Here is a 461373-nt window from a genome sequence, read left to right as displayed (position 1 = left end):
CGGGTCAGGCACGGCCGAGAGCAGGGCCTTGGTGTAGGGATGGTTCGGGGTCGAGTAGAGTTTGCGCGTGGGCGCGATCTCCATGATGCGCCCAAGATACATCACGATCACGCGGTCGCTGATGTGTTCGACCACGGCCAGATCGTGGGCGATGAACAGCATGGTGAGGTTGTATTCCGCCTTGAGGTCCTCAAGCAGGTTCACCACCTGTGCCTGGATCGACACGTCGAGGGCCGAGACCGGCTCGTCGGCGACGACGAATTCGGGCTCTACCGCAAGCGCGCGGGCAATGCCGATACGCTGGCGCTGACCGCCCGAGAATTCATGCGGGAAGCGGTCGAGATAATCGCCGGAAAGTCCGACCTGCTCGAGCAGCTTGACGATGCGGTCTTCGCGCTCCGAGGGGGCACCGATATTGTGGACCGACAGGGCATGACCGAGGACCGTGCGGATCTTTTCGCGCGGATTGAGGCTGGCATAGGGGTCCTGGAAGACGATCTGCATGCGCTTGCGGAAGGGCCGCATCTGCGCGGGCGGCAGATGAGTGATGTCGTTTCCGTCGAACTCGATCTTGCCGCCGCTGGGCTCGACCAGCTTGAGCAGGGTGCGGCCAACCGTGGTCTTGCCCGAGCCGGACTCGCCGACAAGGCCGATGACCTCGCCGCGCTTGATGGTGAAGGATACATCCGAGACCGCGCGGACATTGTTGACCACGCGATTGAAGATGCCGCCCTTGATCGGGAAGAATTTTTGCAGGTTCGTGATCTGAAGCAGATCGCCGGCCTGGGCAGGATTTGGCTTTGGATTGACGCTCATGCGCTTGCCCTCGTCGGCAGGTTGAGTTCCTTCCAGCGGATGCAACGGACGCTGCGGCCGCCTTCGATTTCCTCGAGCGGCGGCTCTGCTGCGGCGCAGCGTTCCTCTGCATAGGCGCAGCGCGTGCGGAAGCGGCAGCCGCTGGGGAGTTTGGTGAGAAGTGGGACATAGCCGGGGATGGCCTGGAGCCGGGTCTTCTCCTCGGCGCCCATGCGCGGGATCGACTGCATCAGGCCCGCTGTATAGGGCATCAGCGGCTGGCTGAAGATTTCCTCGACTGTGCCGGTCTCGACGACCTGGCCGGCATACATCACCACGACGCGCTGGGCCATTTCGGCCACCACGCCCAGATCGTGGGTGATGAACACGATGGCCATGCCCAGACGCTCCTGCAGATTGCGCATGAGGTCGAGAATCTGGGCCTGAATGGTCACGTCGAGCGCGGTGGTCGGCTCGTCGGCGATGAGCACGCTGGGCTCGCAGGCGAGCGCCATGGCGATCATGGCACGCTGGCGCATGCCGCCGGACATTTCGTGCGGGAACTGGGTGGCGCGACGGGCGGGTTCGGGAATGCCCACGATCTGGAGCATTTCGATGGCGCGCTTGTTCGCCTCGGCCTTCGAGACCTTCTCGTGCTCGATGACCACTTCGGCGATCTGCTGGCCGATCGTGTGCACCGGATTGAGCGAGGTCATCGGCTCCTGGAAGATCATGCCGATGTCGTTGCCGCGAATGGCGCGCATTTCGCGGTCGGTGAGCTTGGCCAGATCCTTGCCGCGGAGGCGGATTTCGCCGCGGGAGATCTGCCCGATCTTCTTGGGCAGGAGCCGCATGATCGAAAGGCTGGTCACCGACTTGCCGGAGCCCGACTCGCCCACGATGGCGAGCGTTTCGCCGGCCTTGACGGTGAAGCTGACGCCATCGACGGCGCGAACGGTCTGGCCTTCCCCGACGAGGAAAGTGGTCTGCAGATCATCCACCTCGAGCAGGGGAGCCCCTGGCGTCCCGGCGTTGGCAGTTTGTGTTGGAGGCGAAACACTCATGTCATGCGCTCATTCTGTTCAGGGCGGAGGTTCCGGTTGGCGAGGTATAGCGCCCCCAGCCGGGGGCACCGACGATGGACCCGTCGTATACGGTCTGGCCGTTGACGATGGTACGGGCAATTCGGCCGTTGTAGATCGCGCCGTAATAAAGCTGTGCGACCTCCTTGGCGAAAGTATGCAGCGTCTCCGGGCTGATCTCGGTCCTGGCGGCGAGATCGACGAGGATAAGATCGGCGTCGGCGCCGATCTCGATGCGACCCTTGGTGGTCAGACCGAAACGTTTTGCGGCATTTGCCGACAAGAGTTCAACCGCTTTCTCAAGCTTGATCTTGCCGCGGCTGACGGCGTCGAGCATGGCCGGGACCAGCACTTCGGAGCCGGGCGAGCCGGGCGGGGCGTCGACGAAATTGTCCTTCTTGGCCAGTTTTTCGGCATGGGAGAAGGCGGCGTGATCGGTGGTGACGTGGGTGATGACGCCGTCGGTAATCGCCTGCCAGAGCGCATCCTGGTCGGCCTGGGTGCGGACCGGTGGATTGATCTTGGCAAAGACACCGGCGCGGGCGACGTCCTCGTCGGTGCGGGTGAGATAATGCGGGCAGGTTTCGGCGGTGAAATCCGACGTGCCGGCGAAAGCGCGGAGGATCTTGATCGTCTCGGCGCTGGTCACATGGGCGATGTGCAGCTTGGCCTGGGCCTGGATGTTCATCGCCAGCAGCTTTGCGACAGCGACGGATTCGCAGATGGCTGGGCGGGCAGCGAGGTGGCTGGAGGCGAGGGAGAGATCGGCGCCTGCAAGGTCGCGTTCTGCCTGGGCGAGCAGTTGGGCGCTTTCGGCGTGGATGACGACCGGCAGTCCGGTCTTGGCGACGGCCTTGAGGGCGCGGAGCTGGTCGGCTTCGTCCGGGAAGGAGAGACCGAAGAATTCATCATCCCGGCCTTCGGGGGCAGGGGTGGTGAAGATCTTGTAGCCGATGATGCCGGCGGCGCGCATGGCCTCGACGCTGGAATCGGTCAGATCGCCCGGCGCGGCATAGAGACCGAAATTGATAAAGGCGTGCTCGGCAAAATGATCCCTACGCATCTCGACCTGCTCGGCCGAATTGCAGCAGGGCTTGCTGATCGGCATTTCGAACAGCGTGGTGATGCCGCCGGCGGAAGCGGCGCGCGTCTCGGTCTCGACGGTGCCGCGATCCGGGTAGGCGGGCGCACGGATGTGAAAATGGATGTCGATGGCACCCGGCAGCAAATGCTTGCCGGAGCCATCGATAATTGACGGGGCTGCGCCCTCCCCACGGGGGAGGAGCGCAGCGACCTGGCCAGATGAAATTGCAACATCGAGTTCCACAAGCCCCGATGGGGTGAGGACCGCGGCATTGCGGATTATCGAGTCGTAATTGGCCACTATTTCAGTCCCAACTCGGTCAGGGCATCGGCAACACCATCGAGATGGGTGAGGTGCATCGAGGCATAGTTGGGCGCCAGGACCACGCCGTGACCGCCAGCGCGGTAGGTGGCCATGACGGAGCGATAGGCGATGTCCTTGGTCATCTTGGCCGTTTCCGGCTTGGTGCGCGGCGCGTCGACGCCGAGACCCATATAGACCTTGGCCTTGCCCTCGACGCCGCGAACGGCATCTTCGCACTGGCCATAGACATAGGTGTCGGGGTCCATGCCCGCGGCGATGACCTGGCTGTGCGGCGCTTCCTTGAGACCGAGGACACGATAGAGCACGGCAGTCGCCTCATCGGCCGAGAAGTCACGCAGGATGGTCTTCTGGAAGAAGCCCAGTTCCTTGGTGAACACCTCGCCAGCCTGATGCTGGTAGGTGATCGGCTTGACGAAATCGGCGTAGCGGGTCTGCTCTTCCCACGGCCACTGGGCGCGGCGGAAGATGTTGAAGTGGTTGCGGTTCCAGACGTTGAGGCCGAACGGCATGCCGGGCTTGCACCACTTGACGAGGCCATAGAGCTCGCGGTCGAGATCCTTGTTCCGCTCCAGCCAGAAGCGCTCCCAGATCAGGGCTTCCGGATTTTCGAGCAGCTTGCGGATGAAGGTGATGAACGCTCCGTCCGCGAACGACTTGCCGGCTGCTGCTTCCTGCATAAAATCATAAAGGTTCAGCATGGCGCGGCGGCAGGACTCGACGTCGATGCCGCGTTCCATCGCCTCGCGACGGGCATGGGTCGAGAAATCGCCCGGCGCGCCGCCCTGGATCAGGGTATCGAGCGGCGAATTGCGCTCATTGCACCACATCACGCCATCGAGGTCGTAATTGCGCACCTGATCCTCGATCATAGAGAGGATCCAGTTGCGATAGTCCGGATGGCTGGTCGAGGGATCGCCCGTGAGGCGGCCGAAGATATCCACTTCCATGGCCTGGGCCAGATTGGGGATGTCGACCGTGTTGGTGGAGCCGTGGCCGGTATATTTGAAGAAGGGCTCCATCAGCTCGATGTAGACCTTCTGGCCGCGCTCATGGGCCTCCGGGATCACCATCTTGAGGATGTCCTTGCCCTCGAACTCGGGGTCGCGGGCGCGGTAATCCTTGATGAAGGTGCCGTTGTAATAGGCGGGGTTCGGCTGGAAATAGGCGCCGCCCTTCATGGCGAAGGGTTCTGGTACGCCATGGTCCGGCCAGCCGTCCAGCTTGTGCGAGATGGAGCGACCGGTCTTGAGGCCAAGCCAGGACACGGTGCCCAGCATCAGCACGTTGACGCCAACGCGATCCTTGAGGGTATCGAGGACGGTGTCGACGCCTTCGTCGAGGAAGCTGATCGGGCTGACCTGGATGCCGACGAACTTTTCGGCAGGATTAGGCTTGTTCATTACGAGGCGGCCTTTCCGTGACGGGCCATGAAGCCCTTCATGCGTTCGACGGCATCCTTGATGACTTCGAGCGGCTGCAGGAAGGACAGGCGGATATAGCTGGGGTCATGGTCGCCGAACATGGTGCCGGGGAACATCATGACGCCGGTTTCGCGCAGCAGCTTCTCGCAGAAGTCCGGGGTCGACATGCCGGTGCCGGCAACGTTGATGTAGACGTAGAAGGCGCCGCCGGGATTGCCATAGGTCAAGCCCATTTCGTCGAGTGCCGGCAGGAGGAAGGCGCGGCGTTCGGTATAGGCGTCGATCATGGCCTGGATCGGCTCCATCGGGCCGGTCAGGGCCGCGAGGGCGGCGTGTTGCGAGATCGTGCAGGTGTTGATCGAGAGCGTGTGGCGCATCTCGGTGACCTTGGTCACGAAGTCAGCAGGAGCGGCGAGATAGCCAACGCGCCAGCCGGTCATCGCGAAGGTCTTCGAGAAGCCGTTGAGCGTGATGGTGCGTTCCTTCATCCCCGGCAGGGTGCCGATGGAGAGGTGCTCGTTACCGTCATAGATGATCTGGGCGTAGATCTCGTCCGAGACGATGATGATGTCGTGCTTGATGGCCAGCTCGGCAATCTGGCGGATCACGGCCGGCGGGGTGACGGCGCCGGTCGGGTTGTTCGGCGAGACCAGCACGAACATGCGCGTCTTGGGGGTGATGCGCTTTTCGATCTCGTTGATGTCGAGCGCGAAATCGTCCTTCTGGAAGGTCGGGACGGGGACGGGCACGCCACCGGCAAAGTTGACGGCGGTGTCATAGGTCATGAAGCGCGGCGAAGTGATGAGCACTTCATCGCCCGGATTGATCAGCGCCAGCATGAGCAGGGTGATCGACTCCTGCACGCCGGCGGTGACGACGATCTCGTCGGCCGTGTGATCGAGGTTGTAGACGTCGGTGAGGTGCTCGGCGATGGCCTTGCGCAGCGCCGGAATACCGGTGGGGCCGGTATAGTGGTGCTGGTTCTCGTCAATGGCCTTCTTGGCCGCCTCGGCAATGTGCTTTGGCGTGTGGAAGTCCGGATCGCCGCGGCCCATGGCGATGACATTGTTCATGCCGGCCGCGATTTCGAGCATGCGCGAGCGGAAGGAGAGATCTTCCTCGACGATGCGGTTGGTCAGCTTGTTCGCGATGGCGCTCATCAGTGCATTCTCTTTCCGGCGATATAGGTTTCGTTGACGTGCTCGAGGGCGTAGAGGTCCTCGTCAGGCTTGCCGTCGACGATGATGAAGTCTGCTTCCTTGCCCGCTTCGAGCGAACCGATCTTGGCGTCGAGCTTGGAGAGCTGGGCGGCACGGATGGTCGCGGCGCGGATGGCGTCGAGACGATTGGGGCAGACGCCGACTTCGACCATGAACTCGAGTTCAGGGGCGAGCTTGTCGTGCTCCACGGCCGGGCTACCGGCGTCGGTGCCGAAGACGATCGGCACGCCGGCCTTGGCGGCACGGACAAGGCCATCGAAACGGGTCTTGTCGCCGACGGCGCGCTGGCGCTCGGCAATTTTCCACTCGGGAATGCCATAGGCGCGGGCGATTTCCGGCTTGGCCTGGAGGACCAGGGCCGAGAAGGTGGTGACGATCGGGATCTTCTTGTCGAGGAGGATCTGGATGGTCTCGTCGCTCATCGAGCCACCATGTTCGACGCAATCGACGCCGAATTCGGCCACGCGACGGATGCAGGCATCATAAGTGGCGTGGGCGGTGACGGGCAGCTTGTTACGGTGCGCTTCGTCGATCAGGGCCTCGAGCTCGGCATCGGTGAATTCGAGCGTATCGTGGCAGGCCATGATCTTGATCAGATCGGCGCCGCCCTTGACCTGGTCGCGGACTGCGCGGCGCATTTCGTCGGCGCCCGAGGCTTCGCGGCAGACCCAATAGGTGTGGCCGCCCGTCTGGATGATGGACTCGCCGCTCACCAGAAGGCGCGGGCCGGGGACGATGCCCTGGGCGACGGCCTGCTTGGCGAAGAGATTGGCATTGTGCACGCCAAGGTCGCGGACGAGGGTGATACCCGCGCGGAGCGACTTGAGCATGTTGCCCGCGGCCTTGTAGGCGCGGATTTCCGGGCTGTCATACATCGACTGGAAGGACAGCTCGTGGATGCCGTCCCAGCTCAGATGGCCATGCGACTGGATCAGGCCGGGGAGCAATGTCTTGCCGCCGGTGTCGCGGATGTCGAGGCCAGCTTCGGGCGTGCCCAGATCTGCCCGCGCCCCCACGCGCGTGATCTTGCCGCCACGAACTTCCATGAAGCCGTCTTCGATGACTTCGTCGCCAACTGCCGTGATGATACGGCCGAGCACGATCTGATCGACCGGCTTGTTGTCGAACATTGGCTTGATGATCTTGGTGTAGTGCCAGAACGGCGGTTCAGCCATGTCACGTCCCCCCTTAGAGACTAATAATGCGTGTTTCGATGGGATGATCGGCCTGGAGCCGGCTGGGGATTTCGACCCCGTCGGCATGGACGATCATGGTGTTGATGGTGCGGTAGCCGTCGATCCCTGGCCGGTAGACGCCCGGCTCGTTGGAAAAGACCATGCCGGGCGCAACGATTGTGGTGTCGCCCGGTGCGAGCCACGGAGCCTCATGGCCTTCGACGCCCATGCCATGGCCGATGCGATGGCGGATGGTGTCGCCGAGACCCGCATCCTTGAGGGCAGCGAGGGCAGCGACATTGACATCCTGGCAGAGGGTGCCGGGTTTCAGCGCGGCAACGCCGGCAGCGTCGCAGGCTTCAAGCGCCTCCATGATGCGGCGCTGTTCGGCGGACATTTCCCCGACGACATAGGTGATGCCGCTTTCGGCGTGATAGCCGCCCAGAGAGCAGCCGACGCCGGAGATAAGCGTGTGGCCGCGCTGCGGCTTGCTGTGGCCGGTCGCGCCATGGGGCAGGGCCCCGCGTGGGCCGGTGTGGACGGAGGAGGAAATGCCCAGCTTGGTGCCGGCAAAGGCCTCGCCATAGTTTTTCTTCAGTTCTGCGAGGGCGAAGCTGGTGCTGTCGGCATAGAGGTCGAGCTCGGTGCCGCCCTGGGAGATGATGTCCCCGCCATTGAGCAGCAGACGCTCGAGGCAGAGATCGGCATAGGTGGCCGCGATGCGGGTGAGCTCCAGCTCCTCGGCCGTCTTTATGTAGCGGCAGGGGGCCGCGAAATCTTCGAGCACGAGGCTTTCCACCATGGCCTCGATGGGGCCGACAAGGCGGGCATCGAGCAGGTCGATGGCGATCTTGCGAGCACCGGATTCCTCGACCATCCAGACGACGGGATGAACGATTCCGGGGAATTCCTCGTAGATCTTGAGCTCGACACCTTCGACCGGCTCGGCGTTTTCGAGCTCGAGCAGCGGCACGAACAGGGTCGGCTTGCCGTTCAGCGGGATGTAGAGCGCGATGGGGCGCTCATTGACCGAGAAGTGGAAGCCGCAGGCGTAAAACACATTGGCGGGTGTCAGCAGCAGCACGCCGTCGAGGCCACGCTCCGCCGCCAGCGCGCGGATGCGATCCTGCACGCTGCGGCGAAAATCGAGGCCCATCGGGCGGACGGGCTTGCGCTCCCGGGTGAGACTGGTCACAGCCGGCTCTCCTCATAGGGGCCGACGATCTCAAGCTCGGATTCGACGCCGAGCTCTTTGCCGAGGGCAATGAGGTCTTCGAGCACTTCGTCGTCCAGCGGCACGCCGGCCTGCGACTTGCGCTCGGCCCGACGGGCTTCCTGTTCGCCGGGGATGAGGATTTCGGAGAAGCCCGGGCGCGTCTTGCGCGACTTCATCATCTGCGAGAATTCGCCCATGCGCTCCTTGAAGGTCTCGAGCGGCATGAACCATTCGATGTCGATGGCGGTCAGCGTGTGCGAAACGTCGAGCTTCTTGGGGTCGGCATAGGGGGTGAGGCCAAAGCCGCCGCCGCCGAGCACGCCGGTCATGACATCGGTCATGAAGGCAAGGCCGTACCCCTTGTATTCGCCGATGGCGAGGAGGGGGCCGTTCATGGCGGCGTTGGGGTCATCGGTGATTTCGCCGTCGGGCGTGAGGGCCCAGTCGAGCGGCATCTTTTTGCCTTCGCGGGCGTGCCACATCATCATGCCCTTGCCGGCCGTGGTGAGGGCGAAGTCCATCACGGCGGGGAAGCCAAGATTGGTCGGGGCGGCAATGCCCCAGGGATTGGTGCCGGTGGCGCCTTCGCGGGCGCCCCAGGGGGCCATTTCCGGGCCGGCATTGGTGATGGCCATGCCGATGCAACCCGCTTCCATGGCCTGGCAGGCATGGACGGCCGAGGAACCGTAATGGGTCGAGTTGCGGACGAGCACCTGGCCGATGCCGCTGACCTTGGCCTTCTGGATGGCCAGCCGCATGGCCTTGGCCGCCGCCACTGTGCCGATGCCGTTATGGGCATCGACCAGGGCGAGGGCCGGGCTTTCCTTGACGATCTCCCAGGGCGCCGCCGGATCGACCAGTTTCTGGCCGATGCGTTCCTGATAGCGCCGCAGCCGGCGAACGCCCTGGCCGTGGCCAGGGTGGAAGCGCAGCTCGGAGAAGATCAGGGCATCGGCGAAGATGGCCGCATCCTCGGCCGACAGGCCAAGTTTCTCAAACCCCTGGGCCATGAAGGTTTCGAGGCTAGGACGGGTGACGCTGGTCAGGGAGATCGACATGCTTAGTCTTCCAGGCTCAGGAGGGACTTGAGGTTGGTGCCGGGTGCGATGAAGCAGCCGAGCTCGCCCTTCGGAGCGGTCATGATGATGGTGACGCCCGGGCCGTAGCCGGCGCGCGGGCCATCGGTCTGGCCGACGACACCGATCGAGATCGCACCGCGGAGATAGCCGTGGTTGTAGCGGCTGTCGGTGTTCTCGAAGGCCACGAGATCGCCGAGACGAAGCTGGTCAAGACCGGCTTCCTTGAGGGCGGCGCGGTCGGTCGACTGCATGTGCAGGCTACCGCCTTCGGAGGTAAGGCCGAGACCGGCACCGATGAGGTGCGCCGGAACCTTGGCGACGACGCCGATTTCGAGACGCCCATCGACGACCTTCTTGGGCAGGGCTTCAAAGAGGTTCGGGCCAAGGCCCTTGAGGGCGACTTCGGGGTGGCCATCGACAGCCATGCCGGTGCCGAGCGAGCGGATGAGGATCTGGTCGCCCACGGCCATGTCGGCGCGGACCGACTTGGGGAAGTGGATGATCAGCTGCTCGGAGAAGCGGCCCGACTTACCGGTGACGACACCCTTGGCGCCCTGGGCGCGGCCGGTCATGACCACGGCGGTGTTGCCGAGGCATGCGTAGACGTTCAGGCCGCGATTCTTGAGGTCGTCGCCGCCCTTGATCGAGACGCCGGGATGGATGCAGTCCGCAGCCCAGCCGAAGGCGCTGTCGCCGACCGAGACATTATAGACGATGCCGCCCCATGTCGGCAGCAGGAACGGCTTGCCGTCAGCGGCGAGGCGATAGGGCTCTGCCGGCAGGCCAGCGAAACCCGGATGGGCAATGGCTCCGCCGAGCGAGACGGATACGAGGTCGTTTGCATTGACGGAAATGGTCATTTGGCCTGTCCGATTCCGAAGAAGTTGGCGATATTGGCTTTGGGGTCGATTTCGAAATCGAGGCTGCCGTCCGTGGCGGTCATGATCGTCATGATGCCCGGGCCGTGGCCGGTCATGATGGAATCGCCGTGGATGCAGAGCGCGATGGAAACAGAGCCCTCGCGGTAGGACCGGCCGAAATGGTGGTCTGCGTGACGGATGGCGATGACGTCGCCAAGGCGCATCTGGTCAATGCCGAGATCGGCCATGAGCTGGCGGTCGCCGCTCATCAGGTCCTGGTCGACATATTCGGAATTGAGCTCGGCGCCCGAACCCATGATCTCGATCGGCAGTTCCATGGCGGCTTTCACCTTGAGCTGGCCGTTGGGCTGGCGGGTGATGCCGAGGGCTTCGAGCAGGCGCGGGCTGGTCTTCTTGAACTCGACGCCGGGATAACCATCGAGCTCGATACCGCGGCCGATGGCCTCGATCTGGATCTGGTCGCCGATATTGAGCAGCTCGTTCACTTCATCGGGGAAATCCACAAGAAGTCGCGCATGCTCGCCGGTGACGACGCCCTTGGCGCCCTTGGCGAGGCCCGAGGTGACGGTGGCCACATTGCCGACGCAGGTCAGGTAGTGCAGGGCGAAATCTGCAGATTCATTCGGGTGAGCAATGGAAACACCGGGCTCCACATGGTCGCCGGCCCAACCGAAGGCACGGTCCCCGGCGCGCGCATTATAGGTCACGCCGAACATGCCCGGCAGCATGATTCCCTTGCCATCCGGGTGGTGGAGATAGGCGCCGGGGCGCACGGATGGCGTGCTGACATAGCCGCAAACGGCCATGGCGACCAAGCGGTCTGCATTGGAGGTGAGGCTGGTATTTTCGGTGCTCATCGAGCACTCGCCGTTTTTGCAGAGCTAGTTTTTCTCATTGCTTGACAACCGTTCAATTCCCTGTCCAACATTAGCTCGTCTGATTGTCGACAATCTAATATGTGACATTCAGTACATACGGAACGGGCGGCGTCAAGCACCTGGTGAGAAAAGCAGCAGAAGACCTGCTGGGGGAAGAAAGGTATTTTCGGTCAATGAGTTACGCTAAGCTCATGGAGCGCATTGGGCAGGTCAATGACATGCTGAACGCTCAGTCCATCCTCAGTTGGGATGCGCGGACGATGATGCCCCATGGCGGGCACGAGACGCGCAGCAAGCAGTTGGCGACGCTGTCTGTTTTGACGCGCGACCTGCTTGTTTCGGATGAAACCCGCTCGCTGCTGGACAAGGCCGAGAGCGAAGTCGCCGCCTTTGATGCATCCTCTGTGGAAAAAGGGATGGTTCAGCAGGTTCGCGACGCCATCGACTACCACCAGGCGATTCCGGCAGATTTGACCCGTCGCCGCGCAGAACTTGGCTCGATCGGCCATGCCATCTGGGCCAAGGCGCGTGCAGAGAACGACTATGCCCATTTTGCTCCGTTGATGGAGCAGACGGTCGAACTGAACCGCGAAATGGCCGAATGCATCGGCTATTCCGAGCATCCCTATGATGCGCTGATGTATCGCTTCGAGCCCGGCGAGACTGTCGCCTCGCTGAAGCCGCTGTTTTCGCGCCTTCGCGAAGGCCTGCTGCCGCTGGTCAAGGCTATTGCCGAAAAGCCGGCTCCGCGTTTTGATTTCCTCGAGCGCATCTATCCGGTCGACAAGCAGCATGCGCTGGCGCTGGAGATTTCCTCCAAGGTTGGCTACGACCTCAACCGCGGTCGCCTCGACACCACGCTGCACCCGTTCGAAGTGTCCTTCACCCGCAACGACGTGCGCATCACCACGCGCTTTTATGAAGACTACATGCCGGCAAGCCTTTTCGGCGCGCTGCATGAGGCGGGCCATGCGCTCTACGAGCAGGGTTCCGACCCCGCCTATGTCCGCACGCCATTCGCCACTGACCTTGTCGGCCTCTATGCCGTCAGCGGCGTGAGCTTCGGCGCTCATGAATCGCAGTCGCGGCTGTGGGAAAACCATGTCGGCCGCGCCAAGGCCTTCTGGGAAAACAATTTCGAAATCGCCAAGGGCTATTTCCCCGAGCAGCTCGCCGATGTTTCGGTGGACGAATTCTGGCGCGCCATCAACCGCGTCCGCCCGGGCTTCATCCGCGTCGAGGCCGACGAGCTGACCTATGACTTCCACGTCATGCTGCGCACCGACATCGAAGCGGCGCTGATCGACGGTTCGCTCTCCGTCAAGGATCTGCCCGAAGCCTGGAACGCCAAGATCAAGGAATATCTCGGTCTCGACGTTCCCAATGACGCGCAGGGCGTGCTGCAGGACGTGCACTGGTCGTCCGGCCAGATCGGCACCTTCTGCAACTACACCATCGGCAACGTCATGGCCGGCCAGCTGTTCGAAACCGCCAGCAAGGACGCTGGCATCGCCCAGGGTCTGGCCACCGGCGACTACGACCCGCTGCGCCACTTCATGGTGGAGAACATCCACCAGCATGGCCGCCGCTATACACGCGACGAGCTCCTGGTCCGCACCACCGGCCGCAAGCTCGATCCGGAGCCGTACATCTCGTACCTCAACAAAAAATACTCCGAGATCTACGGGCTCTAAGAGAGGACAAAATGGAACTTTCAAGCCTGCACGCCAACCGCCTGGCGGACCGTATCAAGCTCAAGGAAGAGCACGTCATCACCAAGATGGCGAACATTGCCGAGGGCCTGACCGACGTGATCCGTCTCGGCCGCGGCGATCCCGATCTCGACACGCCTGCCCATATCGTCAAGGCCGGCCAGGATGCGCTGGGTCGTGGTGAGACCCATTATGGCCACCCGCTCGGGCTTCCCGCCCTGCGCACGGCCATTGCCGCCAACATCAAGGCCCATGGTGGCGCCGACTACGCGATCGACGAAATCGTGGTGACCCCTGGCGGCCAGCACGCCATGTTCATCATCGCGCTGTCGCTGCTGAACCCGGGCGACGAAATCATCGTGCCGTGCCCGGGCTACAACCCCTATGGCCAGGCGGCAGAACTTGCCGACGCCACGGTTGTGCCGGTGCGCATGGACATGTCGACCAATTTCACCCTCACCGCCGAGATGGTGAAGAAGCACATCACGCCCAAGTCCAGGGTGCTGGTGCTGATCAACCCGAACAACCCGACCGGCACCGTGACGGCACCGGACGAGGTCGAGAAGATCGCCCAGCTCGCCATCGAGCACGATCTGATCGTCATTTCGGACGAGATCTATGCGCGCCTGACTTATGGCAACCAGCGTATCCAGCCGGTCGCATCGCTTCCGGGCATGCGCGAGCGCACCATCACACTGTCGGGCTTCTCCAAGGCCTATGCCATGACCGGCTGGCGCGTCGGCTACTTTGCCGGCCCGCGTGAGCTGATCGTGGCCATGGCCGAGATCAACCATGCCTTCGCGATTTCGGTCGCATCGGTCAGCCAGCACGCGGCCCTCGCCGCACTGACCGGCCCGCAGGAATGCGTCGAAGAGATGCGCCTGACCTATGACGAGCGCCGCAAGGCTCTCTGCGAGGGTCTCGATGCGCTGGGCATTCCCTATGCCGAGCCGCAGGGCGCCTTCTATGTCTATGCCGACGTGTCGGTCGTGGGCCTGCCGGCCAGCGAGTTCTGCCAGCGGCTGCTCGCCGAAGGCAAGGTGATGATCTATCCCGGCGTCATCTATGGCGACTATCGCGACGATTTCGTCCGCATGTCGCTGACCCAGTCGGTCGATCGCATCCGCGAAGCCATGGACCGCATCAAATCCGTCGTCGAAACCATCCGCGCTGAGCGCAAATCTGCCTGAGGAAGACCATGTCCGTGAAATCCGACAATCCCAATATCAAGTCCATCAAGCACATGGCCTTCGCCGTCCGCGACGCGAAGGAGGCACTGAGCGCCTATTCCAAGTTCCTGCACGTACCGACCGACACGCAGATCATCGACTACCCGAAGTCCAAGAACCGCGTTGCGCTCTTCAACCTCGGCGGCATCGAGTACCAGCTCTGCCAGTCGCTGGAAGAGGGCGGCCGTTTTGACGCCTGGATCAAGCAGCGCAACGCCCAGGGCCTGCACCACATCTGCTACGAAGTCGAAAACATCGACGCGGCACTCGACCACGCCAAGTCGCAGGGCGCCGAGCTGCGCATCTGCCAGGCCTGTGGCGTCTATGGCAGCCACCCGCATCCCGAAGGCTTTGTCGCATTCCTCGACAATGACGCCGGCGACGTCGAGATCGAATTCATGCAGGTCTACACGCCTGAAGAACTCGAAAAGTATAACGCATTCAAGGGCATCTAAGAAATGGCCGAACAGAAGACCATCACCGTCGGTACAGCAGTCGCAGCCCCGGGCGAAATCGTCCGCGGCGCGATCCCGGTTACCACTCTTGCCGGCGGCTCCAAGGTTGAGATCCCCGTCGTCATCGTCAATGGCGTCAATCCGGGCCCGGTGTTCTGGGTCGACGGCGCCATCCACGGCGACGAGCCGGAAGGCCCGATGGCCTGCGCGATCGCCCTGCGCGAAGTCGATCCCAAGCAGCTCTCGGGCACGCTGGTCATGGTGCCGGTGCTCAACGTCATGGCATTCGAGAACGCCAACCGCGGCAATCCGCTGGACACGTTCTCGTTCGACATGAACCGCATCTATCCGGGCCGTCCGGACGGTTACCTCAGCGAGCGTATCGCCTGGGCGCACTCGGAATGGATGAGCAAGGTCGCTGACCTCGAAATCTCGATCCACTCGGGCGGCGCGCACTCCTTCCTCGCCAAGGCGATCTTCGTCGACGAGACCCCAGAGTCCGTCGAGCTGGCCAAGGCCATGGGCGAAGGCTGGGGCTGCATCATGTCCAACTTCCTGCCCAAGGGTTCGCCCATGGCGCGGATGAAGGAAATTGGCAAGACCGGCATCACCGTCGAGCTGGGCGGCCGTTCGGCAACCTCGCCGGAAGCCTTCGCCAAGGTGTCGCGCGACCTCGCCGACTCCATCATCAACATCCTGCGCCACTACAAGATGTACCCCGGCCAGGCGACCTATCCGACCGACGCGACGCGCGGTCAGCAGGAAGCTCTGCTCGCTCCGGTCTCCGGCATCTTCGTGCCGACCCCCGGCGTCGACTTCCTCAAGCCGATGAAGAAGGGCGATTCCATCGCCAAGATCATCAACATCTTCGGCGACGAATTGGCCGAACTGGTTGCACCCGCCGACGGCATGTTCTTCGGCCTGCGCGCATTGCCTAACGTCAACACCGGCGACTGGTGCTGCTTCTTCAATAAGGTTGAGGGGAAGCGAGACTAAAGGTGGGTACCGGGGCAGGGCAGGAAGCAAACATGCGCGATTTCGTGGGATATGCCAACCGGCCCCCAACCGTCCGCTGGCCCGGCAATGCCGGGGTGGCCGTCAACTTCGTCCTCAACTACGAAGAGGGATCCGAATATTCGGTCGGTGAGGGAGACGGACGCTCCGAATCTGCCCTCATCGAGGTCTCCGCCCCGCGCGTGCCCCAGGGTGACCGCGATCTCGCATCCGAGAGCATGTACGAGTACGGCTCCCGGGTCGGGTTCTGGCGTCTGTTCCGATTGTTCCGGGATCGCGATCTCCCGGTGACGATCTTTGCCGCTGCCCTGGCGCTCGAACGCAATGCGGAGGTGGCTGAAGCCATCGCCGCAACCGACTGGGACGTGGCTGCCCACGGCTATCGCTGGATCGAGCACTACAGGCTCGACGAGGCGACCGAGCGCGAGCACATCGCCAAGGCCTATGACACGATCCTTCGCGTCATCGGTCGTGCACCTGCAGGATGGTATTGCCGCTACAGCCGCAGCGAACGGACCCGACGCCTTGTCGTCGAGCACGGTGGCTATGGCTACGACAGCGATGCCTATAATGACGAGGTCCCTTACTGGACGGAAGTCACGGGCAAGCAGCACCTGGTCGTGCCGTACTCGCTGGTGACCAATGACGCCAAGTTCCTGGCGGGTGGCGGTATCGAGAACCCGGCAGACTACGCCGCGTTCCTGATCGAAACCTTCGAGGTGCTTCATGCAGAGGGCAAGACGACCCCGCGCATGATGTCGGTTGGCCTGCATCCGCGCGTCATCGGCCACCCCGGCCGGTTTGCTGGCCTGGTCAAGTTCATCGACCATATCAGCAAGCGCGATGGCGTGTGGATCGCCAAGCGTGCCGACATCGCGGCCCATTGGCGCCAGGTCATGCCCGCAGGCGGTGCAGCATGACGCGGACCGTCCGGCTCGAGCCAATCCCCAGCGTCGAAGAGTTTGCGCCATTCGGCACGTTCATCCGTCGCCCGGATGCCCATGGCGAACGCCGCTTCTTTTCCGACTGGCTGGGCGGCGAGGGGCTGGCACCGGTCTTCCACGTCAACTCGATGGCGCCGACGCAATTGCCGGCGCCCATCACCAAGCTGGAACGGCATCCACACGCGGCGCAGTGTTTCGTGCCGCTCGATGTCGAACGCTACATCGTGACCGTGGCCCCCTCGCTTGCCGATGGAAGCCCGGACCTCGACGGCCTGCGCAGCTTCATCGTGCCCAGTTCGCTGGGCACGATCTACAAATCCACCGTCTGGCATGCGGGTGCATCCGTGCTCGATCGCGCCGGCGCCTTCGCCGTTCTCATGTGGCGCGGCCGGGACGATGACGACGAGTTCGTCGCCATCCCTGCTGTCACCCTTGTTTCTCAGGATTAACCGATGACCCGAACGCCAAAACTCTATGTCCCTGCGATCACGCCCTTCAAGGCGGATTTGAGCATCGACACGGATCGGTTCATTGCCAATTCCCAGGCTCTGCTCGCAGACGGTGCCGACGGCCTGGCGCCTTTCGGGACGACCAGCGAAGCCAACTCCATGTCCGTCGGCGAGCGGATCGAATTGCTCGATGCACTGATCGATAGCGGTGTTGCTGCAGATCGGCTCATTCCGGGCACCGGGTGCGCTGCGCTGCCGGACAGCATCGCGTTGACGCGCCACGCCGTGTCGCGCGGGTGCCTGGGCACCCTGTCGCTGCCGCCGTTCTATTACAAGGGCGTACCGGAACAGGGCATCGTCGACAGTTTTGCCGCCATCATCGATGCCGTGGGCGATGCCAAGCTGAAGATTTACCTTTACCACATCCCGCAGATGACCGGCGTGCCGGTGACCCTGACGCTGATCGAAGCGCTGATGGCCAAGTTCCCTGGCATTTTCGTCGGCCTCAAGGACAGCTCGGGCAATTGGGAAAACACCCATTCGGTCATCAAGGCCTTCCCCGAGCTCGACGTCTATTCCGCGTCCGAGGCGCTTATCCCGCAGAATGTCGCCGCCGGCGGGGCAGGGTGCATCAGCGCCTCGGCCAACGTCAATGCACGCAATATCAAGGCGTTGATGGCAGCGCTTGGCACGGAGAAGGAAGCGGCAATCGCGGCTGGCGTCACAGAAGTTCGCAAGATCTTTGAAGGCCTGCCCCTGATCCCGGCGATCAAGGCCGCAGCGGCCGCCCGCCATAACGACCCCAATTACGCCATCGTCCGTCCGCCCTTCGTAAAGCTCGCGGACTCCCACCATTCGGCAATCGAACGCGCCGTCCAGCTCGCAGCGACTGAGGTCTAAATGAGCATCGCAGGTCCCGCTTCCGAAATCTCCCGCATCGAGAATGTGCCCCTGCGCGTCTCGGTGGCGGAGATTATCCGGAAGGCAATCGTGAACGGGACCATGCGTCCTGGTACCCCGATCGTGGAGATGGCTCTTGCCGAGCAGCTCAACGTGTCGCGGGCGCCGGTGCGCGAAGCGATCCAGATTCTGGAAGCGGACGGACTGATCGAAAGCGTGCCCTATAAGGGCAAGCGCGTTAAGCCGCTGACGGTCAAAGAAGTCGAAGAACTCTACAGCCTTCGCGAGCAGTTCGAGGCCTTTGCGATCCGTCGGATCGTCGAACGCAAAGCCGACGTCTCGGTTCTGCGCATCCACAGCGACAACATGTTCGACGCGGCCGAGCGCGGTGACTTCTTGAGCTTGATGCAGGCGGATGAGGAATTTCATCGCGACCTGATCAGATTGGCCGACCACGCACTGATGCTGAGCATGTGGGACAACCTCTATCTGCGCATCCGGCAGATCATGGCCCTGCGCAACAGCGCCAATCGTGACCTGCGCCAGGTGGCCGCCAATCATCCGCCGATCCTCGATGCGATCGAGCATGGGGACATGATCAGGGCGATCTCCCTCATCTCCGACCACACGCGATCCGCGGCCCAGATCCGCCCAGAAGAATTGGGGATCGAGCCATGACGCGTCGCGCCCTTGTTACCGGAGCTGGTGGGTTCGTCGGTGGGTTCCTCACGAGGGGCCTGCTCGAGGCCGGCTATGCGGTGACTGGCCTCGACCAGTTTTTCGACGAATTTGCCCGGGCCAGTCTGGCCGGTGCCGAGCTTGTCGAAAGCGATATTACGGCCGAAGTGCTGGACGGCCTGGGGGCCTTCGACCTCGTCATTCATGGCGCGGCGATTACCTCGCCATCGCCCGAGACAGGCCTGACCGCGTTTGATTGCCTGCGCATCAATTGCGAGACTACCCTTGCGGCTCTCGCCAAGGCGCGCGCCTGCGGAGCGACCGATTTCGTGCTCTTGTCTTCCTCCGGTGTGTTCCGGTCCGAGGATGCCGATGGGGTGCTGCTCGAAAGCACGCCGGCACGCGCGACCATTCCCTATGCCGTCGCCAAGCGGGCAGGGGAGCTTCTGCTCGAAGCCGAATTGCCCGGAGAGATGCGGGCCATCGCTATCCGCCTCGGCCCCATCTATGGCCCGGGCGAGCGCGTGCGCCAGACCCGTCAGCACATGTCGCCACTCCGTCGCTGGATCGAAGCGGGGCGCAATGGCGATGCCATTGTCGTTGACCTGCCACGCTCGCGCCGGGACTGGACCTATGGTCCGGACCTGCCCAAGGCCCTGCTGGCGCTTCTCGACCGCCAGCCCGCCATTTCCGGCGTCATCCATTTCACCTCGGGCGAGGATATCGACGATGTCGAGCTTGCCGAGATGATTGCCGCAAAATACGGCGTCGAGGTCCGGCTCGGCGACGGTGTCGACTATCGTGTGCCCATGACCAGCGAAATCGTTCCGCCAGCCGACCTCTTTGGCTGGACCTCGCTCGCCACCGGTCTCAATTCGGTCATGGAGGACCGCCCATGACACTCCGTCTCATTCTTGTCGGGCTTGGCGCCCGGGCCCAGTTCTGGATGCGCGTGATCAGGGACAATCCCGATTGCACCATTGTCGGGCTGATCGATCCGAGTGAAGCCGCGCGCGAGCGCGCCCTGGCCCAGTGGCCCGAGGCCATCGCGTCCGCCGATCTCGACATCGTCGGCAAGATCGAAGCTGACGCCATCGTCCTGATCACGCCGCCCGGTGGCCGCGAGGCCCAGATGGAGGCGGCGTGCCGCGCCAAGCTGCCCATTCTCGCCGAAAAGCCACTGGCGGACAGCGTTCCGCTGGCCAAGCGCTATGTCGAAATGGCCGAGGAAGCCGGCATTCCGCTGATGGTCGGGCTCAATTTCCGTTATCTGCCGGTAACGCAACGGACCATGTCGCTGTTCGGGACGACGGTCGGCAAGCCGGAGTTTTCCCGCTTCACCTATGAGCGTTGGCGGGATGGGACGCTGGCGCGTCTGAACAAATATCCGCTGACCATGGCCCAGCCCATGCTGTGGGAACAGTCGATCCACCACTTCGACCTGATGCGCTATGTCTACCAGTCGGAGCTGGTCTCGGTTTACGCCAAGACCTTCAATCCAAGCTGGTCGATGTATGCCGACGACGCCAATGTCAGCGCGCTGTTCACCTTCGCTAATGGCGTGATCGTGAACTACCAGGGCCTCTGGCAGTCGAACTGGCAGGAGCCCAGCTTCACCTGGCGCCATGAATGCGCCCAGGGCGTGATCGTCCAGAACGACCAGTTCGGCGACCTTCACTACGCCCTGCAGCAGGACGCCGCTCTGACCAGCGTGGCGTTGCCGGAATACGAGCAGTGGTACCACGACGCCGTCGCCCTGCTGGAGGCCTTTGTTGCCGCCCTCAAGGGGGAAGCCGAGCTTCAGTGTTCCGGCCGCGACCATCTGCGGTCGCTGCAGATGGTGGAAGCCTGCATTATTTCGTCGACCGAAAATCGTTCGGTCGATATCGCCGAATTCGGAGCCGCAAGCGGTCCGAATGGAAAAGTCAGCCGCTCAAATCCAGCGCCCCAACCGGAGCAAGCCTGAGAGCGTATGACTAAAATCCACGGCTCGAAGAGCGTCGTGGGCACTGAAAGCGGGCGCCTTGCGCGAGTGCGGGGCCGACCCCACAGGACCTGGGTGGCATGGCCATCAGGGCGAAGGGTAGACGAACGGGATCTGCGGGGATGTCTCCGCAAATCCATAGGAAAGCGGCCTGCGCGGGAACACAGGACGCAAGATCCATTCAACAGGGAGTTACTCGTAATGACCAAAATAAGAGCTTTGCTCATGGCAGGCGTCGCGGTTTTTGCCGCGCCGACGCTCGTCATGGCACAGTCCGCCGATACCATCACCGTCGGTATCAGCGCAGACGCCAACACCTTCGATCCAGCGGCGATCTCCAGCCGCGACAACTCGAACATCGCCAAGCATATCTTCGGCACCCTGTACGAAATCACCCCTGCTGGTGAGATCGTGCCGGATCTGGCCGAGAGCTATGTCGAGGCAGAAGACGGCAAGTCCTACACCTACACGCTGCGCGAAGGCCTCGTTTGCGAGGACGGCGAAGCGCTGACTGCAGAAGACGCCGCCTATTCGTTCAACCGTGCTGCTGACCCGGCCAATGCCTTCACCGGCAATACGCCAGGCTTCGTCTATTCCTCGATCCAGTTCGCCGGCGCGGAAGCGATCAGCGACCGCGAGGTCAAGATCAATCTTGGCCAGAAGAACCCGGTGTCCTTCGGCCTGATCGCCGAAGTGTTCATCCACTGCAAGGACAGCTACGAGGCAATGTCCCTCGAAGACGCTGCCAGCAAGCCCGTCGGCTCGGGTCCCTACAAGCTTGCTTCGTGGGATCGCGGTAGCCAGGTCGTGCTGGAACGGGTCAAGGAAGACGAAGCCAACGCCCAGAACATCATCTGGCGCATCATCCCGGAAGCCTCGACCCGTTCGGCCGAGCTCATCGCCGGCAATGTCGACATCATCACCAATGTCGCACCGGACCAGCTCGATGCCGTCAACAACTCCGGCAATGCCGAAGTCAAGGCGGTGCAGGGCACCCGTCGCATCTATGTCGGTTTCAACCAGCGGGAAGACTTTGCCGAAGGTAGCGAAGGCGGCAAGGCCATCCAGGATACCGCCGTGCGCGTGGCGCTGCAGTATGCAGTGGACGTTCCGGCAATCTGCTCGCAGCTGCTGAACTTCGAATGCACCCGCGCCAATGGCCTGGTGAACCCGCCGAACGACAACAAGTCTCTTTCGCCCTATCCCTACGATCCGGAAATGGCGGAAAAGCTCCTCGACGAAGCCGGCTATCCGCGCGGTGAAGACGGGGTTCGCTTCGAGATCACCATGCAGGCCCCGCGTGGTCGCTACCTCAACGACGCCAACGTCGCCCTGGCCGTCGGCCAGTACCTGTCCGACATCGGCGTCCAGACCAATGTCGAACTGCTCGAATGGGCATCCGTCTACGTGCCGCTGATCAGCGCCCACGATGCCGGTCCCATGTTCCTGCTCGGCAGCGGTGGCGGTACGTGGAGCCCGCTCTACGACATGACCGATCTGTCTACTCCTGACGCAGGCACTAACTACACCGACTGGAGCAATCCTGAATGGTTCGATGGTTGGGCCGAAATTGCGGCTGCCACGACCGATGAAGAACGCCGCGTCGTCATCGATCGCATGCTCGAAGTCTTCTACAACGATCCGCCGTGGCTGATGCTGTACTTCCAGCCTGACTTCTATGGTGTGTCCAAGCGCGTCGACTTCCAGCCGCGTCGCGACGAGAAGGTCTATCTCTTCGACACCAAGATCGCGTCGAACTGACCCGATAACTGGCGCGGGCTGCCCCGCCCGCGCCGACAAAATGCGTCATAGGATAATCAGATGTTCAAAAAGCTCCTACTCTCGGGCGTTGCGCTTGCCGCATTAAGCGCGCCTGTCATGGCAGCCCCCCCGGAAAACACGATTGTGGTTGGCCTGAGCGCCGATGCGTCGACGTTCGACCCCGCTCAGATCTCGAGCCGGGACAATGCCAACATTGCCAAGCACCTGTTCGCCACGCTGTTCCAGGTGACCTATGAGGGTGTGGTCCAGCCCTACCTGGTCGAGGACACCAAGGTCAGCGAAGACGGCCTGACGTATAATTTCAAGCTCAAGGAAGGCCTGACCTGCCACGATGGTGAAGCCCTCACCGCCGAGGACGTGGCCTATTCCTTCAACCGTGCAGCCGATCCGGCGAATGCCTTCACCGGCAACACCCCGGGCTTCGTCTACACCACGCTCGGCTTCGACTCCGCAGTGGCCATCGATGACCTGAACGTTGAGATCAACGTCAAGTCGCCGACCACCCTTGCACTGGGCATGCTCGCCCAGGTCTATATCCACTGCAAGGACAGCTACGAGGGCAAGACCGCCGAGGACGCCGCCTCCAACCCGATCGGCTCCGGCTCCTACCGCATCGCCAGGTGGGATCGCGGCAGCGAGATCGTGCTCGAAAAGGTCCAGGATCCGGGCAATTTCGACAACATCATCTTCCGCATCATTCCCGAGGCTTCTACCCGTACGGCAGAACTCATCGCTGGCAATGTCGACATCATCACCAACGTGTCTCCCGACCAGGTCGGCGCTATCGACGCCTCCGGCAGCTCGAAGGTTCGCGCCGTCAGCGGTACCCGCCGCATGCAGATCGGCTTCAACCTGGGTGAAAAGGTTGCCGACATGCCCGGCGCCAAGGAAATCCAGGATCCCAAGGTCCGTTTCGCTCTCCAATATGCCGTCGACGTCCCCGGCATCTGCGAGCAATTGCTCGGAACCAGCTGCGAGCGCATGACGAGCCTCGTCAACCCGCCCAACGGCAACCCCGATCTCAAGCCAATCCCGTATGATCCGGAAATGGCCGAGAAGCTGCTGGATGAGGCAGGCTACCCCCGCGGCGAAAACGGCGTTCGGTTCTCGATCCGCCTGCAGGGCCCGCGCGGCCGCTACCTGGCTGACGCCTCGGTGGTCCAGGCCATCGGCCAGATGCTGACCGACGTCGGCGTTGAAACCGAAGTCGAACTTCTCGAATGGGCCTCGGTCTATTCGCCGCTGCTTCGCACTAAGGAAATGGGCCCGCTCTTCTTCCTCGGGCAGGGTGGTGTGACCTGGAACCCGCTCTACGACATGAGCCTGTTCTCCACGCCCGACGCAGCGACCAACTATCAGAGCTGGACGGATCCGCGCTGGTTCGCCGACTGGGAAATCGCCCGCTCGGCCGAGAGCCCGGAAGCCGCTCGTCCGGTGATCAACCGCATGCTCAAGCTCTTCTACGAAGAAGGCCCGTGGCTGCAGCTCTACTTCCAGCCTGACTTCTACGGCGTCTCGAACCGGATCAATTGGGAACCGCGTCGTGACGAAGAAATCGACCTCTTCTACGCTACCCTGGCGCAGAGCTAAAACCTGAACCGCGCGCGGCGATGACGCCGCGCGCACATCCCACAATGAAGGCCGCATCGTATGACCTTTATCGTCCGTCGCCTGCTCCAGAGCCTGATCGTCATCATCGGCGTGACGCTGATCACGTTTTCCGCCCTGCAGATGAGCGGCGACCCAACCTATCTTTATGTCAGCGAGCGCGCCACCGCGGAAGAGATCGCCCGCACCCGCCAGGCACTAGGCTTTGATAGACCTTTGCATGAGCAATATCTGTCGTTCCTGGGCAATCTGGTTCAGGGAGATTTCGGCAACTCGCTGTCCTACAAGCGCCCGGCCATCGAGGCCGTCATGGAGGCATTGCCGGCCACCCTGGAATTGACGCTGTTCGCCATGATATTGGCGATCGTCGTCGCCATCCCGCTCGGTGTTGCTGCTGCGCTCAACCGCGGCAGCCCTGTCGATGGCTCCATCATGACAGTTGCCATGGCGGGTCAGTCGATACCGAGTTTCTGGCTCGGCATCATGATGATCATGTTCTTCGGCCTGCAATTGCGCATTTTCCCGATTTCCGGGCATGTGCCGTTCATAATGCCGCTGGTGCAGGGCGATTTCGGCCGTGCGTTCAGCCAGTTGCCGCAGACGCTCTACTATCTGATCATGCCCGGCTTTGCCGTTGCCTTCTATTCGATCTCGCGCAATGCCCGTCTGGTCCGCTCGTCCATGCTCGAAGTGCTTGGCCAGGATTTCGTGCGCACCGCCCGGGCAAAGGGTATCAGCGAATATGCCGTGGTCGTGCGGCACGCCCTGCGAAATGCCTGGTTGCCGGTGGTGACCATGATCGGTCTCGAATTCGGCTTCCTCATCGGCGGCGTGGTCGTGGTGGAAATGGTGTTCTCCTGGCCAGGCATCGGCCGGTTGATCTTCAACGCGATCAACCAGCGTGACATCCCGGTCGTTCAGGCTGCCGTGGTTGTGCTGGCCCTGGTCTTCATCTCCCTCAATCTCATCGTCGATCTGATCTACGCCAAGATCGATCCCCGCGTGAAACTCTAGGAGCGCGCCTATGACTGTTCAAACCGCTCCCGCAGCCGCACCCGCCAAGCCCATCTCGCAGCGCCGAAAGGCGATGCGACGGGCCTGGCGCTCGCTTGTGGCCGCCAGATGGCCGCTGGTGGCGCTGGTCATCCTCGGCATCGTGGCCATTGCGGCCATCTTCGGACCCTGGATTTCCCCGCTCGATCCCAACCGTCAGGACATCATGCGGCGCCTTGCCGATCCGATGACCGAGGGCAGCCGGGGCATGTTCTGGCTGGGCACCGATGGTCTCGGACGCGATATCCTGTCGCGCCTTATCTACGGGGCCCGCATTTCGCTTCTGGTCGGCATCTGCGCCATCATGGTGGGTGGCACGATCGGCGTCATGGCTGGCCTCTGCGCCGGCTATTTCGGCGGCATCGTCGACGATATCATCATGCGCCTGGGCGATATCCAGCTCGCGTTTCCCTTCATCCTGCTTGCCATCATGTTCCTGGTCATTCTGGGACCGGGCGTGGTCAACATCATTATCGTGCTCGGCATCGGGCAATGGGTGACCTATGCGCGTATCGTGCGGGCACAGACCCTGTCATTGCGCGAGAAGGAATATGTTGAGGCGGCGCGTGCTCTTGGCGACCCGACCTTCTTCGTGATCTTCCGCACCATCCTGCCCAATATCGTGGCGCCACTGACGGTTATCGCCTCGTTCAACGTGGCGTCGGTGATCCTGTCGGAAGCCTCGCTCTCCTTCCTCGGCCTGGGTGTTCCGCCCAATGTGCCGACCTGGGGCGCCATGCTTGCCGATAGCCGCGACCAGCTCCTCGCCAACAAGTGGTGGCTGGCATTCTTCCCGGGCATTGCCATCGTCATGACGGTGCTGAGCTTCAATATCCTTGGCGACTGGCTGCGCGACTTCCTCGATCCGCGCCTCAAGACCAACGGTTAACAATAGGAATCTGCAATGAAATTCGCAGTAATTGGGGCGAGCTTTGCCCGCGCCGCCTACCTTCCGGCCCTGCGTCACGTTCCCGGCGCGGAAGTGGTGGCCGTGGCCTCGGGCCGCCTCGAAAGCGCCCGGTCGGCGGCTGACGCCTTCGGTGTCGCCGATGCCTATTCCGACTGGCGTGAAATGTTGGCCAAGCATAAGCCGGACGCCGTGCTGATCGCGACGCCGACCGACACCCATGCAGAAATGACGCTGGCGGCCCTCGAAGCCGGGGCTCACGTGGTCTGCGAAAAGCCGACGGCGGTCAATGCCGGCGAAGCCCAGGCCATGCTGGACAAGGCTACCGCCCTTGGGCGCGTGCACATGATCGACCATGAGCTGCGGTTCAATCCAAACCGCATGCGCATCGCCGAGATGATCGCCAATGGCGATCTCGGTGAAATTCGCCACGTCAACATCGCCAATATCGGCGCCAGCTGGGCCGACCCCGCTGCGCGTCCGAAGGGCGATTGGTGGAGCCTGATCGAACATGGCGGCGGGCGTCTCGGCGCCAATGGCAGCCATCAGGTCGACATGGTCCGCTGGTGGCTGGGCGCCGTCCACTCGGTGATGGGCGAAGCTCTGACCGTCATCCCCAACCGGATCGACAAGGCCACCGGCGAAGCCTGGACCGCAACGGCCGACGACGTCGCCTACATGACGCTGCGCATGCAGTCCGAAGCGCGCGTGCAGATCTTCATGAGCGGTGTTGCCGCCAACAATATCGGCAATCTGACTCAGGTTTTCGGATCGAAGGGCACCATCACCCTCGCCAACGAGGATGAGAAGCTTTACTTCGCCAAGGCCGGCCAGGGTTTTGAGGACATCACCCAGGACGACCCCAATTCGCGACTCGAGGGCCTGAACAAGGGCATCTGGAACGTGTCGGTCGTTGGGGCTCTGCGCGAATTCGCGGCGGCCATCAGCGAGGGCCGCCAGCTCAAGCAGGGTGCGTCCTTCGTCGACGGCGTCGAAAACCAGCGCGTGCTCGACGCCGTGCGGACCTCGACGGAGACGCGCGCCTGGGTCGACCTTTGATCCCATCGCAAACGACGCGTGCATAATCAGGCTGGCCGGGTTTTTTGACCCGGTCAGCTGCCCCACACCACAGCGTTTTCGTGGCGTTTGATGGTGTGTTTGAGGTCATCGAAGACCTGGATGATATGGCGCACGAACCGGTCCGACGCCGGAGAGTTCGGCGCATCGAGGCGCCGCAATATGCCCAGCGACCGATCGGGCTGGGGGATGTCGAACGGGAGCACGGTGATGCGCCGTTCCTTCCTGAGCGCAAACACCACCGAAAACGGCAAGACGGCCAGCGCCTGCGAGTCGGCGAGGAAATTGACCACGCTCATCAGCGAGCCGCCGGAATAGCGGATATTGAGTTCGCTGACGCCGATGCTGAGAAGGATCATCTGCAGATCGGTCATCAGCGGCGAGCCCGGCAGCGGCGCGATCCACGGATAGGCGGCCAAATCGGTTGCCTGCGGGCGAGGGCGCTTCAGAAGAGGGTGGTCGGTACGGCAGGCAACCACGTTCTTGCCCGGCAGGATTTCGATGAACTCATAGGCCGAGCCCGGATGGGCCGAACCGATCGGGACAATGCCGAGATCAATAAGCTGGGCATCGAGCGCCGAAACCAGATCGGGCAGATTGCCATAGCTCTGCTGGACACTGACCTCGGGTTCTTCGAGGTGGAACTGGGCGATCATCTGGCTGACCAGTGCATCCATGAAGAAGGGCACGCCGCCAACGCGGACGAGGCCGCTCGTTCCCTTGAGATGCCCCTGCACTGCATCGGTAGCCCGGCGGGACGCCGTGAGGATCGCGCGGCCATGGATGGCCAGCTGGGATCCCAGCGCCGTGGGCTGAAGCGGTCGTCGGCCCTTGACGAAAAGCGGCTCGCCGACCCGGGCCTCGAGCATGGCGAGCGATCGGCTCACGGCTGACTGGGTCATGCCGAGCAAGGCCGCGCCTTCAGAGACGCCACCGGTGTCGACGACGGCTGCAAGCTGCATCAAATGGCGCTCATTCAGCTTCATAGCAAATTGCTATATTCGCTATCCCACTATTCATCAATGTCGTCGTCCTTTCGTGCCAAGTTGAGCGCGTGGAGAGGAGGACTTCGCATCGATGACCCGGGGGCAAGACGCAGAAGCGCAGTTGGACGGACTGGCCAGTCTCGAGGCTCTCGAGGCCCGGCTGGCGGCGCTCAAAGCGACGCGGCTCGTTGACAGCATGGCCGTTCTGGCCGAGCACGTTCATCGGCTGCTGCTCGTCCTCCGGCCAACACCCGCCGAACTGCGCGCCGTCATCGACTTCCTCACCGAGACCGGGCACCACACGGATGCCCGGCGGCAGGAGTGGGTATTGCTTGCAGACGCGCTCGGCATTTCCGCGGCGGTCCAGGATCTTGCCAATCCATTGGTCGACGGGGCGACGCCCAACACCGTCTGCGGGCCATTCTATCGCGCGGATATGCCGGACATTGCCATCGGGCAATCCATCAGCCTCGACGGCAAGGGTGACCCGTTGAAGGTGACCGGGACCATACGGTCGACCAGCGGGGAGGGGATCGGCGGGGCGGTCGTCGAAATCTGGCAGGCCAATGCCCAGGGTTTTTACGAAAACCAGGAGCCCGACCTTCAGCCCGAGCACAATCTGCGCGGCCGCCTGGTTGCCGACCGGCAGGGGCGGTTTGCGTTTCAGTCGATCAAGCCGGGCGGCTACAGCCTGCCTGCCGATGGGCCGGTCGGGCGCCTTTTGACCCGGCTGGGCCTCGCCCTGCATCGTCCCGCCCATATCAATTTCCGCGTCACGGCCCCGGGCTATCGGGACCTGACCAGCCAGATCTTCGACCGCGCCGACCCGGCGGTCGCGGCGGACGCCATTTTCGGCGTCAAACCGGAACTGCTCGCCGATTTTCAGATCGAGACGGTCGGGACACGACCAAATTACGGCCTCGATATCGACCTCGTCATGGCTCCAGCGGAGCCCGAACATACCATGCCAGGAAGGAGCTCAGAATGAGTGGCATCAGCGGCTATCACCACCTGACACTGTCAACCGACGGTGCGCAGGAGGATTTCGACTTCTACACCAAGACGCTCGGCCTGCATTCGGTCAAGCGTACCGTGCTGTTTGACGGCGTGCTGCCGGTCTATCACCTCTACTACGGTTCGCCCGATGGCGATGCCTCGACCATCATCACCACCTTCCCGTTCCGTAAGCCGGGCGTCTATGGGCGTCGCGGCACCAACCAGTCCCGCGCCATTCTTCAGGCCATTCCAAAAGGCGCTGCCGATTTCTGGGTGGACCGGCTCAACGCCCGCGGGATCGAGGCGCACAAGGTCACGCGCTTCGGCACCGAACGGGTCATCGTCGCCCATCCCTGCGGCATTCCGCATGAACTGGTCGAGAGCGACAGCGACAGGCGCGAGCCGATTACCAATGCCGCGCAAGGCATCGGCCGCGACCACGGCATCAAGGGTATCTATGGCAGCGTGATCGCGACGACCGACAAAACCGCGATGAACGACTTCCTGACCATCGCGCTGCCGCTCGAGCTGGAGTCGCAGACCGATGACGGCGACGTCTATCGTGTGCCCGACGCTTCCGGCGTCATCCAGCGCGTCGAGGTGATCACCGACCGCGAGAGCCCGCAGGGGACATGGACGCTCTCGGGCGGCACCATCCACCATCTGGCGCTTAATACCGGCGACGAGGAAACCCAGCTCAAGCTGCGGGCGCATATCGAAGGACTCGGATTTACAGACATTTCCGAGCAGAAGGACAGAAACTACTTCAAATCCTGCTATGTCCGCTCTCCCGGCGGTGCCCTGTTCGAGCTGGCCTGGACGACCCCGCAGGGTTGGACCTCTGACGAGCCTCCCGGCCAGATCGGCAAGACGCTGGTGTTCCCGCCATGGTTCAAGGATCGTGAGGCCGAACTGCGCGCCGGCCTCGAACAGGCGGATTTCGTCTGATGAACGGGGCGGCTGGACTTCGGCTTGGTGCTGCGGGCTCGGCGGTCAGGGCGCTCTGCGTCCTGATCCATGGGCGCGGCCAGTCGCCCCATGACATGGAAAGCCATATCGTCGACCGCCTGTCGGCAGACGAAGTGGCTTTCTGGTTGCCGCGCGCGCCGAGAGGCGCCTGGTATGATGCACGCGCCGTCGATCCCATAAACGGGGAAACGGCGGCGCAACTGAAGGGGTCGCTCGACCAGCTGGCGGCCGAAATTGTGGCGCTGCGGGATGAGTTCCCCGGCAAGCCAATGGTGTTGGCAGGATTTTCGCAAGGGGCATGTCTTGCCATCGAATATGTTTGCCGGGGCGATCCGGCACCCGACGCGCTGGTGGCGCTCACCGGGTGCCGGGTCGGCACACTGGCCTGCGACCGGCCGCGACAGGCGCCGTCTGGGTTGCCAGTCTATCTGACCGGCAGCGACACCGACCCGTGGATTCCGCTGCAGGCCATGATGGAAGCGGCTGGTGATCTTGGTGGACAAGGACTGCGCCTGCGGGCGGATGTTTTTCCCGGCCGGGCACATGAGGCGCTCGATGCTGAGGTGGAAATGCTCGGGACTGTGCTTGCGGATCTGGCAGCGGGCCGCGCCCCGGCCATGAGGTCGGGACGATGATGGAGAACAGCCTAGTCGCGCCAGACCGTATTTTGCTCATGTTGCTGGATGAAGCGCGAGAGATTGCGGAATTCGGTGTCGATGAAGCGGCGAAAGCGCCGCGCCGTCGGGCTGCTCGCCTCGGCATCGCGGGTCAATATGCCGAGCATGCGCTCGGGATGGTTGAGGCGAATGGACAGCGCCGCCATGGTGCGCTGCTTGCGCGCCATGAAGACCACCGAATAGGGCAGGATGGTCAGCGCATCGGAATTGGCGAGAATGGCGGTCATCGAGGCCAGCGTGCCGCCGGAAAACGAAATGCGGATATCGTTGACGCCGATGTCGCGCAGAATGTGCCGCATGTCCTGGTAGAGCGGGCTCGATGCCGGCGGCGCGATCCACGGATAATTGGCGATATCGGTGAGGCGCAGCGATCCCTTGCGCAAGAGGGGATGGTCGCTGCCACAGGCGATGACATTTCGGCCGGGCAAGACCGGTACGAAATGAAAACCCTCGGGAACGGCCGTCGGATTGATCGGACAGATCGCGACGTCAAGCGTGCCGGCGACCAATTGGTCGGTGAGTTCAGGGACATAGCCGTAGGATTGTTCGATCCGGACCTGAGGATGGTTCTGCTGGAACTCGGCGATCAGCGTCGAAATCACCCCATCCATGAAGACCGGCGTCCCCCCGATCCGGACAATGCCGCGATGGCCAGTGCGGAAGGTGGCGACGATGGCAGAGGCAGTATTGCCGGCCGCCAGGATACGCCGGCCTTCACCGGCAAGGCCAAGACAAAGTTCGGTGGGCACAAGCGGGCGCTTGTTCTTCTCGAACAGCGGGGCGCCGATCCGAGCTTCAAGCATTGCGATGGTTCGCGACACGCTCGGTTGGGCGCGCCCGATCGCCTGCGCGCCTTCCGTAAGGCCGCCGCCGTCGACGATCGCCGCAAGAATTTCAAGATGTCTCGGATCAAGCTTCATAACATCAAGTTATGTTATGGCGCGCCAATCCGATCAAGGTGGTATGTTGGATGTGACACACTGCATCTGTCGCGGACGCCCATGGTGTCGGGCGGGAGGGATTGATGTCGCACTTCACACCATCATTTGCTGCACACTTTGCGCCTGTCCGGGTTCGTTTCGGCGCCGGTGTGCGCCGGCAGGTCAGTGAGGAGATAGCGCGCCTTGGGTGCAAGCGGGCGCTGGTTCTGTCCACCCCGCCGCAGGCGGATCAGGCCATGGAGATGGCCCAGGATATCGGCGATCTGGCGGTTGGCGTCTTTACCCGCGCCACCATGCACACGCCCGTTTCGGTGACCGAGGAAGCGGTCGCACACGCCCTGTCAGTCCGCGCCGATTGCCTCGTGTCTGTCGGGGGCGGCTCGACGACGGGCCTGGGCAAGGCCATCGCCTTGCGCACGGACCTGCCGCAGATCGTCGTGCCGACGACTTATGCCGGCTCGGAAGCTACCAATATTCTCGGCCAGACCGAAAACGGCATCAAGACGACGCTGACCGATCCGCGCGTCCAGCCCGAAGTGATCCTCTATGACGCCGAACTGGTGCGCAGTCTGCCGGCATCGTTGACCGTCACCAGCGCGCTCAACGCCATGGCGCACGCGGCGGAAGGGCTCTACGCCCGGGACCGCAACCCGGTGTCCACCTTGCTGGCCATCGAGGGCCTGGAGGCTTTCGCCGAGTCACTCGAAAAGGTCGTAGCCAGCCCGGGCGATCTCGAAGCGCGCGGGCGCACGCTCTACGGCGCCTGGCTCTGCGGGACCGTGCTGGGGCAGGTGGGCATGGCCCTGCACCACAAGCTTTGCCACACGCTGGGCGGTTCGTTCGATCTGCCTCACGCCGAAACGCACGCGGTCATGCTTCCCCACACCATCGCCTTCAACGCTCGGGCGGCGGCGCGCGAACTCGAGCCGGTCAGCCGCATTTTCGGCAATGCCCATCCAGGCCAGGGACTCTTCGATTTTGCCCGCAAGCTGGGTGGTCCGCTCGCGCTCAGGGATCTCGGCCTCAAGGAAGCCGATCTCGACAAAGCCGCTGAGATCGCCACGGCCAAGCCGTACTGGAACCCGCAAGAGGTCACGAAGAAGGACATCGCCAAGCTGCTCGGCGCCGCCTGGAGGGGCGATCCGCCGGCATTCTGACACCTGCCGCAAGGCACATGATTTTTGGGAGGAGAACCAATCATGATTACCCGTCGCAATATGCTCAAGGGCACGGCAGCAACCGGCCTCATCGCCGCCACCGGTGCCTTTCCCATGCCCGCCATCGCGCAGGGCGCCAAGATCAAGGTGGGCTATGTCAGCCCGCAATCCGGGCCGCTCGCCGCCTTCGCGGAAGCGGACAACTTCATCCTGTCCAATTTCGCCAAGAGCGAGATTGCCTCGCAATTCGAGATCATCGTCAAGGATAGCCAGTCCAATCCCAACCGCGCGGCTGAAGTGGCCCAGGAACTGATCATCGACGACGAAGTCGATTTGATGATGGTGGCCTCGACGCCGGAAACCACCAATCCGGTGACGACGACGGCCGAAGCCGAGGGGGTGCCGCTGATTTCCACCATGGCCCCCTGGCAGCCCTGGTTCATCGGGCAGCAGGGCAATCCGGGAGATCCGGAGAGCTGGCGTCCATTCAACTACGCCTATCATTTCTTCTGGGGGCTCGAAGACGTCATCTCGGTCTTCACCAATATGTGGGGCCAGCTCGAAACCAATAAGATCGTCGGCGGGCTCTTCCCCAATGATGCCGACGGCAATGCCTGGGGCGATCCGAATACCGGCTTCCCGCCGGCTCTGGCGGAAAAGGGCTTCCAGATGTTCGATCCGGGCCGCTATCAGAATCTCACCGACGATTTCTCGGCCCAGATCAACGCCTTCCGCCAGGCCAATGCCGATATCATCACCGGGGTGCCGATCCCGCCTGATTTCACGACGTTCTGGTCGCAGGCGCGCCAGCAGGGTTTTGCGCCCAAGGCCGCGTCCATCGGCAAGGCGATCCTCTTTCCGCAGGCCGTCGAGGCTCTGGGCAATAGCGGGCACAATCTGTCGTCCGAAGTCTGGTGGTCGCCCAGCCATCCGTTCAAATCCTCGCTCAATGGCATGAGCTCGGCGGAACTGGCCAAGGCCTATTCGGACGAGACGGGCAAGCAATGGACCCAGCCGATCGGCTTCGTGCATGCGCTGTTCGAAATGGCGGCCGACGTCATGGGCCGCGTCAGCGATGCCGGTGATGTCGATGCCGTGGTGGAAGCCATTGCAGCGACCGATCTCCAGACCATTGTCGGGCCGGTGAAGTTCGACGGGGCAGGGGTGCCGCCTTTCGCAGCGACCAATGTCTGCAAGACCCCCTTGGTGGGCGGCCAGTGGCGCCTGCGCGACGGCGGCGGCTACGACCTCGTCATCGTGGACAATACCGGCCACGAGAACATCCCGACCGGCGGCACCATGGAAGCCATTTCCTGAGCCCATCACCCTTCGCCGGACGCAATCTTGCGTCCGGCCCTTCGGGACAGAATATCATGGCCATCATTGCGCTCGACAATGTCTGCAAGAGCTTTGGCGCTCTCAAGGTCGCCGACGGCATTAGTTTCGAGGTGCCGGAGGGGCAGGCGCTCGGCATTATCGGACCGAACGGCGCCGGTAAGTCGACCCTGTTCAATCTCATCACCGGCAATATTGCGCCCGATAGCGGCACGGTCCGGTTTCTAGGCAAGGATGTGACGCGCAGCTCCGCCATGGACCGCTGCATCGGCGGCATCGGGCGCTCGTTCCAGATCCCGCAGCCCTTCGGCAAGATGACGGTGTTCGAGAATTTGCTGGTTGCCGGCGCGTTCGGGCAGGGCAAGAGCGAGCGCAGCGTCGAAATGGCCTGCGCTGAAATTCTCGATCAGACGGGCCTGCTCGCCCGCGCCAATGTGCCGGCCGATAGCCTCTCCCTCCTGGAACGTAAGCGGCTGGAACTGGCGCGTGCGCTGGCGACCGATCCGCGGCTGCTATTGCTCGACGAGATTGCGGGCGGCCTCACCGAGGGTGAGTGCCGTCAGCTGGTAGCCACCATCAAGGCCATCCATGCGCGCGGCACAACCATCATCTGGATCGAGCATGTGCTGCACGCGCTGAACTCCGTAGTCGAACGGCTGCTCGTGCTCGACTTCGGCAAGGTTGTCGGGATCGGAGAGCCATCCGCGATCATGTCGAGTCCGCAGGTCCGCGAAATCTATCTGGGGATCGAAGTCTGATGACGCTCCTCTCTACCCATGGCCTCACGGCCCATTATGGTCAGTTCCAGGCGCTGTTCGGCGTCGACATTAGCCTCGAGCCAGGCGAGTGCGTTGCCATCATCGGGGCCAATGGCGCCGGCAAGACGACATTGCTGCGCTCGCTCTCCGGCGTGCTGCGCAATGAGCCGGCGTCCATCCGCTACCGGGACGAGAACATTGGTGATTGCCCGGCCGACGAAGTGCTGCGGCGTGGCATTGCCATGGTGCCCGAGGGGCGGCGGCTGTTCCCCTCGCTCAGCGTCGAGGAGAATTTGCTGATCGGCGCCCATGCGCGAAAAGGCTCCGGCCCCTGGACGCTGGAGGCCATCTACGAGCTCTTCCCCATCCTCAGGGAGCGGCGCAACAATCCTGGGACTGCGCTCTCGGGCGGGCAGCAGCAGATGGTGGCCATCGGCCGTGCGCTGATGAGCAATCCCGATGTGCTGCTCTGCGATGAGATTTCGCTGGGATTGGCGCCGGTCGTCATCAAGGACATTTACAACGCCATGCCCCGCATTCGCGCCGGCGGCGCGGCAATGATCATCGTCGAGCAGGATATCGGACAGGCCCTGAAGGTGGCGGACCGGGTCTATTGCATGATGGAGGGCAGGGTGACGCTCTCCGGCCCCGCCAATGCGCTCAGCCGCGAGGCCATCCACAACGCCTATTTCGGAGCCGCCGCATGAACTGGCTCGATACTATCGTGCAGGGCATCTTGCTGGGCGGCCTCTACGCGCTCTTCGCCGCCGGCCTCAGCCTCGTTTTCGGCATCATGCGCCTGGTCAATCTAGCCCATGGCGATCTGATCGTGCTTGGTGCCTATCTCATCCTGCTCATTGTCTCGCTCCTCGGCCTCTCGCCCTTCCTCGCGGCGCTGATCGCCCTGCCGATCATGTTCGGACTTGGTTACGTGTTGCAGCGGGTCGTACTCAACCGGGTCCTCGGCGAGGACATCCTGCCGCCGCTGCTGGTGACCTTCGGTATCTCCGTCGTGGTCCAGAATGCACTGCTGCAAGGCGCTTCCGCCGATACCCGCCGCCTGCCCACAGGCGATCTGGCCGTGGCTTCGGTCAATCTCGGTCCAGTGACGGTCGGTGTCCTGCCGGTGCTGACCTTTGCCTCCGCAATCATCGTCATCGTGCTGCTCAACCACATGTTCTACCGCACCGCGCTGGGGCGGTCGTTCCGCGCGACGTCGGATGACGCGACGACGGCGAGCCTCATGGGCATCAAGCCGCGCATCGTTTTCGCCCAGGCGACCGGCATCGCCATGATGATCGTGACCATCGCTGCGCTTTATCTGGGCATGCGTGCCAATTTCGATCCCGCCATCGGGCCGGCGCGCCTCGTCTATGCCTTCGAGGCCGTGATCATCGGCGGGCTCGGTTCGCTCTGGGGGACGCTGGCGGGGGGCGTGATCATCGGCGTCGCCCAGACCTTAGGCGCGGCGATCAACCCGGAGTGGCAGATCCTTTCCGGGCACATCGCCTTCCTCCTCGTCCTCCTGTTCAAGCCGCGTGGTCTCTTCCCACGCGCCGTCGATTGAGTGCGACCATGACCCCAGCAAGCACCGCAAATTTCCGCGTCGAGACGCGCACAAACATCTCAACCATTGCGGCGATTGCGGCGGTGGTGATCATCCTGGCGCTGTTCGCCCTGCCGGCCTTCGCGTCCCGCAGCCTGATCCAGGATCTCTTCTTCATCCTGACCATGCTGACCCTCGCGCAGTTCTGGAACCTGCTCGCCGGTTATGGTGGGCTGGTTTCGGTCGGCCAGCAGGCCTTTGTCGGCATGGGCGCCTATGCCATGTTCGCAGCCGTCATTTTATGGGGGCTCGATCCCGTGCCGGCGATCTTGCTGGGCGGCCTCGCGGCGCTTGTCCTTGCCGTGCCCTTCGGTTTCTTCGCTTTCCGCCTTCAGGGCGCCTATTTCGCCATCGGCACCTGGGTTCTGGCCGAAGTCGCCCGGTTGGTCACCGCGCAATGGCGGGCCGTCGGCGGTGGCACGGGCACGTCATTGCCGCGCAGTGCGACCGAGAACATCGTCTTTACCGAAACAATCGCAACGCTCCTCGACGTTCGGGCCGCGGCGGCGCGGGACATTCTCGCCTATTGGCTGGCGCTGGTTCTGGCGATCGCAGCTATCGGCGGCATTTATTGGCTGCTGCGCTCAAAGCGCGGCCTGGCGCTCGCCGCCGTGCGCGACAATCCGCAGGCGGCGCGCTCCGTCGGCGTCGACGCACAGCGGGTCAAATGGTTCGTCTTCCTTGTCTCCGCGCTCGGCACGGGCCTGACCGGCGCGCTCATCTACATGCAGAAGGCGCGCATATCGCCCGATGCTGCCTTCTCGCTCAACGACTGGACCGCCTATGTGATCTTCATCGTGGTCATCGGCGGGATCGGCACCATCGAAGGGCCGATCATCGGCGTGCTGGTTTTCTTTCTGCTCCAGACATTTCTGGCGCAATACGGCGCCTGGTACCTGATGATCCTCGGCCTCATCGGCATCGGCGTGATGCTGCTTGCCCCGCGCGGGCTGTGGGGCAGCTTTTCACATCGGACCGGCATCCAGCTTTTTCCGATCCGGCGCCGCCTTGTCGGCGGGCCGATCCAAACTGATACGACGCATAGGGAGGAATAATCATGGCCGACATCACGACGGAAATTCTTATTATCGGCACCGGTCCCGCCGGGTCTGCGACGGCCGCGCTCCTGTCCACCTATGGCATCGATAATATCGCAATCAACCGATACCGGTGGTTGTCCAACACGCCGCGTGCGCACATCACCAATCAGCGCACCATGGAAGTGCTTCGCGATCTCGGCCGCGACGTTGAGAAGGAAGCCTATTTGTTCGCCACCGAACAGGATCTGATGGGGGAGAACATCTTCTGCGAAAGCCTCGCCGGGGAAGAAATCGGCCGCATGAAAAGTTGGGGCAACCATCCGCTGTCCCGCGCTGAACACGAGCTGTCATCGCCCACAAAGATGAACGACCTGCCGCAGACCTTCATGGAGCCGCTGCTGTTCAAGACGGCTTGTTCGCGCGGCACCCAGGCGCGAATGTCCACCGAATATCTCAGCCATGAGCAGGATGCCGATGGCGTCACCACCACTTGCCTCGACCGGCTGACGGGCAAGGAAATCACCATCCGCTCGAAATTCCTGGTTGGGGCCGATGGCGGCAATTCCAAGGTCGCCGAACATGCGGGGCTCCCCTTCGAGGGCCAGATGGGCGTTTCCGGCTCGATGAACATCCTGTTCCGCGCCGATCTCTCGCGCTTCGTCGCCCATCGTCCTTCCGTACTCTACTGGGTGATGCAGCCGGGCGCCGATGTGGGTGGCATCGGCATGGGCCTCGTGCGCATGGTGCGCCCGTGGAATGAGTGGCTGATCGTCTGGGGCTATGACATCAACCAGCCTGCCCCGGTGGTCGATGCCGAATTCGCCACCGGCGTGGCCCGCCAGCTGGTGGGCGACCCGGATCTCGAAATCGAATTGTTGTCGGCCAATACCTGGACCGTCAACAACATGTACGCCACCCATATGCAAAGGGATCGCGTCTTCATCATGGGCGATGCCGCGCACCGGCATCCGCCGTCAAACGGGCTTGGCTCCAACACCTCCATACAAGATGCCTTCAATCTCGCCTGGAAACTGGCGGCGGTGGTCAGGGGCGAAGCGGGCAGGGGCCTGCTGGACACCTATTCGGTCGAGCGCGCTCCGATCGCGAGGCAGATCGTCACTCGTGCCAACCAGTCCATCGGCGAGTTCGGCCCCATCTTTGAGGCCCTGGGCATGACCGGCGGCACCGACGTCGAAAAGATCAAGGCCTCGATGGATGCGCGCTGCGACGCCACGCCAGCCGCCGAGCGCCAGCGAGAAGTGCTGCGCCAGGCCATCGCCTTCAAGAAATACGAATTCGACGCCCATGGCGTGGAGATGAACCAGCGCTACAAGTCGAAAGGCGTGGTGACGGACGGCCAGATGGAACCCAGCTTCGACCTCGATGCCGAGCTGCACTATCAGCCCACAACCTGGCCCGGCGCCCGCCTGCCGCATGCCTGGCTCTATGACCCCAATGGCCGCAAGCATTCGACGCTCGATGTCACCGGCAAGGGCCGCTTCACAATCCTGACCGGCATTGCTGGAGAGGCCTGGGCCATGGCCGCCGAGAAAGTGGCAAAATCCCTCGGCGTCCCGCTCGTCGCCAATGTCATCGGACCGCGCCGACCGCTCGCCGACCTCGAAGGGTCCTGGGCCCGTGCCCGGGAAATCACCGACAGCGGCTGCGTGCTGGTCCGCCCCGACCATCATGTCGCCTGGCGCGCCGAGGAGATGGTGGCCGATCCGGTTGCCGAGCTCACCCGCGTCCTCTCCGCCATCCTCGATCGCAGCGCCGCCGCATAGGAGCCCGACATGGCCGACACAATCGATTACTTCACTGAGGGCCGCAGCGAGGAGGTGGTCAATTCCCGCCTCGGACCCGACATCAATCCGCGCCTCGCCCAGGTCATGACTTCGCTGGTCAAGCATCTGCATGCCTTTGCCAAGGATGTGGAACTCACCCAGGCGGAATGGGCCGTGGCCGTCGCCTTCCTGACGCGCACGGGCCAGATCAGCGACGGCAACCGGCAGGAATTCATCCTGCTCAGCGACGTGCTTGGGCTTTCCATGCTGGTGGATGCCATCAACCATCGCCGGCCGTCCGGCGCCACGGAAAATACTGTGCTCGGGCCGTTCCACGTCCCCGGTGCGCCCCGCTACCCGATGGGTACGAACATATCGCTCGACGGCAAGGGCGAGAGCTGCCTCTTTTCCGGCATCGTCCGCGATATCGAGGGTAACCCGGTTGCCAATGCCGAGATCGACGTCTGGTGCGACAATGCCGACGGCTATTATGACGTCCAGCAGCCGGGCATCCAGCCGCAGTGGAACAATCGCGGTATCTTCGTCACCGGCCCGGACGGCCGCTACAGTTTTCGCGGCATACGCCCGGTCGCCTATCCGATCCCCGATGACGGTCCGGTGGGACAGATGCTGGCGGCGCTGGGACGCCACCCCAACCGGCCGGCGCACATGCACTTCCTCGTTTCGGCTCCGGGTTTTGAAACCATAATCACCCACACCTTCGTGCAAGGGGATCAATGGCTTACGTCCGACGCTGTCTTTGGCGTAAAGGCCTCGCTGATCGCAAGCATGCAAGCTGGAGACGACACCGCCTGGAAGTCCGAATTCGACTTCATTCTAACGAGGGAGCACGGCTGACACGCTTCGACCATTGGGCGGGTGCAGAACGATCGCCGGCAGTGTGAGTCAATGGTCGGGCCATTGACATTCGTTGTCTCTCGCAAAATACAGTAGCACCGAACTGCACGAACTGCCGGGTTATCCAGATGTCAGACGCCGACGTGAAACGCCTCGACCGGGTCCGGGTGCCCAATAGATATGGCGCTTTGGCGGAAATACTGCGTGAGAAGATTCTGGCGGGCGAATTTGCCGCCGGCGAAATGTTGCCCGGGGAACGCGACCTCGTCGAGCAGACAGGCCTGAGCCGGGGCTCTGTGCGGGAAGCCCTTCGCGTTCTTGAGGCGGAGGGGTTGGTCAGTACCAAGCTCGGGCGGTATGGCGGTACGGTAGTGCAGCCGCAGAATGAGACTGCACTGGGCCATCTGGTCGACATGTTCATTCGTGGCCGTCGCATTCGCTTCGAAGCGCTGCTCGAAACGCGTCAGGCGATCGAACCCACGCTCGCCTATCTCGCGGCGCGCAATCGGTCCGAAGCGGAACTCCAAACCATCCGTGAAAAGATGGAGGCTCTCGAAGCTTCAATTCAGACCGGGCGGCACGACATCGCGCGCGGCAACATCGATTGGCATTTGTCGGTCGCAGCCGCCAGTCACAATGAACTGCTGACGGCCTTCATGAACTCGACCGCCGAGGCATCGGTGCGGGCGTCGGTTATCGAGGATCATGGTTCGGATGAATTGCGGGGCGGGATGATCAGGGCCCACCGCCGCGTCTACGAAGCCATCGAGGCCGGGGACGGCGATGCCGCCTATCGTCGTATGGCACGACACCTCAACGCTTATTCCGGCGAACTCGGCCAGCTCGCCCCGCGCGAAATCGAACTGGACTAGTCGCTCAGGCGCCCTGCCACTCCTTGTAGTGCAGCGCCTCGAGCTTGAAGCGGTCTGCCGTGCGGACGTAGTCGCGGCCGGCCATGCGGCCGATGAGATTGGTGCGGTCCTGATCGACATGATAGCGCTCGTTCACGATGCCGTCTGCGATGTGCACATGGACGATGTCGCCGATGATGACGTGACGTTGGCCCTCTGCGCCGAACTCGAGGTCTCGGGCCAGTCGACATTCGAGGCTTGTCGGCGATTGGACGATTCGCGGTGGCCGCACCACGGTTGAGGCCGCTCCGTCGAGGCCCACTTCCTCCAGTTCGTTATGCCCAGGCGGGAAATCGGTGGCGCATGCGTTCATCGGCACGGCAATGGCCTCACTGACCAGATTGACGACGAATTCGCCTGTTCTCTGGATATTGCCGAGCGTGTCCTTGGGCGTGCCGTCCTGCCGGCGGTCAATGCCGAGCACCACCATCGGCGGATCATGGCTGATGACATTGAAGAAGGAGAACGGGGCGGCATTGGGTGTTCCGTCTTCATTTGAAGTGGTCACCAGCGCGATGGGGCGCGGCACGACGAGCCCGCAGAGCAGCTTGTAACGCTCGCCAAGCGGCAGGGAGTTTAAATCCAAGTCCATAAAATCCGTCTTCCGAAAAGGTTAGACCATAAAAATACGTTGGTTTTCAGTCATTTGAGCGACGTTAAAGCCGCCTGTAACCCTTGTTTTGCATGCCCTCACACGCTTTCCCAACCGCTTGACAACTCTGTCACACAGTGATTGATGTATCAATGGTTGAACCATTGAGTGAGCGCGCAAACAAGCGCGCCGGGGAGGGGTGATGGCGCTTCTGGCGCATCAGCAGCAAATGTTTGAGCAGGAAAAGCTCTGCTTTCAGGCTTGCAACAATTGCCGCCACGCCTGGCTGCCGCCACAGAGCCATTGTCCCTCCTGTCTCGGCGGGGACTGGCAGTGGAAAGAGGCGCGCGGGGTCGCGAAGCTGGTGAGCTTTGTGGTCTATCACCATGCTTTCCATGAGAGCGTGAAGCCTGAAATTCCCTATGCCGTCGGCATTGTGGAGCTTGAGGAGGGGGCGCGCATGATCAGCCGGATTGATGGCGCCCGGCCGGGCGTTCCACTGGATCAGGGCTTCAGCGTTGGTCAGGATCTGATTTTGAAATGGACGCAGCGAGCAGGAGCAACCGTGCCGCTTTTCATGTCCAAGAATTTTTCCTAGGAGGAGATTATAATGAAGAAGTTCATGCTGGCAGCGAGCGTATTGGCGCTCGGGACCATGTCGTTCAGCCTGGCCGCGCAGGCGCAGGATGCCGTGAAGGTGGGCGTGTTGACCGACATGTCCTCCATCTACGCCGACATCAGCGGAGAGGGCTCCGTCAAGGCCGTGCAGCTGGCCATCGAAGACGTTGGCGGCAGCCTTCTGGGCAAGCCGATCGAAGTGGTCAGCGCCGACCATCAGAACAAGGCCGACATCGGCACCAACATTGCCCGTCAGTGGTATGATCTGGACGGCGTGTCCGCCATTCTCGACGTCAACAACTCGGCAGTGGCCTTCGGCGTCGGCCAGATTGCCGAAGAGAAGAAGGAATTGGCGCTGTTCGTGGGCGCTGCTTCGACCGAGCTGACCGGCCAATACTGCAATGCCTACTCCGCCCAGTGGCTCTACGACACTTATTCGGTGGTCGCCGGCACGGTCAGTGCCCTGCAGGATGCCGGCGTAAAATCCTGGTACTTCATCACAGCCGACTACGCCTTCGGTCACTCGCTCGAAGATGAAGCCCGCAAGCTGATCGAAGCCTCCAATGGCGACATCCGTGGCGCTGTTCGCGTGCCGATCGGGACCACCGACTACGCATCCTTCCTGCTCCAGGCCCAGGCCTCTGGCGCCGAAGTGATCGCGCTGGCGCTGTCCGGCGCCGATTTGGTCAACGTCATCAAGCAGGGCAGCGAGTTTGGCATCACCGAGAGCGGCCAGAAGTTCGCTGGTCTCCAGGTCACCGAAGCCAATATCCACACCCTCGGCCCCGCAGCCGCCGGCGGCATCCAGTTCTCCTCGCCATTCTACTGGGATCTCAACGACGAGACCCGTGCTTTCAGCGCCCGCTTCGAGGAAGTCCATGGCCGTCCACCGACCATGATGCAGGCCGGCGTCTATAGCGCCGCCCATCACTACTTCAAGGCTGTCGAGGCTGCCGGCACCACCGAAGCAGATGCTGTCATGGCCAAGATGCACGAGCTGCCGATCAACGACTTCATGAGCAAGGACGTCCAGCTCCGGGTCGATAATCGCGCCATCCGCGACGTGCATCTCTTCCAGGCGAAGAACGCCAGCGAATCCACCGCAGAGTGGGACATCTACCAGCTGCTCTCCACCACTTCCGGTGATGTAGCGACACGCGCACTCAACGACGCGTGCAAGCTGGTTCAGTAGCCTTTGCCCCGAGGCTTCTCCCACCCCCGCCTAATCGGGCGGGGGTACCCTTCCTGCCGGAGAATTCCGACATGACGAAAACCGACGCGATTCTCGTGACGCGCGGACTCGGCCGATCCTTCGGCGGGTTTCACGCCGTGCGAGGGGTCGATCTGGAAGTTCAGCGCGGCACTGTCCATGCTGTCATCGGCCCCAACGGTGCCGGCAAGACGACCTGCTTCAATCTGCTGACCAAATTCCTCCAGCCCTCTGCTGGCACGATCCACTACAATGGCCGCGACATCACCCGGATGCGCGCCGTGGACGTCGCCCGCCTCGGCATGGTTCGCTCGTTCCAGATCTCTGCCGTTTTCGGCGGCCAGACGGTGCATGAAAACGTCCGCGTTGCCATCCAGCGGCGTGAGCGCGGCGCATCCTTCGACTTCTGGCGCTCAAAGGCCGTCCTCGCCGAACTGGACGACGAGGCGGACGAACTACTCGTTGCGGTGGGCCTGACCGAATACCGAAATACCCGTGCAGCCGAGCTCTCCTATGGCCGCAAGCGCAGCCTCGAACTGGCCACTACGCTGGCACTGCGCCCCGAATTGATGCTGCTTGATGAACCCATGGCCGGCATGGGCCACGAAGACATCGAGCGTGTGACTGCCCTGATCCAAGATATCGCCCGGGACCGCACCATCCTCATGGTGGAACACAATCTGTCCGTGGTTGCGCAGCTTTCCGACAAGATCACCGTGCTGGCGCGCGGCGAGGTCCTGGCAGAAGGCACTTATGACGCCGTCTCCAACGATCCGCGCGTGGTCGAAGCCTATATCGGGGTGCCCCATGAGTGATCCCGCCAAGACTGCGCCTGTGCTTTCCATCCGCGATCTCAACGCCTGGTATGGCGAGAGCCATGTCCTGCATGGCCTGTCCTTCGATGTGAATGAGGGAGAGGTGGTGACGCTGCTCGGTCGCAATGGCGCCGGCAAGAGCACCACGCTCAAGTCGATCATCGGCATCATGAAGCGCCGCAAAGGCTCGGTGACGTTCAAGGGTAACGAGCTGATCGCGGCCCCGTCGCGCCGCATTGCCCGCGCCGGCATTGCCTTCGTTCCCGAGCATCGCGGCATCTTTGCCAGCCTCTCGGTGCAGGAAAACCTCATGTTGCCACCGGTCATCGCACCGGGTGCCATGTCGCTGGATGAGATCTTTACCCTCTTCCCCAACCTCAGGGAGCGGTTGAAGAGTCCCGGCACGAAGCTCAGCGGCGGCGAGCAGCAAATGCTCTCCATGGCGCGCGTCCTGCGGACCGGGGCCCGGACCATCCTGCTGGACGAACCCACCGAAGGTCTGGCCCCGGTTATCATCCAGCAGATCGGCCGCGTTATCGGCGACCTTAAGAGGCGTGGCTACACCATTGTTCTCGTTGAACAAAACTTCCGTTTTGCCTCTTCGGTTGCCGACCGCCACTACGTGGTCGAGCTGGGCAGGGTGGTCGATCAGTTCGACAACGAAACCGTCAAGGCCGATCCCGCTCGGCTCCAGTCCTATCTCGGCGTTTGAGGACCGGGCACATGATTCAGATTTTCGGAATTCCTTCCCAGGCCCTGTTCGGTCAATTGCTGGTCGGCGCCATCAACGGCGCCTTCTACGCCATGCTCTCGCTGGGCATCGCCATCATTTTCGGTCTGCTGAACATCGTCAACTTCGCGCATGGCGCGATGTATATGATGGGCGCATTCGTCGCTTGGATGCTGCTGACCTATCTGGGAATACCTTTCTGGGGTGCCCTCATCATCGCCCCGATCGTAGTCGGCGTGTTCGGCATGGTCATCGAGCGGCTGTTCCTGCGCCACCTCTACAATGAGGATCACCTCTATTCCCTGCTGCTGACCTTCGGCCTGGGTGTCGTGATCACCGGGCTGTTCCGCATCCAGTTCGGCGGTTCGGGCATGCCCTATGCCATTCCGGCGGAGCTTTCCGGCGGCATGAACCTTGGTTTCATGTTCCTGCCGAACTACCGCGCCTTCGTGGTCATCGCCGCGCTGGTCCTGTGTGCCGCGACCTGGTTCATCATCGAGCGCACGCGGCTCGGCTCCTATCTCCGCGCCGCGACGGAAGACCCGGTGATGGTCGAGGCCTTCGGCATCAACGTGCCGGTCATGATCACGCTGACCTATGGTGCCGGCGTGGCGCTGGCAGGCGTCGCCGGCGTGCTCGCTGCGCCGATCTATTCGGTACACCCCAATATGGGGCACGACTTGATGATCGTGGTCTTCGCCCTGGTCGTCATCGGGGGAATGGGCTCTATCCTCGGTGCGATCGTCACCGGGTTTGCCCTCGGCATTATCGAGGGGCTCACCAAGGTGTTCTACCCCGAGGCCTCCACCTCCGTCGTCTTCATCGTCATGGCAATCGTGCTTCTGCTCAAGCCGTCCGGCCTGTTTGGAAAGGGGGCATGACCATGTCCGACACCACCAATTCCCTTTCCCCGGGCAAGTCTGCAAGCAACGGCAACACGAGGCTCCTGTTCGGTCTGGTCATTGCCCTGATTGCCCTCCTGGCGGTCGCGCCCTTCTTCGTCTATCCGCTCTTTTTGATGAAGGTGATGTGCTTTGCGCTCTTTGCCTGCTCATTGAACCTGCTGCTGGGCTTCGGGGGACTATTGTCCTTCGGCCATGCGGCCTTCTTTGGCATGGCAAGCTATGTCACCGGATATACTGCCAAGGCCTGGGGATTCACCCCCGAGCTGGCCATCCTGGCAGGTGTCGTCGTCGCCGCGCTCATGGGCCTGCTCTTCGGCCTTCTCGCGATCCGCCGCCACGGCATCTATTTCTCGATGATCACTCTCGCCTTTGCGCAGATGGTGTTCTTCTTCGCCCTGCAGGCGCCGTTCACGGGTGGCGAAGACGGATTGCAGGCCATTCCGCGTGGCCAGATGTTCGGCTTCATCGACCTGGCCAGCGACATGACGCTCTATTGGGTCGTCTTGGTCATCTTCCTCGCCGGGTTCCTGGCGGTCTATCGCATCGTCAACTCGCCCTTTGGCGAAGTGCTGGCGGCGATCCGCGGCAATGAGGCACGCGCCACCTCGCTTGGCTACGACGTGGTCCATCACAAGGTCATGCTGTTCGTGCTCTCGGCAACGCTTGCCGGCCTTGCCGGAGGCACCAAGGCCATCGTCTTCCAGCTGGCCACGCTGACGGACGTCAACTGGACCATGTCGAGCGAGGTCATTCTGATGACCCTCGTGGGTGGCATGGGCACCTTCTTCGGTCCAATCGTCGGCGCGGCGCTTGTCGTCTCGATGCAGAACTATCTGTCCCATCTGGGATCGTGGGTTCTGGTTGTGCAGGGCGCAATCTTCGTCCTCTGCGTCCTCGTCTTCCGCGCTGGCATTGTCGGTGTGCTCTCACGCTGGCTCAAGCGGCCGCTCTGAAAAGTCGTCACCTGCGGGCACTGGAAAGCGCCCGCGCTGACAGAACAATCTGCCCAATAATCAATGGTTCGACCATTGTTAGGACTAGGGAAATATTATGAAGCCGCTCACGGGTATCAAGATTCTGGACATGACCAAGGTCCTGGCTGGCCCTATCTGTACCCAATATCTGGGGGACATGGGTGCCGAGATCATCAAGCTCGAGAGCCCCAAGGGTGATGACACGCGCCATTGGCCTCCGTTTCATGCTGACGATGACGGCCAGCGCGACGGCACCGTCTTCCTGAGCGTCAACCGCAACAAGCGCAGCATCGCGGTTGACCTCAAGACCGAAGCGGGCCGCGACATCGTCCGCAAGCTCGCCGCTGAAGTCGATGTCGTCGTCGAGAGCAATTCGAGTGGCGTCGCCGAGCGCCTGGGCATCGACTATGCAAGCCTCAACGCAATCAATCCGCGGCTCGTCTACTGCTCCATCTCGGGCTTTGGGCGAACAGGCCCGCTCGCCAACACCAAGGGCTATGATCTCGTCCTCCAGGCCTTCACCGGCGTGATGGCCATGACCGGCGAGCCCGGCGGCAAGCATATTCGCGTTCCGCTTTCACCCATAGATCAGGCGACGGGCCTCAACGCCCAGGCAGGCATTCTCGCGGCTCTGTTCAACCGCGAGCGGAGCGGGCAGGGCGCCTATGTCGAGGTTTCCCTGTTCGAGAGCGCGATTGGTCTGTTGGGCTTTAACCTGCAGCGCAGCTGGAAACATGGTCGGGCTCCCGAGAAATCCGGCACTGGCCACGAGTCTCTCTGCCCCTATCAGGTGTTCAAGGCCTCCGATGGGGACGTCCTCATCGGGGTCGCCAACGACAGGCTGTGGCAGGGCTTCTGCAAGGCCGTGGGTCGCGCCGAACTGGCCGAGGATCAGCGCTTTGCCACGAACGCGGCTCGCGTCCAGAACTCAGCCGAGACCAATGCTTTTGTTGCCGAAATCGTCGCCAAACGCAGCATCGCCGATTGGGTCGAACTGCTGACCGAGATGGGCGTGCCCTGCGTGCCCATCAACGATGTCCTAGAGATCGCCGACCATCCGCAAACGCTCGCCCGTGGCATGGTCCAGTCCTACGACCACCCCGTTTATGGCCAGATGCGCGCCGTCGCCAATCCAGTGTCGTTCGGCGGTATTGAGCGCGACCTCGGCACGCCCCCGCCGCTGCTCGGCCAACACAGCCTCGACATTCTCGCAGAACTCGGTCTCAGCGCCGATCAGATAGACCGCCTGGTCGCCGATGGCGTCGTGACGGCGTCCAACAAGTCGAAAGAATAGCGCCATGGCCATTGATTTCGCCATCAAGGATCACATCGCCACCATCACGCTCAACCGTCCCGAGCGCCTCAACGCGCTCGACGAGCAGCACTACCAGGCCCTCTCCGACGCATGGATCGAAGTCCGCGACAATCCGGATATCCGTGTCGCCATCGTTACCGGTGCCGGCGATCGCGCCTTTTGCGTTGGCGCCGATATCAAGAGCTATAGCCCGGCCTCGCGAGGCTGGGCCGATCTCTGGTTGACCCAGCGCCAGCCGCTCCTCAACCGCGGGCTCGAGGTGTGGAAGCCCATCATTTCGGCCGTGCACGGCTACTGCCTCGGCGGCGGGCTCACCCTCATGCTCGCAACCGATATCCGTATCGCCACCCCGGACGCCAAGTTCGGACTTTCGGAGGTGAAGCGCGGCATTGTTGCTGCCAATGGCGGCACCCAGCGCATCGCCCAGCAATTGCCCTATCCGATCGCCATGGAGATGCTCCTCGGTGGCGGCACCATGGACGCAGACCGCGCCGCTCATTTCGGCCTCGTGAACAAGGTGGTGCCGCGCGAGGATCTCATGGCGGAAGCCCAGCGCTATGCCGAGAATATTGCCGCCAATGCGCCCCTGGCTGTGCAGGCGAGCAAGGAACTTGCGGTGCGCAGCCGCGACGTCGACACCGCCACGGGCCTCCGTCTCGAGCAAATGGTGGCGCGCACCTTGCGCCAGACCGAGGACGCGCAGGAGGGCCGGCTCGCCTTCATCGAAAAGCGCCAGCCCAAGTTCACGGGGCAGTAGCATGCGCGGAAAGGTCGTTATCGCCGGCATAGGTCACACCGCTTTCGGTCGGCTCGAGGGGCGCAGCCCGATCTCGCTGATCACCGAAGCAGTCGGCAACGCCATCGCCGATGCGGGCATCGAAAAAGACGTCATCGACGGGGTGCTGGTCAAATTCCCCACCTCTGCACCGCAGTTCATGTTCGGTTCGCAGGTGGCCGAAGCTTTGGGCATCCAGCCACGTCTCGGCGGGGTGTGGGACCAGGGTGGCGCCGCCAATATCGGGCTGATCACCTATGCAAGCCTGGCCATCGAGGCGGGTCTATGCGACGTCGCCGTGATCTGTTTTGCCGACAATCCCAAGACCGGCAGTCGCCAGAACTACAGCCGTCCACATGGCGCCGATGCGACCATGCACGGCTGGTACGGCACCGCAGCCGGCTACGGCATGATCGCTCGGCGACACATGGCCGAGTTCGGCACGACGCGCGAACAGCTTGGTGCGGTGGCGATCGCTGCCCGGCGGCACGGCGCGGCCAATCCCAATGCGCAATTGCGCAAGCCTCTCGACATGGACACCTATCTGGCCTCCCCGCCCGTGGTCCTGCCGCTACTGCGCGACGATTGCGCGCTGATCAGCGATGGCGGCGCCGCAATCATCCTGATGAGCGCCGAGCGTGCCAGGCAATTGCAGGTGGCCCATCCGGTGCCCATCCTGGGGCTGGGGCAGGGCAATACGTCCTGGGCGGTGGCCCAGCGCCCTGATCTCACCACCACCCAGGCGGTCGTGTCAGGGGCCAAGGCGTTCGAGATGGCCGGCCTCGCGCCATCCGATATCGACGTCGCCCAGATCTATGACTGCTTCACCATCACCGTGCCGATGACGCTGGAAGACTATGGCTTCTGCGCCAAGGGGCAGGGCGGCAGCTTCGTCTCCGGTGGGCGCATCGAGATCGACGGCGACCTGCCGGTGAACACGTCCGGCGGCCTGCTTTCGGAAACCGGCATGCCCGGTCTGCAATTGGTGATCGAGGGCGTCCGGCAGATGCGCGGCCAGGCCAATCTGCAGGTGCCCAGTGCAAAGACCTGCATCGTCAGCAATCAGGGCGGGGTCATGACAACCCACGCCACGCTCATTCTCGGACAATAGGGATCGGACCGGTTTTTCCGGATCGAAGAGGAACATTTATGGCAACTTTCATTGGCATCGACGTGGGCGGGACGTTCACCGACCTGTTTTGCCGCAATCTGGAGACCGGCGAGGAAAAGGTCCTCAAAGTCCCCTCGACCCCCGATCAGCCTGCACGCGGCCTCCTCGATGCTCTCAAGGCGTCCCAGGTTCCCCCTGACGAGATCGCAGCCCTCATCCACGGCACCACCATCGCCACCAATGCGGTGATCGAGCGGCGCGGTGCCCGTTGCGCACTCATCACGACGATGGGTTTTCGCGATGTGCTCGAATTGGGTCGGCGCGATCGCCCGGATGTCTTCGGTCTGACGGGCACGCAGAACCCGCTGATCCCGCGCGACCGGCGCTGGGAGGTGAGCGAGCGCCTCGACCACAACGGCCAGGTGCTTACCCCAATTGCGGAAGACGAAGTGCGTCGCCTGGGCGCAATCTTCAAGGCGGACGGCATCGAGTCGATCGTGGTGTCCTTCCTCCACGCCTATGCCAACCCGCAGCACGAACATCGCGCCCGCGAAATCCTGCTCGAAATAGATCCCGGCTTCCAGATCGTTCTCGGCACCGACGTGCTGCGTGAACAGTACGAGTTCGAGCGCACGAGCACGGCCGTGGTGCAGGGCTTCCTGCAGCCGCTCGTTGGCGGTTATGCCGCCCAGCTCACCGCATCCCTGCACGAGTACGGTTATGACAAGGACACGCTTGTCATGCAGTCCAATGGCGGGGTGATCTCGCTCAGCCAGCTCGGCAACCGCGCCGCGCACATCATCCGTTCTGGCCCCGCCGCTGGCGTCGTTGCCGCTGCGCGCATCGCCGAGCAGGCGGGCTTCCGCAATGTCATTACCGGCGACATGGGCGGAACCAGCTATGACGTGGCGGTCATCATCGATGGTCAGCCCGACGTCGCCGAGACGACGCTGCTCGATTTCCGCATGCCGCTCAAAATTCCGATGATCGACGTCCACACCATCGGCGCCGGTGGCGGATCGATCGGCTGGATCGACCGTGGCGGCCTGCTGCATGTCGGCCCGCGCAGTGCGGGCGCATTCCCGGGCCCCGTCTGCTACCGCAAGGGTGGCAAGGAGCCGACCATCACCGACGCCAATCTCGTCCTCGGCCGCATCAATGCCGACAAGCCCATCGGCGGCGGCAATGGTGAGCGTCTGGACGTCGAAGCCGCGCGCGCAGCCATCGGAACGCTTGGCGAACAGCTCGGTCTTGGTGTCGAAGAAACCGCCAGCGCCATGCTTGCCATCGCCAACCAGACCATGGCTGGCCGTACGCGCCTGATGACCGTCGAGCGTGGCCTCGATCCCCGCAGTTTCGCGCTCGTCATCTTCGGTGGCGCCGGCCCGCTGCATGGCGCGGCGATCTTTGCCGAAGTCGGCATCGGCACCATGATCATCCCGCCCTATCCGGGCGTGCTCTGCGCCAATGGCTGCGTGGTGGCCGACCTGCGCTATGATTTCGCCCAGACCTTTGACCAGCCACTGTCCGAACTGCGCATCGAAGATGTCCACGCCGTCTTCGCCGGCCACGACGCGGAAGGTCGCGCCAAGCTGGACGCCAACGGCGTCGAGCTGGCTGCGGTCGAAGTGACCCATGTCGCCGATATGAGCTTCCAGGGCCAGATCCACACCATCCGCGTGGTCCTGCCTGCAGATGCGGACAAGGCGACGATCGATGCTGCCTTCCGGACCCGCTACCAGGAGCATTACGGCACTGCGCCCGGCCAGTCCGAGCCGGTCGTGGTGACCCTGCGCACGACGACCACGGGCGTTCGCCCCGAGACCTCGCGCGCCGCTGCCGAAATTACTGCAGCGACCACGCCGCGCCCCGCATCGCAGCGGGACGTCTATTTCGATCGCTGGCACAAGGCCGCCGTCTATTGGCGTCCCGATCTGGTGCCGGGCGATGTTTTTGAAGGGCCTGCAATCATTGAGCAGGCCGATACGACCAGCGTCATCGAACCCGGCATGAAGGTGCGTGTCGATGGGCTGGGCAATATTCTGGTGGAGATGGCATAATGGATACCGTAACGCTCTCCGTGGTCCGCGGTGCCCTGGACCAGGTCGCCAATGAAATGGACCTGCATTTCATTCAGTCCGCCTTCTCCCCGATCATCTCGGAGATGAACGACTGCGCCAACGGCATCTATCACCCTGTCACCGGGGAGACGATCGCCCAGGGTCAGTATGGCCTGCCGGTCTTCCTTGCCAACATGCAGCTCGCCGTTGGGCGGCTGATCCCGATTGTCGAGGAAAATGGCGGTTTCCGCCCCGGCGACGTCTGGGCCGTCAACGACCCCTATCTGGCTGGCACACATCTTTCCGACGTAACCATGATTTCGCCCTTCTATCACGAGGGTGAAGTGGTGGCGCTCCTCGCCAGCACAGGGCACTGGATGGATATTGGCGGCGGCGCAGCCGGTGGTTGGGCGCCCAATTCGACCGATATCCACCAGGAAGGGACGATGATCCCGCCCTTCAAGCTGGTCAGCGAAGGCGTGGTGGACGAGGGCGCATTGCGCTTCGTTCTCGCCAATCTGCGCCTGCCGGTCGAAGTGCGCGGGGATATCGCCGCGATGCGCTCGGTCTTCGATATCGGCCAGAAGCGTCTCGCCCGTCTCTACGAGCGCTACGGCGCTGCCGAAATGGCCTCGGGCGTCACCGAAATGATGGATCGCTCGGAAAAGCTGGTTCGCTCCTACATTTCCGAACTTCCCGACGGGGAGTACGAATTTGTCGATCACATCGACAATGACGGCCATTCCGACGAGGCGCTCCCCATCCGTCTCAGGGCCATCGTCAGGGGTGACGAACTCCTGTTCGACTTCACCGGCACGGCGAAATCTCCGCGAGGCACGCTCAACCTGCCTGAGATCACCACCATGTCGGCCTGCTATGTCGGCTTCAAGCATCTCTTCCCGGAAGTGCCGATAAATGGCGGCACATTCCGGCCGATCCGCTTCGTCATTCCGCAAGACAGCATGCTGGCGGCGAAATACCCCAAGCCCGTCGGCGGCTATCTCGAGGTTTCGAGTGCCGTGATGAACGTGGTTTTCGGTGCGCTCGCCAAGGTGACGCCCGAGCGGGCCCCCGCCGCATGGTTCGGCACCACCGGAGCCCTCACCTTCGGCGGCATTCATCCCGATACCGGCCGCTACTTTGTCTCCACCTGGATCTATCCGGGCGGCTATGGCGGCAGCGCCACGAGCGATGGCCTTGTCCATGGCACTTCCCCATTGTCGCTGGCCAAGATCATGTCGTTCGAATTGGCCGAGCGCCGGGCGCCCATCCGCTTCCGCAACGTATCGCTTCGGGATGATACCGGCGGCGCCGGTGCACGCATGGGCGGCTGCGGCTCGAGCTATGAGATCGAGACGCTTGCCGACTGTTCCATCTCGATCCTTGGCGACCGCGTCGACCACCAGCCCTTTGGTATTCTCGGAGGCGGGGAGGGCGCGGGCAACGACGTCACCTTCTCACTCCAGGGCCAGCCCTGGGTGCCGCCGATGCGATCCAAATGCCAGAACGTGATGATGCGTGCCGGCGACTGGGTTCGGGCCTCCTCTCCGGGTGGCGGGGGCTATGGCAATCCGCTCGATCGTTCCCTCGAACTCGTCGAGCGCGATCTCAACCTCGGCTATATCAGCCGCGAGACCGCCGAGGCGGTGTTCGGTGCGGTGATCGCCGAGGAAACGCGGGCCGGCGATCGAAGCCGCTATGCGCTCGACATGCCGGCCTCGCAAAGCAAACGAAACGAAATGAGCGCCGAAGGCGCAAGGGAGACTGCATAATGTCCGCAACCGACAAGCAAAACGTCTGGCTCATCACGGGCTGCACCAGTGGCCTCGGACGCGCCATCGCCGAAACGGTCCTCGGCGCCGGCTATCGGGCCGTGGTGACTGCGCTCAAGCTCGAGGACGTTGCCGATATCGCGGCTCGGTTTCCGGAAACGGCGCTGACGGCCGCGCTCGACGTCACCAATCGCGACCAGGCCTTTGAGGTCGTCGCGCAGGGCGAAGCCAGGTTTGGCTCGGTTGACGTGCTGATCAACAATGCCGGCTTCGGGTTCATGGGCGCCGTCGAAGAGAGCGCTCCGGCCGAATATCGCCCGATGTTCGACGTGAACCTCTTCGGCACGATCAACATGATCCAGGCCGTGCTTCCGGGCATGCGCGCGCGCCGCCACGGTCACATCATGAACATCTCGTCGGTCGGAGGCTTCACCGCCTCGATCGGGTTCGGGCTCTATGCTGCCGCCAAGTTCGGCGTCGAGGCCGTGTCCGAGTCCCTGACCCTCGAGGTCAAGCCGCTGGGGATCAATGTCAGCGTGATCGAGCCGGGCCAGTTCCGCACCAATTTCCGTGGGTCTTCCATGTCCACGGCCAAGCAGATGATCGAGGACTATTCCGAGACCGTCGGCAAGACCCGCGCCTTTATCGGCTCGTCGCATGGCACCCAGCACGGCGACCCGGTGCGCGCTGCAGAAGTCATGATCAAGCTCTCCGAAATGGAAAACCCGCCCTTCCGCATGCCGCTCGGCGGCGACGCCTACCAGCGCGTCCGTGCCAAGCTCGCTGCGGTCGAAAAGGATATCGCCGCCCATGAAGAATTGGGCACGGACGTCAACTTCCCCGGCCTGGTGGCCAAGTCCCGGCTCTAGCCAGAAAGGAGGGGGCATGACCACCTCTTACGCACCTATCGGCCTCTACATCAACGGCGAGTGGCGACAGGCCGCCGAGACGCTTCCCGTCATCGATCCGGCGACAACCAGCGAAATCGGACGGGTCCCGGTCGCCAGCAAGGCCGATCTCGATGACGCGCTTACGGCGGCCGAGGCCGGCTTCCGACTTTGGAGCGGCATGGGCGTGGACAAGCGCACACCCATCCTCAAGGCGGCGGTTCAGCTCCTGCGCGATCGCGCCCAGGCCATCGGCGCGATCATGAGCCGCGAGCAGGGCAAGCCCATCGCCGAGGCGAAGGCGGAGATCATGCGCTCCGCGGCCTTGCTGGAATGGGACATCGAGGAAGGTCGCCGTCTCTATGGTCGGGTGATCGATGGCGCCGCTGGCATGTCCAATCTGGCGCTTCGGCGTCCGATCGGCCCGATCGCGGCCTTCACACCGTGGAATTTCCCGGCGTCCATCCCGGCCCGCAAGCTCGGTGCACTGGCGGCCGGATGTTCGATTATCCTCAAGCCGGCCGAAGAAACACCTGCCACGGCCTGCGCCATGGTGCAGTGCTTTGCCGATGCGGGCCTCCCCGCCGGGGTGCTGAACCTCGTCTTCGGTAATCCCGCTGAAATCTCGGACTATCTGATCGGCTCGCCGATCATTCGCATGGCGACGCTGACCGGATCGGTGCCGGTAGGCAAGATCGTGGCGAGCAAGGCCGCAGCCATGATGAAGCCCGCCGTGATGGAACTGGGCGGCCATGCGCCCGTGATCATCTGCGAGGATGCCGATTTCGCCCGTATCGGCGAAATGGCAGTGCTGGCAAAATTCCGCAATGCCGGCCAGATCTGCACCTGTCCGACGCGCTTTCTCGTTCATCGCTCCGGCTATGAAGCTTTCCTGTCGGCATTCGCTGCCGCCACCGAAAAGCTGAAGATCGGACGCGGCGACGATCCGCAATCGCAGATGGGGCCGCTCGTCAATGCCCGCCGCCTGGAAGCCGTCGACGAATTGGTGCAAGACGCGGTCGCACGCGGCGCACGCCTTGTCACTGGCGGCCGCCGTATCGGTGACGAGGGCTGGTTCTATCAACCCACCATCCTCGCCGACGTGCCGCTCGATGCCCGGGCCATGCAGGAAGAGCCCTTCGGCCCGATTGCGCTGGTCGTCGCATTCGACGAGCTGGACCAAGCCATCGCCATCGCAAACTCGGTCCCCTTCGGATTGGCCAGCTACGCCTTCACCGAATCCGCGCGCAACGTTGCCCGGCTCACCAATGAGGTGGAAGCCGGCCTGCTCTCGATCAACCACTTCGGGGCCTCCCAGCCGGAGGGGCCTTTCGGTGGCGTCAAGGAAAGTGGCCTTGGCCAGGAAGGCGGGGTGGAAGGCCTTCTGAGCTTTACGTCCGTCCGCTATATCCAGCACAAATACTAGCGTTGCCGCCGCGGTCATCCATGGCCGCGGCGCAGCTCTCCAAGAGAGCCGAATCAGGCGATGGAGCAGTGTCGAGCGCCCACGGGCCTCGCAATGAAACGGTCTACACGGTAGTTTCCCTTATGTGTTGAGCGCATGCCTCCCATGCGACAACTTTTGGGCCTGCGCGGCGTTTCGGGTCTGCCTTAGATAGGGGCGGATTTGTAGCGGGTACCACTGTGACGCGTCACCACAATAGCCACCCCAGCCGCCGTATGGTGCTGGCCGGACTTGGCTTTTCTCTTTTTCTCGTTTCAACGACAGCGCTCACCAGGCCCCTTTTGGCCCAGGATGTCGCTGACGCCCCGTTTGAGTTCGATGCGTTCGCCGAACGCATGAAAACCCTCGCTGCCCAGCCCTTCGAACCCGTCTCCGTAGATATCCCATCGGCGTTCCAGGGCCTCGACTACGACGCCTATCGGAAGATCGAATACCGCGCTGACGCCAGCAGATGGGCAGATGAGGCGGCAGGATACCGCTTGCAGGCGTTTCACCTCGGCTGGCTCTATAACGAGCCGGTCAAGATCTTCGAGATCGAGGACGGCGTCGCGCGTCCACTCGATTTTGGTGCCGCCGATTTCAACTATCATGACGCCGCGATCAGCGAGGCCGCCGGGGCAGGGGTGTTTCCGGGCGTTGCCGGCTTGCGGGTCAATTATCCTCTCAACCGTCCCGAAGCGCTCGACGAACTGGTGAGCTTTCTCGGCGCGAGCTATTTCCGCGCCTTGGGCCGCAACAATATCTACGGCGCGAGCGCCCGCGGGCTGGTTCTCAATTCATGGGTCGACGTGCCCGAGGAATTTCCGCGTTTTTCCGAGCTGTACGTGGAAAAGCCTGGGGCAGACGGGCGGCTGGTCGTCTATGCGGCGCTCGAAAGCCCGAGCCTCACCGGTGCCTACCGCTTCATTATCACTCCGGCCAGCGATGCGGCCCAGGAAAGCGTCATGGAGGTTACGGCTCGACTGTTCTTCCGCACGGACGTGCAGGAGCTCGGCATCGCGCCACTCACCTCGATGTTCCTTTATGCCGAGGCCAATCGCGGTGGATTCGACGATTACCGCCCCCAGGTGCATGACAGCAATGGGCTTCTGGTCCAGCGCGAATCTGGGGAAGTCATGTGGCGCGCGCTCAATAACAGCGAATGGCTGGGCAATTCCTATCTCGCCGAAAACAATCCTGCCGCATTCGGCCTCTATCAGCGGGGCCGTGACTTCGAAAGCTATCAGGACGCCGGTGCCCATTACGAACGCCGGCCATCAGTGCGTGTCGAGCCGATCGGCCAGTGGGGGCAGGGCATGGTGCGGCTGATTGAAATTCCGGCCAGGCTCGAGGCTGACGACAATATCGTTGCCTTCTGGATTCCGGCGGAGCCGGCCCGGGCAGGGGACGCGCGCGAATATAGCTACCGTCTCATCTGGGGCGATCTCAATCCGGATCAGGACCCGACAATGGCCTATGTGGCAGAGACACGTGGCGGCATCGGTGGTGTGTCGGGCGTCGAAAACGCCCCGAACCTTCGCAAGTTCGTGGTCGATTTCAAGGGCGGCGAGCTTGCCACCCTGCCGGCCGGCAGTCCCATCGACGTTCTCGCCACCCTTGGCGGCGGCGTTATCCGGAACTCTGTGCTGTCGCGGATCGAGGCCAATGACGTCTGGCGTCTCGTTCTCGACGTCGAAGCCGACCCGGGCGCAACGCTCGAACTCAAGGCCTATCTGGTCGGCATGGGCAAGAAACTGACCGAAACCTGGCTCTATCAATGGAGGCCCGCCGCATGAAGCACATCGCCGATCTTCCTTCGGATGCCGGATTGCCGGATGCACCACTCTTCATGCCCAAACAGCACCTCGAGTCCCGGCGTTCGCTGATGCAGAGCATCCGGGCGGCGTTCTGGCCCTTTGGGTATCGTTGAGCGCCCAATTATGGCCCGGACAGTCCTTCTCCGCTTCTTCGCACTTTTCTCGGCCGCCGGGCTTAGCCTCGCGGGCGCCTGGCTGTTCCTGCGTGTCACTGGAGAAGGCGGGCTGAACTGGCTCGACCTGTTACGCTGCGCCCTCGTCGCCATCAGCAGCTTCTGGCTGGTCTGGGGCGGGGTGCCCGCAGTCCTGGGTGTATTTGCGCCGCGCCGAAAAACTCCCCCGGAGACCGGTGCGCTGCAGTCCCGCACCGCGATCCTCGTCCCGGTCTACAACGAAGACCCTCTTGCGACTTTTTCGCGTGTCGCCGCCATGAATCGCAGCCTGGTCCGGCTCGGCGTTGCCGAGCATTTTCATTTTGCAGTGCTTTCCGACACGCAGGATTTGAGAATTGCGGCTGCGGAAGCAGCGGAGTTCCAGCGTCTTCTGGCCGAACCCCAGAGTGAAGGGCGGATTTTTTATCGGCGCCGCGAGGTCAATGTCGGACGCAAGGCCGGCAATATCGAGGACTTCATCTGCCGGTCCGGCGGCGCCTATGAGTTTGCCCTGATCCTCGATGCGGATAGCCTGATGGAAGGCGAGACGATCGTCGCCATGACGCGTCGGCTCGAGGAAGATCCCGAACTGGGCCTGCTGCAGACCGTGCCCACGATCATCCACGCACAGACCCTGTTCGGGCGCTCCATCCAGTTCGCCGCGGCCTATCTGTCACCCACCTTCGCCAGGGGCGCGGCCGTGATGCAGGGGCGCGAAGGCCCCTATTGGGGGCATAATGCCATGGTGCGCATGCGCGCCTTTGCGGCCAGTTGCGGTCTTCCCGAGCTTTCCGGCAAGCCTCCCTTCGGTGGGCATATTCTGAGCCATGACTATGTCGAGGCAGCGCTTCTGTCGCGCGCCGGCTGGAAGGTCGAAGTCGATCCCTGGCTCAAGGGGTCGTATGAGGAAGCGCCGGACAATCTCATCGAATATGCCAAGCGCGATCGCCGCTGGTGCCAGGGAAATCTGCAGCACGGACGGCTTCTCCTTGCGCCCGGCCTCAAGGCGTGGAGCCGCTTTACGTTCATTCAGGGCATCATGGCCTATCTCGCCTCCCCGCTGTGGCTGCTGCTGCTCGCAGCGAGCCTGGCAGGCGCCATGCTGCCGAACCTGCCTGCGATCACGGCGGATTTTTCGACCTCACCGATCCCGGTCTGGATCCTCGGCGTGGCCGTGGCTTGCATTCTCGTCCTGCCAAAACTGATGATCCTGGCCCGAGGGGCACCCGATGGCAGCAACCGCCGTTTTGGCGGCACACTGGCGGCCTTTGGCTCGGTCATGAGCGAGATCGTGCTTTCCACGATCCTGGCGCCGACCATGCTGCTTATGCAAAGTCGCTCGGTCGCCCAGGTCCTGTTCCGGATCGATGGAGGCTGGCCTGCCACCCAGCGCGGCCAGACGCTTGTTCCCCTTGTCGACGCCTTTCGCGCCACGTGGTGGATCGTCGTCATCGCTACACTGGCGCTCGGCGCCACGCTGATTGGTGCTCCTTCGGCGGCCTTGTGGCTGGCTCCGGCCACGGTGCCCGCCATGGCGGCGCCCATCCTCGTCTGGGCGACGTCGCGCCCCCGCCGCACGGCAGGATCAAGGCTGTTCGTCACCGATATGGAGGCGGATCCGTCTGCGGTGATCCGTGAGCAAAGGGCCATATTGGCGTCCTGGGGCGGAGTGCACCAGCCAATCGAGGGCCATGCCGCGCCCGTCCTGATGAATTCGAGCGGCCATGTCACTGCCTGAGCAAGCTCTCCGCACCACCGCATTTCCGGCTTGGCACGGCATTCGATCCGCCCTCGTGCCGTCTCTGTCGCGCGCAGCCGACGGCTTGAGTGGACGGGATCCGCGCCTCGACATGTTTCGCGGCCTGGCCTTGGTCATGATTTTTATCAATCACGTGCCCGGGACGCTCTACGAGAACTATACCAATCGCAATTTCGGGTTTTCCGACTCCGCCGAGGCCTTCGTTTTCATGTCGGGCCTGGCGGCGGGCCTCGCCTATTCCAGTGCCTTTCGCGGCGGAAACCTGTGGTTGGCCATCGCGCGGGTCTGGGCGCGGGCGCGGCACCTCTACTTCGTGCACATCGCGGTGACGATGATCAGCCTCGCCATTTTTGCCGGGGCGGCGCTGTGGTTTGCCATGCCGGCCGTGTTGCTCAAGAACAATGTCGAGCCGGTGCTCAACCAGCCGCTCCAATCCCTGATCGGCATTCCGCTGCTCACCCATCAGCTCGGATATCTCAATATCCTGCCGCTCTATGCCGTGCTGCTGCTTGCCGCCCCGATCGCCCTCATGGTCGGATTGCGCCGGCCATGGCTGATGTTGGGTCTGTCGGTCGCGCTGTGGGTGATTGCCGGTCAGTTTCGGCTCAACCTGCCGAATTTTCCCAATCCGGGCGGCTGGTTTTTCAACCCCTTCTCCTGGCAGATCCTGTTCGTCACAGGCCTGCTGTCGGGTATGGCGATGAAGCGTGGCCAGACGTTCATTCCCCTGAACACCGCCCTCTATGCCGCCGCGGCGGCTTTTTTGGTTCTCGTGCTGCTCTGGGTGAAAATCCCGGAGCTCGGCATCGCCGGACGCAACGTCCTGGCCGCTCTTTCAAAGGCAGGCGCCCCCTTCTACATCACCTCGTTCGACAAGACCTACGTGGCCTTGCCCCGCCTCCTGCATGCGCTGGCGCTGTTTTACGTGCTTGGGCACATGCCTGCCATGCTGAGCCTGGCGCGATCCCGCTATGCCGCGCCCCTTCGCGCCATGGGCCGGCAGGGGCTGGCCGTGTTCGCCACGGGGACCGTGATCAGCCTCTTCCTGCAAGTGGTGAAAACGCCGCGCCAACCCGATCCGCTATTCGATGGCCTGATCCTCGCCGCGGGGCTTCTCACTCTCTGGGGGCTGGCCATAACGCTCAACTACACAGCCGCACTCCGCGCCAGGGCAGCTTCATCGCGGCCGGCGGCGTCGACCCAATAGATCTCCCAGGCCAAACAGCTGGAATTGACCGGCCCCGACGCGGTCGTCCCGTAAGGGCCGGAGGCTTCTAGTAAGTACAGCGTCCCCCGGAGAGGTCGAAGACCGAGGCCGTGGTAAAGCTGTTATCCTTGGAAACCAGCCAGGCGACCATGGCGGCAGCCTCGTCAACCTCGAGGAACCGGCCGCGTGGAATGCGGACCAGCATGTAGTTGATGAATTCCTCGGTGAGCGTATCGAGGATGCGCGTCTTCGCCGTCGCCGGAGTGATGCAATTGACCGCGATGTCGTGCTTGGCCAGCTCCTTGCCCAATGATTTCGTCAGCCCGATCACCCCGGCCTTGGCAGCGGAGTAGGCCGAAAGATTGGGATTGCCTTCCTTGCCTGCCACCGACGAGATATTGACGATACGGCCGTAGTTCCTGGCCTTCATCGAGGGGATGACGACCTTGTTGACGTAGAATGTGCCGTTGAGATTGATCTCGACAACCCGTCGCCATTCATCCGGATCATAGTCTTCCAACGGGGCATTGGTGCCGGCAATGCCGGCCGAATTGACGAGGATCGACACCGGACCCACTTCGGCTTCCACTTCGCCATGGACCCGCTCGAGTCCGGGAAGGTCGGTGATGTCGACCACTTTGCTGGCGGCGCCGTCGCCAAGCGCTGCAACGGCCTTGTCCAGCACTGCGCTGTCCCGGTCCCAAAGGCTGACTTTGGCGCCGGATGCGAGAATGCGCTGGGCCATGGCAAAACCGAGCCCCTGTGCGCCGCCGGTCACGACGGCCACCTGGTCTTTAAGGTCGATAGTATTCACGGGTCTGGTCCTGGAGGGAAAAAGGGCCCGGCTTTGACCGGGCCTGGATCGATCAGAGGCGAACGACTTCGCCGGAATGGATGGATTCGTCGGCGGCGAGCACGATGCGCAGGCTGTTGACGCCATCGGTCATGTGCTGGCCGAGATCGAGATTTTCCCGGATGGCCTTGAGCAGATAGCGTTGTTCGCGCTCGCAAAGCTCGTCGTGGTCGGGTTCATCGGACATGTCGATGCGTTCGTCCGGCTTGTTCATGTCCGCATAGTGGCGAAGGATCTGGTTGGTCTTGGTGTGGGCGTTGATATCGTCCGATTTCACGCCCTCGGCATTTTCGGCCATGACGATGGACACCGAGCCCTTGGGCCCGAAGACGTCCTTCACGAAGAAGGCCGTTTCGCTGACCATCGGTCCCCAGCCGGCCTCATACCAGCCGACCGAGCCGTCATCGAACTGCACCTGCAGCATGCCATAGTTTTGCTTGGCCACTTCATCGGTCAGCTTGGCGCCGATGGCGTGGACCTTGACCGGCTTGGCGTCGGTCATCTGGCACATCACATCGACATAGTGCACGCCGCAGTCGACGAGCGGGGTGAAGCTGTCCATCAGGCGCTTGTGCCAGGACCAGGTCTCGCCATTCGATTGCTGGTTGAGGTTCATGCGGAACACCAGCGGCGTTCCGAGCTCGCGCGCGATCTCGATGAACTTGTTCCAGCTCGGATGCTGGCGGAGAATGTAGCCGATAACGAGCTTGCGGCCGGTGCGCCTGGCAGTCTCGACCACCTTATCGGCGTCCGCGACCGTCAGGGCCATGGGCTTTTCAACGAACACATGCGTTCCCGCTTCCATCGCCTTGATGGCGTAGGGCGCGTGGGTGTCCGGCATGGTGTTGATCGAGACGACGTCTGGCTTGAGTTCGGCCAGTGCTTTTTCGAAATCGCTGTACCTGGCGGCGCCCTGCAGCGCCTCGGGCAGTTCGACCTGGTCGATGTGGCGGGTACAGACGCCCACCACATCGAACCCGTCGATCTTGGTATAGGCCTTGGCATGGCTCATGCCCATATTGCCCAGGCCGACGACGAGAACGCGTAAAGTGCTCATGAGATTATCTCCTTCTAGGCAATGCGGATGATTGTGCCCGTGCGCGCCGATTCTTCGGCGGCAAGGCACGCCTCGAGCGCGTTGGCGGCGTCCTCGGGGCGACCGATATCGGGCTGTTCGCCGGCAATCGCCTTGCGGGCAAAATAGTCGAATTCGTCGCGCAGCGCCCCGCCGCGAACGCCGTCGAACATCGGCCAATAGGTCGTGTCGGGGCTGTGCAGCTTGTTTCCATCAACGATCGCCAGGTTCGGGAACGTGTCCTGAATATGGATGATGCCCTCGGTGCCTATGACGGACATGCGCTCGTCAATGTCGAATGGCGTCTTGTCGGGCATGCACCACACCGTCTCGAGCGTCGCTGTAGCGCCATTCTCGAAGCGGAACATGGTCTGGCCGATATCGGGATGGGCGAGATTGCGGACGGAAATGGTCTGGGCATAGGCCGAAACGATTTTCTCGCCGGTCAGCCACAGCATGATGTCGGTGTCGTGGATGGCGTCGCCGACAATCGGCCCGATCTTGTTGAGGATGGTCGGCGTCCACGCAGCCGGGATGTTCCGGCGCGACGACAGGGCCACGATCTTGCCGATCCTGCCTTCATCGATCGCCTGCTTGGCCATGCGGAAGCGTGGATTGAAGCGCACGACGTGGCCGATAAAGAGGATGCCCTTCGAGGTCTTGGCCGCCTCGACGATCTTGCGGGCGTCTTCCGGCGTGGAGGCGATAGGCTTTTCGAGGAAGACGTGCTTGCCGGCCTTGAGTGCGGCGATCGCCGGCTCGGTGTGCTGGTCCCACATGGTGCAGATCGACACCGCGTCGATGTCCGGGTCGGCCAGCATGTCGTGATAGTCGGTATAGAGCTTTGAAACGCCGAACTTTTTGCCCTGTTCGGCCAGCCGTTCGGGCGTGCGCGTGCACAGCGCCTCCAGCTTCAGATTGGGAATGCCGATGATGGTCTCGGCATGGATCTCCCCGAACCAGCCAAGCCCGATAATGCCGATGCGCAATTGCGACATGATTTTCTTCTCCCCTAGAGATCCTCGAGCGTCAGCTCGCGGGTCATCACGATATTTCCTGAACTGAGGCCGCAATCGACCGGTATGATCGCGCCGGACACGGCGCTGGCAGCATCGGAGGCGAGAAACCCCACCACCGAGGCCACTTCCTCGGGCTCGACGATGCGCCCGAGCGGATACCAGCGCTCCAACGTCTTGAGCACATCGGGGTCTTTTTGCGCGCGCTCGCGCCAAAGCGGCGTCCGCACGGTCCCCGGCATCACGCAATTGCTGCGAATGCCATATTTGCCGAGTTCCTGGGCGAGGGTCCTTGTCATGGAAATCATGCCCGCCTTGGCGGCCGAATAGGCGGGATCTCCCAGCGCACCCTGGCCGTTCACCGAGGCGATGTTGACGATCACGCCGGACCGGTTTTCCTTCATGCTCCCGGCGGCTGCATGGGCGCAGTAGAATGCGCCATTGAGATTGCCGTTGATCTCTTCCGCCCAGCTCGACGGGTCGGTAAGGCGCAGCACGTGGTGATGCGAATATCCGGCATTGTTGACCAGCACATCGACCCGCTCGATCTCGCTGAACGCGGCCTCGACCGCTTCGGCATCGCCGATATCGAGCCGCATGAAGCGCGTGTTGATCCCCGCATCTTCAAGCGTGCTGGCCGCGCCGCCGGAGGTGACGGATTTGTCCAGCCCCACGATCTGCGCGCCCCGCGAGCCGAACCAGTGGGCGAGACAAAGCCCGATGCCGCCTGCCGCTCCCGTTATGACGACGGTTTTGCCTCCGAATCCGCTCATTGTGGCACCCGCGCCAGCGCATCGCCGATCCACTCGAGGTTTTTGCGGCGCTGATGTCCAAAATTGTAGAAGGCCAGGTCTGTCACCCCGCCCTTGACGAGAATGTCGACGGCGGCAAGGAATTCGGCCTTGTTTTCGATATCGGGATAGCTCGGCCGCAGAATGCCGCGAATCCTGGTGTCGTCAGGTACGCGGTGCTTGAGATCGAACAGATCCGCCGCAATGCGCGCGGCACTCGGTTCATAAAAGCAGGCTTCGATGATGCCGGTGATCTCGGCGACAGCCCTCAGGTCAGTGCCTTCGTACCAGGCCCCGCCAGTCGGACGCGCCACCGACGGAATGACCGCGACGTCGCAATCTGCGCGCACCCGGTCCCGGATTTCGGCGACGAGACTGGTAACCTGTTCGGCACGGAAATCGAGATAGGCCCGCAAATCGGAATTGGTCGCGATCTCTGCCATCCAGAAGGCGCGGCCCATATCTTCCGGAATATCGACATCGCTGTCGAGAAAACTCGCGATCCGCGCCGCGACTTCTGCCTTGAGGCCCTCCGCCTCGATCCCGCGGGCGGTGGCGGCGGTGACACAATGCGTGCAGAAGCAGAGCCCCATGAGCCCCTCGAACATGGGGTCCTGGCGCACGAAGCTCGTCTCGTGGTGATAGCCATGCGCATAGGGCGTAAAGCCCGGCGCTTCCAGCGATATCCCGCTGATTGGATAGCGTTCGGTTACGTCTCTGGCGAGGCCGATGGCGTAATCGCGTGCGGCCGGCGCGCTGGGGCAGAGATTGTAGAAATACGGGTCGCCAAAGGCGTTGCGCACCACCGCATCTGGGTGCTGCATGCCTAGCCGCGTATTGTGCATCAGCACCAGCCAGACATTGATGTTCATCCGCCCATCGTCGCACAGCTGCGTCAGAACATCGGTCTCCGTGAGGATCGAGTTTGGCGCCGGCTTGATGGCGCCGTAGCGCGTGTCGTCGTGGCGGAAATAGGCGGTGCCGTCCTCGGGAAAGTAGACCTTCCCCGATTTGCCCTGCGGCCGCAGGAATTTTCCGGCGTGGTAAGTGCCGGCCATCGAGACGGTGTCGAGCCCCATCTCCGTGAACGCGGAGACGGAATTGCCGACGCCGTGCTCGGCCAGGTCCCATGCATAGCTCAGAATGGCCCTGTAGCTCATTGTCCGAACCAGCCATCCTTGAGGTAACGCATATATTCAAACACCATGCCGTGCTTGAGCACGAAGGCCACTTCCAGAAAGTCCCCGACGATGAAGGGCGGGATCAGCACCTCGTCGACTTCGGCAAGCCGCGCTTGCATGTCGTCGATGCGATAGGCGACATGCGGGTTGTTCTTGACCAGATCCGGCGTCGGGCTGTCCGGCTCATAGCGCAGGAACTCGATATGCTCGGGATGATTGCGCGGATTGGTGACCCACAGCCGGGACTGTTCGACCCAGTCTTCCTGCGGCTGCTTGACCGTGGTGGTGATACCTACATGATCGAATTCAAACACGACGATCCCCCTCGAACGTCAGGATGAGGCGGGGAATGACCCCCGCCTGTTGCTTGGCTCAGAGCGTGGCTTCGATGGCCGCGATGTCGACGGCCTTGTATTCGTCGCGCAGCTCGAAAGCCTCCGCGTCGGCCTTGACCTTGGCGTGGTCGAAATCGTTGGCGCCATCGATCAGCTCGTTGGTGGTCACGTCCTCGGCCTTGAGCGGCTGGGAGATTTGGCCGATCTTGTGGATGGCGTCGAAATAGGCCTGCCAGCTATCCTGCAGATGCAGGCCCCACTTGCCGCGCTCGTCCCAGTGGGCGTGCATCAGCCCGCTTTGCTGCATCAGCGATTCAACCGCCGTTGCCGGGTCCATCTGGGTGGCGAGGCCGGGGAATTCGTCCATCGCGATCTGCGTCGCCGCAGCCGGATTAAGCCAGCCGAATTCGAGGCCCATGGCCCATCCGCGCAGATAGCGCGTGTAGAGATCCTTGAGGGCAGGATCCTCGAGGTCACCGGCGCGAATGACAAAACTGTTGGCCGGGAACACCGAGGCGTTCTTGCCCAGCAGATAGTCGAAGTCGAACCCCTGGCCACGCCACTGGGCGCGCAGGCCTTCCCATGTCAGCGCCGCGTCGGCCTGGCCCTGAGCCAGCGACTGTCCCCAGCCCGCCACTTCGACATATTTGATGGTGCTGAGATCGACGCCTGCTGCGGCCAGCATCGGATCGGCAATGGACTGCCAGCCGGCCGAACCGAGCACGATGGTCATGCCTTCCATGCCCTTGAGGTCTGCCGGAGCCTTGCCCTTCTGGAAGGCGAAGTCGAAGACGTCACCGGCCATGATGTGGAAAACGGATTTGAGTTTCATGCCTTGCTCGAGGCCCAGCGAGAGGACGCCCGGGGAAGGGTAGCCGAAATCGGACTGGTTCTGGTCGACCAGCTTGATGGCCGCGGTGGCATCCTGCGGACCGGCTTCGACACTGGTCTCGATGCCGTCGAAATAGCCCATGCGCTTGGCGACCCAATAGGCGAAGTCATCGACGACTTCGAGCGAGCCGCGCGGGGATACCCAGCGCACCGAATTGTTCTGCGCAAAGCTGCGGGACGTCAAACCCAGAGCCGACATTGCGATACCGGCCGAGGTGATCTGGAGCAGGCGACGACGATTGATGCTCGTTGTATTCAGCAGATTTGACATGGATTTCCTCCCAAATGTCCGGTAGACGCCCGGCCCCTCAGCCGGGCGGCATGCTGGGTGCTCAGGACTCCCAGCTGGTCCATTTCTTCCCGATGAGGAAGAAGATGACGTAGATGGAGATGCCAATGGTCGCGAGCAGGACGATCACCGCGAAGAACTGCGGCATGCGGATCATTGACGAATAATAGTTGAGGCGATTGCCGAGGCCCTCGGCGCCGCCGACCATTTCGGCGCCGACCGTGGTCAGCAGCCCGAAGATCGATCCGATCATCAGCCCGACCATGATCATCGGCATGGCCATGGGGATGCGGATCTTGGTGAAGATCTGGAAGGTCGAGGCGCCGAACGAGCGCGCCAGGGCAATCTTGGCGAGGTCCACCCGACGGAACCCGGTGGCCGAATTGATCATCACCATCGGGCCCGAGGCGAGCGCCACCGCGATGATGCGCGGCTCCCATCCAAAGCCGAACCGCAGCACCAGAAGCGGCACCAGCGCCAGCATCGGCGTCGTCACCAGCAGCAGGATGTACGGGGTGATGATCTTCTCGGCGAAGGGAAACTGGGTGATGACGGCCGCCAGGATGAAGCCGATAGAGGCGCCGATGGTGAACCCGATCAGAAGCTCGCAGATCGTCGTCACCAGATGTGGCCACAGAAACGGCCATTCCGAGATCAGCGCCGCGCCGATCGCGCTGGGCGGCGGCAAGATATAAAGCGGTACTTCGAAAAGCCGGATCGCCAATTCGGCGCCGCCGATCATCGCGACGGCGACGAGAATGATGATGGCGATCTCGAATGCACTTCTTGTCGAGCCCGACATCAGCGCCGCGCCACTGCCGCCGAGGCCGATTTCGGCCTTCTGCCCCTTGGCGCCGAAGCTGGGGATCTTGTCCTGCAAGGCATCACTCATGGTCTTGGTCTCCTTGCTCGACGATCAGGCGGGTCGGTGGTCGATCATGGCCTTGATGGCCTCGACGCGGTCCAGGAAGTCCGGCGTCGTCTGAAGCTTCACCGGCCGCGGACGGGGCAGGTCGACATCGATGACATTGGAGATGCGCCCCGGTCGCGCCGACATCACGACGATACGATCCGCCAGGAACACCGCTTCGGTGATGGAATGGGTGATGAAGATGATGGTCTTGCCGGTCTCCATCCATATTTCCTGGATCAGCAGATTCATCTCGTCGCGGGTGAAGGCGTCGAGTGCACCGAAGGGCTCGTCCATGAGCAATACGGAGGGATCGACGGCCAGGCTGCGCACGATCGAGGCGCGCTGCTGCATGCCACCGGATAGCTCCCGCGGATATTTGTTCTCAAACCCCTCGAGGCCGACGCGCTTCATCAGTTTTTCGATGCGCGCACGGTCCGGCGACCGGCGCTTGATTTCGAAGGGCAGCTCGATATTGCGCGCCAGATTGCGCCAGGGCAGCAGATTGGCTTCCTGGAAGATCATCGCGATTTCAGGATGGGGCTTGTCGATCGTGTCGGCACCGAGCCGGATCCGTCCGCCACTGAGCTTGTGAAGACCCGCCATCGACCACAGCAGGGTGGACTTGCCACAGCCCGACGGACCGAGCAGGCACAGGAATTCGCCCTCCCGTACATCGATGGACACATCGTCGAGCGCATGTACGCCACCAGACTTCGTCTGGTAGATTTTCGAAGCGTGCTCGACCGTCATCTTTGCCGGATTTTGGGCGTCAATATACGCCCCGGCTGCATCATGCATGCAGCGTCCCTCCCTCACCGTCCCGTAACCATTCGAGTGCCGACCTCCTCAGATCTGCACTCGCCCTCTAGCGTCAACTGAAACAGAATTTCACAGAGCTGCGTATAAGACTTTAGTATTATGCAATCGCTGGCATTGGGGTCGGAGCGGCATAAAATCTAACGAAATCTCCGAGATTCTGGGGCGGTTAGTGCGAGCGCATGATACCAACGTCGTGCTGTCAGACAGATTTCTCTTGCGCAAGTGACGCTGTCCTGTAATTCAATTTCACATTTGAAAGGGCAGGGCCGCACACTGATGACGACTATTCAGTCAAAAACCCGACCCGCTGGTGCGCAATCCGATGTCATCGACATCGTTTCCCGCATGCAGCGCGTGGAGGCGCAGCTTTCACCTGCCGAACAGCAGGTGCTCAAGGCGGTCCGGGCGGATTTCGAAGCGACCACTCGCATGACCATCGCCGAGCTGGCGCGAGCCGCCGACGTCAGTCAGCCCACAGTGACGCGGTTCTGCCGGTCGATCGGCTGCGCCTCGTTTGCCGATTTCAAGATCAATTTGGCCACCACGCTCACCGTCGCTGCTGCCTATCTCCAGCCCGACCGTCACTTCGACGACGATGCCGGTCAATTGGCCCAATCGATCATGACGCGTGCGGTCAACGTCATGCGCGACGCCCTCAACGGGCTCGACACCGACGCCGTGGCGCGCGCAATCTCCGCAATTTCCCGGGCACGGCGTGTCGATATCTACGGGCAGGGCGGTGGCTCGGCGAGCCTCGTCGAAGACGCCAAGCTGCGTCTTTTCCGCATGGGCGTGCCGGTCAGCGCCTATATCGACGGTCACCAGCAGCGCATGTCCGCCGCCACCCTTGGCAAGGACGATGTGGTTCTCGCCATTTCCAATAGCGGGCGCTCCAAGGCAGTGGCCGAGGCGCTCCAGATCGCCACCTCCTTCGGGGCGACGACCATCGCGCTGTCCCGGCCGGATACGCCCGTCGCCGAGGGCGCCGATATCCTGATTCCCATCGTGGTGGCCGAGGACGAGAACGTCTATTCCCCCACGCCGTCGCGCTATGCGCACATGCTGGCGATCGACACCATTGCCGCCGGCGTCGCCGCCGAGCGGGGCCCCGAGGCGCGCGAGACGCTCCGTCGCGTGCGCTACACCGTGGCCAGTATCGGCATCGCCATACCGGCCCCGGCAACGGACCCGACGATCCTGATGAAAACCATCAAACCGCACGAGTAACGCCATGTCTTCCCTGCAGGATGCCAAGCCGGACTGGATCTTTCGGAACGCCCGGATCATTGACGGTACGGGGGCGCCATCCTTCATGGGCGAGGTGGCCGTCACGGCCGATGTCATCACCGCAGTCGGTCCCACAGGCACCATATCCCAGCGGGGAGCCAACGAGGTCGATCTCGCCGGCATGGCCCTCGCCCCCGGCTTTATCGATGCCCACACCCATGATGACCGCATCGTCCTCGACGCCCCCGACATGCTGCCCAAGATCAGCCAGGGCGTCACCACGGTAGTGGTCGGCAATTGCGGCATTTCTCTCGCGCCGGTCCAGTTCGACGCCGAACCGCCGCCGCCGATGAATTTGCTCGGTGGGGCCGCGGCCTATCAATTCCCGAACTTCGCCGCCTATGCCAGGGCGGTCGCCCACGCCAGGCCGTCGGTGAACGTGGCTGCGCTTGTCGGTCACTCGGCTTTGCGGCTCGCCGTCATGGCCAACATTGCGGTCAAGGCCAGCGACGCCGAGATATCGCGTATGGGCGACATGCTGACCGAGGCCATGGAAAATGGCGCAGTCGGCTGGTCGACGGGGCTCTTCTACCCAACCAATGCAGCCGCCGATGCCGAAGAAGTCGCCGCACTCGGGCGTTACGTGGCCCGGCACAATGGCGTTTACGCGACACATATGCGCAACGAGTTCGAGAACGTGCTTGAGAGCATCGACGAGGCCGTTCATACGGCCAAAGCGGCCGGCACGCCGCTCGTCATCTCCCACCACAAATGCGCGGGCGTCGAAAACTGGGGCCGCACCGAGCAGACCCTGCCAAAGATCGCGGCGCTGGCTGCCGATCATCCGATCAATTTCGACGTCTACCCCTATTCCGCAGGGTCGACCAATCTGCGGGCCGATCTCATCACCGACACCTATCCGATCATGATTTCATGGTCGGAGCCGCATCCCGAGATGACCGGCCGCTACATCACCGACATCGCCGCAGAGTGGGGCATCGACATCCACGAAGCCGCCGCGCGCCTGCAGCCGGCGGGCGCCATCTACTTCCAGATGGATGAGGCGGATGTGCGCCGGGTGATGCGTTCGCCGCTATCGATGATCGGCTCGGATGGCCTGCCGCATGATGTGCACCCGCATCCGCGTCTGTGGGGGACTTTTCCGCGCGTCCTCGGGCACTACGCTCGCGATGTCGGGCTCTTCGACCTTGAAACCGCCGTGCACAAAATGACCGGGCTCACCGCAAAAGTCTTCAGCCTCACTCGCAGGGGTGAAATCCGGCCCGGCAACTTCGCCGATCTCGTCGCCTTCCGTCCGGAAATCGTATCCGACCTCGCCACCTATGAAAGCCCATTGCTGCAATCTGTTGGCATCGACTGGGTGATGGTCAATGGGGTGCCATCCTTCTCCACGACGCAATCAACCCCTGGCCGCGCCGGCCGCCTCGTTCAGCGCGACACCTGACGTATCCATCGCGTACTGGCAACGACAAGGCGAAGCTGATCGCCGGCTACGCTGTTGCCTTGGACAAGGGGCTTGAGATTGGCGGTCAGTTGGCCGTGCCAAAGCTGCCAACAGGCGCTGAGCACTCCCGCGATGCCAAGCGACCTTCCGGCGTAGCCTCTATTGGAATTTTTCGGCCTTGGGGTCCGACTTGCCAGAGTCTGCAAACCTGTGGATTTCGGATGCATATCCGGGCCCGTCACTGTCCTTTGCCTGTCCCCTCACATATTCGCCCCGCGAGGTGCCCCCGGGATAGCAGGCGGTCTGATTGCAGGCTTTCACTTCCTGGCCCCAGTTACCTTGCTGCGCCTGAGCAAGGCTCGTTCCGGCAGCCAGCCCAAATACCAAGATCACGAGCCATTTCATTTCAAACACCTTTATTCAAAGCGCACTTGGAGAGGGTGCGCATGGTCAAGCCTATGAACGTGGCGTCTTCTGATCAATTCGCTCGTATGGGCTACTGCAGTTGATCCCGCCGGCTCCAGACCCTCGGCCCCAGGGTCGACGCTAGCTATGCGGATGCTCAACCCACAATTGAAGAGTGGCAGCGCATCCGGGCCATCGGGATCGGGCTTGTCGGCCTGATCCCAATCGGCGGCATGTCGGTTGGTGCAGCAGTGGAAGAGTAGGAGTTCTGATGACGCGCCTAGACGAACAGCCAGCCGTCCAGGCTGACGCCGTCGGAAGCAGTCTTGAGGCCTTTAATGCCGGTGAGGTCTACGGTCAGATCGTTGTTGAGGTGCCACCACACGGTTCCAGGTCCGTTGCCGCCCATTCCCCAGTCAGGCGTTGGCGAGCCATCATCGACGAAGAGAAACGCGTTCCGTACCCCATGATAGAGGAAGGTAACGATGGCCGATTCCCCTGCCATCAATGGTGCCCAATCGTACTCTTGGGTGGTTTTGCCGCTTGCCATGGCCACAAATATGGAGGTCTGCAAAGCTTCTTTTTTGCTGGGCGCTAAACTCAAATCGCCGGTATCTACGACATAGGTTGGACCAGGGACGCTGATTGTTGCGCCGGTTTGGTCAATTATCTTGATCGCGTCTCGGCCCAACACGAAATCCTTGACGACGTGCTCGCCAATTTCGCCCGTATTCTTGCCGTAACCCTGCTCCCGTTCGGTCCAGATAGAGTAGGTGAATATCCGGGCCGGGCCGCTGATATCGGGAGGAAGGTAGATGTCATCAATCCCCAGCTTCGCGGTCTGCAGGGAACCCGGGGTGTGGTCGATCGCCGTAAGCCAATCGCGCGCCTGTTGCAGCTTGGCCCCATCGTAGTCAGCGGCGCCACCCTTGCTCGACGTGAACAGTTCAGCCGCTGATGCTTTATTGTCGATTGCGGTCTTGTCTGTTCCTGCTGCGCCGTTGAGTGTGCGATACGCGATGTCTGCGATAGAGGCGCGGCCATTCTCGAGCTCACCCTTCCAGAACGCCAGACCTTCCGGTTCGGGCGATCGACCAAAGAGGTTGGTGTAGACAGCCGTGATCACGCCTGCGGTGCTGGTGGACGCATAGAGATCCGCATACTCCTGGGTAGCCGCAAATGCCCGAGTAAGGTCCGACAAAGATGCGCCTCCGGCGCTAACCTGATCTGTCCAGTACTTTAATCCAGCCGCGTCTGCAGGTCGGTTGAAATAGGCGATATAGATTTTCTGGATGTCGGATTGCAGGCTCAAGGCATTTCCCCAAACGAAAGAGTCTGTGGGCCAGCTAATCGTTCGGATGTTAAAAAAACCGGTCGCGCATATGCTTAATTGCGAGCATATGGAGAAAGTGGTCTTTGCCAGACACAAGGGTTCAAGGATGGTGATCCCGACTGGATTCGAACCAGTGGCCTCAGGATTAGGAATCCTGCGCTCTATCCTGCTGAGCTACGGGACCAGCCAGCGGTCGAATTAGCAGCAGGTTTGCCAAGTTGCAAGGCGTGGCGCAGTGTTCCCCGAGATGCTAGGGCAGGGCCATGCCACAAATTTCCCCCTTCATTGTCTATCCCGACCCGCGGCTGCGCGCATCCGCTGTCGCGCGCCCGGTCGATGCCGGCCTTCTCGCAACAGGCAAGGCGCTTCTGGAAGCGGCCGAGGGCCATCGCGCCTATGGCCTCGCCGCCGTCCATATCGGCCAGGTCGAGCCCCTCGTGGTCGTCAGCGTCGGATCGCCGGACAAGCGCGACTACCGGCTTTTCTACAATCCGCACATCATCGATTGCGGCGGTGAGAGCACCATCGGCGTCGAAGGGTCCGTGTCCCTGCCGGGCATCGAGGTCGACATCGCCCGTCCTCTATGGGCCAGGATCGGGTATGACGACGCCGATGGGGTCTCCCGGGAGACGACACTGGAAGGATTTCCGGCGCGAATTGCGCTGCACGAAATTGAGCAGATGAATGGCGTCTTCTTTCTCAGCCACCTCAGCCGCCTCAAGCGCGATGCTGCCCTTCGCCGCTTTCAAAAGCTGGCCCGCGCACCGAATTGAATCTGGATTGAAGGGCTTGCCGGCAATGCCTCGTTCACCGCGCGAACCCGCATCTCGCGCTCTTGGCAAGGTTGATCCTGGCCCGCTGCTCGTTTACACGGTGCCTGGACTGAAAAAGGAAATGCAATGCGCACGGAAATTGAAAAGGCCGTTGCCGAAATCGAGCAGGTTCTGACCCTGCTGAGGAGGCATCTTTGACTGGGATACAGCACAACTCCGCCTCGACGCGCTGACCGCGCAGACTGAATCGCCCGAATTCTGGAATGATCCGGAAAAGGCCCGCGTCACCATGCGCGAGCGCGACGAACTCGATCTCGCCGTCAAGGCTGTGCACGAGCTCGAAGCCGGCATCCGCGACAACACTGAACTGATCGAGCTCGGCGAAGCCGAGGGCGATGCCGAAGTCGTCAAGGAAGCCGAACAGGCCCTGCTCGAACTCAAGCAGTCAGCCCGCCGTCTTCAGATCGAGACCCTGCTCTCGGGCGAAGTCGACGCCAATGACTGCTATGTCGAAATCCACTCCGGTGCCGGCGGTACCGAGAGCCAGGATTGGGCAAACATGCTCTTGCGCATGTATACCCGCTGGGCCGAACGCCGGAAGTTCAAGGTCGAAGTGCTCGAAATGCACGATGGCGAAGAAGCCGGCATCAAGTCCGCGACCATCCAGATCAAGGGCCACAACGCCTATGGCTGGCTCAAGACCGAGAGCGGCGTGCATCGCCTCGTCCGCATCAGCCCATACGACTCGGCCGCGCGGCGCCACACCAGCTTCTCGAGCTGCTGGGTCTATCCCGTCATCGACGACACCATCGATATCGAGATACGCGAAGCCGACCTCAAGGTCGACACCTATCGCGCCTCGGGCGCTGGCGGCCAGCACGTGAACACCACGGACTCCGCCATCCGCATCACCCACATCCCCTCGGGGATCATCGTGGCGTGCCAGCAGGAGCGCAGCCAGCACAAGAACCGGGCCACGGCCATGGCCATGCTGAAATCCCGTCTCTACGAGATGGAACTGCAAAAGCGCGAGGAAGCGGCGAACGCCCAGGCGGCCAACAAGACCGATATCGGTTGGGGCCACCAGATCCGCTCTTACGTTCTGCAGCCCTATCAGATGGTCAAGGACCTGCGCACGGGTGTTGAAAGCGGCCAGCCTTCCGTCGTTCTCGATGGCGACATCGATGACTTCATGGAAGCAGCGCTCGCCCAGCGCGTTGGCGTCGCAACCGACGTCGCTGCCGACTGATTCAAGGCAGGCATGCGATAGATATCAGGCCGTTCCCGTCCGCGGGGGCGGCCTTTTCTTATCCCAGGAGCGCCTGAACGCGCTTGCCGGCCTCGAGGAAGCCGCGGGGGTCGATGGTCGCGTCGCCCTTGCGGATCTCGAAGTGCAGGTGCGGTCCGGTCGAGCGTCCGGTCGATCCCACCTTGGCGATCGGCGTGCCGGGATTGACCGCCTGTCCCTCCCGCGCCAGATAGCCGCTGAGATGGGCATAGCGGGTGATATGGCCGGTGGCATGGGTCACTTCCACCACCTTGCCATAGCCCGATCTGGTGCCGACAAAACTCACCACGCCCTTTGCCGCGCTGAAGACCGTGGTGCCGGAGGGCGCCGCGAAGTCTAGTCCGGCATGAAAAGCCCGGCCGCCGGTAAACGGGTCCGTGCGATTTCCATAGCCTGAGCTCCGGCGGAAATTGCCTGTGATCGGCATGTGGATCGGCGCAGCCTCCACGCTGTCTCTCGCCGCCTTGTAGCGCAGGAGGGCCGCCATCACCGCATTTGCGTCTTCGACCATGGGCGAGCTTTCCAGCCCTTCGGCGGCGGGCAGCAGGGGGCCGCCCATGCCGAGTTCCCCTTCATTGGGCAGCGACATCGCGATCCCCAATTGGCGCATCTCGGAGACGATGCCATTGGTCCGCTCGATCGCGGCCTCGGCGATCCCGGTCATGGCGCGGTGCGTCTCGCTCATCATGCGATTGAGGCTCTCGGCCGTCTCGACAATGTCCGGATTTCCCGAGGCCACTGTGCCCGCAAGCTGCGCACCCTCTGGCTCAGCCGAAATGCCGATGGCGGCGATGCCCAACTGATCAGCCTTGTCGACCAGCGCGCGCACCAATTGATGCTGCTCCAACAGGACATCCTGCTGCGCCGCCAGTTCCTGCAATTGCAGATTGATGTCGCCGGCCTGCGCATAATTGCGCGAGTGCAGTCGGTCGATCTCGACGCGCATCTGGGCAATGCGGTCCTCATAGGCGCCGATCACCTGTTCATTCTGGACAGTCAGCAGGCGCGCAATATCGGGCGCCATCAGCAGGCCGGTTGCGGTGAGCCCATTCGCCCCGAGAAGCAGGGTGAACATGCCATAGAACAGGGCAGGGTGTATCCCCTTGCGGGCAGGCCGTGCCGTCTTGTCCTTCTCGCCGAAACTGGCCGATTGGCGCATCGAGGCCCCCGCTCATGACATAAAACATGGTGAGCGGACTATGAGCGCGCATGGTTAAGAAAGCCGAAAAATCTCGGTCTGGATCACCCCTTAGCCAGCATTTCATCGAGCCCTTCCAGCATCTTCGCCGCATGGCCCTTGATGCGGGTGGCGCGGATGATACGAGCGATACGGCTCTCCGCATCGATGATGAAACTCGTGCGGACCAGCCCCATGAATTCGCGCCCATAGAGCTTTTTGAGCTGCCACAGGCCGAAGGCTTCGATAGCCCTCCGCTCGGGGTCGGCAATCAGCGGCACGGCAAGCCCGTATTTCCGGCGGAACGCCTGGTGGCTGTCCATCCCGTCGGGCGAAACCCCGACCAGCACCGCGCCTCTTGCGCCAAATTCCTCAGCAAGCGCGGAAAACTCCTGGTTTTCGTCGACGCAGCCGCCGGAATCGTCCTGGGGATAAAAGAACATCACCACAGGCCGTCCCAGCTGTTGGGAAAGCGTGAAATCGGTGCCATCATCAAGCGGGAGGGTGAAATCGGGAGCGGGGTCCCCTGGCTGCAAATGTGTCATCGTCTGGCTCCGCGGGTTACCGGCCTCAATAGTGGGTGTCAGCGCCACAATCCAGCCGGTATCATTGTTCAAATGACCGCTTTAAGGCGGATGATTCTGTGAGGAGCCGGCAGATACCTACGCATCCTCGACTTGGGCGCCAGTGAGCGAGTGACAATTCCCGCCGAGCCGACCGCAGTTGCAGCAGTGCCGCGTCCCCGCAAGAGATTGTCTCGCGCGGCGCGCCTCGCCGCCTGGATTGTGGGCATCCCGCTCGCCATCCTCGTCGTGCTCTACCTGGTCCTGCTGATCACCCCGATCCGCCTACCTTTTGCGGGCGATACGGTCCGCAGCCTCGTCCAGTCTGCCCTGCCGCCCGGCGCCGAACTCGAACTGGGCGACATGGCCCTCGCCCTCGAGCAGGGGGTGCTGCCGGTTATCCAGTTCTCGCCCGTCACCTACAAGGACAGCGTCTCGGGCGCCCGCATTGCCATGGACGCCCTGGAAGTGGGGTTTTCGCCGCTGCTGATGCTGGTCGGAAAGCCCGGAGCGACCGTCACCATCGTCGCTCCCCATATCCAGCTGGTGCAGGACCTCTATGGCCCTCGGCTGACCACTTTCGAGATGGAAGAAGATCCTGGGGGGGGGCCGCCCACTCTGAAAGTTCTCGAAGGCGAACAGGCCTTTCCGCCAATCGGCATCGCCCATGAGGGTGTGGTTGTCGGCGCGGAGAAAGCGCCCTTGCGCTCAGACAATGACTGGCTGGTCTACAATCTCGAATCTGCGGAAATCTCGATAGATGACCTGGTCGAACAGATCGCCCAGGGCCGCTTCTCCCGGCTGACCATCCGCGATGGCACGGTCGACATGTCCGACTCCGTCTATCAGCTGTTCCGGCGCATCGAGGATGTCTCCCTGACCATCGGAACCGGCTCGTCCGAGCAGGAGATTCTCGGCACCTTCGCCGCGAATATCGGCAATCGCCAGGTGTCCGGAACGCTGGAGCGCGTGGTCGCCGAAGATGGCACCTCGCGCCTCAAGGCCGATGTCATCAATCTCGATTTCGCCGCGCTCCTCCCCTTTATCGACGACGCCAGCGCCATGGCGGCGATGCGTGGGGCAGGTGCCCTGTCCATCGATGTCGGCTTCGATCCGGCCGGCGGCAAACTTGTCGACGGCACATTTCGCGTCGACCTGACCGGCGTCGACCTGCGCATCGGCAAGGATTACTTCCCAGTCGCCAGTTCGATCATGGAGATCACCTGGAACCCCGCAGAGGGGCAGTTCGTGCTGGCGGATTCGGCCATCCAGATCGGCCAGAGCAGCGCCCGCGTGGCCGGCACCTTTGCCCTGGGCCTCGATCCCGATTTCGGCCCCACGATCGGCATGTCGCTTCAGGCGCGGGACGTCGCGCTTCATCCCAATGACCTTGAGGCGCCGGCAGAGCCGTTCACCACCATGGACTTCTCCGGCTGGTCCGCGCCGCTCTATGGCGCCGTGGGCATTGACCGCTTCGTGGCGCGGCGCGGCGATACTCTTGTCGAAACCATCGGCCGCATCGACATGCTGCGCGAGGGCATGGGCCTCCAGATGACGGTGGCCGGCAAGGGCGTTTCCGCCGACGACCTCAAGCGCCTCTGGCCCTATATCATGGGCGGCGAGAGCCGGGATTGGTTCGTCGCCAATGTTCCGGAGGGCCGCGTGGTCGAAGCGCGGCTCGAGTTCGATTACCCCGTCGGTGCGCTGACCCTTGATGGCGAAGACAGGCCCACGCCCGAAGGCGCGATGAACATCGATATGCTGGGCGAGGGGGTGAAGATCCGCGCCGTCGACACCATGCCGCCCATCGCCATCGACGGCCTCACCCGCCTCCAGGTCAAGGACACCAATGTCACCATCTCCGCATCTGGCGGCGAGGTGCCGACCTCAGCGGGGCCCATCCGCATCGCCAATCCTGCGCTCGTCATGGACAATTCCATGCCGGACGAAAGCATTATGGAGATCTCGGGCAATCTCAAATCCTCGATAGCCTCCCTTGTCGCCCTTGCCGAAGAGCAGGCGCCGGACATGCTTGCCAATACCGAGTTTCCGCTGACGATCTCCGCGCTCACCGGCGACGTCGATCTGGGCCTCGTCGCCACCATCGGTCTGCCCGATGAAAAGACCGGCCGCGAGATGGACGTGGACTATGTCGTGACCGGAACCCTGGCCGACTTTGCCAGCAGTGAGCCCATTCAGGATCGCCGCATCGGTGACGGGCAGCTGAGCTTTTCCGCCACCCAGGACAATTATTTCGTCGGCGGCACCGCCAATATCGATGGCATGGAAGCGGACATCTCGGTTGCCGGCACGCCGGAAACCGCTCCCGCCCTGCGCATCGCCTCTTCCGTCGCCGTCTCCGATCTCAAGGCCATGGGCTTTGACGCCTCGCCCTTCCTCACCGGCCGCGTGAAATTTAGCGCCGAGCCACAGGCCGATGGCGCCCTCAAAATGGTTGTGGATCTCGCGGACGCCGGCCTCACCATCAAGGATATCGGCATCACCAAATCTGTCGGTACGCCTGGCACGCTGACGGCGACAGTGCGTCCGGATGGCGAAACCACGCATCTTGAGGACATCGACCTCGCCTTCGGCTCCGTGCGCCTCAAGGGCGGCATCGAGTTCCATGCCACCAAGGGTCTGGTCGCGGCCAGTTTCGAGACCTTTGCCCTCAGCCAGGGAGACAATGCACAGGTGGCCGTCTCGCCCATGGAGGGTGGCTATGCGGTCCGCATTCGCGGCAAGCAGCTCGATCTCAAGCCGGTCGTCCAGCAGTTCTTCGATCTCAACCAGGGCAGCGGCGGTGTCCAGGCCACCCAGATCAACCAGACCCTGGCGCTCGACGTCCGGCTCGACCGGGCCGTCGGCTACTACGCCACCACCGCCTTCAATGTGAGTGTCGATCTGCTCCTCCGCGGCAGCGATATGCGCCGGGCGACGGTGTCCACCCAGTTCGGCGAGGGCAATGCCCTCTCCATCACCACCAATCCGGCCCCGCGCGGCCGCACGCTCAGCGTCGCCTTCAACGACGCCGGCACCATCCTGCGCTTCCTCGGGATTTATTCCCAGCTCGCCGGCGGCAGCGGCAGCCTCGTTCTCACCACCGATCGCGATGCCGACGCCGAAGCCGGCCGGTTGCTGCTGCGCAGCTTCGCCATCGTGGACGAGGCCAATGTCGCCCAGATCCTGGGCAATCACTCCGATTCCCGCGCCGCCATCGCTGCGCGGAACCGTCTCGACTTCGATGCCGCGCAGGTCGATTTCGTTCGCCGCAAGGACCGCGTCGAAGTCACCAATGGCATGCTGACCGGCGACACTGTCGGCGGCACCGCCCGTGGCTTCATCTATACCGACCGCCGCCAATACGATCTCAACGGCACCTATGTGCCGCTGTTCGGGCTGAACAACGCCTTCCAGAAGATCCCGCTGCTCGGCCCGCTGCTCGGCGGTCGCGACGGCGAGGGCCTGGTCGGCGTGACCTTCGCCATACGCGGTCCGCTCGACAACCCGCAATTTGCCATCAACCCGCTTTCCATGCTGGTCCCCGGCGCCTTCCGCGAACTCTTCGAGTTCCGCGCCCGCGAGCTTCCACCAGCCCAATAAAAAAGGCGCCACAATCACTTGGCGCCTTTTTCAGATTCAAATTGTCAGGCCGTCAGATCGGCTTGATCAGCGCATGCCGCTTCTTGCCGACCGAAAGCTTGATGACACCCTCGTCGAGCAGGGCGTTATCGCCCAGGGTCAGCTTCTCGTCGTCGATGCTCGCATCGTTGACCTTCACCGCGCCCGAAGACACATGCCGCCGCGCTTCGCCATTGGAGGCCGCGAGCCCGGCCTTCACCAGCGCGCTGAGAATGCCGATGCCAGAGCTGAGCTCCGCATGCGTCACTTCCGCGGTCGGCAGCGACAGATCCAGCTTGCCGGTTTCGAATGTCGCCCGCGCTGTCTCGGCGGCCTCGTCCGCAGCAGCCTGCCCCCGCAGCATGGCGGTGACTTCGCTCGCGAGGCGCTTCTTGGCCTCGTTGATGTCGCCCGCCACGATGCGCGCGATCTCGTCGAGCGGCAACGTCGTGTAAAGCTTCAAGAACCGCTCGACGTCGGCGTCCTCGGTATTGCGCCAGTACTGCCAGAAATCATAGGCCGACAGCATGTCCGCGTTGAGCCAGATGGCGCCGTTCATCGACTTGCCCATCTTCTGACCCGATGCGGTCGTCAAGAGCGGCGACGTCAGCGCATAAAGCTGCGGCGTGCCCATGCGGTGCCCGAGGTCGATACCATTGATGATATTGCCCCACTGGTCCGAACCACCCATCTGCAGCCGCACATTGTAGCGCTGATTGAGCTCCACGAAGTCATAGGCCTGCAGGATCATGTAGTTGAATTCGAGGAAGCTCAGCGACTGCTCGCGATCGAGCCGCTGCTTGACCGAGTCGAAGCTCAGCATGCGGTTGACCGAGAAATGCTGGCCAACATCGCGCAGGAATTCGAGGTAGTTCAGCGGCAGCAGCCACTCGGCATTGTTCAGCATCAGCGATTTCTCGCCGGCGAAATCGAGATAGTTCGAAAACACCTGCTTGATGCCGTTGATGTTGGACTGGATCGTGTCCGTACCCATCAGCTTGCGCGCTTCGTCCTTGAAGGACGGATCGCCCACCATGCCGGTGCCGCCGCCCATCAGGGCCACGGCGCGATGGCCGGTCTTTTCCAGCCAATGCAGCATCATGATCTGGATAAGGCTCCCCACATGCAGGGACGATGCCGTGGGATCGAAGCCGATATAGGCGGTCACCTGCTCGGTGGCGAAAAGATTGTCGAGCCCTTCGGCGTCGGACATCTGATGGATAAAGCCGCGCTCATCAAGCGTGCGCAGGAAATCGGATTTGAACGTGGTCATTTTGGTGCGATTCCAAAGGCTGTCCCTTTCACAGGGTCATTCCCGCGAAGGCGGGAACCTCTGTTTGCCGGACAACCGCTAGAGAAACGGAGGTCCCCGCTTTCGCGGGGATGACGCCGTGGTGGTTTTTATCGCAGTGTTTGCGCCCAGATTTAGCGCCCGCCGCCGTCCGCGATCTCCTGACGGCGACGGTCGAGATATTCGGCGCAGGCCGTCGTCAGTTCGTCCACCTTGCCTTCGTAGAAGTGGTTCGCACCCTCCACGATCTGCTGCTCGATGGTGATGCCCTTTTGGGTCTTGAGCTTGTCCACCAGCTTCTGGACGGATGCGGGCGGAGCCACGCGGTCCTTGTCGCCATGGATGATCAGGCCCGAAGACGGGCAGGGGGCCAGGAACGAAAAGTCGTAGAGATTCTCCGGCGGGGACACCGAGATGAACCCTTCCACTTCCGGACGGCGCATCAGCAGCTGCATGCCGATCCAGGCGCCGAACGAGAAGCCGGCGATCCAGCATCCGCGCGACTCGCGATTGATCGTCTGCAGCCAGTCCAGCGCGGAGGCCGCATCGGAAAGTTCGCCGATGCCGTGGTCGAACGCACCCTGGCTCCGGCCCACGCCGCGCGAGTTGAAGCGCAGCACGGAAAAGCCGCGTTCCGCGAACATATAGAAGAGGTTGTAGACGATCTGGTTGTTCATCGTCCCGCCGAACTGCGGGTGTGGATGCAGCACGATGGCGATAGGAGCGTTCGGTTCCTTGCCCGGCTGATAGCGGCCCTCGAGGCGGCCTTCGGGACCATTGAAGATGACTTCAGGCATGGGTTTCTTTTCCGGCCCTTTTTGGCTTTTTATAAAACGGAGTTTTCCAGTCAGTTTAAGGGCGGCGCGCGGCTTGACTAAGCGCGGGCCTCTCCCTAAAACAACGGTCGGAAATCCAGTTTAGAATTGTTCGAAACTCGGTTTTTGGCCGTGCAACGGCCCGTGTGAGCGCCCCTTGTAATGAAGTTGGGCGGCATAATTCAAGAAGTGTTTGGTCCCGGGTGCGCGGAAGCGTCCCAATTGGGGCATGGCAGGTATGTAGGACATGGGGTCCCGGTAGGCAAATGGCGAGACAGAAATTCTATCTCGATCACAATGCTGCATCGCCGCTTCGTCCCGAAGCGCGTGCGGCGTTGCTTGCCGCGCTTGATCTCACCGGCAACCCGTCCTCGGTTCATGCCCATGGCCGCGCCCTGCGCGACGCCATCGAAACCGGCCGTCGCCAGGTGGCGAAGCTGGCCGGCGCCGAGTCGAGGCAAGTCGTCTTCACCGGCTCTGCCACCGAGGCCATCACCCAGGCCATAGTCGGCGGCGCCAGGATATTTGCGGCAAGCACCATCGTTGTCAGCGCTGGCGACCATGTCGCCGCCTCCCAAGCGGCCGTTGCGACGGGCTTGCCTGTCATCACTATCGGCCTGCTGCCGGATGGGCGCATTGATCTTGATCAACTCGCGCAGGTCCTGGCCGAGGCCGAGGGAAATCTTCTGGTCGCGGTTCATTGGGTCAATAACGAGACGGGTGTCGTCCAGCCCATCTCGCGCATCAGCGCCATGGTTGGCCCCACCCGGCACACCTTGTTCGTCGATGCCGTCCAGGCCTTCGGCAAGCTGCCACTGGATTTTGCGGCCTCGGCACCCGATATGATGGCCATAAGCGGCCACAAGATCGGCGCGCCATCCGGCATCGGCGCTTTGCTGGTCAAGGGCCATGCCGACACCGTGCGGATCATCCCCGGTGGCGGCCAGGAACAGGGCCGCCGCGGCGGCACCGAAGCCTTCGCGCTCATCGCTGCGTTCGGCGCGGCGGCCGAGGCAGCGGCGCACGATGACCGGGATCGGCTCCAGGTCCTCGTCGACAATGTTGAAGCCGGCCTTCGCAATCTCGCCCCCGATGTCGTGATCTTCGGGAAAGATGCGGATCGGGTCGGCAGCGTCGTCAATTTCGCCATACCTGGCCTCAAGAGCGCCACGGCCATGATGGCACTTGATCTGCAGGGCCTGTCGGTATCATCCGGCTCTGCCTGTTCGTCCGGCAAGGTGAGCACCAGCCACGTTCTCCTCGCCATGGGCGTCTCACCGGAGCTCGCCGAATGTGCTCTGCGTATCAGCTTCGGCTGGAATTCCACGGAAGAGGATGCGACAGCGTTCCTTTCCGCAACTGAAACCATTCTGGCCCGCCAAAAGCGGTCCGGCCAGGCGGCCTGACGGTCGCCGGATAGATGTATCGTCCACGGCGGCCTTGACCCGCCGAGGGGCAAGAAGGAGAAGCCTGATGGCGGATTACGATATTCCGACGCTCAAGGAAGAGATTGACCGGGAGACGGTCGAGCAGGTTCTGGCGCTCGACGTCGACAAGTACAAATATGGGTTCGAAACCGATATCGAAGCCGATACGTTTCCGGTCGGACTGAGCGAGGACACCGTCCGGCTGATCTCTGCCAAGAAGGAAGAGCCCGAATGGATGCTCGAGTGGCGCCTCGAGGCGTTCCGCCGCTGGCAGACCATGGAAGAGCCCAACTGGGCCAAGGTCCACTATCCAAAGATCGATTTCCAGTCGATCAGCTATTATTCGGCGCCCAAGAACTTCACCGGCCCCAAGAGCCTCGATGAAGTCGACCCCGAACTGCTGCGCACCTATGCAAAGCTCGGCATCCCGCTCAAGGAGCAGGCGATCCTCGCGGGCGTTCAGGGCGCGGCCGAATCCGTCGGTACCCCGTTTGGCGCCGGTGTCGCCGTCGACGCGGTCTTCGATTCGGTGTCCGTCGTCACCACCTTCCGCGAAGAGCTGGCCAAGCACGGCATCATCTTCTGCTCGATCTCCGAGGCCGTGCGCGAGCACCCGGAACTGGTCAAGAAGTACATCGGCTCCGTCGTTCCGGTGACCGACAATTACTATGCGACGCTGAATTCGGCCGTCTTCACAGATGGCTCCTTCGTCTACATCCCCAAGGGCGTTCGCTGCCCGATGGAGTTGTCGACCTATTTCCGCATCAACGAGAAGAACACCGGCCAGTTCGAGCGCACGCTGATCATCGCCGATGACGACAGCTACGTGTCCTATCTCGAAGGCTGCACCGCGCCGATGCGCGACGAGAACCAGCTGCACGCAGCCGTGGTCGAGCTCGTCGCCCTCGACAATGCCGAGATCAAGTATTCCACCGTCCAGAACTGGTATCCGGGCGACAAGGACGGCAAGGGCGGCATCTACAATTTCGTCACCAAGCGTGGCGATTGCCGCGGCGTCAATTCGCACATCTCCTGGACCCAGGTTGAGACCGGTTCGGCCATCACCTGGAAATATCCGAGCTGCATCCTGCGCGGCGACGGTTCGCGCGGCGAGTTCTACTCCATCGCCATTTCGAACGGCTACCAGCAGGTCGATAGCGGCACCAAGATGATCCACCTGGGCAAGAACACGTCCAGCCGCATCATCTCCAAGGGTATCGCGGCCGGCTTCTCGGACAACACCTATCGTGGCCAGGTCTCGGCCCACGCCAAGGCCAAGAACGCCCGCAACTTCACCCAGTGCGACTCGCTGCTCATCGGCGACAAGTGCGGCGCCCACACGGTTCCCTATATCGAGAGCCGCAACGGCACGGCTGTGTTCGAGCACGAAGCCACCACGTCCAAGATCTCCGACGACCAGATGTTCTATTGCATGCAGCGGGGCCTCGACGAAGAAGAGGCAGTTGCTCTCATCGTCAACGGCTTCGTTCGCGACGTGCTCCAGCACCTGCCGATGGAATTCATGGTCGAAACCCAGAAGCTGATCTCGATCAGCCTCGAAGGCAGCGTCGGCTAAGATGACGAACGAAACGCGCAATCCGGTTGTGACCCTTGCCTCCCTGGCGCTCGACGCATGGGAGCAGGGGGAGCTTTACAAGTCTGCCGACACCTCGTTCGGCAAGCTCCTCGGTCTGCGCGCTCTTGGCATCAGCTACAACGAAGTGCCGCCTGGCAAGTCAAGCTGTCCCTTCCACAACCATCACCTCGAAGAGGAACTCTTCATCGTGCTGGAAGGCGAGGGGACCTATCGCTTCGGCGCCGAGCGCTATTCGTTCAAGGCCGGCGACGTGCTTGGCGCGCCGACCGGCGGCCCGGACACAGCTCACCAGATCCTCAATACCGGATCGGTGACGCTGAAATATCTGGGCATCGCCAACAATGCCGAGACCGAAGTCTGTGAATATCCTGACTCGGGCAAATTCCAGGTGACGAGCCGCACTTCGGCAGATCGTCGCCTCCGCCACTGTGGCCGCGAAGGCCAGAACAACCTTGACTATTGGGATGGCGAGCCGGGCGCCTGAGGCGCCGCCAGCAATCCCCTTCCGCAATTGGAGACCAAAAATGACCACTCCCGTTCTTGAAATCCGCAATCTGCATGCCCGCATCGAGGAGCGCGAAATCCTCAAGGGTGTGAACCTCATCATCCCGCCCGGCCAGGTCCACGCCATCATGGGCCGCAATGGCTCAGGCAAGTCGACGCTGTCCTATGTCCTGGCCGGCAAGGAAGACTATGAGGTTACCGAGGGCGAGATCCTGCTTAACGGCGAAAACATCCTTGAGATGGAGCCTGCCGAGCGTGCTGCGGCCGGCCTGTTCCTGGCTTTCCAGTACCCGATCGAGATCCCGGGCGTCGCCACCATGACCTTCCTCAAGGCGGCCATGAACGCCCAGCGCAAGGCGCGGGACGAAGCCGAGCTGACCACTCCGGAATTCATGCGTCTCGTCAAGGAAGCCGGTGCGGCGCTGAACATCGACAGCGCCATGCTCAAGCGTCCGCTCAATGTCGGCTTCTCCGGCGGCGAAAAGAAGCGCGCCGAGATCATGCAGATGGCGCTGCTCAAGCCCTCGCTGGCCGTGCTCGACGAAACCGATAGCGGTCTCGACATCGACGCGTTGCAGGTCGTCTCCCAGGGCGTCAATTCGCTCCGCGATGGTCAGCGCTCCATGCTCGTCATCACCCACTACCAGCGCCTCCTGAACCACATCGTCCCCGACGTGGTCCATGTGTTCGCCGATGGTCGTATCGTCGAAAGCGGTGACAAGGATCTGGCCCTTCAGCTCGAAGCCAAGGGTTACGCAGACTTCGACGGTCAGGCGGCCTGACCATGAGCGTCCGTTTCCCCGTCCGTCTCGGTCCGGTCGAGCACACCCTGATCGAACAGCTCAAATCCCTTGGCGCCGAACAGGTCGCCGAGCGCATCAATGTGGCCGGCCTGCCGACCCGTCGCGTCGAGAATTATCACTATACCGATCTCAAGACGCTTCTTGGGGCGATCCCGCCGCTGGCTGCACCGGCCAATGAGGCCAGCGCCCCGGCGCTCCGCGTGGCCGGCGCCTACCAGTTGATGATCGCCAATGGCGTCGTCCAGACTGCGGCAACCGCTCCCGCCGGCATCATCGTCGGCAAGACCCAGGGTGGCGTTCTCACCAATCGCGATGATGTGCTCGTCAACGTTAGCAATGCGCTAGCAAAAGAGGCACTGACGCTAACACTTGAGGGCAGTGTCGATCCGGTCATCCAGATTGATCGCCGCATTGAGGGCGAAGCCGCCCATGTCTCTGATGCGCTTAAGGTTTTCGTCGCCGATGAGGGTTCCGCCGTCATCCTCGAGACCTTCTCGGGCTCCGACGCCGCCCATGTCGGTAATCACGGCACCTATGTGGCCCTCGGCAAGAATGCCAAGGTGACCCACATCACAGTCAACCTAAGTGCTTCTGAAACCACGCACTTTGCGACCAATGAGTATCGTCTCGCCGATGGCGCACAGCTGCGCACTTTGATCATCCATGTTGGCTCCAAGCTCAGCCGGACCAACATCTATCCGCTGATGAACGGGGCAGGGGCTCATGCCGACGTCACCGGTCTCAACCTCGTCACTGGCGAGCAACACGCTGATATCACGATGGAAACGCTGCACGCCGTGCCGCACACCACGTCCCAGCCGCTGTTCAAGTCCATCACCCGCGGCCGCTCCACCGCCGTGGTTCAGGGCAAGCTGGTCGTCGCCCGCGACGCTCAGAAGACCGATGCCAAGTTCATGCATCAGGGCCTGATGCTCTCCGACGAGGCGCAGATCCTCTCCAAGCCGGAGCTGGAAATCTACGCCGACGACGTGGTCTGCGGCCATGGCTCGACCTGCGGCAAGATCGACGAGGACAGCCTCTTCTACCTCGTCAGCCGCGGTATCCCCAAGGCCGAGGCCGAGACCATGCTGGTCCGTGGCTTCATCGCCGAAGTCCTTGATCCCGTTGAGGATGAAGCGCTCAACGAAGCCCTCAACGGCGTCGTGGACGGCTGGCTGCTGAGCGGCGAGTAAGACCCGGGTGGTCCACTCGATGGGACCACCAGCATAGCGCGGCACCTCCCCCTTGACGGGGGAGGCGGGGAGGGGGTGCGAGAGCCCTGATATCGTGGCTCTCACCCCCCCTTGATCCCTCCCCGCGGCGGGGAGGGAGACGACTGAGAATATTGAGAGCCAGCAGATGACCTTCGACCTCGAAAAAGTCCGCGCCGATTTCCCGATCCTGTCGGAGATTATCCATGGCAACCGGCTCGTCTATCTCGACAGCGGTGCCTCGGCCCAGAAGCCAGTGCAGGTCCTCGACCGGATGGATTATGCCTTCCGGCACGAATATGCCAATGTTCACCGGGGCTTGCACACGCTGGCCAATCGCGCCACCGAGGCCTATGAGAGCGGTCGCGAAAGCGTTCGTCGCTTTCTCAATGCCGGCCGCGTCGAAGAAATCATCTTCACCCGCTCGGCCACCGAGGCGATCAACCTCGTCGCCCAGTCCTTCGCCGGCCCGCGCATCCGCGAAGGCGACGAGATCGTCACCACGATTATGGAGCACCACTCCAATATCGTGCCATGGCATTTCCACCGCGAGCGCAAGGGCGCAATCATCAAATGGGTCGACGTCGGCGATGACGGCGCTCTGGACCTCGCCGCCTTTGAGCAGGCGCTGACCGCCAGGACCCGCATCGTCGCCATCACCCACATGTCCAACGTGCTCGGAACTATCAATCCGATCAAGGACTTGATCGCGATTGCTCACGCAAAGGGCATTCCGGTCCTGATCGACGGATCGCAGGGCGCTGTTCACACCAAGGTGGATGTTCGCGACCTCGACGCCGATTTCTACATCATGACCGGCCACAAGCTCTACGGCCCCACCGGCATCGGTGTGCTCTACGGCAAATACGATCTCCTGGCTGAAATGCAGCCCTATCAGGGCGGCGGCGAGATGATCGAGACGGTCACCCTCGAGGCCGTCACATATAACGAGCCGCCGCATCGATTCGAAGCCGGCACGCCGCCCATCGTGCAGGCCATCGGCCTCGGCGCCGCGCTCGACTACATGGAATCGCTCGACCGCGACGCCATCGAGGCCCATGAGGCCGAGACTGCCGAATATGCCCGCGAAAAGCTGAGCCGGATCAATTCCCTGCGCATGATCGGCACCGCGCCCGGCAAGGGCGGCATCTTCTCCTTCGAGATCGCCGGGGCCCATGCCCACGACGTTGCCACCATCCTCGACCGCTACGGCATCGCCGTTCGTGCCGGCACCCATTGCGCCCAGCCGCTGCTCAAACGTTTCGGTGTCACCTCTACCTGTCGGGCCTCACTCGCCCTATATAACGGCAAGGACGATGTGGATGCGCTGGTCGACGGCATTGAGCGCGCCCAGAAATTTTTCGCATGAGCGAGACTGACATGACAGAAGACAACACAACAGCCGCAGCGGCAGAAGATGTCCGCATCACGCCGACCATGCCAACCACCCTTCCTGAAGGCGAGGTGGAACGCATCACCACCGAGCTGATCGGCGCGCTGAAGACCGTATACGACCCCGAAATCCCGGTGGATATCTATGAGCTCGGCCTGATCTACAAGGTCGATCTCGACGACAATCGCAACCTCACCATCGACATGACCCTGACCGCTCCCGGCTGCCCGGTGGCCGGCGAAATGCCCGGCTGGGTCGAAAACGCCGCTCGCGGTGTTGAGGGCATTCAGGACGTGACCGTCAACATGGTCTTCGATCCGCCCTGGGACGCCAGCCGCATGAGCGAAGAAGCCCAGGTCGCGTTGAACTGGTGGTAATTCCAAGCGTTTCGTCTTATATATCGTGAAACGCCGATAAAAGGTGGACCTGTCCATGCCCTTCAAGATCATGTCGCTGACCGATGCCGCTGCCGAGCGCATCACCGAGATCATCGAGGATTCGGACAATCCCGTCGTGGGCCTGCGCGTCGGCATCAAGAATGCCGGATGCGCCGGCGTCTCCTACACCATGGATTATGTCGAAGCCCCTATCGCGGGCGATGACCATGTCGAGGACAAGGGCGTCAATGTCTGGGTCGACCCCAAGGCCACCATGTATCTCCTCGGCACGGTGATGGATTTCGAGCAGTCGAAAATGGGCTCGAGCTTCACCTTCAAGAACCCCAACCAGACCGGCGCCTGCGGCTGCGGCGAAAGCGTCACGCTCGCCGCGGCAGACCTCAAGGCGCTCGCCGAAGCCCGGGCAGGGGCCTGATTTTTACCCCCTCCTAGCCTCCCCCTGAAGAAGGGGGAGGGACCGATCGAGTATGCCGCGATATCCGTGAGCCACGGAAAGACCCCTCGCCCTTTCAGGGGGAGGTTGGGTGGGGGGTACTCCAAGAAACTCCCCAATTGCCTCCCGGCACGGTTTGTCATAACACCACACCATGCCAAACGATCTCCCTCCCGCCTACGCCATTGTCCCGCCCAATCGTCCGCTTTCGGGGCGCGTTTCGCCGCCCGGCAGCAAGTCGATCACCAATCGCGCCTTGCTCCTCGCGGCCCTCGCGAAGGGCACCAGCCGCCTGACCGGTGCCTTGAAGAGCAAGGACACGGTACTGATGGCCAAGGCGCTGCGGGAAATGGGCGTCGAGATCACCGAGCCGGATGCGACGAGCTTCCTCGTCACGAGCCTTGGCCGCCTGAGCGCACCGTCTGCGCCGTTGTCCCTCGGCAATGCCGGGACGGCCACGCGCTTCCTGACGGCCGCCGTCGCGACCATCGATGGCACCGTCATCGTTGACGGCGACGAGGACATGCGCCTCCGTCCCATCCGCCCACTGGTGGACGCTCTCAAGCAACTCGGCATCGACGCCGAGAGCCCAACGGGCTGCCCGCCGGTCACCATCCGGGGCACGGGTCGCTTCGGCAAGGGCCGGGTCGAGATCGACGCATCGCTTTCCAGCCAGTACGTCTCGGCCCTGCTGATGGCTGCCCCCTTCGGCGATGGCCCCATCGAGATTGCCCTGGCCGGCAAGGATATCGGCGCGCGCGGCTATGTCGATCTCACCATAGCCGCCATGCGCGCCTTTGGCGCCGATGTCACCGAGAATGGCGAAGGCGCCTGGCTGGTCCAGCCGACCGGCTATAAGGCTACCGATTTCCACATCGAGCCCGATGCGTCCGCGGCCACCTATCTTTGGGGCATCGAAGCGCTGACGGGCGGCAAGATCGACCTCGGCGTGTCGGCCGACGCCTTCACCCAGCCCGATGCTGCCGCGCAGGCGATCATCGCGTCCTTCCCCAATATGCCCGAGATCATCGACGGCTCGCAGATGCAGGACGCGGTTCCGACCATGGCGGTCGTCGCGGCTTTCAACAACCGCCCGGTGCGCTTCGTCGGCATTGCCAATCTGCGCGTAAAGGAAACCGACCGCATCCGCGCCGTTGCCAATGAGCTCAATCGCGTCCTTCCCGGTCTCGCGACCGAAGAGGGCGACGATCTCGTCGTCGCCTCCGATCCTGCCCTTGCCTCCCAGCTGTCGGGACGGAATTCACGGATCAAGATCGAAACTTATCATGATCACCGCATAGCCATGAGCTTTGCTCTGGCGGGCTTGCTGGTGCCCAATATCGTCATCCTGGATCCGGCCTGCACCGGAAAAACCTATCCAGAATACTGGGAAATGCTCGCGGGTCTTGGTGTGCAGCTCCGCCCGGAGAAATGATCGCGGCCGAAGTCAGGCGGCGGAAACCCCGGACCGGATGCGCTCGAGGACCTCTTCATAGGTCTCTTCAGTGACGATGCGGTTTCGGCCGGCATTCTTGGCGGCATAGAGGCAGCGATCTGCTCTCTCGATGAGAGAGCCGGCGCTGTCTTCGGCGTGGAACAGGGCAATGCCGAAAGATGCGGTAATCCGTCCAAGCTTCTCATTGGTAGAGCGCTTGAGCAGTTCCTTGGCGTGGATGGCCTGACGAACGTTCTCGGCGACGATGCACGCGCCATTGAGGTCGGTGGACGGCAAGATGGCAACGAACTCCTCTCCTCCATATCGCGCCGCGATGTCGCGGCCCTTTATGTTGGATTTGAGAGTCATGGCTACGAGGCGCAGCACTTGGTCACCGGTCTGGTGACCGAAACGGTCATTGAACGATTTGAAGTGATCGATATCGACGAGGACAAGGCAGAGCGGATTGCCGGTTTGCCTTGCATCGGCAATCGCGTCGCGCAGCCCGTCGTCAAAGCTCTTGCGATTGGCGATCTTGGTGAGCGGGTCCAGCATGGACTCGCGCCGCACATCGTCCAGATCCCGCTGCAGCGCGGCTATATCCTCGCGTGAGGCTTCGAGCTTTTGCTCAAGCGTGCGATTGGTGTCCTGCATGCGCCGCGTTTCGGACAAAAGCCGGCTGGCCAGTTTGCGCAGGTCTTCCGGTCCGATGACCCTTTCCAGATCGCCCTGGGCCGACTGCAATGAGCCGGAATAGGCATTGGCCGTGGCCATCGCGGTATCGATAGCGTCGTGCACGTCCTGGATGCGGACATGCATCCGCTCCGAAACGATGGACATCCGATCGTTGACATCGGAGCGGAGGAATTCTTCGTAGAGCGTTTCGGCAAGCGTCGCTGTCGGTGCGCGGCCGCTTGCGAAAATGGCATTGATCCGGCTGTTCAGGGCAGGGTTTACCCCTGTCGCATAGGTATAGAGCAGCTCGTAAAATTGGGGGTAGGGCGGAATCCCGCTACGCTTCAGCAAATCCAGTGCCGAATTCGCATAGCCCAAAGCGCGTTCGAACTCGTGATCGGACACAGACTTCCCCACGCTCTCGGCCCCGCAACACTTTAGTGTGAAGGTAGAGCAAATATATTAACCGACGTCCACACCCGAACATTGCCATGCGAACTAGAATAGCGTTGACGTCGGGCCTTTCAATATTGGCGCCTGGATCTATTCGGTGATGCGAGTCGGTCGCAGCAGGAACGCTGGAACGGGGCCCGCGTCGCCAAAGGCAGACACATTGGCAGAGACGCTCTCCTCCGGCCGCTTCGTCGGCCTGCGGCGGCTGTTGGAGCTGGGCGCGGGTGGTTCAGCGCGAACGACTTCGGCCTGTGGTGCAATTTCGGCCTGTGGCACGATTTCAGCCTCGGGTGCGGCTGCCCCCTTGATCCGTCTGCGGGACGGACGCTTCTTGCGCCCCTCGGAGGCGGTCCCGTCGCTTTCGGCGGCTGGCTCCGGCCGGCTTTGCGCTGCGGGCGCGTCGAGCCATTCGATCGGCTTCTGAATCAGCTTCAGAATGGCGTCGAGATGCTTGCTGTCGGCCGGCGAAACTAGGGTGTAGGCGACGCCCAGTCGTCCAGCACGACCTGTGCGCCCAATCCGGTGAACATAGTCTTCGGCGTGGACGGGCACGTCGAAATTGAACACATGGCTCACAGCGGGAATGTCGAGGCCACGGGCAGCCACGTCGCTGGCGACCAGGAGAGTCAGGCGATTGCCCTTGAACGCGTCAAGCGTTTCCATGCGGCTCTTCTGGTCCATGTCGCCATGGAGCGCACCGGCCGAAAACCCGTGCCGCTCGAGAGAGCGGGCGAGGGTGGCAACGTCGCGCTTGCGGTTGCAGAAGATGATGGCGTTGGTCAGCCCTTCGGCGGCGCGGATCCGGTCGCGCAGGGCCGCGCGCTTGTCCTCGGGCTTGGACGACACCTTGACCAGCTTCTGGTCGATTGTGTCGGCGGTCGAAGCTGCCCGGGAGACCTGCACATGCACGGGGTTCTGGAGGAACTTCTTGGTCAGCTTTTCGATCTGCGCGTCCATGGTCGCCGAGAACAGCATGGTCTGGCGGCGCGGCGGCAGGCGATTGACGATCTTTTCGATGTCATCGATGAAGCCCATGTCGAGCATGCGGTCGGCTTCGTCGATCACGAGGATCTCGACGCCATTGAGCATGATCTTGCCGCGCTCGATCTGGTCGAGCAGTCGGCCCGGAGTGGCGATAAGGACGTCCACGCCACGGTCGAGCTTCTTGTTCTGGTCCTCGAACGACACGCCGCCAATGATCAGCGCCATCGTCAGTCGGTGGTTCTTGCCATATTTCTCGAAGTTCTCGGACACCTGCGCTGCCAGTTCGCGGGTCGGCTCGAGAATAAGGGTGCGCGGCATGCGGGCACGGGCACGGCCATTTTCCAGCAGCGTCAGCATCGGCAGCACGAAGCTTGCCGTCTTGCCGGTGCCGGTCTGGGCAATGCCGATCAGGTCCTTCTTCTCCAGAAGGTGGGGAATGGCCTGGGCTTGAATTTCAGTTGGGCGCGTATAGCCCGCCGCGGAAACGGCATCGGTTACCTTGCTGGAAAGTCCAAGGCTGGAGAAATCGTCGGTCAACGTCGGTCGATCCACTCAACGGTTTGCCGGTTGCAAACCGCCCCGAAACACTCGGGCCGGTATTCCGGTCTGGAAAGCGAGTCTCGCTTGAAAAGTGTAGCGAAATTCGCCTGTGCGGATGGAAAATCAATAAAACAGTTAAACATCCGCAGCGGGTAATGCGCAGACACGGAATAACCTTAAGTCATCGCCCCATAAACAGTGGGCGACCGTGCGCACGCAAGCGTGACGCCGCGAGGCATATCGTGCTCTTGCGGCGCGGACCATAGCGCAAAGGCCTTCTCTGTCAACGGTTTTGGCGTGGTCAAGAGCAATTGAGGTTAAGCGCGGCGCGTTTTTTCCGCTCAGTCTCCGCTGGAGCGCTCGCTGCTGGCGCGGACAACGACGCGCGGCGTGACGACAAACTGGTCCGCCGCGGCGCGACCATTGATCCGCTCGATAAGCAGCCTCGTGGCCTGAAGACCCAGGATTTCGCCTGACTGGTCGATGCTGGTCAGGCTGTTCTGGGCAAAATCGCAGAATACCGTATTGTCATAACCCACGATCGCCAGGTCGTCCGGCACGATGAGTCCGAGCTCGGTCGCCACGCTGATCGCTTCGAAAGCCATCAGATCCGTCCAGCAGAACAGCGCCTCCGGGCGATCGGGCCCTTTCAGCAACCGGCGCAGCACCACCTGGACATCCCGCAGCATCTGTGGCGCCCGAACGATGTTGATGTGCTCGCCCAGCCCGTGTTCGACCATTTCCATCCGGTAGCCGATTTCGCGCTGCTGGATCACCGATGAGGCCGGCTGCTCGAGGCTGAGCATGGCAATCCTGCTGTAGCCATTGGTGATCAGGTGCCGGATTGCGAGGCGCGCGCCCAACTGGTCGTCATTGTTGACCACGTCGAAATGCCGCTCCCCCTCCGGGTGATGGCCAATGAGCACGAGCGGCAGGCGGGCCGAAATCTCCTCCAGCCGCTCCGCCTGCTCGTTGGGTCCGATCAGGATCAGCCCATCCATCTGCCGGTCGACCATGGCATCGACCAGCGCATGAACCGAGGTGCTGATCCCCTGCATCGCCTGATACTGGGTCCTCTCGAGCGCGGTATTCACGCCCGCGAAAATGTCGGCAAAGAATGGATTTCTGAGATCGGGGAAGATCAGTCCGAGCGTGTAGGTACGTCCGCGCAATCCCCGGGCCGAGGTCAGCGGCCGGTAGTTGAGCTTGTCCATCGAGGCCTGGACCTTGCTCCGGAGCGCGTCGCTGACGCCATAGGCGTCTCGCAGCACTTTGGATACTGCCGCGACGGACACCCCGGCATCGCTGGCAACGTCGCGGATGGTTATTCTCGGAGTGCGGCCGGCCGTGATTTTTTTCTGCATGAGACCTCTTCTCAACCAGTTTCGCACCTAACCGATAAAAATCCTATTGCGAAGCCTGCAGAAATGTAGAACGCTACACGTAGAACAGTTTACACCGCGCAAAGCGGCAGAGGAGATGCCCTGTGCTGAATGAGACTAATGTGGAGCTCAATGCGGGCTCTCCCACTTCCGGCCGCACATGGGCAGCCAAAATGGTCCGTCCGCTTGCCGACAAGGGCGTCGGGACGCCGGCGAGTTTCGTCTCCAGGACTTTCACGCTCGACACCGTGCGCGGCAGCGAGACGCTCGATATTTCCGCGCTTGGCCTCTACATCGCCTTCATCAACGGCAAGCGCGTCGGCCGCGATATCCTGACGCCCGGCTGGACCAGCTACGATGTCCGTCTCAGCTACCAGACCTATTCGGTCGCCGAGCTGCTCGTTGCCGGCGAAAACCGCATCGAGATCTGGCTCGCCGATGGTTGGCTGCGCAGCCAGCTGATGTGGGGCAAGTTCCCGATCCACAATACCTATGGCACCGAAATCGCCGCCTTCGCCGAGCTCCGCGCGGGCCCGGGCGGTTCCGCCGATCTGCTCCTCGCCACCGACTCTTCCTGGGAAAGCGGCGAGCTCCCGGTCCGCAAATCCGGCATCTATTTCGGCGAAATCTACGATGCGCGGATCACTCCCGTCGTCTCCGCCGGAACCGCAGAGATCGCCTTCGACACAGCTCGCCTCGTCGCCCACGAAACCACCCCCGTCCGCGAACTCGAAGCCCTGCCGGTCGCCAGGAAGTGGACGGACGCCGAAGGCCGGGAAGTCTTCGATTTCGCCCAGAACATCGGCGGTTATGTCGCCTTCGAAATCACCGGCAAGGCCGGCGCGCGGGTCATCGTCGAACATGCCGAGGTTCTCGACAAGGACGGCAATTTCTATAACGTCAATTACCGCACCGCCGAAGCCCGCCTCGAATATACGTTGAGCGGGCAGGGCAGTGAGCACTACCGCCCGCTCTTCACCTTCCAGGGCTTCCGCTACGCCCGCGTCACCATTGAGGGCGACGCCCGCCTTGGCGGCATCGTCTCCGTGCCGATCAGCTCGGTCACCGAAGCCAAGGCGAGCTTCACCTCCGGCAATGCCTTGGTGAACCGCCTTTTCCTCAACACGCTCTGGTCCCAGCGCGGCAATTTCATCGAAGTCCCCACCGATTGCCCGCAGCGCGACGAACGCCTCGGCTGGACCGGCGATGCTCAGGTTTTTGCCGGCACGGCCTGCTATCTCGGCGACGTGCAGGGCTTCTTCCACAAATACATGCGCGATCTGATGGTCGATCAGCGTGAAGATGGCGCGGTGCCGCACGTCGTGCCCGATCCGACCCGCCTCCAGCCCGAATTCTACCCCGGCTTTTACGGCTCCACCGGCTGGGGCGACGCCGTCCACATCATTCCCTGGCAGCTCTACCTGCATTATGGCGACACGGCCTTCCTCAAGGAAGCGCTCCCGGCCATGGTCAAATGGGTGGATTTCGTCTGGTCCATCAGCGACGGCCCCATCGTTTCGCCGCCGCGCGAATGGGGGGCCCGCGGCTTCTCCTTCGGCGACTGGCTCCAGCCCAAGGGCCCGAGCGCCAAGCCATTGCCCACTATCGGAGACGATGCCGCTGCCACCATCTATCTTTATATCGCTGCGTCCAATGTTGCCGAAATCGCCCGCCTCTCCGGCGACGAAGCCACCAGTGCGCGCATGCTGAAAATCGCCGCCGACGTCAAGTCGGCCTTCGCTCGCGAGTTCATCACCGCCTCCGGTCGCCTCGCCTATGACGACCAGACCTCCTACGCCCTGGCCTTCGTCCACGACCTGATCCCTTCCGACAAATACGAAGCCGCCAAGACCTATTTCAAGAACACCATCGATCGCGCCGAATGCCGTATCGGCACCGGTTTCATCGGCACTCCGGCCCTGCTTCCGGCGCTGGTGAAAATCGGCGAATGGGGCCTCGTCAGCGAGTTGTTCCTTCAGGAACAGGTTCCCGGCTGGCTCTACCAGGTGAAGATGGGCGCCACCACCATCTGGGAACGCTGGGACGCCATCCAGGCCGATGGCTCCATCTATAACCCGCAGATGAACTCCTACAATCACTACGCCTATGGCGCTGTCTGTCAGTGGCTGCTTGAGGGCGTCGCCGGCTTCCGCCCGGACGCGAGCGATCCCGGCTTCAAGACTATTGTGTTCGAGCCGGTCATCCTGCCCGAGCTGTCCCCCGTCAGCGCGCAACACGATAGCCCCGTCGGCCAGATCAATGCCGCCTGGACCATCGCCGGCGAAGCGGTTCGGTACGAAATCGAAGTGCCCGCCGAAAGCCGGGGCATTCTCCGGCTCGCCGCTGCCTATCGCGATGCTACGCTCAACGGCCAACCGCTGTCGGCCACGGGCGATGTTCCGCTGGCCGCCGGCAAGCACGTCGTGACGTTCAACTACACTGCGCCCCAGCGTCGTGAACGCTCCAAGCCACATGTGAATGCAAACACGCCGTAACTGGCGTAGCCTGAATTTCAACCGGACCCGAAACTGGGTCCACAAGGGAGGTGCCTTTCATGAGAAATACCAAATTCCTTGCGCTCCTGAGCGCCAGCACGCTCGGACTGATGCTCACCGCCAGCGCCGTCAATGCGCAGCAGTCGGGCAATCTCAGCTTCCTCGTCGACAACGGCCCGCAATCGGTTGCCGTCGCGGAAGCCTGGGTTGCGGCCTTCACCGAGCAGAACCCCGACGTTTCCATTGATATGGAAATCCGTCCTGGCGGCGGCGATGGCGACAATATCGTCAAGACTCGCCTCGCCACCGGCTCGATGGCCGACGTCTTCTTCTACAATTCTGGTTCTCTGTTCCAGGCGCTCAACCCGACCCAGAACCTCCTGCCGCTGACCAATGAGCCCTTCCAGGCCAACATCCAGGACAGCTTCAAGTCGGTCGTGTCGGCAGGCGGCGAAGTCTATGGCGCCCCCTTCGCTCCGGCCATGGGCGGCGGCATCTTCTACAACAAGCCCCTCTACGAAGAGCTTGGCCTCGAAATTCCCAAGTCCTGGGACGAGTTCATGGCCAACAATGAGAAGATCAAGGCTGCCGGCAAGACCGCGGTCATCCAGACCTATGGCGAAACCTGGACAAGCCAGCTTTTCGTCTTGGCCGACTTCTACAACGTCCTCGCGGCAGAGCCTGACTTTGCCGAGAAGTACACCAATAACGAAGCCAAGTTCGCCACCAGCCCGGCGGCTCTGCGCGGCTTCGAAAAGCTGCAGGAAGTCTTTGAAGCCGGCTATCTCAATGCCGACTTCGGCGCAGCCACCTATCCGGATGGCCTGCGTATGGTAGCGACCGGCGAAGGCGCGCATTATCCGATGCTGACCTTCGGCATCGGCGCCATCCAGGAGACCGTTCCGGACCACATCAATGATGTCGGCTTCTTCGCCCAGCCGGGCGACAGCGCTGACAGCAATGGCCTCACCACCTGGATGCCGGACTCCATCTACGTCGCCAAGTCCACCGCCAATCCCGATCTTGCCAAGGCGTTCGTGGCCTTCATCGCCAGCCCTGAAGGCTGCGATATCCGCAACGAGGCCGTTGGCGCCACCGGTCCCTATATGATCGCCGGTTGCGAACTGCCGGCAGACGTGCCGCCGGCCGTTTCCGACATGCTGCCCTACTTCCAGGAAGGCGGTAACAACGCACCAGCTCTCGAATTCCTGTCCCCGATCAAGGGACCGGCCCTCGAGCAGATCACGGTTGAAGTCGGCTCGGGCATCCGTTCTGCCGCCGACGGCGCCGCTCTCTATGACGAGGACGTCCGCAAGCAGGCCCAGCAGCTCGGCCTCGCCGGCTGGTAAGCTCGGCTCGCTGGCTGGTAAGCGGGCAGGGGTGGCCGGCACTCATTGGTGTGCTGGCCACCACACCCATCCAACCTCCCCCTGACCGGGGAGGCCAGGGGACCTGGATGTCGCCCCAAGCTCGATCTGTCCCTCCCCCTGACAGGGGGAGGCTAGGAGGGGGTCTTGGATGTCGCCACAAGGGACCGCAGGCAAAAATCCAGCACACGCGCAGACTGAAGGCTCTTGAGCCTGGTCGGTAACAAGGGAGCGGAGATGACCGCCACCACATTGGGCGCCACGGGCGTCGTTCCCGCGCTGAAGACCCGGCGCCGCTCGGCCTATCCGGGCTGGTTCTTCCTGCCGGCGGCAATTATCTATTCGGTGCTGTTCCTCGCGCCCACTTTCGCTTCCCTCTATTTCAGCCTGACGCGCTGGACGCTGTTTGACGCCACCTTTATCGGCCTCGACAATTTCGCCCAGTTCTTCCGCGAACCGTTCCTGATCCAGGGCCTGGTCAATACAATCGTCTATGCGGTCGTGACCTCGGGGCTCAAGGTCATCCTGGGCATGGCCCTTGCGGTGATGCTCACCAGCCAGATCGTGGCGCGGGGCTATCTGCGCTCGGTCATCTTCTTTCCGGTACTGGTCTCGACCGTCGGCGTCGGCATCACCTTTACCGTGCTCATGCACCCCACTGCCGGTGCTATCAACGAGACGCTGGCAATGATCGGCATCAAGGGGCCGGGCTGGCTCGTCGATCCCAGGCTCGCTCTCTATTCGGTCGCCATGGTGGACGTCTGGAAGGGCGTGGGCCTCGCCACCGTCATCTACATCGCCGGTCTCGTCGCCATCCCGCGGGATTACTATGAAGCCGCCCGCATCGATGGCGCCACCAAGTGGCAGAATTTTATCTATGTCACGCTGCCGCTCAGCCGGCCGGCCACGGCCACCGTTATCACCCTCTCGTTCATCGGCGGCCTGCGCACCTTCGACCTCATCTGGGCCATGACCAAGGGCGGCCCCGGCTTCGCCTCGGATACCGTCGCATCGGTCATCTACAAGCAGTACCAGGCCGGTTTTTACGGTCTCTCGACCGCCGGTAACGTCGTGCTCTTCGTGCTGATCGGCATCCTCGTCGTGCCGCTGACGATGTTCCTCAATCGCAAGCAGGGCCACGAATGAAACCGCGCCATTCTCTTGTCGGCGGCCTTGCTGCCATAGCGGCGACATTCGTCGTTTTCGTCATCCCGTTCATTTTCATCATTCTGATGGCCTTCAAGGACAAGCAGCAGTCGTCACTGCGCGACTTCTCCTGGCCCAATGGCTTTCACCTCTGGGACAACATTGTCCAGGTGGTGCAGACCCGAAACTGGATGCTGATCACCGCCTTCATCAACTCGAGCCTCATTACGGTCGCCAGCGTCACGCTGCTGATCGTCTTTGCGGCCATGGTTGGCTTTGTGTTGGCCCGCCGCAAGACGCGCTGGAATGGCCTCATCGAATTCCTGATCCTCGCCGGTCTGATGATCCCGCCGGCGGTAGTGCCGACCATCTGGCTTCTGCAGGGTCTCCAACTCTTCGGCACGCTCCATGGCATGATCCTGATCGAAGTGGCCTACAATTTGCCATTCTCGATCATCCTCTACCGGGCCTTCATCGCCACCATTCCGCGCGAACTCGACGAAGCCGCCATCATCGATGGCGCACGACCCATGGACGTGTTTTTCCGCGTCATCCTGCCCATGCTCTGGCCAGTGACCGTCACCAATATCGTCGTGCAGTCCGTTGGCATCTTCAACGACTTCACCAACCCGCTCTACTATCTGCCGGGCAATGCCAATGCGACGGTGCAGCTGACGCTCTTCAACTTCCAGAGCCAGTTCAGCACCGCCTATAATCTGCTGTTCACCAACATCCTTCTCATCACCATCCCTCCGCTCATCGTCTTCATGTTCTTCAACCGCCAGATCGTGGCGGGCATGACGGCCGGCGCGGTCAAGGGCTAAGCGATGACAACACCAATTTCACAGCGGGAGATCTGAGCCGTGGCCGGACTTGAGCTCAAGAACATCTACAAGGCCTACGGTAATGTCGAGGTCATCAAGGGCGTAGACCTGTCGATCAACCATGGCGAGTTTGTCGTCTTTGTCGGTCCCTCCGGATGCGGAAAATCGACGCTCCTGCGCATGATCGCCGGTCTCGAGGAGATTTCCGCGGGCGAGCTCTTTATCGGCGACAAGCTTTGCAATGATGTCGAGCCGCGCGACCGCTCCATTGCCATGGTGTTCCAGTCCTACGCGCTCTACCCGCATATGACGGTCTACGACAATGTCGGCTTCGGCCTGAAGCTCGCCAAGACGCCCAAGGACATTCGCGACCAGAAGATCCGGGAAGCCGCCCGCATCCTCAAGATGGAGCATCTGCTCGATCGCAAGCCCGGCCAACTCTCGGGCGGCCAGCGCCAGCGCGTGGCCATCGGCCGCGCCATCGTGCGCCAGCCCGAGGTGTTCCTCTTCGACGAGCCGCTCTCCAATCTCGACGCGGCCCTTCGCGTCGACACCCGCATGGAGATCGCAAAGCTCCACGCCGACCTGGGCGCGACGATGATCTATGTCACCCACGACCAGGTCGAGGCGATGACCCTCGCCGACAAGATCGTTGTGCTCGATGCAGGTGTCGTTCAGCAGGTCGGCGCACCCATCGAACTCTACCAGCGGCCCGCCAATCTCTTCGTCGCCGGTTTCATCGGTTCCCCCAAGATGAACTTCGTGCAAGTCACCGTCGAAGCGGTCGAAGACGGCGCGATCGTGGTCAACAGCAAGGACGTCGCCAATCTTCGCATTCCCGCACGAACTGAGGGTGTCAACGTTAACGATTTGCTAACATTAGGTGTCCGTCCGCACGACCTTTCGCCCTCTTCGAGTGGTGCCGTAGTGGGCCGCGTCGGTCTCGTCGAACGGCTCGGCAACGAGACGATCGTCAATGTTGAACTGGCCTCAGGCACCCCGTGGCTGGCCGTTCTCGATGGCGATCAGGCCCTGCGGGTCGGCGAAAGCCTGGCCCTCTCTGCCGACCCTGCCAAGGCAGTTCTGTTCGACAGCGATGGCATTTCGCTCTTGCCGCCGCCAATTGCCTAGACTTTTCAAGGCCCCGGTCTCCGGGGCTTTTTTTTGTCCGACGGTCCGAATGTGGGTCGAAAAGGGGCGTGCCGACTCGTCGTGTCTCAGAACCAGGAGGTCCAGATGGCGCTTGATGCTATTGAAGTGATTACGCTTTTCGTCGAAGACATCGTTGAAGTCCGCGAGTTTTACCAGCGCATATTCGACGTCGATGTCGTCTACCAGGACGATGTCTCGGCAGTGTTCGGCTTCGCTGGCACCATGATCAATCTCCTGGCCGAAACGCAGGCGCCAACCCTTGTCGAGCCCACTGCAATTGGCAGGGCAGGTGATGGTCCGCGCATGCTCCTGACCATCCGCGTCGACGATGTCGACTTGGAACATCAGCGTTTACAGGCACTTGGCGTCGAATTTCTCAACGGTCCCTTGGACCGCCCTTGGGGACGGCGCACCGCAGCTTTCGCCGACCCTGCAGGCAATGCCTGGGAACTCGCTCAGCTCACGCAACAAATGTGAATTGCGCTTGTTGGCCAACAATGTCGAAGTCTGAGGACGCTGGTCGTCGTTGGTCAGTGGCGTATTCTTTCGCCACTGACAGCCTCTGTCACCGCGCTTGCCTAAGCTAGATCGCCGCCAGAGGCCCGCTATCCGCCGCTTCGCAAGGATGCCCCTATGAGCCCGTTCCATCAGATTCTCGGTAACAACCTCGTTGCGAATATCACCAACTTCACGGTCTGGTTCGCGCTAACCTTCTGGATTTTCATCGAAACTCAGTCCGTGTTTGCGACAGGGATGGTCGCGGGCATCTATCTGGTCTTCACGGCGGGGATGGGCTTCTGGTTCGGCAGCATCGTCGACCACAATTCCAAGAAGGCATCCATGCAGGGCTCAAGCCTTGCTTCCTTCTTCTTTTATCTCGTCGCGACGGCGCTGGTTTTTCTGGAACCGGAAAATGCCTTTGCCGATCCCTACGGGCCCTATTTGTGGGGTTTTGTGCTCATCGTCATGATGGGGGTGATCGCGGGCAATATCAGGAGCATCGCACTTCCAACGCTGGTGACCATCATGATCCCCGAGGATCGTCGCGACAAGGCCAACGGTCTGGTGGGTATGGTCAGTGGCATAGGCTTCCTCACGACCTCGGTAATAAGCGGTTTCCTGGTCGCGTTCGGCGGGATGAAGCTGACGCTTATCCTCGCACTGGCGTTCACCCTTCTTGCCTTCGTGCACTTGTTGGCGGTCCGCCTTGACGAGGGCCGCGTGGCACCGAATGCTGACATCCCCGAGGAGCCCAAGAGGGTGGACATCGCCGGCACGATCCGCGTCATCGCCGCCGTTCCGGGCCTGTTTGCACTCATCTTTTTCGCCACATTCAACAATTTCCTGGGCGGCGTTTTCATGGCCCTGCTGGACGCCTATGGGCTTTCGCTGGTCTCCGTGCAGGTGTGGGGCCTGACCTTCGGCGCGCTTTCCACGGCCTTCATCCTGAGCGGCATCGTCATCGCAAAAACTGGCTTGGGCAAAAACCCACTCAGGACCTTGTTGACGGTGAATATGATTACCTGGTCGGTCTGTTGCGTATTCACCCTGCAGTCCTCGATCTGGCTGCTGGCCGGAGGGTGCTTTATCTGGATGCTACTTGGGCCCTACGCCGAAGCCGCAGAACATACGACCCTACAAAAGGTCGTGCCGCTTGAAAGGCAGGGGCGGGTCTTCGGATTTGCTCAATCGGTCGAGCAGTCCGCCTCTCCTTTGACCGCTTTCCTGATCGGCCCGCTGACCCAGTTCGTGGTCATCCCCTTCATGACCGACGGGGCCGGTGCCGATGCAATTGGCGACTGGTTCGGCAGGGGGCCGGAGCGGGGCATGGCCCTGGTCTTCACCATTGCCGGAATAATCGGGCTGATGGTGACCATCATCGCCTTCAATTCCCGGGCGTATCGAGACTTGTCCAATGCCTACGCTCTGAAAGGGGATGATGACGACGGGGCTGCTGTCGCAAGCCCCGTCTGAGGGCGGTCAGGCTGGTACGGCGTGTGTGGGAGCAATATCATGGTTCTTGGGCGGAAAGGCCAGGGCCAGTGCCGCGGCGGCGAGGCCGATGACGGCAGAGCTGACATAGAGCCAGTGGTAGTCGCCGAAAGTATCGAAGATCCAACCCCCGCCGAGTGGGCCAAAGGCCATGCCGATGCTGGATGTCATGGTGATCCCGCCCAGGACGGTGCCCATGACCTTCGGCCCGAAATAGTCACGGGCAAGGACGGCGTAGAGGGGCATCACACCGCCATAGGCCAGGCCAAGCACTGCTGCCAGCGCATAGAAGTGGCTGAGTTCACTGACATAAATGTAGGTGTAGATGCCAGCGGCCTGGAGCACGAGGCCGCCGATGATGACCCGCTTGACGCCAAGCCTGTCGCCGAGGATGCCGAAAATGACCCGGCCAAAAAGGCCGGCAAAACCTTCGACGCTGTAGATGCTCGCCGCCGCGATGGCCGACGCACCGCAAAGCATGGCGTAGCTGACGGTGTGAAAGATCGGGCCGGAATGGGCGGCGCAGCAGAAGAAAAACACCCCGGCGAGAACGAAGAATTGTGGCGTCCTAAACACGGCACCCATCCGTGTGGGCTGTTGCTCGGCCGGTTCGACGTCACTGGAAGGGGTAGGCGATGCGGCGAGCATCTCGGGAGCGCGACGAATGAGCAGGCTTAGCGGCAAGATGAGGACAGTGGCTGTGATCGCAGTCATCATCATGGCGTCGCGCCAGCCATAGATCTGGATCAGAACAGTGGCGAGTGGTGTGATGACCATCGGCGCGACGCCGCCACCGAGCGAGACAAGCGACACGGCAAGACTGCGGTTCTTGTCGAACCATCCGATTGTCGTCGCCATGAGTGGTGCGAAAAAAGCGCCACCAGATGCGCCAACGAGCCCGCCATAGGCAAATTGGAACACCAGCAAATCTGTGGCTCGGCTGGCTATGAACAGCCCCAGGCCAAGCATGACAGCAGCGATAAGGACGACCGGGCGGGCACCGATCCTGTCCGTCAGCGTGCCCCAGAAGAAGCCGGCCACGCCCATCACCAGGAAGCCCACAGTCATGGCGCCGGATATCCCGGCCCGGGTCCATCCGGTCTGGTCGGCCATGGGTTGGAGATAGACGGGCAGGGCGAACATCGCGCCCATCGCCACGCAGGTAATGACGGCTCCCGCCGCAACGATTACCCACCCGTAGTGTCTTTCCATTGGAAGGTCCTCCTCAAGGATGCATCCTTCGCGACGGATGAGGCGCCTGCGGGTCGACATTGGCAAGTGTGATTTTTCAATACGAAAAACCTCCACGCACGGGGCGTGGAGGTTGCGTTATACAAGCGGTGCGGACCGGCTAGTGGCGGAATTCCTCACTGCCTGCCCACTGGTCGTCGTCTATCGGGCCGTCCTCTTCTTCGTCGTAAAATTCGTCTTCGCCGGTTAGTGCCTGCTGGGCGTCGACGTCGTCTGGGGACAGGACATGAAGGTGATCCGACGGATCATCGGACAAGCCGGGCTCGAGCGGCAAATTGTCGTCGCTCGCCGACTGGTCGCCGCTCAGTTCCTCGATTGCGCGGTCGATTTCGTCCATCATCACAGCAGGATCGCCGTCACCCCAGTCGCCGCTCTCGCGCGTCGCGGCCTCGTCGCGCATCTCGCGCAGGCGGGCAAGTCGTTCCTGGACGCTGAGCGTGCCGTTGAAGACCAGGTCTTCGATCTCGCTTTGGGTATAGGGCTGGGAAATTCCCGGCTGATCGGCGTTGTCGAAATTGGTCTCCTGCGGCAGCACTCCGCCATGTTCATGTGTCTGTGCCATTTCGGTCTCCCGTAGCTGTTCGCGTGCAAAGACAACGTGGTCGGCGGCGAGACGTTCGATCACAGCTGCGATTGTGAACGCTGGGCTTGCCGTGTGTGAGCGCCTTGGAGCCGCACGCTCGCCCGGGAGTTTCTCCTCAGCGGTTGTTATTACGGCAATGCATGGGCTAATGCTTGACGTTGAATTGTGGAGGAGTGGCAAGGTGAGCGTCGCTTTCACCAAAGAAGACAGTGCGGAAACTGCATCGGAGACCATGCTGCCCGAACGGCCCATCCCCGAGGGACCAAACCTGGTCACCGAGGAGGGCCTGGCGTCGCTTCAAAGCAAGTTGGAACTGGCACGGGCCGCCTACGACGAAGCCATGCAGGTGGAGGACATCAACGAGAGAAGGCGGCTGGCGGCAGCGCCCTACCGCGACCTGCGGTATCTAACCGAGCGCGTCCGAACGGCCGAGCTTATTCCACATTCGCCTGATAATGGTGTGGTGCGATTTGGAAGTATCGTCACCTTCGAGCGTGAGGATGGTCGCGTCCAGACCTACAGGATCGTCGGTCATGATGAGGCCGACCCCAGCCGTGGCACGATCTCTTTCAACTCGCCGATTTCGCGGGCTCTGATGGGTAAGACTGTGGGGCAACTCGTTTCCGTTGCCGGCGGGGACGTAGAGATCGTCCGCATCGGCCAGGAGGAATAGCGCCCCCTCTCGCGACGTTAAGGCTGATCGTTCGGTTCGGCGCTGTCCCCGTCGTGACGCCAGACTATTTTTTCGTCGGTATCGCGATCCTGCACGATCACAACCGCTCCGGGATCGCCGCTATCGCGTGCCGCCCCGATGGCGGCCTCGATTGCCTCGTCTCGATTGTCGAAAGGTGCGGTGATGCTGCCCTTGTGAGTGAACTGCCAGGATGCGTCACGCTCGTATACGATAAAATGTGACTGGCTCATTTGTCCCTCCGCCCGCCATAACGCAATTGCCCTGCGTCGCGTTGCCGACACGCGTTGATCCTATCAAGGGTTCCGCCGACGGCCCTATTCCAACGACACGCAAGTCGCCGTGAACCCGGTGGCGCCCCTCGATCCATAACACTCGCTTCACCGTCGTTCGAGCGATGTCGGCGGTCCGGCAGGGTCAGGTCACGAAGGGCATGATGTCGATCCCCTCACCGGGGAAGGTCTTGATGTGCGGGTGGTCTTCGAAAATGCGGGCGGCGTCTTCGATGGTGTCAGCCTCGACCACGACATAGCCGCAGATCGTATTGGTTGCCGGCGCAGTGCCGGACTTGCCGACGCGCAGGGTCTTGCCCACCATGCCGCCAGGTTCGAGGAACGCTGCGGCGTGGCGCCTCTCCCATTCCTTCCATTGCTCCAGGCCGACCGCGTCGACCGCATCCTGGTCAGCCTTGGGCATGGCACGGAACCGGGTGACTGCTTCCGGTTGCATTGTGTAGACGGCAAGAAAACGGGCCATTGTGATTTCCTCCGATCTCGGGAGATTAGCAGCGTGCCAGAATGGCGTCGACCACCTCATGCAGCGGCCGCGTGGCGTCGATGGCGATTGCACCAATCGGCAGATCGATGCGCGAAATGTGGAGCTGCTGGATCAGGGACCGCTCTCGCGGATCATCGCCCCATTCGCCGGGCCGACCATCGAGCCGTCGGGAGATCGTCGCCCAATCGGTCTCCAGTAGGAAGATGGCATCGAACCACTGCGCGAAGTGATGCCTGTTGCGCGAAGCGCCGCAAAAGAAGGTCCTGGGGTGGGTTTGGTCGTCGATTAGTCTTTTGAGCTGGTCGACGTCCCAAATGTGATGTGCGTTCACGAAAGCAGGGTCCTGGGGACGCGGCATGACGGGAACGCCGGTTTGCGGATCGCCTTGATAGGCAAGGAGCCGGTCGCCGTGGATCACGTCAAATCCGCGGTTTTCCAGCATGGTGGCGACAGATGTCTTGCCGGAACCGGATATGCCTTCGATCAGAAAGTTTCGTTCGCCCATGGCCGATTGTAGGAGGCGGAACGCAAGTCAGGCAATCATTTTGACTTGAGATGCGCAGGCGCGAAAGGGATTGTTAAGACTGTCCGGCGTCGGGTGGCATCAGGTTTCTTCTCTGCGGACATCGTTTCATGCGCCTTATCCTGACCGCCGCCTTTTGCCTTGCGCTGACAGTTCCGGCCTCCGCCGACCAGTGGCGATATGAGGGCGGATCAACGCCGATTGCCTGGTTTGACAATGGTGATGCGCAATTCCAGTTTGCCTGCCGCGGCGGCGTGCTCGCCATGGGCTTTTGGGTGCGTAAGCCGGACAAGGGCCTTTCGGGTGCTTCGGCCACCAGCCTTGCGATCACGCCCGATCCCAGAGGGTCGACCACCCTGTCCGGCAATACAAGTTTCGCCCAGGACATGCCGCTGGTTCATCTCGACGGCAGCTCGGTGATCGTGCGCGGACCAGTGGCGCGGCAATGGGCGCGGATTGCGCAAAATGCGCAGGAGACGATCCGGGTGGCCTTCGTACGGGCCAAGGCCGGTGGCGGGTTTGATCCGGTCGATCCGAATGTCTTCGGGGCGAAGGGGTCCAAATCGGCAATTGCCCATGTGCTGGAAAAGTGCGGCTGAGGCAGGAAATTCGGCAGCATATGCCAAAATTCAAGGCGAGAACGGGAATGGCCCGCGCTCCCATGGCATTACGCAATGCTCGGAGGTCAACTCACGCCGCCTGGCTATTGCTATCCAAGGCGATAACATTTGCGAAATTTCACCGGATTTTCCTGGGTCTCGGTGGCAGTCGCGGTGGCGAAGATCTTGAGAACTGTATCTTCGCCTTCCGTGACCGTGCCGAAGGCGGCAAAACCCTGGCCGTCTGGATTTCTCATGCCGCCGAAATCGAGCTGCGGCTGGTCGCCGATGCAGATGAAGAATTCAGAGCTGGCCGTGCCGGGATCAAAGCGGGCCATAGAAATGGTCATATGCTTGTGGAGCAATCCTGTCTGGACCGTGCTCTCATGAGCGATGGGCGGGAAGGCGGAGGGATTTTCATCCGATGCCTGCGGACCCCATTGCACAACCTCGATCTTGTGGACGGTCTCCGCGGGTTGGTTGGCCATAGTCACGATCCGGTAGGCGGTCGACCGATCGAGATGGCCGCCATCGACATAGGCGAGGAAATTGTGGGCAGTAATCGGGGCATTGTCGGTATCGACCGACAGCGTGAACGCGCCAAGTTCGGTCTCGATAGCTACGGAAACGGGCACTGCAGGCATCCCTGTTGGAGGCTCCCACCCTCGAGAGGGCGGGAGCTCTAAGTTCTTATTCGGAGATTTCAGCGTCGCGGAAATACGGGACGTTGAGCGTCGAGCGCCAGAAGCCGGTGACCTTCGGGCTCATCATCATGTAATTGTAGCGGTGATATTGCGGCAGGATCGAGTGATCGTTCATCAGGATCGCTTCAGCTGCACGCATGTGATCACGCGAGGTCGCCTCGTCGCTTGCCGCCTTGGCAGCCGCGATTTCTGCGTCGTACTCGGCATTCGACCAATTGTTCAGGTTGTTCGCGCTTCCAGTGACGAAATTGTCGAGGAAGGTCATCGGGTGCGGATAGTCTGCGCCCCAGCCCATCTGTGAGATCTGGTACTCGACCTTCTGCACTTCCGGATAATAGACCTGCCACTCGGTGGCCTGGATCTTCACGTCGATGTTCAGGTTTTCCTTCCACATCTGCTGAATTGCCTCAAGAAGTTTCTCGATCGGCGGAGAGGTGTAGGTAATGAAGACGGTCTCGGGGAAGCCTTCGCCATTCGGATAGCCGGCTTCGGCAAGAGCAGCCTGAGCACCTTCGATATCGGCGGTTTCCGAAAGGCCGAAATTGTCGCGGCCGTCGGTATAATCTTCACCACCAAGGCTCATGCCCGGGGGAACGAGACCCAGTGCCGGAGTGTCGGCAGACTGCAGCACAAACTCGATGATTTCCGAACGGTCGATGGCCACGGAGAGAGCCTTGCGCACGTTCAGATTGTCCAGCGGCGCCTGGTTTGGATTGAACATGGCGTAGGTTGTGCCCAGCGCCGGAACGACCAGGAAGGCGTCCGATTCAACCGAAAGGCGGGGGATTTCTGGCGCAGGTACCGACTCGATGCCGTCGACATCGCCGGCTTCCATGGCGGCGAGAGCCGTTGCGGGATCGGGGATAAGGCGGAAGGTGAGCTTGTCGAGGCTGACTTCATCGGCGGCATAATAGTTCGGGTTCTTTTCGAACACGACCGACTCGCCGGCGTTGAATGCGGTGACGCGGAACGGACCAGTGCCAACAAAGGTCGCCGGGCTGCGGGTCCAGCCTTCAGGGTCTGCCGATACGATGTCTTCGCGGACCGGATAGAAGGCGGGATAGTTGAGCAGCTGCAGCATGTAGGGCACGCGCTGCTTGAGGGTGAAAGTGAGGGTCTTGTCATCGGGAGCCGAGATCGCGATGGCATCGCGATCGGCGCCGCCATAGGCCTCTTCCGCACCCACGATGTGGTAGAGCATCTGCGAGTTCATCGCGCCGCTGGCCGGATCGAGAACCCGCTTCCAGGCATAGACGAAATCGGACGCCTTGACCGGCTCGCCATCGGACCACTTTGCATCGCGGAGGGTGAAAGTGTAGGTCAGGCCGTCCTCGGAGACTTCCCAGGATTCCGCGAGAGCGGGAACTACCTGGCCTTCAGCGTCCATGCGCACGAGGCCTTCAAAGGCGTTGCCGATGATCGGCGCGGCAAAGGTTTCGGCGGTGGTGCCGGGATCGTATTTCGCGCTCTCATTATTGACCACATAGGTGAGCTCTCCGGCAGCCCACACCCCTCCGGTGCTCGCCAGAAGTGCCGCCGTCAGCAGCGGCAATAGCATCGTCTTCATTGCGTTCTCTCCTGTTGCAATGTCGAACCGGTCCCCTGGGCCAGTTCTTTGGCGTAGTGGCAGGCGGACACATGCCCGTTGCCAAGGTCGATCAGCTGCGGCTCGACTTGCGCGCACAGCTCGGTCGCGAGCGGGCAGCGGGTGCGGAAACGGCAGCCGGATGGAATATCCAGCGCGCTGGGAATTTCACCCTGCATCGGTTCGACGGCTCGCGTGACCGATGGGTCCGGGACCGGAATGGCCGAGAGCAGCGCCTGCGTATAGGGGTGGGACGGACTATGGTAGAGGTCGCGGCTGGTCGCCAATTCGACGACCTTGCCCAGATACATCACGCCGATGCGATCCGAGATGTGCCGAACCATCGAAAGGTCGTGGGTGATGAAGAGATAGGTCAAGCCCAGTTCGGCCTGCAGATCCTCGATCATGTTGACGACCTGCGCCTGGACGGAAACGTCGAGGGCAGAGATCGGCTCGTCGCAGATGACGAGGTCGGGCTCGAGGGCGATGGCGCGGGCGATGCCGATGCGCTGGCGCTGGCCGCCGGAAAATTCATGCGCGAAGCGGGCGGCGCTGTCTGAAGGAAGACCAACGCGATCAATGAGATCGGTCACTTTCCTGCGGCGCTCGGCGGGCGTGCCTATGCGGGCGATCTCCAACGGCTCGGCAATCAACTCCCCGACGCTCATGCGCGGATTTAGGCTCGCATAGGGATCCTGGAAGATCATCTGCACCTGCCGACGGAAGGCACTGAGCTGGCTTTCGGGCGCTGTTGCGACATCCACACCCTTGAATAGGATCTGACCCGAAGTGGGTTCGTGCAGGCGGATGACGGTGCGGGCGAGTGTCGATTTCCCGCAACCGCTCTCGCCGACAAGGCCCAGAGTTTCCCCCTTCATCAGATCGAGGTCGACACCGTCCACCGCGCGGAGCAGCGGCTTGCGCGCAAATGGGCTGGCGGGCAGGGTAAAATGCTTGGTGACATTGCGCAGGGAGAGCAGCGGCTGTTCGCTCAAGCGACCACCTCGTGGATCTCGGCGGACTTCGGCGCTTCGGGGTGTTGCAGCCAGCATCGTGACTGATGCCTCTCGCCGAAGAGGGGCGGCAGGGCGGCAATACACTGGTTCATGGCGTGCGGGCAGCGCGGCGCGAAGGGACAGCCCGGTGGGGGCGCCAGCATGTTGGGCGGGCTGCCCGGAATGGGTGTCAGGCGGCGATGGGTGTCGTCGCGCAGATCGGGGACCGCACTGAGCAGGCCGGTCGTATAGGGATGACCGGGACGCGCAAAAAGATCGCGCACCGGGGCCGTTTCCATAACCAGCCCACCATAAAGCACCAGCACCCGGTCCGTCACTTCGGCGATAACGCCGAGATCGTGGGTGATGAGAATGACCGCCATGCCAAGGCGCTGCTGCAAATCTTTCAACAGAGCCAGAATCTGGCGCTGGATGGTGACGTCGAGCGCCGTTGTCGGCTCGTCGGCGATCAGCAGCTTTGGGTCACAGGCGAGCGCCATGGCGATCATGACCCGCTGGCGCATGCCTCCGGAAAATTCATGCGGATAGGAATTGAGGCGCGTGGCGGCGGAGGGAATGCGCACCAGCTCGAAGAGCTCGATTGCCCGGGCGCGGGCCTCGGCGCGGCTGGCCTTGCGATGGCGGAGGATGGATTCCATCACCTGCTCGCCTACGGTCAGCGTGGGATTGAGCGAGGTCATCGGGTCCTGGAAGATGACGCCGGTGCGGTTGCCGCGAAGGTCGGACAACGCATTCTCGTCGAGGCCGAGAAGGTCGGTGCCTTCAAAGGTGGCGCTGCCCGATTTGATGTGACCGCCGGCCTTGAGCAGTTTGAGCACGGACATGCAGGTGATCGACTTGCCCGAGCCGCTTTCCCCAACAAGCCCAAGGATTTCACCGGGATAGACATCGAAGCTGACGCCACGCACTGCCTGAACCTCGCCGCGGCGGGTGAAGAAGGATGTGCTGAGGTCTCTCACGGAAAGGATTGGCCGGCTCATCCGCGCAACCTCGGGTCGAGGGCGTCCCGCAGGCCGTCACCAAGGAAATTGAAGGCAAACATGGTCAGGGAAATCGCCGCAGCTGGGAAAAACAATTGGTGCGGATAGGCGCGAAGGGTCTCGACTGCCTCGGAGGTCAACGAGCCCCACGACGCCAACGGCGGAGTAACGCCAAGCCCGATGAAGCTCATGAAGCTCTCGATGAAAATGGCAGATGGAATCATCATTGTGAGAGTCACGATGATCGGTCCGATGGAATTGGGCAGCAGGTGGCGCACCAGAATGCGGGCAGGGGAGGCGCCCATTGTGCGCGCCGCAGCGACATAATCCTGGGCCTTGAGGCCGAGGATCTGGCCCCGCACGATACGCGCCATATCCACCCAGAACACCGAGCCGATAGCGATAATGATGGACAGAAGCCCGGAGTCGAAAACCACCATCAACAGGACGACATATAGCGTCAGCGGCACGGTGGAGATGATTTCGACGATGCGCATCATCACTGCATCGGCCCGGCCACCGAGATAGCCGGCAATGCCGCCGTAGAAGACACCGATGAAGAAGTTCACCAGCGTTGCGACGAAGGCCACCGTGAGCGAAATCTGTGCCCCAAAGAGCTGGCGCACAAGGATGTCGCGCCCCAGCTGATCTGTGCCGAAAAGATAGGTTCTGTTCCAGCTCCAGCCCGTAGGGCGCAACTCGGCGCCGTCCTCGGTCATGAGGCGCACCGGCAACCGGGAGTAATCCAGCGTGACGGTGCGGTCGCCGAATTCGAAAGCCTGGGATTTCTTGATGATGTCCTTGCGGCCGCCACGCAGCAGGCCAAGCACATGGCCCTCCCCATCCACCTCGTAGAGATTGAAATTGGAGGCATTGAGGAAGAAGCGCGTGGTCTCCCCCGTGCTGTCGACGAAGGCGTAGGTTTCAAATGCAGGAGGTATGTTGGAGAGCTTGAGGTCCTGCTTGAAATAGGTGTGCGGCGAGAAATAGGGGCCGAAGAATGCCGCCAGCACCAGGAGGATGATGAAGAAGATGCTCACGACCGCAGGTTTGTTGGCCCAGAGGCGCCGGCGCACTTCCTGACCGTAAGTCGGGGCTGGCGGCGGCACTGGGCTCGCCGTGGCCGAGCGCGGCGCCATTTCCCACATTTTTGGCGCGATCTCTCTCATGCGCTGGCCTTGGTCAATTTGATGCGCGGATCGAGCCACACGTAGAGAAGGTCGACGATCAGAATCATCACCATCAGGATGGCGGCATAGAAGATCGTTATGCCCATAATGGCCGTATAGTCGCGATTGGTAATCGAGAGAACGAAGTGCCGGCCAATGCCGGGCAGGGCAAAAATCTGTTCGATGACGAATGAGCCAGTGATCAAATTGGCTACAACGGGCCCGAGCACAGTGACCACCGGAAGCAGGGAATTGCGCAGGCCATGTTTGATAAGGATCTGCCCCTTGCGCAGGCCCTTGGCGCGCGCCGTCGTCATGTAATCCTGCTCCAGCGTTTCGAGGAGCGAGGAGCGCGTCAGCCGCGAGATAAAAGAGATCCAGAACCCAGACAGCGCAAAAACGGGCAGGAGATAGCCTCGCCAATTGTCCAGCCCGAATGTGGGAACCCATCCCAGCCGAAGGGCAAAGACATAGAGCGTGACGGTGGCAATGACGTAACTCGGAATGGCAACACCGAGCGTTGCAATCATCATCACCGTCGTGTCGGGCCAGCGGTTGCGATTGAGCGCGGCGATGATGCCGAGAGGAACGCCCAGGGCCACCACGCAGATGATGGCCAGCAGGCCGGTGCGCAGGGTTACAGGCAAACCAGTAGCGATCATCGAATTGACTGACACGCCCGGATATTTAAACGAGGGACCGAGGTCGAGGCGGAGGATGCCCGAGAGGTAGTTCAGATATTGCTGCCAGACCGGCTGATCGAGGCCGTATTTGGCGTTCAGCGCCGCTTCGATTTCGGGAGCGAGCATGCGCTCCGATACAAAGGGGCCTCCCGGAACCGCGTGCATCAGGAAGAAAGTTAGCGTGACGATGGCCCAAAGCGTCAGCACCATCATTCCGAGCCGATGCACTAGGTAGGAATACATTTTCAGCGGAGCCCAGAGAACGATTTTTGAGACGCAATATCAGCATGAATACAGGTACCGATTTGCATCAGCAAACGCAGAGATATGCAATCCACTTAAACCGCCACGGGAGTTAGCGTTCGATTTTCAACGCTCTATCATGAGTTTGGGATCATTCCGATCGCGGGTCTAAAGGTCCGGTACTCAGACCAGATCGGTGGTCGAAACAGGGCGCTCGGCCTCTGCTGTCCTGGCATCACGCTCTCGGGGTGACACGCTTCTAGCGAAGCTGCTGAAGAAATCCGACGAGGCGAGCGATCCATACCGGCCACTGGCTCCGTGCCCAACGCCAGAGGAGACGCGTAAGAAAGCCCATCAAGAGAACGAACAGTACAACACCAAGACCGCCCAGAATGCTGCTGGACACGCTCAGGAACAAAGGCAGACCTTCAACCGCCTCGCCGGGGACCGCTGGACGGCTCACCGACCAGTCATGGAGGGCGGTACTGACCGTAAATGTGGCAAGGGCCGCCACCATGCCATTCAGTATATAGCCGTTTCGCCCACTGATGCGGCTCTCGGTGCTATGCGTTTGCTGTTCAAGCAAAGCCAGAAGATTGCCGATGCGGGCGTGCTTGCGCGTAACGCCCCGGATATCCTGAACGGCCTCAAAAAATTCGCGCTCTGTGTTGTAGCGGAAATTGTTGTCGAGATAGGATCTTTCATAGTTTAGATGATCGTATATTCGGAATTCGTAGAACTTGTCTGATGCTTTGGCGAGTTGCCCCTTGTCGTGCCACTGCGCTGCCTCGTCGATTAGTGACGTCGCCTCCATTTCAAATTTGTCGGCAATGATTTCATTGTGCATGCTGCGCACATGAATGAGAAAAATGTAGGGACAATTGCCAATGTATCGGGCCCCGATGTCGAGGCTCCTCCAGGTCTTCGCATAGGAGATCAGCGCTCTGGGATTGGCGTAACGAACGAAGAACCGTTCCGCCACTTCTTCATCGAACGTCGGATAGATCGGATCCAGACTGTCCAGGACCTCAGACGCGTCCTGGTTCAGAAAGTCGATGACATTCTGGTTGAAGCCAGCCATGAACAGATAGCGCAAGCGATCGCGGCGGAAACCGGGCCACGACTGCATGCGAACATTGTCGTTGGCGATCAGTTGTTCAATTTTGGCGTCGCGCTGGACGGCAATGGCGAGTTGGCCTTCGACCGGCTCGGCGAACTGACCGTTTTCCAACCATCTTTGAAAGCCGCGATCCAGGATCGTCCGTCCATTGACTGTGAGTTTTCGGATGACCTCGGAGATCAGTCGGTAGTCCCTGTCAAAAATCACGTCGTGGCGGGGGACGGGCTTTTCCTCTTTTTTCGGGAGCAGAAGTTCGAAGAGGGTGCGGTCTTTAAACGAGAATATTGACCTCGACTGCGGCAGGTGAGTACCCGATGGGCCCAGATAGGGGTGAGTGGGCAGGTTCGCCTCGGCGCCAAAATCTGCAAGCAGTTCGGCCGCGTCCCTCGTGAAGCAATTCTTCACAAAGCCCCAGAAGCTGTCTGTCCGGGTGATGCCGCTTGCATTGGACTTTACCGAGAAGGCACGAAACGGAAAGACATTCTGATTTTCCCAGGATGGCGCGCCGCTTTGTCCGCCGCCGACGGGACTGATGCTGAGCTCGAACTCGGATGGAGCGGCGAGTTTTTGGAGCATCGAGATGAAAAAGAAATCGGCGAGGGAATGGGCGTACCGCGTCAGGGCAAACGAAAGATGGTAGGAAACCGACCCGTCGTTTTGGATGTACCAGAACCTTCTTAAGCTGATTGCCTTCACGTTCGGCGGGCCAAGATGGACCGAGCAGATCGTGCCCTCCGCCAACCATGTCAGCGCACAATCAGTGCCGCTTTGGCCATCGCCCAGCGAAAGCAATATGTGACGGGCCCGTTGCTGCGGCGTGGCAGCCAGAAATTCTCCGCTCTCAGACGTATTGGTCTGATCGGCAACGTCATGAAACATGGGATTCATGGCAGCCCGAAGGGATTGCGTGGTCTTCTGGGTACTTAGTTTGTTGACCAGGACAATCTGTTGAGATCGGCTCAATCTACCTTCGGCGCCAATTTCGACCGGGAGCGATAACGTCCAATACAGCGAGCCTGTCTCCGCTCTGGCCGGCTCGATTTTCGTTTTAAGCTCCACCAAGAACCTCCCCCAGAACGTAAAACGGCAAGCCGATCAACCCGCAACTTTTGAATGTGTGTCAATTCCGAGTATATAAATCCACGCTCGTCGATATTTACTGACAAAGACCCGAAACTGGCTTCATCCAAAAGTTTGGAGCCCAATAGTCGAAGTGGTCAATCGAGTGCTGCAAGCTATCTGCATAGTCCTTCCCTAACCGAATGGGTTAGAGAATATTGGTATCCGGTGACCGTAAGACCTCATACTGGAGGTGGGCATGCTGAGCTTGCCCGGAAGGCGGGGGCGGCGTCATGAACCGAAGCAACACAGCAGTGAGCGTGCAGCCGGCAGAAGACGTAAACTGGCTGGCGCGCCCCCTGGTGCCCGGTGACTGGTTTCAACTGACGGCCGACGAGACGGCCGAGGTGCTCGGCCAGTTGAAAAATTACCTGCAGGTCACTCCCGAAATGCCTCCGTTCCTCGACCGCGCAGAAGTTCACGGCATGCGAGCCCGGACCCTGGATTTTTATCCTGGCTGGCTGCTTGTGGAATGCCAGGCCGCGCTGAACAGCGAGACTGTTGCATTATTCAACTTCTTTTTCGGTCCGAGCGGCGCGATCCTGCTCGATGGTCGCTCGGATGTTCTGCATGCATTCAACGCTATGGTGCCGGTTGCAATCGAAAATCCGGCGCGTGCAGCGCAATATCTGATGCTGTTTTGCAGCGCCGTGCGATCGGAACTGGGGCGCTTCGAGATTATCACCGATCCGGGCCAGATCGCATTTCTTCCAGGTCAGCAGCCAGACCAAATGGCACTTGCTCGTAGTCTGGTATTGCCCCTGTCCGCACAGGTTGAAAACGACGCCGGCATCGAGTTTCAGGCAATCGTTCGGTATGGCGACGGGCTGTTTTCGACCCGTTTTCGCGTGCCGCCCAACGGTCGGGTCGAGATGCTCGACGACCAGCCTCTCGAAATCGAAGCTGGGATAGAGACGGAAACCTTCGTAGGTCCATTCCGGCTACCGCAGGTGGGATCGCAATGAAAGGTATCGCAGACGAGGTCTTAGCCAGACTTCCCACAGCCGTCCGCAATCCGGGCCTGCTTGTGGGGTGGTCTTTGGAGCGCGAGCATGCCCGCCGCCCGATGGGGTTTTCGTTCGGCAATCCGATGCAGACGCCTGAGCAGGGATTTCTTGATCCCATCCTCTTCGATGGAGAAGGACACCTGATAACCATTGCGCCGACGGGGGCGGGCAAGGGTGTGGGGTGCATTGTCCCCGCCTTGCTGCGCCACCAGGGTCCTGTGATCGTTATCGACCCCAAAGGTGAAAATTACGCGATTACGGCGCGCTATCGGCGTGAGCTGGGGCAGAAGATCGTTGTCCTTGATCCCATGCATTCTACCGATGCTCCTGCAGAGGAGCGGGCCAACTTCAACCCGTTGGATGCTATCGACGCTGAGAAGCCGTCTTCCGTGGACGAAATCAGCGCGATCATCACTGCATTGTCCGCTCGTTTCACTGCTGACCGAGACCAGTTCTGGGCCAGTCGAGCGACACAATTGCTCCTTGGTATTCTCGCGCATGTCCTGGCGGATCTACCCCGGGATGAACGCAATCTATGTACGCTGAAAAGTCTCGTGCTCGCCTGCAATCTTGAGCCGCAGAGCGTTATCAATCGTCTCCGGCAATCGCGTCACCCGATTGCCACGGAAACGCCGGCACTGCTGGGCATCAGTGCGAATGAGACACTGGGTGGCATCCTGTCCTTCGCACAGGACATGGTGGGCTTCATTCGAGGACCAAACGTCGAGCAGGCCATATCATCTACCGATTTTGATCTTCAGGGCGTGACGTCCGGGGCGCCTTTGACGATATACATCGTTGTACCTCCACACATGCTGCACTCGCACGGTCAGCTTCTGCGCTTGTGGATCAATGCCCTGTTGTCCGCGATAATTCGCCGGCGAACGCGCCCACAGGTTCCGACGCTGTTTGTGCTCGATGAGGCGGCCCAATTGGGACATCTGCCCCAGCTCCAGCAAGCCATTACCCTTTTGCGCGGATACGGAATGCAAACCTGGAGCTTTTGGCAGGATGTCAGCCAGATCAAGCACCTCTATCCAGTCGATTGGCCGACAATGATCAACAATTGTCGGGTGGTACAGTGCTTCGGAGCCAACAATATGAGTGCGGCCGGCACCATGTCGGAACTCGTCGGTTTTGGCACGGCCGCAGGTGTCCTCGACCTCAAGGACAGCGAGATGTTGCTTCAGATAGCCGGGGATGAAGGGGTCTATGCGCGGCTGCCGAACTACAGGACAGACCCTGCTTTTGCCGGCATGTTCGACGAGAATCCATTTTACGCTGACCGCGAGGGAATTTCGGCACCAACGACGTCGACGGTCAGATGGTATTTGCGGCCACGAAAACCGTGGGTCGACCCTTGGCTCGCTCCTCCCGCATTGCCTCAGAACAAGATCGACCAGCGGGCGGTCGATCTTCTGGAGAGAATTCTGAAACGGCAGCGGGAAGCGGCCAAATAATTGAATGTCCCGCCATGCCGTAGGCGATTGCGTTTGCCGGGTAGATACCCACATGCTTACTTCAGACATGAAGTCTGCTGGCCATCGCTCGGAAATCGAAGTGAATAATACCATTGCGTTGAAACCTCTCTCCGAGGACTGGGAGATGGACCTTGTCGGGGGTCTTCATCTCCGCGCAACCACTCACTTCGACAACGAGACTTTCCGGCAGTTTTACGACGGCTATGATCAGGCGTTCGTATTGCCTGACGAAAAAGAAAGTGCGTCAGGGTTCGAGGCCGCGTTAGAGCTCAATCACGGCGTCGCCTATGCGGCCCTCGCCAATGAATACGGCCCGTTTCGGGAAATTTGCTTTACGTTCCACGACCAAGAGCGCTTCGTCGGCGGCGCAAATCTATTCGCAACCGCTTTTCGCCCGAATTCCAGCGACGCAATCGCCTCCAGTAACCTCAACTATATTTACGTTGATCGATATATGCGGGGGCAGGGCTATTTTGCATCGATGGTGTCGGGGCTGCGTGCACTGGTGCCCGACCTTTTCCAGTTTTCAGGCTCCTCATCTAAAGCACTGATGTTTGTGGAGCAGAACGACCCGTTCCGGTTGTCAGAAGCACAGTATGATCTGGACACGCAGACCAGCGGGGTGGATCAGTTCGATCGGATCGCCATCTGGGCGAAGGCCGGGGCCCGGCTTGTGGACCATCCCTATGTGCAACCCAGGCTATCCGCAGATCAAAGCCCAGACCAAACTCTTGCGCTGTCGCTCGTCGGTGAGGTGGGTAGTCGTCTATCGGCGTGCGTGCTGCTCGAGCACTTGCGGCGGTTCTTCGCCATATCCGTTCTCAAGGGCTCCGACCCAATGGAAGATTTGGATATAGGCGCCCAACTCAGTCAACTGGAACGACTCTGCACCCAGGGATCAGCACTGAACCTTTACGATCCGCTCCCCATGCTGATGCGCGCTCGGTCGCCTGGCGAACGATCTAAATTGTGGGGCGACACGCGGCCAGCGTCATTGATTGAGGCACTCACCCGGGAATGAAACATCCTCGGGGATCAAGTCGTGCAAATCCGGCCGTCGAGGGAGTGCCTCGGCGACCGGATTTTCGAGCTGTTAAGGCAGTGCTAGATTGTCCGGAAAAAGCTCTCGCGGGCTTCTTCGTCATTCTGCGGAAAGCGCCCATCGGGCGTGAGCTTGTCCACTGCATCAGGAATAGTGGTCGACAAGCGCTGGAGCAGTTCGTCGTAGGACAGGCCCGTGGTCGATGCCAAATGAGAAAGCGTATCGCGACCTAGGGCTGCCTCGACTTCGTTCGGTGACAGTCCCTTGGTCGGTACCCCGGGAGTGGTCCAGGAATCTGCCGTCTCGGCCTGGCCGTTGTCCTTGAAATTGTCGAGAAGGTCTTTCAGGCCACCGGTGAGAATATTTTCGGAGCCGGGCTTTCCATTGAAGAGATCGCCCAGCCCACCGAGAATGCCGCCTAGCCCACCAAGGCCGGCGGCAGCGGCACCGCCGGGCTGACCCGCGCCACCCGCATTGCTCTGGAGCCCCTTCAGGGCGTCGCCTATTTTGTCGCGATTTTGATAGCCGGCCACTGCAAGCAGTCCGAGCAGGGCAACGAGTGAGGGAGTACGATTAGCCATGAGCTTGTTCCTTTGATCAGGCGCGACGGGCGGCGAAACCCCAAACCGCCAGGATGATGACAGCCCCCACAATCGCGCCGATCAGGCCAGCGCCTTCGCCGGGCTGATACCAGCCGACTGCCTGACCCAGAAAAGTTGCGAGGAAGGCGCCGACTACGCCAAGCAGTGCGGTCAGCACGAAGCCGGATGGTTCGTTCCGTCCGGGAACGATGAACTTGGCCACGATGCCGGCGATGAGACCGATGATGATTGTCCAGATAATGCCCATGAAGCAGCCCCTTGGTTGAGGTCAGGCAGAAACGCGCGGTTGTCACCTTAAGTTGCAGCCAAAGATGGGGCTTGCTGCGGCGCTTCAGGACGCCACCGCTGCGGCGCCTAGACATATAGTGAGACGGGCCCTGGCCATGTACCCGATGGCCTCGCCACACACGCGGCAATCGCGGCAAGGCTTCGAAGGGCCGGGGCCGGGGCTTCCACGGCCATCTTTACACCGCTGCAGCGGGTGCGGTTTGGCCCTTGCCTAAGTGCGGCCAGACGCACCGAGGCGCTGTGCCGCAGCACCCCAGGCTGACGAATGGACTGTCTTCATCACCGCTATTGGCGACCGCTCCGGCGTCAATTGCTGTCGGACGTCGGCTGACCTATGCCCCAGGTCACGCCGAAAGGATCCTTCACCTGCCCGTAAATATCGCCCCAGAACTGCTTTTCCAGCGGCTGAGCCACCGTGCAGCCCGCGGCCACGGCACGGTCCCACCATTTTTGCGCATCCTCGACATGGATGTGGAGATTGAACCCCTGGGGCGCGACCGGGGGAAATCCGTAGTCAGGGAAGAAGTCGCTGAGAAATATCGGCGCGCCGTTAACGTCGATCTGGGCATGCATTAGTAGCTTGCCATCTTCGCTCGGCATGGTCTCGCGCTCAACGGCCCCGAAGGCTGTCTTGTAGAAATCGATGGCTTTTCGGGCGCCGTCGACACTGAGATAGGGCGTCACGCCCCCGTTTGGACGATGATCGGTCATGATGGCTCCTCCTCAAGCGGGGAGATTACGCCTGCAGGAGATGGCGGGCAATGGTCGGTCCAGGGGAACTCGAGACACCGGCCGCATGATGTCGAGGGGTTCCGGGAACCCCGAGCGCGAGACGTGCACCCAGCCTGCCGGCGGGATCGACATATGATCGCGAACACATCGCCAGAAAATAAGCCCTCGATCGCCAAAGACAGGGTACCACGCGCGATTGAATATCAAAGCCCGCCGGCATCAGTCCGTAGGAATGCCGACGCGCCACGAGCTCGGGCAAAGGATACACAATATTGCTTAGAGCAAGTAAGCAATATTGTGTGGTTGGTGCAGCTCTATCGCGTTCGGCGGCTGTTGGCGTTAAAGAAATTTTGGGTGCAGTACAATTTTCGTGAGCCACTACAGGAAGATTTCTCAATCCGCTGTGGAATCAATTGTCTGAACCTGGCTGTGGGTGCGGCCGACGTCGGTACTTAGCAATTTAGTTTCATGTGTTAGGGAAAATGAACTTGCTTGTGCGGTTCCATATCGTGACGGAACCATCACTTTGATCCTCCGTTTTGATCCCGCCACTCCCAACGGCAATTAATCAAAAACGCCCAATTAGCTGAAATTAACGGTCCGGCCTCTGCTGGACGTAGCGGAGCCGTGCCTATGCTTGAAGCAGGACTGCGCCACGCCATTGTTGTGATCAGCGACCGTGTTGATTTCGATGCCAATCTGAAAAATCTTCCACCACATGACGCGAGCCCTCGTATCGGCGAGACGCCGGCAGAGAATGCGCCGGTCATTGGCGGATATCTCGAACGGCTACCCCTTGCCGCGGTCCACGAAGGGTGTGCGGACTTCGTTGAGATTTGGCACCACACAACCGAGCCTTTGGGAACGTATGAAGAGGTTAACCCGCACCTTGCGCGGCGTGTCTTCCCATTGGCCAACGTGCAGCCGCCCTTTCATTCCGAACCCATGGTCGAGTTTATTCGACGTCATGGACCACCGCGTGTCCTCTGCGTTTGGGGGCTCGGGGTGTCGGAAACGGTTTTGGAAGCCTGCGCCGACAGCGTGATCGTCTATAATTCGATTGACGCGCCGAGCTTGCGGGTGCCGCCCGAGGTTAGCCGACACTTTGACCTGGTGCTGACCGGGGCCCAGTGGCAGTCCGATGTCGTGAATGCGCGTCATCCACAAATGGCAACCGCCATACTTCCCGTCGGCCCCGAATTTGCATCCCCCGAAACCTTCTTCCCGCTTGATATTCCCAAGATTTACGACGTGATTTATGTCGCTGCTGCTCAGGCCTACAAGCGGCATGACCTCCTCTTCGCCGCCCTCGCGCAATCTCCACGCCGGCTCAAGGCGCTGTGCGTCATGGGGTATGGCGAGACTGCTGATGTGCTTCGCCGCCAAGCCATCGAGTTGGGGTTGGACGTCGATTTCATCGGTCCACCCGGGGTCGATTATCCTGAGGTCAACCGGCTGATGAATCTCGCCAAGGTGGGTGTCGTCTGCGGCCGGGACGATGGCGCGCCCGCCATTCTCACCGAATATATGCTCGCTGGCCTTCCGGTGGTGGCCAATGCGGACCTGGTCTGCGGCCTGCAATTCATATTGCCGGAGACGGGTCTCGTGGCGGCCGAAGATCGCTTCGCCGAAGCCATTATTGAGGCGATTGACCATCCGGAGCAATTCTCGCCGCGCCAGGCAGTCCTCGACCGCTGGGCCTGGCCTCGCTCTATTGCGCGCCTGAAACCGCTTCTGCGCAAGGCTGTGCCCAGCTCATCTTCACGTTCAAGCCTTCCCGAAGGAGGCATCGTTGACTCAACAGTTCTCGCGTGACCAGTTCGCCGACTTCAAACCCGACCGCGTGCCGCTGATCTGCTTCTCGCATTTGCGTTGGGATTTTGTGCTGCAAAGGCCGCAGCATCTCATGAGCCGCTTCGTCCGCGATCGTCAGGTGTTCATCTTCGAGGAGCAGATCCCGACAGACCATCACTTGGCCTATCTCGAATATCATCCCTTCGATGGGACAGATATCGTCGCCATCCGACCGCGTATTCCTCATTGGTGGGATGAGCCCCAGCGTGAAGCGGGCTTGGCACACCTGCTCAAGACCATGTTGCGGCTCAACGGGATCGTGCGGCCGGTGCTGTGGTTCTATTCACCGATGATGTTCGGCTTTGCCCGCGATGTGGAGGCAACGGCGGTAGTTTATGACTGCATGGATGAGCTGGCCAATTTCCGTTTCGCGCCGCCGCGGCTGAAAGATCTCGAAGCGCAATTGCTTGAACGTGCGGACGTGGTGTTCACCGGAGGGCAAAGCCTCTACGCGGCCAAGCGTCACCTTCACGACAATATCCACCCGCTTCCTTCAAGCGTCGATGTGGCTCATTTCGCCAGAGTGCGTAGCGGCATGCCGCCCAGCGCTGATCTCGCCGCTCTGAGCGGCCCCAAGATCGGGTTTTATGGTGTCATCGACGAACGGATCGATCTCAAGCTCCTGGACGAGGTCGCGGCCGCGCGTCCCGAATGGTCTGTGGTGTTGGTGGGACCCGTCGCCAAGCTTCGGCCTGAAGAATTGCCACGGAGACCGAACCTCCACTTTCTCGGACAACGTTCCTACGGCGAGCTGCCCGCTTATCTTTCCGGCTGGGACGTTGCGATCATGCCCTTCGCGATCAATGATGCCACGCGCTTCATCAGCCCGACGAAAACCCCGGAATACCTCGCCGCCGGAAAACCGGTCGTGTCCACGCCCGTTGTCGATGTGGTCGCTAGTTATGGCGATCTTCCCGGCGTTTTCATTGCGGCCACCGCAGCCGAGTTCATTCTCGCCTGCGAAAACGCCTTGGCCCTTAAGGCATCGGACTGGCAGCCTGCGGTTGATGAAAAGCTTGCAGGCATGTCCTGGGATCACACTTTCGATCGTATGTCTGACCTGCTGGACCAGGTGATAACCAGCAACAGCCAGCCTGTTCTACGCACGCCTGCAGTCCATCCCGGTCGGCGTGCCGACGCTTATGACGTGGTGATTGTTGGGGCGGGATTCGCTGGCTCGGTGCTGGCCGAGCGGCTTGCGTCGGATGGCGGCAAACGTGTGCTCCTTTGCGATAGACGCTCTCATATCGGCGGTAACGCCTATGACCACCACGACGCCGCCGGCATCCTGGTGCACAAATACGGTCCGCACATCTTTCACACCAACAGCACAGATATCGTAGACTATTTGTCGCGCTTTACCGAATGGCGTCCCTACGAGCATCGTGTCCTCGCTGCGGTGGATGACAAGCGTGTGCCGATGCCGATCAATCGCACCACGCTCAATCTCCTCTATGGTCTGGACCTCAAAGACAGTTCCGCTGCCGAGGAATTTCTCCGCAGCCGCGCCGAGCCGGTCGCGGAGTTGCGGACGTCCCGCGATGTAGTGATCAACCAGATCGGCTCAGAACTTTATCGCACCTTTTTTGAGGGCTATACACGCAAGCAGTGGGGCCTTGATCCGAGCCAGCTCGACAAAGCAGTCACTGCGCGCGTCCCAACCCGGTTTTGCACCGACGATCGCTATTTTCTCGACAGTTTTCAGGCCATGCCGCTGAATGGCTATACGGCCATGTTTGAGAATATGCTCGACCATGATCGGATCGACCTGCAGCTCGGTGTCGATTTTGCTGACATCCGCAGGGAGAACCTTGCGCCGCGGATTATCTATACCGGCCCCATAGATGAGTACTTCGATCACCGTTTCGGCGCGTTGCCTTATCGTAGCCTTGCATTCAAGCACGAAACGCTCGACCAGCGCCGCTTTCAGCCCGTGGCCGTGGTGAATTTCCCCGATGAGGCCGTGCCCTATACTCGGATTACCGAATACAAACATCTGACCGGTCAGGTGCACCGCCAGACCAGTATCAGCTATGAATTTCCACAAGAGCACGGCGATCCCTACTATCCCATTCCTCGCCACGAAAATGCCGCGCTTTACAAACGGTATGCCGCGCTCGCCAATGAGCATCCAGAGGTCAGTTTCGTCGGCAGGCTGGGGACCTATCGCTACTACAATATGGATCAGGTGGTAGGTCAGGCCCTGGCGCATTACCGCCGCATGAGCCAGCCGGCTTCGGCCCTGGCCGAGGTCCTGTCATGAGGCCGGTGCTGGTACTGGCCACAGACAGCCTCGAACCCTCGGGCCTCGGCACCCATATGGTCACGCTCGGCCGCAGCCTTGTCGATCACTATGACATCGTCATTGCCTGCCAGGATGACGAGAGCGGCCTAGCCTTTCTCGGATCGGCGGCACGGTGGGGGCTCAGGATAAAGAGCTTCTCTCCTGGTGACTTGCAGGGTTTTCGCCGTTGGCTCAAAACAAGCGAGGCGGCTCTACTCCATGTCCATGCGGGCATTGGCTGGGAGGGACATGATCTCGTTCGGCTCGGCAAGGCCGCTGGTTTGCCGGTTCTGAGAACCGAGCATCTGCCCTATCTCCTGACCAGCAAGGTGCAGCAGGCAGAATACGCCGCCATGCTACTTTCGGTCGATCGCGTCATCGCCGTCTCGCAGGACGTCGCCCACACATATGCCGATAGTGTGGGATGGCCCCGCATCGCCGTAATTCCCAACGGCATAGTGCCGCCCGCATCCTCCCATGCCAGTCGCGCCACCGTGCGCGCCGAGCTTGGTCTGGATGAGATCGCGCCACTTGTCCTGACCGTTGCGCGGTTCACGACGCAAAAGGACTACGCAAGTCTTTTACGGGCCGTGCCCCAGGTATTGCTTCAGCATCCAGAGGCGCGCTTTGTCTTCGTCGGCGACGGGCCAGAGCGCGAGTGTATCGCCGAAAGCGTTTTTGAGGCGGGACTGGAAAGATCCGTCACCCTTCTCGGGCGTCGGGAAGACGTGCCGGAGCTGCTGGCTGCTGCGGACCTATTCGTCCTACCGTCGCTGTTCGAGGGCCTGCCGCTGGTGCTACTCGAAGCCATGGCGGTCGGCGTTCCCATCGTAGGCACCGCCGTCGCGGGGATCATCGAGGCCGTCGGCAGAGACCATGCCTTTCTCGTTGAAGCGGGGGATTCAATGCTGCTCGCCGCCACTATCGGCATTGCCCTCGGCGATACTCTCTCTGCGCGCGTTGCGGCCGACGCGGCGAGATCTCGCTTCCTTCGCCACTTCCAGGCTGATCGCATGGCCAAGCAGACCTCGGTGCAATATGCCGACCTGTTGGCCGCATCACTACTCACCTCACAGGCTCTGATTTCATGACCAAGACGCGTGTCGGCTTTATCGGCGTGGGGGGAATTGCCCAACGCCACCTTGGCGTGCTGGAAAGCCTGCCGGATGTCGAATTGGTCGGGTTTGCCGATCCCGATTTCAACCGCGCTGTGGATGCTGCCGCGCGATACGGCGCCCGCGCCTATGGCGATCACGACGGCCTGCTGGCGGACATGACCCTGGATGCGGTCTATATCTGCATCCCGCCCTTTGCTCACGGCGCCGTCGAGCGGGCAGTCATCGCCCGAAAACTGCCATTCTTGGTCGAAAAGCCTATCTCGCTTGAGATTGGCCTTGCCGAACAACTCGCTGCTGAGATAGCCGCGGCTGAACTGGTCACCGCGGTGGGCTATCACTGGCGCTATCTCGACACCGTCGACGAGACTCGGCGCATCCTTTCGGAGCGGCCCGCGCAATTGCTGTCCGGCTATTGGCTCGACCAGACCCCACCGCCGCAATGGTGGTGGCATGCTGATAAGTCCGGCGGTCAGATGGTGGAGCAGGCCACCCACATCCTCGACCTAGCGCGCTACCTCGTCGGCGATGTCACGTCGGTCTACGGTCTGGCCGGCCACACGGCACGACCAGATTTTCCGGACCTAGATGTCCCCACGGTCAGCACGGCAAGCCTCAAATTCGCGTCCGGAGCCATCGCGAATTTCAGCTCTACCTGCCTCCTGCGCTGGGGGCATCGCGTCGGCCTTCATCTCTTCGGCGATGGCATAGCGCTCGAACTGACCGACCATGACATCATGATCGATGTCGGCGCTGGCCGCCCTGTTCGCCATGCGGAGGGCGATCCGGTGTGGCGGGAGGACCGCGACTTCATCGATGCAGTGCGGGGAGGGGCCAATCGCATCCGCTGTTCCTATAGCGAAGCGCTCAAGACCCATCGCATCGCCCTCGCTATTACCGAGTCGGTCCGCACAGGCCAGCCCGTCTCGCTGCAGGCTGCGGAGTAGGCATGAGCATCCGACACATTCGCTCGCTTGGGATAGAACGGCCCGGCAAAGCCTACCATTTTGCCTATGACGAAGGCCCGCCCGGGCCGGGTCAGGTCCGGCTGCAGACGCTCTACTCCGGATTTTCCGCCGGCACAGAGCTCACCTTCATGAAGCGCACCAATCCCTATTTCCACTCGCGCTGGGATGCCGAGCGGGGCGTGTTCTTTGCGGGTGAATCGGGCCTCGATTACCCCGTGCCCTTCCTCGGCTATATGGAGGTCGCGAGGGTAATAGACAGCCAAAGCCCTGCCTTTCGCAACGGCGACATCGTCGCGTCAACCTATGGCCACAAGAGCGGCCACACCGCTGACCCGTCACGGGATGTCCTGATCCAGCTGCCTGACACCTTTGATCCTATCCTCGGCGTACTCGTCGGGCAGATGGGCCCGATCGCCGCCAATGGCATCCTCCACGCCGATGCGGAAATCTTTGGCCAGCAAGTGAGCAAGCTAGGGCAGGGGGTTGCAGGCCGGTCGGTCATCGTCATCGGCGCCGGTCCGGTCGGGCTGATGACGGCTCTCTTCGCCCAGCAAGCGGGCGCGGCAGAACTGATAGTGGCCGACCCTTCGCCTTATCGTCGCCGTAGGCTCGATGCCATGGGAATTGCCTCCATGGATGAGGACGCAGCCTGGAACCACGCCAAGACCCACTGGCACAGCGGCTCCGATCGCGGTGCCGATTTTGTCTTCCAGACCCGCGCACATGCCCAAAGCCTCCATGCGGCGCTTCGTTCGTTGAGACCCCAGGGCACTGTCATCGATCTCGCCTTCTATCAGGGTGGCGCCGAGGCCCTGCGACTTGGCGAGGAGTTTCACCATAATGGCCTCGCCATAAAGTGCGCGCAGATCAACCGCGTGCCACGCGGCCTTGCCCACCAGTGGGACCGGCGCCGCCTGGCGCTGGAAACGGTGAGTTTGCTGGAAGCAGTCGGCGAGACCGTCAAGCGCGAAATGATCACGCACATTGTGCCCTTTGACGACGCACCAGCATTTCTCGCTGAACTGGTCGAAACGCGCCCCGAATTCCTGCAGATCGTCTTCAAGGTGGCAGATTGAAGTCCGAACCGACGCGCATCCTGTTTGTATTTGCATGGCTCGTGGTCGGGGGCGAAGAGACCGAAGTGCGTCTTCTCGCGCGCCACCTCCACCCGGAGCGCTATCGCATCGATGTGGTTGCCTGCTTCCATAAGCCAGGAATGCCGGAGCAGACCCACGCGCAATTGCGCGCGCTCGGCGTCGATGTCGATACAGTGCCCTACAGCCTGAGCTTTGAGGACACCATCGACTATCTTTCTCGCAAAGTGGCGACCTATGACCTCGTTATCTCATGTCAGAATGTCGCCGATATCTATCCCGCACTCGAACGTGCACACCTGCGCCCGCCGCTCATCGAACACGGAGGTCTGGTGTCCGAAGCACTTGCCGGGCCGAAACACCTGACGAACCGCTATGTTGGCGTCTGCCGCTCCATTCGAGACGCAGCAGCCTCCAAAATGGGCGACCGCGGCCATCACGCCCTTGAAATCCCCTCAATGGTAGACCTTGGCGAGTTCCACCCGGACCGCCGCCATGCAACGCGAGCGGCTCTTGGTCTGACTTCTGCCACGCCAGTCATCGGTTGGGTGGGCCGCCTCGACGCCAAGAAGCGTGTCGAAGATTTCATTGAGGCCGCGGCAATCACGCATCGCCTCCACAAGGACGTAGTCTTCCTCGTAATTGGCGGGCCAGATGCCTTCATGCCGGAATATGCCGACCACCTGCGCGATCTCGCGCAACAGGCCGGGCTAGGAACAGCGCTGCGCTTTCTCGGTGATCGCACCGATGTGCCGGATTTGCTCCAAGCACTCGATATCTTCGTCTGGCTTTCAGAAGGTGAGGGTATGCCGCATGTGATCGCCGAGGCCGGTGCCGCGGGCCTCCCGGTCATCGCCACGCCCGACAATGGGGCACGCCAACAGATTGAGTCCGGGGTTTCCGGCCTCTTTGTTCCACACCGGCAGCCGGATGAAGTCGCAAAGGCCATGCTCACTCTTCTCGATGCGCCTGAGAAACGGCGAGCTCTCGGAAGCGCCCTCCGCGCCAAGGTACTCGCAACCTACAGCGCCGAAGTCGTGGTGCCGCAATGGCAGCGCCTCATCGATGAAGTTGTTGCAGAACGCCGGCCTGCGTCCCCGGCGAAACTCTTCCAGTCCTACTTTCAGGCCGGGTTCGAGTGCTCCACCCACCGGCTGAGGAATGGGAAACGCCTCGATATCATTGCCTCAAGCGAGCATGACCGGCACGCCGAGGCCGACTACAGGCAACTAGGTAGTCTCGGCATACGCACTGTCCGGGACGGCTTTCGCTGGCACGCCATTGAGACAACGCCCGGCCACTACGACTGGTCCAGCATCACGCCCATGCTTCAGGCCGCCCACGACAGCGGAACCCAGGTGATCTGGGACCTCATGCACTATGGCTGGCCCGATGATCTCGACATCTGGCAACCAAATTTCGTGGACCGATTCACCAAGTTCGCGAAGGCCGCGGCGCGCCTCGTGCGCGAGCACAGCGACCAAATTCCCTTCTATTGCCCGGTCAACGAAATCTCTTTCACCGCTTGGGGCGGCGGCGATGCGAGCTATCTCAATCCGTTCGGCCGCGGCCGGGGCTTTGAACTTAAAGTCCAACTGGCGCGGGCATCCATTTCAGCCATGCGCGCCATTCTCGACGTCGATCCTCGTGCGCGCTTCGTCCACGCTGACCCGGCGATCAATGTGGTGACGGCGCCCGAGCGGCCCCATGATTTCTGGGCGGCCGAGGGCCACCGTCAGGCACAATACCAGGGCTGGGACATGCTGGCCGGCATAGCCTGGCCGCAGCTTGGCGGTGAACCGCGGCTCCTCGATATTGTTGGGGTGAATTACTACTCCAACAATCAATGGATCCACGGCGGCCCGACGCTTGACAAGGAGCATGTTCTCTATCGTCCCCTACATCGCCTCTTGATGGAAATTCACGGTCGTTATGGCAGGCCAATCGTCATCGCTGAGACTGGCATCGAGTTCGAAGCCCGCCCATTCTGGCTCGCCTATGTCGCGGGCGAAGTCGATCAAGCCCGAACAAAGGGCGTCCCGGTTGAGGGCATCTGCCTCTACCCCATCCTCAACCATCTCGGCTGGGATGACGACCGCCCGTGCCAGAACGGTTTGCTCGAACATGAGAGATCCAGCGATGGACGTGCGCTCTATCGGCCCCTGGCGGACGAGTTGAGGCTGCAACAGAAGAAGTACAGGGCTCATTGCGCGGCGATTGGCCCTTGATCCCATCTCTACTGCCGGAACGAACGGCTTACGAGCGTTTCTCCACCGACAGATCAGGGGCCGCGGGTGCTTCTGAAGGGCTGGCCATGCGCTGGGCGATGATGGCGCAGACGATGAGCTGGAGCTGGTGGTAGAGCATCAGCGGCAGGATGATGAGGCTGAGCGGGCCGCCGGCGAAAAGGATATTGGCGATGGGGACGCCGGAGGCGAGGCTCTTGGTGGAGCCGCAAAAGAGCATCGATTTGCCGTCTGGGTCCTCGAACCCGACAGCGCGGCCGAACCAGGCGGAAAGCGCCAGAACGATGGCGAGCATCAGGCAAACCAGTACCATGATAGCCGCCAGCTGGGAGAGGCCGACCTGCGTCCAGACGCCGGCAACCATGCCGGCGCTGAACGCCGCATAAACGATGAGGAGGATCGAGCCGCGATCGACGACCAGCGAGATCATCTTGTGCCGATTGATCCACTCTCCGATCAGGGGTCGGCACAGCTGGCCCAGCCCGAAGGGCAGCACGATCTGGATGGCAATGTTGATCACCGCAGCGGTATTGAGACCACCGTCGCCCGCTTGAAGAATGAGCGTGGCGAGGAGCGGGGTAAGAACAACCCCCAGCAGATTGGAGACCGCTGCGGCGCAGACGCTGGCCGCCACATTGCCCTTGGCGAGCGCGGTGAAGGCAATCGAGGACTGCACCGTGGAGGGCAGGATGCCGATATAGATGAGGCCGATGGCGAGCTCGTCGGTGATGAACTCGCGCCCGGCAAAGGCAAGGGCGAGCGCGATCAGCGGAAACACCAGATAGGTCAAGCCGAGGATGCTGAGCTGAAGTGGCCAGTTGGCAAAGCCGGCGATCACCGCTTCGGACTTGAGCTTGGCCCCATAGACGAAAAACAGCAGGGCGACAGCGTAATAGGCTGCCTGTCCAACAAACTCTGCAAAAGGCCCGCGCGCCGGCAGGATGCATGCAAGCACGACGACACCGAGCAGCATGATGAGATAGGCATCAATGCCGAACTTCTTGAGGGCCGATTGCAGAGCCATTTGGGATACCTAGAGTGCTGCGGTGATGACGACTTCGATCAGGCGACGCGGGTCGCCCAGATCGGCAACGCCGACGGTGCAACGGCAGGGGAGGTCTTCCCCGAGCCATGCGAGCCAGGCGCGGTCCATGTCGGGCTTCTTAGTCATGTCGGTGACAAAGATCTGGGCGCGAATAATCTTGGTCTTATCCGAGCCGGCTTCCTTGAGGAAACCCTCAATTTTTTCGCAGATCTGGCGGGTCTGGTCTTCCATGCCGACGTCGATGTCGTTGGCCCCCAGGCCCGACGTGTAGACGACGCCATTATGAATGGTCACGGCGTGCAGGGACTTACCCTTCTTGATGCGGTCCAACGCTATTCTCCTTGTGTGATTGGTCAGTAGCCGACGGCCATGCCGTCCTTGCGGTGGTCTGAGCCACCGATATATCCCTCGCCAAGTCGATGGATGAGCTGGGCGCCGCCAAAGGCAAAGCTCTCATCCGGGCTCTCGCGCATCACTTCGTGCCCGAAGGCCTCGAGCTCCGCGACGGTTTCCGCTGCCATGGTCCACTCGACGGCGAGCTTCTTGCCCTTGACGAAGCGCCAGCGGGGGGCATCGCTCGCCGCTTGCGGGTTCTGGCCGCTGAGTTGGGTCCGGACGACCATCTGCACATGGCCCTGGGCCTGCATAGGTCCACCCATGACGCCAAAGCTCATGAGGGGCGCGCCGTCGCGCATCAGGAAGCCGGGGATGATGGTGTGGAACGGGCGCTTGTTGGGCCCGATCTGGTTGGGGTGGCCTTCTTCAAGCGTGAAGCCGGAACCGCGGTTCTGCAGGTGAATGCCGGTTCCCGGCACCGCAACGCCGGACCCGAAGCCGGAATAATTGGACTGGATGTAGGAGACCATCATCCCGTTGGCGTCGGCCGTGGTGATGTAAACCGTGCCTCCCGCTACCGGCGCTCCGGCTCCGAAATCCTGCGCGCGCGCGGGATCGATCAGCTTTGCCCGTGACTGGAGATAGGACTTTTCGAGCAGCGCTTCGACCGGGACGCGCATGGTCTGCGGATCGGAGACAAAGCGTTCGGCGTCGGCCGTTGCGAGCTTGATTGCCTCGATCTGGTAGTGGAACGACTGGGCGCTGTCCGGGCCAAAGGCGTCGAGCGGCAGGTGTTCAAGCATGCCCAGTGCCATCAGCGCGACGATGCCCTGCCCACTAGGCGGGATTTCATGCAGGGTCACATCGCGGTAGTTCATCGCGATGGTGCCACACCAGTCATTGCGGTGGTTGGCGAGGTCGGCCGCCGTGAGAGCCGCGCCATGCTGGGCGGCAAATGCCGCGATCTGTTCGGCGAGCGCCCCACGGTAGAAAGCTTCGCCACGCGTCTCGGCAATGGCGCGCAGAGACGCCGCGAGCGGTGCGTTGCGGAAGATTTCGCCTGGACCCGGGGCCTTGCCCGCGGGCAGAAAAGTCTCGGCAAAGCCAGGATGGTCCTTGAGCAGCGCGCCGCCCTTGGCCCAGAGTTCGGCAATGGTCGGCGAAACGGCGAAGCCATTTTCAGCATAATCGATTGCCGGAGCGAGCAGCGCCGCAAAATCGAGCTTGCCGAAGCGGCTTGAGAGGTCGACCCAGGCCGAGACAGCACCCGGCACGGTCACACTTTCCCAGCCGCGAACCGGCATGCGGTCCTGTCCGGCAAAACGCTCCGGTGTCCAGGCAGCAGGCGACCGGCCGGAGGCGTTGAGGCCATGCAGCTCTTGTCCGTCCCAGACAATAGCGAAGGCGTCGCTGCCGAGGCCATTGCCCGTGGGTTCGACGACCGTCAGGGTCGCGGCAGCGGCGATCGCGGCATCGATGGCGTTGCCGCCCCTGGCGAGAGCTGCCAGTCCCGCCTGAGCAGCGAGAGGCTGGGACGTGGCCACCATGTTGCGCGCCATGACGGGACGACGCGGCGCCCCATAAGGGGTGGCGTAAGAAAACTCGGTCATATTACCACCCTGCTACTGCCGTCGGGCGGCGTGAGTCCGAACCGCCTTCGAGCGTCCCGGCGTTGAAATTCTTGAGGATCGAGCAGACCCCGCCTGCGGCGTATTCCCAGTCTTTCCAGTATTTTACGTCGTGACCCTTGGCGGCGAGCTGGTCGCCGATCGCGGGGTCGATGCGGGCCTCGAGCTTGAGCAGCCCGGGGTCATACGAATGGGGAATGGAAGAGCGGGGGTAGGAGAAGGTCGCAAAGCGCGGCGCGTCCACGGCCTCCTGCATGGTCATGCCGAAAACGTGCAGATTGAGATAGGTCTGCAGCATCGCCTGCGGCTGGACGTCATTGCCCGGCGAACCAATCGGCATGATCCATTCCCCTTTCTTGCGCGCAAACGCAGGGGCAGGGGTCAGGCGCGGACGGCGGCCGGGTCCGGCGACGGCGGGGGCGCGGGGGTCAAGGAACGATTGAACGCCGCGCGCCGAGGGCACAAAGCCGAGGCCGGGGATGACTGGCGCGCCCACAGAGCCGTCGCTGGGCGTTGCCGAGAAGGCGTTGCCGTGCCGGTCAACGACGCAGACATAGGACGTGTCGAGTTCACCGGGATCGCGCCGGCCATTGCGCGGATCCGGATCAGGATTACGGCCCCAGTTCGACGGCAGACCTGCCTCGGGCATGCCAGGGTGGGCAGCCTCGGTATCGATCAGCTTGCGGCGCTCGGCGGCATACTCGGGGCTGAGCAGCTTGGCGAGAGGGACGTCGACGAAATTGGGGTCGCCATAGAGTTCGTGCCGGTCGCCATAGGCCAGCTTCATCGTCTCGACGAGGAGATGAATGTATTCGGCGCTGTTGTGACCGAGCGCGCGCAGGTCGATGCCGTCCAGCATGGCAAAGGTCTGGCCGAGCACTGGTCCCTGGCACCACGGGCCGCAGGTAAAAATGTCGGCGTCGCCGAACTGCACCGCCGCAGGCTTCTCGACCTCGACGCGGAAATTGGCAAGATCATCTTCCCGCATCCAGCCGCCGTGCTCGCGGTGATAGGAGACGATGGCCTTGGCAATGTCACCCTTGTAGAACGCGTCGCGAGCTGCGCTGAGCCCGGTGGCGCGGCCACCCTTGGCAGCAGCAGCACGCTCTTCGTCGATCATATAGGAGATGGTGTTGGCGAGGTAGGACTGCACCAGGATATCGCCGGCCTTCGGCGGTTTCCCGCCCGGCAGGTAGATCTCCGCATTGGCCGGCCAGCGTCGGTATTCTTCCTCGTGGTCGGCGATGATCTCCGCCATCAGCGAGGGAACGGGAAAACCGTCGCGGGCGAAGCGCAGGGCCTGGGCCGCACACTCGCCAAACGACATCGTTCCATAGCGCTCAAGCGCGGTAATCCAGCTATCCGGTGCTGCCGGCACAATCGTGCGCAGCAGGCCCGGCGGCATCTTGTTGCCGTGCTCCGTCCGAAAGAGGCTGGCATCGGTGAGGGCAGGCCAGGTGCCCAGCCCGCTGATCGAAATGACCTCGTCAGTCTCGGCCCAATAGATCATGGTCGGAGCGACGCCGCCAAAGCAGACGTATTCGCTCTGCACGACGCCAAGGGTGATGCCCCCGGCGACGCCGGCATCGATGGCGTTGCCGCCGGCCTCAAGAACCTGCAGGGAAACCTGCGCGGCGAGATAATGACCGGCGGCAGCCATGTGCCTGGTGCCGATATGGCGCGTGCGGTGCGGTGCGACTGACGATTGTGTCATGGTGGCGTCAGGCTCCAACGGCGTAGGGAGCGAGATCGATGTCGGTCGCTTGGCCCATGGCCAGCTGGGTCAGGAGCTTGCCGGCCAGCGGGCCCATGGTGAGGCCGCCGGCACCGAGGCCGTTGCCGATCAGCACATTGTCGAAGCCGGGTAGGGCGCCGATCAAGGGCTTGTAATTTTCGGCCATCGGGCGGAGGCCGATGCGCGTCTCGATATGGGTGGCGTCGGAGAGGCCCGGAGCGAGGTCGAGGGCGAAGTTAAGCACTTCGGCCTGTCCACCTGCGGTGAGGCGATAATCGAACCCGACGCCGTTTTCGCGGGTCGCACCGGCAACGACGCGATTGTCGTCGAACGCCAGCATGTAGTGCGAGACCTGCGGCAGCAGCACCGGCCAGTCGATGGTTTCTTCCTTGACGCCCAGATGCACGATCTGACCACGCTGCGGTTCAACGGGAATGGTCGCGCCGATTGCGGTCAGGGCCTGGTTGGCCCAGGCGCCGGCGGTGACGATGACCATGTCGGCTGCAATGGCCTTGCCATCGAGGCTCACGCTTGCCTTGCCGTCCCTGCTCTCGATGTCGGCGTGGCCCTGGCGGAAAATCGCGCCATTGGCTTCAGCGGCGCGACGCATCGCACCCGCAATGGCGCGCGCTTCGACGCGTGCACCACCGGGAATGTGGAGGGCCATCAAGCCATCGCGTAGCGGGGGGAACATCTGCTTGGTCTCGGCAGCGCTGACCCGGCGGACGGCGCCCGCTTCAGGAACATCGGCAACACGCGGAAGAACGCGCGCTTCGATTTCGGCCAGCTGCTCTTCGGTTTCGGCCAGCACCAGCGCGCCAACCTGGCGGTAGCCAAACTCGGTCTCACCACGCGCGGCAAGACCTTCCACCAGCGGGCGGTAATAGGCGCCGCCAGCAGCATAGAAGCGGTAAAAATCAGGGTCAGTGACCTTCGTGGCCCAGGGGCAGACAATGCCTGCGCCGGCTAGGGTCGCCTTGCCCTGATGCGCCTCATCAATGACCGTCACCTCGACATTGTCGCGCTGGCTCAGATGGTAAGCCGCGCTGGAGCCCAGGATACCTGCACCGACAACTACGATACGCATGGGAATACCTTTCAGAAAATCAGCGACTACGGGGATCGAAAGCGTCCCGAAGTCCGTCGCCGAGCAGATTGAAACTGAGAACTGTGAGGAAGATCATCATGCCCGGCCAGGCGGCGATCCACGGTGCCGTGGACAGCGAGCGTTGCGCCGTGTTGAGGATCGAACCCCAGGATGCTGCCGGCGGCTGCTGACCAAGGCCGAGGAACGACAAGCTGGCTTCCGAAATAATGGCCGCAGCGATGGTGAGGGTTGCCTGGACGATCAGCGCCGGCAGCACATTGGGCAGTACGTGCCGGAAGGCGATGCGCGCGTGAGAATTGCCCATCGACCGGGCCGCCTCCACATAATCCTCGGACTTGACGCTGATCACCTGGCCACGGGTCAGGCGGACAAAGAGAGGGGCTGCCGTCACGCCGATCGCGATCATCGAGTTGATGAGGCTCGGCCCGAGAAAGGCCGCCAGCGAAATCGCGAGGATGAGGAACGGCATGGCCAGCATGGCATCGGCAACGCGGCTGATACCGACGTCGGCCCAGCCGCCGAAATAGCCGGCAATGATACCCAGGGGCACGCCGATGGCGATGGCGATCACCACCGAGATCAGCCCGGCCAGAAGCGAAGCGCGCGCGCCATAGATGATGCGGGCAAACATGTCGCGTCCGAGTTCGTCGGTGCCGAACCAGTGCAACAGGCTCGGCCCTTGGCGGATGGCGGTGTAGTCCTGAGCATTGGGGTCAAAGCTGGTGACGACAGGCGCAAAGATCGCGGCGAGGACGACGAGGACGATAAAGCTCAGGCCGACAATTGCGCCCTTATGCCGGAACAGGCGCTTGGCGAACTGGCCGAACCGGTTTTCGTGATCAGCAGGCATGGTGGGGCTGGTTGCGTTGGTCATGGTCCTAGCCCCGCAATTTGGGGTTGGCGAGCATGTAGCCGATGTCGGCCAAGAGGCTCAAAATTACGTAGACAAGCGCCGTGACCAGCACCACGCCCTGAACGACGGCATAATCCCGGTTGTAGACGGCATCGACGATCAGCTTGCCGAAACCGGGGATGTTGAAGATCTGCTCGGTCAGCACGGCGCCACCCAGAAGGCTGCCGAATTCAAGCGCACCAAGGGTGATGATCGGGGTCAGCGCATTGCGCATGGCGTGGCGAATGACGACGGTCTTCTCATCAAGGCCCTTGGCGCGGGCCGTGCGGACATAATCGCTCTGCAACGCCTGCAGCATGGCCGAGCGCGTATGGCGCATGATGACGCCGGCGATGGCACTGCCCAGGACGATGGAGGGCATGAGCAGGCTGAGGAACGAGCGAACGGGATCCTCGAATGGGCTGACATAGCCGGAGGCCGGTAGCCAGTTGAGGGTGACCGAGAAGACCAGGATCATCATGATCCCGAGCCAGAAATTGGGCACCGAGATACCGGCCAGCGCGAAGACATTGGCGCCGTAATCCCAGGCACTGCGCTTCTTGACTGCGGCAATCACGCCGGCGACGAGCCCGACGCCGAGCGCCAGCACCATCGCCATAACGGCGAGCTGCAGGGTCACGGGCAGGCGCGAGGCGATGAGATCAAGCACCGGACGACGCATGCGCATGGACTGCCCGAGGTCGCCCTGCAAGACGCCTCCGATCCAGTCGAAATATTGCAGCGGCAGGGGGCGGTCGAGCCCATATTGCTGCCGGATCTGCTCGATCAGCTCCGCTCCGGCTTCTTCGCCCGCAAGGGCAATCGCGGGATCGCCGGGCAACAGGCGTTGCAGCAGGAAGATGATGACCGACAGGATCAGCAGCGTCGGGATGATTTCAAGAAGCCGTTTTCCGATCAAGCGGATCATGGTTCTGTCCCTTTCGTGCTGTCGGCGCGGAAGGCTGCGAAGAGGCGCTCGAGACGCGGATCCACCTGGGCTGCGCTTGCGAGATCGTCGGGCGGCGGAAGCTCATCCTGAAAATGGCAGGCGGCGGGCTGGCGACCATTGCTGCTGACGAGGCGAGGGCGCTCCTGCTTGCACAGTTCCTGCGCAAAGGCGCACCGCGTGTGGAAATGGCACCCTGAGGGCGGATTGAGCGGGCTGGGCATGTCGCCTTCGAGCGGGCGCATATTGTCTCGACCGGCCGGATCTGGTTGCGGGATCGAGGCAATCAGCGCGCGCGTATAGGGATGGCGCGGCCGCACGAACACATCCTCGGTGTCGCCGATCTCGACGATCCGGCCGAGATACATCACCGCGACGCGGTCGGCGATGTGCCTGACCACCGAGAGATCATGCGAGATGAAGAGATAGGTGAAGCCGAACTGCTTCTGCAGGTCTGCCAGTAGGTTAAGCACCTGCGAGCGGATCGAGACGTCGAGTGCCGAGACCGGCTCATCACAGACCACCAGTTCAGGCTGGGACGCGAGAGCGCGGGCGATGACGATGCGCTGGCGTTGTCCGCCGGAAAATTCGTGCGGATACCGGTGCATGTGCTGGGGCGACAGGCCAACCGCACTCAACAGCTCCCTGACTCGGGCGGGCCGCTCTGCAGCAGGTACGATATCATGCAGCATCAGCGGCTCGGCAATGGCCTGACCGACCGTCATCCGCGGATTGAGCGAGGAGAACGGGTCCTGGAACACCAGCTGCACCCGCTTGCGCAGCGACAGCAGCGCCTTGCCGCTAAGGGTGGAAATATCCTCCCCCGAGAGTTCGGCCGTTCCGCCTGTGGGTTCGATCAGCCGCATGATCAGCCGGCCGAGCGTGGACTTGCCACAGCCAGACTCGCCCACCAGCGCCAGGGTTTCACCACGCGCGATCTCGAACGAAACGTCGTCGACGGCCCGGACGGTCTTGAGCGGACGGCCAAAAATCGTCCGTTCGGCAACGAATTCCTTGGAGAGCTTATCCACCTTGAGCAAGTTCATGACGCCAGTGTCTCCAGGGGCGTGCGCCAGCAACGGGAGGTGCGGGTCTCGGACAGCTTCACCAGCGGAGGCGGTGTATCGCATTTTTCGATCCGGAACGGGCACCGATCGGCAAAGCGGCATCCGCCCGAGCGGGCGCCCGGCGCGGGCATAGAGCCCTCGACCACCGGCAGGCGCGTCTTGCGTTCACCGAATTTGGGCAGCGAACCGAGCAGGCCAACCGTGTAGGGGTGCTGCGGAAAGGCAAAGAGATCTTCCACCGGTGCCTGTTCCACCACCTGGCCGGCATACATGACGACGACGTCGTCGCAGACCTGGGCAACCACACCCAGATCATGGGTAATCAGGGCGATGGCCGCGCCGGTTTCTTCGCGCAGCTTGCCGATGAGATAGAGAATTTGTGCCTGGACGGTCACATCGAGCGCGGTCGTCGGCTCGTCGGCGATCAGCAATTGCGGCTCGCAGGCCAAGGCCATGGCGATCATAACGCGCTGCCGCATGCCGCCGGAAAGCTTGTGCGGATAGTCGTCATAGCGCCGTTCGGGCGAAGGAATACGGACCAACTTGAGCAGGTCGATGGCGCGGGCGCGCGCCTGATCCTTGTCGAGATCTTTGTGCCGGATCAGCGACTCCGAGATCTGCATTCCAACCGTGTAGGCTGGATTGAGCGATGTCATCGGTTCCTGGAAGATCATGGCGATACGATTGCCACGGACATCCCGCCAGGCTGCTGGACTTTGCTGGAGCAGGTCCGTGCCGTCGAATTCGGCTGATCCGCCGACTGCGACGCCGTCACCGAGAAGGCCCATGATGGCGAGCGAGGTGACACTCTTTCCACTGCCGGATTCGCCGACAATGCCCAGCGTACGGCCCGGACTGATGGAAAAGCTCACGTCATCGACGACGGTTGACTGCTCTTCTGTTCCCTTGGCGAAGGTAACAGAGAGGTTGCGTATATCGAGCAGACTTCGAGTAGGATCAGTCACGCTTGCCCCGTGGCACTAGTGCGTTCTGCAGATGAATGCCGGCGCACCCGATGGGTACGCCGGCAGAGGCATTAGTCGCGGGAGACGCCGTCGAGGCGGATGATGCCATCGGGATAGGCGGTGAAGCCGGCGATATCGGCAGTCATCGCGTAGGCGGCGCGCTGGTTGTAGAGATAGATGCCCGGCATGTCGGCCATGATGGTCGCGATCACCTTGCGATAGATCTCCTTGCGTGCAGCATCGTCCGAGTTTGCGCGGCCTTCGGCAAAGAGGGCATCGAGGTCTTCGTTGCAATACTTGCCGGCATTGTTGGCAGCGCCACAGGCGAGAACCAGCGAAACGTTGAGGTCCGGATCCACGCGGCCGGACGAGCCGATCACGTAGGCCTCGAACTGGCCGGCGGTCGCACGGTCACGCATGGACACGAACTCGGTCGGCTCGATATTGAGGGTGATCCCAGCTTCCGACAGCATGGCCTGCATCATCTCGGCGACGGCCAGACGTTCCGGCGAGGTCGAGATCATGAGGTCGATCTCGACGCTTTCGACTCCGGCCTCTGCGAGCTTGGCACGGGCCGCTTCCACATCACGAGCCGGGACGGGGAAATCGCTGTTGTACCAGGGGCTGGTCGGCGGGAACGGCTGGTTGCCGGCGGCATAACGGCCACCGAAGACGACCTGGTTGATCGCTTCGCGGTCGATGGCAAGGTTGAAGGCCTCACGGACCGCAACATTTTCGGCGACCGTGGGGTTGGCGCCTTCGCCGTTGAGATTGAACAGGATCATCTCGTATGCGGGCTGGTCGCCGACGGCGATCTGAAGCGAGGAATCCGACTCGATCGAGGGCAGGTCGTTGGGCGCTATGTTCTCGGCCAAGTCGAGATCGCCGGAGCGCAAATTGAGCAAGCGCACATTGGTGTCCGTGATCGGCAGATAGGTCACGGTGTCAAAAGCATAGTCGTCAGCGCGCCAGTGGTCGGCGAACTTCTTGATGACCAGTCGTTCCTGAGGAAGATATTCGGCGACCGAATAGGGGCCGGCGCAGACCGGTGCATTGGCAAAGTCCTCGGCCGAAACGGCCTGGGCAGCAGTCGGCGAAACGATCATGCCAGCGCGGTCCGTCAACTGGGTGAGCAGCGACACCGAGGGGGCCTTGAGCTTGAGGACGACGGTGAACTCGTCTGCCACTTCAATGGTGTCGATGGCCGAGATTTCGCTGGCGCGGCGCGAGCCCTCGAGCGTCTTGAAGCGTTCAAGCGTGTACTTGACGGCCTCGGCATTGAATGGCGTGCCGTCGTGGAAGACCACGTCCTGGCGCAACGTCAGCGTGACTTCGGTGCCATCCGCGGACCAAGCCCATTCTGTCGCCAGCATGGGGACGAGGTTCCCCTGTGCGTCGATGTCGACCAGCTTGTCGCAGATCGACTGCAGCGAGACACGGCCGACAAAGGTCGCATTGGTCGCCGGGTCGAGCGAGCCCGGGTCGTCGCGCATGCCGATGCGGAGGTCGGAGCCAAAGGCCGTGGTGCTAACCATGAGCGCCAACACGCCTGCAGAAAGCGCAGTCTTGTAATTTGTCATCTGAAATTCCCTTGCCACCAACGGTCTCCGGTTCGCGCAATCCCCTGTTGCGATTTCGAACCATTAAGGCCATTGGTTCTACAACCAATTTGCCTGTTGATAAAACATTGGCGCAAAGGTGCCGTCAACCTAGCAATATGGCTCGATCTGAAAAACCATTTGCCTGATTGGTTGGAGTATTTCATGGTGTGCACAGCGATGAGTGCACGAGCGCAGAAGAGAATTGCGACAGATAGGGGGTACGATGGTGGGCAAGGCTCGGGGGCGCGGGGATAACGCAGAGATCTCTCAGCGCCTGAGACAAGCCATTGAGTCGGGCGAGCTCAGCGAGGGCGGTCGGTTACTTCCCGAGCGGGAGCTATGCTCGCGCCTCGAAGTGGGTCGATATGGCCTGCGCCAGGTTCTCGATCGCCTCGAGGCGGAGGGGATCATCTGGCGTCGGCAGGGGCAGGGGACCTTCATTTCCTCCATGCGGCCCCCTCGGCCGGAAGCCTTTCTGGAAGAGGCGGCCGAAACCAGTCCGGCCGAAATGATGGAAGTGCGCATAGAGTTCGAGCCCATCATGGCCCGACTCTGCGCCTTGCGGGCGTCCCGCGAACAGATCCAGGATATACGCCAGAAAGCCGACTTCGTCGCCAATGCCGATACTGCGCATGGCTTTGAAAACGCCGACTTCGCTTTTCATCGCTCCATTGCAAAGGGCGCCAATAACATCTTGCTGCTCTCCATGTATGACTTGGCAACGGCGACCCTCCGACGTGCCAATTGGCGGGTCGCCCGGCAAAACACCTTCTCACAGTCTCGGCGTAGTGAGGTTTTTCTGGAGCACGAGAACATCATCGTTGCGCTGGAAGATCGCAACCCAATTGCGGCAGAGGCAGCGATGCGCGGCCATCTTCAGTCAGTTTATGATCATCTCCAGCGGCGGCAGCAGTGATCTTGTTCTGCCCGGCGGCATCGCTGCAAAGCCCTCACCCGGTATGCGGAAATTGCGAGCTTTGGCATAGGCAGTGCTTTGCCACAGATCCAAAGGGGTCGCTGCCGACAGCGTTGATTTAGGCGACGATGGATTGCTTGGCCATGTCGGCCTTGGGTGCTGCGGCTTTGCGACCAGCAAGGATATTCAGACCAAACCAGCCACGACGAGAGGTCTGGCGTTTCGTGGACCTGCATGTACGGCTCGAGTTCCTGCTGGCGAGCAAAAAGGATTTGGTTTGCCAGTTCTGGCCGTTCATATGCGAAATCAAGCGCTTGGCTGTGGGGCACAAACGATAGGGATCAACGCACTCTTTGCAATCCTGCCCGTGTGACCAGCCAGGTCGTCAATCGGCACCCAAAGATTGGTCATGGATGCGTTGTGCTTTCTCCACTTCCGGCAGTCGAACTTCGGCCCACTCGATCATGAAGCGCAATGCGGCAAGCAATTCGCGCCCGAGGGGGGTGATCGAATAGGTGACTGTTATTGGCGTGGTGGGCTCGACCGTGCGCATGATCAGGCCGTCCCGCTTGAGAGACTGAAGCGTCTGGCTCAGCATCTTTTGTGAAATCCCGCCAATCTGTCGCTTCAGGTCGTTGAAGCGAGTGTCTTCATCACCCAGCACCAGAAGGATCAACGCGCTCCACTTGTCGCCTATGCGATCCAACAGTTTTCGGGTCGGACAGTCACTTTCAAACACGCGACCGCGTGCCGTGCGGGTTCCGTCGGAGTAACCAGGTGGGGTGAAAGTGCCGTCTTGCATGCTCAGTTCCTATCGATCACTAGGTCTCCCATAGAAACCACAGGAGATCAAATATGAAAGTTGCAATCTTGGGAGCGAGCGGCCGCGCCGGTTCGGAAATCACCAAGGAACTCGCACGTCGGGGGCACGAGGTGCTTGCTATCGACCAGAACCCTGACGCTGTTCCTCAAGCGCCAGAGGTCACGCCAGTGGCTGGTGACGCATTCGATCCGGCTGCACTCTCAAAGCTTCTCAAGGGGTGCGATGCCGTTATCAGCGCTCTGCGCTTCGATGTGCCGGCAGCAACCCTGCTTTCGGCCGTCCGGCAGGCGGGGGTCACAAGGCTATTGGTGACCGGTGGCGCTGGAAGTCTTGAGGTTGCGCCGGGTGTGCGCCTAATTGATGCGCCCAATTTCCCGGAGGAAGCAAAACCCTTTGTGATGGGTGGGATCACTTTCCTTGACGATCTTCGCTCGGAGACGGAAATCGACTGGATTTTCTTCTCTCCTCCTGCGGATTTCTTCGTTGGCCCGCGCGTTGGGCGCTACAGGCTGGGACGGGACCAGCTCGTCACCGACGCAGCTGGCGACAGCAAGATCAGCTTTGCGGACTACGCCATCGCGATGGTGGATGAACTTGAACAGCCCCAGCATAGCCGCGTACGGTTCACAGCCGCCTACTGACCGTCAGTTTGACATGGGCGATGTGAGCCCAGTTGACCGATAGGCTGAAAAACCCAACGATATCAACGCGCCGCCGGCATTTGTTTGGCGGTGGCGCGCTCCGTGGAATCCCCTCCAGAGCAGGGTCGGCTCGCGATCGGCATGGCCGATATCCGAATTCAATCCGTAAGCTCGGTCGATATATAGCCTTCGATAAGTCGGCCAAGCGCGGTAAGCGAAGCCATGTGCGTGCGCTCCCATCCGTGGGAGCTGTCGAGCGAAAAACAGACGAGGCCCACACGGATATCCCAGCCCGCCTCGACAGCGGCGGCGCTGTCGGAGCGGTAATGGCGGAACGTGTCGCGTTCACATTTGATGCCTATTTGTTCACAGACTGCTAGCATTTGAGCCGTCATGCGTGAATCAAATGGGCCCTGACGATCCCGCATCGCGATGGTGACGGCATCGTCTCGGGATGTCTGGTTTGGAGCGGTCACGGCATTGTCGATGGCGAGGAGTTCTTCCACCTCGGGACCAAAGCCATGGGTGCCGCCAATTCCGATTTCTTCGGCGATGGTGAACATGGCCTGGAAGGGGACTGCCACCTTGGTGTGGCCATCCGCAATCGACTTGAGCACCGCGAGGAGGGTGGCGCACCCGGCCTTGTCGTCGAGGTGGCGCGAGATGATGAAACCATCCACGACTTCCGGCTGGGCGTCGATGGCGACCATGTCGCCGACATTGAAGCCGGCGGCGACGAGGGCGTCCCTGTCCGGCAGGATGGCATCGACACGGATTTCGAGATTGTCCCAATCGGCAGGCTGGGTATCCACCTCGGTGTTGAAGCGGTGCCCCGAGGCTTTGAGGGGCAGGATCGTGCCGCGGTGCTCGGCGTGATCGGAGAAGATGGTGACGCGGGCGCCTTCGGCGAAGCGGGCGGCCCAGGTGCCGGTATTGCGCAGGGCAAGGCGGCCATTGGGCTTGAGTTCGGTGACCATGGCGCCGAGCGTATCGAGATGGGCGGCGAGAGCCCGACGGGGAGGGCCATCACCGATCTCGACATAAAGGACGCCGCGGCGGGTGTATTTCGGGACAAAGCCCAGCTCGCGCACCCATGTGTCTACCAGCGCCACGGCGCGGTCGGTCATGCCGACCGGGCTGGGCGTCTTCACCAGCTGCAACAGGCGATCAAGAAGATAGTCGGTGTCGATCATGCGCTGCGGCGCTTTCGGGTTCGGGGCGCTGCCTCGTCCGTGAGGAAGCGGTCCATCAGTTTGGCCTGAAGGCCCAGCATATGCTCCTCGGCCTCGCGCATGTGCTCGGCGAGAATGTCGGCGGCGGCAGCGGCGTCGCGACGGCGCATGGCGGCGATGAGATCGCGCTGGTGCTGGATGCCGCTGGCGCGCGAGACCGGCTCGGGCTGGACATAGATGTCCTGGGCGACGGCGAGATCCTTGAGGAGGCGCTGCAGAAAGCGGCAGGTGAAGGCGAGGATGGGATTGTCGGAATATTCAGCGACGACACCGTGGAAGTCCAGCTCTGCCATGCGCTGGGTCCAGCGCTCGGCATGGTCGGCGGGTTCGTGGTCGTAGATGGTGATGATCGCCTCGAGGCGCTTGAGCCCGGCCTCGTCAATATGGGGCGTCGCGCTGGCGGCGAGCTGCGGCTCAAGGACTTTCCGCATCTCGTAAATATTGGCGATGGAGAGGTTCTTGGCGAAGAGGAAGTTCGAGAGGAGACTCATCGCCCGGCCTTCGGACATGCGCTCGATAAAGGCGCCGCCGCCCGGACCGGTGCGGACCGAAATGAGCCCCTGCACCTCGAGCGCCTTCAGGGCTTCGCGCACGGTGCCCTTGCTGGCACTGAACTGGGCCATGAGATCGGGTTCCTGCGGGAGACGGTCACCGGGGCCAAGGCCATGCTCGACGATCATGCGCTTGATGGCGTCTACGATCTCATCGGTCCGCTTGCGGCGGGGCTTGATGGCGGTGTCGCCTGGAAATTGCGTTTTGGTTTCTCCCACAATGTCATCCCCGCGATAGCGGGGACCTCCGTTTCGCAAACAGGGGTTCCCGCTTTCGCGGGAATGACCCGGTGGGGGAGCAGAGCTTCGATAGCCCCCACCTAGCCTCCCCCTGGGAGGGGGAGGGACCCGCCGGTGGCTCACCGGTAACGAAGCACATTCGATGTGTTCCTCCTCCGATCAGGGGGAGGTAAGGTGGGGGTAGTGCCCGGTGAACTTGATGCAAAATCATGCACTTTCCGATGCGGTCAGGCGCGGGGCGCTGGCGATGAGCGATTGCGTGTAATCATGCTGCGGGGCGGCGAAAAGCTGGGCCGCGGGGCCGATCTCCACCACGTCCCCGAGATACATGACCGCCACGCGATCGGAAATGGATTCGACGACCGCCAAATCGTGGCTGATAAAAATGTAGGAGAGCCCAAGGTCATCGCGGAGCTGCTGGAGCAAGAGAAGAACCTGGGCCTGGACGGAGACGTCGAGGGCGCTGACCGGCTCGTCGAGGACGAGAATGCTGGCTTCGGCTGCCAGGGCGCGGGCAATGGCGATGCGCTGGGCCTGGCCGCCGGAGAACTCATGCGGGTAGCGGTCGAGCGTGTCGACGGGCATCTGGACGGCGTCCACCAGCTGGCGCTTGCGCAGGGCGCGCTTCGTGCCGTCGTAGTCGCAGAGAAGGCGGAGGGGGACATCGAGGATCTGTCCGATGGTCTTTCGCGGATTGAGCGAGGCGACCGGGTCCTGGAAGACATATTGGATCGTGCGGCCGAAGGCGCGGGCCCCCTTGGCGGCCAGGTCGGACCATGGCTTGCCATCGATCAGCATGGACCCCGAGGTCGGCTTCTCAAGACCGACGAGCATGCGCGCCAGGGTCGATTTGCCTGAGCCGCTTTCCCCGACAATGCCGAGGGTTTCGCCACGCTGGAGATCGAGGGAGATGCCTTTGACGGCTTGGACCTCACTGGCCTTGCGACCGAACAGCGATGTGCCGCCGCCAAAGGTCTTGACGAGATCGCGGATCTGAATGGCCGGGCCGGTCATGAACTTGCCTCCGGAAAAAGCGGGCGAACCCGGTCGAGGAAGCCATGGCCCTCGCCAAGCTCGGGCACGCAGGCAATGAGGCGCTTGGTATAGTCGTGCTGGGGATTTTTCAGCACAGACTGTGTGTGGCCCTGTTCGACGATCTCGCCATTTTTCATCACCGCGACCCGGTCGCAGATCTGGGCGACAACGCCAAAATCATGGGTGATGAGGAGGAGGGCGAGGCCTCGGTCGCGGCGCAGATCCTGCAGGAGTTCGAGGATTCGCGCCTGCACGGTGACGTCGAGCGCAGTGGTCGGCTCGTCGGCAATGATGATGTCCGGGTCATTGGCGAGGGCCATGGCGATGCCGATCCGCTGGCGCTGGCCGCCGGAGAGTTCATGGGGGTAAGCGTTGACCCTCGTCGCCGCGTCGCGGATGCCGACCGTTTCCATGAGCTCGATGGCGCGGGCCCGGGCGCCGGCTTTGCCGATGGGCTTGTGGGCGAGGATGGCCTCGGCGATCTGGTCGCCGACCACGAAAAGGGGATGGAGCGTGGTCAGCGGATCCTGGAAGACATAGGCGACACGGGCGCCCCGCATGCCGATGAGCTCCTGCGCCTTGAGGGACAGAACATCCTGACCGTCGATATAGACCGCGCCATTGGTGATGACACCCGGTGGGGAGGCGACAAGGCCCATGAGCGAGAGCGCGGTGACCGATTTGCCCGACCCGCTTTCCCCGATGAGGCCGAGGCATTCGCCCTTGTCGAGCCGGAAGCTGATCTCGCGCACGGCGGGGGTGATAGTCTCGCCCGTGTCGAAACCGGTCGAGAGGTTTTCGACGACGAGGGTAGGGGCATTGTCGAGCGTTGCGGGGGGCTGGGCGGCGCGCGCGATTTTCGTGACCGCCATGGGCCGGTCCAGCGCGCCGGAACGGAGGCGGGGATCAAGCACATCCCGGATGCCGTCGCCGAGGAGATTGATGCTCATGACGAGGACAAAGATCATGATGCCCGGAATGATCGAGGCATGAGGGGCGGTGAACAGCTGGGCGCGCGCCTGGCCGAGCATGGACCCCAGATCCGACGTTGGAGGCTGGGCGCCGAGGCCGAGGAAGGAGAGGCCCGCCGTCTCGAGGATCATCCAGCCGACAGTGGTGGACATGGTGATGACAATCACCGGCAGGACATTGGGCAGGACTTCGGTGAAGAGAATGGCGGCGTGGCTCTTGCCCGAGAGGCGCGCGGCGTCGACGAATTCGCGATTGCGGATGGAGACGGTGACGCCGCGTATGTTGCGGGCAAAGAAGGGGATATTGACGAGGGCGATGGCGTAGAGCGCGTTGAGAAGGCCCGGGCCCAGTGCCGCGACGATGGCAATCGCGAGCAGGATATAGGGGAAGGCCATGAGCATATCGACAAAGCGCATCAATATGCTGTCGGTGGCGCCGCGCGCATAGCCGGCGACGAGGCCAATGAGGGAGCCGAAGAGTGCGGCAAGCGCGGTGGCGCTGATGCCGACCAGCAGCGACACCTGCGTGCCCCAGAGAAGGCGCGAAAGGATATCCCGGCCCAGATGATCGGTGCCCAGGAGGTGGCCTTCGCTGAGCGGGGGCAGCAGACGATTGGGCTGGTCGGTGACGTCCGGATTGGGGATCGGCAGGACGGGCGCGAGGAGGGCGAGGATGACGACAAAGCCGAAAATAAAGAGGCCGGCCGCCGCGAGGCGATTGGCCATGAGCAATTGCCAATTGCTGCGGCGCTTGCGGGGGGCGGGGGCGGTGGGTGCGGTGATCACGGTCATGCCTTGAGCCTCGGATCGATCATGGCCTGCGCAACGTCGGCCAGGAGATTGACGAGCACATAGACGGTGGCGGCAACGAGAACCCCGCCCTGGACCAGCAGCAGGTCACGGGTAGAGACGGCCTTGACCAGCATCTGCCCCAGACCCGGCCACTGGAACACGGTTTCGATATAGACGGCGCCGCCGAGAACGAAGCCGGCCTGAATGCCCAGCACCGGAATGATGGAGACAAGGGCTGCCCGGAAGGCGTGGCGGTAGATGACCTTATTTTCGGAGACGCCCTTGGCGCGGGCGGTGCGGATGAAATCCTGACGCAGGACTTCGAGCATGGCGGCGCGGGTGAGGCGGGCGACAACGCCGGTTGCGACAATGGCAAGGGTGGAGGCGGGCAGGATCAGATGGCGAAGCAGGTCGGGCAGATCGCCGCCGCCATAAACCGCATACATGCCCGAGGCCGGCAGCAGCTTCCATTGCACGGCAAAGAAGAGAATGAAGACCAGGCCGAGGAAGAAGGCCGGCATGGAAATGCCGATGAGGACGAAGAAAGTGATTATCCGGTCGGTCCAGCTGAACTGGCGGACGGCCGAGACGATGCCCGCCAGAATGCCCAGCACCGAGCAGATAATGAGCGAGGCGCCAGCAAGGATGAGCGTGGCACCGAAGCGCTCGAGCACTTCGTCGAGGACAGGACGATTGAGGATATAGGAGCGGCCGAAATCGCCCTGCAGCAGATTGCCGATCCAGATGACATATTGTTCGGGCCACGACCGATCGAGGCCAAGGGCGCGATTGATGCGCGCGACATTGTCCGGCGTGGCATAGGACCCGAGCAACGCCTGGGCCGGATCGCCGGGGATCAGCTTCATCACCAGGAAGACGATGATGGAGAGGCCCAGAATGACGGGAATGGCGGCCAGCAGACGCTTGCCGATATAGGCGGTCATGGTCGGGTCCTCCTTGTGCGGCGGTGGGGGGAAGAGTACCCCTCATCCCAAACGAAATTCGCTAAGCGAATTCGTAGTCCCTTCGGGCACCTTCTCCCTCAAGGGGAGAAGGAAGCCACTGTGCCTCCCCGTCTCCGTTGCGCCCCTCTCCCCTTGAGGGAGAGGGTGGATCGGCCAAAGGCCGAGACGGGTGAGGGGTATTTCTCCCCGTAAGCTTACTGCTTGGTCACATCCCGCAGGATGAGGCTGAAGTCGGGCTGGAGTTCGAAATCGCCCACCGCGCTTGTGACGACGGCGTTCTGTTTCCAATTGGCGACGAAGAGCCAGGGGGCATCCTCGTGGGTGATGGCCTGGACCTGCTTATAGAGCTCGCCGCGCTCGGCCGGGTCGGTGGCGATGCGCGCCTTGTCGAGCAGGGCATCCACTTCCGGGTTGGAGTAGTAGGAGGAATTAAAGCCGCCTTCGGCCGGGAAGGCTGCGGTGCGCAAAGTGAGGAAGGGCAGGGTGTCGGGGTCGGAGGTCATCCAGGCCATTTCGGCCATGTCGCCCTTGCCTTCGAGGCCGGGGTTCACTTCCGAAAGGAAGGTGTTCCACTCATAGGTCTTGATTTCGACATTGAGCCCGACGGCGGCGAGATCGGCCTGAATGGCGGTGCCCATGGGGACCGGATCGAGCATGCCCGAGCCGCCCTCGGTGACGAGGAAGGAGAGCGAGGCGCCTTCGGCCCCGGCTTCGGCGAGCAGCGCCTTGGCCTTTTCCGGATCATAGGGATAGGGCGCCACGTCCTCATTATAGGCCCAGTTGAAGGCAGGCGGAATGGGGCCGGCGGAGACTTCGGCGGTGCCCTGGAGCACGTCGGTGACGAGGCTTTCCTTGTTGACGGCGTAGTTCACCGCCTGGCGAACCCGCACATCGGAAAAAGGGCCTTCCTTGGCGTTGAGCATGACATACCAGACATGGGGGCCGACGGCCTCGACGACCTGGTAATTGGCGTCGTCCCGGAACTGGGAGACGTTGTCGGGCGGCGTTTCGAGCAGGACATCAATGCCGCCCGAGAGCATTTCGGCAACGCGGGTATTGGCGTCGGTGATGGGACGGAAAATGACGGCTTCAAGCGAGGGCGCTCCGTCCCAATAGGCGTCATTGCGGGAGGCGACGACGCGGGTATTGGACTGCCATTCCTCGAACTTGAAGGGGCCGGTGCCCACCGGATTGCGGCCATAATCGGCGCCTGAGGCCCCGACAGCGGCGGGGGAGACGATGAGCCCGGTGGGCGAGGCCAGGTTCGACATGAACGGCGCGAATGGCTCGTTGAGGGTGAATTTCACCGTCAGATCATCGACGACCTCCACGTTCTCGACCGCCGAAAAGAAGAAGGCGAGGGGGAAGGGGCCGGTCGAGGCGAAAGGGTGGTTTTCGTCCAGCATGCGGTCGAAGTTGAACTTGACCGCCTCGGCATTGAAGGGCGTGCCATCGTGGAAACTGACGCCTTCGCGCAGATTGAATGTGTATTCGAGACCGTCGTCGGAAATGGTCCAGTCGGTAGCAAGGGCCGGTTCGATCTCGAGCGTGCCCGGCGCATTGCGCACGAGGCCGTCATAAATGTTCACCGCGATGCGGAAGTCGTTCGATGCCGTCGACACATGCGGATCGAGCGAGGCGGGCTCGGCGATCTGGCCGACGACGAGAATGTTGGGTGGCGTCTGCGCCAGAACCGGGGTGGCCAGGGTGAGTGCAGTGGCGGCGAGCAGCGCGGACGCCATGCCTTTCCAGCGACGGATCATAGTTTCCTCCTTGTGTTCCCTCGCCCTGGCGGGGTGAACCGCAACTCGGGGCTTGGCTAAATTTATCAGCATAAATTTGCGTCCTGTCAATTTATGATGATAAATACGCAGACAGAGGATGCTCCATGACTTTTTCCATCGTTGCCCGTGACCCTCAAACAGGTGCCTTTGGTGTCGCCACGGCGACGGCCGGACCCATGGTGGGGGCGTTGGTGCCGCATAGACGGCGCGGCGTTGGCGCGGCGGCAACGCAAGCCATGACCAACCCATATCTTGCCACCGATGCGCTGGCGTTGCTGGACCGGGAGACTACTGCCGCAGCGTTGCAATCGGCACTGGCACGCGACCCCGAAGCGGAGCGCCGGCAGATCATCGTGGTTGGTCGCGACGGCGACGCGGAGGGCTGGACCGGTAACCAATGCGTGTCTCATGCGGGCCATCTTGTCGATGCCGGAGTGGCCGTCGCCGGAAACATGCTGGCCCGGCCCGCTGTGCTGGAAAATATGCTGGTCGCCTACCGAAGGACATTGGTAACCGACGGGTTTCCGGCCGCGCTTCTGGCAGCCCTCATCGCCGGGGCCGAGGCAGGGGGCGACAGCCGCGGCATCGGTTCGGCGGCGCTGCTGGTGCAGGGAGATCAGGTCTTCGCAGACGTGGATTTGAGAGTGGACTGGTCCAGCAATCCCATGTCCGAACTTGCGGCACTATTCAGGCTGGCCACGACCGGACCCTATGCCGAGTTTATTGCCGAGGTGCCGCGCCATCCGCTTTGAGGCGCTGGTGGAGCCATTCAGTGTTCAGGAGGGTTCGTAGCCGATAACCGCGTTGGCTCACCTTTACATCGTCTTTATGCCGGCTGCCTCGTTCCGCATGGATAATTTACGCGCGATTGGTTGACTGTGCAGGCCTCTCATTACGGAGGCACGTCGATGTTCGACATCTTCTTTCTGGCCCTGGGCGTGGGGTTTTTCACCCTGACTTTGCTTCTCGCCAAGCTCCTGGCCCGGGTCTAGCGCCATGCTGCTCTGGCTCTGGGGGCTCGGTGCCCTTGCCGTCGCCGTCTACATGGTCATCGCCCTGTTCCGGCCCGACAAACTTTAGCGGAAACTCTTCAAAATGAACTGGCAAGGATGGGCGGAGATCGCCCTGACCCTTGGTCTCGCCCTCGGTTTGGGCTGGCCCTTGGGCATCTTCATGTCGCGCGTATGGAACAAGGAAAGCACCTGGCTCGACCCGGTGCTGAAACCTGTCGAGCGCGGTTTTTACGCGCTCGCCGGCATCGATCCCAACAAGTCGCAGGGGTGGCTCGGCTATGGCGCTTCGCTGATCGCCTTCAATCTCTTCGGATTTGTCCTGCTTTACGCCTTGCTGCGTCTGCGAGGCATCCTGCCCTTCAACCCGCAGGGCTTTGCCGGTGTATCGCCGGATCTGGCGTTCAACACGGCGGTCAGCTTCGTCACCAATACCAACTGGCAGAGCTATGGCGGCGAAACCACAATGAGCCATTTCACCCAGATGGTCGGGCTGACGACGCAGAACTTTGTTTCCGCGGCGACCGGCGCGACGATCGCTGCCGCCCTGGCGCGCGCATTCGTCGGCAATCGCGAAAGCGGTATCGGAAATTTCTGGGCCGATCTCGTGCGCACGACACTTTATGTGCTGCTGCCGCTCGCGATCGTTCTTGCTGTGGCGCTGATCGGCCTGGGTGTGGTGCAGAATTTTGCAGCCTCGGTATCAGTGACAACGCTCGATGGCGCAAGCCAGAGCGTTTCTGTTGCGCCTACGGCGAGCCAGTTGGCGATCAAGCAGCTGGGCATCAATGGCGGCGGCGTTTTCAACGTCAACTCGGCACATCCGTTCGAGAACCCCAGTCCGCTGACCAATCTGATCACGGCCATCGCGATCAATACTCTGGGCTGGGCGGCGTTTTTCGCCTTTGGCCGATCGGCTTTTGCGCGAAAGGAAATCAGGGCTCTGGCAATTGCGGGCATCCTGATCCTCGGCGCCGGTGCGGGGGTGATCTATGTCGCTGAAGCGCAACCAGCTCCGGCCCTCGTTGCCGCGGGGATCGAGAACCCCATCAATATGGAAGGCAAGGAAACCCGATTTGGACTGGCCGGCACCGCCGCCTGGGCGGCCCAGACAACGGGCGCATCCAATGGCTCGGTCAATTCCATGCACGACAGCCTGATGCCGCTTGGCGGCGGCATGGCGATGCTTCTGATGATGCTGGGCGAAATCCTGCCCGGTGGTATCGGCTCCGGCATCGCCATCATGATTGTCATGGCCTTGCTCTCGGTCTTCGTGGCTGGGCTGATGGTGGGACGGACGCCCGAATATCTCGGCAAGAAGATCGAGGCGCGCGAAATCCAGTTTGCCATGGTGGCCTTGCTGGTGGTGCCGCTCTCGACGCTGGGCCTTTCGGCGCTGACCGTGGTGTGGCCGGGTGGACTTGCGAGCCTTTTCAACCCAGGTGCGCATGGCCTCAGCGAACTGCTCTATGCCTTCACCTCGGCCACGGCCAATAACGGTTCGGCCTTTGGCGGCATCTCGGCCAATGTGCCGTGGTGGAACACCACGCTTGGCCTAGCCATGCTTCTGGGTCGCTTCATTCCGATCATTGCGGTGCTCGCCATCGCCGGCAGCATGGTCACCAAGCCCAAGCTGGCCCCGAGCACGGGTACCCTGCCGACCACGGGTGCGCTCTTCGTTGGCCTGCTTGTCGGCGTCATCATCATTCTGGGCGCGCTGCAATATTTCCCAGCGCTGGCCCTTGGCCCGATCGTCGAGCACTTCCAGGTGCTCGAAGCGGTCGCGGCAAACTGAGGTCTCCTCGTATGTCTGCAATGGAATTTGAAACTGAAGGCAAGGGAGGCGCGCGGCTTTCCGGTGGCCTCAATGCCGCGACGCTGGCCCGCGCCCTGGGCGATGCATTCGCAAAACTTGACCCGCGGAAGCTGTTCGGCAATCCGGTTATCCTGGCCACCGAACTCGTCGCGGTTCTGGCGACCGCGTCGGCCGCGATTGCCATCGGAAATGGCACGAATGGCGGCTTTGCCGTCGCCATTGCCCTTTGGCTCTGGGCCACAGTGCTCTTTGCCAATTTTGCCGAAAGCATTGCCGAGGGCCGGGGCAAGGCGGCCGCGGACTCCCTGCGGGCAACGCGCACCACGACCAAGGCCAAGTTGATCGTCGATGAAAAACAGGGACTGATCGTGCCGACGCCAGCCCATGAACTGGGACTGGGACAGCTCATCCTCGTCGAGGCCGGTGATGTCATTCCTGTCGACGGCGAGATCATCGAGGGCGTCGCATCGGTCAACGAAGCGGCGATCACCGGCGAAAGCGCCCCGGTTATTCGCGAATCCGGCGGCGACCGCTCGGCCGTGACCGGCGGCACGACGGTCGTTTCGGACTGGATCAAGGTGCGCGTCAACTCGCAGCCCGGCTCGACTTTCCTCGATCGCATGATTGCCATGGTGGAGGGAGCCGATCGGCGCAAGACGCCCAACGAGATTGCGCTCGCGGTCTTGTTGGCGGGACTGACGCTGATCTTCCTGATTGCCGTGGTGACGCTGCTCGCATTTGCCGCCTATTCCGGGATCGAGCTCGACCCCGTCGTGCTTGGCGCGCTCTTTGTCTGTCTGATTCCGACCACGATCGGCGGTCTCCTCTCGGCTGTCGGTATCGCGGGCATGGATCGGCTGCTCAAGGTCAACGTGCTGGCGACCTCGGGTCGGGCCGTGGAAGCTGCGGGCGACGTCGATACGCTGCTGCTCGACAAGACCGGCACCATCACCTTCGGCAATCGCATGGCGACCGAAGTCATTCCGGCCCCGGGGATCAGGGAAGACGTAGCTTTCCGGGCCGCGATCATGACTTCGCTCGGCGACGAAACACCCGAAGGGCGCTCGATCATCGAATTGGCGCGCAGCAAGGGCATTGGCCTCGAGGCGCCTGCCGACAGCACCATCATCCCCTTTTCGGCATCGACCCGGCTATCCGGCATCGACACCGAGGGCAAATGCTGGCGCAAAGGCGCGGTCGACGCCATCCTGAAGCTGACTGGCAGGACGGATGCCGATGCCCCTCAACTGTTCCGGCAGGCGGTGGAGCGCATTGCGCGCAGCGGCGGCACGCCGCTGGCCATTGCGGAGGGCAAGACGCTGATCGGCGTCATCCATCTCAAGGACGTGGTGAAACCCGGTGTCGCCGCGCGCTTTGCCGACCTGCGGAAGATGGGTCTGCGCACGGTGATGATCACCGGCGACAATCCGGTGACGGCGGCGGCTATCGCGGCCGAGGCGGGGGTAGACGACTTCCTTGCCGAAGCGACGCCCGAGGACAAGTTGCGCCTCATCCGCGAAGAGCAGGGCAAGGGGCGTCTCGTCGCCATGTGCGGGGACGGCGCCAACGACGCGCCGGCCCTGGCCCAGGCCGATGTCGGCGTGGCCATGCAGACGGGCGCCCAGGCGGCGCGTGAGGCGGGCAATATGGTCGATCTCGACAGCGACCCGACCAAGGTCATCGAAATCGTCGAAGTCGGCAAGCAGATGCTGATTACGCGCGGCGCGCTGACGACCTTCTCCATTGCCAATGACGTGGCAAAATACTTCGCGATCATTCCGGCGCTGTTCATGGGCGTGCTGCCGCAGTTGCAGGCGCTCAACGTCATGGGCCTGACGAGCCCGGAAAGCGCCATCCTCTCGGCGGTGATCTTCAACGCCCTGATCATCGTCGCGCTTATCCCACTGGCCTTGCGCGGCGTGAAATACCGGGCCGTGGGGGCAGGGGCACTGCTGTCGCGCAACCTGCTGATCTACGGCCTCGGTGGCCTTGTGGCGCCCTTCATCGGCATCAAGTTCATCGACGCGACCATCACCGCACTCGGTCTCGCGTAAGGAGCAAAGAAAATGCTGAACCAGGCAAGACCTGCCATCGTCTCCATGCTGCTGTTCTCCGCCCTTCTTGGCGGCGCCTATCCGGCCATCGTGACTGCCGCCGGCGGGGCGCTGTTTCCGGCGCAGGCGGAAGGGTCATTCGTGAGGAATGCGGAGGGGGTAGTCGTGGGCTCGAGGCTGATCGGACAGGCAACGACTTCTCCGGGCTATCTCTGGCCGCGTCCTTCGGCGGCAGGGGACGGCTACAACGCTGCCGGCTCATCGGGCTCCAATTTCGGGCCGCTCAATTCGGCGCTCATCGAACGCGTGGCGGCGGATGCTGCTGCCATTCGGGCTTATGCGCCGGAAGGGGCCATTCCGCCCGATGCCGTGACCACATCGGCCTCCGGACTGGATCCCCACATCTCACCGCAATTCGCCGCTCTGCAGGTGGATCGCATTGCGCAAGCGAGGGGTATAAAAGCTTCGGATGTGGCGGCGACGATCGCTGCCAATACCGAGGCACCGCTGCTGGGCTTTATCGGGCAGGCGCGCGTCAACGTGCTGATGACCAATCTGGCGCTCGACAGTGCCTATCCGCTCAAACCTGCTGAGTAGTCCGACGTGCAAGACATCCGGCGTCCAGATCCCGAGGCACTCCTGGCCGAAACGCAGAAGGCGCATCGGGGCAAGCTCAAGGTTTTCCTGGGCATGGCGCCGGGTGTCGGCAAGACCTACGAAATGCTGCGTCAGGCCCGGCGTCGCAAGATGGATGGGCTCGATGTGGCCATCGGTCTCGTCGAAACACATGGGCGCAAGGAAACCGAAAGCCTGCTGCGCGGCCTCGACGTCTTGCCGCGCCGGCCGATCGAGCATCGGGGGCGAACGCTGCTCGAATTCGACATCGACGCGGCGCTGGCGCGAAGACCCGAGCTGCTGATCGTCGACGAATATGCCCATACCAATGCCCCGGGCTCGCGCCACCCCAAGCGCTGGCAGGACGTCGAGGAACTGCTGGCGGCCGGGATCGACGTGTGGACGACGCTCAATGTCCAGCACCTCGAAAGCCTCGTCGATGTCGTGCTCAAGATCACCGGCGTGCGCCAGCGCGAGACGGTGCCGGACGGGGCGCTGTCGCGGGCCGACGATATCGAAGTCGTCGACATCACCCCGGCCGAACTGCGCGAGCGCATGGCGGCGGGGAAGGTCTATGTACCCGAGACGGCGCGGCTCGCGGCGGACAATTTCTTCAAGCCCGAAAACCTGACGGCGCTGCGGGAACTGGCGCTGCGGCGTGCGGCGCAGACGGTTGATGACCAGCTCAACGCCGCGATGCGCGTGAAGGGGCTCGAAGGCCCGTGGGCGGCCGGGGATCGCATCCTCGTGCTGGTGGCAGACGATGGCATGGCCAGTGCGCTCGTGCGGCAGGGCAGGCGGCTTTCCGACACGATGAAGGACGCCCCGTGGATCGTCGCTCACATTCCCCGTGGGCGCTCCGAGGAGGGGCAGGCGGGCATGACATCCCGACTGACGGACGCGATGAAGCTTGCCGAGCAATTGGGGGCCAGCACCGTGGTGCTCAACGGCGAGGATCTCGTCGCGAGCGCTCTCGGATATGCCGGCCAGAACAATGTGACGCAGATCGTCATCGGCAAGGGGCGCGACAGTCGGCTCAGGGAAATGTTCGGCATGTCGCTCGCAGCGGAGCTGCTGCGTGCGGCGCGCGGTGTGGCAATCCACGTCGTGACGGAGCCGGGCGAGAAGGAGCTTCGGCCGCGCCGCGCCTGGCTTCAATTGGCAAGACGCGGCTGGGCGCCCCATGCCATCGGGCTGGGCTATGTCGGCGTCGCGACCGCGCTGGCTTACCTGCTGGACCTGCAGTTCGAGCGTGCCGATCTCGGGATGATCTTCCTCGCGGCCATTCTGGCTGCGGCGGTTCTGCATGGACTGGCGCCCGGCATGGTGGCGGCGCTCTGCGCATTCGCCATCTACAATTTTCTCTTCCTGAGCCCGCGCTATAGCTTCGCCATCGGTTCGCCGACCGACCTGCTGACGCTGATGGTGTTTCTGGCGGTGGCCCTCGCGACCGGGATTCTGGCCGGCCGGTCCCGCGACCGGGCGCGGGAGGCACAGCGCCGGGCCAGCGACCTGACTTACCTATTGGTTGCGACCAGGGCCTTTTCACGCGCCCCGACCAAGAATTACGCGGCAAAGGCATTGGCAGAGCAGATGACAGCGGCCACGGGGGCGAGGTCGATCGTGCTGCTGCCTGAAAACGGGGAGCTCGTGGCGGTCGCCGGAACGCCGGAGGAACTGGGGCCCGGCGCCATGGCGGCGGCGCGATGGACATGGGAGCGTGGCGAACCGGCCGGACACAGCACAGGCACCTTGCCGCAAAGCAACTGGTCCTTCCGGCCGCTTAGCGGTGTGCAGAACAGAGTCGGCGTGGTCGGCGTCGAGCGCCTGACAATCCTGCCCGGGTCCGATCAGGAAAAGCTCCTGACAGCACTGGCTGACGGGGGTGGCGTTGCCATCGAGCGCGCCGACTTTGCGCTTCATGCCGTCGAGGCAGAAACCCTGCGCCGCTCGGACCGGTTCAGGACCGCACTGCTCAACTCGGTGAGCCACGACCTCCGGACGCCCCTCTCCACGGTGCTTGGCGCGTCCTCAACCCTGCTCGAGCTTGGCGACAAGCTGGCGCCGGCGGTCAAGCAAGATCTGCTCGAATCTATCCGCGAAGAGGCCGAGCGACTGAACCACTACATTCGCAATCTGCTCGATATGACGCGTCTCGAAGGCGGTGGCGTGACGCTGCGCCTTGAAGACAGCGACATCGAACTGGTGCTGCGGGCGGCGACAGCGAGGCTGAGCCGACGTCTGGGCGAACATTCGATCAGCTATGACTTCCCGGCCGAACTGCCCAAGGTCACAATCGATCCTGCGCTGCTCGAACAGGCGGTCGTCAATATCCTCGAAAACGCCATTGCCTATTCGCCCGAGAACACCGAAATCAGCATTGCAGCCTATGAGGATCGCAAGAAGGTCATCATCAGCATCGAGGATGAAGGGAAAGGCATTCCCACCGACGAGCTGGAGCGGGTTTTCGACAAGTTCCGACGATTGGAGGAGCCAACGGATCGTGGCAAGGGCGTGGGGCTTGGCCTCTCGATTACCAAGGGCTTTATCGAAGCTATGGGCGGAACCATCGTCGCTGCCAGCCCAATCCATGGGGACAAGGGCACGCGCATGCTGATTGCGCTCGACAAATCCGAAGCCGATGTCTGGAAAGCCAAGTGAACCAACCGCTCGCACGCATTCTGGTCATCGACGATGAGCCGCAGATCCATCGCTTCCTCGGACCGGCACTCGAGGCCGTCGGCTATCACCATCGACGCGCGGACACAGGTGCACAGGGATTGCGGGAGATCGCGCAATGGAGCCCCGACGTCGTGATCCTCGACCTCGGTCTACCGGATATGGATGGCAAGGATGTGCTGGCGAAGGCGCGGGCGTTCTACGAGGGGCCAATCCTGATTTTATCGGCGCGGGACAAGGAGGGCGAAAAGATCGAAGCGCTGGAGGCCGGCGCCAATGACTATGTCGAAAAGCCCTTCGGCATCGGCGAGCTTCTGGCTCGCATAAGGGTGGCGCTACGGCCCAAGGCCGTCCTGCAATCGGTCGAGACTAAGGTCGCCTTCGGCGAGATCGAGGTCGACCTCGATATGCGCTACGTTACTCGCGCCGGCGCGCCCGTCCATTTGCCACCCAAGGAATACGCGCTGCTGACACGCCTGCTCGCGGGGAACGGCAAAGTCCTTCCACACAAGGAATTGCTGGTCGCGATATGGGGCATCGCGCACGCCGAAGACACCCAATATCTTCGCGTGGCCATCGGCCAATTGCGCCAGAAGCTGGAGCATAATCCCAGCGCGCCGATTCACATCGTCACGGAACCCGGCATCGGTTATCGGCTCAAGCGCTAGAACACAGGCGCGATGTCCGCTTTTACTGCCAATATGCCGAACGCCGACACGCCAGACGGCGCACCCTGGAGCGTTAGACGGAAAGTCGTTACAGGCGGTCCTCGAAGGCCATGCGAACACCCATCGCCTCAGCGATCAGCCGCATGTCGTCTTCCGCAAGTTGGCGTTTTGTGCCGCGCATCGCGATACCCCAATTGGGGATGTGGTCGCGGGTCAGACGGAGTTGGTCCAGAAGCGGCCTGATCGGAGCGGGTTTGGCGGCTTCAAGATAATCGACATCGACGCGAAACGGATTGAAATCCATGGCCTGCGCGGCGCGATAGGGCGCATCCGACGTAACCTGGCCGATGGTGAGAAACGCCTGAACCACGGCACCATCGCTTATGCCCTCGCGGGGGCAGTAATAGACGATCCAGTCGCCCTTTTTGAGCGATTTTACAGCAATGTGCTTGCCATGACCGAGTTGGGCAAAGCCGCCATCGCGCCCGGCGCGGGCATGTTCGGCCGATGCAACGCCCAGCCAGAAGGTCATTTTTCTTTCCCCTCAAGCGCCTCGGCGCAGCGGTGAAGAAGTTCACCCAGCAGTTTTGCCTCGTCTTTCGTCAGCCCGGCCAGCATCTGCCGCTCCACCGTCTCAGACGCCACCGCGCCGGCCTCAGCGGCGGCTTTCCCCTTTTCCGTCAGCTCCGACATGATGATCCGGCCATGCTCGGGATGGGGAGTGCGCAGGATGAAACCATCCCGCTCAAGGGTAACGAGCATGCCCAGCATGGATTGGGGTGTCACGAAGGCCGCGCGCGCCAGCGAGGCATTCGATATCTGCGGATTGTGGCCTATGGCCAGCAGAACTGCATTTTGCGCCGCCGTCACGCCTGTGCCAGCCAGCTGGGCTTCGAGGCGCTGGCGCAGTCGATGCTGGGTGATTTTCAAACTGTAGCCGATCCAGGCCTCCCCACTCGATGGGGTCATCTTGCGCATTGACATATCAGGTGCCTGATATAGATGTAAGGAACCTGATAATAGGCCGGAGAACAGAATATGACAATGCCGATCGGACCTTCCTTCATTGCCTTGCAGGTGCGCGATCTCGCGGCATCCGCCGCGTTCTACAAGAACGTTTTCGGTTTTTCGGCACAGGAGCGAAATCCGCCCGGCGCGGTCGTCTTCACGACCAAGCCGATCGCGCTGGCGCTGCGCGAACCGCTGCGGCCCCTGGCCGAAAGCGGTCCGCTCGGAACAGGTATGGTACTGTGGATCGCCTGCGAGGATGCCGACGCCTTTCACGACCAAGTCGTCGAGCGCGGCGGCACGATCTTGAGCCCGGTCAATGACGGCCCGTTCGGCCGGTTTTTTGTGGCCAACGATCCCGATGGCTACGCGCTCACCTTCCACACTGCCTCGGCTCGAATCGCCTGATTTTCCGGGCACTCGAATTTCGCAAGAACCAAATCCGCACTGCGATCAGACCTTCATATTGACACGAAGGTGGCATCCTCTACTATATGTAGTGTTCAAGGTTCCTCCGAGGCTGCTCGGAGGCTAAGATGGGAATTCGGTGCGTTGAGGCCCTGTGTCTCAACAATGCCGAAGCTGCCCCCGCAACTGTAAGCGGTGAGTTCTTCTCCTTTTTTGTGCCACTGGGTCCGCGACCTGGGAAGGCCGGGATAGAATCGCGACCCGCAAGCCAGGAGACCTGCCTCGAACAGATACGTCCACCGGCGGGGTGCCCGGTCAGGCGAACGAGCAGCTGCGTTTTGCTGCGCGTTTTTCCTGCTTTGCCTCGCCATCAGATTTGTTTGCCGAGGAAAATTCGATGCCCATTACCGTTTACAGCAAGCCCGCCTGTGTCCAGTGCACTGCCACGACCCGCGCTCTCGACCGTAAGGGGATCGCTTACACGCTTGTGGACATTTCCCAGGATGCCGACGCCTATGCCCTGGTCGAAGGCCTGGGTTATCGCCAGGTGCCGGTCGTTGTCGCCGGTGAGCGGCACTGGGCCGGATTTCGCCCTGACATGATCGGCGCCTTGAGCTGATCGAGGCGGCCGGTGGGCATCCTCGTCTACTATTCAAGCACATCCGGCACTACCCATCGCTTCTTTCAAAAGCTGGGCCTTGCCGGCCTGCGCCTGCCGGTGGATGCGGCAAGTGAGCCGCCTCTGGTGAGCGAACCCTTCGTGTTGCTGTTGCCAAGCTATGGCGGCAATGGCGGCAAGGGAGCCGTGCCCAAGCCGGTCATCCGCTTCCTCAATGTGGAAGCCAATCGCAGCCTGATCCGCGGCGTCATCGCGGCGGGCAATACCAATTTCGGCGCAGATTTCTGCCGGGCCGGCACTGTCGTCGCGCAGAAATGCTCCGTGCCTCTCCTCTATCGTTTCGAACTGCTCGGAACCGATGAGGATGTCGCCACTGTCAAAGAAGGACTCGAACGGTTTTGGACGCCCTGACACTAGACCGCACCGAAGAACGCCCCGCCACCAAAGGGCACGACCAGACGCTGGATTTCCATGCGCTCAATGCCATGCTCAACCTCTATGACGATGAGGGGCACATCCAGTTCGACAAGGACAAGCAGGCGGCGCACCAGTATTTCCTGCAGCATGTGAACCAGAACACCGTGTTCTTCCACAATTTGCGAGAGAAGCTCGAATATCTCGTCGCCGAGGGCTATTACGAGCAGTCCGTGCTCGATCAGTACAGCTTCAACTTCAAGCGCGACCTGTTCGACCACGCCTATGACAAGAAGTTCCGCTTCCCGACATTCCTCGGCGCGTTCAAATACTACACCAGCTATACGCTCAAGACCTTCGACGGGAAGCGCTATCTCGAGCGTTATGAGGACCGCGTCTGCATGGTGGCGATGGCGCTGGCCCGCGGCGAGGAAAAACTCGCCCGCGATCTCGTGGACGAAATCATGGCCGGCCGTTTCCAGCCGGCGACACCGACCTTTCTCAATGCCGGCAAGCAGCAGCGCGGCGAGCTGGTGTCGTGCTTCCTGTTGCGCGTCGAAGACAATATGGAGTCGATCGGCCGCTCGATCAATTCGGCGCTGCAATTGTCCAAGCGGGGCGGCGGGGTGGCGCTGAGCCTCACCAACATCCGCGAGATGGGCGCCCCCATCAAGCAGATCGAAAACCAGTCGTCAGGCGTGCTGCCGGTCATGAAGCTGCTCGAAGACAGCTTCTCCTATGCCAATCAGCTTGGCGCGCGTCAGGGGGCCGGCGCGGTGTACCTCCACGCCCATCACCCCGATATCCTTCGCTTCCTCGACACCAAGCGCGAAAACGCCGACGAGAAGATCCGCATCAAGACGCTGTCTCTGGGCGTCGTCATCCCCGACATCACCTTCGAATTGGCCAGGGACAACGAGGATATGTACCTGTTCTCGCCCTATGACATCGAGAAGGTCTATGGCGTACCCATGACCGAGATTTCGGTGACGGAAAAATACCGGGAAATGGTCGAGGACGGCCGGATCAGGAAGAAGAAGATCAAGGCGCGCGAGTTCTTCCAGATCCTCGCCGAGATCCAGTTCGAGAGCGGCTATCCCTACATCATGTTCGAGGACAGTGTGAACAAGGCGAACCCGATCGCCGGCCGCATCAGCATGTCCAACCTCTGCTCGGAGATCCTGCAGGTCAGCGAAGCCAGCGAATTCGGCGACGACCTGAGCTACACGAAGATGGGCAAGGACATCTCGTGCAATCTCGGCTCGCTCAATATTGCCGCAGCGATGGATTCGCCGGACTTCGGCCACACGATCGAGACGGCCATTCGCGGGCTGACCGCGGTTTCGGACATGAGCGATATTGCCTCAGTGCCCTCGGTCGCGGCGGGCAATGCCGATAGCCACGCCATTGGTCTGGGCGCGATGAATTTGCACGGCTATCTCGCCCGTGAGCGTATCTTCTACGGTTCGGACGAAGGCATCGATTTCACCAACATGTATTTCTACACGGTGACCTATCACGCCATCCGCGCCTCGAACCTGATCGCCACGGAGCGGGAGCAGATTTTCAAGGGTTTTGAGAAGTCGAAATATGCCGATGGCACCTATTTCGATAAGTACACCACCCAGGAATGGAAGCCTGCCACCGAAAGGATCGCCAAGATTTTCGAGGATGCCGGCATCCACATTCCGACCCAGGAAGACTGGAAAGACCTCAAGGCCAAGGTGATGATGACCGGCCTTTACAACCAGAACCTGCAGGCGGTGCCGCCGACCGGGTCGATCTCCTATATTAACCACTCGACGTCCTCGATCCACCCGATCGTCTCCAAGATCGAGATCCGCAAGGAAGGCAAGATCGGCCGCGTCTATTACCCCGCTGCCTTCATGACCAATGACAATCTGGAATACTACCAGGACGCCTATGAGATCGGCCCGGAAAAGATCATCGACACCTATGCGGCGGCCACCCAGCATGTCGATCAGGGACTGTCGCTGACCCTCTTCTTCCGCGATACCGCGACGACCCGCGATATCAACAAGGCGCAGATCTACGCCTGGAAGAAGGGCATCAAGACCATTTATTACATCCGCCTGCGCCAGCTCGCCCTTGAGGGCACTGAAGTGCAGGGCTGTGTTTCCTGCGCGCTCTGAACAGAGGTTTCGCAATGAATATCCACGTAAAGCCTCTCAGCCGCGTTCGCGCCATCAACTGGAACCGCGTGCAGGACGACAAGGACCTTGAGGTCTGGAACCGGCTGACCAGCAATTTCTGGTTGCCCGAGAAAGTGCCTCTCTCCAACGACATTCCAAGTTGGGGAACGCTCACACCTGAAGAACAGAAGCTGACGATCCGCGTCTTCACCGGCCTCACTTTGCTCGACACCATCCAGAATGGGGTAGGCGCGATCCGACTGATGGCCGACGTCCAGACGCCGCATGAAGAAGCGGTGCTGTCTAACATCTCCTTTATGGAAGCTGTCCACGCACGCTCCTACTCGTCGATCTTCTCGACGCTGTGCCTGACGCCCGATGTCGACGATGCCTATCGCTGGTCGGAGGAAAATGAGTTCCTGCAGCGCAAAGCGCAGCTGATTATGGAGCAGTATGACGGCGCCGATCCGCTGAAGAAGAAGGTGGCCTCGGTGTTTCTCGAGAGCTTCCTGTTCTATTCCGGCTTCTACCTGCCGATGTACTGGTCGAGCCGCGCCAAGCTGACCAACACTGCCGACCTCATTCGCCTCATCATCAAGGACGAGGCCGTGCATGGCTATTATATCGGCTACAAATTCCAGCGTCAGCTGGAGCTTGTCTCGGAAGAGCGTCGCCAGGAGATCAAGGATTTTGCTTTCGATTTCCTGCTCGAACTCTACGACAACGAGGCCCGCTATACCGAGGACCTCTATGATGGCGTCGGGCTCTCCGAGGACGTGAAGCAGTTCCTTCATTACAACGCCAACAAGGCGCTGATGAATCTCGGCTACGAAGCCCTGTTCCCGCCGGAAGCCTGCAAGGTGAACGCGGCCATTCTCTCGGCGCTGTCGCCCAATGCCGACGAAAACCACGACTTCTTCTCCGGCTCTGGTTCCAGCTATGTCATCGGCAAGGCGATCGCCACCGAGGATGAAGACTGGGATTTCTGATGCCGCTCCGCATGATGGCGCTGCTCTCGCTGCTTGCGCCATCATGCTCAACATGCCATCTAACTCATGCTTCGGTTCCGCCAGATTGAGCGCGGATTAAAAGGGAACACGGTGAGGATTACCCATCAGGGGCCGATCCCGTGGCTGCCCTCGCAACTGTAAGCGGCGAGCGATCGCACATGCCACTGCCTCAGGGTGGGAAGGCTGCTATCGCGTTTGAGCCGTCAGCCAGGAGACCTGCCAAAGCGAGATACCATGAAGTCGGACGAGGTGTTCCGGTAGGGGCCAGACATGACCATGCGAACGTTTCGCAGACATCGATATGTCTTTGCGTCCCCACTTGGGGAATGCCAGCTTCGTGTCACCTGATGCCATTCTATACGTCATTTCCGCTCAGAGCCTGAGCAAACGAAAACTCGCTCAACTTCGTGCCGATACCGCATCAGCAACGACCTGCGCGTCGGCACTCATCCGTATCGACGGCGAAGGTCAGAGCCTGCCAGAGGCCATGCTGGAGCTTTGTGAGGCCGGACACCTCAAGATCCTCGTGCAACCGCTTGGCTTGCCATGGTCCGAGGCGCTTTCGGTCTGGCTCTCCGGCGCACTGTCGCATTGGCAAAAGCATGACGCTCCCGAAGGGGCGACCGTGTCGATCGGAGACGACGTCGCTGCATCTGCAGCTGGCGTGAGCGCTCTGGTCGGCATCGTCGAAGCGAGTGCCAAAAATGCTCGACCGGCGTCACAGGCCAAGCCGGCATTGGGTAAGCCTGGCTGGCAAAATCCTCCCGATTTCACACATCACTTGCTGGTGTGCACGGGGGCTCGATGTCATTTCCGCGACGCCGCTTCGCTGCTCTTGCAGTTGAAAGGCGAAATCGCGCGGCAGGGCATCTCTGACAGATGCCTCACTGCTCGCACGGGCTGTCTCTATCCGTGTAATCAGGGCCCGATGGTCGCCGTCTATCCCCGCGGAGAGTGGTACCGCCTCCATGATGCCGAGAGTGTCGCGCGTTTTGTCGGCGATGTGCTGGTGGACGGGGAAACCGTCCCCGACCTGCTGATCCATACTGCCAACTCGGTCCGCGAGACGCAGGAGCTCTCTGACGAGAATTGACATTGCGGGCTTAACAAGAGGGTCAAAGCAACTCGACCGCCGGCACGGGCTCGATCTCTGATCGCGGATGGATCGACTGGGATATGACGGTATCTGGTTCATGCCGCCAACGGCTTAAAGAGGGGAAGCCGCGCGGGAACGCGTTGCGGTGGCGGGCCGTGCTTCAGCGTTGGGACAGGTTAATCACTACTGTAACCTGGCTCCCCGCCGTCACGACGCTGCCGGGAGGTGGGGAAATGGAAATCACCTGCTCGTTGAAAAATCCCGGCCGTTCCTGGTCGAATATCATCGTTACCCGCAATCCCAGGCTCTCGGCACTGAAGATGACGGCACCCATATCGTCGCCCTGTTCGACCTCTTCCTTGGTGCTCCAGGCCGGCACGGTCACGAATTCCGCATCTGGCGCAAGCGGCGGCACCTCGAGCGTTGCGCTGGCGATCATCCCCCTTGGATCGATAGTTCTGGCCGTCATGTGGAAGGATGCACCGGCATCGCGCTCGACCCAGGCGAAATACTGATTGGAGCCGCCCCAGGAGAGCTGGAAGATCGTTGGCGCTCCCGCTAGCCCCGGTTCCGGCAGCGCGGCAGTGTCCAATACGGGGATGTCGGGCAAGCCCTGAACCAGTCGCAAGCGTCTCACGGTCGCGTCACTATCGCGTATCTCGAGCACCGTCTTGAAGGGTCCCAGCGGCGTGTTCCGCCTGGGCGCCTCCGTCCGCCAACTGACAAGTGACGCAGTGGCCACCGAAAACGCCTGGTTGCCGACAAGATCGCTTGGTGCGGCCAGCGGCGGCGGGGGCACCAGCACAGACACCATGGGCGAGGAGGACGAGCGAGCCTCCACAATGCCACGCTGGTCATCCCGCTGAGACCAGACCTGCGCCCGGTAGTAATAGGGGCTCCAGTCGGGCGCGATCGCGCCGTCAACGAACTCGGCTATCCCATCCACCGCATTCGTCGCCTGCAGAACTGGACCCATGCTGTCGATATCGGCTGCCGCCGAAACACTGCGGACGCGAAAGAGCTCGACGCGCCCGGCGCCACCCGTGGCCAACTCAACCCTAATCCTGGCCTGTTGCACGGCCCCTTCCATCAGCGACACCGACAGGGACGGCGGCTCAGGAATATCCAGACGCGGCACCGCGACGGCGGCGAATTGATCGCTCTGTGCCGGCCAGTGCGACGCCATATGATTTTCAGTTTCCGCGGTGATAGCGAAAAAGTGCATGACCCTCGACCCCCGCGGCAGGTGAACGGTCATGCGCGGCTCGGCCAGCGGCGTGGTCGTAATGCGCCGGAAGCTGGTCCGATGGTTCTGGATCTCCCGGCCGCGCAACAGGCGCAAACGCTCGGTCAGGGGCTGGGCAATATCCGGTCCGGACAGGTTCAGCGCGCTCAGCAGCGCCGTCTCCGTGGCCTCATAGACATGATATCCGGCGACGTCCTCGACCGCATGCCAATTGAGATCGAAATGGCTGATCCCCATGCTGTCCGGCAGGCTGGCCCAAAGCGGCGCCTCGACAGGGTCGATGGCCGGGGTCCCGGGTGTGCGGCTGTTGTAGAGTTCGAGCTGGCGCGGTGGGCCCGGCGGGCTGATCATCCAGTCGGCGAAACGCATGTGATGAATCTGCTTCTGGCCAAATGCCCAGGCCTGCAGGACGCGCTTGCTCTGCCCCGGTCCGAACGTCTCGACCACTGGCACGGTCCAGCTGTAGAACCGCGTTCCGGGATCGCCCGGCCGCTTGTCCTGGCCGTCGCCCCAGCTCACAGGCTTCAGCGCGTGCGACAGGGCGGCGATATCATCGCCGGCCGGCTCGGGCGTTGACGCGCCGTTGAAGTCAAGCCGGCGGCTGGCCAGTATGGTGTCCGGGTCGTCGGCCCAGCTCACGTTGACCTGCATGAAGGCCGGACTGCGATCCGACCAATCCCAGCTGAAAACCACCTGGATGGCGCCGTCATCACTTTGAGTGAACGACACCAGTTCAGGTGCGCGCGCGGTCTCCGTATCGGTCGTGTAGTCGACCTGGTTCCACAGGCTCCAGCGCCCATAAAGGTCCTGTGCGGCGACATAGTAAGTGAAGGCCGCGCCGACTGGATCGGCAAACGGCTCCTCCGGTACGATGAAGCTTTCGCGCAAGATATGGTCCTGGAACGCGGACTTGATGTCCCCCGAGGCGGCCGATGGCACATAGGAGAGCCAGCCGCGCACATCCGCCTCCCGCCGCGTCAGCAACAGCTTGCGCCAGCCGATCGTCGGTCCCACCCGACCGATAGCGTAGGCGACGGGCTGCGGCGCCTCCTCGTTAAACCAGGGGGTGGTTTCGGGGGAAATGGCCCGGTCCCAGGCAATACGCACCGAATCCATCGACGGGCCGTCGGTGACCTGCGGTCGGGTGAACCCGGAGCGGGTGACGCTCAGTCCAGCGGGCGGCGGCAGGTGCGTCGATAGCCGTGTTGGGCGAACCACGTCGGCCAGTTCCATCTCCGCGCCCGTCTGCTCGTCACGGCGCAACACCGTCACCATGTAGATGCATTCGTTGTCGTCGTTGAATCCGGTCCCGAAACCGAAGGCCAGCGCCGCCAGTGGATCGGCCGAGGCACTCATGCACATCACGCGGTAGGGATGCCACGTGCCGCTGGCGGGCCGGTCGCCCTCCAGCTCGGCGACAACGCCATTGAGCAGGAGTTTCGGCATCAACTGGCTTTGTAGATTGTCCTCGTAAGTCTCTGAATAGTTGAAATGTTTCGGCGGCGGATCGGCCTCCAGCATGGAGCGAATGCCGTTCAGAATCCGTCCCTCAACCAGGCTCTTCAGGTAAGCGTCCGGTCGTGGTTCCTCCCAGGCCGGTAGCTCGGCATCCGCCATCCAGCCCGATGGCGGTGCATTGGCGCTGAGGCGCATCAGGGCCGCGTCCCAGGGGGAGACGGGAGCGTTGACTGGCCCCTGCAGGTCCAGTGGGTAGCGGGTATTGGCCCATCTGTCGTCGACGGGCAGGCCAACAAATTCGATCGGTTCCCAGTCGAGGTCGTTGGCGGCGTCCACCTTGGTCATCGTTGGCTCGGGCTGCGGCGCCCGCCACACGGTGAATACTTGCCGGTCGAGGCCCTGGCAGGGATTGGTCATCCACCGCAATTGCGTCGCGTTGCGCTCGGCATTGCCGGCCTCCGGATCGCGCTGGCCCTCTTCCTCGCGCCAGAACAGGCGGGCCGCGCGCAGGTTGAGCCAGCCATTGGGCCCGTCATTGATGACCCTGCTCAAGATGTCGCCTCCCATGCTGGCGCACTCAGTAGCACCGGCGCGATCACATGCGTCGTTGTCGGCTCGTCGGCATCGAACACGGGGTGGCGGATGCGCCGCAGGCATAGGCTCAGCTCCTGGCCGCGGGCCTGCTCTCGCAGGAGGACCATTGTGCGAGAGCCATCGGCGCAGCGAGACAGGCCCGTCACGATCGAGCCGCCGGCCTGTTGTTCCAGTTCCAGCCAGGGCAGGCTTGAAAGGGTGCCCAATCCATTGGGTGTCACCTGGGGCACCAGCCGGCTGCGCCAATGCGGCTCTGTGGTTTCCACCAGCGCGGCTACCGGTTGGGAAGGGGTGCCGGCAGGACCTGTCCAGATCACCGTCAGCAGCGGCTTTTTCGGCCGAGCCAGGTCGCCCCAGCCGATCTCGCGTAGCATGCGTTCGAAGGCAAGGTCGCTGAGCACGGGCGGCAAGGCGGCCAATGCGGCCGTCGCCCCGCAATAGCGATGGCGGGCTGCCTTGGCGCCAATATCGTGGGCGAAAGCCTCGGCGTCGGGATAGTGCGAGGTGCTGAAATTGCGACGCAACATCGGCTCATTGGCGTCCTCGCGGGGCGGCTCGGTGTCGAGCTCGAAGACGTAATTGGTGTCCTTCTCGAAGGCCAGCTTGACCGTAACGGCCTCATGCCGCGCGCTGCGGTGGGAGAAATTGACGCATGGCTGGTCGGCCAGCACCTCTTCCAGCGCCGCCTCGAAGGGCGTCAGGGCAAGATAGGGCAGGGCGCGTGGCGGGGTCAGCAGCCCCGAAATCGCCATGTCCGCGGGGTCGAACCCGTCCGTTGCAACCGGGTGCCGGCCCGACGCTGCACGGGTACGCACCACCAATGGCCGTCCGTAACTTTGGAAGAGCTTGCGCGTTTCGGCGGTGGAAAATACCACCGTGACCGGATCCCGGTAGAACACCGCCTGTTCATCGGCCATGGGCATGGTCGCCATAACCAGAGTTTCCAGGTGTTGGGGCGGAAGCGCATCGGTGCGGAACAGGAACGTCTGATGCCTCTCCTGGGGGGCGCCCCAGACGAAGGCGCCGGACTCGTCGAGATCGGCAACCGCCACCGTGTAGGTGGTCGAAAGCCTATAATCGGCTCGGGGATGCAACAGGGCGCGGGCGCCATCGACACCCGTCAGCATGCCGTCTATCACCGCGATGGTCTCGTCGCGCCGCTGGGTGTCAAAGTTGTGGCGCTTGAATTCGGCCTCAGTCAGTACCTCGACCGCTAGCAGGCCCCAGCGCGATGCCTGCCAGTCCGGCACCTCCACGCGCCCGATCTCGATCGTTACCGCCCCGTCCAGCCCCTCTATATCGAACAGGAAGAGCGGCGCTTCCATCAACGGTCCGGCGAAACTGCCGAACCACGCGTCGAGGGCCGCCTGGGTGAGGTCCTGCCAGCCTGATTGCGCATTCTGCCAGTCGGCGGGCAGGTCGTTGATCTTGCCGATCGGCCGCCAATGCGCCGCCAGATCGATATCGTCGGCGTCCATGCGGTTGCCGTCCGTATCGCGCCGGCGCAGCACCAGACGCCCGCTTTCCCAGGGCACGACCACGAGGCCACGCACGTGACGCAGCCCGCCGGCATCCAGCCTGATGCCATCGGCCAGTCCCTCCAGCTCGATGAATTCGACCTGCGCCACCAAGCGCTCGAAGCCCGAGTCGGCCCGCTGCGGACGCGGCTGCAGCGTGGCGCCCGTCTTTGGTGCCAGCAGCAGCCGGCCGGCCAGTCCCGTGGCCGCCACAATGCGTGCCGGCAATACGTCGACCAGGCTGTCCGCCGCTCCGTGGCTGCGCCAGCACTCGGTGACCCTGAGTTCGGTCGGCGGGGGTTCGGAGCGCAGGGTGCCCGGGGGGGCCAGCATGGGCTGGCCCTGCAGCGTCCAACCGGTCGACGACGTGCGCGCCGCCTGCCCGGCAAAGGTCCACAGCACACCCGTGGGCGGGGCGACCTCGGCACAGACCTCCCCCCACCGGCGGCGAATTTGTTCGGTATGGGTCTCGCTGCGCAGGGCGGCGCTGGGCGTGGGCGTGGGCACCGCCGAGAGCAGGGCCAATTGCACCGCTTCGTCATTGCCCGGGTCGCTTAGGTTGCGGCTATCCCACCATGTCACCGTGACGTCGCCTTCCTGCAACGGGTTGGCATGTCCGGTCGCCTCGAGGCTGACACCTGTGAGCACATAGGAATACAGGCGTTCGCCGCGCTGCACGTGGCCGCCTTGAGGCAAAAGGCTGTTGATTGCGACGCCCGAAAAGGTGGTGCCTTTGGCGACGACGGCGGGCATTTCCAGTTGCAGCACGGGAATGGCGTCGATCGCCACCACGGGCAGGGCGCCTTCGACACCCTCGGCCAGCGCCGTGCCCAGGCTTCCGTCGATACTGCTGGTGGCCCCCGATCCGGGCAGAAGCGCATGGCTGCGGGCATGCAGCGATAACGCCCGGAACAGCGAACCCGCCTCGGGCGGGGCCGGCTTCGTGCCAAGCTCCAGGGTGACCGTAGCGCTCAGCTCGAAGAAGAAGAAATCGACCGAACCGGAAATGGCTGCGCGAACATAGAAAGTGTCGTCGCTGATCCGCACCTGTGCCAACGCGCTGGCACCGATGCTGACGATGAACAGGTGCAGTTCGCCCTCCAGGGAAAACTGCCCCACCAGCATCATGGGGTTGAAACTGATGCCGATATTGGCTTCGACCGTGACGCGGATATACAGGCCGATCTCCTCGGGTCCCCAGGTCAGGGCTGCCCGCACCCCCGCCGCCACGGCCATGCCCGGCAGGTCTAGCAAAGGCTTTTTGACTATCCCTTTGCCATGGAACATCAGATAGCCGTCGGCCCTGATGGTGCTCATGAAGCGGATGGACACATAGCGATCTTCGATGACCGACCCCAGGTCGAAATGCCAGTCGCTTAGGTCTTTGAAATTGAAGAGAGCCTCGGCGGGCACCTGAACGTCGAGCAGGAATGGCATTGAGTAGTCGGCGATGATGCCCAGAGTGATGGATTGCCCGGTGATCTCGATGACCGCTGTGAGCGTGCCCATGTCGTCGCCCTCGTCCTGGGTCCCTGGCCTCAGACTGAGCATGTCCGCCTTCATCAGCAGCAGAATGCGCGGTCCCGGCAGCTCGATCATCAGCATGCCCCTTGCATGCAACAGGAAGCCGCCCTCCAGCGTCCCGATTACGGCCCCCACGCCAAAGCTCCATGCGTCGAGTTCGCTCGTCCACTTACCACGTCTGGGCTTGCCTTCTGCACGTACCAGCCAGTCCAGTGCTGTCTTGCTCTCACGCATGTCCCGGCGGCGGTTGACCCCAAGCAGCCCCAATATGCCGAACAGGCCGAAGCCCGAATTGAGCAGCGGGATGGGCACCGGCCATTCAACCTCCAGGTTGAGCAGCAGCGAGACCGCCGCGCCCGTCTCGATATCCAGGTCGGCCTGCACACGAACGCCCAGCGGATCGCCCACGGAGAGGTCGAACCCGCCCGATATCGCCTGCGGGCGCACGCGCAGATATCCCCCGCCGCTGATCAGGCCCAGGTCGAGATTGGCGCCCAGCCCCGTCAGGGTGGGCACCATGTCGCCCATCAGCGGTACGCGCAGGCTAGCCTTGTCGATTTTCACAACGCCGAGGTCCAATTTGGTGACGAGGTCCACCTCGAAGACCAGTGGATTGTCGCGCGCCACGCGGGCGGCATCCGGCTGCAGGAATTCACCCAGCGGACCCGGAATTTCGAATGTGCCGGGATCGCTGAGATCAAGGCTGAACCCCTGTCCGGGATCGAACACGGGCGACAGCTTGGGAGGCCCGCCACCCCCTCCGAAATCCAGCTTCAGCCCCACCGCCTTCTGCCGCACGCGGATTGGGCGTCGTGTCCACAAAAGCGGGGATCCGCCCACCTGCACGTCGAGGTTCACCTCGGTCTCAGTTTCGAAAAACAGGCTGGCGAGGCTCTGGTCGGGCCCGCTCGCAAAGGCAAGCTCCGCTCCGTACACCGTGACCGATTGCGTGGTGATCCAGTTGCTGCGCGCGATGCCGCCAGCCAGCCCGGCATCCAGCGCCAGCTCGACAAGTCCGCTGCTGCCCGTGTCGGGAAGGGTGGGGTCGAGCAGCGGCGCAAACACCGTGTAGGCGCCCAGCGTGTCCCGCTTCAAATCGTGCTCATGGGCGGTGCCGGTCCGCGATCGCCAGAGGAAATCCTGCCCGCCGCTCGCCCCCAGGTGGAGCGTGGTGTTCCAGCTCGTAGCCTCCACTGTCAGGGTCAGCCGATAGTCGACCTTCGTCGGGCCTGCCGCGGAGATATCACCGCCCAGCCACTGGCCAATTTCAGCGGACAGCTCTACCTGCCCGCTCACTTCAAGCAGGTTGACCACGCTGCGGTCCATCCGCAGCCGTGCCGCCACATTGTGCAGGAAGCGTGGCCGCTTGGGCGCCATTGCACCAGAGGCCGCGGCGATATGAAAATTCCCCGATAACCCGGCTCCGTCCGTCGCGATTATCAGATCGGTGGCTCCCCCATGCATAGCCAGTGCCGGCATGGATGGTGGCGCTACAAACACTTCCAATTGTGGGAAGCGGATCTGGATCTGTGGTTCGAGCAGTAGTTGTGCAACCGGCAAATGGAAGCCGAGCACCGCACCGGCGCCGAACAGCACATAAGGGGGCTCGACCGTGAGTTCCAGGGCTCCGCCCACACCGTGCGACGGCGTTATTTCAGCCGTGGCGTCGGGATTGCCGCTCCCGACGCTGACCACCAGCAAGAGGCTCGGAAACACCAGTTGGACGGGCCCGGCCAGCCCTTCTTCGAGTGTCTGGTCCGCAGTGAGCAACGCCGGCCGAAGGAAAGGCACTCGAAAACGGGGGGCCACGAGTTCGATCTGCACCAACAGCGCTCCACCCGGAGTGGGTGGCGGTTTGATTTCGAAAGCCCAAGGGGTTTCGGGAGGCATGAGGACCAGGGCGTCGCTGGCTCCCGCCGCATGCACGCTCAGCCCCTTGGGGCCAAGCGCTAAAGTGAGTTCCCTAACCGTAGCACTGCCGCGCAGCCCATCGCCCAAGTCCGCTGCCGACAGCAAGCTGTCCAGAACCTGGCCGCCATCGGAATCGCCATCGATGTCGATCCCGAAACGGGCGATCACCATTTCCAGTAGAGTGTTTGCCGCCATCGACGCCTCACGAAGTGGGCACGTTATTGCAATGGGCTTCTGCCGCCGGTCGAAGCTATTCAAGGTTGGCGTGAGCAGCGGCCTCCATGTTCGTGGCAAGGCGTCACTGGCGCCTCGCCTCGTCAGTGATACCTGGTAACGATCGTTGCCCTGTTGGCTGGGCTCACAAAGGGACGCTTCGCACTAACCAGGAGTTCGGAACTTGTAGGCTGCCGAACTTGTGTACACCTGGACCAGCTCTTGCTGACCTACGTCTATCAGCAGACCTGTTTCGGCTAGAATATCGTCGGCATCCATTTCGGCTTCGACTATGACGAGCTTAGGTGAACCGGGCCTAATGACGCGCTCGATACCGAGCTCACGGCGATCGCCAGTGTTGTACGCGGCCTAACGCTAACCCGTAATAAGTGGGGCGACCAGAGAAGCCATCTCGTCCGAACCATTCTTTGGTCGGCGTACAGATTGTCGTACAAATAGTGAGGAATGATGGATGCAACATCCAGATTCCCAAGGTTACGCAACAATCTAGCTAGACGAGCACGAAATTTTTCGCTCGGATATAAATCAAAATGCGTAGCAACTTCCAAAACGTGCCTCGATAGTGTTAGTCGGCCTGGGTCGTGAGAGGGCAGCTTTCCATCGTGGCACTAGTATTTGTTCGCAGCTCTGCCGCAGTTCTGGCGGCTGATCTATGGCTACTCAAGACTGCAAGCAAGTTTGCCTTGGATGAGGCGGCGTCAGGAAGAGGGCCAGCCGCGTTGCTCGGGGGGACCGGCGCGGCTGTATATGGATTGCGGAGGTCTGCGGCCGTCGATAGCTTCTTTGGGGCAGCAGGAGCAGCTATGGGCGCGGGGACGGATCGCCGACATCGCGGCATCAGGGTAAGGCTACGGCGTGCGCTGACTTTGGTCACGTCGCTGACACTGGTCGCCGCGGTCATCGCCTGGATCGGCCTCTCGGTGGCTGAGTCCCGGCTGGAGCGTCACCAGGCGCAGAGCCTGTCGGATCTCGGCCAGATCACATCGCTGGTGGGCCGTAGCGTGGCGCTGGCGGCTGAGTCGGCGCGCATAAGCTATCTGCCGACCATGGTCGAACTGCACGAGGCAAGGGCGACATTAGGCAAGAAGATGGACGACTTCGGCGCGTTGGCCTCGGCACTGCCCAGTCCGCCATCGACGGGCCTATTCGGCATGTCGGACGTTCCTTCCATTGTCCGGCTGGTGCATCGGATCGACGCCACCACGCAAAGCCTCTTCAACATTACCGCCGAGGCCATCGCCCTGCGCGACAATCCCGGAAGCAATTCCGACCTCGTCGCGCTCGAGGCTGCGAGTATCGAGCGGCGCGCCAGCGCCACCGTGGCCATGGTTGAGGTCTCTTTCGTCCAACTCACCAGCATGATCGAGGGGCTATCTGCGCTGGTCGAACAGGCAGCGCTGCAGCGCGGCAATGAATTGCTCGGGCTGATGGGCGCTTTCAAGGTCACGTTGATTGCCGGCGCCCTTGGCAGTCTGGCCGCGGGACTGATGGTTTCAGCATTCCTCAACCGCGAGATCGTGCTTAGTCTTGTCGGCGCTACCGAGGCGATCTCCCGGCTGGCCGGCGGCGACAGCGCCGCAGAGTTGCCCGGCCATGAACGGCAGGACGAGATCGGCGACCTGGCCCGCGCTTTCAAGGTGTTCAAGGCAAATGCGCTCGAACGCGCGGCGCTCGTTCGGCAGGTGGAGCGCGATGCGCAGATGCGCCTGGGCATTCTCAATGGCCTGGACGAGGGCGTGGCCTTGTTTGATGCCGACGGCGCTCTCGTCGCTGCCAATCCCCGCTTCGTGGCCCTGAGCGGGCTCAGTCCCGAACTCATGACACCAGACTTCAAGATAGAAACTATCCTCGGCATCCTTGGCGGACATAGGCGCAGGGCATCAGTCTCCAGTCACGAACATGAATTTCCCGATGGCCGGATCGTCGAACTGCGCCGGGGCGTCATGCCGCGCGGCGATACATTGGTGACGCTTGTCGACCTCACCGAGCGCCGGGACATGGAGCGGCGGCTGCGCCAGAGCCAGCAGATGGAAGCGCTTGGGCAGCTCACCGGCGGAATAGCGCATGATTTCAACAATCTGCTGGCCGCAGTCAGCAGCAATCTGCAATTGATCCAAGACCAGTCTGAGCTTCTGTCGCCAACCCACCAGCGCGCGCGAAGGGCTCTTGGCGCGGTCGAAAGCGGTACGGGCATGATCCAGCGGCTGCTGTTGTTCGCGCGACGCCAGCCCCTCCTTCCCGAAGCGGTGGACCTCAACCGGCTGATCGAAGGGCTGATCGATCTCATCGAACTCAGCATTGACCCTGCCATCACGCTGCAGACCGACCTTGCCCGCGATCTGCCGCCGGTCACGGTCGATCCCGGGCAGATGGAAAGCGCCATTCTCAACCTGGTTTTCAATGCCCGTGACGCCATAAAAGGCCTGGGCACGATTACTCTAACCACCGGCCGCGGCCCTGCGGGACAGATCGAACTGTCAGTGCGGGACACCGGCTCCGGCATGGCGCCCGAGATTGCGGCGCGGGCCTTTGATCCGTTCTTCACCACCAAGGCCTTTGGTGCCGGCAGCGGTCTTGGGCTGTCCACCGTATTTGGCTTCATCCGTCAGTCCGATGGCCATGTTGGCATAGACAGCGTGGAGGGTCAGGGGACGGTAGTGCGCATTGAACTGCCGCCGTCATCCGGCAAGAAACCGGCCAAACGGCCGAAAAAGCCCGCCAAGCTTCCTGCCAAAGTACCGGCTGCAGGCCGGATACTGATCGTCGAGGACGACGAACTTCTTCGGACGACCACGATCGATATGGTGCAGAGCATGGGATATCAGGCATTTGCCGCCAGTTCTGTCGACGCGGCACTTGAAGCCCTGGGCCGCGGGCATTTCGATATCCTGTTCTCCGACATCGTCCTAAACCGCGGCGGTGACGGGCGGTCTCTGGCGCACGAAGCCCGCACCAGACATCCCGATCTGGCGGTGCTGCTCTGCACCGGCTACGGCAATCAGGCGTCGGATCCGACCGATATCCCGGTTCTGCAGAAGCCCTATTCGCGGGCCGATCTGGCCAGCATGCTCAGTGCTGCGCTCGGCCGAGCCGGTCAGCCGGAAACAGGCTCGACCGCGCCGGCAAATGTGTAGCCCAGGCCGCGCTCAGTGCGGATGAACCGGGGCTGGCTGGGGACCGGTTCTATCTTGCGCCGCAGCCGCAGGATCAGCACGTCAATGGTGCGATCGAACACATCGGCCTCGGCATGGTGGGTCATTTCCAACAACTGATCGCGCGTCAGCACTCTTCCGCGTGCCCGCAACAGGGCGTGGAGCAGTTCGAACTCGGCGACCGTCAGTTGCACCGACGAGCCATCCGGAGCGTCGAGCCGGCGGGCAGCCAGATCGAGGAAGAAGCCTTCGAACCGGAAACCCTCGCGCTGCCGGGACGCGGGCATGATGCCCTTCGTGCGGCGGAGGATGGCCTTTACCCGGGCCAGCAATTCCAGATTGCTGAATGGCTTGACCACATAGTCGTCAGCCCCGATCTCGAGCCCGACGATGCGGTCGATCTCTCCCGATCGACCTGTGAGCATGACGATGGGCACATTGCTGTCGGCCCTGATGGAACTGGCCAGCGCAATGCCATCTTGATCGGGCAATTGAAGGTCGAGCAGGATCAGATCGGGTGGTGGCCCGGACCGCATCAATGACAGCAGCGCTTCCGCCGTGCGGCAGGGCAGGGCTGTAAAACCCGCGGTCTGCAATATGTCGACAACTGTCGAACTGACGATGTGATCGTCTTCGACAACAGCAATGCGAAACTGCATGGCCGGCCCCCCCTCCGAAGTCGGTCCGTCCGGTCCCTGCCGACCAAGCAAGACGCCTCAGGACTATAGCAAGGCGGCGGCTCAACTTTGTGAACAATATTACAGTCGAGCGCTTTTAGCTGAAATCAGCGGTTCATCTGGCCCCGACACATTCCCCGCATCGAAAGATCAATCCGGAAAGACCCAGCAAGGGCGCCGGTGGGGGGACCAAAGATGAGGAAGTCTAACCTCCCAGATCCAGAGTTCCGACCGCGCCATGAGGGTGTGGTCAGGAAGACAGCCGACTCTTATCATCACCCAGGGAGGAATGGATGAAATTACTCAATGCATTGACGGCGCTGAGCATGCTGGGCGTGGCCGCAACCCCAACCATGGCGCTCGAGGGCAGCCTCAACGTCTACTGCTCGGTTCAGGTCGAGTGGTGCGAAGCGGCGGCCAACGAATTTGAGAAGGCCACGGGGGTCAAGGTGAACATGAGTCAGAAGGGCTCGGGCGAAGTGCTGGCCCAGATCAGCGCCGAGGCGGAGAACCCCAAAGGCGACGTGTGGTTCGGCGGTACTGGCGACCCGCATCTGATCGCCGCAGCCGGCGGACTGACGGCTGTCTATGAATCACCCAACCTGGCCAATCTGCACGAATGGGCCCACCAGCAATTCGGTGCCGCCGGCGGACGTTCGGTCGGCGTCTATTCGGGTGCCGTCGGCTTCGGCTTCAACACCGAACTGCTGGCCGACAAGGGTGTCGAGCCCCCGATGTGCTGGGCCGACCTGCTCAAGCCCGAATTTGCCGGCGAAATCCAGATGGCCAATCCCAATTCTTCCGGCACGGCCTATGTGGTCATCGCTACGCTGGTGCAATTGATGGGCGAGGAAGAGGCGTTCAAATACCTGGCCGCCCTGCATTCGAGCATCAACACCTACCAGCGTTCCGGCACCGGCCCGATCAAGGCGGTTGGGCGCGGCGAGACTTCGGTTTCGATTTCCTTCGTGCATGACGCCGTTAGGAGCTAGCTGACGGTCGCGAAAAATACGGCTGCGGCGACAAGGAGAACGATGAGGGGAATAATGAACCGCCAGAACCCGACCATGCCACCCTGCTTGCCGAAGACAATGCGTTCGGCTGGGTCGCTATAGAGCTCCTCGGCAGTTGGCTTGTCCTCGGGTGCCTCAAATTCGACATTTGGCTTTTCAGGCGTGCTCATAGGACTTTCTCCATCTGCAATTTGGCATGCCCCGGCCAACGAGGTGAAGACGCTTCACGGATCTATATAGTTCAGCGTGTCGCCACCTGCTCAAGAGTGGGAGTATCTGCCAGGTGAGGGTGTGCAAATACGCAGGGTACACTCCACCGATGAATGGTCATTGTCGTCCGAACGTTCCGAAATCAACCGGATAAACTCATCTCGGCGGTCCTATTGTATCGCCTGTGAGGGCGCTCGGCATGTTTGGGAACTTCCCTCCAGCTAGGCCATTGGCGTCGGAGTTCAGCATTCCCGCCCAGCCCGATCTGCAGGTTCCTTCCAATTGATCCAGCCTCTTCCTTCTGCGACCTATCGCATCCAAATGCGTGGGGGTGTCACCTTTGGCCACGTGGAGCATCACTTCGACTATCTCGTGGGCCTCGGCGTCTCACACATCTATCTGTCGCCAATTTTCGCCGCCTCTGAAGGCTCCACACATGGCTACGACATATTGGATCCGACAAGAATTGAACCCTCCCTTGGAGGCAGAGAAGACTTTGAGAAGCTGGCTCGCGCTGCACACGCCGTGGGCCTCGGTATCATTCTCGATATTGTCCCCAATCACACGGCATTCACCCCCGAAAACGAATGGTTGAAGGATGTCTTGCGGCATGGCCCGCAAAGCCCCTTCGCCTCCTTTTTCGACATTGATTGGTCTTCCGGACCGCTTGTGCTTCCCTGGTTGCCGGAGCCGTTCAAGGTCATGCAGTCGCGAGGCGACTTCTCGGTAAGGAATGGGAATTTGTGCTTCGCTGAGACGGAAATCCCATTGGCTATGGAGGGGGGAGAGGCCGATAGGGTTGAGGACCCGTCTATCCTACATGATCGACAGCACTGGCGCCTGCGCCATTGGGAACTCGAGCGGGACGGTATCACCCATCGACGTTTCTTCAACGTCACATCCTTAATCGGCATGCGAGTTGAAGAAACAGCCGTGTTCGAAGCCACCCACCGGCTAATCATCGATCTTGTCCACGCCGGTCTGGTGGACGGTTTGCGGGTGGATCACATCGACGGGCTCGCGGACCCCAAAAGTTACCTGGACCGCCTCGCCGAATATCTGCCGGAAACGCCGGTCTGGGTAGAAAAAATCCTCGTGGGTGACGAAAAGCTCGATCGCCGTTGGAAGACGGTCGGAACAACGGGGTACGAAGCCTCAAGTCTGATTGCGCGTTTACTGACCGACGCGAACGGTATCGAGACGCTTACGCCTCTATGGCGACGTTATACCGGCGTCGAAGAGGAATTCTCTACCGCGCTTGAAGCCGCAAAGCTGGAAATCCTGCACAATGAACTATCAGCAGAATTGCACCAGCTTTCCACAATCGCCGGAGCGTGCCTGGCCGACGATCCCGGCGTCGAGCCCGGTCCCGAGGGCCTGCGTGAGGGCATCACCCAGCTCTTGCTGGGCATGCCGCGCTACAGGACTTATTTGAACGACGCTGCGGCATCGGGTGAGGATCGAGCGCTCATGGAACAAATAGTCGAGCGCGCCAAGGGCCGCGTTCGCTCGTCCCGTATTGTTGAGCGGCTCGCCCATCATCTTATCGAACCCGCAAACCATGCTGACCGCCGGTTCGCGACACGCCTCCAGCAGGTGTCGGGGGCGCTTCTGGCAAAGGCACAAGAGGACACAGCCGGCTTTCGATGGACGCGCTATCTAGCCGCCAACGAAGTCGGTGCGGAACCCGAGCAACCGACAGTGTCAGACGATGAAGCCAATGCATTCCTCGCGGAGCGCCGTTCCAGTGAGATGACGCTGACGTCCTCTCACGACACCAAGCGTTCAGAGGATAGCCGGATGCGTGTGGTGGCTATTAGTCACTATCCCGACGCGTTTCACTCTTTGGTTGCGGACGCCGACCGCCTTGCGCCTGATGCGCTCCCGAGGCGCTGGCGATGGTATATCGTTCAGTCCGTGCTGGCCTTGTGGGGAGTGGAGCCGCAGGCGCTCAAGCTTCGTCTCCGCCAGCACAACCAAAAGGCTCTGCGAGAGGCTAAGCTGGAAAGTTACTGGACCAAGCCCAATGCCACCGTGGAAGGGGCAGCGGACAGTTTCTCCGACATCTTGTGCGATCATTGGCAGAAGGGTGAACCTACCGCGCTCAGGAAGTTGGTCGAAGCCGGGCAAGCGCTGTCGCTCGCTCAACTGGCGCTAAAATGCTTGCTTCCAGGCTTTCCGGACATCTACCGGGGAGCTGAGGCCCCATTCTTCGCTCTAACAGATCCGGACAACCGGTTACCAGTGGATTGGTCCACCATGCTGAACCTCGCAGACAGCCAAGGTTTTGGCGGCGATAAAGTCAGGCTCACTCGCCTGCTGCTCGCACTGCGCAGGGATCAAGCGTCCTTCTTCTCCACTGCGGTCGCCGCAGTCGATCAGGACAGCGGAACCATTCTTCGCCGAACGGGAGAAGGCCGCACGCTTGCTGTCACTCTGGGACGGGAGGTCGCGGGAACGCCCATATGGCAGAGCGGCTCGGGCGACCTTAGGCTTGTCATCGCTTGGCGATAACCACGATGCTGGGGGTTTCTACCTCATGCCAGGGCCCGCAACCCATGGCGTCAACCGGCCGTTGCGGCATTCTAAACAGGAGACCATCAATGACCACTACAGCTCAGGATTTATTCGTGACCGGCCTCAAGAATGCTCATGCGATGGAGAACCAGGCCCTCTCAATCATGAAGCCGCAAGCAAGCCGTATTGAAAATTATCCCGAAGTCGAAGCCCAGATCCAGAAGCACATTACCGAAACAGAAGGTCAGATCGCACGCCTCGAGCGCATTCTCGAAACGCTCGGTGAAGACAAATCATCGCTGAAGGATCTGGCGCTCTCCCTGGCAGGCTCCTTGGCAGCCGTTGGTCACACCGTGGCGCCCGATGAAATCCTCAAGAATTCTATGGCCAACTTCGCCTTCGAAAACTTCGAAATCGCGGCCTACAAATCGCTTATCGCCCTTGCGGACGCCAGCGGCAACACTACGGCCATTTCCGACCTCGAACTGAACCTGGAAGAAGAGCTCGCCATGGCCAAATGGCTCGATGAAAACATAGAAATGGTAACGCTCAAGTTCGCCGCGCTCAAGGAAGCCGGCGAGACGGCGAAAAAATAGCTCGACAGTCAGGGGCGCCTGTGTGGCGCTCCTATTGCGTTCCGTGCCCTTAGAACCAGACCGGCGAAGTAATCCTCAGGACCGCCTAGATGACCGAAGCCGCTGCGTGGGCGTTGAGGGCAAAGCCCTCGATAGCAGCATTATACTCAGACGGTCGCTCCAAAAATCCCATGTGATTGACTCCGTCGATCCTGCGGAAGTCGGCGCCTTTATGGTCCAGGGCAATGATCTCGCCGGCCTCGGGCCTGGTGACGATGTCCAATTCGCCTGACAGCACCAGCAAGGGCGGGCTAACCCTGGCCATGGCACCGGTTGCATCCCAACGGAACATCGCCAAGTTGCCCCGGTGAATATTGCCGGGAGGGTTGCGGGTGGCCAGCAGGGTCGTGTGCTCGAGCTGGCTGCGGGTCACGTATTTGCCGAAGCCAAGCCGGTTGGCCATATGGGCCGAACCGCTGAAATAGCTCTGCCAGGCACCCAGCCAGACCAGCGGCTGCAACAGGATGCCCAGACGCATCAGCGGTTCGAGCAGCGGCCACCGAATGGCCTGCGCCAAACCGCTCAGGATCATGGTCTTCAGGGGATTGGTGTAGGTGGTGTTGACCAGAACAGTACCGGCAACGTGGGCGTTAAAGAACGCCGCATCGTCACGCGCCAGTGTCTGGATGGTCATGCCACCGATGCTGTGGCCGACGAGTACGACCTTGCGATCGCCAGCCAGGCCGATCACGGTCTTGAGATCCTGGGCAAATTCGGTGAGGCCGATGGCGGAGCCCGAAACCGGCCGCGAGCGCCCCATCCCCGGCAGGTCCCAAGATATGATGCGAAAGTTCCGAGACAGGTCGCGCTTGGCATAAAACCAGATCGTGCTGTCCATTGCCCAGCCATGGACCAGGACAATGGGTGGTGCGTCTGGCGACCCCTGTTGCTCGACATAAAGGCTCGACCCGCTGGCTCCGGCCACCAAAGTGCCCGAAACCCTTTTTGCCGATGTCGGATCAGTATCCGGCTTGGCGAGCAACAAGGTGACGAGAGGGCGGCCAATAAAAGACAGGGCCAACAGGGCAATGCCGGCCCAGAGCAGCCAGTCGGACCGCACGCGAACGAGGCTGCCATCGGCTCGCCGGATGAGATCCCCGTCATACCAGTTCCAGAGCAAGTAGGCCGCCAGCCCCAGGATACAAAGGGAGAGCAGGATGAAGACAAAGCGGAAGACGATCATCAGGGGCATAGGGATGACTTCGTGTTGAGAAGCAGCGGAAGCAAAAACGGGCGGCCCGAGGCGGCCCCGAGAGGATTTCTAGCGCGATGCCTTGGAGAGCTTGGACGCGATCTCGTAGAATTCTTCAGGCGCATAGTCTGGCGTGAAGGCAGATGGAACGCCCTGCAGCTGCTGCATCTTGCCGCCCTCTGGCATGCCTTCGACAATCTCCAGCATGGGTGGCACTCCTCTGTTGGATGCTTGGTAACGGTGTCGATAGGCAGCAGTTCCACGACAACAACAAACTACTGGCGGCGCCGTGAGCTCCGTGGGCGGCGGAGTCGGCGCACGAAACACTCGTTTCGGCAACCGATGGCCCGCCTGCTGGTTGTTCCCGCACAGATTGGAGCACGCCATGACGGACGACGACCTTACGCCTGACGAACTGCAAACTCTGCGGCGGTTCCAGGCTTCGACCCAGCCTCTTGAAATTGACCCGCACCATTTCGCCAAGCTGCTGTCGCTGGCGCTGATAGAGCAGAAAGAGGATGGTCCTAGACTGACCGCGTCCGGCCTCGATCGCCTGGGCGCAAAAGTCAGGGGCGGGTCTCATCCATAAAGGACGCGTGCTGGTTCGGATGAAAATCTGCTTTCTGTTACGGGATGAACTTTTTGATTCTTCGCCGCGTTGGAATGGGACCGAGCTGGAGATCACCAATGCCCAATACCAAGCAGGACCGTTCCCGTGTCGCCGGAAGCCAAGATTACGAAGTCGAGTATGAGGCGGATAAGACCGGCACTTCGAAAACCGCGGTCAAGGATGCGGTGAAGTCGGAAGGTAACAGCCGCAAGGCCGTCGAGAAAAAGCTGGCTTCGAAATGACGCACGATGGCCTGCCCACAGGCGAAGGCACCAGTGGCGTCAATGACGCCGCCGATCCGCATCCTTCGACCGAAGAAGATTACGATAAGATCCCCCATCCGGGTGGCACCCGGCGACGCAAGGGACCCGATATCGGCCCTAACAGCTATGCGCATGATGGCAAGGCACCGCCCCGACCCAAGAATGAAGGATCTGGGCCGCAATGACCGCGGCCAAGCTTGAAGAGGAAATGCGCGATGGTTGCGAGCAATTCTCTGCCAACCATAGCCAGCCGCCCGCGGCTGGATGAGTTATGACGACGCGATCAACGTCATCGTGAGGGACTGGTTAATGGGTCAGCGTCCTGCCGCCCGGCGACCAGGAGGTCAAATCACCCGCCACTGGAAGCCGCAGAGGCCCACAAGACACAGCCTCGGCGTTTACCCGGGGGACGATGGTCGAACTGGCCTGAGCGTCCCAGTCGCTGCGCGGCAGCGTTAACGGTCGAGGGAAGCGATGGCGATCGACGAGCAGCCACTGGGAGAAGGACTGCGGCTTGGACCACTCGGCAACAATTGGGTGCATCTCTGCATCGACATGCAACGCATGTTTGCCGAAGCGACCGAATGGCATACCCCCTGGATGGAACGGGTTCTGCCCAAGGTAGTCAATCTGGTCGAGCTCGATCCGGCTCGCACGATCTTCACGCGGTTCCTCCCACCCTACTGCGCGGAGCAGGTGTCCGGAACGTGGCGGCGCTACTATGAGCGCTGGCCAGCATGACCCGCGACCGGCTTCATCCGGACCTTATTGAAATCGTTCTAGAGCTCAGGACTTTCATCCCGCCTGCGCAAGTCGCCGACAAATATGTCATGTCGGCATGGGCGGACGGACTGCTGCAGACAAGGCTGAAGGCTGCCGAGGTCGACACGCTCTTCATCTCGGGGGCGGAAACCGAGGTCTGCGTGCTTGCCACGGTTATGGGCGCCATCGACCGCAGCTATCGGGTCATCATCGTCTCAGACGCAGTGTGTTCGGGAGCCGATTCCACGCACGACGCCATGCTGGGCATCTATCGGAGCCGGTTTGGGATGCAGGTTGAGACGGTCACCGCGGAGGAGATGTGTGCCGCCGTAATTTCTAGCCGGGCCTGACGGAGCGAAACGTTCCTGCGACAGCTATTTGGTGGGCAGGTGCCGCTCATGCCGTCAGCGCCAAGCTGCGACACCCGCTATGCTCCCGATAACCAGACGGTTTTGAAGGGGTTCGCCAGCGGTGGCCGCGCTTTCACTGCAAAGATGTGGCGCCTGAAATACGGTGCGTAGAGCGCCGAAATTTGGTCGAGCGCTCGTATCGCAACGACTACAGCCACGACAACTGAGTGAATGAGCCCGGCGCATCCGTGCCTCGAAGGCCGACCGAAGGACATGATCGGACTTATTTAATATTCTTCGAACCGTATCAGGCGGCAAGTCTTTTAGGATCAAGCGTCAAGGTTACGATGACGCCCTCATCGGACCAGTCAAAGGCGATCGTGCCACCCAGTTGGCCGCTCACGCTGCGGTGTAGGAGCTTGCTCCCATATCCGCCTTCTCCAGCCGGAGGGGCCACAGAAGGACCGCCGCGTTCCGTCCAAGTGATACGGATTTCGTCGTCCGAACCTGTCCCGGCAATGTCCAGCATGCCTGATGACGCCGACAGCGCTCCGTACTTCAACGAGTTCGTCGCCAGCTCATGGACCACCAGCGCCAAGGTAGTGGCCGCCACTTCACCGATGCCCATGCGTGGCACTGCGACGCGTACGCGCCCGGAGAACGCACCTTCGTCATCGTAGGGAGACAGCAGCACCGAGATCAGATCGCCTAACAGGGCCGCACTGCCTTGATGCCCGGGGAGCGGCCTCACCAGGTCGTGGGCCCGCCCCAGTGCAGTGAGACGGTTGGTGAGTTCCTTTGCCATCTCCATAGCTGTGGTCGTCGATCGCGAGGTGAGGTTGGTGAGACCGACGGCAATGGCTAGCAGGTTCTTAACGCGATGGCTCATTTCGCCAGCGAGCAGCTCATTGCCTTCCTCGGCTTGCTTTCTGCCGGTGACGTCCAAGAACACGCCGGACATCTGGCCGGCATGCAAACCCTCATCGTTTCCAAGGCCTCGTGCAGAGATCCACCGGATCTCCTCGCCGAGCAGGATTCGGAAGTCGATCTCATATGCGCCGATGATAGCCCGCGTGGCCGTAAACGCCGCACGCACGCGGTCCCAATCGGCAGGATGGATACGGGATGACAGGTCTTCGAAGGTGACATTGCCGCTAGCGGGCAGGCCCCAGAGTTCAAATGCCTTCTCGTCCATGGCGAAAGAGTCGGTTTCGATTGTCCACGACCACAGCGCGACTCCTGCAGCATGCAGAGCCCGCTTCAAGTTTTTTACTTCCCAGAGGGGGTGGGTTTCGTCGCTGAAAGGCATGGTGCTCTCCTGACTCTTCGTTTGAGCAGATTGAGCCTCCCATTGATAGCAATCGTTGAGCCAGAGGCGAAAAATAGAGTGGCTGGCGGCCCGAGTGTCCGCCTTTCTGCAGCAGGCTGACCTACAAGCTGTCCATCATCTAAAACGCCGGCCGTTTGCACCTACCGAAGCTAACGAAAGCTCTTAGAAAAACGACGAGCTTCACGGAACAACTGGAATGGGGCGCTTCGCCGACGGTGCATCAACGGCCGCCAGCGAAGTCGTTTGCTTAAATCTCGGTAGCCCCTGACAACGACAGAGCCTCATCGACGTCCACCCGAGCCAAGGCGAGGAGGATGGCTCTGGTATCACCAGTGATCTCACTGAACGGGTCTGCCTGTCTTCTGCTGGATCACCATCGACCGCGAGCGGATGGCCGGTAAAGCCACGAGTGTGCCGACCTTGATCTTCACCAAATCGCAGCCTCGAAGCTTGCTGTCTATCGCGAGATCAGAGAGCGCTCGGTCTCTCATTTGACCTTCGCGATCAAGAAAGAAACGGATCGACCAAATCTGCTTGACCCTATAGGCGCGCCTGGCACCAACTTGCCTGGCGGTATTCCAAACGGGCTCTACTAAGGAACCAGGATCATATGGCGAGATACCCACCGCATTTCTCTATCGGCTGAATCGGCCGAAGGAGGAACGACTATGGCAGAGGTCTCAGCGAGGCAACGGTCTCCTAAGCGCAAGGGCAGGGTAGGGGCGCAATACAAGACCGGGGGCAGCCGACCGGAATCTTGTTCACTCACGAATTTTGGGGAACTCCCCATAGGCGGCCGTAGCCGAAGGAAGGGCAACTGCGGCTAGCTAAAGCGTTCTGATGGCTCACAGCTAATGATGTGCTATCGTGATGGAAATTGGGAAACCAGCGAAATGGAAAATCCCTACGGTCGCTGGATAAATCTCCAGATCATCGTTGATGACCTAGATCCACTCATCCGCGCGATTTCTCTGGAGGGCCTGCCTTTCTATCAAGAGGCTCAGACAGTTTGGCGGGTGTCATGGATCCTGAACGCTGCCGCTGCGACATCAGCCCGGCACGCAGTCCGAATGCTCACGTCGACTAGACGTGGACCTCGTCACCACCTCGGTCCTTGCCCTTGAGACAGGCTGCTGCCAGGCAAAGGTAAAAGCTGGCGATGATGCCGATAACCATCCAGCCCGGCACCGGTCCGATGGTCGCGTGTCCAATGATCGTGGACACGGGGCGTGAGGGGTCGAGATAGGCACCGGCCTGCAGGTCGGGCGAGGCGATCTTCACGATCCAGGCACCCAACAGGATAAGGAACATCCAGATGTAATTGCGACGCAGGCGGCGCCTCATCGCCAGGGTCAGAGTGATTCTGAACTTCGGATGGCGCAGATCCTGCGCTAGCATCTTGAGCCAGGGCTCAGGTCCGCCCTTTGGGTCGGCCTCAAAGAACTGGCCGAAATAGTGCCGCTCGAACTGCCGGATGCGCATTCGATAGATATCATAGAAGCGATAGCGGCGCGCCTCGACAAACAGCATCAGCAGGATGATGACCATGGCGAAGATGGTAAGGCCATGATGCGCACTGGCGTTTGAGAGCGATACGGACAAGAGCGCCGCGACGACGGTGATGGCCCAGTTACTCGTGAGGTCTAGCCGGGCCCGCCAGGCGTTCATCCGGGTCATTTCCGCCCGATAGTAGTGGATCATGAGGTTCGTTGCCTCGACCGAATTGGTGGGCAACGTAGGGGTTACGATAGGTGATATGTCGGGCATGGCCGGTCCAGTCAGTGGCGCATAAACTTCGCGCTCTTGAGATAGACGAAGCTGGGGACATTGATATGGTTGCATGCGCCGGCTGAATTGCTGCCAAATAATCCACGAGCATCGCCTGCGCTTTTTTCTGTCTACAGCGTTAGAGGCTTCACACTGGAGCCTTGTGCATGACCACCCCTCAACTTCTCGCCTTCGCCATCATTCTTCTCATGATGGTTGCCTTCGTCTGGGGGAAATGGCGCTACGACCTTGTGGCTGCTGGAGCATTGCTCGCTGCGGTGGCCGCCGGTATTGTGGCGCCGGAAGATGCGTTTTCCGGTCTTTCCGATGACATTGTGGTCATCGTGGGTAGTGCTTTGGTCGTGAGCGCAGCCGTTGCGCGCTCCGGCATCATGGAGGTGGCGGTTCGGCGCTTTGCGCCAGGGATCAGCAAACCTCGGGCGCAGCTGATCCTGCTCGTTGTTGTCGTGACCATTCTCTCGGCTTTTATCAAGAACATCGGCGCCCTGGCCATCATGATCCCGATCGCCTTCCAGATGGCGCGTAAATCGGGGGTATCGCCGTCGCTGTTTCTGATGCCGATGTCCTTCGGCTCGCTGCTGGGCGGGCTGATGACCCAGATCGGAACATCCCCGAACATCATCGTGTCGCGTGTTCGCGAGGAGCTCATCGGTGTCCCTTTCACCATGTTCGACTTCACGCCTGTCGGTGCCGCATTGGCTTTGGGAGGGGTGGTATTCCTTGGGCTCTGCTACAAGCTGCTGCCTGCTCGGTCGCGCGAGAATGCGTCCATGGAAACAGCGCTCGAAATCAAGAATTACACGACCGAAGTCCATGTCCCTGCCGGCTCTATCAGCGTGGGTCGGACGATTGCCGAAGTACAGCGTTTGGGTGGCGGGCAGGCCATGGTTCTGGGTGTCGTCGGCGTCAATGGCAAGCGCCGGCTTCCCCTGCCTGACGCGCTGGTGAGGGAAGGCGATCTCCTGCTGCTTGAAGGCGAGCCGGAGGCGCTCGACAAGATTGTGGCGCAGGGCAAACTTGCGTTCTCGGAACGCCGCGACGCCGCCATTGCGTCGGAAGATACCGGCGTGGTGGAGGCCATCGTCGGAGAGCACTCGAGCCTGATCGGACGTAGCGCCAAGGAGCTTACCTTCTTCGACATGACCGGGCTCAACCTGCTGGCCGTCAGCCGTCGTGACAAGCGTTTCACCGAGCGGCTTGCGGAGATCAAGTTCCGCAATGGCGACGTCATCGTGCTGCAAGGCAATCTCAAGGAGTTGCCCGACCAGTTGCGGCAATGGGATTGCCTGCCGTTGGTGGAGCGCAATCTCAAGCTCGGCAGCGTCCGTATTGGGCTGGTCCCGCTATTCATCCTGGCGCTTGCCATGGTCAGTACAGCCCTGGGTCTGGTACCTGTTCCCTTGGCGTTCTTTGCGGCCGCCGTGCTGATGGTTCTGTCCCGCACCGTGCCTCTGCGTGAGGTCTATAGCCATCTCGACGCGCCGATCCTGATCATGCTTGCGGCGCTTATTCCTGTAAGCGACTCCCTGCGTACGACGGGGGCTACCGACCTTATCGCCCACTGGCTCTCCGAGACGGCGAGCGTTCTGCCGCCCTATGGTGCGCTGGCGTTGATCATGGTGGCAGCGATGGCGGTCACACCATTCCTCAACAATGCGGCAACCGTGCTCGTTATGGCGCCGATAGCGGCCACATTCGCCACCGGTCTGGGCTATCAGCCAGAGGCATTTCTCATGGCCGTCGCTATTGGAGCTGGCTCGGATTTTCTCACGCCGATCGGACACCAGTGCAACACCCTCGTAATGGGTCCAGGAGGGTATCGGTTTGGCGATTACTGGCGTCTCGGTCTGCCGCTGTCGATCTTAGTCGTAGTCATCGCAGTACCAATGTTAATGCTGGTGTGGCCCACGTAAGACCGGACTAGGCATTATCCCTTTGTCGGCTAGAGACCCGGTTGAGATCATTTGCCGGCCACAGCGATGCGACGCTAAGCGGACGCTGGCTCGTTGCGGTCACGCTCCGGCGCGTCATCAACGGAACTGACTGGGCTACCCGGATCGCTAGCTAGCCCGACATTTTCGAAGTGGCGCTCGCTGGCGGCAATTCCACTTCTACAGTGTCCGAGTCTTCACCCTTGCCGACAAGCGGCCCCCGGGCCTGCCAAGTCGGGCGGCATCAACTTAGCAGGCGTCATCGCCGTATTCGTTAGCCTTGTCGCCGTCTTAGGCGGTTTATTTCTTGCCCGGTTCTAAGAGGATTACATCATGCTCACAGCTATTGCACAGAACGTCTTTTGGGGCTGACCTTGGAGGCGGGCTCAGGAACTCGCCGCATTGGCCTTCACCATCATCCCGATCTACCTCGTCATGCAGCAGGACGTGCAGGCCATCTTCACGGGGCAGGGCGGAGGCCTGACTGTCTCCGCGGCCTTCGGCATCCTCTGGTATCTCTGGACGCAGTGGCAGTCATACCGGGCCACCGTGGCCCCGCAGGTGGTTACTCAGGACGGCAGAAAAGCGGAGCTCCTCAAGGGGTCTTCCGCCGCCCGCCAGGCTGATGCGGTTGCTGCCGCTGCTCCTAAGCCTCGCACGCTCTGGGAGCGGCTTACGCAAAGATAGACAGCAAGAGGCCCGGTCGCGCCGGGGGGAGAGACCGGGCCAGCTTCGGTGCTAAGTTAATTCTTTGCCCCTTCGCCAGCCAGAATACTAGAGCACCCAAAGTGGATTGGAAGTAAAAAATGTTCATCTGGGAGATGTTGCTTTACTCAAAAGTAGTATCGCATCATACAATCGCGACGCTATGTTCATAAAGATTGTCACCGGTGTCTGGTCTCACTTTGAAGCGCGCTTCGTTGAGTGGGTGATGGCGACCACTTTAACATTCTAGGGCTTCAACCTTGCCGGGGATGGTACAGCATGGGCAAACGCGGCCGCATGGGAAGGCATGTTGCGCATCGCCTCGGAGGAGACTTGGGGCGCTATATGCCTCGCCATTGGCGGCCTCTCGCTTCTAGCCCGGACCATCAATGGCACTTTCGGTAACACGTATACTCGCGCTACTCTCCGGTGGTGGGGGGCTGCTGGCCGGCGCTGCTGCCATGATCTGGTTCTTGGTTTACACCTCGGTGGTGACTGCCCAAACATCGGGGAGCGGCATCGATCCGCTGCCTCTGGCTCTGAGCATATGGTGTGTTTGTTCCACGCCTGGAGAGACGTAGGACGGGCAGGGACCAATGGACAGCATACCCGTTGAATTCCAATGGCTGGGCGGGGCCGCTTTCGCCACTGCCATAGTTGCTCTGGCCGCCTGGTCGAAGGTCTTGGGCAAGAAGGAGGGGCCACCGGCGCCGAAGGTGCAGGAGTTCTATGCCTCTGGCCAGCTTGCCGACATGGGCCCGGTAAAGGAGCTGGTCGAGAGCGTCGGGCTCGTCATGCAGCAGATGGCTCGTCATGCAGCAGATGGCTCGTCATGCAGCAGATGGTACGGACCAATATCGCCCTCGAGGAAACGTCCAAGGGCATCCACCACTTGGTCCAGACCTATAACAAGCACCTGGCCGAAGAGCAGCGGGACCGCGAGATCGCCGAAGAGGTGGCAAGGCAGCTGAAGCGGTAGGCGAGCCCGTCCCTTTGGCAGTCGATCCATAGCGGCGGGAAGTGACGTGGCTGGCAAAACGGGGTGGAGAGTGGGTCGTCGCCTTCGGCGGCGTGCAACTACAAAGCTGTCATCTGTGAACGCGAGATTGAAACCAGCCTCCGGCTGACGTAGCTGCCTCGTTTCGACGGATCGTGCGAGATCAGAGATTTGCCAGAAGCTAAAGGATTTGCCAGCAGTTAAAGGTGATGCATCGCTTTGAGCCCGCGGGTGTTGAGATTGCTTCCATCAGGAGGAAATCGCGATGATCCGCACTTTAATAATGACGACCGCGTTGGTGCTGGCAATTCCAGCCTTTGCCCAGGAGGCGCCGGCCCCAGCTGCGTCGTCAGCACCGATGAGAGTAACAGACCCTGCAGATTTCGCCACGAAGGCGTCGATCGGTAACCTTTTCGAACTGGAGACCAGTACTCTGGCTGTCGAGAAGGCCGTCAGCGAGGATGTGAAAGCATTCGCGCAACAGATGATCACCGACCACACGAAGGCTGCCCAAGATATGGCTCCGGCGGCGGCAGAAGAGGGCGTTGCGCTGGAGAGCGCGCTTGATAGTCGCCATCAAGAAATGTTGGACGCTATGAGCGGCTTGGAAGGGGAAGAATTCGACAAGGCCTATATCGACGCCCAAGCCCAAGCCCATGACGAAGCCGTGGCGCTGTTCGAAGGGTATTCTACGGAAGGCAAGGAAGGTCCTCTGAAGGCTTTTGCTACCGCGACACTGCCCGTGCTCAAATCTCATCAGGAACACGTCCACGGCCTGACGGCAGACTGACGGCGCATTTGAGAAACGGGCTTGATCTGCCCGTTTCGCCCTAATCAGATACACGAAATCGTATGGCCTGGTTATCGCCGATCCAGTAGGCGCCGTCTCTGGCTTACAGGTTTCAACCTGCCCAATGAAGGCATGTCTAGTTCATGACCGCTAGGAGATTTGCAATGTCGCCACCCGACGAACCGCGCGTGCATGAGGGCAACACCGAGAAAAACCCGCTCTTGGGGCCTATCGTATTTGTGCCGGCGGCGATCATCCTGGTGCTGGCCTTGGTAGTGTTTGTTGCGATGTTCTCGTGATGAAGCGGGGACGGCCCATTCCGCTCTCGATTGCGGGTTGGCGCGTCTGGGAGTAGCGCTCCGCTACTATTTGGCATCTTGTTCCTTCGAACCATCGGGCAGACGATGTCTCTAGATGTGGATCAAGCAGAAAGCCGAAAAGATGTCTGATCCGGGGGATACTGAGGACAAGAAGCGGGCCTGGCCTGCGATCTGGCGCGGTCTGAAGTGCAGGTGTCCCAATTGCGGCAAGGGCTGGCTGTTTCACCACTATCTTGAACAAGTGGACCACTGCTCTGAATGTGGAGAGCCACTGGCCTACTACAAAGCCGGCCTCTTCCTGCCATTCGTCGTGATCACGGTCGTGATCCATATCATTGCTGCCGTCATGCTCGACATCGAGTTGCGCGGTGGAGCAAGCCCGATGGCCTATCTGTATACCCTCGTGCCCCTCTCGATAATCTTGCCTTTGGCCATCCTGCCCTCATCCAAGGGCGCGATCGTGGGCTTGATGTGGGCTAAGGGGTGGAGCGACGAACAGGATCGCTAGTCGCAACAGCGAAGACGGAGCCGGAGGGCATGGTCCTCCAGCCAGATTGCTGTCGGCGGATCAGCTCTTCTTTGACCCGCCCTGGTTGTTGCCACCCGAGCCGCTCGCCTGCGAGCCGCCGCCGCTTCCACCAGAACCTTTGTTGTTCTTGTCATCGTTTTTGTGGCTCTGTTCACCAGCCTAAACATAATGCTCGTGCGAACCCTCCTGGGTTTTGTTGTCAGAATTTGCCATGGACCATGTCCTCATGCGTTGATGCAGCCTCAAATCTGGCCGCCAGATCAAACGGTGATGGGGAAGGGGCGTTCCGCAACGTTGCTTTTCGGTAATCAGAGGACGGGCAGAGGGCAGCCCGGTCTCCCCCTCAATTTCTCACGATCCTGGCCAATGAGATGTGAAGGTTCGTTGACTCCAAGCTGCTCAATGTTCTTATTTCGTTCTGGATTTGAGTAGCGGAGAATCGAGATGAATATTGCAATCAAACCGTCGCCCGCGGCCAACATCCGGCGCCTCGCTGAAACGGGCCTCGAGGCCCAAGACATAAAAGTGCTCACCGGCTACAGCACTGCCGAGATCAAGCGGGCTCTATCGGCTAACCGCCCCCTGGCCAAATGAGTATGACGCCCAGCCGACGGAAGCTCGATGCCGTGCGACTCAAGCATTTGGCAGAGGACGGCTGGGTACTTGTCTACAGATGTCGCGCCTGTCGCACCGTCACTGCGTTTCTGGCGTCGGACGTGGTCGACATCTGGGGACCCGAAATGCGAGTCTATGGGCCACCTGCGCCGTGCGGGCGTTGCGGTGGGCCGGTGCAGGTGCAGCATTATTTCCCGACCGATCTAGATCGGGGAAAGTTGCGCCTTAGACGCCCGGCCGGGGTTCGGCAGCTATGGAAGTGGGAGTTTTACTGACTATATCCGGCGACTGTCAGCGGCCCGCCGAAGTGTCCTTGTCGGGCTTCTGCCTTGGATCGTTGAACACCGAGTCCCGCAGCTCTGCAATGGTGCCGAGCCTTTGCGCAAAGTGAGAACAAGCCACTTCGGTTCTTGGTGGCAAGCCGACTTCGACGACGGTGTTGGCGGCACCACAGTGACTACAAGTGCAGGTGAATTCGACCGTGGGTTGATGACGCATGGCCCTTCCTCATGTGCGGGGAGAGCGCTGGTCTCTTTTGGACCGCTCACTCTCCGCAATAGATATGGTTCAAGGGTCTGGTGCAGTGACGTATTATCCGTCGCTTCAACCCGTATTCAAGCGCTAAAGCGAGTTCAGCAGTGGCTTCTTGGTGTCAGTGCCTTCATAGCGGCTGTTGTTTACCGCCCGATCGACCCGATGAAATTCGATCTGGCTATCGATCTGCGCCCCGAGCAACAGGGCCTTGGCCTAGCTGCCCTGGTCCTCGCCTGACAACCAGCGACCATAGGCGTGTTCTACGAGGATCACCGGCATGCGGGTGTGAATGTGCTCGATCTCTGGCACCGCGGGCGCCGTGATAATGGTGCAACTGGTGACGCCGAGATTGTCGTTGTGCGCGCATATGCCGGCGAAGCTGAATGGCGCGCCGCCGGGCATCTGCAGCAACCACGGATCCTTGCCGCCGTCTTCGCCTTGGTCCACTCGAAATAGCCGTCGGCAGGGATGAGGCAGCGACGGGACTTGAAGCCCTCGCGGAACGCGCCGCTGGTATCAATCGTCTCGATCCGCGCATTGAACATGGCGGCCTTGGGGAGTTCCTTGGCGAAGAATGGCACCAGCCACCAACGGCCACGGTTGAGTTCCATATTCCCAGCCTTGTCGAGGTGGACAAAGTCCACGTCCTGCGTCGGCGCGATATTATAGCGCGGCTGCATGTTAGACTTGGTTGGGAACATCTCGTCGGAGAGCTTGTAGAGGGCGTGCAGTTCCGACCAGGTTAACTCGTTGGTAAAGCGGCCGCACATCAGCGTATGCCCTCCCAGTCAGCGAGTTGGCTCCATTCATCGCGCCACATACCGCTTTCCCGATAGAGATGACGACTCGGCCGGTACCCATGAGATAAGGGCCCCAAACCGCGACGCGAGCATGGCATCGACCGTCACCCGGAGCGCTGCCGACCAACTCTCCATCGGCCCGAGCGGCGTTAATGCCCAATAATGAACGCGGACCAGACTTGCCATGCGCCCGTCGGCGGCGGGGAAGGGTGCAGAAGGCATCATCAGTTCCCGGAGTTCACCCAGGCCTATTTGGCGCGCAACCGCCCTGCTTAGAAAATACGGTTCTTAATACTGGGAACCTTTCGATGGTCAGCTTTTCAGTAGGCACGTCAAAAGCGGTCGAGCTTTGAGCCACCCCAACTCTGTCGGCCATCGACCCCATGGCGGTCATTGCGGTCGTTCCATTCGGTGACCATAAGCGGACGCAATTAGGCAGAAAAGAAAATAGTCTCGACATCCGAACGCTACGGCGACATTAAGCGACGACACCTTTTGCTCGACATCTAAATGCGACAACTGGAGTTCGATACCATTGCCTCAAATTCTGAAAGAGGACGCATGCGACTGATTAGCGTGGCGATCATCGTCTTGGCACCCATGTTGGTGCTGACCTCTTTTGCCCAGGAGTTTCCATATCGCGGTTTCGTCACGAGCCTAGGGCAGAACTCTGGGCTGACCTTCGAGTGCTCTGGCCAGGGAAGCTCGATCAAATGTGACTTCATTCAAACAATGGTGTCTCAAGAGTCTAGCGCCACCACAGAGCAAACGGCGAACATGGTTGCACAGATGCTGGAAGAAGGCGCATCAACTACCCTGAGCACCGAGCTGGTTCAGCAATTGAAGTCATTCGAAACGGCGGCGACTTCGGCGTTGAGTTGAGCCCCGAGAGCGAAACGACGCCAATGCGTATAGCGACCTCCTGCGAGCCTTCTGCTCAAATCCCAGCGAATTGACGACTTTGGCAATAGTTGAAGCGCAGGACGAGCGAAAGACGAGGACCTGCAAGATTGGGACTTTGCCGTTCGAGCTGAATTTCAATTGGAACAACCAGTCATCGCGCTGGGAATACGTGTCTGCACCGGAGGGTGGATGCGGCATCGTGACGATGTCGTTCATGGAGAGGGATCCTGAGGCGAGCTACTTCTGGAATTACCGGAACAGACGGTCGTCACTAACAAGAATGGAGCTGTTGCCATACGCGGCAATTGTTCTGCATGGCCAGAGGAAACGCAGTTTTATAGGTGGCAGCCGGACACGCTAAAGCGGAGCTGTGAGTATGTTAGCTTTGGGTTCTAACAGGACGTAGAATTGTGACACGGCGCCGAAGAGCCACTCGTAAGTAAACGGCGGCTCTCGACCACGTTTCGACAAAACGGGACAGCCTGCTTCCCACCCTATAAACAAATCCCCGGGAACAAGAGGCGCATGCGTTCAGCCCGTCCGACCAATTCCTCTTAGTCGGGAAACACGACCCAGTGCGGAAAGCTCACAATTGTCACGAGTGCTCCAAGCACCAATACAACTGGGATGACAAAAGACTTCCGTTTCCAGGAAGCAGGCAGACGTTTGCCCCAGATTTTGACGATGGAGAAGCCGAGCAATCCATGGATCGTCATGTCGACAAGGATGGCGATCCACACAATATCCACCGGATGACCTCCCTCGCTGAATGCCTAACGACAGGGCGTAGGCTACGTGGCTCATCTCGGGAAGCCAAAACACGAAGAGCGTTGAATAAAACGGTTCTGACTCCCGAGAAAGCCATCACCTGTCGCAACCATTGGTTCACTACGCCTACAGGTGTGACCCTGCAGAACAACATAAGTTACTGCTTGCAAATGCCTTTCGGGCACTGTCTCCCATCAAAGGGGGACATCATGTTTCGCATTATCACCACAGCTCTGCTTTTCTCTTTGTCCACAGCCGCCATGGCCGCGGGCTGGACCGTCGAACGCGTTCGTGGAGAGGCCTCGATCAATGCAGGCAATGGGTGGCAGCAAATTCAAGTGGGCCTCGAGATCGGCGACGGCGCTCGGGTGCAGACCGGCGGCAGCGGCCGCGTCGACGTTGTGCGCGGCAACGATCATTTTACGCTGGGCGCCAATACCGTAGTGCAGATCCGCGATGCTGGCGCGGAATTGATGACCTCGATCGTGCAGTCTGCGGGCGTTGTTGACGTCGATGTCGAGCGGCGCAATGTGCAGCACTTCTCCGTGCAGACGCCATTTCTCGCGGCTGTGGTCAAGGGTACGAAATTTACTGTCGTCGCCGAACGGACCGGTTCGCATGTCGAGGTGGATCGCGGCGTCGTGCAGGTTCAGGACAGTTCCAATTCCCTCGTGGTCGACGTGCGCCCGGGCCAGGAGGCAAGCGTAACCGAAGATGCGCCACTCAAGGTTGACGGCAATGGTCCGATCCAGGTTTTCACGACGGCGGGCGTGCCGGTGACGCCGGCGGGAGAGCCGGTTGTTGAACGAGGCGGCAACGGTTCGCACCCGCAGGACGGGACAGTGCAGCCGCAAGGTACGCTCTTTGGCGGCAGCAACAGGACCGAGCAAAGCGGACGAGAAGCAAGCGGCAACAGCGGCGGCAACGGCGGTGGCAACGGTGGCGGCAACAACGGCGGCAACGGTGGCGGCAACGGCGGTGGCAACGGTGGCGGCAACGGTGGCGGCAACGGCGGTGGCAACGGTGGCGGCAACGGTGGCGGCAACAACGGCGGCAATGGCGATGGCAACGGCGGTGGCAACGGTGGCGGCAACAACGGCGGCAACGGTGGCGGCAACGGCGGTGGCAACGGTGGCGGCAACGGTGGCGGCAACGGCGGTGGCAACGGTGGCGGCAACAACGGCGGCAATGGCGATGGCAACAGCGGTGGCAACGGGGGTGGCAACGGTGGCGGCAACAACGGCGGCAACGGTGGCGGCAACGGCGGTGGCAACGGTGGCGGCAACAACGGCGGCAATGGCGATGGAAACAGCGGTGGCAACAGCGGTGGCAACGGTGGCGGCAACAACGGCGGCAACGGCGGCGGCAACGGTGGCGGCAACGGCGGTGGCAATGGCGATGGAAACAGCGGTGGCAACAGCGGCGGCAATGGCGGTGGAAACAGCGGCGGCAACGGCGGCGGCAACAACGGCGGCAATGGCGGTGGAAACAGCGGCGGCAACAACGGCGGCAACAGCGGCGGCAACAGCGGCGGCGGTGGCAACGGTGGCGGTGGCAACGGTGGGGGAAACAAGTAGGCGCGCACGGCCGAACTGGATGAGGGGAGAGATCAGTGTTGCAAAATCCCGTTTCGCGAGCGCTCGCTTCGACTGGTCTGCTGGTTCTGTTTCTGGCCTTAGCTTTTTTGGGGGCGTGGATCCCAGCAGATGCCAAGCTCTGGGAGCTACGCTTCGGGGCTGCTAACCGGCTGCCCAGCGGCGAGGTCATCTTCGTTGATATCGATTCTGCGAGCCTCGCCGAAGTTGGCATATGGCCTTGGCCGCGCTCGCTGCATGCCAGGCTTCTCGATCAACTCATGGCCATGGGCGCCTATGAGGTCGCCTTCGACATCGACTTCAGTACGACAAGCAGCCCAACCGAAGATGCTGCTTTTGCGGCCAGTCTCGAGCGGGCGGGCGGCTACGCCTATCTGGCCGCCTTTCGCCAGGTGAGCGCGGCTGGCGTCGAAGTCTGGAGCCGCCCTCTCGCGCTTTTTGCCCAATTTACTCAAGCCGCGCTGGTCAATGTCGATGGCTTGGAAGCCGGCATGGTCTGGTCCCTGCCTGGGCAAAACGCATCACAGGACCTCAAATCAATTGCGGCACATTTTAGCTTTGGCAAGACCGTTCCGGAGAGCCTCCATATCGACTATTCGATCGACCTCACGCGCGTCGTTCGCGTTCCGGCCAGTGCGGTGCTGGATGGTTCGGTGGACCCACGGCTGATCGTCAACCGCCAGGTCGTGATTGGTGCCAGCGCCATCGAATTGCATGATCTTTTGTTGGTGCCGCGGTTCGGCGTCGTTCCTGGGCCGATCGTTCATATTGCAGCTGCCGAGACCGTGCGACAGGATCGAGCCTTGGTTGATCTTGGTTTCTGGCCCGCAGCCGGACTTGCTGTCCTCTTTGTGTCCGGTAGTCTTTTGCTGCCCCGACTGAACCTTGGTTGGGCGGTGGGCGTATCAGTGGCCGCTTCGATCGCGCTCGAGGCGGTGACCGGTACGCTCTTTGCTCGGCATGCTCTTCAGATAGACACGAGCCTATTCCATGCCCTGGTGGCAGGAATCCTGGTTATCCGCCTCCTCGAGGACCGCGCGGTGCGCCGGCAGCAGCTTCGGCAATATCATCAGCGCCTCGAATATCTCGCCCATCACGACGAGCAGACCGGCGCCCTTTCTCCGTCCGCCTGGTGCGCCGAGGTTACAAAAACGGGCATGCAGATGAAGGCCTTGCTGCTGCGTCTCGAGCAGGTCGAGGCGACAGGCGCCAGCCTCGGATTTGCAGTGACCGACCAAGTGGTCAGCCTGTTCTATCGCCGTCTCCTGGCGGCAACGGATTTGCCCATTGGGCGGATCGAAAGCTACGTATTTGCCATCGCTGTCCCGGAGACGGTCGTAGAGGATCAACTGCGGGGCCATCTTAGCCAGCTCGAAGCGCCTTTCGACGTCGGCGGGCACCTGGTCGTGCTGCCCGTACGCTATGGTTTGAGCGGAGCAAGGGCCGGACGGACGGCGGAAGCAACGCTGCAGGACGCACGGACCGCGCTGGCCATGGCCGTGGGCCGCGATCTCGACGGCTGCGCTTACCAGCCCGCGTTCGACGCTGAAATGCAGCACCGTCGCGCCCTCGACATCGCCCTGCGCAGCGCTATTGAGAAGGAAGAGCTCGACATCGCCTTCCAGCTTCAGGTGGACACCCGGACGCGCCAGACGACAGGGGCCGAGGCGCTGTTGCGCTGGAACAGCGCCGAGCTAGGGCGTGTCTCGCCAGCCGACTTCATTCCGCTCGCCGAAGACAATGGCACGATCATTCGGCTAGGCAATTGGGTGCTACACGAATCGTGCCGGCGGGCTATGGCCATTGGTTGGGATGGGCGGCTGTCCGTCAATGTAGCGCCTGCGCAATTCGAGGGTTCGGATATCGTCGCCATGGTGCAGTCTGCACTAGTGGAAACCGGATTTCCTGCGCACATGCTCGATATCGAGGTGACCGAGAGCTCCATTGCAGGGGGTGAGGGCTCCATCATCGACGCCCTGGCCGCACTTCGGGAACTCGGCGTATCAATCGCCATCGACGATTTCGGCACCGGCCACTCGTCGCTGAGCCATTTGGCGTCGCTCCCGGTGGATAAACTGAAGATCGACATGTCGTTTGTCCGGCAGATCACCACCGCACGTGGTGCGCAGATGGCGACGACCATCACCGAGCTCGGCACTAAGCTGGGTCTTTCCATCGTTGTCGAGGGCGTCGAGAGCGAAGCCGAGTTTGCCTTTTTCGCCGACCTAGGATGCGACACCGTGCAGGGATACCTCTTCAGCCGACCCGGTCCTTTACCGGCTTCTTCGATCGTGCAATCAGCTGCGTGATCGAAGACCCGACCAGAAAATGTTGCATCACCCTGGCGCGACTGTTTGTGCCGATCGATCGCGTAGATGACTGACTAGCGTCAGCTTACCAAAGGTTATTTACCAAAGCTGCCATTCCGCATTCCACCCCATTTGAGACGCTGCTAACCCGTTATCAGACCGGCAGCGTTCGGGGAGCTGCGATGGCAGCCTGAGCGGCCGGAAAGGGGCGCGAGTCCGCCTTCTTACGATTGAACGTCTGTAGAAAACAGATCCGCAGCAACCCTCCGCGCTTGATGATCGGGAGACACATTTGACCTGAGCAGGGCGGAGGCAAGTTCTAGCCTAAATCGGCAATCAAGTGCATCAGACTGCGAATGCGACGAGCTGGAATTGGCTTTATGCGAGGCGGAGGCCTCCGGTGCTTTTTCGAAACACTGCATTTTCGTAAAAGTGTTGCGAGCAGCTTTTCCAGCTTGGAACACCAGCATGATTTTATCCCCTCTAAATCACGGGGGAATAATAATGAATTTCGAGATTTCCAGACCTTATGCAGCCAACGAGCTCTTCACGTTGAATTCAGCGCGCCGCATCGACGGTCTTCCTGAATTCGCCAATTTGAAGGCTGACCGTCTGCCGCAGTGGAAGGGATCGCCTGCGCAATTTCAGGGACCGGGTATCTATGGCGTCTTCTGCAAGGGAGAGCTGTACTATGTAGGCATCTATACCGGTGAAAAAGGCAAAACCTTCGCTGGGTCAGTGCTTCAGCGCTGGTACATGCATTTGACATATCACTCGGTTCGCTCCCCTCGAGTAAAGTTCGCCCGACGCGAGCTGCAAAAAATTCTCGCCAACATTCATGGTGAACCTGCAGATACGATTGCGCGTCTCCTCGGCGGGCGAACTATAGATGTTGATCAATTGACGCCAGAGACCGCACCTCTCGTAGAAAAGAGCGGTGGCAGCTGCACTTCAAACAAAGTTCGCTTTGCCCAAAAAAACTGGGACGTTTTCGCGCCCGGCAACGAGCATCTCATGGGAAGTGAGGTCAGTTTCGTCTATGGCCGGTTCCTGCCTGACAATTCATCGCTCTTGGGGCTCGATGTCACCAGCGCCGAGGCTTACAGTTGGGCAAAGTATCAATGGCTGCAGGCTCGAGAAGCCCGGCTTGTGAACTTGCTTAAGCCAATCTGCAACGCGGTAACAAGCGACTACCAAGAAGGAATTTTCGTTGCCAGTTTCGTCGCGGCGTTGACCGAAGAAATGGCTCTGCCTCTCCAGGCTCTGCCGGTACACACCGTGGCCGCTTGAGGCCTCGCAGGTAAAATAGGGGCTCGCGCGTCTGTGACGATCAGGCCCACAGGGATCACGAGCGGCTAGAACTGGAATTTCATGACGAACGGCCTGCCAAGGTCCGGGATCGCAGCCTTCGAACCGTGCCCGAAGCGATCTTGACTGCAAGTGCATCGTCCGGATGCGTCGCACGGCCATCAGAGCATCGACCGAACTTTGGTCGGGCTTGGCATCGCGCTCATTGCCCGGTCGCTGCATCCAGATGGGTTGGTCGTCAATTCCTTACCGGACATCGAAGCTGCGTTGGAAACGACACCGCAATTGGTGAATGCGGAGTACTCGGGACCTAATTTCTACGCGGCCTTTTCTCATGATGACATTGTCGTGCCGATTGACATTCTTGAGCGCTACGGCGCCGGTGGTTGTCCGCTTTTAGGAATACTGGGAAGCAGTTTCAACGACCGGAGTGGGGCGCAAGCTGATCGGCCCATCGCTCGGCTGCGAGATTAAGTAGCCATTGCGTGCCGCCGCCGCTGCCACGCAGTTGGCGAGCCATATTTCAAGCTTCATTTATTGATCTGGTCCGGCCGCCGGGCACTAACGGCGAGCTTCTCCAAACAAAGATGATGTCTGCCGTGACACCAGAAATTGATTGCAAGCTGATCGTGGCGCTGCTGCAGGAGCAGCATCCTGACCTAGCTGAACTGCCAGTGGCATTTGGTGCACTGGGCTGGGACAATCAGATGTGGAGGCTTGGGGAAGATCTCGCTGTAAGGCTACCGTGGTGTACCGACAGCGCGGAAGAGCTGCTTCTCAAGGAATATGCGCTGCTGCCCTCCCTCGCGCCCCGCCTTCCTTTGCCCATCCCGGTCCCGCAGCGGCTCGGTAGGCCATCTGAGCTTTTCTCGCGCTCGTGGATGGTTACCACCTGGATCCACGGAGAACCCGCCGACAGAGAGCCTGCGTGGCTCGGTGACGAAGCCGCGACCACCTTGGCGCGGTTCTTGGCGGCCCTCCACCATCCGGCCCCACAGGATGCGCCTATCAGCCGTGATGGGCGAGGTGGGCCCCTTGCCTCAATCCAGGCAGGCTTCCAGAACTCTCTCAACGAGGCAGCGGGTCGCGACCTGATCCCAAATGTGGATAAGCTGCGTGGGATCTGGGAGGACGCCGTCGCTGCTCCGGCGTGGAACGGTCCACCAGTTTGGCTGCATGCGGATTTGCACCCAGCAAATGTCCTGACCAAAGACGGCAACTTCTCCGGCATCATAGATTTCGGGGACATGTGTGCTGGCGATCCGGCGTGCGACTTGGGCTCGGCTTGGCTACTGTTGCCGGACGGAGCGATGAACCATTTCCTCAAGTGCTATTCGTCCGATCTAGACGAAGCCACATTGCGCCGCGCTCGCGGTTGGGCTGTCGGCAAAGCGCTCACCTGCCTAATCATTGGTGACAATGGAGCACTCGGACGAAAGGGCGGAAAGACAACATGGGCCCCGCCAGCTCGAGCCGCCTTGGGGCGGCTTGCTGGGCCTACTCCCTGACGTGGTGAGACTCCGTCTCCCTTGGTATTCCGCGTCCGCTTTCGGGCAATTGCTAAGTCCGCGGCAATGACTGAAGTGGGGCGCGTTCCTGATCGGCGGCTCACGACCCCTTTGTCGCCATTGCGAACAGCCAAGGCTTGTCCCGAAAGCCGTCGTAGCTGTCCTCAGGTGTGTATGCCGCTCGCTCTAATAGCGCGGAAACACCAGCCAATTTGGAAAGCTGGTCAGGGTATGAGGGCACCCAAAACAATCACCACCGGGACCGTGAAGGAGGCTCGATTCCATAGTGCTGGTAGGAAACGTCTGCCAAAGACGACGATGGCGATCCCGAGGACTGTATAAAGTGTCATGTCGACTGCAATGGCAATCACACGACATCCACTGCAACCCCTCCTCAATACCAAGCGCTACAACACCGAGTCACCTCGCAATGTCTACGCAGGCGGACAGTCGAAAAGATAGAGCCTCATAAAGCGACGGTTGGCGGCAATCCCTGTGTCATAGGCTGAGTAGTGTTTGCCCTGAGGAGCATGTCCACCTGACAAATTGCTGACAGCCTCAACAAGCCAAATGTAATAACAAAAACAATGGATTAGCTGCAACCATGTGCTCGCGTCGCGGTTCTCCTTGGGTCAAAACAAGAGGAGGCGGCCCCCTGGGGGCGCACAACAATGACTCACAAGCTTTCCACTGCACTTGCCCTCGTTCTCGCCCTTGGCGCACCTGTCGCCATGGCTCAGGACAGTACATCCACAAACAATGCCAATGCCGGCGCTTCGAGCCAGACGACGACCGACGCCTCCGCCAGCGGCTCGAGCGCCGACTCCAATGCCGCGACCAGCAACGATGGCTCAGCCACAACCGGCACCAGCACCACCACGACGGAGGGTGCTGCTAATACCGTCGATGCCCCGGCCGCCAATGCGACCACCGACACCAATGCGAGCGCTAGCATCGACTTGACAGTGGAACAGCAGACCGAAATCCGCACGGTCGTCACTGAAGTTCAAGCGGAGCCTGTTGTTGCCGCCGATCTCGATTTCGACGTGACGATCGGCGTGGCGGTCCCGCAGACTGTGGTCCTAAAGCCGCTTCCGGTGCGCGTGATCGAGATTGTTCCCGACTATGAAGGCTTTGTGTTCTTCATCCTCGATGATGGTCGCCTTGTTATCGTCGACCCGGATACTCTGCAGATTGTGCTGATCATCAACGCCTAACGGAACCGGCCCGGCCGACGCTGGGCCCGCCTTCCAATCTGACCAAGGAGAGTACAAATGGGCTTGGGCACCATTCTTATCATCATCCTGATCCTGCTCCTTATCGGCGCATTGCCGACCTGGGGCTATTCGCGCGGCTTTGGTTACTTCCCCTCCGGCATTCTCGGCCTGGTGCTGGTCGTGGTGATCATTCTCGTGCTTATGGGGCGCTTTTAGGGGAGATTTGTCATGCTGGTCATTAGCTTGTTTGCGGCCATAGTCATTATGGCTTGCGCCGCCGCTGCCGGGCTCATTGCTGTCACAGGTGGATCGTCAGAAGACGTCGAGCGTCTGCCAAACGTTTTTCACCGAACGAATGCGGCCGCGGACACAACGGGCGAACTCTGATTGTCACGGCGCGACCACCGAAGGCCGCCCCAACTCGGATTGGGGGGCGGTCGATCCTGGAAGGCGGCCTTCGATTGCCGGATGTCGGCAGTCAGCATGGGACTCGTGCCAACGACAGCACCTTGGCACAATTTGGATGACGCTTGCCTGAGGGAGTCTGTAAGCGTTTTGTCAGCTTACAGGAGGTAAATCTCCCTCATGCGGCTCGTGCTTTTCTTTATCGCTCTTTTTCTCGCCAGTTCGCCTGTTCTCGCCCAGAACAATGGGAACGGGAACGGCAATGGTCAAAGTCAGTCTGATGGGACCGGCAATGGGCCGGGCAACGGCCACGCGAATGGGCAAGATAACGGCAGCGTCAATGGTCAAGGCAATGGGAACGGTCAGAATGAGAACCACAACAATGGTAGTGGTAAGTCGGCCGGCCAGAACAATAACACCGGTCACAGCGAAGGGCAGGGTAAGGGCAACGGGCAGGCCAATGGCGACGGCCAGAGCAATGGTAACGGTCAAGGCAATGGAAAAGGCTCGGGCTCTAGTAGCGGCAAGGCGCCCGCACGCACGCGAGTCGATCCCGACGGAACGGTCCACTATACGCCGGACCATGCGCGGGACGCGGTCAATGCCGGCCAAGCAGTTAGCCTCACCAGCCTGATGCCCGACCTTCAAGCGCGAACGACTGGCAAGTTGATCGACGCCGAACTTCTCAACGTCCGCGGTTTTCTCGTCTACGCAATCAAGGTACTGCGCGACACCGGCCAAGTCACTACCGAGTACTATTATGCCCAATCCGGTCGCTTCATTGGGACCGAGCCATGAAAGTGCTCGTGGCGGAGGACGATGACCGGATTGCAGATGTGCTGACTTTGACGCTTGGCCGATCGGGCTTTGAGGTGCATCGCGAGAGCGAAGGCGAAGCCGCATGGTTTCGTGCAAACAGCGAAGATTTTGACGCGATTATTCTCGACTTGGGCCTGCCACAAATGGACGGGCTGACAGTACTCAAGCGCTGGCGGCGCGAGGGGCGCGATATGCCCGTTCTGATCTTGACTGCTCGCGGGCAGTGGGAAGAACGTGTTGAAGGCATCGAGGCGGGTGCCGATGACTATGTGGTCAAGCCATTCCATGCCCTCGAAATAGTAGCGAGAATTCGTGCCTTGATCCGCAGGTCCAAGGGAATAGCCACTCCTCGCATCGCCTTTGGCAAGTACGAACTCGACATGCGCCAAATGCAGGTTACCGAGGATGGTATTCCCATGGATCTGACACCTCAGGAGTTCCGGCTCATGGCCTATTTGCTGCATAATCGTGGCCGTGTCGTTTCCCAGCTCGAGATTACGGAGCACATCTATCGACAGGACTTCGAGCGCGACTCCAACGCTGTCGAAGTCCTCGTCGCACGCCTGCGAAAGCGTCTGCGTCATGATGTCGTCAAGACCCGCCGCGGCTTCGGCTATAGTCTTGGTGACGGCTATTGAAGCGCAATTCTCTCGCCCTACGCCTGATGGGGCTAGCTATCCTGATGGTGGCTGGGTCTCTGGTGTTAGCAGGCCTCGTCCTTCAGGGACTGTTCGTTACAAACCTGGAACGTACGGTGCAGGCGGATCTCGACGCAGCGCTTTCGCGCCTCGTGGCGCTTATCGACCCGGGAATGTCCGAGCCGACCATTCGGGCGCCACTTCCAGACCCGCGTTACGAGACGCCCCTTGGTGGACGGTACTGGCAGATCGAGGCGCTGGATACCACGGAACTGGCACGCAGCCGCTCACTCTTCGAGCAGGAACTGAAAACGCCGCACGTACCAGACGGAGAAACCTTCCATCACGCCAGTGCCGGTGGACTACATCTCATTATGGTCAGCCGCGTGATCACTATCGGTGGGCGGCAGTTTCGGGTGATTGTGGGTCAAGATCACGATCCAATTCATCAAGCCGGCGAGCAATATGGATGGGATATTGCCAAACTATTCGCTCTGCTCGCGGTCGTCATTATAGGTGCGGCCTGGGCCCAATTGCAGCTTGGTCTCCTTCCACTGCACCGCTTGCGGAGCGCCGTCGATGCGGTACGCAACGGCGATGTCAGTCGCCTGGAGGGCCGTTTCCCGATTGAGGTCCACCCCCTTGTCGAGGAGGTCAATGGGCTGCTAGCGGACCGAGAAGCTCTAACGGAGCGTGGCAGGCGCCGTGCTTCGGACCTCGCCCATGGCCTCAAAACGCCCTTGGCCGCGATGCACGGCATCGCCATGCGGTTACGCGATCGAGGCGAGGAACAGGAAGCCGAGGCGCTTGACGACTTGGCTTTGGAGATGTCCGCCCGGGTCGACTATCAGATGCGCCTTGCGTCTCTTCGCACTCGCTCGGCCGAACACCACGAAAGGAGCTCCCTCAACACCGTCGTCCTGCGTACTCTGGCCGTGTTGCGCAAGACCGAACGTGGAGAGCAGCTTTTCTGGCAGGTCGAACTCGACGATGATCTTGAAGTCGACATACATCGCCAAGACCTGATGGAACTGGTCGGCGTCACACTGGAGAATGCGTCCAAATGGGCCGCAACCACCATCGTCGTTCAGGGGCGCAAGGACCTTGGCTTCGTACTCCTGCGCGTCAGCGATGACGGGCCTGGCATTGCCTCGGAGCTCATCAAGAAACTTGGCACTCGTGGTGCACGCCTCGACGAAGCGGTTCCTGGCACCGGTCTAGGACTGGCTATTGCCACAGAAATCACCGAGCTCAATGGCGGATCGCTTTCCTATGCGCGTTCTGATCGCGGCGGTCTCCTGGTCGAGCTGCGTCTCCCGCTGGTGAAGGTCTGAGGAGTTAGCTTCCTGACATTTAGATTACAGTCGCGATCATCAAATTATAATAAGAAAATCAAAGACTTAAAGAAACCATACCGGCGCTTGGCCGTTCTTCCTCCGTAGCAAGACGGAGGCAAAAATGCCCATCGAACGCGAAACCATCGTAGAGCGCCCCGCTCGCAGCGAAACTGTCGTTGTGGGTGAGGGCAATAGCCCGGCCGGCCTAATCGGCGGCATCATCGCCGCTCTCCTCATCGTCGGTTTTCTCATCTGGCTCTTCAATGGCGGCATCTCCACCAACGGTGACGCCGTGAATGTCGACCTGCCTCAGGTCACCGTAAGCCCGTAACCCCTCCCAATCATCGGCGCGCTCCGGATATTCCAGAGCCGCCCAAGGAGACTTTCCATGAAAAAACAGATTGTTCTTATCGCCTTTGCCGCGTTGTCTTCGGCCGGTTTCTCCGGTGCTGCACTGGCCCAGACCACCACGGCCACTGCGACCGCCGAACTCAACATCCGCTCGGGGCCGGGGCCACATTTCCCTTCGGTCGGCTTCATCGCGGCCGGCGGTTCAACTATGGTTGAGGGGTGCCTGCAGGGGAGCAAGTGGTGCCGCGTCAATTATGACGGGGTTGTCGGCTGGTCCTATTCGGATTATTTGACCGCCGATCTTTCCGGTCAGGCCATCGTCCTCACTGATCGCTATCCCGATGTCGGCGTCGCCACGGTCACCTATGAAGCCAGCGACGCTGCAGCAGGCGGGGCAGTTGCCGGCACCGTCGGCGGCGCCGTGGCCGGCGCTCTGATCGGTGGTCCGGTCGGCGCCGCGATTGGCGGGGTGATTGGTGCCACAGGCGGCGCGACCGCCGGTGCTGTCATTGATCCGCCGGAAGTGGCCCGCACCTACGTCACATCCAATCCGCTCGATCCGGTCTATCTCGACGGCGAAGTCGTGGTGGGCGCCGGTGTTCCGGACACGGTTACGCTTCAGGCAATTCCCGACTACGACTACCGGTATGTTTACATAAATGGCCAGGCGGCGCTGGTCGACCCAAGCTCCCGCCGCATCGTCTACGTGGTGCGCTGACCGCGTCAAGGTCGGCCTTCGGGCCGGCCAATACTTCTAGCCAAGCTGAGCCGAGCTGCGATCGAGAGGGTCGCAGCTCGTTGGCTGTTGGCACCGAGCCCCACGGGAGCGGCTGGATGCTGCGTGAGCGTGGAGGTTGAGGGGCTGACGTTGCTGCGGAGATAATGGGCTTAGACGGCATGGCCGCCAGTGCCATAGGTAGGTAGAGCGAACCGTTATGGATACTCATTTTTGAGCTTTTTAAACAGTCTCGCGCTGCGTGTCCATTGTTGACGGTATAGCCGCCAAAAGCGGACTGGCAGGTTTCGGGAAATCAAAAATGCGGTCCGAACGGCGGAAATGGGGCGCGTTACAGCCCGTCCGTTCTTGACCCCGTGCACGAACCCGATGCGCGGGAGGGGAGCGCGAGAGGTTCATGTTGATCGTTTAAGCCTTTGAGCTGCGAGGTCGCAGTCGGACCATGGAGTTTCTCTCAACGACAGGAACTCCCGATGGACGTCGCCGACCCCCGCTCCCGCCACGCCGCTCCGCCAACCCATGCAACAGGACATGCTGATGCGCGGCCTGGGCATCCACACCCGGCACGATTATGTCCGTCACCTCCAGCGTTTCACGATCAACAGTGCGGTCTCGGCATTGCGCTTCCTGTTTGACGTAACGCTGAAGCGGCGGGATCTGTCGCGGGCCTGGTGATCACCCGCTATCAGCGCCAGCTGCCTGACGGCTCAGATAAGCATCAAGCGCGCGACCCAAGCGCGAGCCGGCGCCCGTGCGATTGTCAAACGGCATCTTGCCTCCGAGGGACGCCTGCGACTTGCGGACTTGCTGCACAAGGGCGCTCTCGGCGTCAGGGCGCGATCAACCGTGCAGGTCGCTTCAGCTTCACGATCTGGCGCATCCCATCCATTCCGACGATTTGCATGCTTTCGACACCCCCAGCACCCTCGACCACCGAAATCTCCGTCGGGTGGTGGATTATGTGATCGAGACCTTCAAGGGCGACCTCCACGAGATCGTTCTTGTGATCGTAGACCACGCCAAGGAAGGGGATCCACTGGTCTACGAGTTTGAGACTGCCAATGGACAATCCAACCACATCGATCTGGGCCTGTTGCATCTTCAGCCCTTTCGAGAGCCGGTCCAGATATGCAGTCCACTCCGTTCGGGCCAATATCCGAGTAGTCACAGCACTCTCCAGTCCTTGTGGCGTCTTTAGCCAATATTCGTATGTGCCGCGGCACCGCCACCCCTGCCGGCGTGACTTTGGCGCGCCAGTCAGTGTTAGGCGGAATTGGTCAGAAGCAGGTCGCCTCGGCAGCCGACCTGAAGAATAGCGCCTCTTCGAGCCTGCCTTTTGACAGACGTCAAATCCGCTGACGATCCGGACAGGTGACAAGAGACCGCGGGGAGGTGAGCCCCGCCAACGAGATGGTCTTGTCTCACTGGGCGGGCTGGCGCGTCATCAATATTGCGTTTGAAGCGATGGCAACAGCACTGCAGCCCCCTGGATGCTTCCCGTGCGGAGGTCTGCAAGCGCCTGATTGGCTGCATCCAGTGGGTACCGTCGGATATTGGTTTGGATCGCTGCCGCCTCCATTCGATCGAAAAACTCTAGCGCATCGCCGCGGGTCAGGTTGGCAATGGAGACGATCTGCTTTTCATTCCAGAGGTCGCGGTAGGGAAACGCGGGAATATCCGACATATGGATTCCCGCGCAGACAACCCGCCCGCCCTTGCGGAGCAATTGGAGCGCGCGGGGCACCAATTCTCCAGCGGGGGCAAAGATGATGATAGCATCAAGAAGACGGTTGGGCGTCTGCGCCGTATCGCCACTCCATGTGACGCCCAGCTCGCGAGCGAATTTCTGGGAGGCCAGATCGCCCGGTCTGGTCATCGCATAGACTTGCCTGCCATCTGCTACGGCCAGCTGCGCGATTATGTGGGCAGCCGCCCCGAAGCCCATAATGCCGAGGGTTTGTCCGGCGCCAGCAGCGCGATAGGAGCGGTACCCAATCAGCCCTGCGCAGAGAAGGGGCGCCATTTTAGCAGGATCCTGGCCCCCGGGCAGCGGAACACAATAATCGGCGCGTGCGACCATATATTCCGCGTATCCACCATCGACGTCGTAGCCGGTGAACTTTGGCGCGTCACAGAGGTTCTCACGTTCCTCAATGCAGAATGGGCAATCACCACAGGTTGAGGCAAGCCACGGAACCCCGACGCGATCTCCTGGCCTGAAAGCCAAGACATCGGAGGCCGTCTCGACGATGCGACCGACCACCTCGTGTCCCGGAATGAGGGGCAGCCTGTGGCTCGAGAGCTCTCCATCAGCAATGTGCAGATCAGTGCGGCACACACCGCAGGCTTCGACTGCAATAAGCACCTCGCCGAGTTGAGGAGCGGGTCGGGGCACAATATCCAGCGTCAGGGGACGCCCGATGTAATGGAGACGCATTGCGCGCATTTTCGCCACCATATGCCGCTCCGTCTGAAGCCTCGTCGCCAGTACAGATACGCGCCTATGTTGCCACGCTGGTAACAGATGGCGCTGTGCGAGATCTGGGTTCGCGGGTTCTGTCGGCGAGGCTTCTGACCACGACACCGAACCCAAATATGAGCAGGAGCAGGGAGATCAACCAGCCAAGCACAGGCAGCATTCCAATGAGGCCCGCGAGAATGATGGATCCCACCAAAACGGCAAACCGCTTCCAGACTGTATCGAGCGATATGAAGGCTGCGCTTGTCCTCGCTCCAACCAGGTAAACGCCAGCCAAATAGGCCAATATGCACATGACCGCTGCGCAGACGATCAGCGCCGGCAACAAAATTATGCCAATGAGCGTAAAGGCAGCGGCGGGTACCATGCCCAACACGGCCGCAAAGCCGACCAGGCCCAGTCCTATCGTCGCCCAGGAACGCGTTCTGGCCTTGTTTTCCAAGGCGGACGCTGCTCGGGGCAGGAGCGCTATGATCAGAGTTCCAACCACGGCAAGCGACGCCCACCAGACGCCGACTGCCCAGACGGCGGGCCAGACACCTCGTACAACGTGCTCGGCGGTCTTGCCAGCTTCCCCGGCATAGTCCGTGGTTTCGAGCGCTTCAAACCTTATTCGATCTGCGCTTGCTACCGAGGCGGGTATATCGATGGGGGCGGGCGCGTGGACACTGACGGTTCCGGCGAGAAGTGCCTTTGGCCCGAACTCAATCTTCTTTCCGAAGAACTCGAAATCCCCCTGGACCGGGGTATTGAGCATTAGCGTGTCTGCCGCAATCAGGGCGGCGCCGGTAATTTGCCCGGCGACCGTCACCTGTGCTCCACTGAGACGAGCATTGCCACCAATTGTCGCCCCAGACTCAACCGTGACGTCGTTTCCCATCGCGGTGAGGTCTCCGCCTACAGGTTGCGCCACCTTGACGTTGAACCCTGCGGCGTAGAGATCTCCCCCGACCGGGCTGTTTGCATCGACGTTGAAGCCGGCCATATGAGCGTCTCCGCCGACGCTCCCACCCAACTTCACATCAAAACCCGCGACGAAAGCGTCTCTTTGCACTTCTGTTCCGGCCGAACTCGACTGTCCCGCGGCAAAAGTGTCTCCTGCGAAGGTGAGCTTCGCCTCGTCGGCCAAAGCAGCGCAAGCGGTCAACAGAGACATGGCCAGAGTTAGCATTGTCCTATTCACTGCAACCTCCTTCTCGCGCCGAGTGCCGTATGACCCTGCCGGTAATGAAGCGTGCCGCCAGCGAAAGCCTAGGTGGAAGGACTCTGCACCTGTGGCGGGGTACCAGATTGACCGCCGTCAAATCTTCCGCATTGCAGTGGGACCCAACGCCCGGGTGTTACCCGTCGCGGGAAGGATCCTCGCCTCTTGGCTCAAGGCGCTTGTGGTTCAGTGGGTGGCCGGGATTGGCCTGTCGTTGATCCTTGTGAAACTCAGGGATCCGCTCAGTCGTTACGTTTTTAGTAGTCGCATCGTGCGGATGGGAGACGAACCGTGAACACTTGGAGCAGCGACCTTACCACGCGGACAGGATACACATTTGCTGTCCGAAAAGTGCAGCCTGCCGATGGAGAGGCGCTTGCGGAGTTCTTCCGGCACGTCACACCCGAAGACCTCCGATTTCGGTTCCTGAGTACCGTCAAGCACGTCAGCCAGGAGCGTCTCGATGAGATGATCAATGTGGACCATCACACAAAGGAGAGTTTCATAGCGCTTGAACGCGACACCAGCACGATTATCGCTGTTGCCATGCTGGGGTGGGACCCGGTCACGTCCATAGGCGAGGTCGCAGTATCGATCCGAAAAGACCACAAGGGGCGTGGCATCAGTTGGGAATTGCTCGGCCTTGTCATTCGTTTTGCCGAAGCCAACGGGATTAGGACGCTGCAGTGTGTCGAAGATCGGGCAAATGCCTCCGCGATCCGGCTGGAGCGGGAAATGGGCTTCAAATCCCGCCCCTATTCAGGCGACTCCACACTGACGGTTCTCGAAAAGGCGATCGCCTGAGAGGGTCAGCTTCCTAAATTCGTTCCGGACAAAGGCTGACAGGGCAATTTCACCTGTCAAAAATGGTCCCCTTGTCGGAAAGGGCCGACTCTCGTGCTGGCAGTCACCAGATAGGCAGTCGACCACCCAATCATCATAAAACCTGCCACACCCTCGAGGGCCGCCAAAAGCCTCCATCCCCGGGCCGGAACCACGTCCCCATATCCCACCGTCGAGTAGGTGACGGTGGAGAGATAGAGGGAGGTTTCCAGGTCCGGGCTGACGCCAAGCAAAAGATAAAAGAAGGTCCAGAGCCAGATCTCCGTGGCAGCGATGGCAAAGAGACCCAGGACCACCATCACCATTGCAACCACACGTCCTCCCGAGCCATGGAGCGACCAGCGTACGCGCAAGCGCGATACGACGTGGGTGACGACCACCAGGCCTGCTATGTGAATGAGCACAGTCGTACAGATGAGTAAGGTGCCGATTGCCATGGTGCCGAAAATGGTGGGCATCGTCAGTCCTCGAGTGTCGGCAGCGAAGAATGGTCTGAGTGCCGCACGCAGGAGCGGTGCATTGCATCGACGGGCTGCGCCAACATCGGCATGGGGCCTTGTCCTCTAATTCTACATACGCTGCAAAGCTACACTTGTCGGTTCCGGGGCTGTCCCGATTGACCGCGGTCAACAATCTCAGAGTGAGCGCGCGGTATCCTTGTTCCGGCCGGAACAAGGAGGACGCCGTGCAGACCCTGATTGCATTAGCAGTTGTCGCCTTGTTCGTTGCAGGCGCTGTCATCTACCTCAATAATCAGGGCCGTCAAATGGCTTTCACAACCAGCCGCCTGGTGAGGGAACTCTCGGAAGCGCCCGCATCCACCTCAGCCAAGCCGCTTCTGCCCCAGCTGGTGCGAGACTACGCGCTAAGGGCAGGGGGGCGCATCGATGGGCCGGCCATGTTTCGTGCACGACAAAGCGCCGTTCTCGTCATGAAACCCGGCGGCGCCGAAGTCCAATTGCTGGCTGAGCAGTGGACGTCAACCTTGGCCTCTGGGTTTGTCTGGGTTGCTGAGGGCCGCATGTTCGGGCTCCCCGTCAGGGCGGTGGACGCGTACACACACGGTCGCGGCCACTTCGGGGTGCAGGCTCTTGGGGCGTTTCCAATTGCCCGCGGTCGGGGCGTCGATTTCGACAAGGGAGAGCTCATGCGATACCTTTCTGAGCTGCCAATTTATCCCGATGCGATCCTGAACAATTCCGAATTGTCCTGGCGTGAAATTCGCGGCGGCCGGGTCGAGGTGACGGGGCGATTGGGAACGGGGTCAGCGACAGTGCGATTTGGTTTTGACAGAGAAGGCAACATCGTGAGCATGCAGGCCGATGATCGACCGAGGTCGGTAGGTAACGGGCGCACGGTCCCCACGCGCTGGTTCGGGAGCTACGGCATGTATGAAACGATCGGCGCATATAGAATTCCGACCTATGGGGAAGTGGCCTGGATGCTTTCAGAAGGGTCATTCACCTATTGGCGCGGAACGCTCATTTCGTGTGAGCCCGTTTCACAAGACTAGAGCGTCGGCCCTTCCCAAGGCGCAGCGAATTCAACCAATGTTTGAGGAACTCTGAGGCGAGCCCATAGAACAGCGCCACGATCACAACTGTGAACAGGAGAACAGGCCCAAGAGGTTCCAGTGCTAGCGCGCCGGCCCAGGGAACATACGGAATAGCGAGGGCTATACCAGCGACTGCAAAGATTGCCGCCAAAAGCAATCAAGGGCGCGATCCAGGCGAACGTCTCCCTCGGTCAAGGTGCCGGTCTTGTCCGTACAAAGGACTTCCATGGCGCCCAAGTTCTCTATTGCCACCAACTGTTTGACGAGTACGCCGGCTTGGGCGAGGCGCCGGGCCCCGCTCGCCTGGGTCACGGTGACAACTGCCGGCAGCAACTCCGGCGTCAGTCCAACGGCCAGCGCCGCAGCGAACAGCAGCGAGTCCAGAACCGGTCGTCCGAGAATGACGTTCATCGCCAATACCAGGCTAACGATCACCAGCATGACGCGCGTCAGCATCATGCCGAAGCGGCGGACACCAACAGCGAAGGCCGTTACGGGCTGTACTTGAAGGGAAGAGCGTTCAATTTGACCATATTGGGTAGAGGCGCCGACATGCAGGGCGAGAGCGCGACCGGATCCGCTGCGGATCGAGGTTCCCACGTGGACGAAATTGGATTCAGTCAGCGCTTGATGCGGGACCGCCGGCGCTTTCGCTACCGGGAAGGATTCTCCCGTGAGGGCTGCCTCCTCCGCCATCAAATCTCTTCCATGCAGAACCACAGCGTCGGCCGGGACGAGGCTTCCCGCCTGGAGCTGGAAGACGTCGCCCTCAACCACTTTCAAGAGATCGATGTCCCTCAAGATGCCATCGCGCAGCACGCTCGCCTTGACGGCGAGTCGCGCCGTCAGTGCGGCCACAATTCGAGAGGCGCGATATTCCTGGGCAAATCCGAGCCCGCAGCTGGCCAGGATGATGAGCATGATTATGCTCGCCTCACTGGCCTGACCGAGCCCGAAGGAAAGCAAGGCTGCGGCCACGAGGATAATAACCAGGGGCGAGCTAAACTGGCCCGCAAAGATCCGCAGGGCAGCGGCACTCTGGTTGCTTATGAGTGGCAATGAACGACCAAGACGGCTTTGGGCTTCGGGAGTGCTGAGACCCGACGCGCTCACCCCCAAGGCACTTAGCCATCGCATCCTGGCGTTCAGTCCGGTTGAACGTATAGTCGACCATGAAATTCATCGCGCCGATCGACCATAGCGAGCCGACGAGGATGGCGCATGCTGCTGCCATACCCGCAATTCCACCAAACGTTCTCCATGGCCAGTGCAGAAGGTGCCGTGCAACGATGGTCCACAGCTGGGGTAAGCTTGAGCGCCAGTGGCCCCGGTTGCCAAGCAGCTGCCGATAAGTCGGCGGTGCAGGGGGGAGCATTGCCACAGCCGGAGGAAGCCAGGCGGCGCGTCGAACCGCTTGCATTGCTCCTGTCACCGCCGATCCCACCGTGACGCACGTGGCGATCACATAGAGCATGGGATCGCGACTGAAAATCAGAACGGGAAAGCTGTAGTATCGGGCATAGAGCTCGGTCATGCCATTACCGGCCCAGGTTCCAAACGCGAAGCCTATGGATGTGCCGACCAGCGCGATTAGCATGACGAATTGAACGTAGTGGATGGCTATCGCCCATGACGAATAGCCAAGAGCTTTCAGCAGACCGATTTGCTCCCGTTCGAGCGCAATCAATCGCGCAAGCGTCATGTTGACGAGGAAGGCGGCCACTAGGAGGAACACAGGGGGCAGCACTATGCTCATGCCCCGTAGTTGAGTGAGCTCGGCATCAAGGTAAGCGTGGGAGACTTGTTGTGAGCGATCGTAGGATCCTATCCCGCCAAATGGAGCGAGTATGCGATCGACCTCGGATCTGACGCTGGCACTGGAAGCGCCCGGCATCAGCTTGATCGAGAGGGTATTGAAGGCCGCCTGCAGATCGTACATCGATGCCAGAGACGCCTCAGGGAGCCAGAGCACTCCGAACCTGCCTTCACTTGGCATCACCTCTCCCGGCATCATCGCGTAGATGTAGTCGGGCGAAAGGGCGATACCGACAATCGAAATCTGGCGCAGGTCGCCGTTCATGATGACCGAGAACTGCGACCAGAGTTCGAGACCTCGAGCGTCGGCAAAGCTTTCGCTCACCACGGCTTCATGTCCCAGCTCGGGAAGACGGCCACTGCGCATATAGAGGCGGTTGAGGGGCTGGGGCCCGGCTGGGAGGGAGATGAGGAGGACAGAGACCGGCTCGTCAATTCCTTCAACGCTTGCCGGGGCGAGTTCCGTGATGCGACCGTCTACGGTCAGCACGCCATCGATTGCGCGGATCTCGGCGAGCAGGGATTGGGGAGCTCTTGTGGCATTGGCAAATATGTCCGCAAAGTCGTTTCTCTCGTAGTAAACGGCACGCGTACGGTCGAGAGACTGATAGGTGCCGACACCGATAATCAGAGTGGCTACCCCAGCGGCGATCACCATGGCGATCGCCAAAGCCTGTGCCCACAGCCGAACCAACTCCCGCAACAGTTTGAGGTGCAGAACACTCATAGGTCACCAGCTCACCGCAGAAGTTAGCGTGCGCGTTTCGTTGCGTTCCACTGAGATGATGCGCCCGTTGGCGAAATTGATCACCCTGTGCGCGATGCCTCTGATGGCCACGTTGTGCGTGATGACGAGGGTGGTCGTGCCAAACTCGGCATTCACCTTGACCAACGCCTCCAGGACCACGACCCCGGTCTTTGAATCCAGGGCACCGGTCGGTTCGTCGCAAAGCAGCAGGTCTGGTCGTTTAGCGATTGCACGGGCAATCGCGACGCGCTGCTGCTCTCCGCCAGATAATTGGGCGGGGAAGTGGTTCATCCTGTCTTTCAGGCCGACCAATTCCAAGGCCTCTTCAGGCGACATAGGGTCAGGGGCAATCTCCGTAACGAGCTTCACGTTCTCCTTGGCCGTGAGGCTCGGCACGAGGTTGTAGAATTGAAACACGAAGCCAACATGCTCGCGCCGATATTTGGTCAGGGCCGCCTCATTGGCGTTGGTGAGCTGATGATCCTGGAACCACACTTCCCCAGAACTGGCGGTGTCCAGTCCGCCCACCAGATTGAGGAATGTCGATTTTCCTGACCCGGAGGGGCCGAGAATGACATCGAACTCGCCTGCTTCAGCGACAAAGTCGACGGATTGGAGGGCCAGAACCTCTACCTGGCCCATCTTGTAAACCTTGGAGAGCCCGCTTGTGCGCAGCACCGGTCCCCGCCCGGTTGTTGACCGCGGTTGAGGGCGTTCAGCAGACTTTTCTTTCGCGGTGTCGGCGGCTTGATTTTCGCTCATGCTGCGCATCTTGCGGCAGCGCGCCCAACGGGATTTGACCGTCGTCAAGATTTTGGACGCGGTGTGGGGCGCTACAGCGCCGCTGGAGGGGACATTGACGCCAGACAAATTATATCTGTATTACTCGATATATGGAATCAAAAGAAGCAATCGACGTCTTTGCAGCCCTGTCTCAGCCAACGCGTCTGGACACCTTTCGTCTCCTGATGGAGCACGAACCCGAGGGGGTTGCCGCCGGGGAGATCGCGCGCCGCCTGGAGGTGCCGCAAAACACGATGTCCTCGCACCTGGCGATTCTTGTGCGCGCCGGGTTGATCGAATCCGAGCGTCACAGTCGCTCCATCGTCTACCGGGCGGTGGTCGACCGGGTTCGGGAGATTGCCAGTTTCCTCGTCCAGGACTGCTGCGGGGCTCGTCCGGAACTCTGTGAGCCGCTCGTCGCGGAGTTCACGCCATGCTGCACCACCCCTTCGGAGGGAAAGAATGTCTGCTGACCGCGTATACAATGTCCTCTTCCTCTGCACCGGCAACTCCGCCCGATCGATTCTGGGGGAAGCGGTCATCAATCATGTTGGCGGTGACCGCTTCCGGGGCTTCTCTGCTGGCTCCACCCCAAAGGGGGAAGTTCACCCCCTGACCCTCGACACTCTGCGCCGGGCAGGCATTTCCATCGAAGGTCTACGCTCAAAGGCATGGGACGAGTTCGCCGCGCCGGAAGCGCCGAAAATGGATTTCGTATTCACCGTTTGTGACAACGCCGCTGGCGAGACCTGCCCGGTCTGGCCCGGCCAACCCGTAACGGCACACTGGGGGATTGAGGACCCTGCTGCAGTTGAGGGACCCGACTTCGAGAAGGAGGCCGCGTTCGACGACGCGCTGCGCTATTTGCGCAATCGCATCGCGGCGTTCATGAGCCTGCCACTGGAGACCATCGACCGGATGGCGCTCGCTTCAAAGCTGCAAGGGATCGGTGCCCTGGATGGCTCCACCGGATCGCGCAAGGGAGTGGCATGATGCTCGAATACAAGGTTCAGGCAAGGCGGATCGACGCGAATGGCAGCGTCGCCACCTGCAAACAGGCAGAACTGGTGATCGACACGGCGCTCGCCGGACGCGCGGACGCTTTCAACCCCGCCGAATTATTCCTCGCATCGATCGCTGCCTGCATGCTCAAGGGCATCGAACGGGTTACGCCGATGCTGAAATTCGATCTTCGCGGGGTGGAAGTGAGCCTGCATGCGACGCGGCAGGACGCGCCGCCGCGCATCATCTCGGTCGATTACATTCTGACCGTCGACAGTGACGAGTCCGACCAGAGGCTGGAACTTCTGCATACCAATGTGCGCAAATACGGCACAATCTTCAATACCGTCGCCGAGGCTGCTGGTCTGAGCGGCAAATTGATCCGCAAGGCCTGACCCATGTCCATCTTCGAGCGCTACCTGACCCTTTGGGTCGCGATCTGCATTGTCTTGGGCATTGCCGCGGGCCAGTTCTTTCCGTACCTTTTCCAAAGCCTTGCTGCCCTTGAATATGCTCAGGTCAATATACCGATGGCGGTGCTGATCTGGCTGATGATCATCCCCATGCTGGTGCGCATCGACTTCCTGAGCTTGCGCCAGGTCGGCGCCTATTGGCGTGGTATCGGCGTCACCGTCTTTATCAACTGGGCGATCAAGCCCTTCTCCATGGCGCTGCTGGGCTGGCTCTTTATCGGCTTTCTGTTCCGACCATTGCTGCCCGAAATTCAGATCGACAGCTATATTGCCGGCCTCATCATCCTCGCAGCGGCGCCATGCACGGCTATGGTGTTCGTCTGGTCGAACCTGGTGAAGGGCGAGCCGCATTTCACCCTGAGCCAGGTCGCGCTTAACGACACTATCATGGTAGTCGCCTTCGCACCCATAGTGGGCCTGCTTCTCGGCCTGTCGGCCATCACCGTCCCATGGGACACGCTGCTGTTATCGGTCGGCCTTTACATCGTCGTGCCAGTCATTGCGGCCCAGATCTATCGCCAATGGTTGCTGGCCAGCAGCGGTATCGCCGGCATGAACCGGGCGCTGGCCGTCCTGCAGCCGATTTCGATTGCGGCCCTGCTCATGACGCTGGTGATGCTGTTCGGCTTCCAGGGGGAGCAGATCGTTGCCCAACCGACCATCATCTTGCTCCTGGCCGTGCCGATCCTCATCCAGGTCTATTTTAACTCAGGCCTCGCTTATATCCTCAACCGTGCCACTGGCGAACAGCATTGTGTCGCCGGACCGTCTGCCTTGATCGGCGCCTCGAACTTCTTCGAATTGGCAGTCGCTGCCGCCATCGCCCTGTTTGGTTTCAATTCCGGCGCCGCCCTGGCGACGGTTGTCGGCGTGTTGGTGGAAGTGCCGGTCATGCTCTCGGTGGTCTGGATCGTGAACCGATCAAAGGGTTGGTATGAACGCGGCGCTGCCGTCAAGAGCAACACAGAGACAAGCGCGGCGTCATGACCGAGCTCGGTCCTCAGAATATCTTTCGCGAACGCGTCCAGAAATCTTCCGATGCCCGTGCAAACATGGATCTGCGGCACGGAGCGTCTCCATACATCTCGCCAGATCGCTAATACACCTTACTGGAAGCTAGATCGTTCCATCGAAAGGTGCTTTGACAGCGCTCGAACTTGGCGCCTAGCCTTGGTTTCCGGACCGGCGGCAAGTGGAGGGTTGATAGCCCAAAAGTACTGGTTACCGCAGCGGCCCAACTGATCTCTTACTAATGATCCTTGGGAGGAAACCGATGACTTTGTCTAGACTGATGAAACTTGCCGGTGGCTCTGCGGCCGCGCTCGTCGTCTCAACGGCAATCAGCACTGTCGCTCTAGCCGAGCCGGCGATAGTGGACGGGCCCGCCAGCGACCAGGAATGTCATGTGCCCTGGGCGGAGGACACCCAGTTCTTCCAATATCCGGCCAAGGAGGGGCCATTCCGCATAGCGCTCGCCAATGGCTACATTGCCAATACATGGCGCATTCAGATGATCCAGACGGCCAAGGCCTACGCGGCTCAACCCGAAGTTGCCGCGCAGCTGAGTGAGTTCAAGGTGGTGTCCACTGGCGAGGATGTGGCGGCACAGATCTCGGCGATCAATAACTTCATCGATAGTGGCTATGACGCCGTTGTCGTCAACGCGCAGAATCCGCAGGCTTTTGCCCCCGTCATCAAGCGCGCCAAGGAGGCCGGCGTCATACTTGTGGCCTTCGATAACATCCTCGACACTACCGACGCCATCAACGTCAATGTCGACCAGAAGGGTCTGGGCGTATTGTGGGCGAATTGGCTGATCAAGCACCTGCCCGAAGGCGGAAAGGTGCTTGAAGTGCGTGGTGTCGCCGGTACGTCGGTTGATACGGATCGCCACAACGGCATTCACGAGACCTTCGATGCCTCCGGCAAACCCTGGGAGGTCGTGGAGGTGGTCGGCAAGTGGGACGATGGCACCGCCCAGAAGGCCACCGCCGACGCCATTGCTGTCCAAGGGGGTTTCGATGGGATCACGGCCCAGGGCGGAGACACCGGCGTGGTGCAGGCCATGATCGACGCTAACCATCCATTCGTTCCCTTTGGCGGGGAAACGGAGAATGGCTTCCGAAAGTTCTGCGCTGCCCATTCAGCCGAGGGGCTCAAATGCTCGTCTGCCGGTACCGGTCCGGCCCAAGTAGCCGTGGCTATCAAGACCGCAATCGACGCTTTGCAGGGAAAAGTCATCCCGCAGTCAGTCAAACTGCCGCTGGCCATCGTGCAAGATCCCGATTTCAAGGACGGCGAGAACTTCTATTCCGACCAATCCGACAATTTCTTCGTCGGCAACTCCTTCCCCACCTGCGGCATCAATTTCACCGCGCAGGAAATCATGGGCCAGTCGGAAGTGAACCAGTAGTGGCGAACTTGATGCCGCTGAGATCAATCTCCGCGGCATCCCTGACCTGGCTGGGGGACCTGACATGGATGACGCAGTGCCGCTCCTCCGTTTGGAGAGCATTTCCAAGCGTTATGGCGGTGTACGCGCGCTCGAAGGCGTGGATCTGGCGGTGCATCCCGGGCGGGTCCACGCCATCCTGGGCGAGAATGGAGCTGGCAAGTCCACGTTGATCAAGATCATGGCGGGGGTGACGGCCCCGGATGAGGGGCGCCTGACAATGGAAGGGCGAGAAGTGAGATTCACCGACCCTGCCGCTGCCAGTGCCGCAGGCATCGTCTGCATCTTCCAGGAACTGTCTTTGATCCCCGACCTGTCGGTTGCCGACAATATCCTGATTTTCGACCCGCCCGCACATCTCGGCCTGATCGATCGCCGGGCCCAGCATGCCCTCGCCACGGAAGCACTGAGGCGCGTAGGCGGTACGGATATCCACCCCATGGAGTTGGTCAGAAATCTTCCCCTTTCGCGCCGCCAGATCGTCGAGATTGCAAGGGCAGTTGCGCGCAAGCCGCGCTTGCTGATCCTCGATGAGGCCACCTCGGCCCTGACGGCATCGGATGTTGAGACTGTATTCGGAGTGCTGCGGCGCCTTCGCGGCGAGGGCGTCGCCCTGCTTTACATCTCCCACCGGATGCACGAGATCGCGCAATTGGCCGATGAATGCACTGTCTTTCGAAATGGCCGGAAGATCGCCACGTTTCCGGCCGGCAGTAAGACCGACGACCAGGTGGTCGAACTGATGATTGGCCGGGAATACAGTTCCGTCTTCCCCCCCAAGCTCGCGCGTGCTCCCGATCCTGAAGCCATCCCGCCGCTCGAGGTTCGCAACCTTGGCTGGATGCAACGGCTCAACGGCATTTCGATGAAGGTCCGGGCCGGCGAGGTGCTGGGGTTGGGTGGGCTGGACGGCCAAGGACAGCGGGAACTGCTGCTTGCCCTGTTCGGCGTGCTCCGTGGGGTAACCGGCGAGGTCCTGATCGACGGGCGAGTGCGTCGCATCCGTGGGCCCCGGGCGGCCAAGGCCGGGGATGTGGGTATGGCGCTCATACCCGAGGATCGTAAGACTGAAGGCCTCATGCTGCCCATGTCGGTGCGGGATAATTTGTCCTTCGCGGCGATGGGCCGGTTCTCGCGCGCCGGTGTTATCAATCGCCGGGAGGAGGCGGCCGCAGTAGACCGGGTGCTCGAACTCCTGGCCATAAAGACAGCGAGCCTTGCCATCCCCGTAAAAGCACTTTCGGGCGGTAACCAGCAAAAGGTGGTGATCGCAAAATGGCTGTTGGCATCGCCGCGAATTATTCTGCTCAATGATCCCACTCGCGGCATCGACGTCGGAACCAAACAGGAAATCTATTCGCTTCTGAGGCAGTTGGCGGCCGGCGGGGCGGCTATCATTCTCTATTCCACCGACTATGCCGAACTGATCGGCTGCTGTGATCGCGTACTGGTGTTCTATGATGGTGCGGTGAAGCGCGAACTGGTTGGTGACGCGATTACCGAACACGCCCTGATTGCATCCGCCCTAAATATTGATCATCGGGAGGCGGTCGTATGAGCGGATTGGCCTATCGCCTCGCCGCGCAGCGCGGCACATTGTTGGCGCTGGCTATCTTTGTGGTGATGTTCTGGCTCTATGTTGCCAACCATCCTGCGGGCTTCACGCCCAATGTGGTGCAAACAGCGGCCAATAAGGGTGTTTTACTGGCGCTGGTCGCCATGGGCCAGACCTTCGTAGTGCTGACAGCCGGTATAGACCTTTCCGTGGGTATGGTCTTTGTTCTCGCGAATTGCCTCGCGTCCTACATTCTCGTCGGCACGCCGCTGAATGTTGCCCTCGGCGTCAGTGGCGTCTTGCTGGCGGGCATTGCCTGCGGCGCCATCAACGGATTGCTGGTTATCTATGGTCGATTGCAGCCCATTGTTGTCACCATCGCCACCGGTGCCGTCTTCTTCGGCATAGCACTCTGGTTGAGGCCTTATCCCGGCACCGCCGCAGGGTTTTCGTCTGAGCTTGCCGATGCTCTCACCGGTAAGGTGTTTGGCATCTTTCCTTCCAGCCTGCTCTTCCTGATTGCGCTTGTCCTGGTGGTCTGGCTGCCGTTCCGCCGTTCCGTTATCGGCCGTGCCGTCTATGCCGTGGGTTCTTCCGAGCCGGCCGCCTATATGTCGGGAGTCCCAATTCGCCGGGCCAAGCTCATTGCTTACGTCCTGTCGGGCTTCTTCGCCGCCATAGGCGGGCTGTTCATGACGTTCTTCACCTACTCAGGTGAGGCATCGTTGGCCAACGGCAATACTTACACCTTAAGTGCGATTGCTGCCGTGGTGCTGGGCGGGGTCTCGCTATTCGGGGGCAGGGGCAGCGCCATCGGCGCGATCTTCGGCGCGCTGGCCTTCCGCGCCATTGGCGACCTGCTATTCGTCTTCGACTTCGATCCGCTGTGGCAACCCCTATTCCAAGGTGTGGTCCTGCTGCTCGCGGTATCTCTGGGCGCCGCCCGCCTGTTTCAGGTTCGCAACCGGCTTGATCTGTTCTCTTGAGGCCCGGGATGACAAGCGATAAGCCCGATAATTCTCAGGTGCAACGCCCCGGCTGGATCAGTCCGGTCGATTTGCCAGTCGCGACGGCCTTCGGCTGCATCGCGCTGCTGCTGCTCATTGGTAGCCTCTATTCCCCAAATTTCCTTGCGCCGGAATATCTGTTGCAGCAGCTCAAGGTTGGCGCCTTTCTGGGGGTAATTGCGACCGGCATGATGCTGGTCATTCTGCTGGGTCAGATCGACCTGTCCGTACCCTGGACCGTGACCTTGGGAGCAATGATGGCCTCGGCAGCGGCCGCATATGGGCCGATGGGTGAGGTCCTCGCCATTCCCTTTGGCGTCTTGTGCGGCGTTCTGGTGGGGCTGGTGAACGGCTTGGGAGTGGCGTATCTGCGCATCCCATCGATGATTGTGACCTTGGCAGTTAATGCAGTGGCCCAAGGATTGATGGTCGCCTATACCGGAGGCTTCGCCCCGGTGGATAGTGCCTCGCCAGCAATGCGCTACCTCGCTGCCGGAACCGTGCTGGGCATTCCCAACGCGGTTATCGTCTGGGCCATAGCCGGCGTCGTGGCCGTGTTCCTTCTGAGCCGTACCACCTTTGGCCGGGCCGTCTATGGCATCGGCAACAAGGAGGCTGCGGCCTATCTCTCCGGAGTGCCGACGCAACTGGTAGTGATGATCGCCTTTGCACTCTGTGGCGGCCTTGCGGCGTTTGGTGGCGTTCTTCTCGCAGGCTATGCCGGCAAGGCGGCCCAGTCGATGGGCGACGCATATCTGCTTCCAGCCATCGCCGCAGTGGTGCTGGGGGGAACCTCGATCATGGGCGGCCGCGGCAGCTATCTCGGCACCGTTGCAGGCGTAATCCTCATTACACTGCTGCAATCCATTCTGTCGGTCATGCAGATCGCCGAATTCGGCCGTCAGATCATCTATGGCGGCGTCATCATCCTTATGCTGCTGCTCTATGGTCGCGAAAATCCGGGTCGTTAGCGCCAAATATGTGCGCGCGCTGTGGTGACGATTTCCGCGTCGCCAGGGCCGAGCCAGAGGGAGCCCTTCGAGAGCCCGACTGGCGACGCCACTGCGGCATAAGCCCTTGTGGCCCACGACCCATGGGAGCGGCGTACGCAGAATGGCGAGACCGCGTGGGGGGAGGGGGTGCGCCATGGCGCACCCCCTCCTTTGGCTGCATCACTCGGCGGCGCCTTCACCCTCGAGCCAGGCTGTCATCTCGGCTATTTCCGTCATCTGCGCGTCAATCACCTTCTGGGCGAGGGCCTTGGCCCAGGCGTTGTCGCCATGTTCGAGCTCTGCTCTGGCCATGTTGATGGCCCCCTGATGGTGCGGGATCATCCCGCAGACGAATGCTACGTCGATATCCGTGGCCATCATGGCGTCCATCATCTGCTGGCTGGTGACGTCCATACCGGCCATAAGGTCAGCATGGGCCGGGTCCATTCCTGGGGACATTTGCATCATCATGTCACCGGCCATCCCGTCCTGCGTCTTGCAGATTTCGGGAAGCTCGGCGCCGAGGGCGCGATCTCCGCCCATGCCGGACATACCGTGTCCGGCCATGGCATCCTGCGCCGAGCCGGAAGATGCGGTGGCCGCCAGGATGGCGCAGGTGATGAGGGTCTTCTTGAAGAGTGTCATATTCGAACTCCTTGGTACGAGTTGGCTTCAAACTGCATCTCGAACCGGGTTCTTCGGTGGGCGATCGATACGACTGGAACTATGCCTCGGGGACAGTGCGCAATAATAGAAATCGGTGGAGCCCAAAGACGGTGGCGCGTGCACTGGCTGCGGCCCGACGGGCAAACCGGATTGGCAAAGCCCCATGCCGCAGCAGACAGGCATTGAATGGGATCGATCGTGACAATTCACGAGGCAGACCGGCTCGCCGGCAGGCTGGAGCAGGTGCGCAATCGAATGGTCGTGTTCTGCAGGAGAGTTTGCCATGACACCATGATGCAGTGTCAAGCTGATGGTCACAGCCGCCATCACGATTACGATGGCAAGAAGTCGGGCTCTGCCAGTGGTCGCAGAAGCGGTTCTGACCATACTCTCCACACTCCTTGATGCCGGAGTACGCAATTTGCAACTTCCTCCCCAAGAAGTTGTCAGAGGTCTCTAAACCCGAGGGGCCTCTTCTGGTGGCCCCGCGCCATCATCATGTCGTTTCAGGATCTTCCGCCCAAAATTAGGCGGCAAGATGGGCGCGCGTCGATCCGAGAAAACTATCACGGGTTGGAAGTCACCGTTCATCGCCAGCAATTTCCAAAGCTCGCCACGTCCAGTTGCGGATTTCTGGCATATCCTCGCCATTTTTACGGATGTAGTCGTTGTGCGTCGCCAGTTTTTGGTCGATCCATCCAGAGAATTCCGCGCGTCGTGACGCGAGCACCGGCACATTATCGACTACAGCCCGAGCCAGATGGAAACGGTCGATCTGGTTCAGGACTGCCATGTCGAAGGGTGTCGTAGTGGTACCCTCTTCCTGGAAACCGTGCACATGGAAGTTCTGGTGGTTGTGACGCCGATATGTCAGGCGGTGTATCAGCGCTGGATAGCCGTGATAGGCAAAGATGACCGACGCACTCTTTGAGAACATGGCGTCGAATGCCACGTCGTCAACGCCATGGGGATGCTGGCTGGGAGCCTGGAGGGTCATGAGGTCGACCACGTTGACGAAGCGCAGCTTCAGCTCAGGGAAGTGGTCGCGCAGCAGCATGACTGCCGCCAGCGCTTCCATTGTGGGAACGTCCCCGGCTGCGGCGATGACGGCATCGGGCTCGTCATCGCCGCAGCTCGAAGCCCAGTGCCATATGCCCACGCCGACCGCGCAATGGCGTGCCGCCGCGTCTGCGTCCAGCCATTGCGGCGCCGGCTGCTTGCCCGCCACGATCACATTGACGTAGTTGCGGCTGCGCAGGCAATGATCGACCACCGAGAGCAGCGTGTTGGCGTCCGGCGGCAGATAGACGCGGACAATATCCGCCTTCTTGTTCATCACATGATCGATGAAGCCTGGGTCCTGATGGCTGAAGCCATTGTGGTCCTGCCGCCAGACATGAGAGGTCAAAAGGTAGGTGAGAGAGGCGATGGGCTTGCGCCAGGCGATCTCGCGCGAAACCTTGAGCCATTTTGCATGCTGGTTGAACATGGAATCCACGATGTGGATGAAGGCTTCGTAGCACGAGAAAAATCCATGCCGTCCTGTCAGCAGATAGCCCTCGAGCCAGCCCTGGCAGAGATGCTCGCTGAGCACCTCCATCACCCGCCCATTGGGCGATATCTGGCTGTCACTGGCCACAATATCACCCGTAAAGACGCGATCAGTGGCCTCGAAGACCGCCCCGAGCCGGTTTGACTCGGTTTCGTCCGGGCCAAAGACTCGAAAGTTCTTCTCGTCTTCATTGAGACGCAAGACGTCGCGTAGAAACTGCCCGACATGGCGCGTTGACTCGGAGACGACCGCCCCCGGTGCCGGAACGGCAATTGCATAGTCTCCAAAGTCCGGCAACTTCAGGTCCTTGAGCAGCAGGCCCCCATTGGCATGGGGGTTGGCGCCCATGCGACGTGTTCCGCGCGGGGGCAGGTCCGCAAGCGCGGCGACCAGCCGGCCGTCAGCATCGAACAGCTCCTCCGGCCGGTAGCTGCGCAGCCAATTTTCCAGCATCGCCAGATGGCTGGGATCCTCTGTAAGCCTGGCCAGCGGCACCTGGTGTGAGCGCCATGACCCCTCGGTAGGCTTGCCATCGACTTCGGCAGGTCCTGTCCAGCCTTTGGGTGAGCGAAACACGATCATTGGCCAGGCCGGTCGATCGGAAAAACCGTTGGTTCGCGCGCGGGCCTGGATCTTTCGAATATCGGCGATGGCGGCATCGAGCGTGGCCGCCATCATCTGGTGCATTTCGTCGGGGTCGTTGCCTTCGACGAAATAGGGCGCATAGCCGTATCCTTGGAACAAGGCGTCGAGTTCGTCGTGGCGTATCCGCGAGAGGATGGTCGGGCCGGCAATCTTGTAGCCATTGAGGTGAAGGATCGGCAGCACCGCGCCATCCCGAGCCGGGTTCAGGAATTTATTGGAATGCCAGCTCGTCGCCAGGGCCCCGGTCTCGGCTTCGCCGTCACCCGCGACGCAGGCGACGATCAGGTCCGGATTGTCGAAGGCGGCGCCATAGGCGTGCATCAGGCTATAGCCCAGCTCCCCGCCCTCGTGGATGGAGCCGGGAACTTCGGGGGCAACATGGCTGGGTATGCCGCCCGGCCAGGAGAATTGGGTGAACAGCCGCTTGAGGCCAGCCAGGTCTTGACTGACTTCGGGGTAGACTTCGCTGTAGGTTCCCTCAAGGTAGGTATTGGCCACCAGCCCCGGTCCGCCATGCCCCGGTCCGGTGACATAAATCGCGTCGAGGTCCAACTCCCGGATGATGCGGTTGAGGTGCACATAGATGAAATTGAGACCGGGCGTTGTGCCCCAGTGCCCAAGCAGACGCGGTTTGACATGGGCCAGCGTCAGTTTCTCGCGCAGCAGGGGGTTGTCGCGCAGGTAGATCTGTCCGACGGACAGGTAGTTGGCGGCGCGCCAATAGGCGTCGATGCGGCTCAGAAGCTCGGGGTCGAGGGGCGTCATGAGGCAAGGTTCTCCTGCTGCAAAAGGGCAATGACGGCTTGAGCCATGATCGCTTCCTCGTCCGTGGCGATGACATGGACCGCGACCGCGCTTGTGGACGTGGAGATGATTGCACGACCTTGGACGTTGAGAACTTGATCGAGCGCAATTCCCAGATATTCGAGACCCGCACAAACGCGCTCGCGGATCAGGGGCGCATTTTCCCCGATCCCGCCCGTGAAGACGAGCCTGTCGATCCCGCCCAGTACCGCCGTAAAGCCGCCTATGGCCTGCTTGATGCGATAGCAAAAAAGGGCGATCGCATCGGCCGCGCGAGGGTCGCTCGGCTCCGCAGCAAGCAGTTCGCGCAGGTCCGAACTTGTTCCGGACACTCCCAGCAGCCCCGCCTCTTGGTTCACCATGTGATCGAACGCCTCGGCGTCCATGCCTTCGGTCTGCGCCAGGAAACGGACGAGGCCGGGGTCGATGTCGCCGGTGCGTGTCCCCATCGGGATGCCCGCAGCCGGTGTGAACGACATGGATGTATCCACGCTGCGGCCATTATGCACCGCCGCCAGGCTGGCTCCATTGCCCAGATGCGCCATTATCAGCCTTTCCCGGGCCGCCTCCGGGCCGAATGAGCGTTCCAGATCCTGCAGCAGAAAACTGTAGGATAGACCGTGGAAGCCATACCTCTCTGCACCGGCGAAACGCCGTGGCAGGGGCAGGAGGCGAGCAACGACAGGCATGTCACGATGAAACGCGGTGTCGAAGCAGGCGATCTGGAGCACGTCTGGCTGCCGCTTGCGGCAGAATTCCAGCATTGCGATCTCGGCGGGCAAGTGCTCGGGCGCATAGTCCACGATGCGCCCAAGCTCGCCGATCAGATCGTTATCGACGACACTGTGGCTGCGGTATCGCGGCCCACCATGGACGATGCGATGGCCTGTCGCGACCAGCCTGCCGCGCGTCGCCGCCTTGTCCAGCCAGTCGAAGAGTATGGAGAGCGCCGAGACGTGATCCTTGGCTTCGACCGGCAGATCTAAATTTCGCCCATCGGCCCAGCGCACCCGGAATGTTGTGCCGGCTCGCCCCAGCCGGTCAAACTGCCCGCGTAAATGCGGTGTCCCTTGATCCGCAGCATAGAGGGCAAATTTCAGGCTCGATGACCCGCCGTTCAGCGTGAGGACGAGCTGGTTGTCGCTCCCGGCCATGGGCTGCTCCTATCCTCGCGCTGCAAATCAAATGCAGCTGGGTACTGTAAGGTGCTCCCAACAGCACTTTGTATCCAGCGCCGTGGTCACAAGGACTATGCGGAACGTCGGCTCCTTAGTCGATCCTGAGTTTGCGCAGCCTGAGCGAATTGCCAAGGACGCTGACCGAGGACAGTGCCATGGCTGCTGCCGCGATAGCAGGTGACAGGGTCAGCCCGAAAAAGGGATAGAGTAGCCCTGCCGCCACCGGCACGCCCGCCACATTATAGGCGAAGGCAAAGAACAGGTTCTGGCGGATATTGCTCATTGTGGCTCGCGACAGGGCGCGGGCCTTGACGATGCCCATAAGGTCGCCATTGAGCAGAGTGACCCCGGCGCTCTGAATGGCGACATCGGTGCCGGTCCCCATGGCAATGCCGACATCTGCCGCGGCGAGGGCTGGGGCGTCGTTGACGCCGTCGCCGGCCATGGCAACGATGCCGCCTTGTTCGCGGAGGTGGTTGACGACGGCGCTCTTCTGCTCCGGCAGGACGTCGGCCTCAACGGCGGCGATCCCCACCTTGCGGGCCACGGCGTCGGCCGTCACCTTATTATCGCCCGTCATCATCACGACCTTGATGCCCTGTTGTGCCAGCTCGGCGAGGGCAGCCGGCGTTGTCTTGCGGATCGGGTCGGAAATGCCGATTACTCCGGCGAGGCGTTCGTCGACACTCACCAGGATCGCCGTTTCGCCACCGGCGCGAAGCGCATTGGCGCGAACCATCAAGGCGTCCGTGTCGACCCCCTGAGACCTGAGATATTCGGCACTGCCGATATGCAGCAATTGGCCGTCCACTGTGCCAGTCAGGCCCTTGCCGACAGGCGAGTCCACATCCGTCGGACTGGAGAGGGTCAAGCCGCGTTCCTTGGCCGCGTTGACGATGGCGAGACCAAGAGGGTGCTCGCTCGCCCGTTCGAGGCTGGCCGCAAGCCGCAGCAGGTTATCCTCGCCACCATATTGTGCAGGAACGATAGCCGTGACGGCCGGCTTGCCTTCGGTGAGCGTGCCTGTTTTGTCGACGACCAAAGTATCGACCTTCTCAAGCCGTTCCAATGCCTCCGCATTCTTGATCAGCAGACCCAGCGTAGCCCCCTTGCCGACGCCGACCATGATCGACATCGGCGTCGCCAGGCCCAGAGCACACGGGCAGGCAATGATCAGCACGGAGACTGCGGCAACCAGCCCGTAAGCCAAGCGCGGCTCGGGCCCCCAGATGCCCCATGCGATGAAGGCGGCGATGGCAATGCCTATTACCAGCGGTACGAACCAGCCGGACACCTGGTCGGCGAGCTTCTGGATCGGCGCTCGTGAGCGCTGGGCTGCGGCAACCATCTGGACGATCCTCGAGAGCAAGGTATCCTGTCCAATCTGCTCCGCCTCCATGACCAGCCCGCCGGACTGGTTGATCGTGCCACCGATCAATCGATCGCCGACCTGCTTGGTGACGGGCATGGATTCGCCGGTGACCATGGATTCGTCGAGCGCACTGCGGCCCTCGATCACCTTCCCGTCGACGGGCACTTTTTCGCCGGGCCTGACACGCAGGCGATCGCCAACCCCGATCATTTCAATGCCGACTTCCTCATCGGACCCGTCGGCTCCAATTCGCCGCGCGGTCTTGGGGGCGAGATCCAGCAATGCCTTGATGGCCCCCGATGTCTGTTCGCGGGCCCGCTGTTCCAGCACCTGACCGAGCAGGGCCAAGGCGGTGATTACGGCGGCCGCTTCGAAATAGACGGGCACTGCGCCGCCCATTCCCCGCATGTCGGACGGGAAAATATCCGGCAGGACGGTAGCGATGACGGAATAAAGCCATGCCACCCCAATGCCCATGGCGATGAGGGTGAACATGTTGAGGCTACGGTTGACCACCGAGCTGAAGCCCCGCTCGAAGAACGGCCAACCGGCCCGGAGCACGACGGGGGTTGCCAGAGCCAACTGCACCCAGTTCAAGTTCTGGGGCGATATAAAGCCATGAAGGTCAAAGAGATGGCTGCCCATCTCGAGCAGGAACACCGGCACCGCCAGGGTAGTGCCGATCCAGAAACGACGCGTCATGTCGAGATATTCGGCGCTTGGGCCGGTCTCGGCGGTCGGCATCTCTGGCTCCAGCGTCATGCCGCATATCGGGCAATTGCCGGGATGGTCCTGTCGGCTTTGAGGATGCATCGGACAGGTGTATATAGTGCCGGGAAGCGGGGCAGGCGGCGGCGGCTCCGCTGTGGCAGGGTACGAGCCGGGGGCCGCCACGAATTTATCGTGGCACCCGGCGGAACAGAAGTAGTACGTGACACCCGCGTGCTCGGCGCTGAACTTGGCGGTTGCCGGGTCGACCAACATTCCACAGACCGGATCGTTCACCCGCTGGCGAGTTGAGCCATGCTGATGATTGGTATGGTGATCATGATGGTGATCAGACGCATTCGTGGTCCCGCTCACATCACTATCCTCCGACATTGTCCGTCAAGTGTGCGCCTTGCCACCATGGCAAGGTCAACCCCTTAACTTGCGCAACCGACCAACAGGCGATCGCACTGTGGACGTCAGCCCCGGGCCACTCGATCTTGACAGCAGCTCGTATGGACTTGGCTTGGTGCACCATCAATCGGCACCCGAACAGAACTTTGAGATTTCTCGATCTGCGGCGATTTTGACCGCCGTCAAAGCTGGATGACCCGCACCTGCTAGCATTGAGTTGTGAGCCAAGACCTGAACAGGCCCACGACCGATCAGTCAGACCATGGAGCTTTGTTATGAAGTTTACATCAGTGTTTGCAATTGTCTTGGCGTGCGCAGCTATCTCGCCACCCGCGTTTGCTATTCCGGAATATGTGAAAGGCGGCAAGCCGGACGTGCAAGTCGATGACCTGACCTGCCGCATCAACTCATTCGATCAAAAGCAAGTCGATGATTTCCTCGCCGCAACGAAGGTGACCGTATATTCCACTGCGGATGTCTTGGATCCGGATGAATTTGAGAAAATGTGCAGCGCCATCGATGAAAGTGGTGCCGTCACCAGGTTGCGCGCCGCTATCAAAGAAAACAGTGCTGCCGCCAAGTGGTTCGAAGACAACGGCCTGGATCCGGATCGGATAGTCCTGATGGTGCAAAACGCTGACCAGACGGTGGACCTCTATATCCACTAGCGTGCCTCGATCGAGCCGATGTCGGAGGCAGTGCTCAAACGGTTCGAGTTCGCCGCACCGGCACGGCGAACTCGGTGCGGTTGAACGGTCGCCGGTCGCTCTGGGTGCAACAGCTCGGACAAGACGGCGCTCACACCGGCTCGACGCAATCTTCGATGTTTCCCGCCGCGCCCGCCAGTTTCTGGACCGGGGCAAAGCGTTGAGGGCAGGGCGCTTCACTGGCGCGTCTGCTGCCCATCCGAAAATACATGAGATTTAGCTATGTCTAGTCCGAGGCGTGAGTTGGATGATTTTTTCCGCCTGATTTTTCCTGGATTCGATCCCAGCAGCCCGAGGCGTCGCTGGATCAACTTCAAATATATCGACGATCTCGTCCAGCTCCTCGGCTTGCCTCATCGTCTGCCCGATATTGGCGTTAATCTGTTGGACTAACGATGCGTTTTGTCGGGTGATTTCCTCCATCTGGGTCATGACGGTGCTGACGTCTCCAATGGAGCGGGCTTGGCTGTGAGTTGCTTCCGCCACATCAGCGATCAAGACGGCGTTTTGGCGAACTGTTGCCACCATGTTCTCAAGCTTGGCAGCCGCAGAGGCAACGAGTTCAAGACCTGTATTTACCTCGTTCGTGGATTTTTCGATCAGAGTTTTCACCTGTGATGACGCGGCAGCCGCCGACTGGGCCAGGCGGCGAACCTCCACCGCAACAACCGCAAATCCCGCACCCGCCTGGCCAGCCCGAGCTGCTTCCACCGAAGCATTGAGTGCCAGCAGATTGGTCTGAAAGGCGATGTCATCGATCAGTTCAATGATGTCGGATATCTTCGATGATGAAGCGGAAATGTGGTCCATAGCCTCGTTGGCCTTGAGCATGACCGCGACAGTTTGATCGCCGGCGACTGACAAGCTTCGGGATTGCTGGCTGGCTACACTTGTGCGGGCGGCGTTTTCCCTTACCGTCCCTGCCAACTGCTCAAGCGTGGTGCTGATCTGCTCGATGGCCGTGGCCTGCTTCGTTGTCCGGTCAGACAGGTCATCAGAACCTGACAGGATCTCGCCCGTTGCGGTCTTCAGAGACGTCGATGTTACGAGGAGCTTCCCGACAATCCCTGTCAACTTATTGACAGTGTCATTGAAGGCAAGTCGAAGCTCTTCAAATTCGCCCGCAAATTCGGTGTCCAAGCGCGCTGTGAGATCACCCTTGGCCAGCAGTTTAAGAGATCCGCCTAGGATACTCACCACCGCCTTTCGGGATGTGATGTCAGTGGCATATTTGACGATCTTGTAGACTTTGCCATTCGTGTCGAAAATAGGCGTATAGGTGGCCTGAATCCATATTTCTCTTCCGTCCTTCCCAAGGCGCTTGTACTCAGCGGCTTGAAATTCGCCGCGATTAAGCAAGGCCCAGAAGTCTCGATATTGCTGGGTGCTGGAAACGTCCTCGGGTACAAAGATGCGGTGATGGCGGCCTTTGATTTCGGAAAGCGCATACCCGAACGCCTCACAAAATCTGCTGTTCGCTGTAATAACAGTGCCGTCCAGATCGAACTCGATCATTGCTTGGGATTTCGAGATGGATGCTATTTGCCCTCTGTATTCCGCGTCCTGGACCTTCCTCGCGGTCACATCGCTGGCAAGCTTGACAATTTTTATGGGCTTACCTGACTCATCAAATACGGGATTGTAGGAGGCCTCGATCCAGACCTGCCTGCCGTCTTTCCCGATCCGTTTGTACTCCCCTCTGTCAAACACACCTTGCCGCAGGTTATTCCAGAAAGCCTGATATTCCGGCGTCGCTACGTGTGACGGCTCAACGAACATGCCGTGATGTTTGCCAGCGATTTCGGGGAGTTCGTACCCCATCGTTTCAAGGAAATTGCTGTTCGCGGTGAGCACATTGCCTTCAAGGTCAAACTCAATCAGCGCCAAAGAGCGGGACAGGGCCTCCAACGTTGCACGTTCCGTCTGTCCACGGTTCAGCCTAAAAAATCCCACTGCAGGGAACTCCTACGGAAACACGCGACCTGTACCCGAACGAACAAATTGCATAAGCAACGCGCATTTGTTTCGGGTTCTACGCCCAGGGCGCTTACGGAGATTTTACGGGCCGGTGTCCGTGTTGGATCACATCAGTTGCACAATCACATGGATCATGACTAATTTGGCTCGACCACAGATCAGCCCAAGGCCGCTATGCTGGGACGCTGTAGTTGGCGGGTGTGCTGGAGCATGTGGCCGGCCCATGGGGCTCCATCGCCTTCATGCAATTGGTGACGTCGCATCCGCGCATTCGCTAGGACGCCATTTCAGCTGCCCATCCAAGAATGTCGGTGATGCTCATTGCGCCTGAGACCCGGGCGACCTCCTTGCCGTGCCTGAACATGATCATGGTAGGAATGCCCCGGATGCCCAGCCGGGAAAGCGCCTGATTGTCGTCAGAGTTGAGCTTGACGAAGCGAAATCTGGGTTCGGCCAGTTTAGCGGCTGCCTCGAATTGCGGACCCATGACTTTGCATGGTCCGCACCACGGCGCCCATACATCCACCAGGACCGGGATGTCGGATTTCGCGATGTGCTTTTCGAGTATTGCAGCGGACACATCCGCCGGTTGACCGGTAAAAAGACGCTGGCCGCATCTGCCGCACTTGGCGGACGAGAGTGCGCGGCCGTCCGGGATCCTGTTGGTCGCGCTGCAATTCAAACAGACCATGTGTGTCATCTAGGGGGCTGGTCCTGATTGAAGGCTCGGAGCTTGTCGATGCCAAGCACCTGCAGCGCGAGCTTCTCATAAAAAGGTTCAGCTGTTCCAGAGCGGACCTTCTGCAGGAAGTATTTCTCGAACCCAATCTTGGCAGCATGCACCCATTTGCTGGATGCCGACCAGTTGACGTTGCGCGGGGTATTTGCGGCTGTGCGACGATACAGTGCTAACAGCTAACAAATTCAACAAGAAAACCTGGTGATCCCGGAGGGACTCGAACCCCCGACCGACGGCTTTGAAGGTTCTTGCTATATCCAGCTGAGCTACTGACCGCGAGCAAGCGAACTGGTTTGGGTTCTCATCAGATGTAGAAAAGCCCAGTTTCCCGGGCCTTCCATTTTCAATGCCAAACATATCCCGCAGATAATTCCACGCCTCTCAGGATTAATCCCAGACCATTGGGGGGCGGCGCATCACCAACCAATTGCTTCCTGCTCAACTACACCCGGTGGTGGTTCCGCACGTATCGCACTTCAGGCAGGTGCCGTTTCGCACCATCGTGAAGTTGTGACATTCGGTGCACTGGTCGCCGGTGTAGCCCTTCATCTGAGCTTCGGCGCGGAGGAGGCCGGTGTCTTTCGACGGCGGTGGAGCCGGGATGGGCGAGAGCTCGGCAACGTTGAGGGCGGTCGGGCTTGGTTCGATCTTGAGGGCCGTGGCGCTGCGCATCGACGTCACAGTGGATGTCCCGGTCGACGTGGTCGGGGCGTAGCGGCTGGCTTCGGCAGTCGGAACAAGCATCAGGGATGCATTGGCCGTCTTGCCGCGCGTCATGCCGCGGGAGACAAAGCGCTCTGCGGGCACCGGGGCCGTCGGAGGCGCATTGCGCGCACCCTGGTCTTCGGCAACGCCCTTGCCGAGCGAAGTCGGGCTGTCGGGATTGACGTGGGCCAGGTCATCGCGGTCGAGGTAGGAGACCGCAAGTTCACGGAACACATAGTCGAGGATCGAGGTCGCGTTCTTGATCCGGTCATTGCCCATGACCATGCCGGCCGGCTCGAAGCGCGTGAAGGTGAAGGCCTCCACATATTCATCCAGCGGTACGCCATATTGCAGGCCGATCGAGATGGCGATGGCAAAATTGTTCATCATGGCGCGGAAGGCCGCGCCTTCCTTGTGCATGTCGATGAAGATTTCGCCCAGGCGGCCATCGGCATATTCGCCGGTGTGGACATAGACCTTATGACCGCCAACGACGGCCTTCTGGGTATAGCCCTTACGACGATCCGGCATTTTTTCGCGGGTGCGGATTTCCACTTCGCGCTCGATGATGCGCTCGACGATCTTTTCGGCGATCGCCGGGACGCGCGCGTCAGCGGTCATGGAGATGACGTTCTCGAGGGCGTCTTCGTCCTCTTCGTCGTCGGCGGCGGCCAGAACCGATGAGTTCAGCGGCTGGGAAAGCTTGGAGCCATCGCGATAGAGCGCGTTGGCCTTGAGGGCCAGGCGCCACGACAGCATATAGGCGTTCTTGGCGTCCTCGACGGTCGCATCGTTGGGCATGTTGATCGTCTTGGAGATCGCGCCGGAGATGAAGGGCTGGGCAGCCGCCATCATCAGGATGTGCGATTCAACCGAGAGATAGCGCTTGCCGATCTTGCCGCATGGGGTGGCGCAATCGAACACGGGCAAGTGTTCTTGCTTGAGGAACGGCGCGCCTTCAAGCGTCATGGCACCGCAGACGTGGATATTGGCAGCCTCGATATCCTTCTTGGCAAAGCCGAGGAAGGACAGAAGGTCAAAGGAGAAATCGTTGAGCTGCTCATCGGTGACGCCGAGGCTCTTGAGGAAATCGGCGCCCAGTGTCCACTGGTTGAAGATGAACTTGATATCGAAGGCGGAAGCCGTCGCAGCGTTCAGCGCTTCGATCTTGTCATCGGTAAAGCCCTTGGTCCGCAGCGTCGCCGGATTGATGCCGGGAGCCTGGTTGAGATTGCCGTGACCGACCGCATAGGCCTCCATCTCGGCGATCTGGTCTTCGGAATAGCCAAGGGTGCGCAGGGCCGGGGGCACGGCGCGGTTGATGATCTTGAAATAGCCGCCGCCGGCCAGCTTCTTGAACTTCACCAGAGCAAAATCGGGCTCGATGCCGGTGGTGTCGCAGTCCATGACGAGGCCGATCGTGCCGGTGGGCGCGATAACGGAAACCTGAGCGTTACGATAGCCATGCTGTTCGCCGAGGGCGAGGGCATTGTCCCAGGCCAGCTTGGCGCGCTCGCTGAGGGCCGCATCCTTGATATTGGCGTGGTCGAGAGCGACCGGCTTGATCGAGAGACCTTCATAGCCATCGCTGTTGCCGTGGGCGGCGTTGCGATGGTTGCGAATGACGCGCAGCATGTGCTTGGAGTTGCGCTTGTAATCCTTGAAGGGGCCGAGCTCCTTGGCCATTTCGGCCGAGGTGGCATAGGACACGCCGGTCATGATGGCCGTGATGGCGCCGGCAATGGCGCGGCCTTCGGCCGAGTCATAGGGAATGCCGGAGGTCATGAGCAGGCCACCGATATTGGCATAGCCAATGCCGAGCGTGCGGTATTCGTAGGAGCGTTCGGCAATGGCGCGCGAGGGGAACTGGGCCATCATCACCGAGACTTCGAGCACAATGGTCCAGAGACGGACGGTGTGCTCATAGGCGGCGGTGTCGAAGGTCGAGTCCGCATTGCGGTAGGGCAGCAGATTGACCGACGCCAGATTGCAGGCCGTGTCATCGAGGAACATATATTCCGAGCACGGATTGGAGGCGTTGATCGGGCCGGCGGCCGGGGAGGTGTGCCACTCATTGATGGTGGTGTGGTACTGGATGCCGGGATCGGCGGAGGCCCAGGCGGCGTAACCGATCTGTTCCCAGAGGTCGCGCGCCTTCAGTGTCTTGATGGTCTTGCCGCTCTGGCGGGCCGTCAGATTCCAGTCGCCATCGTTGTCGACGGCGTTGAGGAAAGCGTCGGTGACGCGAACGGAATTGTTCGAGTTCTGGCCGGAAACGGTCAGATAGGCTTCGCTATCCCAATCGGTGTCGTAGATGGGGAATTCGAGGTCGGTATAGCCCTGCCTGGCGAACTGGATGACGCGGAAGATGTAGTTCTCCGGCACCAGCGCCTTCTTGGCGGCGCGCACTTCGCGCTTGAGGGCAGGGTTCTTGGCCACGTCGAAGCAGTCATCGCCCGAACCTTCGCAGTTCACGGCGGCCTTCATAATGGCCTTGAGATGCTTGGAAACGACCTTGGAACCAGTGACGAGTGCCGCCACCTTCTGCTCTTCCTTGACCTTCCAGTTGATGTATTCCTCGATATCGGGATGGTCGATATCGATCACAACCATCTTGGCAGCGCGACGCGTGGTGCCGCCCGACTTGATGGCGCCTGCAGCGCGGTCGCCGATCTTGAGGAAGCTCATGAGGCCGGAAGACTTGCCGCCACCCGAGAGCTTTTCGCCCGAGCCGCGAAGAGCCGAGAAATTGGTGCCCGTTCCCGAACCGTATTTGAAGAGGCGCGCTTCGCGCACCCAGAGGTCCATGATGCCGTTTTCATTGACGAGGTCGTCATTGACCGACTGGATGAAGCAGGCATGCGGCTGGGGATGCTCATAGGAGCTCTTTGACTGCACCAGCTTGTGGGTGAACGGGTCGACGTAGAAATGCCCCTGGCCGGGGCCGTCAATGCCATAGGCCCAGTGGAGGCCGGTGTTGAACCATTGCGGGGAGTTGGGGGCAACGCGCTGGGTGGCGAGCATGTAGGCGAGTTCGTCGAAGAAGGTGCGCGCGTCTTCCTCGCTGTCGAAATAGCCGCCCTTCCAGCCCCAATAGGTCCAGGTGCCGGCCAGGCGATCAAAGACCTGGCGGCTGTCCATCTCAGAACCATAGCGTTCATTCTCCGGCAGCTTGGCCAGTCCATCCTCGTCGGGGATAGAACGCCACAGCCAGGACGGCACGGAATTCTCTTCGACCTTCTTGAGGACGCGGGGAACGCCAGCCTTGCGGAAATACTTCTGCGCAATGATGTCTGTTGCCACCTGAGACCAGGTAGCAGGCACAGCAATGTCTTCCAGCTTGAACACCACCGAGCCATCGGGATTGCGAATTTCGCTGGTCGCGGAGCGGAACTCGATCGAAGCGTAGCGGTCCGCGTTGGCAGTGGTAAACCGGCGTTCTATGCGCATGATGTGGTCTCAGCTGATCTATCTGTGGAGCGGTGCGAAGAGAGGCGAGGACTCTTGCCGCGTTTGAACTCTATCAAAGCCTTAATCATGCCGGAGTCGAGTGATCAATTTTTTCGCCACGGTACACCATGGGTTGTGCGGTCATTTCCGAAATGACCAAAATCTAGTGTTTAATATGGGAATAGCGTGGATAAGTTACAACCGCCTTGAGCGTGTCCCCTGGGGATGAAACGGACCGTTTCCAGTGTTAATGGCATGCTAAAATCACGTGCTAAAGCCGCAGAAAAGCTGGAGTTTTGAGAGGCGCCGGGGCGGGCTCCGACTCGCGGAAATCCCTGTCAAGAGCCACATTTTTCGCGCAATCCACAGTTGGGCCGCTACCACATATTGTGTGCCGCTAGTCACTCGCCCGCAATCCGCGGGTTTCGCCCCACATCACCCAAACTGCCAGTGGAACCATGGCGAGGCCTGCCCAGCCATAGGCGGGGAGTATCCCGATGGAGTCGGCAAGGGTACCAAAAACGAGGGTGAAGAAAACGCCGACGATGTTCTCGGCCATGACCAGCGCCGAAGTCGTTGTGGCGCGGCTTCGACCCTCCATGACCCGATGGAAGCGCGCCTCGGCCAGCACCCCCATTGGCGCCACGACGATATAGCCGAGGGACAAGATCAGCACATAATACGGTGACGCGCCGATCGAAGAGAGAACCAGAAGAGCGCCACCCGCCAAGGGAAGCAGCCAGGCGAGCACGGGCCTCCCGGCCAGCCGATATGCGTAAAGGCTGGCGATGGCGTGACACCCCTCCACGCCCGCGGCCAATATGCCCCAGGCCCAGACGGGAACATCCGTGGCAAGGTAATAGAGCTGGTCGAATTCCTCGAGGATTTCAAAGACCACCAGTCCAACCGCTATATAGGTGGTGACGAAGCGCAGATCGGCGTGGGCCCGAAATTCGTTCACGGCATCCTTGAAATGCAAGAGGTAACTGCCTGGCATGTCATCGCTTTTCGCGCCTGCCGGTCCACTGCGGCGCACATCTTTCAGCCAGTAGGGAAGGAGTGTTGCGACAAGCAGAGGCGGAATGGAAAGCCAGATCGCCCATTCAAAACTGTACCAGCCCACAAACCCGCCGATGAGTGTGCCAAGACCGATGCCCAACCCTTCTGCTGCATTGTCCCGGCCCAATGCCCGGTCGAAATCCGCACTGCGTCCGTCATGTGCCATCCGTTCATAGAGAAGTGCCTCTCGCGAGCCGGACTGCATGGCCTGGGCAAGACTCCAGAAAAGAAAGCCGAGCCCATAGAGCCAGAAATTCCCTGCGGCGACCGCCCAAAGGATGAAGGTCAGGGTTTTGGCGAGAGGCGCGAGGACGAGCAATACGCGCCGATCGAAGTGGTCCGACAGGGCGCCGGAGGGCATTTCAAGGACAATCGCGGAACCTGACCAGAAGGCGAGGAGGATGCCAATCTGGGTGATGCTGAGGCCTTCCAGAGAGAAAAGTGCCGTGTAAATGGCGTAGCCCAGCATGAAGTCGAAGAGGAAGACATAGGCGTAGTAGATGCGGAGGAAACCACGCAGGGCCATCAGGCGGGCTCCCTGGCAGCAGCCGCAAATTGACTGGAATGGACCACGGCACGCCTCGCGCAGACACCATTCGGTGAGCTTGTGCCCATCAATCCCTCCCGTGCCCGTGCGCGCCAAGGCGGCTCACTCGTGGCCACGTGTCCGCTTTTGGCTAGGATCGTCCGCGGCGTCATGCTAAACCCCAGCCAAATCGACTTGCCAATCTCGGAATCGACACGTGGCCAAATCCGGTATCAAGCAATTTCTAACTGAAATCTTCTCCTGGTGGAGCGGCAATACCTGGGGTACGCGCCTCTGGATCAAGCGCTTTGGACAATATGTCGGCAGCGATGAGTTCGGTAATCGCTACTATCAGGACACGAAGGCCGATCGCCGCTATGTGACATATAACGGTCCGGCAGATGCCTCGACGATCCCTCCCGGCTGGTATGGCTGGATGCATCACCGCTCCAATGTCGTTCCCAGCGAAGCCAAGTACGAGCCGCATCCTTGGGAAAAGCCGCACCAGAAAAACCTGACTGGTACGGCCGCTGCCTATCGTCCCGATGGCAGCCTGCTGAACAAGGGCGAACGTCCGCGCGTTACCGGTGACTACCAAGCCTGGTCGCCCGAATAAGGACACCGGCCTTTGCCGTTCTTCCCTCTTAAGACCGGGCGAGCGCTCCGTGGGGCGCTGCTCCTGGCGGGCTTCGTCGCCGCGGCCCTTCCGGTTTCGGCACAACCGATTGCCAATCCCGTGGCCATGCTGGCCGGTCTCGACAAGATCACCGGCCGTATCACGCGTTTCGATGTCTATATCGACGAGACCGTCCTTTTCGGCGCGCTCGAAATCACCCCACGCGCCTGTTATAGCCGCCCGTCCAATGACACGCTGCAACGCACGTCCGCGTTTCTGGAAGTTGACCAGCGCAATCTCGATGGCACGGCCAAGCGCCTGTTCACCGGCTGGGTTTTTGCGGACAGCCCGGCGCTGAACGCGGTCGACCACCCGATCTATGACGTTTGGCTGATCGAGTGCAAAACCTCGACCAATGTTCCGCCTCCGGACGAGCGCTGAACTTTTTCTTCTGAACCCCGTCGAAAATCTCTCTTCAAGCTCGTCGCAACCCTGAGGGTTCCGGCGTGTGCCGAAGGGAGGCTGCGATGTTGCTCAAGAACCGGATCGCCATAGTTTATGGCGGCAGTGGTGCAGTTGGCGGCGCCGTAGCGAGCGCTTTTGCCCGCGAGGGCGCGGTCGTGCATCTGGCGGCACGGGGCAGGGAGCGCCTGGAGGAGACGGCTGCGGATATCCGCTCGCGCGGCGGCATCGCCTTCACCGATGTGGTGGATGCACTCGACAAGGCTGCGGTCGAGCGCCATTTCGAGCGCGTGGCCAGCACCGGACCGGTAAAAATCGTCTTCAGTGCCATCGACTGGGGAGACTCGCAGGGCCAGGACCTCAGCGTGATGGATTTTGGTCGCTTCATGCTTCCGGTCGAGCGGGGGCTGAAATCCTGGTTCAATATTGGCGGCATGGCTGCACGGCACATGGCGTCCAATGGTGGCGGCGTCATTCTCGGCATTACCGCAAATGCCGCGCGCGAGGCCTACACGCAGATGGGCGGATTCGGCGTCGCCTGTGCGGCGGTTGAGCATTTCCTCCGGCATCTGGCGGTCGAAAACGGCCCACAGGGCGTACGCTGCTGTTGGGTACGGTCGCCGGGGTCGCCTGACGCACCGGGTGTGCGCGAAGCCTGGCTCATCCATGCGCGCGAGCGCGGCATCAGTTTTGACGAGATGCATCGGGAGGTTGCCAAGGATACGCCGTTGCGCCGTATTTCGTCACTGGGCCAAGTGGCCGACGCCGCCGTCCTGCTGGCCAGCGACTTGGCATCCAGCATGACATCCACATTTGCGAACGCCACTGGTGGCGCTCAGATCGACTAGAGGGAGAAGCGTATCATGATGACTTTGCCGGAAGTGATCGAGAGAAAAACCCAGCACTATGTCTACGTGCCGTTCACAGTGCGCATGGACCAGATGCAGAAGCCAGCCGATGAGGGATTTCCTCAAATTTTCGCCTATCTCGATAAGCATGGTCTCGAGCCAGAAGGCGCGGCCTTCTACAACTACCGGCGGATTAACATGGCCGAGACGCTAGACGTGGAGGCAGGCATAGCAGTCCGCAGCCCGGGCCCTGAAGACGGCGCGGTGCGCGCCGGGACGTTGCCGGGTGGCCGGTTTATGACTTTGGAATGGCATGGCCACTATGATGCGCTCGAAAAGGTCACCGGCATCCTGATCGGCTGGTCGCGCCTTACCAACCAATTCTTCGACATGGAGGCCAAACCCGACGGCGATCATTTCGCCTGCCGCCTCGAAATCTATGAGACCGATCCGTCCGAGGTGCCAGATCCCAAGGATTGGGTGACCACACTCAGCTTCAAGCTTAGTGACGCCTAGAAGAACTCGTCCAAGGTGCAGTAGAATTCGTAGCGGTGCGGGTTAAATTCCGCACCGTAGGCCCGGAAAAATTTGGGCACATGCTCCTCTCCGATATTATCGGCTATGCTGCGGGCGGCTATGGCAAGGTCCTGCCAGACATCGGCTACGCCCATGCGGCCGCAATCCACGAGGCCGGAAAAGCGTCCGGCCAATGCCAACACATTCGGCGTGGAGGCATCGCCATGGGTAACGATCGGCGTGCCGACCTCCGGTCGATTGTCGTGGAGCCAGGCGAGGAGATCGGCGGGCGGACGGCCAAGCCGCTGTGCGTCGAAGTCGGTCTCGTCAACCAGGCCCGCCGCCAGCCTTTGCGCGGCTAGGGCCAGGCGGGCATCTATGCCGTGATCGAAGGTGCAATTTGTGGGGTCGAGCGCGTGAATGCGCTTGAGGCCTTGGGCGTAGATGCGGACGAATTCGTCCGGGCGGTCGGGATAGTGCGTGAGATCTTCGCCGGGGACGGCGCTCATGAGCAGCCAGACCCGATCGGCCGACTGCTCGGCATCTATGACGCGCGGAGCCTTGAAGCCCATGCGGGTAAGCCAGCTGAGCCGCTCGATCTCGCCCGGCAGTTCCCCGAGCGGGTGCAGTTCTTCGGTCTTGAGGAAGACCGAATTGCCGTCCCCCAGAAGGATGCGCCAGACATGGGCACCGGACCGACCGTGGGTGATCGGCGCCCAATCAAGGCTGGCCAGGGGACCGAAGCTCTCGGGCAAATTGGCAGGAATGGTCATGTGTTTCGATCCAATGCCGTCCAGTCCGCCGCCAGTGTCGTGGCGCGGCCGAGCCGGTCTTCATATTCGGCGCGAGGAATTTCGATGCCGCCCAACGAGGCCAGGTGCGGCGTGAGAAACTGGGTGTCGAGAAGCTGGAAGCCGCCGGCATTGAGGCGCTCGACAAGATGGGCCATGGCGGCCTTTGATGCGTCGGTGCGACGGTGGAACATGGACTCACCGAAAAAAGCCGCGCCGATGGCTAGGCCGTAGAGGCCGCCGACCAGTTCATCAGCGTCCCAGACCTCTACCGTGTGCGCCACACCGCGTCGGAAGAGTTCGCCATAGACGGCCCGGATAGTGCCGTTGATCCAGGTGGAGTTGCGATCCTCGCCGACGGTCGCACAGCCTTCGATGACAGCCTCAAAATCGGTATCGACGCGGATATCCCAGCCGGATTTGCGCATCGTCTTGCGCAGGCTCTTGCTGAACTGAAAACCATCGAGCGGGAGGATCCCGCGCTCTTCCGGGCTGACCCAGAAGAGGTCGTCATCCCCGGCGTCTTCAGCCATCGGAAAAATGCCAGCGCAATAGGCCCGGATGATGAGTTCGGGGGTGATGTCGAGGTCGAAGGGGTCGGAGCGTTTGGCCATGGAAAAAAGATAAGGGGCGCCTGCGCGCCCCTCAACATCAAGCCTTGTTGTCTGCCAAGAATTTTTCCAGCCAGTGGATATCGTAATTGCCGGCGATGATGTCCGGCTCCTTGAGAAGACGCTGGAACAGGGGCAGGGTGGTTTTGACGCCGTCGATGACGAACTCGTCGACTGCCCGGCTCAACCGCTTGAGGCATTCCTCACGCGTGCGCCCGAAGACGATCAGCTTGCCGATCAGCGAGTCGTAATAGGGCGGTATCCTGTAGCCCTGATAGACGGCTGAATCGACACGGATCCCGACGCCACCGGCCGGGTGATAAAAAGTGATCGTGCCCGGCGACGGAGCAAAGGTCTGCGGATCCTCGGCATTGATGCGCACTTCGATGGCGTGGCCATTGAACTGCACCTTTTCCTGAGTCATGGAGAGGGCCTCGCCAGAGGCGACGCGGATCTGCTCATAGACGATATCGATGCCGGTGATGCGCTCCGTAACCGGGTGTTCGACCTGCAGGCGCGTGTTCATTTCAATGAAATAGAACTCGCCGTTCTCGTAAAGAAACTCGATGGTGCCGGCGCCGGAATATTTCAGCTTGCGCATGGCGACGGCGCAGATTTCGCCGATCTGGTCACGTTCCTGCGGACTGATCGTCGGCCCGCCTGCTTCTTCCCAGACCTTCTGGTGGCGCCGCTGCAGCGAACAGTCTCGCACGCCCAGATGCACGGCATTGCCCTGGCCATCGCCGAGGATCTGAACCTCGATATGACGCGGCTTGCCGAGGTATTTTTCCATATAGACGCTGTCATTGCCGAAAGCCGCCTTGGCCTCGGACCGAGCAGTCGACCAGGCCACCAGCAGTTCGGATTCGGACTGAGCGACCTTCATGCCGCGACCACCACCACCGGCAGTGGCCTTGATCAGGACTGGATAGCCAATGTCCTTGGCGGTCTTGAGCGCCTGTTGCTCGGTCTCGACAGCGCCAGGAGACCCTGGAACCACGGGAATGCCGAGCTCGACCGCCGTCTTCTTGGCGGTGATCTTGTCACCCATGATCTCGATATGATGGGCCGAGGGGCCAATGAAGGTAATGTTGTGCTCGCCAAGGATCTTGGCGAAACGGGCGTTTTCGGACAGGAAGCCATAGCCTGGGTGGACGGCGTCGGCCCCCGTGATCTCGCATGCGGCAAGGATCGATGGGATGTTGAGATAGCTGTCCTTGGCCGCATTTGGGCCAATGCAGACGCTCTCATCGGCAAGGCGCACATGCATCGCGTTGGCGTCGGCAGTCGAATGGACTGCCACGGTCTGGATGCCGAGTTCCTTGCAGGCGCGCAGGATGCGCAGGGCAATTTCGCCGCGGTTGGCGATCAGGACTTTCTGGAACACGCGAAAGTCTCCTTACTCGATGACGACGAGCGGCTCGCCATATTCGACCGGTTGGGCGTCGTCGACCAGGATGCGGGTGACCGTACCGGAGCGATGCGCTGGAATCTGGTTCATGGTCTTCATCGCCTCGATGATGAGGACGGTCTGGCCTTCGGAGACCTTAGCGCCAACTTCCACGAAAGTGGGCTTGCCGGGCTCGGGCGAACGATAGGCAGTGCCGACCATCGGAGATGTCAACGTACCCGGATTGGAGGCCAGGTCTTCCTTGGCGGCGGGAGCGGCAGCCGGAATGCTGGACACTGGCGCTGCGGCAGGTGCTGCCTGAGGCGCGGACATGTACTGCATGGGCGGCGCGTAGGCGGGCGCCTCGACAGGATAGGAACGCGTTACGCGGACCCGGAAGTCTTCCTGCTCGATCTCGATCTCGACAAGATTTTCCTTGTTGAGCAGTTCGGCGATGGCGCGGATCAGGTCATGATCCACCTGAGATGACTTGGTCATTCTTATCGGTCTCCCGGCTTCGTCTTGGAAGCGTTATGCGAGTTTTTCGGCCAAAGCATGGAGCGCAAGCTTATATCCAAGCGTCCCAAAGCCGCAAATGACGCCGAACGCTACCGCCGACACATAGGAATGATGTCGGAAGGACTCGCGCTGGTGAATGTTGCTGATGTGAACTTCGGCTACCGGAAGCGCGACGGCCTTGAAGGCGTCGTGAATGGCAACCGATGTGTGGGAATAGGCACCGGGATTGATCAGGATGCCGTCGGCGGTGCCGAGTGCCTCCTGGATCCAGGTGACCAATTCGCCTTCGATGTTCGATTGGCGGCAATCCACGGTCAGCCCCAATTCGTCGGCTGTGCTCCGACAGAGCGCCTCAACATCGGCCAGTGTCTGTGCACCGTAGATTCCGGGCTCGCGCTTGCCGAGCATATTGAGGTTCGGGCCGTTGAGGACGAGAACGTGCTTTGCCATGGTCTTTTCGTTGTGCACCGGCTATTTCCGGCGGTGCAAGGGCGGTTACACGAAATGCACCGAAATTGCGAGCCCGTTCGCTTCAAAGGGACCGGGAGGTGCCTAGCTGCAAACGGTTTCCCCACATTCCCGCATATTGGCGATGCGCTCGCGCAGGCCATCGATCCCTATCGCGCCTGGAATGATCTCGTTGCCGATGATGTAGGTCGGCGTTCCAGTGATTCCGAGAGCCTGGGCGATTTGGTAGGACGACTGGATCGACTTTGCGACGCGCTCGTCCGCCATCTGGATTTCAAGGCTGACAGGGCTGAGGCCGATCTCCTGGGCGGCGGCGAGGGCGACTGACTTGTCCACCTTGCCGCGGCCGCTGAAGAGCGCTTCGTGGAAAGCCCAATAGTCCGCGTCGGTCTCGCCGACGAGCACCGCGACGCGTGCCGCATCGATCGATTCATTGGAGAGGATCGGAAATTCCTTGAGGACGACCTTGAGGTTGGGATCCTCCGCCAGCAATGTGGCGAGGTCGGGCAGGGCGGAGCGGCAATATCCGCAATTATAGTCGAAGAACTCGACCAGGGTGACGTCGCCGTCCGGATTGCCGACCACGACTTGCCCCGGACCATTGTAGATCTGGTCATGCATGGAGGCGATCGCCGTTTGGGCCTTGGACTGCTCTTCCACGCGCAGCGTGTCTTCGAGTGCCACCGACATGCGCTGGAGAAGTTTCGGATCGCTGAGCAGGAACTGCTCGATCATCGGATTGAGAACGGCAGGATCAATGTCAGCTATGACGGGAGCTACCGGTGCGACCGCCGCAGCCTGTGCTTCCCGAGCTGCGAGCGCCTCGTCGACGACAGCGCGCACCGCCGCAGCGTCCATCTCCAGCTTGGGTTGGTTCAGCACGGAGTATCCAAATGCGCCTCCCACGACACCGAGGGCAGCAACAAGAACGAGGGTGAGGCGGCTCATGAGGATTCGGGGCTCCGGCAATTTGTCTCCAAACTTCTAGCAGACTTGTGATGGGCTTTGCGACCCATGGGGCGCCGTTCACGGCGAGCCGGGTCAATTGTTGTTGAGATGGTGCGCCCGGTTGGGTAGTCCAGAGGCACACACGGAGCTGCCCAATGACCGACCTTGCGCCAGACGCGCTCATGCCTTTTCTCGCCATGGATATCCTGAAGCGAGCCCGCGCTCTGGAGGCGCAGGGGCGCAGCATCTGCCATCTCGAAGTCGGGGAGCCCGGCCAGCCGCCGGCGCCGCGCGTCCTCGAGGCTGTGGCCAAGGCGCTGCCCGAGCCGCAGGGCTACACCAATGCCAAGGGCACGACAGAACTGCGCGAAGGCCTGGCGCGCTATTACCAAGACCAGCATGGCGTCTCCGTCGACCCGGAATTGATTCTGGCGACAATGGGTTCGTCGGCTGGCTTCATCCTGGCCTTTCACACGGCGTTCAAGCCCGGTGCGCGCATTGCCATCACCCGGCCTGGCTATCCCGCCTATGTAAACACGCTTCTCGGTCTGGGATTCGCGATATCCGAGATACCGGTCTCGGCGGCCAATGGCTGGCATCTGACCGGAGCAGACATCGCCCAGGCCCATGCGCGGCAGCCCTTCGATGGGCTGTTGTTCGCCAGCCCCGCCAATCCGACCGGCGCCTCGGTGGATCGGGCAGGGTTGGCCGATATCGTCGCCACATGCGCGCGGTTGGGCATTACCTTCATTTCAGACGAGATCTATCACGGCCTCGATTATCGCGGCCCTTCGGTCAGCGCGCTCGAGTTGACGCGGGACGCGATCGTGATCAACAGCTTCTCGAAATACTACTGCATGACCGGTTGGCGGATCGGCTGGATGGTGCTGCCGGAGGCGATGATCCGGCGAGCCGAAATCCTTCAGCAAAACCTCTTCATCTCGGCCCCCACACTCAGTCAGATCGCCGCGACGGTCGCCCTGAGTGAACGCGACTATTCTGAAGAGCAGAAGGCCAGCTACGCACAAAATCGGGCTCTGCTGACGCAAGGCCTGCGAGAGCTTGGCTTCGACCTGCCGTCTGCAGGTGACGGAGCCTTCTATGCTTACGCGGGAATCTCGAGCTTTTCCAATGACTCGCTAGCCTTTTGTGAATCGCTGCTTGAAACTGCCGGCGTTGCCGCGACGCCTGGGCTTGATTTCGACCGTAGCAATGGCAATGGGTTCGTTCGGTTCAGCTATGCTGGCACAATGTCGACCATAGAGAGCGCGTTGGAGCGGTTGCGGGGGTTCCTGCGCTAAAGCAAAGCCAGTTGGCTCACGCGCAATAAACTTTGCGACCAAGGCTGATTGTCGAACATCGGGCGCAATTGGCGCGATCAACTCATTGCAGGCTGCCGTTTCACAGACGCGGCGGCCCTGACTTGTCCAAAGACCATGTAGATACACTGCGCCATCCCGGCCCGTGTTCAACGCATTCTGAGGGATAGTCCAATGGCTTTGCTGCAACGCTCCACCGGGCTGGCGATGATCGCCGTGCCCGTGATTTTCATGACGGCCTTTACCGGCCTCCAGATGAGCTTCAACTATCCAGATGTCCTGCGCGAGCCGCCAGCCGACATACTGGCGCGTTTCTCGGCGGGCGGACCAGCGCTGCTCGCCACCTGGTATGTATTCATGCTGTCGGCCCTTGCCTTCATACCGGTGGGGGTTCTGTCGGGTCTCTGGCTGATGCCACGCCATCCGGTTGCAGCGGCCTTTTCGGCAACATTCGGGATCCTTGCTGGCCTGGTTCAGGGTCTCGGCCTCCTGCGCTGGGTGATCCATGTGCCAAGCCTGGCCGCTGCGCCGGAAGACATGACCACGCAAGCGGTGTTCAACGCCTTCCACCTCTATGTCGGGGCCGGAATTGGCGAACATTTCGGCTATTTGTTTACCGCGCTCTGGACAGTGTCCGTGTCGGTCGCCCTGATGGCCCGGTATCGATTGATGGCCTGGGCGGGGATCGTGGTGGCCATCGGGATCATGGTTGGCATGGCCGAGCCTTTCGGCTTTGCTGCGGCCGGGATGATCAATGCGATTTCGTACACCGCCTGGGCGGTGTGGCTGATCGTACTGGGCATCCTCGTGTTGCGGCAGAAGGATGGCTGAAAACTCGTGGAGCGGGGACAGTGATACCAATTCTCAGAACAGACCGCCTGATCCTGCGACCGCCTCTCGTGAACGACTTTCCGCCCTATGCAGCGATGATGCGGTCATCACGCGCCGTGTTCATGGGCGGCCCCTTTGACGAGCGACAGGCCTGGGGGATGTTTTCCAGCGATGTGGCCATGTGGTCGCTCTTCGGCCACGGCGCGCTGATGATAGACCTCGCATCAAGCGGTGAATGCGTGGGGCAGGTGGGGATCAACCATGGTCCGCTCTTCCCCGAAAAAGAGCTGGGCTGGATGCTCTATGATGGACACGAAGGATATGGCTACGCAACGGAGGCGGGCATGGCCATGAAAGACTGGGCCTTTGGAATAGCGGGCCTTGACCACCTGGTGAGCTATTTCGATCCCGCCAATCACCGGTCCATGGCCGTTTCCGCAAGGCTGGGCGGCGTACCGGATCCAGATGCGCCGGTGCAGGACGAGGGCGACGTCGTCTACCGCTACCAGCGCGGCTGACTTATCTGCAAAAGGAAAGGGCGGCTTGAGAGCCGCCCTTCTGTTTCAGCTTAGCCTAGGCCGAGGCGGCGCTGCCACCAACCGACCTTTTTCTTCTTGTCGGGCTCATCGCCATCGCTCGGAGCTTCGGCCTCGGGAGCAGCGCTTGAGGCCACCACGACACCCTCGGGCGGCAGTTCCTTGCGGGCGCGACGCGGCCGGGCTTCAGCCGGAGCTTCCATTGCTGGCTCTGCTGCGGCAGGTGCCAGTTCAACCTGTGCTTCCGCTGGTGCGGCGGCTGCCACCGCGGTCTCGATCGGAGCCGCATCTGCCGGAGCACCTGCCTCGGGGGCGGAAGCTGGTTCTGCTACCGCTTCGGCCTTGGGCTTGCGGGTCCGCGGCTTGCGCTTGGGCTTTTCAGCCGCAGTTTCTTCCGAAGGAGGGGCAACTTCAGCCTGTTCTGCCACGGCTGGTGTCGCGGTTTCAGCAGCAGGCTCGGCCTTGGGCTTGCGGGTCCGCGGCTTGCGCTTGGGCTTTTCGGCCGGCGTTTCCTCGGCGGCAGGCGCAGCGTCCTCAGAAACCGGAGCCACTTCCGGAGCAGCCTCAACCGTCGTTTCGACCGGCTGAGACACCTCTGCCTTGGGCTCGGCCACTGCAGCAGGCGCCGGCGCGACAGTTTCGTCGGCCGCGGCGGCTACAGGAACACGTGTCTCCTCGGTGCCGTTGCTCTCGTCCTGATCGCGACGATTGCGACGACCGCCGCGACGGCCGCGACGGCGGCGGCGGCGTGGTTCGCCATCGGCATCGGTCGCCGAAACGTCGTCGCTTTCGCTCTCGCTATCGCCGTCCTCATCGGAGGCTTCGGCTTCAGTGTCCGAGATGGCTTCGACTGCAACCTGGGGTGCGCGTTCTTCACCGCGCTCTCCATTGCCACCGCGACGCCGGCGACGCCGGCGGCGACGGCCACCACCTTCGCCGTCCGCGCTTTCGGCACTGGCGGAACGATCTTCGGTCTCGGCAACCTCTTCGTCTGCCTCGACTTCGACCTCTGGCTCCTCGACTTCGTCCTCGATCACGGCGCTATCCACGCGCACATGGCTCGCAGCGCGCTGATCGGCATAGGAGGCGACGCGGGTTTCACCTTTCTCGATGGAGAACTGGTGACCGGTAAGCTTGCTGTCGGCCGTGATGGTGATCGACAGAGCGTTGCGCGATTCCAGCGCGGTCAGGGTGTCGCGTTTGAAATTGAGAATATAGAGGGCAACGTCGGTGGGGACACGCACATTGATCGACTGGCCCTGCTTGCGCAGAACGTGGTCCTCGATGTGACGCATGATCATCAGCGCCAAAGACTCGGTGGAGCGCACGAGACCCGTGCCGTCGCAGATCGGGCACTTGTGGGTCGAGCTTTCCACCACGCCGAAGCGGATGCGCTGGCGGCTCATTTCCATCAGGCCGAAATGGCTGATGCGGCCAACCTGGATGCGGGCGCGATCGTCCTTGAGGCATTCCTTGAGCTTGCGCTCGACCGCCCTGTTGGAGCGGTTTTCCATCATGTCGATGAAGTCGATGACGATGAGGCCGGCCAGGTCGCGCAGGCGCAGCTGGCGGGCAACTTCATCTGCCGCTTCCAGATTGGTCTGGAGCGCAGTGTCCTCGATATTGTGCTCCTTGGTGGAGCGTCCCGAGTTCACGTCGATAGAGACGAGCGCCTCGGTCGGGTTGATGACGATGTAGCCGCCGGAGGGCAGGGTCACCACCGGGGAGAACATCTGGTCGAGCTGTGCCTCGATGCCATATTTCGAGAACAGCGGCTGCTCTTCGACATATAGCTTCACGTTCTTGGAGTGGGACGGCATGATCATCTTCATGAAGTCCTTGGCCTCGCGGAAGGCATTGTCGCCCGCCACCAGAACTTCATCGATGTCCTTGTTGTAGAGATCGCGGATCGTGCGCTTGATCAGCGAACCTTCCTCATAGACGAGACATGGCGCCTGGCTCTGCAGAGTCAGCGTGCGAACGCTCTCCCACAGGCGCATCAGGTATTCGAAGTCGCGCTTGACCTCAGCCTTTGTACGCGAAGCACCGGCCGTGCGCAGGATGACGCCCATGCCTTGTGGCACCTCGAGGTCGGAGGTGATTTCCTTGAGGCGCTTACGGTCGGCGGCGTTGGTGATCTTGCGGGAGATGCCGCCGCCACGGGCGGTGTTGGGCATCAGAACCGAGTAGCGGCCAGCCAGCGAGAGATAGGTCGTGAGAGCCGCGCCTTTGTTGCCGCGCTCTTCCTTGACGACCTGCACCAGCATCACCTGGCGGCGCTTGACCACTTCCTGGATCTTGTACTGGTGCCGACGGTGCTGGCTGGAGCGACGACGCTCGGGCACTTCCTCAAGGGCATCCGCACCGCCGATGGACTCGACCGGCTCGGAATTGGCCGGGGCCTGTTCGATATGGCTGTGCTCTTCGCCCTCATGCGATTCGGTATCGGACTCAGCACCGGCTTCGGCGACGGGGGCCTGTTCGACCTCGCCCTGGGCTTCGTCTTCCTGCTCTTCGTGCTCTTCTTCAAGCAGAAGCGCTTCGCGGTCAGCGACGGGGATCTGATAGTAGTCTGGGTGGATTTCGCTGAAAGCGAGGAATCCGTGGCGGTTGCCGCCATATTCTACGAAGGCCGCCTGCAGGGAGGGTTCTACCCGAGTGACCTTGGCGAGGTAAATGTTGCCCCGCAACTGGCGGCGGGTCGCCGATTCGAAATCAAATTCCTCGAGCCGGTTACCGGCGGTAACGACAATCCGTGTTTCTTCCGGGTGGATGGCATCCACCAGCATTCTTTTGGTCGCCATAGTGAGCTCCGCGCACCCGCGCGCCGACAAGGGGGCGCCGGAAGACCGGCACACCTGAAATGGCGCATTGCGGGGCGAATTGGTTGAATGAAATAGGGCGCAAACCTCTCACGTTTCGCGCTCCGGTAGTCTTGGTCACGGCCAGAGAATGAGGCGATGCAAAACGGCAATCGGAGAAGTCGATCGCGTCGCGCTTTGTTCGCCTGTGGGCCATATGACCTCTTCCTATTGGATGGCAGGCCGCGCTGGCGTGCCACCGTCCGGCTCAGGGGGGAGCCGAAATTCAGCGAAGGCGCGAAAATGCCGCTTTCAATCCGGGCCGCATGCAGCAAGTGCACGCCGGTCCAGCCGGGTTCGCAGCGGCGCGAAACGGTCATTAACCGTCGTCGCTGGCGCCCGCGAAACTCCTGCGCCTTCTCCTTAGCGTGTAGGGATGTTGCGCCAGATTGGCAACAGGAAAGTCAAAAACTCGACTCCATACGCTCTTTGTGACGCCGCTTCTTTGATTGACGACCCAAATCATCGCATAAGGCGGACACTGCCGCAGAATCGCCCGATGCTCGTGCCATGCGGCGTTAGAGTTTCCAGGGGCCCGAACCAGACTTGATTTTGCGCGTCCTCCTTACCCTATTCGCCGCCGTCCTTTCGCTCCTGGCGCTGTTTTCCCCGGCGCTTGCGCAGGAGAGCTCGGCCCCTGTTGCGCTGCCCAATGTCATCGACCTGCGGATGACGGCGACCGAGGACAGGGCCCGCCTCGTCATCGACCTCGCAGCCCGAACCGAGTTCTCATTCGTGTCGATGAGCGAGCCCGACCGCCTGGCGGTTGATGTGCGCGCCGGCACTTTTTCGGTTCCGGAGCCCGAGGGCGAGAGCGATGCCGGGGGCCTCGTGTCGTCCTATGTCGTTGAGCAGGTCGCCGGCGACCGCGTTCGCACGACGCTCAGTCTTGCCGGTCCTGCGCAAGTCCAACAGGCCTATGTGCTTGACGCCTTCAACGGCCAGCCAGCACGGCTCGTCGTGGATATCATTCCAGCCGACGCCGCTGTCTTCGCCGCCAATGTCGAGAGCGACCGCGCCGTTTCCGACGCTGCAGCCGCCAAGATTGCAGAATCGACGCCTGCCGGTGGCTCCGAACTGCCAGTCGTAACCCGCCCGCTCGTCATCATCGACCCCGGCCACGGCGGTATCGACAGCGGCGCAGAGGCCCCGAATGGCGTCAGGGAAAAGGATATTGTCCTCGCCTTCTCGCAGCGGCTACAGGAATTGCTGGTCGAGTCGGGCCGCTTCGATGTCGCGCTGACGCGCGAGAGCGACCTTTATCTCAAGCTCGAGGAACGTGTTGCTCTGGCCAGGATGAACAAGGCGGACCTGTTCATTTCGATCCACGCCGACAGCTTCCAGCAACCCGAGATTCGCGGCGCCAGCGTCTACACGCGCGATGAGAACGCCACCGACGTCCTCGACAAGGTGCTGGCTGATTCCGAAAACAAGTCCGATGTCATTGCCGGCTTCGCGATGCCCCAGATGGCGCCTGAAGTTGTGGACATTTTGATTGATCTGATGCGACGCGAAATGCGCGTCCAGTCATTCCTGGCTGCACAGTCGATCGTGCACCAGTTGGAGCCCAGCGTGGCGCTGCGCCGTTTTCCGGTGCGCCAGGCCGACTTCTTCGTCCTGCAGGCGCCCGATATTCCGTCGGTATTGGTGGAGCTGGGCTTTCTGTCCAACGCCAACGACATTGCCAATCTGACGAAATCAGAATGGCGCGATCGTACTGCGGAAGCTATTGCACGCGGGATATCGAGCTATTTCGACAGCCTCGAAAAACCGGAATGAGACGGATCACGGCGATGTCGGCAATGAAAACTGATGGCGACTTCTGTTATGATGTTGTCGCCGCGCTGACTGGCGCAACACAGCGCGCCGCCCGCGCGGCATGGAGTATCTGACGCAATGTTTCGACTGCTCGGCTGGCTTTTTGGCTTCGGCATGTTTGTGGCGCTTGGTGGCGTCGCCGTCGCGGCCGTGTATCTGGCCAGTGTCACTGCCCAACTGCCGGACTACACGGTCCTCAAGGACTACCAGCCGCCGGTGACCACGCGCGTGCACGCTGCGGACGGCACACTCCTGGCCGAATATGCCCGTGAGCGACGGCTGTTCCAGCCCATGGAAACGGTGCCGCCTCTCGTCGTCAATGCGTTTCTCTCCGCGGAAGACAAGGATTTTTATACCCATGGCGGGATCGCCTTTGATGGCGTGGTTCGCGCTCTGCGCGATAATCTCCTTGCCCGCATGGACGGCAACAGCTCGATCCAGGGTGGTGGTTCGAGCATCACCCAGCAGGTGGCGAAGAACTTTCTGCTCTCTTCGGAGCAGACCTGGGACCGAAAAATCCAGGAAGCCATCCTTGCCATCCGCATCGAGTCCACCTTCACCAAGGACCGGATTCTCGAGCTCTATCTCAACGAGATTTTCCTAGGCCTCAATTCCTATGGCGTGGCGGCGGCGGCGCTGAATTATTTCGACAAGGCGCTCTATCAGCTGACACTCAGCGAAGCAGCCTATATCGCGGCCCTCCCGAAGGGACCGAATAATTACCATCCCTTCCGTCGACCCCAGGCCGCCATCGAGCGCCGAAACTGGGTGATCGATCGCATGGTCGAGAACGGCTATGTCGAGCCCCAGGATGCGGCTGCGGCCAAGGAAGAGCCGCTCAACGTTATTCCGCGCGCCTCTGGCAGCCAGGTCTATGTTGCCGAGTATTTCACCGAGGAAGTGCGGCGCGAACTGGCCAAACTCTATGGAGAGGACCAGCTCTATGGCGGCGGGCTGTCGGTGCGTACCACTCTCGAGCCGCGGCTGCAGGAATATGCCCGCCGGGCGTTGATGGACGGCCTCATCGCATATGACCACACCCGTGGTTTCCGGGCGCCGGTCGCCAGTATCGAACTGGGAGACGATTGGGGGCTCGACGTTGCAAAGGTGCGACCGCTCAGCGACGTGCCGGAATGGCAGCTGGCTGTGGTGCTGGACGTCGGCAACAACGAGGCCCGAATTGGCCTTCGCCCGGACAATGACGTCGATGGGGCGATCGGGCCAGATCGCGTCGAAGGCACGTTGTCCGGACCGGAGATCCGTTGGGTCTCAAAGCCGGTGCAGGACATCCTTGCAGTTGGAGACGTGGTTTATGTGTCGCCCGTCGCGGGCAAGGTCGGCATCTATACGCTGGAACAAGTGCCGGAGATCGAAGGATCCCTGGTTGCCATGGATCCGCGGACGGGTCGTGTGCTGGCCATGGTCGGCGGGTTCTCCTTCGCCGAATCCGAATTTAACCGGGCCACGCAAGCGCTGCGGCAACCGGGATCGTCGTTCAAGCCCATCGTCTACGCAGCGGCCCTCGATAATGGCTATACGCCGGCATCGGTCGTGCTGGACGCGCCGGTCGAAATTCGTAATGGCGACGGTTCGATCTGGCGGCCGGAAAACTATGCCCAGGAATTCTACGGCCCGCAGACCCTGCGGCGCGGCATTGAGCGCAGTCGTAATGTCATGACGGTTCGCCTCGCGCGAGACATCGGCATGCCGCTCATTGCCGAATATGCACGCATGTTCGGTATCTACGACACCATGCAACCGGTGCTCGCCATGTCGCTGGGTGCCGGTGAAACCACCAATCTCCGCATGACTTCCGCCTATGCGACCATCGCTAATGGCGGGCGCAAGATCGTGCCGACGCTGATTGATCGCATTCAGGATCGCTATGGCGCGACTGTCTACCGCCACGACACGCGAGTGTGCGAAGGCTGTTCGGCGGCCGAATGGCACGGGCAGGGAGAGCCGCGGATCGTCGACAATCGCGAGCAGGTGCTCGACCCGATGACCGCCTACCAGATCACGTCCATGATGGAAGGCGTCGTGCAGCGCGGCACGGGCACAGCGGCGCGGGCGCTTAATCGCCCGGTTGCAGGCAAGACCGGCACGACCAATGACTATAAGGATGCCTGGTTCGTCGGTTTCACGCCCGAACTTGCGGTCGGCATCTATGTCGGGTTCGACCAGCCGCGGTCGATGGGCTCATCCTCGACCGGCGGCGGCATGGTCGTGCCGATCTTCACCAATTTCATGGCCAAGGCCCTCGCAGGCCGGCCGCCCACACCGTTCAATATGCCTTCGGGCATGATTTCGGCCTGGATCAATCCCAACTCAGGTGTGAAAGCATTTGAGGGGGAAGCTGCGATCAAGGAGGCTTTCAAGCCTGGCACCGGGCCGAACCAGATGACATCGGTCATTGGTATCGACGTGAACGCCTACGACGCGGCCGCGCGCCAGCAGATGATGCAACAGCAATATGGTGGTGGCATCACCCAGCCCAGCGACAATGGCACCTTTATGGATCCAACCGTGCGGCGGCGGACGATTTTCTAGGCTCCGGGCCTGGTGACCGTCGTCTGCATGGCGACCGTGCGGCGAAATCCTGAGTGTGAGGCGGTTTTGACCGCGCGCCCCACTATTTTTGCCTGAACCATTTCCGGGCGAGTGCCTGGCGGAATCCCTTACGCCGCACCTTCTCGAGGAGCAGGGATTTCACCATCTGCGCGGCGGCTTGGCCGCCAAGCGGCAGGAGATAGGTCTGATCCTGCAGCTGGGCATGTATGGTCCCATTCTCGACGAAATAGCTGGCCTTGTAGGTCTGGCCATCCAGCTGCACCGCGACGTCCTGAACTAAACCTTCCCGATCCATATTGGCCTCCCAACACTGGGGAGAGCCTCGGACGTCACGCATCAATAGTCAACCGGTGAGAGAAAGCGGCCCCTAACGATCGGGCGGCAAAATCGGTGGCGATTGTGGGAAAATTGGTGCCCCCCGCCGGACTCGAACCGGCACGCCTCGCAGCGGAGGATTTTGAGTCCTCTGCGTCTACCATTCCGCCAGAGGGGCACGAGAACGGTTCCTATCGCAGTCCCCGATGGCGCGCAACATCCTGATGCAGTTTATCCCTTGGGAGACAACGATGGGCGCAGCGGGCATGCGCAGCGTTCATTTGACGACGCAGTGGTGCAGGCGTAAAGACCCGGCTGCGGTCTTGCCCTGCCTCCCGCGCCCGTCCAGCCGGCAACCTCCGCCAGGAGGCTGCGAAAAGGTCCCCGCCATCCCGTAATCCGGGGCTCGCACTAGACCGTAACAAGGACTGCGTTTCGCGGAGATTTTCATGCAGCCGACGACTCGACCGCTATGGATGCGGTTTAGCTTCTTCCTGTTACCCCTCATGGCCTCAAATATTCTCCAGGCTCTGTCGGGAACATTCAATTCCATTTTCATAGGACAGATGATCGGGGTTGAAGCCCTCGCTTCTCTCGCCACGTTCTTTCCGATTCTGTTCTTCCTGATCAGCTTCATCATCGGGCTCTCGGCCGGCTCCACCATCCTTATCGGACAAGCCTGGGGCGCCCGTAACCTGGTGCGCGTCAAGCAGGTGACCGGCACGACGATAACGACGGCATTTTTGCTCGGTCTCGTGGTCGCCATCATCGGTGCCGTCTGGATCGAGGACATCATGTCCCTGCTTGGTGCACCGGAGAACATCCGCGGGACCGCCGTTGAATATGGGCGGATCATGTTCATCGGTATGCCAGGATTCTTTGTGTTTCTGGTGGTCACATCGGTCCTGCGTGGGGTGGGCGATACCATTACGCCGCTCTTCTCGTTGATCCTGTCCATGCTGGTCGGTGTGGTGCTCACGCCCGCCCTCATTCAGGGCTGGTGGGGCTTGCCGCAATTGGGTGTCAATTCGGCTGCCTGGGCATTTATCGCCGGCTTTGTGGTGGTCCTGCTGTTCCTGTTCTTCTATATGCGCGCCAGGAAATTGCCGCTGGCACCAGATCGGGAACTCCTGGCTGCGCTCAAGCCTGACTTCCAATTGCTCAAGTTGATTTTGAAGCTCGGTGTGCCTGCCGGACTGCAAATGGTGGTTGCCTCAGTGGCCGGCATCGTCGTCGTCGGACTGGTGAACCGCTTCGGCTCCAACGCCACGGCGGCCTATGGCGCGCTCAACCAGGTGCTCAACTATGTCCAGTTTCCGGCCATGTCGATCGGCATCGCCACATCGATCTTCGGCGCACAAGCCATTGGTGCGCGCCAGATCGACCAGCTTTCTATGATCACGCGGACGGCACTGCTGCTCAATCTGGTGATTACGGGTAGCCTGATCATTCTGGCGTATCTCTTCAGTCAGCATCTGGTGGCCCTTTTCATCACCGATCCAGAGGTCATCGATCTCACCGAGCATCTGCTTTTTATTGTGCTCTGGGCGATCCTCCCCTTTGGATGGGGCGTCGTCTTCTCGGGTATGATGCGCGCCAGCGGCATGGTCATTGCCCCAATGCTGATAGCGCTCGCGGCGATCCTGTTTATAGAATTGCCAGGGGCATTGTGGCTAAGCCAAACCAGCCTCGGCCTCTCGGGCATTTGGATGGCCTATGCTGCCAGCTTTACCGCCATGTTGCTGATGCAGGCTGGCTGGTACCACTTCGTCTGGAAGAAAAAGAAGATCGTGGCACTCGTCTGAAGACGAGGGTAGGGCGGATACCGCCCGCGTAGCCACTTCCGCGACAAACAAAAATCCCCGCTCGCGCGGGGATTTTTTTGTGTGGATCGACAGCCAAGCAATCAGGTGTTGTCGCCGAAGAACATGCGCAGCGCGCGTTTCCCTCCGGGAGCAAAAACGTCGATCTCGACGCTGACGGGTTCCTGTACCATGCGACGCGTGCGGGCGGAGAGGGTCATCACAACGTTGAGAAGGTCGCCGACCGAGCGGCGCTGCTTGGGCAGGATACGGTCGGTCATGCCTGCCAGCGCCTTGTTGCGCACGCGCATATCGGAAGAGGCGAGAGGCGAGCGGCCGATAAAATTCGCCAACTCGATCAGGGCATTTCGTTCGCTCATTGGGCTACTCCAGACACAAGCACCAAACTGCATTCATATGAAGGGCGGCAGCTTTCCGCCGCCCTCATCGGGCTTGTCAGCCCTGCATGGCGAGGCATGCCAAGCTCTGTTCCTTGAGGCGATTGCACATGGCCATCGCATCATTGCGGTCGCCAAATCCGACAAAACGGGCACGGTAGAAAGTTTGGCCGTTCTTTTCGAAGCGCTCGACATAGGAGCGGAAGTCACCAAGACCGCCGACCTTCCCTGCCGCGTCCGAGAGCATTGCCCTGGCGCTGCCTTCCGATGGACCCGCGCCGATCTGGACGATCCAGCCGCCTGCCGGGGCGGAGGCCGACTGCACAGAGCCGCTGGTCAGCAGGTCGACAGGCTGCTCCTCGCCACCGACGGCGCCACCAGGCGCCAGTGGGGCGGAAGGCTGTGTCTGGCCGAGCGCTGCCGGCGGGGCACCGAGATTGTAGGTCTCGCTCAGCCAGGCGCCGATGATGTCGTTGCTGGGATAGGCCGGTGTGGGCGCCTGCGTCGGGGCTGCAAGGATTGCGGCCGCCTGCACTGCGGGCTGCAGACCCAGATCGGTGGGCGCTGCTGCGGGAACAGGGATAGGTGCCGGGGCCGGCGCGGCGGCACTTGCCACAGCCACAGGCGGTTGCTGCTGGGGCTGAGCGCCATTGCGGGCGACCAACTCTGCAAGACGGAAGCCCGGCAGCGGCATCGGCATGGCGAAGACCGGCTTGGTTGGCTGCGCGACGGCAACCTGCACATTGCCCTGGCGACCCGGGACCGGAACCATGGCGGTGCGAAGATAGTCGCCACGGCGGCCTTTGGTCAGATAGGAGGCCACAAGCTGGCGGACCTTTTCGTCGCGGGCAGCAGCCGAATTGAAACCGAACGCCACGATCACGATGTGACGGTTGTCCTTACGGGCGGCGGTCAGCAGGTTCGAGCCGGCAGCATTGATGTAGCCGGTCTTGATGCCGTCGACGGCGCCCATGTAGCCCAGCACGCGGTTATGGTTGCCATAGGTCTTGCTGCCGTAGCGGAAAGCCGTGGTCTGGAAGAATTCGTAATACTGGGGGAAGTGCTGGAAGATGGCGATGCCGAGGATGGCCTGGTCGCGCACCGTCGTGACCTGACCGCCATCGGGCAGGCCGGAAGCATTGCGGTAGGTGGTGCTGCGCATTCCCATGGCGCGGGCCGTCGCTGTCATGCGCTCGGCAAACTTGGTTTCGCTACCCGAGATATGTTCGGCGATGACGCGGGCCATGTCGTTGGCCGACAGTGTCACAAGCGACTTGATGGCGTCTTCGACTGAAATGGTCGAGCCGGCGCGCAGGCCGAGCTTCGTCGGCACCGCGGATGCGGCGTGCTTGGACACGGTCATCTTCGTCGAGAGGGTCAAATTGCCCGCGCTCAATTCCTGGAAGAGGACGTAGAGCGTCATTACTTTGGCAACCGACGCCGGGTAACGGCGTTGATCGGCCGCTTCCTCATAGAGCACCTGTCCCGACTTCGCGTCGACGACGATGCCGGCATATTTGCGCAGGTTCTCGATGGAATGAGCAGGGACTGCACTGGACAGGCCGACGGCCAGTGCAAGAACGATTGTGGCGGCGACGCGGAAGAACGTCACGCGCCAAGGGGTCTTGGCCAGGAAGGTCAACCCGGTACTCCAACTCTACTCAACCGGACCAAAAGGCCCGTACGCAACACAAAAAACTCGACAATGCGGAGGTGCTGGCTCTGTCTGCCCACAACCAATCCTTGAGTTGAAATTAATCGCTGGCCGTTACCATTCCGTAAAATGCCGACGATTTTTGCAGCTTGTGACATTCGTGGCACCCCATCTCGAGGCTGCTGCAATGGTCCGGGAATGTGCTTTCAGCTTGGTTTGAGCGGTCACGTTTTCGGGAATTAAGGGCCCTTAACATGGGGGCAAATTTACCTACATAATGGGTCCCACCAGCTGCTTCGATTTTATCAAAAGACGTTACGCCAAATGACCTCAACCTCCTCAGACACGATGCAGCATCACCGCTCGGGGAAACGCTCCGGAGGGGGGCCTGCGATCGCAGGCCCGCAGAAGGACGATAGTGACCGCGACGGTGGTAACAATCCCAAGTTCGATACCGGGACGGTAACCAAGACACGTCCCAAGACCAAAAAGCCGAATCTGTATCGGGTTCTGCTCCTAAACGACGACTACACGCCGATGGAATTCGTCGTTCTGGTGCTTCAGGACGTCTTCAACAAGTCCCAGGAAGACGCCATGCGCATCATGCTGCACGTTCATCAAAAGGGGGTGGGTGAGTGCGGCGTATATCCATACGAGGTCGCCGAAACCAAGGTGACACGCGTCATGGATACGGCACGCAAGAACCAGCATCCGCTGCAATGCGTGATGGAAAAACAGTAGGAACATCATATGCCCTCATTTTCGCGCGGACTCGAGAAGGCCCTGCACCAGGCGATGAACCTGGCCCGTGAGCGCAACCATGAGTTTGCCACGCTCGAGCATCTGCTGCTCGCTTTGACCGACGATCGCGAGACTATCGCCGTGCTCAATGGCTGCGATGTCGACATCGACGCGCTCAAGAGCGACCTCGAAGATTTCATCAATGAGGAGCTCGATAGCCTCATTGTATCCAATGGCCAGGATGCGCGTCCGACAGCCGCTTTCCAGCGTGTCATCCAGCGCGCGGTCATCCATGTCCAATCATCCGGCCGCGAGGAAGTGACCGGGGCTAATGTGCTCGTCGCCATTTTCGCCGAGCGCGAGAGCCATGCTGCCTATTTTCTCGAGCAACAGGATATGAGCCGACTGGATGCGGTCAATTTCATATCCCACGGCATTACAAAGTCCGGCCCGAGTGAAGAGCGCAAGGTGCGCGGCGCCGAGGACGGGGAAGGTGCCCCGGAAAGCGGACCGGAGGGCAAGAAATCCTCGGCCCTGGCCGATTTCTGCGTCAATCTCAACGAGAAGGCCCGCCAGGGCAAGATCGATCCGCTGATTGGCCGGGACGTCGAGTTGCGCCGCACTATCCAGGTGCTCTGCCGTCGGTCGAAGAACAATCCGCTCTATGTTGGCGATGCCGGCGTGGGCAAGACGGCCATTGCCGAAGGCCTTGCCCGGAAGATCATCGAAGGCGATGTGCCCGAAGTGCTCCGGGAAGCGGTCATCTATGCGCTCGACATGGGCTCGCTGCTCGCCGGCACCCGTTATCGTGGTGACTTCGAGGAGCGCCTCAAGTCCGTGATGAAGGAACTCGAGAAGATGCCGCATGCGGTGCTCTTCATCGACGAAATCCACACCATGATCGGCGCTGGTGCGACCTCTGGCGGGGCGCTTGATGCCTCGAACCTGCTCAAGCCGGCCCTGGCTTCGGGCGCTATCCGGTGCATCGGTTCGACGACATACAAGGAATATCGCCAGTTCTTCGAGAAGGATCGGGCCCTGGTTCGTCGCTTCCAGAAGATCGACGTCAACGAACCGAGCGTTCCGGACGCCATCGAGATCGTGAAGGGACTTCGGCCTTACTACGAAGAGTTTCACAAGCTCAAATACACCGACGAAGCCCTCAAGGCCGCCGTGGAACTGAGTGCTCGATACATCAACGATCGCAAGCTGCCGGATAAGGCCATCGATGTGATCGACGAGACAGGGGCCAGCCAGAAACTCCTGCCAGAGGGAGAACGCAAGCAGGTGATCGATGTCGAGGACATCGAGGCCACGATCGCCACGATCGCGCGCATTCCGCCCAAATCGGTTTCGAAATCCGATGCCGAACTGCTCTCTAGCCTTGAGCAGAGCCTCAAGACGGTGGTGTTCGGTCAGGACCAGGCGATCACTGCGCTTTCTTCGGCTATCAAGCTCGCACGAGCGGGCTTGCGTGAACCGGAGAAGCCGATCGGCTCGTACCTTTTCACCGGCCCGACCGGTGTCGGCAAGACCGAGGTGGCCAAGCAACTCGCCGACACCCTCGGCGTGGAATTGCTCCGCTTCGACATGTCGGAATATATGGAACGCCACACGATCAGCCGCCTGATCGGTGCGCCTCCGGGCTATGTCGGCTTTGACCAGGGCGGCCTTTTGACCGACGGCGTCGACCAGCATCCGCATTGCGTTGTGCTGCTCGACGAAATCGAAAAGGCTCATCCGGATCTCTACAACATCCTGTTGCAGGTGATGGATCACGGCAAGCTGACTGATCACAACGGCAAGGCGGTTGATTTCCGCAATGTCATTTTGATCATGACCTCGAATGTGGGCGCCGCTGAGCTGGCCCGTTCGCCGATCGGCTTCGGCCGCAAGCGCGAGCAGGGGGACGACGAAGACGCGATCAACCGCACCTTCTCGCCCGAGTTCCGCAACCGTCTCGACGCGACCATTTCCTTTGCGCCGCTGCCACGCGAAGTGGTGCGCCGCGTGGTCGAAAAGTTCGTTCTGCAGCTTGAAGGCCAATTGGCCGAACGCGGCGTAACGATCAATCTGACGCCAGAGGCTGCCGACTGGCTTGCCGAGCACGGTTACGACGAACGGATGGGTGCTCGCCCGCTCGGTCGTGTGATCCAGGAATACGTTAAGAAGCCGCTGGCCGATCAGGTGCTGTTCGGCGAACTGGTCAATGGGGGCAATGTCACCGTTGCCGTGATCGGCGAAGGCAAGGACGCCAAGCTCGAACTGGTGGCGGTGCCGCCGCGTCCCGCCAAGCCAAAGGCCTTGCCGAAGCCCAAAAAGCCAAAGGCGACAGCCGACAAGAACTGAATAGGGAGGGCCCGGAGCGATCCGGGCCCTTTTTCGATTGGCCGGAGGCAGGCCCAAGCTCCGGCGGTCGGGCGTGAACGCGGCTTCGGCGAGGAGCTGAAATTCAGTTCGCTTGGATGGCGCTTGCTATCAGTTTGAGCCATCTGGCCAGCGCTTTTTGCGCATGGCTCGTATTTCCACACAGGCGTTGCGGCTCAGCATGTCGCCGCATACTTCAGAACAGCCGATAAGAGGTGGCCGGTTGGTATCCCGGCGCTGCAGCCAAATGGTTGGAGTACTCGTCGCATTCGCGTCCCATCGGCACCTAACCATTTATCCGGGTTGGTGCTGGCGTGGGACGTATCTCCGCCGGCTTTTGACCCGTTGGAGATTTTGATGCTTCCAAAGAAAACAACTCTCGTCATGCAATTGTGCATGACTTTCATGATGGCCCTCTGCATGTCTCTGACGCTCGGCCTCATCAATGGTGGGCTCGATTTCCTGCCGCACTGGCCGCAGATGTTTATCATCGCCTGGCCGATCGCGTTTATCTACACGCGCATCGTCAACCCGCTGGCCTTCAAGATCGCATTCAAGATCGCACCGCCTCACAAGCCGGCAGCATGATTGAGGGCCGGGATATTCCCGGCCTTTCTGCTTTCAGATGGGGGTGCGTCGATCCCGGCGCGCGGCGACGATGTGGCCGACCATGAACGCCGTATAGACGACGACGGGCAGCCCCAGCGCCTCCACGCCCACGAGACGATAGAGCAGGGCGCCGACGACAGCGCCGCCGAACAGCCCCAGCCAGATTGCCAGATGTTGTATCCAGCGCCAGCGGGGCACTTTGCCCTTGAGGCCGAGCGCCAGATCCTGACCGGCAATGTATAGCGTGCCCGTCACAAAGGTCGCGCCGAGGCGAACTGCGCCGCGCATCGGCAGAATGGCGTTTTGCGCACCTGCGGCCAGTGCCAGCACGAGCATGCAGCGCGTGGAGTCGAAGCCAGCCAGGACGAATGCCAGCGCGACCGCGACACCGATGGCAACGAAGCCGCTAACCGCCGCGGGTCCCCACCCGAGACTGGACAGGGCAAGGAGATTGCCGACGACGCTGCCCAGGAAAAACAGCCCAACGAGCGAAAGCGTCAGCGCCACGACCGGCCACCCGCCCTGCACAAGGGCCGCGCCGCCCTGTGTGGTGTTGCCGCTCATGAAGGATGTGAAGAAACCACCGAGCTCAATAAAGCCGATGGCATCAACGAAGCCGGCGGCCCCGGTGAGGATCATTCCGAGAACGAGGTGACGCGTCGGCGTCATGGCAAGAGGGCGTTCAGAAGAGATGGCACCCAATATTGGCCCATTTCGCCTCCCGCCTAGAGGTTTGCCGCTATGTCTTTGGCCAGCGATGCCAGCTCGCCGTCGTCTGCCTTGCCGCCACCATGGGGGGCGAGGGCCTGGCCCTCATAGGCGGGAATCAAATGGAAGTGCAGATGAAAGACGGTCTGGCCGGCTGGAGCTTCGTTGAACTGGGCCAGCTGGATGCCCTCGGCATTGGTGGCTGCCTTGACGGCCTTGGCGACACGCTGGACCAGCGGCATCACCGAGGACAGCGTTGCCGGGTCTGCATCGATGAGGTTGCGCGAGGGTGCCTTGGGGATGACGAGTGTGTGGCCACGCGACTGCGGAAAAATGTCCATCATCACGAGAGCCGTGTCGTCCTCGTAGACCTTGTGACAGGGCAGGTCGCCATTGAGGATCTTGGCGAAGATATTGGATGGATCGTAGCTCATTGGCCCTCAAACTCTCATTCTGCCGGTGCGGTCATCTCATCGGCGACGTTATTGCCATATCGGAAGCGGAAGAAGTTCAGTACGGCAAGGCCAGTCAGCGTCACCGGCACGTATTTGAACCCGCGTGTAATGAAGAATAGCGCGATTCCCACCGCCGTCTCAGCGGACATCGCGCCCTTACCCATCGCCGAGGTGAAGGAAGAAGGAACGATGTGCCGGTAGATGAGGTCGTCGGAGCGATAGTAGCGGCGCGCGCGCGCGGCAAACGCGCGTTTGGAGGCCGAATAGTCCTTCAGCTCTGCCAGGCCCATATCGCCGTGGAACTCCACTTCAGAGCCGAGCGCCCAAACCTCTGGGGGCGCGAGCCGATCCTTGCCAAGCTCGGTAAAGGTCTCGATCAAATCACGGAACGTCGTGTAGTTGGCATTCCAGCAATCGCCCGATTTCGCGCCATGAGAGAGGACGAGCACATCGGCGCGCTCAAGCTTCTGTTTCATCCCGGCATACTCGCCGGCGGAAAAATCGACGCCGGACTTGGCGGTTTCGACAACTCCACCGCGCTTTTCGAGTGCCTTGACCAATGCACCTCCAAATGCCCCGCTGGCTCCCGTGACGAGGAAACGCCGGCCTTCTATCTGGCTGCCAGTGCCGGCCATAAGATCGAATACGTTCGCGAAGGAGGAAAAGAAATTGTTCGGATAGACATGATGCATGGCGTGGTAGTTGTTATTCACCCACCACAAACTCTGCTTGCCGCCGACGCGGTCCATGGACATGTGATTATAGTCCAGCCCTTCCTCCCGCAGGGTCATGCCGAGCATGATCGTGCGCAATATCGCTACTGCCACGATCGGCGGCCAGGGGAAGACCAGAAGGAAAAGCGCTGTCCCGATCATCGAGGTCAGATACTCGGGAAGGATGTGGAACCAGATATTCAGCCGCGCATACGCAGGATTGACCTGCATATCGAGGCCCAGGAACTTGTGGTGGACCCAGTGCCACGAAGAGAACTTCCGCAGAAGCGGGTTGGGCGATTTTTCCCATCGGTGCAGCAGCCAATGCAGTGCATCGAACAGCGCTGTGGAGACTATGAAGGCTACGCCTGCTTGCAGCAGGAAAATCAGGACATCCCAAACCATGTTTTCTGTTTAGTGGTCCGGACGCCAAAGGAAAAGCCTCTTTGGGCGCGTCACTCGATACGATCGCCGCGGCGATAGGGTGTGTAGCCCTCAAGGATTGCCTGCTCTCGGGCGATAGCGGGCCGTTCTTCCTCGAGATAGGAGGCCACTGCCTGGCGCAAACCAGGATGCGCGATCCAGTGTGCCGAATGCGTGGTGACCGGCGTGTAGCCCCTGGCCAGCTTGTGCTCCCCTTGGGCCCCCGCCTCGACGACAGCCAGGCCGTGGGCAATGGCATAGTCGATGGCCTGATAATAGCAGACCTCGAAGTGGAGGAACGGCACGTCGCGCGTTGCGCCCCAATTGCGACCGTAGAGACGATCGTGGCCGCGAAAATTGATGGCGCCGGCAATCGGTGTGGCGCCGTCATAGGCGAGCATGAGCACGACCCGGTCGGCCATGTATTGGCCCAGGAGAGAAAAGAAGTTGCGGTTGAGGTATGGGCGGCCCCATTTGCGTGCGCCGGTGTCCTCGTAAAAATCGAAGAACGCGTCCCAATGGGCCTCGGTGATGTCGGAGCCGCTCAGCCATTTTACCGTCAAGCCATCCGCCAGGGCGTCGCGACGTTCGCGCCGGATCACTTTGCGTTTGCGGGACGAGAGCGTGGCGAGAAACTGCTCGAAATCGGCAAAACCCTGATTGTGCCAGTGAAACTGAGTGTCGACGCGCGGCAGCCAGCCCTCCACATTGGTCAATTGAGCTTCGTCTTCGGGCAGGAATGTCAGATGCACCGACGAGGCCTTGCGCTGGCTTGCCAGATCCTGCGCGGTCTGGAGCAGCGCTGCCTTTATCCCGATATCCCCGGAGGGCACGAGAAGCTTGGGTGCCGTGGCGGGGGTAAACGGCACGGAGCCCTGGAGCTTGGGATAATACTTGCCGCCTGCACGTTCGAGGGCATTGGCCCAACCGTGGTCGAAGACATATTCGCCCATGGAATGGGATTTTAGAAAGAGCGGAAGCAGCCCGACGGCGCGCTTGGAAGCATCGGTGATGACGATGTGTTGCGGCTGCCAGCCGGTGAGGGCCGTGGCGCAGCCCGATTCTTCCAGGGCGCGGAAAAAGGCGTGATCGAGAAAGGGGCTATTGGGAACACCATCGGTGCCCGGGACGAGGGCGTTCCAGACCTCCGGCGCTATGGACGCAGTCGTGGGATAGATCGTGGCGGTGAGGTCGTTAGGAGGCACGGTCCGGGTCGAACCCTTCAAAGACGATCTGATCGATGTAGGGACGAGCCGCCTCGGCTTCAACCTTGGATCGGATCGTCCATGCGGTTACAGGTTTGCCGAGCGCGCGCCAGAATGTGATGGCGGGCAGGCTCAGCGCCTCCTTGTCGCAGGAGATGAAATCGAACCGGGTCTCGTGCCAGTGGAGCAGATGGCGCAGGACGTAGCGCTCATCCTCGGTGAGCCCGGGCGGATAGTCCTCGGATTCATAATCATAGGTTATGATGCCACGCGGGCCGGAAAATCCGAATTCGCGCATGAGCACGATCAGGCGGGGATCGAAGGATTCGACGGTGACGGGGCCTGAATAGGTGGCCAGGGCATCGGCCGCTATCTTGGCGAGCTGGCGGATAGCGTCGGCGCTCGGCTGATGCTTGAGTTCGATCTGGAGCAGGGTGCGCCCGCCGATCTGCTCGAGAAATGCGGCCAGCGTCTGTGGCCGGTCTCCAGACGCGCTGTCGAGCAGCGCGATGTCGGTCATTTCAGCGATCCGCCGATCGCTGACAAGGCCCGATTCTCCAGTCAGGCGGTCCAGCTCTTCATCGTGAAACAATACCGCGTGGCCATCCCTCGTCAGTTGCAGATCGCACTCGATGGCAAAATTGCCTGCGATTGCGGCCGCAAAGGCGCTGGCGCTGTTCTCGATAATGCCTTCGGCGCGATTATGCAGCCCGCGATGGGCGACTGGGCGAGGGAAGAGCGGAACGGACATTTGGGCCCTGGGGGGAGTGCTGGAGGCGATCCGCAGACATGATTGCATGTCGGTTTCGTCACGCCTCCATAGGCTTTTAAACCTCGAAAATCGCTTCGATTTCGACGGCTGCACCGAGCGGCAGGGACGCAACGCCGAAGGCCGCGCGGGCATGCTTGCCCTTGTCCCCGAGCACACCGACGATGAGGTTCGACGCGCCGTTTGCCACGAGGTGCTGTTCATTGAACTCGGGAGTCGAGGCCACGAGGACGGTGAGCTTGAGCACCTTCTTCACCTCTTGCAGGGGAATGCCGCCCATATGGACAACCTGGGAGAGAACGTTGATGGCGGCCAGTTCGGCAGCATTGCCGCCCTGAACGACGTTCATGTTGTCGCCGAGTCGGCCCTGCACGACGCCGCTTTCATTGCTTGAGATCTGGCCCGAGACATAAAGCAGATTGCCGCTGCGGGTGACGGGCACATAGCTCGCTACCGGGGCCTTTGGTGCGGGGAGTTCGTAGCCGTACTCGCGAAGCTTTTCGATCGGGTCGGTCATTTGGTCTTGCCTTCTAGGTCTTCTTGCTGCGGAGGCGCCGACACGGCGTCGGGCCGGGATTTGTAAAGCTTGCCTCGTATGACGGCGCTACGCCCAAAGCGCGTCCGGACGCGGTCCATAGCCCGCTCCGCCGCCGCCTTGCGCGCAACCATGGGCTCCAGCAGGTCAGCCGGATCGAAGCCATCGGTGGCCTCGATGCCGGAGACGCCGATTCCGATAAGCCGGAATGGCGTGCCATCCACCTCACGCTGCAGAAGGCCGAGCCCGGCCTCGTAGAGTACATTCGCAAGCTGCGTGGGCATAATCAGGTGTCGAGCGCGAGTCCGCAACCGGAAACCGGTGGTTTTGAGCTTAAGTGTGACGGTATCGCCGACAACGCCCTTGGCTTTGAGCCGTTCGGACAGCCTCTCGGAGACCTTCAGAAGTTCGGTGGACAAGTCCTCGAGCGTCGCAATATCCGAGTTAAAAGTGGTTTCCGAGGAGATGGTTTTCATCTCTCCATCAATTGAAACGCGTCTGGCATCCTGACCGCGGGAAAGTCGCGCGAGACGCGCGCCAGACTCGCCATACCGGCGCATCAATTGTTCCGGGTCCGCTTCCTGCAACTGCCCGATGGTGTGGTAGCCATCCCTGCGCAGGGTCTCGGAGAAGACCTTGCCGACGCCGTAGATCAGGCTGATGGGTTTTGGCGCGAGGAAGGGCATGGTCTCCGCTTCCCCGATCACGGCGTAACCGCGGGGTTTGTCGAGATCGGATGCGACCTTGGCGAGGAATTTGTTGTGGCTGAGGCCGACGGAGATGGAGACCCCGATCTCCTGTTCCACGGTGCGGGCAAAGCGAGCAAGCACCACCGCCGCCGGCGCCTTGTGAAGGGTCTCGGTGCCGGAGAGGTCGAGAAAGGCCTCATCGATGGACAGCGGCTCGACCAGCGGGGTCAGCATGTCCATGTGGCGGCGAATCTGTCGGCTGACCTCTACATATTTGGCCATGTTCGGCTTGATGATCACGGCATCCGGGCAAAGTTCGCGCGCCTTGAACATCGGCATGGCCGAGCGGATGCCGTTTTGCCGGGCAATGTAGCAGCAGGTCGAGACAACGCCGCGTACGCCGCCGCCGATGATCAGCGGCTTGTCGCGGAGGCTTGGATCGTCGCGTTTTTCCACCGACGCGTAGAAGGCATCGCAATCGACATGGGCGATGTTGAGCGAAAAAAGCTCGTCATGTGCCCGCAGGCGTGGCGAGCCGCAGGACGAGCAGCGGCGCGGCTCAACGGCGTCGAACCCAGTCGTCAGGCAGTCTCGACATAGCCAGGCCATGGGTTTGCATCACCCTGCGGGGTTGAGCTTGTACCACACTCTCATGAAGGCTTCCGGGGTGGTTCCGGCATTGGCGCAGAGGGCCAGCAGCAGGGGCTCGTTGGCTGCGAAATAGTCAAGCAGCCCGGTCTTCAGGCGCTCCGAGCCGACAGCGGCGCGCAGGCTCTGCGGGTCAAAGCCAGCCTGCTGCATGAAGGCCAGAAGTTCGTCGGGATGCTCCGCGAGATAGCCAAGGCAGGCATCCGCCAGTGCCGAGACGTCGGAGGCCAATATGCTGGACGCGGACAAGTTAGGGCTCATTTGAGGTTTTGTAACCGTTCCATGCTAGCCTAGAACTGCGGGGAAGTGAAAGGGCACTGCGTTTCCGGACACCGGAAAAGCTCTCGGCCGACGCCAGCCATTACAGCGGCAACCACGCAAGCGAGGAATAATGCCCAAGACAGTCATGATCGTGGAAGACAACGAGCTCAACATGAAGCTCTTCAACGATCTGCTCGAATCGCGCGGTTATCGGGTCATCCAGACGCGAAGCGGCATGGAGGCCCTTGAGCTGGCCAGAGCACATATGCCCGACCTGATCCTCATGGACATCCAATTGCCCGAAGTCTCGGGCCTGGTTGTGACCAAATGGCTCAAGGACGACGATCAACTCGCCCACATTCCGATCATCGCGGTCACCGCCTTCGCCATGAAGGGCGACGAGGAGAGGATTCTCCAAGGCGGCTGCGAGGGTTACATCTCCAAACCTATCTCCGTGCCACACTTTCTGGAAACTATTGCCCAATACATTGGACCAGCCTGATCTAGGGAATTCTACCTACAGGTTTCTGCTCGATGGCAGCGCCACCCCATGGATGCGCCGCTATCCGCTTGCTTTGGGGGAAGAAGCGTGACTGCCCGGGTCCTGATCGTCGACGATGTTCCAACCAATGTGCGCCTGCTCGAAGCGCGGCTGACGGCCGAGTATTTTGAGGTCCTTACGGCCAATTCCGGACCCCAGGCGCTCGCCATATGCGCCGAAAATGACGTCGATATCATCCTTCTCGACGTGATGATGCCCGACATGGACGGGTTCGAGGTCTGTCGGCGATTGAAGGCCAACCCTAAGACGCACCACGTTCCGGTCCTCATGATTACCGCCCTCGACCAGCCTTCCGACCGCGTACGCGGGCTGGAAGTGGGGGCCGACGATTTCCTGACCAAGCCCGTCGACGACATGCAGCTCATGGCCCGGGTGAAGAGCCTGGTGCGCCTCAAAGGTCTGACCGATGAGTTGCGGGCGCGGGCCATGACCGGACAGCAGATCGCCATAGAAGATGCCCTGAGGGCGATGGACAATATTTCGGCCTCTGGTGGCTCCTTGCTGCTCATCGACAGTGATGTTCGTCACGCCGAGAGGATAAGGGCACAGCTCGCCTCCGAGCATAAGGTTGATATCCTGACGGCACCCGCAGACGCGGTCTTCCAGGTTTCGGGTTCCCGCTATGAGCTGGCGCTGGTGAGCATGGCGCTGGGCGAGTTCGACCCCCTGCGCGTATGCTCCCAAATTCGGACGGTAGACCACACAAGGGGCCTGCCGATCATTCTGATCGCCGAAGAGGCGGACAAGCCGAAAGTGCTGCGCGCGCTTGACCTGGGCATCAATGATTTCATCAGCCGGCCCGTAGAGCGCAATGAGCTGCTGGCGCGCGTCCGCACCCAGATTCGCCGCCACCGATACGCGATGGAATTGCGCGAAAGCGTCAACAGCACAATGGCCCTGGCGGTCACCGACGACCTGACCGGGCTCTATAATCGCCGCTATTTTGACAGGCATCTCAATGTGATGCTGGGCAAGGCGCAAAATCAGGAGCGTGATCTGGCCCTGATGATTCTCGACATCGATCACTTCAAGGCCGTGAACGATAATTACGGCCATGACATTGGCGACGCGGTATTGCGCGAGTTCTCGGCCCGCCTCAAGCGCAATGTCCGCGGGGTCGACCTCGCCTGCCGCTTCGGCGGCGAGGAGTTTGTGGTGCTGATGCCGGATACCGATGTCGCAAGCGCCGAGATGGTGGCCGAGCGGGTGCGCCATGCCATTGCCGAGCGGCCATTCGAGGTGGGGCTCCAGCGCCCATTGTCGGTAACGGTCTCGGTGGGAGTGTCGCTCAACGAGGACGCCGTCGATACGCCGGAAACGTTGATCAAGCGGGCGGACGTTGCGCTATACCGGGCCAAGCGCGAGGGGCGCAACAAGGTTGTGCTGGACGCCGCCTGAACTTTGGCCGTTAGGGTTATCGGTTATAATTAACAAACGGTTGCGGTGAGCCGTGGCTGGGATTTTCTTGCGTTTGCGGCCGGCAGGCGTAGGGTCGTTTCAGACAGCAGCGCAGGAAAAAATCCAGCTGCGACAGTTCCCTACGGCTTTACCTGGGTCCGCCGCAACGCCTGGGTCCCGTAGGGCGGCTGGTCCGGAAGCGGCGAGAGTGGCCTCTTCAAGTGCTGCTCCGGACCAGCCTTGTCTGCTCCCCAAATCTGACACCAATGTGCCGAATTCGTTAGCAGACTGCTAGCATTTGTGAGGGCCCGATGCGAATGGACGGCCGAAAGCGAAAAGGCCCCGCAATCGCTTGCAGGGCCTTTTCGCTATTGCAGTGAAAGCAAGATTACTTGATCTTGGCTTCCTTGAATTCGACGTGCTTGCGCACGACCGGATCGTACTTCTTGAACGCCAGCTTTTCGGTCTGGGTGCGGGCGTTCTTCTTGGTCACGTAGAAGAAGCCGGTATCGGCAGTCGACACGAGCTTGATCTTGATAGTGGCGGCTTTTGCCATAGTTCGCGGTCCTTCACAAAACGAAAGGCGCCGCGAGCCGAGGCAGCGCCGGAATTTGGGCGCAACCTACGGATTTGCCACCAGTTGTCAAGACAATAGCGTTGTCTGGAGGGAGCGGAAATGGCCGCGCCGACTGAACTGCTGCATAAACTGCAGATTGCCTCGGGCACAAAGCTCTGGCTGATCAATGTGCCCCAAACGATTGCCGAGGAATTGAGCGCCGGTGCCGAGGTCGAGCTGGTGCACGGCGATTCCTATTATGACGGCGTCATAGCCTGTTTCAGCTCTGCCGCCGAGGTGGAGGCCATGACCCCGCGCATCCTCAAGGAGTTGCCGCCTGATGGGCTGCTCTGGGTCGCCTACCGCAAGGGCGAGACGGGCAGGAGCATCGGGTTGACGCGGGACAGGGGCTGGGAGGCGCTTGCGGCCGCTGGCTACCGCCCTGTGCGCCAGGTTGCCCTGGATGCAGAGTGGTCGGCGCTGCGCTTCAGGCCCAAGGCCCTGGTGAAAGCCAGGGAGGGATCGAGCTTCGCCTGAGTGGCGGCAACCGACAAACGAAAGCGGCCTCCCGGTTTCCACCAGGAGGCCGCCAGAATTTCGATATCGACGACGTGTCAGTCGTTGCGGACGGCGCCGAAGCCATACATGCGGCTTGCCCACTGCCAACCGACGATGGCGCCCTTGATCGGGGGCAGGAGAGCCAGGGACATGACGATGGCGAGCGGGATCATGGTGAGCAGGTAGAACATCGGACTGATCTGATATTCCATGTCCATGTGCATCATCAGGAAGATGATGACGTGGCCGACAATGGTGATCGCGATATAGGGCGGAAAATCATCAGCGCGATGATATTTCAGCTCTTCGCCGCAAGAGGCACACTGGTCGGCGACCTTGAGGTAGGAGCGGAACAGCTTGCCCTTGCCGCAATGGGGACAACGACACAGTGTCCCGCGCCAGATCGACTGGCCGACATTGCGATCTTCAGGGGCGTTGAGAACAGTGGCCTGCTCGGACATAGCGCTACCTCTTTTTACGGCCCTTCGGCCCGTAGCTCTTAGATGGCCCTTTCCGCAAGCGACGACCAGATGGCGGATTGCCGCGGACACCCTCGGACAAAAGTTCGAAGCGTAGCGCGCCGGCTACGGGTGCCGCTTCGAGCAACCGCACGGTGACGCGGTCGCCAAGGGTAAAGGTTTCGCCGGTGCGTTCGCCGATCATCGCCTGGCGCTCTTCGACATATCGATAATAGTCCTGGCCCAGGGTAGAGGCCGGAATAAAGCCGTCCGCGCCGGTTTCGAGCAGGCGGATGAAGAGACCCGAGCGCGTAACGCCGGAGATTCGCCCCTCGAATTTCGCCCCGATCTTCTGGGCGAGGAATTGCGCCAGCAGGCGATCGGAGGTTTCCCGCTCCGCCAGCATGGCCCGACGCTCGGTGGCCGAGATGTGCTGGCCGATACCGGCGAGCTTTGCCGATTCCTGATCGGTCAGCCCGTCATCCCCAAGACCCAGCGCCCGGATCAGGCCGCGGTGCACGATGAGGTCGGCATAACGGCGGATGGGCGAGGTGAAGTGCGCATAGCGGTCGAGATTGAGACCGAAATGGCCGTAATTCTCTGGCGCATATTCGGCCTGGGCCTGGCTGCGCAGGACCATTTCGCTGACCTGCTCGACATTGCCGGCCTTGCGGGCCTGGGCGAGGATGCCGTTGAAATCGGACGCGCGGACATTGTCAGACTTCTTGACCGCGATATCGAGGCTGCCGAGGAAGTCGCGGAGCGATTGCAGCTTTTCGGACGAGGGCTCGTCATGGACGCGATAGAGCAGTTCCGTCCGCTTGTGTTCGAGCGTTTCGGCTGCCGCGACATTGGCCGCGATCATCATCTCTTCAATGAGGCGATGGGCTTCGAGCCGCTCGGGGATGCGGATGTCGGCGACCATGCCCTTCGCGTCGAGAATGATCTTGCGCTCGGGCAGGTCGAGATCAAGCGGACCGCGCTTGTCGCGCGCCCCGGCCATGGCCCCATAGGCATCCCAGAGCGGCCGCAGGATGGGCTCGAGCAGCGGCCCGGTCTTGTCGTCGGCATTGCCGTCTATGGCTTCCTGGGCCTGCTGATAGCTGAGCTTGGCCGCCGAACGCATCAGGATGCGGTGAAAGCTGTGGCGGATCTTGCGGCCATCGGCGTTGAGCACCATACGCACGGCAAGTGCCGCGCGCGGCACGCCTTCCTTGAGCGAGCAAAGCTCGTTGGAAATGCGCTCGGGCAGCATGGGCACGACGCGGTCTGGGAAATAGACCGAATTGCCGCGCAGATAGGCCTCGCGGTCGAGGGCAGAGCCCGGCGTGACATAGGCGGCGACGTCGGCGATGGCGACGGTGACGACAAAGCCGCCATCATTGTTCGGATCATCATCGGGCGCGGCGTGAACCGCGTCGTCATGGTCCTTTGCGTCAGGCGGATCGATAGTGATGAGGGGAAGGTCGCGCCAGTCTTCTCTACCCTTGAGGGTGGCTTCCTTTGCTTCTTTGGCCTCGCGGATGACGCTGGTGGGGAAGACATAGGGAATTTCGAGATTGTGGATGGCGATCATCGATACCGCGCCTTCGGAGGCGGGGTTGCCGATGACATTGGTCACCTTCGCACGCGGAATCATCAGCCGGCCGGAGAGCTTGACCTCGACCTCGACCAGATCGCCGTCCTTGGAGGTGCCCAGATCGCCGAGAGGAATGCGCATTTCCTTCTGCTTGCGATCAATGGGGATGAGGCGGGCGCCTTCATTGTCCATGCGGACGATGCCGATATGGGCGCGACGGGGCTTGTCGAGCACCTTCATCGGCTTGGCGGTGTAGACAGGGATTTCGCCATCGCCGGCATCGATGCGGGCGAGGATGCGATCGCCAGGGGCGGGCACGACTCGGGCATCACGGCCGGGAACGACGGCGACGCGGGGCTTTTCGCCTTCTTCCTCGTTCCACTGCGCCGGGAAGGCATGCAGATTGTCGGGATCGGCATCGGAGGGAATGTCGAGCACGGTGACATGGGGCAGGGCGGCGGTGCGCCGCAGCGCCTTGCGGGTGCGGGTGATGATGCCGTCGCCCTCAAGCTCGGCCAGCATCGCCTTGAAGGGTCGCCGCATGTCGCCGCGAATGCCGAACACCTTGGCAAGATCGCGCTTGCCCTTGATGTCAGCATCCTGGGCAAGAGCTTCGAGAAGCTGCTCGCGCGTCGGAAGAGCATCGGCGCGCGGCTGCTCACTCCGGCGAGGGCCCGAGGTGTTCTTTTGTTTGATTGGTTTTTTGTTCTTCATGTTGAGCGATATGTAGGTGATCAGCCGGCATTTGCCAAATGCCTCAAGCGCCGGGACGTTGCCTTCCTGCCCGCGAGAGACCGCGCCCTTGCGGTGAGAGGTGGGGGCAGGTTGAAATGCGGGCTTCAACTGCAGGCGATTCCATGACCATTCCCTTCTTCGACGGCCACAATGATACGTTGCTGCGTCTCTTCGATGACGCGCGCCCCAATAAGGTGGAGCTCTTTACCCAGGGCATGGCAGAGGCGCATATCGATTTGCCGCGGGCCAAGGCGGCTGGCATGGTGGGCGGGTTCTTCGCCATGTTCCCGCCGCCGCTGAAAACCAATCTCGGCGCCGTAGCGTCCGCGCCCACGACCTCCGGGGGGCAATTGCCGCCCGAGCTCGACATCGCCGAGGCGCAGCGCACGACCAATGGCATGGCGGCGCTGATGTTCCAACTGGAGCGGGCGGGGGCGCTGCAAGTGTGCCGCAACGCAGCCGAATTGCAGGGGGCCATGGACGCCGGAAAGCTGGCGGCGATCTATCACCACGAAGGCGCCGAGGCGATCGATACCGAGTTCAATGCCCTCGAAGTGCTTTACGCCGCCGGGTTCCGCTCGCTGGGCATCACCTGGAGCCGCGCCAATGCGTTTGGCACCGGCGTACCCTTCCGCCATGACAGCACGCCCGATATCGGGCCGGGTCTTTCCGATGCGGGCAAGGAACTCGTCCGCGTGTGCGACCGCATGGGGATCATGATCGACCTCAGCCATCTCAACGCCGCTGGTTTTCGCGATGTAGCAGCGGTCTCCTCCAAGCCGCTGGTGGCGACCCACTCCAACGTCCATGCCATCTGCCCATCGACGCGAAATCTGATGGACTGGCAGCTGGCCGCCATCCGCGAGAGTGGTGGCGTCGTCGGGCTCAATTATGCCACGGGCTTCTTGCGGCCGGACGGCAAGATGGAGCCGGATATGGAAATCGAGTTGATGGTTCGCCATGTCGAGGCGCTGGTCGAAGCGCTGGGCGAGGACGGCGTGGCGCTGGGCAGCGATTTCGACGGGGCCACCATGCCGGCGCCGATCAAGGACGTCACCGGCGTGCAGAAACTGCTCCAGGCGCTGCTCGACAAGGGGTTTGGCGACGAGCTGGTGCGAAAAATTGCGCTGGGGAACTGGATGAGCGTGATCGGGCGGACGATGGGGTGAAAAAGCCCCCACCGGGCCTCCCCCTGTGAAGGGGGAGGAGCAGAGTGGGCGTGGCGCGAGCGCCGCGCCCTCATTTTCTTAGAACGGCACGTCTTCGTCGGTGACGGTGGACTTTTTGGCGGCGGCCTTTTTAGGGGCGGCTCTTTTGGCGGCGGGCTTCTTTTCAGCTGCCTCGTCGTCAGCGGCGGCCTTCTTGGTGGTCGCCTTTTTCGCTGCGGGTTTTTTGGCAGCTGCCTTCTTGGCCGGAGCCTTTTTCACCTTAGTGCCGGTGACCTCGGCGCGGGCGGCGATCCAGGCGATAGCCTGATCGAGCGTGACATCCTCGGGTTTGACGTCCTTGGGGATGGTGGCGTTGATCTTGCCCTGGTTGACATAGGGGCCATAGCGACCGGCGCGGACCGTTATCGGGCCAGCATCGTGCTCGAAGGTCTGGATTGCGGCCACGGCTGCGCCACCGCCACGCTTGAAGCCACCAGCCGCCTTTTGCGCGATGAGATCCACCGCACGATTAATGCCGACGGTGAAAACCTCTTCAACATCAGGCAGATTGGCATATTTGCCATCATGCAGGATAAAGGGGCCGTAGCGACCGAGGCCGGCCGAAATCGGCAGACCGGTTTCCGGATGGAGACCGACTTCGCGCGGCAGTGAGAGGAGCTGGAGCGCCTTTTCGAGCGTCAGCGAACCTGGCTCCCAGCCCTTGGGCAGGGAGGAGCGCTTGGGCTCCTTGCCGTCGCCGAGCTGGACATAGGGGCCGAAGCGACCGGACTTGAGGTGAACTTCCTCGCCGCTCTCCGGGTCCGTGCCGAGCACGCCATCGCCTGCGCCGGCCTGCGCCGCATTGCCATTGGCCGCGTCGGAAAGCTGGGTCGTGTGCTTGCACTCGGGATAGTTCGAGCAGCCGATGAAGGCGCCGAATTTGCCCAGTTTCAGCGACAGGACGCCGGTGCCGCAAGTGGGGCACTGGCGGCGCTCGGTGCCATCTTCCCGTGGCGGGAAGATGTGGTCCGCGAGCAGATCGTTGAGCGCGTCGAGGACTTCGGAAACGCGGAGATCCTTGATCTCTTCGGTGGCGGCGGTGAAATCCTTCCAGAAGTCACGCAGCAGCACCTTGTAGTCGAGTTCGCCCGCGGAGACCTGGTCGAGTTGCTCTTCGAGGCCCGCAGTAAAGCCGTATTCGACATAGCGGTTGAAGAACGATTCGAGGAAGGCAGTGACGATGCGGCCGCGATCTTCGGGGTGCAACGCCTTGCCCTCGAGCCTGACGTAATTGCGGTCCTTGAGCGTGGTCAGCGTCGCCGCATAGGTGGACGGCCGGCCGATGCCGAGCTCTTCCATCTTCTTGATCAGGCTCGCTTCGCTGTAGCGCGCAGGCGGCTGGGTGAAATGCTGCTCGATCTCGACCTTTTTCAGGTCCGGCTTGTCGCCGACCTTGAGCGGGGGCAGTTCGCGACCCTCGTCATCGTCCTCTTCGCCATCGGTCTTGGCCTCGACGCCATAGAGCGTGAGGAAGCCGGGAAAGGTGACGACCGAGCCGGTGGCGCGCAGGCTGGCGGCGCGGCCGGGGACGTTGACGGCGATATCGACGCTGGTGCGGTCGATCTCGGCGGAAGCCATCTGGCTGGCCAGCGTACGCTTCCAGATCAGCGCATAGAGCTTTTGCTGATCGGGATCGATGCTGAGGCTTTCTGGCCGCTTGAACATGTCGGTGGGACGGATGGCCTCGTGGGCCTCCTGGGCGTTCTTGGCCTTGGTCTGGTAGACGCGTGCCTTCTCCGGCAGGTATTCGTCACCAAAATATTTGCCGATGACCGAGCGGGCCATGGCGATGCCCTCAGGGGCCATCTGCACGGCGTCGGTACGCATATAGGTGATCAGACCATCTTCGTAGAGGCGCTGAGCCACCTGCATGGTGCGGCTGGGCGAAAGGCCGAGGCGCGAGGACGCGTCCTGCTGCAGCGACGAAGTGGTGAAGGGCGCGTAGGGATTGCGCTTGGTGGGCTTCTTTTCGACGTTGGAGACATTGAACTGGCCGGCCTCGACGAGCTTTTTCAGCGCGGCGGCATCTTCGCCCGTCTTGATGTCGAGCTTGTCGGTCTTCTTGCCGTCGACGGAAAACAGGCGTGCGAGGAAGCTCTTGCCCGATTGGCTGAGCTGGGCCTCGACGGACCAATATTCGTCGGCCTTGAATTTTTCGATCTCGGATTCGCGGTCTGACACCAGACGCAGCGCCACCGATTGCACGCGGCCGGCCGAACGCGAGCCCGGCAGCTTGCGCCACAGAATGGGCGATAGCGTGAAGCCGACGAGATAATCGAGGGCGCGACGGGCGAGATAGGCGTCGACCAGCGGCATGTCGATGTCGCGCGGCTTGGCCATGGCCGCCGTCACGGCATCCTTGGTGATCGCGTTGAAGACGACGCGCTGGACCGGAACATCCTTCTTGAGTGCCTTCTTGGCGCGCAGAACGTCCAGAATGTGCCAGGAAATGGCCTCGCCTTCGCGATCAGGGTCGGTTGCGAGGATCAGGCCGTCAGCGTTCTTCAGTGCGCCGGCGATGTCGGCAATACGCTTCTTGGCGGCCGTGTCGACTTCCCATGACATGGCGAAATCTTCATCCGGGCGAACGGAACCGTCCTTGGCCGGCAAATCGCGGACATGGCCGAAGCTGGCCAGGACTTCATAGTCCTTGCCCAGATATTTGTTGATTGTCTTGGCCTTGGCCGGACTTTCAACGACAACGACCTTCATGGAATATCCGTTCCGCAACTGCTCATTCAAAGAGCGCGCAACATGGTGAACGTCTGGTCCGGTGTCAACGGGGAGCCATGCACGTCCCGTTTTTGTGCGCGACTGCCGGGGCCGGGCGGATCAGTCGTAGCGGAGGGCGACGAGCTGGCCGCTGGACCATTCGATGCGGGCGGCGAGGTCCAGTTCGAGCAGCAGCATCTGCATGGCCGAAGGCGGCAGGGCCAGCTGCGCGATGAGCTCGTCAACCTCGATCGGGGTGGTGGAGAGGGCGCTCATGAGACGGGCGCGATCATCTTCGCCCGGCATGACGTCCTGCCCGTCAAGGGCGGGATCCGGAATCCATTCAGGATCGAACAGCATGGAGCGCGAGGGATCGGCATGGCCGATCGTGTCGGCTATGTCCTGCGCTGACGTAACGAGGCGCGCGCCCTGCTGGATGAGCAGGTTGCCGCCCTCGGCGCGCGGATCGAGTGGGGAGCCGGGCACTGCAAAGACATCGCGGTTTTGCTCGAGGGCCAGCCTGGCAGTGATCAGCGAACCCGAGCGCTTTGCTGCCTCCACCACCACGACACCAAGCGACAGACCCGAAACCAGCCGATTACGCCTCGGGAAGTCGCGAGAGCGCGGCTCCCAGCCGAGCGGCATTTCGGTGAGAAGCGCACCGCCATTGTCGAGAATGTCGTGGGCCAGCGGGATGTTCTCGCTGGGATAAATCTTGTCGAAGCCGCCGGCAAGGACGGCGATGGTCCCGACTGCGAGGCTGGCGCGATGGGCCGCCGCGTCGATGCCGCGCGCCAGACCGGAGACGATAACGAATCCCAATCTGCCCAGCTCCTCGGATAGGAGGCGCGTCATCTTGATGCCGGCAGAGGAGGCATTGCGCGCACCCACAATGGCGACGCTGCGCTGCCAGTCGAGATTTTCGCCACCAGCAATGGTGATGAGCGGGGGCGCGCCGGGAATGTGCGAGAGATGCGGCGGATAGCCGGGTTCGCCAATGGCAACGAGGTGGGCGCCAAAGCGTGCGGCCGCAGCGATCTCGTCTTCGGCCTGCGACAGGGTGGGAATGCGGAGTGGACGACCCGTCGTGCGGGCGAGGGCGGGCAGGGCGGAAAGGGCGGCCTCAGCAGTACCAAACCGGTTGATCAGCTGCCGGAAGGTGACGGGGCCAACATTGTCGGCCCGCAGAAGCCGGAGCCAGGAAACGCGCTGCGAGGGGGTGAGATTTTTTTCTCCCACGCCCCTCAAGATCAGGCTGCCTTCTTCGAGCCGCCGATGGCCGGCTCGGTGCCGGCGAGGAGCCGGGCGATATTTTCGCGGTGCTGGAAGAAGAGCAGCAGCGCCAGGACGATTACGGTCAACGCCAGCAGCGGGCTGCCGAAGAGATAGGCGAAGATCGGTGCCGTCGCCGCAGCGGTAAGGGCGGCCAGGGAGGAAATCTTGCGGGCGAAGGCGATGATCAGCCAGACGGCACAGAAGATGATGCCGACGGGCCAGGCGAGGGCAAAGAGCGAGCCGATCATGACGGCAACGCCCTTGCCGCCCTTGAAGCCGAGCCAGACCGGAAAGCAATGGCCGAGGAAAGCACCGACAGCAGCGAGCATGGCGGCTTCTTCGCCCCAGAAATAGCGGGCGACAAGCACCGGAACAGCTGCCTTGAGCGCGTCGAGAACGAGTGTCGCAGCGGCAATCTTCTTGTTACCGGTCCGCAGCACATTGGTGGCGCCGATATTGCCTGAGCCGATATTGCGGATGTCGCCGAGGCCAGCCGCCCGCGTGAGAATGAGGCCGAACGGGATCGAGCCGGAGAGATAGCCGAGCACAAGCGCGAAGATGAGCGGCAAAAAGTCGGTCGGCATGGTTACTCCCCTATTACCGAGAGGAGTAGCGCCGGGATGGGCAATGAGCAAGAGGCGGGTGAGGGGCAGCCGCCTTTTCACAGGCGCAGGCCAGGATTATCCACTCCCACCGTCGCTGCGGCCAAACGGCCCAGTTTTGCTGCCCTCCCCTCAAGGGGAGGACGTTGTTTCGTCACATCGGTGGAGCGCGGACGCTAGCCCAGATAGTCGCGCTTGCCGATGGGCACGCCCTTGTGGCGCAGAATGTCGTAGGCCGTGGTGATGTGGAAAAAGAAGTTCGGAAGGCCCCGATTGAGGAGGTAGTCGTCGCCGCGGACCTCAACATCCTTGCCACCAAGGGTGAGCGTCACCGGGCGGTCATCGGCTCCGGCGAAATCGTCCGGGGAGAAGGTCGCGAGGTAATCAATGCCCTTTTGCAGGCGGACCTTGAGATCGGCCCAGGTGATTTCATCGTCAGGCCAGCTTGGCACCGGCTTGCCGGCGAGACGCGAGGGGACGCCCTTGGCGCCGTCGGTCGCTATCTGAACCTGGTTGCGCAGCGGGTGCATATCCGCGGCGAGGCGCGTTTCGACAAAGCTCTGCAGGTCGATGCCGTTTTCGGCGGCGTAGGCCTCGGCCTTTTCGAAAATGGCCAGCAGATTCTTGAGCATTCGCGCAAAGACCGGCACCGAGGCCGAATACATCGACAATGTCATCTTGATTTCCTGGGTATGAGTTTGGCCGTCTAGTCCTCGTGCATGAACACTGTCTGTCCACCAACGATGGTGCGCATGACCTTGCCGGCAAGGCGGGCACCCTCGAAGCTGGTGTTGCGGGAGCGCGACTTCAAGGCGTTCTCGTTGACCTGCCAGGGATAATCGAGATCCACCAGAATAAGGTCGGCCGGGGCACCCTTGGCGATGCGGCCGGCTTCGAGCCCGAGAATCTCGGCCGGGCGACTGGTCATCGCCCGCAAGAGCGTCAACAGGGGAACTTCCTCGGAATGGTGGAGGCGGAGTGCCGCGGCGAGCAGGGTTTCAAGGCCGATGGCGCCATCCGTGGCTTCGGCAAACGGCTGGCGCTTGCCCTCGCTGTCCTGCGGATCGTGATCGGAATGGATGGTGTCGATGGCGCCTGAGCGCAGGCCTTCGATGACGGCCTGGCGATCATCCTCCGAGCGAAGCGGTGTCGCCAGCTTGAAATAGGTGCGGTAGCGGCCGATGTCGTTTTCGTTGAGGCAGAGATTGTTGATCGAAATGCCGGCGGTGATCTTCGAATTGTGCGCCTTGGCGCTGTTGAGGATCGAAACGGACGCACCGGTCGAAATCTGGGCCGCGTGATAGCGGACGCCGGTGAGCGATGCCAATTGCACGTCGCGGGCGAGCGGGATGGTCTCGGCTTCGCGCACAATGCCCTTGAGACCGAGAACGGTGGCGAAGAGGCCGCTGTTCATGACGCCATCGCCCACGAGACCGGCATCGGCCAGATGATGGACAATGGTCATGTCGAAATTGGCGGCATAGGACATGGCCGTGCGCAGCATGGCGGTCGACTGGATCGAGCGGCGGCCATCGCTGAGGCAGACGGCACCAGCCTCCTTCATCAGCCCGAACTCGGAGAGTTCCTGACCGGCAAGGCCCTTGGTGATGCCGCCAGCGGGCAGGATATTGACCTTGGACGTCGCCTTGGCGCGGCGAATGAGGAAATCCACCACAGCCCCATCGTCGACGACGGGCAAGGTGTCGGGCATCATCACGAAGCTGGTGACGCCGCCAGCAGCCGCAGCTTCGCCCGCCGAGGCGAGGGTTTCGCGATATTCCCAGCCGGGTTCGCCGGTAAAGACGCGCATATCGACCAGGCCAGGCGCGAGCGCGAGCCCGGCGGCATTGATGACCTCGGCGCCATCGGGAACGCCGACAGGACCGCCCAGGGACAGATCGGCGATGCGACCATCTTCGACGAGAACCGCGCCCCGCGCATCCGTGCCGGAGGCGGGATCGAGAATGCGGGCGTTTTCAATCAGCAGCGGCCGGGTCATTGCTGGTCTCCTGAGAGAAGGGCATCGAGCACGGCCATGCGCACGGCTACGCCCATTTCGACCTGTTCGGTGATGACCGAGCGCGCACCATCGGCAATGGCCGGGTCGATTTCGACGCCGCGATTCATCGGGCCGGGGTGCATGACGATGACATCGGATTTGGCATGGGCGAGCTTGGCGGCGTCGAGCCCATAGAAGCGATAATATTCGCGGACGGACGGGATCATCTTGCCATTGGCGCGCTCATGCTGGAGGCGCAGCATCATCACCACGTCGACATCCTTGAGGCCCGCTTCCATGTCGGTGAAGACCTCGGTGGCGAGGTGTTCGATGCCGGAGGGCAGGAGGTTTTTCGGCGCAACGACGCGGGTGCGCACATTGAGCGCCTGCAGAAGCAGCAGATTGGAGCGGGCGACGCGCGAATTTGCGATGTCGCCGCAGATGGCAATTGTGAGGCCCGAAATCCGGCCCTTGTGGCGGCGGATGGTGAGCGCGTCGAGAAGCGCCTGAGTCGGGTGCTCATGAGCGCCGTCGCCGGCATTGATCACCGAGCAACCCACCTTCTGGCTGAGCAGCTCGACGGCACCGGCAGCGGAATGGCGCACGACCAGCACATCGGGCCGCATGGCGTTGAGCGTGGCGGCGGTGTCGACGAGGGTTTCGCCCTTAGAAACGGAGCTGGTCTTGACCGACATGTTCACCACCATCGCGCCGAGGCGCTTGCCGGCGATCTCGAAGGAGGATTGGGTGCGGGTCGAGGGTTCGAAGAACAGGTTGATCTGCGTCTTGCCTGCAAGCGTAGGCAGGGATTTCCGCTCCTGCCGGCTGACCGGGACCATGCGCTCGGCGCGATCGAGCAGATCGATGATCTCGTGCTGCTTGAGGTCAGCGATCGATATCAGATGGCGCTGGCGGAAGGGGGGGAAGTCACCGGACGAACCGGTGGACGAAGTGGTGTTGCTGGCGGGAATTTGGGCCATGCGCTCCCATCCTTGATGTTGGATGGGGGTCTAGGGGAGCGGCGGCCAATATGCAAGGTTTTCGCATGTTCAACGCGCGGGTTTATTCGGAAATCATGTGCGCCGCAGCCGGTCGAGCGCGCCCTGCAGGATGTAGCTGGCGGCGAGCTTGTCAACGACCTCGGCGCGGCGGTCGCGGCGGAGATCGGCCTCGATCATCATCCGGGTGACGGCAGAGGTGGAGAGACGTTCATCCCAGAAGGCAATGGGCAGGTCGATCTTGGGAGCAAGATTGCGGGCAAAGGCGCGGGTCGATTGAACGCGCGGGCCCTCGGAGCCATCCATGTTTAGCGGCAGGCCCAGGATGATCGCGACGACCTGGTTTTCCGCCACGAGCTGGATGATGCGCTCGGCGTCCTGGGTGAATTTGGTCCGCTTGATGGTTTCGAGCGGCGTGGCCGAATAGCGCATGCCGTCCGAAATGGCGACGCCAATGGTCTTGGTGCCGAGGTCAAGGCACATGATCTTGCCGATCGGCGGAATATCGGAGAGGGCTTCGTTTTCGGTCAATCTCGGGCTCGCTGGACTGGCTGACACTGTCCTATAGGGTGCACAACGCAGTTTGGCGATGGAGACCCGACAATGAAGCTCACCTGGTTCGGCTCCTCGGCCTTTCGTGTCCACAGTGGAGGCGCGATCGTGGTGGTGGAGCCCGATGCCGCAGGGGCGGGCTTTGACAGTGCCGAGTTGGTCAGCGGCGCGGATCAGGTCGTCGGCTTCGGCGAGAGCGGAATGACTTTGGCTTCGGTGGGATGGAAGCCACGGGCGCCATTGCGGCCACTCGAGGTCGAGGAGCAGAATCGGGCACCCGATATCGTGGCGCTCGATGCCGACACCCTGATCGTTGACGCGGATGGCGAGGCCCCGGTCGTGGTGGTGCGCGGTGACATGCCGCAGCTGGGCAAATGGGCCGACAGGGCCATTTTCGTCCTGGCGGGTGCGGGCCTCAAAAGCCGCGCCGAGGGCCTGCTGGAGCGGGCCTCGCCACGACTGATTGCCCTTGCGGGGGACGAGGCGGAGGTTGAGCAGGCTTTCCTCGCCCTCCGGGACAAGCTCGACGGGACGGGGATGATCGCGCTCGAGCGGGCATTGGCTGTGGAAGTCTGAGCGGCAGTCCCAGCCATTTTCATTGTCTTTTCGGCCGCGCCATTGCTAATAACGCGACAAAGACCGCATCATTCGCTGGAGTTAGCCATGTCTGTCGACGCAGCCACCGTCAAACGCATCGGGCGCCTTGCGCGCATCCGCATCGAGGAAGAGGAAGTGGCGAGCTACCAGCAGGAGCTTAACGCCATTCTCGGCTTTGTCGAGCAGCTTTCGGAAGTCGATGTCGATGGCGTCGAGCCCATGACTTCGGTGACGCCGATGACCCTGCGTCGTCGCGACGATGTCGTCTCCGATGGCGACTATCCCGATCAGATCGTCAAAAACGCGCCGTTGACGGAAGACAATTTCTTCATGGTGCCCAAGGTGGTCGAATAAATGGCGATCAGCATCGCCATTGAAACGCCCCTACAGGACGATGTGCGCGACCTGGTCGCTCACCTCAATGCGCATTTGCTGCCGCTTTCGCCGCTCGAGTTCCAGTTCAAGATGACCGTCGAGCAGATGGCCGATAGCGATACCACGCTGTTCGTGGCCCGTGATGAAGCGGGCAGGGCGATCGGCATGGGGGCGCTCAAGATCCACGGGCCTGAGCTCGGCGAGGTCAAGCGCATGTTCACGCGCCCAGAAGTTCGCGGACAACGCGTCGGACGCCACTTGCTGGAGCGTATCGTCGGGTTGGCGCGCGAGCGCGGCCTTGCCAAGGTGATGCTGGAAACCGGAACGGGCGACGGCATGGCCGAAGCGCACCGGCTCTATACGCGCTATGGTTTTGAGCCCCGCGGACCTTTCCTCGACTATCCAGAAAGCGAGTGGTCGGCCTTTTTCGAGCTGAAACTGGACGAGGAACAAATCGCATGAAATTGGGCTGGGCGTTGGCTCTGGTGATCGCAGGTCCTGTTGCCGCCACGGCACAGGAAGATCTGCGCATCGATCAGACCCGGCTCTATGTCAGCGACCCCGCCGCCTGCGCGGTGGTCGAGGACAAGGGCATCGACGCCTGGATGGACCTGGATTTCCTGAGCCTCACCTTCGGGGGCGGCATCCAGTCCATGGAATTTCACTGCAATTTCTACGATGTGAAGGGCCGCGAGGGCAGCACTCACCTCTTCGTCGATACGATTTGCGAACTGCCGGGTGAAATCTACCCGGATATCCTGGCGATAACGCCTTATTCCGATACGCAGATACAAGTGGTCTCGGCCTATGACGCGGCATTGGTGGCCGCCGGCATATTAGAGCCGAACCCGGAGGTTGCGACACCCGGCGCAACGCTCTACACACGCTGCGACAATCTGAGCGAGATTACCGTTGACTGATCTGACCAAGCTGAGCCTCGCCGAAGCCCGCAAGGGCCTCAAGGACAAGAGCTTTACCGCGACCGAGCTGACCGATTACTATATCGGCGCCATCGAGGCCGCCAATCCCAAGCTCAATGCCTATGTGGCGACCACGCCCGAGCAAGCGCGCGACATGGCCAAGGCCAGCGACGCAAGGCTGGCCCGTGGCGAAGCCGGCCCGCTCGAAGGCATTCCACTGGGCATCAAGGATCTGTTCGCCACCAAGGGCGTGCACACCCAGGCGGCCAGCCACATCCTCGACGGCTTCAAGCCCGAATATGAGTCGACCGTGACCGCCAATCTCTGGCGCGACGGCGCGGTGATGCTGGGCAAGCTCAACATGGACGAATTCGCCATGGGCTCGTCCAACGAGACCTCCTATTACGGCTCGGTCATCAACCCATTCCGTGCTGAAGGCAGCAATGCCGATCTGGTGCCCGGCGGCTCCTCGGGTGGCTCGGCTTCGGCCGTTGCTGCCTGGCTCTGCGCCGGCGCGACCGCGACCGATACGGGTGGCTCGATTCGCCAGCCAGCAGCCTTCACCGGCACCGTGGGCATCAAGCCGACTTATGGCCGCTGCTCGCGCTGGGGCACGGTGGCCTTTGCTTCCTCGCTCGACCAGGCCGGCCCGATTGCCCGCACGGTGGAAGACGCGGCACTGATGCTGAATTCGATGTCCGGCTTCGACAAGAAGGACTCGACGAGCGTCGATCTGGCGGTCCCCGATTTCGCAGCCGCCGTCGAACGCGGCGTGAAGGGCCTCACCATCGGCGTGCCGCGCGAATATCGCATGGAAGGCATGCCGGCCGAAATCGAAGCCCTGTGGAACCAGGGTCTCGAATGGCTCAAGGCCGAGGGCGCCACGGTCAAGGACATCTCGCTCCCGCATACCAAATATGCGCTGCCGGCCTATTACATTGTGGCTCCAGCCGAGGCCTCGTCTAACCTCGCCCGCTATGATGGCGTGAAATATGGCCTGCGCGTCTCGGGCAAGGACATCACCGACCTCTATGAGCTGACGCGCGCTGCCGGCTTCGGCCGCGAAGTGAAGCGTCGCATCATGATCGGCACCTATGTGCTCTCGGCCGGCTATTTCGACGCCTATTACGTCAAGGCACAGAAGGTCCGCACACTAATCAAGAAGGATTTCGAAGACGCCTTCCACGCCGGCGTCGACGCAATCCTGACCCCGGCAACGCCTTCTGCCGCCTTCGGTATTGGCGACGAGGCGCTGGCGGCCGATCCGGTGGCCATGTACCTCAACGACATCTTCACGGTGACCGTGAACATGGCGGGGCTGCCGGGAATCGCGGTTCCAGCCGGGCGCGACGGCAAGAACCTGCCGCTTGGTCTGCAGCTCATCGGCAAGCCCTTCGACGAAGAGACGCTTTTTGCCGCAGCCCGCGTTATCGAAAAGAGCACAGGCGAAGACTTTTCGCCGACGCGCTGGTGGTAACAAACCGTCTCGCCTGCCCATCCCGCGGCCTCTGGGGCATTGGTCGGGATGGCGCAAAACCCAGGCGACGCTTGATCGCGTCGCCAATCCGCACTATGTGCCGCCCATGCACAAGTTGAAGCTGGTTGTGACGCGCCCATTGGCCGCGTCCGGGCCAAAAGGGAATAAGCCAATGGCCGTCGATATTTTCTCCACGCTCGATTGGTCCGAGCCGCCCAAGGACATGAGCAAGCCGCTTCAGGCCCTGTGGTGGCTGAAGCGCGGCGAATTGCGCGTTGGTCCCGAATGGGAGCGCGCACACTTGATCGTGCAGTCCATGGAAGGCGTACAGGCCTTCGACTGGGTCCATGCCCTCATGCACTGGATCGAAGCCGACATGGGCAATGCCGATTACTGGTATCGTCGCGCCGGCAAACGCCGTGCGACCGCCAGCGTGGCCCAGGAATGGGAACACATTGCGGCAGCGCTGAGCGAAGTCACCAGGCACTGAGCCTGTCCATGATTTTTGCGAAGGGGCCCCGGAACACTGTCCGGGGCCCCTTTGCTTTTTTGGCCGCCTATTGGCCGCGCAGCAACAGCAGACCCGTGCGGGTGATGCGGTAGGCTTGCCCATGCTTTGAGGCGATCACCTTCTTGGCGCGCAGCCGCTTGAAGAGGTCGAAGGTGCAATCGGACAGGAGCCAGCCCTCGCGGCTGTAGCACTCTATATCGATGGCGCGCCCGTTATCGTCGCGCAGAATGGCGATATGCCCGCCAAGGGCCAGCGCGTTGAGCACGCGCCGTTCGAAACGTGAAATGTTCATTGTGTCTGGATTGTCGAAAGGCGACCGAATGCCCCAGGCATATGGCCGCGAACAAACGATACCCACCGACGGCATCACGCTCGGCAGCGAGTGGTTTATTCGGCCCCATCCTGATTGGATGGGTAATCAGACAATCTCAAACTGACTAGACATGGCTTTTGCTCTAGCCGAGCGGGGATTATTCGTCCAGATTTTCCCGGTAGTGCGGTTGAAATCGCCGGCCGGGCGGTGCACACCTGCCACACAAAATATCGAGGAAAGCCCGTGACTGCTGCCAAGCTGCCTGCCCAGTGCGAGACCAAAGACGATGTGCGCGCCGAGATTGACCGGATCGACCAGGCCCTGCTGGCGCTGTTCGCGGAGCGGCATCGCTATGTGACCCGCATGGCGGAGATCAAGACCGACCCGCATGAGGCGTTCGACCCCGTGCGCATCGAGTCGGTGATCAATAAGGTGCGCGGGCGCAGTCTTGACCTTGATTTGGACGAAGATCAGGCCGAACTTATCTGGCGGACCCTGATCGACTGGAACATCAATTACGAAAAGGGCATCATCGCGGCGCGCCGTCGAGCCCGGTGACAGCGGAGCCTCCCGGCGCCGCAAGGGGCGGCCACGGGAGTTCATCGTGCTCCGGACAGAGTTACGCAAGGCCGATCTCTCAGACGCGCCGCGCATGGGCACGATCGCCTACGCCGCGTGGGAGAAGGGCATCCTGCCGCTTCTGAGCGAAGAACCCCTGATGCGCGCATCGGAGCGTCGACGCCTGTCGCAGGCCGCCGCGCTCGGCTGGCAGCACGCCATTGTCGCCATTCGCGATGGCGACCTCGTCGGCTGGTGTTCCCGCGTGCCGCGCCGCAATTACATACCCTATCTTTTCGTCGCACCGGACAGCCAGAGCATGGGCGTGGGCGGGGAACTGCTCGCGCGCATGGAAATGATGCTCGAACTCGAGGGCGCCGAGCGGGTCCATCTCGAGACGCCGGCCGATAATGTGCGGGCGGTACGGTTCTACGAGCGTCAGGGCTACAATATCATGGCGCTGCGGGGCAGGGACGGCGACGTGCGCCAGAGTTTCATGAGCGTACATCTCGAAAAACGGCTTCACCCGCTTTCGGGCGAGCAGGAGCGGGAATAAGTCCTCATTTCAAGGGTGCCGTGACTGTTGCAACGCCGGGCCAAGCCCGCTAAGCACAGAACGAATTTCTTTGATGTTCAGGACCGCCAAGTGACACTCGTCGATACCCGCACCCCCGACAAGAAGCGCCTGATTTCCGGTTCGACCGGCGATTGGGAAGTGATCATCGGCATGGAAGTGCATGCGCAGGTGACGAGCGAGAGCAAGCTGTTCTCGGGATCCTCGACCGCCTTCGGCAATCCGCCCAACGCCAATGTGAGCTTCGTTGACGCAGCCATGCCCGGCATGCTGCCCGTCATCAACGAAGAATGCGTGCGCCAGGCCGTGCGGACCGGTCTGGGGCTCAAGGCCCAGATCAACAAGCGCTCGGTGTTCGACCGCAAGAACTATTTCTATCCGGACCTGCCGCAGGGCTACCAGATTTCCCAGTTCAAGGACCCGATCGTCGGCGAGGGCAAGGTTCTGCTCGACGTCGATGGCGAGCAGATCGAGATCGGCATCGAGCGCCTGCACCTCGAGCAGGACGCCGGCAAGTCGATCCATGACCAGCATCCCAACATGAGCTTCGTCGACCTCAACCGGTCGGGCGTCGCCCTGATGGAAATCGTGTCCAAGCCTGATCTGCGCTCGTCGGAAGAAGCCAAGGCCTATCTCGCCAAGCTGCGCACCATTCTGCGCTATCTCGGCACATGCGACGGTAATATGGAGCAGGGCTCCATGCGCGCCGACGTCAACGTGTCGGTGCGCCGTCCGGGTGGCGAATTCGGAACGCGTTGCGAAATCAAGAACGTCAATTCGATCCGCTTTGCCGGCATGGCCATCGAATATGAGGCACGCCGCCAGATCGACATCCTCGAAGATGGCGGCGCCATCGACCAGGAAACCCGTCTTTTCGATCCCAAGCTCGGCGAAACGCGCTCCATGCGGTCCAAGGAAGAGGCGCATGACTATCGCTACTTCCCCGATCCGGACCTGCTACCGCTCGAATTCGACGATGCCTTCATCGCGGCCATGGCCGAAGGCCTGCCGGAACTTCCCGATGAGAAGCAGGCCCGGTTCATCTCGGACTATGGGGTGACCGCATACGACGCCATGGTGCTGACGCTCGATCGCGAGACCGCAGACTATTACGAGGCCTGCGTGGCCTTCGGCGGCACCAAGCGCGATGGCAAGGCCGTGGCCAATATCCTCAATGGCGACGTCGCCGCTTTCGCCAACAGCCAGGGCCTGGCCGTGTGGGAAACTCATTTGCAGCCGGCGCAGATCGCCGGCCTGGTCGACCTCATCGCCGCTGGGACGATCTCGTCCAAGGGCGCCAAGGACGTGCTGCAGATTCTCATCTCCGAGGAGCCGGAAGGCAATCCGGCCGAAGTCGTGGAGCGTCGCGGTCTCACCCAGGTGACCGATCTCGGCGCCATCGAGAAGATCGTCGACGAAATCATCGCCGCCAATCCGGATCAGGTCGAGAAGGTGAAAGCCAAGCCGACCATGATCGGCTGGTTCGTCGGCCAGGCGATGAAGGCCTCGGGTGGCAAGGCCAACCCGCAGGCGCTGAACGATTTGATGAAGCAAAAGCTCGGGATCGAATAATCTTGACCCTAGAGCAAGAAAAAGAGCGATCCGTCCGTTCGACATCGATCGGGGCGGCCTTCGTCGATCACAAGGCGCCCTGGATCGTTCGGCTGATCGGCAAGCTGTTCAGCGGCGTCATCCTGATCCCCGTTCTGGCCACCATGGCCGCCTCGCTGGCGCTCATGGTGTATGGGGCCTTCGAGACCTGGCATTTCCTGGATGGCCTGTTCTTCTCGGTGGATCATCGGTTGAGCCACGACGAGGCCCTGCTGCATGCCATCGAGCTGGTTGATCTCTTCCTGCTCGCAACGGTGGTTCAGGTCGTGTCGCTTGGGCTCTATCAGCTCTATTTCGACCAGGATCTGGAACTGCCGAACTGGCTGCGCATCCGCACGCTGGACGATCTCAAGTCCAAGCTGGTGGGTGTGGCCGTCACTGTGCTCGCGGTCTACTTTTTGGGCCGCGCAGTCACTTCGGCGGGCGGCATCGACATCCTCTATCTGGGTGGGGCCAGCGCCCTCGTCATTGGGGCGCTGACGTACTTCCTGAGCAAGATCCACTCCAACCACTGACCTTACGGATTGATGTCGTGTCCGAGCTCGGGCGGGAGGTTGGGATCAAACCCATCCTCCTCGACGTCCTGGCGCAGCGGCGAGCTGTGCGGGTGCTCTGGGTCGCCGGTAGGCAGGTGAACCGGCATGGGCGGCTGCGGTTGGGCAGGGCGCACAGGCTTGTCGGATTTGTCGTTTCGGGTCGGGTCCATGTCAGAACTCCCGCGGGCGCGGAACGTCGCCGGGCATGGGCGGAATTTCCGGCGACGGAACCGGATCGGGGGACGTCCCGGGCTCGTCGGGCGTGGGGAAATGACCGGGGCCTGGCTGGCCAGGCTCACCCGGCCGCGGAAAATCGGGGTCCGGCGGCGGAGTGTATTCAGGCGGGGCTTGAGGATCGATATCAGGTCGGGGACTGGGCATGGCGCACCTCCATCGGATTCAACGGTATGGTGCCGCAGGAGTTCCTTTTCCCGCTCTCAGTGTTTCCCCACCGACATCTGGGCGCGCACGTTGGGATCGAGGTCGAGGAAGTCAGCCTCGGCCTCCGCACCGACGGCATCGAAATAGCGGCTCAGAAAGCTGCGATATGAGGCCGCGAGGGCGATGTCGGCGATATTGAGATCGGTCAGGCCGACGGCCCGCAGCCGGTCAATGTCGGCCTCCGTTATTCGCGAGGCATCGCGGGTGATCTGTTCCGCATAGGCAAGCATGGCCACCTGCTGCTCGCTCAATCCTGCATTGCGATAGTCCGCCTGGATGGCGATGGCCTTGTCTCGCCCGACCATCCGCGAGAGCGATTTGAAATAGACATGCGAGCAATAGCTCGAGGGGACGTTCTTGGCGGCGATGAGCGTAATCAGGCGAAAATTCTCGAGCCCCAGCGAGAAATTGTCTCTCAGCTGATGCAGCAGGCGTTCGATCGGGACGAGCATATCGGGGCGCGCAGAGAGACACTGCGTTGCCGCCATGACGCGTCCCATGGCGGCGGTTTCGGCCTCGTAGATCTCGGCCATTTCGTCGGTGGCCTCCGACGGTGAGATGGTCTTGATGTACATGACATTGACCTCCTGTCGCCGGTGGCACCGGCGAGAGGCGATCTTATGTCAGGCGCCTACGCCTTTCCAGAGCTGGCGGATACGGCCGTCGATGAACAGGAGGCCGAAGAAGATCACTACCATGCCGAGAATCTGGATCGGCAGGACGGTTTCGCCCAACACGGTCACGCCGATCAGCAACGCCGAAATCGGCGCGATGAACGTGGTCGTGGCGAAGTTGGTGGCGCCGACCCGCGGAAGGATCCGATACATGATCTGGAAGGTGAAGGCCGTCGAGAGGAGACCGATGGCCAATGCGGCGCCCCACGTTTCGGCGCGGGTGATGACGGGCACGCCTTCGACGAGGAAAGCGAGGGGCACGGCAATGACGGCAGCGCCTGTCAGCGCGATCGAGGCGAAAGCGGTCGGCTCGATGTGCTTGTAGCTGCGGGTAATGTTCAGCGAGAGCGCGTAGCACAGGGTCGCGCCAAGGCAGGCCATGACCGCCCAGAGCTGAGACGAACCACCCGAAGTCAGTGCCGGCGAAACGAGGATCGCCGCGCCTGCAAAGCCGATGCCGACACCGGTGAACTTTGTGGGCGTCGCCTTCTCCCCGCCGATCCAGACATGGGAGATCAAAGCGGTCACCATCGGGGTCAAGGCGTTGATGATGGCGGCGATGCCGCTGGCGAGGTGCGCCTGGGCAAGGGGGAACAGGGCAAAGGGGATGGCATAGGCAATGATGCCGAGCCCGCCCAATTGCAGCCAGAGCATGGGGTCGCGCGGGACAGGCTTGCGCAGCGCCAGCATGATGACCCAGCAGCCCAGCGCGCCGATGGAAACGCGGAAGGCAGTCACCCAGACCGGACCGATTTCACGGATAAGGATGGCGTTGAAAACGAAGGAACAACCCCAGATGGCGCCCAGAAGAATGATCCAGGACCAGTCGCGCAGACTCATAACAGCTTCCCCGAAAGAAGCCGGACGCTACGCTCGGAGCGAACAAAGGTCGAACCGAATTTGACGATGCGGCGATCAATTCTGGTGATGAATAACGGCGTGCCGTTCAGGGCAGGGCGGCGGCGAGGATCCGCAGGGCCTCTGGGTAGATATGGTGTTCCTCGACCAGTACGCGCGCGGCCAGAGTCTCGGGCGTGTCGCCGGGCAGAACCGGGACCTTGGCCTGGAGGATCGGTTCGCCCTCGTCGAGGCCCGGGGTAACGTAGTGCACGGTACAACCGTGCTCGGTCACGCCATCCGCGAGCGCGCGGGCGTGGGTATCGAGACCCTTATAGGCCGGCAGCAGAGAGGGGTGGATGTTGATCATCCGCCCGGCCCAGCGATTGACGAAGTCGTCGCCGAGAATGCGCATGAAGCCGGCGAGGCAAACGATGTCGACCTCCCAGCTTTCGAGCACCTGCGTCATGGTGTCTTCGAACATGTCCCTGGAGGGAAATTTGCTCTGGGCCAGGGACGCCGTCGCAATCCCCTCGGTAGCGGCAGTGATAAGACCCTGAGCTGCTGCTTTATTGGAAAGAACGCCAATTATTTCAGCAGGATAGTCCGGTTCTTTCGCGGCCGCGATGAGCGCGGACATATTAGAGCCGCGCCCAGAGATGAGAATGCCGACCTTCTTCCGGCTCACAGTTTCAGCGCGCCCCGGAAGGTGACGGCTTCGCCGGACCGCTCGGTGAGCTGCCCGACTATGGCTGCGGTTTCTCCCGAAGCGTTGAGGCTTTCGACCAGCTTCTCGGCATCCGCGGGCGTTACGGCAACGAGCATGCCAACGCCGCAATTGAAGGTGCGCAGCATTTCGCGCTCATCCATGCCGCCGACCTTGGACAGCCAGCCGAAGACCGCCGGGACGCTGACGGCACCCAGATCGATATCGGCTGCCAGATGATCGGGCAGGACGCGCGGGATATTGTCGATGAAACCGCCGCCGGTGATGTGGGCGAGGGCCTTGATGCCATGGCCGGCCTTCAGCGCGGCGAGGATCGACTTGACGTAGATGCGGGTCGGCTCGAGCAGGGCTTCCGCCAGCGTCTTGCCTTCGGCAAATGGCGCTGGAGCATCCCAGGTGAGGCCCGAGACTTCGACGATCCTGCGGACCAGCGAATAGCCGTTGGAATGGACGCCCGAGGAGGCAATCGCGACGAGAATGTCGCCGGCCGCGATGTCCTTGCGAGGCAGCAATGCGCCGCGTTCGGCCGCGCCGACGGCAAAGCCGGCAAGGTCATAATCATTGCCGTGGTACATGCCTGGCATCTCGGCGGTTTCGCCGCCGATAAGCGCACAGCCCGCGAGGCGGCAGCCATGGGCGATGCCGTTGACGATGGCCGTGCCCTGTTCGACATCGAGCTTGCCGGTGGCAAAATAGTCGAGGAAGAAGAGCGGCTCGGCGCCCTGGACGATAAGATCGTTGACGCACATGGCCACGAGATCCTGGCCGATCGTGTCGTGCTTGCCCGTATCGATGGCAATCTTGAGCTTGGTGCCCACGCCGTCATTGGCGGCAACGAGGACCGGATCGACAAAACCGGCGGCCTTGAGATCGAAGAGACCGCCGAAACCGCCGATCTCACCATCGGCGCCCGGGCGCCGGGTGGAACGAACGGCGGGCTTGATTGCCTCTACCAGTGCATTGCCGGCATCGATATCGACCCCGGCCTGCTTGTATGAGAGACCGTTTGATGGCAGGTTTTGTGCGTCGGACATGAGCCTGTTGCCAATGCTGGGGATAGCGGGCGCATCGCAGCGCGCGCGAACCGGGTTGGTTGAACTTTTCGGTGCTGGCCGTTACACGGCTGATAGCTTCTTGGATACACAGACGCAAGGGCCGCCCGGCGCCATGAACCTTAGAAATCAAGTGTTGATCTGGATCGGCTTTTTTACGGTGCTGATCCTCTCGCTGTGGATTTTCCGCGGCATATTGCTGCCCTTTGTCGTCGGCGCAGCGCTGGCCTATCTGCTCAATCCGCTCGTCAACCAGTTGCAGCGCTGGCATTTCAGCCGCATCTGGGCGACCGTCGTGGTGCTGCTTTCGATCCTCGCCATCATCATCAGCCTGTTCTTCATGCTGGTGCCCGTGATTGGCCAACAGATCATCGAGCTGATCCAGCGCGCGCCGACACTTTTCAGGGATTTGCAGAATCTGGCGACGCAATATTCGCCTGAGATCAGCGCCTGGCTCGGACCTGAACGCGCCGCCGAAGTCGAGCGCGCCATCAACGAAATCGCGCGAAACCTGCTCGGGTTTATCGCGCGCCTGCCGGCCGAACTGGTCAGCATCGGCATGTCGGGGGTCTCGGTCGTCGCCTTTATCGTGGTCGCGCCCGTCGTGGCCTTCTACCTCCTGCTCGACTGGGAAGGGATGATCCGCGGCATCGACAATCTGATGCCCAGGGACCACAAGGCCGAGATCAAGGGTATTCTGGGCGACATTGACAGCTCCATGGCCGGCGTGATCCGCGGGCAGGGCTCGGTCCTCTTGCTCGACGCGGCCTTTTACGCGACCGCGCTGTCGCTGATCGGCCTTAATTTCGGCCTGGCCGTCGGTATTATCGGAGGGCTCCTGAGCTTTATTCCGTTCGTGGGCGCCTTTGTCGGCCTGGGTCTGGCCGTGGGCATCGCCCTGGTGCAGTTCTGGCCGAATTTGTGGATGGTCGCGCTGGTCTTCGGCGTCTTCATGTTCTGGCAGTTCATCGAAGGAAATGTGCTCTATCCCAAGCTCGTCGGGTCCTCGATCAACATCAATCCGGTCTGGATGATGTTTGCCCTGCTGGCTCTCGGCGCCCTGTTTGGGTTTACCGGCCTGTTGCTTGCCGTCCCCATGGCGGCAATTGCCTCTGTTCTGGTGCGTTACGGCGTGCGGAAATACAAAGAAAGCACCCTCTATCTTGGCACCAACGGCCATGCCGCGGATGAAGAGATTGCTCCCTGATACCGGCCCACGGCAACTGCCTCTGGACCTGCATCTCGAGCCCTCTCATGCCGAAGATGACTTCCTGGTCGGCGAAGGAAATTCGCTGGCCCATGCCCGAATAACGGCCTGGCCGCATTGGCCCGACGCGGTCACGCTGATCATCGGTCCTGCCGCCTCGGGTAAATCGCATCTGGCGCGCATTTTTGCCGATCGGAGCGGCGCGCGCTTCGTCACGCCCGAGACCATCGCGACGATTGCCGGTGAGAACGGCAAGGGACCCCTCGCCATCGAGGATGTCGATAGCGGCGCCTATGACGAGCCGAGCCTGTTTCATTTGCTCAATCAGGCCATGCGGGGCGATCGAACGCTGCTGCTGACGGCGCGCGAGGAGGTTGCACATTGGCCGCTGGCGACCGATGATGTGCGTTCGCGAGTGCGTCGTGCGCCGATGTTTCGACTGGAGGTCAGCGACGACATCGAGTTGTCACACATGTTCGCGAAGCTGTTTGGTGACCGCCAGATCAAGGTCGATCCAAAGATCATCCACTATTTGGTCGCGCGCATGGAGCGCAGTCCGGAAGAAGTGGGGATCCTTGCAGACCTGATGGATCGCCTGGCCCTAGCCAGAGGGACAGCGATCACCCGCAGTATAGCGACAGAGGCCCTGGCGCGCCGACAGGCGGAGCGCGGGCCGAGTGGGCAACAGGATTGGGACGCCGACGCCGATGAATGAGATTAGTGACTTTGCCGAGGCAGAGGGTGCCGTACCGGATGTAGAGGCCTTGCGCACCAGCCCGGCGCGCTTCGTCAACCGCGAAGTGAGCTGGCTGCAGTTCAACATGCGCGTGCTCGAGGAGGCAGGCAACGAAGCCCATCCGCTGCTCGAACGCCTGCGCTTCGTCTCGATATCAGCGAACAATCTCGATGAATTCTACATGGTGCGCGTCGCCGGGCTCAAAGGGCAGATCCGGGCAGGGCTCGCCAAGCAAAGCGCCGATGGCCTGACACCGACCGAACAGCTCGACGAAATCGCAACGCTCGCCCAGCATTTGCAGCTCGAGCAGCAGGATCACTGGCAGAATCTGCGTGAAGAACTGTTCGCGCAGAACGTGGTGATCCACGAAACCGATGATTTGAGCGAAGACCAGGTCTCCTATCTGCAAAAGCTGTTCCGGGAAGAGATTTTCCCCGTCCTGACGCCGATTGCCGTGGATCCCGCGCATCCGTTCCCGTTCATCCCCAATCTGGGGCTGGCGCTGGCCTTTGAGTTGCGGCGTCCGAACAACGACCAGATGCTGACGGCGCTGGTGCGCATTCCCGGCAATCTCGACCGGTTCATCAATCTGCCGACCGGGCTGGTCTCGGAGGGACGGACCGAAGTTGTCACCATCGATACGCTGGTGAAGCTCTTCTTCCACAAGATGTTCCCCGGCCATGAAATCATGGGGGCGGGTGCCTTCCGCGTGATCCGCGACAGCGAAATCGAAATCGACGACGAAGCGGCCGACCTCGTGGTGGAATTCGAATCCGCACTGCGTCAGCGTCGCCGCGGGCAGGTGATCCGGCTTGAAATCGAACGGTCCATGTCCCGAGCCCTCAAGCGCCAGATCGGCGAGCAACTGGGCGTCAAGGAAGCGGACGTTTTCGAGGTGCAGGGTTTCCTCGGCCTCGCCGATGCGCGCAAGATCTGCGACGTGGAGCGCGCGGACCTCAAATTCCAGCCCTATCACGCTCGGTTCCCCGAGCGCATCCGGGACTATAATGGCGACAGCTTTGCCGCCATCCGGGCCAAGGACATCCTCGTCCATCATCCGTTCGAGAGCTTTGACGTGGTCGCGCAGTTCCTCATGCAGGCGGCGCGCGATCCGGATGTGGTCGCGATCAAGCAGACGCTCTACCGCACATCGTCGGACAGCCCGATCGTCAAGGCGCTGGTGATGGCGGCCGAGGCCGGCAAGTCCGTGACCTGCCTGGTCGAGCTCAAGGCGCGCTTTGACGAAGAAGCCAATATCCGCTGGGCCCGCGATCTCGAACGGGCAGGGGCGCAGGTCGTGTTCGGCTTCATCGAACTCAAGACCCATGCCAAGATGAGCCAGGTGGTGCGGCGCGAAAAGGGCAAGCTGGTCAGCTATTGCCACATCGGCACCGGCAACTACCACCCGATCACTGCCAAGATCTATACCGACCTCAGCTATTTCACCATCGACCCCGCGGTTACGCGGGACGTGGCGCGGGTGTTCAATTTCATCACCGGCTATGCAAGACCGACCGAGCTCGAGACCATCGCTGTGTCGCCGGTCAATCTGCGCGAGACGCTGCTGCAGAATATTGCCGAAGAAATCGAGTTTGCGCGGAACGGCCAGCCGTCTTCCATCTTGCTCAAGATGAACTCGCTGGTCGATCCGCAGGTGATCGACGCACTCTATGACGCCAGCCAGGCCGGCGTGAAGGTGGACCTCATCGTCCGCGGCATCTGCTGCCTTCGTCCGGGTATTCCAGGCTTCTCGGACAATATCCGGGTGAAGTCCGTCGTTGGCCGCTTCCTGGAACACAGCCGCATTTATTGTTTCGGACGTGGCGAGACCATGCCGTCACCCAAGGCGCTGGTCTATATTTCCTCCGCCGATTTGATGGGACGAAATCTGGATGGCCGCGTTGAGGTGATGGTGCCGATCCTCAACAAGACCGTGCATAAGCAGATCATGGACCGGATCATGGTTGCCTATCTTCGCGACAACCAGCAAAGCTGGGAAGTGTTGCCCGATGGCAGCTCGCACCGTGTGCGCTTGAACGAGGGCGAAGAGCCATTCAATGCGCACGATTACTTCATGACCAACCCTTCGCTGTCCGGTCGCGGTAGTGCAGGGGAAGGCGACGAGGGCTGAGTTTGACACAATTCTGGGGCGTTGATGCCGATCCTACGGCTCAGGGGCGCATAAAAGGCGCCCGTCCGGTGGCCGTGCTCGACATCGGTTCCAACTCGGTCCGCCTGGTGGTCTATGAGCGCCACGCCCGGGCGCTGACGCCCCTCTACAACGAGAAGGCATCCTGCGCCCTGGGGCGCGGGATCGCACAGACCGGAAGGCTGGCAGACGCCAATATCGCCAAGGCGCTCGACGCCATGAAGCGTTTCGCCATGGTTGCCCGGCTTATGCGCGTCGGCAAGATATACGTGCTGGCGACTTCAGCGGTGCGCGACGCCTCCAACAGCGCCGAATTTGTCGCCGCCGTCGAAACAATCATGCAGACCCAGGTGCGCGTCCTCAGTGGCGAGCAGGAAGCCCATTTCGCCGCGCTCGGCGTCGTGGCAGGTATTCCTGGCTTCAGCGGCGTTGTCGGTGACCTCGGGGGCGGGAGCCTCGAGTTCTCCGCCATCGACAACGGCATCGATACCAGCGGCCAGTCTTTCGAGCTTGGCGTCATCCGCCTCCAGGACGATGCGGATGGTTCACCCGCAAAGGCCGCGCAGATCACCCGCGACAGGCTTAAGGACTCGATCGTCGCGACGGTTGCACCCGGCAGCCAGTTCGCCGCGATCGGAGGGACGTGGCGCTCGCTCGCAAAGCTCCACCAGGTGCTGCGAGACTATCCCTTGCACATGGTGCAGGACTACGTCGTTCCTTCCGCCGACATGATCAAGGTCTGCGAAGACATCGTCGGAGCGGACACATTGAAGTCCTATCCGGGCGCCAGCGAAGTCAGTAATTCGCGACGGGAACTGGTGCCATTCGGCGCCGCCGTCCTTGCTGAAATCCTCAAGGCCGGACGGTTCGAGAGCGTTGTCTTTTCAGCCCTCGGAGTCCGTGAGGGCTATCTCTATGGGATGCTCGACCCCCAGGAGCGCGCTATCGACCCGTTGCTACAGGGGGCCGAGGAATTATCGATCCTGCGCTCGCGCTCGCCGGCGCATGGCAACGACCTTATCGAATTCACCGCGCAATATATGGAGGCTGCGGGCCTCGATGAGAGCAGCGCCGAAGCGCGCTTGCGCAAAGTGGTCTGTCTGCTTGCCGATATCGGTTGGCGCGCACATCCCGATTACCGTGGCCAACAGAGCGTCGACGCCGTTGCCTATGGCTCGTTGACGGGCGTGGATCATCCGGGACGAGCTTATCTGGCCCAGGCGCTGTCCGTTCGCTATGACGGGCTCAAGAGCAAATGGGCCCAGTCGCTGCTGCCTCTGGCGGGAAGCGATACTGCCAAGCGTGCCAAGCTGATCGGCGCGCTCTTCCGCGTCGCCTATCCGATGACCGCGGCAATGCCGGGCATCCTGGCGCGCACGCACTTCTCCATCCGCGGCAAGGACGAACTCGTCCTCCATCTTCCCGCAGATCTTGCGTTCCTCAATGGCGACCATCTGCGCAATAGGCTCAGCCAATTCGCAAATATCGCCGGGCACAACGATTCGGCAGTGCAGGTCGACTGAAGCGACTGGCTACTCAGCCGCTTCGTTCGCATCGACGGCAATTTCGCGCACACCCTTGCGCGTCGCGACCAGCGCGATGCGGCCGTGCTTGATGGCCAATGCCTTTTCACCAAAGAGCTTGCGGCGCCACCCCTTGAGCGCAGGCACGTCGGCATCGTCATCGAGGACGAGGGCGTCGATTTCGTCTGAAGTGGCCAGAATGCGCGAGGCCACGCCATGGTGCTCGGCCACGGATTTGAGCAGCACGCGAATGAGATCGCCGACGGCGCCTTTGGGCGACGGGCCGCGATAACGGTCCGGCATGACGGGCAATTCCGATTTCGTGAGGCCTTCGACACCCTTCAAAAGACTGATGATTTCGGCAGCTGCGGCGCTGCGGCCGAAACCGCGCGGCACGGCGCGCAGCTTGTCGAAGGCTTCGGGCGTGAGCGGGCGCTGCACGGCCAACTCGTAGAGCACGTCGTCCTTGAAGATTCGGCTGCGCGGCTGATCGGTCTCCTGGGCGCGGCGCTCGCGCCAGGCGGCCAGGACCTTTAGCGCCGCAAGGTCGCGGGCGCGGCTGATCTTCATTTTCAGCCGTTCCCAGGCGTTCTCCGGCTGGACGATATAGGTGTCGATGCTACGCAGCGTGGTCAGCTCGTCCTCGACCCAATCCCAACGCTTGGTGGCATCCACCTGCGTGCGCAATTCGCGATAGATATCGCGGAGATAGGTGACGTCGGCGAGGGCATAGAGGCGCTGCTTTTCGGACAGCGGGCGGGCCGACCAATCGGTAAAGCGCGAGGATTTGTCGAGTTCGACCTTGCAGATCGCCCGCACGAGGCTGTCATAGGAGGCGCTATCGCCGAACCCGCAGACGCTGGCGGCGATCTGGGTGTCGAAGATATTGTGCGGAACGGCACCGGCCAGCTTCACGAAAATCTCGATATCCTGGCGCGCGGCGTGGAACACCTTGGTCACGGCAGGGTTGGCGAGAAGCGCAAAGAAGGGCGCCAGATCAATACCCGGCGCCAATGGGTCGATGAGCACAGCCTCATCGTCCGTGGCAGCCTGGATAAGGCAGAGCTTTGGCCAATAGGTGGTTTCGCGGAGGAACTCGGTATCAACCGTCACGAAATCAAAATTGGCGGCGCGCTCGCAGAATGCGCTGAGCACGTCTGTGGAAACAATCAGGTCCATGCGGGATTACCGTCTCAAATTCGTCAATATTCTTCCTAGCAGGTGAAGCGCCATTGCTCCACCATCGATTTCCGCCAATGGCGTCGGGGTCCCCGGCGCCCGTTATGCTTGACAAGCGGCAACCACCATGCGCTTTTCCCGCCCGAGAATCCGGCCCTTTTTGCTATCCGAGTATGGAAATGACGACACATCGCTACCGCACCCACACCTGTGGCGCCCTGACGGCGGACGATGCCGGCAATACTGTGCGCCTCTCCGGCTGGGTGCATCGTATCCGTGACCATGGCGGCCTGCTGTTTATCGACCTGCGCGACCACTACGGCCTCACCCAGTTCGTGATCGATCCCGATTCGCCGGCCTTTGCCGCTGCCGAGAAGGTGCGCGCCGAATGGGTCCTGCGCATCGACGGCGAGGTCAAGCTGCGCGACGCTTCCGCCGTGAACCCCAATATCGGCACTGGCCAGATCGAGGTGTTCATCCGCGAGCTGGAAGTGCTGTCGGAAGCCAAGGAATTGCCGTTGCCGGTTTTCGGCGACCAGGAATATCCGGAAGATATCCGCCTGCGCTATCGCTTCCTCGATCTGCGACGCGAAAAGCTGCACAACAACATCGTCAAGCGCACCAAGGTGATCGCGGCGATGCGCAACGGCATGACCGAGCAGGGCTTCGCCGAATATTCGACACCGATTCTGACGGCATCCTCGCCCGAAGGCGCACGCGACTTTCTCGTGCCCAGCCGCATCCATCCCGGCAAGTTCTTCGCGCTGCCGCAGGCGCCCCAGCAATACAAGCAGCTGCTGATGGTTGCCGGCTTCGACCGCTACTTCCAGGTTGCCCCGTGCTTCCGCGACGAAGACCCGCGCGCTGACCGCCTGCCGGGTGAGTTCTACCAGCTCGACCTCGAAATGAGCTTCGTGACGCAGGAAGACGTCTGGAACACTGTCCAGCCCGTTATCACCTCGGTGTTCGAACAGTTCGCCGAAGGTAAGCGCGTGACCAAGGACTGGCCGCGCATTCCTTATGACACGGCTATCCGCAAATATGGTTCGGACAAGCCTGACCTTCGGAACCCGATTGAAATTCAAGCGGTTACCGAGCATTTCGCAGGATCCGGTTTCAAGGTGTTCGCCAACCAGATCGAAGCCGATGCCAAGGTCGAAGTCTGGGCTATCCCGGCCAAGAACAAGGCGGGCGCGGAGCCGATCGGCCGCGCCTTCTGCGACCGTATGAACGCCTGGGCACAGGGCCAGGGCCAGCCGGGCCTCGGCTATATTTTCTTCAAGGACGGTGCCGGTTCGGGCCCGATCGCCAAGAACATTGGCGAAGAGCGCACGGCTGCTCTCAAGGCCCAGCTTGGCCTCGAGGACGGTGATGCGGTGTTCTTCGTCGCCGGTCGCCCGGAAAAGTTCTACAAGTTCGCCGGCGAAGCTCGCACCAAGGTCGGCACCGATTTGGGTGTTGTCGACACCGAACAGTTCGCGCTGTGCTGGATCGTCGACTTCCCATTCTACGAGTGGGACGAAGAGGAAAAGCGCGTCGACTTCGCGCACAACCCCTTCTCCATGCCGCAGGGCGGGATCGAGGCGCTGAATTCGGCCGATCCGCTCTCGCTCAAGGCCTATCAGTACGACGCCGTCTGCAACGGCTTTGAAATTGCCTCCGGCTCCATCCGTAACCAGGAGCCCGAGACCATGATCAAGGCCTTCGAGCTGACGGGCAAGTCGCGCGCCGAAGTGGAAGAGCAGTTCGGTGGTCTCTATCGTGCGTTCCAGTACGGCGCTCCGCCGCATGGTGGCGCCGCATTCGGTATCGACCGCATCGTCATGCTGCTCTGCGGCGTGCAGAATTTGCGCGAAATCACGGCCTTCCCGATGAACCAGCAGGCGGAAGATCTGCTCATGGGTGCACCGAGCCCGGCGAGCCCCAAGCAGATGCGCGAACTGGGCATTCGCCTCAATCCCAAGGCCTGAGGCCCCGCTGCAATTTGATCAAGGGGCGAGCCTTGGCTCGCTCCTTTTTCTATGGGCTCTCCGCAGGATGCGGGCGCGCTGTTAACAGCTGTTAATGGCTCTTTAAGTTTGCAGCGTTAACAAGGAGATAGCCTGCAAACGCGCGAGAGTCCCCGGGTGAAGTCCAAGTATTCGCACCTTCTGATGGTCCTCGGCGCGCTCCTCGCTTTCGTGCCGATCTTTTCCGTCGACTATCTGCTGGATGCTTACGTCCGCTATCGGGAAACCGCGACACTGCAACAGCAGGTCAGCCAGATCGGCGTCGAGATCAATAACAATGTCGCTGACGCGGTGACGGCGCTGCGCCAGATCGTGGCCGACATCCCATCCCTGTGCACCCCGACTTTTTCCCAATATGCCCAGCGGGCGATCGCCAACAGCCTGTCGATCAAGCAGGTTCTCGTCGAAAATATGGATGGCGTTCAATATTGCGACGCCTATGGGCGCGAAGTGACGCACTCGGCCTTGTCCGAGGCGCTGCCTGTTCCCGGCCTCACCGAGACGATCACCATCGTTCAATTCGCCGAGATGGGCATGCCCGCCATCAAGGTCACCCAGACGCTGTCGGGCATGCGCCGCGTGTCGGTCTTCGTGCCGCTTCTGGGTGTTACCCAGGAGACGCTGGAGACCAATCTTCGTGCCGCCTCTATGGTCCGGATTTCACTGACCAGTGGCCTTCCTGTCATCGAGATGGGCGCCGTTGCCGATTACACGCGGACGCAGGGCTCGCAGGAATATCTGGGCGCGCAAAGCTATGCCGGCGAATTGCCGATCAAGGTTCAATTTGCGCTGCCCTTCAACTCGGCCCGCGCGGGCTACACGGATCTGGACGTCGTCTTTACCGTGATCGCCTGCTTTGCCAGCGCCTGTCTTCTTCTGCTCGCGCTGTGGTATGCGCGCAAGTCGCGGGTCCCGGCATTCGACCTCGAGCGCGCCATCGGGCGCAACGAGATCAAGCCCTATTATCAGCCCGTCATCAATCTGCGCACCGGCGAGTTGATCGGCTGCGAGGTGCTGTGCCGCTGGGAAAAGCCCAATGGCGACGTGATTCCGCCGGGCGTCTTCATCGACTATGCCGAAAACTCCGGGCTGGCCGTGCCGATGACCCTCTCGCTGATGCAGCAGGTGCGGTACGATCTGAGCGAACTCAGCCAAAAAATGCCGCACATGAAAATCTCGATCAATCTCTTCGAGGGCCATTTCCGCGACGTTGGCATCGTGGACGACGTGCAGGCAATTTTCGGCAATTCTGCCATCAACTACGATCAATTGGTGTTCGAGATCACCGAGCGCCGTCCGCTGGAAAATTCGGCGGCGGTCAACAGCGTGATTTCCGGCCTGCATGCGCTCGGCGCCCGCCTCGCCATGGATGACGCCGGAACGGGCCACTCGAATCTGGCCTATATCGCTACGTTGGGCGTGGACGTCATCAAGATCGATCGCATCTTCGTCGACATGATCAAGCCCGGCACCACGCAAGTGCCTGTACTCGACGGGCTTATCGCGATGGCACGCGATCTCGATTGCGAAATCGTCGCCGAAGGTGTCGAGACGGAAGAACAGGCGATCTACCTGCGCTCACACGGCGTTATCCAGGCGCAGGGCTTCATTTTCGCACCGGCGCTCAAGATCGGGGCTTTCAGGGAACTGGCGCTGGCACTGGATTCTTCGCCCTCGCTTCGGCCCAGCAAATTCGGATCTCGGCCCGACGCCGTCCCTGTAAACGCCGCTTGATGGCCATTGGGGCCTTGCCCCTTTTCAAGCGCGTCAATTGATGGCACCTAACTGCCCATCATCATGACCCGAAGCGATCTTACGAACCAGGTCGCGGGGTCTTCGCTCAATAGGTCGCATGGTCCTATGGGAGACCGACCAGACTGGTCGGGAGGACTTTTGCGTCGGTACTGCCGGGAGAATCTGCGTGTCGAACGACGTCAATGAGCAACGCAAGGCATTGCGCGAGGCGGCTCTGCATTTCCATGAGTTTCCCAAGCCAGGCAAGCTCGAAATCCAGCCGCTCAAGCCACTGGGCAACCAGCGCGACCTGGCGCTTGCCTATTCCCCCGGCGTGGCGGCTCCCTGTGAGGAAATTGCTGCCGATCCCTCTACCGTAGCGCGCTATACCTCCAGACAGAACCTTGTCGCTGTTATTTCCAACGGCACCGCCGTGCTCGGTCTCGGCAATATCGGGGCATTGGCCTCCAAGCCGGTGATGGAAGGCAAGGCCGTTCTCTTCAAGAAATTTGCCGGCATCGACGTGTTCGACCTTGAGGTGGATGAACTCGATCCCCAGAAATTCATCGATGCCGTGGCGCCCCTGTGGCCGACATTCGGCGGGATCAATCTTGAGGACATCCGCGCACCGGACTGCTTCGAAATCGAGGAAGCACTGCGCGAGCGCATGCCGATCCCGGTTTTCCATGACGACCAGCATGGCACGGCAATCATCGTCGGTGCCGCGGTGCTCAACGGGCTGGAGCTTGCCGGAAAGCGCATCGACGAGGTGAAGATCTGCACCTCGGGGGCAGGGGCGGCGGCCATCGCCTGCCTGAACGTGCTCGTAGCGCTGGGCGCCAAGCATGAGAACATCTGGGTCGCCGACAAGGATGGCCTCGTTACCCACAAGCGCAACGACGTCAACGACAAATGGCGCGGCCAATTCCGCCGGACCAGCGACGCCACGACCCTGGCCGAGGTGATCGAGGGCGCGGACGTGTTTCTTGGTCTTTCCGCGGCAGGTGCGCTCAGGCCGGAAATGCTGGAAAAGATGGCACCCAAGCCGCTGATTCTGGCGCTCGCGAACCCCAATCCTGAAATCATGCCGGAAGTGGCCAAGCAGGTGCGGCCCGACGCCATGGTCTGCACCGGGCGTTCCGATTATTCGAACCAGGTCAACAACGTCCTCTGCTTCCCCTTCATCTTCCGTGGTGCGCTCGACGTGCATGCAACCACGATCAATGAGGAGATGAAGCTGGCGGCTGTGCGGGCTATCGCCAAGCTGGCGCATGAGCCGGGCCTCGAGGTGTCGCCGTCGGGCGAGCCGGCCGTCTATGGCGCCGAACACATCATCCCAAATCCCTTCGACCAGCGGCTGATCCTGCGGATCGCGCCGGCCGTGGCGCGTGCCGCCATGGAATCGGGCGTCGCCAAGAAGCCGATCGCCGATTGGGATGCATATTATGACCAGCTGAACCGCTTCGTGTTCCGGTCTGGCCTCGTGATGAAGCCGATCATCGACAAGGCGCAGGGCAAGAACAAGCGCATCGCCTTTGCCGATGGCGAGGACGAACGCGTGCTGCGCGCCACCCAGGTGCTGCTCGAGGAACGCATTGCGCGACCAATTCTGATCGGTCGTCCTGCGGTGATCGAGGCGCGCATCGAGCGCTTCGGGCTCAACATCCAGCCAGGCCGAGACTTCGAGATCATCAACCCCGAAGACGATCCGCGCTATCGCGACTATGTCAGTCTTTTCCACTCACTCGTCGGGCGCGACGGGGTGACGCCCGAGACGGCACGAACCATCGTGCGCACAAATACCACGGTCATCGGGGCGCTGGCGGTCAAGCGCGGCGAGGCGGATGCGCTGATCTGCGGCCTGCAGGGACGCTACATCAAGCACGTCCGCGACATCCGCTCCATCATCGGGCTTCAGGACGGGGTGACCGATGTGTCGGCACTGTCCATGCTGATCATGCAACGCGGCGCGTTTTTCCTGACCGACACCTATGTCAATCAGAACCCCAGTGCCGACGAATTGGTGGCGATTACGCTGCAGGCACGCAATCATCTCAAGCGCTTCAATATCGAGGCGCGCACGGCACTGCTGAGCTACTCGAATTTCGGTTCGCGGGACGGCGACAGCGCCTACAAGATGCGCGAAGTCTACGCCAAGCTGAAGGCGGCGGCTCCTGACCTGATCCTCGAGGGCGAGATGCAGGGCGATCTGGCCCTGAACGAGGTTCTGCGCGATCGCTATATTCCGGACACACCGCTGCGCGGCGAAGCCAATCTGCTGGTTTTCCCGGACCTCGACGCGGCCAACCTCTCCATGACGCTGCTCAAGGAGATGAACAATGCGCTGTCCGTGGGGCCGATCCTGATGGGAACGCGGTCGCCGGCGCATATCCTGACGCCTTCGGTGACCAGCCGCGGTATCGTCAACATGTCCGCCATTGCCGCCAACGAAGCCGTGGGGGCAGAGCAATGATCCGCCACACCGTCGTCTTCACACTCAAGCACCCCTCCGGTTCGCCGGAGGAGGCGGCCTTCCTGCGTGACGCGAAAATTCTCGCCGCCATTCCGGGCGTCGAGAACTTCGAGCGGCTCCGCCAGGTCAGTCCAAAGGCCGACTATGCCTTTGGCTTTTCGATGGAGCTGGCCGACCAGGCCGCATACGATTTCTACAACGCCCATGCGGACCATGTGGCCTTCGTGAGGGACCGCTGGCTGCCGGAAGTGGCACGCTTCCAGGAGATCGACTACGTTGCGCTGTAACGGATAGCAGTGCTAAGTGCTGCCCGAGGAAACGTCCCCAGTTTAGGCGAGGAAGTCCGATGAGCCAGATCGCTGTGTTCAGTGGTAGCGCCCATCCCGAACTTGCCAAAGAGATTTGCGCCGAACTGGGCGTGCCGCTCAATGCGACACGCGTCAAACGCTTCTCCAACGACTGCCTGGAAGTCCAGCTGCAGGCAAATTGCCGGGAGCAGGACGTTTTTCTGGTCCAGACTTTGAGCGCGCCAGTGCAGGATCATCTGGTCGAGCTTCTGCTCATGCTCGATGCGGCGCGCGGGGCGTCGGCGGCACGCATAACTGCGGTCATTCCGCACTATTCTTATGCGCGCTCGGACAAGAAGGACGAACCCCGTATCTCAATCGGTGGCCGTCTTGTTGCCGATCTGTTGAAAACGGCCGGTGCCGATCGGGTCCTGACCATGACCCTCCACTCCCCGCAGGTGCATGGGTTTTTCAGCGTGCCTGTCGATCACCTGCATGCGCTCAATGAACTCACGACGCATTTTCAGGCGCAAGATCTCGGCAATGCTGTCGTCGTTTCGCCTGATCTGGGCAATGCCAAGACCGCTGCCGCCTTTGCGAGACGGCTCGGCGTCCCGGTGGCGGCGGGGGCGAAAGAGCGCCTGACCGACACCAAGGTGCGGATCTCGGCGATCATCGGTGAGGTTCGCGGGCGCGACGTGATCATTCTCGATGACGAGATCGCCAGCGGCGGTTCAATCGTCGAGTTGCTCAGGCATTTGCGGGCCAACGGGGCGCGGTCGGTGCGCGTTGCCTGCACGCACGGCATATTCGCGGACGGCGCCGTCGAGCGCCTCGCCGCGGAGCCGGATGTGCGCGAGATCGTCTGCACGAATACGCTCCCCAACGCCGCCCGCCAGCATTCGGACAAACTGACGATTTTGTCCGTTGCACCGGCGCTGGCCGAAGCCATGCGACGGATCAACAGCGGGGAATCGGTCAGCGCGCTGTTCGATGCGGAAACGCGCGTGGAGCGTGTCGCGGCGGAATAGGGAAACCCCCTATTAATCCTGTTCGTGGCATGTTGGGGGTCCTTGGACCGGTCCCCTTATGCCCACTCGTCTCAAACGTCCCCCATTCTGGCGCCCCCTCGCACTGTCAGGCATGTTGCTCGCCTTCCAGGCCTATCTCGGCTTTTCCGCGATCAGCGGACAATTCGGGATTGAGAGTCGCGAGCAGATTCATGCTGACATTCAGGTCCTCAAGGACCGCTCGGCGTCTCTCCAGGCCGAGATCGACGCGTTTAAGCATAGGGCAACGCTGATGAATCCGCGTCACCTCGACCCCGACATCGTCACGGAGCGCGCCCGCGCGCTGCTCAACATGGCGCATGCCAATGATACACTGGTGATGGTGGATCCGGTGAGCGGTAAACCGATTTCCGGTAAATTCCAAGAATTAATTGACTCTGAGTTAATTTCAATTATTCAAGCAGATTCAACGCTCTAAGTGTTGTTTATATGTGGGTCCGGCACGATTTTACCGGACCCTCGCTTGCGCTATAGTGCCGCCGAGGGTCAGACTGATCCTGCGGCTCCCCATTCAAATCACCCGGAGTGTTACATGGCGCGCAAGGCGATGGCCACCAAGGCCCAGACGCAGCCCAATGTCCCCCAGTTCTCCAATGAACAGGATCTGGAGGCGTACCGGGAGATGCTCCTGATCCGGCGGTTCGAAGAAAAGGCCGGCCAGATGTATGGCATGGGCCTGATCGGCGGTTTCTGCCACCTCTATATCGGCCAGGAAGCAGTCGTGACGGGCATCACCATGGCCAGCGAGAAGGGCAAGGACGCCCAGATCACCGGCTATCGCGACCACGGGCACATGCTCGTCATGGGCCTCGACCCCAAGGGTGTCATGGCCGAACTCACCGGACGGCAGGGCGGCTTGTCGAAGGGCAAGGGCGGCTCGATGCACATGTTCTCCAACGAGCACAAATTCTACGGCGGCAACGGCATCGTCGGCGCCCAGGTGTCGCTCGGCGCGGGCCTTGCCTTCGCAGCGAAATATCGCGGCGATGGTTCGGTAGCGCTGGCGTATTTCGGCGACGGCGCGGCCAACCAGGGCCAGGTCTACGAGACGTTCAACATGGCCAAGCTTTGGAAGCTGCCGGTCGTGTTCGTCATCGAGAACAACAAATACGCCATGGGCACCTCGATCGAGCGTGCTGCCGCGACCACCGATTTCTCCATGCGCGGCGCGTCGTTCGACATTCCAGGCGAGCAGGTCGACGGCATGGATGTGCGCATGGTCTATGATGCGGCCAAGCGCGCCATCGAGCATGCCCGCTCCGGCCAGGGCCCGTTCATCCTCGAAATGCTGACCTATCGTTACCGCGGTCATTCCATGTCAGACCCGGCAAAATATCGCTCCAAGGACGAAGTGACCAAATATCGCCAGGAACGCGACCCCATCGAGCAGGTCCGTGCCCGTCTTCTCGAAGCCGGCTTCGTGACCGAAGACGACCTCAAGAAGATCGAGACCGATATCCGGGCGGTCGTCACCGAGGCAGCGGACTTCGCGACCCACGATCCCGAGCCCGATCCGTCTGAACTCTGGACCGACATCACCATCGAGGCCTGAGCGCGACGATGACCTTTCTGCTCGCCGCCATTTCATTGTTCGCACTGCTCTCCGGCATTCTGGCCGCAGGGCAGGCGCGGGCAATCACGCAGATGGCGGCGATGAAGGGGCAAGACTGGTTGTTTGGCTGGTGGCGGTTCGACGCCATCGCGGCCAAGGCCGGCCTGGCCGGTGAAGAGCATGCCGCCGCCTACAAGCGTTCCGTCATCGCCTTTGTCGTCTTTCTTGTTCTCGGCCTGCTGCTGAGCGGCTGGATTGCCAGCCAGCAGAATTCCGCGCCGACCACTACAGCCATCAACATCCCGATTAACGATTGGCGGGTCTTGCCCGCCCGCCACGCTGAATATTTTGCGCTTCGCCGAGTGGCCCCGATGCCCGGCGTAACCATGCTGGAGAGCTAATATGCCCCAAATCCTCATGCCCGCCCTGTCGCCGACCATGGAAGAGGGTAAGCTCGCCAAGTGGCTGGTCAAGGTAGGCGATAGTGTAAAGTCCGGCGACGTGCTGGCCGAAATCGAAACCGACAAGGCGACCATGGAAGTCGAGTCGGTCGATGAAGGCGTCGTCAAGGAATTGCTCGTCGCCGAAGGCACCGACGGCGTGAAGGTTAATACGCCCATCGCACTGGTGCTTGCCGATGGCGAGGAGGCCGGTACCGCGCCTGCCGCAGTCGCCGAGGCCAAGCCCGAGGCCGAGCCGAGCATGGTTCAGGCAGAGGCCCCGGTCGCCGCGCCTGCAGCGGCGGTTCCTGCTGCCCCCAAATTCGAGGCGCAGAGCGATCCCGACCTGCCCGAAGGCGTGGAAATGGTCGAGATGACTGTTCGCCAGGCACTCAACGAGGCCATGGCCGAAGAACTGCGCCGCGATCCGGACGTCTTCATCATGGGTGAAGAAGTCGCCGAATATCAGGGTGCCTACAAGATCACCCAGGGCCTCCTGCAGGAATTCGGTCCCGAGCGCGTCATCGATACGCCGATCACAGAGCACGGTTTCGCCGGCTTGGCAGTGGGTGCGGCGTTTGCCGGTTTGAAACCGGTCGTCGAATTCATGACCTGGAACTTTGGCATGCAGGCCATCGACCAGATCATCAACTCCGCCGCCAAGCAGCTCTATATGTCCGGCGGCCAGGTGACGGCGCCGATGGTGTTCCGTGGTCCGAACGGCCCGGCAGCCCGCGTTGCCGCCCAGCACAGCCAGGATTTTTCGGCCTGGTACAGCCATGTTCCGGGCCTCACCGTCATCGCGCCCTATAGCGCGGCCGACGCAAAGGGCCTGCTCAAGGCGGCCATCCGCTCGCCAAACCCGGTCGTGTTCCTCGAGAATGAAATTCTCTACGGCTCCACGGGGTTGGTGCCCAAGGTCGATGATTTCGTGCTGCCGATCGGCAAGGCACGCGTGGCCCGGAAGGGCGCCGACGTGACGATCGTCTCTTTCTCCATGGGCATGCGTTACGCCACCCAGGCGACGGAAAAGCTGGTGGCCGCCGGCGTTGATGTCGAATTGATCGATTTGCGCACGCTGCGCCCGCTGGACAGCGACACGGTCATTGAATCGGTCAAGAAAACCGGTCGCCTCGTGACGGTTGAAGAGGGCTGGCCGCAGGGCGGTATCGGCGCAGAGCTTGCTGCTCGCGTCATGGAACAGGCCTTCGATTATCTCGATGCGCCCGTATTGCGGGTGACTGGCAAGGACGTGCCGATGCCCTATGCTGCCAACCTTGAAAAGCTGGCGCTGCCCAACGTCGACGAAGTCATCGCTGCCGTCAACGCCGTGACCTACCGCTCGTAAGGAGACCAGGGATGCCAATCGATATCACCATGCCGGCGCTCTCTCCGACGATGGAAGAGGGCAAGCTCGCCAAGTGGCACGTCAAGGAAGGCGACAGCGTTTCCTCCGGTGACGTGATCGCCGAGATTGAAACCGACAAGGCCACGATGGAAGTCGAGGCTGTCGACGAAGGCAAGATCGGTAAGATTCTTGTTGCCGAAGGCACTGATAATGTGAAGGTGAACGCGGTTATCGCGGTTCTCCTTCAGGACGGGGAAGAGGCCAGCGCCATTGGCTCTGCGGCCAGCAAGCCGGCTGAAGCGCCCAAGGTGGAAGCGAAGGCTGACGCCGGCACGGTCGAACGCGCTGATGCGGCAACGCAGACAGCGCCGACCGCGAAGGCCGATCCAGCACCGGCCAAGACCGCGTCAGCGCCGGCCGCATCGGCTTCGGCAAAGCCCGAGGCTGGGCGCGTCTTTGCCTCGCCGCTTGCCAAGCGCTTCGCCAAGGAAGCCGGGATCGATATCGCAGCGGTTACGGGTTCGGGTCCGAAGGGCCGGGTGATCAAGGCTGACGTCGAGGCTGCAAAGTCGGGCAAGACGCCGCTCAAGGCGAGTACTGCAGCGCCTGCTGCTGCCGCAACCGGCGGAGCCGCAATGGCGGGCGGCATGACCAAGAACCAGGTCATCGCACTCTACGAGGAAGGCTCCTACGAGCTTGTTCCGAACGACGGCATGCGCAAGGTGGTGGCTGCGCGCCTCACCGAGAGCAAGCAGACGGTTCCCCATTTCTATCTGACGCTCGATTGCAAGATCGACGCGCTGATGGCCGCGCGCGAGCAGATCAACAATTCGGCGCCCAAGGGCGAGGATGGCAAGCCGGCCTTCAAGCTCTCGGTCAATGATTTCATCATGAAGGCCTGGGCGATTGCGCTGCAACGCGTGCCTGCGGCGAACGCGACCTGGGCCGGGGACTCGATCCTCTACCACAAGCGGTCCGACGTGGCCGTTGCGGTTTCGGTGCCGGGTGGCCTCTTCACCCCGGTCGTGAAAAGCTGCGATACCAAGTCGCTTCGCGAGATTTCCGAGGAAGTGAAGGATCTGGCGACCCGCGCCCGCAACAAGAAGCTGGCGCCGCATGAATATCAGGGTGGCGCTTCTTCGGTGTCCAATCTGGGCATGTTCGGCATCAAGCACTTTGCAGCCGTAATCAACCCGCCGCATGGCACGATCCTCGCGGTCGGGGCTGGTGAAGAGCGCGTCTATCCCGAGAACGGGCAGATCAAGATCGGCCAGTTCATGACCGCCACGCTGTCATGTGATCATCGTGCCGTCGACGGTGCGCTCGGCGCGGAAGTGCTGGGCGTGTTCAAGGGCCTGATCGAAAATCCGGTGATGATGCTGGCCTAAGAAGGGGCAGGGCGCATGAAGACCATTCTCGCTTATGGCGACAGCCTGACATTCGGGTCCAATCCGGAGCAGGGTGGACCGCGCCATGCCTACGAAGATCGCTGGCCCTCGGTCATCGAGGCTGCCCTCGGGGGCAAGGCTCGCATGATTGCCGAGGGTCTGGGTGGCCGCACCACCGCGTTTGATGATCACTCGGCTCCGGGTGACCGCAATGGCGTCCGGTTGCTTCCGACACTGCTCGACAGCCACAAGCCGTTCGATCTCGTCATCATCATGCTCGGCACAAACGACCTCAAGGTCTACCTCAACGGCACCGCCTTTGGCGCCGCGATGGGGATCAAGCGCCTGGTGCAGATCGTTCGCAACCATCCATATGATCCGGGAATGGCAATTCCGCAGGTGATCATTGTGGCCCCGCCGCTGACGGTGGAGACCGATCACGTCGATCTGCACCCGATGTTTGCGCCGCGCGCCGACGAAGCCAAGCTTTTCGACTTCTATTACAGCCGCATCGCCCAGGAGCTGGGTGTCGGCTATTTCAACGCGGCCAGCGTTGCCGTCGCCGACCCGCGCGACGGCGTTCATCTTGACCCCGCTAATACCCGGGCCATCGGTGAGGGGCTCGCCCCGCTCGTCAAACAAATGCTGGGTCTCTGACGACCCCAACAGACCAAGTGGAGGCCAAATATGGCTGACCAATACGATCTTCTCGTCATCGGCGCCGGCCCCGGCGGGTATATCGCAGCCATTCGTGGCGCGCAGCTGGGCATGAAGGTGGCCATCGTCGAACGTGAGCACATGGCTGGCATCTGCTCCAACTGGGGCTGTATCCCGACCAAGGCGCTGCTGCGTTCGGCGGAAATCTACGGCCATATGAGCCACGCCAAGGATTATGGGCTGACGGCCGAGAAATACGGCTTTGAGCTCGACGGCATCGTCAAGCGTTCGCGCGCTATCGCGGCGCAGATGAACAATGGCGTGCAGTTCCTGATGAAGAAGAACAAGGTCGACATCATCTGGGGCGAGGCCACCATCACCAAGCCCGGTGAGGTAAAAGTTTCGCCGACCACGAAGAAGATCGTCGAGCCGCAAGGCCCGGTGCCCAAGAACGCACTCGGCGAAGGCACCTACAAGGCCAAGAACATCATCATCGCAACCGGGGCGCGTCCGCGCGTGCTGCCCGGTATCGAGCCGGATGGCGACAAGATCTGGACCTATTTCGAGGCGCTGAAGCCGGCAGAAATGCCGAAGTCGCTGGTCGTGATGGGCTCAGGCGCCATCGGCATCGAGTTCGCCTCGTTTTACCGGTCGTTTGGCGCCGAGGTGACCGTCATCGAGCTGCTGCCGCAGATCCTGCCGGTTGAAGATGCCGAGATTTCGGCTCTCGCCCGCAAGCGTCTCGAAAAGCGTGGCATCAAATTTTTGACAGACGCAAAGGTCGCCAAGGTCGAAAAGACCGGTAACGGCATTGTTGCCCATGTCGAAACCAAGGACGGCAAGACCCAGCAGATCGCCGGCGACAAGCTGATCTCGGCTGTTGGTGTGATGTGCAATATCGAAGGCCTCGGCCTCGAATCGGTCGGCGTGAAAACCGAGCGCGGCGCCATTGTGATCGACGGCTATGGCAAGACCAATGTCGAGGGCATCTGGGCCATTGGCGACGTCGCCGGCCCTCCCATGCTGGCGCACAAGGCCGAGCATGAGGCTGTCATCACCGTCGAAAAGATCGCGGGTCTCAAGGTGCATGGCCTCGACAAGTCCAAGGTGCCGGGTTGCACCTATTGCGAGCCGCAGGTCGCCAGTGTCGGCCTCACCGAAGCCAAGGCCAAGGAAGCCGGACGCGAGATCAAGGTGGGGCGTTTCCCCTTCGTGGGCAACGGCAAGGCGATCGCGCTTGGCGAGCCGGATGGCCTCGTAAAGACCATTTTCGACGCCAAGACCGGGGAACTTCTCGGAGCGCACATGATTGGTGCTGAAGTCACCGAGCTGATCCAGGGTTTCGTAGTGGCAATGAACCTCGAAACCACGGAAGAAGAGCTCATTCACACAATCTTCCCCCATCCGACCCTCAGCGAAACCATGAAGGAAAGCGTCCTCGACGCTTATGGAAAAGCGCTGAACATCTGATCTGGCTGCCTCGCATTGGCCGGGACTTCCCGATTTTGTGAGGCGGTACCATCTCAGGGCATGTCCGGCCTAAGCCGGCGTGCATCGAGGGTGGGGAGCACAAAACCAGAGGAGCTATCCACATGGTCAAGGCAATTCAGATCGGGCTGGGGCATTGGGGTTTCAGCTGGACGCGGGACGTTATCCCCAAAGTTCCCAATGTCGAGATGGTGGGCTATGTGGATTCCAATCCCGATGCCCTCAAGAACGCCCAGACCGAACTCGGTATCGAGGAAACGCTGTGCTTTACCAGCCTCGAAGAGGCCGTGCAGGGCAGGGCGGCACAGCTGGCAATCTGCACGCTGAGGACCGAGGCGCATTATCCTGTCGTCAAGGCCTGCCTGGAGCTGGGGCTCAGCGTCATCGTTGAAAAGCCATTTGCCTCGACCATCGCCCAGGCCAAGGAATTGGTGGCCATGGCCCAGGAGCGGGGCAGGGTGCTGATGGTCAGCCAGAACTATCGCTTCCAGCCAGCGCCGATCCTGGCGGCAGAGTTGATCGGGGCCCAGCGTTTCGGGCCGGTCAACCTCGTCTCCATCGATTTCCGGCGTCACGCCCCGACCCAGGGCTATCGCTATTGGGACATGCCGGACCCGCTGCTGGCGGACATGTCGATCCATCATTTCGACCTGATGCGCATGGTGCTGGGGGACGAACCCAAGCGCGTGTCCTGCCGGACCTGGAACTCGCCGGCCAGCCCCTTCGGGCACAATCCGATCGGCGTGGCGACGTTGGAGTTCGAAAAGGGCACGATCGTGTCCTATCGCGGTAGTTGGATGAGCTCCGGCCCCGTGACGCCCTGGTCGGGCGAATGGGTGATGGATTGTTCGGAAGGCGAGATAATCTGGAGCTCCCGCGATCACTTCATGGGAAAATCCAATCCGGACAAATTGTGGCTCCGAGCGCTCGACGGCACACCGGAAGCGCAGGACATGCCGGCAATCGATCACACCGACCGCGTCGGCACGCTCGCCGCCGTCGCCAAGGTGGTGGACACCGGCACAGTTCCGGCCCGCTTCAGCTCGGGCGAGGACAATCTTCATTCCCTGGCACTGGTTCAGGCGACCATCCTTTCTGCCGCGCGCGACGGGGAATGGGTCGAAATCGCAGAGGTCATGGCATGAGCATCGGCACGCAGGAACTGCTTATCTTTCTGGCGATTGGCCTCGTAGCAGGCTGGATTGCCGGGTTGCTGCTTGGAGGGGGCGGGCTAATCCGCAACCTCATCGTCGGGGTGATCGGGTCATTCGTAGGGGGATGGCTACTGAGCGCAGTGGGCGTGAGTTTGCCCATCGACAATGTCATGATCAGCCAGATCATCACCGCCACGATCGGCGCCATCGTGGTCATTGCGCTGGCGAGGATCATTGCGCGATAGGTGCATGGCTGATGACCACTACTGACGGCTGGCTTGAACCGGCCGCCCAAGGGAGCGATATAACGGGCGAACGCCCAGTCAGGACCGAAATTGGTTACGCTCATCGATAATTCCATTGCCCGCCCGCGGCATCCCGAAAAAGCCAACCGGCCCGACAGCATCGTGCTGCGCAAGCCGGACTGGATCCGCGTCAAGGCGCCGGGCTCCCCGGTTTACAAGGAAACCCAGCAGATCGTTCGCGAGAACAATCTGGTGACCGTTTGCGAGGAAGCCGGCTGCCCCAATATCGGCGAGTGCTGGAGCAAGAAGCACGCGACCATGATGATCATGGGCGAGATCTGCACCCGGGCCTGCGCCTTCTGCAATGTGCGGACCGGCATGCCAGGGCCGCTCGACCCGTTCGAGCCGGAGAACGTCGCCAAGGCGGTCGAAAAGCTTGGGTTGGAACACGTGGTCATCACCTCGGTTGACCGCGACGATCTGGCCGACGGCGGCGCGCAGCATTTTGCCGACGTGATCCGCGCGATCCGCGCGCGCAATCCCCGTACCACCATCGAAATCCTGACGCCGGACTTCCTGCGCAAGGATGGTGCGCTCGAGATCGTCGTGGCGGCCAAGCCGGACGTGTTCAACCACAATCTTGAAACCGTGCCGTCGAAATATCTCAAGGTCCGTCCCGGCGCGCGTTACTTCCACTCCATCCGCCTGCTGCAGCGAGTGAAGGAACTCGACCCCACCATCTTCACCAAGTCGGGCATCATGGTCGGCCTCGGCGAAGAGCGGAACGAAGTTCTCCAGCTGATGGACGATCTGCGCTCGGCCGAAGTCGACTTCCTCACCATCGGGCAATATCTGCAGCCGACCAAGAAGCACTATCCGCTCCAGCGCTTCGTGACGCCCGAGGAGTTCAAGTCCTTTGCGACTGTCGCTACCGCCAAGGGCTTCCTGCTGGTTTCCTCGAGCCCTCTGACACGCTCCTCGCACCACGCTGGCGAAGATTTCGCACAGCTCAAGGCGGCGCGCATGGCCAAGCTGGGGCACTGATGAAGCGGTTTTTCGAGCGGCACGTGCCGCATTTGCCCCAGCGCATGTATGACATCGTGGCCGATCTCGAGGATTATCCGCGGTTCATTCCAAATTGTCGCGCCATGGAACTGCGGCCCGATCCGGCCGCAGCCGGCAAGGACGTGCAACTGGCGCGGATGACACTTTATTTCGGGCCTGTGACACAGGCCTATACGAGCCGGGTCACCCGGGACCGGGAAGCCCTAACCATTCGTGCCAAGGCGGTCGATGGGCCATTCGCCTATCTCGACAGCGTGTGGAGCTTTGAGCCCGAGGGTATGGGAACGCGGGTGCGCTTCGAGATCGACTTCAAGATTTCAAATCCCTTTATCGCGGCGGTCGCCGAACCCGCCTTCGCAGCCAAGCAGGAAGAGATCATGCGGGCTTTCTCCGACGAAGCCGACCGGCGCTTCGGGAACTGACGGCATGGTCAGCCTCTCGGGCACTCTGATCTGCGCGTCAGAAGAGCAATTGCGAGCCGTGCTCGACCATCTGCCCGAGCATATGATGCTGACCCGGCGCGAGCCGGGTTGCCTCTATTTCGAGGTCGTACAGCGCAGTCACGAGCCGATGGTCTGGGACGTCGAAGAGCGTTTCGTTGATCAAGCCGCCTTCGAGGCCCACCAGGAGCGCACAAGGGCCTCCGTGTGGGCAGAGGAGACGCGTGACATAGTCCGGGACTACAGCGTGGTCACTGACCCTTCATAGGCACGCCCGCCAGGTAATTCAGCTCATCGGGCAAATCGCTGGTGATGACCTGGAGGACCAGTTCAAGCGCAGCATCGACGGTCGCCTTGCGGATGGCGTCACGACCTATATCCCCAAAGCGATGTTCGATCACGACCGTTGCAAGCTCTGACGACACCGCGACATAGACCAGTCCAACCGGCTTTCTATCGCTGCCGCCATCTGGCCCGGCAATGCCCGTCGCGGAGACCGCGATGTCGGCACGGGCGGTATTGCGGGCGCCGTCTGCCATGGCGCGGGCCACCTGGTTGCTGACCGCACCATAATCCTCGATGACCCGGGGCGGGACGTGGATCATCTTGTCCTTGGCGATGTTGGAATAGGTGACGAAGCCGCCATAGAGAGCCGCCGAGGCCCCCGGAATGTCCGTCAGCGCCGCGGCGATCATCCCGCCGGTGCAGCTTTCAGCGGTCACAATGGTCCGCTTGGTTTCGGCGAGGATGTCGATGATCTGTTTGCCCACCGGTGGGGCGGCTTTTGCTACCATCTAGTCGACCCTCGGCAGTTCCACACTTGCGCTTGCAATAGACACGATGCCTTCCTCCCGCCCGAGAAAACCGAGCTTTTCATTGGTCGTCGCCTTCACCGCCACGCGGTCTGCCGAAATCCCCAGAGTCTCGGCAATCACCGCACACATCGCTGGCGCGTGGACCGCAATCCTCGGCGCTTCCGCGACAATTGTCACGTCAAGATTGACGATCCGACCACCCCGTTTGGCGATCAGGTTTCCGGCATGGCGGAGGAATATGGTCGACGCCGCCCCTTTCCATTGCGGATCGCTTGGCGGGAAATGGACACCAATGTCCCCTTCGCCGATCGAGCCAAGCAGGGCGTCGGTCAGGGCGTGAAGGGCCACGTCAGAATCGGAGTGCCCGTTAAGTCCCGAATGGTGCGGGATTTTCACGCCACCGAGCCAGACATGGTCGCCGGGCACAAAGGAATGAACGTCGTATCCGGTGCCGATGCGGGTCTCGGTTTTCATGCTGTCTCCAAGGATTCGCTCGGCGCGCGCAAAGTCGTCCGGATGAGTGATTTTGATATTGTCTCGGTCACCGGGAACTAGGGCTACTCGCAGGCCGGCCCATTCGGCGATCTCGGCATCATCGGTGAATTCGCGGCGGACGGTGCCGGCCCGCATATGGGCGGAGAATATCTGGCCGAACCGAAATCCCTGGGGCGTCTGCGCGGCCGCAAGAAGTCTCCGGTCCTCCGTCGCGACCACCTCGCGGCCGTCGAGGCTGCGCTTGATCGTGTCCGTAAGCGGAAGAGCAGGCAGCGCGCCGTCGAATTGGGCGAGGGCAGCGGTGACCGCATCGATCAGTGCCTGGCTGACAAAGGGCCGCGCCGCATCATGGATGAGGACAAGATCTGGCCGCATTGGCGCCAGGACCTTGAGCCCTTCGAGCACGGAAGCCTGACGCGTCGCGCCGCCCATCACTGGTGCAAGCAATCGATCGTCACTCAGGCCGAGCGCCGCATAGCGTTCGCCATGCTCGCCATGAATGACTGTCACGATATGGCTGATCGCCTCATGGTTCAGAAAGGCGTCAATGGTGCGCGAGAGCACAGGTCGCCCGGCAATGGCCTGGTACTGCTTGGGCTCCAGATAATTGCCCCCGCGGGCGCGTTCGCCTTTTCCGGCAGCAACGACGATGACAGCTATGGATTTTGGACGCATGTCTCTATAGGCACTTTCCAACCAGACGGGACTGGTCTAGCCGCCGTGCTCCCATGCGGCAAGTGCAGTGCAGACCATCGGTGCGTAGACAGAGTTTGGGTGTTGCGCGGCACCCCAAATTGATTATTGTGCAGGCACCGCTCTAGAGCTGGTCATTTATGGAGCACATGTTGACCGATACTGCCTGCCCCTTGAGCATCGGGGGCCATGCTGTACGCAATCGCGCCTTCCTCGCGCCCATGGCCGGCATCACCGACCGCCCCTTCCGTGAGATCGCGGAACGTTTTGGCGCGGGTATGGTGGTCTCGGAAATGATTGCCAGCGCTGCGCTCGGCACGGGTCATCAGGGAATGGCACGCAAGCTTGGACGTGCCGGCTCGCTCCCGCATATGGTGCAATTGGCCGGATGCGAAGCACACTGGATGGCAGAAGGCGCGCGGATGGCCGAGGATGCCGGCGCTGATATCATCGATATCAATTTCGGCTGCCCGGCCAAGCGCGTCACCAATGGGTACGCGGGTTCCGCACTCATGCGGGTACCCGACCAGGCGCTCGCCATCGTCGAGGCGGTCGCCGGCGCCACTCGTTTGCCGGTGACGGTCAAGATGCGCCTCGGTTGGGACGATGACAGCCTCAACGCCCCCGAGATCGCCAAACTTGCGGTCGGGGCAGGGGCGAAGATGATTACGGTCCACGGCCGTACCCGCCAGCAATTCTACAAGGGGCAGGCCCGCTGGTCGCTGGTGCGCTCCGTCGTCGAGGCTGTTTCGGTGCCTGTTATCGTCAATGGCGATATCGTCGACACGGAGGCGGCTCGGACCGCACTGGCGGAGTCAGGCGCTGCCGGTGTCATGCTCGGCCGCGGGGCTCAGGGCCAGCCCTGGCGCGTGGCCCAGATCGGCGCAGAACTTGCGGGAGAAGAGCCCGTAACGGCTCCCAAGGGGCAGGCCCTTATCGAGCTCATCCAGACCCATTACCAGGAAATGCTCAGCGAATATGGCATCGAAGTGGGATTGCGCGCCGCGCGCAAGCACCTGGACTGGTACACGGAAGCCGCGGGACTCAATCTCGACAAGCCAACACGCCGAACCCTTTTGGACAATGACCAACCGTCACAGGTCCTGTCATTGATCGCCACGATCTTTTCGGATGAATGGAGTGCCGCTGCATGAGCGCTGCATCGGTAACAGCCGCGGATCTGGTTCCGGCGAAGGCAATGTTGCAGGCCCTGCCGCAGCCCATCGTTATGCTGGACGAGGATCGGCAGATTCTGTTCGTCAATTATGCAGCCGAGGCGTTTTTTGGCGCGTCGATGAGCGTACTGACGCGGCAGCGGCTCGATGACCTGATCGCCTTCGGCTCTCCCATTATCTCGCTGATCGAAACCGTCGTGTCCCGAAGGGCGCCAATGACGGAATATCGCGTCAGCATTGGCTCGTCGCGGTTTGGCGACGAACGCATCGCCGACGTGTTTGCCAGCCCTATTTCGGACGTCGACGGGCGGATAGCGGTCCTCATCCAGGAACGCACCATGGCCGACAAGATCGACCGGCAGATGGTTTCCCGTGGCGCAGCGCGCTCCGTCACCGGCCTTGCGTCCATGCTGGCGCACGAGATCAAGAACCCTCTTTCCGGCATACGCGGCGCGGCGCAATTGCTCGAGCAAAGCGTGTCTGCCGAGGAAATCCCGCTGGCGCGCCTGATCCGTGAGGAAACGGACCGGATCGTCGGGCTGATCGACCGGGTTGAAGTTTTTGGCGATGAGCGCCCCCTTGAGCGCGAGCCGATCAATATTCACGTCGTGCTGGACAGGGTGAAACTGGTTGCCCGCAATGGGGTGGGCCGCGGCGTGGTCTTCTCCGAAGAATACGACCCGTCGCTTCCGCCCGTGTTCGGCAACCGCGACCAATTGATCCAGATCTTCTTGAATTTGGTAAAAAATGCGTCGGAAGCCCTTGAAAGAACACAGAAACCAGAGATCAAGCTTTCCACGGCCTTCCGTCCCGGCATCCGCATTAGCGTCGCCGGCGTTGCGGAGCGCATTTCGTTGCCGCTGGAAATCGTGATCGAGGACAATGGGCCGGGCGTGCCGCCAGATATTCTGCCCTTCCTCTTTGATCCCTTTGTCACGACGAAACCAAATGGGTCCGGACTGGGCCTGGCCCTGGTGGCCAAGATCGTCGGCGACCATGGCGGCGTGATCGACTGCGACAGCCGTCCCGGCCGAACCCGTTTTCGCATCTTGCTGCCGGTCGCCAGCGGCGCCTTCCAACTGCCTGCCGATGAGGTCCCCTACAAATGAGCCATGTCGTTTTGCTCGCCGATGATGACGCAGCCATCCGCATGGTGCTCAACCAGGCGCTGACACGCGCTGGGTACGAGGTCCGACCCACTGGCAATATTTCCACCATGTGGAACTGGGTGAGCCGCGGTGAAGGAGACGTGCTGATCACGGACGTAGCCATGCCCGATGGCAACGCCTTCGAGGTGATGCCAAAGATCAAGAAGCTGCGCCCCGATCTGCCGATGATCGTCATGAGCGCGCAGAACACCTTCATGACGGCCATTCGTGCTTCGGAAGTCGGAGCCTACGAATACCTGCCGAAGCCGTTCGACATCACCGAAGTGCTCTCTGTCGTGTCGCGCGCCCTGGCCGACGCGAAAAAGCCCAACGCCGAAGATCGCAAGAACGAGGACGATGCGGGCGACACCATGCCGTTGGTCGGCCGTTCTGCGGCGATGCAGGACATCTATCGGGCGCTGGCCCGACTGATGCAGACCGATCTGACTGTGATGATCACCGGCGAGAGTGGCACCGGTAAGGAATTGGTGGCGCGGGCGCTGCATGATTTCGGCAAGCGCCGCAACGGCCCCTTCGTTGCCATCAACATGGCCGCCATCCCCCGCGATCTCATCGAGGCGGAACTGTTCGGCCACGAGAAGGGGGCCTTCACCGGGGCCAATACGCGCTCGTCCGGCCGGTTCGAGCAGGCGGAAGGCGGCACTCTGTTCCTCGACGAAATCGGCGATATGCCGATGGATGCGCAAACCCGGCTGCTGCGCGTGCTGCAGGAGGGCGAATACACGATGGTCGGGGGCCGCAGTGCCATCAAGACCAATGTACGCATCGTCGCCGCAACGCACCGCGATCTCAGCCAGATGATCCGTCAGGGTCTCTTCCGCGAAGATCTATATTACCGGCTCAATGTCGTGCCGATTCGACTTCCGCCCCTGCGTGAACGGGTCGACGATATCTCCGACCTGACGCAGCATTTCCTGCGGACGGCGCAGCGGGACGGCGAGCCGGTCAAGACGCTCACGCCCGAAGCAATACGCCTGATGCAGAACTATAGCTGGCCGGGCAATGTCCGCGAGCTCGAGAACCTTGTGCGCCGGTTGTCGGCTCTTTATGCCGATGAGAGCATTTCGGCAGAGATCGTTCAGAACGAGCTGAACATCGTCGATCGGCCAGCTGTCAGCGGGAATTCCGGCCCGGTGGATGTTTCGACGGCTGTCGAGAGCCATGTCGGCCAATTGCTGCGCGAGCACGAGCCGAATTTGCCACCCGCGGGTCTCTACCAGCGGGTCATCGATCGGGTGGAAGCGCCTCTCATCGCCATGGCGCTCAATGCCTGTGGCGGCAACCAGATCAAGGCGGCCGATCTTCTCGGGCTCAATCGCAACACGTTGCGCAAGAAGATCCGCACCCACAGCATCGAAATCATCAAGCATAGCCGCCGCAACTAGCGGCGGCTGTCAGCGACGCAACAGCCCGCGCCGGCTGCGATGTTCGGTCCAGGCCAGCATGAAGCCGGCCATGATGACGAGTGCGGCTCCAATATAGACCGACTGTCCTGGGCTTTCGCCCCAGAACAGATAGCCAAAGACGAAGGCCCAGATAAGGGCTCCATATTCGACCGTGCCGAGAACACTTGCGGGCACGATCTTGGCTGTCTCGACCAACAGGAACTGGCCCATCCCACCGACAATGCCCGCTCCGACGCAGAAGCCGATCTCGACGGGCCCCATGGTCTGCCACACGGGCAGGCTGACTAGCCCCATGGCTATGGCGTGGATGAGATTTTGCGCAAAGACCTGAACGATGGCGCGGTCTTTTCGCGAGATCGTGCGCATCAGGATCATCGCGACGGCCCAGCTCAGTGCCGCCAAGAGAACGAGGACGACGGGCAGGCTGAAGGTGAAGCCGCTGGGATTGGCAGCCACGATGACGCCAAAGAACCCGATGGATGCTGCGCCGACGCGCGCAAGCGTGATCTGCTCCTTAAGGAAGATGATTGCGAGGACGGTCGTCAATACCGGGGCGAAATAGTAGAGCGTTGTCATCTCCGCCAATTGCAGGTCGCGTCCGGCGGTGTAGTACATGACCCAGGCCGCAAGGGTCAGAAGGCCACGCCCGAGGATGAGGACGCGGCTGTCCGAGCGCCAGAGATCCCTGACGAGATGGCGGCGGTCGAAGGCAAAGCAGAGCGCGATGATGACAATGCTGCGCATGAAGAGAATCTGCGCCGCGGGCAGGACGTAAATGATCGCCTTTACGAAGGCGTCATGTACGGAGAACAGGGTATAGGCAGCAACGCCCATGGCCATGCCGCGCAGGCTGGCTGCTTCTTTGATATTCGGGAGGGAAGTGGACACGATCAACGCGCTTTAAGGAGGTCGGCCGTGTGTGCTCCAAGCCCGATCGATTGTCCATATATGTCAGCGCATGCCCGATCCGCCGTGTGAGAGCGACCGGATCGCCTGCCCACACGACACAGTGTCACATTTTAGCAACATTTATCTTGAAGGGTCCGCCAAATTGGGTCAGGCTCACGCGCGTGGCCGCTCATTGCTGGCAAGACGGATATTTTCGAGGCCAGTTCGGCACAGCGAAGAGGATGCAAGACCATCTATGACCGACGCGGTCAGCGAAAACTCGGCGCGACACGAACCAGTTGTTGCGCCAGCTCAACGCCGTTCGCTTTTCTCCAACCAGGGGAATCGCCCTCTACGGCTGCTCGGCTTCGTGGTGGTGTTCGCCTCGGTCTTGATGTCGCTCATTTCGTTCCTGATCCTCTCCGGAACGACCAATATCGAGCCGTCACCCACAATCTGGACCGCAATCTGGATCGTGACCGGCATATTGGTACTGCTGGTGCTGGCGCTGGTGGTCACCGAAGCGGTGTTGCTTGTGCAGGCGCGCCTGGCGCGCCAACCGGGCGCGGCGTTGCAGATCCGCATGGTCGGCATGTTCGCTTTCGTGGCGGCAATTCCCGCGGCACTTGTGGCGGTTGTCGCGACCATTGCGCTGAACCAGGGGCTCGACCAGTGGTTTTCGGAGCGCACGCGCGCCATGGTGGAGAGCTCACGCCTCGTGGCGCGATCCTACATGCTCGAGCATGCGCAGGTGCTGCGCGATGACATCATCTGGGTTGCTGCAGAGCTTGAGCAGGCCCACAACACCTATCTCAACGAGCCGCAACGCTTTGAGCGCATCCTGACGGCCCTGGCGGTGACTCGGTCGCTTCCCTTCACCTCGCTCATCGACACCGATGGGCAGACGTTGATGCGCGCGCAGATCAACGCCGCCGGAGGCTTCCCAAAGCTTCCCCAAGGGATCACCCAGGGCGTGGTCGAGGGCATTCCAACCGCGATCGCCCCCGGCAGCACCAATCTCGTCGGCTCGGTGGTGAAGCTGCGCGGATATGACGACACCTATCTGTTCGTCGCGCGTCCGGTGGATGCCGAAGTGCTTGAATATATGCGCCTAACCGACGAGAATATAACGGAATATCGGGAATATGCGTCGAACCGGCTCGTGTTCCAGATTACGTTTACGATCATGTATGTCGGCATGGCCGTGGTGCTGCTGCTGGCCGCACTCTGGATCGGCATCGCGTTGGCGAACCGCTTCGTTGATCCGATCCGTAATCTCATGGTGGCCTCGCGCCGGGTTAGTGGCGGGGACCTAGATGTACAGGTTCCGGTCCAGGAAGGGCGGGGCGATCTGCGCGATCTCTCGAACGGCTTCAACCGCATGACGCAGCAATTGCGCCAGCAACGCCTGGCCCTGCTCGCCGCAAATGAGGTCAACGAGAAACGCCGCCAGTTCACCGAAGCGGTGGTGGAGGGCGTGTCGGCCGGGATAGTTGGGCTCGACGCCTATGGAGCGGTAACGCTGGTCAATGCGCGGGCCTGCCAGATGCTGGGCCGCAGCGAATTCGAGCTGATGGGCGAGCGGATGGAAGATGTCCTGCCCGAGATCGCTCCAACCATGGAGAAGGCCCGCTCGGCCCGGCGTGGGCAGGTCCGCGACCAGATCCAGCTCGGCAATGAAACGAACCGCCGCATCTATCAGATCCAGCTTACCCGCGAGGGTACGATCACAGAATCCAAGGGTTATGTCGTGACTTTCGACGATATTACCGAGCTTGAATCTGCCCAGCGCACCAGCGCCTGGGCCGACGTCGCCCGTCGCATCGCGCACGAAATCAAGAACCCGCTGACCCCGATCCAGTTGTCGGCCGAGCGCCTTCGCCGGCGCTATGGCAGCAAGCTGGAGGACGATCGGGAGATCTTCGACAAGTGCATCAATACCATCGTGCGTCAGGTCGGCGATATCGGCCGCATGGTCGACGAATTCTCGGCCTTTGCACGCATGCCGGAGGCTGCACCGGAACTGGCAGATCTCAGCGACACGATCCGACAGGCGGTCTTTCTCGAGAGCGTTCGTCTTCCCGAGGTGGATATCGTCACCCAATTGCCGGACGAAATCATCCTGGCATGGTTCGATACCAGGCTCGTGGCACAGACACTCACCAACCTCATCAAGAACGCCGTGGAGGCGTTCGAGGGGCTGCAACTCGGCCCCGACATGCAACCAATCATTAAGGTGGAAGCCCATATCGAAGGTAACAACGCCCGTATTTCAGTCTCGGACAATGGCAAGGGCTGGCCCAAGGAAAACAGGCAGCGCCTGCTGGAGCCTTATATGACCACCCGGGACAAGGGTACCGGACTGGGCCTGGCAATCGTAGCCAGGATCATCGAGCAGCACGGGGGCATAGTTGAATTGATTGATGCCGAACCGGACGGGCAGGGCAGAACAGGCGCGTGCGTAACCTTTACGCTGCCGCTCAAGGCACCCGCCAAGAACAACGACAAGGATGTGGTGGCACCGGCCGCCGCGCTAGCATCCGAACAGGAGGAGCCGCCGCTATCGGCGGTTGTTCATAAATAATGGCACTGGACATTCTGATCATCGACGACGAGGACGATATCCGCGATCTGATCGCTGGCATCCTTGAAGATGAGGGGTTCGAGACCCGACAGGCGCACGACGCTGATAGCGGACTCAACGAGATCGCGCGACGGCGACCAAGTCTGGTTTTCCTCGACATCTGGATGCAGGGTTCGCGCCTCGACGGACTACAATTGCTCGACGTTTTCCAGAGCCAGCACCCGGACATGCCGGTCGTGATGATTTCTGGCCATGGCAATGTCGAAACGGCAGTCTCGGCGATCCGCCGCGGCGCCTACGACTATATCGAGAAACCGTTCAAGATCGACCGGCTGCTGCACGTCACGCAACGCGCCATGGAGGCGACGCGGCTTCGCACCGAAGTTGCCGAGCTCAAGGAGCGTTCTGCTGCAAAGAATGCCGATATGGTGGGCACGTCGCCGGCCCTGCAGCAGATCAGGGGGCTGATCGAGAAATCCGCCCCGACCAATTCCCGTATCTTCATTTCGGGCCCGTCAGGGGCGGGCAAGGGTCTGGTAGCGCGCCTCATCCACCAGCGCAGCCCGCGTTCGGACTCCCCCTTTGTGGAGATCAACGCATCGCTCTATGCCCCCGAAGAGGTCCCGGTCGTTCTGTTTGGTCGCGAAGCTCGCGAAAAGAATGGCCTCTTGAAAATCGAGGTCGGGGCGCTGGAGCGGGCACACGGGGGCACGCTCTACCTTTCCGAGGTGACGACGCTGCCACAACAGGTGCAGACGGCGCTCCTGCGGACGCTCGTCGAAAACCGGTTCCAGCGCGTTGGCGGCAGCCAGGCGGTTCCGATCGATGTCCGCATCATTTCGTCGAGTTCGCAGAACGTGGCGTCACAGACGGAATTGGGTGAGTTCCGTTCTGACCTATTCCATCGCCTGGCGATCGTTCCGGTGCAACTGACGCCGCTCAAAGAACGGCGGGAGGATGTGCCGCCCCTGGTCAATGTCTTCATCGAGCAGGTCTGCCGCATGCACAATCTTCAGCGTGTGACCATCGGCGATGACGCCATTGCCGTTCTGCAGGCACAGGACTGGCCCGGCAATGCGCGACAGTTGCGCAATTCGATCGAGCGTCTCCTGATCCTGATGAAGGACCAGCAACCGGAGAACGGCATCATCACCGCAAACATGTTGCCCTCGGACATCGGGGAGGTACTGCCCACCGTTGGCGATGCCGACACCTCTGCGCATTTGATGAGCCTGCCTCTGCGCGATGCCCGCGAAGTCTTCGAGCGTCAATATCTCCTCGCTCAGATCGAGCGATTCGGCGGGAACATTTCCAAGACTGCCGAGTTCGTGGGAATGGAGCGCAGTGCGCTGCACAGGAAAATAAAGTCACTGGGCCTCTAAAAGGCCCTTGGCGCAAGCCGGACATCAAGCGCGGGTAGGCAGCGTCGCGCATGTATGCCATATTGTGCATGGTACGATAATTCCGGGGTTTTGAAGGGCTGGGCGGCAGTTCTTCATCGGCCCGGGCGCAAGAAATTGCGACGACAACAGCGACAATCAATGCCGCGGCAAAAGAGGCCAAAAATGGCTAGTGAAAAGCAGCAAAACCTGCAGGATTCCTTTCTCAATCACGTTCGCAAGCAGAAGGTGCCGGTCACGATTTTTCTCGTGAATGGTGTAAAGCTGCAGGGTGTAATCACCTGGTTCGACAATTTCTGTCTGCTTCTGCGTCGTGACGCTCAGTCGCAACTGGTTTATAAGCACGCCATCTCGACAATTATGCCGGGCGCGCCGATCCAATTGTTCGACCCCGAGCAAAACACCGACCACGACTGACGGAACTATATGGATCATTTTGACGAGGACGAAGACGGCCCGGGCGGCCCTCGGGCCTTTATCGACCGAATTGAGCATCCAACACGCGCTGGATTGATTTGTCCCGAAGTGCGCGGTGTCGGAATGCATCGCAGCATAGAGGCGCGCCAGGCCGAATTTGAGGGGCTGGCAGGCGCCATTCGCCTCGACATCATTTTTTCCGAAGCCATCAAGGTTCGCGAGATCAAGCCCGCGACCTTCATGGGCGGCGGGCATGTCGAAGAACTGGCGCGGCGCGTCAAGGAAGAGGAGATCGATCTCATCCTCGTCGACGCCGCCCTCAGCCCTATCCAGCAGCGCAATCTCGAAAAAGAAACCGGCACCAAGGTTCTTGATCGAACAGCGCTCATTCTGGAGATTTTCGGCGAACGTGCGGCCACCCGCGAGGGTGTCCTGCAAGTCGAACTTGCCCATCTCAACTACCAGAAAAGCCGGCTGGTACGGTCCTGGACCCACCTTGAACGTCAGCGCGGCAGCGGTGGCATGGGCTTCATGGGTGGTCCTGGCGAAACACAGATCGAAAGCGACCGACGCCAGATCACCGAGCGCATCGTGCTGCTCGAGGAGAGGCTGGAAAAGGTCAAGCGCACGCGCGCCCAGCAAAGGCGCCAACGTGATCGCGCGCCATTTCCGATCGTCGCTCTTGTGGGCTACACCAACGCCGGAAAATCGAGCCTCTTCAATACCATGACGGGTGCTGGCGTTTTTGCCGAGAACCTGCTGTTCGCCACCCTGGATACGACTATTCGGCGGTTGGAACTGCCGCATGGGCGTGAAGTCATGCTCAGCGACACGGTGGGCTTCGTGGCCGACCTGCCGACGGATCTGGTGGCGGCGTTCCGCGCGACGCTTGAAGAGGTGGTGGACGCTGACGTCGTCCTGCACGTTCGCGATATAGCCAATCCCGACCACCCAGCGCAGGCCACCGATGTGTTGAAGGTCCTAACCGACCTTGGTGTTTCGGCCGAGACGACGCCGATCATCGAGATCTGGAACAAGGTCGACATGCTCGATCCGACCAGCGACCTTATGACGGCGGCGACGCCTGCAGGAAAGGTTGCTGCCACTGTTCCGGTTTCGGCGAAGACGGGGCAGGGCCTGGATCAACTCGGACTGGCCATCGAGGCGGCCCTGTCGGAGCGCAGCCGTACATACCACGTGCATGTGCCCCACAGTGCCGGCAGCGACATCGGTTGGCTGCACAGCCATGCAGAGGTCATAGAGCGCGGCGAGCCGGACGAGAACGGCCAGGATTTCGTTGTCCGCGTCGACCCGCGGCACAAGACGACCTTCCTCGAACGCTTCAATGGACGGATCGCCATTTCCGATCTCTAGGAGAAGTCTGGACCGCGGGCATCCCCTGCGGTCCGGCTTCTCGGCGGGTCCAGTTGACAGCTAGGACTGAGCCTTATCGGCCGCCCTTATCTCGTTCCAATATGCGTCCAGTCGATCGAGGCCTGCTTCTGCAGGCTCAATCTGGTCTTGCCGGCAACGGGCTTCCACATAGTGGAAGCGGCGGGTGAACTTGGAATTGGCGTCACGGAGCGCGGCCTCGGGATCGACGCCCGCCTGACGCGCCAGATTGGCCACGGCGAACAGCAGATCGCCGATCTCTTCGTTCAACGCCTTTGCATCGCCTGAGAGCTGCGCCTCGGAAACCTCGGCCAGTTCTTCTTCGACCTTTGCGCGGACCGACGCAAAATCCGGCCAATCGAAACCGACCTTCGCTGCACGCTTGGTGAGCTTCTCGGCCCGGGCCAGCGCCGGGAGCACTTGCGGAACGTCGTCCAATAGGGAAGGGGCGGTGTCGCCCTTGATGGCGGCCTTGGCAGCGCGTTCTTCTACCTTGATGGCTTCCCAACGCCCCTGTGCCGCGGCTGCCCCGACTTCGGTTATGTCGCCAAAGACATGAGGATGCCGGCGAATGAGCTTCTCGGTGATGCCGTATATGACGTCGCCAATGTCAAAGTGGCCGCCCTCCTTGGCCATCTGCGCATGGTAGATGGGCTGCAGGAGCAGGTCGCCCAGTTCCTCGCGAAGATCGGAGAAATCCTGGCGATCGATTGCATCGGCAACCTCGTACGCCTCTTCGATCGTGTAGTTCTTGATGGTGGAAAAGTCCTGATCGAGATCCCAGGGGCACCCCGAATCCGGATCGCGGAGCGCCGCCATGATTTCGATAAGCCGGGAGATGTCGCGTGACGGCTGCATTTTCTCACCCTGGTGCTGGGAATCGTTTTTCTGCACCATAGCAAATGCGACGCCCGTCGCACGACGGCGCGCGGAGTTTCAGTGCCGTGCAGAGAAGGCTGGACCGGGCGAACAAAAGGGGAATACTCTGACGCTTCCATCTCCAGCGACCTAGGGTATGATTCGTGTCCGCTCCTGCCGCCTATCTCGACGCGCTCAATATCAACCAGCGCCGGGCAGTCGAGCACGGGATCGGAACGCCGGACGCTGGACCGCTCCTTGTCATAGCGGGAGCCGGCTCCGGAAAGACAAATACGCTGGCGCACCGTGTCGCCCATCTCGTCGTCAATGGCGCAGACCCGCGCCGTATGTTGCTTCTGACGTTCTCCCGACGGGCTGCCAGCGAGATGAGCCGACGGGTCGAGCGGATTGCCGGGCAGATCCTCGGCGTTGGGGCAGGGGCCGTGACTGGGGCGCTCGAATGGTCTGGCACGTTCCACGGCATTGGCGCGCGCCTGCTGCGCCAGCATGCTCAGCAGATCGGACTCGATCCGGCCTTCACCATCCACGACCGGGAAGACTCGGCCGATCTGATGAATCTCGTCCGCCACGAGCTTGAATTCAGCCAGACGGAAAGCCGCTTTCCGACCAAGGGAACGTGCCTGGCCATTTATTCCCGCGTGGTGAATTCGCAAGCAGACTTGGACGAGGTGCTGAAATCTGCGTTTCCGTGGTGCGCCATCTGGTCGGACGAACTCCGCCGCCTGTTTGGCGCATATGTAGCGGCCAAACAGGAACAGAATGTGCTCGATTACGACGATTTGCTGCTCTACTGGGCCGGCATGATGTCCGAACCTGCCATCGCCCGCGAGGTTTCGGAGCGCTTCGATCACATCCTTGTCGACGAATATCAGGACACTAATCGGCTCCAGAGCGCCGTCTTGCTGTCCATGCGGCCGGATGGGAAAGGCCTGACCGTGGTCGGAGATGACGCGCAGTCCATCTATTCGTTTCGGGCGGCGACTGTGCGCAATATCCTCGACTTCCCAACTGCGTTTACGCCGCCCGCTGCAGTCGTGACGCTGGACCGCAATTATCGGTCCACCCAGCCTATTCTGGAGGCGTCGAACGCGGTCATCGACCAATCGGCCGAGCGCTTTACAAAGAATTTGTGGACTGAACGCACATCTGCCACCAAGCCGCGCCTCGTAACCGTCCAGGACGAAGCCGACCAGGTGGGCTATGTGGCAAAGTCTGTCCTCGAAGCACGTGAGGCCGGCGTCCCGCTTAAGCAGCAGGCTGTGTTGTTCCGGACGTCCAGCCATTCAGGTCCGCTGGAAATCGAGCTCACCCGACGCAAAATTCCGTTCGTGAAATTCGGCGGCCTGAAATTCCTGGACTCCGCCCACATCAAGGACCTCCTCTCGATCCTGCGCTGGGTCGAGAACCCGCGTGATCGGGTTGCCGGCTTTCGCGTCCTGCAGCTGCTGCCAGGGATTGGCCCGGGCATTGCCGGCCGCGTTCTCAACGTTCTGGTCGCCGCCAATGATCCGGTCTGGGCCCTGTCGGAAGTGCCGCCTCCAGCGCGGGCAGGGGAGGCATGGACGGATATGGTCGCCCTGTTCTCTCGCCTTTCAGGGCGCGACACGGCGTGGCCGCTTGAGCTCGCCTATGCACGTCACTGGTATGAGCCGCTTCTCGAAGCCAGCTATGAGGATGCACAAACGCGAAGTGCCGACATTGTGCAGTTAGAGCAGATCGCCGCCGGCTATCGGAGCCGGGAGCACTTCCTCACCGAATTGACCCTCGATCCGCCTGATGCGACCAGCGATCAGGCCGGAGTGCCGTTGCGGGATGAGGACTATCTCATCTTGTCGACGATCCATTCCGCCAAGGGCCAGGAGTGGAAATCTGTGCATGTGCTCAACGTCGTTGATGGCTGCATACCCTCGGATTTGGGCACCGGCACAGCTCACGAACTGGAGGAGGAGCGGCGGCTGCTCTATGTGGCCATGACGCGAGCAAAGGACGAGCTTCATTTGCTCGTCCCGCAACGATTTTATGTCACCCAACAAAGTCGCAATGGCGATCGCCACCTCTACGCGCAACGGACACGCTTCATCCCGAGGGCGATGACGACGTTGTTCGAGGACATATTGTGGCCAGCTGTCTCGCCCATCCGGCCGGAACTCGTCGCCTCACAGCCAGCAGTGATCGACATCGCCGCAAAAATGCGGGGCATGTGGTAGGGCCAGCTCTCTGGCCAAGGAACGGAGAGCGACCCAACTCGTTGAGCTGTCTCGGAGGGATGTCATGGCAGCACGAGCCGTTTGGTCAGGTGTAATCAAGATCGCTGAACTTGTGTGTCCGGTGAAAATGTACACGGCGGCCACAACGGCCGAACGTATCGCGCTGAATATGGTCAATCGCGAGACTGGAAATCGGCTCAGGCGGGTCTATGTCGACGAGAAGACAGGAAAGCCAGTTGAGAGTGAAGACCAGGTCAAGGGCTATGAGACGAATGACGGCTCCTACATCATATTGGAGCCCGAAGAGATCGCGGAAGCCATACCGAACAGCGACAAAAGCCTGACGGTCCAGGCCTTCATTGCCTGCAACCGCATAGAGCCTACCTATTTTGACCGGCCCTACTATCTGCTTCCTGCCTCAGACGCGACCGAGGAAAGCTTCGTTCTCGTCCGGGAAGCAATGCGCCGACAAAAAGTGGCTGCGATCGCCCATGCGGTCCTTTTTCGTCGGTTGAGGCCTGTCCTTATCCGTGCACACCGGAAGGGCCTGATCGCAACGACACTCAACTTCGACTATGAAGTTCGCTCGTCAAAGCAGATATTCAAGTCGATTGGCGAGCATAAAATCGAGCCTGAGATGCTCGAGCTTGCACAGCACATCATCAAGTCCAAGTCTGGCGCGTTCGAACCGGACAAGTTCGATGACCGATACGAAACGGCCATGGCCGAAATGGTGCGGGCCAAGATAGAAGGCCGCAAGATAATTCCGTTGCGGCGCCCCGAGCCCACAAAATCGAATGATCTGCTCGAAGCCCTGCGCATGAGCGCGGGCGGGGGCGACCAGCCTTCTGCAAAGAAGAAGACTTCCAAGCGAGCAGCAACCAGGGATGTGGGGGCGCGCAAAACCGAACGGCGACGCGCCAGCTGATTTTCAGCGACCTTTTGTTTTCTTGGCAGCCGGCTTTGCCTCGAGGCTCTTTTTCAACGCAGACATCAGATCGATGACATTGTTGGGGGCGTCGCCTTCATCATCTGCCTCTACCGGGGCCTTGGCTTTGCTCGCCCGTTTGGGCTTCTGCTTGGACTTGATGATTTCGAGAAGCCGGTCCTGAACGGGGTCCCGCATCAGATCATCAGACCAGGTCGTGGTGCGCCCCGATATGATCTTTTCGACCATTCCCAACATCTTCGCATCGGGCTTGTGGTCGTCGATGGGGTCGAAATATTCGTCCTCGTCACGAACTTCATCGCCAAAGCGGAGAGTCCATAGAATGATCCCGCGATCCCACGGCTGGAGCATGACGGCACGCTCCCTGTTGCCGAGGACAAGCCTGGCGATACCAACCACGCCGCTGGCTGCCATTGCCTCGCGGATGACGACAAAGGCTTCCTCACCGACCTCGTCGTCAGGGACGACGAAATAGGGGCTGTCGTAATAGACCCACTCGATGGTGTCCTCGGGAACGAATTCGGCGATGTCGATCGTGCGTGTGCTTTCGAGCTGAACGGCATCGAGATCCTCGTCCTCGAGGATCAGGTAGTCGTCTTCCCCCTTCGCGTAACCTTTTGCCACGTCATCATCGTCGACGAGTTTGCCCGAGACGGAGTCGGCATAGCGCGTGCGGATGCGTTCGCCGGATTTTCGGTTGATGGTGTGGAAGCGGACCTTGTCGCCTTCGGTGGTGGCCGGCGTGAGCGTCACGGCGCAGGTCACGAGCAGGAGCTTGAGATATCCCTTCCAGTAAGCCCGACTAGCCATCTTGTCTCCTCTAGGTGACCAAGCAACGCAGGATCTGGCAGGGCTGTTCCCTCTCGCCGCTATCGAAGCGAGGCATATCCCCCGTTGAGCCCCGATTTGGTGTAGACAATCTGCCAGAGCTGCGCGTATCGCGCCCGGAAGGTGGCCGCAAAACTTAGCAGATAGTAGCGCCACATTCGCCTGAAGCGTTCGTCGTATGACTTGGATAATTCCGGCCACGCAGCATCGAAATTTGCGCACCAGGCCATCAGCGTCGTGTCATAATCGGCCCCGAAATTGTGCCAGTCCTCCATGACGAAAATGCCCTCGCTTGCCGTCGCAACCTGGCGTTGGCTGGGCAGCATGCCATTGGGAAAGATATATTTCTCGCTCCAGGGATCGCCATTGGACTGCGTGATGTTGCCGCCGATCGTATGCAGGAGAAAGATCCCGTCTTCGCAAAGGAGCGAGCTGACTTTGCGCATGTAGGCAGAATAGTTCTTGGCACCCACATGCTCGAACATCCCCACCGAGACGATGCGATCGAATTTGCCGTCAAGGCTCATATAGTCCTGGAGGCGGGTCTCGATCGGCAGACCATCACGATGGGCGTTCGCATAGGCTGCCTGCTCTTGCGAAACGGTTATGCCAAGACCGGTCACGCCGTAGCGCTCGGCGGCAAATTTCAGCAGACCACCCCAGCCCGAGCCGATATCGAGGACACGCATCCCCGGCTCGAGACCGATCTTGCGGCAGATGAGATCGAGTTTTGCTTCCTGTGCGGCCTCGAGGGAAGTGGCACTTCGCCAATAGCCGCAGGAATAGACCAGCCGGCTATCCAGCATTGCCTCGTAAATATCGTTGCCAATATCGTAGTGCTTGAGCCCCACTTCGAAAGCCCGCAGCCTCTGCAGATTCAGTAATTTGCCCCGCAGGGCGGACCAGGCCAAAGCCAGATCTACCGGCATCCGCGACTTGATGTCGTTTACCAGAAGTTTGTAGATGGTCTGGTCGAGTGCAGACGCATCCCAGAAGCCATCCATGTAGGTTTCGCCAAGGCCCAGCGTGCCCGCGGTCAGGACCCTGTCGAATACTTTCTCATTGTGGATCGTGATATCGAAAGGGCGTGTGCCGTCCAATCTTATGTCGCAGGCTTCGAGGAGCCGTGAAATATAAGACCGCTGAAGAGAACCCATCGCCAAGGCCCGCATGTCGAATTGCAGCCGGCATCACTCAGGCTGACACTCTTCGGCATCAAAATACGCAGAGCTCCAGGTGTCAATAATCCAGATGATCGTGCCCCGGCCCCGTCACCTCTCAGCTACCGCCCAGTTCACGCTGCTTCTTGAGATAGGTGATGGCGCTGGTAAAGCGGTCGTGGAAGTTGGACAAGCGCGAAAGGCTCGCATCTGGAATGCCCAGAGCGGCAAACTCCTCGTGCAATTCCTTCAGCGACTGTTCCATCCGGTCCGCTTCAGCGAACAGCTCCTCGATTTGGTCCTGCGTCAATCTTACAAGTGTGGCCATCGATCTTCCTCCTCGATCAATAACTAGATTGGAACGCCTAAGTTGCGGTGCCGGCCCGAGCCTACCCGGTCTTGGCCATCTGAGGGCAGGGCGCCTGTATGTCGGGGCGGAACTCAACGTGGGAGTATCTCGAATTTGAGCAACCGTTAGAGGGCGAAACGTGCTAACGCCAGCCTGCACAAGGGCGTAGGAGCCATGCCTTGAGTTTGCTCAACGATCTAACGTTGCAGGCGATTTTCTCGCGGATTCTAGGGACCCTAATTTTTGTCGGGATCAGTGGCGGCGTCTTCACCATGGCCGCACAATGGCTAAGACGCCCGGACACCGAATATGATGTCTCGTTTTCGGCAAACCCTTTTACGCACCTATCCATGCCAGCTCTCGCCATGGGAATTCTGTTCCGGACGACCTGGATGCGTCTTTGGGCCGTGTCGCCCGATAGTTTGCGGGGCGGCCGGCTATCCCTTGTGATCTTAGCGGTCGTCACCGCGGTCGCCGGAATCCTGATTGTGCCGGTTCTCGACTTCTTGCGGCCAGTTGTTGCGGATGTTCTGCCGCGAACGCTTGGCTATGCCGCGCTGCAGCTTATCCAGGCAACGCAGCAAATCGCCCTCCTATCTGTGCCGCTCAGCGTTCTGCCGCTACCAGGGCTGCCTGGCGGTCTCTTATTGATCGCGCTATTTCCCGACAGAGCCAGGCAGTTTCGCAGGGCTGTAGCACCAGTCTACGCAGTCCTCATCATTATCCTAGTCCTAGGCTGGTGGCCGGACTTTGTTGGCATGTTGACGCCCTGGCTTACGCGCGGCTGATCAGGGCACGCTCTCGCCCAGAACGCCGAGATCCGACATGATCGCATCGATCGTACCGTCGGCAGACAATTCCGAGATCGCCTGGTCCAGCTGTGTGCGCAGGAATGTGTTGCGGGTCGCTACGAGTGCACCGACGGGCACACTGGGCGTTTGGACGGGATCCAGCGAAATTATCCGAAGGTCGGCTACGCTGGGATCGCTCTCCGCCAATTCCAGCAACGACGGCTGCCAAAGCAGCATTGCCGCCAGCTTACCCTCGAGCATGCGCTTGGTCATCAACGCGAAGTCAGCATAGGGCAGCCGCTTCCAGCGCTGGTCCTGAGGCCGTTGCATGACCGTCGTGGCGAACACGCGATCGCCCAGGCTCCCCAGAGCCGTACCGATGGTGCTGCCATAAGGGATGTCGGCAAGCGCATCATATTCAGGCTTGTCCGTGACCAGTACAAATGGAACGGCGGCGTATGGGCGCGTCATACTTCCCCAGTCAGGGAAGGGGATGTTGGGCTGCACGACGAGACCCATGAAGACATCGCAGTCATTGTTGAGCTGGATCTGCAGTTCTGCAAGATACCCGTCGCCATCCAGGGGAAACCCGCGAAGCGCTTCCACGTACTCCACATCGAGAAACAGGGCATCCGCGATCGCCTGGATTATCGCACGGTCCAGCTTCCCCCCGGCGCTATAATCATCGACACAGGCCCGTATCGTATTGCCCTGCAGTGGGCGTTCGGGGCTCAATAATTGCTGCGGCAGAAGCTGCGCCTGAGCTGTGCTCGTAAGGACCGCGACAATCGCCAGGGCACCGAGCTTGTTCATCAGAGTCATCAAAGAACCTCGCCAAAATGCAGAAGGGGGCCGCAAGGCCCCCTTCCAGACTATCAGGATCACTTACTGCTTGGGCAGCTTGTAAACGAAGATCGAGTTGCCGGTACCCGACGGGATCGGGATTTCCGGGAAGGCCGAAGCGATCGAACCTGCGGCAGCCGAGAAGCCGGTCGGAACGACCAGGTACTGTTCGCCATCGAGTTCGTAGGTCATCGGCGAACCGCCGATGGGGGCGTTCAGGCGCTGCTGCCAGACGACTTCACCAGTGGTGTCGTCCCAGGCCTTGACGTAGCGACCTGCGTCACCGCCGATGACCAGACCACCGGCGGTTGCTAACAGCGAGGAGGTCATCGATGCGCGAGAACGGGCCTTCCAGCCTTCGCCTTCCGACTTGGTGGCGCCAACCTTGATGGCGTCAACGAGGCCAGCCTCGGTGATGCCTTCGGGCAGGACGCGCGGGCCGAACTTGACGGCACCGGTGGCGTTACCGGCGGTAAATTCGGACTGCGTTGCTTCCACCGTGTTGCAGGCTTCGGTCAGCGGCACGTAGAACTGCTGGGTCTTCGGGCTGTAAGCGCCCGCCTGCCAGAGCTTGCCACCCGAAACCGACGTGCAGACCATCGGCGCTTCGCCGAGGGCGGTCATGATCAGCTCTTCGTTGAGGTGAACCGTGCCGTCTTCGTCAATATTGGTGACGACGTTCTGGACAACGGTTTCCTGCGACCAGAGATATTCACCGGTGTTACGGTCGAGAGCGAAGAAGATGCCATTCTTGCCCGGAACCGAGACGATCAGGTTCTTGGTTTCGCCGCCTTCTTCCACGTCAACGAGGACGCGTTCGAACGGGCTATCAAGGTCCCAGTTATCGCGCGGCAGGTGCTGGTAGTACCACTTCAGCTCACCCGTGTCGGCATCGAGTGCCAGAGTCGAGTTGGTGTAGAGCACGTTGCCGTCTTCCGAACCACGGATGAGTTCGGCGTAAGGCGCAGGCATACCGACACCCCAGAAGGTGGTGTTGGTTTCCGGATCATAGGAACCGGTTGCCCACGGCGTGCCGCCCCAGCGGTTTTCCGGCGGGACGTCGCCCCAGCTGGCCTGCTGTTCCGGGTTGTTGGGATCGTCGATGGTGTTGAAGCGCCACTTTTCTTCGAGCGTATTGAAGTCGTGAGCGACGATGTAGCAGCCACCGGCGGTGCCGGCGATCGAGCAACCGGAGATGGCCGAGATAATCGTGTCGTTCACGACGATCGGGCCGACCGTGTAGCTGTAGCCCTTATTGACGTCAAAAGGCTGCACTTCACGCAGAACCTTGCCGTCCTTGGCGCTGAGCACGATGATCCGTGCGTCCACAGTGGTCAGAACCACGGTGTCTTCATAGAGCGCGATCGAGTTCTTCTGGCGGCGGGACTGGTAGAGCTGGTAGCCCCACTCGGCGGGCACCTTTGCGAGGGCCGGGCGATATTCCCAGATCAGGTCGCCGGTCTTGGCATCCATCGCCTGGACGATGTTGTTGTTGGTCTGCAGGAACAGCACGCCGTCATGCATGAGCGGGGCTGTTTCCTGAATGCCGACATCGGCCATTGGCCATGCCCAGGCGAGCTCGAGATCGCCGATCGTGTCACTGTTGATCTGATCGAGCGGGCTGAATGCCTGATTGTCGATGGTACGGCGCCAGCTCAGCCATTCTTCGGCGGGCGGGTTTAGCACCATGTCATTGGTGACCGGTGCATAGTTCTCGCGCACGCCCTGTGCCTGAGCAACGCTCACCAGGGTAGTAACACTGACGGCCAGCGCCAACGCGGCTTTCAGATAGGTCTTTTTCATGTAAACCTCCACTTCGGCTGCTCGTCGCCAGATGGCTCAGACAAGCATCCCAAAGCAATTCCCAACTTATTTGATCGACGGCAGTGTCTTGCCCCAGGTGTAAGCCTGAGGAACACTGGACGCTGGCACTTCTGCCTGCTCTGCGGGGGCATCCGTCGCGGGCGCGGCGGCCGACGTGATGGCCCCCAGGTCAATCGCGGCGAGCTTCACAGGGTCAGCGTCGAGCGGCGTGTCGCCTGGCTGCGCACCATTGGCCTCGAGAATATAGGCCAGGATGTTCACATAGACCTCTTCGTCGAGCAGGCCGGGTGCCTGGGGCGGCATGGCCACGGAGAAGTAGTCGAACAGGCCGGCGGCGGTGCTGAAGTTATGCATAACTTCCTTGCCGACGAGCGCTGGTGCATTGGGGCCGAGCAGTTCGGCACCGTGGCACATGGCGCACTGCCCGTCATAATCCTTCTGGCCAGCTTCGGCCTGAGCCTGGGTGAAGACCTGTGCCTGGCCCGGCAAAACCTGCATCAGCAGGCCGGTGACGGCCACTGCCATCCCGAGTACGAAGCGTGGAGATTGGTATCTCACAATTTCCTCCTAAACGTTGAAAACACTATTCCGTCGTTCTCATCTTGCAGCTCTTGACGAGCTTGCGTGATCAAGCTGCAGTGAGCGTCCAGAAATAGCAATAATACCTAGGGGAGGCCCCTACGTGGCAAATCTGTTCCACCTCGGGGGCATCTAGGGGCTGATCATTGCGTTCACGGTGACATTATACCGCGTCGCTATCGCACCAGCTACACCCTGCTGCACCAGATTGTGTGTACTTGTTCTAACCGCCCTGAAAAGCGTGGAGTCGCCTTTCCACAGCCCAAAGGAGAGGTCAAAGACCCCCAATTCTTGCTCCGACACCCATTCGATTTGCACCTCGGGCAAGTTGAGTGCTGAAAGGGTCTGTCTATCGCTGACGATGATGTCGGATGTACCATCAATCAGGTTCCGCTCCAGCTCGGAGACTGACGAAACGGACAATATCCGAAAATTTTTCGAACGCAGGAAGCGGCTTAGTGCAAGTCTATCGAGTGCAGTCGGGCCGGGAAACACGGACACGACGCCGCCTCCCTGCGACATTCTGTCCACAGCTCCGGCCATGGCCCAACCGGTCTGCAGGCCTGTGGGCAGCAATTCCAGGAAGCCCCGCGTCGAATCGTTGCGCACGACGCCTCCCGCTATGATCTGGCACTGGGCTCGGGTCAGTCGCCAATTCCGCGGGTTAAAGTCAGCCCCGATTGCCGAGTTGCGATTGATCGCCAGACGTACGCCCAGATCCCGGGCGACCAATTCGAGTAACTCGATATCGTATCCGGGGTGTCCCGGATCGGCGACGGACGCCGCCGGCAGGGTATCCGGCACGCAAACCCGCAACACACCGCTCTTCTGGACCTCGGCCAAGGAATTGTCCGGCGGCAGATAGGTCAGCGCAAACAGAATGGCCGCTGCGCCCAACAGGTTGAGACCGACTGTCTTCCATCGCGACATGGGCACGGTCCGCGCGCCTTTGGTCTTCCCCGCACTCATTGACGCTTGAAATCCACCAGGGCGATGGTGAAGAACAGCACCGCGCCGCAGGCGATGATGCCCGGGCCCAGCCATGGATCGAACTGATTATAGCCGATCAGGGCGCCCCGGAGCGCATCAACCGCGTAGGTAATCGGGTTGATCTGGACGAGGACGACAAGCCATTCGGGATAGGTCGCCGCCATCTGTGTTCGCGTCAACGAAGGATCAAGAGGGAAGACCGAGGACGAACAGAAATAGAGCGGCAGGATGATGGTGTTGGAAAATACTCCAAATCCTTCAAAGCTGCGGACACGCGCAGCGAGAATGACGCCGAAGGACGTCAGTCCGAAGGCAAGGAGGAACATCAGGCAGAGCGCAACGCCAACCTGGTTCCAGCTCAGCGTGACATCTGCAAACCGCGCCAGGATCAGCACCAGGAACCCGTGCATGGTCGCAACGCTGCTGCCCCCCAAAATCTTGCCGAACAGGACTGCCCAGCGGGGTAGGGGGGACACCAGCACTTCCCGCAAGAAGCCGAATTCTCGATCCCAGATCATCGACACAGCGAAAAGGATCGAGGTGTACATGATGTTCAGGACGATCACGGCCGGGAACAGGAACTGCAGATAGGTGAAGGGAATGACGAACCGCACTTCGCCATAGGCCTCGCCGCGAAAATAGGGGTTCAGTCCGATGCCGAGGATGAGCAGCCAAATGATGGGGCGCGACACCCCGCCGATGAGCTGCCCACGGTCGCGAAATGATCGCATGATCTCGCGCAGCCAGATGGCGTAGATACCCCGGCGCAAAATGGAGAGCTTGGTCATATCCGCTTGTTCCGTTTTGCCCGACCCTTGGGGTTTATTTCTTCGCGTTCACGCATCTCCTTGCCGGTGATGGCCAGGAAAACAGTCTCAAGGCTCGGCTCGTCGATCTGTATTTCCTTGAGAGCCGCACCAAATTCGATGAGAAGATCGTCGAGCATTGCCTTGCTCTCGATGGTAATTCCCAAGCGATCGTCGGCCAGCTGTTGCGCGGCCGGCCATTTCGCCAGCAGGCGACGCCGCGTCTCTGAATCACGGGGCAGGCAGCGAACAATACCCTTGCCGAACCGGCTCTTCAGGGCAGAAGGCGAGTCGGTGGCCTGAATGATGCCCTTGTCTATGACGCAGATCAGGTCGCAGCTTTCGGCCTCTTCGATATAGTGCGTAGTGACGAACACAGTCAGCGCATGGTCGCGCCTCTGCTGGTTGAGATAGGACCAGATTTTGGCCCTGGTCTGCGCATCAAGTCCGACAGTGGGCTCGTCCAGGATGAGAATTTTCGGTTCGTGCATGAGCGCGCGGGCAATCTCAAGCCGCCGCTTCATTCCACCCGAAAAGCTGCGCACCGGATTTTCCGCCCATTCGGTCAACTCGACGAGTTCGAGGACCTCATCTATCCGCCGCGCACGGCTTTTCCTGTCCATCCCATAGACCAGGCCGTGGAACTCGAGGTTTTCCCAAGCGCTCAAGCGATCATCAAGGCTGTCGTCCTGGAATACGACGCCCATTTGGCGTCGGGCAATGTCGGAATGCCTGCTGATGTCGACGCCTGCGAGGTAGGCATTTCCCTTGTCCGGTTTGACCAGACCGCAGAGGATATTCAAAAGTGTGGATTTTCCCGCACCATTCGGCCCGAGCAGAGCCATGCTTTGGCCCAAGGGGAGCGCCAGACTGACGTTGTCGAGCGCCTTGCGGCCGGAATAAGCATGGCTGATGCCGGCGAGCAGGATCCCGGATCGCTCAATATTGTCCATTGATCTACATCTCAATCGGCAAACACATGGCTGCGGGCACGCGCGCCCACACTCATCAACATATGGCTGCTATCAGCGGAGCGAAGGGTTTTCCAGTGCGCTATGGCAGGGGGAAGGTCAGCCCGCGTGTGGCGGGGCCAAGATATGACTGCCCCCCAATAACGCTACAACCCCGCCGCCGCAAACGCCCCGAATTCGATCCGCATTTATCGCACAAGATTACAACCGCCTATCCTTCTCTCTACAACGAGGCGAGGCGGGGATCACAGAAGCGTACAACCCCAAGGCGGTTTGGGCTCGCGGTTATGATGTTATAACTTTCACTCGATACTGATGGTCTCATGAAGCGCGTCAAGAAAACCTTCGAGCCCGCGTACGATCAGCTGATGCTTGAGTACGGGAAGCACTATGTCGTTAATCGATCGATCTCCCTCACGACGTGGAAAACGGATCAGCAGTTTTTGAACAGTTTCTTCTACCGTGTCCAAAAGGGAAGGCTGCCTCTTTTGGCGGCTACCGTTCTTGAGACGGATCCAAAGCTAATAGAGGCGTCCTTCGCGGAATACGCTGACACAGTCTCTAGAGGCGCGGCCTCCAGTCTGGCCGGACTTGTTGAGCGCTTCTATGCCTACCTTCTTGAGCGGGGTCTGGTATTAAGGGTGCCATCGTTAGCCGTCTACAGAACCGGCGCCCACACACCGCCGAAGGCCTTGACCGATGAGGAGGTCGTGCGGGTATTTGAGGTCTTGCCGCGTCACCCGGTCGAATGGATCGAGGCTCGCAATCGCGCGATCCTACACTTGTACTACGACGCGGAGCTCTTCCCGGTGCAGGTGTTTTCTCTCACAAGAGGAGACTACGATGGCTGCCGCGTTAGGATTACCGATGCGCGGACACGTTCAAAAAAGGAACGTGCCATGCCAGAAGCGGTCATCGGTGCACTCGAGCGCTACCTCGCTCTTTTGCCGGTAACACTTGATCGAGAAGATCGACTGTTCCGCCATAACGATCCCAAGCTGGCGCTACGCAAAGCTGCCTTCAGCGAGGAAATGCGAGCTCGGTCGTTAGCTGCCGGAGTTCAATTTGGTGCGGTGCTGCTGAGGATGGCAGGAGCAAGAAATCATGTCATGAGTCACCGGCGGCGTAGTGCGAACAAGACGCCAGCAGCTTGGCAAACGGCATGGAAAGACCCCTTCGACTTTGCCGAGCTTGCAAGAGCCTTCGAGGAAACTCATCCAAGGTGGGGCCGTTGAGCAGCAGCGACATAAAACTGGAACAGGAGTGGGCGGCTCAGACAGCGCAAAACCATGCTGCACGCACGATGTCCATATACAGGCGAGTGGCGAAGCATTTCATCACATGGCTCGCCGATCAGGATTTGACATTGCTTGATGTCGACCGCGAAACCTTGCTCACGTACCTGGCAGAGACCCGACCCCGCCACACGGATACGTTACGCGGAATAGGCAAACTTTTTGACTTCCTGGTCTCGCGCGGCGTTGTCTCCACCAATCCGGCGAAAGGTGTCAGCTGGAAAATCCCGCCAATTCAGCGAAAGCCTCTGGATGAACATCTGGTCCATTCGTTTCTAGATCGTCTTGCACCACCTCGTAACGGTGAGGCCTACTCCGAGGTCAGGGTCATGACCTGGGCGATTGTCGAACTGGTTTATTCGTCGGGAGTCTCGTCCAACGAGCTCATCGACCTCAAAACGTCGGATCTGGATTTCACGGCGCTGACCTTGAAGGTCGGCACCCGGCAGGTTCCCATCACTCCCAAGGCGGGTGATGCGCTGGCGTATTGGATACGCGTCAGGAACGAGAAGTATGCGGTGCCGGCCAAGTTTCTTTTTCATAGCCATACCGACCCGGGAGGCCCGTTAAGGCAATTGCCAGGGAAATTCCTTCTTCAACGCTTCAGAGGTTCAGGTCCCCTGTTCACGTTGTCGGAGCTGAGGGCAGCCTACATCTGTCACAGCGCTTCGCGCGGACTCTCGGTCATCAATTTGGCACGCATGGTGGGGATGGGTGCAAGACAGGTCGAAAATCTCTTGGAGATGCACCGCATCCAAACATAAATCCTTCGGACAACGCACCAGTCCTAGCCCCTAAGTGGAGTGGACCCCGTTTCACCGGACAGTCGGCGGTTGGGTTTAGGCACTGAGGCGCAGGAACTCGCGTGGTGAGCCGAACTTGAGCCCGGAGTGCGGGTGGACCTCACAGTAATCGTCGATCCATTCTGGCAGCAAGGCCAGGATGGTTTCGGCGTCTGGGAGGATAACGGTTGAGGCGTAGTCCCTTTTCAGGGTTTTGACGAAGGCCTCGGACATGCCGTTGCTCTGTGGGCTTCTGACCGGGGTAAAGAGCAGGTCGATGCCCAGTGCGGCGGCCACTTGCGCAGTTTGCCTGGCGATATAGGCGCTGCCATTGTCCGAGAGCCACTCCAGTCGATGCGGGACCTTGAGGGTCCGGAAGCGGCGTTCGACAGCCGCGATCATCAGATCACAGACCATCTCGCCGGAGATGCCAGCGTTGGCTACGGCCGACCATGCGATGATCTCCCGGTCACAGGCGTCGATGACGAAGACGATGCGCACTACCTCGCCATTGCGGGCATGGATCTCCAGATGATCGGAGCACCAGCGGATGTTGGAGCGCAGGGCAACGACGACGCCGTCGTGGGTGCGGGTGGGCCGCAGAGCCGTATGCTTTTGAAGGGTGAGCCCGTTCTGCTGCATGACCCTGAGGACCCGCTTGGTGTTGACGATGGGCTTGCCCCCCTTGCGCCGCTGCCGGTTGAGCAGAGCCGCCAAGCGGCGATAACCATAGGTGGGTCGCTGGTCGATGATCGTGCGCAGTTGGGCAAGGAGAGCCACATCATCGGCCTTCCGATAAGGTCCGCGCGGCTTGGATGGCTTGCTGGCGCGCTTGATCAGGTTGGACCTGGATATGCCAAGTGTGCGGGCAATAACGCTCATTGGGTATCGTCCTCGGGATTGCTCCACGACAGCAAGGGCGAGGTCCGTTTTTTTGGGCGCGCGAGATCCAGGGCTTCTCTGAGGATCTCGGCTTCCATGGTCTTCTTGCCGAGCATGCGCTCGAGATCGCGCACGCGCTTCTCCAGCTCGCGTACCTGGGAAGCGCCAACAACATCTTCGTCCGCCTGGACGGCAGCATGGCCGCCTTCGAGCATGCGGCGCTTCCAGGCAAAGAGCTGGGAGGGGGAAATGCCGGCGCGACGTGCCACGTAGGAAACGCTCATGCCCGGCTGCATGGCTTCCTCCACCAACCGAACCTTCTCGGCCACTGACCAGCGCCGGCGGCGCTGCACGGAGGTGATGACTTCGACCCGTCGGAACGGCTCATCGGGACTCTTGGACATAGTCGTACTCATAGGCGCATGCCTATGCCTTATCGGCTATGCCGACTGTCCGGTCAAAATGGGGTGCGCTCCACTAAGCGATGTGATCATTCCGCAGACGAAGCGTTCCTGCTTCGTGTCACACCATGCCAAAGCCTGGAGGCTGATATCCTCCATCCGAGTCCGAATACCTCGGGGCAATATCGGTGTCGCGTCGGGTTCGGATCGCAAGGTAGCTGCGGGGCGAGACAAATGTGGCGACACCCATGATGCCGCCGGTGTCTCAGAACTGACTTAGCGCAATTGGGCTACTCTGGCGCTGCCTCGAACTGGATAAGTCCCGTGTCGATCAATATGTGGTGGGCGATCGCGAGCAGTTTGACTTCATCGTCATGAAGCTCATCGCCCGACAGGGCATGGTGGATATCATTGGCGAGCTGGGTCATCATGATGATGTAGCTGACATGGAGTGCATAGAGGTTGCGCGTCAGTTCTGCATGATAGATCGGCAGGAGTGATGGCCCACGCTTCTCTCCGATCTCCATGATGACGATATTCTGGAGCAAGTCCCTTTGGGAAACGTGAGCTGCGCCGCTCAGGTCTCCGTAGACCCGGCCCATGTTTCGCAAGACGCCTATCGTGGCATGTGGGGTTTTCGCGTCGCGGCGCCGACCTGCGGTAAATTCCTCAACCGCCGCGACAATTTCATGCTCCTGCCGCAACAATGTAGCTGCCTGCGGGTAGAGACCCTCGACCACAGCCGTCTCGACCAGTTGGATGCCCTGAACGAAATGCGCGACGAGGGTGATTTGACCTTGCACGTCCTCCCGATCTTCAGGGATCGGCTTGCCGGCAATACGAGACAGGAAATTGATCAATGCGCTTACGGCTGAAGCATGAGCCTGGCTCAGAGCCTCCCAATCCTTTTCGGATTTGAATTTGTCGCGATTGGCCTGGGAGCGCTCCACATGTTTTCCACCGTAGATGGCAACTGGGCCGAGGGTTTTCTCCGCGATGTTCCCCATTTTGGCCATCCAATCGTTGCCGATGTCCCAGTCGCCCATCGCGTTCTCACTCATTCGCCGCAAAATTCGTTATCTGTTGCCGGTGTCAGCCGCCGGCCGCTCGTGCTGCGTCCTCGACCCACGAACTGATGTTGTAGTAGCCGCTATCACGCACCCAATCATAGACGGATACGTACGCTCAAGACCGAAGAACTCCAGAGGATTGCGGCCTTGGTAGTCTGTGCCGCTCACAGGATCCTTGATGCTGTGGATGTCGATCGCGATGATCCCCATCTTTCGTTTTACGCTTTGCGCGATCTCGTACCTGACCCATTCCCGATCGTACGTCTCATAGCCATAGAGAATTGCGGTGACCGAACAGCCGGTGATCTGATCATCGATCCAGGCCTGGATGCCGCCTGCGCGACGCTTGGCTTCCTCAAAATCGGCAGCATCGTAGAATGGCGGGGCAGCTCCCTTTTCCCTGACTACCCATGAGTTGCGAACCTGCTGGATGCGCTTGACGTCGCGCTGATAGTGGAAACTGAAGAATACTCGCCTGACGGTCATCATCGCTCCTCGAAAACTCGAGTTTGAAACGTCACATCAGGGCCGAACTGCGCCACGAAGCAGATGCCCGTCCTTGTGGTTGAAAAAGTGGCCGATGCCGCCGCTGCTGGTCTCGTCGACATGGCGATAGAGTTCGAGATACTCGTTACCGTAGGTCACACCACCGGCAGACGTCTGCACGATCATGATCGAGCGGTTGGCTTTCTTCCCGTCGGCATAGCCCAGTTCCCACGGACACCAGCGGCTGGTCATGGAGTTCTGGGTAGCGAGGAACAGGAACAGGTCCAACTGTACGATCTTACGCCGGATCTTGTCCGCCGTTACCGCGTTCGGACGATCCGGCATCGAGGTATCTTCCCAATCGATATACACGTCCCACCCAAGCCGATTGAGGCGGGCCTGAAGACCTTTGGCGAGCTGGGCGTCCTTGTGGCTATGGGATAGAAATGCGGTAGGCGCGCCCCGGACGGACACCTTCTCGATCGACTTACGTGCGACCGTTCTTGTGGCTTCTGAAAGCAAGCTCAGTTGATCGAATGCCATAGGTAGGTCTCTACAGTTTTTCTATTCGGCAGCCAGAGCTTTGACGGCATCGATCGTCGGTTGCAGCAGCTGATTGAGGTCATCGACAGGTTGGTTGAGTGCGGTGACGGCACCAAGGAGTGCCGGCGACATGGAGCTTGGGTCCTGGAGCATCTCGGCGGCGAGATCATGGGAGATTGATCCGGTCGCGCCCACAGGCACTGTCGCGACACCCTGCGCCCTGGCAATGTCGAATTCTTTGCGCACGCCATCGGCCGGCACTATCGCACCGTCGACTTCCTTGTTTCCCAGGAAGAAGAGTGCGATGCCCGGCAGGGAAAGCAACTCCTGCCGATACCGGTGCCAAATCGCGGCGCGCTCGTTGGCGTCGGCGATGTCCCTGGGGAACGGACGAACCTGAAGAAAATTGTCGAGGCGCGTGTTTTTCTTGGCGTATGCCTTCTCGATCGCGCCACTTATCAACGAGTTCCCCACGCCCAGCCCAAAACCGCTGACGATCTGAAAGTCATTGTCGGCCAGAATGGAACCAAGATCGCGGAAGAAGGAATTGACCGCCACTTCGCCCCATGGTGCGAAATCGGACGCGCTGCCGGAAACGAACACCAGCCGTCGCCGGTAAAAGCTCTCGATCGTCATGAGAGCCTCGGTGATCTGAGCGTACTCGTCGATCTCGAGGGCCGTGACATTGTAGCGTTTCAGGTCCGTGACCATGTGGCGATGTCTGGCTTGAGCGTAGGCGAAGTCGGCATCGCTTTCGAAGTTGTCCCGATGCGGGATACGAACGAAGCAATAGTGTTCGCGCTGGCCGGTCTGGTACCGCAATCGCAACTGCGAAAGGACATGGTCGAGGTTAGGATCGGAGAAACTGAAACCGATGAAGAGAAAGGTCTTGCCTGTCAGATCGCCGACCAACGCATTGACGAATCCAAGGTGCTTTTGGCCGTAGGACTCGTAGTCATCGCGGGTGAGTACGGCCTCCTGGGGATGGTCGACATCTCCGTGCATCTTATAAACCACAGCGTCGCGCTTGGGCTTTGTCACTGGCAGTTGGCTGTCGATGTGCTTCACATCCGGCGTCTTCCGCGCATCGATGAGGGCGCTTTCTATCAGCCGATCGTAGTTTGTGGTCCAGTATGTGCGGATCGGCAGCCGCGCCAGTATCTCGTGATTTTTCGATGGCGCAGCAAGGCCCGGAAATGCGGTGATCAAAGCTTCGTTGAGGTGGGCTCGATTGCCCAGTTTATGATTGAGTGAGAACTGGGCGAAGCGCACGAGGTTGTCGCTCTCCCGATCAATGCTGAGCCCCAACTCTTGGGCAAATGGTGCCAGAAGGGTTTTCCAGTCGACGAACCCCGCATCGGCCGACATTCCCGCACCGGCGAAGATCGCGACGGTTCCCTCCGCCATGTCGCGGGCAAATTTTCGGCAGAATGAAACCACTTCAGGTGGAAGAGACATTGTCGAAAACCAAAGAATCGGTGGAAGGATTGTTTGGGTAAATCGTGAATACCATCAAGGATTTCGTCAACGAGCCGGCAAGCTCCTACCGGTTTTATTTGCTTAGCCAATTTTGACTTTGAGGATTGCATGGCGCGTCACACATTCTTTTCGTATCACTATAATCCGGACGTGTGGCGTGCATGGAACGTGAGGAATTCCTGGGTGGGGAACCCGGGCACGAGTCAATCGGTCGGCTTTTTCGATTCAAGTGTTTTCGAAGCCTCGCGAAGGGAAAGTCCCGATGCGTTGAAGCGCTTCCTCCGCGAGGGGCTGGAAGGAACTTCGGTAACCTGTGTGCTCGCGGGTGCGGGGACCTATGCGCGACGCTGGGTTCGTTACGAGATCGCCAGGAGCATCGTCAAAGGCAGTGGCCTTTTGACCGTTTTCATCCATGGCGTGAAGAACCGCAACGGAGAGACCTCATCGAAAGGCCCGGACCCTCTCGATTTCATGGGCGTCTACAAATCAGACGGACAGATCTACCTATGTGAAAAGGTGGACGGCTCTTGGCAGAAGTATGCTGACTATCAGCTCGCCATTCCACCAAACGTGCTTTGGTTCTCACCGCCGACCTCCAACACCGTTGTCGTATTGTCCAGCCATTGCTTGGCTTATGACTTCGTCCAACAGAACGGGCGTCAGAATATTGGCGGCTGGATCGAAACCGCGGCAGGGCTGGCAGGGCGTTGAAACACTCTGTCCTTTAATGCAGGCATGCACCTCTGTCTCCTGTAGGTTGGCGTCATCGATTCCGCGCGAGACAGCCTATGCCCCAAGACCATTCGACCGCCATCATCCGATGGCGTGAACAGCTCGACGTAGTCGGTCCGGGCCTGGATGCGTTCGATCAAACCGCCACAGTCTCCACCATGCTCTTTGCCTGCAGGTCTTGGTTGCGCAATCACGCGCCGGCGGCCGACCCGCAAATGCAGGACAAGATCCAGTACATAGACAATGAATTGACCTCCTGGATGACTGATCGAGGCCTGGCCTTCACCGGGTAGCGATATGCCTGCTAACGGGTAGGGCGGCTACATCAAGTCACTCGGGTGTAGGTTTCGCCGTCGATAACTCGCTGCACCTGTTCCTTGTTTAGGGCGCCAATCCGCTCGGCGATGACATCGGCGCCATGATCCTCGGCCAGGTGACGAATACTCCGCACCTGATCCACCGAGAGACGACCGTCGCGACCGCAAATCTGCGCTACGGCCCATTCGTCGTCCTTCCATTTCTCAGATACCCACGGAGCAGGAAGGCCGCGTCGGGGATTGTCGCGGAGCCATTTTTCAAGCAGGCCGTCGCGCTCGTCGGGTGTTGGTATGATGCGGGGCGCCAGCAACCCATGCTCACGTAGGTACTTCAGACCTGATTTGCCGCCAGGGATCATGTTGAGCCGACGCTGGTCGTGCCAATGCGCCTGAACGAGGTACTCCTCGGTATTGTACAAGACTTCGACATCGTCGGTGATGCCCATGACCTTATGGTGGACGTAGGTGATGCGCCCGGCTTCTTGCTCCTCGCGGAACTTACGGTGGAACAGCAATGGGCTGCCTGTCTCGATATGTCGTCTGTGCTCGGTCCATCGTTTCTGCCAGCTTCGAGTTGTCACGCCGACATAAAAATATCCGTCGATGGGGTAGGACGAGCCGTTCCCGAAAATGTGCTCATAGAGGACGTAGGACTTCTTCACCCAGGTCTGGGGTGCCAGCAACATCCTTGCGGGCGCGGAGAAGAGCAGGGAGGGGGTCTTGAGTCCCGCGACGTTCGGCGACGGGTCAAATCGCCGTGTAGCTGCGAGTTGCGCAGGATCGGTAACGACGTCGACCTGTATGGTCGGCTCAATAGCTATTTCGTTCTCTTCCAACATCTTCCCGGATCCGAACTGATCCGGTCCGACAGCGCGATGGCCGATGCGCGCCTTTTGTTGCGGTACGATGTACATGGGCTGGTCGCCCAAAGAGATGATTTGCACCACGGGGATATCTTGGCCAGGTTTCACCCTGATCACGCCATGCTCTCGCATTGCACTGCCGAGCCAATGGGTACCATATGGAGTTCTGCACCACTCCTGCAGCAGTGCTTCGACCTCGCGCAGACGACGATGCATCGGCTTTGGCGCCAGGTGCTCCCACCAGTCGGCATTGATCTTGACCATCGTCGCTCCTTCGCCTTTGCATGGAGTGTCGTCCGGGTCGTATCGAACATCAAGTCTTGGCAATGCCGACGGCTTGGTCGCCGCCAGCTTGATCCGCATCGACGTTATCCACGGGCGTGTAATCGATCCTGTGCCTGCCGTTACCGGATGGCGCCTACGCCAGTTTCACCGTCCATGCCCACGGTCCACCGATCGCGAGACAGCGGACTAGCTGCTGCAGACGCTGTATTAGCGGGCTGAACTTGCTCGTGCGCGCCCAGAGCCAAGGGAGTGCAAGCATAGTAGGTCGACTTCGGGGTTGACACTTGTTCTTTGTTTGTTCTTTTATGACGCAGCTCACGTAGGCAGTGCGTGACCTTTGATCAAATGCCCCAATTCCGGGGCATCTTCCGAGGACACGCCATGAACGACCTTGCGCCCATCGCTGGGCAAGATGCGGACCTGTTGGCCCGCGCATACATCGATCAGCTGGCAAAAGCTGAACAAGTCAAAACCAGATCCATGCTCAAATCCGTTGTTCCGGTCGATCCGTTGTCGGAGTTGCTGGGCGGCATCGATCAGGTTGACGACGACGGCCCGCACCTGCGTGTGGATCTGGTGATGGCGGCCGTGCTTTTGGCCAAGGCCGTCGCATCGGAACCGGGCTTGGCGGCTCGGCTCCGTCGTGAGGCTCCCATTCTCACGATTGAAACGCATACCGCCGAAATGGTCCCGCTGGTGGCTACGGTCTTTGAGGACTGCGCCACCAGCGGCAACCGCGGCTCACATGTGGTCTCCAGAGACGGCTCTGAGCGCGGCCATACCCCTGAACGGGGCAACGCGGATGTCATCGCATCGCTCAATCGGCGCAAGCTTACGGCAGGCGTGGCCCCTGACGTGAAGCGCCAGCTGCCGATTAGCCTACAGCGTACGGCGGAGTACAAGCTCTCGATACCTGCTATCGACGGATGGTCAATCGGTCTGGTCATCGAGGCGTGTGCTGGCGCTCCGATAGCTGGACCAATCGATCCGCAGGTGATCCGAAACGCCGATCTCGGCGACCTATCGCTTGCAATTCGCGTGGGTCTTAACCCGGAAGAATGCCTTCGCCGCTTGAGCAAGATTATCGATGAGAAGGCCAGTTTTGCTGCCGACGGTCCTGAGCTTAAGGATCTTCATGGGTACGGTGACGCCATGGCCTGGGCCCTCGATCTCGTCTCCGATCTGGGAGACTACAAGCGCGGCGAAATCGAATGGGATGACGTCGACAATACCGGGTTGCTGTTGGCGGGTGCGCCAGGCCTGGGCAAAACCAGTTTTGCCGTGGCAATCGCCAAGACGGCCGGTGTGCCTTTGATCGCAACGTCGGTGGCAGAATGGAACGCGGCCAGTTACCTGAGCGGAACCCTCCAGGCGATACGCGACGTGTTCGGCCAAGCCCGCCGCAGTGCGCCCTGCATCATGCTTATCGACGAATGCGACGGCATTAGTGATCGGTCCACCGTCTCCGGCGAGTATACCGAGTATTGGCTGCAGATCGTGAACTGCCTCCTGGAATGCATGAGCGGCGTCGCAAACAACAAGGGCGTAGTGATCATCGCGACCAGCAACCACCCAGAGAAGATCGACGCGGCAGTTCGTCGGGCAGGGCGCCTGGACCGCACGATTACCCTTGAAAAGCCGAGTGCCAAAGACCTGGCGATGATTTTTCGCCACCACATCGGCCGCGACGCGCTGCAAGATGTTGACTTGATGCCGGCAGCGCTGGCTGCCACGGGCCAGACCGGCGCCGATGTTGAAAGCTACGTCAAAAGAGCAAAAGCCGTTGCACGTCGTGCACGCCGTCCATTGGGAGTTAGCGATATCCTTCACCAAATTCGGGTCGGTCGCCGGCAGATGAGTGTCGAAGCGCGCCACCGGGTTGCAATCCACGAGGCCGGTCACACCATCGTCGGAAGGGTACTGGAGACCAGCCGCTTTCTTGGAGTCTCGATTGACGATAGCGGCGGCGTGACGGAATTCGCCGACACGCTGGATCTCTCCATTTCCCTCGACAAAGTCTCCGACCTCATCTGCTTGATGCTGGCGGGCAGGGCCGCCGAGACTCTGGTTCTTGGAGACGTAGCCGTCGGTTCTGGCGTTGGGGAAGGGTCGGATCTGTTCCACGCCACCAATTTGGCGCGGATGGTTGAGGCTTCCGGCAATGGCAAGTTGCGAAACTTGTATCTACCCCCGGACCTGTCTCACAACGTCCTGCAGCTCCCGGGTCTGATGGTGGCGGTCAAAGAGCGTCTCGATGATGCCGAGGCTCGCGCCATCGAAATTCTTCGGACCCGCGCCACTTTGCTCGAAGCCATTGCGTCCCGGCTTGAAGAGGCGGGATGTCTGTCAGAAGCAGATATCGACCTGATAATGTCGGAGTGCGATGTGACGGAGGCTGCACAATGATGGAGCCCCTTCATCATCAACTGGCTGCTGGCGAAATCAAAGAATCGACGCTCGACCTGATGGATGCCGCCCACGGACTCGAGAGAGACCTCGGACTGGATCCGGGCGCGGTGATCCGTGAGTTGACCTCAATGGTACAGCGCCGGCGTCAGTTCGAGGTTCTAAAGCGCGACCACGATGTTCGTCATCGCGGGTATTCCACATGGTAATCTTGAGCAGAGAGACCATCCTTGCCGGACTTGAGGCGGCGCGGCGCATTCAGGCAGGTGCATCGCCGACGGCTGCCGACATGGCGACAGCGCCGCTGCTTGACGCTTGGATGGTCGAACAATCCATCGGCGGCATCTGTCGACTTGTGGGGATGGTCACGGGCCACCCCTCTCTTCCTGACGGCTTTTGCCGAACGAGCGTCCTCTTGGTTATTGACGATGACTGCAAATGGGCCCGAACCGTGAGTAGACTTTATGCTTTGGGACGCCCGTTGCAGGAGGCGGCAGAAGGCCAGACGTTCGTAGAGCCGCCTTAGCGGCTCCATCTAGTCGCAAAACAACCGGTTGGGCCGGGGTGACCAGCTTCACGGCGCTGCGTAACCATTCTGGAGGTCAGCAAATGACCGCGGATCTTGGTTTCTTCCCGCCTGCCGTATGGCGTCATCGACCACAGTCAGCAGTTTCTCGACATTGAGCGGCTTGCTGTAAAATGACACCCCTGCAGGTAAGTCATCCGGCTTCGGACGCTTGGCTCCTGAAATGACCACGACGCCGATTTCCGGCCACCCATAGCGAACTTGCCGGGCGAGAGTGATACCGTCTCGGGTCCCCGGCATTTCCACGTCGGTCACTATCGCGGCAATCCTGTCTCAATAGTCGCGGATTTCTTTCATGGCGGCCAGCGTTGACGGCGCCAAAATGGTCTTCCAGCCCAGGGTCTCGAGCTGTTCGCTGAGGAACAGCTGAAGTAAGGGATCGTCTTCGACAATGAGCACATTCTTTCGCATGATCACCCGCCAGGTTGCAGACTCCGACAAGGCTCATTTGCATGTTTCAGTTGCAGTTCGTCCGATCACATTGACGGGGTGATCGATCACCAGGGGGATGCGTAACTCGGTGTCCAGACGCCGTATCGGATGGAGAATTCGTCTTCGCGTCGGCCGCACCTGTCATCCCCGTCGTCGCGAGAAAAAATCCATGGCGAACATCCCATCGTCTGACCGCCTGATAGGCGAGCGGCCTAACGTTTAGGTAACCTAAGCATTAGGCAGTCAAAGCATCATCGCGCTTTATCGGGTTACTGGCGGCGTCGCCCCATTCATACCGGCCCATTGGTAAAATTGATGTCTAAGCCCTTGAAGTATGTCAGCACATACACTCCGCGTGGCGCCTTCGCTGAGACGATGCTGGTAACGGCGCGTCTCTACCGACTCGAACTGGAGAAGGTTTTCAAACCGTCGGGTCTGACATTGGCGATGCTCGAACCCCTTTTCCGGCTTGAGCGCAGCAAGACGGTGATGCAACAGACTTTGGTCCGCTCGCTGAGAGTGTCGGCCGCATCGGTTGTGCCTCAGCTCGATCGGCTTGTGGCATTGGGTTTCGTGGAACGTTCCCAAGACACGCACGATCGACGTGAAAACGTGCTTGCCATAACTGAGCTGGGCGCCTCCGTCGCCCACCGGTGTCGGGAAATGATCGCAGAGGTTTCGGAAAAGTATTTCGCCGATATCGAAGAGCGCGCCTTTAGTGACGGCAATTATATCCTGGCAGCGCTACTAAAGAACTTGGAACGCGAAAAGGTTCAGGCATACGAGGAGGATGTGAAAACGCGTTGCCGCCGCCGGTCCACGAGGCGACAACTTCCACGACTGTCCTAGCTGCCTAGCGGAACCTGCCGGTGACAACAGATCCGATCTGTGTGACTTTTGACCAGAATGCCGTCACCACGAAGTCCCGCATTCCCGGATTGTGTCAAGGCCAGCGACAATGACCGGTCGCTAGGTCACAGTTGGTTTGTGGTCAGCGGCCTGCCGCCCATGAGCATGACCGTTTCACACGTCGTGTTGGGCCGAGCATTCCCCGAAGAGCATCAGAGCGTCTTCGCGAAGTTCCAGTAAAAACCTTCGCAGGTCGGGCTCATATACCGCACCGGCAGCTCTTTTGGGTCGGAACCAAGCCCGTTTCCGCTGGCCCTTCTCATCCCATTTTGACAGTTCTTCAGTGACGCGCAGCGGGTAAACCAAAGCTTGGGCGGCCTGGAAGTGCCGTCGCCAAAAATTTTGATGAAGTGGTAGGATCCCATCGCTCTGCCCGACGCCAATAGGCTACTTGGCGGTTACCTCTTACTCCGAGGCAGTTGCCGAGGTGACCAATGGAAAGCTCAAATCCGGAAAGACCACATCGTCGAACTTGGGCGTAAACAAGAGAGCTGCCAAAAGCATTGATGCTCCCCATTTAACGGTCGCATTTCTGCGACGTCGTTGTCTCGCTGTGAGCAGCATTTGATCCCCCAAGTCCTTGCACTTAATGCAAAGACCGGTAGATCCGATCCGTTGGAAATCGCAATTCAACCGGAAATAGTTATCGCTTTTCGGTAGCGGATTTGATTTGGCGTCGGTGGGCGATTCAGGCACCTATCGGCTATGCCGACCACAAAGCGCCGCCCTCGCAAACCCAAAATCGACTTCCTCAAATCGAGCCAGAACCGCGACCAGTTTCGTGCCTTGGATTTTGATGCCAGCGGCACGCCGACTCTCGGTCAGAAGCTCCCGACTTCGAACTGAACTCCAACGTCCTGTGCTCCAACTGATGCCAGGTTATGCCCAGCGCTTGGTTGCCTCAGTGCCCCTTAGTCTTCGCGAGTGTAACCACTACAGAACGGCGCGATGGAGTGTGGCGTGTTGGAAGCAGTCGGGTTAAGTAGGGCCAAGGCAGAAGGAGCAGCACGATGTGCAATCTCTATTCCATGACTACAACCACAGACGCCATCCAGCGCTTGGTGGATGAGTGGGACGAGGTGATGCGCAACATCCCGCCGCTGTACGCGATCTACCCCGACTATGGTGCGCCCATCATAAAAGAGCGCGCCGGTCGACGACTTCTTGGCGTGGCCAGATGGGGCATCCCATCCTTGAAAAACTCGGTCACCGATAAACCAGATCGTGGCAATACCAACATTCGCCATCCTTGGTTCGATGACTGGAAAGGGTATCTCGGCGTCGAAAACCGATGCCTCGTGCCAGTCACGCGTTTCGCCGAGCCGACCAAGCTGGATGACGGCAGCAGCGGCAATGGGTGGTTCGCCGTGGATGACACTGAGCCGCTGTTCTTTTTCGCAGGCGTTCATACGCAGTGGACAGGCGTACGGCGCAAGGACGAGGGTGCGCTGTCCCATCAACTGTTCGCATTCTTCACCACCAAGCCCAATGACATCGTCGTCGCCGTTCACGAAAAGGCGATGCCCGTCATCCTTCAAAGCGAGGAGGAGCGGGACGTTTGGCTCGGGGCGCCATGGAGCGAAGCCAAGGCGCTCCAGAAGCCATTGCCGGATGGAGTGCTCGAGGTCATTGCGAGGCTGCCGTTGAAGTACGTTCCAGGGCTAAACGAAATTCCCGAACCCGGCGATCCGCTGCGGCTGCCGGTGTAGCGATGGCGCGTAAGTTGCCGCCATTGCTTGTGGTCGACGGCGACTCGTTCGCCCACCGTGCCTATCATGGGCTGCCCAAGACCATCCGGCGCCAAGGTGACCGGCCTGCTGGGGCCATCGTCGGGTTCGCGAATTACCTCTTGAAGCTATATGCAGATGAGAGGCCCAGAGCTGTGGTGGTGGGATGGGACACGCTCGAAAAGCCGAACTGGCGGGCGAAGGAATTCCCAGACTATCAAGGTGGCAGAGAATTCGACGGCGACATTATCGAGCAGCTCAAGGTTTTGCCGGAATTCGTGGAGTCTTTCGGTTTTGTCTGCGGAAAGGCCGCCGGTTTCGAGGCAGATGATTTCTTGGCCACAGCGGTCGCAATGGAAGAAAAGGCGGGCGGCACCGCCTTGGTCGCGACAGGCGATCGGGATGCATTCCAACTTGCCTCCAGGAGGACCACAATCCTCAACCCTGCCAAGGCCGGAGAAATCGTCAGGATCGGGCCGACCGAGGTGCGTGAGCGTTATGGCGTTGAGCCGTCGCAGGTGCCGGACTTCATCGCCCTGCGCGGCGACCCCTCAGACAAGATCCCTGGCGCGAAGGGGATTGGCGAAAAGACGGCCGCCAAATTGCTCGGGGAGTTTCCCGACCTTGAAGCCATGCTCGCAGATGGCCGGTTCGGCGAACAGGTGGATGATCTCAAACTGTACAAGCGGATTGCGACCATGGTGACGGACGCGCCGCTGAAAACCATTGCCGACCAAGTTCCTGATTGGAATAACGCCGCCGCCCTGACTAAGAGTTGGGAGCTCAAAGCCTTGACGGAGCGGCTGGAACAACTGGCGGAACAGGTCAAGGATGACCGCTAGGATGGACGTTTTTTCCGACGAGCCCACGATAGTTTTCGACACGGACTGCATGCTCTGCTCGGGGATCGTGCACTTCATTCTCCGGCATGAGAGCGACCAATCAATCCGTTTCGTATCGGCTTGGTCGGAGGCTGGCATCGCACTTGCCGCCAGCCATGATTTGACCAAAGGCGATCTGGACCGAACCTTCCTGTTCGTCGAGCATGGGGTAGGCCTAACCCGGTCGGACGCGGCTCTGGCGATATCAGATCATCTGCGTTGGCCTTGGCGAGCTATATCCATGTTCCGAGTGATCCCAGGCGCACTGCGAGACCTCGTCTACAACCTTGTAGCTCGGCACAGATATCGATGGTTCGGTCGGCAGGATGGGTGTTTCGTCGTACCGTCCCAACAGCGGCATCGTTTCATTGATGCCACCGGTTAGGCCGTCAGCGTAGGGGACGATTGCCTCCCATTCGTCGGTATCCGTCATCGACAGGTTCTTAACCGCATGTGTCATGTGATCGGTCACCCGATTGACTCCGTCCGTCCTTAAATGAGAACAAATAAGGAACATATGTCGGCGGAGAGTCAATCGTGGATTTGGGGATGCGAACCGTTGGAGAGGCCCAGCCGGCCTATGCCGAGTTGCTCGCCGCCACCAATTTCAGCTTCCTGCGCGGAGCGAGTCACCCTTTCGAAATGGTCGGCCAAGCTGCTGGCCTCGGTCTCACCGGCATCGGAATCTGCGACCGAAACTCCATGAGCGGCGTTGTCCGCGCCTTTTCCGCAGCGCGCGAATTGGCCAAGGACAACCCGGACTTCAAGCTGGTCGTCGGAACGAGGTTGGTCTTTTTCGACGGTACACCCGACATAGCGGTTTATCCCACGGATCGAGCAGCCTATGGACGCTTGAGCGCACTCCTAACTCTCGGCAACAGGCGGGCACCCAAAGGGTCGTGTGAACTGGCGCTGCAGGATCTGATCGATCACGTCGAGGGGCAACTCATGATCGTGGTCCCTCGAGACCAGAACATCGAGCGTGATGTTGGCATAGCCAGGTTGTTGAACGATCTCGCGCCTGAACAGGTCTGGGTTGCGGCTTGCCCAAAATACGACGGCATCGACCGCGCCCGGCTCAACCGGATAGCGCAAGCCGCCGGTCAACAAGGGCTGCCGATGATTGCCAGCATGGATGCGCTCTACCACGAGCCTTCAAGGGTCATTATCCAGGACGTCCTCACCTGTATCCGCGAACTGACCACTCTCAACAATGCCGGCTTTCTCCTGGCGGCCAATGCCGAGCGACACATCAAGCCGGCAGGGGAGATGGCCAGCCTGTTCCGTGAGCACCCTCAGGCTCTGACCGAAACCAATCGCGTTTTGGCGCGCATCGGTTTCAAGCTCGACCAGCTCAAATACATCTATCCCGACGAGGTGGTCGGCAACGGCGAAACCGCTCAACAAACGTTGGAGCGCTTTGCTCACGCCGGTGCCGCAACCCGCTACCCTCATGGGGTTCCAGAGAAGGTCCAGAAGGGGTTGATCCACGAACTCGCCTTGATCGGCGAGATGGGCTACGCGCCATATTTCCTGACGGTCCAAGATATCGTCCGGTTTGCCCGGCAGGAGCGCGGAATTCTGTGTCAGGGCAGGGGGTCTGCGGCAAATTCGGCGGTGTGTTTCTGCCTGGGCATCACCGAGGTCGATCCCATGTTGGTCGACCTCCTCTTCGAACGTTTTGTCTCGACCGAACGCGACGAGCCACCCGATATCGACGTCGACTTCGAGCATGAGCGGCGCGAAGAGGTGATGCAGTACATCTATCAAAAGTACGGTCGGCACCGGGCGGGTCTGACCGCCAATGTCATCACCTACAGGACCAAGGGCGCTATCCGCGACGTCGGTAAAGTCTTCGGGCTGTCCGACGACACCATCAAACTGATCGGCGGCCTGAATTGGGGCTGGGGTGCGATGGACATACCGCCTGAACGCTTGAAGCAGGCCGGCATCGAACCAAACGATCCCACCATCATGATGGTGATGCAGATCGCCAATGACCTTTATGGGTTTCCGCGTCATCTTGGACAGCACGTTGGCGGCTTCGTCATCACACGGGACCGTCTCGACGAGCTGGTACCCATCAGCAATGCTGCGATGGAGGATCGCACCGTCATCGAATGGAACAAGGACGATCTTGACGAGCTGGGGATCCTCAAAGTCGACGTGCTGGCCTTGGGCATGCTGTCCTGCATACGCCGCTCGTTCGACTTAATCCGGCAGCACTACGGACAGCCGCTTACTCTGGCGACAGTGCCCCAAGAGGATCCGCGGGTCTACAAGATGACCCACCGGGCGGACACGATCGGCGTGTTTCAGATCGAGAGCCGGGCCCAGATGTCCATGCTACCCCGGCTCAAGCCATCCGAATTCTACGATCTGGTCATTGAGGTCGCCATCGTTCGCCCCGGTCCGATCCAGGGCGACATGGTGCATCCATACCTGAAGCGTCGACAAGGGTTGGAGGCCACGTCCTATCCTTCACCTGAGCTCGAACACGTTCTCAAGAAGACCTACGGCGTTCCGCTGTTCCAGGAGCAGGCGATGAAGATCGCCATCGTCGGTGCCGGCTTTTCGCCCGGCGAGGCCGACAAGCTGCGGCGCGCCATGGCCACGTTCAAGCGGACCGGCGGCGTCGGTCCTTTCCGGGACAAATTCATCGCCGGCATGCTGGGCAATGGCTATACCAAGGATTTTGCGGAGGCCTGTTTCCGTCAGATCGAAGGGTTCGGGTCATATGGCTTTCCGGAGTCGCATGCCGCGTCCTTCGCGCTATTGGTTTATGTCTCGTGCTGGCTGAAGTGCCATTACCCCGATGTGTTTGGCGCCGCGCTGCTGAACTCTCAGCCCCTTGGCTTCTACGCGCCAGCGCAGATCATCTCCGACGCCCAAGCCCATGGCGTGGACGTGCGACCGGTCGACATCAACCTGAGCGATCTGGAAGTGGTCATGGAGAGGACCAACCAAGCTGGTTTGACCCTGGCGCCTAGGCACGCCGAGATGCTCGAAGACATCTGGGGCAACATGGGAATTCGGCTTGGCTTCAATCTGGTCGACAAGCTTCGGACGGACGATGCCAATCTCATCATCGCACGTCGCCGCGGCGGCTATGACAGTATCCGCGATTTGTGGCTCCGCACCGGTCTGCAGCCTGCAGTGCTGTCGAGGTTGGCTGACGCCGATGCATTCCAGTCGCTTGGCCTGTCTCGACGCGATGCTGCCTGGGCGATTACCGGCCTGATTGGCGAACACGGTGCGGAGACCTTGCCGCTGTTCCAGGCCAGTGAGGCTCCAGGTCGGGCGGACAGCTATGAGAGCGGCTTGCCACCCATGCCCCCGGGCGAGGAAGTCATCCACGACTACCGGGCGCTGTCGATATCGCTGAAGGCCCATCCTATGAGCTTCCTGCGCGAGAACCTGTTCAGTCGTGGTGTCGCCGTGTCGGATTCGCTGCGGACCACGCAGCCAGGGCGTTACGTTAACGTGGCCGGGCTGGTGCTTGTCCGCCAGCGGCCGGGTACGGCCAGCGGCGTCATCTTCGCCACCCTGGAGGACGAGACCGGCGTAGTTAACGTCATCATCTGGCCAAAGGTTTTCGAGGCGAACCGCCGCGTGGTCTTGGGCGCCCGAGTCCTCGGCGTGCGCGGTAAGCTCCAGCGCGAAGGTATTGTCATCCATGTGATCGCGGAGAAATTCGTCGATCTAAGTCGCGACATGGCGGCTATCGCTGGCGGTACCGAGATCGGCGAGCGAACCATTGCCCGTGCCGACGAGGTCAAGAGTGGCGGTCCCAAGGGGCGCAATCGCGAGCAGGAGCAGTACGACGCCAGCGTCTCGAGGCGCTTGCTCGATGCCTTACCCGCTGGCCGGAACTTCCACTGATGACCCGACCAATCCGCACCCTCGAGGACTTCCGCGACACAGATCGCGCGATCCACGCCTATTGCAGCCATTATTGGGTCTGCAGCCATGACGCCCAGCTTCGCCTTGAAATCCTCGCCGTTCATCTCGGCTGGGCGTTCGACTTTTATTCTGGGCGAGACTATCTGGCCGGCAGACTACGCTGCTCGACATGCGGCTGGTATCACCCGACGTTTGCGCTTGGGCACGCAGGCAAACGCCCGGAATTTTCCGGCAGCCATGGAGCAGGGGTGGTCGTTCTGGCGACCGAAGAGCTGGTTGCAATGCAACGCGCGCGCGAAGTCAACATCGCGGGTGAGATGCCGTGGGTGGGCGTCCGCAAGGGCGGTAGGAAATTTGGGCGATGACTGCTGACATCCCATGGCACGCAGCTCTCTTAGAAGCTGAGACACAATGACAGTCCGCAAGATCATACACGTCGACATGGACGCGTTTTATGCATCGGTTGAACAGCGCGACAATCCGGCCCTCCGCGGCAAGCCAGTTACCGTTGGCTATGGTGCTGCTCGAGGCGTGGTCGCAGCGGCCAGCTATGAGGCCCGCGAATTCGGCGTCCGATCCGCCATGCCGTCTGTTACGGCAATGCGGAAATGTACCAGCCTGATCTTCGTGCCGCCCCGGTTCGAGGTCTACAAATCGGTCTCATCCCAAATCCGCGAGATATTTGCAGAGCACACCGATCTCATCGAGCCTCTATCCTTGGACGAAGCTTATCTCGACGTAACCGAGAACAAGCAGAACATTCCCTTGGCCACGGACGTTGCCAATGCCATTCGGGCGCGGATCAAAGAGGTCACGGGCCTCAATTCATCGGCCGGCATCAGCTACAACAAGTTCCTGGCCAAGATGGCCAGCGGCCATCGCAAGCCAAACAATTACTATGTCATCCCGCCCGGGAGGGGCGCCGCTTTCGTGGCTTCGCTGCCGATAGAGAAGTTCCACGGAGTTGGGCCGGCGACCGCCGCCCGTATGCACGCTATGGGCATCGCCACCGGCGCCGACCTGGCGGAGCTCACCATGGACGACATGTCCGCGCGCTTCGGTCGTTCAGCGCAATACTGGTTCGACCTTTCGCGCGGCATTGATGAGCGCGAGGTGAAGCCGAACCGCGAACGGAAGTCGATTGGCGCGGAGGACACATTCCGCGACGACATCACCACGATCGATGAGGCAAGGGCCTTGGCTGCGCCATTGGCCGATAAGGTTTGGAGTGTTTGCGATAGTCGTCACCTCTTCGGGCGTACGGTGACCCTCAAGGTGAAGTTCGCTGATTTCGAGCAGATCACCCGCGCCCGTAGCTTGCCGTCATTCGTTCGCGATCGCGAAACGCTGGGTAATGTCGTCGAGACCCTGCTCGCCGCCACCTTTCCGCCCCGCATGCCAGTGCGCCTGCTGGGCGTAACGATATCCAATTTCGACCGAAGCGAGACGCCGCAAGCTGACCAAATGGCATTGCCCATCGAGTAGCTCCGGATGCGACCTACAATGGGTCGGACGCGTTGGAGACAAGGTGCTGCATCTGGAGCGAGTATGACCGTTCGCAGAATTCGCGTGATTGATCTGGAAACAGCCGGAGACGCGGCTACTGACGTCTGCGAGATCGGTTGGCAGGACGTAGTGTCGATCGATTTCGGCGAATGGCATTTGAATGAGGAGCGCGGTAACCGCTTCGTCAATCCTGGCCGGCCTATCAGCCCCGAGACGATGTCCATTCACCACATCTTGGACGAATGGGTCTCAGACGCGCCGTTTTGGAAAGTAATGGCCAGCGAAGTTCTGCAGCCCGAAGGCGGTGTGCTTGCACTTGCCGCTCATCGTGCCGCTTTCGAGCAACGATACTGCACGCCTAGGCTCGCCGGCGGAGTGTCATGGATCTGCACTTGGAAGTCGGCGCTTCGGGTCTGGCCTGAATTGCATGGCTTCTCCAACCAGATGCTGCGCTATCAGCGAAAGCCAATGGGTCTCGTCCATGAGATCGGCTTGCCGGCGCATCGGGCTATGCCGGACGCATATGTCACCGCGTTTCATCTTCGAGATCAACTTAACGCAGTGGGCTCCGACCAATTAATCGAATGGAGCCGGCAACCGGGTTTGTTACCGCGTGTTCGCTCCGGTCCAGAGCGTGGCAGGGCATGGGCTGACATCAGTTCAGCATCCCTCAACGAATTGGCGCATGACAGAGATATCGACACTCGTTTCAGCGCCGAGATTGAGCTTCGTCGGCGCGAGGGTGGAGTGTCGCCGACGCCGGCCTTAAAGACGCAATTCGACTTATTCTGAAGTGGCGGGAGATCCGGCACTGAACCGACACGTATCCGTCCCAACGCTCCGGCTCAGGGACGGTAACCGAACTCGCTGCGATCGGGGCGAAAAAACGTCTGACTATAAAGCAGACAGTACGTAGCCCACCCCGACGCCGCCTGTCTGCCTCCGACCCAATCTCAGTCGTTCCGACATCACCAACGGCTTTCCGAAGCGGTCGTGACCAGCACGCTCGACTATCAGCCTCGGCGGGGCCGGTAGCGGTCTGTCCGGTTTTGGCGACATCTGTTACTAAGCGGCCATATTAACTGCGTTGCTGCCATTGGCCGATATGGGGCCGGCTGCGGACCGTCGGCTTTCGGCAGCCGGACGAGGAAAAGCGGACATTCCGATTTGCGTGTTGCCGGTTCCTATTGGGCCTGAAACCGACTGGCTCTTCTGCCCCTAAAGATCGGCCGAACCGGGACTGGGTGTTTGCGCGATGGAGCGGCTCTGCCACAGCTTGCCTGCGCCATCCTTCTATTTGCTGAAGTCGCCTTGCAGGCACCTTTTTTCTCAGCTGCGACGCCATAGACGTATCGGGTCTTGTTCTTATTGCGCCTCCACGTCCTGCTGGCGCAGCTCCGCCACATGTGGCCAGATGTTCATCGCCGACAAAGACCTGGACTGCAAGTCTGGCCAGCCCGGGAGGCGCGCAGCGCCGGGCAGCACCAAAAGCCGTTCCAAGGCGCAAGAAATACACCGATAAACGAAGGTCTAGCGTTCGGCAAGACCGGCACCAACGCCGCTTTCTGGATGCGGGGAAGGCATGTCAGGAACCGGCAAAGGATGCTCAAACCCGCAACGGCGATATCGAAGGAAATGTCCGTCTCCCACGACGGGCGACACATGGAGCAGGCGGCGGCCATCTGGTGCACTGACCCCAATGCGGCGCCGGGCTAAACTGCCCCGGTAGCCTGTCAGTGATCGAAGTCGGTCGCGATAAGCTCTACGGGCTGACCATGTGAGGTGCGCTGGAAGGCGGCGGCCCAGGCAGATCGATAGTGCTCGAAATCCGAGGCGTTGACCACCTGCTGTCGATCAGCAGGCGTTTGAGAATGCGCTGTCAGACGAGATAATATCCATGGTCCCCGCAGTCCGGTCCGGCCTCTACCCGTCGCAGTTCCTCGCCCAGGGCACTGGCCCAGCTTGACCAAGAGAAATGGCCGGCCTCCGACAGGTGAAGTGCTATCGCATGCGCCCGTGCCTGCCCCACTTGTCGAAGACGGGCCGAGGCCTTGTCCAGTGCATCCTTCATCGTACGGCCTCCGCTTCAAGATAGGGAGGCGTCGATCACGACCTCGAATGGCGGCTGGTCCAATGCGCGCCTTGACTGGAATTGAACGCGACAGCGTAGACCCAGGTGGATGGCGTTCAGATAGTCTGTGACTTTGGGTTAGCACTCGCAACGGTGTCCGTGGCCCCGCCAAACATAAAGCTACGCTCAGAATCGTAGGAACACCGACTACGCAGTGTTGACAGTCTGCAGTTAACTCTTCAGCATGGTGCCGGAGGGTTCGCATGATCAGTTATATCTTGAGACGCATGGGGTGGGCTGCGGTGACCTTGCTGGTCATCCTCACCTTTGTCTTTTTCCTTGCCCGCCTGACTGGCGATCCGGTGCGCCTTATGCTGCCGGACCAAGCGACGCAAGCCGACGTCGATGCCATGCGGGAAACGCTTGGCCTGAACCGACCAGTCCTTGAACAATATGCGGATTTTATGCTCGGTGCCGTTCAGGGTGATCTGGGCAACTCGATCCGCCAGCAGCGCCCGGCGCTTGAACTCGTGCTTGATCGGCTCCCCGCGACCCTCGAACTGGCGATCTCCTCCTTCGCCATCGGGCTGTCGCTGGCCGTTCTGCTCGCTGTGATCGGTGAAGTTGTTAACAGTAAACGCCTCAAGAGCGCATTACTCTGGGTGGCGACAACGCGACAGGCGATCCCGCCCTATCTGTTCGGCATCCTGCTTATCCTGTTGCTGTCCGTGAATCTCGGCGTGCTCCCGGCAATTGGTCGCAATTCGCTGTCGAGCTATGTCATTCCCGTTGCAACCATGGCCACGTTCGAGGTGGCCCTCTATCTGCGCCTGTTCAACACGTTCTTCGACGAGATGCGCAACTCGGACTGGGTCCGCACGGCGCGCTCGCGCGGGATTAGCCGCACCCGCCTGGTTCTGAGACATATGCTGCCCAATGCCATTCTGCCTGTCATTACCGTCGCGGGCATCAATCTGGGCGTGCTGGTCGGCGGCACTGTCGTGCTCGAGATGGTCTTCAACTGGCCGGGCCTCGGACGGTTGATCGTCCAGGGCGTCGCCCAGAGAGACTACCCTATCGTTCAGGCCGGGGTTCTGGCTGTGGCCTGCATCTTCGTTCTCATCAATCTGGTCGTGGACATGCTCTACATGCTGCTTGACCCTCGCGTGAGGCTCTCCTGATGGCGCAGTCGATTACAGCAATGCGCCCGCGCATTTCCGTCAGTCTGTCGATGGCCCTGGCGCTGTTGATGCTGACCATTGTTGCCATTCTGGTGTTGGTGGTCCCGTTCTGGCCGGGCTTTGATCCGGTCAAGCAGAACCTGCTCTTTGCCCAGGAGCTGCCGTTCAAGTCCGGCACACATCCGCTGGGAACGGACGCTCTTGGCCGCGATATGCTCAGCCGGCTGTCCATGGCCACGAGAGTGTCCCTGCTGGTCGCAGGCGGAGCCGTCGCCATCAGCGCCATGATCGGCCTGACATTCGGCCTTCTCGCCGGTTGGCTGCGCGGTCCGGTTGACGCCGTGCTCATGGCACTGGGTAATATTCAGCTGTCCATCCCGGTTGTGCTGCTCCTCATCGTTCTGGTCGCTGTTTTCGGCTCCCATCCGCTGCTGTTGGTCGTGCTTCTCGGCGTGACCAATTGGGTCGGCTATGGCCGCATTGTCCGCTCGCAAGTGGTGTCTCTGCGCGAGCGCGAATTCATCACTGCCGTGTCCACCGCCGGTGGGTCTGGCTGGTGGACGATGCGCAAGCATCTGCTGCCAAACGTCATTCCGTCGGTGCTTGTGCTTGCCGCTTTCGATGTAGGCGTAATCATCACCATTGAATCGTCGCTCAGCTTCATCGGCCTGGGTATCCAGCCGCCAACGCCGAGCCTGGGCCTGATGATCAGCGAAGGTCAGCGCTATCTGCAGACCAACGGCACGCTGACCGTGTTCCCAGCATTGGCCATTTTTCTCCTGATCGGCGGAATTCAGTTCGCCTCTCAGGCACTCACTTCCCGTCCATCACGAGCATAATGAAATAAGAAGGGGTATTTTACTTGTTTAGCTCGCTTATCTCGACGACCCGTCGCACGCTTCTCGTCGCCGGCGCGGTGCTACTGGCCAGCACGGCTGTTCCGCAGGCTGCTTTCGCACAGGACTTCTCCGTGGTCCGTGCAGCCCAGGTCACCGACCCGACCAGCCTGAACCCGATTTATGACACCGACCTGCAGTCGCTGAACATTTTCTACAGCGTCTTTGACCAGCTCGTGGGCATCGACAATGAAGGCAATCCCGTGCCGCGTCTGGCCACGGAATGGGTCGCCTCTGACGATCTCAAGACCTGGACCTTTACCCTGCGTGACGGCGTGACCTTCCACGATGGTTCTGCGCTGACCGCTGAAGACGTCCTCTTCACGATCAACACCGCCAAGGAAGACCCCGCGTCGCGCCTCGGTGGCTACCTGACCATGGTCGAGAGCGTCTCGGCTGAAGGCAACAAGATCACCTTCAACCTCAGCCAGGGCTATGCCCCGTTTGACCGTCAGCTCACGCTCGTTCCCATCGTGTCCAAGGCTGCCTATGAAGCCATGGGCGCCGATGCCTATGGCCGCAAGCCAATTGGCTCGGGTCCGTACAGCGTCGATAACTGGATCAAGGACGTTTCGGTCACGCTGACCCGTAACGATGCGTATTGGGGCAATCAGGGCCAGTATCCCACGATCGTTTTCCAGACCATTCCAGACGAAACTGCACGCGCCAATGCCGTCCAGTCGGGCGACGTTGACATCGCCCTGATCGGGCCTTCGAGCGTTCCGGTCATCCAGAGCTCCTCGAATGTCGATCTGGTCAACCAGCAGTCCAACCTGGTCGTGTATATGGGCTTCAACACCGGCAATGACTGGCTGAAGGTTCCGAACATCCGTAAGGCTGTCGATATGGCTCTCGACCGTCAGACGCTGAACGAGCGCCTGCTCAACGGCCTGATGACCCCGGCTTCCCAGCTGCTGGCCCCGGTGACGTTCGGTTACGACGAGTCCATCCCTGTGACGGAATTCAATCTCGAAGAGGCAAAGCGTCTCGTCGCAGAATCCGGCTATGATGGTACGCCGATCCCGTTGACCTACCCGAACACCGGTCTGCCGCAGATCGACCAGATGGCTCAGGTTCTGGCCTTCTTCCTCAACGAAGCCGGTCTGCAGGTCTCGCTCGAGCCGCAGGAGGCATCGACCTTCATCAACAACTGGTTCATCCGCGACCTGCCGGGCCTTTACGTGTTCCGCTTCTCGCCGTCCGCTCTCGATGGCGACCTGCCGTTCTCGATGCTGATCCGTTCGGGCAACCAGGGCTTTGCCGAAAGCGCAGAAATCGACGCGCTGCTCGACAAGGAACTCGCTGAAGGCGACCAGGCGACCCGCGCCGCTCTGCTGGCTGATGTCAGCCGCGCCATCCAGGCAGGCACCTACTACGCCCCGCTCTTCATCGACACCAACACCTATGGTGTGGCCAAGGGTCTGGAATGGACCGCACGCCCCGACGGCATGATCGTCTTTAACTGAAAGGCACATATCACTATGGCTGAACTTCACCCCATCCGCGCCTATAGCGGCCCGATCCCAAAGCAGGACACCGCCCTGCTCGTGGTCGACATGCAGCGTGCTTTCTTCGACGAGAATGACTCGCTGGGGCGTATTGGCATCGACGTGTCGCCTCTGCGTGAAGCGATCCCGGGTACGACGCGCCTTGTGAACCTGGCGCGTGAGAATGGCGTCCCCGTCATTTTCACCCGCTATGTCTATTCCGTTGGTGGCGTGGATTTCGGGCTCGAATACGGCGCAATGGCCAAGGAACGCCTTGAGGCTGCATCGCTTGCCCATGGCAGCGATGAAATCGAACTCATCCCCGAAATGGGCCATCAGCCCAACGAAGTGGTGATCGACAAGTCGCGTCCGAGCTCGTTCTACGGCACGCGCCTTGAGCCAGTGCTCACCGGCATGCGCATCCGCAACCTGATCGTGTGCGGTGTCACCGCCAACATCTGTGTTGAATCGACTGTCCGCGACGCCGGCCAGCGCGACTACAACACCTTCGTTGTGTCCGATGCCGTTGCCGAGTTCCTGCCCGAGCGCAAGCACTACGCGCTTTATGGCATGGCATGGTCCTTCGCCCATGTCGTGAACGTTGACGGCATCAGCAAGGCCTGGGCGGCGACTGCCTAATCGTCGACATCCAAAGCAAGTGACCGGCCGTTTTTCGGCCGGTCACCTTCCGGGACAAATTTCATGCACGCAACGCCGCTTCTCCAGATCCGTAACGTCGACATCGAGTTCAGCACCTCCAGAGGTCCTGTCTCTGCGGTCCGGAATTTTTCGCTCACGCTTGAGGCAGGGCGAAAGGTGGCGGTTGTCGGGGAGTCCGGGTCGGGCAAGTCCACCATTGCAGCAGCAATCAACGGACTGCTGGCGGACAATGGCCGCGTCTCCAAAGGCGAAATCCTGTTTCAGGGTCGCGATGTCACGCGCATGAGCGAAGCCGAGTTGCGCGATCTGCGCGGCCAGAATGTCGGGCTGGTTCCGCAGGATCCGATGACCAATCTCAATCCGCTGCAGCGGGTCGGCGACACCATCGCCGAAGTGCTCAGTGTGCATGGCAAGGCGTCTGGAAAGGCAGCGCTTGAGCGCGCGATCCAGCTGCTGGACATGGTCGGCATTCCGGACCCGGCGCGGCGGGCACGGCAATACCCGCACGAATTGTCCGGTGGCATGCGCCAGCGTGTCCTCATTGCCGCGGGCCTGGCGTGTGAGCCCGCCTTGCTTCTCGCTGACGAGCCGACAAGTGCGCTCGACGTTACAGTGCAGGCGATCATCCTGCGCGAGCTTGAGAAGCTGACGAGCAAGCTCGGAACGGCAATGATCCTGATCACTCATGACCTGGGACTTGCTGCCGACTATGCGGACGACGTTGTGGTGATGTTTCGCGGCGATGTGGTGGAAACCGGCGCCGCACGTGACGTCCTGCGCAACCCGCAACATGATTACACGCGCCGCCTGATCGCGGCAGCGCCGACCCTTGAGAGCCAGCCTCTGGTGGCCGCTCGCCCAGCAAGCGGCACTGACCAGGAGCGGCCCCTCGTTGAACTCCGCAATCTTCGCAAGATCTATGGTGATACCAAGTCGCTGTTCGGCAAGGACAAAAGCTTTGTCGCCGTAGCGGACTCCAGCCTGACCATCGGGCGAGGCGAGACAGTTTCCATTGTTGGCGAGTCAGGATCGGGCAAGTCCTCAACCGCCCGCATGCTCCTCAAGATCGAGAAGCCCACATCGGGCGAAATCATCTTTGACGGCGCACCGATCACTCATCTTGAGGGCCGCGACCTCTTCAGCGTGCGCCGTCGCATGCAGCCCGTCTTCCAGAACCCTTTCGGATCGCTGGATGCTCGGTATACAATCCGCGAGTCCATCGAAGAACCGATGATCCTACACAAGATCGGTGACGCGGTGTTCCGGGCAGCTCGGGTCAAGGAACTGCTCGAGCAGGTCGCCCTGTCGCAAGACATTGCCAACAGGCGTCCGGCCGAGATTTCAGGTGGGCAAAGCCAGCGAGTGGCCATCGCCCGAGCCTTAGCTCTGAAGCCGGAGCTCATCGTCCTCGACGAGGCCGTGTCCGCGCTCGACGTCATTGTTCAGGCGCAGGTGCTCGAATTGCTGGTCGAACTGCAGCGCGAGCTTGGTCTGTCGTACCTCTTCATCAGCCACAATCTGGCCGTCGTCCGTCTAATCTCACATATCGTGCACGTTATGAAGCGTGGCGAGATCGTTGAATCCGGCGACCCCGAACGCATTTTCAACGCCCCTCAGCACCCCTACACTCAACAGTTAGTCGCGGCCGTTCCAGGCCAATCCACCTTTGAGGAAGTCGGCCCGTATCTCGCATGATTTAGCTGATTGGGATCTAAGTAGACGCAGTGTGCCCACTGCGTATCTCAAGCGCGGTGCGAATAATGTATCGGGGCGTCCTCAACTGCCGCGGCAGATGGTACTGTTGTGCATTCGTCGCTTGTCGCGGATAAGCAGTGAAAGAAAATCGCGGAAGAGGTCGAGCGCCGGAGAGCTGCGGCGTTCAGCGTCATACAATTTGCCTTGGGAGCAAAACGAGGATCGTAGGCAATGCGGTTTGGATATTGGCCGTACGATGAGCAAGACGGCCGCCGCTTCAGACTTGCAATCTGCCTAGACGCCCATTTTGCATTCGAAGGTGACTGCTTCAACGCGTGCTTTCCGACGCGTTGTTGTCCGGCTGGCAAAGACAGATGAGATCCAATTCGAGCACTCCTTCGAGTTGCGGCTCCAGTTTGCCTCCGAAGGCATCGCGGATGTACAAAGCTCTCAATATTGAGTCTACATATCTGCCCTGCCGCTACCCCCAAACTGGTTCGCTCTGGCCATAATCATGGCAACTTTTGGGAGAACGTGGGGATATCTTGGACGGCGGAAAAGGGGCGCGTTGCCGCACGGCTGCTTCCGCCCCATATCGGACGTTGAACCTCGCAGATCGCTTGACCAAATATGGAAGCGAGCTGCGATCAAAGTTGAGAGAAAACGCGGAATCCGGACCTAACTTCTTTAGGCCCGATCATGCGGATGTCTGGTGGTTAAATGTAGTCAGGCCCGCTGGACTACCGACTGCTGGTGCTGGGCAAGCCGCCAACTTCCGTCAAACTTGATGTAAGTCGACATGCAGAATGCCTCGTACGTCTCTGCGTCCGGCCTCCTGGCCAAAACCCGGTACGCAACGACTGAAACATTTTCAGCAGGCGTAGTTTGCGTGGTGTCGGATATCTCAACTTCCGACCATCTGGCGGCGTCGCTCATGCTCTGAATTATTTCCGGCCTACGCATGATCCCCACTGGCCCGAACACCATTACACATTCTGGTGCCATGATTTCTTCGTAAGCGCTAACGCCTTCCTGCCACAGACGGCGTTCTGTGTTCCAAAGATTGTTCACGTCGTACTCCTTCTAAAGCTTGCTTCGGTAATGTGGGGGCATTCGCATGGTTCAGACGGCGGTGGCGCTATGTTCTGCCAGTCAATCAGCCTGCCAATAGCGAATGTCCGCGCCCCCAATGCAGTCGAACATCGCGCAGTCTAGAAATATCTGCTTTAGGGTTGACGCTACGACTTATCCAACGGCAAGAATGGGGCGCGTTGTCGCCAGGCCCGTTAGCGACCACAAACTTTCGTCTACACTCTGCTGCTCCCGCAGTTTGGTAATATCTAGGGACCACAGTGTAGACTTGTCGGCGGCAGCCTTACGGCTGCACTGCCTAGCACCGAATATCCGACGTGTTTGCCTTCCTCTTCGGGTTTGCATTGTGAGGTGCTTTAACCTGTCCACCCGCCGTCAATGATGTGGACTTGACCGGTCGTGTATGTGGCGCCCGCCAAATAAATCGCGAGGTGGGCGATCTCTTCTGGTTGCGCGATCCGGCCAATGGGCTGGCGGGCGATGAACGATTGTCGAGCAGCCTCAAAATCGCCGGTGTCTCGCCACCGCTGGTGGAGGCTGGGGCTGTCGACTGTGCCCGGACAGATGGCATTCACACGGATGTTGGATGAGACATAGTCTGCAGCGACCGATTTGGTCAGCCCGATCACGGCAGCCTTCGACATGGAGTAGGCTGCCCTGTTGGGGACGCCCTTCACCGAACTCGCGACTGTCGCCATGTTGATGATCGCCCCGTCCCGGCGTTGCAGCATCTGGGGGAGCACGGCCTGGATGGTTCGGACCTGAGCTTTCAGGTTCAGGTCAAATGCCCGGTCCAGATCCTCATCAGTCATCTCGAGAATGGTGCCGCTATGCACCATGCCTGCGCAGTTAAAAAGGATATCTATGCGTCCAATCTCGTCGACCGCAGCCTCGATTTCAAGCTTCGACAGGACGTTCAGCCTGCGGGTCGAAATGCCCTGCTCTGACGCAAGCGTGCTGAGTTCCACCTCGTTGATGTCGGTCGCCACAACCTCTGCACCTGCACGCGCAAAGGCCTGTGCGGACGCTCTGCCAATGCCTTGAGCGGCCGCAGTAATCAGCACTTTCTTTCCATCAAGATCGGCCAACTTAGTCTCCAAAATTTTTCCCGCACGTCCCTTGACGTCGACTAACGTGCTAGTATGGTAGTCGAACTAAGGCGCAAATTCAACGTGCCAAGTACGGGAGGGAACGACGTGGGCAAAATCCAGAAAATCTTGATCTGCAATCATTCGCACACCGATATCGGCTACACCGATTATCAGGATAATTGCATCCGTCAGCACGGCGAGTTTGTCGAGCAGGCGCTTGATCTGATTGAGAAAACGGACGCCTATCCGACCGAAGCGCGCTACCGTTGGACCGTTGAAACCACAGGACCTTTCCTGAAATACCTGCGCTCTGCGTCTGCCGAGCAGATACGGCGGCTTAAATATTGGCACGAGCAGGGCCGGATCGACATCGCCGGCATCAGCTACAACATGACGCCGCTTCTCAACGTCGAACAGATGCACCGCAGTCTCTATCCGCTGCGCGCGATACGCGATGAGTTCGGGTTCAATGTCGAAGCTGCCATGCAGGACGACGTGAACGGCGTGTCCTGGCTCTATGCCGACCTTCTCGCCGACCTTGGAATTTCATTTTACACGCAGGCTGTGAACCCGATCCGCGGCGCGCGCCCCAATCCATTCCCCGGCGCCTTCAACTGGGAGGGGCCAAGTGGCAAGAAAGTCCTCGCCTGGAACGGCTACCACTATCTCTTCGGGCGCTCTCAGGCCGGCATCGGCAACTGGAACCTCGTTGATCGCCTGCTGCCGCGCTGGATCGAGCAGCTCGAAAACGATGATAGCTATCCCTATGACTTCCTTTATTGCGAGGCTACCAATCCGGTGCGGGTGGATAATGGTCCGCCGGATCCGCGCATGCCCGAATTCGTCCGCAACTGGAACGCGGAAGGCCGCTCGCCGCGGATGGAGTTCATCACAGTTACCGACTTCGGCCGCATGCTGAAGCGCGACTGGGCCAGCAACATCGGCACACAGCGTGGCGACTGGACCGACCACTGGGCGGATGGCGTCGCCTCGTCCGCTGGTGAGACCGGCATCAACCGCCGCACGCACGGCATCCTGGAAATGGCGGAGGCAATGGAAAGCTGGCGCCGGATGGATGGCGAGAAAGGCAGCTGGTCTCCTGAGCGCGCCGCCACGACCTATGAGAACATGACGCTCTATGACGAGCACACCTGGGGTGGCTACTCCTCCGTAGAGGAGCCCTATGCCCTGTTTTCACTGTCGCAATGGAACAAGAAAGCGGGCTTTGCCTATTCGGCAGCCATGGACGCTCACGACCAGGTTGCCCGTGCCGCAAACGCCATCGCCGCCAAGGTTGGCGCCAAGGCGGAGGATGGCAATTTCAACCTTGGTGATCTTGAGCCAGAAGTCGCTTTCCCGCCGTCGGGCATCGACGAGGTCCTGGTCTTCAACTCGCTGCCCTGGGATCGCGAGGTCATCGTTGAAGAGCCGGAGCCGCGCGGCGGTGCTGCTCCGATCGGCATGCTCGATACGTTCTTCCATCGCAATACAACCTGGGGTGGGGCGCGTCCGATCCCGGCAATCCGGCGCGTCGCTGGTCGCATCCCGGCATCCGGCTATGCCTTCCTCAAGGTGGCCGATGGCGTGCCGTCGACCGATCTGAAGGCGGAAGGCAATGTCATCGAGAATGCCCACTATCGGCTGGAAATCGACCCGGCCACGGGTGGGATAAAGAGCTTCTTCGACAAGGCCCAGAACCACGACTACGCCGGCACCTATCAAGGCTGGCAGCCGGGCCAGTACATCTACGAAACGGTGGACTCGCCCGAAGATCGGCTGGCGATTGCCAATATCGATTTCGCCCACCCCAACTTCTTCGAAGGGCGCTCCGACACCCCCTGGAAGCGGGAGGTCGCCTCAAAGGTAACGCTTTCTGCAGCCGAGATTTTTGAGGGCCAGGCGAGGATTGACGTAACGATCCAAGCGGCGGGTGTGCGCTCTGCCACCGTTCGCTACGCCCTGGACGCTGGCAAGAAAGAGGTCGCGATCGACTGGATGCTGGACAAGATCGAGCATCTCAATGCCGAAGCTGTCTTTATTGCGTTCCCATTCAACCTGGGCAAACCCGACTTCCTGATCGATCTGAATGGCATCCCCGCCGTTCCCAATGACGACCAACTCGATGGCGCGGCCAAGGACTGGTATCCCATTACGCGCTGGGTCAATGTGTCGGATGGCAACAGGGGGGTCACAATCGCCCCGCTCGATGCGCCACTTGTGCATCTCGGCGGCATCACCACCGGTAAATGGGATCGCACTTTGCATCCCGAAGGGCCGACGGTGATGTCCTGGGCGCTGAACAATCATTGGCTGGTCAACTTCCGGCCAAGCCAGAGTGGCAAGATTCCGCTCCGCTATCGGTTGGCCACACATTCCGGAAGCCCAGATGTCGGCACGATCAGCCGCTTTGCGGCGGAGGCACATGTTCCGCCGGTGCCGGTGCGCGACTACGCTCCGGTGGATACCACACCCCGCAGTTTCCTGGACATTGGCGACCAGCCTCTCCTGGTCACCAGCAAGCCCGCTGAAACGGGCGGCTGGGTGGTGCTGCGTGTGCAGAACCTCCTGAGAGACGCCTTCGATGCAACCGTCAGGTTCGGGAGTCCAATTGCGGCGGCACACGCAGCCGATCCTCTCGAGCATCCACGTGATGCCTTGCCGACCTCAGGGGCGGAACTGACTTTGTCTCTGGCGCCGCTGGAGATCCGGACGGTTCTGGTACGCTTTGGTGCGGAATTCCATTAGGAAAGGCGCCGAACCATGAGCATCATCGTCACTGGAGCCGCCATGGGCATAGGCCGAGCCGTTGCGGCTCGGTTGGCCGAAGACAACCACCCGCTGGTGCTTGTCGACCTGGCTGAGAGAGAGCTTAATGCCGTTGCCGACATCCTCCGGTCTTCCGGTTCGGACGTCTCGACAGTGGTAGGGTCGGTTGCCGATCCGGCCATTGCAGATCGCGCCGTGGCGGCGGGCCTGGCCCAAAGCGGAGCGATCAGGGGCCTGTCTCATAACGCAGGCATCCAGCGATATGGAACCGCGCTGACGACCACACTCGAGGCGTGGGACGAGGTCATGTCGGTCAATTTGCGCGCTGCCTATCTCATGGCTCATGCCAGCCTTGCAGAACTGGTCAAGTCGCGCGGGTCTATCGTCATCATGGCGTCAGTGCAGGGCCTTGCTACTCAGTCTGGCGTCGCGGCCTACACCACGGCCAAGCACGGGCTGATCGGATTGAGCAAGTCAATCGCGGTCGACTTCGCCAGCGCTGGAGTGCGATGCAACGCGGTGGCGCCTGGTTCGGTCGATACGCCCATGCTGCGCAACGCGCTTGCCACGGCACCAGATCCGGAAGCGGTGATGCGTGAAGTCAACGCCATGCATCCGTTGGGTCGCAGCGCCCGGCCAGAGGAAGTCGCAGAGCTCGTCGCCTTCCTCCTCAGCGAAAAGGCTTCTTTCATAACCGGCGAAACAGTGCGGGTGGATGGTGGCCTGCTGTCCATCATTGGCGGCTCGCCGCAAAAGGCAGAATAATCATGAAAATCGCAGACATTCGCGCCACGACGATAGCCGTACCGCTTGAAGCGCCTCTGCGTCACGGCGCTGGCGCGCACTGGGGGCGCTTCATCCGCACCATTGTCGAGGTCATAGACGAAGAGGGCTACTCCGGCTTCGGCGAGCTGGGTGGGGGCGGAGAGTCTGCGCAGCAATCTGTTCTGGCCATGCTGCCCTACCTCAAGGGCCATGACCCAACCCAGTTGGAGCAGTTGCGCTGGAAGATCATGAGCCCGACGGCGTCGCTCTATAATAACCGTCTCCAGATTCATGCTGCGATTGAAATGGCGTGCATGGACCTGGTCGGAAAACGGCTCAATATCCGCGCATGCGATCTGCTGGGTGGTGCCATTCGCGATAAGGTCGAGTTCGCCAGCTACCTCTTCTACCGGTACCAGAATGGTGCAGCAGGAGGTGAAACAACGCCTGAGGAAATGGTCGCCCATGCCAGGGCGCTCAAGCAGGAGCACGGCTTCCGCGTTCACAAGGTCAAGGGCGGCGTATTCCATCCTGACGTGGATATTGAAGTCATGCATGCTCTTGCGGAGGCATTTCCGGGCGATCAGCTCCGTCTTGACCCGAACGCAATATGGTCGGTTGAACAATCCATTCGCGTTGCCAAGGCGATCGAGAACCTCAACAATGACTATTTTGAGGACCCGACCTGGGGGCTCGAAGGCATGCGGCGCGTCCGCGAGGCCACGCGCATCCCCACGGCCACCAATACGGTGGTGGTAAACTTCGAGCAGCTCGCCCAGTGCATCAAGCACACGCTGGTCGACGTGATCTTGCTGGATACGACGTTCTGGGGTGGTCTGCGGCAGGCCTACAAGGCCGGCACTGTGCTCGAAACCTTCCAGTTCTCGGCCGCCGTGCACTCATCGGGCGAGCTTGGCATTCAGCTCGCGTCCATGCTGCATCTGGGCGCCAGCCTGCCCAATCTAAATTTCGCGGCCGACGCGCACTACCATCATCTCACCGACGACATCCTCGTGGGCGGTAAGCTCAAATATGAGAACGGCTGCATCAGGGTGCCAGAAGGCCCGGGCCTCGGCATTGAGGTTGATCGGGAAAAAATCGCTCAATATGCCGAGTATTTTAAGGAAACCGGCGGTTACACCTATGACCGAGATCCGGGCCGCCCCGACTGGTTTCAGATCGTTCCCGAGTTCCGTTACGCCGACCCTGCCCAGAAAACTTACGCCGTTTCGGGAGGGCGCTGATGGCTGAGGTCATTCTCAAGGACATCGTCAAGGTCTATGGTCGGCAGGTCGCGGTTCGCGGCATCGACCTCGAGATCGAGGATGGCTCGCTGGTCGTTTTCGTAGGCCCTTCGGGCTGCGGCAAATCTACGACCTTACGCATGATCGCGGGGCTCGAGACGATTTCGCACGGCGAACTCATCATTGGCGGCAAGCTGGCCAATGACCTCCCATCGCGTGAGCGGGGAGTGGCCATGGTGTTCCAGACCTACGCGCTCTATCCCCACATGACCGTGCGCGACAACCTTGCGTTCTCCCTCAAGCTCGCCAAGCTAACCAAGGCTGAAATCGATGCGCGCATCGCCAAAGCGGTCGCGGTGCTGGAATTAGGGCCGTATCTGGATCGGCGGCCGTCCCAGCTCTCCGGCGGCCAGAGGCAGCGTGTCGCCATGGGCCGGGCTATCGTGCGCGAGCCCCAAGTTTTTCTGTTCGACGAGCCCCTGTCCAATCTAGATGCGAAATTGCGCAATCAGATGCGCGTCGAGATCAAGCGATTGCAGCGTCAGCTGGGTGTGACCACCATCTACGTCACCCACGACCAAGTCGAGGCCATGACGCTTGGTGACAAGATCGTTGTGATGAAGGACGGCGAGATCGCCCAGCAGGGCTCTACGCTGGAAATCTTCGAAAGGCCGCGCAACAAGTTCGTCGCAGGCTTTATCGGTTCGCCCCAGATGTCGTTCTTCGAAGGCAAGTTGATGCGCCGCGACGGAGGATGGCTCTTCGACAGCGGCCCACTGCAATTGCCGGTCATCGCTGAGCATTATGGAGATGCCCTGGTGGAAGGGCGTCATGTTTATGCGGGTCTTCGTGCGGAGGACATAGTCCCCTTGGGGCACGGCATGCAGCCGGTAAATTTTGTTGCCGCAGAAGGCGAGGTCACGCTGACCGAAATGCTGGGCAACGAAAACTTGCTGTTTGGCACCATTGCCGGGCTGAACTTCGTCAGCCGCATGCAGCAGCCTCGCGTCGTCGAACTCAACGAAAGGCTTTCGTTCCACATCAACGTGGCGCGAATGCATCTGTTCGACCGTGAGACGGAACAGAATTTAAAGGTCGCATAGGGCGACCGAGGGAGGAGAAGATGAAACGACTAAAAGGAACTCTGCTTGCCAGCTGCGTGGCCGCCGTACTGGCGGCGACAGGTGTCGCGCAAGCTGAGGATGTTACCTTCGTGCACGACAAAGGCTTCTGGTCCGAGGCCTTCCAGGACGTTGCCAAGGCTGCTGAAGCTGAGGCTGGCGTCAAGATCGTCGAAACCCCATACGCGACCACCGAGCAGTACAAGGCCTTCATCCAGGCTTCGCTCGCCGGCGGTGACTTGCCGGACATGTTCACCTGGTGGACTGGCGTCAGCTTCACCGAGCTGGTGTCGACCGGCAAGATCGCGCCGCTCGACAGCATATGGGAGGAGATGATCGCATCGGGCGAGTTTGATGCCTCCGCTGCCGATCTCTTCCGCGCTGACGGTCACATCTATGCCGTGCCGCTGCTGCTGGCCCGCTGGGTCATGATCTACAACAAGGAGAAGTTCGCCGAAGCTGGCATCACTGAAGAGCCCAAGACCTGGGACGAACTGATGGCGGCCGCCGAAAAGCTGAAGGCTGCTGGCATCACCCCCTTCAATGCCACAGTACATGAAGGGTGGCGCGGCTTCATATGGTTCCAGGAGCTGCTGCTGCGCACGGATCCGGCCGCATACAACGGCATTCACGACGGTTCGGTCGCCTATGACAGCGATGCGGTGCGAAAGGTCTTTGAGATCTGGTCTGATCTTTACGCCAAGGGTTACTTCACCGACCCGCGTTCCAATCAGGAGATCGAGGATTTTGCCGGCGGCAACGCGGGCATGTATCTCAAGGGTGAATGGGTGGTTGGTTCGCTAGCCTCCAATGGCCTCGAAACCGATCAGATCGGCGCCTTTATCGTTCCCAATATCACCGAGGGTCTGCCCTCTGCGGTCGTGCTCGAGGGTGGTCCGGTTGTAGTCTCGGCCGACTCCATCGATCGGCCGGAAGTTCAGGAAGCGGTGAAGTTCTGGGCATCGGTTGCCGGCGCCAATGCGTGGTCATCTGCATCGGGCAATTATGTCGGCAACACCAAGGCGGCTGCGCCCAATGAGATCATTGCTAAGATTTCGGGGGATATGAGCGCTGCTGGTACGGCCGCCTATCTGCGGTGGTGGGAAGCCGTGCCGCCCGATCTGCAGGGTGAACTGGTCGCTGAACTCAACAGGTTCATGCTCGACCCGACAATGACGACGGCCGAAGACGTGATGAGCCGCATGCAGGCTCTCAATGCTGATTACTGGGCCAACCAGTAAGAAAAGAACCAGGGGACGGCGGCCGCGCTGCCGTCCCTGCTTGTCTGAGGGGATAGACAGTGGACGCACAATCGCAACGGGATCAGGACCTGCTCGCCCGAATAGGCGTGGCGGAAATCGAGCGTCGGGACCGGCGCCGTCAGCGTCGGGATTTTCGCATCGCCCTTTTGTTCATGGCGCCGGCGCTGCTGATGGTGTGTGGGCTGCTCTTGGCGCCAGTGGCGTTCAACATCTACCTCAGCCTGACCAACTGGCGGAAATTCACCGGGCTCGACGAATTCATCGGCGTGACGAATTATCAGCGCATGTTCGGCAATCCCTTTTTTGGAGAGGCCCTTTTCAACACCGCCATATGGGTGGTCGCCTCCATTGTTTTCCCTATCGCAGTCGGCCTTGGGCTCGCGATGTTCCTGCGCAATGTGCGCTTCTCCAACACGTTCAAGAACATCATCTTCATCCCCCGTATCCTGGCGCCCACAGCGGTGGGCGTGCTCTGGTTTTATGTTTATGCGCCGCAGGGGCTGCTCAATCGCGGTCTGTCGATGGTCAGCGGACAGAATGTCGATATCGGTTGGCTCTATCAGTCCAACACCGTCACCCCTGCGATTATCGCCACGTTTGTGTGGCAGACCGTGGGCCTGGTAATGGTGCTGATCCTGCTCGGTCTGCAGGCAATTCCCAGGGACCCGATTGAAGCCGCCCAGATCGATGGCGCTAGCCGCTTCCAGACCTTCCGCCATGTCATCCTTCCGCTGCTGACGCCGACCTTGCTGGTCGTGACCATTCTGTCGGTTCTGGCGGGGTTCACCGTATTCGACCTGCTCTGGGTGATGGGCGCCTCCTATCCGGGGCAACGCAGTCTGTCGCTTGCGGTCTACATGTACTTCGAGGCATTTCAGAAGGGCTCGTGGGCCTTCGGTTCGGCCGTCGCTGTCATCATCGGTCTGGTGGTTCTGTGTGTCACCTGGATCCAGGCCCTGCTGCAGCAGCGCGTTGATCGCATGGTACGCTAGGAGACGGACATGGCAGTCAATCTGGAATTGCTCGACTACGATGCCATCGCCAAGCGCGAAGCGGCTTTGCGGTACGGAAAGTGGTGGACGCTGGCGGGCGCGGTTCTTGTCGCGCTCGTGTGGCTCGTACCCTTTTACTATCTGGCGGTCAGCGTCTTCAAAACCCAGGCCGAATACGCCAGCGGCTCGCCGCTCGCATTGCCGCAAGGTTTGGCTCCGTTCATTGGTAATGCCGTAGACGCCTGGACACGCGCCAAGATGAGCACGGGCATGCTCAACTCTGCCTTCTATGGCGTAGTCGGAGCCGGCGTGGCGGTGTTGTTTGCTGCAATGGCCGCCTATGGCCTGACGCGCCTCAACTTCCGCGGCAAGGACATGTGGTTCATGATCATCTTCGCGGGAACAATCTTCCCGTTCCAGATGTACCTGATCCCCTTGTTCTTCGCGTATCAGAACCTGGGCATTCTCAATACGCATATTGGCATGCTGCTGTTCTACACGGCCATCTGCATCCCGTTCCCGACGCTGGTGCTCAAGAACTTCATGAACGGGCTGTCGCGTGAGATGGATGAGGCCGCCCGCATGGATGGCGCCAACGAGTTCACCGTCTTCTGGCGTATAGTTTTGCCAAATGCATGGGGCCCGGTGACAGCGACGTTTCTGCTGCAGTTCACCTGGATCTGGAACGATCTACTGTTCTCTACTGTGCTGGGCAATCGTGATGAAACCCGGTCGGTCATGAATAGCGTGCAGGTTTTCCAGGGCAGCTATTCCTCCGCTGGTCCAAATCTGGTGCTGACTGCAGCGCTGCTCGCCAGCATTCCGTCGATCATTCTCTTTTTCGCACTCCGCAAGCACTTCATGGAAGGCATGAAGGTCTCGGCGCTTTAGGGGCAAGCCTATGAACTACAAGTTCCAAAGGGCGGGTGACACCGTCGATCTGGTGGGCGAAAGCCCGTTCTGGGATGATCGCGGCTTTCTCTATTGGGTCGATATTGTCGGTCGCGCCGTGCGCCGGCTGGATGCGACCACGGGGCAGGTCGAAACGCGTCCCACCGACGATTTCCCGACGGCCATTGCTCTCTATGCCGACCGATCCGCCGCCATTCTGAGCAAGGGGCTGGAGATCGGCCGCTATACTTTCGAGGATGGAGGCTTCGTCCCCCTTGCGGCTGTCGAGGAGGGGCGCGGGCCAATGCGGCTCAACGAGGGCAAGTGCGATCCGGCCGGCCGATTCTGGGTGGCTACGATGGATCAGAATCTTAATCCAGACGCGACACCCCGCTCCATGCAGGGCGCGCGTGGCCACCTGTTCTTCGTCAGTAAGGCGGGCCTTGGCGGCCCTTTCGACAAGGAATTGCACATCCCTAACACCATGGCATGGTCGCCTTCAGGCGACGTCTTTTACTTGGGTGACACCATGAAGAATGTGCTGTGGGCCTATGACTACGATCGCGACGAGGGCGTAGTTACCAACCGCCGCGTTTTTGCAGAAGGCGGGCCCGGCCTCCCGGACGGATCAGGCATCGATGCCGAAGGTTACCTCTGGAATGCCCGTTTCAGCGGATCATGCCTGATCCGCTTCGCGCCGGATGGACGGGTGGATCGCACCATCGCTCTGCCCGTCACTAATCCGACAGCCTGCACGTTCGGCGGACAGGACCTGAGAACCTTGTATGTGACGAGTGGCACATTCGGCCTGGAAAAGCCCGGGCCGCTGGACGGCGTGTTGCTCTCGGCACAAGTCGACGTCCGTGGCGCTCGGGAAAACTACTATGCCGGCTGAAAACGCTGTCCTCAAATGGTCGCACGGGATTTTCTCGATACAAGCTCTGGGCGGCATGATCGGGGCAGGGGCGTTCACCCTGCCCGATGGAAGGCAGGTGTCCCCTCTTTTCATCGCGCCGTGGTGGAACGAGGCTGGCCACGAGCTCGACGGACTTACGACCGGACTACGGGGCGAATGGCCTTGCGTACCCTTTGGCTACCCCATGCCCAAGGGTAGTTTCACATCCCGTTGGCAGGCGGTCATGGATGACGCTGACCGCTACGACGACGTGCACGGCTACAGCTCGAACCATGCCTGGCAGTTTGTTCCGCAAGCCGATTCCGACTTTGTGGAATTGTCGATCGACTATCCCGTGGACCATTCCATATCGCACTTGGTTCGTCGCTTGCGCGGTGTCGCGGGTGAGCCTCGGATCGACCTTGAACTGGAGATACACGCGCGTCAGGCCTGCAGGATGCCGGTCGCCCTGCACGCCTGCTTTGCCTTGCCCTCGCAGCCGGGCGCAGCCCAGCTCATTCCCGGGGCGTTCAAAAGCGGCTCAACTTTCCCCGGTGTCATTGAACCAGGCGCCGAAATTTTTGCTAAGGATGAACAGTTTACAAGACTAATCGCGGTGCCGTCCCTGGATGGAAAAGAGATCGACGCAAGCCATCTTCCTCTATTGGGAAGCGCGGAGGAACTTCTTCAACTCAATGACGTCGACGGCAGAGCGACACTTCGACATCTTGTGGATCGGTACGAAGTAGCGATTTCATGGGACAAAGCGTTACTGCCGAGTATTCTCCTGTGGTATTCGAACAAAGGCCGGCAGGGAGCGCCTTGGCTTGGACGAACCCTTTGTATAGGGATCGAACCTTCATCGTCGGCCTTCGGACTTTCTCCTCGAACCTCGGCCGCTGCCAACCCCATCGCTACGGCTGGCACCAGGACTGCTATCGATCTGGCACCTGATGAGCCGCTGACGATCCGCTATTCCATCGCGGTCAATCATCTGTCTGCATCGTGAATGGTGATCGATAATAACGAAGGCGCCCCGATCGCAATGTTGCCAACGGAACTGAAGCTTGGAAATGGATCTGACGCATTGTCGCGTCAGATCTACCGCGTCTTGAGCGAGAAGATCGTATCCTTTCAGCTCAAGCCGTTCGAAGCGCTCTCGGAGGTCAGTATCGCAGGCGAGCTGGGGGTCAGCCGCACGCCAACGCGCGAGGCTCTTCTGCGATTGTCCGACATTGGCCTCGTCAAAGTTTTGCCGCAACGTGGCACGTTTGTGACCCCTCTTCGGGAGGCCGATCTCGAACGGTCCCAATTCTTGCGCGAGGCGATTGAAACTTCGCTCCTCAAACGCGTGATCGAACTTGGGCGGCACGAGCCACTGGCCCAGCGCCTTGGGATCGAAATAAGCATTCAGGAAACCTGCGCCCGCATCGGAGAGATGGAACGCTTCTATGCGTCAGATGAGGCCTTTCACGCTCTTATCGCCGAGTCCGCCGGCTTTGCGCACATCCAGAGCGAAATCGATCGCGCCAAGATCCATATGGATCGGTTTCGACATCTTATGGTCAATGGCGTCGATGACGTGGCGCTGGTCCTCGACCAACACAAGGCAATAGCTTCGGCGGTATCCTCGGGCGATCTGGCCGGAAGCGTGGAGGCCCTGCAGTTTCACCTTCGCCGCGTCCTGAAGCTCACCGAGGCAGCCAAAGAGACATTTCCGCAGTATTTCGCCAAGGCTCCGAAAAAGCGACTGGTTCGCTAGGGGCATAAGGACGATACCACTCTGAGTTGTGCCGAGGTGGGTGTCTCAAAATCGGTGCTTTTCTGCCCGTCTTTTACTGGATCACCATCGATCGGGAGCGAACGGCAGGTCCCGACACGAGTGTGGCGATCTTGATCTTCACCAAGTCACAGCCTCGAAGCTTGCTGTCGATAGCCACGTCAAAAATCGCTCGGTCTCTCATTCGACTTTCTCGATGTAGAAAGAAGCGGATCGTCCAGATTTGCTTGACCTTCAAGGCGCGCTTGGCGCCAACTTGCTTGCCAGCATTCCAGGCGGGTCTGCCGGCAGCAGCAGGATCATACTGTGAGATACCCATATCAATTCTCCATCGGCCGAAGCGGCCAATGGAGAATTGATTAATGGCACGCGCATAAGCGAGGGGGCCCTCCATAAGCGCAAGGAAGGGGCACGATACCAGACCGGCAGCTCTCGACCCCATTCCAGCCCTCTGCAGTTGTCATTGGCAATCCTGAAAGCTGCCGTCCTCTTTCAAGTGACGGTCGGCGATGCCCTCCGCACATGATCGCCCAGAACGTCCAAGGTGTGCACTACGCATCCAGCGGCGGTTCACCGGAATAAAAGCGCCTGGTGGCTTCGGCTGCCTGCATGGCGGTCCGAGGCTGGTCACCTCCGTGGATGGCGGCCCGTCCCCAAGCGCTGCTTGCTTGATCGACAAATGTCTTGGCTTCGCTAGATGTCTCCCAGCCATTGACGCCTTCGGCGCGCACATCATCCCCAGGACGCTTCAAATGTTCGGCAAGGGCAATTAACCCAAGTTCCCACCCAACGCCGCCAGCCCCGGCTCCATACTGGTCCCAATGCGGATTTGGATGGGGCGCGATATGGTGGATTTCGACGCGAGCCTTTTCGCCCTCTTGGGAGACATTTACTTCGATCCAACTGGTATAGCCGCCGAACTCCCAAGTGGCCGCATATGAGCGGTCTGGTTCGCAGGCTGTAACCGTGCCTGAGGCGTTGCCCTCGATTTGGAAGCGCCCCCCCAGCTTGAATTCGCCGGTCACCGGAGCGAACCAGCGCGTGATGCGAACCGGATTGGTCACGGCCTCCCAGAGGTCTGCTGCGTTGGTGTCATAGACGCGCGCGGCAACGACGTCCTTGGCCGATTGACCGTGATGTTCGACGTTTCGGACGTCGCGCTGTGTCGTGCTCAGATGCGCCGAGATATCGAATGGCATAGCCGCCTCGTTATTTCAGTTCAAACTAATATAGGGATGACTGAAATAGCCCATTGAGCTGCTGGTTCCATGCTCCTGAATGACGAGTTTCGGAGCTCGCTATCCTTTTTTGCGCCATAACTCCTCGTACGGGATCGACCCCGTGGCGGTCATTCGCGATTAAAATAAAGTTACCGAAAAGCAGACACTGTCTGGTTGCTCAACTTCAAGTGCAGTAGCCACTTCAGTGATGAATGCCGCCAATGGCTAGTCTAGTTCTTTTTCAGATGAAGAGGTTGTCCGGCCAACGCGCCACCCCGAAACAATCCGCTCGATGCGAATGTTTTCAGAGGTGAACAGCGGCTCTTCTTCCAACATCTGTACCATGCCGGTCGGCTCGATTGCGAATTCGGCGATGAAGAGGCCACGCGCATAGACGACCAATGTGGACTCGAGGAAACGCCCATTCTCATCAACCGCAATCGCAGCATCGGTCGACCCGTCATTGGCCTTCCGGTGGCCTTTCTGGCGTAACTCGCCGAACTTGCCTTCGAGCAGGGCCATATTTTCGTCGGACAAGGTCGTGCCCGTCAGCAGATGGCCCTTGAGGTCGTCCGGTTCGGTGACGATGTGGAACGGTCCCTCGCCGGACTGCACGTAGGCACAGAAGAAATTCAAGTAGAGTTCGGCAAAGACCCCGCCCGCGAGATCGATCGGCACGGTGGTGTTGAGCCGATGGAGCGGATCTGACTTGCCGTGCAGCCAGATTGCCGCCTCGGGTCCGAAAATCATGTTGAACGATCGCGGCACCCCCCCATCATCGATCAGGATCTCCACCAGATCGTGACCCTTGTAAAAGGGAAGGGAGGTGCGACGGGCTCGAATTGCATCGGCCAGCTTGGCGCGGGTCGATGCCCGGAAATCGGTCATCGTAGATCGAGCGCGCTGGACAATCTCGATCAGTTCCTCCGGGCCCAACTCCTCCCAAATCGCGCGGAACGGCAAGGGCAGGTGCCAGGCTGCCGCCGTTGCGGCGCGATCACGCATTTTGGCGGCCTCCTGCGCGGAAAGCAGACCAGAATCAAGGTCATATTCGACGCTTGGAGATTCAATCCTGGCGTCGTCTTCTTCCCGTATCTTGCCGCGTTCGATCAGTAACTCGTCCCGCTGCGCAGAGCCTTCGGGGAGAATGACGAGTACGGCATCGATCGCCGCCCGCAACAGGCTGTATTCACGTTGTGCAAGTCGCTTGAGAACCTGGAGGTCGGCCAGAGCTTTCGCCGCATTCTGTTGCTGGCGAATGCGCTCCAGCAGTGCCCTTGCCAGGCGCCGGTCAAGTTCTACGACAGACCCAAAGTTCACGCTCCAGTCCTCCGCTGCAAGCCAGCGACCAATGTCTCCGCCGGACTTAATATCGATAGATGACAGCGCCATAGTCGCTTCGACAACGGCATCGTCATGGTCGTTCCAGGCCGTCTGCAAGTCGGTCGACTGTTCGACCTCCCGCAGCCAGTCGATTGTCCTGTGCATCCTGATCTGCTGCAGCCTGGATGCGAAGCGCCCATCCGCATCAGCCGCCATCCCGCCAAAGGATACTGCGAGTGCAAAGCCGCGCAGCGCCAGGGTGCGACCAAGGACCTGTTCGAGCGCGGTACCCTCCGTTCGATTCCAAAGTTCCTCTATGGCGGCATCGACTTTGTCCGCAGCGCCATCGAACAACATCCTGGACCAGAGCATATAGATGCTTCGGCTGGCGTTGGTTCCCTCGAAGGTCGCTGTGGCGTTGCCGATGGCCCCCAGCCATTCGGCCAAGCTCAGCGCTCGTTCCGATGTCATTGAGAAGCAGCCCGCTCTGTTCAGAGTGTCGTGCACTTCCGCCAGAAACACGTCGCCGATACACAGATGCATCGAAGTGGCGAAAGCGAGCGTGTCCTGTTCGTCGGCCGGACTGAAGAGGACGTAGTAGTGGATGAGATAATCAAGGGAGTGTCGGTAGTGGTGACGGAAGTCGTGATCCGATACGCGCCTTGCCTCCAATAGCGGGCGAAGTCGGCGCGGCACTTTGGCAAACCGCATGCCGATGACGTCGCTGGTCTTGTCCTCAAACCCATGGACAAAAGGGAGCGCCAGGAACATCAAGAAATTGCTGTCGATCTTGAGGCGATCGACGATCGGTGCAATGGCCGCCGCGACCATGTGCCATGAAGCCTGTAGCGCCCCGGCATGGGCCCGTTCGTCCATCTTGTGCGCCAGAACCGTGACCCCTGAGAGCAAGGCCGAACCCGCCTGGCCGACATCGTCGTCGGGGACCCCGGGATCGGCCACCAGTTGGGACAGTAGTTCGCCACCCTTCTTCATCACTAGGTGCTGCATGGCGATCGCCAGCGGCGTGTCATCCTCCCCGCCCTGGCCCGTGGTGAGTAGAGAGATCACGATGTTGGGGAAGGCTTTGAGCGTTGGATGGAAGGTATTCCAGTCCTCGAACTGGTCCAGTGCCGCAGGCGAGTAGGCCAGATTGATTGCAGCAAAGACATCCTCGCGGGGCAGGCCATTCATTGAGTAGCCGAGCGCCGCCAGAACCCGAACCGCAATGGAGCGGTGCAAGGGCTTTGCCGTATGGTGCAATTGCGTCAACAGCGCCTGCTTGATTTCGGCGCGCCTTGCAGTGTCGTCCTCATTGAGCGCTGAAGCGTGCCGTCCACCCTTTTCCTTGTTACCGCGATCGACCCAAAACAGGCTGGTTACACATCTGGCGACTGCATCTGTCAGGGGCTCTGCAAGTTCCGCCGTGGGCACCACGAAGAGACTGTTCCAAGCCATCGAGAAGACTCGGCGCAACAGGCCATCTGCCCTGCCGATCACGTCCGGATGAACCTCCGCGTCCATCTGGCGTCCGCCGCCATTGCGGAGAGCTCTGGAGATTGCACTCCTGCCGAAGCCGGCAGCTATACCGGCAAGCTGACTCGCCTGATTGCCGGTCTCCGACCTAAGGGCAACACCTGGTTGGTCGAAGCTGGCACTCATGGACTGTTCGGCTTTTTCCCGCCCCGCTTCCTCTGGTTCGTTGCCATCCTCGATGTTGATATTGACATTGATGGCATTGCCGGCAACCGACGCAATCTGTTCGAGGATTTTCGCCCGGCTCTCCAGATAGGCCAGATCCTCTACGCCGAGGGTCTCCAATTTCTCGAGAATGCTCAAGACCTTGTCGAGCACATCCATTTCTTCGTTCGTCCGCTGATCCGGATCGGCGCGCCTGCTGAGATCGGCGCAAATATTGCGGAGAAACGCGGACCTGCGAACTGCCTCGAGCGATTTGCTGTCAGTGGACACCGCCATCGTCTCCATCATGTCAGCTCCGGAAGGAGGAAATTTCGCTCAGCCATAAACTGAGGATAGTCCTGTGCCGCCATACGCAGAAAATGCAGCGTTCTGTCTGGATGGTGCTGATAGGCCAGCGAGATCAGGGTTTCGAGATCGAGGGCCCATTCATTGAGCATGCTCAGTTCTTTGCCTTTGAGCACGAAGAATTCCCCGATCAGGTCGGGTTCGAGCGGCGCAAATCGTTCAGGACCCTCTGCTCCGGTCATTTCGATGCCGGTTATGGTCTGGATCAACTGCCATTGCAGGCTGTCTGGCATGCGGCGTTGTCGCCGTTCAGGCAGCATTTCCTGCATTCCTTCGGGCATCGCGTTGCGGATGGTGTCGTAATGTTCGATCTCGAGGCCAGCGGTCGCCGTGGCGAGACGCACGGCATTCTCATGCTGTTCCAGGGCATGCGGGCTGCCCGAGTCGCAAACCCGGTGCCAGCTCGCCTGCCAATATTGATGTCTTTGCCGCTGCAGATATGCCGCGAACAGCGTGAAACGGGCCTTCTCTCGGTCGGCAGAGGTGCCGATCTTGTCCAGTTCTCCGTTTTGCAGGGCCTCCGCGACCATCAAGGCAAAAAGTGGCCGCGTGAAACGGTCGAAGCGCCTCAAGTGCTTCAGCAAGGATTCCGCATCAAGCTGGATTTGTGCCGTCGCTGAATCCGCGGCGAGCCTCTGCATCCGCGCCCGCATCAATTGCACGATCTCGTCGTCAGAAAGATCAGCCAGGGCCAGGCGCCGGCCACCAGGTTTTCTCTCCGCTGCCAGGATTTGCCCGCGATAATCCGAGCGCGAGCGTTCCAGTTGGCCGAAGAAGGGGTCATTGGAATTGCGCAGGATGATAATCAGCCGGATCAGCGGTCCTTCTGTATCCTTCTTGGCATACTTCACCCAGTTGTCCAGAAATCCGGGCAGCTGATCCATGGAATTAGTGGAATAGTCGACGACCATAAGCGTGTTTTCGCGGATCTTGTCGGCAGCAGATTCCAGCCAGTCCTTGTCCTGAATGAAGTCAGTGGACGCGAAACCGGCGCTCATGAATCCGAGGTCCGGCGCCTTGGCAATCAGTTCTTGGCAAAGCCGGCTTTTGCCTGTGCCGCCTTCCCCGCAGACCGCCATCCAGAGGAAGCGCTCGCCGAGGGCATCGTCGCCAAACAGCGAGCGCCGTATTGTATCGAGGTCTTTTTCGCGTCCGACAAACTTGTCGCGCGCGGCACTGAAATGAAAGCGGTCCTCGCCCACGATTCTTCCGGCGGGGTCGCGAAACATGTGTTTGAACGCCCAGGCCTCCCGGCCGGAGGGACCGGAGGACACCGGCGCGCGCTGCACGAGGTCGTCCAGCCGAGTTTCGAGCCGTTTGAGTAGTTCTGTCACCGCGGCATGGTTGGCCTGCTGGGCGGAGGCTATGTCCACCAGCTGCACGGTTTGGAGGAGCCTGCTGAGGGCCGTGTCTTCTTTGATCTCCTGGGCGTAGAAGTGGGAGAAGGCATAGTTCCAGCGGTTGCCCGAAGCACAGCTTTCTTCCAGTCTTTGCCGCGCATGGTCGCCGTCAGCCCAGCGGCCTTCGGCAATGACCTTGTTGATGATGTGCTGACCTAGAAGGTTCACCGCAGAGTCGACTTGCGCCTCGACCTCGGCTCCCGCGATTGAACTAATGGCGAATTTGCGACCAAGAAGGACGGCGTCTTGCTGGCTAGGCATCAGGCTGTCGATGGCTTCCTGGCGAGGTCTTTCATCGGCCTTGTGATGCAACTTGCCCGTGTGGGTTTCCAGCCAGCTGTAAGCCCGTGCTGCGGGTGCTCCCCGCGTAAATATTTCACCGGTCCAGGCGGTCGACATGATCGCGCCGCCCGCAGCCTTGCCCGACATATCTTCGGCCGTGCTTTCGTCCATGCAATACCGAGTGGCCTGAAGCGCGGAACGCAGCGCCGCGCGCTCGAACACTCTGTTCGGGGGCAAATGTCCCTGTTCAGATGCCTTTCGAATGCGTTGATCGACCTGGCCCAAGGTAAAATCGGTGACCTTGCCGCAGACGTAGCCGAAGGCGAACTCCCCGAGTTTGCCGCCTACCCACATCGAAAGTGCCGTCGCTGCAACTTCCTCTAGTCCAGTCATTTGGGCGCCCGGAAATTTTTCGTCTTGCCAATGAATTATGTCCGTTGAATTCAGTCAACATGATTCAACTTGATCAATTGAAGCAGCTTCCATCCAAAGACGTCACTCGATACTCTGCGAGCAGTGAATTTGACATAAATCGCTAGACTTTCATCTTGAATGATGGGGCTATGAAATCCCATCTTATGCGGAAATTCCAAAGCCGATGAAGTTGGCCAGCGACGCAACGAATTTTTCTTTATGAAGATGCAAAGACGGCAGTTTAAGAGAGGCATTCTTTCGACGAACTCTACTCACCACATATACCTTCCATCGGTCGGCGATGTGCGAGTGATCCGCTGGCCTAGCAAGTATATGTCAGCTTACTCATGAAAGTCTGACAGAACCAGACCGTCCGCTCCCCACCCCAATTTGGCCTTGGCGGCGGCCAAAGCGGACTGGCAGGTTTCGGGAAATCAAAAATGCGGTCCGAACGGCGGGAATGGGGCGCTTCGCCGACGGCATTTGATGCGCGCCGGCGAAGGTGGTTACCTCAGATTTCCGTAGCCTCTGCTAAGGAGACAGCGTCGTCGACGTCTAACCCTAGATAGCGAACCGTATTCTCGATCTTGCTGTGACCAAGCAGGATCTGAATGGCTCTAAGATTCCCAGTCGCCTTGTAGATGAGCGAAGCTTTGGTCCGCCTCATCGAATGAGTACCGTATTCTGCCGACGGCAATCCGATTGCTGTCACCCACTCGGTGACGAGCCTCGCGTATTAACGCGTGCTAAGATGGCCATTCCCGGCAATACGACTGGGAAACGCAAAATCCTCGACAGTGCCTCCGCGGCGCCCCAGCCAAGCCAGCAAGCTGGCCCTCGTGTCAGACGTGATCTCGAATTGAACAGGCCGTTCTGTCTTTTGTTGAATCACCATCGATCGTGTACGGATCGCTGGTCCGGCCACGAGTGTGCCAATCTTGATTTTCACTAGATCGCAGCCTCGAAGCTCGCTGTCGAGCGCGAGGTCTAATAACGCCTGGTCCCTCAACCTGCCCTCGCGATCCAGGAAGAACCGGATTGACCACATCTATTTAACTTTCAAAGCGCGCTTGGCGCCAACCTTTATGCCGGCATTCCATGCAGTTCTTCCTGCAGGAGCAGGGTCGTAATGTGCGATACCCATGACATTTCTCCATCGGCCAAAGCGGCCACAGAGAAAACGATTGTGGCAGGCTTAGCAAGGGAAGTTGCCGCCCCCATAGTCGCCATTTGACAGCTCATGCGCCCCGTTGGAAAGCGGACGTGTGAATGGTCGTCGATCTTCGTCGGTCGACAGCATCCCGACAGGTTGGAGCTCTTATCCCATCGTCATCGCCGCATTGAAGCGGCGCAGATGGAGACTGCAAATGATGCTCAAGACTGCACTGGTTCTCGGCCTGGTCGCCCTCACTCCCGCCGTGGCCATGGCCAGCCCATCCTGCACCGCCGAGCCGCAGGAGAAGTGGATAAGCCAAGACGCGATGAAGGCTAAGGTCGGCGAACTGGGCTATACGATCAAGACCTTCCAGGTGACTGGCAACTGCTACGAGATCTACGGCTTCACCAAGGACAACAAGCGCGCCGAAGTCTATTTTAACCCCGTAACCGGCGATGTGGTCGAGGCCGAGATCGATGGCTAAGGTAACACTCCCTGCGGCGGCGGATACATCCGCCGCCACCGTCAAGGTATGGGATCCAGTGGTCCGGTTGTTTCACTGGACAATCGTGACCGGAGTGGTCCTCAACCTCTGGGTCTTTGAACACGGCAAATACGCCCACCGCCTTACCGGCTATGTCGTAGTCGCAGCGCTCGCCACTCGACTGGTCTGGGGGATTGTCGGCACGCGGCATGCCCGCTTTTCTGATTTCTTCCCCACGCCCCGGCGAGTGATCACCCATGTTTACGCTCTGTGGCGCGGCGAGGATGCACGGCAGCTCGGCCACTCTGCCCTAGGCGCATTGATGATGCTGGCGCTGATGGCCGTTCTGACCGGGCTGGGTCTTACGGGTTGGATGATGGGTCTCGATGCCTTTTGGGGCGTAAAATGGGTCGAGGATCTCCATGGCCTTCTGGCCAATTCCGTCATGGCGCTGGCTATTCTGCATGTCGCCGCCGCCGTGATAGAAAGCGTCCGGCACGGGGAAAATCTGCCATGGGCCATGATCACCGGCAGGAAACGGGCTTTGGGCGCACACGATGCGGATATTGCTGATTGAGGACAATGCGCGGTTACGCGATCTGACGGGCCAGACGCTGCGCGATGCCGGCTGGCTCGTCGATGCGTTCGAACTTGGTGAAGACGGATACGAAGCCTTGCGCCAAGTGCCCTACGACATCGCCATCCTCGACCTGGGTCTGCCGGACATAGACGGCCTCGACGTGCTGCGTCGCATCCGTAAGCAGCGCATGCAGGTGCCGGTCCTTGTGCTGACGGCGCGAGGTGCGGTCGACGAGCGCATCGACGGGCTCGATGCCGGCGCCGACGACTACCTGGCAAAGCCCTTCAACAATGGCGAACTTATCGCGCGTATCCGCGCCTTGCTGCGCCGGTCGCCGCAGGCGGTCATGCCCGAGCTGGTGGTCGGCAATGTGGTGCTGCCGCTCTCGGGCGAGCCAGTCCGCTGTGGGGACGAGATATTCGATCTGGCGCCGCGGGAGCGCGGGCTCTTGGAAATGCTAATGCGCCAGGCCGATCAGGTCGTGCCCAAACGCAAGATCGAGCACAGCTTTTCCGAATTCGGCGACGAGCGGAGCGCCAATGCAGTCGAACTCTCCGTATCCCGCCTGCGCAAGCGGCTCGAGGCTGCGCCCACCGGCTTCGCCATCGAGACCATTCGTGGCGTCGGCTATCTGCTGAGGACCATTTCGTGACACGGCCGCTCTGGCAGATCGCTGCCATCCGCATCGTCTTCTTCGGCCTCATCGCAGCTTTGGCCCAGATGGCGTTGGTCGTGGCCGACTACTATTTCAACGACGAGGAGCTTGGCCGTCTGCTCATTGAGCAGCAGGTCGACCAGCTCGGCGAGGGCCAGGTGACGAATGGCTCGGCGACGCGCTATGCTCTGCCCGACGAGATGGCCGACCTCTTTGCGCCCGGACGCGGCTATTTCGCGCGCGTGCGCACGGTCGACGGTACGATCCTGTTTTCGGCATGCGATGCTGCTTGCGAAGACCATTTTCTATCTCGCACCGTCCGGCCGCCGGATTTCTGGGTGCGCTTCATTCAGCCGGGCAAACCGCTGCATGTTGCCGGTGGCGGCACGGTCGAGCGTGACGGGCAGGTGCTTATGGTGGAGTTTGCCACAGTCGGCGACAGCGAGGGGCTGATCTGGGGCGTGTTCTGGCACGAGGTGCTGGACCATCTGGTGGTCCCCATGAGCCTGCTGCTGTTGTTTGCAGTGGGGGGCGCCATTGTCTCGATCATCGCCGCCCTGCGCCCGGTGGAGGCAGCAGCGCAGGCTGCCGACAATCTAGATCCGCTTGAAGTCGGCGAGGGTTTGCCGACCGGCACCATGCCGCGGGAAATCAGCCGGCTGACCGGTGCGGTAAACCGTGCATTTAAGCGATCGGGCGACCTGATCCGCGGCCAGCGCATGCTGACATCGGCCATCGCGCACGAGGTACGCACACCGCTGGCCATCATCAAGCTCGAGCTGTCGGGCATCGACAGCCCAAAGGCACGCAAGGCGGAGGCCGATGTCGACGAACTCTCCGATTTCGTGGCGCAGCTGACAGCGTTGGCCCGGCTTGAGGCCATCAATGAGCGGCAATTCCAGGATACGAACCTGGCGCAACTGTGCGAGGATGTCGTAAGCGCCGTCGCCCCCTGGGTGCTGGCCCGCGGCGATACCATCGCCTTCGAAAAGGACGTTGAGGCCATGGTATTGATCATTCCGAGCCTTATTCGGGATGCCTGCCGCAACCTTATCGAGAACGCTGTCCGCCATTCTCCTCCTGGGACCGAGATCACAGTGCGCGTTACCGGCGGTCCAATCATTTCCATCATCGACCGCAAGCGACAAGCAGACGCTTCAATGCGGCCGTCCGACAGCCTGGGTATAGGCCTGGCCATCGTTGAGCGCGTCCTGACACTGCATGGCGCCCGGCTGGTGCAGCACCGCAATGCGACCGGCATGGTCGCTTCGATCCACTTCAACTCGGAGATTCCGACGTGAGCCGATTAACCCATTCGGAAGTGCACATGGTTCATCGCATCGGTTGGCTTCGCGCAGCGGTGCTGGGGGCCAATGATGGTTTGGTCTCTACCGCCAGCCTTGTCGTCGGTGTGGCCACGGCAGGGTCTGACCATAAGGCGATCCTGATCGCCGGGTTCGCGGGGCTTGTCGCAGGTGCCATGTCCATGGCGGCGGGCGAATATGTCTCGGTAAGCTCGCAATATGACGCGGAACAGGCCGACCTTGCTCGCGAACGCAGCGAGCTAGCTGCCGATCCTGCCGGTGAACTCGATGAACTGACCGCAATCTATGTATCTCGGGGCCTGGATGAAAACTTGGCACGCCAGGTTGCCGGGCAGCTCACCGCTCGAGACGCTCTGGCCGCGCATGCCCGCGACGAACTGGGTATTTCCGAAACAGTGGAGACGAAGCCGGTCACAGCCGCTTTGGTCTCAGCGCTGACCTTTGCTGCGGGCGCCATAGTGCCGATTGCAGTCGCTTATTTCACCCCTGCAGCACAGGCGAACCTGGTCGTGGCCGGCACGACTTTGGTCGGGCTGACAGTCCTGGGCGCGCTGGGCGCCTCAGCCGGTGGCGCAGGTGTCGTTCGTGGAGCTACCCGAGTTGTGTTCTGGGGTGCCATCGCCATGGCTGCTACGGGGGCGATCGGCGCGTTGTTCGGGGTCCGTGCCTAACTCTAGCATGCGCCATACATGTCTGCTCATCAGGGGATACTCGCGAAAAGCGGACTGTCCGTTACCCACCCCGACTCCGCCGGTATCCTGGCGCCTAGAACTCTCGGTCCGAAACCGACCCCATTCCGGTCCTTGGATACCGGCCAGCGATTTCCCGAAACCTGCCATTCGGACAAAGATTCTCGGCATGGGCGCTAGGGCGCCGAGGTTAGCAACAACTCGGTGCTTTGTCCGATGGCGCGCAGCATGCGGCAGCCATTGATTGCTGGGCACGGTGACGCGGCTTGCAAATGGCAGCGCGTGCAGCCAACGTCAGCGTGAGCGGCCCTTCAGTAATGGACAGGTCGGCGACGTCGAACACACGCATGGCCTCGCCCGGGCGACCGATCTCGATGGTCAGCCTGGCGTCGTGGTCTAGGCGGACTTTCTTGTCCACCGCCGCCAGGATCGAGCGGAACTTGCCCGCGGTCATCATGGGTTTGTTGCCATCGGCAGGAATGTCCTCGACCTGCAGCATAGTCTCCTGCCAGGCGTCGGGGTTCCCGCCGCAATCCAAGGTGACGAACGAGCCGGCCTTAACCTCGGTGACATGATAGCCGGCCTGTACGGTTCTACCATCGTATTCGATGGTCAACGGCAATGCGTCATGGCCTTCGAGTCGGGCCAGCACGGCTCCCAAGGTCGATTCGACTTCGACAAACGGGACGGTTGCGTGAGCGTTCATGTTGCGATATCCGTTGTTTCAACGATTCTTGAGACATTGAGATGAACATGGAAGAACCGCAAGCCCTCGATGCATTTGGCGCCCTGTCGCAGGAAACTCGCCTCCGCATGGTGCGCGTATTGGTGCAGGCCGGCCCGGAAGGTTTGTCGGCTGGTGCGGTCGGCGATGCCGTTGGCGCGTCATCCTCAGGCGCCTCGTTCCACCTGTCGCATCTCGAACGCGCGGGCCTCATCAGCTCGCGCCGCGAGTCCCGCTCCATCATCTATACGGCAAGCTACGACACCTTGGCCGGTTTGGTGGAATTCCTGATGCGCGACTGCTGCTCCGGACATCCCGAGATTTGCGCACCCGCCGTGGCCGCATGCACCCCTGCCCAGAAGGAGACCGCCTGTGTCTGCTGAAGATCGCGTCTACAACGTCCTGTTCCTTTGCACCGGGAATTCCGCCCGCTCGATCTTGGGTGAGGCCATTCTCAACCATGTCGGCCAGGGCCGCTTCCGTGCCTTTTCCGCCGGCTCTACCCCCAAGGGCGCAGTCCACCCTATGACGCTGGAAACGCTCGACAAGGTCGGCCTTCCCACTGAAGGCCTGCGCTCAAAGGCCTGGGACGAGTTCGCGGTGCCAAGTGCGCCGAAAATGGATTTCATCTTCACCGTCTGCGACAACGCCGCCGGCGAGACCTGCCCGATCTGGCCCGGCCAGCCCATGAACGCGCACTGGGGGATCGAGGATCCGGCAGCCGTGCATGGCCCCGAGTTCAAGCAACGCGCCGCCTTCGAGGATGCCCTGCGCTACCTTCGCAACCGGATCGGCGCCTTCATCAATCTGCCGCTGGCCAGCATCGATCGCATGGCGCTGAACTCCAAGCTCGAGGGCATCGGCGCCATGGATGGCACCACCACCAGGTCATCTAACGTCGCCTGACGCAGCACACGCAAACAAGGGCCAGGCTTCATGCCGGCCCTTCATTGAACCTGGTTAGAGCCCCATGTCATTCGATCCGGCGCCCGCGCGCCTATCCTTCCTCGACCGCTATCTCACCGTCTGGATTTTTGCCGCCATGGCATTGGGCTTGGCGCTCGGTTCCCTTATCCCCGGACTGCCCAATGCCCTCCACTCGATGTCGGTCGGGTCGACCAATATCCCGATCGCCATTGGGTTGATCCTGATGATGTACCCGCCGCTGGCCAAGGTGAAGTACGAAGCCCTGCACGAGGTGTTTGCCGACAAGCGGGTGCTGCTGCTCTCGCTGGTGCAGAACTGGATCATCGGCCCCGTGCTGATGTTCCTGCTGGCCGTCGTCTTTCTTCGTGGCCATCCCGAATACATGACCGGCCTGATCCTCGTCGGCCTCGCACGCTGCATCGCCATGGTGCTGGTCTGGAATAAGCTCGCCGGCGGCTCCAACCAATATGTGGCGGGGCTCGTCGCTTTCAACTCGATCTTCCAGATTCTGTTCTTCTCGACTTATGCCTGGCTGTTCCTGGCCGTGCTCCCACCCCTGTTCGGGCTCGAGGGCAGCGTCATCGATGTCGGTTTCTGGACCATCACCGAAGCCGTGCTGATCTACCTGGGCGTGCCGTTCCTGGCCGGTTTCCTGACCCGCTTCTTCCTGATCCGGGCCAAGGGCGACGACTGGTACGAACAGGTCTTCCTGCCCAAGATCAGTCCGATAACCCTGTTGGCGCTGCTCTTCACCATCGTGGCCATGTTCAGCCTCAAGGGCGGCGATATTGTCCGCCTGCCGTTCGATGCCCTGCTCATCGCCGTGCCGCTTACAATCTACTTCCTGATCCAGTTCACCGTGAGCTTCTTCATGGGCAAGTGGATCGCCAAGGACTATCCGCGCTCGACGGCGATCGCATTCACGGCAGCCGGCAACAACTTCGAGCTGGCCATTGCCGTCGCCATCGCAGCCTTTGGTCTGGCGTCACCGGTCGCCTTCGCTGCGGTCATCGGGCCCCTGGTGGAGGTGCCGGTTCTCGTCGTCCTCGTCCACTTGGCCCTGTGGCTGGGTCGGCGATACTTCTCGGGCTCCGCCGAAATGGCTACCAGCCGACCCTAACGCTTGCTCCCATGTCCACCGCCGCCGATCGCAAAATCTTGGAATGATCATGACCATCACCATCTTCCACAATCCCGACTGCGGAACGTCCCGCAACACCTTGGCGATGATCCGACAATCGGGTGTCGAACCGACCGTGATCGAGTATCTCAAGACGCCGCCCGACCGGGCGACGGTCATTCGCCTGATCGCGGACGCCGGGCTGACCGTCCGGGAGGCGCTCCGCAAGAAGGACACGCCCTTCGAACAGCTCGGGCTGGGCGACGCCGCCAAGACCGATGAAGAGCTGCTCGACGCCATCGGCCAGCACCCGATTCTTTTGAACAGGCCTTTTGTCGTCACCCCGCTCGGCACCAAGCTGTGCCGGCCGTCCGAGGCTGTGCTGGACATCCTGGAAAACCCGGGCATCGGCCCGTTCACCAAGGAAGATGGCGAAGTCATCATCGACGCCGAAGGAAAGCGTATTGTCTGACCTGCCCAATATCTTGCCCGCCGCATTCGAGGTTCCGGATTTCGACCAGCTTGTCGCCCCGGTCGTGAACCACAAGCCGCGTCTGCTGATGCTATATGGGTCCCTTCGCGAGCGCTCCTACAGCCGCTTCCTGACGTTCGAGGCCCAGCGACTGCTGGAGGCCTTCGGTGCTGAAGTTAGGGTCTTCCACGCCAATGGCCTGCCGCTGCCGAACGATGCGCCTGATGACCATCCCAAGGTGCAGGAACTCCGCGAGGCAATGCTTTGGTCCGAGGGCCAGGTGTGGACAAGCCCGGAACGGCATGGCGCCATGAGTGCTGTGATGAAATCCCAGATCGACTGGATCCCGTTGCCCGGCGGCGCCGTCCGACCCACGCAGGGCCGGACCCTTGCAGTGATGCAGGTTTCGGGCGGATCGCAGTCGTTCAACGCGGTGAACCAGATGCGCATTCTCGGGCGCTGGATGCGGATGGTGACTATCCCCAACCAAAGCTCTGTCGCCAAGGCCTTTCAGGAATTCGACGAGGCGGGACGCATGAAACCGTCATCTTACTATGATCGGGTTGTCGACGTCTGCGAGGAGCTGGTGAAGTTTACGCTGATCAACCGCGGCGTCTCCGGCTACCTCACGTCCCGATATTCCGAGCGCAAGGAAACGGCTGCCAAACTCGAGGAGCGGGTCGGCCTCAAGGCGATCTAGAAAGACATGTCGACCACATACCATTCCAACGCCGGTGCCATCTGTGCCCTAGGTGTCACCCAGATCGTGGGCTACGGCACCCTCTACTATAGCTTCAGCATTCTGGCGCCAGGGATCGCAGGCGAGTTCGAGCTCGGCGTCGAATGGATCTATGGCTTCATGTCACTTGCCCTGCTAGCCGGTGGCGTGATCTCGCCCTATGCCGGCGGCTTGGCCGACACCCACGGTGCCGCCAAGGTGCTGTCCTTCGGTTCTGTGGGTGCCGCCGTCGCCTTGGCCATTTGCGGTCTCGCCAATAACGCCGCCTTCTTCCTGGCCGGCGTCGTGCTCATTGAACTGGCCTCGGCCTTCGTCCTCTATGCCACCGCATTTGCATTGCTGGCACAGGCAACCGGCCAGAGGGCGCAGCGGAGCATCACCTATCTCACCCTGATCGCCGGTTTCGCCTCGACGATCTTCTGGCCGTTAACCACATGGCTCCTCGAGGGCTTGGACTGGCACCAGGTCTATTTCCTATTCGCTGCCCTCAATCTGGTCGTCTGTCTGCCACTCCATCTTTGGTTGACACGGTTCGCCCGGATCGCCGCCACACGCCCAGTCGAAGCTGCCACGGCTGAACCCGTTGCCATCGCAGGCGGTGACTTTGTCTTCCTTCTTGTCGTGGTCGGCTTCTCGCTGGCCGGCTTCGTCTCGGCGGCCATCCTGTTCCATGTCGTTCCGATGCTCGGGATGCTAGGCCTTGGCGCGAGCGGCGTTTTCGTGGCCACATTGTTCGGCCCTGCCCAGGTTGCCAGCCGCCTGATCAACATGACGTTCGGCAAGGAATTGTCAGCGCCCATTCTTGCAGTCGTATCGGCGATGATGATGCCCCTTGCTCTGGTTGTGCTGGCTATTTCAGCGCCATCAATTCCCGGCGCGATGGCCTTTGCGGTCGTGTTCGGCTTGGGCACCGGCCTTTTCAGCATCGTGTCAGGCACTCTACCTTTAGCCCTCTTCGGCAGGTCGGGCTTCGGCAAACGGCTTGGCTGGATCAGTCTGGGCCGGCTGTGTCTCTCTGCAGTAGCACCCGTTGCGTTCTCCGTCGCGCTTGGAGGCCTTGGTCCAAAGCCTTCGCTTTGGTGGCTCGCAATAGCGGGTACCGTTTGTGTTGCGGTCTTCGCAGAAGTATGGCGGCGTGCGAAGCTCGGATCCTCTGCCGGTATTGGTCAGGTGGCGTAAGAACGGTCCACTTGTCAGATTTATTCACCATAAGCGGACTGGCCGATTACCACCCCAATTTGGCCTTGGGGGCGGCCAAAGCGGACTGGCAGGTTTCGGGAAATCAAAAATGCGGTCCGAACGGCGGGAATGGGGCGCGATGCCGACTGGCAGCAACCGACCCCATTTCAGACATTTGAGGTAGCGTTGACGCTCACTTAAAGTTGTTATTGTTCTGGTGCGGTTCGGCATATTGATGCGACCGCCTCCAATGGGATCAAAAGCTCAGTTGCAGGCTGAACTATCAGTTTTGGAAGGTAAGGCCGAGCTGACAAGACTTCTTCAAGCCGGTCAATTGGCGAGGCGGCACTAAGGGCCTCAACCATTCCTTCTCTGCCAATGTCAAGTTCTCCTGCCGCGACTGCATCGGCCAGCTTGAGCGCGAGAGCCAAGGCGGTCTCGGAGATAATGCCGGTTCTATGATCATGGGACCGGATGGCCAACAGAGCCACATCTGGCAAATCGTCCTCTAGCCATTCGGCCGTCAGCAGGCCGTGGCGGCTTCGATCCCCTGCGGTAGCGTCGAAGTCAAGATCATGAACTAACCCTATTACTTCCCAAAGCATAGAATCTTCGCCAAGCATTGGTGCAAGGCGAGCCATGAGAAAGCCTACAAACACAGAATGGCGTGCTCGCAGGCCTTCACCAAGGTGCTCTTGGATCAGAATGTTTGCTTCCCTTATGCTTAGCATTTGCGTATCCGCTGCAGCTTATCGCGATAGCAACACCAAAAGCCGCCTGTCAGCAACCCACCCCGTTCCGGCCGTCAGTTGGGTGATCCGGCTATGTCCGCTTTAGCAAAGCGCGAGGTCGCGTCGGACGGCCGGAATGGGGCGGAGGCTGTGTGAGAACTCGCGGCAGCGTTTGGCGTGAGCTTGAGGCGATAGCATCAGCGGGACCGCTTCATCCCCTTATCGCTTGGAGGATTGGAACGACGCCGGCGACGGCGATGGCGCGCTTGATGTTGTAGGCCAGGATTGCCAGGCTAGCTTCGGTGGCGACGTTCTTGAGCCCCCGCGTTCGGAAGTGAGTGGCACCCATCCAGCCCTTGATGGTGCCGAAGACGTGCTCGACAGTACAGCGGCGGACCGCCATCGCCTCGGGCATCGCTTCGAACCTGCGCTCCATCTCATCGAGCACCGCCTCATGCTTCCATCGCCGGATGCGCTTCTCCTTGCCGGCCGTGCACAGGGGACGCGACGTGCATGCGCTGCAGGCCTTCTGGTTGAAGTAGACGCTGATGAGCTTGCCGCCCTCCACTCGGGCGAAGCGCTTCTGCAATTGCTGGCCGGCGGGGCACCGATAGGTGTCGGTCTCAGGCTCATGCACGAACATGGCCTTGCCCCAAAAGCCACGCGCCTGAGCCGGTGAGGTATTGGGCTTGGGCACCATCGGGATGATGCCAGCTTCGGCACAGGAGCGGATCTGCTCGCCCTCGTAATAGCCGCGATCGGCAAGGGCGATCATCTCGGAGGCGCCCGTCTCGGCCTGTGCAGCCTTGGCCATCTCCAACAGGTGCGAGCGATCGTGGCCGCGGTTCGTCACCGCGTTGGCGACCACGATATGATGCTTGGTATCGACGGCCGCCTGCACATTGTAGCCGACGACCCCGCGATGATCGCTGCCGGTCGCCATGGCTCGAGCATCCGGATCGGTGAGCGAGATTTGCTCATCGGGAGCGCCTTGCAGTTGCCGGCCAATCTCCTCGAGCTCGCCAAGCCGACCCCGCAGCGATGCCAGTCGCTCCGTCAGGTGCACGATGCGCGGCGTAGCCGGTCCCGTCTCCGCTCGGTCGGCTTTCTCAAGCTCGGCCAGATAGCGCGCGATGCTCTCCTCGACATGGGCCTTGCGCCGCGCCAGCTTGCCCTTGGTGTAGTTCTTCTCGTGCGTGTTCACCGCCCGCAAGCGTGATCCATCGATTGCGACCATACCGCCGCCGACCAGACCAAGAGCACGGCAGATGGCAACAAAGCGCTGACATGCGATCTGGATCGCGCCGGCATTGTGGCGGCGGAAGTCGGCAATGGTCTTGAAGTCCGGCACCAGCTTTCCGGTCAGCCACATCAGCTCGATATTGCGGCCAGCCTCGCGCTCGAGTTTCCGGCTCGAGGTCAACTGATGCAGATAGCCATAGACATAGAGCTTGAGCATTGTGCCGGGGGCGTAGCCGGGTCTGCCAGTCGCTGCCGGCTGCACGCGGGCAAAGCCCAGTTCGGCCAGCTCAAGTTCATCCACAAAGGTGTCAATGATGGGGACCGGGTTGTCCGCATCAACATAGTCTTCAAGACACGCCGGCAAAAAGCTCGCTTGGTGGCGGTCAGCAGCTTCAACGAAACAACCCATATGGCACCCCCGAAGCAGTGCCAGATCATAGCATCATTACGGGTTTTCACACAGCCTCGGGCGCATTGCCGTCGTAATACGACAGGACTTCCAATAGCAGCTTTCTCTGGTCTGTGTGCCAAGAGCGGTCGGGCAGCCTAGCCATCCACCCCAAATCGGAAAGGTAGGGTAGGGCGCCGGTGGCAGACCGTCAGCACGCGACCCCTTGGGGTCCAAGCTTGCCACTGAAGCAGCGTTTGGCCGCATGGTCTTCGCGAGTGTGACTGTGGCGGTAATGCCTGAGCGGGCCACGCCTGCTGGGAATACGCCCTAAGGTTTAGGCAACCTAAGCATTAGGTAGTCGAAGCATTATCGCGATCAATTGGGTTACCCGGAACCCACGCCACCCATTATCCAGACGGTGGAGGCGATCATGATCGCGTTGATGGCCTGATCGCTTTATTGGCCCGAGTTATCGCTGGCAGAGCAATGCGGCAACAACGTGCCTTCCCAATGGCTCGAGCTAACCGCAACAATCACGGAGGGCACTATGAGGGGACTGGGAGTCGAATCTTCCCGATACCCAACTGCCGATGCCGTCTTGGATTTGGATCAGAGAGGTCAGTCACTTAGCGATCTGCTGCAACTGCCAGTGAACGTCGACAGGGACAAAAAGCCGGTCAGCCCAAGGATAGCAAAGGCCCGACCATCCATTTGCACGTATCTCCTTGATGACATCTCTCACGGGCATTCGGACTTCAGCCGCACACTGATCAATGTCAATGTATTCGGACCTCCATAGGTCGTGGACGGGATACCCCAGCGCCAAACCAAGTCGGTCACAAAGAAAAGCCAAAAGCTCCTTCCGCCCCCGGCTGAAGAGCGCTGGGGCGTCCTTGATGAAGCCCAGCGCCGCAATGGGCTCCTTAGGGCAAATGATCCCTGTGGCTACTCTGTAGCCCGAAACGATATCTGTGAAATCGCAGGAACCCGCCCCGCCAACCAACTTTGAATATCCAAGCTCTCGAAGAGTCGCTTTTTCTTGCAGAGAGGTGGTGCCTGGCATTGTTGGGAGTGCTCCGTGCTCGAAAAGCAATCCGAGCGCTTCGACAAAACCAGCGATTGTCTCCACCGGAATTTCATCCAATAGCGGGCAGGGGGCTTCGTCACGTTTTCCGAACCTTCCCAACATGTATCGTTGAAAAGGCAGGTCCATCGCATTGGCGGGCGGCATTGGAGGGTCCTCCCAGATGGGAGCAGGGCACCTGTTGCAAACCCACATGTGGCGATCGCTCCAAGTCAGCGGTGCGCCACAACTGCATGTGTCTGACAGTGCCCCATGCTCGGGACACTCGGTGATCAGGTTCAATTCCCATTCGAAAGTCGACGGGCGTCCGGCGGCCAAGCAGCCATGACATATACGGCGCCTACGCAAATCGACCTTTGTCTGCAGAAAGCGATGCCCATCAAATGAAACGGTCTCCACCGCCCACCGATCGGAAATGTTCTCGAATTCTTCTGGAGAGGCGCCAAAAGCACGAGCCAAATTGTCCACATTGCCCTGAATCTTGAGGTCACTGGGTTTCAGTCCAACGCGGTTCAGGAAATCATCGTACTTGGACCAACCGTTCGCGGCAGTTGCCCTGATGAAAAACGCGCGTCCGGTCTCGGACCGAACTGGACGCAGTGCCACCGGTGGAGACCATTGGGCCTGACCCTCTCCCATCATTCATCACCAGGCAGAAAGAAGGGATTGTCACGGCCGAATTTTTTCTGCTTCAACTCCAGGTGCTTGCGAAGTGCCGTTCGATCAATGCAGTCCCAACCCTGACGAGTGGCGGTGTCGGTGGCACTTTGCATCAACGACTTTATCTCGCCGATAACCCCGCCGCAGTAGCTCCACAGCATCAGTGCCAGCTGCTTCTCGTCAAGAGGGCTTTCCTTGGGAAAGAGAAGCTTCTTCTTCAGTTTCGACAGGAAGGTCACGAACTCACCCGGCTTCTCCTTTTCGAAATCAGGAGGGGCCAGTGGTGATAGCTCGATCCAGTCGGCGACGAGCTTTTGGGTTTCGTTTTCGCTCTTGAGGATTTTGAAAGTGCCCTCGGTCCCGACAGCTGCGACCTCGACACGCGCGACCTTGCACAAGGCTCTCAGCAGCACCACAGCTTCGTTGGCGCGAGCGCCCTTCACCTTCGCCAGTTCCTGGATGTCTTCGTAGATCACCAGTTTGGTGCGGAATGCCACCAGCTTGTTCGTCAAGGCCGACGCCAGGTCCCCACCATTCTTCCAAGGGTCCGGTCTACCTCTGACCAAGCCGCGCAGGGTGTCATCCCCGAGCGCCCGAAAGGTCGGATTCCCGATAATCTGGATACGAATGACGGGATGTATGCGCTGGGGCCCATCCATCATCGTCACATAGGAGACATTTGCAGCTTCGTTGACGCGCTCCTGGTTTCGCGCGAGATTTTCAGTAATGCCACCTAGCTGTTCAGCCAGGCGGATCATCCAAAAGTCGAGTGCCGTGGACTTGCCAACGTGTGACGTGCCTTGGATTGCGACGATCTGGCCAAAATGCCGGCTTCCCTGAAGTCCGTAGATGCTGTCCAGCGCGCCGACTATGCGATTGGACGTCGAATGAGAGATGAACGCCCTGCCGATGCTCCTGTTGCGTTCGTCGGGCGTTGCCGGACTTGGGGGAAGAGCGTCGGTCATACTTCGTAGATTCCGTCATCGTCGTCGTTGCCGGCAAATGGAACGGATTCTTCCCGCGCGTAAACCGGAGTGTCGTATTCAGCGCTCTCGATAGCTTGGCCATTCTCTTCTTCGAGTGGCGGCGCTGGAGGCGCGGGTATGTCCGGAACAAAGGAATGCTCGCTCGTCGGTACGGAGATGGTGGCAACTTCTTCCACCATCGCCGCACGCGATGCCTCAATGGCCAACTCCGCCAAACCGGGAGCTGCAAATGGTCCGCCAGCACCGTAGCGAGTGTAGTCGAATTCCTCTGCGGCGATGTCGTGTCCGTCGAAATCGGCAGCGCCACCCACCTCCGGCTGGAAAGACGGCTCTGAGATGTGTTCGCCCGCTTTGGGACGAGGTGCATCGCGGAGCTTCCTTACCTTGCGAGGTGGACCAGACAGCGCCTTGATGCCCTTCTGGGCATTGATACGCGCGTCACGAGCCGCCACTCGAACTTCCTTAGGATCCTTCTTTTTGGCCAACTGCTTGCGCATCTCGACGGCCTGTTTATGCGTCAGATTCCTCTTGGCTGTAATGCCTTGACGATATCCTTCGACATAGGCGACACCCTGAAGGCCAAGCACCCTGATTGTATCGTCGATGCCATGTTCCGGTACAATGATGACCACATCAACCTTGCCGCCGGCGTCAAAGTACATCTGACGTAGCCCTGTGGAGAAGTATTGGATACCGTCGACGTTGACACCATGCTCGGTCAGCTTTGCGCTCTGTGACCTGCCGGCAAAGATTTCGGGATCAGGCGGATTTTTCCAATTCAGGCTATCCAGCATACCCCTGCGATATCGTTCGATACGAATTTCACCCGTACCTGGCTCGACCCGCTGATTGTAATCCTCGACCAGGAAAATCGCCATTGCTTCCCTGATGAGCTCCAGGGTCATCGTTGGATTTGCCTTATCCGGATCCATCTCGGTGTAGTTTGCCTCCTTCGCACCAGGCTGCCGGGCAATGTGACGGTGCAAAACGTCGCCCAAGCCTTTCTCGATGCCGCCTTTCAGGTGACCGGACGCTTTCGGAAGATCCTGAATGACAAATCCCAAGCTGGCTGACAAACCGGCGACCGCGGCACCTCGATGCATAGACTCGCGGTCCACGGGGATGACGTCCGGGACCCCACAAACATCCCAGGTAGCCTTGAAGTCGTGGTTCATCGTTGCCATCCAGCTCGCTTTGGGCAGGACAGCCATACGAATGGCCTCGTGTACCGCGTACCAGTTCGGGCGGTCGAATGAGATGTAGTAGCCGCAGGCGGCTCCGCTGAACTTATCTTTCAGCAGCGTGAGCCAAGGTATCTTTTTCTCGCCGTCCACTCCGGTGAGCGCGTACTGATCGAGCGGGGTGTGGTCACATTCCACACGAGCCAGTGGCCCTTCAACACGGGGACCCTGAACTATGCCTGAGGTCAGGCGATCAGCCTCCCGACGACTGCGGTCGTAAGAGAGCTGCTGGTGGGCATTTCGCATTCTGAAGCGCCGGCGAACCAGGTGTTTGCCGATGTACTGATCTTCATCTGTGTTGCAGAGCGGATGAATCCCAATAAGCCCCTGGTCGTGCTTCTGCCAGACGATATCGTTGGCTTCATCTTGAACAGCAGCAATCGACTCCACCTGGTCGAGGTTATGGACAATCCGTTCGTCGATCAGGTCTTCAACGATCTTGATGACAGCCATGTACGGATCGTCTTTGGACCTGCGTCTCCCTTTCTTGTGGTCCTGATCGATAAGAGCCTTCGGGTTCTTACCGGACGCGATCCAGATCGGGTCCCACAAGCGTCGAACGGTTTGGACCTCTGGCTTGGGCTGCCCGGTGGTGTCCAAGGTCATTGCGTGTTTGATGGCATCTTCGATGGTCTTGGCAGTTCGCCGGACCTTGGGGCCAAACTTCACGTTATCAAGATAGCGACAGACTGTGGCCTTGAATTCAGCACGATCCCGCTGCTTCTGCGTGAACAGGTTCCAGTCACCGGCCAGGAGTTCCTTCACGGTGGGCGACAAACTTTGCCAATGGTGGTCCGCGACGATTTCAGAGCGATGCTGCAACTCGAAAACCTGGCGGCGATCGAGCGGGAATTTCTCCTTGGTGGTGACGTTCTGAACTTGCCATGTGGTCTTGACGGGATCGAACCCGATCACCTCACAGGTACGCCCCTTGATCCTTACAAAGCGGCCTTCTTCAAGGTCTTTAGTCCCGCCAAACATCATGCCCATTAGACGAACCTCGAAACCAGGTTCTGAAACCTCGACCGGGGCAGGAAGTATGAGGACCGGTCCAAGTGCAGACCGCCGTAGCGGTCGAGCAAGCAAGCGATGTTCAAGGCGCTACCGGCGAGGCTCCCGAGGTGTTTGGAGAACTCCAGTACGGTCATGTGCTCCGGCAGCGTTTTCAGGATCGCGGCCGCTTCCGCCAGCATCGGATCGGTGATGTGCGAGCTAAGAGCGCGACGCATTGCTTTGGCGTTGTGAAACCGAGGCTCACTGCGTATCTCAAGCTCCGTATAGAGCGTGAAGCGCATACCGAGAGCGGCCGTGGCTTCCTCCATGGCGGCAAAGCGGAGTGCCGCGGCCTGAGCTTCCTCGGGGTACTTATCTTTGTCGGGGCGAGCCTCCGATACGGGCTTGCATTCAATCAGACGATCAAGATGGCCCGGCCGACGGACCCATGAATCCGGGTACCATTCGCCGCAGTGTTTCGGCGACTCCCACGAAAGCAATCCGGGTTGCGATCGCGCAGCGGTCATGTCCGGCCAGACGAAGTCTGATACCGTCCAAAAATCACCTTCAATGCTGGATTCAAACGCCTTTGAGGCGAAACTCAACGCGTGAACAGGTGCGATCCCCGTGTAAAGCGACGCACCCGGCGTACGCAGGAACCGAGCTTCCGACCCACGAATGCTTTCGTGCTTGCGCTTCTGCCTCGGCAGGATCTGATGAGCGAACGGATCCCGATCGTCTCCAACACCATTCAACGCCATGGGGCCACGGACAATCATGCCCGTCACTGGATGTGTAGTTACATGTTCGATGTTTGGGGCAGGGGCGTAACGCCGACCCTTCGGTTTCTTGGGCATGTCTCATCGTTCCTGCCCAAGGCGCTCGAATCCTTGACAATTGCCAAGACTACGTGCAGCCTGATCGGGCGATTATGAAGCGCCTTGGGGACGGAGTGCTAACCCTGAATCCCTGGGGCTATCGTTTGGGAAAAGGTACCCTGTGCAAGGGGTGCCTTTTTCTTTTGGGGTGGTCGCTTTTCAATCCATTTTTAAACCTGCGTAATTGTCCGATGGATTTTGGAGAACCAAAAGCGAATTCCGCCTTAATCGATTGACTTTTTGAAAGCGGGCTCGCCAAAAAAATGAGTCAAAAGAGTCACTTAGCAGGAACGGCGTCTTCTCGTGAGGCATCCGCTCATCTCGCTAAGCTCTGGAAGAAATTGGCATTTTGGCGGTCAGGTGACCTAGCCTTCGGACGCCCTTAGGCGAAGACTCGGGCCTTGCATCCGTTCGGCAAGGCAGCAATTCACCTCGCCGAATTTGTCACTGAATCAACCTCAGATATCTACCTCAGCGCTCGAATCGTTCGGAGTCGCTCCGAGGGAATCGATTCGCGCGCGCTTTGGAACAGCGGTCCGACCGACAACATAGTGTGCGCTCGCAGCCCACTGCCGAGATCTGCCTCCAGGACGCCTTGCGCCAACATTGCGAGCACAGGCTCGAGGGGGAGGGGGCTGGAGTTTAGGGTTAGGAGAAGGGATTGCAGGGAAATACCCTCCGCGCGAGCACCAGCGGCTTCGAGCGCCTGATACCGAATGATCGGATCGACCGCGAAGCGCTTTTCAGCCCAAACCATGCGCGATGTTGTCCATAGCGGCTCCAGGCGCAAAGCAGCTCTTGCCACTTTCAGTGCTGCCTGACCAAACCCCAAACTATGGGCCGGTGCGTCGGTCTCGGAAATTATGAAGGCGAAGTCCGTTCCGGCAATGGTCAGACCAAACGCGAACTCCACTGGTGCAACCGACCACTCGACATCAGATATCGGCCGAATACTGGAAACTGTCGGGTCCAAAGCGGCCTGTATCAACGCATCGCGCTGCCATCGTCGCGGATAATGAATGGCAGCTGCGCTTTTGAAGCAAGTAAATCCGGGATATCGCTCGATCGGATGCAGGGCAGGCGATGAAGGTTGCAACATGGTTCGACTTCGAAAACGGACAATTCTAGACGACGAAGGGCCGCCTGCATGGCCCTTGGCATTATATAAAAGCGGTGGGAGGAAGACAGTCAACAGATATCTGGCTATCTAGCTATTTCATGATAGCTTGTTCTTCGATATAATCTATCGCCAAAGTATCGTTGAGCCAGTCGACCTGTACCGATCTCATTGCTCGTGCTATTCGAAAACTATGCAGTCCAAAGCTGAAACGCGCTCGGCAAGGGAACGGTCGGACGGCCGCAAGCCTCTGCTGCTCTATGTAGACCCCGACGTCATTCATGCGCTCAAGATCGAAGCTCTTGAGAAGAACACGCATGCCTATTTGATTGTCGAGGAGCTGCTCAAGAAGCACCAAGGATAGGGCGGCCAAGGTTCCGGCTATCCTTGAATAACTCGCAACCTGTTTTCGGAAATCTCGGGCTACGACATTTCGTACCGAATTGTAGCGTCGCAGCTACCACGAGCGGGTCTTGCCAGAGCATGACCAACGCCAGACCCGCGCCTCCAGATTGGAACGAAGCTGATCAACCAGGTCACGCCTTAAGCCTAGGTTGTAGGCTTTTGCGGGATGCTGGCGCCCAGGTTGTATCTTTCTAGGATACGAGCGAACATCCGCGATGTAGCCAATAGGGATACGTTGTATTCTTTTGTGGGTGCCGACAGATATCCCGCGTCAAAACGCACGAATCCCAGGTCAACGTCATTCGCATAATATATATTATGGAACAAATATGCTGGCGTGGAAGGCTGGGGCGACATAAGTTGTTGTCCTCTTACACTCAAACCTGTCCCTCAACGGGCAATTGCCCAGTTTGACTGGCTCAGCCGTTCGAGGTGCGTGCTCGCGACATATCAGAATGGTTCTCGCCCGGGCCTTCGGCAGGCTACCGCCCACCATGGAAGCTGCCTCGTGGTACCAGATTTTCTCCCAACGCGGCGACTTCAAGACGGTGCGGGCCTTTGCAGCCAAAACCCTGCCTAGGCCGGTCATCCACCTGGACTTGGTGAAGGATAATCGCTTCGTTGTGATCTGTCGCGCAGGGACCGCCCCGTAGCGCATCCTTACCTACAGCACCAACAGCGCCCCCCTGCTCTCGATCACAGTGCTTAGATCGGGACGCCCCAAGGTCGCCCCGATCTCTCGTCGTTCATTTAGGCCGTTTGCCGGCTCTGACGCGCAGCGCCAGGTGTGGGCGACCGGGGAGTTCCACGGCGAAGGCGGCGTCGGGCTTGCGCTGGACGATGGTTGCGCCGTGGCGGGTCGGATGGTTTTCCGGGGCAGCGACGATCTTGGCGGGCTCGACCGCCATGTTCCAGGTGTCGATGATATCGGCATGATAGTCGCCTTCATCCTTGGGCAGGCCGGCGGACCAGATCACTGGCTGGTGCTCACCGAAATAGATGATCGCGGTGTCACCGTCGCGCGCACCCGACACCCGATTCCAGGGGTAGCGAGTCATCGGATCGATGGGCTCAAAACCGTGCTGGACGTCTTCCTGCATCACATCGCGGAGGAAGCCAATGCGCTTCCAGGCTTCACCATGCAGTTCGCCGCCCTTGGCCCACCAGAGGAGATCGTCGGCATTGGCGAAGGTTTCGCCGTGGCCGGCATAGCCGCCGCGCATGGTGGTAATCCAGTAGCGGTGCACCAGTTCCTCGGCGGAGATGCTGCCCCAGACCTGGATGATATTGCCTTCGTATTCCGGCTCGTCATTGATCACCGGCTTGCCATAGGCGAGGCGCCATTCACCGGTGCGCTTCACGTCCCAGTTCTGGATGCAGACATGGGTGACCCATGGCTTGCGGTGGTCGTAATTGGCCTCCGGATCGCCATTGTGGATCGAGCGCAGGTGGCCGTAGGGATCGTTTTCTTCCAGAATATGGAAGTAGCGCCCCCACTGGCGCATCGGCTTGGTGTTGAGCAGGAAGTCGTATTCGTTGGCGAGAGACCACCAGACGTTGCGATAAGCCGAGAGGCGCGCGGCAAGATATTCGACATAGGCGTAGTCCTGCGCCTCACTCATGTCGCAATAGCCCCAGCGGTCATAGGGGTGGAACATGATGATGTCGGCTTCGATGCCGAGTTCGCCCAGCGCCTTCACCTGATTTTCGAAGTGACGGAAGCTTTCAGGGTTGGGCCGGTCAAAGTCGTACTGGCCGTCTGCCCCCTTCTGGTAGACGTCGTGCAGCGCCTCATTGACGTTGTACGGATAGTCCTTGGGGAAGACGCCCATGCGCAGCTTGTTGAAGCGCGTCTTGGCCATGGTTTCGAGCGTCTTGGTCTGCTCGCTCAGCGGCTGATGGGTCCAGGCGTAGCAGGTGGTGCCGAAGGGCAGATAGGGCGTGCCGTCTGCATAGGCGAAGTGGAACTTGTTTGCCACGCGGACCGGACCATGGACGCCGTCGCGCGGAGCGGTAACGGTGAAGCTGCCGGTCTTGCCATCGAGGTCAGCTACATTGGCCTTGGTCGAAAAACTCCACTCCCCTGGGTTGTCCGGCATGAAGCGGATGCGGAACACGCCGTCGCCATCATAAAAGCCCGGGACGCGGACCACGCGGCTGTTCTGCTGGAAGAAGGCCTCGAGCTTTACATCGAGGAAGGGATTGCCGGAGGACGGGCCCTCAAAGCTGGCCTCGAACACATCCCATTGTGCAACAGTGGTCATCTCAAAAACTCCTCAGCCGTCGACGCGCTTGAACAGCATTGCCAGATAGGGTTTCGGCTCGAAATTCAGCCGGTCCCCCCGCTCGACGCTGTCGGCGAGCTTCGTCTCGGTCATGTTCCAGGTATCGATCAGCGTGGCCGAATATTTTTCGCCCGGCGGCACGGCGACATCGAGTTCGCTCGGCTGGTTCTCGCCCATGTAGACGAGATAGTAGCGATGCGCCTGTCCGGCGGTGGCCCACCAGGCCTGGGCGCGCGGCCAGTCTTCCTCGCCTGCTGCGGGCGTGAACAATTGCTGCATCACCACATTGTCTAGGCCACCCATCATGGTGACGCGATAGGCACCGGTGGACTTGACGGGGTCGAGACCCTCGTCCGGCCCCTCTTCAAGAATGCGCTTGAGGAAGGCGATGCGTGCGACGCTTTCGCCGACGAGCTTGCCGCCCTTGGCCCACCAGAGCTTTTCCTCATCGTTGTAATAGGTCTCGCCATGGGTGACGTAACCGCCATTGACGGTGCCGTCCCAGAAGCGGCGGACCATCTTCTTGGCCGAGATATTGCCCCAGAGCTCGCCGATGTCGCCCTCATAGCAGCACTCGTCGATGGAGACGGGCTTGCCGAATTTCTCGCGCCACAGCGCCGACTGATTGGCCGAGGAGCGCTGGATGCTCGAATGGGTGATGCGCGGGTGGTTGTGGTCGTAGAAAGCAAAGCAATTGTGGACGCTGAGCAGGTGCCCATGCGGATCATTGTCGGAGACGATGTGGATGAACCGGTCCCAGTCCGCCATGGTCTTGCTCGGCATCAGGTCATATTCATTGGCCATCGACCACCAGACATTCGGCAGCGCCGATAGACGCGCCGTCAGGTATTTCAGATACCGGTCATCCTGCGCCGGGGTCATGGTCGAGAACCCCCAGCGGTCATAGGGGTGGAAGATGATGAGGTCGGCCTCGACGCCGATTTCGGCGAGCTGGTTGATGCGCTTTTCGAGGTGGCGGAAATAGTCGGGCTCGAAACGCTCGAAATCAAACGCCCAGCCATATTCGCCGCGGAAGCTGCCGGTCCATTCGCTGCTGCCCTGCTTCACCAGCGGGAAGGGATAGCGATCGGGCTCGTTCTCGTTATAGCGATAGTGCTTGGGGAAGACGCACATGCGGATCTTGGTGAAAGGGGCCTCCGCCAGCGTCGCCAGCGTTTCCTCTTCCACCGCATCGCCCTGGAGATTCCACACATAGGCGGTGGTGCCGATGTTGATGTAGCGCGTGCCGTCGGCGTAGCGGAAATGGTGGCGGTTGGAGACACGCACCGGGCCGTGGTGGCCGGGCTTTGCCGCACCGACCTCAAAGCTGCCGGTTACGTGATCAAGCGCCGAGACATTGCTCGATGTCTGATAGGTCCAGGTGCCGGTCGTGTCGGGCAGGAAGCGCAACTTGTAACTGCCGTCGCCATCGTAAAAGCCGTTAACCCGCACCACGCGGTCGCCCTGGGTGAAGCTGGCGCGCAGCTCCACATCCTGGAATGGATTGCCCTCGCTGGGGCCGGTGAGGGTGAGTTCATACGTGGCCCACAGCGACGCGTCGCCGGTGGCAGTGGCAATCCTGGTCATGTGATCTTCCGTCAGAAAGTGGGATTTCGTGCGAACGAAACGCCCTAGTTGCTGGCCACAAGCCGTGGGCGTTCGCGCCAGCGGCTGGTCGTGGTGGGAATGGAGCTGAGAAGCAGCCGCGTGTAATCGTGCTGCGGATCGGACATCACCTTCCGGGCCGGACCGAACTCGACCACCCTGCCCTTGTTCATCACCGCTACGAAGTCGGAGATGTAATAGGCGGTGGCGAGATCATGGGTGATGTAGACAAAGCTGCGCCCCTCATCATCGCGCAGGCGCTTGAAGAGGTTGATGATGATCATGCGGCGCGACGCGTCGATCATGCTCACCGGCTCGTCGGCGACGATCAGCTTGGGCTGCGGGATGAGCGCACGGGCAACCGAGATACGCTGCAGCTCGCCGCCCGAGAACTGGGCGGTGTACTTGCCGCGGATCTCGTCGTAGTCGAGCCCGACATTCTTGAGCGCCACTTCGACGGCCGCCTCGGCCGGGGCGGCGTCGAGGCCAGCAACGCGGCGCGCCGTTTCCAGCAGATAGGCATCGACCGGACGATAGCGGCTGAACGCTTCGAACGGATTCTGGAAGATCGGCTGCACCAGCCCGAGGAAATCCTTCCGCGAGGGAATGGCGCCCTGCCCGGCCACCACATCGTCATAGACAATGGCACGACCGCTGGTCGGTGTCTCAAGCCGCAGCAGGGTCTTGGCTAGCGTGGTCTTGCCGCTGCCGGATTCCCCGACCACTGCGATGACGACAGGCTTGTCGCTCTCGACCGTGATATTCACGTCATCAAGGGCGTGGATGTTCTTGCCCCCGACGATGCCGCCGCGGCGATAGACCTTGTTGAGGGCTTCAGTCTTGAGAATGAAGGTCATCAGGCAGCTCCCGCGCCCAGATTGTCCGATTGGGCCACAAAGTGATTGGGCTTGACCTCGACGAGCCGGGGCTCGACGCGATAGACCCTATCGCCGCCGGCGCCGGCCTGGCTGGCCAGCACGCCGCGCATGCTATCGTCCCCGATGGTCGGCAGGCTGTCGATCAGCATCTTGGTATAGGGGTGCTGCGGGTCGGCGAAGACACTGTCGGTATCGCCATATTCGACGACGCGGCCGGCATACATGATCAGCATCTTGTGGGTCACCTGATAGTGCACGCCCATGTCGTGGGAGACGACGAGGATGGTGTTGCCCATCTCTTCCTGCAGCTCCATGAGCAGCATCAGGATGTCCTTCTGCACCACCACGTCGAGCGCGGTGGTCGGCTCGTCGGCGATGATGAGCTCGGGTTTAAAGAAGGTCGCGAGGGCAATCATCATGCGCTGGCGCATGCCGCCAGAAAGCTGGTGCGGATAGGAATCCATCGACTCCGGTGGCAGGCCAAGTTTGCCGATATAGGCGCGGGCCGTTTCCAGCACCCGCTTCTTGTTGCTGTCGGTGCCCGGGAAATCGATGAACTGGTCGCGAATGCGGATCACCGGGTTCAGTGAATTCATCGAGCTTTGCGGCACATAGGAGATGGTCTTGAACCATTCTTCGCGCACGTTTTCCGCCGTTACCAGCTTCCCGTCCCGGCCCTTGAGGCCGTAGTCGATGCTGCCCTGGGACACATACATGGGCGACTGGATATCGCCATAGATCGCCTTCATCAGGGTCGACTTGCCCGAGCCGCTTTCGCCGGCGATGCCGACGACGCAATTGTCCGGAATGGTCAGGGTCACCCCATCCACCGCGTCGATCACGCGGCCGCCGATGCGATAGCTGATCTTGAGGTCGTTGAGCCGGATCATGACACGCCCCGCTTGCTGGCAAAGGCCTGATTGAAGCCGGTGGAGGTGAGGAAGAGGCCTAGGAAGAGGGTCACGGTCGCCACGATCGGCGCCACGATCCAGGGGTACTGGCCGGTAAAGAGGGCATTGTAGCTGAGCGCCCAGAAGATGATGGAGCCAAGCGTCGGCACTTCGACCTTGGAGAGGCCGATCACCGCCAGGGTTGCCTCGGTATTAATGGCAAAGAGCACGGTGTTGATGAAGCCCACGAGGATATAGGCCGACACATAGGGGAACACTTCACGGGCGAGGACCTGCACCGTATTCGCCCCGGAGAAGCGCGCCATATTGATGAACTCCCGCTCGCGCAGCGACAGCGCCATGGCGCGAACCGTGCGCGCATCCCACGCCCAGCCAAAGATGATGATGATCAGGCCGACCGTAAAGAACGAGGTGTTACCGCGGATCAGTGCGCCAAGAATGATGAGGATTGGCAGAAGCGGGATGGTGATGAACGTATCGACGATCAGCATCACGCAGCGCTCGAATGCGCCACCGATATAGCCGGCGCTGAGGCCGACGATGGTGGCCACAATGGTGACGCCCACCGCAACGAGAATGCCCAGCATCAGCGAGTTGCGCACCGCAACGACGAGGAACCAGAAAATGTCCTGGCCGAGCGAATTGGTGCCCAGCCAGTGCACGCCCGACATCGGCAGATTGCGCATATAGGTCGCCTGGACCGACGGGTCGGCCGGCGCGAACATCGGCAGGATAAAACTGCCGACGCCCATGACGAGGAGGATGGTCAGACCCACCGCGAGGCGGCCGTTGAGGAGCCAGAGCAGGCCCCTGCCCTTGCGTGCGGATTTGGTGGAAACAGGTGGCGCAGTCACGATCGCCACCGGATCAACTTGGTTGCTGTCGACGGTCATTTCGTGCGGATCCGCGGGTCAAGAAGGGGATAGATGAGATCGATCACAAGCCCGGCCGTAGCGACGGCGACGATCGAAAGCGTGATCGCACCATAAAGGACGTTGTAGTCGCCACCCGTTGCGGCGGTCCGCATGATCAGGCCGATGCCGGGATAGGAGAAGATCATCTCGGTCAGCAGCGCGCCGTTGAACACCATGCCCAGTGACAGCGCGAGAGCCGTTACCTGCGGCAGCAGCGCATTTCGGAACACATAGCGCGTCATCCGCGTCCAGTTGGACGTGCCCTTGAGCCGGGCATAGGTGACATAGGGTTCTTCGGAGGTCGCGACGGCCAGGGCCTTCATCGAGAGGATGTTCCAGCCGAACCCGGCCAGCACCAGCGTGATTCCCGGCAGGAGCGAATTGTAAAAGATCATGCCGATCTTTTCCGGCGTCATCTGCCCCACCGGGAACGTGGGCGAGAGCGGAAAGACCGGGAAGATATAGGCCAGCAGCAGCAGCACTGTGACGGCCAGGATGTAATAGGGAATTGGGTAGAGCAGGATGCCGAGGAACTCGAGCACCGAGGCCGCCTTCTTCTTGTGGAAGTACCCGGCAACCAGACCCACCATATTGCCCAGTGTCCAGGCGATCAGCGTCGCCGTCAGCAGCAGCCCCAGCGTCCAGGGCAGCGCGTTGAGGATCATCGCCGAAACCGGCTGCGGGTAATAGGTGAAGGACGGCCCGAAATCGAGGCTGAAGACCACACGCTTCATGTAAGACACATATTGCGTGAACAGGTCCCCGTTCAGCCCATAGAGCTCTTCGAGATTGGCGCGAAGTTCTGCGATTGCATCTGATGTGAGCGTGCCGTTGGCGCGGCTCTGGAGCTGACCGATGTAACCATCGACCGGATTGATCGGCATCAGACGCGGCAGCATGAACGTTATCGTCAGGCCGATAAAGAGCACCGCGAAGTAGAGGCCGAGGCGCTTGGCGACATAGCGCAGCACACCCATGGGCAAATCCTTTGACGTCGGAAAATTTGCAGGGCGACCGGGATCGGCCGCCCTGCTTCAAAACCGTCAGATGTTTACTGACCGGTCGGTTCGATGGAGACCACAGCCTTCTTGAACGAGCTCCACCAGGTGTAGGGAGCGGCGTAGAAGTTGTCCTGCTTGGGGAAATTGGTCCAATAGGTGCTGTTGGTCGGGATCGTGGTCGGGATGTTCATCAGGTTGATGATCTGCATCTCGCTGGCGATCTGAAGCGCGATGTTCTGGCCGTTTTCGACGAACTTCGGATCATCGAGCGGCAGCGCAGCGCCTTCATCCACAAGCGCCAGAACCTTCGGATCGGTGATGCGTGCATAGTTGCCGCTCAGCGGATCGGTCGAGTCTGCGGGCTTGATGTTGCTTTCGCGGAACTGGTTCCAATTGCCGAGCCAGTTGGCGTTGTAGACGCAGGTGTTGGACCAGTTGATCGCCAACTCGTTGCGGGCATTGGTGTTCTGGACGGTGGTGAATTCACCATTGTCCACCTGGCGCGCATTGACGTTGAAGCCAGCCTGGCGCCAGCTGTCGGCAATCGAGAAGCCGAGACGCTGCAGCACCTTGTTCCAGTCGCCCGGAATGACGAATTCGATCATCCAGGGCGAGCCATCGGGAAGCGTGTAGAAGCCGTCGGAACCCTTCTTCATGCCGACCGAGGCGAGGAGCTTTTCAGCTTCTGCCGGATCATGCTTCCACCAACCCACACCGAAGCCTTCGTTGACGGCGTCGCCGGTCGGCAGCAGGGACTGATCGATGCCCTGGGCAGCCAGGGTCTCGACGAGTTTGGTGCTGAACTCGGTGTCAAATGGCCTGTAGCCATCGCCGATGGTCAGGTTCTTCAGCGCTTCGAGATTGGCGTCGTAGAAGATCGGGCCGGTGATGGGGGTATCGGGCAGCGGCAGGGCCGCAGCCTTGAACTGGCCGCTCATGGCGCTGATGCCGACCTGCGAGAGGTTGAGCGACAGGGCGAGAGCCCAGCGCACTTCAGGCATGTCGTAAGGCGCACGCTGCTGGTTGATGTAGACGCCATAGGAGCAGGCGTCGTTCATGTCGTGGTAGGGGAAGGTCGAGGAGAAGGTCTCGACCTTGGGATTGCGGGCCTTGGCAGCGTCGATGCTGTCCGGGCTCATGAAGGTGTCGACGTCGTACTGGTTCTGGACGAAGGCCAGGGCGCGGGTCTCTTCAGCGCCGAAATCCTTGTAGAGAATGTACTTTGGCTTGGGCTCTCCGAGATTGCCCCAGGACGAGTTCTGCCAGTCGTCACGCAGCTCCCACAGCTGCCAGAAGCCGTTGGGATCGAATTCCTTGATCTTGTAGGGCCCGAGGGTGACGGCAGGCGCATTCTGGAAGGTCACGACTTCGTCGCCGAGCGGCTCGAACACGTGCTTAGGCACCCAGTTGAACGGCGTGCCCCAGGTATAGACACCGAGACGGGTCGTCAGATCGTAGGACGGGTTCACCGTCTCCACCTCGAAGGTGTAGTCGTCGATCTTCTTGTAGCTCTTGATATACACCACCGCGCTGGCGACGTTGGTCAACTTGTCGCGGTATTTGAAGGCAGTATCGAGCGAGAAGATGATGTCGTCGGTGGTGAACTCGACGCCGTCGCTCCAGGTGATGCCCTCGCGGATCTTGATGCGGAACTGCGTGTTTTCTTCGTTCAGCACTTCCGGGAAGCCATCGGCCATTTCCGGATAGGACACGCCGGTCGCCGTATCCATTTCCCAGAGATAGCCCCAGCCCAGCTCGCGGAAGCCGCGCCAGATGGCGTAGGAGTTGAGCGGGTTCTGCGCACTTGGGTTGGCCGCGCGACCATCGAGGGTCTGCACGATCAGGGTTTCGCTGCGCGGTGTACCGACGTCGGTCATCGCCTGCGCAAATGCGGTAGTGGTCATCAGGGCGCCTACAGCGGACGCCATCAAAGTGCGGCCAAGCCGATCCATTCGTTCCTCCTTTGCCGATTGCCACCCTCACGCTGGCAACCTGAAACGCGAGGCGTTCCTGGAAAAAAGGGACGAGTTTCCACCCTCGCGAACCGGGCGATCCGGCACACGTTTTCTCTGGGATATAACCTGTCCTGTTCTCCCGTGCGCTCCCCGCTACGACCGCAAGTTCGAAGTTATATATTTTCGATTTCTTGCGATTAGTAACGATTATGCACGGCAATTCGCATTGTCAATGCCTTTCGAAGGATGTCAGCGCGGGAGGCCGACCAGCCTTTAGCTGGCGACGATCACTTCGACGCCACGTCGCTCAAACTCAGCGCGGTCTTCATCGGAAATGCCTTCATCGGTAATGAGCGTGTGTACCATTTCCACCCCACCCAGGGCGGAAAAGGAAACGCGGCCAATTTTGGTCGAGTCGGCCAAGAGATAGACGTGCGAGGCCGCCTTCACCATGGCGCGCTTCACATAGATGTCGCCAATTGCCGGGTAGGTCAGGCCGACATCAAAGGACACCCCGGCAGTCGCGAGGAACAGTTTCTGGGCGTAGATACCGACAAAGAACTCTACGGATTTTTCACCGCTCAGACTAAGGGTCGGCGCCTTGAACTGCCCGGCCGGCATATGCACCGTATTGGTGGGTATGGCCCCCAGGATCAATGCGATATTGAGCGCATTGGTAATGATATTAAGATCCTGTCGTGGCTTTAAATTTTCTGCAAACTGGGTAGTGGTCGTGCCTGAGTCGATGATCAGCGTGTCGTTGTCGGCAACCAGGGCTGCAGCGGCAGCGCCGATAGCGCGCTTCTTGTCCATATTCTGAATGTGTTGCAGCGACATCGACTGAACCTGCTGCGGGATGGAGCGCAGATAGGCGCCACCGTGCTCGCGGGTGATATATCCGTCAGAATCAAGGCGCTCGAGGTCCTGGCGGATCGTCGCCTCGGAAACGCCAAACGCAGCAGACAGGTCGCGAACACGGGCACTCCCCTCTTCTTGCAACCACTCAAGGATCCGCATGCGACGCGGTTCAGCGAGCAGTTGCGGCTGGCCGCCACTCGCCGTGCCAAGTGTCGCTCGACGGCTTGTTCTGACCTTTTTCATTTCTTTCCACCTTCCACGTGCCCCGGCATCCTAACGCCTGAGGCTTGCTTATCCATCAATTCTCTGGGCCGCTTAACAGGATTGTCGCTATAGGCGATGGCACAATTCACAACAGCTCGAAACACAAGACGAAAAAAATCACGAATTTTCCTTATTGCGCGATAGCGATGTGCCTTGTACCAATCTCAAAAAATCGGCTTCACTGAATTGAAGTACCCTGTCGGCAGTAGCGCCGACTGTAGAGACTTGCCTGGGAGGTAACATTGCCATCGCCCACTCAACCACAGTCCACTGATCGAGCCGCAGAAATTGCCGCCCAGGCGCTGTGGATTCGCCGCCGCAGTTTCCAGATGGTGTACGAGGCGCGGCAGGGGCATCCCGGCGGGGATTTCAGCGCCGCCGATATTCTCGCGACGCTCTATTTCGGCGTGCTGCGCCATGATCCGAAGCATCCCCGCGATCCCGCGCGCGACCGGTTCGTGATGAGCAAGGGCCACTGCACCGGCGCCTTCTATTCCGTTTTGGCCCGCGCAGGCTTCTTCCCCGAGGCCGATCTCAAATCCTATATGAAGCCGCTCTCCAGGCTGAACGGCCATCCCAACCGCAATTATCTGCCGGGGGTCGAGACCAATACCGGCCCGCTGGGCCATGGTCTGCCGGTCGCGACGGGCATTGCCATTGCCGGCCAGCTCGACAATGCCGATTTCCGCACCTTCGTGCTCACCGGCGACGGCGAGCTGCAGGAAGGCAGCAATTGGGAATCGGCGCTCACCGCCGCGCACCGCAAGCTCGAGAACCTCACCCTCATCATCGACCGCAATCGGCTGCAGCAGGGTGCGCGCACCGAGGACACCGCCTCGCTCGATCCGCTGGATGACAAATGGCGCGCCTTCGGCTGGCATGTCGAGATCGTCGATGGTCACGACCATGGTGCGCTTCTCGATGTCCTCTCCGCCTCGCCCAAGGGTCGCGGCAAGCCGCTCTGCATCATTGCCAATACCTTCAAGGGCAAGGGCGTCAGCTTCATGCACGACAATGTCGCCTGGCATCATGGCGTGCCCAACACGGAACAGTTTGAGCAAGCCATGGCGGAGTTGGTCTGATGAGCGCTACTGCCCCTGCAAAAGCCGGTCTCTTTGATTGCCGCGACAGCTTTGCCTCGACCATCGAGGCCTTGGCCGCAGCCGATCCGCGCATCGTCACCGTGGTCAGCGACAGCGTCGGCTCGTCCAAGCTGGGTGGCTTCCGCAAGAAATTCCCAGAGCGCATGGTCAATGTCGGCATTGCCGAACAGACGCTGGTGGCTGTCGGTGCCGGTCTCGCCAATGGCGGCAAAATCCCGTTCGTTTCGGCTGCCTCGTGCTTCATCACCGGCCGCGCGCTGGAACAGGTCAAGGCCGACATTGCCTATTCCAATGTCAATGTGAAGCTCATCGGCCAGTCGAGCGGCGTCGCCTATGGCGAGCTCGGCCCGACCCACCATTCGATCGAAGACCTCGCCTGGCTGCGCCTCTTCACCAATCTCAAGCTGATCGTGCCGGCTGACCCGTGGGAGACGGCGGAGGCGATCAAGGCCGCCGCCGATCATGACGGCCCGGTGTTCGTCCGCGTCAGCCGCATGGCCGTGCCGGCACTGGAGCGTCCCGCCGGGGCAAGATTCGAGATCGGCAAGGCCGAAACGCTGGTTGAGGGTTCGGACGCCACCATCATCGCGAGCGGCACCACCGTCCACCGCGCCGTCGCGGCGGCCAAGACGCTTGCCGCGGAGGGCATTTCGGTCCGCGTCGCCAACATGTCGACCGTCAACCCGCTCGATGATGAGGCTATTGCTGCCGCCATCGACACCGGCGCCATCGTCACTGTCGAAGAGCACTCCGTCCGCGGCGGTCTCGGCGGCGCCATTGCCGAAGTGGTGAGCACCACCAATCCAGTGCCCATGCGCATTCTCGGCTTCCCCGGCTTCGTGCCGACCGGCTCGGCCGAGTGGCTGTTCGACAATTTCGGGCTCAATGAAGCCGGCATTGGTGACGCCGTGCGCCAGACTATCGCCCGCAAGAAATGACCGTTCCCGGCCTCATCCTCGCCATCGACCAGGGCACTACCAACACCAAGGCACTGCTCGTCGATGCTGCCGGAACTGTGCACCACCAGGCGTCGGTGCCGAACATCGTCACCTATCCGCAACCCGGCTGGGCTGAGCAATCGGCGACGGCGCTGGTGGATGGTGTGAAAGCGGTCATCGCCGAAGTCGTCGCCAAGGCGGGTGATGCCGAGATCGTCGGTATCGGGATTTCGAACCAGCGCGAGTCCATCGTCGTCTGGGACGCCGAAACCGGCCAACCGATCGGCCCCTGCATCATCTGGCAATGCCGCCGCTCGGCCCCCAAGTGCGACGCCTTGCGCGCCGAAGGCCATGCCGAGACCATCGAAGCCAGAACCGGCCTCGCCCTCGACCCGCTTTTCCCGGCCGCAAAGATCGCCTGGTTGCTCGATAACACCCCCGGCGCGCGGGCTCGCGCTGAAGAGGGAGAGCTTAGGGTCGGCACGGTGGATAGTTGGCTGTTGTGGTCGCTCACCGGCGGCGCGGTGCATGCGACAGATCATTCGAATGCCTCGCGCACGCAGCTCTTCAACACCGAAACCCTGAGCTGGGACGCAGAGCTCTGCGCGCTCTTTGAAGTGCCGCAGTCCATGCTCGCCGAGGTGAAATTCTCCGACACGCGCTTTGGCGAAACGGCCGAGGGCGCGACCGCCCTGCCCGCCGGCACGCCCATCCTCGCCATGATCGGCGATTCCCACGCTGCCCTTTTCGGTCATGGCGTGCGCACGCCCGGCACCGTGAAGGCTACCTATGGCACCGGCACCTCGCTTATGGCGCTGACGCCTAGCCGCGTCCGCTCTAGCCATGGTATTTCCAGCACCATAGCCTGGAGTCAGGGTGGCACGGTGTTCCACGCGCTTGAGGGCAATATTTCGGTGTCCGGGCAGACCGCCGCCTTTGCCGCCGAACTGCTCGGCCTTGCCGACGCGGCTGCGCTGTCGGCACTGGCCGAAACCGTTGACGACAGCAATGGCGTGGCCTTTGTGCCGGCACTCGTGGGCCTTGGCGCGCCCTACTGGCGATCCGATGCACGCGGCACTATCACCGGCCTCTCGCTCGGCACCAAACCGGCGCATCTGGCACGGGCCGCCCTCGAAGCCATCGCCTTCCAGGTGTCGGACGTCTATTCGGCCATGGAAGCCGATATGGGCGAGGCGCTCGGCCAGTTGCGCGCCGATGGCGGGGCTTCGCGCAATGGCCTCTTGATGCAGTTCCAGTCCGACATTCTGGGCCGCCCGGTTGCCGTTGCCGCAGCGCCCGAGGTGAGCGCCCTGGGCGCCGCCGCCCTCGCCTTCTCGTCTCTTGGCATTTCCATGCCCGGCGTGCCCGCTGCCGGTCACTTCTTCCCGGCGATGGACGACGACAAGCGCAAAAACCATCGCCAGCGCTGGCAGTCCGCTATTCAGCAGACGCTGGCAAACGGCCAACACGATCTACAGAATTCCGGAGGAACCCCATGACCACACCCCGCTTCGGCGCCGGTATCTGGCACTTTGCCACTTACCTCGACCGCTATGCCACCGACGGCTACGGCCTGCCGCGCAACATCATCGAGGCTATCGACATTGCCGGCCAGGTGAAGGACCTTTCGGTCGTCGATCTCAACTGGCCCTATTTTGGCGGCGAGTTCTCCGACGCCCAGATCAAGACGGCGCTCGATCGCAACAATCTGTCGGTCATCGGCATTACGCCGGAAATCTATACCCGCGACTTCGTCAAGGGCGCGTTCACCAACCCGGACGCCGGTATCCGCCGCAAGGCGCATGAGCTCATCACCGCCGCCTGCGACGTGGTCCGCTTCCACAAGGCCGACTACGTCAAGCTGTGGCCCGGCCAGGACGGCTGGGACTATCCCTTCCAGGTCGATTATTCGACCCAGTGGCAGCGTTCGCTCGACGGCGTCGGCCAGCTCGCATCGGAAAATCCGGACCTCAAATTCGTCATCGAATACAAGCCGCGCGAGCCTCGCGTGCGCATGAGCTTTGGTTCGGTCGCCCGCACCATTCTGGGCATCGAGAAGATCGGCCTGCCGAACGTCGGCATCCTGCTCGACTTCGGCCACGCCATCATGGGTGGGGAATCGGCGGCTGACTCGGCCCAGCTTGCCATCGATCACGGCCGTCTTTTCGGCATGGACGTGAACGACAATTATCGCGCTTGGGACGACGATCTCGTCGCCGGCAGCCTCCACCCGCTCGAGCTCTTCGAGTTCTTCTACGTGCTCAAGAAGAACAAGTGGGAAGGCGTCTGGCAGCTCGACCAGTTCCCGTTCCGCGAGGACAGCGTCGCCACCGCGACCCATGCCATCGATTTCCTCAAGGCCGCCGCAAAGGGTCTTGATCGACTGGACTTCGACGCCCTGCAGGAAGCCCAGAGCCGCCACGACGCCATCGGCGCCATGAAAATCGCGCAGAAGGCCCTCTTCGGCGCACTTGGAGAGCAGGAATGACCAGTCTTCCCCGCGAAAAACGCGCCCGTCTGATCCTCAACACAGACGCCAAGAACGAAGCTGACGACCAGTTCACCATCGTTCATGCGCTCCTGACCCCGACCTTCGACTTCCACGGCATCATCGCCGCCCATTTCGGCGATCACCGCTCGAAGACCTCAATGGAGGACAGCCGCGTCGAGATCGATCATCTGCTCAAGCTGATGGACCTCGAAGGCCGCATCCCGGTCGCCAATGGCGCACCAAAAGCCCTGCCGGATGAGCAGACCGCCGTGCCCTCGCCCGGCGCCCAGATGATCATCGACGAGGCGATGAAGGACGACGACCGTCCGCTCTATGTTGCCTTCCTCGGCCCGCTGACCGACATGGCCTCGGCCATTCTGATGGAGCCTCGGCTCAACGAGCGCAATGTTATCTGCGTCTGGATCGGCGGCGGCGTCTGGCCCTCGGGCGGTCGCGAATTCAACCTGATGAACGACATTGCCGCCGCCAATGTGGTGATGCGCTCAAACGTTCAGGTCTGGCAGATCCCGTCCACCGTCTATCGTATGATGTCGGTGAGCTATGCCGAATTGCAGGAGCGCTGCGAGGACAAGGGCCCGATCGGCAAATATCTCGTAGACCAGCTGATCGACTGGAACCTTCGCGTCCATCAGGGCCCGATCGAGCACCGTTCGCTCGGCGATACACCATCGCTGTCGGTGATCCTCAACCCGATGGGCGGCACCTACGAGTGGCGCCCTGCTCCCGAGTTCAGCCCGCACATGCATTACATACACAATGGGCAGAACCGTCCGATCAAGGTCTATGACTCGATCGACATCCGCTACATTCTCGAAGATTTTTACGCCAAGCTCGCCCGCTTCCACCGCGGCGTGCAGGATCTGGCCAATTTCGGATAGGAGCATGTTCCTAAGCGCCTAGCAGGACTTGTCAGTCCACCAGTGTCCCGGCGGCGCTTAAGCCTCATGCAAAGCGGCCACTCGAGGGCGCGGCAAGCGTACCGCGCCCCCCATCATCGTTTTCCGCCGTCAATGACAGTATATTGGCCGCTCATAGGCCACTAAAAACTAACGCTGAGGATTCCGTCGGAACGCTTTTAGCCCTCGGCGAAGCGCTCCATGACCCGCGAGGTCGAACCCCTACACGGTCTCGCTGGTCTTTCTCATGTTGCGGGCTGAGATCGCCGTTAGAGTGATCCTCGCGGTATCGACTAAGCGGCGTCGCTGAAAGGCATCAGGCCGTCGCAGCAGAAGCTACCGACTTTCGTGGGCGGATATTGAGCGCTCGCAGAGCATTCAAGATGACTGCCACGTCGATTGCCTCCTGAATGAGGGCACCCTGAACCGGCGTCAGATAACCATAAGCCGCGGCAATCATGCCGGCCACGGACAGGCCAATCCCTACGGCGACGCTCTGGAGTGCGATGCCTCGGGCGCGTTGGGCGATCTCGATACCAGGCAAGAGCCGGTCGAGATGATCGACCAGCAGCACGACATCGGCGGCCTCGGCAGAGGCGGCGGCGCCGCGAGCACCCATCGCCACGCCGACATCAGCCACCGCGAGAGCAGGAGCGTCGTTGACACCGTCTCCCACCATCATCACCGGACCATGCGCGTGCTCTGCCGCAACCAGAGCGACTTTCTGTTGGGGCGTCAGGTCGGAACGGACGGCATCAAGATCCAGCCCTGCTGTGATCTCGTCTGCCACGGCCTTGCGGTCGCCTGTTGCCAACTGGATGCGCTGCACCCCAAGCCCGCGCAGCCCTGCCAGGAGTTCCCCTGTGCCCGAACGCAATGCGTCCGCCATAATGATATGACCCACCAGCTGTCCATCGATGGCAACAGCTACCAATGCGCTACCGGCGGCGAGAATTTGGGTTTCAGCGGCCACTGCGCCGGTTTGCTGGGCGACAAATCCTGCGCCGCCGGCCGCTATCAGTCTCCCCTCTACCAGGCCTGTGAGGCCCTCGCCGGGTAATTCTGTCACGTTGGTGGGCACAGCGAGCACCAGTCCCCGCTCGTGCGCAGCCTGCACGAGCGCCCGCGCCATCGGATGTTTGGATGCCTGCTCGAGCGAAGCTGCCAGCCGAAGGATATTGTCCGGATCAAGGACAGTCAGGGTTTCTATTCGCGCGATCTTCGGACGCCCATCGGTCAGAGTGCCGGTCTTGTCGAGCACCAGGCTCTTGACCCGCGCCAGCGCCTCAAGCGGCTTTGCCCCTTTGATCAGCACCCCGAAATGGGCCGCCCGCGAGATGCCGGCCACGAGGGCAACGGGCACCGCCAGGATCAGAGGGCAAGGCGTCGCGACAACGAGGACAGCAACCGCTCGAATGGGGTCTCCGGTGAACAGCCAGGCCGCCCCCGCAAGCACAATAGTTACGACGAGAAAAAGCAGAGAGTAGCGGTCGGCCAGCCGGGCCATAGGGGCTTTGGATGCCTGCGCCTCCTCGACGAGACGGACAATGCCGGCATAGGTGCTCTCGGCTGCCTTCTGCGTGGCCCTGAGGTCGAAACTATCGCCCGCATTGGTCGATCCGCTCATCACATCCTGTCCGCGCGCAAGACGAACAGGCAGGGACTCGCCAGTCAGTGCCGACTGATCCAGCATCGCACCGACGCTCTGCAGCACGCCGTCGACCGGAGCCACGTCACCCTGCCGGATCAGCAGAAGATCGCCGACATCGATCTCGTCGAGTTCGACGTCTTCAAGACCACCATTCCTGTATCGGGTGGCTGTCCGCGGCACTCGTGAGAGCAGATCGCTCATCGCTCTCCTGGCCCGCCCCTCCGCAAAGCTTTCGAGGAAGGTGCCACCCGAATACATCAGAGCGACAACTGCAGCAGCGAGCGTTTCCCCGAAAAGGAGGGCGGCCGACATGGACAGGGCCGCCACGATGTCGAGGCCAACTTCTCCCCGGGCAAGGCTGCGGACAATCTCGACGACCAGAGCGAGAAGAACCGGCACCACCCCGACAATCCAGATAACCGTAGCGAGTTCCGAGTGGTCGAGCACGAGCGCGAGGAGGCCACCGCTTAATCCTGCCAGCGCAACGCCAAGCAGCGAAGTGTTCATCCGGTCCTGCATCTGGTTGGGCATGTCGACCGTTCCAGTAAACTATTTTCGAGCCGAAGAATCAGACCCAGAGATCATGCCCGGGACGCAATAGAGACTATAGAGCGTCTTGAGTATTTCCCGCACTTCGTCCGACGCAAGGCTATAGTGAATCTGCTGGCCATCGCGCCGTGTCCGAACAAAGCCCCATGCACGCAGCTTGGAAAGATGCTGGGAGAGAGGCGATTGTGCCAGCTCCACATGTTCAGCGATCTCGTTGACGCTCATTTCTCGGTCGAGCAGATTGCACAGGATCATCAGGCGCTTGGGATTGGACATGGCTGTCAGCAGCTGAGATGCCCTTTCGGCATTCTCCTCCATCATTGACAAATCCATCTTGAACATATTAGCAAGCTCGTATATACGAATTTTCGACTAAACGCTTATCGCGTGTTTTGGCCCCGTTTTCAAGAAGGTTCAAACGCCTTCGAAACGTGACCGCCGAGAGCGCCGAAATCGCAATTCGACTTTTGTTACCTGCTGCTGAGATCCGTATCGATGACAGAATTCACCCCCATCCCAGCGCTGATTGGCGGAAGCCTGATCGGCCTCGCTTCTGTGCTGCTTATGGCGTTCCATGGCCGCATTGCCGGCATGACCGGCATCCTGACCGGTGTTCTGCCGCCCGTGACCAAGGATTGGGGCTGGCGCGCCGCCTTCCTGCTTGGCGCCGTTGTTGCGCCAATCTTGATCCCGCTCGTGTCCGGCTTTGAGGTGTCCTTCGCCTCGCCCGTGCCGGTGATGTGGGTGATGATTGGTGGTGTGCTCGCCGGCATCGGTGTGTTCTTTGCCTCCGGCTGCACCTCTGGTCATGGAGTTTGCGGCATTTCCCGTCTTTCCGGCCGCTCGATAGCCGCTACCGCTACCTTCATGGTCGCCGCCGTCGCCACCGTCTTTGTCATTCGTCACACCCTCGGAGGCTTCTGATGCAGCGTAACATCCTTGCTGGCCTCTTCGGCCTCATCTTCGGCGCGGGTATCGCCATCTCCGGCATGATCAATCCCGCCAAGGTGCTGAACTTCTTCGACATTGCCGGCAGCTGGGATCCGTCCCTGCTTCTGGTCATGGGTTCGGCGCTGACCGTCACTGCCACTGGTTACCGCTTCGTCTTGCGCCGGGAGCAACCCGTGCTCGACCAGCAATTCCACTTCCCGACCAAACGCAAGCTGGACGTTCCGCTGATCGGGGGCTCGGCCGTGTTCGGTATCGGCTGGGGCATTGCCGGCTTCTGCCCCGGCGGCGCCATTCCCGCCCTGGGCTTGGGTGATGTCTCTGCCTGGGCCTTTGTGGCCGCCATGATCGCAGGAATTCTGACCGCTCGCACTTTGCGCCGTTTCGCCCAGCAGCGCGTTACCCAGACAGCCTGACCCTCACCGAGGAGTTCTAGAAATGACCACCATTCCCTTCACCCCCGACCTGACTCTCCGGCCGGAAGTGACCGCGTTCTTCGACGCGCCGACCAACACGATCTCCTACGTCGTCAAGGATCCGAACTCATCGTCCTGCGCCGTTATCGACTCGGTCATGGACATCGACTACGCCGCTGGCCGCATCACCTATGATGGAGCGGACAAGATCATCGCCTTCATCACAGAGCAGGCCCTCAAGCTCGAATGGCTGATCGAAACCCATGTCCACGCGGATCACCTCTCGTCCGCGCCGTATATCCAGTCCAAGTTGGGCGGCAAGCTCGGCATCGGCGAGAACATCGTCATTGTGCAGGAAACCTTCGGCAAGATTTTCAACGAAGGCACCGAGTTCCAGCGCGATGGCAGCCAGTTCGACCGCCTGTTCAGGGACGGCGACAGCTACCATATCGGCGGCATGACGGCCCATGTGATGCATACGCCTGGCCACACCCCGGCCTGCATGACGCACACGATCGGCGACGCCTCTTTCGTCGGTGACACCCTGTTCATGCCCGATGGCGGCTCGGCCCGTGCCGACTTCCCGGGCGGCGACGCGCGCACGCTTTATCGCTCGATCCAGCGCGTCCTGGCGCTGCCGCGCGAAATGCGTCTCTTCATGTGCCACGACTACGGGCCCAATGGCCGCGACATCCAGTGGGAAACCACAGTCGGCGACGAGATCGAGCACAATATCCATGTCGGCAAGGGCACGGACGAAGACAGTTTCGTCGCCATGCGTGAAGCGCGCGACGCCACTCTCTCCATGCCCAAGCTGATCATTCCGTCGCTGCAGGTCAACATGCGCGCCGGCCAGCTTCCGCCCAAGGACGAGGACGGCAAGACCTTCCTCAAGGTTCCCATCAACGGTCTGTGATGCCCCTTCGCAGCCCGTTTCCTCCTCCGCTTCGGCGGAGGAGCCCCCTTTTCCTCATGCGTCAGGACAACATCAAATGAATATCCGTCAACTCAGCCCCGACTTCTCCGCCACCGCCCAGATCACGCCGGAACAGGTCAAGGAGATCGCCGCCGCGGGCTTCAAGTCGATCATCTGCGCCCGCCCGGACAATGAAGATGCCGGCCAGCCGGATTTCGCGGCGATTGAAGCCGCCGCCAAGGCTGAGGGTCTCGTGGCCATCCATATCCCGGTCTCGGGCATGCGTGGTGAAGGCCAGATCATCCGCTTCCATCAGGCCTGGGAAGACAGCCCCAAGCCCATGCTTGGCTACTGCCGCTCCGGCGGTCGCGCCGGCAGCCTGTTCGCTACTCTCGACGTCTGAGCCAGCCTGAATTTCGCCTGCCTCCGGGCCGGCTCCCCACCTCTTCCGGAGACTTGCCGTGCGCCTCGGGTCCTATCTGCCCATCCTCGATTGGGGCAGACGCTATAACCGTCAGAGCTTGACCAGTGACCTCGTGGCCGCGGTGATCGTGACCATCATGCTGATCCCGCAGTCGCTGGCTTACGCTCTGCTGGCGGGGCTACCACCGGAAGTGGGTCTATACGCCTCCATCCTGCCGCTCATTGCCTATGCCATCTTCGGCACCTCGTCGGCGCTGGCGGTCGGGCCGGTTGCCGTCATCTCCCTGATGACGGCCAGCGCCGTGGGCAAATTGGCAATGGAAGGCACCGCCGACTATGCCAGTGCCGCCATTATCCTGGCCCTGATTTCGGGCGCCATGTTGACGCTCATGGGCCTGTTGCGGCTCGGCTTTCTCGCCAATTTCCTGTCGCACCCGGTGATCTCCGGCTTCATTACCGCCTCTGGCCTCATCATCGCCATGAGCCAGCTGGGCGGTCTCCTGGGCATCAGCACCGAAGGCCACGCCCTGCCGGGCCTATTGGCCTCGATCTGGGAAAATCTGAGCTCGATCAACATCTATACGCTCTTGATCGGTGGGCTGGCGCTTGGTCTCCTGCTGTGGATCCGCCTCGACCTCAAGAACTGGCTCACCCGCTTTGGTGTACCCAAGAGCATCGCCACAATCATCGTGCGCGCCGGCCCGGTGCTGGTCGTCTTCCTCACCATGGCGCTCTCGGTCGCCTTTGATCTGGGCAGCAAGGGTGTCGCCCTGGTCGGTGACGTGCCGCAGGGCCTGCCTATGCTGTCCCTGCCGAGTTTCAACCTCGACACCGTCCAGCAACTGCTCATGCCGGCGCTGATTATCTCGATTGTCGGCTTTGTCGAATCCATCTCGGTTGCCCAGACCCTGGCTGCCAAGCGTCGCGAGCGGATCGAGCCCAATCAGGAATTGATCGGCCTCGGCATGTCTAATATCGCGGCCGGCATTGGCGGCGGCTATCCGGTCACCGGTGGCTTTGCCCGCTCCGTGGTCAATTTTGATGCTGGCGCTGCGACCCCCGCGGCAGGTGCCTTCACCGCCATCGGTATTGCCGGCGCGACGCTGTTGCTGACGCCGTTCCTCGCCGTCCTGCCTAAGGCGACGCTGGCCGCCACCATCGTGCTCGCCGTTCTGACCCTTGTCGACTTCTCGGTGCTCAAGCGCGCCTGGGCCTATTCCAAGGCGGATTTTGCCGCCGTGGCCATCACGCTGGTCGGCACATTGCTCTTCGGTGTCGAGGTCGGGATTGCGCTTGGCGTTGCCGCCTCGATCCTCATTTTCCTCTATCGGTCCTCCAAGCCGCATGCGGCCGTGGTGGGACAGGTGCCCGGAACCGAGCACTTCCGAAATATCAAGCGCCACAAGGTGGAGATCGTCCCTGACATCCTTTCCCTCCGCATCGACGAAAGTCTCTACTTCGCCAATGCGCGCTATCTCGAAGATCTCGTCACCGGCCTCGCGACGGAAAATCCTGGTCTCAAGGACGTGGTGCTGATGTGCTCTGCCGTCAATTTCATCGACATGTCGGCGCTCGAAAGCCTCGAAGCCGTCGAACATCGTCTGAGGGATCTCGGCATCCGCCTCCACCTCTCGGAGGTCAAGGGCCCGGTGATGGACAAGCTGGCGGGCACGGAGTTCCTTGAACATCTCTCCGGACAAGTGCATCTCAGCCAACACGGCGCCATCCGTTCGATCCTGGCGCAGCGAGACCTCGTCCCCTCCGGGAGCGGTGACTGCCAGGATCGGGTGCTGGAAGCGACGACGCGACAATAGGAGACAACAACGATGGCCCATGTGGTCTGCACGAAATGCAACGCGACCAACCGCATCGCCGAGGGTCAGTCCGCCGACCAGGGGAAATGCGGCAAGTGTAGTGCTGCGCTCTTTGACGGTCATCCCACCGATCTCGCAGCGCCCATGCTCGAAAAGCAGATTGCCAAGTCCGACATTCCCGTCCTCGTTGATGTCTGGGCGCCCTGGTGCGGCCCATGCCGTGTGATGGGACCGCAATTCGAGGCGGCGGCGCGCGCGGCGGAGCCCGCCATGCGCTTCGTCAAACTCAATTCGGATGAGAACCAGGATCTGGCGGGGCGCCTCGGCATTCGCGGCATCCCCACCATGATCCTCTTCCGCTCCGGAAAAGAAGTCGCCCGCGTCTCAGGCGCCATGTCCAGCGCCGACATCCTCAATTGGGCGCAAAGCGCTGCACGGTGATCGAAGGCCGGTTGGGCCGCTGGCGATCCCAAGGTAGTGATGTTGGCTGGTGACGACGCTACGGAGATAGGGTTGGCCACCGATGTCCTTCCCAACACCGGCTGCTATTCTGCGTGTGCGTCTGCCTTTTTCGCGGGTACCGAAAGAAAGTCGTCGGCGCCTTAAGCGTTCATCAGATTTGGGCGAGGACACCGACACTGCGGCCGCTCAGTAGGTCTTCAGCTCTGCCAAATTGCGCCAATGCGGCATCGACATGCGAGAATCAGGCTCAGAGGCAGGTTTTACAGCGAAACCACATTGTGCCTCGGGTGCCCTCTTAAGAGGGATTTTGGGACGCGGCTAACCAGTAACGGATCGGACTCAATCCTTGACGACGAAGCTCCTACCCCCATCGAGCCTTCAACAGCCGACGCTCGGAGAGACATCCTTCTCCCGTTCGACGGGCTCCACGTCGAGGTCCATGCGGTCTAGATCCAACTCCACGCGTCCCGCCTGATGTTCAGATGAACTGAACTGTTGCAATGGGCCAAATCCACACTGGCGACCCCACATAAAATCCCAGTGTCACACGACTGTTATTGTCCTGACTTACCAGCACAGCGGGCCACCAAAGGGCGGTTCAATCGCACACGACCAATGTTCATATGAACATTTCTGGTTTGCAAAGGATGATTCCATGTTGTCATATGGCACCAAGCTCGGGGCGAGGAGGTCCCAGCTGAATACTAAGGGAGAGAGCATGTTTAAGAAGGTTATGCTGCTGTCTGCGGGTATGGCTGCCGTGCTTGCTGCAAGCCCGGCGTCGGCTCAGACTGAAATCAGCTGGTGGCACGCGCTCGACGCCGAACTTGGCAAGAAGCTAGAGTCAATCGCCCAGGGTTTCAACGACAGTCAGTCCAACTACAAGGTTGTGACGACCTACAAGGGAAGCTATCCCGAAACGCTGACGGCTGCGATTGCAGCGTTCCGCGCCAATGAACAGCCAGCCATCGTGCAGGTGTTCGAAGTTGGGACCGGCACGATGATGGCCGCCAAGGGCGCCGTGAAGCCGGTTTACGAACTGATGACCGAAAATGGTCAGCCCTGGGACCCGTCTGCATTCCTCGCGCCGGTCGTGGGCTATTATTCCGACACCGAGGGCAACATCCTCTCGCTGCCGTTCAATTCGTCCACTCCGATCATGTACTACAACAAGGACGCCTTCGCGAAGGCCGGCCTTGATCCGGAAACCCCGCCGAAGACCTGGGCAGAGCTCGAAACCGCGATGCAGACCATCGTGGACAGCGGCGCTGCCAAGTGCGGCCTGAGCTCAGCCTGGATCACCTGGATCCAGACCGAGAACCTCTCCGCCATCCATGACCAGCAGTTCGGCACGCTGGAAAACGGCTTCGGCGGTCTTGGCACCGAGTTCACCTTCAATGGCCCGGTCCAGGTCAAGCACTGGGAAAACCTCAAGAAGTGGTCCGATTCCGGCCTCTATCAGTATGGCGGCCCGGTCGGCGGCCCAGACGCTCCGCCGAAGTTCTACTCCGGTGAATGCGCCGTCTATATGAATTCCTCGGGTTCGCGCGCTGGCGTCATTGCCAACTCCAAGGACTTCGAAGTCGGCTTCGCGCCCCTGCCCTATTATGACGACGTAATCGCAGAGCCCAAGAACTCGATTATCGGCGGCGCCACGCTCTGGGTTCTGAACGGCAAGAGCGACGACGTCTATAAGGGCGTTGCCGAGTTCTTCACCTATCTCAGCCAGCCGGAGGTTCAGGCCGATTGGCACCAGTTCACCGGCTACCTGCCGATTACCAATGCAGCCTATGAGCTCGGCAAGGAACAGGGATATTACGACGCCAATCCGGGTTCCTCCGTGGCCATCGAGCAGATCACCCGGGGCACTCCGACAGCGAACTCCAAGGGCGTCCGCTTCGGTAATCTGAGCCAGATCCGTACCCTGGTCGACGAAGAGTTCGAGGCCATGCTTGCTGGTCAGAAGACCGCCCAGGAAGCGCTGGATTCCGCCGTTGCCCGTGGCAACGAGATCCTGCGCGAGTTTGAAGCGACCAACCAGTAATCCGGTTATCAGGGGGCCAGAGCAATCTGGCCCCTTTTCAGCTCGAATGATGGGCAGCGCCTTCGCGCGCGGCCCGTCATGCGGCGCCGTGCGAGGACCCATGCAGAGCAAACGCACCATATTTCCGAACAAGCTGCTGCCTTACCTATTGCTGGCACCTCAGCTGGCTGTCACGCTGATTTTCTTTATCTGGCCAGCAATACAGGCGCTGAAATCCTCGTTTGAGCGCGAGGATCCCTTTGGCTTTCGGACAACATTCATCTGGTTCGACAATTATCGGCGCATCTTTGCCGATCCCAATTATCTGAGCTCTCTCGGGCGAACGGCAATTTTCGCGATCTCGGTGACACTGCTCTCCATGGCCGTGTCCCTACTGCTGGCTGTTGCGGTCAATCGCCTGCTGCGCTCGGGCAAGATCTATACAACACTGCTGGTCTGGCCCTACGCGGTCGCGCCGGTTGTCGTCGGCATTCTCTGGTGGTTTATCTTCAATCCATCCATCGGTATCGCGCCCTACATTCTGCGCGGCATGGGCGTCAGCTGGAACCACCGCATCGATGGCAATCAGGCGATGACGCTCATCGTCATCGCCGCCGCCTGGAAGCAAATCTCGTACAATTTCCTCTTTTTCGTCGCCGGGTTGCAGTCCGTGCCGCAATCGCTCAACGAAGCCGCCGCCATCGATGGCGCAGGTCCGTTCAAGCGGTTCTGGACCATCGTCTTCCCGCTCATCTCCCCGACGACATTCTTCCTCCTGATCATCAACATCAACTACGCCATGTTCGACACCTTCGGTCTGGTCGATGCGACGACCATGGGCGGCCCGGCTCAGGCGACCAATATCCTTGTCTACAAGGTCTATACCGACGGCGTGCTCAACCTGAACATCGGCTCGTCCGCCGCACAGTCCGTCATCCTGATGCTGATCGTGATCGCGCTTACCGTCGTGCAGTTCCGCTTCGTGGAACGCAGGGTCCAGTATTGAAGGGCTGAAGCAAAATGGTTGAAAACAGACCCTTCCTGACCTTCCTCACGCACCTCGTGCTCATCGCGGGCGTCGTGATCGTGGTGTTCCCGGTCTATCTGGCGTTTATCGCCTCCACCCATGCCCCGGGCAATTTTGTCAGCGGTCTCGTGCCGCTCCTGCCCGGCCCGCATCTGATTGAAAACTACAGCACCATCTGGAACGAGGGGCTCTCCAGTTCCGGCGCGCCGCCGATTTGGGTGATGATGTTGAACTCGCTGGTCATGGCCATTGCAATCGCCGTGGGCAAGATCGTCATCTCGCTGCTCTCGGCCTACGCAATCGTCTATTTCAAGTTCCCGCTGCGCCTGCTCGCCTTCTGGATCATCTTCATCACGCTGATGCTCCCGGTTGAGGTGCGTATCATCCCCACCTTCAAGGTCGTGGCGGATCTGGGCATGCTGAACTCCTATCAGGGTCTCATCCTGCCGCTGATCGCCTCGGCGACCGCCACCTTCCTCTTCCGTCAGTTTTTCCTCACCGTTCCCGATGAGCTGATGGAAGCGGCCCGGGTGGATGGTGCGGGCCCTATGAAATTCTTCCGCGATATCCTCCTGCCGCTGAGCCGGACCAATATCGCGGCGCTCTTCGTCATCCTCTTCATCTATGGCTGGGTGCAATACATGTGGCCGCTGCTTGTCACCAATGACAGCCGCTATTACACGGTGGTCATGGGCATCAAACGCCTGGCCGCCAGCGCCGATACTGAGCCGCTCTGGCACCTCGTCATGGCTGCCGTGATCCTGGCCATGCTGCCCCCAGTCCTAGTCGTCATTTTCATGCAGCGCCTGTTCGTCAAAGGCCTGGTCGAAACGGAGAAATAAGCCATGGCCACCATCAATCTGGTCGATCTCAAGAAGGACTATGGCAATATCCCCGCCGTCAAAGGCGTCAATCTATCCGTAGCCGATGGCGAACTGATCGTGCTGGTCGGCCCCTCTGGCTGTGGCAAGTCCACCCTGCTACGGATGGTTGCCGGCCTTGAAACCGTCACGTCTGGTCGCATCGAGATCGGCGGTCGAGACGTGGTCAAGGCGGAGCCGGCCGAGCGCGACATCGCCATGGTGTTCCAGAACTATGCGCTCTACCCCCACATGACCGTTCGCGGAAATCTCGAATACGGCCTCAAGAACCGCGGTACCCCGCGCGAGGAAATCGACAGGCGGGTGAAGGAAGCCGCGGATATCCTCGAGATCGGACCCATGCTCGACCGCAAGCCGCGCCAGCTCTCGGGGGGCCAGCGCCAGCGCGTTGCGATGGGCCGCGCCATCGTGCGGGAGCCGGCGGCGTTCCTGTTCGACGAGCCGCTCTCCAACCTCGACGCCAAGCTGCGCGTGCAGATGCGGGTCGAAATCCGCAAGCTTCAGCGCCGTCTCAAGACCACCAGCCTTTACGTCACCCACGACCAATTGGAAGCCATGACGCTGGCGGACCGACTGGTCGTCATGAATGCGGGCCTGGTCGAACAGATCGGCACGCCGACCGAGGTCTATGATCGTCCCCAGACACTCTTCGTTGCTGGATTTATTGGCTCGCCGCCGATGAATCTCATCCCGGTCTCATCCATCGATCAAGTCGGTCCCCTGCCCGCCGGCACGGACATCGTCGGCATCCGGCCCGATGCCTTCACGCTCGAAGCACCGGCCGCGGCGCATATCGCCCTCAAGGCAATAGTGGAACTTCTCGAACCGGTTGGCGGCGAAAGCCATCTCCATGTGCGTCTGGCCCAATCCGGGCAGTCAATCGTCCTATCCGTGCCCGGGCGGCCCGACATCGCCGACGCGGCTGAACTCACTGTCTATGCACCTCTGTCCAGCCTCCATCCCTTTAGCTCGCAAACCAGTCGCCGAACCGATAATGCCTAGGCGCGATTGCAAGAAGAATCGACCATGACCATCTCCTCACTGCCCGGCCCCGACCGGGACGAAGTCCAGGCCCATCGGGGCGCCTCTGCGATCGCTCCGGAAAACACCATTGCGGCCTTTCGAGCCGCTGCGGAACAAGGCGCGAAATGGGTCGAGCTAGACGTGGCGCTCAGCGCCGACGGCGAGCTTATCGTCATCCACGACGACAGCGTTGATCGCACATCCTCCGGCAAGGGCAATCTGGGCAAGTTGACTGCCGCCCAGATCGCTACACTGGACGGCGGCAGTTGGTTCAACTCAAATTATGCCGGCGAACGCATTCCCACGCTCGGCGCGGTCATCCAGGCGCTGGGTGAGTTTGGCCTCAACATCAATGTCGAGATCAAGCAACACCCGCATCACCAGTCGCTCGACCAATTGGTCAATGCTGTGCACGCCGAAATCACCAGGCGTCCGGCGCATATGCAGATCATGATCTCGAGCTTCGATCCGGAATGCCTCAAGGCCATGCACCGTCTCGCGCCAGACCTTGAACTGGCCATGCTCTGGGATCGTGTGCCGGATAATTGGGAGGCCCTGCTGGCCCAAATTCCGGCGACCAGCATTCACGCCCATTTCAAGGGCCTGAGCATCGGCCTTCTTGAACAGACCGCAGTTAAGGGGATCAAGGTGCGCGCATGGACCAGCAATGACCCGCTTGAGCTCGTTTCCTTCTGGAGAGCGGGCCTGACCGGGGTGATCACCGACAGCCCTGAAATCTATCTGGGGTAAGGGCGGCCATGGGCCAGGACAAGCTATCGGACAGACAACGCGATATAATCGCGCTGATCGAAACGGAGGGCGCTCAATATATCGAGCAACTCGCCCAGCGCTATGACCTGACCACGCAGACGATCCGCCGCGATATCAATTCACTCTGCGATCTTGGTTTTGCGCGCCGCTTTCACGGCGGCGTGGACCTGCCCATCCAGCTGCGCAATCTGTCGGTCAACGCTCGTGCGGCATTACACTCGGCCGCAAAGCAGGACATCGCCGAGCAGGTGGCGGCGGCCATCCCGCCCGGCTCCACTATTTTCATGGGCATCGGAAGCACCGTTCAATTCGTCGCAAAAGCCTTGCGGGACCACGACAAGCTTCGAGTGGTGACCAACAATATCGACGTCGCCCTGACCCTGTCCGATACCCCGCAGATCGAAGTTCACCTTACGGGTGGACTCATGCGCCACAATGACCGCGACGTGGTCGGCCCTGATACCCTGGACTATTTCGAGAAATTCTACGCCTCTCATGCGATCTTCGGTGCCGGCGCTCTTGATCTGGAAAAGGGTATTTTGGACTACAGCTACAGCGAAGCCCAACTGACGCAGAAGCTGATGAGCAATGCTCGCCTGACATTCCTTGCTGCAGACGCCAGCAAATGGACCCGCGAAGCTTCCGTTCGCGTTGCCCGGCTGGACAGCATAACGCATTTTTTCACGGACAAGCTTCCATCCGACGGCAAAGCAGCGGGCGTCCTCGCCGAGGCCGGAATCCACGTTGCGATTTGCGGCAGCGAAACCGAGTAGGAAGTGGCGGTCGGCTTCCGGATCTTCCATTACGAAAAACCTGAGGTCTGATCCCGTGATAGGCGATCAGCCTGGCACCCAATCTGCCGCGTGAGAAGTTTTCCGCGTCGCGGAACTTCCTGGGATTTACAGGGCTCGTGCCACCCCTGCACTGTCACGCCACTGCGCAGTCCACGACGTTCGCCCGAGCCAGCGGCTTTTCGGTTGGCGGTCGGGCCGCTGAACTGCCGGACCAAACGCATCGGGAGGAACCAAGATGAAAAAGACCGAGACCCTGCACCTGCCTGAGGCCTCAAGTTTGCCAGCACTGTCTCGACGCAACCTGCTCAGGCTGTCCTTGGCGACAGGCGTTCTCGTGGCGGGGGGACCGATGTTCGGGGTCGTGCGCGCAGCCGAGGGAGGCACGTTGACCATCGGGGCCGATGCGGATCCGATCGGGCTCGATCCCGTGACGGTAACGGCGTTTTCGTCCTATGACTTTCTTTCCCTTATGTATACCGGGCTTCTGCGCTGGACGGCCGATATGCAGATCGAGCCTGATCTGGCCCTCAGCTACGAACAGCCCGACGATGTAACCTACATATTCAAGCTGCGTGACAACGTAAAATTTCACAACGGGCAGCCGTTTAGCGCTGAGGATGTCAAGCATACCTTCGATCGCATCCTCAATCCCGACAGCAAGAGCCGCCTGCGGGCCCAATATTCTGGCATCAATGCGGTAACCGTGATTGACCCATTGACGGTGAAGTTCGAGCTCGCTGCTCCCGACGCCGCTTTTCTCAACTACATGGCGACAAACCCCGACGGCGTCATCTCCCCCAAGGGGGTCGACAACCTTGACGCACAGCCGGTTGGAACGGGTCCCTTCGTCTTCGAGTCCTACGAACCTAACCAGCAGTTCGTGCTCAAGGCAAATCCCGACTATTACGAAGAAGGCCTGCCGAAGGTCTCAACGGTCGTTTTCAAGTTCTACAAGGATCAGGCGACCATTACGTCCGCCCTGCGGTCCAAGGCTATCGACATGACCTGGCTGAAGGACCCTCGCGTGGCCGGCCAGATCGCCAAGACTTCGCCCGATCTGATCTCTGCCCCTGGGCAGACGTCGAGGACCTTCCCGGTCTGGCTCAACCTCAAAGCCGCGCCGTTTGACGACGTACGGGTGCGGCGTGCGCTGAGCCTGGCGACCGACCGCAACGCCGCGCTGCAGACCGTCCTTGGTGGCTCAGGCAAGGTTGGCGCCGTGATCCCGGAGAGCCAGGTCGGCGGCTACGACGGCGTCGGTGAACTGCCATATTACAGTTATGACCCTGAAGGCGCCCGCGCCCTTTTGGCCGAGGCGGGACACGCCGATGGCATCGACATCGGCGAGTACATCGTGGTTGCTGCCAACCCGCTCGATGTAGCCTGCGCTCAAATCCTCCAGCAGCAATGGGCCGCAGCCGGCATCAACGTCAAGTTGACACCAATGGAAACGGCGCCGCTTCTCGAGATGTGGAATTCGGGCACCTACCCCACCTTGCTCTCGGTCGCCCTTTCCTGGACGCCGGACTCCGACGCAATCCTTCAGCGCTTCAAGTCGACGAGCGATTTTGGCCGCGCCCAAGGCTATTCCGATGCCGCTTTGGACACCATGATCGATGAGGCACGGACCATCCTCGACAATGCGGCCCGAGCCGCCAAGGTGGGGCAAATCCAGCGCTACATCGCCGACAACGCCTATGTCCTGCAGGTCTATCAGTATCCCCTTCGCTGGGAACTCTGGTGGAACTATGTGGAAGGCTATGAGCCACTGGCGGCCAACACACGCTCCTTTGTCCGGCAAACTGCGGTCAACAAATAGGCTCGCAAACGGAGCGCATTGCATGACGGTTTCTTTCTGATGGTACGTCTGGTTTTCGTCCGGCTTGCCTGGACATTGGCAATCTTACTGGGCGTTTCCTTCACCGCCTTCATGCTGATGAGAGCGCTTCCCGGGGACTTCGCCCTTGCCGCCGCTGGAACAAGCAGCGTCGGCGAGGAAGTTATGGCCCAAATTCGGCAGGAGCTCGGCATCGACCGCCCGCTCATCGAGCAATATTTCCTATGGCTTGGTGGCGCCTTGACCGGTGACCTCGGCAATTCCTTCGTCACCAAGCGCCCCGTCCTTCAGGAAATCGGGCCGCGTTTCGTGGTGACCTTTCAGCTGACGACGATTGCGGCAATCATGGCGATGGTGATCGGGGTGGTGACCGGGCTCGCTTCAGCGCGCCTTCGCGGACGCGTCGACTGGATCGTGCGCATCTTCAACGGTCTCAGTCTTGCGGTACCCAATTTCGTTGTCGGCACCCTGATCGTCCTCTTGGCCGGCCTGTATTTCCCGCAATTGTCGATTTTCGGCTACACCCCGTTTCTGGTCGATCCCTTGGCCAATATCACGAGCCTTCTCCTGCCTGGGTTCGCCCTGGCCCTGGCAGTCTCGGTCACCATTTCGGAAAATACGCGTGCCGCCGTTCTGGAAGTGTCCAACCAGGATTTCGTCATGGTCGCGCGTGCCAAAGGCCTCAAACCCGGGGCCGTGCTGCGCAACTACCTGGTCCGCAACGCGCTCACCCCGGTCATCACGGTCACCGGTCTGCAGGTCGCCTCATTGCTCGGCGGGAGTATTCTGGTGGAAACAATCTTCGCCATCCCCGGCATGGGGCAATATCTGTTCGATTCCATCACCAGCCGCGACTACCCGGTGATCCAGGCCATTGTTCTCGTTGCCGCCACTGTCGTCGTCTTAGTCAACATGCTGGTCGACGTCGCCTATGCGCGAGCCGATGCGAGGGCGAAGTCATGAGCCCTCTCGATAGCCCCGCCCCCGCTCTTGCCGCCGCGCCACCTCGCCCCGGGCCGGCCAATGGCGTCGTGCTGCTGACCCTTGGCCTGGTCATGCTGACAATCATGGTCGTCGTCACTGTCCTGGCGCCCTGGATCACCCCGTTCGATGCATCGGTAACGTCTCCCAATTCGCTTGAGGGACCGAGCGCAGCGCATTGGCTTGGGACCGATTTGATTGGTCGGGACGTGCTCAGCCGCCTTCTCATGGGTGGGCGAACAACGCTGCTGATCACCATTGTCGCCGTCGCTCTGGCCCTTGCGGCCGGCCTCGTGCTCGGTCTTCTGTCCGGTTATGTCGGGGGTGTCGTCGATGAAGTGATCATGCGCGTTCTCGACGTCGTCTTTGCCTTTCCAGTCTTTCTGCTCGCCATTGCCGTGGTCGCAGCACTCGGCCCGACCTTGACCAACCTCATCCTGACCATAGCCATCGTCTATACGCCGGCCATGGCGAGGGTGGTTCGCGGTCCGGTCCTGAGCGTAAAGAAATGGGACCACGTCGAGGCGGCCCGCAGCATCGGGATGAGCGAGTTCCGTCTGGTCACGCGCCATATCCTGCCCATGGTTATTTCCCCGATCGTGGTCGCGACCAGCCTCACCCTTTCCCAAGCCATCTTCACCGTGACCGCTCTCTCCTTCCTAGGCATGGGGCCACCGCCCCCGGACCCGAATTGGGGGGGCATGCTGGCCGAGGCACGGCAGTTCATGGAGCTGGCGCCGCTCACAGTCGTGGGGCCGGCCGTCGCGATCATCTTCGCCACCTTGACCTTTATCGTTCTCGCCAACGGTCTGCGGGAAGTGCTCGACGTGGGGAACAGGCGATGAGCTCGGCGGACAAACTGCTCAAGGTCACAAACCTCACCGCTGAAATCGTCACGCGACGCGAGACGATTCGCGCAGTCCGCGGAATTTCCTTCGACATCGCCCGGGGCGAGGCAGTGGGATTCGTCGGCGAATCCGGCTGCGGGAAAAGTGTCACGGCGCGGGCGCTGATGCGTCTGGCTGCCGAAGGCAGCCGCATTGCGCTGGGCGGGTCAGTAGAATTTCAGGGGAGCGACCTTCTCCGCATCAGCGAAACGGAGATGCGTGACGTTCGCGGCCGCAAGATCGCAATGGTGTTCCAGGACCCCATGACGTCGCTCAATCCCGTGATGACGATCGGCGCACAGGTCGATGACATGATCATGCGCCATTTGGGGCTCCCGCCCAAAGCCGCTCGGGATCGCACCGTTGAACTGCTGGAGCAGGTGGGCATTCCAAATGCTCGCCTTCGGGCCAACGATCATCCCCACCAGTTCTCGGGTGGCATGCGCCAACGCGTGCTCATTGCGATAGCGATTTCCTGCGATCCGGATCTGCTCATCGCCGACGAACCGACCACGGCGCTGGACGTCACCGTCCAGGCGCAAATCCTGAGGCTCCTGATGCGCCTCAGAGAAGAACGCGGCATGTCCCTGATGCTCATTACGCATGATTTCGGCGTGGTCGCGGGCATGGTAGAGCGGGTCAACGTCATGTATGGCGGCTCCATCGTTGAGTCCGGCCCTGTAGACGCGATCTTTGCCTCCCCAGAACACGACTACACGCGGGCCCTCCTTGAAGCGGTTCCGCGGCTGGATCTGGAGGAAATTTCGCGGTGACCCAGATGGACGATATGACGACAGGCGCCACGCCCATCCTGCAAGTGCGGGATTTGACGATCAATTTCGGGCCTGTCCAGGCAGTCAACCGGGCAAGTTTCGATATCATGCCGGGCCAGACGCTTGGCCTTGTCGGCCAGTCGGGATCTGGGAAAACCACCACAGGGCGGGCGGTCCTGCAGCTCCTCCGCGCCTCCTCCGGTTCGGTAAAACTCCTTGGCGAGGAGCTGACCGGTATGAACGGGGGACGGCTGCGGGCCATGCGTCGGCACATGCAATTCGTTCTGCAAAATCCCTACTCAAGCCTGCACCCGCGCATGACGATCGGCCAGACGCTGGCCGAGCCTTTGCAGGTTCATCGATCGGTGCCTGCAGATCAGGTAGCTGGACGGGTCGCCGAATTGCTCGAGACCGTTAGCATGGATCCTGGCATCGTCCATCGCTACCCTCATGAATTTTCCGGAGGTCAGCGGCAACGAATTGTTATCGCCCGCGCCCTGGCCGTTAACCCGGATTTTGTCGTATGCGACGAGCCCGTTTCGGCGCTGGATGTGCGCACCCAGGCGCAGATCGTCAATCTGCTGCAATCCCTGCAGCAGAAGCTTGGCCTGTCCTATCTCTTCATCGCCCATGACCTTGCCATTGTCCGCGAAGTCGCTGACCGCGTGGCGGTAATGTATTCCGGTCAGATCGTGGAAATCGGCGATACCGAGCAGGTCTACCGTGCGCCCCGCCATCCCTACACGCGCATGCTGCTCGACGCCGTTCCGGTCCCGGACCCGGCGCTGCAACGCGAGCGTCTGCAGCGCGCCCCGCCGGACCTTCGCTTCGACACCGGGCACGACGGGATCGGTGCCTGCTGTTTCGGCGAAGACCATGTGCGAACGGGGACCGCTCCCCTGCACGAAATAGCCAAGGGTCACAGTGTCTCCTGCCGCTTCATCCCAGGGAACGCCCTCGACAGTGCAGCGGGAGCGTGATTTTTGGCGTCAGGTGCGTCCTATTGCAGGGCGCACCGTGACCTGAGGTGGTCTCGGTGCCGCCCCGCGGCGAAAGGACCGGGAGCCGTATTATGCTTTCCGTCATCGTCGGTGGGTCGCCACAGCGGCGCCCACCTTGTACGCTTCGGAAAATCTAGGCCAGGTCTGGTGGCACGAATGCACCGTCCTCGATGATCGGGGCACCGTCGAGATAAAGACTGGCGTTGCGCAGACACAGCCCAAGATGAGCGCGGCTGCGGTTCCTGCCCTTGAAACCGATATCGTCATTGCTGCCGATCTCGACCTGGATTGCTCCATAAGTGCTTTCGCTGTCGGCGCCGCCGCCGCCCGTATTGGGCGTCTGGGTGATCATCTGGGTCCACCGTGCACGACGGTCCACACCCCAGGCCATGTGCCCGGCGACCATGGCGCCATCGCCGGCCGCCTCGAGCTCGGCCCGGATCAGTCTGGCATCGAGTCCGCCCTCGATTGCCACCAGCTTGCCTGCGTCAAATTCCAGGATCGTCTTGCTCTCGACGAACCGTCCGATGTGAAAGCAGCAATCGCCGATATCCAGAACGAGCCTGCCCGTCGTGGTGCCTTCCAGTTGCGCTGATTGCACCGCACCAAGCCCCCAGAAATCGAGATGGCCCGGCGTGTCCGATGCGCCATAGTTCGCCAGAGCGCCGCGCCCGGTCTTGTCCATGACGAGATCGGTGCCTGCAGAGGACGTAATCCTGATCTTCCGAGCCACGTCCAGCAGTCTGGCTCCAGCCAAGGCACGCCGTTTCACATCCGGGTCGGCCTTTAACCGATGGAGGACGTGCGGCTGCTCCATGCAGCAGAGTACGCGCGCACCGCGCGCCAGCGCTTCTGCGATCTCCCCGCGGTAGTGCAGCCGCTGCGAGGTCATGTAGACGATCAAGTCAGCAACACCAGCCAATGCGGCCAGAGCCTTGGGCGACGCTTCCTCGTTCCAGGCAAACGTCGACAGAAAGGCCTCTGCGCCCAACGCCCTTGCAGCAGCCATGCAGGCCGCGCCGTAGGCAGGGTCCCAGGCCGTGTCGGTAATACAAAGGCAAATTTCGCCTGGCCTGAGCGCACTCGCTTGCAGCTGATGGGTGAAGAGACCGACGAAATCCGCGCTGAATGACGGTCCGGAAAAACTAACTGCATATGCCATTGGCGGA

420 protein-coding genes, 2 tRNA genes, 6 pseudogenes and 2 riboswitches (1 of these 430 only partly in view) are annotated in these 461373 nt (G+C 60.9%); of the genes and pseudogenes, 252 read left to right on the top strand and 176 right to left on the bottom strand.

Features of this window, described 5'->3' with window-relative positions; all coding sequences use genetic code 11:
* The 10 genes in view from N0P34_RS12745 to N0P34_RS12700 are tightly spaced (at most 13 nt apart) and all read right to left on the bottom strand, a layout consistent with a single transcriptional unit that may run on beyond the window.
* Positions 1 to 816, bottom strand: partial view of an ABC transporter ATP-binding protein gene (locus N0P34_RS12745; RefSeq protein WP_275603611.1) — the 5' portion only. It extends 213 nt beyond the left edge of the window; only the first 816 of its 1029 coding nucleotides appear in the window; it begins with the start codon at positions 814 to 816; its stop codon lies beyond the left edge, outside the window.
* On the bottom strand, positions 813 to 1859 hold the full coding sequence (locus tag N0P34_RS12740) for an ABC transporter ATP-binding protein (protein WP_275603610.1): 1047 nt from the start codon (positions 1857 to 1859) through the stop codon (positions 813 to 815). The genes N0P34_RS12745 and N0P34_RS12740 overlap by 4 nt, the downstream gene beginning before the upstream one ends.
* Position 1860: 1 nt before the next feature.
* Positions 1861 to 3261 carry a dihydroorotase family protein gene (locus N0P34_RS12735; RefSeq protein WP_275603609.1) on the bottom strand — a complete coding sequence of 467 codons (1401 nt, stop codon included), beginning with the start codon at positions 3259 to 3261 and terminating at the stop codon, positions 1861 to 1863.
* Positions 3261 to 4685: a hypothetical protein gene (locus N0P34_RS12730; RefSeq protein ID WP_275603608.1), complete on the bottom strand. Its 1425-nt coding sequence runs from the start codon at positions 4683 to 4685 to the stop codon at positions 3261 to 3263. The genes N0P34_RS12735 and N0P34_RS12730 overlap by 1 nt, the downstream gene beginning before the upstream one ends.
* Positions 4685 to 5866, bottom strand: coding sequence for a pyridoxal phosphate-dependent aminotransferase (locus tag N0P34_RS12725; RefSeq protein WP_275603607.1), 1182 nt, complete (start codon positions 5864 to 5866; stop codon positions 4685 to 4687). Before N0P34_RS12725 ends, N0P34_RS12730 begins: the two co-directional genes overlap by 1 nt.
* Positions 5866 to 7101, bottom strand: a complete 1236-nt coding sequence (locus N0P34_RS12720) for an amidohydrolase family protein (protein ID WP_275603606.1) — start codon at positions 7099 to 7101, stop codon at positions 5866 to 5868. The genes N0P34_RS12725 and N0P34_RS12720 overlap by 1 nt, the downstream gene beginning before the upstream one ends.
* A gap of 13 nt (positions 7102 to 7114) precedes the next feature.
* Positions 7115 to 8296 (bottom strand): Xaa-Pro peptidase family protein, encoded by a 1182-nt coding sequence (locus tag N0P34_RS12715; RefSeq protein ID WP_275603605.1) that lies wholly within the window; start codon positions 8294 to 8296, stop codon positions 7115 to 7117.
* On the bottom strand, positions 8293 to 9375 hold the full coding sequence (locus N0P34_RS12710; RefSeq protein WP_275603604.1) for an Ldh family oxidoreductase: 1083 nt from the start codon (positions 9373 to 9375) through the stop codon (positions 8293 to 8295). Before N0P34_RS12710 ends, N0P34_RS12715 begins: the two co-directional genes overlap by 4 nt.
* A gap of 2 nt (positions 9376 to 9377) precedes the next feature.
* Positions 9378 to 10256 (bottom strand): DUF4438 domain-containing protein, encoded by an 879-nt coding sequence (locus tag N0P34_RS12705; protein ID WP_275603603.1) that lies wholly within the window; start codon positions 10254 to 10256, stop codon positions 9378 to 9380.
* The gene (locus N0P34_RS12700) at positions 10253 to 11134 is read right to left on the bottom strand and encodes a DUF4438 domain-containing protein (RefSeq protein ID WP_275603602.1); all 882 of its coding nucleotides are present in this window, start codon (positions 11132 to 11134) and stop codon (positions 10253 to 10255) included. The genes N0P34_RS12705 and N0P34_RS12700 overlap by 4 nt, the downstream gene beginning before the upstream one ends.
* Before the next feature lie 194 nt (positions 11135 to 11328).
* Between N0P34_RS12700 and N0P34_RS12695 the strand changes: the two genes are divergently transcribed.
* The 15 genes from N0P34_RS12695 (at position 11329) to N0P34_RS12625 (ending at position 26929) form a co-directional block, all read left to right on the top strand.
* Entirely contained in the window at positions 11329 to 12849 is a 1521-nt protein-coding gene (locus tag N0P34_RS12695) for a carboxypeptidase M32 (RefSeq protein ID WP_275603601.1), read from the top strand.
* An 11-nt stretch (positions 12850 to 12860) separates the two neighbouring features.
* Positions 12861 to 14057, top strand: coding sequence for a pyridoxal phosphate-dependent aminotransferase (locus N0P34_RS12690; RefSeq protein WP_275603600.1), 1197 nt, complete (start codon positions 12861 to 12863; stop codon positions 14055 to 14057).
* Positions 14058 to 14065: 8 nt separating this feature from the next.
* Positions 14066 to 14551, top strand: coding sequence for a VOC family protein (locus tag N0P34_RS12685; protein ID WP_275603599.1), 486 nt, complete (start codon positions 14066 to 14068; stop codon positions 14549 to 14551).
* A gap of 3 nt (positions 14552 to 14554) precedes the next feature.
* Positions 14555 to 15547, top strand: coding sequence for a M14 family metallopeptidase (locus N0P34_RS12680; RefSeq protein WP_275603598.1), 993 nt, complete (start codon positions 14555 to 14557; stop codon positions 15545 to 15547).
* A 32-nt stretch (positions 15548 to 15579) separates the two neighbouring features.
* Positions 15580 to 16485: a polysaccharide deacetylase family protein gene (locus N0P34_RS12675; protein ID WP_275603597.1), complete on the top strand. Its 906-nt coding sequence runs from the start codon at positions 15580 to 15582 to the stop codon at positions 16483 to 16485.
* Complete coding sequence (locus tag N0P34_RS12670; RefSeq protein WP_275603596.1) at positions 16482 to 16958, top strand: ureidoglycolate lyase; 477 nt, start codon at positions 16482 to 16484, stop codon at positions 16956 to 16958. The genes N0P34_RS12675 and N0P34_RS12670 overlap by 4 nt, the downstream gene beginning before the upstream one ends.
* A gap of 3 nt (positions 16959 to 16961) precedes the next feature.
* Positions 16962 to 17858, top strand: coding sequence for a dihydrodipicolinate synthase family protein (locus N0P34_RS12665; RefSeq protein ID WP_275603595.1), 897 nt, complete (start codon positions 16962 to 16964; stop codon positions 17856 to 17858).
* A complete protein-coding gene (locus N0P34_RS12660; protein ID WP_275603594.1) occupies positions 17859 to 18536 on the top strand; it encodes a GntR family transcriptional regulator in 678 nt (225 codons plus the stop codon).
* A complete protein-coding gene (locus N0P34_RS12655) occupies positions 18533 to 19435 on the top strand; it encodes an NAD(P)-dependent oxidoreductase (RefSeq protein ID WP_275603593.1) in 903 nt (300 codons plus the stop codon). The genes N0P34_RS12660 and N0P34_RS12655 overlap by 4 nt, the downstream gene beginning before the upstream one ends.
* The gene (locus N0P34_RS12650; protein WP_275603592.1) at positions 19432 to 20502 is read left to right on the top strand and encodes a Gfo/Idh/MocA family oxidoreductase; all 1071 of its coding nucleotides are present in this window, start codon (positions 19432 to 19434) and stop codon (positions 20500 to 20502) included. The genes N0P34_RS12655 and N0P34_RS12650 overlap by 4 nt, the downstream gene beginning before the upstream one ends.
* Before the next feature lie 219 nt (positions 20503 to 20721).
* On the top strand, positions 20722 to 22281 hold the full coding sequence (locus tag N0P34_RS12645; protein WP_275603591.1) for an ABC transporter substrate-binding protein: 1560 nt from the start codon (positions 20722 to 20724) through the stop codon (positions 22279 to 22281).
* A 117-nt stretch (positions 22282 to 22398) separates the two neighbouring features.
* The gene (locus N0P34_RS12640; protein WP_275603590.1) at positions 22399 to 23892 is read left to right on the top strand and encodes an ABC transporter substrate-binding protein; all 1494 of its coding nucleotides are present in this window, start codon (positions 22399 to 22401) and stop codon (positions 23890 to 23892) included.
* A 60-nt stretch (positions 23893 to 23952) separates the two neighbouring features.
* Complete coding sequence (locus tag N0P34_RS12635) at positions 23953 to 24924, top strand: ABC transporter permease (RefSeq protein ID WP_275603589.1); 972 nt, start codon at positions 23953 to 23955, stop codon at positions 24922 to 24924.
* 10 nt (positions 24925 to 24934) lie between these two features.
* Positions 24935 to 25852: an ABC transporter permease gene (locus N0P34_RS12630; RefSeq protein WP_275603588.1), complete on the top strand. Its 918-nt coding sequence runs from the start codon at positions 24935 to 24937 to the stop codon at positions 25850 to 25852.
* 15 nt (positions 25853 to 25867) lie between these two features.
* Entirely contained in the window at positions 25868 to 26929 is a 1062-nt protein-coding gene (locus N0P34_RS12625; RefSeq protein WP_275603587.1) for a Gfo/Idh/MocA family oxidoreductase, read from the top strand.
* Between the two features lie 53 nt (positions 26930 to 26982).
* Here the strand turns inward: N0P34_RS12625 and N0P34_RS12620 are convergent, their stop codons facing one another.
* Positions 26983 to 27933 (bottom strand): LysR family transcriptional regulator, encoded by a 951-nt coding sequence (locus N0P34_RS12620; protein WP_275603586.1) that lies wholly within the window; start codon positions 27931 to 27933, stop codon positions 26983 to 26985.
* Between the two features lie 91 nt (positions 27934 to 28024).
* Between N0P34_RS12620 and N0P34_RS12615 the strand changes: the two genes are divergently transcribed.
* The 3 genes from N0P34_RS12615 to N0P34_RS12605 are packed head-to-tail and all read left to right on the top strand — an operon-like array spanning position 28025 to position 30533.
* The gene (locus N0P34_RS12615; RefSeq protein ID WP_275603585.1) at positions 28025 to 28921 is read left to right on the top strand and encodes a dioxygenase; all 897 of its coding nucleotides are present in this window, start codon (positions 28025 to 28027) and stop codon (positions 28919 to 28921) included.
* Positions 28918 to 29877: a VOC family protein gene (locus N0P34_RS12610; RefSeq protein WP_275603584.1), complete on the top strand. Its 960-nt coding sequence runs from the start codon at positions 28918 to 28920 to the stop codon at positions 29875 to 29877. Before N0P34_RS12615 ends, N0P34_RS12610 begins: the two co-directional genes overlap by 4 nt.
* The gene (locus N0P34_RS12605) at positions 29877 to 30533 is read left to right on the top strand and encodes a phospholipase (protein ID WP_275603583.1); all 657 of its coding nucleotides are present in this window, start codon (positions 29877 to 29879) and stop codon (positions 30531 to 30533) included. Before N0P34_RS12610 ends, N0P34_RS12605 begins: the two co-directional genes overlap by 1 nt.
* 11 nt (positions 30534 to 30544) lie before the next feature.
* Here the strand turns inward: N0P34_RS12605 and N0P34_RS12600 are convergent, their stop codons facing one another.
* Positions 30545 to 31495 carry a LysR family transcriptional regulator gene (locus tag N0P34_RS12600; RefSeq protein WP_275603582.1) on the bottom strand — a complete coding sequence of 317 codons (951 nt, stop codon included), beginning with the start codon at positions 31493 to 31495 and terminating at the stop codon, positions 30545 to 30547.
* 104 nt (positions 31496 to 31599) lie between these two features.
* On the opposite strand from N0P34_RS12600, the gene N0P34_RS12595 reads away from it, so the two are divergent.
* The 9 genes from N0P34_RS12595 to N0P34_RS12555 all read left to right on the top strand — a co-directional run bounded on the left by N0P34_RS12595 (position 31600) and on the right by N0P34_RS12555 (position 40926).
* Positions 31600 to 32673, top strand: coding sequence for a maleylacetate reductase (locus tag N0P34_RS12595; RefSeq protein ID WP_275603581.1), 1074 nt, complete (start codon positions 31600 to 31602; stop codon positions 32671 to 32673).
* Between the two features lie 42 nt (positions 32674 to 32715).
* Positions 32716 to 33990 (top strand): ABC transporter substrate-binding protein, encoded by a 1275-nt coding sequence (locus N0P34_RS12590; RefSeq protein WP_275603580.1) that lies wholly within the window; start codon positions 32716 to 32718, stop codon positions 33988 to 33990.
* A 56-nt stretch (positions 33991 to 34046) separates the two neighbouring features.
* The gene (locus tag N0P34_RS12585) at positions 34047 to 34766 is read left to right on the top strand and encodes an ABC transporter ATP-binding protein (protein ID WP_275603579.1); all 720 of its coding nucleotides are present in this window, start codon (positions 34047 to 34049) and stop codon (positions 34764 to 34766) included.
* Positions 34766 to 35473 (top strand): ABC transporter ATP-binding protein, encoded by a 708-nt coding sequence (locus tag N0P34_RS12580; RefSeq protein ID WP_275603578.1) that lies wholly within the window; start codon positions 34766 to 34768, stop codon positions 35471 to 35473. Before N0P34_RS12585 ends, N0P34_RS12580 begins: the two co-directional genes overlap by 1 nt.
* The gene (locus N0P34_RS12575; protein WP_275603577.1) at positions 35470 to 36333 is read left to right on the top strand and encodes a branched-chain amino acid ABC transporter permease; all 864 of its coding nucleotides are present in this window, start codon (positions 35470 to 35472) and stop codon (positions 36331 to 36333) included. Before N0P34_RS12580 ends, N0P34_RS12575 begins: the two co-directional genes overlap by 4 nt.
* An 8-nt stretch (positions 36334 to 36341) precedes the next feature.
* The gene (locus N0P34_RS12570) at positions 36342 to 37427 is read left to right on the top strand and encodes a branched-chain amino acid ABC transporter permease (protein ID WP_275603576.1); all 1086 of its coding nucleotides are present in this window, start codon (positions 36342 to 36344) and stop codon (positions 37425 to 37427) included.
* 2 nt (positions 37428 to 37429) lie between these two features.
* Entirely contained in the window at positions 37430 to 39196 is a 1767-nt protein-coding gene (locus N0P34_RS12565; protein WP_275603575.1) for an FAD-dependent monooxygenase, read from the top strand.
* Between the two features lie 9 nt (positions 39197 to 39205).
* The gene (locus N0P34_RS12560) at positions 39206 to 40054 is read left to right on the top strand and encodes an intradiol ring-cleavage dioxygenase (protein ID WP_275603574.1); all 849 of its coding nucleotides are present in this window, start codon (positions 39206 to 39208) and stop codon (positions 40052 to 40054) included.
* Between the two features lie 128 nt (positions 40055 to 40182).
* Positions 40183 to 40926 carry an FCD domain-containing protein gene (locus N0P34_RS12555; RefSeq protein WP_275603573.1) on the top strand — a complete coding sequence of 248 codons (744 nt, stop codon included), beginning with the start codon at positions 40183 to 40185 and terminating at the stop codon, positions 40924 to 40926.
* 4 nt (positions 40927 to 40930) lie between these two features.
* Here N0P34_RS12555 and N0P34_RS12550 read toward each other — a convergent pair whose 3' ends face one another.
* Complete coding sequence (locus N0P34_RS12550) at positions 40931 to 41557, bottom strand: flavin reductase family protein (protein WP_275603572.1); 627 nt, start codon at positions 41555 to 41557, stop codon at positions 40931 to 40933.
* A 202-nt stretch (positions 41558 to 41759) separates the two neighbouring features.
* Here N0P34_RS12550 and N0P34_RS12545 point away from each other — a divergent pair, with 202 nt between their 5' ends.
* The 17 genes from N0P34_RS12545 (at position 41760) to N0P34_RS12465 (ending at position 61108) form a co-directional block, all read left to right on the top strand.
* The gene (locus tag N0P34_RS12545) at positions 41760 to 42155 is read left to right on the top strand and encodes an OB-fold domain-containing protein (protein WP_275603571.1); all 396 of its coding nucleotides are present in this window, start codon (positions 41760 to 41762) and stop codon (positions 42153 to 42155) included.
* A gap of 12 nt (positions 42156 to 42167) precedes the next feature.
* Positions 42168 to 43367, top strand: coding sequence for an ABC transporter substrate-binding protein (locus N0P34_RS12540; protein WP_275603570.1), 1200 nt, complete (start codon positions 42168 to 42170; stop codon positions 43365 to 43367).
* A gap of 71 nt (positions 43368 to 43438) precedes the next feature.
* A complete protein-coding gene (locus tag N0P34_RS12535) occupies positions 43439 to 44200 on the top strand; it encodes an ABC transporter ATP-binding protein (RefSeq protein WP_275603569.1) in 762 nt (253 codons plus the stop codon).
* Positions 44193 to 44912 (top strand): ABC transporter ATP-binding protein, encoded by a 720-nt coding sequence (locus N0P34_RS12530; protein WP_275603568.1) that lies wholly within the window; start codon positions 44193 to 44195, stop codon positions 44910 to 44912. The genes N0P34_RS12535 and N0P34_RS12530 overlap by 8 nt, the downstream gene beginning before the upstream one ends.
* Positions 44913 to 44923: 11 nt before the next feature.
* Entirely contained in the window at positions 44924 to 45811 is an 888-nt protein-coding gene (locus N0P34_RS12525) for a branched-chain amino acid ABC transporter permease (RefSeq protein WP_275603567.1), read from the top strand.
* A gap of 2 nt (positions 45812 to 45813) precedes the next feature.
* Positions 45814 to 46788, top strand: a complete 975-nt coding sequence (locus tag N0P34_RS12520) for a branched-chain amino acid ABC transporter permease (RefSeq protein ID WP_275606983.1) — start codon at positions 45814 to 45816, stop codon at positions 46786 to 46788.
* A gap of 97 nt (positions 46789 to 46885) precedes the next feature.
* Positions 46886 to 48103, top strand: a complete 1218-nt coding sequence (locus tag N0P34_RS12515) for a CoA transferase (RefSeq protein WP_275603566.1) — start codon at positions 46886 to 46888, stop codon at positions 48101 to 48103.
* 4 nt (positions 48104 to 48107) lie between these two features.
* Positions 48108 to 48881, top strand: a complete 774-nt coding sequence (locus tag N0P34_RS12510; protein WP_275603565.1) for an enoyl-CoA hydratase-related protein — start codon at positions 48108 to 48110, stop codon at positions 48879 to 48881.
* A 1-nt stretch (position 48882) separates the two neighbouring features.
* Positions 48883 to 50010: a thiolase family protein gene (locus N0P34_RS12505; protein ID WP_275603564.1), complete on the top strand. Its 1128-nt coding sequence runs from the start codon at positions 48883 to 48885 to the stop codon at positions 50008 to 50010.
* A gap of 38 nt (positions 50011 to 50048) precedes the next feature.
* Positions 50049 to 52070: a hydantoinase/oxoprolinase family protein gene (locus N0P34_RS12500; RefSeq protein ID WP_275603563.1), complete on the top strand. Its 2022-nt coding sequence runs from the start codon at positions 50049 to 50051 to the stop codon at positions 52068 to 52070.
* Positions 52070 to 53842 carry a hydantoinase B/oxoprolinase family protein gene (locus N0P34_RS12495; RefSeq protein ID WP_275603562.1) on the top strand — a complete coding sequence of 591 codons (1773 nt, stop codon included), beginning with the start codon at positions 52070 to 52072 and terminating at the stop codon, positions 53840 to 53842. The genes N0P34_RS12500 and N0P34_RS12495 overlap by 1 nt, the downstream gene beginning before the upstream one ends.
* A complete protein-coding gene (locus tag N0P34_RS12490; protein ID WP_275603561.1) occupies positions 53842 to 54711 on the top strand; it encodes an oxidoreductase in 870 nt (289 codons plus the stop codon). Before N0P34_RS12495 ends, N0P34_RS12490 begins: the two co-directional genes overlap by 1 nt.
* Positions 54712 to 54727: 16 nt before the next feature.
* Positions 54728 to 56155 (top strand): NAD-dependent succinate-semialdehyde dehydrogenase, encoded by a 1428-nt coding sequence (locus N0P34_RS12485; protein WP_275603560.1) that lies wholly within the window; start codon positions 54728 to 54730, stop codon positions 56153 to 56155.
* A 218-nt stretch (positions 56156 to 56373) separates the two neighbouring features.
* Positions 56374 to 57969, top strand: a complete 1596-nt coding sequence (locus N0P34_RS12480; protein ID WP_275603559.1) for a glucan biosynthesis protein G — start codon at positions 56374 to 56376, stop codon at positions 57967 to 57969.
* Positions 57966 to 58103: a hypothetical protein gene (locus tag N0P34_RS12475; protein ID WP_275603558.1), complete on the top strand. Its 138-nt coding sequence runs from the start codon at positions 57966 to 57968 to the stop codon at positions 58101 to 58103. Before N0P34_RS12480 ends, N0P34_RS12475 begins: the two co-directional genes overlap by 4 nt.
* Before the next feature lie 10 nt (positions 58104 to 58113).
* Positions 58114 to 59880: a glucans biosynthesis glucosyltransferase MdoH gene (mdoH, locus tag N0P34_RS12470; RefSeq protein WP_275603557.1), complete on the top strand. Its 1767-nt coding sequence runs from the start codon at positions 58114 to 58116 to the stop codon at positions 59878 to 59880.
* A complete protein-coding gene (locus tag N0P34_RS12465; protein WP_275603556.1) occupies positions 59867 to 61108 on the top strand; it encodes an OpgC domain-containing protein in 1242 nt (413 codons plus the stop codon). Before mdoH ends, N0P34_RS12465 begins: the two co-directional genes overlap by 14 nt.
* A 67-nt stretch (positions 61109 to 61175) precedes the next feature.
* Here N0P34_RS12465 and N0P34_RS12460 read toward each other — a convergent pair whose 3' ends face one another.
* From N0P34_RS12460 to N0P34_RS12420, 9 genes are all read right to left on the bottom strand, one after another.
* Complete coding sequence (locus tag N0P34_RS12460; protein WP_275603555.1) at positions 61176 to 61922, bottom strand: SDR family NAD(P)-dependent oxidoreductase; 747 nt, start codon at positions 61920 to 61922, stop codon at positions 61176 to 61178.
* Positions 61923 to 61974: 52 nt separating this feature from the next.
* Entirely contained in the window at positions 61975 to 63018 is a 1044-nt protein-coding gene (locus N0P34_RS12455; RefSeq protein ID WP_275603554.1) for a Gfo/Idh/MocA family oxidoreductase, read from the bottom strand.
* Positions 63019 to 63032: 14 nt separating this feature from the next.
* A complete protein-coding gene (locus N0P34_RS12450) occupies positions 63033 to 64034 on the bottom strand; it encodes a Gfo/Idh/MocA family oxidoreductase (protein ID WP_275603553.1) in 1002 nt (333 codons plus the stop codon).
* Positions 64035 to 64048: 14 nt separating this feature from the next.
* Positions 64049 to 64825 (bottom strand): SDR family oxidoreductase, encoded by a 777-nt coding sequence (locus N0P34_RS12445; protein WP_275603552.1) that lies wholly within the window; start codon positions 64823 to 64825, stop codon positions 64049 to 64051.
* The gene (locus N0P34_RS12440; RefSeq protein WP_275603551.1) at positions 64822 to 66003 is read right to left on the bottom strand and encodes a hypothetical protein; all 1182 of its coding nucleotides are present in this window, start codon (positions 66001 to 66003) and stop codon (positions 64822 to 64824) included. Before N0P34_RS12440 ends, N0P34_RS12445 begins: the two co-directional genes overlap by 4 nt.
* Positions 66000 to 66338: a hypothetical protein gene (locus N0P34_RS12435; protein WP_275603550.1), complete on the bottom strand. Its 339-nt coding sequence runs from the start codon at positions 66336 to 66338 to the stop codon at positions 66000 to 66002. The genes N0P34_RS12440 and N0P34_RS12435 overlap by 4 nt, the downstream gene beginning before the upstream one ends.
* Positions 66339 to 66396: 58 nt before the next feature.
* Positions 66397 to 67521 carry an ABC transporter substrate-binding protein gene (locus N0P34_RS12430; protein WP_275603549.1) on the bottom strand — a complete coding sequence of 375 codons (1125 nt, stop codon included), beginning with the start codon at positions 67519 to 67521 and terminating at the stop codon, positions 66397 to 66399.
* A 61-nt stretch (positions 67522 to 67582) separates the two neighbouring features.
* Entirely contained in the window at positions 67583 to 68431 is an 849-nt protein-coding gene (locus tag N0P34_RS12425; RefSeq protein WP_275603548.1) for an ABC transporter permease, read from the bottom strand.
* A 24-nt stretch (positions 68432 to 68455) separates the two neighbouring features.
* On the bottom strand, positions 68456 to 69250 hold the full coding sequence (locus N0P34_RS12420) for an ABC transporter ATP-binding protein (protein ID WP_275603547.1): 795 nt from the start codon (positions 69248 to 69250) through the stop codon (positions 68456 to 68458).
* 297 nt (positions 69251 to 69547) lie between these two features.
* Between N0P34_RS12420 and N0P34_RS12415 the strand changes: the two genes are divergently transcribed.
* Together N0P34_RS12415 and N0P34_RS12410 are read left to right on the top strand one after the other, a co-directional pair.
* On the top strand, positions 69548 to 70498 hold the full coding sequence (locus N0P34_RS12415; protein ID WP_275603546.1) for a MurR/RpiR family transcriptional regulator: 951 nt from the start codon (positions 69548 to 69550) through the stop codon (positions 70496 to 70498).
* 4 nt (positions 70499 to 70502) lie between these two features.
* Entirely contained in the window at positions 70503 to 71963 is a 1461-nt protein-coding gene (locus N0P34_RS12410) for a D-aminoacylase (RefSeq protein ID WP_275603545.1), read from the top strand.
* A 159-nt stretch (positions 71964 to 72122) separates the two neighbouring features.
* On the opposite strand, the gene N0P34_RS12405 is transcribed toward N0P34_RS12410, so the two are convergent.
* The 3 genes from N0P34_RS12405 to N0P34_RS12395 all read right to left on the bottom strand — a co-directional run bounded on the left by N0P34_RS12405 (position 72123) and on the right by N0P34_RS12395 (position 73885).
* Positions 72123 to 72368: a hypothetical protein gene (locus tag N0P34_RS12405; protein WP_275603544.1), complete on the bottom strand. Its 246-nt coding sequence runs from the start codon at positions 72366 to 72368 to the stop codon at positions 72123 to 72125.
* Between the two features lie 280 nt (positions 72369 to 72648).
* Positions 72649 to 73680, bottom strand: coding sequence for a DUF4214 domain-containing protein (locus N0P34_RS12400; protein ID WP_275603543.1), 1032 nt, complete (start codon positions 73678 to 73680; stop codon positions 72649 to 72651).
* A gap of 128 nt (positions 73681 to 73808) precedes the next feature.
* Positions 73809 to 73885: transfer RNA gene (locus N0P34_RS12395), tRNA-Arg, on the bottom strand.
* 79 nt (positions 73886 to 73964) lie between these two features.
* On the opposite strand from N0P34_RS12395, the gene N0P34_RS12390 reads away from it, so the two are divergent.
* Positions 73965 to 74474 carry a peptide deformylase gene (locus tag N0P34_RS12390; RefSeq protein WP_275603542.1) on the top strand — a complete coding sequence of 170 codons (510 nt, stop codon included), beginning with the start codon at positions 73965 to 73967 and terminating at the stop codon, positions 74472 to 74474.
* Positions 74475 to 74600: 126 nt separating this feature from the next.
* Positions 74601 to 75723 (top strand): peptide chain release factor 2 gene (prfB, locus tag N0P34_RS12385; RefSeq protein ID WP_275603541.1). Its coding sequence is split into 2 segments (ribosomal slippage): positions 74601 to 74669 and positions 74671 to 75723, totalling 1122 coding nucleotides; the frame shifts between segments, so codons are not numbered across the junction.
* A gap of 58 nt (positions 75724 to 75781) precedes the next feature.
* On the opposite strand, the gene N0P34_RS12380 is transcribed toward prfB, so the two are convergent.
* Positions 75782 to 76921, bottom strand: a complete 1140-nt coding sequence (locus N0P34_RS12380; protein ID WP_275603540.1) for a peptidoglycan DD-metalloendopeptidase family protein — start codon at positions 76919 to 76921, stop codon at positions 75782 to 75784.
* A gap of 83 nt (positions 76922 to 77004) precedes the next feature.
* A complete protein-coding gene (locus tag N0P34_RS12375; protein ID WP_275603539.1) occupies positions 77005 to 77484 on the bottom strand; it encodes a peroxiredoxin in 480 nt (159 codons plus the stop codon).
* 150 nt (positions 77485 to 77634) lie between these two features.
* Between N0P34_RS12375 and N0P34_RS12370 the strand changes: the two genes are divergently transcribed.
* Positions 77635 to 81105 carry an AsmA-like C-terminal domain-containing protein gene (locus tag N0P34_RS12370; protein WP_275603538.1) on the top strand — a complete coding sequence of 1157 codons (3471 nt, stop codon included), beginning with the start codon at positions 77635 to 77637 and terminating at the stop codon, positions 81103 to 81105.
* A 52-nt stretch (positions 81106 to 81157) separates the two neighbouring features.
* Here the strand turns inward: N0P34_RS12370 and tyrS are convergent, their stop codons facing one another.
* Positions 81158 to 82396, bottom strand: a complete 1239-nt coding sequence (tyrS, locus tag N0P34_RS12365) for a tyrosine--tRNA ligase (protein WP_275603537.1) — start codon at positions 82394 to 82396, stop codon at positions 81158 to 81160.
* 152 nt (positions 82397 to 82548) lie between these two features.
* Positions 82549 to 83211 (bottom strand): alpha/beta hydrolase, encoded by a 663-nt coding sequence (locus N0P34_RS12360; RefSeq protein ID WP_275603536.1) that lies wholly within the window; start codon positions 83209 to 83211, stop codon positions 82549 to 82551.
* 284 nt (positions 83212 to 83495) lie between these two features.
* On the opposite strand from N0P34_RS12360, the gene N0P34_RS12355 reads away from it, so the two are divergent.
* The 9 genes from N0P34_RS12355 (at position 83496) to N0P34_RS12315 (ending at position 92430) form a co-directional block, all read left to right on the top strand.
* Positions 83496 to 84635 (top strand): aminotransferase class V-fold PLP-dependent enzyme, encoded by a 1140-nt coding sequence (locus tag N0P34_RS12355; RefSeq protein ID WP_275603535.1) that lies wholly within the window; start codon positions 83496 to 83498, stop codon positions 84633 to 84635.
* Positions 84636 to 84702: 67 nt separating this feature from the next.
* Positions 84703 to 86232 (top strand): Fe-S cluster assembly protein SufB, encoded by a 1530-nt coding sequence (sufB, locus tag N0P34_RS12350; protein WP_275603534.1) that lies wholly within the window; start codon positions 84703 to 84705, stop codon positions 86230 to 86232.
* A 1-nt stretch (position 86233) separates the two neighbouring features.
* Positions 86234 to 86737 carry a cupin domain-containing protein gene (locus N0P34_RS12345; protein WP_275603533.1) on the top strand — a complete coding sequence of 168 codons (504 nt, stop codon included), beginning with the start codon at positions 86234 to 86236 and terminating at the stop codon, positions 86735 to 86737.
* 40 nt (positions 86738 to 86777) lie between these two features.
* On the top strand, positions 86778 to 87539 hold the full coding sequence (gene sufC / locus N0P34_RS12340; protein WP_275603532.1) for a Fe-S cluster assembly ATPase SufC: 762 nt from the start codon (positions 86778 to 86780) through the stop codon (positions 87537 to 87539).
* A gap of 2 nt (positions 87540 to 87541) precedes the next feature.
* Positions 87542 to 88753, top strand: a complete 1212-nt coding sequence (sufD, locus tag N0P34_RS12335) for a Fe-S cluster assembly protein SufD (protein ID WP_275603531.1) — start codon at positions 87542 to 87544, stop codon at positions 88751 to 88753.
* 166 nt (positions 88754 to 88919) lie between these two features.
* Positions 88920 to 90140: a cysteine desulfurase gene (locus N0P34_RS12330; RefSeq protein ID WP_275603530.1), complete on the top strand. Its 1221-nt coding sequence runs from the start codon at positions 88920 to 88922 to the stop codon at positions 90138 to 90140.
* Between the two features lie 68 nt (positions 90141 to 90208).
* Positions 90209 to 90541 carry an SUF system Fe-S cluster assembly protein gene (locus N0P34_RS12325; protein WP_275606982.1) on the top strand — a complete coding sequence of 111 codons (333 nt, stop codon included), beginning with the start codon at positions 90209 to 90211 and terminating at the stop codon, positions 90539 to 90541.
* Between the two features lie 55 nt (positions 90542 to 90596).
* Positions 90597 to 90977: an iron-sulfur cluster assembly accessory protein gene (locus N0P34_RS12320; protein WP_275603529.1), complete on the top strand. Its 381-nt coding sequence runs from the start codon at positions 90597 to 90599 to the stop codon at positions 90975 to 90977.
* A gap of 172 nt (positions 90978 to 91149) precedes the next feature.
* Complete coding sequence (locus tag N0P34_RS12315; protein WP_275603528.1) at positions 91150 to 92430, top strand: 3-phosphoshikimate 1-carboxyvinyltransferase; 1281 nt, start codon at positions 91150 to 91152, stop codon at positions 92428 to 92430.
* 12 nt (positions 92431 to 92442) lie between these two features.
* Here the strand turns inward: N0P34_RS12315 and N0P34_RS12310 are convergent, their stop codons facing one another.
* The 3 genes from N0P34_RS12310 to N0P34_RS12300 form a co-directional block, all read right to left on the bottom strand.
* Positions 92443 to 93510 (bottom strand): GGDEF domain-containing protein, encoded by a 1068-nt coding sequence (locus N0P34_RS12310; RefSeq protein WP_275603527.1) that lies wholly within the window; start codon positions 93508 to 93510, stop codon positions 92443 to 92445.
* Between the two features lie 138 nt (positions 93511 to 93648).
* The gene (locus tag N0P34_RS12305; protein WP_275603526.1) at positions 93649 to 95079 is read right to left on the bottom strand and encodes a DEAD/DEAH box helicase; all 1431 of its coding nucleotides are present in this window, start codon (positions 95077 to 95079) and stop codon (positions 93649 to 93651) included.
* Between the two features lie 344 nt (positions 95080 to 95423).
* Positions 95424 to 96446: a LacI family DNA-binding transcriptional regulator gene (locus tag N0P34_RS12300; RefSeq protein WP_275603525.1), complete on the bottom strand. Its 1023-nt coding sequence runs from the start codon at positions 96444 to 96446 to the stop codon at positions 95424 to 95426.
* A gap of 191 nt (positions 96447 to 96637) precedes the next feature.
* On the opposite strand from N0P34_RS12300, the gene N0P34_RS12295 reads away from it, so the two are divergent.
* The 7 genes from N0P34_RS12295 to N0P34_RS12265 all read left to right on the top strand — a co-directional run bounded on the left by N0P34_RS12295 (position 96638) and on the right by N0P34_RS12265 (position 105422).
* Positions 96638 to 98959, top strand: a complete 2322-nt coding sequence (locus N0P34_RS12295; protein ID WP_275606981.1) for an alpha-L-rhamnosidase — start codon at positions 96638 to 96640, stop codon at positions 98957 to 98959.
* A 110-nt stretch (positions 98960 to 99069) separates the two neighbouring features.
* Positions 99070 to 100308 carry an extracellular solute-binding protein gene (locus N0P34_RS12290; protein ID WP_275606980.1) on the top strand — a complete coding sequence of 413 codons (1239 nt, stop codon included), beginning with the start codon at positions 99070 to 99072 and terminating at the stop codon, positions 100306 to 100308.
* A 255-nt stretch (positions 100309 to 100563) separates the two neighbouring features.
* Positions 100564 to 101472: a sugar ABC transporter permease gene (locus N0P34_RS12285; protein WP_275603524.1), complete on the top strand. Its 909-nt coding sequence runs from the start codon at positions 100564 to 100566 to the stop codon at positions 101470 to 101472.
* Entirely contained in the window at positions 101469 to 102296 is an 828-nt protein-coding gene (locus N0P34_RS12280) for a carbohydrate ABC transporter permease (protein WP_275603523.1), read from the top strand. Before N0P34_RS12285 ends, N0P34_RS12280 begins: the two co-directional genes overlap by 4 nt.
* 39 nt (positions 102297 to 102335) lie before the next feature.
* Complete coding sequence (gene ugpC, locus N0P34_RS12275; protein ID WP_275603522.1) at positions 102336 to 103427, top strand: sn-glycerol-3-phosphate ABC transporter ATP-binding protein UgpC; 1092 nt, start codon at positions 102336 to 102338, stop codon at positions 103425 to 103427.
* 105 nt (positions 103428 to 103532) lie between these two features.
* Positions 103533 to 103925, top strand: coding sequence for a VOC family protein (locus N0P34_RS12270; RefSeq protein WP_275603521.1), 393 nt, complete (start codon positions 103533 to 103535; stop codon positions 103923 to 103925).
* A 156-nt stretch (positions 103926 to 104081) separates the two neighbouring features.
* Positions 104082 to 105422: an MFS transporter gene (locus tag N0P34_RS12265; RefSeq protein ID WP_275603520.1), complete on the top strand. Its 1341-nt coding sequence runs from the start codon at positions 104082 to 104084 to the stop codon at positions 105420 to 105422.
* 6 nt (positions 105423 to 105428) lie between these two features.
* On the opposite strand, the gene N0P34_RS12260 is transcribed toward N0P34_RS12265, so the two are convergent.
* Complete coding sequence (locus N0P34_RS12260; RefSeq protein ID WP_275603519.1) at positions 105429 to 106652, bottom strand: MFS transporter; 1224 nt, start codon at positions 106650 to 106652, stop codon at positions 105429 to 105431.
* A 139-nt stretch (positions 106653 to 106791) separates the two neighbouring features.
* Positions 106792 to 107253, bottom strand: a complete 462-nt coding sequence (locus N0P34_RS12255; RefSeq protein ID WP_275603518.1) for a hypothetical protein — start codon at positions 107251 to 107253, stop codon at positions 106792 to 106794.
* A 202-nt stretch (positions 107254 to 107455) separates the two neighbouring features.
* Between N0P34_RS12255 and greA the strand changes: the two genes are divergently transcribed.
* Positions 107456 to 107947 carry a transcription elongation factor GreA gene (greA, locus tag N0P34_RS12250; RefSeq protein ID WP_275603517.1) on the top strand — a complete coding sequence of 164 codons (492 nt, stop codon included), beginning with the start codon at positions 107456 to 107458 and terminating at the stop codon, positions 107945 to 107947.
* A gap of 17 nt (positions 107948 to 107964) precedes the next feature.
* Here greA and N0P34_RS12245 read toward each other — a convergent pair whose 3' ends face one another.
* The 3 genes from N0P34_RS12245 to N0P34_RS12235 form a co-directional block, all read right to left on the bottom strand.
* Positions 107965 to 108198 carry a DUF2188 domain-containing protein gene (locus N0P34_RS12245; protein WP_275603516.1) on the bottom strand — a complete coding sequence of 78 codons (234 nt, stop codon included), beginning with the start codon at positions 108196 to 108198 and terminating at the stop codon, positions 107965 to 107967.
* Between the two features lie 184 nt (positions 108199 to 108382).
* Positions 108383 to 108721: a hypothetical protein gene (locus tag N0P34_RS12240; RefSeq protein WP_275603515.1), complete on the bottom strand. Its 339-nt coding sequence runs from the start codon at positions 108719 to 108721 to the stop codon at positions 108383 to 108385.
* A gap of 25 nt (positions 108722 to 108746) precedes the next feature.
* Complete coding sequence (locus N0P34_RS12235; protein ID WP_275603514.1) at positions 108747 to 109247, bottom strand: nucleoside kinase; 501 nt, start codon at positions 109245 to 109247, stop codon at positions 108747 to 108749.
* Positions 109248 to 109375: 128 nt separating this feature from the next.
* Here N0P34_RS12235 and N0P34_RS12230 point away from each other — a divergent pair, with 128 nt between their 5' ends.
* The gene (locus tag N0P34_RS12230) at positions 109376 to 109864 is read left to right on the top strand and encodes a hypothetical protein (protein ID WP_275603513.1); all 489 of its coding nucleotides are present in this window, start codon (positions 109376 to 109378) and stop codon (positions 109862 to 109864) included.
* Positions 109865 to 109974: 110 nt separating this feature from the next.
* Here the strand turns inward: N0P34_RS12230 and N0P34_RS12225 are convergent, their stop codons facing one another.
* The 7 genes from N0P34_RS12225 to N0P34_RS12195 form a co-directional block, all read right to left on the bottom strand.
* Complete coding sequence (locus N0P34_RS12225) at positions 109975 to 110508, bottom strand: peptidylprolyl isomerase (protein ID WP_275603512.1); 534 nt, start codon at positions 110506 to 110508, stop codon at positions 109975 to 109977.
* Between the two features lie 46 nt (positions 110509 to 110554).
* Positions 110555 to 112135, bottom strand: coding sequence for a peptide ABC transporter substrate-binding protein (locus tag N0P34_RS12220; protein WP_275603511.1), 1581 nt, complete (start codon positions 112133 to 112135; stop codon positions 110555 to 110557).
* Positions 112132 to 113148, bottom strand: a complete 1017-nt coding sequence (locus N0P34_RS12215; protein ID WP_275603510.1) for an oligopeptide/dipeptide ABC transporter ATP-binding protein — start codon at positions 113146 to 113148, stop codon at positions 112132 to 112134. Before N0P34_RS12215 ends, N0P34_RS12220 begins: the two co-directional genes overlap by 4 nt.
* A complete protein-coding gene (locus N0P34_RS12210; RefSeq protein ID WP_275603509.1) occupies positions 113145 to 114149 on the bottom strand; it encodes an ABC transporter ATP-binding protein in 1005 nt (334 codons plus the stop codon). Before N0P34_RS12210 ends, N0P34_RS12215 begins: the two co-directional genes overlap by 4 nt.
* On the bottom strand, positions 114146 to 115318 hold the full coding sequence (locus N0P34_RS12205; protein ID WP_275603508.1) for an ABC transporter permease: 1173 nt from the start codon (positions 115316 to 115318) through the stop codon (positions 114146 to 114148). The genes N0P34_RS12210 and N0P34_RS12205 overlap by 4 nt, the downstream gene beginning before the upstream one ends.
* The gene (locus tag N0P34_RS12200) at positions 115315 to 116244 is read right to left on the bottom strand and encodes an ABC transporter permease (protein WP_275603507.1); all 930 of its coding nucleotides are present in this window, start codon (positions 116242 to 116244) and stop codon (positions 115315 to 115317) included. Before N0P34_RS12200 ends, N0P34_RS12205 begins: the two co-directional genes overlap by 4 nt.
* 259 nt (positions 116245 to 116503) lie before the next feature.
* Positions 116504 to 118426, bottom strand: a complete 1923-nt coding sequence (locus N0P34_RS12195; protein ID WP_275603506.1) for a hypothetical protein — start codon at positions 118424 to 118426, stop codon at positions 116504 to 116506.
* Positions 118427 to 118716: 290 nt separating this feature from the next.
* Here N0P34_RS12195 and N0P34_RS12190 point away from each other — a divergent pair, with 290 nt between their 5' ends.
* From N0P34_RS12190 to N0P34_RS12180, 3 genes are read left to right on the top strand one after another with little or no spacing between them, the layout of a single operon-like run.
* Complete coding sequence (locus N0P34_RS12190; protein ID WP_275603505.1) at positions 118717 to 119448, top strand: hypothetical protein; 732 nt, start codon at positions 118717 to 118719, stop codon at positions 119446 to 119448.
* A complete protein-coding gene (locus tag N0P34_RS12185) occupies positions 119445 to 120950 on the top strand; it encodes a type IV secretory system conjugative DNA transfer family protein (RefSeq protein WP_275603504.1) in 1506 nt (501 codons plus the stop codon). Before N0P34_RS12190 ends, N0P34_RS12185 begins: the two co-directional genes overlap by 4 nt.
* Positions 120951 to 121002: 52 nt before the next feature.
* Positions 121003 to 121992: a hypothetical protein gene (locus tag N0P34_RS12180; RefSeq protein WP_275603503.1), complete on the top strand. Its 990-nt coding sequence runs from the start codon at positions 121003 to 121005 to the stop codon at positions 121990 to 121992.
* An 83-nt stretch (positions 121993 to 122075) separates the two neighbouring features.
* On the opposite strand, the gene N0P34_RS12175 is transcribed toward N0P34_RS12180, so the two are convergent.
* The 3 genes from N0P34_RS12175 to N0P34_RS12165 form a co-directional block, all read right to left on the bottom strand.
* Positions 122076 to 122594 (bottom strand): YidB family protein, encoded by a 519-nt coding sequence (locus tag N0P34_RS12175; RefSeq protein WP_275603502.1) that lies wholly within the window; start codon positions 122592 to 122594, stop codon positions 122076 to 122078.
* A gap of 16 nt (positions 122595 to 122610) precedes the next feature.
* Positions 122611 to 122862 carry a GlsB/YeaQ/YmgE family stress response membrane protein gene (locus N0P34_RS12170; protein WP_275603501.1) on the bottom strand — a complete coding sequence of 84 codons (252 nt, stop codon included), beginning with the start codon at positions 122860 to 122862 and terminating at the stop codon, positions 122611 to 122613.
* 347 nt (positions 122863 to 123209) lie between these two features.
* Complete coding sequence (locus tag N0P34_RS12165) at positions 123210 to 123614, bottom strand: VOC family protein (protein WP_275603500.1); 405 nt, start codon at positions 123612 to 123614, stop codon at positions 123210 to 123212.
* A 654-nt stretch (positions 123615 to 124268) separates the two neighbouring features.
* On the opposite strand from N0P34_RS12165, the gene N0P34_RS12160 reads away from it, so the two are divergent.
* From N0P34_RS12160 to N0P34_RS12135, 6 genes are all read left to right on the top strand, one after another.
* Positions 124269 to 125450, top strand: a complete 1182-nt coding sequence (locus tag N0P34_RS12160) for a glycosyltransferase family 4 protein (RefSeq protein ID WP_275603499.1) — start codon at positions 124269 to 124271, stop codon at positions 125448 to 125450.
* Between the two features lie 91 nt (positions 125451 to 125541).
* Complete coding sequence (gene glf, locus N0P34_RS12155; protein WP_275606979.1) at positions 125542 to 127752, top strand: UDP-galactopyranose mutase; 2211 nt, start codon at positions 125542 to 125544, stop codon at positions 127750 to 127752.
* Positions 127749 to 128864, top strand: a complete 1116-nt coding sequence (locus tag N0P34_RS12150; protein ID WP_275603498.1) for a glycosyltransferase family 4 protein — start codon at positions 127749 to 127751, stop codon at positions 128862 to 128864. Before glf ends, N0P34_RS12150 begins: the two co-directional genes overlap by 4 nt.
* On the top strand, positions 128861 to 129835 hold the full coding sequence (locus tag N0P34_RS12145; protein ID WP_275603497.1) for a Gfo/Idh/MocA family oxidoreductase: 975 nt from the start codon (positions 128861 to 128863) through the stop codon (positions 129833 to 129835). The genes N0P34_RS12150 and N0P34_RS12145 overlap by 4 nt, the downstream gene beginning before the upstream one ends.
* A gap of 2 nt (positions 129836 to 129837) precedes the next feature.
* Positions 129838 to 130932, top strand: coding sequence for a zinc-binding dehydrogenase (locus N0P34_RS12140; protein ID WP_275603496.1), 1095 nt, complete (start codon positions 129838 to 129840; stop codon positions 130930 to 130932).
* A complete protein-coding gene (locus tag N0P34_RS12135) occupies positions 130929 to 133178 on the top strand; it encodes a glycosyltransferase family 4 protein (protein WP_275603495.1) in 2250 nt (749 codons plus the stop codon). Before N0P34_RS12140 ends, N0P34_RS12135 begins: the two co-directional genes overlap by 4 nt.
* A gap of 28 nt (positions 133179 to 133206) precedes the next feature.
* On the opposite strand, the gene N0P34_RS12130 is transcribed toward N0P34_RS12135, so the two are convergent.
* The 10 genes from N0P34_RS12130 to N0P34_RS12085 all read right to left on the bottom strand — a co-directional run bounded on the left by N0P34_RS12130 (position 133207) and on the right by N0P34_RS12085 (position 144498).
* Entirely contained in the window at positions 133207 to 134220 is a 1014-nt protein-coding gene (locus N0P34_RS12130) for a bile acid:sodium symporter family protein (RefSeq protein ID WP_275603494.1), read from the bottom strand.
* A 9-nt stretch (positions 134221 to 134229) separates the two neighbouring features.
* Positions 134230 to 134571 carry a RidA family protein gene (locus N0P34_RS12125; protein ID WP_275603493.1) on the bottom strand — a complete coding sequence of 114 codons (342 nt, stop codon included), beginning with the start codon at positions 134569 to 134571 and terminating at the stop codon, positions 134230 to 134232.
* Positions 134572 to 134594: 23 nt separating this feature from the next.
* Positions 134595 to 136187 carry a gamma-glutamyltransferase family protein gene (locus tag N0P34_RS12120; protein WP_275603492.1) on the bottom strand — a complete coding sequence of 531 codons (1593 nt, stop codon included), beginning with the start codon at positions 136185 to 136187 and terminating at the stop codon, positions 134595 to 134597.
* Between the two features lies 1 nt (position 136188).
* Entirely contained in the window at positions 136189 to 137919 is a 1731-nt protein-coding gene (locus N0P34_RS12115) for a gamma-glutamyltransferase (protein WP_275603491.1), read from the bottom strand.
* A gap of 7 nt (positions 137920 to 137926) precedes the next feature.
* Positions 137927 to 139027 carry an FAD-dependent oxidoreductase gene (locus tag N0P34_RS12110; RefSeq protein ID WP_275603490.1) on the bottom strand — a complete coding sequence of 367 codons (1101 nt, stop codon included), beginning with the start codon at positions 139025 to 139027 and terminating at the stop codon, positions 137927 to 137929.
* 19 nt (positions 139028 to 139046) lie between these two features.
* A complete protein-coding gene (locus N0P34_RS12105; RefSeq protein WP_275606978.1) occupies positions 139047 to 139898 on the bottom strand; it encodes an ABC transporter permease in 852 nt (283 codons plus the stop codon).
* Between the two features lie 28 nt (positions 139899 to 139926).
* Positions 139927 to 140868 carry an ABC transporter permease gene (locus N0P34_RS12100; RefSeq protein ID WP_275603489.1) on the bottom strand — a complete coding sequence of 314 codons (942 nt, stop codon included), beginning with the start codon at positions 140866 to 140868 and terminating at the stop codon, positions 139927 to 139929.
* Positions 140865 to 141932, bottom strand: a complete 1068-nt coding sequence (locus N0P34_RS12095) for a dipeptide ABC transporter ATP-binding protein (RefSeq protein WP_275603488.1) — start codon at positions 141930 to 141932, stop codon at positions 140865 to 140867. The genes N0P34_RS12100 and N0P34_RS12095 overlap by 4 nt, the downstream gene beginning before the upstream one ends.
* Entirely contained in the window at positions 141929 to 142918 is a 990-nt protein-coding gene (locus tag N0P34_RS12090; RefSeq protein WP_275603487.1) for an ABC transporter ATP-binding protein, read from the bottom strand. Before N0P34_RS12090 ends, N0P34_RS12095 begins: the two co-directional genes overlap by 4 nt.
* Positions 142919 to 142989: 71 nt before the next feature.
* Complete coding sequence (locus N0P34_RS12085; protein ID WP_275603486.1) at positions 142990 to 144498, bottom strand: ABC transporter substrate-binding protein; 1509 nt, start codon at positions 144496 to 144498, stop codon at positions 142990 to 142992.
* 244 nt (positions 144499 to 144742) lie between these two features.
* Between N0P34_RS12085 and N0P34_RS12080 the strand changes: the two genes are divergently transcribed.
* A complete protein-coding gene (locus N0P34_RS12080) occupies positions 144743 to 145435 on the top strand; it encodes an FCD domain-containing protein (protein ID WP_275603485.1) in 693 nt (230 codons plus the stop codon).
* Between the two features lie 385 nt (positions 145436 to 145820).
* On the opposite strand, the gene N0P34_RS12075 is transcribed toward N0P34_RS12080, so the two are convergent.
* Positions 145821 to 146237: a helix-turn-helix domain-containing protein gene (locus N0P34_RS12075; RefSeq protein WP_275603484.1), complete on the bottom strand. Its 417-nt coding sequence runs from the start codon at positions 146235 to 146237 to the stop codon at positions 145821 to 145823.
* A 53-nt stretch (positions 146238 to 146290) separates the two neighbouring features.
* Here N0P34_RS12075 and N0P34_RS12070 point away from each other — a divergent pair, with 53 nt between their 5' ends.
* Entirely contained in the window at positions 146291 to 146899 is a 609-nt protein-coding gene (locus tag N0P34_RS12070) for an NAD(P)-dependent oxidoreductase (protein WP_275603483.1), read from the top strand.
* 158 nt (positions 146900 to 147057) lie between these two features.
* On the opposite strand, the gene N0P34_RS12065 is transcribed toward N0P34_RS12070, so the two are convergent.
* The 6 genes from N0P34_RS12065 to N0P34_RS12040 all read right to left on the bottom strand — a co-directional run bounded on the left by N0P34_RS12065 (position 147058) and on the right by N0P34_RS12040 (position 154427).
* On the bottom strand, positions 147058 to 148092 hold the full coding sequence (locus tag N0P34_RS12065; RefSeq protein WP_275603482.1) for an osmoprotectant NAGGN system M42 family peptidase: 1035 nt from the start codon (positions 148090 to 148092) through the stop codon (positions 147058 to 147060).
* On the bottom strand, positions 148089 to 148901 hold the full coding sequence (locus N0P34_RS12060; protein ID WP_275603481.1) for an FCD domain-containing protein: 813 nt from the start codon (positions 148899 to 148901) through the stop codon (positions 148089 to 148091). The genes N0P34_RS12065 and N0P34_RS12060 overlap by 4 nt, the downstream gene beginning before the upstream one ends.
* Before the next feature lie 228 nt (positions 148902 to 149129).
* On the bottom strand, positions 149130 to 149936 hold the full coding sequence (locus N0P34_RS12055) for an ATP-binding cassette domain-containing protein (RefSeq protein WP_275603480.1): 807 nt from the start codon (positions 149934 to 149936) through the stop codon (positions 149130 to 149132).
* Entirely contained in the window at positions 149933 to 151720 is a 1788-nt protein-coding gene (locus N0P34_RS12050) for a dipeptide/oligopeptide/nickel ABC transporter permease/ATP-binding protein (RefSeq protein ID WP_275603479.1), read from the bottom strand. The genes N0P34_RS12055 and N0P34_RS12050 overlap by 4 nt, the downstream gene beginning before the upstream one ends.
* Positions 151717 to 152664 carry an ABC transporter permease gene (locus tag N0P34_RS12045; RefSeq protein ID WP_275603478.1) on the bottom strand — a complete coding sequence of 316 codons (948 nt, stop codon included), beginning with the start codon at positions 152662 to 152664 and terminating at the stop codon, positions 151717 to 151719. The genes N0P34_RS12050 and N0P34_RS12045 overlap by 4 nt, the downstream gene beginning before the upstream one ends.
* Before the next feature lie 215 nt (positions 152665 to 152879).
* A complete protein-coding gene (locus N0P34_RS12040; protein ID WP_275606977.1) occupies positions 152880 to 154427 on the bottom strand; it encodes an ABC transporter substrate-binding protein in 1548 nt (515 codons plus the stop codon).
* A 146-nt stretch (positions 154428 to 154573) separates the two neighbouring features.
* Between N0P34_RS12040 and N0P34_RS12035 the strand changes: the two genes are divergently transcribed.
* From N0P34_RS12035 to N0P34_RS12010, 6 genes are all read left to right on the top strand, one after another.
* Complete coding sequence (locus N0P34_RS12035) at positions 154574 to 155221, top strand: DUF1028 domain-containing protein (protein WP_275603477.1); 648 nt, start codon at positions 154574 to 154576, stop codon at positions 155219 to 155221.
* 343 nt (positions 155222 to 155564) lie between these two features.
* Positions 155565 to 157274 (top strand): potassium-transporting ATPase subunit KdpA, encoded by a 1710-nt coding sequence (gene kdpA, locus N0P34_RS12030; protein WP_275603476.1) that lies wholly within the window; start codon positions 155565 to 155567, stop codon positions 157272 to 157274.
* Between the two features lie 11 nt (positions 157275 to 157285).
* Complete coding sequence (gene kdpB, locus N0P34_RS12025; RefSeq protein ID WP_275603475.1) at positions 157286 to 159349, top strand: potassium-transporting ATPase subunit KdpB; 2064 nt, start codon at positions 157286 to 157288, stop codon at positions 159347 to 159349.
* Positions 159350 to 159361: 12 nt separating this feature from the next.
* Positions 159362 to 159946 carry a potassium-transporting ATPase subunit KdpC gene (gene kdpC / locus N0P34_RS12020; RefSeq protein ID WP_275603474.1) on the top strand — a complete coding sequence of 195 codons (585 nt, stop codon included), beginning with the start codon at positions 159362 to 159364 and terminating at the stop codon, positions 159944 to 159946.
* A gap of 6 nt (positions 159947 to 159952) precedes the next feature.
* The gene (locus tag N0P34_RS12015; protein ID WP_275603473.1) at positions 159953 to 162625 is read left to right on the top strand and encodes a sensor histidine kinase KdpD; all 2673 of its coding nucleotides are present in this window, start codon (positions 159953 to 159955) and stop codon (positions 162623 to 162625) included.
* Positions 162622 to 163311, top strand: coding sequence for a response regulator (locus N0P34_RS12010; protein ID WP_275603472.1), 690 nt, complete (start codon positions 162622 to 162624; stop codon positions 163309 to 163311). Before N0P34_RS12015 ends, N0P34_RS12010 begins: the two co-directional genes overlap by 4 nt.
* 88 nt (positions 163312 to 163399) lie before the next feature.
* Here N0P34_RS12010 and N0P34_RS12005 read toward each other — a convergent pair whose 3' ends face one another.
* A complete protein-coding gene (locus tag N0P34_RS12005; RefSeq protein WP_275603471.1) occupies positions 163400 to 163843 on the bottom strand; it encodes an EVE domain-containing protein in 444 nt (147 codons plus the stop codon).
* Positions 163840 to 164289, bottom strand: coding sequence for a MarR family transcriptional regulator (locus tag N0P34_RS12000; RefSeq protein ID WP_275603470.1), 450 nt, complete (start codon positions 164287 to 164289; stop codon positions 163840 to 163842). Before N0P34_RS12000 ends, N0P34_RS12005 begins: the two co-directional genes overlap by 4 nt.
* A 60-nt stretch (positions 164290 to 164349) precedes the next feature.
* Here N0P34_RS12000 and N0P34_RS11995 point away from each other — a divergent pair, with 60 nt between their 5' ends.
* The 6 genes from N0P34_RS11995 (at position 164350) to N0P34_RS11970 (ending at position 170016) form a co-directional block, all read left to right on the top strand.
* Positions 164350 to 164727, top strand: coding sequence for a VOC family protein (locus N0P34_RS11995; RefSeq protein ID WP_275603469.1), 378 nt, complete (start codon positions 164350 to 164352; stop codon positions 164725 to 164727).
* Between the two features lie 81 nt (positions 164728 to 164808).
* Positions 164809 to 165027: riboswitch (cobalamin riboswitch) on the top strand.
* Between the two features lie 97 nt (positions 165028 to 165124).
* Entirely contained in the window at positions 165125 to 165346 is a 222-nt protein-coding gene (gene nrdH / locus N0P34_RS11990) for a glutaredoxin-like protein NrdH (RefSeq protein WP_275603468.1), read from the top strand.
* A gap of 12 nt (positions 165347 to 165358) precedes the next feature.
* Positions 165359 to 165757 carry a class Ib ribonucleoside-diphosphate reductase assembly flavoprotein NrdI gene (nrdI, locus tag N0P34_RS11985; RefSeq protein WP_275603467.1) on the top strand — a complete coding sequence of 133 codons (399 nt, stop codon included), beginning with the start codon at positions 165359 to 165361 and terminating at the stop codon, positions 165755 to 165757.
* Positions 165754 to 167913: a class 1b ribonucleoside-diphosphate reductase subunit alpha gene (gene nrdE / locus N0P34_RS11980; protein ID WP_275606976.1), complete on the top strand. Its 2160-nt coding sequence runs from the start codon at positions 165754 to 165756 to the stop codon at positions 167911 to 167913. Before nrdI ends, nrdE begins: the two co-directional genes overlap by 4 nt.
* Positions 167914 to 167927: 14 nt before the next feature.
* The gene (nrdF, locus tag N0P34_RS11975) at positions 167928 to 168902 is read left to right on the top strand and encodes a class 1b ribonucleoside-diphosphate reductase subunit beta (protein WP_275603466.1); all 975 of its coding nucleotides are present in this window, start codon (positions 167928 to 167930) and stop codon (positions 168900 to 168902) included.
* Between the two features lie 55 nt (positions 168903 to 168957).
* Positions 168958 to 169162, top strand: a riboswitch (cobalamin riboswitch).
* 98 nt (positions 169163 to 169260) lie between these two features.
* The gene (locus N0P34_RS11970) at positions 169261 to 170016 is read left to right on the top strand and encodes a (2Fe-2S) ferredoxin domain-containing protein (RefSeq protein WP_275603465.1); all 756 of its coding nucleotides are present in this window, start codon (positions 169261 to 169263) and stop codon (positions 170014 to 170016) included.
* Between the two features lie 163 nt (positions 170017 to 170179).
* Here N0P34_RS11970 and N0P34_RS11965 read toward each other — a convergent pair whose 3' ends face one another.
* Positions 170180 to 173275, bottom strand: a complete 3096-nt coding sequence (locus N0P34_RS11965) for a PASTA domain-containing protein (protein WP_275603464.1) — start codon at positions 173273 to 173275, stop codon at positions 170180 to 170182.
* The gene (locus N0P34_RS11960) at positions 173272 to 178464 is read right to left on the bottom strand and encodes a hypothetical protein (protein ID WP_275603463.1); all 5193 of its coding nucleotides are present in this window, start codon (positions 178462 to 178464) and stop codon (positions 173272 to 173274) included. Before N0P34_RS11960 ends, N0P34_RS11965 begins: the two co-directional genes overlap by 4 nt.
* A gap of 842 nt (positions 178465 to 179306) precedes the next feature.
* Between N0P34_RS11960 and N0P34_RS11955 the strand changes: the two genes are divergently transcribed.
* Positions 179307 to 181637 (top strand): ATP-binding protein, encoded by a 2331-nt coding sequence (locus N0P34_RS11955; RefSeq protein WP_275603462.1) that lies wholly within the window; start codon positions 179307 to 179309, stop codon positions 181635 to 181637.
* On the opposite strand, the gene N0P34_RS11950 is transcribed toward N0P34_RS11955, so the two are convergent.
* Positions 181598 to 182314, bottom strand: a complete 717-nt coding sequence (locus tag N0P34_RS11950; protein WP_275603461.1) for a response regulator transcription factor — start codon at positions 182312 to 182314, stop codon at positions 181598 to 181600. The genes N0P34_RS11955 and N0P34_RS11950 overlap by 40 nt on opposite strands.
* A 311-nt stretch (positions 182315 to 182625) precedes the next feature.
* On the opposite strand from N0P34_RS11950, the gene N0P34_RS11945 reads away from it, so the two are divergent.
* Entirely contained in the window at positions 182626 to 183324 is a 699-nt protein-coding gene (locus N0P34_RS11945) for an extracellular solute-binding protein (protein WP_275603460.1), read from the top strand.
* Here the strand turns inward: N0P34_RS11945 and N0P34_RS11940 are convergent.
* Positions 183321 to 183515, bottom strand: coding sequence for a hypothetical protein (locus tag N0P34_RS11940; protein WP_275603459.1), 195 nt, complete (start codon positions 183513 to 183515; stop codon positions 183321 to 183323). The genes N0P34_RS11945 and N0P34_RS11940 overlap by 4 nt on opposite strands.
* 322 nt (positions 183516 to 183837) lie before the next feature.
* On the opposite strand from N0P34_RS11940, the gene treY reads away from it, so the two are divergent.
* Both treY and N0P34_RS11930 read left to right on the top strand, forming a co-directional pair.
* Complete coding sequence (gene treY / locus N0P34_RS11935; protein ID WP_275603458.1) at positions 183838 to 186069, top strand: malto-oligosyltrehalose synthase; 2232 nt, start codon at positions 183838 to 183840, stop codon at positions 186067 to 186069.
* 89 nt (positions 186070 to 186158) lie between these two features.
* A complete protein-coding gene (locus N0P34_RS11930; RefSeq protein ID WP_275603457.1) occupies positions 186159 to 186668 on the top strand; it encodes a ferritin-like domain-containing protein in 510 nt (169 codons plus the stop codon).
* An 85-nt stretch (positions 186669 to 186753) separates the two neighbouring features.
* On the opposite strand, the gene N0P34_RS11925 is transcribed toward N0P34_RS11930, so the two are convergent.
* Together N0P34_RS11925 and N0P34_RS11920 are read right to left on the bottom strand one after the other, a co-directional pair.
* Complete coding sequence (locus N0P34_RS11925; RefSeq protein WP_275603456.1) at positions 186754 to 187899, bottom strand: alpha/beta hydrolase; 1146 nt, start codon at positions 187897 to 187899, stop codon at positions 186754 to 186756.
* Between the two features lie 69 nt (positions 187900 to 187968).
* Positions 187969 to 188118 (bottom strand): annotated as a pseudogene (locus N0P34_RS11920) (manganese catalase family protein); the annotation flags it as partial.
* Positions 188119 to 188284: 166 nt separating this feature from the next.
* Here N0P34_RS11920 and N0P34_RS11915 point away from each other — a divergent pair.
* The 4 genes from N0P34_RS11915 (at position 188285) to N0P34_RS20150 (ending at position 189884) form a co-directional block, all read left to right on the top strand.
* A complete protein-coding gene (locus tag N0P34_RS11915; RefSeq protein ID WP_275603455.1) occupies positions 188285 to 188488 on the top strand; it encodes a hypothetical protein in 204 nt (67 codons plus the stop codon).
* Between the two features lie 98 nt (positions 188489 to 188586).
* A complete protein-coding gene (locus N0P34_RS11910; protein ID WP_345774427.1) occupies positions 188587 to 188751 on the top strand; it encodes a DUF3606 domain-containing protein in 165 nt (54 codons plus the stop codon).
* A gap of 495 nt (positions 188752 to 189246) precedes the next feature.
* Positions 189247 to 189513, top strand: coding sequence for a hypothetical protein (locus N0P34_RS20155; protein ID WP_345774426.1), 267 nt, complete (start codon positions 189247 to 189249; stop codon positions 189511 to 189513).
* The gene (locus tag N0P34_RS20150) at positions 189510 to 189884 is read left to right on the top strand and encodes an isochorismatase family cysteine hydrolase (RefSeq protein WP_345774425.1); all 375 of its coding nucleotides are present in this window, start codon (positions 189510 to 189512) and stop codon (positions 189882 to 189884) included. The genes N0P34_RS20155 and N0P34_RS20150 overlap by 4 nt, the downstream gene beginning before the upstream one ends.
* A gap of 307 nt (positions 189885 to 190191) precedes the next feature.
* On the opposite strand, the gene N0P34_RS11900 is transcribed toward N0P34_RS20150, so the two are convergent.
* Positions 190192 to 191193 (bottom strand): HWE histidine kinase domain-containing protein, encoded by a 1002-nt coding sequence (locus N0P34_RS11900; RefSeq protein ID WP_275603454.1) that lies wholly within the window; start codon positions 191191 to 191193, stop codon positions 190192 to 190194.
* 1104 nt (positions 191194 to 192297) lie between these two features.
* Positions 192298 to 192981: a DUF2270 domain-containing protein gene (locus N0P34_RS11890; RefSeq protein WP_275603453.1), complete on the bottom strand. Its 684-nt coding sequence runs from the start codon at positions 192979 to 192981 to the stop codon at positions 192298 to 192300.
* Between the two features lie 167 nt (positions 192982 to 193148).
* Here N0P34_RS11890 and N0P34_RS11885 point away from each other — a divergent pair, with 167 nt between their 5' ends.
* From N0P34_RS11885 to N0P34_RS11855, 7 genes are all read left to right on the top strand, one after another.
* Positions 193149 to 194915, top strand: coding sequence for an SLC13 family permease (locus N0P34_RS11885; protein WP_275603452.1), 1767 nt, complete (start codon positions 193149 to 193151; stop codon positions 194913 to 194915).
* A gap of 420 nt (positions 194916 to 195335) precedes the next feature.
* Positions 195336 to 195620 carry a hypothetical protein gene (locus N0P34_RS11880; RefSeq protein WP_275603451.1) on the top strand — a complete coding sequence of 95 codons (285 nt, stop codon included), beginning with the start codon at positions 195336 to 195338 and terminating at the stop codon, positions 195618 to 195620.
* An 850-nt stretch (positions 195621 to 196470) separates the two neighbouring features.
* Positions 196471 to 196617 carry a hypothetical protein gene (locus N0P34_RS11875; protein WP_275603450.1) on the top strand — a complete coding sequence of 49 codons (147 nt, stop codon included), beginning with the start codon at positions 196471 to 196473 and terminating at the stop codon, positions 196615 to 196617.
* Between the two features lie 283 nt (positions 196618 to 196900).
* Entirely contained in the window at positions 196901 to 197425 is a 525-nt protein-coding gene (locus N0P34_RS11870; RefSeq protein WP_275603449.1) for a DUF4142 domain-containing protein, read from the top strand.
* Between the two features lie 164 nt (positions 197426 to 197589).
* Positions 197590 to 197724: a hypothetical protein gene (locus tag N0P34_RS11865; protein ID WP_275603448.1), complete on the top strand. Its 135-nt coding sequence runs from the start codon at positions 197590 to 197592 to the stop codon at positions 197722 to 197724.
* 115 nt (positions 197725 to 197839) lie between these two features.
* Positions 197840 to 198253, top strand: a complete 414-nt coding sequence (locus N0P34_RS11860; RefSeq protein ID WP_275603447.1) for a DUF983 domain-containing protein — start codon at positions 197840 to 197842, stop codon at positions 198251 to 198253.
* Between the two features lie 465 nt (positions 198254 to 198718).
* Positions 198719 to 198868 (top strand): hypothetical protein, encoded by a 150-nt coding sequence (locus tag N0P34_RS11855; protein ID WP_275603446.1) that lies wholly within the window; start codon positions 198719 to 198721, stop codon positions 198866 to 198868.
* Positions 198869 to 199180: 312 nt separating this feature from the next.
* Here N0P34_RS11855 and N0P34_RS11850 read toward each other — a convergent pair whose 3' ends face one another.
* From N0P34_RS11850 to N0P34_RS11840, 3 genes and pseudogenes are all read right to left on the bottom strand, one after another.
* The gene (locus tag N0P34_RS11850; protein ID WP_275603445.1) at positions 199181 to 199387 is read right to left on the bottom strand and encodes a hypothetical protein; all 207 of its coding nucleotides are present in this window, start codon (positions 199385 to 199387) and stop codon (positions 199181 to 199183) included.
* A gap of 249 nt (positions 199388 to 199636) precedes the next feature.
* Positions 199637 to 199825, bottom strand: coding sequence for an SOS response-associated peptidase family protein (locus N0P34_RS11845; protein ID WP_275606974.1), 189 nt, complete (start codon positions 199823 to 199825; stop codon positions 199637 to 199639).
* Between the two features lie 92 nt (positions 199826 to 199917).
* Positions 199918 to 200193, bottom strand: a pseudogene (locus N0P34_RS11840) (SOS response-associated peptidase family protein); the annotation flags it as partial.
* A 591-nt stretch (positions 200194 to 200784) separates the two neighbouring features.
* Here N0P34_RS11840 and N0P34_RS11835 point away from each other — a divergent pair.
* A complete protein-coding gene (locus N0P34_RS11835) occupies positions 200785 to 201105 on the top strand; it encodes a hypothetical protein (RefSeq protein ID WP_275603444.1) in 321 nt (106 codons plus the stop codon).
* A 575-nt stretch (positions 201106 to 201680) separates the two neighbouring features.
* Here the strand turns inward: N0P34_RS11835 and N0P34_RS11830 are convergent.
* On the bottom strand, positions 201681 to 201875 hold the full coding sequence (locus N0P34_RS11830) for a hypothetical protein (protein WP_275603443.1): 195 nt from the start codon (positions 201873 to 201875) through the stop codon (positions 201681 to 201683).
* A 228-nt stretch (positions 201876 to 202103) separates the two neighbouring features.
* Between N0P34_RS11830 and N0P34_RS11825 the strand changes: the two genes are divergently transcribed.
* The 14 genes from N0P34_RS11825 to N0P34_RS11760 all read left to right on the top strand — a co-directional run bounded on the left by N0P34_RS11825 (position 202104) and on the right by N0P34_RS11760 (position 214792).
* The gene (locus N0P34_RS11825) at positions 202104 to 203471 is read left to right on the top strand and encodes a FecR family protein (RefSeq protein ID WP_275603442.1); all 1368 of its coding nucleotides are present in this window, start codon (positions 202104 to 202106) and stop codon (positions 203469 to 203471) included.
* A gap of 35 nt (positions 203472 to 203506) precedes the next feature.
* Positions 203507 to 205798 carry an EAL domain-containing protein gene (locus N0P34_RS11820; protein WP_275603441.1) on the top strand — a complete coding sequence of 764 codons (2292 nt, stop codon included), beginning with the start codon at positions 203507 to 203509 and terminating at the stop codon, positions 205796 to 205798.
* Between the two features lie 504 nt (positions 205799 to 206302).
* On the top strand, positions 206303 to 207088 hold the full coding sequence (locus N0P34_RS11815; RefSeq protein ID WP_275603440.1) for a hypothetical protein: 786 nt from the start codon (positions 206303 to 206305) through the stop codon (positions 207086 to 207088).
* A 150-nt stretch (positions 207089 to 207238) separates the two neighbouring features.
* Positions 207239 to 207580, top strand: coding sequence for a hypothetical protein (locus N0P34_RS11810; protein WP_275603439.1), 342 nt, complete (start codon positions 207239 to 207241; stop codon positions 207578 to 207580).
* A gap of 11 nt (positions 207581 to 207591) precedes the next feature.
* Positions 207592 to 208614: an aminoglycoside phosphotransferase family protein gene (locus N0P34_RS11805; RefSeq protein WP_275603438.1), complete on the top strand. Its 1023-nt coding sequence runs from the start codon at positions 207592 to 207594 to the stop codon at positions 208612 to 208614.
* A gap of 671 nt (positions 208615 to 209285) precedes the next feature.
* On the top strand, positions 209286 to 209831 hold the full coding sequence (locus N0P34_RS11800) for a DUF1236 domain-containing protein (RefSeq protein WP_275603437.1): 546 nt from the start codon (positions 209286 to 209288) through the stop codon (positions 209829 to 209831).
* Positions 209832 to 209888: 57 nt separating this feature from the next.
* Positions 209889 to 210047, top strand: coding sequence for a DUF3309 family protein (locus N0P34_RS11795; RefSeq protein ID WP_275603436.1), 159 nt, complete (start codon positions 209889 to 209891; stop codon positions 210045 to 210047).
* A 12-nt stretch (positions 210048 to 210059) separates the two neighbouring features.
* Positions 210060 to 210218, top strand: coding sequence for a hypothetical protein (locus tag N0P34_RS11790; protein WP_275603435.1), 159 nt, complete (start codon positions 210060 to 210062; stop codon positions 210216 to 210218).
* A gap of 198 nt (positions 210219 to 210416) precedes the next feature.
* On the top strand, positions 210417 to 211034 hold the full coding sequence (locus tag N0P34_RS11785; RefSeq protein WP_275603434.1) for a hypothetical protein: 618 nt from the start codon (positions 210417 to 210419) through the stop codon (positions 211032 to 211034).
* The gene (locus N0P34_RS11780) at positions 211031 to 211693 is read left to right on the top strand and encodes a response regulator transcription factor (RefSeq protein ID WP_275603433.1); all 663 of its coding nucleotides are present in this window, start codon (positions 211031 to 211033) and stop codon (positions 211691 to 211693) included. Before N0P34_RS11785 ends, N0P34_RS11780 begins: the two co-directional genes overlap by 4 nt.
* The gene (locus N0P34_RS11775; RefSeq protein ID WP_275603432.1) at positions 211690 to 213027 is read left to right on the top strand and encodes a HAMP domain-containing sensor histidine kinase; all 1338 of its coding nucleotides are present in this window, start codon (positions 211690 to 211692) and stop codon (positions 213025 to 213027) included. Before N0P34_RS11780 ends, N0P34_RS11775 begins: the two co-directional genes overlap by 4 nt.
* 124 nt (positions 213028 to 213151) lie before the next feature.
* Positions 213152 to 213361, top strand: a complete 210-nt coding sequence (locus N0P34_RS11770) for a hypothetical protein (RefSeq protein ID WP_275603431.1) — start codon at positions 213152 to 213154, stop codon at positions 213359 to 213361.
* A gap of 57 nt (positions 213362 to 213418) precedes the next feature.
* On the top strand, positions 213419 to 214099 hold the full coding sequence (locus N0P34_RS11765) for a DUF1236 domain-containing protein (protein WP_275603430.1): 681 nt from the start codon (positions 213419 to 213421) through the stop codon (positions 214097 to 214099).
* A gap of 555 nt (positions 214100 to 214654) precedes the next feature.
* The gene (locus N0P34_RS11760) at positions 214655 to 214792 is read left to right on the top strand and encodes a hypothetical protein (protein ID WP_275603429.1); all 138 of its coding nucleotides are present in this window, start codon (positions 214655 to 214657) and stop codon (positions 214790 to 214792) included.
* A gap of 154 nt (positions 214793 to 214946) precedes the next feature.
* Here N0P34_RS11760 and N0P34_RS11755 read toward each other — a convergent pair whose 3' ends face one another.
* From N0P34_RS11755 to N0P34_RS11745, 3 genes are all read right to left on the bottom strand, one after another.
* Entirely contained in the window at positions 214947 to 215285 is a 339-nt protein-coding gene (locus N0P34_RS11755; RefSeq protein WP_275603428.1) for a DUF5335 family protein, read from the bottom strand.
* Positions 215286 to 215561: 276 nt separating this feature from the next.
* Entirely contained in the window at positions 215562 to 216563 is a 1002-nt protein-coding gene (locus N0P34_RS11750; protein ID WP_275606973.1) for a zinc-dependent alcohol dehydrogenase family protein, read from the bottom strand.
* A gap of 55 nt (positions 216564 to 216618) precedes the next feature.
* Positions 216619 to 217767 carry a hypothetical protein gene (locus N0P34_RS11745; protein WP_275603427.1) on the bottom strand — a complete coding sequence of 383 codons (1149 nt, stop codon included), beginning with the start codon at positions 217765 to 217767 and terminating at the stop codon, positions 216619 to 216621.
* Positions 217768 to 218091: 324 nt separating this feature from the next.
* Between N0P34_RS11745 and N0P34_RS11740 the strand changes: the two genes are divergently transcribed.
* Positions 218092 to 218604, top strand: a complete 513-nt coding sequence (locus N0P34_RS11740; protein WP_275603426.1) for a GNAT family N-acetyltransferase — start codon at positions 218092 to 218094, stop codon at positions 218602 to 218604.
* Between the two features lie 56 nt (positions 218605 to 218660).
* On the opposite strand, the gene N0P34_RS11735 is transcribed toward N0P34_RS11740, so the two are convergent.
* On the bottom strand, positions 218661 to 219101 hold the full coding sequence (locus N0P34_RS11735) for an ion channel (RefSeq protein WP_275603425.1): 441 nt from the start codon (positions 219099 to 219101) through the stop codon (positions 218661 to 218663).
* A gap of 227 nt (positions 219102 to 219328) precedes the next feature.
* Here N0P34_RS11735 and N0P34_RS11730 point away from each other — a divergent pair, with 227 nt between their 5' ends.
* A complete protein-coding gene (locus tag N0P34_RS11730; protein ID WP_275603424.1) occupies positions 219329 to 220156 on the top strand; it encodes a DUF6544 family protein in 828 nt (275 codons plus the stop codon).
* 162 nt (positions 220157 to 220318) lie between these two features.
* Here the strand turns inward: N0P34_RS11730 and N0P34_RS11725 are convergent, their stop codons facing one another.
* The 3 genes from N0P34_RS11725 to N0P34_RS11715 all read right to left on the bottom strand — a co-directional run bounded on the left by N0P34_RS11725 (position 220319) and on the right by N0P34_RS11715 (position 223403).
* Complete coding sequence (locus N0P34_RS11725; protein ID WP_275603423.1) at positions 220319 to 221119, bottom strand: HAD-IC family P-type ATPase; 801 nt, start codon at positions 221117 to 221119, stop codon at positions 220319 to 220321.
* A 79-nt stretch (positions 221120 to 221198) separates the two neighbouring features.
* Entirely contained in the window at positions 221199 to 222740 is a 1542-nt protein-coding gene (locus tag N0P34_RS11720; RefSeq protein WP_275603422.1) for an ABC transporter permease, read from the bottom strand.
* 3 nt (positions 222741 to 222743) lie between these two features.
* Positions 222744 to 223403 (bottom strand): ABC transporter ATP-binding protein, encoded by a 660-nt coding sequence (locus N0P34_RS11715; RefSeq protein ID WP_275606972.1) that lies wholly within the window; start codon positions 223401 to 223403, stop codon positions 222744 to 222746.
* Positions 223404 to 223654: 251 nt separating this feature from the next.
* Between N0P34_RS11715 and N0P34_RS11710 the strand changes: the two genes are divergently transcribed.
* From N0P34_RS11710 to N0P34_RS11675, 8 genes are all read left to right on the top strand, one after another.
* On the top strand, positions 223655 to 224017 hold the full coding sequence (locus N0P34_RS11710) for a metalloregulator ArsR/SmtB family transcription factor (RefSeq protein WP_275603421.1): 363 nt from the start codon (positions 223655 to 223657) through the stop codon (positions 224015 to 224017).
* On the top strand, positions 224007 to 224537 hold the full coding sequence (locus N0P34_RS11705; RefSeq protein ID WP_275603420.1) for an arsenate reductase ArsC: 531 nt from the start codon (positions 224007 to 224009) through the stop codon (positions 224535 to 224537). The genes N0P34_RS11710 and N0P34_RS11705 overlap by 11 nt, the downstream gene beginning before the upstream one ends.
* Complete coding sequence (locus tag N0P34_RS11700) at positions 224537 to 224941, top strand: OsmC family protein (protein ID WP_275606971.1); 405 nt, start codon at positions 224537 to 224539, stop codon at positions 224939 to 224941. The genes N0P34_RS11705 and N0P34_RS11700 overlap by 1 nt, the downstream gene beginning before the upstream one ends.
* 3 nt (positions 224942 to 224944) lie before the next feature.
* Positions 224945 to 226006, top strand: coding sequence for an ACR3 family arsenite efflux transporter (gene arsB, locus N0P34_RS11695; protein WP_275603419.1), 1062 nt, complete (start codon positions 224945 to 224947; stop codon positions 226004 to 226006).
* Between the two features lie 304 nt (positions 226007 to 226310).
* A complete protein-coding gene (locus tag N0P34_RS11690; protein ID WP_275606970.1) occupies positions 226311 to 227432 on the top strand; it encodes a sugar ABC transporter substrate-binding protein in 1122 nt (373 codons plus the stop codon).
* A gap of 64 nt (positions 227433 to 227496) precedes the next feature.
* Entirely contained in the window at positions 227497 to 229029 is a 1533-nt protein-coding gene (locus N0P34_RS11685) for a sugar ABC transporter ATP-binding protein (RefSeq protein ID WP_275603418.1), read from the top strand.
* The gene (locus N0P34_RS11680) at positions 229026 to 230012 is read left to right on the top strand and encodes an ABC transporter permease (RefSeq protein WP_275603417.1); all 987 of its coding nucleotides are present in this window, start codon (positions 229026 to 229028) and stop codon (positions 230010 to 230012) included. The genes N0P34_RS11685 and N0P34_RS11680 overlap by 4 nt, the downstream gene beginning before the upstream one ends.
* 8 nt (positions 230013 to 230020) lie before the next feature.
* Entirely contained in the window at positions 230021 to 231004 is a 984-nt protein-coding gene (locus tag N0P34_RS11675; protein ID WP_275603416.1) for an ABC transporter permease, read from the top strand.
* A gap of 201 nt (positions 231005 to 231205) precedes the next feature.
* Here the strand turns inward: N0P34_RS11675 and N0P34_RS11670 are convergent, their stop codons facing one another.
* From N0P34_RS11670 to N0P34_RS11655, 4 genes are all read right to left on the bottom strand, one after another.
* A complete protein-coding gene (locus N0P34_RS11670; protein ID WP_275603415.1) occupies positions 231206 to 231670 on the bottom strand; it encodes a DUF305 domain-containing protein in 465 nt (154 codons plus the stop codon).
* A gap of 601 nt (positions 231671 to 232271) precedes the next feature.
* On the bottom strand, positions 232272 to 234653 hold the full coding sequence (locus N0P34_RS11665) for a phosphoketolase family protein (RefSeq protein WP_275603414.1): 2382 nt from the start codon (positions 234651 to 234653) through the stop codon (positions 232272 to 232274).
* Positions 234650 to 235846, bottom strand: a complete 1197-nt coding sequence (locus N0P34_RS11660) for an acetate/propionate family kinase (protein WP_275603413.1) — start codon at positions 235844 to 235846, stop codon at positions 234650 to 234652. The genes N0P34_RS11665 and N0P34_RS11660 overlap by 4 nt, the downstream gene beginning before the upstream one ends.
* A 115-nt stretch (positions 235847 to 235961) precedes the next feature.
* Entirely contained in the window at positions 235962 to 238343 is a 2382-nt protein-coding gene (locus N0P34_RS11655; RefSeq protein ID WP_275603412.1) for a heavy metal translocating P-type ATPase, read from the bottom strand.
* 296 nt (positions 238344 to 238639) lie between these two features.
* Between N0P34_RS11655 and N0P34_RS11650 the strand changes: the two genes are divergently transcribed.
* Positions 238640 to 239032 carry a hypothetical protein gene (locus N0P34_RS11650; RefSeq protein ID WP_275603411.1) on the top strand — a complete coding sequence of 131 codons (393 nt, stop codon included), beginning with the start codon at positions 238640 to 238642 and terminating at the stop codon, positions 239030 to 239032.
* A gap of 255 nt (positions 239033 to 239287) precedes the next feature.
* On the opposite strand, the gene N0P34_RS11645 is transcribed toward N0P34_RS11650, so the two are convergent.
* The 5 genes and pseudogenes from N0P34_RS11645 to N0P34_RS11625 all read right to left on the bottom strand — a co-directional run bounded on the left by N0P34_RS11645 (position 239288) and on the right by N0P34_RS11625 (position 247527).
* Positions 239288 to 240958: a methyl-accepting chemotaxis protein gene (locus tag N0P34_RS11645; RefSeq protein ID WP_275603410.1), complete on the bottom strand. Its 1671-nt coding sequence runs from the start codon at positions 240956 to 240958 to the stop codon at positions 239288 to 239290.
* A gap of 364 nt (positions 240959 to 241322) precedes the next feature.
* Positions 241323 to 241748, bottom strand: a complete 426-nt coding sequence (gene trxC, locus N0P34_RS11640) for a thioredoxin TrxC (protein ID WP_275603409.1) — start codon at positions 241746 to 241748, stop codon at positions 241323 to 241325.
* Positions 241745 to 241947: pseudogene (locus N0P34_RS11635) on the bottom strand (NAD(P)/FAD-dependent oxidoreductase); the annotation flags it as partial. The gene trxC (N0P34_RS11640) and the pseudogene N0P34_RS11635, both read right to left, overlap by 4 nt.
* A gap of 278 nt (positions 241948 to 242225) precedes the next feature.
* On the bottom strand, positions 242226 to 245942 hold the full coding sequence (locus tag N0P34_RS11630) for a vitamin B12-dependent ribonucleotide reductase (RefSeq protein ID WP_275603408.1): 3717 nt from the start codon (positions 245940 to 245942) through the stop codon (positions 242226 to 242228).
* 397 nt (positions 245943 to 246339) lie between these two features.
* On the bottom strand, positions 246340 to 247527 hold the full coding sequence (locus tag N0P34_RS11625) for an MFS transporter (protein WP_275603407.1): 1188 nt from the start codon (positions 247525 to 247527) through the stop codon (positions 246340 to 246342).
* 232 nt (positions 247528 to 247759) lie between these two features.
* On the opposite strand from N0P34_RS11625, the gene N0P34_RS11620 reads away from it, so the two are divergent.
* From N0P34_RS11620 to N0P34_RS11605, 4 genes are all read left to right on the top strand, one after another.
* Complete coding sequence (locus N0P34_RS11620) at positions 247760 to 248143, top strand: NADH:ubiquinone oxidoreductase subunit NDUFA12 (protein ID WP_275606969.1); 384 nt, start codon at positions 247760 to 247762, stop codon at positions 248141 to 248143.
* Positions 248144 to 248200: 57 nt separating this feature from the next.
* Positions 248201 to 248584 (top strand): DUF2155 domain-containing protein, encoded by a 384-nt coding sequence (locus N0P34_RS11615; protein ID WP_275606968.1) that lies wholly within the window; start codon positions 248201 to 248203, stop codon positions 248582 to 248584.
* An 86-nt stretch (positions 248585 to 248670) separates the two neighbouring features.
* Complete coding sequence (locus N0P34_RS11610; protein WP_275603406.1) at positions 248671 to 249453, top strand: SDR family oxidoreductase; 783 nt, start codon at positions 248671 to 248673, stop codon at positions 249451 to 249453.
* A 15-nt stretch (positions 249454 to 249468) separates the two neighbouring features.
* The gene (locus tag N0P34_RS11605) at positions 249469 to 249969 is read left to right on the top strand and encodes a GyrI-like domain-containing protein (protein ID WP_275603405.1); all 501 of its coding nucleotides are present in this window, start codon (positions 249469 to 249471) and stop codon (positions 249967 to 249969) included.
* On the opposite strand, the gene N0P34_RS11600 is transcribed toward N0P34_RS11605, so the two are convergent.
* The 6 genes from N0P34_RS11600 to N0P34_RS11575 form a co-directional block, all read right to left on the bottom strand.
* On the bottom strand, positions 249966 to 250742 hold the full coding sequence (locus N0P34_RS11600; RefSeq protein WP_275603404.1) for an APH(3') family aminoglycoside O-phosphotransferase: 777 nt from the start codon (positions 250740 to 250742) through the stop codon (positions 249966 to 249968). The genes N0P34_RS11605 and N0P34_RS11600 overlap by 4 nt on opposite strands.
* On the bottom strand, positions 250739 to 251374 hold the full coding sequence (gene aat, locus N0P34_RS11595) for a leucyl/phenylalanyl-tRNA--protein transferase (RefSeq protein ID WP_275603403.1): 636 nt from the start codon (positions 251372 to 251374) through the stop codon (positions 250739 to 250741). The genes N0P34_RS11600 and aat overlap by 4 nt, the downstream gene beginning before the upstream one ends.
* A 37-nt stretch (positions 251375 to 251411) precedes the next feature.
* Positions 251412 to 252758 carry an acetyl-CoA carboxylase biotin carboxylase subunit gene (gene accC, locus N0P34_RS11590; protein WP_275603402.1) on the bottom strand — a complete coding sequence of 449 codons (1347 nt, stop codon included), beginning with the start codon at positions 252756 to 252758 and terminating at the stop codon, positions 251412 to 251414.
* Between the two features lie 12 nt (positions 252759 to 252770).
* A complete protein-coding gene (accB, locus tag N0P34_RS11585) occupies positions 252771 to 253259 on the bottom strand; it encodes an acetyl-CoA carboxylase biotin carboxyl carrier protein (RefSeq protein ID WP_275603401.1) in 489 nt (162 codons plus the stop codon).
* A 33-nt stretch (positions 253260 to 253292) separates the two neighbouring features.
* Positions 253293 to 253730 (bottom strand): type II 3-dehydroquinate dehydratase, encoded by a 438-nt coding sequence (aroQ, locus tag N0P34_RS11580; protein WP_275603400.1) that lies wholly within the window; start codon positions 253728 to 253730, stop codon positions 253293 to 253295.
* 102 nt (positions 253731 to 253832) lie between these two features.
* Positions 253833 to 254696, bottom strand: a complete 864-nt coding sequence (locus tag N0P34_RS11575) for a DsbA family protein (protein ID WP_275603399.1) — start codon at positions 254694 to 254696, stop codon at positions 253833 to 253835.
* A 155-nt stretch (positions 254697 to 254851) separates the two neighbouring features.
* Between N0P34_RS11575 and N0P34_RS11570 the strand changes: the two genes are divergently transcribed.
* The 3 genes from N0P34_RS11570 to N0P34_RS11560 all read left to right on the top strand — a co-directional run bounded on the left by N0P34_RS11570 (position 254852) and on the right by N0P34_RS11560 (position 257364).
* A complete protein-coding gene (locus N0P34_RS11570; protein WP_275603398.1) occupies positions 254852 to 255997 on the top strand; it encodes an aminotransferase class I/II-fold pyridoxal phosphate-dependent enzyme in 1146 nt (381 codons plus the stop codon).
* A gap of 192 nt (positions 255998 to 256189) precedes the next feature.
* A complete protein-coding gene (locus N0P34_RS11565; RefSeq protein ID WP_275603397.1) occupies positions 256190 to 256846 on the top strand; it encodes a DUF4386 domain-containing protein in 657 nt (218 codons plus the stop codon).
* Positions 256847 to 256866: 20 nt separating this feature from the next.
* Entirely contained in the window at positions 256867 to 257364 is a 498-nt protein-coding gene (locus N0P34_RS11560; protein ID WP_275603396.1) for a GNAT family N-acetyltransferase, read from the top strand.
* A gap of 50 nt (positions 257365 to 257414) precedes the next feature.
* On the opposite strand, the gene N0P34_RS11555 is transcribed toward N0P34_RS11560, so the two are convergent.
* The gene (locus N0P34_RS11555) at positions 257415 to 260186 is read right to left on the bottom strand and encodes a ribonuclease E/G (RefSeq protein ID WP_275603395.1); all 2772 of its coding nucleotides are present in this window, start codon (positions 260184 to 260186) and stop codon (positions 257415 to 257417) included.
* A 603-nt stretch (positions 260187 to 260789) separates the two neighbouring features.
* Here N0P34_RS11555 and N0P34_RS11550 point away from each other — a divergent pair.
* Complete coding sequence (locus N0P34_RS11550) at positions 260790 to 262022, top strand: N-acetylmuramoyl-L-alanine amidase (RefSeq protein WP_275603394.1); 1233 nt, start codon at positions 260790 to 260792, stop codon at positions 262020 to 262022.
* Positions 262023 to 262139: 117 nt separating this feature from the next.
* Complete coding sequence (locus N0P34_RS11545; RefSeq protein WP_275603393.1) at positions 262140 to 264611, top strand: penicillin-binding protein 1A; 2472 nt, start codon at positions 262140 to 262142, stop codon at positions 264609 to 264611.
* An 82-nt stretch (positions 264612 to 264693) separates the two neighbouring features.
* Here N0P34_RS11545 and N0P34_RS11540 read toward each other — a convergent pair whose 3' ends face one another.
* Together N0P34_RS11540 and N0P34_RS11535 are read right to left on the bottom strand one after the other, a co-directional pair.
* Positions 264694 to 264927: a hypothetical protein gene (locus N0P34_RS11540; RefSeq protein WP_275603392.1), complete on the bottom strand. Its 234-nt coding sequence runs from the start codon at positions 264925 to 264927 to the stop codon at positions 264694 to 264696.
* Positions 264928 to 265041: 114 nt separating this feature from the next.
* Positions 265042 to 265125 (bottom strand) — tRNA-Leu (locus tag N0P34_RS11535).
* Between the two features lie 271 nt (positions 265126 to 265396).
* Between N0P34_RS11535 and N0P34_RS11530 the strand changes: the two genes are divergently transcribed.
* Positions 265397 to 266752: an MATE family efflux transporter gene (locus tag N0P34_RS11530; protein ID WP_275603391.1), complete on the top strand. Its 1356-nt coding sequence runs from the start codon at positions 265397 to 265399 to the stop codon at positions 266750 to 266752.
* A gap of 101 nt (positions 266753 to 266853) precedes the next feature.
* Here the strand turns inward: N0P34_RS11530 and N0P34_RS11525 are convergent, their stop codons facing one another.
* Both N0P34_RS11525 and N0P34_RS11520 read right to left on the bottom strand, forming a co-directional pair.
* Positions 266854 to 267129, bottom strand: coding sequence for a hypothetical protein (locus tag N0P34_RS11525; RefSeq protein WP_275603390.1), 276 nt, complete (start codon positions 267127 to 267129; stop codon positions 266854 to 266856).
* A gap of 76 nt (positions 267130 to 267205) precedes the next feature.
* The gene (locus tag N0P34_RS11520; RefSeq protein WP_275603389.1) at positions 267206 to 268789 is read right to left on the bottom strand and encodes a D-alanyl-D-alanine carboxypeptidase; all 1584 of its coding nucleotides are present in this window, start codon (positions 268787 to 268789) and stop codon (positions 267206 to 267208) included.
* Between the two features lie 336 nt (positions 268790 to 269125).
* Between N0P34_RS11520 and clpS the strand changes: the two genes are divergently transcribed.
* From clpS to N0P34_RS11505, 3 genes are all read left to right on the top strand, one after another.
* A complete protein-coding gene (gene clpS / locus N0P34_RS11515; protein WP_275603388.1) occupies positions 269126 to 269542 on the top strand; it encodes an ATP-dependent Clp protease adapter ClpS in 417 nt (138 codons plus the stop codon).
* Between the two features lie 9 nt (positions 269543 to 269551).
* Positions 269552 to 271891 carry an ATP-dependent Clp protease ATP-binding subunit ClpA gene (gene clpA / locus N0P34_RS11510; protein WP_275603387.1) on the top strand — a complete coding sequence of 780 codons (2340 nt, stop codon included), beginning with the start codon at positions 269552 to 269554 and terminating at the stop codon, positions 271889 to 271891.
* 375 nt (positions 271892 to 272266) lie between these two features.
* Positions 272267 to 272497 carry a DUF2798 domain-containing protein gene (locus N0P34_RS11505; RefSeq protein ID WP_275603386.1) on the top strand — a complete coding sequence of 77 codons (231 nt, stop codon included), beginning with the start codon at positions 272267 to 272269 and terminating at the stop codon, positions 272495 to 272497.
* A 33-nt stretch (positions 272498 to 272530) separates the two neighbouring features.
* Here N0P34_RS11505 and N0P34_RS11500 read toward each other — a convergent pair whose 3' ends face one another.
* The 8 genes from N0P34_RS11500 to N0P34_RS11465 all read right to left on the bottom strand — a co-directional run bounded on the left by N0P34_RS11500 (position 272531) and on the right by N0P34_RS11465 (position 278912).
* Positions 272531 to 273187: a YoaK family protein gene (locus tag N0P34_RS11500; RefSeq protein ID WP_275603385.1), complete on the bottom strand. Its 657-nt coding sequence runs from the start codon at positions 273185 to 273187 to the stop codon at positions 272531 to 272533.
* 56 nt (positions 273188 to 273243) lie between these two features.
* Positions 273244 to 273660: an HIT family protein gene (locus N0P34_RS11495; RefSeq protein ID WP_275603384.1), complete on the bottom strand. Its 417-nt coding sequence runs from the start codon at positions 273658 to 273660 to the stop codon at positions 273244 to 273246.
* 14 nt (positions 273661 to 273674) lie between these two features.
* Entirely contained in the window at positions 273675 to 274799 is a 1125-nt protein-coding gene (locus N0P34_RS11490; protein ID WP_275603383.1) for a hypothetical protein, read from the bottom strand.
* Between the two features lie 50 nt (positions 274800 to 274849).
* Positions 274850 to 275974: a GNAT family N-acetyltransferase gene (locus tag N0P34_RS11485; RefSeq protein WP_275606967.1), complete on the bottom strand. Its 1125-nt coding sequence runs from the start codon at positions 275972 to 275974 to the stop codon at positions 274850 to 274852.
* A gap of 37 nt (positions 275975 to 276011) precedes the next feature.
* Positions 276012 to 276773, bottom strand: coding sequence for a glycerophosphodiester phosphodiesterase family protein (locus N0P34_RS11480; RefSeq protein WP_275603382.1), 762 nt, complete (start codon positions 276771 to 276773; stop codon positions 276012 to 276014).
* Between the two features lie 76 nt (positions 276774 to 276849).
* Positions 276850 to 277308 carry a RidA family protein gene (locus N0P34_RS11475; RefSeq protein WP_275603381.1) on the bottom strand — a complete coding sequence of 153 codons (459 nt, stop codon included), beginning with the start codon at positions 277306 to 277308 and terminating at the stop codon, positions 276850 to 276852.
* Positions 277305 to 278624 carry a DNA polymerase IV gene (locus N0P34_RS11470; RefSeq protein WP_275603380.1) on the bottom strand — a complete coding sequence of 440 codons (1320 nt, stop codon included), beginning with the start codon at positions 278622 to 278624 and terminating at the stop codon, positions 277305 to 277307. Before N0P34_RS11470 ends, N0P34_RS11475 begins: the two co-directional genes overlap by 4 nt.
* A gap of 9 nt (positions 278625 to 278633) precedes the next feature.
* Positions 278634 to 278912, bottom strand: a complete 279-nt coding sequence (locus N0P34_RS11465; protein ID WP_275603379.1) for a DUF3572 family protein — start codon at positions 278910 to 278912, stop codon at positions 278634 to 278636.
* Between the two features lie 142 nt (positions 278913 to 279054).
* Between N0P34_RS11465 and N0P34_RS11460 the strand changes: the two genes are divergently transcribed.
* Positions 279055 to 279426, top strand: coding sequence for a response regulator (locus N0P34_RS11460; RefSeq protein WP_275603378.1), 372 nt, complete (start codon positions 279055 to 279057; stop codon positions 279424 to 279426).
* A gap of 87 nt (positions 279427 to 279513) precedes the next feature.
* A complete protein-coding gene (locus N0P34_RS11455) occupies positions 279514 to 280884 on the top strand; it encodes a PleD family two-component system response regulator (RefSeq protein WP_275603377.1) in 1371 nt (456 codons plus the stop codon).
* Between the two features lie 388 nt (positions 280885 to 281272).
* On the opposite strand, the gene rpmG is transcribed toward N0P34_RS11455, so the two are convergent.
* The gene (rpmG, locus tag N0P34_RS11450) at positions 281273 to 281440 is read right to left on the bottom strand and encodes a 50S ribosomal protein L33 (protein ID WP_046104197.1); all 168 of its coding nucleotides are present in this window, start codon (positions 281438 to 281440) and stop codon (positions 281273 to 281275) included.
* Between the two features lie 120 nt (positions 281441 to 281560).
* Between rpmG and N0P34_RS11445 the strand changes: the two genes are divergently transcribed.
* Entirely contained in the window at positions 281561 to 281977 is a 417-nt protein-coding gene (locus tag N0P34_RS11445; RefSeq protein ID WP_275603376.1) for a hypothetical protein, read from the top strand.
* Between the two features lie 77 nt (positions 281978 to 282054).
* Here N0P34_RS11445 and N0P34_RS11440 read toward each other — a convergent pair whose 3' ends face one another.
* Together N0P34_RS11440 and rnr are read right to left on the bottom strand one after the other, a co-directional pair.
* The gene (locus N0P34_RS11440; protein WP_275603375.1) at positions 282055 to 282459 is read right to left on the bottom strand and encodes a DUF983 domain-containing protein; all 405 of its coding nucleotides are present in this window, start codon (positions 282457 to 282459) and stop codon (positions 282055 to 282057) included.
* A 4-nt stretch (positions 282460 to 282463) separates the two neighbouring features.
* A complete protein-coding gene (gene rnr, locus N0P34_RS11435; protein ID WP_275603374.1) occupies positions 282464 to 284878 on the bottom strand; it encodes a ribonuclease R in 2415 nt (804 codons plus the stop codon).
* Between the two features lie 14 nt (positions 284879 to 284892).
* Between rnr and N0P34_RS11430 the strand changes: the two genes are divergently transcribed.
* Positions 284893 to 285939 carry a dipeptidase gene (locus N0P34_RS11430; RefSeq protein ID WP_275603373.1) on the top strand — a complete coding sequence of 349 codons (1047 nt, stop codon included), beginning with the start codon at positions 284893 to 284895 and terminating at the stop codon, positions 285937 to 285939.
* 78 nt (positions 285940 to 286017) lie between these two features.
* Here the strand turns inward: N0P34_RS11430 and topA are convergent, their stop codons facing one another.
* The 7 genes from topA to ruvX form a co-directional block, all read right to left on the bottom strand.
* Positions 286018 to 288690 carry a type I DNA topoisomerase gene (topA, locus tag N0P34_RS11425; RefSeq protein WP_275603372.1) on the bottom strand — a complete coding sequence of 891 codons (2673 nt, stop codon included), beginning with the start codon at positions 288688 to 288690 and terminating at the stop codon, positions 286018 to 286020.
* 120 nt (positions 288691 to 288810) lie between these two features.
* On the bottom strand, positions 288811 to 289929 hold the full coding sequence (dprA, locus tag N0P34_RS11420; RefSeq protein WP_275603371.1) for a DNA-processing protein DprA: 1119 nt from the start codon (positions 289927 to 289929) through the stop codon (positions 288811 to 288813).
* Between the two features lie 11 nt (positions 289930 to 289940).
* Positions 289941 to 290549: a glycerol-3-phosphate 1-O-acyltransferase PlsY gene (gene plsY, locus N0P34_RS11415; RefSeq protein WP_275603370.1), complete on the bottom strand. Its 609-nt coding sequence runs from the start codon at positions 290547 to 290549 to the stop codon at positions 289941 to 289943.
* Positions 290550 to 290743: 194 nt separating this feature from the next.
* On the bottom strand, positions 290744 to 291244 hold the full coding sequence (locus tag N0P34_RS11410) for a DUF1993 domain-containing protein (RefSeq protein ID WP_275603369.1): 501 nt from the start codon (positions 291242 to 291244) through the stop codon (positions 290744 to 290746).
* Between the two features lie 29 nt (positions 291245 to 291273).
* Complete coding sequence (pyrC, locus tag N0P34_RS11405; RefSeq protein WP_275603368.1) at positions 291274 to 292566, bottom strand: dihydroorotase; 1293 nt, start codon at positions 292564 to 292566, stop codon at positions 291274 to 291276.
* A complete protein-coding gene (locus N0P34_RS11400; RefSeq protein WP_275603367.1) occupies positions 292563 to 293546 on the bottom strand; it encodes an aspartate carbamoyltransferase catalytic subunit in 984 nt (327 codons plus the stop codon). Before N0P34_RS11400 ends, pyrC begins: the two co-directional genes overlap by 4 nt.
* 93 nt (positions 293547 to 293639) lie before the next feature.
* Positions 293640 to 294047, bottom strand: coding sequence for a Holliday junction resolvase RuvX (gene ruvX / locus N0P34_RS11395; protein ID WP_275606966.1), 408 nt, complete (start codon positions 294045 to 294047; stop codon positions 293640 to 293642).
* 120 nt (positions 294048 to 294167) lie between these two features.
* Here ruvX and N0P34_RS11390 point away from each other — a divergent pair, with 120 nt between their 5' ends.
* The 6 genes from N0P34_RS11390 to N0P34_RS11365 all read left to right on the top strand — a co-directional run bounded on the left by N0P34_RS11390 (position 294168) and on the right by N0P34_RS11365 (position 297975).
* Positions 294168 to 294692, top strand: coding sequence for a hypothetical protein (locus tag N0P34_RS11390; RefSeq protein WP_275603366.1), 525 nt, complete (start codon positions 294168 to 294170; stop codon positions 294690 to 294692).
* A gap of 87 nt (positions 294693 to 294779) precedes the next feature.
* Positions 294780 to 295067 (top strand): Asp-tRNA(Asn)/Glu-tRNA(Gln) amidotransferase subunit GatC, encoded by a 288-nt coding sequence (gatC, locus tag N0P34_RS11385; RefSeq protein WP_275603365.1) that lies wholly within the window; start codon positions 294780 to 294782, stop codon positions 295065 to 295067.
* Positions 295068 to 295550: a GNAT family N-acetyltransferase gene (locus tag N0P34_RS11380; RefSeq protein WP_275603364.1), complete on the top strand. Its 483-nt coding sequence runs from the start codon at positions 295068 to 295070 to the stop codon at positions 295548 to 295550. It begins immediately after the preceding gene.
* Positions 295547 to 296008, top strand: a complete 462-nt coding sequence (locus N0P34_RS11375) for a hypothetical protein (protein WP_275603363.1) — start codon at positions 295547 to 295549, stop codon at positions 296006 to 296008. Before N0P34_RS11380 ends, N0P34_RS11375 begins: the two co-directional genes overlap by 4 nt.
* Positions 296001 to 297485, top strand: a complete 1485-nt coding sequence (gene gatA / locus N0P34_RS11370; RefSeq protein WP_275603362.1) for an Asp-tRNA(Asn)/Glu-tRNA(Gln) amidotransferase subunit GatA — start codon at positions 296001 to 296003, stop codon at positions 297483 to 297485. Before N0P34_RS11375 ends, gatA begins: the two co-directional genes overlap by 8 nt.
* Positions 297486 to 297657: 172 nt before the next feature.
* Complete coding sequence (locus N0P34_RS11365) at positions 297658 to 297975, top strand: hypothetical protein (RefSeq protein WP_275603361.1); 318 nt, start codon at positions 297658 to 297660, stop codon at positions 297973 to 297975.
* Between the two features lie 67 nt (positions 297976 to 298042).
* Here N0P34_RS11365 and N0P34_RS11360 read toward each other — a convergent pair whose 3' ends face one another.
* Positions 298043 to 298288, bottom strand: a complete 246-nt coding sequence (locus N0P34_RS11360) for a YjhX family toxin (RefSeq protein ID WP_275603360.1) — start codon at positions 298286 to 298288, stop codon at positions 298043 to 298045.
* Positions 298289 to 298552: 264 nt separating this feature from the next.
* On the opposite strand from N0P34_RS11360, the gene N0P34_RS11355 reads away from it, so the two are divergent.
* From N0P34_RS11355 to N0P34_RS11340, 4 genes are all read left to right on the top strand, one after another.
* Complete coding sequence (locus N0P34_RS11355; RefSeq protein WP_275603359.1) at positions 298553 to 298867, top strand: chorismate mutase; 315 nt, start codon at positions 298553 to 298555, stop codon at positions 298865 to 298867.
* A gap of 46 nt (positions 298868 to 298913) precedes the next feature.
* Complete coding sequence (locus N0P34_RS11350) at positions 298914 to 299423, top strand: GNAT family N-acetyltransferase (protein ID WP_275603358.1); 510 nt, start codon at positions 298914 to 298916, stop codon at positions 299421 to 299423.
* Between the two features lie 90 nt (positions 299424 to 299513).
* The gene (gene gatB / locus N0P34_RS11345; protein WP_275603357.1) at positions 299514 to 301013 is read left to right on the top strand and encodes an Asp-tRNA(Asn)/Glu-tRNA(Gln) amidotransferase subunit GatB; all 1500 of its coding nucleotides are present in this window, start codon (positions 299514 to 299516) and stop codon (positions 301011 to 301013) included.
* A 2-nt stretch (positions 301014 to 301015) separates the two neighbouring features.
* A complete protein-coding gene (locus N0P34_RS11340) occupies positions 301016 to 301567 on the top strand; it encodes a YqhA family protein (RefSeq protein ID WP_275603356.1) in 552 nt (183 codons plus the stop codon).
* Positions 301568 to 301569: 2 nt separating this feature from the next.
* Here N0P34_RS11340 and N0P34_RS11335 read toward each other — a convergent pair whose 3' ends face one another.
* From N0P34_RS11335 to purM, 5 genes are all read right to left on the bottom strand, one after another.
* The gene (locus N0P34_RS11335) at positions 301570 to 301758 is read right to left on the bottom strand and encodes a hypothetical protein (RefSeq protein WP_275603355.1); all 189 of its coding nucleotides are present in this window, start codon (positions 301756 to 301758) and stop codon (positions 301570 to 301572) included.
* Positions 301759 to 302025: 267 nt separating this feature from the next.
* Positions 302026 to 302604 carry an alkylhydroperoxidase gene (locus N0P34_RS11330; protein ID WP_275603354.1) on the bottom strand — a complete coding sequence of 193 codons (579 nt, stop codon included), beginning with the start codon at positions 302602 to 302604 and terminating at the stop codon, positions 302026 to 302028.
* A 48-nt stretch (positions 302605 to 302652) separates the two neighbouring features.
* Positions 302653 to 303543 (bottom strand): DMT family transporter, encoded by an 891-nt coding sequence (locus N0P34_RS11325; RefSeq protein WP_275603353.1) that lies wholly within the window; start codon positions 303541 to 303543, stop codon positions 302653 to 302655.
* A gap of 106 nt (positions 303544 to 303649) precedes the next feature.
* Positions 303650 to 304228 (bottom strand): phosphoribosylglycinamide formyltransferase, encoded by a 579-nt coding sequence (purN, locus tag N0P34_RS11320; protein WP_275603352.1) that lies wholly within the window; start codon positions 304226 to 304228, stop codon positions 303650 to 303652.
* Positions 304225 to 305301: a phosphoribosylformylglycinamidine cyclo-ligase gene (gene purM, locus N0P34_RS11315; RefSeq protein ID WP_275603351.1), complete on the bottom strand. Its 1077-nt coding sequence runs from the start codon at positions 305299 to 305301 to the stop codon at positions 304225 to 304227. Before purM ends, purN begins: the two co-directional genes overlap by 4 nt.
* A 133-nt stretch (positions 305302 to 305434) precedes the next feature.
* Here purM and N0P34_RS11310 point away from each other — a divergent pair, with 133 nt between their 5' ends.
* Genes N0P34_RS11310 through N0P34_RS11295 form a run of 4 tightly spaced genes read left to right on the top strand, consistent with a single transcriptional unit; the run spans position 305435 to position 310934 of the window.
* On the top strand, positions 305435 to 306526 hold the full coding sequence (locus tag N0P34_RS11310) for an AI-2E family transporter (RefSeq protein ID WP_275603350.1): 1092 nt from the start codon (positions 305435 to 305437) through the stop codon (positions 306524 to 306526).
* The gene (locus N0P34_RS11305; RefSeq protein WP_275603349.1) at positions 306516 to 307241 is read left to right on the top strand and encodes a hypothetical protein; all 726 of its coding nucleotides are present in this window, start codon (positions 306516 to 306518) and stop codon (positions 307239 to 307241) included. Before N0P34_RS11310 ends, N0P34_RS11305 begins: the two co-directional genes overlap by 11 nt.
* Complete coding sequence (locus N0P34_RS11300; protein WP_275603348.1) at positions 307234 to 309393, top strand: RNA degradosome polyphosphate kinase; 2160 nt, start codon at positions 307234 to 307236, stop codon at positions 309391 to 309393. The genes N0P34_RS11305 and N0P34_RS11300 overlap by 8 nt, the downstream gene beginning before the upstream one ends.
* Positions 309394 to 309395: 2 nt before the next feature.
* Positions 309396 to 310934 carry a Ppx/GppA phosphatase family protein gene (locus N0P34_RS11295; protein ID WP_275603347.1) on the top strand — a complete coding sequence of 513 codons (1539 nt, stop codon included), beginning with the start codon at positions 309396 to 309398 and terminating at the stop codon, positions 310932 to 310934.
* 9 nt (positions 310935 to 310943) lie between these two features.
* Here N0P34_RS11295 and rnd read toward each other — a convergent pair whose 3' ends face one another.
* A complete protein-coding gene (rnd, locus tag N0P34_RS11290; protein WP_275603346.1) occupies positions 310944 to 312113 on the bottom strand; it encodes a ribonuclease D in 1170 nt (389 codons plus the stop codon).
* Between the two features lie 179 nt (positions 312114 to 312292).
* Here rnd and aspS point away from each other — a divergent pair, with 179 nt between their 5' ends.
* The 17 genes and pseudogenes from aspS (at position 312293) to N0P34_RS11205 (ending at position 329731) form a co-directional block, all read left to right on the top strand.
* Positions 312293 to 314083 carry an aspartate--tRNA ligase gene (gene aspS, locus N0P34_RS11285; RefSeq protein ID WP_275603345.1) on the top strand — a complete coding sequence of 597 codons (1791 nt, stop codon included), beginning with the start codon at positions 312293 to 312295 and terminating at the stop codon, positions 314081 to 314083.
* Between the two features lie 156 nt (positions 314084 to 314239).
* Entirely contained in the window at positions 314240 to 315856 is a 1617-nt protein-coding gene (locus N0P34_RS11280) for an EAL domain-containing protein (RefSeq protein WP_275603344.1), read from the top strand.
* Positions 315857 to 316043: 187 nt separating this feature from the next.
* On the top strand, positions 316044 to 318329 hold the full coding sequence (locus N0P34_RS11275; protein WP_275603343.1) for an NADP-dependent malic enzyme: 2286 nt from the start codon (positions 316044 to 316046) through the stop codon (positions 318327 to 318329).
* The gene (locus N0P34_RS11270) at positions 318326 to 318616 is read left to right on the top strand and encodes a Dabb family protein (protein ID WP_275603342.1); all 291 of its coding nucleotides are present in this window, start codon (positions 318326 to 318328) and stop codon (positions 318614 to 318616) included. The genes N0P34_RS11275 and N0P34_RS11270 overlap by 4 nt, the downstream gene beginning before the upstream one ends.
* Before the next feature lie 59 nt (positions 318617 to 318675).
* The gene (locus N0P34_RS11265) at positions 318676 to 319647 is read left to right on the top strand and encodes a ribose-phosphate pyrophosphokinase (protein ID WP_275603341.1); all 972 of its coding nucleotides are present in this window, start codon (positions 318676 to 318678) and stop codon (positions 319645 to 319647) included.
* 58 nt (positions 319648 to 319705) lie between these two features.
* Positions 319706 to 320104: a septum formation initiator family protein gene (locus N0P34_RS11260; protein WP_275603340.1), complete on the top strand. Its 399-nt coding sequence runs from the start codon at positions 319706 to 319708 to the stop codon at positions 320102 to 320104.
* A gap of 129 nt (positions 320105 to 320233) precedes the next feature.
* Complete coding sequence (gene pdhA / locus N0P34_RS11255; RefSeq protein WP_275606965.1) at positions 320234 to 321238, top strand: pyruvate dehydrogenase (acetyl-transferring) E1 component subunit alpha; 1005 nt, start codon at positions 320234 to 320236, stop codon at positions 321236 to 321238.
* Positions 321239 to 321246: 8 nt separating this feature from the next.
* Positions 321247 to 321639, top strand: a complete 393-nt coding sequence (locus N0P34_RS11250) for a hypothetical protein (RefSeq protein ID WP_275603339.1) — start codon at positions 321247 to 321249, stop codon at positions 321637 to 321639.
* 1 nt (position 321640) lies between these two features.
* Positions 321641 to 323026: a pyruvate dehydrogenase complex E1 component subunit beta gene (locus N0P34_RS11245; protein WP_275603338.1), complete on the top strand. Its 1386-nt coding sequence runs from the start codon at positions 321641 to 321643 to the stop codon at positions 323024 to 323026.
* Between the two features lie 11 nt (positions 323027 to 323037).
* Complete coding sequence (locus tag N0P34_RS11240; RefSeq protein WP_275603337.1) at positions 323038 to 324414, top strand: pyruvate dehydrogenase complex dihydrolipoamide acetyltransferase; 1377 nt, start codon at positions 323038 to 323040, stop codon at positions 324412 to 324414.
* 15 nt (positions 324415 to 324429) lie between these two features.
* Complete coding sequence (locus tag N0P34_RS11235) at positions 324430 to 325071, top strand: SGNH/GDSL hydrolase family protein (protein ID WP_275603336.1); 642 nt, start codon at positions 324430 to 324432, stop codon at positions 325069 to 325071.
* A gap of 30 nt (positions 325072 to 325101) precedes the next feature.
* On the top strand, positions 325102 to 326541 hold the full coding sequence (gene lpdA / locus N0P34_RS11230; RefSeq protein WP_275603335.1) for a dihydrolipoyl dehydrogenase: 1440 nt from the start codon (positions 325102 to 325104) through the stop codon (positions 326539 to 326541).
* A 122-nt stretch (positions 326542 to 326663) separates the two neighbouring features.
* Complete coding sequence (locus N0P34_RS11225; RefSeq protein ID WP_275603334.1) at positions 326664 to 327704, top strand: Gfo/Idh/MocA family oxidoreductase; 1041 nt, start codon at positions 326664 to 326666, stop codon at positions 327702 to 327704.
* Complete coding sequence (locus N0P34_RS11220) at positions 327701 to 327958, top strand: GlsB/YeaQ/YmgE family stress response membrane protein (protein ID WP_275603333.1); 258 nt, start codon at positions 327701 to 327703, stop codon at positions 327956 to 327958. The genes N0P34_RS11225 and N0P34_RS11220 overlap by 4 nt, the downstream gene beginning before the upstream one ends.
* An 84-nt stretch (positions 327959 to 328042) precedes the next feature.
* Positions 328043 to 329002, top strand: a pseudogene (gene lipA, locus N0P34_RS11215) (lipoyl synthase); the annotation flags it as partial.
* Complete coding sequence (locus N0P34_RS11210) at positions 329002 to 329445, top strand: type II toxin-antitoxin system RatA family toxin (protein WP_275603332.1); 444 nt, start codon at positions 329002 to 329004, stop codon at positions 329443 to 329445. The pseudogene lipA and the gene N0P34_RS11210, both read left to right, overlap by 1 nt.
* A gap of 4 nt (positions 329446 to 329449) precedes the next feature.
* Positions 329450 to 329731 carry an antibiotic biosynthesis monooxygenase gene (locus N0P34_RS11205; RefSeq protein WP_275603331.1) on the top strand — a complete coding sequence of 94 codons (282 nt, stop codon included), beginning with the start codon at positions 329450 to 329452 and terminating at the stop codon, positions 329729 to 329731.
* Here N0P34_RS11205 and N0P34_RS11200 read toward each other — a convergent pair.
* Together N0P34_RS11200 and N0P34_RS11195 are read right to left on the bottom strand one after the other, a co-directional pair.
* Complete coding sequence (locus tag N0P34_RS11200; RefSeq protein WP_275603330.1) at positions 329715 to 330257, bottom strand: CinA family protein; 543 nt, start codon at positions 330255 to 330257, stop codon at positions 329715 to 329717. The two genes, N0P34_RS11205 and N0P34_RS11200, sit on opposite strands and share 17 nt — an antisense overlap.
* Entirely contained in the window at positions 330258 to 331448 is a 1191-nt protein-coding gene (locus N0P34_RS11195; protein WP_275603329.1) for a bifunctional 2-C-methyl-D-erythritol 4-phosphate cytidylyltransferase/2-C-methyl-D-erythritol 2,4-cyclodiphosphate synthase, read from the bottom strand.
* A 167-nt stretch (positions 331449 to 331615) separates the two neighbouring features.
* On the opposite strand from N0P34_RS11195, the gene dusB reads away from it, so the two are divergent.
* Genes dusB through ntrC form a run of 3 tightly spaced genes read left to right on the top strand, consistent with a single transcriptional unit; the run spans position 331616 to position 335195 of the window.
* Positions 331616 to 332620: a tRNA dihydrouridine synthase DusB gene (dusB, locus tag N0P34_RS11190; RefSeq protein ID WP_275603328.1), complete on the top strand. Its 1005-nt coding sequence runs from the start codon at positions 331616 to 331618 to the stop codon at positions 332618 to 332620.
* A complete protein-coding gene (locus N0P34_RS11185) occupies positions 332617 to 333750 on the top strand; it encodes an ATP-binding protein (protein WP_275603327.1) in 1134 nt (377 codons plus the stop codon). Before dusB ends, N0P34_RS11185 begins: the two co-directional genes overlap by 4 nt.
* Entirely contained in the window at positions 333747 to 335195 is a 1449-nt protein-coding gene (gene ntrC / locus N0P34_RS11180; protein WP_275603326.1) for a nitrogen regulation protein NR(I), read from the top strand. The genes N0P34_RS11185 and ntrC overlap by 4 nt, the downstream gene beginning before the upstream one ends.
* A gap of 9 nt (positions 335196 to 335204) precedes the next feature.
* On the opposite strand, the gene N0P34_RS11175 is transcribed toward ntrC, so the two are convergent.
* Positions 335205 to 336104: a DMT family transporter gene (locus tag N0P34_RS11175; protein WP_275603325.1), complete on the bottom strand. Its 900-nt coding sequence runs from the start codon at positions 336102 to 336104 to the stop codon at positions 335205 to 335207.
* Between the two features lie 256 nt (positions 336105 to 336360).
* Between N0P34_RS11175 and N0P34_RS11170 the strand changes: the two genes are divergently transcribed.
* From N0P34_RS11170 to hflX, 4 genes are all read left to right on the top strand, one after another.
* Entirely contained in the window at positions 336361 to 338688 is a 2328-nt protein-coding gene (locus N0P34_RS11170; protein WP_275603324.1) for a PAS domain-containing sensor histidine kinase, read from the top strand.
* Positions 338688 to 340070: a sigma-54 dependent transcriptional regulator gene (locus N0P34_RS11165; RefSeq protein WP_275603323.1), complete on the top strand. Its 1383-nt coding sequence runs from the start codon at positions 338688 to 338690 to the stop codon at positions 340068 to 340070. The genes N0P34_RS11170 and N0P34_RS11165 overlap by 1 nt, the downstream gene beginning before the upstream one ends.
* Positions 340071 to 340253: 183 nt before the next feature.
* Entirely contained in the window at positions 340254 to 340505 is a 252-nt protein-coding gene (gene hfq, locus N0P34_RS11160; protein ID WP_220306999.1) for an RNA chaperone Hfq, read from the top strand.
* Between the two features lie 123 nt (positions 340506 to 340628).
* Positions 340629 to 341879 (top strand): GTPase HflX, encoded by a 1251-nt coding sequence (gene hflX / locus N0P34_RS11155; RefSeq protein ID WP_275603322.1) that lies wholly within the window; start codon positions 340629 to 340631, stop codon positions 341877 to 341879.
* A gap of 60 nt (positions 341880 to 341939) precedes the next feature.
* On the opposite strand, the gene mazG is transcribed toward hflX, so the two are convergent.
* Complete coding sequence (mazG, locus tag N0P34_RS11150; protein WP_275603321.1) at positions 341940 to 342755, bottom strand: nucleoside triphosphate pyrophosphohydrolase; 816 nt, start codon at positions 342753 to 342755, stop codon at positions 341940 to 341942.
* A gap of 164 nt (positions 342756 to 342919) precedes the next feature.
* On the opposite strand from mazG, the gene N0P34_RS11145 reads away from it, so the two are divergent.
* Together N0P34_RS11145 and N0P34_RS11140 are read left to right on the top strand one after the other, a co-directional pair.
* Entirely contained in the window at positions 342920 to 344983 is a 2064-nt protein-coding gene (locus tag N0P34_RS11145; protein ID WP_275603320.1) for an ATP-dependent helicase, read from the top strand.
* Positions 344984 to 345047: 64 nt separating this feature from the next.
* Positions 345048 to 345911: a Ku protein gene (locus tag N0P34_RS11140; protein ID WP_275603319.1), complete on the top strand. Its 864-nt coding sequence runs from the start codon at positions 345048 to 345050 to the stop codon at positions 345909 to 345911.
* Between the two features lie 3 nt (positions 345912 to 345914).
* On the opposite strand, the gene N0P34_RS11135 is transcribed toward N0P34_RS11140, so the two are convergent.
* From N0P34_RS11135 to N0P34_RS11125, 3 genes are all read right to left on the bottom strand, one after another.
* Positions 345915 to 346742 carry a Ku protein gene (locus N0P34_RS11135; protein ID WP_275603318.1) on the bottom strand — a complete coding sequence of 276 codons (828 nt, stop codon included), beginning with the start codon at positions 346740 to 346742 and terminating at the stop codon, positions 345915 to 345917.
* A 59-nt stretch (positions 346743 to 346801) separates the two neighbouring features.
* Complete coding sequence (gene cfa / locus N0P34_RS11130; RefSeq protein WP_275603317.1) at positions 346802 to 347917, bottom strand: cyclopropane fatty acyl phospholipid synthase; 1116 nt, start codon at positions 347915 to 347917, stop codon at positions 346802 to 346804.
* A 121-nt stretch (positions 347918 to 348038) separates the two neighbouring features.
* Positions 348039 to 348248 (bottom strand): hypothetical protein, encoded by a 210-nt coding sequence (locus N0P34_RS11125; protein WP_275603316.1) that lies wholly within the window; start codon positions 348246 to 348248, stop codon positions 348039 to 348041.
* A gap of 200 nt (positions 348249 to 348448) precedes the next feature.
* Between N0P34_RS11125 and N0P34_RS11120 the strand changes: the two genes are divergently transcribed.
* A complete protein-coding gene (locus tag N0P34_RS11120; protein ID WP_275603315.1) occupies positions 348449 to 349057 on the top strand; it encodes a hypothetical protein in 609 nt (202 codons plus the stop codon).
* On the opposite strand, the gene N0P34_RS11115 is transcribed toward N0P34_RS11120, so the two are convergent.
* From N0P34_RS11115 to N0P34_RS11090, 6 genes are all read right to left on the bottom strand, one after another.
* A complete protein-coding gene (locus tag N0P34_RS11115; protein WP_275603314.1) occupies positions 349058 to 349873 on the bottom strand; it encodes a transporter substrate-binding domain-containing protein in 816 nt (271 codons plus the stop codon).
* 72 nt (positions 349874 to 349945) lie between these two features.
* Positions 349946 to 351706, bottom strand: coding sequence for a PQQ-binding-like beta-propeller repeat protein (locus N0P34_RS11110; RefSeq protein WP_275603313.1), 1761 nt, complete (start codon positions 351704 to 351706; stop codon positions 349946 to 349948).
* Positions 351707 to 351772: 66 nt separating this feature from the next.
* Positions 351773 to 352285 carry a cytochrome c gene (locus N0P34_RS11105; protein ID WP_275603312.1) on the bottom strand — a complete coding sequence of 171 codons (513 nt, stop codon included), beginning with the start codon at positions 352283 to 352285 and terminating at the stop codon, positions 351773 to 351775.
* Between the two features lie 153 nt (positions 352286 to 352438).
* Positions 352439 to 353236 (bottom strand): hypothetical protein, encoded by a 798-nt coding sequence (locus tag N0P34_RS11100; protein WP_275603311.1) that lies wholly within the window; start codon positions 353234 to 353236, stop codon positions 352439 to 352441.
* Positions 353237 to 353271: 35 nt separating this feature from the next.
* Complete coding sequence (locus tag N0P34_RS11095; RefSeq protein WP_275603310.1) at positions 353272 to 354084, bottom strand: ABC transporter permease; 813 nt, start codon at positions 354082 to 354084, stop codon at positions 353272 to 353274.
* Positions 354081 to 355055, bottom strand: coding sequence for an ABC transporter ATP-binding protein (locus tag N0P34_RS11090; RefSeq protein WP_275603309.1), 975 nt, complete (start codon positions 355053 to 355055; stop codon positions 354081 to 354083). The genes N0P34_RS11095 and N0P34_RS11090 overlap by 4 nt, the downstream gene beginning before the upstream one ends.
* 341 nt (positions 355056 to 355396) lie before the next feature.
* On the opposite strand from N0P34_RS11090, the gene N0P34_RS11085 reads away from it, so the two are divergent.
* Together N0P34_RS11085 and N0P34_RS11080 are read left to right on the top strand one after the other, a co-directional pair.
* Positions 355397 to 356308, top strand: a complete 912-nt coding sequence (locus N0P34_RS11085; protein WP_275603308.1) for a hypothetical protein — start codon at positions 355397 to 355399, stop codon at positions 356306 to 356308.
* The gene (locus tag N0P34_RS11080; RefSeq protein WP_275603307.1) at positions 356305 to 357132 is read left to right on the top strand and encodes a hypothetical protein; all 828 of its coding nucleotides are present in this window, start codon (positions 356305 to 356307) and stop codon (positions 357130 to 357132) included. The genes N0P34_RS11085 and N0P34_RS11080 overlap by 4 nt, the downstream gene beginning before the upstream one ends.
* Before the next feature lie 75 nt (positions 357133 to 357207).
* On the opposite strand, the gene N0P34_RS11075 is transcribed toward N0P34_RS11080, so the two are convergent.
* The 5 genes from N0P34_RS11075 to N0P34_RS11055 all read right to left on the bottom strand — a co-directional run bounded on the left by N0P34_RS11075 (position 357208) and on the right by N0P34_RS11055 (position 361990).
* Positions 357208 to 358436, bottom strand: a protein-coding gene (locus tag N0P34_RS11075; RefSeq protein WP_275603306.1) for an IS3 family transposase whose coding sequence is annotated in 2 segments (ribosomal slippage) — positions 357208 to 358088 and positions 358088 to 358436 — 1230 coding nt in all. Because the reading frame shifts where the segments join, the coding sequence is not laid out codon by codon here.
* 287 nt (positions 358437 to 358723) lie between these two features.
* On the bottom strand, positions 358724 to 359494 hold the full coding sequence (locus N0P34_RS11070; RefSeq protein ID WP_275603305.1) for a hypothetical protein: 771 nt from the start codon (positions 359492 to 359494) through the stop codon (positions 358724 to 358726).
* Between the two features lie 15 nt (positions 359495 to 359509).
* The gene (locus N0P34_RS11065; protein WP_275603304.1) at positions 359510 to 359992 is read right to left on the bottom strand and encodes a TIR domain-containing protein; all 483 of its coding nucleotides are present in this window, start codon (positions 359990 to 359992) and stop codon (positions 359510 to 359512) included.
* A gap of 33 nt (positions 359993 to 360025) precedes the next feature.
* Positions 360026 to 360532: a toll/interleukin-1 receptor domain-containing protein gene (locus N0P34_RS11060; RefSeq protein WP_275603303.1), complete on the bottom strand. Its 507-nt coding sequence runs from the start codon at positions 360530 to 360532 to the stop codon at positions 360026 to 360028.
* A 21-nt stretch (positions 360533 to 360553) separates the two neighbouring features.
* Positions 360554 to 361990: an SIR2 family protein gene (locus N0P34_RS11055; protein ID WP_275603302.1), complete on the bottom strand. Its 1437-nt coding sequence runs from the start codon at positions 361988 to 361990 to the stop codon at positions 360554 to 360556.
* Between the two features lie 129 nt (positions 361991 to 362119).
* On the opposite strand from N0P34_RS11055, the gene N0P34_RS11050 reads away from it, so the two are divergent.
* Positions 362120 to 362722, top strand: coding sequence for a TIR domain-containing protein (locus N0P34_RS11050; protein WP_275603301.1), 603 nt, complete (start codon positions 362120 to 362122; stop codon positions 362720 to 362722).
* A 77-nt stretch (positions 362723 to 362799) separates the two neighbouring features.
* Positions 362800 to 363036 (top strand): hypothetical protein, encoded by a 237-nt coding sequence (locus N0P34_RS11045; protein WP_275603300.1) that lies wholly within the window; start codon positions 362800 to 362802, stop codon positions 363034 to 363036.
* Between the two features lie 32 nt (positions 363037 to 363068).
* On the opposite strand, the gene N0P34_RS11040 is transcribed toward N0P34_RS11045, so the two are convergent.
* A complete protein-coding gene (locus tag N0P34_RS11040) occupies positions 363069 to 364286 on the bottom strand; it encodes a hypothetical protein (RefSeq protein WP_275603299.1) in 1218 nt (405 codons plus the stop codon).
* 303 nt (positions 364287 to 364589) lie between these two features.
* Here N0P34_RS11040 and N0P34_RS11035 point away from each other — a divergent pair, with 303 nt between their 5' ends.
* Both N0P34_RS11035 and N0P34_RS11030 read left to right on the top strand, forming a co-directional pair.
* On the top strand, positions 364590 to 366614 hold the full coding sequence (locus tag N0P34_RS11035) for an AAA family ATPase (protein ID WP_275603298.1): 2025 nt from the start codon (positions 364590 to 364592) through the stop codon (positions 366612 to 366614).
* On the top strand, positions 366611 to 366823 hold the full coding sequence (locus N0P34_RS11030) for a hypothetical protein (protein ID WP_275603297.1): 213 nt from the start codon (positions 366611 to 366613) through the stop codon (positions 366821 to 366823). Before N0P34_RS11035 ends, N0P34_RS11030 begins: the two co-directional genes overlap by 4 nt.
* A gap of 365 nt (positions 366824 to 367188) precedes the next feature.
* Here the strand turns inward: N0P34_RS11030 and N0P34_RS11025 are convergent, their stop codons facing one another.
* Positions 367189 to 367455: a hypothetical protein gene (locus tag N0P34_RS11025; protein WP_275603296.1), complete on the bottom strand. Its 267-nt coding sequence runs from the start codon at positions 367453 to 367455 to the stop codon at positions 367189 to 367191.
* A gap of 18 nt (positions 367456 to 367473) precedes the next feature.
* On the bottom strand, positions 367474 to 367611 hold the full coding sequence (locus tag N0P34_RS11020) for a hypothetical protein (protein ID WP_275603295.1): 138 nt from the start codon (positions 367609 to 367611) through the stop codon (positions 367474 to 367476).
* 336 nt (positions 367612 to 367947) lie between these two features.
* On the opposite strand from N0P34_RS11020, the gene N0P34_RS11015 reads away from it, so the two are divergent.
* The 13 genes from N0P34_RS11015 to N0P34_RS10955 all read left to right on the top strand — a co-directional run bounded on the left by N0P34_RS11015 (position 367948) and on the right by N0P34_RS10955 (position 384548).
* Positions 367948 to 368481 (top strand): MarR family transcriptional regulator, encoded by a 534-nt coding sequence (locus N0P34_RS11015; protein ID WP_275603294.1) that lies wholly within the window; start codon positions 367948 to 367950, stop codon positions 368479 to 368481.
* Between the two features lie 1070 nt (positions 368482 to 369551).
* A complete protein-coding gene (locus N0P34_RS11010; protein WP_275603293.1) occupies positions 369552 to 370250 on the top strand; it encodes an SOS response-associated peptidase family protein in 699 nt (232 codons plus the stop codon).
* 2 nt (positions 370251 to 370252) lie between these two features.
* Positions 370253 to 371110 carry a 5'-3' exonuclease H3TH domain-containing protein gene (locus N0P34_RS11005; protein ID WP_275603292.1) on the top strand — a complete coding sequence of 286 codons (858 nt, stop codon included), beginning with the start codon at positions 370253 to 370255 and terminating at the stop codon, positions 371108 to 371110.
* Positions 371100 to 371534, top strand: a complete 435-nt coding sequence (locus N0P34_RS11000; protein ID WP_345774423.1) for a DCC1-like thiol-disulfide oxidoreductase family protein — start codon at positions 371100 to 371102, stop codon at positions 371532 to 371534. Before N0P34_RS11005 ends, N0P34_RS11000 begins: the two co-directional genes overlap by 11 nt.
* Positions 371535 to 371698: 164 nt before the next feature.
* Positions 371699 to 375031, top strand: a complete 3333-nt coding sequence (locus N0P34_RS10995) for an error-prone DNA polymerase (RefSeq protein WP_275606963.1) — start codon at positions 371699 to 371701, stop codon at positions 375029 to 375031.
* Positions 375031 to 375417, top strand: coding sequence for a hypothetical protein (locus tag N0P34_RS10990; RefSeq protein ID WP_275603291.1), 387 nt, complete (start codon positions 375031 to 375033; stop codon positions 375415 to 375417). Before N0P34_RS10995 ends, N0P34_RS10990 begins: the two co-directional genes overlap by 1 nt.
* 46 nt (positions 375418 to 375463) lie before the next feature.
* Entirely contained in the window at positions 375464 to 376537 is a 1074-nt protein-coding gene (gene dinB, locus N0P34_RS10985) for a DNA polymerase IV (protein WP_275603290.1), read from the top strand.
* Between the two features lie 63 nt (positions 376538 to 376600).
* A complete protein-coding gene (locus tag N0P34_RS10980; protein ID WP_275603289.1) occupies positions 376601 to 377350 on the top strand; it encodes a DNA polymerase III subunit epsilon in 750 nt (249 codons plus the stop codon).
* Between the two features lie 1542 nt (positions 377351 to 378892).
* The gene (locus N0P34_RS10975) at positions 378893 to 379810 is read left to right on the top strand and encodes an ABC transporter permease (RefSeq protein ID WP_275603288.1); all 918 of its coding nucleotides are present in this window, start codon (positions 378893 to 378895) and stop codon (positions 379808 to 379810) included.
* A complete protein-coding gene (locus tag N0P34_RS10970; RefSeq protein WP_275603287.1) occupies positions 379810 to 380649 on the top strand; it encodes an ABC transporter permease in 840 nt (279 codons plus the stop codon). Before N0P34_RS10975 ends, N0P34_RS10970 begins: the two co-directional genes overlap by 1 nt.
* A gap of 23 nt (positions 380650 to 380672) precedes the next feature.
* On the top strand, positions 380673 to 382172 hold the full coding sequence (locus N0P34_RS10965) for an ABC transporter substrate-binding protein (RefSeq protein ID WP_275603286.1): 1500 nt from the start codon (positions 380673 to 380675) through the stop codon (positions 382170 to 382172).
* Between the two features lie 15 nt (positions 382173 to 382187).
* Positions 382188 to 382832: an isochorismatase family cysteine hydrolase gene (locus N0P34_RS10960; protein ID WP_275603285.1), complete on the top strand. Its 645-nt coding sequence runs from the start codon at positions 382188 to 382190 to the stop codon at positions 382830 to 382832.
* A 63-nt stretch (positions 382833 to 382895) separates the two neighbouring features.
* Positions 382896 to 384548: an ABC transporter ATP-binding protein gene (locus N0P34_RS10955; protein ID WP_275603284.1), complete on the top strand. Its 1653-nt coding sequence runs from the start codon at positions 382896 to 382898 to the stop codon at positions 384546 to 384548.
* Positions 384549 to 385996: 1448 nt separating this feature from the next.
* Here N0P34_RS10955 and N0P34_RS10950 read toward each other — a convergent pair.
* Complete coding sequence (locus tag N0P34_RS10950) at positions 385997 to 386728, bottom strand: SDR family oxidoreductase (protein WP_275603283.1); 732 nt, start codon at positions 386726 to 386728, stop codon at positions 385997 to 385999.
* Between the two features lie 108 nt (positions 386729 to 386836).
* Between N0P34_RS10950 and N0P34_RS10945 the strand changes: the two genes are divergently transcribed.
* The 10 genes from N0P34_RS10945 (at position 386837) to N0P34_RS10900 (ending at position 398429) form a co-directional block, all read left to right on the top strand.
* Positions 386837 to 389476: a glycoside hydrolase family 38 C-terminal domain-containing protein gene (locus N0P34_RS10945; RefSeq protein WP_275603282.1), complete on the top strand. Its 2640-nt coding sequence runs from the start codon at positions 386837 to 386839 to the stop codon at positions 389474 to 389476.
* Between the two features lie 15 nt (positions 389477 to 389491).
* A complete protein-coding gene (locus tag N0P34_RS10940) occupies positions 389492 to 390262 on the top strand; it encodes an SDR family NAD(P)-dependent oxidoreductase (protein ID WP_275603281.1) in 771 nt (256 codons plus the stop codon).
* Positions 390263 to 390264: 2 nt separating this feature from the next.
* Positions 390265 to 391506 (top strand): enolase C-terminal domain-like protein, encoded by a 1242-nt coding sequence (locus N0P34_RS10935; RefSeq protein WP_275603280.1) that lies wholly within the window; start codon positions 390265 to 390267, stop codon positions 391504 to 391506.
* On the top strand, positions 391506 to 392609 hold the full coding sequence (ugpC, locus tag N0P34_RS10930; protein ID WP_275603279.1) for a sn-glycerol-3-phosphate ABC transporter ATP-binding protein UgpC: 1104 nt from the start codon (positions 391506 to 391508) through the stop codon (positions 392607 to 392609). Before N0P34_RS10935 ends, ugpC (N0P34_RS10930) begins: the two co-directional genes overlap by 1 nt.
* A 20-nt stretch (positions 392610 to 392629) precedes the next feature.
* On the top strand, positions 392630 to 393868 hold the full coding sequence (locus N0P34_RS10925) for an extracellular solute-binding protein (protein WP_275603278.1): 1239 nt from the start codon (positions 392630 to 392632) through the stop codon (positions 393866 to 393868).
* Between the two features lie 59 nt (positions 393869 to 393927).
* Entirely contained in the window at positions 393928 to 394881 is a 954-nt protein-coding gene (locus N0P34_RS10920) for a sugar ABC transporter permease (RefSeq protein ID WP_275603277.1), read from the top strand.
* A gap of 9 nt (positions 394882 to 394890) precedes the next feature.
* A complete protein-coding gene (locus N0P34_RS10915) occupies positions 394891 to 395772 on the top strand; it encodes a carbohydrate ABC transporter permease (protein WP_275603276.1) in 882 nt (293 codons plus the stop codon).
* Positions 395773 to 395782: 10 nt separating this feature from the next.
* Positions 395783 to 396667: an SMP-30/gluconolactonase/LRE family protein gene (locus tag N0P34_RS10910; protein ID WP_275603275.1), complete on the top strand. Its 885-nt coding sequence runs from the start codon at positions 395783 to 395785 to the stop codon at positions 396665 to 396667.
* Positions 396657 to 397676 carry a hypothetical protein gene (locus N0P34_RS10905; protein WP_275603274.1) on the top strand — a complete coding sequence of 340 codons (1020 nt, stop codon included), beginning with the start codon at positions 396657 to 396659 and terminating at the stop codon, positions 397674 to 397676. Before N0P34_RS10910 ends, N0P34_RS10905 begins: the two co-directional genes overlap by 11 nt.
* A gap of 78 nt (positions 397677 to 397754) precedes the next feature.
* Positions 397755 to 398429, top strand: a complete 675-nt coding sequence (locus tag N0P34_RS10900) for a GntR family transcriptional regulator (protein ID WP_275603273.1) — start codon at positions 397755 to 397757, stop codon at positions 398427 to 398429.
* A gap of 76 nt (positions 398430 to 398505) precedes the next feature.
* Here N0P34_RS10900 and N0P34_RS10895 read toward each other — a convergent pair.
* From N0P34_RS10895 to N0P34_RS20145, 5 genes and pseudogenes are all read right to left on the bottom strand, one after another.
* Positions 398506 to 398766, bottom strand: a pseudogene (locus N0P34_RS10895) (integrase); the annotation flags it as partial.
* Between the two features lie 232 nt (positions 398767 to 398998).
* Positions 398999 to 399646, bottom strand: coding sequence for an SRPBCC domain-containing protein (locus N0P34_RS10890; RefSeq protein WP_275603272.1), 648 nt, complete (start codon positions 399644 to 399646; stop codon positions 398999 to 399001).
* 246 nt (positions 399647 to 399892) lie between these two features.
* Positions 399893 to 402976: a hypothetical protein gene (locus N0P34_RS10885; protein ID WP_275603271.1), complete on the bottom strand. Its 3084-nt coding sequence runs from the start codon at positions 402974 to 402976 to the stop codon at positions 399893 to 399895.
* On the bottom strand, positions 402973 to 405108 hold the full coding sequence (locus N0P34_RS10880; RefSeq protein ID WP_275603270.1) for a hypothetical protein: 2136 nt from the start codon (positions 405106 to 405108) through the stop codon (positions 402973 to 402975). The genes N0P34_RS10885 and N0P34_RS10880 overlap by 4 nt, the downstream gene beginning before the upstream one ends.
* Before the next feature lie 532 nt (positions 405109 to 405640).
* Positions 405641 to 406177, bottom strand: a pseudogene (locus N0P34_RS20145) (tyrosine-type recombinase/integrase).
* Positions 406178 to 406496: 319 nt separating this feature from the next.
* Here N0P34_RS20145 and N0P34_RS10870 point away from each other — a divergent pair.
* The 5 genes from N0P34_RS10870 to N0P34_RS10850 are packed head-to-tail and all read left to right on the top strand — an operon-like array spanning position 406497 to position 410000.
* Complete coding sequence (locus tag N0P34_RS10870; RefSeq protein ID WP_275603268.1) at positions 406497 to 406769, top strand: PepSY domain-containing protein; 273 nt, start codon at positions 406497 to 406499, stop codon at positions 406767 to 406769.
* Complete coding sequence (locus N0P34_RS10865) at positions 406762 to 407346, top strand: cytochrome b/b6 domain-containing protein (RefSeq protein WP_275603267.1); 585 nt, start codon at positions 406762 to 406764, stop codon at positions 407344 to 407346. Before N0P34_RS10870 ends, N0P34_RS10865 begins: the two co-directional genes overlap by 8 nt.
* Positions 407327 to 408001 (top strand): response regulator transcription factor, encoded by a 675-nt coding sequence (locus tag N0P34_RS10860; protein WP_275603266.1) that lies wholly within the window; start codon positions 407327 to 407329, stop codon positions 407999 to 408001. Before N0P34_RS10865 ends, N0P34_RS10860 begins: the two co-directional genes overlap by 20 nt.
* On the top strand, positions 407998 to 409305 hold the full coding sequence (locus N0P34_RS10855) for an ATP-binding protein (protein ID WP_275603265.1): 1308 nt from the start codon (positions 407998 to 408000) through the stop codon (positions 409303 to 409305). The genes N0P34_RS10860 and N0P34_RS10855 overlap by 4 nt, the downstream gene beginning before the upstream one ends.
* Before the next feature lie 26 nt (positions 409306 to 409331).
* On the top strand, positions 409332 to 410000 hold the full coding sequence (locus N0P34_RS10850) for a VIT family protein (protein ID WP_275606962.1): 669 nt from the start codon (positions 409332 to 409334) through the stop codon (positions 409998 to 410000).
* Positions 410001 to 410208: 208 nt separating this feature from the next.
* On the opposite strand, the gene N0P34_RS10845 is transcribed toward N0P34_RS10850, so the two are convergent.
* A complete protein-coding gene (locus N0P34_RS10845) occupies positions 410209 to 410724 on the bottom strand; it encodes a DUF6428 family protein (protein ID WP_275603264.1) in 516 nt (171 codons plus the stop codon).
* A gap of 47 nt (positions 410725 to 410771) precedes the next feature.
* On the opposite strand from N0P34_RS10845, the gene N0P34_RS10840 reads away from it, so the two are divergent.
* The 6 genes from N0P34_RS10840 (at position 410772) to arsK (ending at position 415179) form a co-directional block, all read left to right on the top strand.
* Complete coding sequence (locus N0P34_RS10840) at positions 410772 to 411125, top strand: metalloregulator ArsR/SmtB family transcription factor (RefSeq protein WP_275603263.1); 354 nt, start codon at positions 410772 to 410774, stop codon at positions 411123 to 411125.
* On the top strand, positions 411115 to 411648 hold the full coding sequence (locus tag N0P34_RS10835) for an arsenate reductase ArsC (RefSeq protein WP_275603262.1): 534 nt from the start codon (positions 411115 to 411117) through the stop codon (positions 411646 to 411648). The genes N0P34_RS10840 and N0P34_RS10835 overlap by 11 nt, the downstream gene beginning before the upstream one ends.
* A gap of 64 nt (positions 411649 to 411712) precedes the next feature.
* Positions 411713 to 412789: an ACR3 family arsenite efflux transporter gene (arsB, locus tag N0P34_RS10830; protein ID WP_275603261.1), complete on the top strand. Its 1077-nt coding sequence runs from the start codon at positions 411713 to 411715 to the stop codon at positions 412787 to 412789.
* 49 nt (positions 412790 to 412838) lie between these two features.
* The gene (gene arsC / locus N0P34_RS10825; RefSeq protein WP_275603260.1) at positions 412839 to 413261 is read left to right on the top strand and encodes an arsenate reductase (glutaredoxin); all 423 of its coding nucleotides are present in this window, start codon (positions 412839 to 412841) and stop codon (positions 413259 to 413261) included.
* Positions 413218 to 413961, top strand: a complete 744-nt coding sequence (arsH, locus tag N0P34_RS10820; protein WP_275603259.1) for an arsenical resistance protein ArsH — start codon at positions 413218 to 413220, stop codon at positions 413959 to 413961. Before arsC ends, arsH begins: the two co-directional genes overlap by 44 nt.
* A gap of 6 nt (positions 413962 to 413967) precedes the next feature.
* A complete protein-coding gene (arsK, locus tag N0P34_RS10815) occupies positions 413968 to 415179 on the top strand; it encodes an arsenite efflux MFS transporter ArsK (protein WP_275603258.1) in 1212 nt (403 codons plus the stop codon).
* A gap of 206 nt (positions 415180 to 415385) precedes the next feature.
* Here the strand turns inward: arsK and N0P34_RS10810 are convergent, their stop codons facing one another.
* The 7 genes from N0P34_RS10810 to N0P34_RS10780 all read right to left on the bottom strand — a co-directional run bounded on the left by N0P34_RS10810 (position 415386) and on the right by N0P34_RS10780 (position 424484).
* Positions 415386 to 415910, bottom strand: a complete 525-nt coding sequence (locus N0P34_RS10810; protein ID WP_275603257.1) for an HD domain-containing protein — start codon at positions 415908 to 415910, stop codon at positions 415386 to 415388.
* Positions 415911 to 416121: 211 nt separating this feature from the next.
* Entirely contained in the window at positions 416122 to 417561 is a 1440-nt protein-coding gene (locus N0P34_RS10805) for an IS1182 family transposase (RefSeq protein WP_275603256.1), read from the bottom strand.
* A gap of 604 nt (positions 417562 to 418165) precedes the next feature.
* Positions 418166 to 418774 (bottom strand): hypothetical protein, encoded by a 609-nt coding sequence (locus tag N0P34_RS10800; protein WP_275603255.1) that lies wholly within the window; start codon positions 418772 to 418774, stop codon positions 418166 to 418168.
* A gap of 491 nt (positions 418775 to 419265) precedes the next feature.
* Positions 419266 to 420252, bottom strand: coding sequence for a TniB family NTP-binding protein (locus N0P34_RS10795; RefSeq protein WP_275603254.1), 987 nt, complete (start codon positions 420250 to 420252; stop codon positions 419266 to 419268).
* A complete protein-coding gene (locus N0P34_RS10790; protein WP_275603253.1) occupies positions 420249 to 422504 on the bottom strand; it encodes a hypothetical protein in 2256 nt (751 codons plus the stop codon). Before N0P34_RS10790 ends, N0P34_RS10795 begins: the two co-directional genes overlap by 4 nt.
* Positions 422504 to 423364, bottom strand: a complete 861-nt coding sequence (locus N0P34_RS10785; RefSeq protein ID WP_275603252.1) for a hypothetical protein — start codon at positions 423362 to 423364, stop codon at positions 422504 to 422506. The genes N0P34_RS10790 and N0P34_RS10785 overlap by 1 nt, the downstream gene beginning before the upstream one ends.
* Before the next feature lie 487 nt (positions 423365 to 423851).
* Complete coding sequence (locus N0P34_RS10780) at positions 423852 to 424484, bottom strand: hypothetical protein (RefSeq protein ID WP_275603251.1); 633 nt, start codon at positions 424482 to 424484, stop codon at positions 423852 to 423854.
* A gap of 211 nt (positions 424485 to 424695) precedes the next feature.
* On the opposite strand from N0P34_RS10780, the gene N0P34_RS10775 reads away from it, so the two are divergent.
* Positions 424696 to 424866: a hypothetical protein gene (locus N0P34_RS10775; protein WP_275603250.1), complete on the top strand. Its 171-nt coding sequence runs from the start codon at positions 424696 to 424698 to the stop codon at positions 424864 to 424866.
* A gap of 787 nt (positions 424867 to 425653) precedes the next feature.
* On the opposite strand, the gene N0P34_RS10770 is transcribed toward N0P34_RS10775, so the two are convergent.
* From N0P34_RS10770 to N0P34_RS10735, 8 genes are all read right to left on the bottom strand, one after another.
* Positions 425654 to 427171 (bottom strand): DUF5060 domain-containing protein, encoded by a 1518-nt coding sequence (locus tag N0P34_RS10770; protein WP_275603249.1) that lies wholly within the window; start codon positions 427169 to 427171, stop codon positions 425654 to 425656.
* 12 nt (positions 427172 to 427183) lie between these two features.
* A complete protein-coding gene (locus tag N0P34_RS10765; RefSeq protein ID WP_275603248.1) occupies positions 427184 to 428779 on the bottom strand; it encodes a DUF5060 domain-containing protein in 1596 nt (531 codons plus the stop codon).
* Between the two features lie 44 nt (positions 428780 to 428823).
* Positions 428824 to 429654 carry an ABC transporter ATP-binding protein gene (locus tag N0P34_RS10760; RefSeq protein WP_275603247.1) on the bottom strand — a complete coding sequence of 277 codons (831 nt, stop codon included), beginning with the start codon at positions 429652 to 429654 and terminating at the stop codon, positions 428824 to 428826.
* Complete coding sequence (locus N0P34_RS10755) at positions 429654 to 430565, bottom strand: ABC transporter ATP-binding protein (protein ID WP_275603246.1); 912 nt, start codon at positions 430563 to 430565, stop codon at positions 429654 to 429656. The genes N0P34_RS10760 and N0P34_RS10755 overlap by 1 nt, the downstream gene beginning before the upstream one ends.
* Entirely contained in the window at positions 430562 to 431479 is a 918-nt protein-coding gene (locus N0P34_RS10750) for an ABC transporter permease (RefSeq protein ID WP_275603245.1), read from the bottom strand. Before N0P34_RS10750 ends, N0P34_RS10755 begins: the two co-directional genes overlap by 4 nt.
* On the bottom strand, positions 431476 to 432477 hold the full coding sequence (locus N0P34_RS10745; RefSeq protein ID WP_275603244.1) for an ABC transporter permease: 1002 nt from the start codon (positions 432475 to 432477) through the stop codon (positions 431476 to 431478). Before N0P34_RS10745 ends, N0P34_RS10750 begins: the two co-directional genes overlap by 4 nt.
* Before the next feature lie 74 nt (positions 432478 to 432551).
* Complete coding sequence (locus N0P34_RS10740; protein WP_275603243.1) at positions 432552 to 434453, bottom strand: ABC transporter substrate-binding protein; 1902 nt, start codon at positions 434451 to 434453, stop codon at positions 432552 to 432554.
* Between the two features lie 276 nt (positions 434454 to 434729).
* Complete coding sequence (locus N0P34_RS10735) at positions 434730 to 435557, bottom strand: DeoR/GlpR family DNA-binding transcription regulator (RefSeq protein WP_275603242.1); 828 nt, start codon at positions 435555 to 435557, stop codon at positions 434730 to 434732.
* 308 nt (positions 435558 to 435865) lie between these two features.
* On the opposite strand from N0P34_RS10735, the gene N0P34_RS10730 reads away from it, so the two are divergent.
* From N0P34_RS10730 to N0P34_RS10710, 5 genes are read left to right on the top strand one after another with little or no spacing between them, the layout of a single operon-like run.
* Entirely contained in the window at positions 435866 to 436660 is a 795-nt protein-coding gene (locus N0P34_RS10730) for a transketolase (RefSeq protein WP_275606961.1), read from the top strand.
* Positions 436660 to 437619: a transketolase C-terminal domain-containing protein gene (locus N0P34_RS10725; RefSeq protein ID WP_275603241.1), complete on the top strand. Its 960-nt coding sequence runs from the start codon at positions 436660 to 436662 to the stop codon at positions 437617 to 437619. Before N0P34_RS10730 ends, N0P34_RS10725 begins: the two co-directional genes overlap by 1 nt.
* On the top strand, positions 437616 to 439118 hold the full coding sequence (gene glpK / locus N0P34_RS10720; protein WP_275603240.1) for a glycerol kinase GlpK: 1503 nt from the start codon (positions 437616 to 437618) through the stop codon (positions 439116 to 439118). Before N0P34_RS10725 ends, glpK begins: the two co-directional genes overlap by 4 nt.
* Positions 439115 to 440107: a TIM barrel protein gene (locus N0P34_RS10715; protein WP_275603239.1), complete on the top strand. Its 993-nt coding sequence runs from the start codon at positions 439115 to 439117 to the stop codon at positions 440105 to 440107. Before glpK ends, N0P34_RS10715 begins: the two co-directional genes overlap by 4 nt.
* A complete protein-coding gene (locus tag N0P34_RS10710) occupies positions 440104 to 441009 on the top strand; it encodes a nucleoside hydrolase (protein ID WP_275603238.1) in 906 nt (301 codons plus the stop codon). Before N0P34_RS10715 ends, N0P34_RS10710 begins: the two co-directional genes overlap by 4 nt.
* A 334-nt stretch (positions 441010 to 441343) precedes the next feature.
* Here N0P34_RS10710 and N0P34_RS10705 read toward each other — a convergent pair whose 3' ends face one another.
* Both N0P34_RS10705 and N0P34_RS10700 read right to left on the bottom strand, forming a co-directional pair.
* Positions 441344 to 443209, bottom strand: a complete 1866-nt coding sequence (locus tag N0P34_RS10705) for a heavy metal translocating P-type ATPase (protein ID WP_275603237.1) — start codon at positions 443207 to 443209, stop codon at positions 441344 to 441346.
* Positions 443210 to 443227: 18 nt separating this feature from the next.
* Positions 443228 to 443548, bottom strand: a complete 321-nt coding sequence (locus N0P34_RS10700; protein ID WP_275603236.1) for a metalloregulator ArsR/SmtB family transcription factor — start codon at positions 443546 to 443548, stop codon at positions 443228 to 443230.
* Between the two features lie 174 nt (positions 443549 to 443722).
* Between N0P34_RS10700 and N0P34_RS10695 the strand changes: the two genes are divergently transcribed.
* From N0P34_RS10695 to N0P34_RS10615, 17 genes are all read left to right on the top strand, one after another.
* Complete coding sequence (locus tag N0P34_RS10695) at positions 443723 to 444151, top strand: YeeE/YedE thiosulfate transporter family protein (RefSeq protein ID WP_275603235.1); 429 nt, start codon at positions 443723 to 443725, stop codon at positions 444149 to 444151.
* Complete coding sequence (locus N0P34_RS10690) at positions 444151 to 444591, top strand: YeeE/YedE family protein (RefSeq protein ID WP_275603234.1); 441 nt, start codon at positions 444151 to 444153, stop codon at positions 444589 to 444591. Before N0P34_RS10695 ends, N0P34_RS10690 begins: the two co-directional genes overlap by 1 nt.
* A 22-nt stretch (positions 444592 to 444613) precedes the next feature.
* Positions 444614 to 445507, top strand: coding sequence for an MBL fold metallo-hydrolase (locus N0P34_RS10685; protein WP_275603233.1), 894 nt, complete (start codon positions 444614 to 444616; stop codon positions 445505 to 445507).
* A 76-nt stretch (positions 445508 to 445583) separates the two neighbouring features.
* Entirely contained in the window at positions 445584 to 445910 is a 327-nt protein-coding gene (locus tag N0P34_RS10680; RefSeq protein WP_275603232.1) for a TIGR01244 family sulfur transferase, read from the top strand.
* Positions 445911 to 445968: 58 nt separating this feature from the next.
* Entirely contained in the window at positions 445969 to 447744 is a 1776-nt protein-coding gene (sulP, locus tag N0P34_RS10675) for a sulfate permease (RefSeq protein WP_275603231.1), read from the top strand.
* Positions 447745 to 447756: 12 nt separating this feature from the next.
* Positions 447757 to 448185 (top strand): thioredoxin TrxC, encoded by a 429-nt coding sequence (gene trxC / locus N0P34_RS10670; protein ID WP_275603230.1) that lies wholly within the window; start codon positions 447757 to 447759, stop codon positions 448183 to 448185.
* A 739-nt stretch (positions 448186 to 448924) separates the two neighbouring features.
* Positions 448925 to 450250 carry a sn-glycerol-3-phosphate ABC transporter substrate-binding protein UgpB gene (ugpB, locus tag N0P34_RS10665; protein WP_275603229.1) on the top strand — a complete coding sequence of 442 codons (1326 nt, stop codon included), beginning with the start codon at positions 448925 to 448927 and terminating at the stop codon, positions 450248 to 450250.
* Positions 450251 to 450350: 100 nt separating this feature from the next.
* The gene (gene ugpA, locus N0P34_RS10660) at positions 450351 to 451235 is read left to right on the top strand and encodes a sn-glycerol-3-phosphate ABC transporter permease UgpA (protein WP_275603228.1); all 885 of its coding nucleotides are present in this window, start codon (positions 450351 to 450353) and stop codon (positions 451233 to 451235) included.
* 14 nt (positions 451236 to 451249) lie between these two features.
* Positions 451250 to 452098 (top strand): sn-glycerol-3-phosphate ABC transporter permease UgpE, encoded by an 849-nt coding sequence (gene ugpE / locus N0P34_RS10655; RefSeq protein WP_275603227.1) that lies wholly within the window; start codon positions 451250 to 451252, stop codon positions 452096 to 452098.
* A 3-nt stretch (positions 452099 to 452101) separates the two neighbouring features.
* Positions 452102 to 453139, top strand: coding sequence for a sn-glycerol-3-phosphate import ATP-binding protein UgpC (locus tag N0P34_RS10650; protein ID WP_275603226.1), 1038 nt, complete (start codon positions 452102 to 452104; stop codon positions 453137 to 453139).
* A gap of 24 nt (positions 453140 to 453163) precedes the next feature.
* Complete coding sequence (locus N0P34_RS10645) at positions 453164 to 453910, top strand: glycerophosphoryl diester phosphodiesterase (RefSeq protein WP_275603225.1); 747 nt, start codon at positions 453164 to 453166, stop codon at positions 453908 to 453910.
* Between the two features lie 8 nt (positions 453911 to 453918).
* Positions 453919 to 454704 (top strand): DeoR/GlpR family DNA-binding transcription regulator, encoded by a 786-nt coding sequence (locus tag N0P34_RS10640; protein WP_275603224.1) that lies wholly within the window; start codon positions 453919 to 453921, stop codon positions 454702 to 454704.
* Between the two features lie 370 nt (positions 454705 to 455074).
* Complete coding sequence (locus N0P34_RS10635; protein WP_275603223.1) at positions 455075 to 456544, top strand: ABC transporter substrate-binding protein; 1470 nt, start codon at positions 455075 to 455077, stop codon at positions 456542 to 456544.
* A gap of 39 nt (positions 456545 to 456583) precedes the next feature.
* Entirely contained in the window at positions 456584 to 457525 is a 942-nt protein-coding gene (locus N0P34_RS10630) for an ABC transporter permease (RefSeq protein WP_275603222.1), read from the top strand.
* Positions 457522 to 458388 carry an ABC transporter permease gene (locus N0P34_RS10625; RefSeq protein ID WP_275603221.1) on the top strand — a complete coding sequence of 289 codons (867 nt, stop codon included), beginning with the start codon at positions 457522 to 457524 and terminating at the stop codon, positions 458386 to 458388. The genes N0P34_RS10630 and N0P34_RS10625 overlap by 4 nt, the downstream gene beginning before the upstream one ends.
* Entirely contained in the window at positions 458385 to 459203 is an 819-nt protein-coding gene (locus tag N0P34_RS10620) for an ABC transporter ATP-binding protein (protein ID WP_275603220.1), read from the top strand. Before N0P34_RS10625 ends, N0P34_RS10620 begins: the two co-directional genes overlap by 4 nt.
* 5 nt (positions 459204 to 459208) lie before the next feature.
* On the top strand, positions 459209 to 460183 hold the full coding sequence (locus N0P34_RS10615; RefSeq protein WP_275606960.1) for an oligopeptide/dipeptide ABC transporter ATP-binding protein: 975 nt from the start codon (positions 459209 to 459211) through the stop codon (positions 460181 to 460183).
* A 154-nt stretch (positions 460184 to 460337) separates the two neighbouring features.
* Here N0P34_RS10615 and N0P34_RS10610 read toward each other — a convergent pair whose 3' ends face one another.
* The gene (locus N0P34_RS10610; RefSeq protein WP_275603219.1) at positions 460338 to 461366 is read right to left on the bottom strand and encodes a hypothetical protein; all 1029 of its coding nucleotides are present in this window, start codon (positions 461364 to 461366) and stop codon (positions 460338 to 460340) included.
* Positions 461367 to 461373 lie beyond the last annotated feature (7 nt).

The sequence above is a fragment of the Devosia sp. FJ2-5-3 genome (assembly GCF_029201545.1).
GTDB lineage: Bacteria > Pseudomonadota > Alphaproteobacteria > Rhizobiales > Devosiaceae > Devosia.
The sequence above is the reverse complement of the archived record's forward strand: the minus strand, read 5'-3'. Positions and strand labels throughout refer to the sequence as shown.

Bases quoted from the DNA above. Each gene is read 5' to 3' on its own strand.
- N0P34_RS11900 (WP_275603454.1), bottom strand. From the start codon at position 191,193: ATGCCTTTCAGCGACGAAACCCACCCCCTCTGGGAAGTAAAAAACTTG.
- N0P34_RS12665 (WP_275603595.1), top strand. From the start codon at position 16,962: ATGACCCGAACGCCAAAACTCTATGTCCCTGCGATCACGCCCTTCAAG.
- N0P34_RS12085 (WP_275603486.1), bottom strand. From the start codon at position 144,498: ATGACAAATTACAAGACTGCGCTTTCTGCAGGCGTGTTGGCGCTCATG.
- N0P34_RS12710 (WP_275603604.1), bottom strand. From the start codon at position 9,375: ATGTCGATCTCCCTGACCAGCGTCACCCGTCCTAGCCTCGAAACCTTC.
- N0P34_RS11765 (WP_275603430.1), top strand. From the start codon at position 213,419: ATGAAAAAACAGATTGTTCTTATCGCCTTTGCCGCGTTGTCTTCGGCC.
- N0P34_RS11545 (WP_275603393.1), top strand. From the start codon at position 262,140: ATGTTTCGACTGCTCGGCTGGCTTTTTGGCTTCGGCATGTTTGTGGCG.
- N0P34_RS12150 (WP_275603498.1), top strand. From the start codon at position 127,749: ATGAGGCCGGTGCTGGTACTGGCCACAGACAGCCTCGAACCCTCGGGC.
- N0P34_RS11000 (WP_345774423.1), top strand. From the start codon at position 371,100: ATGACCGCTAGGATGGACGTTTTTTCCGACGAGCCCACGATAGTTTTC.
- N0P34_RS11400 (WP_275603367.1), bottom strand. From the start codon at position 293,546: ATGGCCCAAATTCCCGCCAGCAACACCACTTCGTCCACCGGTTCGTCC.
- N0P34_RS10925 (WP_275603278.1), top strand. From the start codon at position 392,630: ATGAAACGACTAAAAGGAACTCTGCTTGCCAGCTGCGTGGCCGCCGTA.
- topA (WP_275603372.1), bottom strand. From the start codon at position 288,690: ATGAAGGTCGTTGTCGTTGAAAGTCCGGCCAAGGCCAAGACAATCAAC.
- N0P34_RS10715 (WP_275603239.1), top strand. From the start codon at position 439,115: ATGACCACACCCCGCTTCGGCGCCGGTATCTGGCACTTTGCCACTTAC.
- N0P34_RS11390 (WP_275603366.1), top strand. From the start codon at position 294,168: ATGAAGCTCACCTGGTTCGGCTCCTCGGCCTTTCGTGTCCACAGTGGA.
- ugpA (WP_275603228.1), top strand. From the start codon at position 450,351: ATGCAGAGCAAACGCACCATATTTCCGAACAAGCTGCTGCCTTACCTA.
- N0P34_RS11115 (WP_275603314.1), bottom strand. From the start codon at position 349,873: ATGAACAAGCTCGGTGCCCTGGCGATTGTCGCGGTCCTTACGAGCACA.
- N0P34_RS12120 (WP_275603492.1), bottom strand. From the start codon at position 136,187: ATGACCGAGTTTTCTTACGCCACCCCTTATGGGGCGCCGCGTCGTCCC.
- rpmG (WP_046104197.1), bottom strand. From the start codon at position 281,440: ATGGCAAAAGCCGCCACTATCAAGATCAAGCTCGTGTCGACTGCCGAT.
- N0P34_RS10840 (WP_275603263.1), top strand. From the start codon at position 410,772: ATGGAAGAACCGCAAGCCCTCGATGCATTTGGCGCCCTGTCGCAGGAA.
- N0P34_RS12315 (WP_275603528.1), top strand. From the start codon at position 91,150: ATGCCAAACGATCTCCCTCCCGCCTACGCCATTGTCCCGCCCAATCGT.
- N0P34_RS10795 (WP_275603254.1), bottom strand. From the start codon at position 420,252: ATGACCGACGCTCTTCCCCCAAGTCCGGCAACGCCCGACGAACGCAAC.
- arsC (WP_275603260.1), top strand. From the start codon at position 412,839: ATGACCATCACCATCTTCCACAATCCCGACTGCGGAACGTCCCGCAAC.
- N0P34_RS12520 (WP_275606983.1), top strand. From the start codon at position 45,814: ATGTCCGACACCACCAATTCCCTTTCCCCGGGCAAGTCTGCAAGCAAC.
- kdpC (WP_275603474.1), top strand. From the start codon at position 159,362: ATGCTGAACCAGGCAAGACCTGCCATCGTCTCCATGCTGCTGTTCTCC.
- N0P34_RS12040 (WP_275606977.1), bottom strand. From the start codon at position 154,427: ATGGCGTCCGCGCTGCTCGCCGCCACTGCACTCACCCTGGCCACCCCG.
- N0P34_RS12145 (WP_275603497.1), top strand. From the start codon at position 128,861: ATGACCAAGACGCGTGTCGGCTTTATCGGCGTGGGGGGAATTGCCCAA.
- arsK (WP_275603258.1), top strand. From the start codon at position 413,968: ATGTCGACCACATACCATTCCAACGCCGGTGCCATCTGTGCCCTAGGT.
- N0P34_RS12115 (WP_275603491.1), bottom strand. From the start codon at position 137,919: ATGACACAATCGTCAGTCGCACCGCACCGCACGCGCCATATCGGCACC.
- N0P34_RS10635 (WP_275603223.1), top strand. From the start codon at position 455,075: ATGTTCGGGGTCGTGCGCGCAGCCGAGGGAGGCACGTTGACCATCGGG.
- N0P34_RS10760 (WP_275603247.1), bottom strand. From the start codon at position 429,654: ATGACCTTCATTCTCAAGACTGAAGCCCTCAACAAGGTCTATCGCCGC.
- N0P34_RS12375 (WP_275603539.1), bottom strand. From the start codon at position 77,484: ATGACACATTTGCAGCCAGGGGACCCCGCTCCCGATTTCACCCTCCCG.
- N0P34_RS11815 (WP_275603440.1), top strand. From the start codon at position 206,303: ATGAATTTCGAGATTTCCAGACCTTATGCAGCCAACGAGCTCTTCACG.
- N0P34_RS10620 (WP_275603220.1), top strand. From the start codon at position 458,385: ATGAGCTCGGCGGACAAACTGCTCAAGGTCACAAACCTCACCGCTGAA.
- aspS (WP_275603345.1), top strand. From the start codon at position 312,293: ATGACGACACATCGCTACCGCACCCACACCTGTGGCGCCCTGACGGCG.
- N0P34_RS12485 (WP_275603560.1), top strand. From the start codon at position 54,728: ATGACCACCTCTTACGCACCTATCGGCCTCTACATCAACGGCGAGTGG.
- N0P34_RS11710 (WP_275603421.1), top strand. From the start codon at position 223,655: ATGGAATCAAAAGAAGCAATCGACGTCTTTGCAGCCCTGTCTCAGCCA.
- N0P34_RS10780 (WP_275603251.1), bottom strand. From the start codon at position 424,484: ATGTTGCAACCTTCATCGCCTGCCCTGCATCCGATCGAGCGATATCCC.
- ugpE (WP_275603227.1), top strand. From the start codon at position 451,250: ATGGTTGAAAACAGACCCTTCCTGACCTTCCTCACGCACCTCGTGCTC.
- N0P34_RS10850 (WP_275606962.1), top strand. From the start codon at position 409,332: ATGGTTCATCGCATCGGTTGGCTTCGCGCAGCGGTGCTGGGGGCCAAT.
- N0P34_RS11845 (WP_275606974.1), bottom strand. From the start codon at position 199,825: ATGCCCGGCGGCGCGCCATTCAGCTTCGCCGGCATATGCGCGCACAAC.
- N0P34_RS12495 (WP_275603562.1), top strand. From the start codon at position 52,070: ATGGATACCGTAACGCTCTCCGTGGTCCGCGGTGCCCTGGACCAGGTC.
- N0P34_RS11950 (WP_275603461.1), bottom strand. From the start codon at position 182,314: ATGCAGTTTCGCATTGCTGTTGTCGAAGACGATCACATCGTCAGTTCG.
- N0P34_RS11650 (WP_275603411.1), top strand. From the start codon at position 238,640: ATGAAGTTTACATCAGTGTTTGCAATTGTCTTGGCGTGCGCAGCTATC.
- N0P34_RS10650 (WP_275603226.1), top strand. From the start codon at position 452,102: ATGGCCACCATCAATCTGGTCGATCTCAAGAAGGACTATGGCAATATC.
- ugpC (WP_275603279.1), top strand. From the start codon at position 391,506: ATGGCTGAGGTCATTCTCAAGGACATCGTCAAGGTCTATGGTCGGCAG.
- N0P34_RS10805 (WP_275603256.1), bottom strand. From the start codon at position 417,561: ATGGGTTGTTTCGTTGAAGCTGCTGACCGCCACCAAGCGAGCTTTTTG.
- N0P34_RS11300 (WP_275603348.1), top strand. From the start codon at position 307,234: ATGAATGAGATTAGTGACTTTGCCGAGGCAGAGGGTGCCGTACCGGAT.
- N0P34_RS11930 (WP_275603457.1), top strand. From the start codon at position 186,159: ATGACCACTACAGCTCAGGATTTATTCGTGACCGGCCTCAAGAATGCT.
- N0P34_RS12000 (WP_275603470.1), bottom strand. From the start codon at position 164,289: ATGCGCAAGATGACCCCATCGAGTGGGGAGGCCTGGATCGGCTACAGT.
- mazG (WP_275603321.1), bottom strand. From the start codon at position 342,755: ATGCAGCCGTCACGCGACATCTCCCGGCTTATCGAAATCATGGCGGCG.
- N0P34_RS10615 (WP_275606960.1), top strand. From the start codon at position 459,209: ATGGACGATATGACGACAGGCGCCACGCCCATCCTGCAAGTGCGGGAT.
- N0P34_RS11135 (WP_275603318.1), bottom strand. From the start codon at position 346,742: ATGGCTAGTCGGGCTTACTGGAAGGGATATCTCAAGCTCCTGCTCGTG.
- gatC (WP_275603365.1), top strand. From the start codon at position 294,780: ATGTCTGTCGACGCAGCCACCGTCAAACGCATCGGGCGCCTTGCGCGC.
- arsB (WP_275603261.1), top strand. From the start codon at position 411,713: ATGTCATTCGATCCGGCGCCCGCGCGCCTATCCTTCCTCGACCGCTAT.
- N0P34_RS11850 (WP_275603445.1), bottom strand. From the start codon at position 199,387: ATGCGTCATCAACCCACGGTCGAATTCACCTGCACTTGTAGTCACTGT.
- clpA (WP_275603387.1), top strand. From the start codon at position 269,552: ATGCCCTCATTTTCGCGCGGACTCGAGAAGGCCCTGCACCAGGCGATG.
- N0P34_RS12290 (WP_275606980.1), top strand. From the start codon at position 99,070: ATGCTCACCGCCAGCGCCGTCAATGCGCAGCAGTCGGGCAATCTCAGC.
- N0P34_RS12260 (WP_275603519.1), bottom strand. From the start codon at position 106,652: ATGGAAAGACACTACGGGTGGGTAATCGTTGCGGCGGGAGCCGTCATT.
- N0P34_RS11915 (WP_275603455.1), top strand. From the start codon at position 188,285: ATGACGGACGACGACCTTACGCCTGACGAACTGCAAACTCTGCGGCGG.
- N0P34_RS11270 (WP_275603342.1), top strand. From the start codon at position 318,326: ATGATCCGCCACACCGTCGTCTTCACACTCAAGCACCCCTCCGGTTCG.
- N0P34_RS12245 (WP_275603516.1), bottom strand. From the start codon at position 108,198: ATGAGCCAGTCACATTTTATCGTATACGAGCGTGACGCATCCTGGCAG.
- N0P34_RS12075 (WP_275603484.1), bottom strand. From the start codon at position 146,237: ATGCAAGACGGCACTTTCACCCCACCTGGTTACTCCGACGGAACCCGC.
- N0P34_RS10745 (WP_275603244.1), bottom strand. From the start codon at position 432,477: ATGGGTGTGCTGCGCTATGTCGCCAAGCGCCTCGGCCTCTACTTCGCG.
- N0P34_RS12325 (WP_275606982.1), top strand. From the start codon at position 90,209: ATGCCAACCACCCTTCCTGAAGGCGAGGTGGAACGCATCACCACCGAG.
- N0P34_RS12655 (WP_275603593.1), top strand. From the start codon at position 18,533: ATGACGCGTCGCGCCCTTGTTACCGGAGCTGGTGGGTTCGTCGGTGGG.
- N0P34_RS10640 (WP_275603224.1), top strand. From the start codon at position 453,919: ATGGGCCAGGACAAGCTATCGGACAGACAACGCGATATAATCGCGCTG.
- N0P34_RS12450 (WP_275603553.1), bottom strand. From the start codon at position 64,034: ATGTCGCAATTGCGCATCGGCATTATCGGGCTTGGCTGGTTCGGGGAG.
- N0P34_RS11785 (WP_275603434.1), top strand. From the start codon at position 210,417: ATGCGGCTCGTGCTTTTCTTTATCGCTCTTTTTCTCGCCAGTTCGCCT.
- N0P34_RS11310 (WP_275603350.1), top strand. From the start codon at position 305,435: ATGAACCTTAGAAATCAAGTGTTGATCTGGATCGGCTTTTTTACGGTG.
- N0P34_RS12605 (WP_275603583.1), top strand. From the start codon at position 29,877: ATGAACGGGGCGGCTGGACTTCGGCTTGGTGCTGCGGGCTCGGCGGTC.
- N0P34_RS11005 (WP_275603292.1), top strand. From the start codon at position 370,253: ATGGCGCGTAAGTTGCCGCCATTGCTTGTGGTCGACGGCGACTCGTTC.
- N0P34_RS12565 (WP_275603575.1), top strand. From the start codon at position 37,430: ATGGCCGACATCACGACGGAAATTCTTATTATCGGCACCGGTCCCGCC.
- N0P34_RS11940 (WP_275603459.1), bottom strand. From the start codon at position 183,515: ATGAGCACGCCTGAAAAGCCAAATGTCGAATTTGAGGCACCCGAGGAC.
- N0P34_RS11240 (WP_275603337.1), top strand. From the start codon at position 323,038: ATGCCAATCGATATCACCATGCCGGCGCTCTCTCCGACGATGGAAGAG.
- N0P34_RS10960 (WP_275603285.1), top strand. From the start codon at position 382,188: ATGGCTGAACTTCACCCCATCCGCGCCTATAGCGGCCCGATCCCAAAG.
- lpdA (WP_275603335.1), top strand. From the start codon at position 325,102: ATGGCTGACCAATACGATCTTCTCGTCATCGGCGCCGGCCCCGGCGGG.
- N0P34_RS12355 (WP_275603535.1), top strand. From the start codon at position 83,496: ATGGCGAGACAGAAATTCTATCTCGATCACAATGCTGCATCGCCGCTT.
- N0P34_RS12740 (WP_275603610.1), bottom strand. From the start codon at position 1,859: ATGAGTGTTTCGCCTCCAACACAAACTGCCAACGCCGGGACGCCAGGG.
- N0P34_RS11055 (WP_275603302.1), bottom strand. From the start codon at position 361,990: ATGTCTCTTCCACCTGAAGTGGTTTCATTCTGCCGAAAATTTGCCCGC.
- N0P34_RS12210 (WP_275603509.1), bottom strand. From the start codon at position 114,149: ATGAGCCGGCCAATCCTTTCCGTGAGAGACCTCAGCACATCCTTCTTC.
- dinB (WP_275603290.1), top strand. From the start codon at position 375,464: ATGACAGTCCGCAAGATCATACACGTCGACATGGACGCGTTTTATGCA.
- N0P34_RS11365 (WP_275603361.1), top strand. From the start codon at position 297,658: ATGGCCGTCGATATTTTCTCCACGCTCGATTGGTCCGAGCCGCCCAAG.
- N0P34_RS11555 (WP_275603395.1), bottom strand. From the start codon at position 260,186: ATGGCGACCAAAAGAATGCTGGTGGATGCCATCCACCCGGAAGAAACA.
- mdoH (WP_275603557.1), top strand. From the start codon at position 58,114: ATGGCCCGGACAGTCCTTCTCCGCTTCTTCGCACTTTTCTCGGCCGCC.
- N0P34_RS11885 (WP_275603452.1), top strand. From the start codon at position 193,149: ATGACCACCCCTCAACTTCTCGCCTTCGCCATCATTCTTCTCATGATG.
- N0P34_RS12590 (WP_275603580.1), top strand. From the start codon at position 32,716: ATGATTACCCGTCGCAATATGCTCAAGGGCACGGCAGCAACCGGCCTC.
- N0P34_RS12540 (WP_275603570.1), top strand. From the start codon at position 42,168: ATGAAGAAGTTCATGCTGGCAGCGAGCGTATTGGCGCTCGGGACCATG.
- N0P34_RS10705 (WP_275603237.1), bottom strand. From the start codon at position 443,209: ATGCCCAACCAGATGCAGGACCGGATGAACACTTCGCTGCTTGGCGTT.
- trxC (WP_275603230.1), top strand. From the start codon at position 447,757: ATGGCCCATGTGGTCTGCACGAAATGCAACGCGACCAACCGCATCGCC.
- N0P34_RS12045 (WP_275603478.1), bottom strand. From the start codon at position 152,664: ATGACCGCCTATATCGGCAAGCGTCTGCTGGCCGCCATTCCCGTCATT.
- N0P34_RS10915 (WP_275603276.1), top strand. From the start codon at position 394,891: ATGGCAGTCAATCTGGAATTGCTCGACTACGATGCCATCGCCAAGCGC.
- N0P34_RS12345 (WP_275603533.1), top strand. From the start codon at position 86,234: ATGACGAACGAAACGCGCAATCCGGTTGTGACCCTTGCCTCCCTGGCG.
- N0P34_RS12500 (WP_275603563.1), top strand. From the start codon at position 50,049: ATGGCAACTTTCATTGGCATCGACGTGGGCGGGACGTTCACCGACCTG.
- N0P34_RS12685 (WP_275603599.1), top strand. From the start codon at position 14,066: ATGTCCGTGAAATCCGACAATCCCAATATCAAGTCCATCAAGCACATG.
- arsH (WP_275603259.1), top strand. From the start codon at position 413,218: ATGGCGAAGTCATCATCGACGCCGAAGGAAAGCGTATTGTCTGACCTG.
- N0P34_RS11890 (WP_275603453.1), bottom strand. From the start codon at position 192,981: ATGCCCGACATATCACCTATCGTAACCCCTACGTTGCCCACCAATTCG.
- N0P34_RS11070 (WP_275603305.1), bottom strand. From the start codon at position 359,494: ATGAGTGAGAACGCGATGGGCGACTGGGACATCGGCAACGATTGGATG.
- N0P34_RS12240 (WP_275603515.1), bottom strand. From the start codon at position 108,721: ATGGCCCGTTTTCTTGCCGTCTACACAATGCAACCGGAAGCAGTCACC.
- N0P34_RS12730 (WP_275603608.1), bottom strand. From the start codon at position 4,685: ATGAACAAGCCTAATCCTGCCGAAAAGTTCGTCGGCATCCAGGTCAGC.
- N0P34_RS11600 (WP_275603404.1), bottom strand. From the start codon at position 250,742: ATGACCATTCCTGCCAATTTGCCCGAGAGCTTCGGTCCCCTGGCCAGC.
- N0P34_RS12035 (WP_275603477.1), top strand. From the start codon at position 154,574: ATGACTTTTTCCATCGTTGCCCGTGACCCTCAAACAGGTGCCTTTGGT.
- N0P34_RS11030 (WP_275603297.1), top strand. From the start codon at position 366,611: ATGATGGAGCCCCTTCATCATCAACTGGCTGCTGGCGAAATCAAAGAA.
- N0P34_RS11260 (WP_275603340.1), top strand. From the start codon at position 319,706: ATGCCCACTCGTCTCAAACGTCCCCCATTCTGGCGCCCCCTCGCACTG.
- N0P34_RS11375 (WP_275603363.1), top strand. From the start codon at position 295,547: ATGAAATTGGGCTGGGCGTTGGCTCTGGTGATCGCAGGTCCTGTTGCC.
- N0P34_RS11265 (WP_275603341.1), top strand. From the start codon at position 318,676: ATGAGCCAGATCGCTGTGTTCAGTGGTAGCGCCCATCCCGAACTTGCC.
- N0P34_RS12525 (WP_275603567.1), top strand. From the start codon at position 44,924: ATGATTCAGATTTTCGGAATTCCTTCCCAGGCCCTGTTCGGTCAATTG.
- N0P34_RS12635 (WP_275603589.1), top strand. From the start codon at position 23,953: ATGACCTTTATCGTCCGTCGCCTGCTCCAGAGCCTGATCGTCATCATC.
- N0P34_RS12225 (WP_275603512.1), bottom strand. From the start codon at position 110,508: ATGCCTGCAGTGCCCGTTTCCGTAGCTATCGAGACCGAACTTGGCGCG.
- N0P34_RS12200 (WP_275603507.1), bottom strand. From the start codon at position 116,244: ATGTATTCCTACCTAGTGCATCGGCTCGGAATGATGGTGCTGACGCTT.
- N0P34_RS11250 (WP_275603339.1), top strand. From the start codon at position 321,247: ATGACCTTTCTGCTCGCCGCCATTTCATTGTTCGCACTGCTCTCCGGC.
- N0P34_RS10885 (WP_275603271.1), bottom strand. From the start codon at position 402,976: ATGATGGAGACGATGGCGGTGTCCACTGACAGCAAATCGCTCGAGGCA.
- N0P34_RS12515 (WP_275603566.1), top strand. From the start codon at position 46,886: ATGAAGCCGCTCACGGGTATCAAGATTCTGGACATGACCAAGGTCCTG.
- N0P34_RS11865 (WP_275603448.1), top strand. From the start codon at position 197,590: ATGTCGCCACCCGACGAACCGCGCGTGCATGAGGGCAACACCGAGAAA.
- N0P34_RS10975 (WP_275603288.1), top strand. From the start codon at position 378,893: ATGATCAGTTATATCTTGAGACGCATGGGGTGGGCTGCGGTGACCTTG.
- N0P34_RS10725 (WP_275603241.1), top strand. From the start codon at position 436,660: ATGAGCGCTACTGCCCCTGCAAAAGCCGGTCTCTTTGATTGCCGCGAC.
- glf (WP_275606979.1), top strand. From the start codon at position 125,542: ATGAGCCGCTTCGTCCGCGATCGTCAGGTGTTCATCTTCGAGGAGCAG.
- N0P34_RS10770 (WP_275603249.1), bottom strand. From the start codon at position 427,171: ATGACCACTGTTGCACAATGGGATGTGTTCGAGGCCAGCTTTGAGGGC.
- N0P34_RS11460 (WP_275603378.1), top strand. From the start codon at position 279,055: ATGCCCAAGACAGTCATGATCGTGGAAGACAACGAGCTCAACATGAAG.
- N0P34_RS11360 (WP_275603360.1), bottom strand. From the start codon at position 298,288: ATGAACATTTCACGTTTCGAACGGCGCGTGCTCAACGCGCTGGCCCTT.
- N0P34_RS12140 (WP_275603496.1), top strand. From the start codon at position 129,838: ATGAGCATCCGACACATTCGCTCGCTTGGGATAGAACGGCCCGGCAAA.
- N0P34_RS12505 (WP_275603564.1), top strand. From the start codon at position 48,883: ATGCGCGGAAAGGTCGTTATCGCCGGCATAGGTCACACCGCTTTCGGT.
- hfq (WP_220306999.1), top strand. From the start codon at position 340,254: ATGGCTAGTGAAAAGCAGCAAAACCTGCAGGATTCCTTTCTCAATCAC.
- N0P34_RS11825 (WP_275603442.1), top strand. From the start codon at position 202,104: ATGTTTCGCATTATCACCACAGCTCTGCTTTTCTCTTTGTCCACAGCC.
- N0P34_RS11235 (WP_275603336.1), top strand. From the start codon at position 324,430: ATGAAGACCATTCTCGCTTATGGCGACAGCCTGACATTCGGGTCCAAT.
- N0P34_RS12535 (WP_275603569.1), top strand. From the start codon at position 43,439: ATGACGAAAACCGACGCGATTCTCGTGACGCGCGGACTCGGCCGATCC.
- nrdH (WP_275603468.1), top strand. From the start codon at position 165,125: ATGCCCATTACCGTTTACAGCAAGCCCGCCTGTGTCCAGTGCACTGCC.
- N0P34_RS11725 (WP_275603423.1), bottom strand. From the start codon at position 221,119: ATGCTCATCATCCTGGCCAGCTGCGGGCTCGGATTTGCCCAGGAATAT.
- N0P34_RS12270 (WP_275603521.1), top strand. From the start codon at position 103,533: ATGGCGCTTGATGCTATTGAAGTGATTACGCTTTTCGTCGAAGACATC.
- N0P34_RS11500 (WP_275603385.1), bottom strand. From the start codon at position 273,187: ATGACGCCGACGCGTCACCTCGTTCTCGGAATGATCCTCACCGGGGCC.
- N0P34_RS12185 (WP_275603504.1), top strand. From the start codon at position 119,445: ATGAAAGGTATCGCAGACGAGGTCTTAGCCAGACTTCCCACAGCCGTC.
- N0P34_RS10755 (WP_275603246.1), bottom strand. From the start codon at position 430,565: ATGATCCGGCTCAACGACCTCAAGATCAGCTATCGCATCGGCGGCCGC.
- N0P34_RS12320 (WP_275603529.1), top strand. From the start codon at position 90,597: ATGCCCTTCAAGATCATGTCGCTGACCGATGCCGCTGCCGAGCGCATC.
- N0P34_RS11495 (WP_275603384.1), bottom strand. From the start codon at position 273,660: ATGAGCTACGATCCATCCAATATCTTCGCCAAGATCCTCAATGGCGAC.
- N0P34_RS12455 (WP_275603554.1), bottom strand. From the start codon at position 63,018: ATGAGCACTTTACGCGTTCTCGTCGTCGGCCTGGGCAATATGGGCATG.
- N0P34_RS11995 (WP_275603469.1), top strand. From the start codon at position 164,350: ATGACAATGCCGATCGGACCTTCCTTCATTGCCTTGCAGGTGCGCGAT.
- N0P34_RS12440 (WP_275603551.1), bottom strand. From the start codon at position 66,003: ATGAGCTACAGGGCCATTCTGAGCTATGCATGGGACCTGGCCGAGCAC.
- N0P34_RS10645 (WP_275603225.1), top strand. From the start codon at position 453,164: ATGACCATCTCCTCACTGCCCGGCCCCGACCGGGACGAAGTCCAGGCC.
- N0P34_RS12160 (WP_275603499.1), top strand. From the start codon at position 124,269: ATGCTTGAAGCAGGACTGCGCCACGCCATTGTTGTGATCAGCGACCGT.
- N0P34_RS11945 (WP_275603460.1), top strand. From the start codon at position 182,626: ATGAAATTACTCAATGCATTGACGGCGCTGAGCATGCTGGGCGTGGCC.
- N0P34_RS11770 (WP_275603431.1), top strand. From the start codon at position 213,152: ATGCCCATCGAACGCGAAACCATCGTAGAGCGCCCCGCTCGCAGCGAA.
- N0P34_RS11685 (WP_275603418.1), top strand. From the start codon at position 227,497: ATGGATGACGCAGTGCCGCTCCTCCGTTTGGAGAGCATTTCCAAGCGT.
- N0P34_RS10690 (WP_275603234.1), top strand. From the start codon at position 444,151: ATGCAGCGTAACATCCTTGCTGGCCTCTTCGGCCTCATCTTCGGCGCG.
- N0P34_RS12555 (WP_275603573.1), top strand. From the start codon at position 40,183: ATGTCAGACGCCGACGTGAAACGCCTCGACCGGGTCCGGGTGCCCAAT.
- N0P34_RS11610 (WP_275603406.1), top strand. From the start codon at position 248,671: ATGTTGCTCAAGAACCGGATCGCCATAGTTTATGGCGGCAGTGGTGCA.
- N0P34_RS12600 (WP_275603582.1), bottom strand. From the start codon at position 31,495: ATGAAGCTTGATCCGAGACATCTTGAAATTCTTGCGGCGATCGTCGAC.
- N0P34_RS11525 (WP_275603390.1), bottom strand. From the start codon at position 267,129: ATGAGCGAACGAAATGCCCTGATCGAGTTGGCGAATTTTATCGGCCGC.
- pdhA (WP_275606965.1), top strand. From the start codon at position 320,234: ATGGCCACCAAGGCCCAGACGCAGCCCAATGTCCCCCAGTTCTCCAAT.
- N0P34_RS11660 (WP_275603413.1), bottom strand. From the start codon at position 235,846: ATGGCCGGGAGCGACAACCAGCTCGTCCTCACGCTGAACGGCGGGTCA.
- N0P34_RS12570 (WP_275603576.1), top strand. From the start codon at position 36,342: ATGACCCCAGCAAGCACCGCAAATTTCCGCGTCGAGACGCGCACAAAC.
- N0P34_RS12360 (WP_275603536.1), bottom strand. From the start codon at position 83,211: ATGCCTGAAGTCATCTTCAATGGTCCCGAAGGCCGCCTCGAGGGCCGC.
- N0P34_RS10905 (WP_275603274.1), top strand. From the start codon at position 396,657: ATGCCGGCTGAAAACGCTGTCCTCAAATGGTCGCACGGGATTTTCTCG.
- N0P34_RS10990 (WP_275603291.1), top strand. From the start codon at position 375,031: ATGACCCGACCAATCCGCACCCTCGAGGACTTCCGCGACACAGATCGC.
- N0P34_RS12405 (WP_275603544.1), bottom strand. From the start codon at position 72,368: ATGAAATGGCTCGTGATCTTGGTATTTGGGCTGGCTGCCGGAACGAGC.
- N0P34_RS12640 (WP_275603590.1), top strand. From the start codon at position 22,399: ATGGCAGCCCCCCCGGAAAACACGATTGTGGTTGGCCTGAGCGCCGAT.
- N0P34_RS11875 (WP_275603450.1), top strand. From the start codon at position 196,471: ATGCAGCAGATGGTACGGACCAATATCGCCCTCGAGGAAACGTCCAAG.
- accB (WP_275603401.1), bottom strand. From the start codon at position 253,259: ATGACCAAGTCATCTCAGGTGGATCATGACCTGATCCGCGCCATCGCC.
- rnd (WP_275603346.1), bottom strand. From the start codon at position 312,113: ATGGACCTGATTGTTTCCACAGACGTGCTCAGCGCATTCTGCGAGCGC.
- ntrC (WP_275603326.1), top strand. From the start codon at position 333,747: ATGAGCCATGTCGTTTTGCTCGCCGATGATGACGCAGCCATCCGCATG.
- N0P34_RS12690 (WP_275603600.1), top strand. From the start codon at position 12,861: ATGGAACTTTCAAGCCTGCACGCCAACCGCCTGGCGGACCGTATCAAG.
- N0P34_RS12660 (WP_275603594.1), top strand. From the start codon at position 17,859: ATGAGCATCGCAGGTCCCGCTTCCGAAATCTCCCGCATCGAGAATGTG.
- sufB (WP_275603534.1), top strand. From the start codon at position 84,703: ATGGCGGATTACGATATTCCGACGCTCAAGGAAGAGATTGACCGGGAG.
- N0P34_RS11085 (WP_275603308.1), top strand. From the start codon at position 355,397: ATGAAGCGCGTCAAGAAAACCTTCGAGCCCGCGTACGATCAGCTGATG.
- N0P34_RS10625 (WP_275603221.1), top strand. From the start codon at position 457,522: ATGAGCCCTCTCGATAGCCCCGCCCCCGCTCTTGCCGCCGCGCCACCT.
- N0P34_RS12530 (WP_275603568.1), top strand. From the start codon at position 44,193: ATGAGTGATCCCGCCAAGACTGCGCCTGTGCTTTCCATCCGCGATCTC.
- N0P34_RS11490 (WP_275603383.1), bottom strand. From the start codon at position 274,799: ATGGTTTGGGATGTCCTGATTTTCCTGCTGCAAGCAGGCGTAGCCTTC.
- N0P34_RS11140 (WP_275603319.1), top strand. From the start codon at position 345,048: ATGGCAGCACGAGCCGTTTGGTCAGGTGTAATCAAGATCGCTGAACTT.
- N0P34_RS12420 (WP_275603547.1), bottom strand. From the start codon at position 69,250: ATGCATGATGCAGCCGGGGCGTATATTGACGCCCAAAATCCGGCAAAG.
- N0P34_RS11045 (WP_275603300.1), top strand. From the start codon at position 362,800: ATGCCCCAAGACCATTCGACCGCCATCATCCGATGGCGTGAACAGCTC.
- N0P34_RS11470 (WP_275603380.1), bottom strand. From the start codon at position 278,624: ATGGCCTGGCTATGTCGAGACTGCCTGACGACTGGGTTCGACGCCGTT.
- N0P34_RS10980 (WP_275603289.1), top strand. From the start codon at position 376,601: ATGACCGTTCGCAGAATTCGCGTGATTGATCTGGAAACAGCCGGAGAC.
- N0P34_RS10740 (WP_275603243.1), bottom strand. From the start codon at position 434,453: ATGGATCGGCTTGGCCGCACTTTGATGGCGTCCGCTGTAGGCGCCCTG.
- N0P34_RS10735 (WP_275603242.1), bottom strand. From the start codon at position 435,557: ATGAAAAAGGTCAGAACAAGCCGTCGAGCGACACTTGGCACGGCGAGT.
- N0P34_RS11860 (WP_275603447.1), top strand. From the start codon at position 197,840: ATGTGGATCAAGCAGAAAGCCGAAAAGATGTCTGATCCGGGGGATACT.
- N0P34_RS11430 (WP_275603373.1), top strand. From the start codon at position 284,893: ATGACCATTCCCTTCTTCGACGGCCACAATGATACGTTGCTGCGTCTC.
- N0P34_RS12410 (WP_275603545.1), top strand. From the start codon at position 70,503: ATGTCTTCCCTGCAGGATGCCAAGCCGGACTGGATCTTTCGGAACGCC.
- trxC (WP_275603409.1), bottom strand. From the start codon at position 241,748: ATGACACACATGGTCTGTTTGAATTGCAGCGCGACCAACAGGATCCCG.
- kdpB (WP_275603475.1), top strand. From the start codon at position 157,286: ATGTCTGCAATGGAATTTGAAACTGAAGGCAAGGGAGGCGCGCGGCTT.
- cfa (WP_275603317.1), bottom strand. From the start codon at position 347,917: ATGGGTTCTCTTCAGCGGTCTTATATTTCACGGCTCCTCGAAGCCTGC.
- N0P34_RS10785 (WP_275603252.1), bottom strand. From the start codon at position 423,364: ATGCCCAAGAAACCGAAGGGTCGGCGTTACGCCCCTGCCCCAAACATC.
- ugpB (WP_275603229.1), top strand. From the start codon at position 448,925: ATGTTTAAGAAGGTTATGCTGCTGTCTGCGGGTATGGCTGCCGTGCTT.
- N0P34_RS10890 (WP_275603272.1), bottom strand. From the start codon at position 399,646: ATGCCATTCGATATCTCGGCGCATCTGAGCACGACACAGCGCGACGTC.
- N0P34_RS12415 (WP_275603546.1), top strand. From the start codon at position 69,548: ATGACGACTATTCAGTCAAAAACCCGACCCGCTGGTGCGCAATCCGAT.
- N0P34_RS12130 (WP_275603494.1), bottom strand. From the start codon at position 134,220: ATGGCTCTGCAATCGGCCCTCAAGAAGTTCGGCATTGATGCCTATCTC.
- N0P34_RS12330 (WP_275603530.1), top strand. From the start codon at position 88,920: ATGACCTTCGACCTCGAAAAAGTCCGCGCCGATTTCCCGATCCTGTCG.
- N0P34_RS11225 (WP_275603334.1), top strand. From the start codon at position 326,664: ATGGTCAAGGCAATTCAGATCGGGCTGGGGCATTGGGGTTTCAGCTGG.
- N0P34_RS12575 (WP_275603577.1), top strand. From the start codon at position 35,470: ATGAACTGGCTCGATACTATCGTGCAGGGCATCTTGCTGGGCGGCCTC.
- N0P34_RS10995 (WP_275606963.1), top strand. From the start codon at position 371,699: ATGCGAACCGTTGGAGAGGCCCAGCCGGCCTATGCCGAGTTGCTCGCC.
- N0P34_RS12230 (WP_275603513.1), top strand. From the start codon at position 109,376: ATGCGCCTTATCCTGACCGCCGCCTTTTGCCTTGCGCTGACAGTTCCG.
- N0P34_RS11800 (WP_275603437.1), top strand. From the start codon at position 209,286: ATGACTCACAAGCTTTCCACTGCACTTGCCCTCGTTCTCGCCCTTGGC.
- N0P34_RS11110 (WP_275603313.1), bottom strand. From the start codon at position 351,706: ATGAAAAAGACCTATCTGAAAGCCGCGTTGGCGCTGGCCGTCAGTGTT.
- N0P34_RS12170 (WP_275603501.1), bottom strand. From the start codon at position 122,862: ATGGGCATTATCTGGACAATCATCATCGGTCTCATCGCCGGCATCGTG.
- N0P34_RS12165 (WP_275603500.1), bottom strand. From the start codon at position 123,614: ATGACCGATCATCGTCCAAACGGGGGCGTGACGCCCTATCTCAGTGTC.
- N0P34_RS12610 (WP_275603584.1), top strand. From the start codon at position 28,918: ATGAGTGGCATCAGCGGCTATCACCACCTGACACTGTCAACCGACGGT.
- N0P34_RS11745 (WP_275603427.1), bottom strand. From the start codon at position 217,767: ATGCTAACTCTGGCCATGTCTCTGTTGACCGCTTGCGCTGCTTTGGCC.
- N0P34_RS12510 (WP_275603565.1), top strand. From the start codon at position 48,108: ATGGCCATTGATTTCGCCATCAAGGATCACATCGCCACCATCACGCTC.
- N0P34_RS12070 (WP_275603483.1), top strand. From the start codon at position 146,291: ATGAAAGTTGCAATCTTGGGAGCGAGCGGCCGCGCCGGTTCGGAAATC.
- N0P34_RS12425 (WP_275603548.1), bottom strand. From the start codon at position 68,431: ATGAGTGATGCCTTGCAGGACAAGATCCCCAGCTTCGGCGCCAAGGGG.
- N0P34_RS11835 (WP_275603444.1), top strand. From the start codon at position 200,785: ATGCGACTGATTAGCGTGGCGATCATCGTCTTGGCACCCATGTTGGTG.
- N0P34_RS11205 (WP_275603331.1), top strand. From the start codon at position 329,450: ATGGTCAGCCTCTCGGGCACTCTGATCTGCGCGTCAGAAGAGCAATTG.
- N0P34_RS12675 (WP_275603597.1), top strand. From the start codon at position 15,580: ATGCGCGATTTCGTGGGATATGCCAACCGGCCCCCAACCGTCCGCTGG.
- N0P34_RS12100 (WP_275603489.1), bottom strand. From the start codon at position 140,868: ATGATCCGCTTGATCGGAAAACGGCTTCTTGAAATCATCCCGACGCTG.
- N0P34_RS11090 (WP_275603309.1), bottom strand. From the start codon at position 355,055: ATGGACAATATTGAGCGATCCGGGATCCTGCTCGCCGGCATCAGCCAT.
- tyrS (WP_275603537.1), bottom strand. From the start codon at position 82,396: ATGACCACGTTCAAATCCGATTTCCTGCGCACGCTTGATGAGCGCGGC.
- dusB (WP_275603328.1), top strand. From the start codon at position 331,616: ATGTTGACCGATACTGCCTGCCCCTTGAGCATCGGGGGCCATGCTGTA.
- N0P34_RS11700 (WP_275606971.1), top strand. From the start codon at position 224,537: ATGCTCGAATACAAGGTTCAGGCAAGGCGGATCGACGCGAATGGCAGC.
- N0P34_RS10765 (WP_275603248.1), bottom strand. From the start codon at position 428,779: ATGACCAGGATTGCCACTGCCACCGGCGACGCGTCGCTGTGGGCCACG.
- N0P34_RS10610 (WP_275603219.1), bottom strand. From the start codon at position 461,366: ATGGCATATGCAGTTAGTTTTTCCGGACCGTCATTCAGCGCGGATTTC.
- N0P34_RS11780 (WP_275603433.1), top strand. From the start codon at position 211,031: ATGAAAGTGCTCGTGGCGGAGGACGATGACCGGATTGCAGATGTGCTG.
- N0P34_RS11910 (WP_345774427.1), top strand. From the start codon at position 188,587: ATGCCCAATACCAAGCAGGACCGTTCCCGTGTCGCCGGAAGCCAAGAT.
- N0P34_RS11195 (WP_275603329.1), bottom strand. From the start codon at position 331,448: ATGCGTCCAAAATCCATAGCTGTCATCGTCGTTGCTGCCGGAAAAGGC.
- N0P34_RS10685 (WP_275603233.1), top strand. From the start codon at position 444,614: ATGACCACCATTCCCTTCACCCCCGACCTGACTCTCCGGCCGGAAGTG.
- N0P34_RS12065 (WP_275603482.1), bottom strand. From the start codon at position 148,092: ATGATCGACACCGACTATCTTCTTGATCGCCTGTTGCAGCTGGTGAAG.
- N0P34_RS10970 (WP_275603287.1), top strand. From the start codon at position 379,810: ATGGCGCAGTCGATTACAGCAATGCGCCCGCGCATTTCCGTCAGTCTG.
- N0P34_RS12380 (WP_275603540.1), bottom strand. From the start codon at position 76,921: ATGCGCCAATCGGCCAGTTTCGGCGAGAAGGACAAGACGGCACGGCCT.
- N0P34_RS11690 (WP_275606970.1), top strand. From the start codon at position 226,311: ATGAAACTTGCCGGTGGCTCTGCGGCCGCGCTCGTCGTCTCAACGGCA.
- N0P34_RS12265 (WP_275603520.1), top strand. From the start codon at position 104,082: ATGAGCCCGTTCCATCAGATTCTCGGTAACAACCTCGTTGCGAATATC.
- sufC (WP_275603532.1), top strand. From the start codon at position 86,778: ATGACCACTCCCGTTCTTGAAATCCGCAATCTGCATGCCCGCATCGAG.
- N0P34_RS11760 (WP_275603429.1), top strand. From the start codon at position 214,655: ATGCGCGGCCTGGGCATCCACACCCGGCACGATTATGTCCGTCACCTC.
- N0P34_RS12465 (WP_275603556.1), top strand. From the start codon at position 59,867: ATGTCACTGCCTGAGCAAGCTCTCCGCACCACCGCATTTCCGGCTTGG.
- N0P34_RS10955 (WP_275603284.1), top strand. From the start codon at position 382,896: ATGCACGCAACGCCGCTTCTCCAGATCCGTAACGTCGACATCGAGTTC.
- N0P34_RS11335 (WP_275603355.1), bottom strand. From the start codon at position 301,758: ATGGACCCGACCCGAAACGACAAATCCGACAAGCCTGTGCGCCCTGCC.
- N0P34_RS12585 (WP_275603579.1), top strand. From the start codon at position 34,047: ATGGCCATCATTGCGCTCGACAATGTCTGCAAGAGCTTTGGCGCTCTC.
- N0P34_RS10695 (WP_275603235.1), top strand. From the start codon at position 443,723: ATGACAGAATTCACCCCCATCCCAGCGCTGATTGGCGGAAGCCTGATC.
- N0P34_RS11720 (WP_275603422.1), bottom strand. From the start codon at position 222,740: ATGAGTGTTCTGCACCTCAAACTGTTGCGGGAGTTGGTTCGGCTGTGG.
- N0P34_RS11540 (WP_275603392.1), bottom strand. From the start codon at position 264,927: ATGGATCGGGAAGGTTTAGTTCAGGACGTCGCGGTGCAGCTGGATGGC.
- N0P34_RS11185 (WP_275603327.1), top strand. From the start codon at position 332,617: ATGAGCGCTGCATCGGTAACAGCCGCGGATCTGGTTCCGGCGAAGGCA.
- N0P34_RS11445 (WP_275603376.1), top strand. From the start codon at position 281,561: ATGGCCGCGCCGACTGAACTGCTGCATAAACTGCAGATTGCCTCGGGC.
- N0P34_RS11670 (WP_275603415.1), bottom strand. From the start codon at position 231,670: ATGACACTCTTCAAGAAGACCCTCATCACCTGCGCCATCCTGGCGGCC.
- N0P34_RS12650 (WP_275603592.1), top strand. From the start codon at position 19,432: ATGACACTCCGTCTCATTCTTGTCGGGCTTGGCGCCCGGGCCCAGTTC.
- aroQ (WP_275603400.1), bottom strand. From the start codon at position 253,730: ATGGCAAAGCACGTTCTCGTCCTCAACGGCCCGAACCTCAATATGCTC.
- N0P34_RS10845 (WP_275603264.1), bottom strand. From the start codon at position 410,724: ATGAACGCTCACGCAACCGTCCCGTTTGTCGAAGTCGAATCGACCTTG.
- N0P34_RS11050 (WP_275603301.1), top strand. From the start codon at position 362,120: ATGGCGCGTCACACATTCTTTTCGTATCACTATAATCCGGACGTGTGG.
- glpK (WP_275603240.1), top strand. From the start codon at position 437,616: ATGACCGTTCCCGGCCTCATCCTCGCCATCGACCAGGGCACTACCAAC.
- N0P34_RS11750 (WP_275606973.1), bottom strand. From the start codon at position 216,563: ATGCGCGCAATGCGTCTCCATTACATCGGGCGTCCCCTGACGCTGGAT.
- N0P34_RS12705 (WP_275603603.1), bottom strand. From the start codon at position 10,256: ATGACCATTTCCGTCAATGCAAACGACCTCGTATCCGTCTCGCTCGGC.
- N0P34_RS11675 (WP_275603416.1), top strand. From the start codon at position 230,021: ATGACAAGCGATAAGCCCGATAATTCTCAGGTGCAACGCCCCGGCTGG.
- N0P34_RS20150 (WP_345774425.1), top strand. From the start codon at position 189,510: ATGACCCGCGACCGGCTTCATCCGGACCTTATTGAAATCGTTCTAGAG.
- N0P34_RS12295 (WP_275606981.1), top strand. From the start codon at position 96,638: ATGGTCCGTCCGCTTGCCGACAAGGGCGTCGGGACGCCGGCGAGTTTC.
- N0P34_RS11715 (WP_275606972.1), bottom strand. From the start codon at position 223,403: ATGGGCCAGGTAGAGGTTCTGGCCCTCCAATCCGTCGACTTTGTCGCT.
- N0P34_RS12280 (WP_275603523.1), top strand. From the start codon at position 101,469: ATGAAACCGCGCCATTCTCTTGTCGGCGGCCTTGCTGCCATAGCGGCG.
- N0P34_RS12560 (WP_275603574.1), top strand. From the start codon at position 39,206: ATGGCCGACACAATCGATTACTTCACTGAGGGCCGCAGCGAGGAGGTG.
- N0P34_RS11065 (WP_275603304.1), bottom strand. From the start codon at position 359,992: ATGATGACCGTCAGGCGAGTATTCTTCAGTTTCCACTATCAGCGCGAC.
- N0P34_RS12105 (WP_275606978.1), bottom strand. From the start codon at position 139,898: ATGCCTGCTGATCACGAAAACCGGTTCGGCCAGTTCGCCAAGCGCCTG.
- N0P34_RS11790 (WP_275603435.1), top strand. From the start codon at position 210,060: ATGCTGGTCATTAGCTTGTTTGCGGCCATAGTCATTATGGCTTGCGCC.
- sufD (WP_275603531.1), top strand. From the start codon at position 87,542: ATGAGCGTCCGTTTCCCCGTCCGTCTCGGTCCGGTCGAGCACACCCTG.
- pyrC (WP_275603368.1), bottom strand. From the start codon at position 292,566: ATGACCCGGCCGCTGCTGATTGAAAACGCCCGCATTCTCGATCCCGCC.
- N0P34_RS12285 (WP_275603524.1), top strand. From the start codon at position 100,564: ATGACCGCCACCACATTGGGCGCCACGGGCGTCGTTCCCGCGCTGAAG.
- N0P34_RS12720 (WP_275603606.1), bottom strand. From the start codon at position 7,101: ATGGCTGAACCGCCGTTCTGGCACTACACCAAGATCATCAAGCCAATG.
- N0P34_RS12615 (WP_275603585.1), top strand. From the start codon at position 28,025: ATGACCCGGGGGCAAGACGCAGAAGCGCAGTTGGACGGACTGGCCAGT.
- N0P34_RS10680 (WP_275603232.1), top strand. From the start codon at position 445,584: ATGAATATCCGTCAACTCAGCCCCGACTTCTCCGCCACCGCCCAGATC.
- N0P34_RS12180 (WP_275603503.1), top strand. From the start codon at position 121,003: ATGCTTACTTCAGACATGAAGTCTGCTGGCCATCGCTCGGAAATCGAA.
- N0P34_RS11955 (WP_275603462.1), top strand. From the start codon at position 179,307: ATGGGCGCGGGGACGGATCGCCGACATCGCGGCATCAGGGTAAGGCTA.
- N0P34_RS11440 (WP_275603375.1), bottom strand. From the start codon at position 282,459: ATGTCCGAGCAGGCCACTGTTCTCAACGCCCCTGAAGATCGCAATGTC.
- nrdF (WP_275603466.1), top strand. From the start codon at position 167,928: ATGAATATCCACGTAAAGCCTCTCAGCCGCGTTCGCGCCATCAACTGG.
- N0P34_RS12445 (WP_275603552.1), bottom strand. From the start codon at position 64,825: ATGAGCGGATTCGGAGGCAAAACCGTCGTCATAACGGGAGCGGCAGGC.
- N0P34_RS11735 (WP_275603425.1), bottom strand. From the start codon at position 219,101: ATGCCCACCATTTTCGGCACCATGGCAATCGGCACCTTACTCATCTGT.
- N0P34_RS12475 (WP_275603558.1), top strand. From the start codon at position 57,966: ATGAAGCACATCGCCGATCTTCCTTCGGATGCCGGATTGCCGGATGCA.
- kdpA (WP_275603476.1), top strand. From the start codon at position 155,565: ATGAACTGGCAAGGATGGGCGGAGATCGCCCTGACCCTTGGTCTCGCC.
- N0P34_RS10775 (WP_275603250.1), top strand. From the start codon at position 424,696: ATGCAGTCCAAAGCTGAAACGCGCTCGGCAAGGGAACGGTCGGACGGC.
- N0P34_RS10750 (WP_275603245.1), bottom strand. From the start codon at position 431,479: ATGACCGTCGACAGCAACCAAGTTGATCCGGTGGCGATCGTGACTGCG.
- purM (WP_275603351.1), bottom strand. From the start codon at position 305,301: ATGTCCGACGCACAAAACCTGCCATCAAACGGTCTCTCATACAAGCAG.
- N0P34_RS12050 (WP_275603479.1), bottom strand. From the start codon at position 151,720: ATGACCGTGATCACCGCACCCACCGCCCCCGCCCCCCGCAAGCGCCGC.
- clpS (WP_275603388.1), top strand. From the start codon at position 269,126: ATGACCTCAACCTCCTCAGACACGATGCAGCATCACCGCTCGGGGAAA.
- N0P34_RS12580 (WP_275603578.1), top strand. From the start codon at position 34,766: ATGACGCTCCTCTCTACCCATGGCCTCACGGCCCATTATGGTCAGTTC.
- N0P34_RS11170 (WP_275603324.1), top strand. From the start codon at position 336,361: ATGACCGACGCGGTCAGCGAAAACTCGGCGCGACACGAACCAGTTGTT.
- N0P34_RS12620 (WP_275603586.1), bottom strand. From the start codon at position 27,933: ATGAAGCTGAATGAGCGCCATTTGATGCAGCTTGCAGCCGTCGTCGAC.
- N0P34_RS10910 (WP_275603275.1), top strand. From the start codon at position 395,783: ATGAACTACAAGTTCCAAAGGGCGGGTGACACCGTCGATCTGGTGGGC.
- N0P34_RS11100 (WP_275603311.1), bottom strand. From the start codon at position 353,236: ATGTCGCGATGGAAGACAGTCGGTCTCAACCTGTTGGGCGCAGCGGCC.
- N0P34_RS11200 (WP_275603330.1), bottom strand. From the start codon at position 330,257: ATGGTAGCAAAAGCCGCCCCACCGGTGGGCAAACAGATCATCGACATC.
- N0P34_RS10940 (WP_275603281.1), top strand. From the start codon at position 389,492: ATGAGCATCATCGTCACTGGAGCCGCCATGGGCATAGGCCGAGCCGTT.
- N0P34_RS11210 (WP_275603332.1), top strand. From the start codon at position 329,002: ATGAAGCGGTTTTTCGAGCGGCACGTGCCGCATTTGCCCCAGCGCATG.
- N0P34_RS12300 (WP_275603525.1), bottom strand. From the start codon at position 96,446: ATGCAGAAAAAAATCACGGCCGGCCGCACTCCGAGAATAACCATCCGC.
- N0P34_RS12700 (WP_275603602.1), bottom strand. From the start codon at position 11,134: ATGAGCACCGAAAATACCAGCCTCACCTCCAATGCAGACCGCTTGGTC.
- N0P34_RS11565 (WP_275603397.1), top strand. From the start codon at position 256,190: ATGGCTTTGCTGCAACGCTCCACCGGGCTGGCGATGATCGCCGTGCCC.
- N0P34_RS12110 (WP_275603490.1), bottom strand. From the start codon at position 139,027: ATGCGTATCGTAGTTGTCGGTGCAGGTATCCTGGGCTCCAGCGCGGCT.
- N0P34_RS10870 (WP_275603268.1), top strand. From the start codon at position 406,497: ATGATGCTCAAGACTGCACTGGTTCTCGGCCTGGTCGCCCTCACTCCC.
- N0P34_RS10790 (WP_275603253.1), bottom strand. From the start codon at position 422,504: ATGGGCATGATGTTTGGCGGGACTAAAGACCTTGAAGAAGGCCGCTTT.
- N0P34_RS10935 (WP_275603280.1), top strand. From the start codon at position 390,265: ATGAAAATCGCAGACATTCGCGCCACGACGATAGCCGTACCGCTTGAA.
- N0P34_RS11220 (WP_275603333.1), top strand. From the start codon at position 327,701: ATGAGCATCGGCACGCAGGAACTGCTTATCTTTCTGGCGATTGGCCTC.
- N0P34_RS11680 (WP_275603417.1), top strand. From the start codon at position 229,026: ATGAGCGGATTGGCCTATCGCCTCGCCGCGCAGCGCGGCACATTGTTG.
- ruvX (WP_275606966.1), bottom strand. From the start codon at position 294,047: ATGTGCCTTGACCTCGGCACCAAGACCATTGGCGTCGCCATTTCGGAC.
- N0P34_RS12080 (WP_275603485.1), top strand. From the start codon at position 144,743: ATGGTGGGCAAGGCTCGGGGGCGCGGGGATAACGCAGAGATCTCTCAG.
- N0P34_RS11095 (WP_275603310.1), bottom strand. From the start codon at position 354,084: ATGACCAAGCTCTCCATTTTGCGCCGGGGTATCTACGCCATCTGGCTG.
- N0P34_RS11855 (WP_275603446.1), top strand. From the start codon at position 198,719: ATGAATATTGCAATCAAACCGTCGCCCGCGGCCAACATCCGGCGCCTC.
- N0P34_RS12205 (WP_275603508.1), bottom strand. From the start codon at position 115,318: ATGAGAGAGATCGCGCCAAAAATGTGGGAAATGGCGCCGCGCTCGGCC.
- N0P34_RS11630 (WP_275603408.1), bottom strand. From the start codon at position 245,942: ATGCGCATAGAACGCCGGTTTACCACTGCCAACGCGGACCGCTACGCT.
- N0P34_RS12190 (WP_275603505.1), top strand. From the start codon at position 118,717: ATGAACCGAAGCAACACAGCAGTGAGCGTGCAGCCGGCAGAAGACGTA.
- N0P34_RS12550 (WP_275603572.1), bottom strand. From the start codon at position 41,557: ATGGACTTGGATTTAAACTCCCTGCCGCTTGGCGAGCGTTACAAGCTG.
- N0P34_RS11795 (WP_275603436.1), top strand. From the start codon at position 209,889: ATGGGCTTGGGCACCATTCTTATCATCATCCTGATCCTGCTCCTTATC.
- N0P34_RS11060 (WP_275603303.1), bottom strand. From the start codon at position 360,532: ATGGCATTCGATCAACTGAGCTTGCTTTCAGAAGCCACAAGAACGGTC.
- N0P34_RS12630 (WP_275603588.1), top strand. From the start codon at position 24,935: ATGACTGTTCAAACCGCTCCCGCAGCCGCACCCGCCAAGCCCATCTCG.
- N0P34_RS12220 (WP_275603511.1), bottom strand. From the start codon at position 112,135: ATGAAGACGATGCTATTGCCGCTGCTGACGGCGGCACTTCTGGCGAGC.
- N0P34_RS11605 (WP_275603405.1), top strand. From the start codon at position 249,469: ATGATGACTTTGCCGGAAGTGATCGAGAGAAAAACCCAGCACTATGTC.
- N0P34_RS12005 (WP_275603471.1), bottom strand. From the start codon at position 163,843: ATGACCTTCTGGCTGGGCGTTGCATCGGCCGAACATGCCCGCGCCGGG.
- N0P34_RS10810 (WP_275603257.1), bottom strand. From the start codon at position 415,910: ATGCTAAGCATAAGGGAAGCAAACATTCTGATCCAAGAGCACCTTGGT.
- N0P34_RS11960 (WP_275603463.1), bottom strand. From the start codon at position 178,464: ATGGCGGCAAACACTCTACTGGAAATGGTGATCGCCCGTTTCGGGATC.
- aat (WP_275603403.1), bottom strand. From the start codon at position 251,374: ATGGCCAAACGCTCCGACCCCTTCGACCTCGACATCACCCCCGAACTC.
- N0P34_RS10880 (WP_275603270.1), bottom strand. From the start codon at position 405,108: ATGACTGGACTAGAGGAAGTTGCAGCGACGGCACTTTCGATGTGGGTA.
- N0P34_RS11015 (WP_275603294.1), top strand. From the start codon at position 367,948: ATGTCTAAGCCCTTGAAGTATGTCAGCACATACACTCCGCGTGGCGCC.
- N0P34_RS11505 (WP_275603386.1), top strand. From the start codon at position 272,267: ATGCTTCCAAAGAAAACAACTCTCGTCATGCAATTGTGCATGACTTTC.
- N0P34_RS10865 (WP_275603267.1), top strand. From the start codon at position 406,762: ATGGCTAAGGTAACACTCCCTGCGGCGGCGGATACATCCGCCGCCACC.
- N0P34_RS11870 (WP_275603449.1), top strand. From the start codon at position 196,901: ATGATCCGCACTTTAATAATGACGACCGCGTTGGTGCTGGCAATTCCA.
- N0P34_RS11010 (WP_275603293.1), top strand. From the start codon at position 369,552: ATGTGCAATCTCTATTCCATGACTACAACCACAGACGCCATCCAGCGC.
- N0P34_RS12645 (WP_275603591.1), top strand. From the start codon at position 20,722: ATGACCAAAATAAGAGCTTTGCTCATGGCAGGCGTCGCGGTTTTTGCC.
- N0P34_RS11665 (WP_275603414.1), bottom strand. From the start codon at position 234,653: ATGACGCCCCTCGACCCCGAGCTTCTGAGCCGCATCGACGCCTATTGG.
- N0P34_RS20155 (WP_345774426.1), top strand. From the start codon at position 189,247: ATGGCGATCGACGAGCAGCCACTGGGAGAAGGACTGCGGCTTGGACCA.
- N0P34_RS12235 (WP_275603514.1), bottom strand. From the start codon at position 109,247: ATGGGCGAACGAAACTTTCTGATCGAAGGCATATCCGGTTCCGGCAAG.
- arsB (WP_275603419.1), top strand. From the start codon at position 224,945: ATGTCCATCTTCGAGCGCTACCTGACCCTTTGGGTCGCGATCTGCATT.
- N0P34_RS11125 (WP_275603316.1), bottom strand. From the start codon at position 348,248: ATGGCCACACTTGTAAGATTGACGCAGGACCAAATCGAGGAGCTGTTC.
- N0P34_RS12545 (WP_275603571.1), top strand. From the start codon at position 41,760: ATGGCGCTTCTGGCGCATCAGCAGCAAATGTTTGAGCAGGAAAAGCTC.
- N0P34_RS12390 (WP_275603542.1), top strand. From the start codon at position 73,965: ATGCCACAAATTTCCCCCTTCATTGTCTATCCCGACCCGCGGCTGCGC.
- plsY (WP_275603370.1), bottom strand. From the start codon at position 290,549: ATGCCGACCGACTTTTTGCCGCTCATCTTCGCGCTTGTGCTCGGCTAT.
- N0P34_RS12055 (WP_275603480.1), bottom strand. From the start codon at position 149,936: ATGACCGGCCCGGCCATTCAGATCCGCGATCTCGTCAAGACCTTTGGC.
- N0P34_RS12595 (WP_275603581.1), top strand. From the start codon at position 31,600: ATGTCGCACTTCACACCATCATTTGCTGCACACTTTGCGCCTGTCCGG.
- N0P34_RS11530 (WP_275603391.1), top strand. From the start codon at position 265,397: ATGCAGCCGACGACTCGACCGCTATGGATGCGGTTTAGCTTCTTCCTG.
- N0P34_RS11165 (WP_275603323.1), top strand. From the start codon at position 338,688: ATGGCACTGGACATTCTGATCATCGACGACGAGGACGATATCCGCGAT.
- N0P34_RS10710 (WP_275603238.1), top strand. From the start codon at position 440,104: ATGACCAGTCTTCCCCGCGAAAAACGCGCCCGTCTGATCCTCAACACA.
- N0P34_RS11020 (WP_275603295.1), bottom strand. From the start codon at position 367,611: ATGCGAAAGAATGTGCTCATTGTCGAAGACGATCCCTTACTTCAGCTG.
- N0P34_RS10700 (WP_275603236.1), bottom strand. From the start codon at position 443,548: ATGATGGAGGAGAATGCCGAAAGGGCATCTCAGCTGCTGACAGCCATG.
- N0P34_RS12625 (WP_275603587.1), top strand. From the start codon at position 25,868: ATGAAATTCGCAGTAATTGGGGCGAGCTTTGCCCGCGCCGCCTACCTT.
- N0P34_RS11925 (WP_275603456.1), bottom strand. From the start codon at position 187,899: ATGCCCCTGATGATCGTCTTCCGCTTTGTCTTCATCCTGCTCTCCCTT.
- N0P34_RS11245 (WP_275603338.1), top strand. From the start codon at position 321,641: ATGCCCCAAATCCTCATGCCCGCCCTGTCGCCGACCATGGAAGAGGGT.
- N0P34_RS10800 (WP_275603255.1), bottom strand. From the start codon at position 418,774: ATGCCGCCCGCCAATGCGATGGACCTGCCTTTTCAACGATACATGTTG.
- N0P34_RS11380 (WP_275603364.1), top strand. From the start codon at position 295,068: ATGGCGATCAGCATCGCCATTGAAACGCCCCTACAGGACGATGTGCGC.
- N0P34_RS11325 (WP_275603353.1), bottom strand. From the start codon at position 303,543: ATGAGTCTGCGCGACTGGTCCTGGATCATTCTTCTGGGCGCCATCTGG.
- N0P34_RS11625 (WP_275603407.1), bottom strand. From the start codon at position 247,527: ATGGCCCTGCGTGGTTTCCTCCGCATCTACTACGCCTATGTCTTCCTC.
- N0P34_RS12175 (WP_275603502.1), bottom strand. From the start codon at position 122,594: ATGGCTAATCGTACTCCCTCACTCGTTGCCCTGCTCGGACTGCTTGCA.
- N0P34_RS12695 (WP_275603601.1), top strand. From the start codon at position 11,329: ATGAGTTACGCTAAGCTCATGGAGCGCATTGGGCAGGTCAATGACATG.
- N0P34_RS12255 (WP_275603518.1), bottom strand. From the start codon at position 107,253: ATGGCACAGACACATGAACATGGCGGAGTGCTGCCGCAGGAGACCAAT.
- N0P34_RS10860 (WP_275603266.1), top strand. From the start codon at position 407,327: ATGCGGATATTGCTGATTGAGGACAATGCGCGGTTACGCGATCTGACG.
- N0P34_RS11570 (WP_275603398.1), top strand. From the start codon at position 254,852: ATGACCGACCTTGCGCCAGACGCGCTCATGCCTTTTCTCGCCATGGAT.
- N0P34_RS11655 (WP_275603412.1), bottom strand. From the start codon at position 238,343: ATGTCGGAGGATAGTGATGTGAGCGGGACCACGAATGCGTCTGATCAC.
- N0P34_RS12670 (WP_275603596.1), top strand. From the start codon at position 16,482: ATGACGCGGACCGTCCGGCTCGAGCCAATCCCCAGCGTCGAAGAGTTT.
- N0P34_RS11705 (WP_275603420.1), top strand. From the start codon at position 224,007: ATGTCTGCTGACCGCGTATACAATGTCCTCTTCCTCTGCACCGGCAAC.
- N0P34_RS11475 (WP_275603381.1), bottom strand. From the start codon at position 277,308: ATGACCGACCCGATCGAAAAGCTTCGCGAGTACGGCTACGAACTCCCC.
- N0P34_RS12430 (WP_275603549.1), bottom strand. From the start codon at position 67,521: ATGTCAAATCTGCTGAATACAACGAGCATCAATCGTCGTCGCCTGCTC.
- N0P34_RS12490 (WP_275603561.1), top strand. From the start codon at position 53,842: ATGTCCGCAACCGACAAGCAAAACGTCTGGCTCATCACGGGCTGCACC.
- N0P34_RS11040 (WP_275603299.1), bottom strand. From the start codon at position 364,286: ATGCGGATCAAGCTGGCGGCGACCAAGCCGTCGGCATTGCCAAGACTT.
- N0P34_RS10630 (WP_275603222.1), top strand. From the start codon at position 456,584: ATGGTACGTCTGGTTTTCGTCCGGCTTGCCTGGACATTGGCAATCTTA.
- N0P34_RS11410 (WP_275603369.1), bottom strand. From the start codon at position 291,244: ATGACATTGTCGATGTATTCGGCCTCGGTGCCGGTCTTTGCGCGAATG.
- N0P34_RS11330 (WP_275603354.1), bottom strand. From the start codon at position 302,604: ATGTACATCAAGACCATCTCACCGTCGGAGGCCACCGACGAAATGGCC.
- N0P34_RS12725 (WP_275603607.1), bottom strand. From the start codon at position 5,866: ATGAGCGCCATCGCGAACAAGCTGACCAACCGCATCGTCGAGGAAGAT.
- N0P34_RS12095 (WP_275603488.1), bottom strand. From the start codon at position 141,932: ATGAACTTGCTCAAGGTGGATAAGCTCTCCAAGGAATTCGTTGCCGAA.
- N0P34_RS11480 (WP_275603382.1), bottom strand. From the start codon at position 276,773: ATGTCCGTTCCGCTCTTCCCTCGCCCAGTCGCCCATCGCGGGCTGCAT.
- N0P34_RS12680 (WP_275603598.1), top strand. From the start codon at position 14,555: ATGGCCGAACAGAAGACCATCACCGTCGGTACAGCAGTCGCAGCCCCG.
- N0P34_RS11035 (WP_275603298.1), top strand. From the start codon at position 364,590: ATGAACGACCTTGCGCCCATCGCTGGGCAAGATGCGGACCTGTTGGCC.
- N0P34_RS11575 (WP_275603399.1), bottom strand. From the start codon at position 254,696: ATGAGCCGCCTCACCCTCGTTCTTGTTGCTGCCCTCGGTGTCGTGGGA.
- hflX (WP_275603322.1), top strand. From the start codon at position 340,629: ATGCATCGCAGCATAGAGGCGCGCCAGGCCGAATTTGAGGGGCTGGCA.